General features: G+C 45.3%; 418 protein-coding genes, 6 tRNA genes, 1 rRNA gene, 1 other RNA gene and 1 riboswitch (1 of these 427 only partly in view). Of the genes, 165 read left to right on the top strand and 261 right to left on the bottom strand.

Annotated elements, in window-relative coordinates:
• The 3 genes from arcB to NB463_RS07190 form a co-directional block, all read right to left on the bottom strand.
• Window positions 1-1641 carry the 5' portion of an aerobic respiration two-component sensor histidine kinase ArcB gene (gene arcB / locus NB463_RS07200; RefSeq protein ID WP_258432317.1) on the bottom strand. 714 nt of this gene lie to the left of the window's left edge, so 1641 of the gene's 2355 nt are visible here — the first part of the coding sequence; it begins with the start codon at window positions 1639-1641; the stop codon falls past the left edge of the window.
• A gap of 240 nt (window positions 1642-1881) precedes the next feature.
• Window positions 1882-3630 carry a sensor domain-containing diguanylate cyclase gene (locus NB463_RS07195; RefSeq protein ID WP_258432316.1) on the bottom strand — a complete coding sequence of 583 codons (1749 nt, stop codon included), beginning with the start codon at window positions 3628-3630 and terminating at the stop codon, window positions 1882-1884.
• Window positions 3631-3665: 35 nt separating this feature from the next.
• Window positions 3666-4625 (bottom strand): TIGR01212 family radical SAM protein, encoded by a 960-nt coding sequence (locus tag NB463_RS07190; protein WP_258432315.1) that lies wholly within the window; start codon window positions 4623-4625, stop codon window positions 3666-3668.
• A 552-nt stretch (window positions 4626-5177) separates the two neighbouring features.
• Here NB463_RS07190 and gltB (NB463_RS07185) point away from each other — a divergent pair.
• The 10 genes from gltB (NB463_RS07185) (at window position 5178) to NB463_RS07140 (ending at window position 22287) form a co-directional block, all read left to right on the top strand.
• Window positions 5178-9728 carry a glutamate synthase large subunit gene (gltB, locus tag NB463_RS07185; protein WP_258432314.1) on the top strand — a complete coding sequence of 1517 codons (4551 nt, stop codon included), beginning with the start codon at window positions 5178-5180 and terminating at the stop codon, window positions 9726-9728.
• Entirely contained in the window at window positions 9728-11197 is a 1470-nt protein-coding gene (locus tag NB463_RS07180) for a glutamate synthase subunit beta (RefSeq protein ID WP_258432313.1), read from the top strand. Before gltB (NB463_RS07185) ends, NB463_RS07180 begins: the two co-directional genes overlap by 1 nt.
• Before the next feature lie 451 nt (window positions 11198-11648).
• Window positions 11649-16112: a glutamate synthase large subunit gene (gltB, locus tag NB463_RS07175; RefSeq protein ID WP_258432292.1), complete on the top strand. Its 4464-nt coding sequence runs from the start codon at window positions 11649-11651 to the stop codon at window positions 16110-16112.
• A 20-nt stretch (window positions 16113-16132) separates the two neighbouring features.
• Window positions 16133-17545, top strand: coding sequence for an FAD-dependent oxidoreductase (locus NB463_RS07170; protein WP_167426889.1), 1413 nt, complete (start codon window positions 16133-16135; stop codon window positions 17543-17545).
• Window positions 17546-17636: 91 nt separating this feature from the next.
• The gene (locus tag NB463_RS07165; RefSeq protein WP_041852996.1) at window positions 17637-18065 is read left to right on the top strand and encodes a DUF1499 domain-containing protein; all 429 of its coding nucleotides are present in this window, start codon (window positions 17637-17639) and stop codon (window positions 18063-18065) included.
• Between the two features lie 63 nt (window positions 18066-18128).
• The gene (gene mtnN / locus NB463_RS07160; protein ID WP_005396324.1) at window positions 18129-18824 is read left to right on the top strand and encodes a 5'-methylthioadenosine/S-adenosylhomocysteine nucleosidase; all 696 of its coding nucleotides are present in this window, start codon (window positions 18129-18131) and stop codon (window positions 18822-18824) included.
• An 11-nt stretch (window positions 18825-18835) separates the two neighbouring features.
• Window positions 18836-19789, top strand: a complete 954-nt coding sequence (locus NB463_RS07155) for a cobalamin biosynthesis family protein (RefSeq protein WP_258432293.1) — start codon at window positions 18836-18838, stop codon at window positions 19787-19789.
• Window positions 19789-20613, top strand: a complete 825-nt coding sequence (btuF, locus tag NB463_RS07150) for a vitamin B12 ABC transporter substrate-binding protein BtuF (RefSeq protein ID WP_012842144.1) — start codon at window positions 19789-19791, stop codon at window positions 20611-20613. Before NB463_RS07155 ends, btuF begins: the two co-directional genes overlap by 1 nt.
• Before the next feature lie 69 nt (window positions 20614-20682).
• Complete coding sequence (locus tag NB463_RS07145) at window positions 20683-21303, top strand: TRIC cation channel family protein (RefSeq protein WP_258432294.1); 621 nt, start codon at window positions 20683-20685, stop codon at window positions 21301-21303.
• 129 nt (window positions 21304-21432) lie between these two features.
• Entirely contained in the window at window positions 21433-22287 is an 855-nt protein-coding gene (locus NB463_RS07140) for a LysR family transcriptional regulator (protein ID WP_053808582.1), read from the top strand.
• Here NB463_RS07140 and NB463_RS07135 read toward each other — a convergent pair.
• The gene (locus tag NB463_RS07135; RefSeq protein WP_258432295.1) at window positions 22229-23008 is read right to left on the bottom strand and encodes a TSUP family transporter; all 780 of its coding nucleotides are present in this window, start codon (window positions 23006-23008) and stop codon (window positions 22229-22231) included. The two genes, NB463_RS07140 and NB463_RS07135, sit on opposite strands and share 59 nt — an antisense overlap.
• Before the next feature lie 249 nt (window positions 23009-23257).
• Between NB463_RS07135 and NB463_RS07130 the strand changes: the two genes are divergently transcribed.
• On the top strand, window positions 23258-24169 hold the full coding sequence (locus tag NB463_RS07130; protein ID WP_023584955.1) for a hypothetical protein: 912 nt from the start codon (window positions 23258-23260) through the stop codon (window positions 24167-24169).
• Window positions 24162-24626, top strand: a complete 465-nt coding sequence (locus NB463_RS07125; protein ID WP_053808580.1) for a hypothetical protein — start codon at window positions 24162-24164, stop codon at window positions 24624-24626. Before NB463_RS07130 ends, NB463_RS07125 begins: the two co-directional genes overlap by 8 nt.
• Window positions 24627-24723: 97 nt before the next feature.
• Here NB463_RS07125 and carB read toward each other — a convergent pair whose 3' ends face one another.
• From carB to secA, 5 genes are all read right to left on the bottom strand, one after another.
• Entirely contained in the window at window positions 24724-27957 is a 3234-nt protein-coding gene (gene carB, locus NB463_RS07120) for a carbamoyl-phosphate synthase large subunit (protein ID WP_258432296.1), read from the bottom strand.
• Between the two features lie 16 nt (window positions 27958-27973).
• Window positions 27974-29113: a glutamine-hydrolyzing carbamoyl-phosphate synthase small subunit gene (carA, locus tag NB463_RS07115; protein ID WP_258432297.1), complete on the bottom strand. Its 1140-nt coding sequence runs from the start codon at window positions 29111-29113 to the stop codon at window positions 27974-27976.
• Window positions 29114-29594: 481 nt separating this feature from the next.
• A complete protein-coding gene (gene dapB / locus NB463_RS07110; protein ID WP_006742699.1) occupies window positions 29595-30404 on the bottom strand; it encodes a 4-hydroxy-tetrahydrodipicolinate reductase in 810 nt (269 codons plus the stop codon).
• A 110-nt stretch (window positions 30405-30514) separates the two neighbouring features.
• Window positions 30515-30913, bottom strand: a complete 399-nt coding sequence (gene mutT / locus NB463_RS07105; protein WP_005396433.1) for an 8-oxo-dGTP diphosphatase MutT — start codon at window positions 30911-30913, stop codon at window positions 30515-30517.
• A gap of 166 nt (window positions 30914-31079) precedes the next feature.
• Window positions 31080-33809, bottom strand: a complete 2730-nt coding sequence (gene secA, locus NB463_RS07100; protein ID WP_005396435.1) for a preprotein translocase subunit SecA — start codon at window positions 33807-33809, stop codon at window positions 31080-31082.
• A 408-nt stretch (window positions 33810-34217) separates the two neighbouring features.
• Here secA and NB463_RS07095 point away from each other — a divergent pair, with 408 nt between their 5' ends.
• The gene (locus NB463_RS07095; RefSeq protein ID WP_012842148.1) at window positions 34218-34676 is read left to right on the top strand and encodes a DUF721 domain-containing protein; all 459 of its coding nucleotides are present in this window, start codon (window positions 34218-34220) and stop codon (window positions 34674-34676) included.
• Between the two features lie 113 nt (window positions 34677-34789).
• Here the strand turns inward: NB463_RS07095 and lpxC are convergent, their stop codons facing one another.
• From lpxC to rsmI, 16 genes are all read right to left on the bottom strand, one after another.
• Window positions 34790-35707, bottom strand: a complete 918-nt coding sequence (gene lpxC, locus NB463_RS07090; RefSeq protein ID WP_005381871.1) for a UDP-3-O-acyl-N-acetylglucosamine deacetylase — start codon at window positions 35705-35707, stop codon at window positions 34790-34792.
• 101 nt (window positions 35708-35808) lie between these two features.
• Window positions 35809-37047 carry a cell division protein FtsZ gene (ftsZ, locus tag NB463_RS07085; protein ID WP_012842149.1) on the bottom strand — a complete coding sequence of 413 codons (1239 nt, stop codon included), beginning with the start codon at window positions 37045-37047 and terminating at the stop codon, window positions 35809-35811.
• A 30-nt stretch (window positions 37048-37077) separates the two neighbouring features.
• The gene (gene ftsA, locus NB463_RS07080) at window positions 37078-38340 is read right to left on the bottom strand and encodes a cell division protein FtsA (RefSeq protein WP_012842150.1); all 1263 of its coding nucleotides are present in this window, start codon (window positions 38338-38340) and stop codon (window positions 37078-37080) included.
• A complete protein-coding gene (locus NB463_RS07075) occupies window positions 38333-39115 on the bottom strand; it encodes a cell division protein FtsQ/DivIB (protein ID WP_012842151.1) in 783 nt (260 codons plus the stop codon). The genes ftsA and NB463_RS07075 overlap by 8 nt, the downstream gene beginning before the upstream one ends.
• A gap of 192 nt (window positions 39116-39307) precedes the next feature.
• Window positions 39308-40765 (bottom strand): UDP-N-acetylmuramate--L-alanine ligase, encoded by a 1458-nt coding sequence (gene murC / locus NB463_RS07070; RefSeq protein WP_005396442.1) that lies wholly within the window; start codon window positions 40763-40765, stop codon window positions 39308-39310.
• Between the two features lie 22 nt (window positions 40766-40787).
• Window positions 40788-41855, bottom strand: a complete 1068-nt coding sequence (murG, locus tag NB463_RS07065; protein ID WP_104974500.1) for an undecaprenyldiphospho-muramoylpentapeptide beta-N-acetylglucosaminyltransferase — start codon at window positions 41853-41855, stop codon at window positions 40788-40790.
• Complete coding sequence (gene ftsW / locus NB463_RS07060; protein ID WP_258432475.1) at window positions 41842-43050, bottom strand: cell division protein FtsW; 1209 nt, start codon at window positions 43048-43050, stop codon at window positions 41842-41844. Before ftsW ends, murG begins: the two co-directional genes overlap by 14 nt.
• 18 nt (window positions 43051-43068) lie before the next feature.
• A complete protein-coding gene (murD, locus tag NB463_RS07055; protein ID WP_258432476.1) occupies window positions 43069-44382 on the bottom strand; it encodes a UDP-N-acetylmuramoyl-L-alanine--D-glutamate ligase in 1314 nt (437 codons plus the stop codon).
• Window positions 44383-44421: 39 nt separating this feature from the next.
• Window positions 44422-45504, bottom strand: coding sequence for a phospho-N-acetylmuramoyl-pentapeptide-transferase (gene mraY, locus NB463_RS07050; RefSeq protein WP_005372931.1), 1083 nt, complete (start codon window positions 45502-45504; stop codon window positions 44422-44424).
• On the bottom strand, window positions 45504-46868 hold the full coding sequence (locus tag NB463_RS07045) for a UDP-N-acetylmuramoyl-tripeptide--D-alanyl-D-alanine ligase (protein ID WP_258432477.1): 1365 nt from the start codon (window positions 46866-46868) through the stop codon (window positions 45504-45506). Before NB463_RS07045 ends, mraY begins: the two co-directional genes overlap by 1 nt.
• The gene (murE, locus tag NB463_RS07040) at window positions 46865-48346 is read right to left on the bottom strand and encodes a UDP-N-acetylmuramoyl-L-alanyl-D-glutamate--2,6-diaminopimelate ligase (protein ID WP_258432478.1); all 1482 of its coding nucleotides are present in this window, start codon (window positions 48344-48346) and stop codon (window positions 46865-46867) included. The genes NB463_RS07045 and murE overlap by 4 nt, the downstream gene beginning before the upstream one ends.
• Window positions 48347-48408: 62 nt before the next feature.
• Window positions 48409-50202, bottom strand: a complete 1794-nt coding sequence (locus NB463_RS07035; RefSeq protein WP_134647748.1) for a penicillin-binding transpeptidase domain-containing protein — start codon at window positions 50200-50202, stop codon at window positions 48409-48411.
• Window positions 50199-50516, bottom strand: coding sequence for a cell division protein FtsL (gene ftsL / locus NB463_RS07030; protein WP_124008985.1), 318 nt, complete (start codon window positions 50514-50516; stop codon window positions 50199-50201). Before ftsL ends, NB463_RS07035 begins: the two co-directional genes overlap by 4 nt.
• 5 nt (window positions 50517-50521) lie before the next feature.
• On the bottom strand, window positions 50522-51472 hold the full coding sequence (gene rsmH, locus NB463_RS07025; RefSeq protein WP_258432479.1) for a 16S rRNA (cytosine(1402)-N(4))-methyltransferase RsmH: 951 nt from the start codon (window positions 51470-51472) through the stop codon (window positions 50522-50524).
• A 229-nt stretch (window positions 51473-51701) separates the two neighbouring features.
• Window positions 51702-52129, bottom strand: an RNA gene (gene rnpB, locus NB463_RS07020) — RNase P RNA component class A.
• Window positions 52130-52295: 166 nt separating this feature from the next.
• Window positions 52296-53159: a 16S rRNA (cytidine(1402)-2'-O)-methyltransferase gene (rsmI, locus tag NB463_RS07015; RefSeq protein ID WP_005396454.1), complete on the bottom strand. Its 864-nt coding sequence runs from the start codon at window positions 53157-53159 to the stop codon at window positions 52296-52298.
• Window positions 53160-53227: 68 nt separating this feature from the next.
• On the opposite strand from rsmI, the gene NB463_RS07010 reads away from it, so the two are divergent.
• The 4 genes from NB463_RS07010 to NB463_RS06995 are packed head-to-tail and all read left to right on the top strand — an operon-like array spanning window position 53228 to window position 56675.
• Entirely contained in the window at window positions 53228-55039 is a 1812-nt protein-coding gene (locus NB463_RS07010) for a penicillin-binding protein activator (RefSeq protein WP_048626628.1), read from the top strand.
• On the top strand, window positions 55026-55394 hold the full coding sequence (locus NB463_RS07005; RefSeq protein WP_012842156.1) for a YraN family protein: 369 nt from the start codon (window positions 55026-55028) through the stop codon (window positions 55392-55394). Before NB463_RS07010 ends, NB463_RS07005 begins: the two co-directional genes overlap by 14 nt.
• 3 nt (window positions 55395-55397) lie before the next feature.
• Window positions 55398-55988: a phosphoheptose isomerase gene (locus tag NB463_RS07000; protein ID WP_005372901.1), complete on the top strand. Its 591-nt coding sequence runs from the start codon at window positions 55398-55400 to the stop codon at window positions 55986-55988.
• A gap of 21 nt (window positions 55989-56009) precedes the next feature.
• Entirely contained in the window at window positions 56010-56675 is a 666-nt protein-coding gene (locus NB463_RS06995; RefSeq protein ID WP_005396458.1) for a BON domain-containing protein, read from the top strand.
• A 68-nt stretch (window positions 56676-56743) separates the two neighbouring features.
• Here the strand turns inward: NB463_RS06995 and sspB are convergent, their stop codons facing one another.
• The 8 genes from sspB to zapE form a co-directional block, all read right to left on the bottom strand.
• Window positions 56744-57229 carry a ClpXP protease specificity-enhancing factor gene (gene sspB / locus NB463_RS06990; protein ID WP_053808570.1) on the bottom strand — a complete coding sequence of 162 codons (486 nt, stop codon included), beginning with the start codon at window positions 57227-57229 and terminating at the stop codon, window positions 56744-56746.
• A 17-nt stretch (window positions 57230-57246) separates the two neighbouring features.
• Window positions 57247-57882: a stringent starvation protein SspA gene (sspA, locus tag NB463_RS06985; protein ID WP_005372897.1), complete on the bottom strand. Its 636-nt coding sequence runs from the start codon at window positions 57880-57882 to the stop codon at window positions 57247-57249.
• Window positions 57883-57978: 96 nt separating this feature from the next.
• A complete protein-coding gene (locus tag NB463_RS06980) occupies window positions 57979-58716 on the bottom strand; it encodes a cytochrome c1 (RefSeq protein ID WP_053808569.1) in 738 nt (245 codons plus the stop codon).
• On the bottom strand, window positions 58713-59978 hold the full coding sequence (locus NB463_RS06975; protein ID WP_005372880.1) for a cytochrome b: 1266 nt from the start codon (window positions 59976-59978) through the stop codon (window positions 58713-58715). The genes NB463_RS06980 and NB463_RS06975 overlap by 4 nt, the downstream gene beginning before the upstream one ends.
• A complete protein-coding gene (gene petA, locus NB463_RS06970; RefSeq protein ID WP_005396462.1) occupies window positions 59978-60568 on the bottom strand; it encodes a ubiquinol-cytochrome c reductase iron-sulfur subunit in 591 nt (196 codons plus the stop codon). The genes NB463_RS06975 and petA overlap by 1 nt, the downstream gene beginning before the upstream one ends.
• Window positions 60569-61186: 618 nt before the next feature.
• Window positions 61187-61579, bottom strand: a complete 393-nt coding sequence (gene rpsI / locus NB463_RS06965; protein ID WP_005372876.1) for a 30S ribosomal protein S9 — start codon at window positions 61577-61579, stop codon at window positions 61187-61189.
• 15 nt (window positions 61580-61594) lie between these two features.
• Entirely contained in the window at window positions 61595-62023 is a 429-nt protein-coding gene (gene rplM, locus NB463_RS06960; RefSeq protein WP_012842158.1) for a 50S ribosomal protein L13, read from the bottom strand.
• Window positions 62024-62273: 250 nt separating this feature from the next.
• Entirely contained in the window at window positions 62274-63377 is a 1104-nt protein-coding gene (zapE, locus tag NB463_RS06955; RefSeq protein WP_161444858.1) for a cell division protein ZapE, read from the bottom strand.
• Between the two features lie 195 nt (window positions 63378-63572).
• Here zapE and zapG point away from each other — a divergent pair, with 195 nt between their 5' ends.
• From zapG to degS, 3 genes are all read left to right on the top strand, one after another.
• The gene (gene zapG / locus NB463_RS06950) at window positions 63573-64016 is read left to right on the top strand and encodes a Z-ring associated protein ZapG (protein ID WP_258432480.1); all 444 of its coding nucleotides are present in this window, start codon (window positions 63573-63575) and stop codon (window positions 64014-64016) included.
• 203 nt (window positions 64017-64219) lie between these two features.
• Window positions 64220-65587 carry a Do family serine endopeptidase gene (locus NB463_RS06945; protein WP_258432481.1) on the top strand — a complete coding sequence of 456 codons (1368 nt, stop codon included), beginning with the start codon at window positions 64220-64222 and terminating at the stop codon, window positions 65585-65587.
• 190 nt (window positions 65588-65777) lie between these two features.
• The gene (gene degS, locus NB463_RS06940; RefSeq protein WP_046873999.1) at window positions 65778-66842 is read left to right on the top strand and encodes an outer membrane-stress sensor serine endopeptidase DegS; all 1065 of its coding nucleotides are present in this window, start codon (window positions 65778-65780) and stop codon (window positions 66840-66842) included.
• Between the two features lie 37 nt (window positions 66843-66879).
• Here the strand turns inward: degS and parC are convergent, their stop codons facing one another.
• The 6 genes from parC to nudF form a co-directional block, all read right to left on the bottom strand.
• The gene (parC, locus tag NB463_RS06935) at window positions 66880-69165 is read right to left on the bottom strand and encodes a DNA topoisomerase IV subunit A (protein WP_258432482.1); all 2286 of its coding nucleotides are present in this window, start codon (window positions 69163-69165) and stop codon (window positions 66880-66882) included.
• 3 nt (window positions 69166-69168) lie between these two features.
• Complete coding sequence (parE, locus tag NB463_RS06930) at window positions 69169-71049, bottom strand: DNA topoisomerase IV subunit B (RefSeq protein ID WP_005395924.1); 1881 nt, start codon at window positions 71047-71049, stop codon at window positions 69169-69171.
• Between the two features lie 249 nt (window positions 71050-71298).
• On the bottom strand, window positions 71299-71883 hold the full coding sequence (gene yqiA / locus NB463_RS06925; RefSeq protein WP_053808564.1) for an esterase YqiA: 585 nt from the start codon (window positions 71881-71883) through the stop codon (window positions 71299-71301).
• A 47-nt stretch (window positions 71884-71930) separates the two neighbouring features.
• Window positions 71931-72737 (bottom strand): 3',5'-cyclic-AMP phosphodiesterase, encoded by an 807-nt coding sequence (gene cpdA / locus NB463_RS06920; RefSeq protein WP_257082699.1) that lies wholly within the window; start codon window positions 72735-72737, stop codon window positions 71931-71933.
• 61 nt (window positions 72738-72798) lie between these two features.
• Entirely contained in the window at window positions 72799-73242 is a 444-nt protein-coding gene (locus NB463_RS06915) for a DUF1249 family protein (RefSeq protein ID WP_005395930.1), read from the bottom strand.
• On the bottom strand, window positions 73242-73892 hold the full coding sequence (gene nudF / locus NB463_RS06910) for an ADP-ribose diphosphatase (RefSeq protein WP_012842164.1): 651 nt from the start codon (window positions 73890-73892) through the stop codon (window positions 73242-73244). Before nudF ends, NB463_RS06915 begins: the two co-directional genes overlap by 1 nt.
• A 229-nt stretch (window positions 73893-74121) precedes the next feature.
• Between nudF and tolC the strand changes: the two genes are divergently transcribed.
• Window positions 74122-75450 carry an outer membrane channel protein TolC gene (gene tolC, locus NB463_RS06905; RefSeq protein WP_012842165.1) on the top strand — a complete coding sequence of 443 codons (1329 nt, stop codon included), beginning with the start codon at window positions 74122-74124 and terminating at the stop codon, window positions 75448-75450.
• Window positions 75451-75627: 177 nt separating this feature from the next.
• Here tolC and hldE read toward each other — a convergent pair whose 3' ends face one another.
• From hldE to NB463_RS06890, 3 genes are all read right to left on the bottom strand, one after another.
• Window positions 75628-77058 (bottom strand): bifunctional D-glycero-beta-D-manno-heptose-7-phosphate kinase/D-glycero-beta-D-manno-heptose 1-phosphate adenylyltransferase HldE, encoded by a 1431-nt coding sequence (gene hldE / locus NB463_RS06900; RefSeq protein ID WP_012842166.1) that lies wholly within the window; start codon window positions 77056-77058, stop codon window positions 75628-75630.
• A gap of 67 nt (window positions 77059-77125) precedes the next feature.
• Window positions 77126-79969 (bottom strand): bifunctional [glutamate--ammonia ligase]-adenylyl-L-tyrosine phosphorylase/[glutamate--ammonia-ligase] adenylyltransferase, encoded by a 2844-nt coding sequence (gene glnE, locus NB463_RS06895; RefSeq protein WP_053808561.1) that lies wholly within the window; start codon window positions 79967-79969, stop codon window positions 77126-77128.
• A 113-nt stretch (window positions 79970-80082) separates the two neighbouring features.
• A complete protein-coding gene (locus tag NB463_RS06890) occupies window positions 80083-81339 on the bottom strand; it encodes a methyl-accepting chemotaxis protein (protein ID WP_005395942.1) in 1257 nt (418 codons plus the stop codon).
• A 105-nt stretch (window positions 81340-81444) separates the two neighbouring features.
• Between NB463_RS06890 and NB463_RS06885 the strand changes: the two genes are divergently transcribed.
• Complete coding sequence (locus NB463_RS06885; protein WP_006743197.1) at window positions 81445-82218, top strand: potassium channel family protein; 774 nt, start codon at window positions 81445-81447, stop codon at window positions 82216-82218.
• 40 nt (window positions 82219-82258) lie between these two features.
• On the opposite strand, the gene NB463_RS06880 is transcribed toward NB463_RS06885, so the two are convergent.
• On the bottom strand, window positions 82259-83791 hold the full coding sequence (locus NB463_RS06880; RefSeq protein ID WP_053808560.1) for a CYTH and CHAD domain-containing protein: 1533 nt from the start codon (window positions 83789-83791) through the stop codon (window positions 82259-82261).
• 212 nt (window positions 83792-84003) lie between these two features.
• Between NB463_RS06880 and NB463_RS06875 the strand changes: the two genes are divergently transcribed.
• The 3 genes from NB463_RS06875 (at window position 84004) to NB463_RS06865 (ending at window position 86865) form a co-directional block, all read left to right on the top strand.
• A complete protein-coding gene (locus NB463_RS06875; RefSeq protein ID WP_031780508.1) occupies window positions 84004-84684 on the top strand; it encodes a TIGR00153 family protein in 681 nt (226 codons plus the stop codon).
• A gap of 131 nt (window positions 84685-84815) precedes the next feature.
• Window positions 84816-86075, top strand: a complete 1260-nt coding sequence (locus tag NB463_RS06870; RefSeq protein WP_005395948.1) for an inorganic phosphate transporter — start codon at window positions 84816-84818, stop codon at window positions 86073-86075.
• A gap of 178 nt (window positions 86076-86253) precedes the next feature.
• The gene (locus NB463_RS06865) at window positions 86254-86865 is read left to right on the top strand and encodes a TIGR04211 family SH3 domain-containing protein (protein ID WP_031780509.1); all 612 of its coding nucleotides are present in this window, start codon (window positions 86254-86256) and stop codon (window positions 86863-86865) included.
• 91 nt (window positions 86866-86956) lie between these two features.
• On the opposite strand, the gene ggt is transcribed toward NB463_RS06865, so the two are convergent.
• The 3 genes from ggt to NB463_RS06850 form a co-directional block, all read right to left on the bottom strand.
• The gene (gene ggt, locus NB463_RS06860) at window positions 86957-88687 is read right to left on the bottom strand and encodes a gamma-glutamyltransferase (protein ID WP_258432484.1); all 1731 of its coding nucleotides are present in this window, start codon (window positions 88685-88687) and stop codon (window positions 86957-86959) included.
• A 279-nt stretch (window positions 88688-88966) separates the two neighbouring features.
• Window positions 88967-89650 (bottom strand): general secretion pathway protein GspB, encoded by a 684-nt coding sequence (locus tag NB463_RS06855; RefSeq protein WP_237312023.1) that lies wholly within the window; start codon window positions 89648-89650, stop codon window positions 88967-88969.
• Window positions 89650-91266, bottom strand: coding sequence for an ExeA family protein (locus NB463_RS06850; RefSeq protein WP_145533414.1), 1617 nt, complete (start codon window positions 91264-91266; stop codon window positions 89650-89652). The genes NB463_RS06855 and NB463_RS06850 overlap by 1 nt, the downstream gene beginning before the upstream one ends.
• Window positions 91267-91404: 138 nt before the next feature.
• Here NB463_RS06850 and NB463_RS06845 point away from each other — a divergent pair, with 138 nt between their 5' ends.
• Window positions 91405-92625, top strand: coding sequence for a multifunctional CCA addition/repair protein (locus NB463_RS06845; RefSeq protein ID WP_145533412.1), 1221 nt, complete (start codon window positions 91405-91407; stop codon window positions 92623-92625).
• A 228-nt stretch (window positions 92626-92853) separates the two neighbouring features.
• On the opposite strand, the gene NB463_RS06840 is transcribed toward NB463_RS06845, so the two are convergent.
• Genes NB463_RS06840 through folB form a run of 3 tightly spaced genes read right to left on the bottom strand, consistent with a single transcriptional unit; the run spans window position 92854 to window position 94511 of the window.
• Window positions 92854-93657 carry an undecaprenyl-diphosphate phosphatase gene (locus NB463_RS06840; RefSeq protein WP_258432487.1) on the bottom strand — a complete coding sequence of 268 codons (804 nt, stop codon included), beginning with the start codon at window positions 93655-93657 and terminating at the stop codon, window positions 92854-92856.
• 9 nt (window positions 93658-93666) lie between these two features.
• Entirely contained in the window at window positions 93667-94155 is a 489-nt protein-coding gene (gene folK, locus NB463_RS06835; protein ID WP_012841141.1) for a 2-amino-4-hydroxy-6-hydroxymethyldihydropteridine diphosphokinase, read from the bottom strand.
• Window positions 94152-94511 carry a bifunctional dihydroneopterin aldolase/7,8-dihydroneopterin epimerase gene (gene folB, locus NB463_RS06830; protein ID WP_005395977.1) on the bottom strand — a complete coding sequence of 120 codons (360 nt, stop codon included), beginning with the start codon at window positions 94509-94511 and terminating at the stop codon, window positions 94152-94154. Before folB ends, folK begins: the two co-directional genes overlap by 4 nt.
• 250 nt (window positions 94512-94761) lie before the next feature.
• Here folB and plsY point away from each other — a divergent pair, with 250 nt between their 5' ends.
• Window positions 94762-95373 carry a glycerol-3-phosphate 1-O-acyltransferase PlsY gene (plsY, locus tag NB463_RS06825; protein WP_005379857.1) on the top strand — a complete coding sequence of 204 codons (612 nt, stop codon included), beginning with the start codon at window positions 94762-94764 and terminating at the stop codon, window positions 95371-95373.
• Between the two features lie 34 nt (window positions 95374-95407).
• Here the strand turns inward: plsY and NB463_RS06820 are convergent, their stop codons facing one another.
• Together NB463_RS06820 and tsaD are read right to left on the bottom strand one after the other, a co-directional pair.
• Window positions 95408-96223 carry an alpha/beta fold hydrolase gene (locus NB463_RS06820; protein WP_047009057.1) on the bottom strand — a complete coding sequence of 272 codons (816 nt, stop codon included), beginning with the start codon at window positions 96221-96223 and terminating at the stop codon, window positions 95408-95410.
• A gap of 175 nt (window positions 96224-96398) precedes the next feature.
• Window positions 96399-97415: a tRNA (adenosine(37)-N6)-threonylcarbamoyltransferase complex transferase subunit TsaD gene (gene tsaD / locus NB463_RS06815; RefSeq protein WP_258432535.1), complete on the bottom strand. Its 1017-nt coding sequence runs from the start codon at window positions 97413-97415 to the stop codon at window positions 96399-96401.
• 230 nt (window positions 97416-97645) lie between these two features.
• Between tsaD and rpsU the strand changes: the two genes are divergently transcribed.
• The 6 genes from rpsU to NB463_RS06785 all read left to right on the top strand — a co-directional run bounded on the left by rpsU (window position 97646) and on the right by NB463_RS06785 (window position 103528).
• Window positions 97646-97861 carry a 30S ribosomal protein S21 gene (gene rpsU, locus NB463_RS06810; protein WP_001145625.1) on the top strand — a complete coding sequence of 72 codons (216 nt, stop codon included), beginning with the start codon at window positions 97646-97648 and terminating at the stop codon, window positions 97859-97861.
• A gap of 27 nt (window positions 97862-97888) precedes the next feature.
• Window positions 97889-98332, top strand: a complete 444-nt coding sequence (locus NB463_RS06805; RefSeq protein ID WP_005395984.1) for a GatB/YqeY domain-containing protein — start codon at window positions 97889-97891, stop codon at window positions 98330-98332.
• Window positions 98333-98481: 149 nt separating this feature from the next.
• Window positions 98482-100248, top strand: coding sequence for a DNA primase (gene dnaG / locus NB463_RS06800; RefSeq protein WP_053808553.1), 1767 nt, complete (start codon window positions 98482-98484; stop codon window positions 100246-100248).
• A 99-nt stretch (window positions 100249-100347) separates the two neighbouring features.
• Complete coding sequence (gene rpoD / locus NB463_RS06795) at window positions 100348-102210, top strand: RNA polymerase sigma factor RpoD (RefSeq protein WP_005395986.1); 1863 nt, start codon at window positions 100348-100350, stop codon at window positions 102208-102210.
• A gap of 155 nt (window positions 102211-102365) precedes the next feature.
• Window positions 102366-102441: transfer RNA gene (locus NB463_RS06790), tRNA-Ile, on the top strand.
• A gap of 283 nt (window positions 102442-102724) precedes the next feature.
• The gene (locus NB463_RS06785) at window positions 102725-103528 is read left to right on the top strand and encodes a MetQ/NlpA family ABC transporter substrate-binding protein (RefSeq protein ID WP_257082696.1); all 804 of its coding nucleotides are present in this window, start codon (window positions 102725-102727) and stop codon (window positions 103526-103528) included.
• 94 nt (window positions 103529-103622) lie between these two features.
• Here the strand turns inward: NB463_RS06785 and NB463_RS06780 are convergent, their stop codons facing one another.
• Window positions 103623-103898 (bottom strand): D-fructose-6-phosphate amidotransferase, encoded by a 276-nt coding sequence (locus NB463_RS06780; RefSeq protein ID WP_257082695.1) that lies wholly within the window; start codon window positions 103896-103898, stop codon window positions 103623-103625.
• Window positions 103899-104127: 229 nt separating this feature from the next.
• Here NB463_RS06780 and NB463_RS06775 point away from each other — a divergent pair, with 229 nt between their 5' ends.
• Complete coding sequence (locus tag NB463_RS06775; RefSeq protein ID WP_258432492.1) at window positions 104128-105177, top strand: DUF4382 domain-containing protein; 1050 nt, start codon at window positions 104128-104130, stop codon at window positions 105175-105177.
• Between the two features lie 53 nt (window positions 105178-105230).
• Here NB463_RS06775 and NB463_RS06770 read toward each other — a convergent pair whose 3' ends face one another.
• Complete coding sequence (locus NB463_RS06770) at window positions 105231-105950, bottom strand: SIMPL domain-containing protein (RefSeq protein ID WP_006742751.1); 720 nt, start codon at window positions 105948-105950, stop codon at window positions 105231-105233.
• 163 nt (window positions 105951-106113) lie between these two features.
• On the opposite strand from NB463_RS06770, the gene NB463_RS06765 reads away from it, so the two are divergent.
• The 6 genes from NB463_RS06765 to dhaR all read left to right on the top strand — a co-directional run bounded on the left by NB463_RS06765 (window position 106114) and on the right by dhaR (window position 114745).
• Entirely contained in the window at window positions 106114-106380 is a 267-nt protein-coding gene (locus tag NB463_RS06765; RefSeq protein ID WP_172605930.1) for a hypothetical protein, read from the top strand.
• 137 nt (window positions 106381-106517) lie between these two features.
• Window positions 106518-108266 (top strand): lysophospholipid acyltransferase family protein, encoded by a 1749-nt coding sequence (locus tag NB463_RS06760; RefSeq protein ID WP_258432493.1) that lies wholly within the window; start codon window positions 106518-106520, stop codon window positions 108264-108266.
• A 603-nt stretch (window positions 108267-108869) separates the two neighbouring features.
• A complete protein-coding gene (locus NB463_RS06755; protein WP_053809441.1) occupies window positions 108870-110822 on the top strand; it encodes a PTS mannitol transporter subunit IICBA in 1953 nt (650 codons plus the stop codon).
• Between the two features lie 112 nt (window positions 110823-110934).
• Window positions 110935-112083 carry a mannitol-1-phosphate 5-dehydrogenase gene (locus NB463_RS06750; RefSeq protein ID WP_053809442.1) on the top strand — a complete coding sequence of 383 codons (1149 nt, stop codon included), beginning with the start codon at window positions 110935-110937 and terminating at the stop codon, window positions 112081-112083.
• 57 nt (window positions 112084-112140) lie between these two features.
• Window positions 112141-112671, top strand: coding sequence for an MltR family transcriptional regulator (locus tag NB463_RS06745; RefSeq protein ID WP_012841150.1), 531 nt, complete (start codon window positions 112141-112143; stop codon window positions 112669-112671).
• A 148-nt stretch (window positions 112672-112819) separates the two neighbouring features.
• Window positions 112820-114745, top strand: coding sequence for a dihydroxyacetone kinase operon transcriptional regulator DhaR (dhaR, locus tag NB463_RS06740; RefSeq protein WP_258432494.1), 1926 nt, complete (start codon window positions 112820-112822; stop codon window positions 114743-114745).
• Window positions 114746-114822: 77 nt separating this feature from the next.
• Here dhaR and ptsP read toward each other — a convergent pair whose 3' ends face one another.
• Genes ptsP through dhaK form a run of 3 tightly spaced genes read right to left on the bottom strand, consistent with a single transcriptional unit; the run spans window position 114823 to window position 118933 of the window.
• The gene (gene ptsP, locus NB463_RS06735) at window positions 114823-117222 is read right to left on the bottom strand and encodes a phosphoenolpyruvate--protein phosphotransferase (protein ID WP_258432495.1); all 2400 of its coding nucleotides are present in this window, start codon (window positions 117220-117222) and stop codon (window positions 114823-114825) included.
• A gap of 1 nt (window position 117223) precedes the next feature.
• Window positions 117224-117859: a dihydroxyacetone kinase subunit DhaL gene (gene dhaL, locus NB463_RS06730; RefSeq protein ID WP_258432496.1), complete on the bottom strand. Its 636-nt coding sequence runs from the start codon at window positions 117857-117859 to the stop codon at window positions 117224-117226.
• A gap of 15 nt (window positions 117860-117874) precedes the next feature.
• A complete protein-coding gene (dhaK, locus tag NB463_RS06725; protein WP_258432497.1) occupies window positions 117875-118933 on the bottom strand; it encodes a dihydroxyacetone kinase subunit DhaK in 1059 nt (352 codons plus the stop codon).
• A gap of 353 nt (window positions 118934-119286) precedes the next feature.
• Here dhaK and NB463_RS06720 point away from each other — a divergent pair, with 353 nt between their 5' ends.
• Window positions 119287-120369, top strand: coding sequence for a glycerol dehydrogenase (locus tag NB463_RS06720; RefSeq protein WP_006742744.1), 1083 nt, complete (start codon window positions 119287-119289; stop codon window positions 120367-120369).
• 85 nt (window positions 120370-120454) lie between these two features.
• On the opposite strand, the gene glmS is transcribed toward NB463_RS06720, so the two are convergent.
• Entirely contained in the window at window positions 120455-122287 is a 1833-nt protein-coding gene (gene glmS, locus NB463_RS06715) for a glutamine--fructose-6-phosphate transaminase (isomerizing) (RefSeq protein ID WP_005392238.1), read from the bottom strand.
• Between the two features lie 114 nt (window positions 122288-122401).
• Window positions 122402-123163 (bottom strand): DeoR/GlpR family DNA-binding transcription regulator, encoded by a 762-nt coding sequence (locus NB463_RS06710; protein ID WP_005392240.1) that lies wholly within the window; start codon window positions 123161-123163, stop codon window positions 122402-122404.
• 433 nt (window positions 123164-123596) lie between these two features.
• On the opposite strand from NB463_RS06710, the gene pykF reads away from it, so the two are divergent.
• Both pykF and NB463_RS06700 read left to right on the top strand, forming a co-directional pair.
• Window positions 123597-125009: a pyruvate kinase PykF gene (gene pykF, locus NB463_RS06705; protein ID WP_005392243.1), complete on the top strand. Its 1413-nt coding sequence runs from the start codon at window positions 123597-123599 to the stop codon at window positions 125007-125009.
• Window positions 125010-125166: 157 nt separating this feature from the next.
• Window positions 125167-125853, top strand: coding sequence for a GntR family transcriptional regulator (locus NB463_RS06700; RefSeq protein WP_145473263.1), 687 nt, complete (start codon window positions 125167-125169; stop codon window positions 125851-125853).
• Between the two features lie 64 nt (window positions 125854-125917).
• Here NB463_RS06700 and NB463_RS06695 read toward each other — a convergent pair whose 3' ends face one another.
• The 8 genes from NB463_RS06695 to NB463_RS06660 form a co-directional block, all read right to left on the bottom strand.
• Window positions 125918-127798, bottom strand: a complete 1881-nt coding sequence (locus NB463_RS06695) for a sensor domain-containing diguanylate cyclase (protein ID WP_258432498.1) — start codon at window positions 127796-127798, stop codon at window positions 125918-125920.
• A 109-nt stretch (window positions 127799-127907) separates the two neighbouring features.
• Window positions 127908-128402, bottom strand: a complete 495-nt coding sequence (gene ilvN / locus NB463_RS06690; protein WP_005392253.1) for an acetolactate synthase small subunit — start codon at window positions 128400-128402, stop codon at window positions 127908-127910.
• A gap of 1 nt (window position 128403) precedes the next feature.
• Window positions 128404-130128, bottom strand: coding sequence for an acetolactate synthase 3 large subunit (locus tag NB463_RS06685; RefSeq protein WP_005392255.1), 1725 nt, complete (start codon window positions 130126-130128; stop codon window positions 128404-128406).
• A gap of 449 nt (window positions 130129-130577) precedes the next feature.
• Entirely contained in the window at window positions 130578-132386 is a 1809-nt protein-coding gene (locus NB463_RS06680) for an AMP-dependent synthetase/ligase (protein WP_124007415.1), read from the bottom strand.
• Between the two features lie 294 nt (window positions 132387-132680).
• Window positions 132681-133640 carry a LysR family transcriptional regulator CalR gene (calR, locus tag NB463_RS06675; protein ID WP_005379693.1) on the bottom strand — a complete coding sequence of 320 codons (960 nt, stop codon included), beginning with the start codon at window positions 133638-133640 and terminating at the stop codon, window positions 132681-132683.
• 556 nt (window positions 133641-134196) lie between these two features.
• Entirely contained in the window at window positions 134197-135243 is a 1047-nt protein-coding gene (locus tag NB463_RS06670) for an MJ1255/VC2487 family glycosyltransferase (protein WP_258432499.1), read from the bottom strand.
• A gap of 3 nt (window positions 135244-135246) precedes the next feature.
• On the bottom strand, window positions 135247-135795 hold the full coding sequence (locus NB463_RS06665) for a phosphatase PAP2 family protein (RefSeq protein ID WP_005379690.1): 549 nt from the start codon (window positions 135793-135795) through the stop codon (window positions 135247-135249).
• A 152-nt stretch (window positions 135796-135947) separates the two neighbouring features.
• Window positions 135948-136745 carry an SH3 domain-containing protein gene (locus NB463_RS06660; protein WP_258432500.1) on the bottom strand — a complete coding sequence of 266 codons (798 nt, stop codon included), beginning with the start codon at window positions 136743-136745 and terminating at the stop codon, window positions 135948-135950.
• A gap of 514 nt (window positions 136746-137259) precedes the next feature.
• On the opposite strand from NB463_RS06660, the gene leuA reads away from it, so the two are divergent.
• The 5 genes from leuA (at window position 137260) to NB463_RS06635 (ending at window position 143024) form a co-directional block, all read left to right on the top strand.
• Window positions 137260-138807, top strand: coding sequence for a 2-isopropylmalate synthase (leuA, locus tag NB463_RS06655; protein ID WP_006742733.1), 1548 nt, complete (start codon window positions 137260-137262; stop codon window positions 138805-138807).
• 82 nt (window positions 138808-138889) lie between these two features.
• A complete protein-coding gene (gene leuB, locus NB463_RS06650; RefSeq protein ID WP_258432501.1) occupies window positions 138890-139981 on the top strand; it encodes a 3-isopropylmalate dehydrogenase in 1092 nt (363 codons plus the stop codon).
• Between the two features lie 110 nt (window positions 139982-140091).
• Window positions 140092-141492: a 3-isopropylmalate dehydratase large subunit gene (gene leuC / locus NB463_RS06645; RefSeq protein WP_109168754.1), complete on the top strand. Its 1401-nt coding sequence runs from the start codon at window positions 140092-140094 to the stop codon at window positions 141490-141492.
• 11 nt (window positions 141493-141503) lie between these two features.
• The gene (gene leuD, locus NB463_RS06640) at window positions 141504-142106 is read left to right on the top strand and encodes a 3-isopropylmalate dehydratase small subunit (RefSeq protein WP_258432502.1); all 603 of its coding nucleotides are present in this window, start codon (window positions 141504-141506) and stop codon (window positions 142104-142106) included.
• 135 nt (window positions 142107-142241) lie between these two features.
• Window positions 142242-143024 carry a DUF547 domain-containing protein gene (locus NB463_RS06635; RefSeq protein ID WP_258432503.1) on the top strand — a complete coding sequence of 261 codons (783 nt, stop codon included), beginning with the start codon at window positions 142242-142244 and terminating at the stop codon, window positions 143022-143024.
• 100 nt (window positions 143025-143124) lie between these two features.
• Here the strand turns inward: NB463_RS06635 and djlA are convergent, their stop codons facing one another.
• Window positions 143125-143979, bottom strand: coding sequence for a co-chaperone DjlA (gene djlA, locus NB463_RS06630; RefSeq protein WP_005383076.1), 855 nt, complete (start codon window positions 143977-143979; stop codon window positions 143125-143127).
• A 266-nt stretch (window positions 143980-144245) separates the two neighbouring features.
• Between djlA and lptD the strand changes: the two genes are divergently transcribed.
• The 6 genes from lptD (at window position 144246) to NB463_RS06600 (ending at window position 151007) form a co-directional block, all read left to right on the top strand.
• Window positions 144246-146591, top strand: a complete 2346-nt coding sequence (gene lptD / locus NB463_RS06625) for an LPS assembly protein LptD (protein ID WP_258432504.1) — start codon at window positions 144246-144248, stop codon at window positions 146589-146591.
• A gap of 60 nt (window positions 146592-146651) precedes the next feature.
• Complete coding sequence (gene surA, locus NB463_RS06620; protein ID WP_006742728.1) at window positions 146652-147935, top strand: peptidylprolyl isomerase SurA; 1284 nt, start codon at window positions 146652-146654, stop codon at window positions 147933-147935.
• Window positions 147925-148923 (top strand): 4-hydroxythreonine-4-phosphate dehydrogenase PdxA, encoded by a 999-nt coding sequence (pdxA, locus tag NB463_RS06615; RefSeq protein WP_047009044.1) that lies wholly within the window; start codon window positions 147925-147927, stop codon window positions 148921-148923. Before surA ends, pdxA begins: the two co-directional genes overlap by 11 nt.
• The gene (gene rsmA / locus NB463_RS06610) at window positions 148920-149729 is read left to right on the top strand and encodes a 16S rRNA (adenine(1518)-N(6)/adenine(1519)-N(6))-dimethyltransferase RsmA (protein WP_005379669.1); all 810 of its coding nucleotides are present in this window, start codon (window positions 148920-148922) and stop codon (window positions 149727-149729) included. Before pdxA ends, rsmA begins: the two co-directional genes overlap by 4 nt.
• A gap of 75 nt (window positions 149730-149804) precedes the next feature.
• Complete coding sequence (gene apaG / locus NB463_RS06605) at window positions 149805-150185, top strand: Co2+/Mg2+ efflux protein ApaG (protein ID WP_005379668.1); 381 nt, start codon at window positions 149805-149807, stop codon at window positions 150183-150185.
• Window positions 150186-150200: 15 nt separating this feature from the next.
• On the top strand, window positions 150201-151007 hold the full coding sequence (locus NB463_RS06600) for a symmetrical bis(5'-nucleosyl)-tetraphosphatase (RefSeq protein WP_053809454.1): 807 nt from the start codon (window positions 150201-150203) through the stop codon (window positions 151005-151007).
• 272 nt (window positions 151008-151279) lie between these two features.
• On the opposite strand, the gene folA is transcribed toward NB463_RS06600, so the two are convergent.
• The 6 genes from folA to rplU form a co-directional block, all read right to left on the bottom strand.
• Window positions 151280-151759 (bottom strand): type 3 dihydrofolate reductase, encoded by a 480-nt coding sequence (folA, locus tag NB463_RS06595; protein WP_053809455.1) that lies wholly within the window; start codon window positions 151757-151759, stop codon window positions 151280-151282.
• Window positions 151760-151768: 9 nt separating this feature from the next.
• Window positions 151769-152242, bottom strand: a complete 474-nt coding sequence (locus NB463_RS06590; protein ID WP_005392295.1) for a threonine/serine exporter family protein — start codon at window positions 152240-152242, stop codon at window positions 151769-151771.
• Window positions 152242-153042: a threonine/serine exporter family protein gene (locus NB463_RS06585; protein ID WP_005392296.1), complete on the bottom strand. Its 801-nt coding sequence runs from the start codon at window positions 153040-153042 to the stop codon at window positions 152242-152244. The genes NB463_RS06590 and NB463_RS06585 overlap by 1 nt, the downstream gene beginning before the upstream one ends.
• 195 nt (window positions 153043-153237) lie before the next feature.
• Complete coding sequence (gene cgtA, locus NB463_RS06580; RefSeq protein WP_005383091.1) at window positions 153238-154413, bottom strand: Obg family GTPase CgtA; 1176 nt, start codon at window positions 154411-154413, stop codon at window positions 153238-153240.
• A gap of 206 nt (window positions 154414-154619) precedes the next feature.
• Complete coding sequence (rpmA, locus tag NB463_RS06575; protein WP_005383095.1) at window positions 154620-154877, bottom strand: 50S ribosomal protein L27; 258 nt, start codon at window positions 154875-154877, stop codon at window positions 154620-154622.
• A 20-nt stretch (window positions 154878-154897) separates the two neighbouring features.
• Window positions 154898-155209 carry a 50S ribosomal protein L21 gene (rplU, locus tag NB463_RS06570; RefSeq protein ID WP_005383096.1) on the bottom strand — a complete coding sequence of 104 codons (312 nt, stop codon included), beginning with the start codon at window positions 155207-155209 and terminating at the stop codon, window positions 154898-154900.
• A gap of 256 nt (window positions 155210-155465) precedes the next feature.
• On the opposite strand from rplU, the gene ispB reads away from it, so the two are divergent.
• The gene (gene ispB / locus NB463_RS06565) at window positions 155466-156437 is read left to right on the top strand and encodes an octaprenyl diphosphate synthase (RefSeq protein WP_258432506.1); all 972 of its coding nucleotides are present in this window, start codon (window positions 155466-155468) and stop codon (window positions 156435-156437) included.
• A gap of 87 nt (window positions 156438-156524) precedes the next feature.
• Here ispB and NB463_RS06560 read toward each other — a convergent pair whose 3' ends face one another.
• Window positions 156525-156716: a hypothetical protein gene (locus tag NB463_RS06560; RefSeq protein ID WP_005392299.1), complete on the bottom strand. Its 192-nt coding sequence runs from the start codon at window positions 156714-156716 to the stop codon at window positions 156525-156527.
• 113 nt (window positions 156717-156829) lie between these two features.
• On the bottom strand, window positions 156830-157765 hold the full coding sequence (gene mdh, locus NB463_RS06555) for a malate dehydrogenase (RefSeq protein WP_258432507.1): 936 nt from the start codon (window positions 157763-157765) through the stop codon (window positions 156830-156832).
• A 359-nt stretch (window positions 157766-158124) separates the two neighbouring features.
• Here mdh and argR point away from each other — a divergent pair, with 359 nt between their 5' ends.
• The 4 genes from argR (at window position 158125) to NB463_RS06535 (ending at window position 163326) form a co-directional block, all read left to right on the top strand.
• A complete protein-coding gene (argR, locus tag NB463_RS06550) occupies window positions 158125-158595 on the top strand; it encodes a transcriptional regulator ArgR (protein ID WP_031780246.1) in 471 nt (156 codons plus the stop codon).
• A 405-nt stretch (window positions 158596-159000) separates the two neighbouring features.
• The gene (locus NB463_RS06545) at window positions 159001-159969 is read left to right on the top strand and encodes a TAXI family TRAP transporter solute-binding subunit (protein ID WP_005392302.1); all 969 of its coding nucleotides are present in this window, start codon (window positions 159001-159003) and stop codon (window positions 159967-159969) included.
• A 295-nt stretch (window positions 159970-160264) separates the two neighbouring features.
• Entirely contained in the window at window positions 160265-162844 is a 2580-nt protein-coding gene (locus tag NB463_RS06540) for a TRAP transporter permease (protein ID WP_258432509.1), read from the top strand.
• 44 nt (window positions 162845-162888) lie between these two features.
• Window positions 162889-163326, top strand: coding sequence for a universal stress protein (locus NB463_RS06535; RefSeq protein ID WP_005392306.1), 438 nt, complete (start codon window positions 162889-162891; stop codon window positions 163324-163326).
• A gap of 63 nt (window positions 163327-163389) precedes the next feature.
• Here the strand turns inward: NB463_RS06535 and NB463_RS06530 are convergent, their stop codons facing one another.
• Complete coding sequence (locus tag NB463_RS06530; protein ID WP_258432510.1) at window positions 163390-164466, bottom strand: alkene reductase; 1077 nt, start codon at window positions 164464-164466, stop codon at window positions 163390-163392.
• 92 nt (window positions 164467-164558) lie between these two features.
• Between NB463_RS06530 and NB463_RS06525 the strand changes: the two genes are divergently transcribed.
• Window positions 164559-165506, top strand: a complete 948-nt coding sequence (locus tag NB463_RS06525; protein WP_006742960.1) for a LysR family transcriptional regulator — start codon at window positions 164559-164561, stop codon at window positions 165504-165506.
• 18 nt (window positions 165507-165524) lie between these two features.
• Here the strand turns inward: NB463_RS06525 and thiQ are convergent, their stop codons facing one another.
• The 5 genes from thiQ to mpl form a co-directional block, all read right to left on the bottom strand.
• Complete coding sequence (thiQ, locus tag NB463_RS06520) at window positions 165525-166229, bottom strand: thiamine ABC transporter ATP-binding protein (protein WP_258432511.1); 705 nt, start codon at window positions 166227-166229, stop codon at window positions 165525-165527.
• On the bottom strand, window positions 166229-167815 hold the full coding sequence (thiP, locus tag NB463_RS06515; RefSeq protein WP_258432512.1) for a thiamine/thiamine pyrophosphate ABC transporter permease ThiP: 1587 nt from the start codon (window positions 167813-167815) through the stop codon (window positions 166229-166231). Before thiP ends, thiQ begins: the two co-directional genes overlap by 1 nt.
• A 41-nt stretch (window positions 167816-167856) precedes the next feature.
• Window positions 167857-168849 carry a thiamine ABC transporter substrate binding subunit gene (gene thiB, locus NB463_RS06510; protein WP_193447945.1) on the bottom strand — a complete coding sequence of 331 codons (993 nt, stop codon included), beginning with the start codon at window positions 168847-168849 and terminating at the stop codon, window positions 167857-167859.
• 71 nt (window positions 168850-168920) lie between these two features.
• A riboswitch (TPP riboswitch) is annotated at window positions 168921-169057 on the bottom strand.
• A gap of 37 nt (window positions 169058-169094) precedes the next feature.
• Window positions 169095-169730: a flavin prenyltransferase UbiX gene (locus NB463_RS06505; RefSeq protein ID WP_006742964.1), complete on the bottom strand. Its 636-nt coding sequence runs from the start codon at window positions 169728-169730 to the stop codon at window positions 169095-169097.
• A 4-nt stretch (window positions 169731-169734) separates the two neighbouring features.
• Window positions 169735-171093, bottom strand: coding sequence for a UDP-N-acetylmuramate:L-alanyl-gamma-D-glutamyl-meso-diaminopimelate ligase (gene mpl / locus NB463_RS06500; protein ID WP_258432514.1), 1359 nt, complete (start codon window positions 171091-171093; stop codon window positions 169735-169737).
• A 312-nt stretch (window positions 171094-171405) separates the two neighbouring features.
• On the opposite strand from mpl, the gene fbp reads away from it, so the two are divergent.
• Both fbp and ppa read left to right on the top strand, forming a co-directional pair.
• Window positions 171406-172422, top strand: coding sequence for a class 1 fructose-bisphosphatase (gene fbp, locus NB463_RS06495; RefSeq protein ID WP_005392321.1), 1017 nt, complete (start codon window positions 171406-171408; stop codon window positions 172420-172422).
• Between the two features lie 127 nt (window positions 172423-172549).
• Window positions 172550-173080, top strand: coding sequence for an inorganic diphosphatase (gene ppa / locus NB463_RS06490; RefSeq protein WP_012841160.1), 531 nt, complete (start codon window positions 172550-172552; stop codon window positions 173078-173080).
• A 69-nt stretch (window positions 173081-173149) separates the two neighbouring features.
• Here the strand turns inward: ppa and NB463_RS06485 are convergent, their stop codons facing one another.
• Genes NB463_RS06485 through tamA form a run of 4 tightly spaced genes read right to left on the bottom strand, consistent with a single transcriptional unit; the run spans window position 173150 to window position 179428 of the window.
• The gene (locus tag NB463_RS06485; RefSeq protein WP_114323097.1) at window positions 173150-173512 is read right to left on the bottom strand and encodes a DUF2799 domain-containing protein; all 363 of its coding nucleotides are present in this window, start codon (window positions 173510-173512) and stop codon (window positions 173150-173152) included.
• 49 nt (window positions 173513-173561) lie between these two features.
• Complete coding sequence (locus tag NB463_RS06480; RefSeq protein ID WP_258432515.1) at window positions 173562-173909, bottom strand: gamma-glutamylcyclotransferase family protein; 348 nt, start codon at window positions 173907-173909, stop codon at window positions 173562-173564.
• Between the two features lie 45 nt (window positions 173910-173954).
• A complete protein-coding gene (gene tamB / locus NB463_RS06475; RefSeq protein ID WP_258432516.1) occupies window positions 173955-177719 on the bottom strand; it encodes an autotransporter assembly complex protein TamB in 3765 nt (1254 codons plus the stop codon).
• The gene (gene tamA / locus NB463_RS06470) at window positions 177716-179428 is read right to left on the bottom strand and encodes an autotransporter assembly complex protein TamA (protein WP_065644947.1); all 1713 of its coding nucleotides are present in this window, start codon (window positions 179426-179428) and stop codon (window positions 177716-177718) included. Before tamA ends, tamB begins: the two co-directional genes overlap by 4 nt.
• Window positions 179429-179595: 167 nt before the next feature.
• Between tamA and msrA the strand changes: the two genes are divergently transcribed.
• Window positions 179596-180234 (top strand): peptide-methionine (S)-S-oxide reductase MsrA, encoded by a 639-nt coding sequence (gene msrA, locus NB463_RS06465; protein ID WP_005392333.1) that lies wholly within the window; start codon window positions 179596-179598, stop codon window positions 180232-180234.
• Between the two features lie 86 nt (window positions 180235-180320).
• Here msrA and NB463_RS06460 read toward each other — a convergent pair whose 3' ends face one another.
• On the bottom strand, window positions 180321-180521 hold the full coding sequence (locus tag NB463_RS06460; protein WP_012841164.1) for a DUF1107 domain-containing protein: 201 nt from the start codon (window positions 180519-180521) through the stop codon (window positions 180321-180323).
• 214 nt (window positions 180522-180735) lie between these two features.
• Between NB463_RS06460 and NB463_RS06455 the strand changes: the two genes are divergently transcribed.
• The 7 genes from NB463_RS06455 (at window position 180736) to NB463_RS06425 (ending at window position 186385) form a co-directional block, all read left to right on the top strand.
• Complete coding sequence (locus tag NB463_RS06455; RefSeq protein ID WP_065644945.1) at window positions 180736-181287, top strand: YtfJ family protein; 552 nt, start codon at window positions 180736-180738, stop codon at window positions 181285-181287.
• 235 nt (window positions 181288-181522) lie between these two features.
• Complete coding sequence (locus NB463_RS06450) at window positions 181523-181822, top strand: DUF2607 family protein (RefSeq protein ID WP_085342732.1); 300 nt, start codon at window positions 181523-181525, stop codon at window positions 181820-181822.
• Between the two features lie 134 nt (window positions 181823-181956).
• Window positions 181957-182622 carry a zinc uptake protein ZrgA gene (gene zrgA / locus NB463_RS06445; protein WP_046874049.1) on the top strand — a complete coding sequence of 222 codons (666 nt, stop codon included), beginning with the start codon at window positions 181957-181959 and terminating at the stop codon, window positions 182620-182622.
• Window positions 182623-182674: 52 nt separating this feature from the next.
• Window positions 182675-183403: an ABC transporter ATP-binding protein gene (locus tag NB463_RS06440; protein ID WP_065644943.1), complete on the top strand. Its 729-nt coding sequence runs from the start codon at window positions 182675-182677 to the stop codon at window positions 183401-183403.
• Complete coding sequence (locus NB463_RS06435) at window positions 183400-184659, top strand: ABC transporter permease (protein ID WP_258432519.1); 1260 nt, start codon at window positions 183400-183402, stop codon at window positions 184657-184659. The genes NB463_RS06440 and NB463_RS06435 overlap by 4 nt, the downstream gene beginning before the upstream one ends.
• A gap of 4 nt (window positions 184660-184663) precedes the next feature.
• Window positions 184664-185158, top strand: a complete 495-nt coding sequence (locus NB463_RS06430; protein ID WP_047009028.1) for a DUF3299 domain-containing protein — start codon at window positions 184664-184666, stop codon at window positions 185156-185158.
• 321 nt (window positions 185159-185479) lie between these two features.
• Window positions 185480-186385, top strand: coding sequence for a TIGR03899 family protein (locus NB463_RS06425; RefSeq protein WP_006742971.1), 906 nt, complete (start codon window positions 185480-185482; stop codon window positions 186383-186385).
• Window positions 186386-186474: 89 nt separating this feature from the next.
• Here the strand turns inward: NB463_RS06425 and cysC (NB463_RS06420) are convergent, their stop codons facing one another.
• The 5 genes from cysC (NB463_RS06420) to cobA form a co-directional block, all read right to left on the bottom strand.
• Complete coding sequence (gene cysC / locus NB463_RS06420; protein WP_065644941.1) at window positions 186475-187092, bottom strand: adenylyl-sulfate kinase; 618 nt, start codon at window positions 187090-187092, stop codon at window positions 186475-186477.
• A 24-nt stretch (window positions 187093-187116) separates the two neighbouring features.
• The gene (locus NB463_RS06415) at window positions 187117-188841 is read right to left on the bottom strand and encodes an SLC13 family permease (RefSeq protein ID WP_005392351.1); all 1725 of its coding nucleotides are present in this window, start codon (window positions 188839-188841) and stop codon (window positions 187117-187119) included.
• A 252-nt stretch (window positions 188842-189093) separates the two neighbouring features.
• A complete protein-coding gene (gene cysN / locus NB463_RS06410) occupies window positions 189094-190524 on the bottom strand; it encodes a sulfate adenylyltransferase subunit CysN (RefSeq protein ID WP_047009026.1) in 1431 nt (476 codons plus the stop codon).
• Window positions 190525-190542: 18 nt separating this feature from the next.
• The gene (gene cysD / locus NB463_RS06405; RefSeq protein ID WP_005379592.1) at window positions 190543-191451 is read right to left on the bottom strand and encodes a sulfate adenylyltransferase subunit CysD; all 909 of its coding nucleotides are present in this window, start codon (window positions 191449-191451) and stop codon (window positions 190543-190545) included.
• 59 nt (window positions 191452-191510) lie between these two features.
• Entirely contained in the window at window positions 191511-192386 is an 876-nt protein-coding gene (gene cobA, locus NB463_RS06400) for a uroporphyrinogen-III C-methyltransferase (RefSeq protein ID WP_258432520.1), read from the bottom strand.
• Between the two features lie 275 nt (window positions 192387-192661).
• Here cobA and cpdB point away from each other — a divergent pair, with 275 nt between their 5' ends.
• Both cpdB and NB463_RS06390 read left to right on the top strand, forming a co-directional pair.
• The gene (cpdB, locus tag NB463_RS06395; protein WP_258432521.1) at window positions 192662-194623 is read left to right on the top strand and encodes a 2',3'-cyclic-nucleotide 2'-phosphodiesterase; all 1962 of its coding nucleotides are present in this window, start codon (window positions 192662-192664) and stop codon (window positions 194621-194623) included.
• A 97-nt stretch (window positions 194624-194720) separates the two neighbouring features.
• On the top strand, window positions 194721-195299 hold the full coding sequence (locus NB463_RS06390) for a Crp/Fnr family transcriptional regulator (RefSeq protein WP_012841168.1): 579 nt from the start codon (window positions 194721-194723) through the stop codon (window positions 195297-195299).
• A gap of 52 nt (window positions 195300-195351) precedes the next feature.
• Here NB463_RS06390 and dbpA read toward each other — a convergent pair whose 3' ends face one another.
• Window positions 195352-196731 carry an ATP-dependent RNA helicase DbpA gene (gene dbpA / locus NB463_RS06385; RefSeq protein WP_047009023.1) on the bottom strand — a complete coding sequence of 460 codons (1380 nt, stop codon included), beginning with the start codon at window positions 196729-196731 and terminating at the stop codon, window positions 195352-195354.
• A 142-nt stretch (window positions 196732-196873) separates the two neighbouring features.
• Here dbpA and NB463_RS06380 point away from each other — a divergent pair, with 142 nt between their 5' ends.
• Window positions 196874-197335: a GNAT family N-acetyltransferase gene (locus NB463_RS06380; protein WP_048626712.1), complete on the top strand. Its 462-nt coding sequence runs from the start codon at window positions 196874-196876 to the stop codon at window positions 197333-197335.
• 81 nt (window positions 197336-197416) lie between these two features.
• Here NB463_RS06380 and NB463_RS06375 read toward each other — a convergent pair whose 3' ends face one another.
• Window positions 197417-198013, bottom strand: coding sequence for a LysM-like peptidoglycan-binding domain-containing protein (locus NB463_RS06375; RefSeq protein ID WP_046874056.1), 597 nt, complete (start codon window positions 198011-198013; stop codon window positions 197417-197419).
• Window positions 198014-198245: 232 nt separating this feature from the next.
• Here NB463_RS06375 and NB463_RS06370 point away from each other — a divergent pair, with 232 nt between their 5' ends.
• Window positions 198246-198866 (top strand): FKBP-type peptidyl-prolyl cis-trans isomerase, encoded by a 621-nt coding sequence (locus tag NB463_RS06370; protein ID WP_005392370.1) that lies wholly within the window; start codon window positions 198246-198248, stop codon window positions 198864-198866.
• A gap of 153 nt (window positions 198867-199019) precedes the next feature.
• Window positions 199020-199499 carry a DUF2780 domain-containing protein gene (locus tag NB463_RS06365; protein ID WP_012841172.1) on the top strand — a complete coding sequence of 160 codons (480 nt, stop codon included), beginning with the start codon at window positions 199020-199022 and terminating at the stop codon, window positions 199497-199499.
• A 135-nt stretch (window positions 199500-199634) separates the two neighbouring features.
• Here the strand turns inward: NB463_RS06365 and rplQ are convergent, their stop codons facing one another.
• The 29 genes from rplQ to rpmE form a co-directional block, all read right to left on the bottom strand.
• Window positions 199635-200015, bottom strand: a complete 381-nt coding sequence (gene rplQ, locus NB463_RS06360) for a 50S ribosomal protein L17 (RefSeq protein WP_005383141.1) — start codon at window positions 200013-200015, stop codon at window positions 199635-199637.
• A 26-nt stretch (window positions 200016-200041) separates the two neighbouring features.
• Complete coding sequence (locus NB463_RS06355) at window positions 200042-201034, bottom strand: DNA-directed RNA polymerase subunit alpha (protein WP_005383143.1); 993 nt, start codon at window positions 201032-201034, stop codon at window positions 200042-200044.
• 24 nt (window positions 201035-201058) lie between these two features.
• Window positions 201059-201679 carry a 30S ribosomal protein S4 gene (rpsD, locus tag NB463_RS06350; RefSeq protein WP_005383146.1) on the bottom strand — a complete coding sequence of 207 codons (621 nt, stop codon included), beginning with the start codon at window positions 201677-201679 and terminating at the stop codon, window positions 201059-201061.
• Window positions 201680-201706: 27 nt separating this feature from the next.
• Entirely contained in the window at window positions 201707-202096 is a 390-nt protein-coding gene (rpsK, locus tag NB463_RS06345; RefSeq protein ID WP_001118870.1) for a 30S ribosomal protein S11, read from the bottom strand.
• Between the two features lie 18 nt (window positions 202097-202114).
• Window positions 202115-202471 carry a 30S ribosomal protein S13 gene (rpsM, locus tag NB463_RS06340; protein ID WP_005383154.1) on the bottom strand — a complete coding sequence of 119 codons (357 nt, stop codon included), beginning with the start codon at window positions 202469-202471 and terminating at the stop codon, window positions 202115-202117.
• Window positions 202472-202620: 149 nt separating this feature from the next.
• On the bottom strand, window positions 202621-202734 hold the full coding sequence (gene rpmJ, locus NB463_RS06335) for a 50S ribosomal protein L36 (protein ID WP_000868186.1): 114 nt from the start codon (window positions 202732-202734) through the stop codon (window positions 202621-202623).
• A gap of 38 nt (window positions 202735-202772) precedes the next feature.
• Window positions 202773-204107: a preprotein translocase subunit SecY gene (secY, locus tag NB463_RS06330; protein ID WP_005379562.1), complete on the bottom strand. Its 1335-nt coding sequence runs from the start codon at window positions 204105-204107 to the stop codon at window positions 202773-202775.
• A 20-nt stretch (window positions 204108-204127) separates the two neighbouring features.
• Window positions 204128-204562, bottom strand: a complete 435-nt coding sequence (gene rplO / locus NB463_RS06325) for a 50S ribosomal protein L15 (protein WP_005383155.1) — start codon at window positions 204560-204562, stop codon at window positions 204128-204130.
• Window positions 204563-204567: 5 nt separating this feature from the next.
• A complete protein-coding gene (gene rpmD / locus NB463_RS06320) occupies window positions 204568-204744 on the bottom strand; it encodes a 50S ribosomal protein L30 (RefSeq protein WP_005379565.1) in 177 nt (58 codons plus the stop codon).
• A gap of 7 nt (window positions 204745-204751) precedes the next feature.
• Complete coding sequence (gene rpsE, locus NB463_RS06315; RefSeq protein WP_004745894.1) at window positions 204752-205255, bottom strand: 30S ribosomal protein S5; 504 nt, start codon at window positions 205253-205255, stop codon at window positions 204752-204754.
• Window positions 205256-205269: 14 nt separating this feature from the next.
• Window positions 205270-205623: a 50S ribosomal protein L18 gene (rplR, locus tag NB463_RS06310; protein ID WP_005379568.1), complete on the bottom strand. Its 354-nt coding sequence runs from the start codon at window positions 205621-205623 to the stop codon at window positions 205270-205272.
• Between the two features lie 9 nt (window positions 205624-205632).
• Window positions 205633-206166 carry a 50S ribosomal protein L6 gene (gene rplF, locus NB463_RS06305; protein ID WP_005392377.1) on the bottom strand — a complete coding sequence of 178 codons (534 nt, stop codon included), beginning with the start codon at window positions 206164-206166 and terminating at the stop codon, window positions 205633-205635.
• Between the two features lie 13 nt (window positions 206167-206179).
• Window positions 206180-206572, bottom strand: a complete 393-nt coding sequence (gene rpsH, locus NB463_RS06300; protein ID WP_005379572.1) for a 30S ribosomal protein S8 — start codon at window positions 206570-206572, stop codon at window positions 206180-206182.
• A 29-nt stretch (window positions 206573-206601) separates the two neighbouring features.
• Window positions 206602-206907, bottom strand: coding sequence for a 30S ribosomal protein S14 (gene rpsN, locus NB463_RS06295; protein WP_012841173.1), 306 nt, complete (start codon window positions 206905-206907; stop codon window positions 206602-206604).
• A 17-nt stretch (window positions 206908-206924) separates the two neighbouring features.
• Window positions 206925-207464 carry a 50S ribosomal protein L5 gene (gene rplE / locus NB463_RS06290; RefSeq protein ID WP_005379573.1) on the bottom strand — a complete coding sequence of 180 codons (540 nt, stop codon included), beginning with the start codon at window positions 207462-207464 and terminating at the stop codon, window positions 206925-206927.
• Between the two features lie 23 nt (window positions 207465-207487).
• Window positions 207488-207805, bottom strand: coding sequence for a 50S ribosomal protein L24 (gene rplX / locus NB463_RS06285; protein WP_005379574.1), 318 nt, complete (start codon window positions 207803-207805; stop codon window positions 207488-207490).
• Between the two features lie 13 nt (window positions 207806-207818).
• The gene (rplN, locus tag NB463_RS06280) at window positions 207819-208190 is read right to left on the bottom strand and encodes a 50S ribosomal protein L14 (RefSeq protein WP_004410450.1); all 372 of its coding nucleotides are present in this window, start codon (window positions 208188-208190) and stop codon (window positions 207819-207821) included.
• A 162-nt stretch (window positions 208191-208352) separates the two neighbouring features.
• The gene (rpsQ, locus tag NB463_RS06275) at window positions 208353-208607 is read right to left on the bottom strand and encodes a 30S ribosomal protein S17 (RefSeq protein WP_005379575.1); all 255 of its coding nucleotides are present in this window, start codon (window positions 208605-208607) and stop codon (window positions 208353-208355) included.
• Window positions 208607-208798: a 50S ribosomal protein L29 gene (gene rpmC, locus NB463_RS06270; RefSeq protein ID WP_005379576.1), complete on the bottom strand. Its 192-nt coding sequence runs from the start codon at window positions 208796-208798 to the stop codon at window positions 208607-208609. Before rpmC ends, rpsQ begins: the two co-directional genes overlap by 1 nt.
• Entirely contained in the window at window positions 208798-209208 is a 411-nt protein-coding gene (gene rplP, locus NB463_RS06265) for a 50S ribosomal protein L16 (protein WP_005379577.1), read from the bottom strand. The genes rpmC and rplP overlap by 1 nt, the downstream gene beginning before the upstream one ends.
• A gap of 11 nt (window positions 209209-209219) precedes the next feature.
• Window positions 209220-209918, bottom strand: coding sequence for a 30S ribosomal protein S3 (gene rpsC, locus NB463_RS06260; protein ID WP_005383161.1), 699 nt, complete (start codon window positions 209916-209918; stop codon window positions 209220-209222).
• 18 nt (window positions 209919-209936) lie between these two features.
• The gene (gene rplV / locus NB463_RS06255; RefSeq protein ID WP_005383164.1) at window positions 209937-210269 is read right to left on the bottom strand and encodes a 50S ribosomal protein L22; all 333 of its coding nucleotides are present in this window, start codon (window positions 210267-210269) and stop codon (window positions 209937-209939) included.
• A 10-nt stretch (window positions 210270-210279) separates the two neighbouring features.
• The gene (gene rpsS / locus NB463_RS06250; RefSeq protein WP_004394525.1) at window positions 210280-210558 is read right to left on the bottom strand and encodes a 30S ribosomal protein S19; all 279 of its coding nucleotides are present in this window, start codon (window positions 210556-210558) and stop codon (window positions 210280-210282) included.
• 21 nt (window positions 210559-210579) lie between these two features.
• The gene (gene rplB / locus NB463_RS06245) at window positions 210580-211404 is read right to left on the bottom strand and encodes a 50S ribosomal protein L2 (RefSeq protein ID WP_005383168.1); all 825 of its coding nucleotides are present in this window, start codon (window positions 211402-211404) and stop codon (window positions 210580-210582) included.
• Between the two features lie 15 nt (window positions 211405-211419).
• Complete coding sequence (gene rplW, locus NB463_RS06240) at window positions 211420-211722, bottom strand: 50S ribosomal protein L23 (RefSeq protein WP_004398471.1); 303 nt, start codon at window positions 211720-211722, stop codon at window positions 211420-211422.
• A complete protein-coding gene (gene rplD / locus NB463_RS06235; protein WP_005379556.1) occupies window positions 211719-212321 on the bottom strand; it encodes a 50S ribosomal protein L4 in 603 nt (200 codons plus the stop codon). The genes rplW and rplD overlap by 4 nt, the downstream gene beginning before the upstream one ends.
• Before the next feature lie 17 nt (window positions 212322-212338).
• Window positions 212339-212968 (bottom strand): 50S ribosomal protein L3, encoded by a 630-nt coding sequence (gene rplC, locus NB463_RS06230; protein ID WP_005379555.1) that lies wholly within the window; start codon window positions 212966-212968, stop codon window positions 212339-212341.
• 14 nt (window positions 212969-212982) lie between these two features.
• Window positions 212983-213294, bottom strand: coding sequence for a 30S ribosomal protein S10 (gene rpsJ / locus NB463_RS06225; RefSeq protein WP_004410492.1), 312 nt, complete (start codon window positions 213292-213294; stop codon window positions 212983-212985).
• A gap of 455 nt (window positions 213295-213749) precedes the next feature.
• Complete coding sequence (rpmE, locus tag NB463_RS06220) at window positions 213750-213971, bottom strand: 50S ribosomal protein L31 (protein WP_005379546.1); 222 nt, start codon at window positions 213969-213971, stop codon at window positions 213750-213752.
• A gap of 295 nt (window positions 213972-214266) precedes the next feature.
• Here rpmE and priA point away from each other — a divergent pair, with 295 nt between their 5' ends.
• From priA to rraA, 7 genes are all read left to right on the top strand, one after another.
• Entirely contained in the window at window positions 214267-216468 is a 2202-nt protein-coding gene (gene priA / locus NB463_RS06215; protein WP_258432523.1) for a primosomal protein N', read from the top strand.
• A gap of 303 nt (window positions 216469-216771) precedes the next feature.
• Window positions 216772-217800 carry a DNA-binding transcriptional regulator CytR gene (gene cytR / locus NB463_RS06210; RefSeq protein ID WP_254901949.1) on the top strand — a complete coding sequence of 343 codons (1029 nt, stop codon included), beginning with the start codon at window positions 216772-216774 and terminating at the stop codon, window positions 217798-217800.
• 215 nt (window positions 217801-218015) lie between these two features.
• Window positions 218016-218564, top strand: a complete 549-nt coding sequence (gene ftsN, locus NB463_RS06205) for a cell division protein FtsN (RefSeq protein ID WP_258432524.1) — start codon at window positions 218016-218018, stop codon at window positions 218562-218564.
• A gap of 115 nt (window positions 218565-218679) precedes the next feature.
• Window positions 218680-219231, top strand: a complete 552-nt coding sequence (hslV, locus tag NB463_RS06200; protein ID WP_033905999.1) for an ATP-dependent protease subunit HslV — start codon at window positions 218680-218682, stop codon at window positions 219229-219231.
• 23 nt (window positions 219232-219254) lie between these two features.
• On the top strand, window positions 219255-220586 hold the full coding sequence (gene hslU / locus NB463_RS06195; protein WP_006742475.1) for an HslU--HslV peptidase ATPase subunit: 1332 nt from the start codon (window positions 219255-219257) through the stop codon (window positions 220584-220586).
• A 640-nt stretch (window positions 220587-221226) separates the two neighbouring features.
• Window positions 221227-222144, top strand: coding sequence for a 1,4-dihydroxy-2-naphthoate polyprenyltransferase (locus NB463_RS06190; RefSeq protein WP_005397953.1), 918 nt, complete (start codon window positions 221227-221229; stop codon window positions 222142-222144).
• Window positions 222145-222220: 76 nt separating this feature from the next.
• On the top strand, window positions 222221-222727 hold the full coding sequence (rraA, locus tag NB463_RS06185) for a ribonuclease E activity regulator RraA (RefSeq protein ID WP_005397954.1): 507 nt from the start codon (window positions 222221-222223) through the stop codon (window positions 222725-222727).
• Window positions 222728-222862: 135 nt separating this feature from the next.
• On the opposite strand, the gene zapB is transcribed toward rraA, so the two are convergent.
• Window positions 222863-223105, bottom strand: a complete 243-nt coding sequence (gene zapB, locus NB463_RS06180; protein WP_005379536.1) for a cell division protein ZapB — start codon at window positions 223103-223105, stop codon at window positions 222863-222865.
• A 348-nt stretch (window positions 223106-223453) separates the two neighbouring features.
• Here zapB and glpX point away from each other — a divergent pair, with 348 nt between their 5' ends.
• The 3 genes from glpX to NB463_RS06165 all read left to right on the top strand — a co-directional run bounded on the left by glpX (window position 223454) and on the right by NB463_RS06165 (window position 225978).
• Window positions 223454-224461 carry a class II fructose-bisphosphatase gene (glpX, locus tag NB463_RS06175; RefSeq protein ID WP_145473306.1) on the top strand — a complete coding sequence of 336 codons (1008 nt, stop codon included), beginning with the start codon at window positions 223454-223456 and terminating at the stop codon, window positions 224459-224461.
• A 385-nt stretch (window positions 224462-224846) separates the two neighbouring features.
• Window positions 224847-225467 carry a helix-turn-helix transcriptional regulator gene (locus tag NB463_RS06170; RefSeq protein ID WP_203342939.1) on the top strand — a complete coding sequence of 207 codons (621 nt, stop codon included), beginning with the start codon at window positions 224847-224849 and terminating at the stop codon, window positions 225465-225467.
• A gap of 160 nt (window positions 225468-225627) precedes the next feature.
• A complete protein-coding gene (locus NB463_RS06165) occupies window positions 225628-225978 on the top strand; it encodes a DUF3135 domain-containing protein (RefSeq protein WP_134647685.1) in 351 nt (116 codons plus the stop codon).
• Window positions 225979-226034: 56 nt separating this feature from the next.
• Here NB463_RS06165 and NB463_RS06160 read toward each other — a convergent pair whose 3' ends face one another.
• From NB463_RS06160 to NB463_RS06150, 3 genes are all read right to left on the bottom strand, one after another.
• On the bottom strand, window positions 226035-226238 hold the full coding sequence (locus NB463_RS06160) for a GIY-YIG nuclease family protein (RefSeq protein ID WP_405054852.1): 204 nt from the start codon (window positions 226236-226238) through the stop codon (window positions 226035-226037).
• 903 nt (window positions 226239-227141) lie between these two features.
• The gene (locus NB463_RS06155; protein WP_258432525.1) at window positions 227142-227564 is read right to left on the bottom strand and encodes a DUF805 domain-containing protein; all 423 of its coding nucleotides are present in this window, start codon (window positions 227562-227564) and stop codon (window positions 227142-227144) included.
• A 217-nt stretch (window positions 227565-227781) separates the two neighbouring features.
• Window positions 227782-228129: a 5-carboxymethyl-2-hydroxymuconate Delta-isomerase gene (locus NB463_RS06150; protein WP_258432526.1), complete on the bottom strand. Its 348-nt coding sequence runs from the start codon at window positions 228127-228129 to the stop codon at window positions 227782-227784.
• Between the two features lie 269 nt (window positions 228130-228398).
• Here NB463_RS06150 and tpiA point away from each other — a divergent pair, with 269 nt between their 5' ends.
• Entirely contained in the window at window positions 228399-229169 is a 771-nt protein-coding gene (gene tpiA, locus NB463_RS06145; RefSeq protein WP_025501099.1) for a triose-phosphate isomerase, read from the top strand.
• 94 nt (window positions 229170-229263) lie between these two features.
• On the opposite strand, the gene NB463_RS06140 is transcribed toward tpiA, so the two are convergent.
• From NB463_RS06140 to tviB, 14 genes are all read right to left on the bottom strand, one after another.
• Window positions 229264-230430 (bottom strand): nucleotide sugar dehydrogenase, encoded by a 1167-nt coding sequence (locus NB463_RS06140; RefSeq protein WP_258432527.1) that lies wholly within the window; start codon window positions 230428-230430, stop codon window positions 229264-229266.
• Between the two features lie 152 nt (window positions 230431-230582).
• Window positions 230583-232682: a YjbH domain-containing protein gene (locus NB463_RS06135; RefSeq protein ID WP_258432528.1), complete on the bottom strand. Its 2100-nt coding sequence runs from the start codon at window positions 232680-232682 to the stop codon at window positions 230583-230585.
• Between the two features lie 168 nt (window positions 232683-232850).
• Window positions 232851-234839 (bottom strand): polysaccharide biosynthesis protein, encoded by a 1989-nt coding sequence (locus tag NB463_RS06130; RefSeq protein ID WP_258432529.1) that lies wholly within the window; start codon window positions 234837-234839, stop codon window positions 232851-232853.
• A 281-nt stretch (window positions 234840-235120) separates the two neighbouring features.
• Window positions 235121-236296 (bottom strand): DegT/DnrJ/EryC1/StrS family aminotransferase, encoded by a 1176-nt coding sequence (locus NB463_RS06125; RefSeq protein WP_258432530.1) that lies wholly within the window; start codon window positions 236294-236296, stop codon window positions 235121-235123.
• Window positions 236297-236329: 33 nt separating this feature from the next.
• On the bottom strand, window positions 236330-236959 hold the full coding sequence (locus tag NB463_RS06120) for an acetyltransferase (protein WP_258432531.1): 630 nt from the start codon (window positions 236957-236959) through the stop codon (window positions 236330-236332).
• Window positions 236952-237563 carry a sugar transferase gene (locus NB463_RS06115; protein ID WP_258432532.1) on the bottom strand — a complete coding sequence of 204 codons (612 nt, stop codon included), beginning with the start codon at window positions 237561-237563 and terminating at the stop codon, window positions 236952-236954. The genes NB463_RS06120 and NB463_RS06115 overlap by 8 nt, the downstream gene beginning before the upstream one ends.
• Entirely contained in the window at window positions 237547-238683 is a 1137-nt protein-coding gene (locus tag NB463_RS06110) for a glycosyltransferase family 4 protein (RefSeq protein ID WP_258432533.1), read from the bottom strand. Before NB463_RS06110 ends, NB463_RS06115 begins: the two co-directional genes overlap by 17 nt.
• Entirely contained in the window at window positions 238676-239836 is a 1161-nt protein-coding gene (locus tag NB463_RS06105) for a hypothetical protein (RefSeq protein ID WP_258515974.1), read from the bottom strand. Before NB463_RS06105 ends, NB463_RS06110 begins: the two co-directional genes overlap by 8 nt.
• Before the next feature lies 1 nt (window position 239837).
• A complete protein-coding gene (locus NB463_RS06100; RefSeq protein ID WP_258430560.1) occupies window positions 239838-241193 on the bottom strand; it encodes a phenylacetate--CoA ligase family protein in 1356 nt (451 codons plus the stop codon).
• Complete coding sequence (locus NB463_RS06095; protein WP_258515973.1) at window positions 241190-242287, bottom strand: glycosyltransferase; 1098 nt, start codon at window positions 242285-242287, stop codon at window positions 241190-241192. Before NB463_RS06095 ends, NB463_RS06100 begins: the two co-directional genes overlap by 4 nt.
• A gap of 9 nt (window positions 242288-242296) precedes the next feature.
• Window positions 242297-243523: an oligosaccharide flippase family protein gene (locus NB463_RS06090; protein WP_258515972.1), complete on the bottom strand. Its 1227-nt coding sequence runs from the start codon at window positions 243521-243523 to the stop codon at window positions 242297-242299.
• An 84-nt stretch (window positions 243524-243607) separates the two neighbouring features.
• A complete protein-coding gene (locus tag NB463_RS06085) occupies window positions 243608-244636 on the bottom strand; it encodes an NAD-dependent epimerase/dehydratase family protein (RefSeq protein ID WP_258431515.1) in 1029 nt (342 codons plus the stop codon).
• Window positions 244637-244716: 80 nt separating this feature from the next.
• Window positions 244717-245091, bottom strand: coding sequence for a four helix bundle protein (locus tag NB463_RS06080; RefSeq protein WP_258431516.1), 375 nt, complete (start codon window positions 245089-245091; stop codon window positions 244717-244719).
• A gap of 43 nt (window positions 245092-245134) precedes the next feature.
• Complete coding sequence (gene tviB / locus NB463_RS06075) at window positions 245135-246415, bottom strand: Vi polysaccharide biosynthesis UDP-N-acetylglucosamine C-6 dehydrogenase TviB (protein ID WP_258431517.1); 1281 nt, start codon at window positions 246413-246415, stop codon at window positions 245135-245137.
• 871 nt (window positions 246416-247286) lie between these two features.
• Here tviB and NB463_RS06070 point away from each other — a divergent pair.
• Both NB463_RS06070 and wecA read left to right on the top strand, forming a co-directional pair.
• On the top strand, window positions 247287-248612 hold the full coding sequence (locus NB463_RS06070; protein WP_258431518.1) for an MBL fold metallo-hydrolase RNA specificity domain-containing protein: 1326 nt from the start codon (window positions 247287-247289) through the stop codon (window positions 248610-248612).
• Between the two features lie 137 nt (window positions 248613-248749).
• Window positions 248750-249826 carry a UDP-N-acetylglucosamine--undecaprenyl-phosphate N-acetylglucosaminephosphotransferase gene (gene wecA, locus NB463_RS06065; protein WP_258431519.1) on the top strand — a complete coding sequence of 359 codons (1077 nt, stop codon included), beginning with the start codon at window positions 248750-248752 and terminating at the stop codon, window positions 249824-249826.
• Between the two features lie 96 nt (window positions 249827-249922).
• On the opposite strand, the gene NB463_RS06060 is transcribed toward wecA, so the two are convergent.
• The 21 genes from NB463_RS06060 to NB463_RS05960 all read right to left on the bottom strand — a co-directional run bounded on the left by NB463_RS06060 (window position 249923) and on the right by NB463_RS05960 (window position 273414).
• On the bottom strand, window positions 249923-250636 hold the full coding sequence (locus tag NB463_RS06060; protein WP_258431520.1) for a WecB/TagA/CpsF family glycosyltransferase: 714 nt from the start codon (window positions 250634-250636) through the stop codon (window positions 249923-249925).
• Window positions 250629-251174: an acyltransferase gene (locus tag NB463_RS06055; RefSeq protein WP_176318957.1), complete on the bottom strand. Its 546-nt coding sequence runs from the start codon at window positions 251172-251174 to the stop codon at window positions 250629-250631. Before NB463_RS06055 ends, NB463_RS06060 begins: the two co-directional genes overlap by 8 nt.
• A gap of 15 nt (window positions 251175-251189) precedes the next feature.
• Window positions 251190-252452 (bottom strand): hypothetical protein, encoded by a 1263-nt coding sequence (locus tag NB463_RS06050; RefSeq protein WP_258431521.1) that lies wholly within the window; start codon window positions 252450-252452, stop codon window positions 251190-251192.
• Window positions 252445-253029, bottom strand: coding sequence for a hypothetical protein (locus NB463_RS06045; protein ID WP_248381489.1), 585 nt, complete (start codon window positions 253027-253029; stop codon window positions 252445-252447). Before NB463_RS06045 ends, NB463_RS06050 begins: the two co-directional genes overlap by 8 nt.
• Before the next feature lie 744 nt (window positions 253030-253773).
• Window positions 253774-254850, bottom strand: coding sequence for an alanine racemase (gene alr / locus NB463_RS06040; RefSeq protein ID WP_258430605.1), 1077 nt, complete (start codon window positions 254848-254850; stop codon window positions 253774-253776).
• 14 nt (window positions 254851-254864) lie between these two features.
• Complete coding sequence (locus NB463_RS06035; RefSeq protein ID WP_258515971.1) at window positions 254865-256223, bottom strand: lipopolysaccharide biosynthesis protein; 1359 nt, start codon at window positions 256221-256223, stop codon at window positions 254865-254867.
• Between the two features lie 4 nt (window positions 256224-256227).
• Entirely contained in the window at window positions 256228-257901 is a 1674-nt protein-coding gene (locus tag NB463_RS06030) for an asparagine synthase-related protein (RefSeq protein ID WP_258430385.1), read from the bottom strand.
• A 57-nt stretch (window positions 257902-257958) separates the two neighbouring features.
• Window positions 257959-258660 carry an acylneuraminate cytidylyltransferase family protein gene (locus tag NB463_RS06025; RefSeq protein WP_176318953.1) on the bottom strand — a complete coding sequence of 234 codons (702 nt, stop codon included), beginning with the start codon at window positions 258658-258660 and terminating at the stop codon, window positions 257959-257961.
• The gene (locus tag NB463_RS06020; protein WP_053809507.1) at window positions 258660-259721 is read right to left on the bottom strand and encodes a nucleotidyltransferase family protein; all 1062 of its coding nucleotides are present in this window, start codon (window positions 259719-259721) and stop codon (window positions 258660-258662) included. The genes NB463_RS06025 and NB463_RS06020 overlap by 1 nt, the downstream gene beginning before the upstream one ends.
• 17 nt (window positions 259722-259738) lie before the next feature.
• Window positions 259739-260392: an acetyltransferase gene (locus NB463_RS06015; protein WP_257082674.1), complete on the bottom strand. Its 654-nt coding sequence runs from the start codon at window positions 260390-260392 to the stop codon at window positions 259739-259741.
• Window positions 260385-261458, bottom strand: coding sequence for an N-acetylneuraminate synthase (gene neuB / locus NB463_RS06010; protein WP_257082673.1), 1074 nt, complete (start codon window positions 261456-261458; stop codon window positions 260385-260387). The genes NB463_RS06015 and neuB overlap by 8 nt, the downstream gene beginning before the upstream one ends.
• Entirely contained in the window at window positions 261455-262123 is a 669-nt protein-coding gene (locus tag NB463_RS06005; RefSeq protein WP_053809510.1) for a PIG-L deacetylase family protein, read from the bottom strand. Before NB463_RS06005 ends, neuB begins: the two co-directional genes overlap by 4 nt.
• The gene (locus NB463_RS06000) at window positions 262123-263010 is read right to left on the bottom strand and encodes a methionyl-tRNA formyltransferase (protein WP_176318952.1); all 888 of its coding nucleotides are present in this window, start codon (window positions 263008-263010) and stop codon (window positions 262123-262125) included. The genes NB463_RS06005 and NB463_RS06000 overlap by 1 nt, the downstream gene beginning before the upstream one ends.
• A gap of 7 nt (window positions 263011-263017) precedes the next feature.
• Entirely contained in the window at window positions 263018-264178 is a 1161-nt protein-coding gene (gene neuC, locus NB463_RS05995; RefSeq protein WP_053809512.1) for a UDP-N-acetylglucosamine 2-epimerase, read from the bottom strand.
• Between the two features lies 1 nt (window position 264179).
• Window positions 264180-265328: a LegC family aminotransferase gene (locus NB463_RS05990; RefSeq protein ID WP_258430387.1), complete on the bottom strand. Its 1149-nt coding sequence runs from the start codon at window positions 265326-265328 to the stop codon at window positions 264180-264182.
• A gap of 12 nt (window positions 265329-265340) precedes the next feature.
• Entirely contained in the window at window positions 265341-266531 is a 1191-nt protein-coding gene (locus tag NB463_RS05985) for a UDP-N-acetylglucosamine 4,6-dehydratase (RefSeq protein ID WP_053809514.1), read from the bottom strand.
• Window positions 266531-267796, bottom strand: a complete 1266-nt coding sequence (gene wecC, locus NB463_RS05980; RefSeq protein ID WP_257082672.1) for a UDP-N-acetyl-D-mannosamine dehydrogenase — start codon at window positions 267794-267796, stop codon at window positions 266531-266533. Before wecC ends, NB463_RS05985 begins: the two co-directional genes overlap by 1 nt.
• A gap of 22 nt (window positions 267797-267818) precedes the next feature.
• A complete protein-coding gene (gene wecB, locus NB463_RS05975) occupies window positions 267819-268943 on the bottom strand; it encodes a non-hydrolyzing UDP-N-acetylglucosamine 2-epimerase (protein WP_053809516.1) in 1125 nt (374 codons plus the stop codon).
• A 110-nt stretch (window positions 268944-269053) separates the two neighbouring features.
• Window positions 269054-270028, bottom strand: a complete 975-nt coding sequence (locus tag NB463_RS05970; protein WP_258430388.1) for a Wzz/FepE/Etk N-terminal domain-containing protein — start codon at window positions 270026-270028, stop codon at window positions 269054-269056.
• A gap of 100 nt (window positions 270029-270128) precedes the next feature.
• On the bottom strand, window positions 270129-272831 hold the full coding sequence (locus tag NB463_RS05965) for an SLBB domain-containing protein (RefSeq protein WP_258430389.1): 2703 nt from the start codon (window positions 272829-272831) through the stop codon (window positions 270129-270131).
• Between the two features lie 64 nt (window positions 272832-272895).
• Window positions 272896-273414, bottom strand: a complete 519-nt coding sequence (locus NB463_RS05960; protein WP_025795463.1) for an outer membrane beta-barrel protein — start codon at window positions 273412-273414, stop codon at window positions 272896-272898.
• Between the two features lie 404 nt (window positions 273415-273818).
• On the opposite strand from NB463_RS05960, the gene NB463_RS05955 reads away from it, so the two are divergent.
• From NB463_RS05955 to cysN (NB463_RS05895), 13 genes are all read left to right on the top strand, one after another.
• On the top strand, window positions 273819-274040 hold the full coding sequence (locus NB463_RS05955; RefSeq protein ID WP_005535462.1) for a hypothetical protein: 222 nt from the start codon (window positions 273819-273821) through the stop codon (window positions 274038-274040).
• Between the two features lie 68 nt (window positions 274041-274108).
• Window positions 274109-274789, top strand: a complete 681-nt coding sequence (locus NB463_RS05950) for a YjbF family lipoprotein (protein WP_053809519.1) — start codon at window positions 274109-274111, stop codon at window positions 274787-274789.
• Window positions 274786-275547, top strand: a complete 762-nt coding sequence (locus NB463_RS05945) for a capsule biosynthesis GfcC family protein (RefSeq protein WP_053809520.1) — start codon at window positions 274786-274788, stop codon at window positions 275545-275547. Before NB463_RS05950 ends, NB463_RS05945 begins: the two co-directional genes overlap by 4 nt.
• On the top strand, window positions 275544-277739 hold the full coding sequence (locus NB463_RS05940) for a YjbH domain-containing protein (protein WP_257082671.1): 2196 nt from the start codon (window positions 275544-275546) through the stop codon (window positions 277737-277739). The genes NB463_RS05945 and NB463_RS05940 overlap by 4 nt, the downstream gene beginning before the upstream one ends.
• A gap of 148 nt (window positions 277740-277887) precedes the next feature.
• Entirely contained in the window at window positions 277888-278829 is a 942-nt protein-coding gene (gene rfaD, locus NB463_RS05935) for an ADP-glyceromanno-heptose 6-epimerase (RefSeq protein ID WP_017634969.1), read from the top strand.
• A 127-nt stretch (window positions 278830-278956) separates the two neighbouring features.
• Entirely contained in the window at window positions 278957-279943 is a 987-nt protein-coding gene (lpxM, locus tag NB463_RS05930; protein WP_017634970.1) for a lauroyl-Kdo(2)-lipid IV(A) myristoyltransferase, read from the top strand.
• Window positions 279940-280662, top strand: a complete 723-nt coding sequence (locus NB463_RS05925) for a glycosyltransferase family 25 protein (RefSeq protein ID WP_053807624.1) — start codon at window positions 279940-279942, stop codon at window positions 280660-280662. Before lpxM ends, NB463_RS05925 begins: the two co-directional genes overlap by 4 nt.
• Entirely contained in the window at window positions 280659-281714 is a 1056-nt protein-coding gene (gene waaF / locus NB463_RS05920) for a lipopolysaccharide heptosyltransferase II (RefSeq protein ID WP_257082670.1), read from the top strand. The genes NB463_RS05925 and waaF overlap by 4 nt, the downstream gene beginning before the upstream one ends.
• On the top strand, window positions 281708-282952 hold the full coding sequence (gene waaA, locus NB463_RS05915; protein WP_053808650.1) for a lipid IV(A) 3-deoxy-D-manno-octulosonic acid transferase: 1245 nt from the start codon (window positions 281708-281710) through the stop codon (window positions 282950-282952). The genes waaF and waaA overlap by 7 nt, the downstream gene beginning before the upstream one ends.
• On the top strand, window positions 282952-284688 hold the full coding sequence (locus tag NB463_RS05910; protein WP_053808651.1) for an SLC13 family permease: 1737 nt from the start codon (window positions 282952-282954) through the stop codon (window positions 284686-284688). Before waaA ends, NB463_RS05910 begins: the two co-directional genes overlap by 1 nt.
• Window positions 284689-284717: 29 nt before the next feature.
• A complete protein-coding gene (gene cysD / locus NB463_RS05905; protein ID WP_049534422.1) occupies window positions 284718-285632 on the top strand; it encodes a sulfate adenylyltransferase subunit CysD in 915 nt (304 codons plus the stop codon).
• A gap of 2 nt (window positions 285633-285634) precedes the next feature.
• Complete coding sequence (cysC, locus tag NB463_RS05900) at window positions 285635-286264, top strand: adenylyl-sulfate kinase (RefSeq protein ID WP_053808652.1); 630 nt, start codon at window positions 285635-285637, stop codon at window positions 286262-286264.
• A 12-nt stretch (window positions 286265-286276) separates the two neighbouring features.
• Window positions 286277-287692: a sulfate adenylyltransferase subunit CysN gene (gene cysN, locus NB463_RS05895; RefSeq protein WP_258430392.1), complete on the top strand. Its 1416-nt coding sequence runs from the start codon at window positions 286277-286279 to the stop codon at window positions 287690-287692.
• 37 nt (window positions 287693-287729) lie between these two features.
• Here the strand turns inward: cysN (NB463_RS05895) and NB463_RS05890 are convergent, their stop codons facing one another.
• From NB463_RS05890 to NB463_RS05855, 8 genes are all read right to left on the bottom strand, one after another.
• Window positions 287730-288605, bottom strand: coding sequence for a glycosyltransferase family 2 protein (locus NB463_RS05890; protein WP_053808654.1), 876 nt, complete (start codon window positions 288603-288605; stop codon window positions 287730-287732).
• A 12-nt stretch (window positions 288606-288617) separates the two neighbouring features.
• A complete protein-coding gene (locus tag NB463_RS05885; protein ID WP_053808655.1) occupies window positions 288618-289418 on the bottom strand; it encodes a sulfotransferase family protein in 801 nt (266 codons plus the stop codon).
• A 1-nt stretch (window position 289419) separates the two neighbouring features.
• Window positions 289420-290106, bottom strand: a complete 687-nt coding sequence (locus NB463_RS05880) for a WbqC family protein (protein WP_053808656.1) — start codon at window positions 290104-290106, stop codon at window positions 289420-289422.
• 21 nt (window positions 290107-290127) lie between these two features.
• Window positions 290128-291210: a DegT/DnrJ/EryC1/StrS aminotransferase family protein gene (locus tag NB463_RS05875; protein WP_053808657.1), complete on the bottom strand. Its 1083-nt coding sequence runs from the start codon at window positions 291208-291210 to the stop codon at window positions 290128-290130.
• Window positions 291200-292084, bottom strand: coding sequence for a glucose-1-phosphate thymidylyltransferase RfbA (gene rfbA, locus NB463_RS05870; protein ID WP_053808658.1), 885 nt, complete (start codon window positions 292082-292084; stop codon window positions 291200-291202). Before rfbA ends, NB463_RS05875 begins: the two co-directional genes overlap by 11 nt.
• Entirely contained in the window at window positions 292084-293148 is a 1065-nt protein-coding gene (gene rfbB, locus NB463_RS05865) for a dTDP-glucose 4,6-dehydratase (protein ID WP_053808659.1), read from the bottom strand. Before rfbB ends, rfbA begins: the two co-directional genes overlap by 1 nt.
• Window positions 293149-293292: 144 nt before the next feature.
• Window positions 293293-294003 (bottom strand): 3-deoxy-D-manno-octulosonic acid kinase, encoded by a 711-nt coding sequence (locus NB463_RS05860; RefSeq protein WP_053808660.1) that lies wholly within the window; start codon window positions 294001-294003, stop codon window positions 293293-293295.
• An 11-nt stretch (window positions 294004-294014) separates the two neighbouring features.
• A complete protein-coding gene (locus tag NB463_RS05855) occupies window positions 294015-294422 on the bottom strand; it encodes a diacylglycerol kinase (RefSeq protein WP_053808661.1) in 408 nt (135 codons plus the stop codon).
• A 107-nt stretch (window positions 294423-294529) separates the two neighbouring features.
• On the opposite strand from NB463_RS05855, the gene NB463_RS05850 reads away from it, so the two are divergent.
• From NB463_RS05850 to NB463_RS05840, 3 genes are read left to right on the top strand one after another with little or no spacing between them, the layout of a single operon-like run.
• A complete protein-coding gene (locus NB463_RS05850) occupies window positions 294530-295585 on the top strand; it encodes a glycosyltransferase family 9 protein (protein ID WP_053808662.1) in 1056 nt (351 codons plus the stop codon).
• 35 nt (window positions 295586-295620) lie between these two features.
• Window positions 295621-296388 carry a glycosyltransferase family 2 protein gene (locus NB463_RS05845; protein WP_258430395.1) on the top strand — a complete coding sequence of 256 codons (768 nt, stop codon included), beginning with the start codon at window positions 295621-295623 and terminating at the stop codon, window positions 296386-296388.
• On the top strand, window positions 296385-297173 hold the full coding sequence (locus tag NB463_RS05840; protein ID WP_053808663.1) for a glycosyltransferase family 2 protein: 789 nt from the start codon (window positions 296385-296387) through the stop codon (window positions 297171-297173). The genes NB463_RS05845 and NB463_RS05840 overlap by 4 nt, the downstream gene beginning before the upstream one ends.
• Before the next feature lie 30 nt (window positions 297174-297203).
• On the opposite strand, the gene NB463_RS05835 is transcribed toward NB463_RS05840, so the two are convergent.
• The 8 genes from NB463_RS05835 to NB463_RS05800 form a co-directional block, all read right to left on the bottom strand.
• Window positions 297204-298139: a glycosyl transferase family 90 gene (locus tag NB463_RS05835; protein WP_053808664.1), complete on the bottom strand. Its 936-nt coding sequence runs from the start codon at window positions 298137-298139 to the stop codon at window positions 297204-297206.
• On the bottom strand, window positions 298126-298608 hold the full coding sequence (gene coaD / locus NB463_RS05830) for a pantetheine-phosphate adenylyltransferase (protein ID WP_005395788.1): 483 nt from the start codon (window positions 298606-298608) through the stop codon (window positions 298126-298128). The genes NB463_RS05835 and coaD overlap by 14 nt, the downstream gene beginning before the upstream one ends.
• A gap of 86 nt (window positions 298609-298694) precedes the next feature.
• Window positions 298695-299504 (bottom strand): bifunctional DNA-formamidopyrimidine glycosylase/DNA-(apurinic or apyrimidinic site) lyase, encoded by an 810-nt coding sequence (gene mutM / locus NB463_RS05825; protein ID WP_258430396.1) that lies wholly within the window; start codon window positions 299502-299504, stop codon window positions 298695-298697.
• A 102-nt stretch (window positions 299505-299606) separates the two neighbouring features.
• On the bottom strand, window positions 299607-300083 hold the full coding sequence (locus NB463_RS05820) for a hypothetical protein (RefSeq protein WP_258430397.1): 477 nt from the start codon (window positions 300081-300083) through the stop codon (window positions 299607-299609).
• A gap of 274 nt (window positions 300084-300357) precedes the next feature.
• Window positions 300358-300528 carry a 50S ribosomal protein L33 gene (gene rpmG, locus NB463_RS05815; protein WP_004410866.1) on the bottom strand — a complete coding sequence of 57 codons (171 nt, stop codon included), beginning with the start codon at window positions 300526-300528 and terminating at the stop codon, window positions 300358-300360.
• Between the two features lie 13 nt (window positions 300529-300541).
• Window positions 300542-300778: a 50S ribosomal protein L28 gene (gene rpmB / locus NB463_RS05810; RefSeq protein ID WP_005384783.1), complete on the bottom strand. Its 237-nt coding sequence runs from the start codon at window positions 300776-300778 to the stop codon at window positions 300542-300544.
• A gap of 302 nt (window positions 300779-301080) precedes the next feature.
• Window positions 301081-301755: a RadC family protein gene (gene radC / locus NB463_RS05805; protein ID WP_258430407.1), complete on the bottom strand. Its 675-nt coding sequence runs from the start codon at window positions 301753-301755 to the stop codon at window positions 301081-301083.
• Window positions 301756-301869: 114 nt separating this feature from the next.
• Window positions 301870-303543 carry a methyl-accepting chemotaxis protein gene (locus NB463_RS05800; RefSeq protein ID WP_258430409.1) on the bottom strand — a complete coding sequence of 558 codons (1674 nt, stop codon included), beginning with the start codon at window positions 303541-303543 and terminating at the stop codon, window positions 301870-301872.
• Between the two features lie 193 nt (window positions 303544-303736).
• On the opposite strand from NB463_RS05800, the gene coaBC reads away from it, so the two are divergent.
• The 3 genes from coaBC to NB463_RS05785 all read left to right on the top strand — a co-directional run bounded on the left by coaBC (window position 303737) and on the right by NB463_RS05785 (window position 306655).
• The gene (gene coaBC / locus NB463_RS05795; RefSeq protein ID WP_258430410.1) at window positions 303737-304936 is read left to right on the top strand and encodes a bifunctional phosphopantothenoylcysteine decarboxylase/phosphopantothenate--cysteine ligase CoaBC; all 1200 of its coding nucleotides are present in this window, start codon (window positions 303737-303739) and stop codon (window positions 304934-304936) included.
• A gap of 171 nt (window positions 304937-305107) precedes the next feature.
• On the top strand, window positions 305108-305698 hold the full coding sequence (gene slmA, locus NB463_RS05790) for a nucleoid occlusion factor SlmA (RefSeq protein ID WP_005395778.1): 591 nt from the start codon (window positions 305108-305110) through the stop codon (window positions 305696-305698).
• Between the two features lie 6 nt (window positions 305699-305704).
• Window positions 305705-306655 (top strand): Kdo(2)-lipid IV(A) acyltransferase, encoded by a 951-nt coding sequence (locus NB463_RS05785; protein ID WP_258430412.1) that lies wholly within the window; start codon window positions 305705-305707, stop codon window positions 306653-306655.
• Between the two features lie 83 nt (window positions 306656-306738).
• Here NB463_RS05785 and pyrE read toward each other — a convergent pair whose 3' ends face one another.
• Window positions 306739-307380: an orotate phosphoribosyltransferase gene (gene pyrE, locus NB463_RS05780; protein ID WP_005379384.1), complete on the bottom strand. Its 642-nt coding sequence runs from the start codon at window positions 307378-307380 to the stop codon at window positions 306739-306741.
• A 104-nt stretch (window positions 307381-307484) separates the two neighbouring features.
• Window positions 307485-308201: a ribonuclease PH gene (gene rph, locus NB463_RS05775; RefSeq protein WP_012841197.1), complete on the bottom strand. Its 717-nt coding sequence runs from the start codon at window positions 308199-308201 to the stop codon at window positions 307485-307487.
• Between the two features lie 184 nt (window positions 308202-308385).
• Between rph and NB463_RS05770 the strand changes: the two genes are divergently transcribed.
• Complete coding sequence (locus NB463_RS05770) at window positions 308386-309252, top strand: YicC/YloC family endoribonuclease (protein WP_046874112.1); 867 nt, start codon at window positions 308386-308388, stop codon at window positions 309250-309252.
• A 55-nt stretch (window positions 309253-309307) separates the two neighbouring features.
• On the opposite strand, the gene NB463_RS05765 is transcribed toward NB463_RS05770, so the two are convergent.
• From NB463_RS05765 to NB463_RS05740, 6 genes are all read right to left on the bottom strand, one after another.
• Window positions 309308-309733 (bottom strand): phosphate-starvation-inducible protein PsiE, encoded by a 426-nt coding sequence (locus tag NB463_RS05765; RefSeq protein ID WP_012841209.1) that lies wholly within the window; start codon window positions 309731-309733, stop codon window positions 309308-309310.
• Between the two features lie 166 nt (window positions 309734-309899).
• A complete protein-coding gene (locus NB463_RS05760; protein WP_005394930.1) occupies window positions 309900-310739 on the bottom strand; it encodes an ABC transporter ATP-binding protein in 840 nt (279 codons plus the stop codon).
• Between the two features lie 35 nt (window positions 310740-310774).
• Window positions 310775-311632, bottom strand: coding sequence for an ABC transporter ATP-binding protein (locus NB463_RS05755; protein ID WP_005394932.1), 858 nt, complete (start codon window positions 311630-311632; stop codon window positions 310775-310777).
• A 9-nt stretch (window positions 311633-311641) separates the two neighbouring features.
• Window positions 311642-313468 (bottom strand): extracellular solute-binding protein, encoded by a 1827-nt coding sequence (locus NB463_RS05750; RefSeq protein WP_005394933.1) that lies wholly within the window; start codon window positions 313466-313468, stop codon window positions 311642-311644.
• A 38-nt stretch (window positions 313469-313506) separates the two neighbouring features.
• Window positions 313507-314550, bottom strand: coding sequence for an ABC transporter permease (locus tag NB463_RS05745; protein WP_006741815.1), 1044 nt, complete (start codon window positions 314548-314550; stop codon window positions 313507-313509).
• A gap of 1 nt (window position 314551) precedes the next feature.
• Window positions 314552-315577 (bottom strand): ABC transporter permease subunit, encoded by a 1026-nt coding sequence (locus NB463_RS05740; RefSeq protein WP_005394935.1) that lies wholly within the window; start codon window positions 315575-315577, stop codon window positions 314552-314554.
• A gap of 820 nt (window positions 315578-316397) precedes the next feature.
• On the opposite strand from NB463_RS05740, the gene NB463_RS05735 reads away from it, so the two are divergent.
• The 13 genes from NB463_RS05735 (at window position 316398) to NB463_RS05675 (ending at window position 332248) form a co-directional block, all read left to right on the top strand.
• Window positions 316398-318998, top strand: coding sequence for a TonB-dependent receptor plug domain-containing protein (locus NB463_RS05735; RefSeq protein ID WP_258430413.1), 2601 nt, complete (start codon window positions 316398-316400; stop codon window positions 318996-318998).
• A gap of 65 nt (window positions 318999-319063) precedes the next feature.
• On the top strand, window positions 319064-319828 hold the full coding sequence (locus tag NB463_RS05730; RefSeq protein ID WP_104971145.1) for a DUF3450 domain-containing protein: 765 nt from the start codon (window positions 319064-319066) through the stop codon (window positions 319826-319828).
• A 3-nt stretch (window positions 319829-319831) separates the two neighbouring features.
• Window positions 319832-321193: a MotA/TolQ/ExbB proton channel family protein gene (locus NB463_RS05725; RefSeq protein ID WP_258430415.1), complete on the top strand. Its 1362-nt coding sequence runs from the start codon at window positions 319832-319834 to the stop codon at window positions 321191-321193.
• Window positions 321194-321202: 9 nt separating this feature from the next.
• Entirely contained in the window at window positions 321203-321730 is a 528-nt protein-coding gene (locus tag NB463_RS05720) for a MotA/TolQ/ExbB proton channel family protein (RefSeq protein WP_005379363.1), read from the top strand.
• Window positions 321731-321755: 25 nt separating this feature from the next.
• Window positions 321756-322163, top strand: coding sequence for an ExbD/TolR family protein (locus NB463_RS05715; RefSeq protein WP_005379359.1), 408 nt, complete (start codon window positions 321756-321758; stop codon window positions 322161-322163).
• 4 nt (window positions 322164-322167) lie between these two features.
• The gene (locus tag NB463_RS05710) at window positions 322168-322800 is read left to right on the top strand and encodes an energy transducer TonB (protein ID WP_006741809.1); all 633 of its coding nucleotides are present in this window, start codon (window positions 322168-322170) and stop codon (window positions 322798-322800) included.
• 9 nt (window positions 322801-322809) lie between these two features.
• Complete coding sequence (locus NB463_RS05705; protein WP_258430418.1) at window positions 322810-324033, top strand: tetratricopeptide repeat protein; 1224 nt, start codon at window positions 322810-322812, stop codon at window positions 324031-324033.
• Window positions 324034-324318: 285 nt separating this feature from the next.
• Window positions 324319-324942: a guanylate kinase gene (gene gmk / locus NB463_RS05700; RefSeq protein ID WP_005394946.1), complete on the top strand. Its 624-nt coding sequence runs from the start codon at window positions 324319-324321 to the stop codon at window positions 324940-324942.
• 181 nt (window positions 324943-325123) lie between these two features.
• On the top strand, window positions 325124-325396 hold the full coding sequence (gene rpoZ, locus NB463_RS05695) for a DNA-directed RNA polymerase subunit omega (RefSeq protein ID WP_005379346.1): 273 nt from the start codon (window positions 325124-325126) through the stop codon (window positions 325394-325396).
• 39 nt (window positions 325397-325435) lie between these two features.
• Window positions 325436-327556, top strand: coding sequence for a bifunctional GTP diphosphokinase/guanosine-3',5'-bis pyrophosphate 3'-pyrophosphohydrolase (gene spoT / locus NB463_RS05690; protein ID WP_005394948.1), 2121 nt, complete (start codon window positions 325436-325438; stop codon window positions 327554-327556).
• A 52-nt stretch (window positions 327557-327608) separates the two neighbouring features.
• Window positions 327609-328292 (top strand): tRNA (guanosine(18)-2'-O)-methyltransferase TrmH, encoded by a 684-nt coding sequence (trmH, locus tag NB463_RS05685; protein ID WP_258430421.1) that lies wholly within the window; start codon window positions 327609-327611, stop codon window positions 328290-328292.
• A 252-nt stretch (window positions 328293-328544) separates the two neighbouring features.
• Window positions 328545-330626 carry an ATP-dependent DNA helicase RecG gene (recG, locus tag NB463_RS05680; RefSeq protein ID WP_258430422.1) on the top strand — a complete coding sequence of 694 codons (2082 nt, stop codon included), beginning with the start codon at window positions 328545-328547 and terminating at the stop codon, window positions 330624-330626.
• Window positions 330627-330859: 233 nt separating this feature from the next.
• Window positions 330860-332248 carry a uracil-xanthine permease family protein gene (locus NB463_RS05675; protein WP_047009401.1) on the top strand — a complete coding sequence of 463 codons (1389 nt, stop codon included), beginning with the start codon at window positions 330860-330862 and terminating at the stop codon, window positions 332246-332248.
• Window positions 332249-332321: 73 nt separating this feature from the next.
• Here NB463_RS05675 and envZ read toward each other — a convergent pair whose 3' ends face one another.
• The 5 genes from envZ to NB463_RS05650 form a co-directional block, all read right to left on the bottom strand.
• Window positions 332322-333614 (bottom strand): two-component system sensor histidine kinase EnvZ, encoded by a 1293-nt coding sequence (envZ, locus tag NB463_RS05670; RefSeq protein ID WP_047009400.1) that lies wholly within the window; start codon window positions 333612-333614, stop codon window positions 332322-332324.
• A gap of 102 nt (window positions 333615-333716) precedes the next feature.
• Complete coding sequence (ompR, locus tag NB463_RS05665; RefSeq protein WP_005394960.1) at window positions 333717-334436, bottom strand: osmolarity response regulator transcription factor OmpR; 720 nt, start codon at window positions 334434-334436, stop codon at window positions 333717-333719.
• A gap of 129 nt (window positions 334437-334565) precedes the next feature.
• Complete coding sequence (locus NB463_RS05660) at window positions 334566-334961, bottom strand: DUF1090 domain-containing protein (RefSeq protein WP_085343388.1); 396 nt, start codon at window positions 334959-334961, stop codon at window positions 334566-334568.
• 105 nt (window positions 334962-335066) lie between these two features.
• The gene (greB, locus tag NB463_RS05655; RefSeq protein ID WP_005394962.1) at window positions 335067-335558 is read right to left on the bottom strand and encodes a transcription elongation factor GreB; all 492 of its coding nucleotides are present in this window, start codon (window positions 335556-335558) and stop codon (window positions 335067-335069) included.
• 117 nt (window positions 335559-335675) lie between these two features.
• Window positions 335676-337556, bottom strand: coding sequence for an ATP-dependent zinc protease family protein (locus NB463_RS05650; protein ID WP_258430426.1), 1881 nt, complete (start codon window positions 337554-337556; stop codon window positions 335676-335678).
• Window positions 337557-337785: 229 nt separating this feature from the next.
• Between NB463_RS05650 and NB463_RS05645 the strand changes: the two genes are divergently transcribed.
• On the top strand, window positions 337786-340107 hold the full coding sequence (locus NB463_RS05645) for a Tex family protein (protein ID WP_258430472.1): 2322 nt from the start codon (window positions 337786-337788) through the stop codon (window positions 340105-340107).
• 103 nt (window positions 340108-340210) lie between these two features.
• Here the strand turns inward: NB463_RS05645 and NB463_RS05640 are convergent, their stop codons facing one another.
• Together NB463_RS05640 and bioH are read right to left on the bottom strand one after the other, a co-directional pair.
• A complete protein-coding gene (locus NB463_RS05640; RefSeq protein ID WP_005379316.1) occupies window positions 340211-340675 on the bottom strand; it encodes a hypothetical protein in 465 nt (154 codons plus the stop codon).
• A 124-nt stretch (window positions 340676-340799) separates the two neighbouring features.
• Window positions 340800-341567, bottom strand: a complete 768-nt coding sequence (gene bioH / locus NB463_RS05635) for a pimeloyl-ACP methyl ester esterase BioH (RefSeq protein WP_237312143.1) — start codon at window positions 341565-341567, stop codon at window positions 340800-340802.
• A gap of 84 nt (window positions 341568-341651) precedes the next feature.
• Here bioH and NB463_RS05630 point away from each other — a divergent pair, with 84 nt between their 5' ends.
• The 4 genes from NB463_RS05630 to cysQ all read left to right on the top strand — a co-directional run bounded on the left by NB463_RS05630 (window position 341652) and on the right by cysQ (window position 344677).
• Window positions 341652-342377: a ComF family protein gene (locus tag NB463_RS05630; RefSeq protein ID WP_258430431.1), complete on the top strand. Its 726-nt coding sequence runs from the start codon at window positions 341652-341654 to the stop codon at window positions 342375-342377.
• Between the two features lie 97 nt (window positions 342378-342474).
• Entirely contained in the window at window positions 342475-343059 is a 585-nt protein-coding gene (gene nfuA, locus NB463_RS05625) for a Fe-S biogenesis protein NfuA (protein WP_005394968.1), read from the top strand.
• Between the two features lie 176 nt (window positions 343060-343235).
• A complete protein-coding gene (nudE, locus tag NB463_RS05620) occupies window positions 343236-343805 on the top strand; it encodes an ADP compounds hydrolase NudE (protein ID WP_005394971.1) in 570 nt (189 codons plus the stop codon).
• A 44-nt stretch (window positions 343806-343849) separates the two neighbouring features.
• Window positions 343850-344677 (top strand): 3'(2'),5'-bisphosphate nucleotidase CysQ, encoded by an 828-nt coding sequence (cysQ, locus tag NB463_RS05615; protein ID WP_258430432.1) that lies wholly within the window; start codon window positions 343850-343852, stop codon window positions 344675-344677.
• 300 nt (window positions 344678-344977) lie between these two features.
• Here cysQ and NB463_RS05610 read toward each other — a convergent pair whose 3' ends face one another.
• From NB463_RS05610 to gspC, 12 genes are read right to left on the bottom strand one after another with little or no spacing between them, the layout of a single operon-like run.
• Window positions 344978-345739, bottom strand: a complete 762-nt coding sequence (locus tag NB463_RS05610) for a type II secretion system protein N (RefSeq protein WP_054867791.1) — start codon at window positions 345737-345739, stop codon at window positions 344978-344980.
• 1 nt (window position 345740) lies between these two features.
• On the bottom strand, window positions 345741-346232 hold the full coding sequence (locus NB463_RS05605) for a type II secretion system protein M (RefSeq protein WP_085343383.1): 492 nt from the start codon (window positions 346230-346232) through the stop codon (window positions 345741-345743).
• Window positions 346233-346239: 7 nt separating this feature from the next.
• Complete coding sequence (gene gspL / locus NB463_RS05600; RefSeq protein ID WP_005394975.1) at window positions 346240-347442, bottom strand: type II secretion system protein GspL; 1203 nt, start codon at window positions 347440-347442, stop codon at window positions 346240-346242.
• Window positions 347411-348421 (bottom strand): type II secretion system minor pseudopilin GspK, encoded by a 1011-nt coding sequence (gspK, locus tag NB463_RS05595; protein WP_065646529.1) that lies wholly within the window; start codon window positions 348419-348421, stop codon window positions 347411-347413. Before gspK ends, gspL begins: the two co-directional genes overlap by 32 nt.
• Window positions 348414-349091: a type II secretion system minor pseudopilin GspJ gene (gene gspJ, locus NB463_RS05590; RefSeq protein WP_046874145.1), complete on the bottom strand. Its 678-nt coding sequence runs from the start codon at window positions 349089-349091 to the stop codon at window positions 348414-348416. The genes gspK and gspJ overlap by 8 nt, the downstream gene beginning before the upstream one ends.
• Window positions 349078-349467 carry a type II secretion system minor pseudopilin GspI gene (gene gspI / locus NB463_RS05585; RefSeq protein WP_258430436.1) on the bottom strand — a complete coding sequence of 130 codons (390 nt, stop codon included), beginning with the start codon at window positions 349465-349467 and terminating at the stop codon, window positions 349078-349080. The genes gspJ and gspI overlap by 14 nt, the downstream gene beginning before the upstream one ends.
• Window positions 349454-350056 carry a prepilin-type N-terminal cleavage/methylation domain-containing protein gene (locus tag NB463_RS05580; protein WP_182036853.1) on the bottom strand — a complete coding sequence of 201 codons (603 nt, stop codon included), beginning with the start codon at window positions 350054-350056 and terminating at the stop codon, window positions 349454-349456. The genes gspI and NB463_RS05580 overlap by 14 nt, the downstream gene beginning before the upstream one ends.
• Window positions 350057-350086: 30 nt before the next feature.
• A complete protein-coding gene (gene gspG, locus NB463_RS05575) occupies window positions 350087-350530 on the bottom strand; it encodes a type II secretion system major pseudopilin GspG (protein WP_005394985.1) in 444 nt (147 codons plus the stop codon).
• 59 nt (window positions 350531-350589) lie between these two features.
• Window positions 350590-351807, bottom strand: coding sequence for a type II secretion system inner membrane protein GspF (gspF, locus tag NB463_RS05570; protein ID WP_005394987.1), 1218 nt, complete (start codon window positions 351805-351807; stop codon window positions 350590-350592).
• On the bottom strand, window positions 351807-353309 hold the full coding sequence (gene gspE / locus NB463_RS05565; RefSeq protein ID WP_258430437.1) for a type II secretion system ATPase GspE: 1503 nt from the start codon (window positions 353307-353309) through the stop codon (window positions 351807-351809). The genes gspF and gspE overlap by 1 nt, the downstream gene beginning before the upstream one ends.
• Entirely contained in the window at window positions 353309-355333 is a 2025-nt protein-coding gene (gspD, locus tag NB463_RS05560; RefSeq protein WP_046874146.1) for a type II secretion system secretin GspD, read from the bottom strand. The genes gspE and gspD overlap by 1 nt, the downstream gene beginning before the upstream one ends.
• 36 nt (window positions 355334-355369) lie before the next feature.
• Window positions 355370-356293 (bottom strand): type II secretion system protein GspC, encoded by a 924-nt coding sequence (gene gspC, locus NB463_RS05555; RefSeq protein ID WP_258430438.1) that lies wholly within the window; start codon window positions 356291-356293, stop codon window positions 355370-355372.
• A 253-nt stretch (window positions 356294-356546) separates the two neighbouring features.
• Here gspC and hslR point away from each other — a divergent pair, with 253 nt between their 5' ends.
• From hslR to NB463_RS05535, 4 genes are all read left to right on the top strand, one after another.
• Window positions 356547-356933 carry a ribosome-associated heat shock protein Hsp15 gene (gene hslR / locus NB463_RS05550; protein ID WP_031780440.1) on the top strand — a complete coding sequence of 129 codons (387 nt, stop codon included), beginning with the start codon at window positions 356547-356549 and terminating at the stop codon, window positions 356931-356933.
• Window positions 356934-356964: 31 nt separating this feature from the next.
• Window positions 356965-357840, top strand: a complete 876-nt coding sequence (gene hslO / locus NB463_RS05545; protein WP_046874147.1) for an Hsp33 family molecular chaperone HslO — start codon at window positions 356965-356967, stop codon at window positions 357838-357840.
• 337 nt (window positions 357841-358177) lie between these two features.
• Window positions 358178-359806: a phosphoenolpyruvate carboxykinase (ATP) gene (gene pckA / locus NB463_RS05540; RefSeq protein WP_005395000.1), complete on the top strand. Its 1629-nt coding sequence runs from the start codon at window positions 358178-358180 to the stop codon at window positions 359804-359806.
• A gap of 192 nt (window positions 359807-359998) precedes the next feature.
• Window positions 359999-362092, top strand: coding sequence for an AsmA family protein (locus NB463_RS05535; protein WP_258430439.1), 2094 nt, complete (start codon window positions 359999-360001; stop codon window positions 362090-362092).
• A 13-nt stretch (window positions 362093-362105) separates the two neighbouring features.
• Here the strand turns inward: NB463_RS05535 and NB463_RS05530 are convergent, their stop codons facing one another.
• The 3 genes from NB463_RS05530 to NB463_RS05520 all read right to left on the bottom strand — a co-directional run bounded on the left by NB463_RS05530 (window position 362106) and on the right by NB463_RS05520 (window position 364480).
• The gene (locus tag NB463_RS05530; protein WP_005395003.1) at window positions 362106-363023 is read right to left on the bottom strand and encodes a bifunctional GNAT family N-acetyltransferase/hotdog fold thioesterase; all 918 of its coding nucleotides are present in this window, start codon (window positions 363021-363023) and stop codon (window positions 362106-362108) included.
• A 106-nt stretch (window positions 363024-363129) separates the two neighbouring features.
• Window positions 363130-363564 carry a D-aminoacyl-tRNA deacylase gene (gene dtd, locus NB463_RS05525; RefSeq protein WP_258430440.1) on the bottom strand — a complete coding sequence of 145 codons (435 nt, stop codon included), beginning with the start codon at window positions 363562-363564 and terminating at the stop codon, window positions 363130-363132.
• A complete protein-coding gene (locus NB463_RS05520; RefSeq protein WP_005379281.1) occupies window positions 363536-364480 on the bottom strand; it encodes a virulence factor BrkB family protein in 945 nt (314 codons plus the stop codon). Before NB463_RS05520 ends, dtd begins: the two co-directional genes overlap by 29 nt.
• Window positions 364481-364514: 34 nt before the next feature.
• Here NB463_RS05520 and NB463_RS05515 point away from each other — a divergent pair, with 34 nt between their 5' ends.
• The gene (locus tag NB463_RS05515; protein WP_031780441.1) at window positions 364515-365156 is read left to right on the top strand and encodes a DUF2959 domain-containing protein; all 642 of its coding nucleotides are present in this window, start codon (window positions 364515-364517) and stop codon (window positions 365154-365156) included.
• A 31-nt stretch (window positions 365157-365187) separates the two neighbouring features.
• On the opposite strand, the gene NB463_RS05510 is transcribed toward NB463_RS05515, so the two are convergent.
• Window positions 365188-365730, bottom strand: a complete 543-nt coding sequence (locus tag NB463_RS05510; RefSeq protein ID WP_258430444.1) for an AAA family ATPase — start codon at window positions 365728-365730, stop codon at window positions 365188-365190.
• Window positions 365731-365810: 80 nt separating this feature from the next.
• On the bottom strand, window positions 365811-367640 hold the full coding sequence (typA, locus tag NB463_RS05505) for a translational GTPase TypA (RefSeq protein WP_046874152.1): 1830 nt from the start codon (window positions 367638-367640) through the stop codon (window positions 365811-365813).
• 531 nt (window positions 367641-368171) lie between these two features.
• Here typA and glnA point away from each other — a divergent pair.
• The 6 genes from glnA (at window position 368172) to add (ending at window position 376800) form a co-directional block, all read left to right on the top strand.
• Window positions 368172-369581 (top strand): glutamate--ammonia ligase, encoded by a 1410-nt coding sequence (gene glnA, locus NB463_RS05500; protein ID WP_005395023.1) that lies wholly within the window; start codon window positions 368172-368174, stop codon window positions 369579-369581.
• Window positions 369582-369777: 196 nt separating this feature from the next.
• Complete coding sequence (locus NB463_RS05495; protein WP_047009386.1) at window positions 369778-370359, top strand: DUF4124 domain-containing protein; 582 nt, start codon at window positions 369778-369780, stop codon at window positions 370357-370359.
• A gap of 132 nt (window positions 370360-370491) precedes the next feature.
• Window positions 370492-371538, top strand: a complete 1047-nt coding sequence (glnL, locus tag NB463_RS05490; protein ID WP_012841226.1) for a nitrogen regulation protein NR(II) — start codon at window positions 370492-370494, stop codon at window positions 371536-371538.
• A gap of 57 nt (window positions 371539-371595) precedes the next feature.
• The gene (gene glnG / locus NB463_RS05485) at window positions 371596-372999 is read left to right on the top strand and encodes a nitrogen regulation protein NR(I) (RefSeq protein ID WP_005395036.1); all 1404 of its coding nucleotides are present in this window, start codon (window positions 371596-371598) and stop codon (window positions 372997-372999) included.
• A 102-nt stretch (window positions 373000-373101) separates the two neighbouring features.
• Window positions 373102-375648, top strand: coding sequence for a bifunctional diguanylate cyclase/phosphodiesterase (locus NB463_RS05480; protein ID WP_258430445.1), 2547 nt, complete (start codon window positions 373102-373104; stop codon window positions 375646-375648).
• 147 nt (window positions 375649-375795) lie between these two features.
• Window positions 375796-376800, top strand: coding sequence for an adenosine deaminase (gene add / locus NB463_RS05475; RefSeq protein ID WP_005395038.1), 1005 nt, complete (start codon window positions 375796-375798; stop codon window positions 376798-376800).
• Between the two features lie 69 nt (window positions 376801-376869).
• Here add and hemN read toward each other — a convergent pair whose 3' ends face one another.
• The 5 genes from hemN to NB463_RS05450 all read right to left on the bottom strand — a co-directional run bounded on the left by hemN (window position 376870) and on the right by NB463_RS05450 (window position 381580).
• The gene (gene hemN, locus NB463_RS05470) at window positions 376870-378261 is read right to left on the bottom strand and encodes an oxygen-independent coproporphyrinogen III oxidase (RefSeq protein ID WP_048624602.1); all 1392 of its coding nucleotides are present in this window, start codon (window positions 378259-378261) and stop codon (window positions 376870-376872) included.
• Window positions 378262-378445: 184 nt separating this feature from the next.
• Window positions 378446-378934: a DUF2489 domain-containing protein gene (locus NB463_RS05465; protein WP_005379254.1), complete on the bottom strand. Its 489-nt coding sequence runs from the start codon at window positions 378932-378934 to the stop codon at window positions 378446-378448.
• Between the two features lie 7 nt (window positions 378935-378941).
• The gene (yihI, locus tag NB463_RS05460) at window positions 378942-379484 is read right to left on the bottom strand and encodes a Der GTPase-activating protein YihI (protein ID WP_005394455.1); all 543 of its coding nucleotides are present in this window, start codon (window positions 379482-379484) and stop codon (window positions 378942-378944) included.
• The gene (locus tag NB463_RS05455) at window positions 379484-380122 is read right to left on the bottom strand and encodes a class I SAM-dependent methyltransferase (protein WP_258430452.1); all 639 of its coding nucleotides are present in this window, start codon (window positions 380120-380122) and stop codon (window positions 379484-379486) included. Before NB463_RS05455 ends, yihI begins: the two co-directional genes overlap by 1 nt.
• A gap of 840 nt (window positions 380123-380962) precedes the next feature.
• Window positions 380963-381580: a c-type cytochrome gene (locus NB463_RS05450; protein ID WP_005379248.1), complete on the bottom strand. Its 618-nt coding sequence runs from the start codon at window positions 381578-381580 to the stop codon at window positions 380963-380965.
• A gap of 159 nt (window positions 381581-381739) precedes the next feature.
• Here NB463_RS05450 and yihA point away from each other — a divergent pair, with 159 nt between their 5' ends.
• Window positions 381740-382399 (top strand): ribosome biogenesis GTP-binding protein YihA/YsxC, encoded by a 660-nt coding sequence (gene yihA, locus NB463_RS05445; protein ID WP_005394452.1) that lies wholly within the window; start codon window positions 381740-381742, stop codon window positions 382397-382399.
• Window positions 382400-382906: 507 nt separating this feature from the next.
• Here the strand turns inward: yihA and NB463_RS23995 are convergent.
• From NB463_RS23995 to hemB, 4 genes are all read right to left on the bottom strand, one after another.
• Window positions 382907-382954, bottom strand: coding sequence for a hypothetical protein (locus NB463_RS23995; protein ID WP_438356636.1), 48 nt, complete (start codon window positions 382952-382954; stop codon window positions 382907-382909).
• Window positions 382955-383147: 193 nt separating this feature from the next.
• Complete coding sequence (gene polA, locus NB463_RS05440) at window positions 383148-385934, bottom strand: DNA polymerase I (RefSeq protein WP_258430457.1); 2787 nt, start codon at window positions 385932-385934, stop codon at window positions 383148-383150.
• Window positions 385935-386554: 620 nt separating this feature from the next.
• Entirely contained in the window at window positions 386555-386989 is a 435-nt protein-coding gene (locus tag NB463_RS05435) for a GNAT family N-acetyltransferase (RefSeq protein WP_012841227.1), read from the bottom strand.
• 127 nt (window positions 386990-387116) lie between these two features.
• The gene (hemB, locus tag NB463_RS05430; protein ID WP_031777176.1) at window positions 387117-388178 is read right to left on the bottom strand and encodes a porphobilinogen synthase; all 1062 of its coding nucleotides are present in this window, start codon (window positions 388176-388178) and stop codon (window positions 387117-387119) included.
• A 184-nt stretch (window positions 388179-388362) separates the two neighbouring features.
• On the opposite strand from hemB, the gene NB463_RS05425 reads away from it, so the two are divergent.
• On the top strand, window positions 388363-389124 hold the full coding sequence (locus NB463_RS05425) for a TatD family hydrolase (protein WP_085343369.1): 762 nt from the start codon (window positions 388363-388365) through the stop codon (window positions 389122-389124).
• A 462-nt stretch (window positions 389125-389586) separates the two neighbouring features.
• Here the strand turns inward: NB463_RS05425 and tatC are convergent, their stop codons facing one another.
• The 7 genes from tatC to rmuC all read right to left on the bottom strand — a co-directional run bounded on the left by tatC (window position 389587) and on the right by rmuC (window position 395776).
• Window positions 389587-390339, bottom strand: coding sequence for a twin-arginine translocase subunit TatC (tatC, locus tag NB463_RS05420; protein ID WP_161444522.1), 753 nt, complete (start codon window positions 390337-390339; stop codon window positions 389587-389589).
• A gap of 68 nt (window positions 390340-390407) precedes the next feature.
• Window positions 390408-390806, bottom strand: a complete 399-nt coding sequence (gene tatB, locus NB463_RS05415; RefSeq protein ID WP_005382959.1) for a Sec-independent protein translocase protein TatB — start codon at window positions 390804-390806, stop codon at window positions 390408-390410.
• Between the two features lie 3 nt (window positions 390807-390809).
• Window positions 390810-391055, bottom strand: coding sequence for a Sec-independent protein translocase subunit TatA (tatA, locus tag NB463_RS05410; RefSeq protein WP_005382958.1), 246 nt, complete (start codon window positions 391053-391055; stop codon window positions 390810-390812).
• Window positions 391056-391107: 52 nt separating this feature from the next.
• Window positions 391108-392742: a ubiquinone biosynthesis regulatory protein kinase UbiB gene (gene ubiB / locus NB463_RS05405; protein ID WP_104974618.1), complete on the bottom strand. Its 1635-nt coding sequence runs from the start codon at window positions 392740-392742 to the stop codon at window positions 391108-391110.
• Window positions 392739-393374, bottom strand: coding sequence for a ubiquinone biosynthesis accessory factor UbiJ (locus NB463_RS05400; protein ID WP_258430459.1), 636 nt, complete (start codon window positions 393372-393374; stop codon window positions 392739-392741). Before NB463_RS05400 ends, ubiB begins: the two co-directional genes overlap by 4 nt.
• Window positions 393375-393385: 11 nt before the next feature.
• Window positions 393386-394165, bottom strand: a complete 780-nt coding sequence (gene ubiE / locus NB463_RS05395; RefSeq protein WP_005379210.1) for a bifunctional demethylmenaquinone methyltransferase/2-methoxy-6-polyprenyl-1,4-benzoquinol methylase UbiE — start codon at window positions 394163-394165, stop codon at window positions 393386-393388.
• Between the two features lie 78 nt (window positions 394166-394243).
• Entirely contained in the window at window positions 394244-395776 is a 1533-nt protein-coding gene (gene rmuC / locus NB463_RS05390) for a DNA recombination protein RmuC (protein ID WP_258430460.1), read from the bottom strand.
• Window positions 395777-395944: 168 nt separating this feature from the next.
• Between rmuC and NB463_RS05385 the strand changes: the two genes are divergently transcribed.
• Together NB463_RS05385 and NB463_RS05380 are read left to right on the top strand one after the other, a co-directional pair.
• Window positions 395945-396853, top strand: a complete 909-nt coding sequence (locus NB463_RS05385; protein WP_006741770.1) for a DMT family transporter — start codon at window positions 395945-395947, stop codon at window positions 396851-396853.
• A gap of 191 nt (window positions 396854-397044) precedes the next feature.
• Complete coding sequence (locus tag NB463_RS05380; protein WP_258430461.1) at window positions 397045-399492, top strand: EAL domain-containing protein; 2448 nt, start codon at window positions 397045-397047, stop codon at window positions 399490-399492.
• Between the two features lie 18 nt (window positions 399493-399510).
• Here NB463_RS05380 and NB463_RS05375 read toward each other — a convergent pair whose 3' ends face one another.
• The 4 genes from NB463_RS05375 to NB463_RS05360 are packed head-to-tail and all read right to left on the bottom strand — an operon-like array spanning window position 399511 to window position 401772.
• Entirely contained in the window at window positions 399511-400581 is a 1071-nt protein-coding gene (locus tag NB463_RS05375) for an AI-2E family transporter (protein WP_139059543.1), read from the bottom strand.
• Window positions 400582-400624: 43 nt separating this feature from the next.
• Entirely contained in the window at window positions 400625-401020 is a 396-nt protein-coding gene (locus NB463_RS05370; RefSeq protein WP_258430463.1) for a hypothetical protein, read from the bottom strand.
• A complete protein-coding gene (locus NB463_RS05365) occupies window positions 400965-401477 on the bottom strand; it encodes a hypothetical protein (protein ID WP_124007321.1) in 513 nt (170 codons plus the stop codon). Before NB463_RS05365 ends, NB463_RS05370 begins: the two co-directional genes overlap by 56 nt.
• 46 nt (window positions 401478-401523) lie before the next feature.
• Window positions 401524-401772: a hypothetical protein gene (locus tag NB463_RS05360; protein ID WP_005394426.1), complete on the bottom strand. Its 249-nt coding sequence runs from the start codon at window positions 401770-401772 to the stop codon at window positions 401524-401526.
• A 363-nt stretch (window positions 401773-402135) separates the two neighbouring features.
• Here NB463_RS05360 and NB463_RS05355 point away from each other — a divergent pair, with 363 nt between their 5' ends.
• Both NB463_RS05355 and NB463_RS05350 read left to right on the top strand, forming a co-directional pair.
• Window positions 402136-402573 (top strand): DUF2383 domain-containing protein, encoded by a 438-nt coding sequence (locus tag NB463_RS05355; RefSeq protein ID WP_005394423.1) that lies wholly within the window; start codon window positions 402136-402138, stop codon window positions 402571-402573.
• A gap of 155 nt (window positions 402574-402728) precedes the next feature.
• Window positions 402729-403127: a hypothetical protein gene (locus NB463_RS05350; protein WP_005379193.1), complete on the top strand. Its 399-nt coding sequence runs from the start codon at window positions 402729-402731 to the stop codon at window positions 403125-403127.
• A 204-nt stretch (window positions 403128-403331) separates the two neighbouring features.
• Here the strand turns inward: NB463_RS05350 and NB463_RS05345 are convergent, their stop codons facing one another.
• The 5 genes from NB463_RS05345 to NB463_RS05325 all read right to left on the bottom strand — a co-directional run bounded on the left by NB463_RS05345 (window position 403332) and on the right by NB463_RS05325 (window position 406647).
• On the bottom strand, window positions 403332-404990 hold the full coding sequence (locus NB463_RS05345) for a diacylglycerol kinase family protein (protein ID WP_258430465.1): 1659 nt from the start codon (window positions 404988-404990) through the stop codon (window positions 403332-403334).
• 142 nt (window positions 404991-405132) lie between these two features.
• Entirely contained in the window at window positions 405133-405564 is a 432-nt protein-coding gene (locus NB463_RS05340) for a hemerythrin domain-containing protein (RefSeq protein ID WP_005394414.1), read from the bottom strand.
• A 103-nt stretch (window positions 405565-405667) separates the two neighbouring features.
• Window positions 405668-405865: a hypothetical protein gene (locus tag NB463_RS05335; RefSeq protein ID WP_048624594.1), complete on the bottom strand. Its 198-nt coding sequence runs from the start codon at window positions 405863-405865 to the stop codon at window positions 405668-405670.
• 8 nt (window positions 405866-405873) lie between these two features.
• A complete protein-coding gene (locus NB463_RS05330) occupies window positions 405874-406050 on the bottom strand; it encodes a DUF1328 family protein (protein ID WP_012841233.1) in 177 nt (58 codons plus the stop codon).
• 45 nt (window positions 406051-406095) lie between these two features.
• Window positions 406096-406647 carry a BON domain-containing protein gene (locus NB463_RS05325; RefSeq protein WP_258430467.1) on the bottom strand — a complete coding sequence of 184 codons (552 nt, stop codon included), beginning with the start codon at window positions 406645-406647 and terminating at the stop codon, window positions 406096-406098.
• Window positions 406648-407082: 435 nt separating this feature from the next.
• Here NB463_RS05325 and NB463_RS05320 point away from each other — a divergent pair, with 435 nt between their 5' ends.
• Window positions 407083-408426 carry a sigma-54 interaction domain-containing protein gene (locus tag NB463_RS05320; RefSeq protein ID WP_104970018.1) on the top strand — a complete coding sequence of 448 codons (1344 nt, stop codon included), beginning with the start codon at window positions 407083-407085 and terminating at the stop codon, window positions 408424-408426.
• A 96-nt stretch (window positions 408427-408522) separates the two neighbouring features.
• On the opposite strand, the gene NB463_RS05315 is transcribed toward NB463_RS05320, so the two are convergent.
• The 3 genes from NB463_RS05315 to ftnA all read right to left on the bottom strand — a co-directional run bounded on the left by NB463_RS05315 (window position 408523) and on the right by ftnA (window position 410839).
• Window positions 408523-409716 carry an NAD(P)/FAD-dependent oxidoreductase gene (locus NB463_RS05315; protein WP_258430538.1) on the bottom strand — a complete coding sequence of 398 codons (1194 nt, stop codon included), beginning with the start codon at window positions 409714-409716 and terminating at the stop codon, window positions 408523-408525.
• 180 nt (window positions 409717-409896) lie between these two features.
• Window positions 409897-410220, bottom strand: a complete 324-nt coding sequence (gene uspB, locus NB463_RS05310) for a universal stress protein UspB (protein ID WP_005394407.1) — start codon at window positions 410218-410220, stop codon at window positions 409897-409899.
• 91 nt (window positions 410221-410311) lie between these two features.
• Complete coding sequence (gene ftnA / locus NB463_RS05305; protein ID WP_005379167.1) at window positions 410312-410839, bottom strand: non-heme ferritin; 528 nt, start codon at window positions 410837-410839, stop codon at window positions 410312-410314.
• A 282-nt stretch (window positions 410840-411121) separates the two neighbouring features.
• Between ftnA and uspA the strand changes: the two genes are divergently transcribed.
• Entirely contained in the window at window positions 411122-411547 is a 426-nt protein-coding gene (gene uspA / locus NB463_RS05300) for a universal stress protein UspA (RefSeq protein ID WP_005379165.1), read from the top strand.
• A 64-nt stretch (window positions 411548-411611) separates the two neighbouring features.
• Entirely contained in the window at window positions 411612-412490 is an 879-nt protein-coding gene (locus tag NB463_RS05295; protein ID WP_257082792.1) for a carboxylate/amino acid/amine transporter, read from the top strand.
• Between the two features lie 72 nt (window positions 412491-412562).
• On the opposite strand, the gene NB463_RS05290 is transcribed toward NB463_RS05295, so the two are convergent.
• From NB463_RS05290 to NB463_RS05280, 3 genes are all read right to left on the bottom strand, one after another.
• The gene (locus NB463_RS05290) at window positions 412563-413135 is read right to left on the bottom strand and encodes a hypothetical protein (protein ID WP_257082791.1); all 573 of its coding nucleotides are present in this window, start codon (window positions 413133-413135) and stop codon (window positions 412563-412565) included.
• A 186-nt stretch (window positions 413136-413321) separates the two neighbouring features.
• Window positions 413322-414101: a class I SAM-dependent methyltransferase gene (locus tag NB463_RS05285; RefSeq protein WP_170892877.1), complete on the bottom strand. Its 780-nt coding sequence runs from the start codon at window positions 414099-414101 to the stop codon at window positions 413322-413324.
• 90 nt (window positions 414102-414191) lie between these two features.
• Complete coding sequence (locus tag NB463_RS05280) at window positions 414192-417317, bottom strand: EAL domain-containing protein (RefSeq protein WP_005394394.1); 3126 nt, start codon at window positions 417315-417317, stop codon at window positions 414192-414194.
• 113 nt (window positions 417318-417430) lie between these two features.
• Here NB463_RS05280 and asnC point away from each other — a divergent pair, with 113 nt between their 5' ends.
• Window positions 417431-417895, top strand: coding sequence for a transcriptional regulator AsnC (asnC, locus tag NB463_RS05275; protein ID WP_005394393.1), 465 nt, complete (start codon window positions 417431-417433; stop codon window positions 417893-417895).
• Between the two features lie 74 nt (window positions 417896-417969).
• Here the strand turns inward: asnC and prlC are convergent, their stop codons facing one another.
• Window positions 417970-420012, bottom strand: a complete 2043-nt coding sequence (gene prlC / locus NB463_RS05270) for an oligopeptidase A (protein ID WP_257082790.1) — start codon at window positions 420010-420012, stop codon at window positions 417970-417972.
• A 395-nt stretch (window positions 420013-420407) separates the two neighbouring features.
• On the opposite strand from prlC, the gene NB463_RS05265 reads away from it, so the two are divergent.
• Both NB463_RS05265 and gorA read left to right on the top strand, forming a co-directional pair.
• Window positions 420408-421247: a 23S rRNA (adenine(2030)-N(6))-methyltransferase RlmJ gene (locus tag NB463_RS05265; RefSeq protein ID WP_005394390.1), complete on the top strand. Its 840-nt coding sequence runs from the start codon at window positions 420408-420410 to the stop codon at window positions 421245-421247.
• Window positions 421248-421506: 259 nt separating this feature from the next.
• The gene (gene gorA / locus NB463_RS05260; protein WP_005379157.1) at window positions 421507-422862 is read left to right on the top strand and encodes a glutathione-disulfide reductase; all 1356 of its coding nucleotides are present in this window, start codon (window positions 421507-421509) and stop codon (window positions 422860-422862) included.
• A gap of 81 nt (window positions 422863-422943) precedes the next feature.
• Here gorA and NB463_RS05255 read toward each other — a convergent pair whose 3' ends face one another.
• On the bottom strand, window positions 422944-423849 hold the full coding sequence (locus NB463_RS05255) for a LysR family transcriptional regulator (protein WP_005379156.1): 906 nt from the start codon (window positions 423847-423849) through the stop codon (window positions 422944-422946).
• A 121-nt stretch (window positions 423850-423970) separates the two neighbouring features.
• Here NB463_RS05255 and xapA point away from each other — a divergent pair, with 121 nt between their 5' ends.
• Entirely contained in the window at window positions 423971-424795 is an 825-nt protein-coding gene (gene xapA / locus NB463_RS05250) for a xanthosine phosphorylase (RefSeq protein WP_005379149.1), read from the top strand.
• Window positions 424796-424900: 105 nt separating this feature from the next.
• Here xapA and NB463_RS05245 read toward each other — a convergent pair whose 3' ends face one another.
• Complete coding sequence (locus tag NB463_RS05245; RefSeq protein WP_258430546.1) at window positions 424901-425512, bottom strand: bifunctional 4-hydroxy-2-oxoglutarate aldolase/2-dehydro-3-deoxy-phosphogluconate aldolase; 612 nt, start codon at window positions 425510-425512, stop codon at window positions 424901-424903.
• Between the two features lie 9 nt (window positions 425513-425521).
• Window positions 425522-426898: a GntP family permease gene (locus NB463_RS05240; protein ID WP_012841240.1), complete on the bottom strand. Its 1377-nt coding sequence runs from the start codon at window positions 426896-426898 to the stop codon at window positions 425522-425524.
• A gap of 153 nt (window positions 426899-427051) precedes the next feature.
• Between NB463_RS05240 and NB463_RS05235 the strand changes: the two genes are divergently transcribed.
• Together NB463_RS05235 and edd are read left to right on the top strand one after the other, a co-directional pair.
• Window positions 427052-427576 (top strand): gluconokinase, encoded by a 525-nt coding sequence (locus NB463_RS05235; RefSeq protein WP_005467756.1) that lies wholly within the window; start codon window positions 427052-427054, stop codon window positions 427574-427576.
• Window positions 427576-429372, top strand: coding sequence for a phosphogluconate dehydratase (gene edd, locus NB463_RS05230; RefSeq protein ID WP_258430547.1), 1797 nt, complete (start codon window positions 427576-427578; stop codon window positions 429370-429372). The genes NB463_RS05235 and edd overlap by 1 nt, the downstream gene beginning before the upstream one ends.
• Window positions 429373-430273: 901 nt before the next feature.
• Here the strand turns inward: edd and NB463_RS05225 are convergent.
• The 4 genes from NB463_RS05225 to NB463_RS05210 form a co-directional block, all read right to left on the bottom strand.
• Window positions 430274-430603: an SMR family transporter gene (locus NB463_RS05225; protein ID WP_005478614.1), complete on the bottom strand. Its 330-nt coding sequence runs from the start codon at window positions 430601-430603 to the stop codon at window positions 430274-430276.
• Entirely contained in the window at window positions 430600-431004 is a 405-nt protein-coding gene (locus NB463_RS05220) for an SMR family transporter (RefSeq protein WP_005455212.1), read from the bottom strand. Before NB463_RS05220 ends, NB463_RS05225 begins: the two co-directional genes overlap by 4 nt.
• 269 nt (window positions 431005-431273) lie before the next feature.
• Window positions 431274-432209, bottom strand: a complete 936-nt coding sequence (locus NB463_RS05215; protein ID WP_005455215.1) for a LysR family transcriptional regulator — start codon at window positions 432207-432209, stop codon at window positions 431274-431276.
• Between the two features lie 55 nt (window positions 432210-432264).
• The gene (locus NB463_RS05210; RefSeq protein WP_005394370.1) at window positions 432265-433272 is read right to left on the bottom strand and encodes a LacI family DNA-binding transcriptional regulator; all 1008 of its coding nucleotides are present in this window, start codon (window positions 433270-433272) and stop codon (window positions 432265-432267) included.
• A gap of 219 nt (window positions 433273-433491) precedes the next feature.
• Between NB463_RS05210 and NB463_RS05205 the strand changes: the two genes are divergently transcribed.
• The 6 genes from NB463_RS05205 to NB463_RS05180 all read left to right on the top strand — a co-directional run bounded on the left by NB463_RS05205 (window position 433492) and on the right by NB463_RS05180 (window position 441196).
• Window positions 433492-434844 carry a serine/threonine-protein kinase gene (locus tag NB463_RS05205; protein WP_085343348.1) on the top strand — a complete coding sequence of 451 codons (1353 nt, stop codon included), beginning with the start codon at window positions 433492-433494 and terminating at the stop codon, window positions 434842-434844.
• A gap of 13 nt (window positions 434845-434857) precedes the next feature.
• The gene (locus NB463_RS05200) at window positions 434858-436342 is read left to right on the top strand and encodes a chromosome partitioning protein ParA (protein WP_258430548.1); all 1485 of its coding nucleotides are present in this window, start codon (window positions 434858-434860) and stop codon (window positions 436340-436342) included.
• Window positions 436343-436344: 2 nt separating this feature from the next.
• Window positions 436345-436917 (top strand): sigma-70 family RNA polymerase sigma factor, encoded by a 573-nt coding sequence (locus NB463_RS05195; RefSeq protein WP_005394366.1) that lies wholly within the window; start codon window positions 436345-436347, stop codon window positions 436915-436917.
• A gap of 2 nt (window positions 436918-436919) precedes the next feature.
• The gene (locus NB463_RS05190; protein ID WP_258430555.1) at window positions 436920-438479 is read left to right on the top strand and encodes a hypothetical protein; all 1560 of its coding nucleotides are present in this window, start codon (window positions 436920-436922) and stop codon (window positions 438477-438479) included.
• Between the two features lie 262 nt (window positions 438480-438741).
• Window positions 438742-441063 (top strand): acid phosphatase, encoded by a 2322-nt coding sequence (locus NB463_RS05185; protein WP_258430552.1) that lies wholly within the window; start codon window positions 438742-438744, stop codon window positions 441061-441063.
• Window positions 441053-441196 (top strand): hypothetical protein, encoded by a 144-nt coding sequence (locus tag NB463_RS05180; protein WP_012841245.1) that lies wholly within the window; start codon window positions 441053-441055, stop codon window positions 441194-441196. Before NB463_RS05185 ends, NB463_RS05180 begins: the two co-directional genes overlap by 11 nt.
• A gap of 76 nt (window positions 441197-441272) precedes the next feature.
• On the opposite strand, the gene NB463_RS05175 is transcribed toward NB463_RS05180, so the two are convergent.
• The 5 genes from NB463_RS05175 to NB463_RS05155 form a co-directional block, all read right to left on the bottom strand.
• Entirely contained in the window at window positions 441273-442286 is a 1014-nt protein-coding gene (locus NB463_RS05175; protein ID WP_258430553.1) for an SPOR domain-containing protein, read from the bottom strand.
• A gap of 157 nt (window positions 442287-442443) precedes the next feature.
• Window positions 442444-443400, bottom strand: coding sequence for an ABC transporter permease (locus NB463_RS05170; RefSeq protein WP_005394358.1), 957 nt, complete (start codon window positions 443398-443400; stop codon window positions 442444-442446).
• 2 nt (window positions 443401-443402) lie between these two features.
• A complete protein-coding gene (locus tag NB463_RS05165) occupies window positions 443403-444380 on the bottom strand; it encodes an ABC transporter permease (protein WP_031780394.1) in 978 nt (325 codons plus the stop codon).
• A gap of 145 nt (window positions 444381-444525) precedes the next feature.
• Entirely contained in the window at window positions 444526-446079 is a 1554-nt protein-coding gene (locus NB463_RS05160) for an ABC transporter substrate-binding protein (RefSeq protein ID WP_104970011.1), read from the bottom strand.
• Window positions 446080-446171: 92 nt separating this feature from the next.
• Complete coding sequence (locus NB463_RS05155; RefSeq protein WP_005379108.1) at window positions 446172-447887, bottom strand: dipeptide ABC transporter ATP-binding protein; 1716 nt, start codon at window positions 447885-447887, stop codon at window positions 446172-446174.
• Between the two features lie 662 nt (window positions 447888-448549).
• Here NB463_RS05155 and NB463_RS05150 point away from each other — a divergent pair.
• On the top strand, window positions 448550-449275 hold the full coding sequence (locus NB463_RS05150; RefSeq protein WP_005394354.1) for an HAD family hydrolase: 726 nt from the start codon (window positions 448550-448552) through the stop codon (window positions 449273-449275).
• A 311-nt stretch (window positions 449276-449586) separates the two neighbouring features.
• On the opposite strand, the gene NB463_RS05145 is transcribed toward NB463_RS05150, so the two are convergent.
• From NB463_RS05145 to NB463_RS05125, 5 genes are all read right to left on the bottom strand, one after another.
• A tRNA-Pro gene (locus tag NB463_RS05145) sits at window positions 449587-449663 on the bottom strand.
• 24 nt (window positions 449664-449687) lie between these two features.
• Window positions 449688-449763, bottom strand: a tRNA-His gene (locus NB463_RS05140).
• A gap of 46 nt (window positions 449764-449809) precedes the next feature.
• Window positions 449810-449886 (bottom strand) — tRNA-Pro (locus NB463_RS05135).
• Window positions 449887-449955: 69 nt separating this feature from the next.
• Window positions 449956-450031 (bottom strand) — tRNA-His (locus NB463_RS05130).
• A 34-nt stretch (window positions 450032-450065) separates the two neighbouring features.
• A tRNA-Arg gene (locus tag NB463_RS05125) sits at window positions 450066-450142 on the bottom strand.
• 335 nt (window positions 450143-450477) lie between these two features.
• Between NB463_RS05125 and NB463_RS05120 the strand changes: the two genes are divergently transcribed.
• Complete coding sequence (locus NB463_RS05120; RefSeq protein WP_012841248.1) at window positions 450478-450891, top strand: c-type cytochrome; 414 nt, start codon at window positions 450478-450480, stop codon at window positions 450889-450891.
• Window positions 450892-450964: 73 nt separating this feature from the next.
• On the opposite strand, the gene rep is transcribed toward NB463_RS05120, so the two are convergent.
• Window positions 450965-452980, bottom strand: coding sequence for a DNA helicase Rep (rep, locus tag NB463_RS05115; protein ID WP_258430554.1), 2016 nt, complete (start codon window positions 452978-452980; stop codon window positions 450965-450967).
• Window positions 452981-453148: 168 nt separating this feature from the next.
• Between rep and NB463_RS05110 the strand changes: the two genes are divergently transcribed.
• From NB463_RS05110 to ubiK, 4 genes are all read left to right on the top strand, one after another.
• Window positions 453149-453730, top strand: a complete 582-nt coding sequence (locus NB463_RS05110; RefSeq protein ID WP_005398171.1) for a TetR/AcrR family transcriptional regulator — start codon at window positions 453149-453151, stop codon at window positions 453728-453730.
• 18 nt (window positions 453731-453748) lie between these two features.
• The gene (gene vmeC, locus NB463_RS05105; RefSeq protein WP_005398173.1) at window positions 453749-454855 is read left to right on the top strand and encodes a multidrug efflux RND transporter periplasmic adaptor subunit VmeC; all 1107 of its coding nucleotides are present in this window, start codon (window positions 453749-453751) and stop codon (window positions 454853-454855) included.
• Window positions 454856-454867: 12 nt separating this feature from the next.
• Window positions 454868-457990: a multidrug efflux RND transporter permease subunit VmeD gene (gene vmeD, locus NB463_RS05100; protein ID WP_053808543.1), complete on the top strand. Its 3123-nt coding sequence runs from the start codon at window positions 454868-454870 to the stop codon at window positions 457988-457990.
• A 131-nt stretch (window positions 457991-458121) separates the two neighbouring features.
• Window positions 458122-458373 carry a ubiquinone biosynthesis accessory factor UbiK gene (gene ubiK, locus NB463_RS05095; protein WP_005398178.1) on the top strand — a complete coding sequence of 84 codons (252 nt, stop codon included), beginning with the start codon at window positions 458122-458124 and terminating at the stop codon, window positions 458371-458373.
• Between the two features lie 185 nt (window positions 458374-458558).
• On the opposite strand, the gene ilvC is transcribed toward ubiK, so the two are convergent.
• Window positions 458559-460043: a ketol-acid reductoisomerase gene (ilvC, locus tag NB463_RS05090; RefSeq protein WP_005398179.1), complete on the bottom strand. Its 1485-nt coding sequence runs from the start codon at window positions 460041-460043 to the stop codon at window positions 458559-458561.
• A gap of 143 nt (window positions 460044-460186) precedes the next feature.
• On the opposite strand from ilvC, the gene ilvY reads away from it, so the two are divergent.
• Window positions 460187-461077: an HTH-type transcriptional activator IlvY gene (gene ilvY / locus NB463_RS05085; RefSeq protein WP_053808544.1), complete on the top strand. Its 891-nt coding sequence runs from the start codon at window positions 460187-460189 to the stop codon at window positions 461075-461077.
• Between the two features lie 94 nt (window positions 461078-461171).
• Here ilvY and rrf read toward each other — a convergent pair.
• Window positions 461172-461288 (bottom strand): 5S ribosomal RNA (gene rrf / locus NB463_RS05080).
• Window positions 461289-461373 lie beyond the last annotated feature (85 nt).

Raw genomic sequence — 461373 nt, 5'->3', positions numbered from 1 at the left:
CTCAAGCAACGATTTGGCAACAGTGACGTTAAGCTCAATGTCTTCGACCATAAAGATGTTGAGATGCACATTATCGCGTTTTGCATCAATGACAGGTTCTTCGAGTTCCACAATAGGAACGTGAATCGATACGGTAAAAGTACTACCAAAACCCTCTTCACTGGCGACAGTGATGTCACCATCCATCATATTGATCAGTTGCTTAGATACCGCCAAACCAATGCCTGTACCGACCGCATGTAGGTTGTCTTTGCCCGACTTCACTTGGTAATACATGGCAAAGATTTTATCGAGCTCGTCTTCTGGTATGCCAATACCTGTGTCTTCCACTTCCATAATAATGGTGGCAAAATCGTCTTCTACATCCGCGCTCACCGTCATCACAACGCCACCTTCTTTGGTAAACTTCATTGCGTTGCTGACCAAGTTCCAAATTACCTGACGTAAACGGGTCGCATCCACTTCAATTGCTTTTGGTAAATCACTCAAACGTTCTAAGTCAAAACGCAGCCCTTTTTGCTCCGCCATCAAAGCTGAGATGCTTTCAATCTCAGCGACGAAGTCTTCGAAGTTAAGTGGCGCAGGTAATAGTTCTAGCTTGCGGCGATCAAACTTATCCATATCGATAATATCGTTGAATATGTTACCTAGCGTAATCGCACTCACATTGATTGTCTGCATGTGTTTGCGCTGCTCTTCTGTCAACGGACTATCGAGAAGCATGCGACTTAAACCCACAATGCCATTTAGTGGCGTTCGCAGTTCATGACTGATAGTTGAGATGAAAGTAGTCTTATCACGGCTTGCTTTCTCTAACGACTCTTCATGACGTTTACGTTCAGTGATATCACGGCCAAAACCTACCAAGCCAAGGTGACGACCATCTTTGCTGTAAAACGGCACTTTACGCAGTTCAAAGTAATGTTTGCGTCCATCAGGATACTCTAGCCACTGCTCGTAAGTGATGGCTTGATTATCGGCGAAGACCTTTTGGTCAGTATCAACGATGTGCTCAGCGATTTCTTTGCTATACACATCCCAAGGGCTTAATCCGACTAACTGGTGCTCTTTCTTGCCCGTTAGCTCTTCCATTGCCCGGTTACAACCGGAGAACACACCATCGGCATTGCGGTAGTAAATTAAGTCTGGCGAGGCATCAATAAATGAACGCAGTAGTGCAGTGCGTTCCGCAAGCTCTAACTGAGTACGCTCTCGTTGGAACACCTCGTTTTCGAGATCTTGCATCGCCTCTTCTCGAGCTTCTTCTGCTTTAATGCGCTCTTCAATTTCTTGGTTGAGCTTTTCGATGTTTTGTTGCAGTTGATAATTCAGTTCTTGGTCTCGCGAGCGCATGTCTTTCAGTTTGGACACCAACTTGGTTAAACGCTGGCGAGACTCTTCTAGCTGATCAACAACAACAGAAAGAAAATAAACCGCCCAAGGTGTAATCAAGAGACCAAAAAACACCGAACGGACAATGTCGATATCGTCGACTCGCCCCTTGAGAGCTAAAGTAATCCCCACCTGCACCACAACGGCTAATGCCACCAGCGCAAGGGCCAGCAAAATCGAGAAACGAACAATCCCCAGTTTGACTAGCAAGTCGACATAATACTGGGCGAGATTTTTCATGGGTTTCATTAACTACTCCATGGTGCTGGCTAGATGTTGCCCTTCAATGATAAAAACGAGCAGACATATTCGGCCTAACGCAATTTAGGTCTGTGTGATTAGTGAAAAATACGTAGTGCGAACTGCGCTTGCTAAACAAGATAAAAAGATAAGTTAACCAACGAACGCACAGGCTTCGGTAAGTTTAACGTGTTTAATACGGCGATTTAAACAATCAGCTATCAACTAAGAGCAAGCGGTCACAAAGCGTTAGCAAGAACTGGGGTGAATACAGGTGCGATTACGTCCATCAGCTTTGGCTTGGTATAGCGCACTGTCAGCCATGGCAATACCCATTTCCGGTTCATCACCATGTTGAGGAATATAAGAGACAAGACCGATACTGACCGTGAGACGTTCCGAAGCTTCTGAGCTGTCGTGCTCCATATCGAGTTGTCGAATTTGTTCATGAATACGCTGCGCTACATTGCTCGCGCCTTCCGTTGTGGTATTCGGCAGGATAAAACCAAACTCCTCACCACCATAACGCGCAACACAATCCGAAGAGCGATTGATGACTTTTGTGAATACGGTAGCAACACTGACCAATGCTTCATCACCTTGCTGATGGCCGTAACAATCGTTGTAATCTTTGAAAAAGTCGATGTCACACAACATGATAGTGAGCGGCAGCTTTTCGCGGGCATGGTGGTACCATAGTACCTGCAGTTGTTCATCGAAGCGGCGTCGGTTCGATACCTGAGTTAAGCTATCCATAAAGCTCAACTTTTCTAACTCTAAATTGGCTCTCTCCAACTTTTGTTCGGCAAGGTAACGTTCAGAAATATCACGCGCCATGATCAGCACACCATTCGTTCCTGAAGCTTTATCTTTAAAAGGCGATTTCACCACATCAAACCACGTACTTTTGCCATCACTGCTAACGACTTTATCTATGTATCGGACAGGCTCTGACTGACGCAATGCATCCAAATCACTAGCGGCTAAGCGAGCGTACATCTCTTCAGGAATGACATCTTGAAGGCGCTTACCGATCAAATCAGACACGTCTGAAATACCTAATGCATTAACGAACGGTTTATTACACGCTTGATAGACCATATTCTCATTGAAGATACCGATAGAGTCAGGGCTAGCGTCAAGAATAGTTTGTAAGATAGTATCCCTTTGCGCCAACGCAACTTCTGTATCTTTACGCCGCTCCATTTCATCTCTCAGGTTTTGCTGCATTTTGTGCCACTCGGTCACATCATGACTAATGGATAATGTACCGATCAGCTCACCACTCGGTGACACAAGGGAGTTTTGATTCACTTCCAATAGGCAACTGCGACCTTGTGGATCCGTCGTCCACTTGCGCTCACTCTTTCTGGTAGCCTCACCCATGGAAGCCTTTGATGCGCAGGCTTCTGCCCTTCGCCCTTCCCAAAATTGATCAAATGCTCGGTTCGTCGTTAATAAATTCCCTTGGCGATCTTGGGTACAGATTAACTCAGAGAGTGAGTCTAGTGCCGAACGGGCAATCGTTAATTGCGCAAGCTCTTGTTGCTGCTCTTGATGAGTGGATTGATATGGCTGCGCGTAGATGATCCAAACACGGTGATTGCGCAGCAAACTCTTTCTTCCTGACAACTCCACCTTGATAGATTCGCTTTCAGATAAGCGCCAATCAAATACCTGCTGGCTAAAATGACGACTAGAGACACTGTCGAGAAACGACTCAAGCTCACGAATATCGAACAAAGCGGGATACAAATATCCCGTGCCTAGAGAGCGAATACCTAATAACTGCATCGCAGCTTGGTTAGATAACAAGATCTGAGCATGGCCAGTATCCAGCACTATGACTGGATAGGGTGAATCCGTTACGAGTTGCTTAAGTGATGTTTGAAAGTACAAATAGATCAGTGCTAACGCGCACACGCTAGCAATTAATAACAAGACGACATAGCCATAACCGCCTTGACCATCCCAAAGCCAATTGAGTAACTGATCCATCGTTTAAACCTTTAAAGAAAACTGGTTAAAATATATCAGTTATTTATTGAGCGATCTGCTATTAATTCCGGTTTAGTATAGATAAAAGCGTTTCCCGTTAGGCTTCCTTGAGCACCATGTTCACTGAGGGATCGACCAATTTCAGTCATCGCCAGCCAGCGATTTTCACACCACAGTGGCGATAATAAGGTAGGTCTACGAGCTGCTGATGAAACGCGATGGTAAATCACGTCCGGTGGCGTCATACGAATAATCTCACTGGCAATTGCGACATACTCTTCTAGCTCTGGCGCCTCTAATCGTCCTGCACGCCACGCTTTCGCCATGGTGCTGCCTTCCACAATATGCAAGCCATGTAACTTAATGCCATCCGTGCCCACGGCTAACACTTTTTGCAGCGTCTCAATATTATCGTCGCGGCTTTCTTTCGGTAATCCAACAATTAAATGAGTACAGACTTTAATACCTAGCGCACGCGCACGCTTGGTGATCTCGGCATAACATTCGAAATCATGACCGCGATTGATGCGCTTAAGGGTGTCGTTATTAGCGGTTTGAAGCCCTAACTCTAGCCAAATTTCATAACCTTGCTGTACATAGTCAGACAGCAAATCTAATACGGCATCAGGCACGCAATCTGGACGAGTCCCGACACACAATCCCACAATATCAGCCGCTTTTAGTGCTTCTTCATACATATTTTTCAGCACTTGCACTTCCGCATAAGTACTGGTGTAAGCCTGAAAATAAGCGAGATACTTCTTCGCTCGATGAATTTCGCCCGCACGATCTTTCAACTGATCGTGAATACTCTTTATCTGTACTTCTTCATCCGCAAACGAAGCCACATTACAAAAAGTACATCCTCCCCGACCAATCGTGCCATCTCGGTTAGGGCAACTAAATCCACCGTGCAACGTTAGTTTATGGACTTTTTCACCGTATCGACGCTGAAGATCTTGGCCGATTGTATTGACCAACTCATGTAACTGCATAAATTCTCACCAACAATGAACCGTAATCAATCTCACTACGATCTGTGTAAATAAATTACATCCCTGCAAGAAAAAACACACAATACTAGTCAATTCAAACAAACATCATACGGCTCAAAATCAATAAACCTGCATAAATACAGATAAAAAACGTTCATGTTGCGTAAATGTTAAACTAAAAATGCATAATTAAACGAAAAAATTGGGTCACAACGTCGACTTTTTCATTGCATTCTGAAGTGACAAAATTGTAGGATACTTACACAACCCCGTTATTTTTGTGACTTTTATTACAAAGTACACTGCGGGATTTGTCGGTGTTATCCCACTCCTACCTATATAAATCACTAAATAGTGGCAATAAATAAAGGGATACCACCAAGGATTGTTTTTCTCGCAAAACTTTTCCTGCGAGATACGGAAAGGAATCAAGATCGGTCAACCTAGATCGGTGGCGATAATAAATATAAAGGACAAGACGTAATCAATGGTCTAGGTGGCATTTGCCTGCCTGGTGCTTTTGCGTCGACATTGAACTGGAAGGATGTATCTATGGTAGATAGAGAGCAAAATCCACAGGGTCTATATACTCCTGAATTGGAGCATGACGCGTGTGGTATCGGTTTTGTTGCTCACCTTAAAAACCGTAAATCTCATGAAGTAGTGACTCAAGCATTGGATATGCTAGCTCGCATGGAGCACCGTGGTGGTCAAGGTTGTGATCCATGCAGCGGTGATGGTGCGGGTATCTTGCTACAAAAACCTCATGAATTCCTATTAGAAGAGGCCGTTAAGCTCGGCATTAAACTACCTTCATTTGAAAAGTATGGTGTGGGTGTCGTACTTTTCCCGAAAGACGAATACAAACGCGAGCAATGCCGTGACATTCTAGAACGCAACGCTCAGCGTCTAGACCTTGAAGTTATTGGCTACCGCGTATTGCCAACCGATAACTCAATGATCGGTGCCGACCCGCTAAGCACAGAACCTCAGTTTGAGCATGTGTTTATCTCTGGTGGTCCAGGTATTACACCTGAAGAGCTAGAGCGCAAACTGTACGTACTTCGTAACTACACTGTACGTGTTTGCCTAGAAAGCGTTTCGAACATTGGTGATGACTTCTATATTAACTCTATGTCTTACAAGACATTGGTGTACAAAGGTCAGTTAACGACCGAGCAAGTACCTCAGTACTTCCTTGATCTGCAAAACCCGACCATGGTGACCGCACTGGCACTGGTACACTCTCGCTTCTCTACCAACACCTTCCCGAAATGGCGTCTTGCACAGCCTTTCCGTTACATTGCCCACAACGGCGAAATCAACACCGTTCGCGGTAACTTGAACTGGATGAAAGCCCGTGAAGCGATCATTGAATCCGATCTATTTACCCAAGCTGAAATCGACATGCTGCTTCCTATTTGTCAGGAAGGCAGTTCGGATTCATCTAACTTTGACATGGCACTTGAGCTCCTAGTTCTTTCTGGTCGTAGCCTGCCGCACGCATTGATGATGATGATCCCGGAAGCATGGCAAGAAAACAAAAACATGGATCCTAAGCGTCGCGCGTTCTATCAGTACCACGCGAACATCATGGAACCATGGGATGGTCCGGCTTCAGTATGTTTTACTGATGGTGTTCAAGTTGGTGCGACACTCGACCGTAACGGTCTGCGCCCTTCTCGCTACACAGTGACCAAAGATAACTTCCTAGTAATGGCATCAGAATCTGGTGTTGTGGATATTGAGCCAGAGAACGTTGAGTTCCGCGGTCGTCTACAACCAGGTCGCATCTTCGTTGCAGACTTAGAGCAAGGTCGCATCATCTCTGATGAAGAAGTGAAAGACACCATCGCAACGGCACAGCCTTACGAAAAGTGGGTAGAAGAAAACCTACTAAGCTTGAAGAAGCTGCCAGATGCGAGCAACCAATTCAGCCAACCTAAGCCAGAACATCTTCTACACCGCCAACAAGCGTTTGGCGTAAGTACTGAAGAAGTGAACGAAATCATCGTTCCGATGGCGAATGACGCGAAAGAGCCATTATCAGCCATGGGTGCCGACTGGCCTCTTGCGGTTCTATCTCATCAGTCGCAACATCTTTCAAACTACTTCAAGCAGCTGTTTGCACAGGTAACTAACCCACCGATCGATCCGATCCGTGAGCGTATGGTGATGTCGCTGAACACTTACTTGGGTAAAGACCAAAACCTTCTGACTGAAACACCACTTCACTGTCAGAAAGTCGAATTGGAATCGCCTGTTCTGGCGAACTCTGAGCTTGAGAAACTGCGTGCTATTGACAACGAGCATCTTCAGGCGAAGACACTGGATATCGTATTCCAAGCCAGTGAAGACCAAGGCAAGCTTGAGCGCGCACTAAAACGCATCTGCCAATACGCAGAAGATGCGGTTATTGATGGTTACTCAATCATCCTGCTAACTGACCGTGCAGTGAACTCAAACCACGCGGCGATCCCAGCAATGCTGGCAGTTGGCGCAGTACATCACCACTTGATCCGCAAAGGTCTACGTGCGAAGTGTGATATCGTGGTTGAAACTGGTGACGCGCGTGAAACGCACCACTTTGCAACGCTAATTGGTTACGGTGCCAACGCCGTTAACCCATACCTAGTGATTGAAACCATCATTGAGCTTCAGCGTACGAAGAAGCTGGACCCAGAAGCGAACCCTCGCGATCTGTTCAACAACTACCGTAAAGCGATCAATGGCGGTCTTCTGAAGATCTTCTCGAAGATGGGTATCTCAACCCTGCAGTCGTACCACGGTGCGCAAATCTTCGAAGCCTTAGGTATTCATAAGTCAGTGGTAGATAAGTACTTCACAGGTACAGTTTCTCGTATCCAAGGTCTCACCCTTGACGATATCGCTAAAGAAGTGCTCGTTCGTCACCGCATCGGTTACCCACAACGCGAAATCCCAATTCAAATGCTGGATGTGGGTGGTGTTTACCAATGGAAACAGCGTGGTGAGAAGCACCTATTCAACCCAGAAACCATTTCTCTACTGCAAGAGTCTACGCGCAACAAGAACTACGATCAGTTCAAGCAGTACGCGACAGCAGTCGATAAACAAGGTGACAACGCGGTAACTCTGCGTAGCCAGCTTGAGTTTATTAAGAACCCAGCCGGCTCTATCTCTATCGACGAAGTCGAGCCAATTGAAAGCATCGTGAAACGCTTCGCTACGGGTGCTATGTCATTCGGTTCTATTTCTTACGAAGCACACTCCACACTGGCTGTTGCGATGAACCGCCTTGGCGCGAAATCGAACTCTGGTGAAGGTGGTGAAGACCCAATGCGTTTCGAACGCAAAGACAACGGCGATTGGGAACGCTCTGCAATCAAACAGGTAGCTTCGGGTCGTTTCGGCGTAACCTCTTACTACCTAACCAACGCTGATGAGCTACAAATCAAGATGGCTCAAGGTGCGAAACCAGGTGAAGGGGGTCAGCTACCAGGCGATAAAGTAGATGACTGGATCGGTGCTACACGTCACTCAACTCCGGGCGTCGGTCTTATCTCGCCACCACCACACCACGATATCTACTCAATCGAAGATTTGGCTCAGCTTATCTACGATTTGAAGAACGCGAACCGCGCGGGTCGTGTAAACGTGAAGCTGGTATCGGAAGCTGGCGTAGGTACGATCGCTTCCGGTGTAGCGAAAGCGAAAGCAGACGTTGTACTAATCGCAGGTTTCGACGGTGGTACTGGTGCATCCCCAATGTCTTCAATCCGTCATACTGGTCTTCCTTGGGAACTTGGTTTGGCAGAAACACACCAAACGCTACTAAAGAACGGTCTACGTAACCGTATCGTGGTTCAAGCGGACGGTCAGATGAAGACACCTCGCGACCTTGCAGTGGCAACACTACTAGGTGCAGAAGAATGGGGCGTAGCAACCGCAGCATTGGTGGTTGAAGGTTGTATCATGATGCGTAAGTGTCATAAGAACACCTGTCCTGTTGGTATCGCAACTCAGAACAAGACGCTTCGCGAGCGATTTGATGGTCGCGTAGAAGACGTCGTAACCTTCTTCCAATACATGGCACAAGGTCTACGTGAAATCATGGCTGAACTTGGCTTTCGCACTATTGATGAGATGGTCGGTCAAGGTCAGAAGCTGAAGATTCGCCAAGACGTTTCTCACTGGAAATACAAGAACCTAGATCTGTCTCCTGTTCTACACGTTGAACAACCACGTGAGTCAGACGGTATCCATAACCAAACGCAACAGAACCACAATCTGGAATCGGTACTAGACCGTAAGCTGATTCAAGCGGCGATTCCTGCTCTCGAGAAAGGCGAGGCGGTGAATGCCGAATTCCCTATCGTCAACACTGACCGTTCTGCGGGCACCATGCTGTCGAACGAAATCTCGAAAGTGTACAAAGATGCCGGCCTACCTCGACCAATGAACGTGAAGTTCAAAGGTTCAGCGGGTCAGTCATTCGGCGCATTCCTAGCTAAGGGCGTGAAGTTCGAAGTAGAAGGCGACGCGAACGACTACTGGGGTAAAGGCTTATCTGGCGGTACGTTAGTACTTTACCCAGATGCGAAATCAAGCATTGTCGCAGAAGATAACATCGTGGTTGGTAACGTGTGTTTCTACGGTGCCACTTCGGGTGAGTCTTTCATTCGCGGTATGGCTGGCGAACGTTTCTGTGTTCGTAACTCAGGCGCGAAAGTAGTAGTAGAAGGCGTCGGTGACCACGGTTGTGAATACATGACGGGCGGTGCAGCAATTATCCTTGGTTCAACAGGTCGTAACTTTGCCGCAGGTATGAGTGGCGGCGTGGCTTACGTATGGGATAAATCAGGCGACTTTGAGTCGAAACTGAACCCAGAGTTAGTAGACCTAGATCCAATCGAGCAAGAAGACAGAGATCTATTACTCGACATGCTAACTAAGCATGTTCAATTCACAGGAAGTGAAGTCGCTCAGTCTTTCCTAGACAACTTTGAAGCAAGCCTAGCCTCTATGGTTAAGGTAATGCCGCGTGACTATAAAGCGGTGCTTCAAAAGCGTAAAGCTGAAGCACAGTCTCAAGGAAACGAAACTCAAGTGGAGGCCGTATAATGGGTAAGCCTACTGGATTTTTAGAGCATGGTCGTGAACTACCACAGAAGATCGACCCAGCTGAACGCATCAAGAACAACAAAGAGTTCGTTCTGAACGAGGAGTTTGGTGACAAGATCAATACTCAAGCGTCTCGTTGTATGGATTGTGGTGTGCCGTTTTGTCATAACGGCTGCCCTATCGGTAACATCATCCCAGAGTTTAACGATGCGGTTTATCGTGATAGCTGGGAAGAAGCATGGAACATTCTAAGCTCAACCAATAACTTCCCAGAGTTTACTGGTCGTGTTTGCCCTGCTCCATGTGAAAGTGCTTGTGTACTTGGCATCAACCAAGACCCAATCACCATCTGTAACATCGAGAAAACCATCGTAGAAACGGCGTATCGTGAAGGGTACGCCAAGCCAAAAACGCCACGTTCTCGCACTGGTAAAACGATAGCGATCATTGGATCTGGACCAGCGGGTCTTGCGGCTGCTGAGCAGCTAAACAGCGCTGGTCATACTGTGACAGTATTCGAGCGAGACGAGAAGGTTGGTGGTCTGCTGCGTTTCGGTATTCCAGATTTTAAACTGAGCATGGAAGTCATTGATCGTAAGATCAATCTAATGGCAGAAGCTGGCGTTGAGTTTAAAGTAAACCAACACGTCGGTGTTGATGTAAATGCTCAGCAACTGCGTCAAGAGTTCGATGTGGTTCTACTGACGGGTGGCTCAACGGTTCCACGTGATTTGCCAGTTCCGGGTCGTGAGCTCAAAGGCGTTCACTTCGCAATGGAATTCCTAGGTCAAAACAACCGACGTGCAAATAACATGGACCTGAAAACGGAAGAGATTCACGCAAAAGGTAAACATGTGGTTGTCATTGGTGGTGGTGATACCGGTTCAGACTGTGTAGGTACGTCAAACCGTCACGGCGCAGCAAGCGTAACTCAAGTGGAAATCATGCCGATTCCACCAGAGAAGCGCCCAGCCAATATGCCTTGGCCTCAATACCCAATGATCCTACGTACTTCGACCTCTCATGAAGAAGGTGTCGATCGTCACTGGAACATCCTGACCAAAGAGTTCATCGGAAATGACAAAGGTGAAGTCACAGGCCTTCGTCTTGCTGATATCGTTTGGCAAGATGCAAAACCAGGCGAGCGCCCAAATTTCAAAGAAGTAGAAGGCAGCGAGCGAGTGATCCCATGTGATATGGCATTCCTAGCAATGGGCTTCTTACACCCAGAACCTACAGGCGTGCTTGCTCAACTGGATATCGCGCTAGATGATCGCGGTAACGTAGCAACTCAAGGTTTTGCTACTAACCAAGAAGGCGTATTTGCTGCTGGTGATATGCGAACAGGCCAATCTTTGGTGGTTCGTTGTATCAACGAAGGTCGCGAATGTGCTCGTGCTATCGATGACTACCTAATGGATGGCACAAACCTAGAAGCAAAAGCAGATTCACTGATGCTTTCTGCTTAACGGAAGTATTCACGCTTCCCTCTTTCAATGCCATAAATAGCCATCAGCGATATCGATGGCTATTAGCAAAGAAAGAAAACAATTCCTTCCAATCTTTCTATTTTGACCAGCATTTTATGCTGGTCTTTTTTATTTCCCACAGAATCAAATGTTACTTTTTTGTAACAATCAATTTTCTATCTATTTGAAATCATTAAACTATTTTAGCTTATTAAATGGTAAATCGCATATTCACGTGATTATCCACTAATAACTTGACCTTTTTTACAATAAGCTATAGCTTGTGAAGTTGATGAAAATAAAACACTCAAAAAATGTTAAATATTTCACAGCTTTTATTGAATAAATATACATAAAACCATAAAAGATGACGCATATTCAGTCATCACTATCAACGTAAGCAGTGTTGATATATCTGTCGGGATGACGGATAAGCAAAGGGAGAATTGCAATGGCTCTTTATGATCCAAGTCTTGAGAAAGACAACTGTGGATTTGGCTTGATCGCGCATATGGAAGGCGAACAAAGCCACAAGCTGGTTCGTACAGCAATTTCTGCACTTGACCGAATGACCCACCGTGGTGGTATTGCCGCCGATGGTAAAACCGGTGATGGTTGTGGTCTTCTATTACAAAAGCCCGATTCCTATTTACGTCTTATTGCCGAAGAAAATGGTTTCAACCTTGGCAAGCAATACGCCGTAGGGATGATTTTCTTCAACCAAGATCCGGTCAAAGCTCAACTCGCTAAAGACATCGTCAACAGAGAACTTGCGCAAGAGACGCTAACAGTGGCCGGTTGGCGTGAAGTACCAACTAATTCAGAAGTACTCGGTCCAATTGCGGCTAACTCGCTTCCAAATATTCAGCAAGTCTTTATCTCTGCACCGGCTGGTTGGCGAGAGCGTGACATTGAACGCCGTCTCTACATCGCACGCCGTCGCATCGAGAAACAAATCACCGAAGATCCTGATTTCTACATCTGTAGCTTGTCGACTCAAGTTTTGGTGTACAAAGGCCTGTGCATGCCTGCGGACTTGCCTCGCTTCTACCTTGATCTTGCTGATCTACGCATGGAATCCGCTATCTGTCTGTTCCACCAGCGTTTTTCTACCAATACTCAACCGCGTTGGCCATTGGCTCAGCCGTTCCGCTATCTTGCTCATAACGGTGAGATCAACACCATTGAAGGTAACCGCCAATGGGCGCGCGCGCGCGCTTACAAGTTCTCGTCACCACTGCTGCCCGATCTTCAAACTGCAGCACCATTTGTGAACGAGACAGGTTCAGACTCCTCTAGCTTAGATAATATGCTGGATCTCTTCTTAGCTGGCGGCATGGATATCTTCCGTGCCATGCGTATGCTTGTGCCGCCTGCATGGCAAAACCACCCAGACATGGATCCGGATCTGCGGGCGTTTTACGATTTCAACTCCAAGCACATGGAACCATGGGATGGCCCAGCAGGTATCGTACTGTCCGATGGTCGTTATGCTGCTTGTAACCTAGACCGAAACGGTCTGCGTCCTGCGCGTTATGTAATTACCAAAGACAAGTTGATCACTCTGGCATCTGAGGTAGGGATTTGGAATTACGCCCCAGATGAAGTTGCCGAAAAAGGGCGTGTAGGTCCGGGTGAATTGCTCGTCATCGACACTCGTAAAGGTAAGCTTTGGCAGTCTAGCGAGATCGATAATGATCTGAAATCTCGCCACCCTTATCGCGAATGGATGGAAAACAACGTTCGCAAACTAACACCATTTTCTCAGTTACCTGAGGATCAAGTAGGCGAGCGCAGCTTTGATGAAGACTTACTTAAGACTTATCAAAAGCAATTCGCGATGACGAACGAAGAAGTCGACCAAGTTCTGCGTGTACTCGGAGAAATGGGCCAAGAAGCCGTTGGTTCTATGGGTGACGATACTCCAATGGCAGTGCTCTCCTCAAAAGAGCGCTTGGTAACTGACTACTTCCGCCAGAAGTTCGCCCAGGTCACCAATCCACCGATCGATCCACTGCGTGAAAAACACGTGATGTCACTGGCGACCAGTATTGGTCAGGAGATGAACGTCTTCTGTGAAACCGATGGCCACGCCTACCGAGTGACCTTCGATTCGCCAGTGTTACTTTACTCAGACATGCAGCAATTGCTTGAGCTTGGTGACGATCACTACCGTAATACCATTCTCGACATCAACTACGACCCACAACAGAAAGATCTCAAACAAGCCATTGATGATCTGTGTGAACAAGCAGAACAGGTCGTACGTGAAGGCACGGTTCTAGTCGTGCTTTCAGATCGCGCTTTAGTCAAAGGCAAGCTGCCAATTCCTGCAGCAATGGCGGTCGGTGCGGTTCAAACTCGCTTGATCGATGCGAACTTACGTTGTGATGCCAACATTGTTGTTGAGACCGCAACAGCACGTGACCCACACCAATTTGCTGTCTTGCTTGGCTTTGGCGCCACTGCAGTTTACCCATACCTAGCTTATGAAGCGCTAGGCAAACTGATTGATGATAAAGCGCTAGAAAAAGACTACCGCGATGTGATGCAAAACTACCAATACGGCATCAACAAAGGTCTGTACAAGATCATGTCGAAAATGGGGATTTCTACCATCGCCTCTTACCGTTGCTCGCAATTGTTTGAAGCAGTTGGCCTGAGCCAAGAAGTGGTCGATTTGTGCTTTAAAGGCGTGACGACTCGTATTGAAGGCGCGAACTTCGACGACTTCCAACAAGATTTGTACAACCTTTCTCGTAAAGCTTGGGCGAAACGTAAAGCCATCGAGCATGGTGGTTTATTGAAATATGTCCACGGTGGTGAATATCACGCCTACAACCCAGACGTGGTTGGCACACTGCAAACTGCGGTTAAATCAGGCGAAAGCAACGATTATCAGAGCTTTGCTAAGCAGGTAAACCAACGTCCTGTTGCCATGCTGCGTGACTTAATGGCGCTGAAAAAATCAGACTCACCGCTACCTTTAGAGCAAATCGAACCAAGCACAGAACTCTTCAAACGCTTTGATTCTGCGGCAATGTCCATTGGCGCACTTAGCCCAGAAGCGCACGAAGCACTTGCAACAGCGATGAACCGCCTTGGTGGTTACTCTAACTCGGGTGAAGGCGGTGAAGATCCACGTCGCTTCGGTACAGAGCGTAACTCGCGTATCAAGCAGGTTGCTTCAGGTCGATTTGGTGTTACGCCTCACTACCTAACCAATGCAGACGTGCTGCAGATCAAGGTCGCACAGGGTGCGAAGCCGGGCGAAGGTGGTCAGTTACCGGGACACAAAGTCACTGCAGAAATCGCAAAACTGCGTTATTCGGTACAGGGGGTGACTCTGATCTCCCCTCCTCCACACCACGATATTTATTCGATTGAAGACTTGGCCCAGCTGATCTTCGACCTAAAACAAGTCAATCCAAACGCATTGGTTTCGGTGAAGTTAGTTTCTGAACCAGGCGTCGGCACCATCGCAACAGGTGTAGCAAAAGCCTACGCTGATCTCATTACCATTTCGGGTTACGACGGCGGTACTGCAGCAAGCCCATTAACTTCAGTGAAATACGCTGGTAGCCCATGGGAATTGGGACTGGCAGAGACACAACAAGCACTGGTTGCTAATGGTCTACGTCATAAGATTCGCCTGCAAGTAGATGGCGGTCTAAAAACTGGTCTAGACGTGGTGAAAGCGGCGATTCTAGGTGCTGAAAGCTTCGGTTTTGGTACTGCACCAATGGTGGCAATGGGTTGTAAGTTCTTACGCATTTGTCACCTCAACAACTGTGCGACTGGCGTTGCAACTCAAGACGAGACTCTACGCAAAGAGTACTTCAAAGGTCTTCCGGAAATGGTAATGAACTATTTCATTGGTCTGGCGGACGAAGTACGCGGATTGCTCGCTGAACTTGGCGTTGAAAAACTGACTGACTTGATTGGTCGCACCGATTTGTTGGAAACCGTTGAAGGTCTGACGGCGAAACAAACCAAGCTAGATCTGTCGAATATCCTTGAGGCACCAGTCTCTCCAGAAGGACACCCTCTCTACTGGACACAGCCAAATACACCATTTGATAAAGCAGAGCTAAACAACAAGATTATCGAAGACGCACTACAAGCGGTTGAAAAACGTCAATCTGCTAGCTTCTTCTACAACGTGATCAACACCGACCGCTCTGTGGGTGCTCGCCTATCCGGTGAAATCGCTCAGCGTTACGGCAACCAAGGCATGGCGGCAACGCCAATCAAACTGCACTTGGATGGCACTGCAGGCCAGTCATTCGGCGTTTGGAACGCGGGGGGCGTAGAGCTTTACCTCACAGGTGATGCGAATGACTACGTAGGGAAAGGGATGGCAGGCGGCAAGATCGCCATTAAACCTCACTTAGGTACAGCGTTCAAGTGTCATGAAGCCACCATTATTGGTAACACGTGTTTGTACGGCGCAACGGGCGGTAAACTGTTCGCGGCAGGTAAAGCGGGTGAGCGTTTTGGGGTACGTAACTCAGGTACGATTGCCGTCATTGAAGGTGCGGGAGATAACGCTTGTGAGTACATGACAGGCGGTATTGTTGCCATTCTAGGTGCAACAGGCGTGAACTTTGGTGCAGGTATGACCGGAGGCTTTGCCTATGTTCTGGATGAAAACCAAAGCTTTGAAGGTCGAGTCAATACTGAATCTGTCGAAGCCATTTCATTGTCCGATCTATACATCCACCAAGAGCATTTGCGCGGCCTGATTGCGGAACACCTTGAAGAAACAGGGTCGAGCCACGCAGAAAATATTTTGGCGAACTTTGATGAATGGATTCCAAAGTTCTATTTGGTGAAACCACAAGCGGCAGATCTTCGCACGCTACTTGGTCACCAGAGCCGCAGTGCCGCTGAGCTGCGCGTTCAAGCCCAGTAATCATGGAGGATGTTTGAATCATGAGTCAGAACGTTTATCAATTTATCGATGTTCAACGCGTAGATCCTGCGAAGAAGCCTATCAAAGTTCGTAAGATCGAGTTCGTTGAAATCTATGAACCGTTTACCAAACAACAAGCGACTGCGCAGGCGGATCGCTGCTTAGATTGCGGTAACCCATACTGTGAATGGAAGTGCCCAGTACACAACTACATCCCTCAATGGCTAAAACTGGCAAATGAGGGACGTATTCTTGAAGCGGTTGAACTATCGCATCAAACCAATAGCCTACCGGAGGTATGTGGGCGCGTTTGTCCTCAAGACCGTCTATGTGAAGGTTCATGCACGCTTAATGATGACTTTGGTGCCGTCACCATCGGTAACATAGAAAAGTACATTACCGACAAAGCGTTTGAAATGGGCTGGAAGCCAGATATGTCCAAGGTGGAGTGGACCGATAAAAAGGTCGCAATCATTGGAGCAGGCCCTGCTGGCTTGGCTGCCGCGGATATCCTAGTGCGCAATGGCGTTAAGCCAGTCGTGTTTGACCGCTACCCAGAAATCGGCGGACTACTGACCTTCGGCATCCCTTCATTCAAGCTTGAAAAAGGCGTGATGGAAAACCGCCGCCGTGTGTTCACTGAAATGGGCGTCGAGTTCCGCATGAACATGGAAGTAGGCAAAGATGTCCAAATGCAAGAGCTGCTTGATGAATACGATGCTGTTTTCTTGGGCGTTGGCACCTATAAATACATGCGTGCAGGTCTAGATAATGAAGATGCGCCGGGTGTGTATGACGCGCTGCCATTTTTAATTTCGAATACCTACAAAGTCATGGAGCTTGAGAACAACCAACCTTTTATCGACATGGCAGGAAAGAAAGTGGTCGTGCTTGGTGGTGGCGATACCGCAATGGACTGTGTACGAACCTCTATTCGCCAAGGAGCCTCCAATGTGATTTGTGCTTATCGTCGTGACGAAGCCAACATGCCAGGTTCACGTCGAGAAGTAAAAAACGCTAAAGAGGAAGGCGTGAAGTTTATGTTTAACCTGCAACCACTCGGTGTAGAGGTCGACGCCTCAGGTAACGTATCGGGCGTTAAAGTGGTAAAAACCGCTTTAGGTGAGCCCGATGATGCAGGTCGTCGCAGACCAGAACCAGTGGAAGGCAGCGAACATGTATTGCCTGCGGATGCCGTGATCATGGCATTTGGTTTCCAGCCACACAAAATGGACTGGTTAGAACCGTATGGTGTCGATTTAGACCAATGGGGACGTATCAAGGCACCTGTTGAGCAAGCGTTCATGTACCAAACCAGCAATGCGAAAATCTTCGCTGGCGGTGATGCGGTCCGTGGCTCAGACCTCGTCGTAACCGCCATTGATGAAGGGCGAAAAGCGGCAGAAGGCATTCTTGATTACCTAGAAGTCTAATCACAGCTAACATCACAAAAAGGATCCTATTATTGGATCCTTTTTCTTTTGTATCCATATAATTAGAAGCAAAACTATAAGAGTAAATACAATGAAAAAAGCCGCTCTCCTTTCCATCACTTTACTCAGCCTTACAGCCTGCAGCCAAGGAGTCACCAGTATGCCAGATCGTTCTCAATCACCTTGTGGTGACAAACCAAATTGCGTTTCAACTCAGGACTCAAGAGACAAGTTTCAATTAGCACCTTTTTTGCTCACTGAGTCCGCAACGTTAGATGCCATTGAGCAAGCCGCGCTTCAACTTCCTGGCGCCAAAACCGCGGTAAAAGAGGGTGATTACCTTCGGATAGAATGCACATCTAAAATCATGCGCTTCGTGGATGACCTCGAATTAAAAGTAGCAGGAGACAAACTGATTGTTCGCTCAGAGTCACGTGTGGGTTATTCTGACTTTGGCGTAAACAGAAAGCGCGCCGAACAATTACGAGAAAAGCTCACTCAAGCTAAGCTCATCAAATAGAAAACTGCTCACGGGGAGTGCTATACTCTCGGCCAACTAAAATATTTACCGAAAGAGAGTGTTATGAAAGTTGGTATCATCGGTGCGATGGAACAAGAAGTGACCATCCTGAAAGAAGCAATCACAAACTGCAAAACCGTAAATAAAGCAGGTTGTACGTTTTTCTCTGGTCAAATTAATGATGTAGAAGTAGTCGTACTACAATCAGGTATCGGTAAAGTTGCAGCTGCAGTAGGCACTACCATTCTTCTTGATGAATACCAGCCAGATGTTGTGATTAACACAGGCTCTGCTGGTGGCTTCGATTCAAGCCTAAATCTAGGTGATGTTGTTATCTCAACAGAAGTTCGTCATCACGATGCAGACGTGACCGCTTTTGGTTATGAAATTGGCCAAATGGCTGGCCAGCCTGCTGCATTCAAAGCGGATGAAAAGCTAATGGATTTAGCAGAAAAGGCACTAGCGCAAATGGAAAACACTCATGCAGTTCGCGGCCTGATCTGTACTGGTGATGCATTTGTTTGCACCGCTGAACGCCAAGAGTTTATTCGTAAGCACTTCCCATCCGTTATCGCGGTAGAAATGGAAGCATCTGCTATCGCTCAAACTTGTCACCAATTCAACACGCCGTTTGTTGTTGTGCGCGCAATCTCTGATGTCGCTGATAAAGAGTCACCAATGAGCTTTGATGAGTTCCTACCGCTAGCAGCAAAAAGCTCTTCTGAAATGGTATTCAAAATGCTGGAACTCATTAAGTAAACGACTCACTCATGGAAGAAGTTTTTCAGTCATTTTATGCCAACGGTGCGCTCCTTATTATGTGGGGCGCACTGCTCTTTCACCTTATTTTACCAATCCCCCGTTCATCGCATCCCATCACTTTATGGCGAAAGTTAGCTGAGAACCTCGCCAACAAAGTAAACAATAATCATAGTTACTCACAGAGCCTGACCTCCGGCAGTCTTGCATTGGGCTTGATGCTATTGCCTTGCTTGATCTTGCTGATTGCCGTGGAGCCATTCGTTTGGCAAGTGCCTTTATACGAACTAGTGCTATTGATCATTGCTTTGGACTGGCGCAACAGCGAAGCCTTAACGAAACAACTCGTCACAAGTATGTCGAGAGAAGACAAAGCTCAGTGCCGACAATTACTAAGACCATACCTTAATCGCGATACTGACAGCCTCTCGATCATCGGCATAGGTAAAGCAAGCTCAGAAGCTATGATTATGGGATACAGCCGCAACGTAATCGGTGTGTTATTTTGGTACGCACTAGCAGGTGGTATTGGTGCGTTAATGTATCGACTAGCCACAGAGTTAGCTCGAGTTTGGTCCCCTAGCCGACGCCAATATTTGCCCTTTGGTAAACCTGCCGTTCAGCTGGTTGCCGCTCTGGATATTATTCCACTTCGTCTCTTTGCCATACTTTTAGCTGTAGGAAAGAACGTAAGCAATGTGCTTTCTGGTGTACAGCAACAAGCGAAGTCTTGGCCACTACCCGGGCCCGCCTGGGTGTTGTGTACCATCGGACACAAACTACAACTCTCTTTATGCGGCCCTGCTATCTATCAAGGTATACGTGCGGAACGCGCAAAAATCGGTGGACGAATCGCCCCATCGGCTATTCACCTTTCACAAATACATACGCTGCTCGTTTGGCGAGTCTTCGTTTGGATAGCTATCCAAAGTCTGCTTTTAGGAATGATTTATCAAGGATTATGATGAATAAACTATGCTTCGCATTAACGCTGTTTGTTTCGACAGCGACCTTCGCTCAAACACCAGCGCAACGCATTGTAAGTTTAGCTCCGCATGCCACTGAAATTGCCTTTGCGGCAGGGCTAGGAGACAAGCTTGTTGCTGTCAGCGAAATGAGTGATTATCCAGAGCAGGCAAAGCAGCTGGAAAGAGTCTCTAATTACCAAGGAATTAAATTAGAGCGCATTATTGCTCTTCAACCGGATTTAGTCATTGCTTGGCCGGCAGGAAACCCGGCAAAAGAGCTGGAGAAAATTAAACAGTTCGGCATTCCTATCTATTATTCCACTACAGGCTCACTGGAAGATATCGCCAATAATATCGAGCAGCTAAGCCAATACAGCGAAACCCCGCAAATAGGACAAAAGGCCGCTGAAGATTTTAGAACGCAACTGAATACACTAAAAGAGAAGTACAACACGCACGAGAAAGTTCGTTACTTTTATCAGTTGAGTGAAAAGCCTATCATCACTGTCGCCGGGAAGAACTGGCCAAGTGAAGTCTTTACTTTTTGCGGTGGTGAAAACATTTTCGCAGCATCCAGCGCGCCTTATCCTCAGGTCAGCATCGAGCAGGTCATCACTCGCCAACCAGAGGTTATTTTTACTTCTCGTCACGCAATGAGTAATGATGGTATGTGGGCAGAGTGGAGCAATGAGCTTCCCGCACTTAGAAATAAACACATCTGGTCTCTAAACTCAGATTGGATTAACCGCCCAACCCCACGCACACTAAATGCGATCACAGAAGTGTGTGAGCACTTTAAAAGCGTTCGTCAAAAACGCTAACGATTTCGTGGCAAATACCGTACAATTTCCGCCCATTTTTTCTCACACTATATAAAGGTACTAAGTAACATGGACTCCATGCTGCTTTATATGATCGATTTGTTCGGTACCGCAGTTTTCGCTATCTCTGGCGTGTTACTGGCGGGCCGTTTAAAAATGGACCCATTCGGCGTTATCGTTCTCGGCAGTGTGACTGCTATTGGTGGCGGAACAATCCGAGACATGGCGCTAGGTGCCACTCCTGTATTTTGGATAACAGATACGACGTACTTATGGGTGATATTTGTTACGTGTCTACTAACCATGCTTGTTATTCGAAGACCCAAGCGACTCTCATGGTGGGTATTACCCGTTTGTGATGCCATCGGCCTTGCTGTATTTGTAGGAATAGGTGTAGAGAAAGCCCTCGCTTACAACGCGTCTGGGATGGTCGCAGTGATCATGGGAGTCATTACTGGTTGTGGTGGTGGCATTATACGTGATGTACTGGCTCGCGAAGTTCCTATGGTATTAAGAAGTGAAGTCTACGCTACGGCATGTATTATTGGCGGCATCTTCCATACGATGTCGGTAAACATGGGTTATGACCACTCAACGGCTTTACTCGCTGGTGTAATCTCAACGCTCATTATACGTCTCGGTGCTATTCGTTGGCATCTATCCCTACCAACTTTCGCAATTAATCGTTAAAAACAAATTACATGATTCGGTCATGGAGTCGACTGAGTGTCGGCTCCTCTCATTTATACTCATTTGATTCGCCAACTCTTGTACAATTCGCTAAATTATTTCAACCATTCCTAACTTTCATTAATCATTATGTTGCTTGAAGGTATTGAGACGTTACTTGTCCTCAGTAAAGAAAAAACCATGAGCCGTACGGGCAGCCAACTCTATATTAGTCAATCTGCGGTGAGTAAGCGCATTTCGAATCTAGAGAAGAAGTTAGGAAAAAAATTGATTGAGCCAAGTGGTCGGCACATAAAGCTGACCTCCGATGGCCTTGCGCTCATCAACACGATCGAGCCAACGTTCAATGAGTTAAGAGGTCAGATCTATGATCAGCAAGAAATAGAAGATACTTCTTTGATCAAGATAGACTGCTCTGAAACCTTAGTCGCTGGATACCTTAGTGTGATCATGGCAGAACGCTTTGCCCACGACCAGTACATACGAATATCGACCAATCATACACCACGCATTATTGAGAACGTCAAATCAGGTAAAGCGACACTGGGATTCTGTGCTGGTTATTTACCGCCTCATCATGGATTAATGAGCTTTCACCTCACTGATGAACCTTTCTCAATCGTCAGTAGATACCCACTTTCGCAACTACCCAAAGCCATTTTGACCAATGACTTAACCAATCCTGCCAATACTTACCAACAAGCTATTTTGTCAAAATACGGAATTGAGCCTTTGATGGAAATGGATTCATACACTGCGGCAGCACAACTGGCTTTGGGCGGAATGGCTCCCGCTTTAATTCCTAAATCTATCCTGAAGACACTTAATATCACACCCAAATTCTGCTATGACTTTGAAGAACTAGGACAGTTAATTCGACCAATACATATCTGCATGCGCCACAGCACATATCGCAGCGAACGAGTTAAAGCACTGACAGAATCCATTGCTGATGTTGTTGCCAAAGAAGTTTCGTTGCCATAAGCATCGACATCACTATAACTAGAGGACGAATCCATTTTTGCCCTTTACTTACCACGACCTTCGCCCCTAACTGAGCACCAAGAAAACCGCCAACAGCCATGGTTAAGCCAAGCTTCCACACTGGCAACCCAGCTAAGATAAAAAAGATTAGTGCCGCTATGTTTGACGTGAAATTGAGGATTTTGGTCCTAGCTGTGGCTTCGACCAAAGAAAAGTGACCTAGTGCAACAAAACAAACAGTAAAAATAGATCCAGTCCCAGGGCCAAAAAAGCCATCATAGAAACCGATCCCGCCACCAATGCATAGCGCAAACATCGCTTCAGATAACTTTGGTTTTCCATCGATTTTTCGCGTACTTGGCGCGAGTAAAAAATAGAGGGAAATGGCTATCAAAAGAACAGGGATCAAACTGGGGAGTACGCTAGCATCAATAAACTGCACAGCCTCGGCACCGATCGCTGCACCAATAAAAGTACAGAGTATCGCGAAACGCATTTCCTTTAAGCTGACAATACCGTTACGCACGAAATACCAGCTAGCAGAGAAACTGCCAAACGAACTTTGTAACTTGTTGGTTGCTAGAGCTTGAGTCGGACTCAACCCCGCAGCCAAAAGCGCAGGGAGCGTAATGAGCCCTCCCCCACCAGCCATCGCATCAATAAAGCCTGCGGCAGTCGCAACCAAAAATAAGGCCAACAAAATCTCAACCGTGATTTCCACTACACTTCCTTTTTGAAGAGGTATCAAAGAGGAAGAAACGGTAGCACTTATTCACAAAACTACCAATGGAAAGTCAAGACACCAATCTATTCCTAATTTTCATCAATCAATGAATCTAGAAAATGATACATTAAAAATATCAATTACATCAAAATATAGAGCCTCACCTCAAGAGTATTTCATTTTTTTGATGGCCAAGAAAAACACTGGCTTAATCTGATAAATTCAACCTTATCAAGAGTGAAAATAATGGATGTTTTAAGGACTCGCCCCTCAATAAAAGAGCAACAGCTACGCTCTCGTATAGAACAAACCGTAAATCTAAAACAGCTCTTCAAAGTCATAGACTCTAGGCCTGAAACTTCGGGGGCAGGGGTTATTTATATCGCAGGTGATTCAACAATAATCTCTCTTCGAAAGTTCAACTCCAGTTGTCGCGTCAACCCTATCAGCATTATTTTAAAAGAGCCGACATCTCCTATGTCCGCCGATAGCTACGCCAAAGAACTTAAGTCTTCGAATAGAGAGTCTAAGTTAGCTTCTGAACTTATTGGAGCAGGCTTAAGCTGTGCTTCAGCAGCTTTAGGTTGGATGGTTGTTATTGGTAGTGTTGGGGCGATTCCAATTTCGGGAGGCACGAGTGCTGCCGTTACTTATTTGGGATACAGTGCGGCGGCTGCCTCTACAGTCCAATGTATGGTGGGCATAGGCAGGAGTGGAGCTGAGGGTTTTGCTCCTGATAAGCTAGATGAACTGGACTCGCAAGCTTGGTATCAAAATACGTCTAAAGCCCTCGATTACATATCTCTGGTAGGTGTTGGGGCATCAGGCACAGCCACAATAAAAGCCATAAGTAATCTACAGAAGAGCTCAGGAAAAAGCTTAAGTGAAGTTTTGAAGGGCTTAAATCGACACGAACGAGCAAGGCTCACTAAAGAAATTTCGAAACAAAACATCCCAAACTTATCTTCAAAAGCCTATAAACAACTAGTACGTTCAGGAAGCGTAAAACGAAGGTTCTCTTCACAAGACATCAGCAATGCCATCCAACTTCAACTAAAAGATGCCATTGGTGCAACTATCAGTTTCGTGGGTAGTGCAACCTCCGGCAACGTCGGTGCTATTGCAGTGGGTGTATACGAGGAGTTTTCCATTGAATAGTAGGGAAAAAGAAGTCTTCGTTCTGTCCGCTAAAAGCATCGCTACAGCTTTAAGTGCAATAATACTGTTAACAATGGGGGGAGGATTAAATATTTTCTTTCTGGATCAACTAATCGATATTTCAAACACTTACGGTCCATTCTACTTGTGGGTAGTAATGATGGGTATTGGTGCACTTTTGGTAACGATTCCATTTGGGATGATCATTATTCATGGTTTAAAGTTTCTAAATCCAATCAATATTTTCAATGCCACGATACAAATTTTCATTGCGATATGTTTTGGGGTTTCAGAAGCAAAATTAGGAGACCTATTCTGGTTGATAGCCCTTGCTCTCCCCATTATTGCTCTTTATTTGATGAATACTCCTTCCTACAAATGCTTCATAACCTTTTACTATGAACTAGCTCAGAGTCGTAGAGAGCATCGAAGACGAATGAAAAATATCAACAAGTAGAACAAGTTGCTTAATAAAACAAAAAAGCCCGCTCAAATGAGCGGGCAATGAGGTTGTCATGTAAGCCCTGATTAACGAGCTTACTGATTTTTATCTGTTACGCGTCTAGACTCGCTTTCACTTTAGCGTGTAACTCTTGAACCGAAGTTACTGACGCTTTTGCGTCTGCAGTGTGAGACATACATGTAGCGAACGCTGCGTTCAGTGTCGTTGTGTAGTTCACTTTCTCTGCCAGTGCGCCGCGACGTAGAACTTTCGAATCTTCAATCGCTTGACGACCAGCTGCCGTGTTTACAATGTAGGTGTATTCGTTGTTCTTGATGCGGTCAAGAATGTGTGGACGACCTTCGTGTACTTTGTTTACCAAACGTGGGTTAATACCCGCTTCGCCCAGAATTACAGCAGTACCGTGTGTCGCATCCAACTGGTAACCCAGTTTCACTAGCTTAGAAGCTAGGTCAACAACACGCTCTTTATCGCCTTCACGTACAGACAGTAGCGCACGACCACCTTCAGGGTAAACTGCACCACAACCTAGCTCTGCTTTCGCGTAAGCTTCTGCGAACGTTGCACCAACACCCATTACTTCACCTGTTGAGCGCATTTCTGGGCCCAATAGAGGGTCAACACCAGGGAATTTGTTGAACGGCAGAACCACTTCTTTCACTGAGTAGTAAGGAGGGATAATCTCTTTAGTAAATCCTTGTGACTCTAGAGATTGACCCGCCATTACACGTGCAGCGATTTTCGCTAGAGGTGCACCTGTCGCTTTCGATACGAATGGTACCGTACGAGCAGCACGAGGGTTCACTTCGATTAGGTAAACGTCGTTGCCTTTCACAGCAAACTGCGTGTTCATCAAACCGCGTACACCGAGTTCGAACGCCAGCTTCTCAACTTGCTCACGCATCTTGTCTTGAATTTCCTGACTTAGCGTGTATGCAGGCAGTGAACATGCAGAGTCACCAGAGTGAACACCCGCTTGTTCGATGTGTTCCATGATACCGCCGATAACGACGCGTTCACCGTCACAGATAGCATCAATATCAACTTCGGTTGCATCATCCAAGAAACGGTCTAGTAGAACTGGAGACTCGTTCGATACGCTTACTGCTTCGTTGAAGTAGCGACGCAGGTCTTGCTCGTCGTATACGATTTCCATCGCACGACCACCGAGTACATAAGATGGACGAACAACTAATGGGAAGCCAATTTCTTTCGATTTTTCAACCGCCTGTTCCATCGTTGTTACTGTCGCGTTTTCTGGCTGAAGTAGACCTAGACGGTCAACAGCTGCCTGGAAGCGTTCACGGTCTTCCGCACGGTCGATAGCATCTGGGCTAGTACCAATGATTGGAACACCAGCCGCTTCTAGAGCACGAGCCAGTTTAAGTGGCGTTTGACCACCGTACTGAACAATCACACCTTTTGGTTTTTCAACGCGAGCGATAGACAGTACATCTTCCAGAGTTACTGGTTCGAAGTACAGGCGATCAGACGTATCGTAGTCAGTAGATACCGTTTCTGGGTTACAGTTAACCATAATGGTTTCGTAACCGTCTTCACGCAGCGCAAGTGATGCATGAACACAACAGTAATCGAATTCGATACCTTGGCCGATACGGTTTGGACCGCCACCAAGAACCATGATCTTATCTTTGTCTGTTGGGTTTGCTTCACATTCTTCATCGTAAGATGAGTACATGTAAGCCGTGTCAGAAGAAAACTCTGCTGCACATGTATCCACACGTTTGTAAACCGGATGAATATCAAACTGCTCACGAGCACGGCGAATTTCACTTTCAGCGACACCAAGCAATTTAGACAAGCGAGCATCAGAGAAGCCTTTGCGTTTCATCTGACGAAGCACTTCTTTGGTCAAACCTGCGTAGCCGCCCGCCTTGACTTGTTCTTCGAGTTTTACAATTTCTTCGATTTGAACCAGGAACCAGCGGTCGATTTGAGTCAAGTTGAACACTCCGTCGACTGACATACCCGCTCGGAATGCATCGGCGATGTACCAGATACGCTCTGCACCTGCTTCTTTAAGTTCGTGACGAATCTTAGTCAGTGCATCTGGTGCTTCCAGATCGACCATCTCATCAAAACCAGTTGCGCCAACTTCTAGGCCACGCAGTGCTTTGTGAAGAGATTCTTGTTGGTTACGACCAATCGCCATTACCTCACCAACCGATTTCATCTGAGTTGTCAGACGGTCGTTTGCGCCAGCAAATTTCTCGAAGTTAAAGCGAGGGATCTTAGTTACGACGTAGTCGATAGTTGGTTCAAATGACGCGGGTGTTGCACCACCTGTGATGTCGTTTTGTAGTTCGTCTAGCGTAAAGCCAACAGCCAGTTTCGCGGCAATTTTCGCAATTGGGAAGCCTGTTGCTTTTGATGCTAGCGCAGAAGAGCGAGATACACGCGGGTTCATCTCGATGATGACCATACGACCATCTTTCGGGTTGATACCAAACTGTACGTTTGAACCACCTGTTTCAACACCGATTTCACGCAGAACAGCTAGCGATGCATTACGCATAAGCTGGTATTCTTTGTCAGTCAGTGTTTGTGCTGGAGCAACCGTGATTGAGTCGCCCGTATGGATGCCCATTGGGTCAAAGTTCTCGATTGAACATACGATGATACAGTTGTCCGCTTTGTCACGAACGACTTCCATTTCGTACTCTTTCCAACCGATTAGTGACTCATCGATAAGAAGTTCGTTAGTCGGAGATAAGTCCAGACCGCGACGACAGATTTCTTCGAACTCTTCTTTGTTGTACGCGATACCACCACCAGTGCCACCCATGGTGAACGATGGACGAATGATACAAGGGAAGCCAACCATATCTAAAACTTTGTAAGCTTCTTCCATGCTCTTCGCTGTATCTGCGCGAGGACACTCAAGGCCGATAGACTTCATCGCTTTATCAAAACGAGAACGGTCTTCCGCTTTGTCGATTGCATCAGCCGTTGCACCAATCATCTCTACGCCAAACTCTGCGAGAACGCCGTGCTTCTCTAAGTCTAACGCACAGTTAAGTGCAGTCTGGCCACCCATGGTTGGCAAAACTGCATCTGGACGTTCTTTCTCGATGATCTTACGTACCACTTCCCATTGGATTGGCTCGATGTAAGTTGCATCAGCCATCTCTGGGTCAGTCATGATCGTCGCAGGGTTCGAGTTAACCAGAATAACTCGGTAGCCTTCTTCACGAAGTGCTTTACACGCTTGTGCGCCAGAGTAGTCAAACTCACATGCCTGACCGATAACAATCGGACCAGCACCAAGAATTAGAATACTTTGAATGTCAGTACGTTTTGGCATTATCTACTACTCCGAATTAAGCGCTGTGTTTTTTGATTAGTTCGATAAAGTGGTCAAATAGCGGTGCCGCGTCATGTGGACCTGGGCTCGCTTCTGGGTGACCTTGGAAGCTAAATGCTGGCTTGTCTGTGCGGTGAATACCTTGCAAAGAGCCATCAAATAACGATACGTGAGTAGCACGTAATTTTTCCGGTAACGTTGCTTCATCTGCCGCAAAGCCGTGGTTTTGCGAAGTGATCATAACAACGTTACGCTCTAAATCTTTTACTGGGTGGTTTGCACCATGGTGACCAAACTTCATTTTCACGGTTTGTGCACCTGACGCTAACGCAAGGATTTGGTGACCTAAACAGATACCGAAGATAGGTAAGCCTTTTTCTAGGAACACTTTTGTCGCTTCAATCGCGTAAGTACATGGTTCTGGATCACCAGGGCCATTTGATAGGAAAACACCGTCCGGCTTCATCGCAAGCACTTCTTCCGCTGACGTTTCAGCAGGAACAACCGTTAAGCGGCAACCGCGGTCAACCAACATTCGCAGGATGTTGCGTTTTGCGCCGAAGTCGTAAGCAACGACGTGGTATGGCAGCTCGCTGTCATCTTTCGCCTCTGGAAGTCCACCTTCAAGCGTCCACGAACCTTGTTTCCATTGATACGCTTCTTTCGTTGTAACTTCTTTCGCAAGGTCCATTCCTTTTAAGCCTGGGAATTCTTTTGCTTTCGCTAGAGCCAAAGCTTCATCTAGGTTATTACCCGCAACAATACAACCGTTTTGAGCACCTTTTTCACGCAAGATACGAGTGAGCTTTCGCGTATCAATATCAGCGATGCCAACGATATTTTGAGACTTAAGGTAATCAGAGAGGGATTGTTCATTACGGAAGTTAGAAGCGATAAGAGGAAGGTCGCGAATCACAAGGCCTTGTGCATGAATGGAAGAGGATTCTTCATCTTCGGAAGTGGTTCCGGTATTGCCAATGTGAGGATAAGTAAGGGTGACGATTTGCTGAGAATAGGAAGGATCAGTGAGGATTTCTTGATACCCCGTCATCGAGGTATTAAAAACGACTTCACCAACGGAAATACCATCTGCCCCTATGGACACTCCGTGGAACACTGTCCCATCTTCTAGGACTAACAGTGCTAATTTACCCAAGACAACCTCCAGAATAAAAATGCAAAAAAAATAAATCAAACTGCAAACATGCCTTCCTTTACCTATAAAATCTACATAAATAGGTATTTCAGACAAATTGGCGGTATTCTAAAGTTGGACTGGAAACCTGTCAACCTACAATCAAAAATAAATTATCAATTTCTAGCGAGTAAGGTCATTTCGAATCAGTAAGGCTCAAAAAGACAACTTTTGAATGCTATTAAATAGGGAGGGATAGAGGTTTAATGAATTTTACAAATTTGAACTTTTTAGGGATCACAAAAAATTATGAGTTTTTAACGCAAACGTTCACCAAGACAAAAACAGGAACACTTTTAACGATTACACCTAAAAAAAAATCCAAAACAGACAAAAACACAACAAAAGTAAGTGCTAAAATCTTCTCTATCAGAATCATTTTATTTACAAATAATTCTATAGATATAAAAAAGCCGGCTAGCGCCGGCGAATAATTATGTATTTAGAGTTCATTCAATCCCAAAACATCTGTCATGGTATAAAAGCCCGCAGGTTTAGCACTCAACCAAACGGCAGCCTTTACGGCCCCATTAGCAAACGTCATGCGATCAGTCGCTTTGTGCGTTATTTCCACTCGTTCCCCGATATCAGCAAACATAGCTGTATGCTCACCGACGATATCGCCAGCGCGAATCGTAGCAAAGCCGATCTCATCTTTTGTTCTTTCACCAGTAATGCCTTCTCGGGCATAGACAGCTACATCATTCAGCTTATTACCCATCGCACCAGCAATAGCTTCTCCCATTCCGATAGCGGTACCAGAGGGGGCATCAACTTTATGGCGATGGTGTGCTTCAACAATCTCGATATCACAGTAATCCCCCATCACTTTGGCCGCTTTCTCAAGAAGCTTAAAGACAAGGTTTACGCCTACAGAATAATTTGGCGCCATCACAACAGGCACTTGCTTGGCTGCTTCATCGATAAGATCACGCTCTGCATCGCTGAAGCCAGTCGTCCCAATCACAATGCTCTTACCGTATTTCTTACACAACTCGAGATTCGCTAATGTGCTTACTGGAGCGGTGAAATCGATGATTACATCAAAATTATCGACGTCTTTAGCAAGATCATCCGTTAAGAGCACATCGAATTTACCTTCACCACAAAGCTCACCGATATCGACGCCGACAAGTGAAGACTCAGGTCGTTCTGATCCCGCGCTCACTGTCGCTTCAGGATTAAGGTGTGAAGCTTTAACCAAATTGCGGCCCATTCGGCCAGCTGCTCCTGCGATTGCAATACGAACCATTGCGCTTTCTCTCCTTCTCTGGATAACGAGGTTTGCTCTCGTTCTCTCGTTTCGCTTAATCTGTTTAAACTAACAACATACCGTGGTTACCACAAGCAAGTTCATCGAGCTTAAGCAAACTCTTTTACAACACGCTCCAAGATAGGTACGTTCGCTTCAGGAAAGGTGTAGTCGCCCAATTCGCTGATTTCAACCCAGCATCCTTCTTGACCTTCTCGACCGTAAGGCTCATTACTGAATTGAGATACTGTAATAAAATCAAACTTGAGTGATTTGTCTGGATAGTCGTATTCCAAATGTTCAAAAGGGGCTTGCTCAATAACTTCAATTCCTACTTCTTCTTCGAGTTCTCTTGTAATAGCAAGCTCAATGCTTTCTCCCGGCTCGACTTTGCCACCCGGAAACTCCCAAAACCCGCCTTTGTGCTTATCATCAGGACGCTTTGTAATAAAGATCTTTGATTTGTCTTGGTTAAAAATAATTGCCGCGACTATGTGAATTCTTTTCATGGGGACTCCTAACTCTCAAGACCGTTGTACTTTACTATTGTGACAACGAGCTTCTACATCTCAAAAACTTTCTGACCTATCAAACTTATGGAATTTGATAGCCAAAGAATTTATTTAAAAAAAGAGTCGCCTAAGCGACTCTTTGATAAATAATCCGACTAACAGATTAGTCGATTTTGCCGTGGCACTGTTTGTACTTCTTGCCACTGCCACAAGGGCAAGGTTCATTACGACCTACTTTACGTTCATCACGTACCATTGGTTGATTTGAACCTTCTTCAGATTCTTCGCCTTCAGAAAGCGGATTTTGTGCTGCAGCGTGTTGCGCTTGCGCACGACGAGCGGCTTCTTCAGCTTGCGCACGACGCTGTTCTTCCATACGTTCAACTTCTTCTTGTTGCTGAACGCGAACACGAGATAGAACAGTAATAACGTCTGTTTTCAGCGCTTCTAGTAGACCCTCAAACAGTTCAAACGACTCACGTTTGTATTCTTGTTTTGGGTTCTTCTGTGCGTAACCGCGTAAATGGATACCTTGACGCAAGTGATCCATCGCAGCCAAATGCTCTTTCCAAAGCGTATCCAGAGTCTGAAGCATGACCGATTTTTCGAAGTTGCGAAGCACTTGTGCACCCACCACTTCCTCTTTCTCTTTGTACACTTCAACGGCTAGGTTGATGATCTTTTCACGTAATGCTTCTTCGTAAAGCTTGTCGTCTTCTTCAAGCCATTGCTTCACTGGCGCATCAAGATCGAAGTCCGCTTTCAAGCGCTCTTGTAGACCTTCAACATCCCACATATCTTCTAGTGACTGTGGTGGAATGTACTCATCAATAACCGCTGTTAGCACATCTTCACGGTTTTGCTCGATCATGCCGCTGATGTCTTCAACGTTCATTAACTCGTCACGCAGTTCGTAGACAACCTTACGTTGATCGTTCGCTACATCATCGTATTCAAGCAGCTGCTTACGGATATCAAAGTTCCGACCTTCCACTTTGCGCTGTGCTTTTTCAATTGAGCGAGAAAGCATTTTCGATTCAATAGCTTCACCTTCTTCCATACCACTTTGAATAAGGCTCGCCATACGATCAGAAGTGAAAATACGTAGCAAAGAGTCTTCCATAGATAGGTAGAAGCGCGATGAACCCGCATCACCTTGACGACCAGAACGACCACGTAGCTGGTTATCAATACGGCGAGATTCGTGGCGCTCAGTACCGATGATATGTAGACCACCAGCTTCTAGCACTTGGTCATGCACCACTTTCCACTCTGCTTTAATCGCATCGATTTGCTCTTGAGTTGGGTTCTCTAAAGCTTCAACTTTTGATTGCCAGCTACCGCCAAGCACAATGTCCGTACCACGACCGGCCATGTTGGTCGCGATAGTTACCGCACCAGGCATGCCCGCTTCAGCAACAATTTCCGCTTCTTTCTCATGGAATTTCGCGTTCAATACGTTGTGTTTGATCTTAGCCTTCTTCAATGCGTTAGAAAGAAGTTCTGACTTTTCAATCGACACAGTACCAACAAGCGTTGGCTGCCCTTTGGCAACACGCTCTTTAATATCTTCAATGATTGCCGCAAACTTCTCTGCTTCAGTACGGTAAACCACATCTGGCATATCGTTACGAATCATCGGCTTGTTGGTTGGGATAACCACCGTTTCCAAACCATAGATAGACTGGAATTCGAACGCTTCAGTATCCGCTGTACCTGTCATACCTGACAGTTTTTCGTATAAACGGAAGTAGTTCTGGAAGGTAATAGAAGCCAAAGTTTGGTTTTCGTTTTGGATCTTAACGCCTTCTTTCGCTTCTACTGCTTGGTGAAGACCTTCAGACCAACGACGACCTGGCATTGTACGACCAGTGTGTTCATCAACGATGACCACTTCACCTTCATCAGTAACAATGTAATCAACGTTACGCTCGAATAACACATGAGCACGCAAAGCAGCATTCACGTGATGCAACATGCTGATGTTAGCCGGAGAGTAAAGTGTATCCCCTTCCTCCATCAGACCGTTTTTCACCAACAGTTCTTCAACGTATTCTTGACCCGTTTCAGTTAGGTATACTTGCTTTGACTTTTCATCAACAGTGTAGTGACCATCACCACGGTATTCTTCAGAGTCTTCTTTATCTTGCTTTTTCAGATGCGGGATCAAAAGGTTGATTCGAGTGTATAGTTCAGAGCTATCTTCAGCAGGACCAGAAATGATCAAAGGAGTACGAGCTTCATCAATTAGGATTGAGTCTACCTCATCGACAACTGCAAAGAAGCGATCACGCTGTACACGGTCTTCGCTACGGAAAGCCATATTGTCACGAAGGTAGTCAAAACCAAATTCATTGTTGGTTCCGTATAGAATGTCAGCTTGGTACGCTTCTTTTTTCTCTTGAGGAGGCATGTTTGGCACGTTTACGCCAACGGTCATACCTAAAAATTCAAATAGAGGGCGGTTCGTCTCAGCATCACGTTTAGCTAGATAATCGTTCACTGTTACGATGTGAACGCCTTTACCAGCAAGAGCATTTAAGTAAGCAGGAAGCGTTGCAGTCAGCGTTTTACCTTCACCTGTACGCATCTCCGCAATTTGACCCGCATTTAGAACCATACCACCGATAAGCTGAACGTCGAAGTGACGCATGCCGTAGACACGCTTAGATGCCTCACGAACCGTAGCAAAAGCTTCAGGAAGTAGTTTATCAAGAGTTTCACCTTTCTCTAGGCGCTCACGGAACTCAACCGTCTTTGCTTTTAACTCTTCATCACTTAGAGCTTCGAATGTTGGCTCGTAGTTATTAATTTCTTTTACAATTTTTCTAAGGCGGCGCAGTGTTCGGTCGTTGCGACTGCCAATCACTTTTGTCAGTAGCTTAGTTATCATTTTTCGTGAATCTCTCTTTAATCAGACCGTTCCCGATCTACTCATAATGCCTTCAGTCTCTGCCAGTTTGGAACTAAGAATACTGAGATAAATCATTTATCAAAGATATTGAGTTCAAACATCCATATTTCAAGGCTAAGTTTCGAAACAATGTGGCTTAGTGTAAGGATTTTTCATCGATACAACCATAAATAGACGTATTTGTTTGAAGCACTCTGAAGTTTTTACTTAAAGTGGTGACTGATTAGACGATATTGCATACCACAATATGTGTAATCTATTCAGAGCAGACTTTGCTTTTTACCTTGCTACATTGTAAAACTGAAGCGAAAGACGTTAATGTAAACTATACCTTGATAGAAAGCTGCTCTAGAATAGCTGATATCTCAACAAAATTAGATTTTACCTATGCGTGATCACCGTCCAACCTCGACTGAAGATGTTATTGCTGAATCACAGTTCAAGCAGATTCAAGAACATGCTGGAGAAATCTTACAGCTTAACCAAGCTTTGCAAGAGATCTTACCCACTGGGACGGCCGATCATTGCCGGGTGGCGAATGTTCGTAACGGCCACCTATTGATCGATGTTTCTAGTGCCGCGATCAAAATGAAGATCGATTACGATCGCCTCATGATCCTAAATAAACTTCGTACTCAAGGCTTTGCCAAACTGATGAGCGTTGAAGTGAGGATCAATCCATCATTATACAGAAATCGTTTCGAACAAGACGACAGACCTAAACGTCCACCATTAACAGAATCTGCAGCAAAGTCATTGATGACGATTGCCGACATGGCACCGCCTAAAATTCAAGAGCGTTTAAAGCGATTGGCCGATATGGCAGAAAAGAAAGACCGTAAGTAACCGTTATTTCAATATGCTGAAAGCTCGAATGCTATTAATAAGCCCAAGATTAAAGCCAAATAGCAAAAAACCAGGCATAAGCCTGGTTTTTTATTAATTTTAATCCCGAGTATTTACGCAAGCACCATATTTGGTTCAGCGAATGCTACTGGTGAGCCGACTTCTTCTTCGAATGTAGTCCACTCCCACGCTTCCTGATCAGCAAGAACAGCTCGCAGAAGTTGGTTGTTCAAACCGTGACCCGATTTAAAGGCGCGAAATTCACCGATGATTGGGTGACCACACATGTAAAGATCACCAATCGCATCCAACACTTTGTGAGTCACAAACTCATTTTCAAAGCGTAGGCCTTCTTCGTTAAGAATACGGTAATCATCCAATACGATAGCATTGTCGAAACTACCACCCAAAACTAGGTTTTGAGACTGTAGATATTCGATATCACGCATAAAGCCAAACGTACGTGCACGAGAAATTTCACGAACGAAGCCTTTTGAGGAGAAATCAAACAGCAAGCGCTGTTCGTCTGACTCAATAGCAGGGTGATTAAATTCAATTTCGAAGTCCATGCGGAAGCCGTTAAATGGTACAAACTCTGCCCATTTATCGCCATCTTCAAAACGAACTGGCTTTTTAATACGGATGAAACGTTTTGGCGCATTTTGCGTTTCGATACCTGCTTGTTGTAGCAAGTATACAAATGGGCTAGCACTACCATCCATAATTGGAATTTCAGGTGCGTCTACTTCGACAACAATGTTGTCGATGCCCATACCAGCAAGTGCCGCATTCAAGTGCTCTACAGTTGAAATACGCACACCTTCGTCGTTTACCAAAGCAGTACATAGCATGGTGTCACGAACAGAAGCTGGATCAGCTGGAAAATCTACAGGTGGGTTTACATCTGTACGACGGTAAATGATACCTGTATTTGCAGCAGCCGGGCGCAGAGTAAGCGTGACTTTACGACCAGAGTGGAGGCCCACACCAGTTGTTTTCACTATTTCTTTCAGAGTACGTTGTCTGATCATCTGCTTGCCTCTCAAAAATTTGCTACAAAACACGGCCGTCTGTAACGTCGACCGTGAATGCTACCATAATTTTGAGCCATGTCAAATTTATGGATTAAAGATTAATCAGCCTGACGACGCAAAAATGCCGGGATATCTAAATAACCACTTTCCTTCTCTTGCTTCGGAGCCGCAGAGCTTTGGCTCGACGATGCTGGAGAAGAAGAAACTGTATTTGTCGGCTGAGGAGTTACCTGTGGCTTCTCTTGCACTTGATTATTTTGCAAGGTTTGTGCCGGTTTCTCTTCAGCTTGCGTTGCCGCCGCTTGCTGTTGTGGTTGAGCCTGCGGCGTCGGAGCCACTTTCGCTTTACCACCCGCAACTAGCGTGATATCTGGTTTTTTCTCATTGCCAATACCTGTCGCTACAACTGTTACGCGGATTTCGTCCGTCATATCTGGGTCTAGAGAAGTACCGATAACAACAGTTGCATTGTCAGAAGCAAATGCTTTCACTGTATTACCAACCGTCTCAAACTCGTCAAGACGCATATCCAGACCTGCAGTAATATTGACAAGAACACCACGAGCGCCCGCTAGATCGATGTCTTCCAGAAGTGGGCTAGAAATTGCCATTTCAGCCGCTTCTTCAGCACGGTCTTCGCCTTTAGCAATACCGCTGCCCATCATCGCGTGACCCATTTCAGACATTACTGTCCTTACGTCCGCAAAGTCGACGTTGATCATGCCAGGGCGAGTAATTAGCTCTGCAATGCCTTGAACAGCGTTCTTAAGAACGTCGTTCGCACTTGCAAAAGCTTCTAGTAGCGTGACACCACGGCCAAGTACTTTAAGCAGCTTTTCGTTTGGAATCGTAATCAAAGAGTCAACGTGCTTAGACAGCTCATCGATACCTTGCTCAGCGAACGCCAAACGCTTTTTGCCTTCAAAGCTGAACGGTTTTGTCACTACCGCGACAGTTAGAATGCCAAGCTCTTTAGCTACTTCAGCAATAACAGGTGCTGCACCAGTACCTGTACCGCCACCCATACCAGCTGCGATAAACACCATATCGGCGCCAGTTAGGGAATCTTTAATTCTATCTCTGTCTTCGAGAGCTGCGTCACGGCCAACCTGTGGATTAGCACCTGCACCCAGACCTTTGGTGATATCGCCACCGATCTGAATAACATTGCCAACGCTTGTCTTACGAAGTGCTTGCGCATCAGTGTTGACGCTGATGAATTCCACACCTTCGATGGATTCACGCACCATGTGTTCAACGGCGTTACCACCGCCGCCACCAACCCCAACGACCTTGATTACTGCATCGTCAGACATTTCCATCATCGGTTCAAACATGTGTTGTCTCCGTTTATCCTGCAACTCAGGTTAAAACTCTTTTTGTATCCAGTTACGCAATTTATCGAAAAAGCCAGTAACAGATGAGCGTTTAGGTTCATTATAATCGCTATCGTCGCTAGACTGCATGTCTCTTGCGTAATGAAGTAATCCAACTGCCGTAGAATGGTACGGCTCTTTTACATAGTCAGTTAATCCGCTGACTTCGAGCGGTTTGCCGACCCTTACTTGATTGCGGAATACGCGTTCCGCACATTCTATCACTCCGTCCATTTGCGCAGCACCGCCGGTGAGTACAACTCCCGCAGCTAGATGGTGCTTTATACCCTCTTCGCGCAATTTCGCTTGTACAGAGTCAATAGTTTGGTTAACCAGTCCCATAAGCTCAGAGTAGCGTGGCTCAATCACTTCTGACAACGTTTGACGTTGTAGACTACGTGATGGTCGCCCACCTACGCTTGGTACATTAACCGTGTCATCCTTACTGACCAGTTCACTCAAAGCACAGCCATATTTGACTTTTATTTCTTCAGCATCGCTCACTGGCGTACCAAAAGCAAAAGCAATATCGCTGGTTACAGCATTTCCTGCGTACGAAAATACTTCTGTGTGACGTAACGCACCGCCAGTCCAGATGGCCACATCCATCGTGCCGGCGCCAATATCCACCACACAAACTCCAAGCTCTCTTTCATCCTCGGTGATTACTGCATTACTTGCAGCAAGCCCAGAAAATACGAGTTGCTCTACTTTAAGGCCGCATCGTTCTACCGCCTTAATAATATTGCGTGCCATGTCATTATGGCATGAGATAAGGTGGACACTTACTTCCATTCTTACCCCAGATAAACCAAGCGGATTTTTGATTCCCTCTTGGTAATCAATGGTGAACTCTTGCGGAATCACATGAAGGATTCGCTGTTCATCACCGATTTTAATCGATTTTGCGGTATGGATAGCGCGATCCATGTCTTCTTGAGACACTTCTTCATCTGAAATCGTGCCCATACCTTTTTCAATTCGGCTTGCGATATGCTTACCAGACAACGAAATGAAGACTCGGCTGATTTGGCACTCGGCCATCAATTCAGCTTGATCAATTGCACGTTGTACTGATTTTACAACCGACTCCAAGTCATTCACGCCACCTTTATCCATGCCACGTGAAGGGCTACTACCTGCGCCAATAATATTAATTTGACCGTCTGGTAGAACCTCACCCACTAGAGCCGATACGGTTGCAGTGCCTATATCAAGACCAACAATAATGTTGTCATCAGCGGCCTTAGTCATCTGTACTCTCTTCTAACTCTTGTTCAGGAAACCAACCAACTGCGGCTCCTGTATCGTACCTAAGATCGATATAACTGATTCTTTGCGTGTCACTGCCAAGCTTGTTATAGAGCTTAAAAAATCGCTCTATACGCTCAAGAAGAGACTCTTTACCGAGCTCTAATCGAATACCGTTATCAAGGATGATTTGCCAAGCTCGTCGCTCGTTTAATACCAGAGACGATATCGCTAAACCCAATTGCTGAAACTTAGGACTCAAATCACGGTAAGTCTGTAAGACTTCTGGTCCGCTGTCTTTGGGTCCGTACAGTTTCACTTTTTCTTCTTGTAACAGAGCCACATCGCCATCAAAAACAAACCCATTTTTATCTAACAGTTCGTTGCCATTCCAAATGGCTTCAGGTTGATGCTCTGTCAAAAAAACTTTTACTGTATCCGGCCACTGCTTTCGGATTGCGGCATGCGCCACCCACGGCAGAGCTTCGACACTTTGCTGTAATACATCAATATCCTGAGACATAAATGTACCGATGTGATCTATTCGACTAAATGCAGCCTGCACATCGTCAGCTTGGACATACTCCAGTTTTCCCTGAAGTACTATTTTGGAGAGAGGTAACCTTTGGTCATCCCACATCCAACTGATCGCCGAGTACAAAACAGAACTAATTAAGGTCACAACCACAACGAAAAATAACGCACCCAAGATTTTCTCTTGGCGACCACGGTTATTATCCGTGTTTGGTCGCTCGTCATTCAGTGCAATATTCAACAACGTCTTCGTTTCCTGACTTTTGTCGTGTACTTTTTACCCACATAATTACGCAGAGGTAAAAGTCTTGACTTTAACCTTGGGATTATACTGAGCTCTTGTAAACTATCAAACACTGATAGCAATAAATCACAATGATATTGACGCAAAACCGAGATCTGAGTCTTTATCTGTCCTTCGCGCCAACAATCTATGTTAACCAAGCATCTTGTTTATATTTAATTCAAGACCTGCCAGTTGTTTCGCCACTTTACCAACATCACCCGCACCTTGCGTTAAGATTAGGTCGCCGTCTTGTATAACGTTAGCTAAAACTGAAGGTAATTGCTCGATTTCTGGAACAAAAATCGGATCTACCTTACCTCGGCTGCGAATTGTGCGACACAATGAACGTCCATCAGCTCCTGCAATTGGCTTTTCACCTGCGGCATAAACATCCAACATGATTAATACATCAACTTGCTCTAGCACATTCGCAAAGTCATCGTATAGATCACGAGTACGGCTATAACGGTGTGGTTGGAAAATCATAACGAGACGTTTATCTTGCCAACCGCTTCGCGCAGCATTAATGGTCACATCAACTTCTGTTGGGTGGTGTCCGTAATCATCCACTAACATGGCATGACCATTACCGGTATCAAACTCGCCAAGGTGATCAAAACGTCGTCCCGTGCCTTGCGTTCCGGCCATTGCTTTTAGAATTGCATCGTCTTCAATGTCATCTTCGGTAGCCACTGCAATCGCAGCCGACGCATTAAGTGCATTGTGACGACCTGGAATGTTCAGAGTGATATCTAGGTTGGCACGCCCTTTACGTACTACCGTAAATTTGCCTTGCTGACCTTCTTGACGATAGTTTTCAATGCGTACGTCAGCATCTGCGGAGAAACCGTAAGTAATCACTTGACGACTAATACGTGGGATTAACTCTCGAACCACAGGATCATCAATACAAACAATAGCTTGGCCGTAGAACGGTAGATTGTGTAGAAAATCAATGAAGGTTTGCTTTAACGTTTCAAAGTCACCCCCATAAGTATCCATATGATCGGCTTCAATATTAGTGACGATACTTACCATTGGTTGCAGGTGCAGGAATGACGCGTCGCTCTCATCCGCCTCAGCAATTAGAATACGACTCGAGCCTAAACGAGCATTTGTACCTGCGCTTTTCACCAAGCCACCGTTTACAAACGTTGGATCAAGACCGGCTTCAGAATAAATTTGTGTCACGAGCGCCGTCGTCGTCGTTTTACCGTGCGTGCCCGCAACGGCAATACCATGACGGAAGCGCATCAACTCAGCGAGCATCTCAGCACGACGTACAATAGGTATACGTAACTCCCGCGCAGCCATCACTTCTGGGTTTTCTTCGTTGATAGCGGTTGAAACCACAACCACACTGGCTTTTTCAACATTGCTAGCTTGGTGCCCGATAAATACCGTCGCACCTTTTGATACTAAACGCTCTGTCACAGGGTTTTCTGATAGGTCAGAACCCGTGATTTGGTAGCCTTCGTTCAACAGCACTTCTGCAATGCCGCTCATGCCCGCACCACCAATACCGATGAAGTGGATGGATTTCACGCGGCGCATCTCTGGCACCATGGCGCGAATCTGAGCTAAGTCTTGTGTATGTTGGATTGTCATCAATTCTATTCTCAATAATTCGTTAACGCTTTTCGGTCAAAGCGACAATGGCTTGTGCGACAACTCGGTCGGCATTCAATTTAGCAGCGCCACGCGCTTGCTCAGCCATCGTAAGTAAAGCTTGGCGATCCAATTGTTGGATCTGCTGAGTCAGAGACTCAACGGTTAAATCTGGTTGTTCAATCATTTTCGCTGCGCCGCATTCTACTAGATGATCGGCATTCAGTGCTTGTTGGCGATCTTTATGCATAAAAGGAATAAAGATCGCACCAACGCCAGCAGCAGAAACTTCAGAAACGGTTAACGCCCCTGAACGACAAACTAAAAGGTCAGCCCATGCATAAGCCTCTGCTACGTCGTCAATGAACTCTGTGACTTCTGCATTTACCACACCATTAGCTTGGTATGCTGCGTTCACTTCTTCGGCGGAACCTTTGCCCGCTTGATGACGAATACAGTAATCACCGCCCAACTTTGCCATCACTTCTGGCAGAGTTTGGTTAAGAATGCGTGCACCTTGGCTACCGCCCATCACCAGAATACGAATTGGGCCTTGGCGATCTTGCATTCGCTCTGCAGGCGCTTCTAATCTTGTTAGGTCTTCACGAACTGGGTTACCGACTACCTCAGCATTAGGGAACGCGCCAGGAAAGGCCTGAAAGACTTTCTTAGCAATTTTTGATAGCCATTGGTTTGTCAAACCCGCAACCGCGTTTTGTTCGTGCAGAACAACAGGAATACCGCTCAACCAAGCCGCAATACCACCGGGACCACTCACATAACCACCCATACCTAACACGGCATCGGGCTTCCAATGCTTCATGTGCGCCCGAGCTTGCATGATGGCATTAATAATTTGAAATGGAGCTGCAAGCAGACGCTTTACGCCTTGACCTCGTAACCCTTTCACTTTGATAAAATCGATTTCAATGCCATGTTTTGGCACCAAATCCGCTTCCATTCGATCCGCCGTGCCTAACCAACGGATCTCCCAGCCTTGCTCTTGCAGCTGTTTTGCTACAGCTAACCCTGGGAATACGTGACCGCCAGTACCACCAGCCATCACCATCAAACGTTTATTTTGTTTCATTAGTTTGTTGTTCTGATTGTTGTTCTGATTGTTGTTGCTCGCGTTTCAAGCGGCATTCGTAATCGATACGCAGCAATATGGACACTGCGACGGACATAATAATCAGACTGGAACCACCATAACTGATTAGCGGGAGTGTTAAACCTTTGGTTGGTACGATACCGGCTGCAGCACCAACGTTAACCAACGTCTGGAACGCAAACCAAATACCGATACCGAAAGCCAGATAACCGCCGAACATTTCGCCTTCTTCAAACGCACGCTTGCCTATGTAAACCGCTTTTAGCACTAAGCTAAAAATCAACATTAAGACCAACACAACGCCAACAAAACCGAGCTCTTCAGCAAGTACGGCAAACACAAAGTCGGTATGCGCTTCCGGTAGATATTCCAGTTTTTGAATTGAATTACCGAGACCTTGACCGAACCATTCACCACGACCAAACGCCATCAAAGACTGAGTCAACTGATAGCCACTACCAAATGGGTCTTCCCACGGGTCAAGGAAGGAGGTTACTCGTCGCATACGGTATGGTTCGACTAAAATCAAACCTACCACAGCGCCGATACCTGCCACCATCAACGCGAGAAACTGAGTCAGTTTTGCGCCTGCGATAAACAGCATGCCAAACAGTGTTACTAGCATCACGACGACCGTACCCAAGTCTGGCTGACCAAGCAGTAATACTGCGAAGAAAGCAAACACCATGATTGGCTTCATAAAGCCACCAAAGAAGGTTTGTCGTACTTCGTCTTGCTTTCGAACTAAGTAACCAGACATGAAGATAAACAGCGATAGCTTCGCGACCTCTGCTGGCTGAAGGTTAAACAGCCCAAGGGGAATCCAACGAGACGCACCATTAACCGACTTACCCGCCAAGAGCACGATGATCAACAGTGCGAAAGAAGCCCAAAGTAAGTAATGGCTCTTCTTAAACCACTCTTGCAAAGGTACTTGCAAAATAACAGCGGATGTCCCTAACGCCAGCACAAGAAACGTCGCGTGACGAAACATAAAGTGAAACGGCTGTTCGGTTAATCGTGAGCTGATCGGAAATGATGCAGAGGTTACCATCACCAACCCCGTCAACATCAAACCCAGTGCAATCCACACTAGCTGACGATCAAACATCGCCTCTGGGGCTGGATGCTTGAGCCAATTGCCAATACTGCGTTTAACGTTACCTAAACCCACGAAGTGTGTAACCTTTAATTATGCATATTTCTGAGCAAGAGCAGCGAAGACATCGCCTCTTGCCATAAAGTTGTCGAATTGATCAAAGCTAGCACATGCTGGAGACAGCATCACCATATCACCTGGTTTTAACTGCGAAGATACTTGTTGAATCACATCTTCCATGGTGTCGAAACGTATTGCAGATTCATGCAGTGGCATAAAGTCATCGCCATCAGCGCCAAAGCAGCACAGTTGCAAGTTAAGCGTCGCGAAGATCGGTTTTAATGGCGAGAAGTCAGCCCCCTTGCCAACACCACCAACGAGCAAGTAGAGCTTACCTGTCGACTCCAAACCAGATAGCGCAGCCATAGTGCTCGCAATATTAGTTGCTTTAGAGTCATTCACCCATTTTACGCCTTGATTATCCGCAACCACCTGGCATCGGTGTGTCAGTCCCGTGTAATTTTTAAGTGCATTCAATGCGTTGTGATAGTCTACGTCCGCAGCTTTTAATAGCGCTAAAGCAACCAGAGCATTAGATAAGTTGTGCTTACCAACCAACTTAAGCTCATCACTTGCGATAACTCGTTGACCATGATCGAGTAGCCAAGTGCGATTGCCATCCACCTCGAGACCAAAGTCCTGATTGTCGCTGCCAAATGTCACCAATGGCATCTCTGCGTCTGGGAAGGTTTCTTTATCATCACGGTTCACTACCGCGAGATCAGCATGATCAAAAATACGCAACTTGGCTTGTCGATAGTCAGACATGCCTTGATAACGGTCCATATGATCTTCAGAAAGATTCAGAAACGCAGCGGCTTTGAGCTTTAAGCTTGACGTTGTTTCCAACTGGAAGCTCGAGAGTTCAAGCACATATAGGTCTGCGTCATGTTCTAGTAAATCCAATGCAGGAACGCCGATATTGCCACCAACGCCAACTTCCAAACCCGCGGCCTTGGCCATCACGCCAGTGAGATCGGTGACTGTGCTCTTACCGTTTGAGCCCGTAATCGCAATCACCGGTTTCTGCACCGCCCAGGCGAATAACTCAATATCACCAACTACTGTCGTGCCTTTTGCTAATACGGCTTGGATCTCTGGTGTCGCTAGCGCAATACCAGGGTTGGTCACGATAAGATCAGCGTCAGAAAGCCAGTCTGTATTCCAACCACCACTATGCAGTTGAACACCTTCCGGCAAGCGCTCTGCACCCGGAGGGTTTACGCGAGTATCAATGACTTTGACCACAAGCTGTGGCTGATTTTTTCTTAGGTGTTTAACGACAGAGAGCCCGGTAATACCGAGCCCTACGACGACAACGCTATGTATGTTTTGCCAACGTTCCATATTTGATCACACTGTAAATCTTGTTCTTAGAAAGTGCGATTAACGCACTTTCAATGTCGCAAGACCAATCAGAACAAGAACCATAGAAATAATCCAGAAGCGCACGATTACGCGAGGTTCTGGCCAACCTTTCAATTCGTAGTGGTGGTGAATCGGTGCCATACGGAAGATCCGCTGACCACGCAGTTTGTATGAACCCACCTGTAGAATTACCGACAGCGTTTCCATCACAAACACACCGCCCATGATCACCAACACCAACTCTTGACGAACGAGAACCGCAATGGTGCCTAATGCGCCGCCAAGCGCTAGTGAGCCGACATCACCCATGAACACTTGTGCTGGATACGTGTTAAACCACAAGAAACCAAGGCCTGCACCGACGATTGCTGTACATACGACAACCAACTCAGAAGCATGTGGTAGGTATGGAATATGAAGGTATTCAGAGAAGTTAACGTTACCCGTCGCCCATGCAATAACCGCGAAGCCTGCAGCAACAAGAACCGTTGGCATGATTGCCAAACCGTCTAGACCATCGGTCAGGTTAACCGCGTTACTCGTACCGACAATCACAAAGTAAGTCAGGATAATGTACATCAAACCAAGTTGCGGCATGATGTCTTTAAAGAATGGCACCACGAGCTGAGTGGCTGCAGTGTCTTTACCGTAAGCGTACAATGCAAAAGCCACGACAAACGCGATCAACGATTGCCAGAAGTACTTCCAACGCGCGATCAAACCATCGGTATTTTTTCGCACCACTTTACGATAATCATCAACAAATCCGACTGCACCGTAGCCAAGCAAGACCGTCAATACCGCCCATACATATGGGTTGGATAAGTCAGTCCAAAGCAAGATTGTGATTGAGATGGCCGCTAAGATCATGATACCGCCCATCGTTGGAGTACCACGCTTACTAAAGTGAGATTCAGGACCTTCGTTACGTACTACCTGACCAATTTGCAGCATTTGCAAACGCTTGATCATGATTGGTCCCATCCATAATGACAGACCCAGAGCGGTTAATACGCTTAGAATTGCTCGAAAAGACAAGTATTCAAACAATCGGAAAAAAGACAGGTATGGCTGTAGCAGCTCGGCAAGCCAAATAATCATTAATAATACTCCTTCAAAGCAGCAGCGACTTCAAACATACGTGCACCGTTCGCTCCTTTCACCAAAATCGTATGGTTTTCAGGAACGGCTTGGTCTAGATGCTGCTTGATGTATTCAATCATCTCTTGGTGCGTCTCAAAATGAATGCCTTGGCAAAGCTCACTGATCACCTTGGCGTCTGCACCATATGTGAGAACATGTTCAAATTTTTGTGGGGCAGCATGTTCCCCGACTTGACGATGAAGTGCAAGACTTTCCTCGCCCATTTCCGCCATATTACCTAAAATCAGCCAGCGCTGACCTGGGAAAGCAGCTAATAAGTCAACCGCCGCTTTCATGGCTGGCACGCTTGCGTTGTAGCTGTCATCAATCAATTTGATTTTTTCGCTCAGCGCTTCAACCTCGACGCGACCTTTCACTTTGTTTAAATGTTTAAGGCCAGCGCGAACCTCTTCTAATGTGGCGCCCATTTGTAACGCAATAATAGAAGCTGCGATTGCATTCGCCACGTTGTGTTGACCTATAATACCCAGAGACAGTTCAATTTCTTGTGAGCTTGCTGCGATATGTAGGTTAAAGCTGGCCTCTCCCGCGGCATTCATCACGATATTTGATGCATAGTAATCAGCCGCAGAATTACTTTGTGAGAAGGTGATAACTTCCTTATCCGCCAGCACGCTTTCCCACTTTGTTTCGCCATTGCTGTCTAAATTGACAATCGCAATACTACCTGCAGCAAGACCTTGGTAAATTTCACCTTTGGCTTGTTTCACGCCATCAATAGAACCAAAGCCTTCAAGGTGCGCGGCGGCTACATTATTCACTAACGCGATATCTGGTTTTACTAACTGCGTTGTGTAAGCAATTTCACCGATATGATTAGCACCAAGCTCAATCACGGCATAATCGTCATCCTGCTGTGAGCGCAATAACGTCAACGGAACACCAATATCATTGTTGAAGTTACCTGCAGTAAACAGCACTTTGCCTTTCAATTGCAGAATGCTCGCGACCATTTCTTTGACGGTCGTTTTACCGCAACTGCCTGTGATGGCAACGGTAGGTGTTTGGCAAGTTTGATGCACCCAAGAGGCTAACTCACCCAGTGCCATTTTGGTGTCCGACACCACGACTTGTGGCACATTCACATCTAGACGTTTTTGTACGAGTAAAGCACCAGCGCCTGCATCCACCGCTTGTTGGCAAAAGTTGTGCGCATCAAAGCGCTCACCCTCCAGCGCAACAAATAAAGCACCGTTGTCAATCGCTCGTGTATCAGTAGAAACCGCGTCGATAAGTAGATCATCGCCGAATAGCTCACCGCGAGTGATGTTGGCAATTTGAGATAACGTTACTTTGATCATGAGGTCAATCCTAAAAGTTGCATAGCGGATTCGCGGTCGGAGTAATGAATCGTTTCGCCATTCCGAATCTGATAATCTTCATGGCCCTTCCCAGCTAACAAGATGATGTCTTTTGGCGAAGCATTCTCAACCGCATAAGACAGTGCTTTGAAACGGTCATGCTGCACAATCGCTTCGGCAGGTTTTGACAGCCCGGATAGCATGTCTTTTACAATCTGAACCGGATCTTCACTGCGTGGGTTATCGTCCGTCAAAACCACTCTGTCACCTAGACGCTCTGCAATTTCCGCCATCATTGGGCGCTTACCTGCATCGCGATCGCCCCCGCAACCAAAAATAGCCCAAAGCTGCCCCTCACAGTGAACTCGTAAAGCTTGCAGCGCTTTTTCTAGAGCATCAGGAGTATGGGCATAATCGACCACGACTTTGGCATGGTCCTCTGTTTGGAATAACTCCATTCGGCCGAGTACAGGTTGCAACTGACCTGCGGTTTCGAGTAACGCTTGTTTATCCTTACCCAAGCTTAATAAGGTCGCAAAAGCGAGCATTAAGTTGGTTGCGTTAAACTCACCAATCAGTGGCGCGTGCAATTGACCTGAGCCAAATTTACCATCAAATTGGATAGTAATCCCCGACTCCGCGTAACGGACATCTGTCGCCCAAATTGCGCTTTCAAACTCAGTGTTCGGTTTGAGTGATACTGCAATCGCATTGCTCAACTGCGTCGCCCATGCATGACCGACCTCATCATCGACATTAATAATGGCACGTTCACATTGATGTTGCGTAAACAACTCCAGCTTTGCATTGGCGTACTCTTCCATCGTGCCATGATAATCTAGGTGATCACGACTTAGATTAGTAAACACACCCGCCGCAAACGACAACGCCTTGACACGGCCTTGCGTTAAGCCATGAGAAGAGACTTCTAGCGCGGTGTATGTGGCTTGTTGATTTGCGAGAGAGGACAGCGTTTTCTGAATTTCTACAGCATTCCCTGTTGTATTCGCGACTTGCTGTAAATTGTCGAGAAAACCATTTCCCGTCGTGCCCATCACTGCCGCTTTGTGGCCAAGTAGCTCTAGCCATTGTGCAATTAGCTGGGTAATGGTGGTTTTACCGTTAGTACCGGTGACACCAATCAAATCCATATCTGGGTAAGCATAAAGCTTTCCAGCGATTGCAGATAAACGTTGATCCAACGTATCGAGGTAAATAACGGGAACGTCATCGATGATTTCCACCGTGCCGTGTGCTTTTACATCACAGGCTTGCGCTAGAACCGCATTGGCCCCTTGCTCAATGGCAGAAGCAATGAAGTTACGCCCATCCACAATATGGCCAATCACCGCAACAAACGTGGTTCCAGGCTGAACTCTTCGGCTGTCGAGCTCCAATTCAGAAACAAGAACGGACGATAAGCTGGGGCAATCCACCCAAGGGGAAAGCAGCACGTCCATACTGATGGCTTTAGTCATATTTGTTCTCCGAGCTTTGGCTCAGGTTTTCTTAATTTTGTTTGCTCAGTAAGCCACTCGGCTTACTGCTGGAATTTGTTTTCGTCTGGTGCAACATTGAGTATTTGTAGCGCGCCTTTCATGATTTCAGAGAAGACAGGAGACGCTACCGAACCACCATAGTAATCATCACCTTGAGGCTCGTTTACGATCACAACCAATGCAATTCGCGGATCGCTAACCGGAGCAAGCCCTGCCGTATAAGTGATGTACTCATCGCTGTATCCACCTGCAGACGCTTTACGTGAGGTACCTGTTTTGGCTCCCACTCGATAACCAGGAACTGCCGCTCGACGAGCTGAGCCTCCTTTTTGGGTTACGGTTTCCAGCATGTCCAAGACCTGGCGTGCGTACTTTGCACTCACTACTTGGCGCGACATGTCATGATCATTGCTTTCGATAATATGGATTGGCTCGTATTTGCCGAGATTTCCAAGCGTCGCATAGGCATGCGCTAACTGGATTGGCGTTATCGATAGACCATAACCAAACGCAATCGTGGCACGTTCAATAGGAGACCATCGTGTTCGTGTCGGGAAGATACCAGTCACTTCCCCAACGAGGTTCAGACCAGAAAGCTCACCAAAGCCCACAGAGCTGTACAGACCGAGCAGCGCCTCTACTGGCATTTGCATTGCCAGCTTCGTCACACCGATGTTACTCGATTTTTTGAGGATCGTGGTCAAGCTCGCTTTACCCACGCGGGATACATCTCTTACTCGGCTACCACCTAAACGAAGTACACCATTACCGGTATCTACGATGGTATCTTTATCGGCTACCCCATTTTCTAAGGCGGCTAAAATAACGAAAGGCTTAATGGTGGAGCCTGGCTCCATCGAGTCCGTGATCACTCGGTTACGCATTTTATAGCTTTGCCAGTCGCTACGATTGTTAGGGTTGTAGGAAGGCGCATTCACCATGGCCAATACGGCGCCAGTTTTCACGTCCAACATAACAACGGAGCCTGACGTAGCGCGATGGTCCGCAACGGCTTGTTTAATCGCACGATAAGCAATCGCCTGTAGGCGCTGGTCGATTGTCAACTGGAGTGACTTACCTTCTTGCTTGTCTTGCCACGCAATGTTTTCTACGACGCGACCATAACGGTCTTTACGAATGGTTTTCTTACCTGCGGCGCCAGTAAGCCACTCATCGTAGCTACGCTCAACACCCTCTAGACCATGCCCATCAATCCCCGTCACCCCAACTAAGTGAGCACTAACCTCACCGGCAGGATAGTAACGACGAGATTCTGACTTAAGACCCACACCAGGCAGCTTTAGCTCACGAATATAGTTCGCCATGGCTGGACTCACTTGGCGCTGCAAGTAAATAAAGCGGCGCTTTTCATTGTGCTTGATCTTGTCTATCAACCCTTGTCGGTCAACACCAAGAACATCCGCTAATGCATACCAGCTCTTGGTCTGGCTTAAGGCGTTTTCTTTAAATATCGTCGCGGGATCCGCCCAAACGGCCTCAACAGGCACACTGACAGCGAGCGGCTCACCATTTCGGTCCGAAATAATACCGCGTGCAGAAGGGATGGATTTCACACGAACCGAGCGTAGGTCACCTTGTTTAATCAGGTTATCCGGTTCAATGATTTGAATATAGGCTACGCGCGCCACCAAAAGTGCAAATGCACAAAAGACAAAAAACAGTAATAGATGGAAGCGCCAACGAATCAGAAAGGATTCTTCAACCTCCACTTTCACTGCTTTTTTCTCGGTTTTCGTATCCCCCGAAGCGTTTTTTTCTTTCGCGACAGGTTTACGCTTGTTGCTTGGTTTCGTGTTGGTTTTCTTTCTAATCATTTGAGCGTGACAACCACTTCTTTATCGCCATCAGGTCGTTTCATTTCAAGTTCTTTTTTGGCAAGGTCTTGAACACGACTGTGTTCCGCGAGGGCCGTTTCTTCCAACATCAGGTTGCGCCATTCGCTATCTAAACGCTCTCGTTCAACCAAAGTGTGATCTTTTTCGGTGATCGCTTGACGCGCATGGTGGGTAGCAAATACCACTCCCATTGCCGATGCCACGATCAATAGCAACAACAGTAATGGCCAGCGACCAACGCTGATAAGATCCGTTGCAATCAACTTAGCAAGGTTAGGAGTGGGTTTCGTCATAATAATTAAAGCTTTTCTGCAATTCTTAGCACAGAGCTGCGCGAACGAGGGTTCATTTCAATTTCTTGTTTGCTTGGCTTAATCGCTTTGCTCACCGCTTTCATATTCGCACTACCAAGAGTACGAATTTGCTCTTCAGTCATTGGAATGCCATGTGGCACTTCAGGTCCTTTGCTCTCTTTACGGATAAAACGTTTGACCATACGGTCTTCCAGAGAGTGGAAACTGATGACAGATAAACGACCTTCAGGAGCCAGAATGCTTGCCGCACCTTTTAGTGCCGTATCAATTTCTTCTAACTCACTGTTGATGTAAATACGAAATGCCTGGAACGCACGAGTCGCAGGGTGTTTTTTCTCTTTAAAGCTTTTGGGTGCAGCATCTGAGATCAGCTTCGCGAGCTGGCCAGTACGTACCAGAGGTTCATTTTCTTCGTCTTCACGGTAGGCAACAATCGCTTTGGCAATACGGCGCGCGTGTTTGTCTTCACCAAACTCACGAATCACCCAAGTAATATCATCTAAGTCAGCTTCCATTAGCCATTGAGATACGGGAATACCTGATGTTGGGTCCATACGCATATCTAGCGGGCCGTCTTTCATAAAGCTAAAGCCACGCTCTGCGTCGTCTAACTGCGGAGATGAAACCCCTAAATCCAGTAGAACGCCATCTACTTTGCCAACCAAGTCATACTCTTCAGCATACTCAGCAATACCAGAAAATGGACCATGAATGATGGTGAAGCGAGGATCATTGATTTTGCCTGCTTCAGCTATCGCTTGAGGGTCACGATCGATACTGTACAGTCGGCCGTTTTCGCCGAGTTTAGATAGAATAGTCCGGCTGTGACCGCCACGGCCAAATGTTCCATCGATATAGATACCGTCTGGTTTGATAGCTAAGCCATCAATGGATTCATTTAATAACACGGAAATATGTTGGAAGGTTTCGGTCATAGCTTTCTCGTTGAATGATCTTGAAGCGATTTTAAGATATGTTGCTCTCTCATGCTGAATATTTATAGCAAAAGATCAACCTACCATAGTGTACTGATTTCCCACATCATCGCCACCTCAAGTCTAAAGTCAGACGTGATTTAACGCCAAGTTTATTGGTAATGACAGGGTTTGCGTCAATAAAATGCAAAAAACCCATCACTACAAAAAGTAGTGATGGGTCTCGAATAGTTGGAGTCGACACATAAGCCGGGTTCTGTTCCGCTTGCGCGGCGGTAGCCATTCGTCTAGGCCAGCAATCGCTCACTGGCTCAAGCAACCTACCCGCCTCCTTACGCGAGCAACGCAATGTGGAGGCCTATTTGGTCTTGCTCCGGGTGGAGTTTACCCTGCAACGAACTATTGCTAGTCGTCCGGTGCGCTCTTACCGCACCCTTTCACCCTTACCTGTGCCCTAGGGCCATCGGCGGTCTTCTCTCTGCTGCACTTGTCGTAGGCTTGCGCCCCCCAGGCGTTACCTGGCACCCTGCTCTATGGAGCCCGGACTTTCCTCCCCTTTACCAGTCTCCCGAAGGACGTCAACGTCAGTCTCCCAAAGGACTTCAACGTCAGTCTCCCGAAGGACATCAGTAAAGCAGCGACTACCCAGTCAACTCCGAGGGCGGATTGTATAGAGTTATCTACTCAGAGTCTAGTGAGATCACAGATATGATGAAATGAATGCATTGAGTGGTGCTTTTTTAACCTAACCATCAAACGTTGAGCCTAAAAAAGGCCGATATTTTCCATCGACCCGCTTTACCATGTGTCTCGTTAGCAGTGCTTAGTCTAAGTTTTCTAAGCCCCACTTATACAACGCATTCTTCTTCAAGTTATGAATTTCTGCCACCAAAGCCGCTGCTTTTTTCAAAGGCAACTCTTTGGTTAAAATCCCTAATGTACGCAAGGCATCATCTGGCAATGAATCGTCCGCGGTTTCGCGGTGACCATGTACCAATAATACCATTTCGCCACGCTGTTGGTTATCGTCACTTTTCACCCACTCAATTAACTCACCTAATGGCATACCTTGAATGGTTTCAAAGGTTTTCGTTAGTTCTCTCGCCAACACGACTTCTCTATCTGGGCCAAGAACGTCTAACATGTCTTGTAGAGAGTCCAAAATACGGTGCGGTGACTCGTAAAAAATACACGTACGCTCTACCGAAGCAATCTCTAGGAATTTATCCTTACGGCCTTTGCTTTTCGGTGGTAAAAAGCCTTCGAAGCTAAAGCGATCGGATGGCAAGCCTGATGCACTTAACGCCGTAATGACCGCGCAAGCACCAGGAAGCGGCACAACTCTAACGCCCGCTTGACGACATTTTGTCACCAAATGGTATCCTGGGTCGCTGATAAGTGGCGTACCAGCGTCAGAAACTAACGCGATAGACTGACCGGAAAGCAGCTTTTCTACCAAAACCTGTGCTTTTTGCTGCTCATTATGATCATGCAGAGCAAAAGTTTTGGTTTGAATATTGAAGTGAGACAGTAATTTACCCGTATGACGAGTATCCTCAGCAGCAATGATGTCCACCGTCGACAGAATTTCGATAGCACGTTGGGTGATATCCGCTAAATTTCCGATTGGAGTCGGTACGATATAGAGAGTTGGCCCCTCATTCGGCAACTTATTTTTATCTGTCATTTGTTTACCATCACTTCAACGATTAATATAGAGACAATTTTGTACAAAATTATAGAGAACTCACGGCAATGATTAACCATAAGAGACTCAGTGTACCACGCATACTTACTCCTGTTGCACTAGCAATTACGCTCGCCGCCTGTTCTTCAGGTCCAAGACAGCCTGATGGCGTTGATGTAACACTTGAGCCTACTCAGTCTGTTCAGAACTATATGATCCAAGCTGATAGCACGGAAGGCAGTTTACAAAATGACTGGTTGATCATGGCAACCAAAGCCGCTATTCAAGCGAACCAGTTTGATCAAGCAGAACTGTTGATCAAACGTCTGGCTCGACAACAGTTGACCGAAGTTCAGCAAGCGGAGTGGCAACTGGCGCGTGCGACCATACAGCAAAAGCAAGGTAATTACTCGCAGTTGCTGCAATTGTTAAACTTTAAACCTTGGTGGAAATTGCCAAACGAGCAATGGAAAGACTATTACTTGATGCGTGCCGACGCTTATCAAGGCCTTAACCAAGCGTTTGAAGCAAACCGCCAGCTGGTTGCATTTGGTCAATACGCCTCGTCAGCAGAGCAGAGGGAAATCTCTAGCCGTATTTGGATGAACTTTGGCAGCTACTCAGAATATGAACTCACCTCATTAGAAACAGAGCCGAATGAGGATGTTCTAGACGGCTGGCTTCAGCTGGCTGTTTATGCAAAAACGCTGTCGGGCAACCTGTCCCAACTTAAAAATACGCTAGAGCGCTGGTTAAGCGAAAACCCTTCGCACCCAGCTGCTATCTATACACCAGAAGAGATTCAAAACATTCTCTCTCTTGATATCGTGAAGCCAAACAATACTGCTTTATTGCTGCCGCTGACGGGTAAGTTCTCGCCACAAGCGCAATTAATTCGTGATGGTTTTGTGTTTGCGATGATGAATGATCGTAATCGAGATCCTAGTGCAACACTTACGGTGATTGACACCAATGCGTATAACGCTGACCAAATTAAACAACGCTTGATCAATGAAAACATCGATTTTGTTGTTGGCCCTCTAGAAAAAGAGAACGTGGAGTTGTTGCACACAACCATGGATGGCTCAGCAAACGGCCCTACCATTCCAGCCCTTGCGCTAAATATCCCCGAGGATGTGCAACCAGATAGCAATATTTGCTACTTGGCATTATCACCGGAACAAGAAGCCGCACAAGCTGCAAAACACTTGTTCAGCGAAGGCTACAACTTCCCTCTTATTCTTGCACCAAAAGGCAGCTTTGGAGAGCGTGTAACTGAGGCTTTCAACAAAGAATGGCGAAAGTACAGCTCTAACAAAGTCGCAGCAAGTTACTTTGGTGACAAGCGCCAACTTCAAAAAGACATCAATGAAGTATTTGGCCTGCAAGAGAGCAAGCAGCGTATCGCCCAGATGCAATCATTAATGCGAATTAAGCTTGAAACACAGCCACGTAGCCGTCGTGATGTTGATGCGGTTTATATCGTAGCTAGAAGCACTGAGCTGACTTTGATCAAGCCGTTTATCGAAGTAGCGATTAACCCTGATGCGAAAGCACCACAAATCTTCTCTAGTTCGCGTAGCAACAGTGGCGGCGCGACATACGAAGATCTAACAGGCATCATCTACAGCGACATTCCATTGCTGATTGACCCAGATCCTAGCGTGACCGCTGAAATGAACGAGCTTTGGTCAGAGCAATCTAACATGGAAAAACGTTTGAAAGCACTCGGTATGGATGCATATAAATTGATCGGTGAACTTCCACAAATGAAGGTCGTTCCTGGTTACTCAGTCGGTGGCCAAACCGGTATTTTAAGTATCGACAACAACTGTGTTGTACAGCGTGAATTGAGCTGGGCTGAGCGTGGGGCTCTTTAGTAAGCGCCAAATCGGAAATCAATATGAAGCTCTGGCGAAGCACTATTTGCAACGCCAGGGCTTGCGCTTTATTGAACAAAATTTCCTGACCAAGGTCGGTGAGATTGATTTAATCTTCCAACAAGGTGAAACTATCGTGTTTGTTGAAGTCAAATATCGTAAGAATGATCACTTTGGCTCAGCAGCAGAAATGGTAACGCACGCAAAAATGCGCAAGCTAATCAAAACTGCACAAGTTTGGCTTAGCCAACAAAAGCGCTTAAAACACAATATCGATTATCGGTTTGATGTCATCGCTATTCATGACAATGGGCGAGATATCAACTGGATAGAAAACGCAATCTCTGAAGGATAAGCGATGCTAGACAGCATTAAAGACAGCTTTACAGAAAGTATTCAAATTCAAATCGCAGCAGCAGAGGCGCTGCCCGATGCCATTACTCACGCGGCCCAAGCGATGGTCTCAAGCTTGCTCAATGGCAACAAAATTTTATGTTGTGGTAATGGCGGCAGTGCTTCAAACGCTCAACAATTTGTTTCTTGTCTTTTAAACCGTTTTGAAACTGAGCGCCCTAGCCTACCTGCAATGGCCTTAACAGCCGATAATACAACCCTGACCGCTGTTGCAAACGACTACCACTACCAGGAAATTTTCTCAAAACAGGTACGAGCGTTTGGCCAGCCAGGCGACATTCTGCTTGCCATGTCGACTAGCGGTAACAGCAAAAATATTATCAAAGCGATGGAAGCGGCCGTAACTCGAGACATGACGATTATCGCGCTAACAGGCAAAGATGGCGGTGAGATGGCAGGACTGCTTGGTGAGAACGACGTCGAAATTCGCATTCCATCACACCGCACTGCACGTATTCACGAAGTACATATGGTGACACTCCATTGTCTTTGTGACCTTATTGACCAGGTGCTTTTCCCTGCTCATGAAGAGTAACCAAGACTGAGGGTCAGAATTATGATACGTAGCCTCGTTATCTTATTAACAGCATTGAGTTTAAGTGGTTGCGCTGGCTTGTTTATCGCTGGCGCTGCAACCACAGCAAATATTGTCACGGACACACGCAGTACAAAACAAATTTGGCAAGACAACAACATCGAATTCGAAGTTGCGGCGATCGGTAACAAGGCGCCGTTTAAAGGTGAAGTTCGTGTGGTTGCCAGCTCCTACAACGGTACGGTTGTTCTTATGGGTCAGGCTCCAACGCAAGACCTTATTCATGCTTTAGAGCGAAGAGCTCGAGAAGTTAGTGGTGTGAAAGTCATACACAATCAAATCAAACAAAAAGAGCCACTCACTGTCACTCAAATTAGCAACGACAGTTGGATCACAACCAAAGTAAAATCAGCCTTGCTGACCGACTCTGAACTCAATGGCGTTAAGGTTAAAGTGATCACTGAAGACGGCGACGTTTTTCTGTTTGGTTATGTCACACCAGAGCAAGGCGAGCGAGCGACAGAAATCGCGCGTAATATCTCTGGCGTAAAACAAGTCATTAAAGGGTTCCAATATGGCGAAATGGAACCTGTTGAAGTGGACTTACCGAGTGACGGTGTACAAACAATAGAAAGTGAGACAAACGCGGAAAATGAAGCCAACGTCGAAGCATTTACGATTGAGTAATTGCGAAACATCACTTGAAAACACGTCAAGACACTAAAAAGAAAAAAAGCAGCGTTACGCTGCTTTTTTTATTTAATAACTCTTAAGCTTGGTTTGCCTTTCGGGCGAGGTGCTTCACTTTCGTCATCACCAGGCTCCGAGTCCTCAGCTTGAGGTACGTCATCACTAACCGTAGTAAACGATGGGGACTGCTCTTCTTCCATCGTTTCTTCTTCGATATGAGTATAAGCTTCTTCCGGTTCAAACATGGTTCCCGCACCATTTTCACGGGCGTAAATCGCTTGAACCGCATAAACAGGCACAATTACCGAGTGCGGACGACCACTAAAACGAGCATGGAAGGTAATCGCATCATTACCTAACTCAAGATTACCCACCGCACGTGGTGCAATATTCAAAATAATTTGACCATCTTGAATAAACTCAACCGGTACACGTACGCCCGGCATCGTTGCATCCACAACCAAGTGAGGAGTCAAGTCATTGTCTACTAACCAATCGTAAAATGCGCGAAGCATATACGGGCGGCGAGCAGTCATTTTTGCAATATCCATAACGTGTTTAAAATCGCTTAGCGAACTAGGCGCATTTCACGTTCAGCTTCAGTTAAAGAAGCAAGGAACGAATCACGTTCAAATACGCGGTTCATGTACACCTTGATTTCTTTTGAACCAGGGCCAACCAGATCGATACCAAGTTGAGGCAGACGCCACAATAATGGAGCTAGGTAACAGTCGATCAAGCTGAATTCTTCGCTCATGAAGTACTCATATTCAGCAAAAATTGGCGCTAACGTCAGAAGATCATTACGCAGCTTTGTGCGTGCTTTTTCTGATTCTTCCGCATTACCTTTCATCACTTTTTCAGCGAGTGAATACCAGTTGCGTTCGATACGGTACATCATCAAGCGGCTGTTGCCGCGAGCAACAGGGTAAACCGGCATTAGAGGTGGATGAGGGAAACGCTCGTCCAAGTACTCCATGATGATTTTTGAATCGTAAAGAGCTAGCTCACGGTCAACAAGAGTTGGCACTGATTTATATGGGTTTAGCTCAACAAGCTCAGCAGGAAGGTTTGCTTCGTCAACAAGCTCAACTTCAACACTTACGCCTTTTTCAGCTAGTACAATGCGAACCTGATGGCTATACAAATCTGATGCACTTGAGAAAAGAGTCATCACAGAACGTTTATTGGCAGCTACAGCCATGGAGCCCTCCAGTACACTTACAAATAAAAACAATGGAGGCTAAGCCTCCATTGTACATCAATTAAAATTGGGAATTAGCACGGTATTTTAGCACAATTAATGCACATCGCGCCAATACTCTTTCTTGAGCATCACGACAACGATAGTTAGAAGCACTAAGAAGCCCATTACCCACCAACCTAAAGCATGACGCTCAAGTTGCACTGGGTCACCTGAATAAACCAAGAAGTTCACTAGGTCGCCAACCGCTTTGTCGTATTCGCCTTCGCTCAGCTCACCCGTACCGTCTGTTTCAGTACCAACAACAACTTTTACTTCTTCGCCATCTACGATTTTCGTATCGTAAATCGGCGTCGGGATACCTTGTAACTCTTCGAGCACATGTGGCATACCAACACTCGGGAAGACAATGTTGTTCACGCCGAATGGACGAGATGGATCAACATAGAAAGAGCGTAAGTAAGTGTATAACCAATCAGCACCACGAACTCGTGCAACCAACGTAAGATCTGGTGGTGGAGCACCAAACCAGTTTGCCGCTTGCTTCGGTGGCATTGCGTTGACCATTAGATCACCGATTTTCGCTTCAGGATTGAAAATCAGGTTTTCTTTCATTAAGTCTGTTGGAATTTCCAAGTCTGTTGCTACACGCTCATAACGCTGATACTGCGTTGAGTGACAAGCAAAACAGTAGTTCATGAACAACTTCGCACCGTTTTGTAGCGAAGCTTTATCCGTTAGGTCAACATTCGCTTTATCAAGCGGAACGTTAGCCCCCGCTGCCATCGCTAGTGATGGCAACATAGCAAATAGAATTACAATCCACTTCTTCATTTGAATGTCACCCTCTCTGGTAATGGTTTGGTTGCTTCATTTTTGCTGTAGAAGAACAGCAACACAAAGAACATGAAGTAACACAAGCTAAAGATCTGAGATAGTAGTGTGTACGTTGGTGTTGCAGGTAACGCACCTAAAATACCCAGAGCGATAAAGGCGATAGTGAACTGTACAATATTCAACAGATGAAGTTTGCTACGGTAACGGTATGAACGAACTTTACAACGATCCAACCAAGGTAGAACAAACAGTACTGCAATTGACGCACCCATTAGGATAACACCTAATAGTTTGTCTGGAACCGCACGTAAGATTGCGTAAAACGGCGTGAAGTACCATACCGGAGCAATGTGCTCTGGTGTCTTCAGTGGGTTTGCAGCTTCAAAGTTAGGCGGTTCAAGGAAGTATCCTCCCATTTCTGGGTTAAAGAACAGCACGTAACAGAAGAAGAACAAGAAACCAGCCACACCAACTAAGTCCTTAACCGTGCCGTATGGGTGGAAAGGAATAGAGTCGATAATGTCGTATTTCTTCGTGTAGTAATCGTGGAACTTGAACTGTGTCTTGTAATCATCGCCCATTGAACCTTTTGGTAGCTTAGTTTCGATACCATCAGGGTTGTTTGAGCCGACTTCGTGCAGCGCCAATACGTGCAGAACCACAAGAAGAAGCAGAACGATAGGCAGTGCAATAACGTGTAGTGCGAAGAAACGGTTTAACGTTGCACCAGAGATGATGTAGTCACCACGGATCCAAAGCGTTAGATCATCACCGATAACAGGAATCGCACCAAACAAAGAAATGATTACCTGCGCACCCCAGTATGACATCTGACCCCATGGCAGTAGGTAACCCATGAATGCTTCAGCCATTAGAACGAGGAAGATCAACATACCGAAGATCCACAATAGTTCACGAGGTTTTTGGTATGAGCCGTAGATCAGGCCACGGAACATGTGCAAGTACACAACAACGAAAAACGCAGATGCGCCAGTTGAGTGCATGTAACGTAGAAGCCAACCGTACTCTACATCACGCATGATGTACTCGATAGAAGCAAACGCACCGTCACCAGAAGGAACGTAGTTCATCGTTAGCCAAATACCCGTTAGGATTTGGTTAACCAGAACCAGCATCGCCAGAGAACCGAAAAGGTACCAAAAGTTGAAGTTCTTAGGCATTGGGTATTCAGACAAATGCTTTTTATAAGCATTCATTGCAGGAATACGCTTTTCAACCCAGTCTAACATTGCTTGCATTATGCATCCCCCTCATCAACACCCACAATGAGCTTGGTGTCGCTCAAATACATGTGCTTAGGAACGACAAGGTTCAATGGAGCAGGTACCCCTTGGAACACTCGACCAGCCATATCGAACTTAGAACCATGACAAGGACAGAAGAAGCCAGATCTTACGCCCTGGACCTGCTCTGAGAAAGAGTCTGGTAGATAGGTTGGTGAACAACCTAGGTGAGTACAGAAACCAACAGCGACAAAAAACTCTTCCTTAATCGAACGAAACTCATTCTGAGCGTACTCAGGCTGCTGTTCCATTTCAGATTGCGGATCACGAAGCTTATCGCCGATCGTTTTTAAGTTATCTAGAACGCTTTGAGTGCGGCGAACAATCCATACAGGTTTCCCCTGCCACTCGACACGAACCAGCTGACCTGGTTCAATTTTACTTATATCCACTTCCACCGGTGCACCTGCCGCTTTGGCTTTGGCACTCGGATTCCATGATTTGATAAAAGGCACGGCGACGGCGACTGCCCCTAACCCACCAACAACTGCCGTTGTAGCGGTTAGAAAACGCCTGCGACCGTTATTTAAAGGCGCGTTGCTCATCCAAACATTCTCCCATTTGCTCCCTTTGGATCGTTATTATTCCGCTTATAAGAGCATGGCTAACAAATAATGAATTTAGTTCTATTTATTGGAGGGAAATGATAAAGAAAACCCTACTTTTTGACAAGATAAAGCTACCTTTTTGTAACATTTGTGAGGCAAATCGCTCGCGTCGTCACAAAAGCGGCAGAATTATAAAAAATTGATGTGATTTGTAACAAGAAAGCACAACATGGAAGTTCTGCTGAAAGCTATTCAAACCTTTTATCTTGGTAGTTTTCAGTTAATTACACAGCAAAATATTTCTTAGTGCGCATTCAACTTACGTTGTTTGTATTTTCACTTTTGTAGCACGCCGCATACGCAAAAAAGACGAGTAGGCATTTTAAAACATGTTGCAGGGATATTAAGACGTAAAGGCACCCACAGCAGATAAATAAGCTTATAACGTATGGTAAGGAAGAAGCCTTACTCTGAGCCTAGTTATAAGTGAATACAAATGGATATTGATAGGCAGGTATTATTTCTTTAAAAACAAAAAAGCCCGGCATAGAGCCGAGCTTTTGGTACACAGTTTCCAGAGTAACTCTGAAAAGCAGAATTTCCAATAAGAGGAAATTAACGCTTAGAGAACTGTGGACGACGACGTGCTTTACGTAGACCAACTTTCTTACGTTCAACGCAACGAGCGTCACGAGTAACGTAGCCAGCTGCGCGTAGAGCAGGACGTAGAGACTCATCGTATTCCATAAGCGCGCGAGTGATACCGTGACGGATAGCACCAGCTTGACCAGAAATACCGCCGCCTTTAACTGTTACGTAAAGGTCTAGCTTTTCAGTTAGTTCAACAAGTTCTAGAGGTTGTTGTACAACCATGCGAGCTGTTGGACGACCGAAGTATTCGTCAAGGTTACGCTTGTTTACTACAATGTTGCCGCTGCCTGGTTTAATAAAAACACGTGCAGCTGAGCTTTTGCGACGGCCAGTGCCGTAGTATTGATTCTCTGCCATTTTCGAAATCCCCAATTAGATGTCTAGTACTTGTGGTTGTTGAGCAACATGGTTGTGCTCAGCGCCTGCGTAAACTTTAAGCTTACGGTACATAGCACGGCCTAGAGGACCACGTGGAAGCATGCCTTTAACTGCAAGCTCAAGAACCATCTCAGGTTTACGATCGATCAACTTTTCAAAAGTGATAGATTTTAGACCACCTGGGAACTCAGAGTGACGGTAGTACACTTTGTTCTTAGCTTTGTTACCAGTTACAGCAACTTTCTCAGCGTTGATAACGATGATGTAGTCACCAGCGTCAACGTGAGGAGTGTATTCAGCTTTATGTTTGCCACGTAGGCGAGATGCAATTTCACTTGCTAGACGACCAAGAGTTTTACCTTCAGCGTCTACAACGTACCAGTCGCGTTTTACAGTTTCTGGTTTAGCAACGAAAGTTTTCATGCTAATAATAACCCGTTAATTAAAATTTAAACTTTAAGGAACACCGTTCTGGTGCTCCCACACTGTCTAAGAGCCCAGTCATCACCCCTTCGAGTCGTTGGTACTCTCGACCTTCAATTTCGAAATAACTTCGATAATCCGGTCTGCAGTAACGGTGGGTCGCAGGATTATAGAGAAGAGCGAAGAAAAAATCACCTTTTTTTGCGCCAAATCACTAATTTTTTCTTCACTTTTTAAGAACACACTAGATTTAGGCCAAATGCTCACGCGCGAGGTACTCATGACTTTGCATCTCAGTGAGCCGAGACAAACAGCGCTTAAATTCAAACTCGAGCTGCCCCTCAGTATATAAGTCTTCCATTGGCACTTCAGCAGAAATAATCAACTTCACATTGCGCTCGTAAAACTCATCGACCAGTGCAATAAAACGTCTCGCTGCATCATCTATTTTACGATTCATCTGTTGAACATCCGCCAGTAATACCGTGTGATAAATACGGGACAACTCAATGTAGTCATTTTGACTGCGAGCGGTTTGGCATAACTGAGCAAAAGACGCATGCAGAACCCCATCACTCGCTTCAATTACCTCAAGCTGACGGTGATTGATTTCGATTTGATGAGCGACGATCTGACGTTCGCCCGTCAGCTGCTGATAATACTTGTTGAGATTAATGTTGGCCTGTTCATCAAGTGGATAATGGTATATTTCGGCCTGTTCAAGCGTTCTTAAGCGATAATCAACGCCACTATCAACATTCAACACGTCACAGCGTGCCAAAATCATATCAATTGCAGGCAAAAAGCGCGCTCTTTGTAAGCCATTACGATATAAGTTCTGCGGTTCGATGTTTGAAGTCGCGACTAGGATCATCTGCCGCTTGAACATCTCTTGGAGTAACGTTGCAAGGATCATCGCATCCGTAATGTCAGAGACAAAAAATTCATCAAAGCAAACCACATCCGCTTCTTCTTTGAATTTATCCGCTACTTTTGCTAGCGGATTTTCGACATCACCTAACAGCTTCAACTCATCATGTACTCGATACATGAAGCGGTGAAAGTGTACGCGCATTTTTCTTTGGGTTGGTAAAGCATCAAAAAACGCATCCATGAGGTACGTTTTACCGCGTCCGACTCCTCCCCAAAAGTAAAGACCTTTTGGGGGCTCAGGCATGTCGATTTTTTTCCCCATGAGCTTTTGCCATTTGGAAAGCTGGGGCACAGGAGCTGACTGAAATTCAACGATAGCATGGTAAAGCTTATCTAATGCAACGACCGCTTGATACTGAGCTTCATCACGCTGAAACCCGTGTTCTGCTATGTCTTTTTGATATTGTTGTAGTGGTGTCATCGTATTAAGTCGTATAGAGGTACTGGGAAAAGGGTTACCTCGGGGTCAACTTTGAGAATAGAGAGAAGTAGTTATCAGTCCCCGAAGACATACTGCTATTTTTCTTTATCGGCTGTTCAAGCCATAGTAACATGGACTGGCACCGCGTGTAACTAAGTAGTAAAAGACTTGTTAAAACAACTATAAGGAGCAGTTATGCCTTGGATTTATGCCATTGTGGGTTTGCTGGTCGGTACAATCGTAGGCGTAGTCATTAGTAGACTAACCACCCCTGAATACAAGAAACAAAAGTCTGTGCAGAAAGAACTTGAAGCGGCCAAGTTTGAACTAGAGCAACAACGTCAAGAGCTCGTCGATCATTTTGCACAAACCGCAGAAATGTTGGATACACTAGGTAAAGATTACACCAAGCTGTACCAACATATGGCTAAGACCTCTTCTGAGCTTTTGCCAAACTTGCCAGAGCAAGACAACCCGTTTGATAAGAAAACGGCAATGTCTTCTGAAGCTATTGCAGAAGATCAACCAGAGTTTAGCGAACAGCCAAAAGACTACGCCAATGGCGCAACGGGTCTTTTAAAGGATCAAGAGAAAGAAATCATTAATGCTCCCGAAGCGGTAACCGCAAAAGCATCATAATCTTCTCTTACCTCTACCTATTAGGGCCGATACATTTGTATCGGCCCTTTTTTGAACTTTTTCTCCTTACCTTTGCTCTAACTTGGATGTGAACTGCCTCCCCCTTTGATTATCCGAACTAGGCCCTATATTAGTTATTAACAAAGTGAACTAACCGTTCGGATATTTCTTTTTGGCAGACATGTTTCAAGAGGAGTTATTGGATGAAAAAACCACTGCTTGCGCTCACCGTTCTATCTCTGAGTTTGGGCTCTATTATTGCGCCACTTCAAGCCACCGCCGCATTACCTTTAAATGTGGATGGCCAACAGTTACCTAGCTTGGCGCCCATGCTTGAGAAAGTAACCCCTGCTGTTGTGAGTATTGCTGTAGAAGGCAAACAAGTACAAACCAGCCGTATTCCCGAACAATTTCAATTCTTCTTTGGACCGGACTTTCCGATGGAGCAAAGGCGCGAGCGCCCGTTCAGAGGTTTAGGTTCTGGTGTCATTATTGATGCGAAAAAAGGGCATATCGTCACTAACTACCACGTAATCAAGGGCGCGGATGAGATTCGAGTTCGCCTCTATGATGGTCGCGAGTATGACGCTACGCTCGTTGGCGGAGATGAGATGGCCGATGTTGCGTTGCTTAAATTAGAAAAAGCGAAAAACTTAACGCAAATTAAAGTCGCAGATTCCGATAAACTTCGCGTAGGTGACTTTACGGTTGCGATTGGTAACCCATTCGGACTTGGTCAAACCGTGACGTCGGGCATCGTCTCAGCGTTAGGCCGTAGTGGCTTAAACGTTGAAAACTTCGAAAACTTCATCCAAACCGATGCCGCAATTAACAGCGGTAACTCTGGTGGTGCATTGGTCAACCTTAATGGTGAGCTGATCGGTATTAATACTGCGATTTTAGGCCCTAACGGCGGTAACGTGGGGATTGGCTTTGCGATTCCGTCCAACATGATGAAAAACCTCACCGAGCAAATTCTAGAGTTTGGTGAAGTCAAACGCGGCATGTTGGGTGTACAGGGCGGTGAAGTAACCTCTGAGCTGGCTGATGCATTAGGTTACGAGTCAAGTAAAGGGGCCTTTATTGGTCAAGTCGTACCAGACAGCGCAGCCGATAAAGCTGGATTGAAAGCCGGTGATGTAATTGTATCGGTAAACGGCAAAGCGATTAATACTTTCTCAGAGCTCCGCGCAAAAGTGGCAACGCTGGGCGCAGGAAAAGAAATCACATTAGGTGTGGTTCGAGATGGTAAGAATAAAACCTTTGATGTAACGCTTGGCGAATCTACAAATATGAAAGCCAAAGCCGAAACATTACACGAAGGGCTCAAGGGTGCGGAATTAAGCAATACGACACCAAGTGATGCAATTCAAGGCGTTAAAGTATCGAGCGTTGCAGATAACTCTCCGGCCGCTCAATATCAATTACAACAAGGAGACATCATTATCGGTGTGAACCGCCAGCGCGTGAAAAACCTTGCTGAGCTTCGTGCAATCGTGGATAAACACAAAGGCGTATTGGCTCTGAATATTCAGCGTGGCGAACGTACTATTTATCTTGTTATTCGTTAGTCACTTTCAAAGTGATAGGAAATAAGGTTTTCGATGCATAGCACCGAGTAATAAGCCTCGAATACTTTTCCTTATCGCTCAATAGCTAATGAAAAGGGCAGCACGATTCCGTGCTGCCCTTTTGTTATTTTTCAATGTAATGCTATTCTTCATCTTCTATGCCATTTTGGCGCTCATGCATGGAGAGGATATGCTCAGCTTTTTATTACGTTCTGTCTTTTTAGGCTTGGCTACTGCCGCAGTGGTATTACTGGCGGTGCCATCTTTGCGCCACAACGTAATTCCTGCCGCGCTAGATCCGCAACCTGTTAATATCGCGTCCGTTGAGTTGACATTTAATCAGGCGGTGCGAAGAGCAGCACCTGCCGTAGTAAACATCTACAGCCGTAAATATGTTGAAAATGATCGCAGTAAACTCTCGACTCAAGGTCTGGGTTCAGGTGTTATTGTCAGTGAGAAAGGCTACATCATTACCAACTACCATGTGGTTGCTCAAGCAGACCAAATTGTTGTCGCATTACAAGACGGTAGAGCCGCGGCAGCTCAGCTAGTTGGCACGGATAAACGCACAGACATTGCCGTACTTCGTGTCGAAGGTTCGAATTTACCTGTTATTCCTCTTAACTCTAATTACAAACCACAAGTTGGTGATGTGGTCCTAGCCATCGGTAACCCATACAACCTTGGGCAAACCACAACGTTCGGTATTATTTCAGCAACAGGACGCTCATCTATTAGCGACGGTCGCCAAGCATTTATTCAAACCGATGCCGCCATCAATGAGGGGAACTCTGGTGGCGCCCTAGTGAATACTCAAGGTGAGCTCGTCGGCATCAATACCGCCTCTTTCCAGCAAGCGACCGATTTAGAAACTTACGGTATTTCCTTTGCGATCCCTGCGCCACTAGCCAGCAAGATCATGCAGAAAATCATCGCTGATGGTCGCGTGATTCGTGGCTATATTGGTATCGACGGCCAAGATATTAATGCGGTCACTGCTCGCCTACTTGGAAATGAACACATAGGTGGTATTGTCGTGCTTGGTATTGATCCAAATGGTCCAGCCAATGCGGCAGGCTTCCAAAAGCAGGACATCATTATCAGTATTGATGGCAATAAAGTGCAAGGGCGTCAGAGCGTTATGGATATCGTCACCGATTTACGTCCTGGCACCACCGTGGACGTCGGCATCATTCGCAAAGGAAAAGAGATGAGCTTGAAAGTCACGATTGCTGAAGACAAGCAAGAAGCATAAAAAATCCCAGCCATTGGCTGGGATTTTTATTTGTGCGTTACTCGCTATCGCTCGGTGTTTCCGTCGTATCGGAATCATCCAGCTCAACTTCAATGCGAGTGACTCGCTGCAAACCTCTTGGTAATAACCCACCTCGGCGACCACGTTCGCCACGGAAGTTATCAAGGTCAGACGGTTTAAGACCCAACTTTCGCTTACCCGCGTACAGCGTTAACGATGCACCTTTTGGTAAAGACATTAAGTGAGATAGTACTTCTTCTCGCTCTTTTGCTTTAGCAGCAGGAATGTTGATGATCTTATTCCCTTTACCTTTCGCCAGTTGTGGCAGGTCTTTGATTGGGAACAGCAGCATGCGACCTTGGTTAGTGATTGCTAAGATTTCATCAGAATCTAAATCTTCAATCGCTTTTGGCGTCATGACCTCAGAGTTAGCCGGTAAAGTGACCAGCGCTTTACCACTGCGGTTTTTAGACAGCAAGTCAGCGCCTTTACATACAAAGCCGTAACCTGCATCAGAGCCCACCAGCCACAGCTGATCTTCTTCACTCATGATCACTTGGCGAATACTGCTACCAGCCGTAATATTCAAACGACCGGTAATCGGCTCACCTTGACTACGAGCAGAAGGCAGCGAGTGCGATTCCAGAGAGTAACTTCGACCGTCACTACCTAGGAATACCGCAGGCTGATTACTCTTACCTCGTGCGTGCGCTAAGTATTTATCACCCGACTTATAGTTCAGGCCTTCTGCATCTACGTCATGGCCTTTCGCGTGACGAATCCAACCTTTCTCAGAAAGCACAACCGTGATTGGTTCGCTTGGAACAAGATCACGCTCAGTAAGCGCTTTTGCTTCTGCACGCTCAACCAATGGAGATCGACGGTCATCTCCGTATTTCTCAGCATCCGCTTTGATTTCTTTTTTCAGTAGTGTGTTTAGACGACGCTCAGAACCGAGTAGCTGTTCTAGCTTCTCACGCTCTTTCTCTAGCTCGTCTTGCTCACCACGGATCTTCATCTCTTCTAGTTTGGCTAGGTGACGAAGTTTGGTGTCTAGAATCGCATCCGCTTGGATATCGGTAATACCAAAACGTGCCATCAATACCGCTTTAGGATCATCTTCAGTACGGATGATCTCAATCACTTCATCTAGGTTTAGGTAAGCAACCAACAAACCTTCCAAAATGTGTAAGCGAGCCATGACTTTGTCTAGGCGGTGTTGTAGACGGCGACGTACGGTCGTGCGACGGAACTCAATCCACTCTGACAGAATTTGCACCAGACCTTTAACTTGAGGACGATTATCCAAACCAATCATGTTCAAGTTAACGCGGTAGCTGCGCTCAAGATCCGTTGATGCGAACAAGTGGTTCATCAACAAATCACAATCGACGCGGTTTGACTTAGGTACCACAACGATACGCGTTGGGTTCTCATGATCCGACTCGTCACGAAGATCGTCAACCATTGGTAGCTTCTTCGCACGCATCTGGTTAGCGATTTGCTCAAGCAGTTTTGCACCCGATACTTGGTGTGGCAGAGAGGTGATAACGATATCAGAACCTTCTTTGTGCCACACCGCGCGCATCTTGATGCTGCCGCGACCGTTGCGGTAAATCTTCTCAATATCCACTTGCGGCGAGATGATTTCTGCTTCTGTTGGGTAATCCGGACCTTTAACATATTGCATCACGTCCGGCAGTTCTGCTTTCGGGTTGTCGATCAAATGAATAGTCGCATCTGCGATTTCACGAACGTTATGCGGTGGGATATCTGTTGCCATACCAACTGCAATACCGGTTACACCGTTAAGCAGGATATGAGGCAGACGTGCTGGCAACATTTGTGGCTCTTTCATTGTGCCATCAAAGTTAGGTTGCCATTCGACCGTACCCTGGCCCAGTTCGCCTAGCAATACTTCAGCAAACTTAGACAGTTTTGCTTCGGTATAACGCATTGCCGCGAATGATTTCGGATCATCTGGCGCACCCCAGTTACCTTGACCATCGACTAATGGATAGCGGTAAGAGAATGGCTGAGCCATCAATACCATCGCTTCGTAACACGCTGAATCACCGTGCGGATGGTATTTACCTAACACGTCACCAACGGTACGTGCAGATTTTTTGTATTTTGCTGATGCAGAGAGACCAAGCTCTGACATCGCATAAATGATACGTCGTTGAACCGGCTTTAAGCCATCGCCAATGTATGGCAATGCACGGTCCATGATGACGTACATCGAGTAGTTCAGATAAGCGTCTTCAGTGAACTTGCGCATTGGCAACTGTTCGACGCCATCGTAGGTAATTTCTGTAGACATCCGTTACACCTCTGCCAAGTCGCCGTTGTTTTGTAGCCAAGAACGACGGTCATCTGCACGCTTTTTACCTAGCAGCATGTCCATCATTTCCATGGTCGCCGTAGAGTCGTCAATGGTTAGCTGCACTAAGCGACGCGTGTTCGGATCCATGGTGGTTTCACGCAACTGAAGTGGGTTCATCTCACCCAGACCTTTGAATCGTTGCACGTTGATTTTGGCTTTCTTCTTCGACAAGCGCTCTAAAATGCCATCTTTTTCATCGTCATCGAGGGCGTAGAACACTTCTTTCCCGCAATCGATTCGATACAGAGGCGGCATCGCCACATAGATATGGCCCGCTTCAACCAGTGCACGGAAGTGACGAGTGAACAGTGCACAAAGCAGCGTTGCGATGTGAAGACCATCCGAGTCCGCATCGGCAAGGATACAGATCTTACCGTAACGAAGACCATCAAGGTTATCGCTGTCAGGATCAATCCCCAAAGCCACTGAAATATCGTGTACTTCTTGAGATGCTAATACTTGGTCAGCAGAGACTTCCCACGTGTTCAAGATCTTACCACGCAGTGGCATCACAGCTTGGAACTCACGGTCACGTGCCTGTTTTGCCGAGCCCCCCGCAGAGTCACCCTCCACAAAGAAGATTTCAGTGCGACTTAAATCCTGTGCTGAACAGTCGGTCAACTTACCTGGCAGTGCCGGGCCGGACGCCACTTTCTTACGTACGACTTTTTTCGCTGCACGCATACGACGGTGCGCATTAGCGATACAGACTTCTGCCAATTGCTCTGCTAGCTGAGGCTTTTCGTTCAACCAAAGACTGAACGCATCTTTTACTACGCCAGAGACAAATGCCGCAGTTTGACGAGAGGACAGACGTTCTTTGGTCTGGCCTGCAAATTGCGGATCTTGAATTTTAACCGACAACACGTAAGAACAGCGGTCGAAAACGTCATCACCCGTTAGCTTCACGCCACGAGGTAATAGATTACGGAACTCACAGAATTCGCGCATCGCTTCTAACAAGCCTTGGCGTAGACCATTAACGTGCGTACCACCTTGAGCGGTTGGGATCAGGTTAACGTAGCTTTCGGTGATCATCTCACCACCTTCTGGCTGCCAAATTACCGCCCAGTTTGCCGCTTCGGTATCCGCCAAGAACTCACCAGTAAATGGTTCTTCAGGAATAACTGGGTAGCCTTTTACGCCTTCCGCAAGATAGTCTTTAAGACCGTCTTCGTAGTACCACTTATAGTCTTTACCATTAACTTTGTCGGTTAATGTAATTTCTAGGCCCGGGCACAAAACCGCTTTTGCGCGCAGATTATTGACTAGGCGCGTAACAGAGAAGTTAGCTGAATCGAAGTACTTCGCATCAGGCCAGAAATGCACGCTGGTACCGCGATTGCGACGACCACACGTGCCGGTTACGGTCAGGTCAGAGACTTTATCACCGTGCTCAAATGCAATTTCATACACTTGGCCATCACGACGAACGGTTACTTCAACGCGTTTTGACAACGCGTTTACTACCGAAATACCTACCCCGTGCAAACCACCAGAGAATTGGTAGTTTTTGTTAGAGAACTTACCACCTGCGTGCAGCTTGCATAGGATTAACTCTACGCCTGACACTTTCTCTTCTGGGTGGATATCAACAGGCATGCCTCGACCATCATCGATCACTTCTAGTGATTGGTCGGCATGTAGGATGACTTGTACTTTTGAGGCATGTCCGGCTAGCGCTTCATCGACACTGTTGTCGATAACTTCTTGGCCCAAATGGTTTGGGCGCGCTGTATCCGTATACATCCCTGGTCGGCGACGTACTGGCTCTAAGCCATTCAGTACTTCAATGGCACCAGCATTATATTGTTCAGTCATAATACGGAATTATTCTCAAAGTTTACTTGTTGCCTGAATATCACCAATGGGTGAACCCATACTCAGGAAACGAAAAAGCCACCCTGTTCACATCACTAAGTGCTTGTAAACATGATGCATAACAAAGTAGCCAGGGTCCTCGACCCTTAAGATCTTTTGGCAAAACATAGTCGGAAAGCATACCGCCCATGTCAAGAAACGGTTGGATATATCAATAAAAACTATGAGCCTTTTCCAATCGCTTTCGAATTACAGTTCTAGAAATTCGATAATCTGTGCAGGATAACGCTCAAAGCCTACAAAACTGTGATCACCGCCTTGTTCTACTGTTTGCTTAGCGTCTGCAAACTTATCTACCGCTTGTCGATAGTCTAAAACCTCATCTTCTGTCTGCTGTAACAACCAGAAAGAATGTGGCGACGCGATGCTTTGTACATCAAGAGCTTTTAACTCGTCAATATGACAAGCTTCAAGTGTATAGGTTTCGTGCGTATAAGGGTTAGTTTGCTCACCCAAATAATCTACTAACAACTCATAGGGCTTAACCGCGGGGTTGACCACAACCGCTTTAAATCCAAACTTGTCATTTAGCCACGTTGACATAAAGCCGCCTAATGAGCTGCCCACCAGACCAATGTTATAATCGTCTTTATATTGTTCGATGATATCCAACAACATTTTCGCCGCTTGTTGAGGATAACAAGGTAACTGGGGAACAATCACTTTGATATCAGGACGATGCTGCTCGCAGTATGCTCTCATCACATTGGCTTTCATTGAAAGTGGGGAGCTGTTAAAACCATGGATATACAGAAGAAGTGAAGGTTTACTCATAGATATCTCGCACAAAAAAGCGAGCCCGAACATAGAGCTCGGGCGCGTTAGTATCCGTTAGAAGAGAAGTCTGGTTGGAACTGGCCGTCAGGAAGTCGGCCCACTTGGGTCGTAATCTCACCACAAGCGTGCAACTGCAGTTCACGCCAACCAGGCGAAGTCGTATCGAGGGCAAAATCATCCGAGTTGGGCTTAAACTGAACACACGTCGAGGGTGTTGCCATCACTCGAATACCATTATGAAGCACATTCATGTCTTGATGAACATGACCACAGAGAATGCCTTTCACGTTATCAAAACGATCGACAACCTGCCAGAACGCTTCGGCATCTTTTAAGGTATGTTGATCAAGCCACGCGCTTCCCACCAATAATGGATGGTGATGCAGCAACACAAGTGTGTGCCTTTCTGGGTGTTCTACTAACTTTTCTTCGAGTAACGCTAACTGCTGATCACTCAAGCGTCCGTGGGGAACGCCAACAACTTGCGAGTCTAAAAGAACCAACTGCCAATGCGCGCCAAGCAATACATGCTCTGTCGCTTTGATTTGTTGCGAAGGTAATACACTGCCCATATTGGGCTTGTAGTCATGATTACCAGGCAGCCAAAAGCAGTCTTTCTCTAGCGGTTCAATGCCTTCGGCAAAGCGCTGGTAAGATTCTGCACTATGGTCTTGGGAAATATCCCCTGTCGCCAAGATGTAATCAAACGTCACGTTGCGGCGTAAAACATCAGCAACAACAGCGTTAAAGCTATCGGCCGTTTTTACGCTCAGCAAACTTCCCTCATCGGCAGCAAACAGATGAGTATCCGTAATTTGTAAAAGTTTGATGCTGTCACTAGATGATTGCAAAATGAAAACCTGATTCGTCCACTATATCGTTATTTGTTATTTTCCTTTAGTGACGTGACGATCAATTGAAGGCAAGTGGTGTTCTACTGATACCACTTCGTAAACAAAACGTCAGCCATTCACCGAGGAATGTGTTTAGTTGATGCTTTTCATCTTTCTGCATCAGTTGGTCGTTGGGATAATCATACTTAGCTTTTATGCGAGAGAACTCTCCGCTTGAGCATACTTCGGCTACTCTCGCATCGTGATAAAGCCTGACAGACATCGTCGGTAAAGGAAACACTGGCGTTTCATCACTCTGACATATCTCAACAACTGTGGTGTATTTTGTGATTTCATTCACGGTCAGTTGGTAAACCATGTTCGCCGCTTGATAGCAGCGTACATCCCCAACTTCGGCAGAAGCAGGCAATAAGGCGTTCAATTTAGCGTAGTTGGTCTCATAGGTTCTCATTAGACCCGCTAAATCAACATGATACCTCTGTTTTTCAGCCACTTGTGCCATTACTTACTCTCCACCATTTGGGGTTGCCCCCACTGTGACTTCAACTCTTGATGGTTTAATTGCAACCATTGCAACGCAATAATCGACGCACCATTTTCAAATTTTCCGTCTTTCACCCATTGATATGCTTGCTCACGACTCAAAACATGTACGCGAATATCTTCATTCTCATAGTCTAAACCATGAATGCCGTGCGCTTTAGATGCGTCCACTTCACCAACAAATACGTCCAACTTTTCCGAGCAACCGCCAGCAGAAGGATAATAAGAAGTGACTGGCGCAACACGCCCCACTTGTATCCCCGCCTCTTCGACAGCTTCTCGGCGAATGACGGCTTCAGCTGATTCATCACGGTCAATCATACCCGCGACAATCTCTAGCTGCCATGGGTGTTGATGCTCTAAGGCTCCTACTCGAATCTGTTCAATGATAACCACTTGATCCGTATTTGGATCATAAGGAAGCATCGCTGCAGCATGACCACGCTCGAACATTTCTCGTTCGACAACCTCGCTCCAACCTCCAGCAAATAGCTTATGCTGAAAGCGATATTTCACCATTTTGAAAAAGCCTTCAAATAAGGTTTCTTTCGAGATGACTTTTACATCTTGCGAAGTAAAATCCTTTTGTTGTTTGTCACACTGTTGCATTCGACACCTCTCTGAGTGAATCTTGTAGTTTACTCATTGTTATTCGCTTGCTCAAAGGACTTGGCTCAACTTTTTGTACAATAGTTACAAATTAATTTAAGTCTTTGGTGAAAACTTATTGCACAACTGGATAATTACGTGTAAAAAAGTGCAAACTTTAGAGTAAATATCGTGCAAATTGAGTTAAACTACTGAGAATTAACCAATCTATTGACCGCGGGAATAGAAAATGAAAAAATTGCTTCCACTATTTATCAGTGCAGCGCTAGGTAGCATGAGTACGTCTGCGTTCGCAGACTCTTTGGCTGAAATCTACGACTTAGCAAAACAAAATGATCCACAATTGCTCAGTGTAGCAGCACAACGTGACCAAGCTTTCGAAGCAATCACCTCAAGCCGTAGTGCTCTATTACCACAAATTAACCTAACAGCAGGTTACAACTTAACTCGTGGCGATACTGAATACGACTCAAATCTAGTCAATGACGTATCAAACGATGCCAACGCTCTAACCGCTGGCGTTAGCTTTTCACAAGCACTTTACAACCGCGCATCTTGGATCTCGCTAGATACCGCTGAGAAAAGTGCTCGCCAAGCAGACGCAACTTACGCTGCGACTCAACAAGCACTAATTCTTCGTGTTTCACAAGCGTATTTTGAAGTTCTACGCGCACAAGACAACCTTGTCTTCGTCCGTGCAGAAAAAGCCGCAGTGGGTCGTCAACTAGAGCAAACAAAACAGCGTTTTGAAGTAGGTTTATCTGCGATCACTGACGTACACGACGCGCAAGCTCAGTACGACCAAGTACTGGCGGATGAGGTGTTAGCAGAAAACGCACTGACTAACAGCTACGAGTCATTACGTGAAATCACCGGTCAAGAGCACAAAGATCTCAACATCTTGGACACTCGCCGCTTCACTGCTAGCCCATCGACCGTGCCTGCTGAGTCGCTAATTGACGAAGCAAAAACCAAAAACCTGACCTTGCTATCTTCACGTATTCTTCAAGATATCGCACGTGACAATATTTCACTAGCAAGTTCTGGTCATCTACCAACGCTGTCTCTAGACGGTGGTTACAACTACGGTGATACGTCTCATAGCTCTCGTGACAACACCACAGACAACTTCAATATCGGTGTGAACCTTGCGGTGCCGCTATACACGGGTGGTAACGTCACCTCTCAAACCAAACAGGCTGAATACGCGTACGTGGCTGCAAGTGAAGATCTTGAAGCACAATACCGTAGCGTAGTAAAAGATGTTCGCGCACAAAACAACAACATTAACGCCTCTATCGGCGCACTACGTGCTTATGAGCAAGCCGTTATTTCTGCGCGCTCTGCACTAGAAGCAACAGAAGCAGGTTTTGATGTGGGTACTCGTACTATCGTTGACGTGCTAGACGCAACTCGTCGTCTATACGATGCGAATAAAAACCTATCGAACGCTCGTTACGACTACATCTTAAGTGTTCTTCAGCTACGCCAAGCCGTTGGTACGCTAAGCGAACAAGACATCTTAGACGTTGATGCAGGTTTGAAAGCAGCAAAATAACTGCTGACTGAATGCTTCAGTTCTCAATAAATAAAAACGCCAGTTGATTTATCAGCTGGCGTTTTTTATTGCTTGCCGTTAAGAGACGAAAGTGTCTCAGAACATCAAGTATCAAAAAGGCCGCACTTGGCGACCTTTTACAAACAAATAGCGTTTCAATGCCAACAAATCGTAGGCTTAGCCCTTACCGCCTTTGATTGCATTGATGATTTCACTGGTTGAGCACCCATCCTCAAAGTTCAATACACGAACTTCGCCACCTGCAGCAATGACTTCTTTACCACCAGCAATCTCTTCTGGTTTGTAGTCACCACCTTTTACTAGCAAGCTTGGCAGAACTTCCGAGATCAAACGTTGCGGCGTATCTTCACTAAATGGTACTACCCAATCCACAGCGCCCAAACCTGCCAATACCGCCATGCGGCGATCGGTTGGATTCACAGGACGACCAGGCCCTTTAAGACGCTTCACTGATTCATCGGTATTCACCGCAACAATCAGGCGATCACCAAGTTCAGCAGCATGGTTTAAGTAAGACACATGCCCAGCGTGAAGAATATCAAAGCAGCCGTTTGTCATAACGACTTTCTCGCCACGTGCACGGGCTTTTTTCACTGCTTCAATCAGCGCTTTTTCTGAAATTACACCGTAATCCGTGTCTTGGCTGCCATGTACCGCTTCTGCCAGTTCAATTTCAGACAAGGTCGAGGTACCAAGCTTACCAACAACAACGCCAGCCGCCGCATTCGCTAGTGCACACGCTTCTTCGAAGGATTTGCCTGCGGCAACAGACGCTGCCAATACAGAGATAACCGTGTCGCCCGCACCTGTCACGTCGTACACTTCTTTCGCTTGAGTCGGAAGGTGGAATGGCTCTTGACCACGGCGGATCAACGTCATGCCGTTTTCACTACGCGTAACCAGTAGCGCTTCAAAATCAAACTCTTCAACAAGCTGAAGTGCTTTTTCAACCAGCTCTTGGTCTGATTTTACTTTGCCAACAACATCTTCAAACTCTTTCATGTTTGGTGTTAAGAGTGTTGCTCCGCGGTAGCGTTCAAAATCCGCACCTTTAGGGTCAATGAAAACTGGAATGTTTGCTGCGCGCGCTTTTTGGATGTATGCCTGAACATGCTCTAACGAGCCTTTTGCGTAGTCAGACATAATCACGGCTTTAACGTTTGGCAGAGCGGCATCCATACGCGATAGCACAGGTGCAGAATCCGTGTTTTCAAACTTATCTTCGAAGTCGAGACGAATAAGCTGTTGTCCACGGCTCATTACGCGAAGCTTCGTGATCGTTGGGTAATCAGGCAGTGCAACGAAATCGCACTTCACATTGAGTGAGCTCAGCGTCTCCGTCAGCACTTTTGCAGGCTCATCTTCCCCTGTTAGACCAACAATGTGAGCATGGCCACCTAGTGATGCGATGTTCATCGCAACGTTCGCAGCACCACCAGGACGCTCTTCATTGTTTTCTACTTTTACAACAGGAACCGGCGCTTCAGGAGAAATACGTCCGGTTGGGCCATACCAGTAACGATCTAGCATGACATCACCGATGATGAGCACACCAGCGCTGTTGTAATCAGGTAGAATTGGTTTCATTATTGGTCTCCAAAAATTAAATCGAAGTGAGTTTATCACAGCCCTTATCGAGGCTAAATATATGGTCTTAACTGAACCACTGATTCCAAGCCTGTTTTACCCACTCCCTTTCGGCAACAAACTTATCTTCCACCACATCAGCATCTAAATTGAGTAGATTTCGTCGGTGTATTTCGTTTCGCATTGTCGTGTAGGCACGTATCAACTGCATTGCCTGGTCTTCGTCCATGACATTTTGTGCAATGAGTGTTTCAAAGATGCGCACATTATCACACCAACGCGTTAATTTCGGCTTATCGTGACTATAGTTGAGCACTAAGTACTGAGCGAGAAATTCGATATCGGTAATCCCTCCCACATCTTGCTTGAGCATAAAACGGCCGGGCTTTTTCCCCCCAAGATGACCGCGCATTTTCTCTCTCATTTCGACAACGGCTTTTTTCAGTTCCGTCCGATCGCGCGCTTTGCACAACACATCATGTCGCGTATTGTGAAATGCAATGGCAAGGGGTTCATCGCCGTAAATCAAGCGCGCGCGCACAAGTGCTTGATGCTCCCATGTCCAGGCTTCTTGATGCTGATAATCGTCAAACGCATCGGTTGGGCTAACCAACAAACCTGACGCGCCAGATGGGCGCAAGCGGGTATCGACTTCGTACAAAATGCCGGAAGCGGTGCGAGTCGAGAAAATATGGATGATGCGCTGCGCTAGGCGAAGGTAGAACTGACGGCCGTCGATTTCCTTTTTGCCATCTGTATAGACATTGACTGGGCAGTCATGCATGAAGACGATATCCAAGTCGGAGTTATAGCCGAGTTCCCAGCCACCGACTTTGCCATAGCCAATGACGGCAAAACCCTTGCCTTCACGATCTTTCACATGCGTTGGCTCGCCGTATTTTTCGGACACTTGCAACCAAGCCTGACTGACCACAGCATCAACGATAGCTTCCGCCAAATAGGTTAAGTGATCACTCACTTTCATCACCGGCAATGCACCAGCAATATCCGCCGCCGCAATACGTAAAATGCAGATTTGCTTAAACTGACGCAACGCTTCCATTTGCTGCTCCATATCATCTTCTGGAATACGGGCCAGATAATCACGCAGCTCTGTACGGTAACTGTCTAATGGGATTGGATTGTACAACTGTGCAGGATCGATCAACTCATCGAGTAAGATCGGATACCGAGATAGCTGCTCTGAAATCATTGGGCTTGCGGTACACAAACGCACGAGCTGTACTAGAGCCGCTGGGTGCTCATCCAATAACTCCAGATAAGTCGTACGAGTGCAGATATTATGCAGTAAATGCAACACTCGCGGTAAACCAAACTGTGCATCAGGGTGGGAAAACACCGCATCAAACACCTTCGGCATCAAACGGTTTAACACTTCTCGTCCACGCGGTCCTAACGTTTTTTTAGCCAGATCGGTTTTAAAGTTGATGATGGTTTTCGCGCATGAAGCAAAGTCTTCAACCTGAATATCCTGTTGCAAGATATGTTCAAGCACATCTTGTTTGTTCGCCATATCCCATAACTCATGAAAATGACGAGCAACCGTAGTACCCTCGTCTTCTTCATCATCACCAATTAACGACTCAAATACTTGATGGACATTCGCCATGTGCTGCTGAGTTTGCTCAATCAGTTGGTCCCAAGAGGTCATTTGCATCGCGGTAGCGAGCTTTAAGCGTTCGGTTTCGCAATCAGGCAGCGTCTGGGTTTGCTTGTCCGCCATCGCTTGCAACAAGTTTTCTAATTGACGCAAGTACTTGTATGCGGCTTCTAGACTGCTGACTTCTTGCGAAGTGAGTAACGCTAGCTCTTCAATGCCTTGCAGCGTTTCCAACAACCCTCGATTACGAAGAGAAGGCTCGCGACCACCTCGAATTAATTGAAAAACTTGGGCGATAAATTCAATTTCTCGGATGCCACCTGCACCTAACTTAATGTTGTTGTTCAAACCTCGGCGGCGAACCTCACTACTGATCATCGATTTCATCCGACGCAAAGACTGAATCGCACTGAAATCAATATAGCGACGAAAAACAAAAGGACGCAGCATTTGGCGTAGCTCTTGGTATTGCGGGTACATTTCGCACCCCATCACTCGAGCTTTGATCATCGCGTAACGCTCCCAGTCACGTCCCTGTTCTTGATAGTAATCCTCTAGTGCCGCATAGCTCATGACTAATGGACCACTTTCTCCAAATGGACGCAGTCGCATGTCGACGCGGTAGCAAAAACCATCGAAGGTTTGTTGGTCGAGCGCTTTGATGATGCGTTGACCAAGACGAGTAAAGAACTGGGCATTGGCAATGCTGCGGCGCGCGCCTTGTGTCTCACCGTTTTCTGGATACGTGAAAATCAGATCGATATCGGAAGAAAAGTTTAACTCGCCACCACCCAGTTTCCCCATGCCGATAATCAACATCGGCTGTACTTCACCTTCCTCACTCGTCGGCGTTCCCCACTCCTGACAACACGCTTGATATTGCCATTGATAGGTTTCAAAAATCATCGCTTCAGCCAACTCGGATAAGTGGCTTAAAGACGTTTCTAGCGACCATGCATGCGTGAAATCCTTCCACGCAATGTACACCATTTCTCGGTTGCGAAACTGACGCAACACGCGATGACCAGACATCTCATCCGGGCATTGTCCCAACAGTGCAGCAAGACGTGAGCGGTAAGATTCCTGACGACTTGGTTGCGCTAACATGCTTGGCAACTCACGGGCTAAAACTTCATCGCGATGAATGGCTTCGGTAATAAACTGGCTTAAGCCCGCCACATAGCGAAATTGCTGCGCAATCTCATCTGGCCAAAGGGGAAAATAACCTGCCTCTTGAGCATTTTGTACGGCAGATTCAGCGATAGAAATCAGTGGCGAAGGCAGCTGCATTTTTCTTCCTTGTTTGAAAAGCACGGTAACTCATTCTTTATACCAGACTTAAAGCAAATAAAAACGCCCACAAAAGGTTTGTGGGCGTTTTATCAAAAGTTCTGGATGGAATATTAAACTTGGAAAGATTTGATCTTCTTGTCTAACTCGCCAGCATTATTTTGCATCATTTCAGAAGTTTCTAGCAGCTCTGTCACAACCACAACCGAGGCTTCTACCAGCTCACGTACATTGGTGAGGTTTTGACTCATCTCTTCTGCAACACTGCTTTGCTGACCAGACGCCGTCGCGATTTGGAAGTTCATGTCATTGATTTGCGTCACTTGCCCAACAATACCATCGAGCTCAGATCCAGCATTAGAAACCAGCTCGTTTCCATCGGCCGCTTCCACTACACTTTTCTCCATGAGTTCTACAGCAGATTCTGCACTGGTTTGCAGCTGCGCAATCATCTCTTGAATTTCTACCGTCGCTTGTTGTGTACGTTGTGCAAGGTTACGAACTTCATCTGCAACCACCGCAAAACCACGACCCGCCTCGCCAGCTCGCGCCGCTTCAATAGCCGCATTCAGTGCAAGCAGGTTAGTTTGTTCAGAGATACCTTGAATCGTACCCACAACACTACCAATGGATTCAACACGTTCTTCGACCTGGTTAACCGCCTGCGCCGATGAAGCGATGTCCGACGAGAGTTCACTCATTTTCGCCATCGTACTTTGCAAGAACTGTTGACCAGAAATCGCTTGTGCGGAAGCTTGCTCTGTAAGAGAAGACGCCGTCTGGGCATGTTCTGCGACGGTTTGCACCGTCGACGACATTTCACTCATCGCCGTCGCAAGTTGATCAATTTCGTTAAACTCTTCTTGCGCCGACTCTTTCGTTTCCGACATGCTCAGCGTCATCACTTCCGTGAGTGTGGATAACTCATCAGAAGCATTAATTTGCATTTGAATTACATCGTGCAATTGGCGACGTGTCTTTTCTAATTCACGTGCCACGTCTCCGTATTCATCTTTACAATCCATACCAAATGGCACGGAGAGGTTCTTGCTCGCCATCAGTTTGATTGCGTCGCTCAGATACTGTGTTTGACGCAGCATCACTCTAGCCGCCGCTAATAAGAGCACGACAAAAACCACAATCAATAAGGCGGTTTGCCAAGCAACTTGCGTTAAGTATGCTTCGTAATGCTGTTGGGCAACTTGCGCGTTTTGTGTCGCCGCTAAAAGTGAATCGTAAAAGGTGTTCGCGTCCCACAGTTGTTTTGCCACTATCAGGACAGTACTGAAGACCATCAACATGACCATTTTAGGAACTAGTCGAATGTCGGATATGACCCTTTCCCATGGCTTAAATGCCAGCTTTTCCATTGTCAGTTCTCCACCGAGTCTTATATAGTCTTTATCTATAATCTTTATATTACTTATAGTTATGTTCGCGTTTAGCGTGGTTACGCGATTTATTTCGAGCTTCGTATGAAAAACAATGATATCAAAGACAGCACACGACCGATGGGCCTGTTGTCACTAATATTGTCTTTTATGGCACTATTTGTGATCTCTGGCTTGTTGTTTTTCCCGATCGATCACGAAACCCGTCAAGTTCTTATCGGTCTGGATTTCATAATCTGTAGTATTTTTCTATTACAGCTCACCATTGATTTGATCCGGTCCACAGATCGGTGGTTATTTCTTAAACGTCATTGGATAGATTTCGTGGCGAGCATCCCATTAATAGAGCCACTGCGCTTTGCTCGTATCTTTCATATTCTTCGAGTGGTATTAGTACTGCGCTCGTCAAAGTTCATTTTGCATCAGCTCAAAGAGAACCGCCGCGAAACCACGGTCGCCTCAATATTACTGTTGATGGTGATCCTCATTACGCTCGGTTCTAGTGCCATGCTGTTTATCGAAGCGAAAAACCCAGAAGCGAATATTCGCACTGGCGCCGATGCTTTGTGGTGGGTATTCGTAACGATCTCAACCGTTGGTTACGGCGATCATTATCCGGTGACCTCAATAGGAAAGTTTTTAGCCGTCATCATCATTGTTTGTGGTGTGGGGATCTTTGGTATGATTTCGGGTCTTATCACCTCTATCCTTACTGCCCCGACAAAACAACAGACGCACAGCTTAATCAATAAAGAACGTATGCTCGAGCAGCTCCTGAATCAACAAGCCCAAATACTAGAACGACTCGACTTCATAGAAAAAGAGCTGCAACAAAGCAAAACAAAGACAAAAAAATAGGACCATGCGGTCCTATTTTTTGTACAGGTAGTCAAGGTGATCATTCACGCCAATAAGGCTGAACTTCCACACTGATCGCTCGGGTTTGATCCATTGCATGCAAAATTGAACGCTCTTGACGGTACAACCAGCGTTCTAATTGCTCTTTTTCTGCGTCTTCCAACATATCTACCAACGGAAGCAAGTGGTTCAGCATTAGCAGATCATCGATACCATGCACCAGATCCGCCCATGGCAAACGGAAGCTGTTACGCTCATCCGAGTTATATAGACTCGCGAAACCAATACCAGTATAGAGATTACGCAGCAAGCGATAGCGCTGATCAACGTACTCTTGCGCCGTCAGGTCGCGCTCTGCAGGGAAAGCTTCCATTAGTTCTGCCCAAGTGCGATCGAGCTGAGTGACTGAAAACGGCATGATGTTACTTGCCATTTTTTCACGTGCTTTTTCATCAAGAAATGGCTGCCAACCGCGTGCTAAGATCCAGCGGCTTAGATCCAGCAGTAACCCTGTGTAACGTGCGGAATTGAGCAACCCTAGCACTTCTTCACGGCTTGGCAACTCTTGTAACTGCTGAGTCAACTCAGATACTAAGAACTTACGCGCATCCAACTTACGCAGCACATTGCCTTTGTCATCTAAGAGCTCTTCAAGGTGTGCATGTTCATCCAACCAACTCAGTTCTTCTTCCAACCATTTAAGCTCTTGGCGCAGAATCGCACTCGCGCGACGAGGGACAACACCACCAAAAATGGTCAATGTTTGACGAATAAAACGAATGGCATTGCTGATTTCACGTAGCGCTTCCACATTGTCACGCTCAGCATAAATTTGCTCGTGATAATGCCAGTGAGATAGGGCGTGTTCTAAAGAGTTGATCAAGCAGTATTCAACGGTATCCGTCGGGCTACTGTCCACAAGTGCCAACGATTTTACTTCATCACCTGCATAGCCACTTGCAAGTCGATAGCCTTTCGCCGCTTTACTCAAGTTACCCAAACGCATGCCACCTTGCTCGCAAAAGCTACGTGCTAGTGTAAATAGGGCATCGGTTTGGCCCGATTTAAGTTCCAGTTCAACTTCGCAAATCGGTTCTTGTTTCTCTTCCCCATCTTCACCTTTGGCTACGACCATACCTTGGTCAAACGCCACTTCTATTTGGCTACCATCTGGCATGCCAATCAGCCACTGTTCACGTGTGAAGTTGGTCGAGAATAACGGCATAAGCTCAGATTGCAGTGTTGCTGCATCTTTACCTGGCGGCCAAATGTCTACAGGATGAAGCGACAGGTTAGGCTCGTCGCTAGTGTGCTCAGCATTGTATTCTGGTCTTTGATGTAAGCCTGCGACGACGCGTCCTGCTGTCTTTACGGTTTGGACGAATACATCATCAAAACGGCGAATTCTTAAACCAATGTCGTGCTTTCTCAGCCATTTATCGGCGGTATCAAAGTAGGTGTTACCCAAGTCACGACAACTATGCTGAAGTACTTTTGTCTCAGAAATTTTTTCTTTTAAAGTTTCTGAAAATTCAGGAGAAACAAAAAACTTCAGTTCTATTTCGGTTTCCATAGCTATACCTTTCAAAGCAGATAGAAACAGGATATTGCGTAATTTCTCGCACGGCAAGAGAGAAATATCGCCGGAATGATGATCTAAAACAGTTTTAATGAGCGATTTAATGCGTTACCATGCGCGCCTTTATAGCCATCGTTCAACATTTCGCCAAGCACTCAGAAATGGTGTATGTTTTTTTAAGGTTATAGTTATTAGGTTGAATGACCATGCCAGTAAATACAATTATGGGGTTATTTGCAAAGTCCCCAATTAAGCCTTTGCAACGCCACGTTGTGTGTGTCAACGAATGTTGTTCACACTTGGTGAAATTCTTTGAAGTATCTTCAAAGGGTGACTGGGAAAAAGCATCTGAAATCCGTGCACAAATTTCTCACCTAGAGAAAGAAGCGGACGTGCTGAAACGTGAAATCCGTCTAAAACTGCCTCGCGGTTTGTTCATGCCAGTAGACCGTACTGACATGCTTGAGCTTCTGACTCAGCAGGACAAACTTGCAAACCTGGCAAAAGACATTGCTGGCCGTGTATATGGTCGTCAACTTGTCATTCCTGAGGCTCTCCAACCAAACTTCCTCGCTTACGTTCAACGTTGTCTTGATGCGGCCGATCAGGCGCAAAAGGTAATCAATGAACTTGATGAATTGCTAGAAACCGGCTTCAAAGGTCGTGAAGTGACGCTCGTCGCTGAAATGATTCATCAATTAGATGTCATCGAAGATGATACCGATGCTATGCAGATTGAACTTCGTCAACAGTTGATGGCGATTGAGTCTGACATGAACCCTATCGATGTCATGTTCTTGTACAAGATTCTTGAATGGGTAGGTGGTATTGCCGACCAAGCGCAGCGCGTAGGTGCTCGTTTGGAAGTCATGCTATCTCGATCTTAAAACATAAAGTTAACGACATAACGAAGAGCATAATAAACACGTGTCATAGGGACGATGACTATTTTCATCGTCTTATGGTTTGGCGCGCGTAAAATTTTGTTCCGCTTGTTATAAAACAACTAGGTATTACGATGGATATCCTTGCGAACTACGGCACTGTCCTGATTATTGTTGCAGCGATTTTTGGTTTCATGATGGCGATTGGTATTGGCGCGAACGACGTTGCTAATGCGATGGGTACATCAGTAGGTTCAAAAGCGCTAACCGTAAAACAAGCTATCATCATTGCGATGATCTTCGAATTTGCAGGTGCTTACCTTGCAGGCGGTGAAGTAACCGACACTATCCGTAAAGGTGTAATCGAAACTTCTTTATTTGCTAGTCAACCTGACGTTCTTGTCTACGGTATGATGTCTGCTCTTTTGGCTGCGGGTACATGGTTACTTCTTGCCTCTTACATGGGCTGGCCAGTATCTACGACTCACTCAATCATCGGTGCAATCATTGGTTTTGCATGCGTATCAGTAGGTACTGAAGCGGTTGACTGGGGCAGCGTTCAAGGCATTGTTGGTAGCTGGATTATTACGCCAGTGATTTCAGGTTTCTTTGCTTACGTTATTTTTGTCAGCGCACAACGTCTGATTTTTGATACTGAGAACCCGTTATTCAACGCCAAACGTTTTGTTCCTGTTTACATGTTCATCACAACAATGGTGATTGCACTTGTAACTATCAAAAAAGGTCTAAAACACGTTGGTCTTCACCTAACCAATGGCGAAGCTTGGATGTGGGCAGCAGCAGTTTCAGCACTTGTGATGGTTGGCGGCTACGTATATATCCAGAAAAAATTCGCTAATCGCGAAGAAGACCGCAGCTTTTCTGGCGTGGAAGGTATCTTCAGCGTTCTGATGGTTATCACCGCTTGTGCAATGGCATTTGCACACGGTTCAAACGACGTTGCAAACGCCATTGGTCCACTGTCTGCTGTAGTATCGACTGTTGAACACATGGGCGAAATCAGCACGAAAAGCACCATCGCTTGGTGGATTCTACCTCTTGGTGGTATTGGTATCGTGGTCGGTCTTGCGACACTGGGTCACAAAGTAATGGCAACCGTTGGTACAGGTATCACTGAACTAACTCCTAGCCGTGGTTTTGCAGCTCAGCTAGCAACCGCTTGTACTGTTGTTCTAGCTTCTGGTACTGGTCTGCCAATCTCAACCACTCAAACATTGGTTGGTGCGGTTCTCGGTGTTGGCTTTGCTCGTGGTATCGCGGCACTAAACCTAGGCGTAGTTCGTAACATCGTGGCATCATGGATCGTTACACTACCAGCAGGTGCACTATTGGCCGTTGTATTCTTCTACGGACTTCAAGCGATGTTCGCTTAAGACACTCGTCAATAGAATGTAAGCGCTTTGTCATTATTGACTCAAACGCACAGAAAGGGAGGCTTTGCCTCCCTTCTTTGTTGCACCGAAGTTTGAAACTGCATACTATTCGTCTATTTCCGGCTCCAATCATTCGGTGCCAACGCTGTCTCCAAGAAAAATCGTTAAGGGATTTACTGTGAAAAAACTAATCATCACGGTTTTGTTTACTTTGCTAGCAGCGCCAGCGGCCCTAGCAGCAGACCGTTATATTTCTGATGACCTCTTCACTTTTATGCACTCAGGTCCAAATAACACCTACCGTATTATTGGTAGTGTTAATGCCGGTTCTAAAGTACAACTGATTAAAACCAACCGAGATACTGGCTATACGCAAGTTCGTGATGACCGCGGTCGTACTGGTTGGGTACAAAGCAAGTTTGTGACAAACCAAGAAAGCATGGCGATTCGCCTTCCTCGCATTGAGAAAGAGCTAGCAGAAGTGAAAGAGCAGCTTGCTAACGCTCGTAAAACTTCTGATGCAGAGAAAGCCGGCCTTGTTACCTCTCTAGAAACGCGTAACCAACAAATTTCCGATCTTGAGAATAAATACTCTGAGATCAGCGACCAGCTTACTTCTGTTGAAACAGAAAACCGCGAGCTGCGCGCTAAACTGGATACACAAAAAGACGACATGCTGCTTAAGTACTTCACTTATGGCGGCGGTGTTGCAGGTTTAGGTTTGCTATTTGGTTTGATTCTTCCGCATGTCATGCCTCGTAGAAAACGTTCACCTGCGGGTTGGGCATAAGTCCTTCGCCCTTTTATCTATAAAAAAGAATGCAAAAGCCAGTCGATATTCGACTGGCTTTTTTGTTTGCTTAGTTTTACGGAAATCTGCACTACTCCCCCATTGAACTAGACGCTCGACGACGATCCGTTGCGCCATAAAGCTTGCCATCTTTTAGCTCAATTGCATTCAAACCACTTACCACTGGAATAACGTGTACTGGGTAGCCAAGCTCCATAAACTCCGGCACCAACATTTCTGCGAAGGTTTTCTTCTCCACTAGCAAGCCTGTTGGGTCATACGGCTTAGTGCGGTCTATCTTGGTGCCGTACTGGATATTTGGTAGGTCAATGGCGTCTTGCGCTGATAACTTCCAATCCAGTACCCCAACCACGGTTTTGAGTACATACCCCGGAATTTGCGAACTGCCCGGCGAGCCGACCACTAAGCGCAGATTGCCATCGCCGTCCATCACCATTAATGGCGTAATGGCTGAGCGTGGACGCTTACCCGCTTCAATCGAGTTTTGAGTAGGCTTACCGTTAAGCGTTGGTTGAGGTGAAAAGTTTGCCATTTGTGCATTCAAGATAACGCCATCAACCATGACACCAGAGCCCATTCCCGTGCCAACGGTGCTGGTCATAGCAATCGCATTACCTTCCCTATCAACAATAGAAATGTGCCCTGTATCTTTGCTCTCGAAGCCTTGATATTGCGCATACTGAGTTTGCGTTATCTGTCCGGCTTTTGGATTCTCTTTCGAGGTGCCATTATCAGGGATTAAATCACGTCTCTGGTCCAAATAGGTTTTAGATAACAATTGTTCAACTGGTGCTTCCACATAATCCGGATCTCCGGCATACGCAATACGATCAGCTTTTGCTAAGCGCATCGCCTCGGTCATTAAACGCCAAGGCTCTACATCAGTTAATGCCATCTGAGATATATCGTACGGCTCCAGCAATTTCAGACTTTGAGCAACCATCACACCGCCAGAGGCCGGGTAACCAAACGAAACGATTTTGTTGCCTCGATAATCGCTTTCAATAATATCGCGAGATTTCACCTGATAGTTTTTAAAGTCCTCTAACGACAATTTCTCATGCTGATCGTTAATACGACGATTCACCGTATCAACAATATGTTGACCAAGTGCACCACCATACAAATAGCGATCGCCTTGCTGAGCTATTTTCTCTAGCGTCTCAGCCATTTTAGGGTTCTTCATTAACGTCCCTGTTGGCTTCACTTCATCATATTGCCAATACAAGGCTTTAATTTCTGGGTCGCGAGCCAAACGCGTTTGCTCTCGCACGACGATATCATAGGTATAGCTATTCATCGCGTACCCATCACGCGCGAGCTTAATCGCAGGTTGAACCAACTCAGACCATGGTAATTTGCCGTATTGCTCATGAGTGGAATAAAGCAAACGTAAGGTGCCCGGTACCGCAACGGAGCGAGGCCCCAAAATTTCATCGCGGTTTAGTGCTTTCCCATTTTCAATAAACATCTCAGGGTGAGCGCTAGACGGCGCTTCATCTCGCCCATCAAGGGCTAAAAACTTCTGCTTGTCATGTTGATAAAACAGCGCGAAAGTACCGCCTCCAATTCCCGTCATATCCGGTTCAACCACAGACATCACCATCTGCATCGCGACCATGGCATCAACGGCATTCCCGCCCTCTTTCAATATTGAATAACCAGTGCTGCTCACGTAAGGGTTGGTCGCGCTGACCATAAAATCTTGTCCGTTATTATCTGGTGTTATAGGGAAAGGGGTCGGCTTTGCTGCGTAACTTAACGACGCAACAACACTTAAAGAAAAAATCAGAATACGCATGTGTCTCTGTGTAGACTCCTGTTATTTCATGGGGTCTAACGTGGACCTGGTCGTGATGACGAAGTTCGTCAATATGGCGTTTTTTTACACAACGCTGACTGGAGTCATTCTACTAATACATGACTGATATTGATGTAATTTAAACAACTGAGAAAAGCTATATTTAGCTTGTGTGAGTCCCTAAAAATCATCACACAAATAGATGAAAAAAGACCTTATGAGAAACAAAAAAGCCAGCGACATGACCTCGCTGGCTTGATGATTTACTATAAAAAACGGCTACCCTTTCCACTCATACAACGCTGGGATACGAATTTGCTCACCTTGGAACTCGACAATCACCGCTTGCGGTTGTATTTCTCTTAATGTGACCTGCCCATCAACAACGTCTCCTTGATGATATTCAACATTGTTAATTTTCACCCAGCGGCGATTTTCATCACTGGCGTACATGTGAGTTTGCAAATTGAGCGCAGGTAAACGCCCTTGCCATTGGTGAGCGTTGCGCTCTAAATCGTTCACGCGCACCGTTTGTGGTGAAGGCGCATCATCTCGGGATAACGCATTTTCGACCTTTCGCGCCAAATCAGGAGATAATGAGGACAAGTCAAGATCATCCAGAGACAAACCTAGGTCCTCTTCAACTACTGAAGAGCCTTGAGTTGATACAGATGTTTCTATCTCGTCTTTGTTTGCTGTATTACTCACGTATTCATCAGATGTTGCAAACGTACCAAAATCACGAGACAGCTCTGCACTTGGCCACTCTCTTGGCAATTGCGCCAACTGAGTAGTTTCAGGATAGTCCAATGCTTTGAACGGTTGTTCCGCTTCCATCTTAGCCTTAGGGGCGGAAGTACTAGCTTCAGCATGAGGCGTAAGGAGATCTAAATACCAAGCAACTCCGATTGCAGCAACGGTGATCGGCAACAAGAACAAACCAATATGTTTAATGGCTGACATTATGCGTCCTCCTTCTCGATTCGTGCCAGTTGAGGCGCATCTGGCTGCACGTTTTGTTGAAGACGATCTAGCGTCCGCTTACCTGCAATGCCGTCGACCCCAATACCTTGCCAACGTTGGAATAACTCAACTCGCTCTTTCATCGCACCATCAAAAATAGACGTTTCAAGCAGTGGCTCACTTACCGCTTCTGCTAATAGTCGGTCTAATACTTCGATCGCAGGGCCTTCCATGTCTAAACGTAATGTCTCTTTCAACGGCGCTTGCCACAGTTCAATGATATTGCCTTGCCACATCGGCTTTAGCCACGAAATAGGCAGACGCAGACGCTGCTTGCCATTGAGCACTTCGACTTTGTCATTACCGACGGCGTACAAAATGACATACCCAACATCACCTTGATAATTCAACTCCAAAATCACAGGGCGATTTTGTTGCATCAGCAGCGGCCAGGTCGCCATTTTACGCTCACAACGCATGGTCGATTGGGGTTCTGATAAACAAAGATTGTCGCGAACCGATGCTTGATAACCCCACAAACGATACAAATCATTCACGGCGAGATTCGACTGTTTTTGTGCTAACAATAAGTCACGCTGATCATCTGTCAATTGTTGGTTGACGACTATTGGCGTTGGCTCCTCTCTTGGTGCGGTCACTTGCGCCAACACTGACGTTGCTTGAGCTGGCATATAATTCACGACCGACCACCCCGTACCTAATGCAGCAATAAGACCCACCGTGACAGAGCCCCAAGCAGGCCAGCGGAAAGTACGGCGCTCTTTTTTATCTTGCTGATAAATATCTGCCTGAAACTGCATCACCTCTTCACAGGCCTGCTGAACGGTTTGCTTATCCACCACCACATTACCTTGGTGATAACTGATGTTGAGAGATTTATCACAGATAAGATTAATCAAGCGCGGGATGCCGTGACTGTATTTGGCAATGAGTTTACAAGAAGCACGATTAAACAGTTGCTGGTCACCACCTGCCGTATGTAATCGAAACGCGATGTAATCTTCTGTCTCTTTTTCATCCAACGGCAACAAGTGATAACGCCCAGTAATCCGCTGAGCAAGCTGGCGTAGTTGCGTCGTTTGTAATAACCGCTGTAATTCAGGCTGTCCGACCAACAACACTTTGAGCAGTTTTCTGGTATCGGTTTCCAAGTTGGTCAACAAACGTAACTGCTCTAAAACGTCGGCAGCAAGGTGTTGAGCCTCATCAATGACCAGCAATGTCTGCCAGCCTGAGCGATAATTACGCAGCAAGTATTTGTGAATCACTTGGTTTAGCTGTTTGAGGTTTGCATCTGGCGGGTAAGTAATTTTGAATTCATCGCAAATAGCTTCGAGCAAGTCTCGACTCGAAAACGTGGGATTTAGGATCAGACCCGCTTTGGTGTTATCACCTAAATTCGCCAGCATCGCTTTTGCGACGGTCGTTTTGCCTGTACCCACTTCGCCAGTAAGCATAGCAAAACCACCGCCATCGCCTAGCCCGGCTTGGAGATGTGTGATTGCCTCTTTGTGACGTTGGCTTAAATACAAATAACGCGAGTTTGGAACAATCGAAAATGGTTGTTCTACAAACCCAAAAAAGTCCTTATACATTAGGCTCTCCAGCTAAAAAACCACCAGGGAATAGTCAGATATAATATAAACATAGCTGCATCTACTCTCGGGAGTAAAGAAAAGTACCATTGCTTGCTACAATGTCCAACGGCATATCAATAAATTAAGAGGTAATTCGTGCAAGTTTATTTAGTAGGTGGCGCAGTTCGAGATAAATTGCTCGGAATTGATAGTTATGACAACGACTGGGTGGTCGTAGGTGCGACTCCCGAGACGATGCTGTCCAAAGGGTACACCGCCGTTGGTAAAGACTTTCCTGTATTTTTGCACCCAAAAAGTAAAGAAGAACATGCACTTGCGCGAACGGAAAGAAAATCAGGGTCTGGTTACACTGGCTTTGAGTGTTTCTTTGATCAAAGTGTCACCTTAGAAGAAGATTTAATTCGTCGTGATTTAACCATTAATGCAATGGCAATGGATGATGCAGGTAAGCTCCATGATCCTTACGGCGGCCAGAAAGATCTCAATAATAAACTCCTACGCCATGTCTCAGACGCCTTTGTCGAAGACCCTCTACGCGTTTTACGTGTCGCTCGCTTTGCTGCCAAGCTGGCTGATCTAGACTTTACGGTTGCCGACGAAACCATGCGCTTAATGCGCCACATGGCAGAGTCTGGGGAGCTGAGCACACTGACTCCCGAGCGTGTTTGGCAAGAATGGCATAAGTCCCTCTCCACCCCTCGCCCTGATATCTTCTTATCGACTCTAAGAGATTGTGGTGCATTGGCCGTTGTTTTACCTGAAATTGATGCACTATTTGGCGTGCCTCAACCAGAAAAATGGCATCCAGAAATCGATACGGGCATCCATACTTTGATGGTAGCAAAGCAAGCTGCAAGACTGAGTGACTCACTCCCCGTCAGATTTGCCGCCCAAGTGCATGATTTGGGCAAAGGGGTGACACCAGAGAGCGAATGGCCAAGCCACAAAATGCATTGTCATACAGGATTAAAACTGATCAAAAAGCTGTGCGAGCGTGTCCGGGTGCCGAATGAGTTTCGTGATTTAGCCTTGATGGTGTGCGAACAGCACTCCAATATCCATCGCGCAGCCGAGTTAAAGCCGCAAACCATCATAAAAATACTCAACAAATTCGATGTGTGGCGCAAAGCTGAGCGCTTAGAAGATATTTTAATATGCTGTCAGGCTGACCATGCAGGTCGAAAAGGGTTAGAAGAGAAGCCTTATCCTCAAGCTGAGATTTTTACCCGCGCTTATCAAGCCGCAGCCGCCGTAGATGTTCAGAGCATCATTAAGGATGGATTTAAAGGCCCGGCAATACGTGATGAACAAGAAAAGAGACGGATTGAAGCGGTAAGAGTCGCTTTGAATAAGTGATCTGAGCTCAGATTAATTAACCGAATTGTATTCATGCCAGGTCATTCCAGCGAGCCTTAGCGAGACTAGGAATCTAATATCAGCACGCAGGGAAGTTTTAGAAATGGCCAACGCCACAAGAAACTCGGAGAGAAGATTCTGAATCTCGCTCCTTCGTCGCTGTTCAGAATGACGTTGTGGTTTAGGTATGCAGCTTGCGGTTAAGCAAGCTGCCAATCCGTCGCGTTATCAGGCGCTAAGCAAGAACGCAAACAAGCCGAAACCTAGAATCAGACGGTAAATCACAAACGGTGTCATGCCCATGCGTGAAATCATCTTTAAGAAAAAGTGGATACAAATGTATGCACTGATAAACGATGTGATGATACCAGTCAGTAAGAAACCAATATGGACAGGTTCACCACTGGTCACTAGCTTCATGCCCAAGTAGCTACCAGCCAATGTAATGATCGGGATCGACATTAAAAATGAAAAGCGCGCAGCCGCTTCTCGAGTAAAGCCAAGGTAAAGTGCAGCCGTAATGGTCGCCCCTGAACGCGACGTTCCAGGAATCATCGCTAAGGCTTGAGCAATACCGATAAACACGGCTTTCTTCCAACCCGTTTGGTATTCATCCGCAACCAACTTAGCGTTTTTGTCTACCCACCAAAGCAACAAACCAAATACGATCGTTGTGGTCGCGATGACATAAGCGCTACGTAGATACACTTCAATGATGTCTTTCATCAACAAGCCAAACACACAAGCTGGAATCGTGGCGATCACGATCATCCAAGCAAGTTTTGCTTCTTTACTCCGATCTCCTTTAAAGATCGAAGCAAATAATGCCTGCAACAGAGTGATCACTTCATGGCGAAAATAGATCACTACCGCCATTAATGTACCGACGTGAACAGCAACATCAAAAGCTAGACCTTGGTCTTCCCATCCCAAAATGGCGGAGGGCAGGATCAAATGGGCAGAGCTCGAAATAGGCAAAAACTCTGTCAGACCCTGAATCAGAGCCAGAATAAAGGCTTCAAAATAACTCATGTAAACAACTCAAATTAAAAATGAAAAAGAAACAGGTTTGAGTGAATCGACTGGCTGCATTGCATGCCAAATATCTGCGACTGTGCGTCCATCGCCTGGGATCACTAATTGAGGTTCGAGATCATACAGAGGCTTTGTGACAAAAGGATATTTGTAGATATCACTGCGAGGTAGCTCAGGTTTTTTCTTGGAGACGCATTCACCGAACAACACTATATCGAGATCCAGTGTTCGATCCTGATACTTTTGCGCATTTTCTTCGCGTCCCCACTTAAATTCAATCTCACGCAGCTGATGACTCAACTCTTCTAATGACAACTCGGTACGCATTGCAACGACAAAGTTGTAGAAGTTCTGGCTGCTAAAGCCAATAGGTTCACATTCATATACCGGCGATACGAGGAGACTTTCTCCAAGCTGTAGCAGCTCCTGATACGCAGCGAGCGCATGTTGCTCTCTTTCTACATTCGTACCAACACCGATATAGGTGGTGATCATGCTTGACCTCGCTCAATCACGACACCAACAGCGCGAGCTTGTGGCACGGCACCAGGTTTTGCTAAACGGATTTTCACCCAAGGCACAGAGAAACGCTGCATGATAAGCTCTGCCACTTCTTCGGCTACACGTTCAACCAACAGAAAACGACCATTTTCAATATGGCTCAGTACCGCCTCACTCACTTGTGAATAATCCAACGCATCTTGCACATCATCGCTTTTACCCGCAGGCTTGTTGTCGTGCGCCATTTCGATATCCAGAACCAACTTTTGTTTAATTTGTTGTTCCCAGTCGTACACGCCAATCGTGGTGATTACTTCTAATTGTTCAATAAAAACTTTATCCAGAGCCATCTTATGTCCTTCTATTACAGAGGTCGGATACCCGTGAGGGGTAATTTGATCGTAGTATTCTATACCTAAGTAACATTTACTTGGGTCATCACAATGTTACTTAGGTATAAACTGCGAAAGCATCTTTATATACAAGAAATCACATAATGCAAGCTCTATCACAGTGAGGATTTCTGCATTATGTGAATTCGAGGTATGATAGCAACTACGCGGGAACCGAGCATTAAATTCCAATCCATCAAGGACTTCTATGGACGCACTGGCACTGATAATGACAATGGCCGCCTATTTACTGGGTTCGGTTTCCAGTGCGGTTTTGATCTGTCGACTCTTAAAACTGCCAGATCCACGCAGTGTAGGCTCCAACAACCCTGGAGCAACGAACGTATTGCGTATTGGCGGACGAGGAGCCGCTGTTTCAGTCTTGTTGTGCGATATGCTCAAAGGCACCATCCCCGTATGGGGCGGATACTTTCTTGGTATCGACCCTATCATTCTTGGCGTCATCGCCATTGCTGCCTGTCTTGGCCACATGTACCCCATCTTTTTCCACTTTAAAGGCGGAAAAGGTGTCGCAACCGCGCTTGGCGCTATCGCTCCGATTGGTTTGGACTTAACAGGATTGGTGATGTTAACTTGGCTGTCAGTAGCCGCGCTATTCCGCTATTCATCCTTAGCGGCTCTCGTCACGGTTTTGGTCACTCCGTTTTATACTTGGATGTTTAAACCGCAATACACGTTACCTGTTGCTATGCTGTGCTGCTTAATCGTATTTAAGCATCATCAAAATATTCGTCGGCTTTTGTCTGGCGACGAGCCAAAAATCGGCGAGAAAAAACTGACACAAAAAAACTCGGCTTAATGCCGAGTTTTTCGTTTAAAGAAGGATGTATTGGTTACGCATGAACTCGATTCAGGAAGTTCAACAACATCTGGTTGACGAACTCAGGTTGCTCTAAACAACTGATGTGTCCCGCTTGGGGAATCTCCACCAACTCACTGCCTGTGATACAGTCTTTCATTAAATAAGATTCAAAAACTGGACGTGGTTTATCTTCACAGCCCACTGCAATTAACGTCGGCAGAGCAAATTTTTCCGAATCTTCAATCACATCACGGCGACCAAACACCATGCGACCAATGCGAGCCACTTCAACCGCACGCTCACCACTCAGGCTTTCTAAACTGCGTTTGAATGCAGCGACCAACTCAGGATTCACCTGCTCAGCGTTATTAGCAAAAAACAATGGCACGACAGCTTCAATAATTGGCGCAGGCACTGCTTGGACTTGGCTGATGGTATCAAGCATTGCAAAGTACTTTTTATACGTAACTTCTGGCTCCCAGCCAATGAAGGTATCCATCAATACCAGTGATTTCACACGTTGCGGTGCTTGAGCCGTCAGTTCCGCTCCCCACATGCCGCCAACAGATAAGCCCACCACAGAAAACTCTTCAATATCCAAATGATCCATCAACGCCAACATATGTTGTGCATAATCAACTAATGACTGTGTCGATGTAGGGGCCGCTTCTGACTCACCATGTGCCCACAAATCTGGCACAATACAACGATATGACTGGCTTAAAACTTCAATTTGTGGCGCCCACATTTGGCTATCCCACAAATAACTGTGACCAAACAGTAATACTGGACCATCACCTTTATCAAGGTAAGCAAGTTGCTGACCTTCAATTTCAAACTTATTCATTGTTATATCCATTTCTTATTCTTCCGCACCATCCTATCACTGAAACGATACCAAACTGCTCGCATCAGTCAGAATGTAAACGAAGCTTTTCATTGAATAGCTAAAAATAAAGGCCTCTGATGAGCAGAGACCTTTATCGTAGTGAATCTATTTCAAACCTACCGCATAAGTTTGATTAAGCGACTGGCGTCAGTTGGTCAATCGGCCAACGTGGGCGAGCCTCTACCGACATATCTGCCACTTCGCCATTCTTCAAACGCTGCATACCAGCGTAAGCGATCATCGCACCATTATCCGTACAGAACTCAGTTCGTGGGTAGTAAACCTCGCCGCCAACTTTCTTCGCTAGCTTCTCTAACTCTGCACGTAAACGACGGTTAGCACTCACACCACCAGCAATAACAATACGCTTCATACCTGTTTGCTCAAGCGCGCGTTTACATTTAATCGCCAATGTTGCACACACGGCTTCTTCAAATGCCAGAGCGATGTCTGCGCGAGTTTGCTCGTCATCACCATTCGCAGCAATCGTATTTGCTGTAAAGGTTTTCAGGCCAGAGAAACTCATATCCAAGCCAGGGCGATCAGTCATTGGGCGCGGGAACTTAAAACGACCCGGCGTGCCTTTTTCTGCTAGTTTAGACAACAGCGGGCCACCTGGGTAATCCAGCCCCATTAGCTTCGCTGTTTTATCAAACGCTTCGCCCGCAGCATCATCAATCGACTCGCCTAGAATTTTGTACTCACCGATGCCTCTCACTTCGACCATCATCGAGTGACCACCCGACACCAACACTGCCACAAACGGGAATGGCGGTGGGTTATCTTCCAGCATTGGAGCCAACAGGTGACCTTCCATATGATGAACAGGTACCGCTGGCACTCCCCAAGCATAAGCAATACTGCGACCAATAGTAGCGCCCACTAATAGTGCACCAACGAGACCCGGCCCCGCGGTGTACGCGACACCATCAATGTCTTTCGAAGTTAAGTTCGCTTCTTTTAGTGCCTCTTTAATAAGAGGAATGGTTTTCTTTACATGGTCACGTGAAGCCAACTCAGGCACCACACCACCGTAATCTGCGTGCAGTTTTACTTGGCTGTAAATCTTGTGTGACAGCAGACCTTTTTCATCGTCATAAATCGCGATGCCAGTCTCGTCACAAGAGGTTTCAATACCGATAATGCGCATGGTTTTCTCAGTATGCTTTCTGTATAGAGGAAATTTGGGCGTCATATTACCTCGCCTTGGTGCTGCAAACAAATTTTGTACAGACAATAATCGACAAAAGGCTTTACAAAGTAGTTGTGATCGGATTAAAATTCCGCACCATTTTTGATCAAGCTGGTAAGAGACCAAACAATTGTGATTTGGTCTGTTGAATGCCAGCGTTAACGAATAACCCCTGAGGTGAAAGGCATATGCCAGTAGTTAAAGTACGTGAAAACGAACCGTTCGACGTTGCTCTACGTCGTTTCAAGCGCTCTTGCGAAAAAGCAGGTATCCTTTCTGAAGTGCGTCGTCGTGAGCACTACGAAAAACCAACTACAGTTCGCAAACGCGCTAAAGCAGCAGCTCAAAAGCGTCACGCTAAGAAGCTAGCTCGCGAAAACGCTCGTCGCGTTCGCCTGTACTAATAACTGAGCTCCAAAAGGAATTTAGTTATGGCTCTGATTGATCAACTCAAAGAAGAGCAAAAATTAGCGATGAAAGCCAAGGACAAATTACGCCTTGGTACTATTCGTTTAGCCCTATCAGCAATCAAGCAACGTGAAGTTGACGAGCAGATCACTCTGAACGATGACGACATTCTTGCAGTATTGACCAAAATGGTTAAACAACGTCGCGACTCTGTAGCGCAGTATGAAGCAGCGGGTCGTCAAGATCTTGCTGATGCGGAACAAGCAGAAATTACCGTTCTTGAGGACTTTATGCCTCAACCACTGACAGACGAAGAAGTAGCGGCTCTTATCGAGAACGCGATTGCTGAATCTGGCGCAGCTGGCATGCAAGACATGGGCAAAGTAATGGGCGTTCTGAAACCGCAAATTCAAGGGCGCGCAGATATGGGTAAAGTAAGCGGTTTAGTTCGCGCTAAACTGGCTTAAGATACCCCACCCAATTGCAGCAAGCCGTGCTATCCTTTGGAACGCACGGCTTGTTTGTATCTGGATGAATGGAATGAAATAAGTGAGCAACACGCTTATTCTTTTAAAGCATTCACTCCACTCATCATCTTCTTTTTTTGTTAGGTTTTATGGCTGGACACATCCCTCGCAATTTTATCGATGACCTTCTAGCTCGACTTGATATTGTCGATATCATCGACGCACGTGTGAAACTTAAGAAAAAAGGCAAAAACTACGGCGCATGCTGCCCGTTCCACAACGAAAAGACGCCGTCATTCAGCGTCAGTCAAGAAAAGCAGTTCTACCATTGTTTTGGTTGTGGTGCGCACGGAAATGCCATCGACTTTTTGATGGAATTCGACCGGCTAGAATTCGTCGAAGCCATTGAAGAACTCGCTTCATACTTGGGCTTAGATGTTCCTCGCGAACAACGTAGCGGCGGTAATGGTTCGTTCCAGTCAGGCCCACAAGCAAGCAGCAGTGAAAAACGTAATCTATACGACTTAATGGGCAGCATTGCTCAATTTTATCGTAACCAACTCAAGCAGCCAGCAAGTAAAGTGGCGATTGAGTATCTAAAAGATCGCGGCCTGTCTGGTGAGATCGTCCAGAAGTTTGGCATCGGCTATGTGGCTGATGAATGGGATTTAGTTCGTAAGAACTTTGGCCAGAATAAAGAAAACCAAGACATGCTCGTCACAGGCGGCATGTTGATTGAAAACGATAAAGGCAACCGCTACGACCGATTCCGTGGTCGAGTGATGTTTCCTATTCGAGACAGACGCGGCCGAGTGATAGGCTTTGGTGGTCGAGTATTAGGTGATGGGACACCGAAATATCTCAACTCACCCGAAACCCCGATATTTCATAAAGGTAAAGAGTTGTATGGCCTTTATGAAGTACTACAAGCGTACCGTGAGCCACCACAAATTTTAGTGGTTGAAGGCTATATGGATGTTGTCGCGCTTGCTCAATATGGCGTAGATTATTCCGTTGCCTCATTGGGTACCTCTACAACGGGCGATCACTTGCAAGTATTATTCAGGCAAACAAGCACTGTCGTATGTTGTTACGACGGTGACCGCGCAGGCCGTGAAGCCGCGTGGCGTGCCATGGAAAATGCATTGCCTTACCTAACTGATGGTCGCCAGTTAAAATTCATGTTTTTGCCGGATGGAGAAGATCCCGACTCTTATATCCGACAAAACGGAAAACAGGCATTTGAACAACAAGTGTCTAATGCGATGCCCTTGTCTGAATTCATGTTCAGCTCATTGACTCAGCAAGTCGATATGAGCACGAAAGAAGGCATGGCAAAGCTGAGTACCCTTGCAGTTCCTCTCATCGACAAAGTCCCTGGCGGCACTTTAAGACTATACTTGAGAGAACTGCTTGGCCGCCGTTTGGGTTTGGTTGATGAACGCCAACTACAGCAGCTAATTTCAAAACAAGGTAAAGAGGATAAAAGGCCTCAACCTCATAAAGAAATCAAGCGAACGCCGATGCGAGAAGTGATCGCGTTACTGATTCAAAACCCACAATACGTAAGTATGGTGCCAGATCTAACTAGCGTTAGAGATTTACCCATTCCTGGTCTAAGTTTATTTGTTGATGTACTTGATAAATGCCAAGCGCATCCCCATATCAACACAGGCCAATTATTAGAGCATTGGCGAAACAGCCAAAATGAGACCCTTCTGTCTCGTCTCGCGAGTTGGGACATTCCACTCGATGAGGACAACCAAGAAGAAATATTTTTAGACTCACTGGATAAAATTATCGCCCAGTGCGTAGAAAAACAAATTGAAAACCTGCAGGCCAAAGCAAGAAGTGTCGGTTTATCAGCCGAAGAGAAAAGGGAGCTGCTAGCACTTATGCTAGATTTAAAAGCGTAACCCTGTTTAATTAGTCAGCAACGATTTAATTTGTTATAGTAAGTGGTTTGCATTTCGCATACTGATTCCTTCACCAGATTACGAAGTTGGATACCGTCTATGGATCACAATCCGCAGTCACAGCTAAAGTCACTTGTTATTAAAGGCAAGGAACAAGGCTATCTGACCTACGCCGAAGTAAATGACCACCTACCTGCTGAAATCGTAGATTCAGAACAGGTAGAAGACATCATTCAGATGATCAACGACATGGGCATTAAGGTAGTAGAAACTGCTCCTGATGCTGATGATTTAGCACTGAACGATGACACAAATATTACCGATGAAGATGCAGCCGAAGCTGCAGCCGCTGCACTGTCTAGCGTAGAGAGTGAGATTGGTCGTACCACAGACCCAGTACGTATGTACATGCGTGAAATGGGTACTGTCGAACTTCTAACTCGCGAAGGCGAAATCGACATCGCAAAACGTATTGAAGAAGGTATTAACCAAGTTCAATCGTCTGTTGCTGAATACCCAGGTACGATTCCGTACATTCTTGAGCAATTTGACAAAGTTCAAGCTGAAGAACTACGTCTTACTGACCTTATTTCAGGTTTTGTAGACCCAGATGCTGACGACACCGCTGCACCAACGGCAACACACATCGGTTCTGAACTGACTGAATCTCAGTTAGAAGAAGAAGACGATGAAGACGTTGATGACGACGAAGATAGCGATGACGATTCAGATGATTCTGAAGAAGATGTAGGTATCGATCCAGAGTTAGCGCTAGAGAAATTCAACCAACTACGCAGCACCTATCAAAATCTTCAATTAGCAATCAACGAGTACGGCTATAACAGCCCGAAAGCAACCGTTGCTAATGAAATGATGCTAGACGTATTCCGCGAGTTTCGTCTAACGCCTAAACAGTTTGATCACCTAGTGAATGAACTGCGTACGGCTATGGATCGCGTTCGTACTCAAGAACGCCTGATCATGAAGTCTGTGGTTGAATACGGCAAAATGCCGAAGAAATCATTCATCGCGCTGTTCACTGGTAATGAATCAAGTGAAGCTTGGTTGGATGAAGTTCTTGCTTCAGACAAGCCATACGCTGAAAAGATCAAACGTAACGAAGAAGAAATCCGTCGTTCAATCGCTAAGCTAAAAATGATTGAAGAAGAGACTTCTCTAAACGTACAAAACATTAAAGACATCAGCCGTCGTATGTCTATCGGTGAAGCAAAAGCTCGCCGTGCGAAGAAAGAGATGGTTGAAGCGAACTTGCGTCTTGTAATTTCTATCGCGAAGAAATACACCAACCGTGGCCTACAGTTCTTGGATCTTATCCAGGAAGGTAACATCGGTCTGATGAAAGCGGTAGATAAGTTCGAATACCGTCGTGGTTACAAGTTCTCGACTTACGCAACGTGGTGGATCCGTCAGGCAATCACTCGTTCAATCGCGGACCAAGCACGTACGATTCGTATCCCGGTACACATGATCGAAACGATCAACAAGCTCAACCGTATCTCTCGTCAAATGCTGCAAGAGATGGGTCGTGAGCCACTACCGGAAGAACTGGCTGAGCGCATGCAGATGCCAGAAGACAAGATTCGCAAAGTTCTGAAAATCGCTAAAGAGCCTATCTCAATGGAGACACCAATCGGTGACGACGAAGATTCGCATCTAGGTGATTTTATCGAAGATACAACGCTAGAACTGCCGCTAGATTCTGCAACTGCAACTAGCCTTAAAGTGGCGACAAAAGACGTGCTTGCAGGTCTAACGCCACGTGAAGCGAAAGTACTTCGTATGCGCTTTGGTATTGACATGAACACTGACCATACTCTAGAAGAAGTTGGTAAGCAGTTCGACGTTACTCGTGAGCGTATCCGTCAGATCGAAGCAAAAGCACTACGTAAACTTCGTCACCCAAGCCGCTCAGAGACTCTGCGCAGCTTCCTAGACGAATAAACGCAGCGCATATAAGCTTTTAGAAATCAAAAAAGGTGACTTTAAGTCACCTTTTTTATTATCTACTGTTCTAAGTGGATAAAAACTAAGCGCAATTGCCCTAGTTGGTATCTAGACACCTTGCAACGCTTCCCCTATAATCGTTGTCCTATTAAGGCCCCTTAGCTCAGTGGTTAGAGCAGTCGACTCATAATCGATTGGTCCGCAGTTCAAGTCTGCGAGGGGCCACCAAATTTCGAAAGGCGTAGCAGGTTAGTACCTACTACGCCTTTTTTGTGTCTGCTGACTTTGAGTACAGTTGTGGGTGTAGTAATTCGTTGCTCATATCCTCAACAACTTCAAACTTATCATCTTCCTCGATTCTACCCTCTCTTTCTTTTCGCTTATTACCAAGTTTTCTATATAGTCGTAGAAACAAAATGTCTGCTCGCTATTTAAACCATTGACCCTTTTTCGACTTCTGATAGGATGGACATGTAAACGTATGGACGTCTAAAACAAAAATGGAGTTACAATGAAAAGTATTCGTCACCTAAAGAAACTAGCTTTGGTTCTCACGGCAGTAGTTGGCTTAAGTGCTTGTGGAGAAAAAGATAACTCTGTCATTAAAGTGGGAGCAACCGTAGGGCCTCATGCTCAAGTAGTTGAAGCAGTAGCGAAGGAAGCAGCGAAGCAAGGCTTGAATGTAGAAGTCATCGAGTTTTCTGATTACGTGACACCCAATGCCGCGCTTAGTGATGGTAGCATCGACATTAACAGCTATCAGCACCAACCATTTTTAGACAACTTCAACAATAGTCATGACGCCCAATTAGTGTCGATTGGTCAATCCATTCTGATGCGCATGGGGCTTTATTCTAACAAGTATCGCTCATTACAAGAGCTTCCAAACAATGCACGCATAGCAATTCCAAACGATCCAACTAATGGTGGTCGTGGTCTATTGCTACTCGCCGATGCAGGTTTAATTGAGCTTAAACAAGGTGTTGGCCACAAAGCAGCCCTAACTGATATTACAAAAAATGCAAAGTCGTTTGAATTTGTCGAGGTAGATGCCGCCCAGTTACCACGAACATTGGATGATGTAGACGCGGCTGCGATTACAATGAACTACGTAATGTCTTCTGGTTTAGACCCGAAGAAACAAAGTATCTATCTTGAAGCAAAAGACGCACCGCTGGCCGTCATGGTCATCGCTACTCGTGACACAGACAAAAATAATGAAGCGTATAAAAAATTCGTTTCTATTTACCAATCTCAAGCAATTCGTGATTATCTCGATCGTACGTTCAAAGGCACAATCGAAGCAGCTTTTTAATCAATAAAGCAGCGAATACTTTGCCCACGAATTAGATAGAAAAGAGGCTAATGTTTTCTCATAGCCTCTTCTTTTCATTACTCACTAAATCGACTCATTGTCGACTTTCAGCCTCTAACTTCATTGCCAAATAAGCTTGGTCCGCAGAAAGCAATTCAGGGCGGTTAATCAACTTCCAGAGGAAGTATGGTGGGATTAAAAATACGATGAAGTAGAGAGATTCATGGAAGAAAACATCGGCTATCGTTTGCTGATGCTCCCAAAGTGCCGTCAGTGCAAAGAGCTCTAACATCACGCCTAATACGCCAAAGACGACAGAGACAACAATCGCTAAACCCAGTAGTTCTCTAATAAAGTGCTTGTATGCCATGATACTAATTCCTTCTAGCAGTAAGTCATACTAACTTACGCTCATAAGAACGAAGCCAGCTTGACTATCATCAAACTCCCCTCATCACAGTTAAGAACTTAGTTTTATAAAAAAGGACTTGTATATAGCGCCATTGAAGATTGACCTCTCTATCACAATACAATGACATCATTTCTCGACTTTGAGACTAGCCTTTTACATTTATCAGCAGTGTAAACAAGAGGTCATAATGAAAAAATATACCTACCCTTTACTTGCCATCTCAGGCGGTCTTTTATTGACGGGCTGTGGTAGCGACGACTCTTCATCCGATACAGAAGCAGCCACTTTTTCTCTCAGCGTTTCCGATGCGCCTGTCGACGATGCCAACAAAGTCGTCTTAGCGTTTAAAGATGTTGTCCTTGTACCATTTGACCCAGAAACTGGCGAACAAACTGGAGAACATATTCTGTTAGATGTTAGTGACAATGGAGCACTACACCAAGTTGATCTAATGGAATATCAGGGAAGTAACGCTAAAACGATCATTAGCGAGCAAGACATCGCTCCTGGTGACTATGCTATGTGTGTGTACGCTAAAGACGGCAAACAATTAAACGATACAACGCTGTCATACGTAGAGAAGACAGACGGCAACATCAAAGGCTTAGTTGTGCCTAGCCGAGGCAGCTGTTTTGGTTTTAAACCAGATACGAGCGATCAAGGTCGCTTGAAGTTTTCGCAAAAAGGTCAGTATGTAAAAGTTCATACTGGTCTTAATAGCTATGTTGTCGAGTTTGATTTGCGTAAAGGCCTGGCAGATCCAACGGGCAAAGATTACATGAACATGAACTCTAATGCGGTAAGCTTAGTAAACGCATCAGAATCAGGTCATATCGGTGGTGAAGTCAGTGAAATTCAGTATCAAGCGTGTGAAGCAGACAGTGCAGCATCAAATGCAATAAATGACGTTCCTGCCGTTCACTCAGTCTATCTTTACGCAGGTTCGATGGATCGCTCAACCATGGGCGATATGGGCGCGATGGAACCACTCCAAGCGCCAGTTGCAGTAGCTAACGTGAATGAATCGCAAGACGAAGAAGGTAATACAACCTACAGCTACGAGTTTGGTTACATTGGCCCAGGCACCTACAGTATTGGGTACACCTGTACCGCGTATGTTGATACACCAGATAACCATGAAACATCAGAAGATGGCTTCCTGATTTATCAACATTACACACCTGTTGATGTGGTCGAAGGTGAGCATACAGAGCAAGATATTAATCCTATCCTATAGCTCTCGTCTTATCGAAAGCCGCTCATCGTGTGAGCGGCTTTTTGACTATTATTTTAATCCGATAAGTAATACTGAACGGTTGAGACCACTCGTACTTTCTTAATGTAAGGCGTGTTGCTGTCTCGGTCATAAATCGAGAACTGCCCTTGCGTGGCACGTTTGATCTTACCCAGTGAACTCTGCGAGTCTTTGGCAAACTTTTGCGCCACTTCGCGGGCGTTTTTGGTCGCCTCTTCAATCATGTCTGGCTTTACATCATTTAGCTTAGTAAAGCTGTACTCAATGCGGTTCGCGTACGGGTCCTGATTCAGCAGTACGCCTTGTTTTCCTAGCTCACCAATCTCATTAATTGCCGCTCGAACCACATCGACACTTTGACTATAAACCGTAACCGTCCGCGAGGCTAAATAACGAAACTCGATATCTTGCTCACTCCCGTATTGCTGTGCTTTTCGGTCAATGACAGCAGGAGAAGAAAGGGAAACGCTCGTTTCAGGGAGCCCTTTGGCACTTAAGAAATCCAGAATCAAACGCGTTTGCTGATCGATGTCATCAAACATAGCCCCCATATCATTACTCGCTAAGGTGAACTGAATTGGCCAGATCACTGTATCGGCAGAGTACTCTCGTTCAGACAATCCCTTCACCGTTACCACTCGCTCATAGGCTTTGTATTTGACTGCCGTTTGCTGAATAAAAAAGCCCAATACTCCTAAACCAATGATCAGACACAGCCCGAGCCATATTGACGCTCTATTGGAAATCTTCTCCATTCATCCTCCTAATTTCGCCAAAAGTAACAATTCGTCGTATCGATAACATAGCTCAACTATGGCCAGAAAATGGCGACCTAAAGCCAAGTTTTTGTCATATCGTTCGAAATGGTGAATAGAATAAATTACAATTGAACAGTGTTTTATTGTGAGTTTTAAGATTATGTTGAAAATAAAATGGCTGGTAGTTCTGAGCGGATTATTTGTCTCAACGGCTTGTTTGAGTACTGACGACTTAGTAATGGATGACAACTCAACACAAGAACCCCAAGTGGGTATGTGCGATGAAGATCAATGCGAAGGGAAACGCTTTGATGGTCGCATTCTGCTAGACAATGAGCCGACCAAACAGGTCTTGAGCTCACTAGAAAGTCTCGGTGAAACGCTCAACTCTCTCAGTATCCTGATGTTTGCTGGCGACAAAACGTAACGCTAAAGCTGTCCTATCCCCTTCGCCTTTAGTCAACAAAGCTTCACCAGTTTGTCACTAAAGGCTCATGGATTTGCCTCTGAACTGTCATCTGTAATTTCTACTATCCGGTCAGCCACTTGTACGCTGAGGTAAATATGGATAGTTCGACCCCTTTTCGTCTCCCTCGTAAAACGCCGTTCGGCATTGGTGAAAACGTTGCAGAATGGGCAACGGGTTTAAGTCAGCTCGATAAATTCTACGCCCAGCGCCCCGTGAATGCGGATACCAAAACTTTCTTGCGATTTACGCTGGATATTTTGGGGATCGACTATCGCATTGCCCATGGTTCGCTCGACGCAGTGCCAAAGCAAGGCGCAACCGTCATTGTGGCGAATCACCCTCTCGGTTGTGTTGAAGGCGTGATTCTCGCCGAGCTACTATTGATGATACGAGACGATATCCAAATTTTAGCGAATCAGTACCTAAAAACCGTACCAGAGCTCGACCAACTTTTTATTGGTGTCGACGTATTCGAAGGCAAAGACGCCGTCAAATCGAATATGAAGGCCCTCAGAGCAGCCAACAAACACCTTGCGAATGGCGGCTTGTTATTGGTTTTCCCTGCGGGTGAAGTGTCGCAGTTGGTGGATGCCAAACAACAGCGTTTAGAAGACAAAGAATGGAGCCGCAGTGTCAGTGCGTTAATTCGTAAGAACAAAGCCGCCACTGTTCCCGTCTTCATTCGTGGGCAGAACTCAAAACGCTTCTACATGGCAGGTAAAATACACCCTCTTTTACGCACCTTGATGTTGGGAAGAGAGCTGCTCAATAAGAGCGCGAAAACCATTGAATTGTCCTTTGGGCAAGCGATCAAGTTTAAAGAACTCAATAACCTCAGCGATGATCAGATCGTCAATTATCTAAGGCTCAACACCTATCTGCTTAACCGCGATGTAAGTGCCACTCAGAAAACGGTCTCAGACAATGATCTCTTACCTATTGCGGCAGGGTTACCCATAGGCCAATTGCTTGAAGAGCTGCACAGCTTACCGACAGAAACCCAATTGCTTCAAAATGGCGAGTTCGACGTGTATTGCGCCAGCGCGCAGCAGATCCCATCTCTCCTGCATGAAATTGGCCGCTTGCGAGAACATAATTTCCGTCAAGTTGGCGAAGGGACTGGACAAGCAATAGACATCGATCATTTCGATCATGATTACCTGCACCTATTTGTGTGGGATCGTGAGAACCAATGCATGGTAGGTGCTTACCGTCTTGGATTAGTTGATCAATTATTGGCGAAATATGGCGTAGAAGGATTGTATTCGCGCACCTTATTCAACTATGACCAAGGCTTTCTCGATCAAATGGGTAAGTCGATTGAAATGGGTCGTTCTGTGATTGCCGAGCAATATCAAAAAAGCATGAGTGCCCTACTCTTACTCTGGAAAGGCATAGCGACTTTTGTCCATCAACATCCCGAATACACGCACTTGTTTGGCCCAGTGAGCATCAGCAACGATTACAGCCATACCGCGCGTCAGTTGCTGGCACAATCGATGACCCTACACCACTACGACAACGACTGCGCCGAATACGTCACTCCGTCAAATCCACTGCCAGAAACCAACTTAAACTGGAATACCAGCATGCTAACCGCATTGGGAGATTTACAGTTGCTATCTCGCGTGATCGCTCGAATTGACGAAGGCAAAGGCGTTCCGGTATTACTGCGCCAATATTTGAGTTTGAATGGTAAGTTGGTGTGTTTTAACGTCGATCCGGCGTTTAACAACGCACTGGATGGATTGATTATGGTGGATTTACGCGATGTGCCTGAGAAAACGCTGGCACGTTACATGGGCAGTGAAAACGCGCGCGAGTATTTAGCTCTGAACCATTAACCGTCGTCGGAGGTATCGCGCTGCTCAAAATCGCTCTAAACAACACAACGCGAGCAGCGTGATGCGTTATTTACCCATAAGACATTAAAAACAAAGTGTTTAGTTAAACTCATCGCAAAAAGGCCAGTCATCTCAAGCTTTAATCCACAAAACGTCAACATCGCACAAACGTTCACGTTATAAACTTTCACAAAACTTCAAAATGGTCATAGATCACATTTTCAATCAAACCTGACGTCAAACAAAATGTGACATTGATCATTTCGAGTATTTAATTTGAATTGAAAAAGAAATTAAAGGTGATCTTAATCACAATGAATTTTGATTTTATATTTGTCAGAAGATCGAATTGATCACTAATATTTTTATTGACAGATTTGAAAATCATTTTTTGTTATTAAGTTACATATCAATTAATTGATCATCATCACTTAAAAAATGCTTTTCATCCGAAGAAATGCGGGGGTTGATCACGAAAAACCCGTCGTCAGTTCCAATTGAAAAATGTGTGGTAAATTGATTGGGTACTAAGCAATCAAACAAGCGGTTTTGGCGAACCGTTTACGACAACATATTCATCAGAACATCGAACGGGGAATTGTTATGATATCACCAGATGCCAAGATCAAGATACAAAATTTTGGTCGTTTTCTGTCAAACATGGTAATGCCTAACATCGGCGCGTTTATCGCGTGGGGCTTTATCACTGCTCTATTTATCCCAACCGGATGGCTACCAAATGAGACGTTAGCTTCCATGGTTGGTCCTATGATCACTTACTTGCTGCCACTACTGATCGGTTACACCGGTGGTAAATTAGTGGGTGGCGATCGCGGCGCGGTCGTTGGTGCAATCACAACTATGGGCGTGATCGTCGGTACCGACATCCCAATGTTTATGGGTGCAATGATGGTCGGCCCAATGGGCGGCTGGGCTATCAAAAAATTCGATAACTACATCGACGGTAAAGTAAAAAGCGGCTTCGAGATGTTGGTGAACAACTTCTCTGCGGGCATCATTGGTATGCTGTGCGCCATTTTGGCTTTCTTCCTTATCGGTCCATTTGTCAAAGTGCTTTCAGGCGCATTGGCAGCAGGCGTAAACTTCCTTGTTTCAGCTCACCTTCTGCCACTGACTTCTATTTTTGTTGAGCCAGCGAAGATCCTATTCCTAAACAACGCGATCAACCACGGCATCTTCTCTCCACTGGGTATTCAGCAAGCGTCTGAAACTGGTCAATCGATCTTCTTCTTGATCGAAGCGAACCCAGGTCCGGGCTTAGGTATCTTGCTGGCTTACATGGTGTTTGGTAAAGGTACGGCTCGTCAAACTGCAGGTGGTGCATCCATCATCCACTTCTTCGGCGGTATCCACGAGATTTACTTCCCATACATCCTAATGAACCCTCGCCTAATCCTTGCGGCTATCGCAGGCGGTATGACTGGCGTATTTGTTCTAACTTTGTTTAACGCAGGTATCGTTTCTCCAGCATCACCAGGTTCAATCTTTGCAATCTTGTTGATGACTCAGAAAGGTTCAATCGTTGGTGTACTAGCGTCTATCGCAGCGGCAACAGGCGTGTCATTCGCCGTAGCAGCACTGCTAATGAAGACACAAACGTCAACAGAAGAAGACGGTGATGAAGCAGCACTAGAGAAAGCAACATCACAAATGAAAGACATGAAATCTGCATCTAAAAACGATGCGGTGGTAAACAGCCAAAGCAAAGGTGACGTAGACCTAGCGACAGTACAAAGCATCATTGTCGCTTGTGATGCGGGCATGGGCTCGAGTGCAATGGGCGCGAGCATGCTACGCAAAAAGGTTAAAGACGCAGGTCTGAACATCCACGTAACCAACCTTGCTATTAACAGCTTACCAGAGAGTGCAGATATCGTGATTACTCATAAAGACTTAACGGATCGTGCACGTAAGCATGCTCCAAATGCACACCACATTTCATTGACTAACTTCCTAGACAGCGAAATGTACAACCAGCTAGTCACCAAGTTACTGGCAGCACAAAACCAATCCGCAGCCAATGACGACCAAATGGTGAAAGTGTCAGTCATGGCGGCGAACGACGACTGCTTTGAGCCACAGCAGCCATCGGTATTCCAAATCCAGCGTGAGAACATTCACCTAGGTTTGAAAGCAGCCAACAAAGAAGAAGCCATTCGCTTTGCAGGCAACAAATTAGTTGAACTTGGCTACGCAGAACCAGAATACGTAGACGCGATGTTTGAACGTGAAGCGTTGGTTCCAACTTACCTAGGCGAATCTATCGCAGTACCTCACGGTACCGTGGAAGCGAAAGACCGCGTGAAGAAAACAGGCATTGTAATTTGCCAATACCCATCGGGTATCCAATTTACTGAAGATGACGACGATGTCGCGAAACTGGTTATCGGCATTGCCGCTAAGAACGATGAGCACATCCAGGTGATCACCACCATTACGAACGCGCTCGATGAGCCGGAAGCAATTGAGAAGCTAACCAGCACCAACGATGTAGAAGAAATTCTTAACATCCTTGGCGGTCAACAAGCGGCTTAATTGCTCCTTTAATTTGCTCCTGAGGCAAACGAGGTCAGCTGTCACCCCCTATGCGGTTGGCCTCACCCTAGTTTCGTAACTCAACATTTTCAGATATTGGTAGGTAATAATTATGAAAAACGCAGTTCATTTTGGTGCAGGTAACATCGGTCGTGGTTTCATCGGTAAACTCTTAGCAGACGCAGAAGTCGAGGTCACTTTCGCTGACGTTGATGCGCCGTTGGTAGACCAGCTCAGCCACAAACAAGAATACAAAGTGAAAGTCGTGGGCACCGAGTGCCAAATCGACACTGTTACCCACGTCACAGCGGTAAACTCAGCCAGTGATGACGTGATTGATCGCATCGTCAAAACCGATTTGGTTACCACAGCGGTCGGTCCAAACGTATTAGATATCATCGCGAAAACCATCGCGAAAGGCATTGCCAAACGTTTTGAAGCTGGCAATGACGCGCCACTTAACATCATCGCCTGTGAAAATATGGTGCGTGGTACCACACACCTAAAAGGTGAGGTGTACAAACACTTGGATGAATCACTGCACGCAAAGGCAGACGAGTTGGTTGGCTTTGTTGATTCAGCGGTAGACCGCATCGTGCCACCAGCAGAAGCCGCCAACGATGATCCACTAGAAGTCACGGTAGAAAGCTTTAGTGAATGGATTGTGGATGAACAGCAATTCAAGGGCGAAATCCCTGACATTGCTGGCATGGAAAAAACCAACAACCTAATGGCATTCGTAGAACGTAAGCTGTTCACCCTAAACACCGGTCACTGCATTACCGCTTATTTAGGTTGTTTGAAAGGGCACCGTACCATTCGTGAAGCAATTGAAGACCCAAGCATCCATGCTGAAGTAAAACAAGCAATGCAGGAAAGTGGCGAAGTGTTGATTCGTCGTTACGGCTTCGACCGCGACATGCACAATGCCTACATCGAAAAGATTTTAGGACGCTTCGCCAACCCATATTTAGTGGATGAAGTGGATCGCGTTGGACGACAACCAATTCGTAAATTGGGTGCAAATGATAGATTAGTGAAGCCATTACTCGGTACAATCGAGTATGGCACTGAAAATAAAACACTTTTGAAAGGCATTGCCGCTGCCTTGAAGTACACTAACGACACCGACCCACAAGCGGTGGAATTACAAACCTCATTAAAAGCCGTGGGCGTAAAGAAAACGCTAGCAACGTACACTGGCCTGGCTGAAGACAGTGTTGAAGTGGCTCAAATCGAAGTGATTTACCACCAGCTTTAATCGAATCAAGGGGAGCTCTGCTCCCCATAAATATAATGTTAAACAGTTACTCAGTATATGGCAGATAACATCAACGAAACCGAGATCATTGAACGATTAAACAGCGCGCCATCGGTACGAGGCTTTTTTATTGCAGCAGTCGATGTGTTCAACGATTCCATCGACGGGCTAATACAAAGGATCTTTCGTAAAGATAACTTCGCCGTGCAATCGGTTGTTGGTCCTCTACTGCAAGACTCCGGACCGCTGGGCGATCTCTCCGTTCGTTTGAAACTCCTATTTGGCTTAGGCGTCCTCCCAGACGATATTTATCATGATATTGAAGACATCATTAAGCTTAAAAACCGACTTAATAGCGATGCATCCGACTACGAGTTCACTGATCCAAATATTCTAGAGCCAATCAAAAAGCTACATCTGGTAAAGAAAATGGGCATGGTGCAATTAGAAGTCAACGAACCTGATGACGACATCGACCTTGAGTTTTATCAACTCCAACTTCAACGCCAGCAACAAATAATAAAATCAGGTCTCTCGCTCGCCATTGTCGAGATCTGTAACGAACTGGGCAAAGACAGCCCTTTTTAACCCAACCTCCGGCAAGGAACGCCTTCTCTACTAGCCTCTTTTCTTTGCGTATCCTTTCTGTATGACGTGCGTGAAAGCCATCACAGTCCATATTCGTATGTCTCTGTAATATCAGACCAATCTATCGCTGGTATTGAAACGGTATGGCATGCTTTCAATCGAAGACACTAAAACCAAATGGGCGTTTTTCCAGAAACACCATTGGGTATCTCCAGAATTTTCCCGCACTCCCGTACTTGAGTCGTGGGAGCGTTGCATAAAGCAATGCAGCCCTTATACCTGGTCAAAACCACATATTGCCTCTGGCTTTACCTTCTCATCTCTGATGAAACGCAACGAGCACCTCATCGAATGCGCCACGACCGTACTTGAAGACACTTACGACATGCTAGGAGACGAAGACCTGCTATTGATGGTAACTGATGGCAACGGCTGCGTTCTTTCCGTTGTGGGACATGACTCAATGCAACAAGAGATGCAGGTACTCGGCATTAAACAAGGCTGTTTTCTATCTGAAGGAAAAATTGGCACAAATGCGGTCAATCTTTGTATTAGTACTCATATCCCGTGTGAAGTATTCGCAGCAGAACATTTCAATCGCCACTTACATTCTTATGCCTCTGTAGCAGCACCTGTTTTCGACCAATTTGGCAAGTTACGCGGCACAACATGCCTTCTCAAAAAAGCAGAGAACTATAAGAAAGAAAACTTAGTCATCATCGCGTCGAGCGCGAAAGAAGTCAGTTTGCAAATCCATATTCAGTCGGAACAAGAAAATATGAACCGCCTCACTTGTGCGCACAACGCAACGTTAGAGTGCATGGATGACGGCCTTCTGGCCTGGGATGAAGAAAGCCGTATCACCATGGTAAATCATCAATCAGAGCGCTTGTTAAACATTGAAGCCAGTCAGGTCTTGGATAAAGAAGTCTTTTCTGTTTTACGCTTCCCGCCAAATGTCCTCAATAGTATTGAGTCGGGTGCAAGCATCAACCGAAAACTCACAACGGTAGAGGTTCGTGGCGAGTTTGTTGAAGCGATCATTACCTTGCGTCCACTCAACGACGGAACGCACTTATTGTTTTTGCACCCTATCGATAAAATTCGCGAACTTGCTCAACAACAAATAGGTGGCAGTGCGCGCTATACGTTCAGTACTTTGCCTGTTATTTCACGAAAAATGAAGCATGTCATTACCGTGGCAAAACGGGCCATAAAGTCCAAATCACCGATTCTAGTTACAGGTGAAGAAGGTGTAGGAAAAGCCACTCTCGCCATGGCGATTCATAACGAAAGCACCTACAAAGAAGGGCCGTTCATTACGCTCAACTGCCGCTCCATCAACACAGAGCAACTGGTCAAAGAAACCCTGGGATACGACGAGGGACAAGGCATGCCCTCTAAGTTTGAACTCGCCCATGGCGGTACGCTCTTTTTGGAAAAGGTGGAATATCTGTCGCCCGATTTACAAGCCGTGCTACTTAAGTTGTTAAAAACTGGGCTCGTCAGCCGCAGCGACAGTTTGCGATTAATCCCCGTAGACTTTCAACTTATTACGAGCACCGCTTCAGAGATCAGCGAGTATGTCACTCAGCGCTCATTTGGTCGGCAACTTTATTATGAAATCTCCTCGAACGAGCTGCATATTCCACCACTACGAAAGCGCAAAGAAGACATTGAATTTCTCGTCCAGCAGCTTATCAGCCATTATGAACGCCGCCACAATGTGACGATCTCGATAGAGCCAATCGCACTGGAAGCGTTGATGAATTTTCGTTGGTCAGGCAACAACTCTGAATTAAGAAACCGAACTGAGCGAATTTTGCTTAACCGCAGTTCCAACTTAATCAAGCTGAACGATATTCCGGAAGACATTAAACTGAATTCTCGCCATACCGCAGAAAATACGCCAGTAATCACGCTAGAAGAAGCCGAGAGAAGAGCTATTGTTCAGGCTTGGAATCAGTGTGATGGAAAAATGCATGATATGGCAAAAGCATTGCAAATTGGCCGCACGACCCTATGGAGAAAAATTAATAAGTTTGGGCTGCAGGAGCAAATGAAGCTGTATTAAGCCAAGAACTGGCGTTCCTACAAAAGTAAAACCGGCGTAAGCACGCCGGTACACATGTACTAACGATAAGGTATCGATTAAACATCAACAGACAACTGACGAATCTGCGCTTTTAGTCCCGGTAGCAGACTAGAACTGGCGCTGAATTTTCGTAACCCCACGCGAAGCAATGTTTCTGTAGCATTTGGATCGCCTGCCATCTCACCGCACATACTGACCGGTATGCCCGCGCGATCGCCTGCTGCACAAGTGAGTTCAATGGCTTTTAGTACCGATGGTTCAAAGTAGTTCACTAATTCAGCAACGGCGGCGTTGCCTCGATCGGCAGCCATAACATATTGAGTCAAATCATTGGTGCCAATAGAGAAAAAGTCGACTTCTTGGGCTAACGCATCAGCATTTAATACCGCGGCGGGTACCTCAATCATAATACCGACAGGCAAATGAGTCGCATCCAAGCCGAGTTGGTTTGCTTGATGTGCCAACAGCGCTTTTACTTTTCTCACTTCTTCAACCTGAGCCACCATCGGTATCATCAATTGAATATTCGGTTGCTCATGAAAGGATCTCAGAATGGCTCGAAGTTGGGCTGTACACAATGACTCATGTTGAAGGCACAACCGCACCCCTCTCAGACCTAAAAATGGATTATCTTCCGCTGGCATAGGATAAGCGGCTAAAGGCTTATCACCGCCAACATCTAGACTACGAATCGTAAGTGGCTTATCGCCAAGTGCGGCAGCAATATCACGATACACTTGATATTGCGCTTCCTCAGTCGGCAACTCATCACTGTTTTGAAATAGAAACTCAGTCCGGAATAGACCAACGCCCTCAGCGCCTGATGTTAGTGCATCATCAATATCTTTCGGTCCACCAATATTGGCGAATACTGGAATATGGACACCATCACAGGTGACTGCGGCTTGCTGAGCACTCGCTAGTGCACTTTGTCGGGAGTTTTGCCACTCAATTTTCTGAGCTTCTAATTCCTGTTGTATGGCATCTGAAGGAGAGAACCATAAATGCCCTCGAAAGCCATCAATAGTCACCACTTGCCCAGCACGCACAGCATCAAGACAGCCCTGAGCTTTAACGATGGCAGGAATCCCCATCGCACGAGCAAGAATCGCACTGTGAGAGGTTTTCCCTCCTTCACTCAAACAGATACCAAGCACTTTCGATTTATTAAGCCCGGCCACATCAGAAGGCATCAGGTCGCGGGCCAACAAAACACTCGGTTCCTGAATGTCGATGGCATTAGGCGTTAAGCCTGTCATTTCGACCATAACTTGGCGTGCGATATCATGCACATCTGCTTCGCGTTCCCGCATGTACTGGCTTTCAGCCTGGCGAAACTCGTCGGCCAACGTTTGCAGTGATTCTACCCAAGCTTGCTCGGCTATCATGCCCGTTTGAATTCGCGACTCGACCGATGCCCATAATTCTGGGTCACTGAGCATCATGCTATGAGCGGAAAATATTTCCCCTTTCGGCAGCTTCGCTTGCTCCTGCAAATGTTGAACAACCACGCCTATCGCACGCTTAACCCGTTCAATTTCATCTTGTTCACTTTGGAAATAACGTTCAGGCACAGCTGGCATTTCATGAGTAAAAAGGACAGCAGGAGCAGTAGCGATACCGTCATTGACTCGAATACCAACAACAGCACCTTCAATCTGACTTGAGGCCATGTCATCGAGCAAAGTATCCGAGCTTTCTTCAGGTTCGATAATGCCTTGCTCAACCGCCTCTTTTTCTCCGAAGTGCTCACTAGCTAAGGCTTCAAATGCCTTGATTGCTTCACTGGATTGAGAGCCGAGTGCGCACAGCGTGATCGTCTCTTGGCTACGAACACCAAGTTTCGCAATGCTGTTTAAGCTTTTCGCGTTCACACGGCGCTCGCCTTTTTTCAACCATAATTGGCAGTCAAAAGGCGCGAGTGCACCAACAATGGCCGCAGCGGGACGAGCATGTAATCCATGCGGATTTTGCACTACCCAATCAAATGTCCGCTCTTGCTCAAAGTTCTCTGATACTGGCACTATCTCAGCGGATGTTAGTGGCTGATCACCAAGGTGCTCTCGTTTTACGCTTAACGCATTCTGTGCCTCTTCGACTACCGTCGATAAAGGTAGTCCGGCAGCAGCAGCCACCGACGCCGCCATGGTCCCTTCAACAATGGGGGCCGAGATAAGGGTGACATTTTCCCTCACGTGATCATCAATCAGATCCAGAGCCATTTCCGTGCTAAGCAACGCGCTGCCAAGATCCATCAACACAACAACCCCTTGTTGATCATGTACCTGCTCAATCGCTTCCATCACGGCTATGGCATCGGTTCCGATCGGGTTCTCTGGATCATCAATCCCAGCCGCAATCGCAAGCTTGGCTTTGCCTTGCGTCATTTGGGTGGCAAGTTCGGCCACCCCTTCTGCAAGTCGACGACTATGAGATACAACTACAATTCCCACCATCTTAATTACCTGCTATTGCCTGCTGTAGTGCTTTAATCATTAACAGAGAAGAGGTTGCGCCGGGGTCTTGGTGGCCAATACTACGTTCACCTAAATAGCTTGCTCGCCCTTTTTTCGCCAACATTTCAATCGTGGCAACCGCGTTCGTTTCTGCTAGCTCAACCATTTCATTCAGTAAGTGATCGGCGCTCATGCCATTTTCTAACGACGCCTTCACGCTAACTAAAACGGGTAACCAAACATCACACATGGTTTTATCACCCAGTTCCGCTTTACCACGAGACACCACGCCATCCACACCGCTTTTTAGTGCATCGACCAACTCTTCAAACGTTAGTTGCTCTCGGGTTCCGACAGCGGCAGCCGTGCGAATAAACAGCGTGCCATACAGCGGGCCACTTGCCCCACCGACACTAGAAAGCAAGGTCATGCCCGTATTCTTGAGAATGCTGCCGATATTTTGGTCCGCAAATTGCGGCAGTTTTTCCGCGACTTTTTTAAAGCCACGGTTAATATTGAGACCATGGTCTGCGTCACCAATATCACGATCAAGGTCGGTCAGAAAATCTTGATTCTCTTGATACGTTTTTGCACATAACTCTAGCCAGTGAACGATATGTTGTTTTTCAATTTGCATGTTTGCTCCCCCCTCTTACCACTTGATCGCAGCCGTATCGACAGGAGCATCAAACAGCTCCAACATCTCTTGGTCTGCCTTCAGCAACGTAATCGAAACGCCTTCCATATCGAGTGACGTACAGAAGTTACCAACCATATTACGCACGATACGGAACCCCGCTTGCTCGCAGTTATGAGCAAGACGGCGGTACACCCCGTAAAGCTCTGAAGTTGGCGTACCACCCATACCATTCACCATCACAATGTAGTCGTGTTCAGAGGCGAAAGGCTCAATGCTGGATTCCACTTCATCCCATTCACCTTCGTCACGATTCCAAATACGCAAAGTGCGCTGATAAGGTGTGTTTTCAGCAACTTCAGCAAACATTTCATCCACTAACGTATCGACGTCAGTGTATTTCACTCGCTTGATACCTGGTTCACCATGGATACCAACACCAAACTCCACTTCATCATCTTCCAGAACAAAAGATGGTTTACCCGCAGCTGGCACAACACAAGCATTAAGCGCCACGCCAAATGAACGACAGTGATTATTGACGCGACGAGCCAGTGCTTCACATTGCTCCAGCGAATAACCTTTGTTCGCGGCAGCACCAACTAACTTCTCAACTAATACCGTTCCAGCAACACCACGACGACCAGCGGTATACAGGCTGTCTTTGACCGCAACATCGTCATCCACCAACACCGCCCCAACTTTGATGCCATCGGTATGAAGCAACTCCACGGCCGTTTCAAAGTTCAACACGTCGCCGGTGTAGTTTTTAATGATAAACAGCACGCCCTCACCAGTATTCACTTGGTTGCCACATTCGTACATTTGATCAGGTGTAGGTGAAGTAAATACCTCACCAGGGCAGGCGCCTGTCAGCATGCCTTTACCAATAAAACCTGCGTGCAAAGGTTCATGACCACAGCCACCACCAGAAACCAATGCCACTTGCCCCGGCGTTTCCTCATGCCACATGTAACGAGGTTCGTAGTTAGCTTTTAGCTCAGGGCGGGACAATGCCAGGCCTTCCATTTGCTGCAATACAACATCATCGACTTGGTTAATTAACTTTTTCATCGTTCTATCTCATTCCATTTATATTTTTATGTAGGGTATGAATTCATCTTAAACAGAGAAAAAGCGTACTCAACAAAAATTAATCCGTTTCATATTGAAACAACTACTTCGATATTTTTGTTTCAATATGAAACGAAAAACGACAAATTTTCCTGAATAGTGATCATCGCCATAAAGCATGCTGATGCTTATTACTTCTGACAGTCGGTTTGACACAGAGGTCATAAAAGCATGGAACAAAACCAGAGATATCCTTCACCACTTACCACACCAAACCTAATATAAACCTTATCGCTACAATGGATTTTCATTGCAGTCAAAAACACACATAAAAAAGGTTAAAGGTTTGAATTATGGACAAAATTATTATCAGCCCAAGCAAATACGTCCAAGGTGAACAAGTACTTACATCTATCGCTCACTATGTGAAAACATTGGGTGAACGTCCGTTAGTCATTGCTGATGAGTTCGTGACTAACCTGGTTGGTGATGACGTCAAACAAAGTTTTGCTGACGAAAAGCTTCCACTCACTATGAACATTTTTGGTGGCGAATGTTCGCGCGTTGAGATTGAACGCATCACGGACATTTGTGCGACTCAAAAACACGATGTCATTGTCGGTATTGGTGGCGGTAAAACCTTAGATACAGCTAAGGCCGTTGCGTTTTACACCAAAATTCCTGTCGTGGTGGTTCCTACGATTGCCTCGACTGATGCGCCGACATCAGCTCTTGCGGTGATATACACACCTGAAGGTGAGTTTGCAGAATATTTGATGATCCCTAAAAACCCAGACATGGTCATCATGGATACATCAGTCATCGCCAAAGCCCCTGTTCGCCTACTGGTATCGGGGATGGGCGATGCGCTCTCCACCTACTTTGAAGCTCGTGCCAACATGACCTCTGGTAAGGCAACAATGGCAGGTGGTTTAGCGACGCGTTCAGCGCAAGCTCTTGCGAAGCTCTGTTATGAAACCTTGCTTGAAGATGGTGTAAAAGCAAAAGCTGCAGTAGAAAATGGTGTGAGCACCAAAGCGGTAGAAAACATTATTGAAGCCAATACATACCTTAGCGGTATCGGTTTTGAAAGCAGTGGTCTAGCGGGTGCTCACGCTATTCATAACGGCCTAACTAAGCTTGAAGAGTGTCACCATCTCTATCATGGTGAGAAAGTCGCGTTCGGCACACTTGTTCAACTGGTGCTAGAAAACGCAGCGATGGAAGAGATTAATACGGTTCTCGCCTTCTGCCGATCGGTAGGTCTACCAACCAACTTATTTGATATGGGCGTTAAAGAGCTTAATCACGATAAGTTGCGCGAGGTCGCCGAAGCCTCAACGGCCGAGGGAGAAACCATCCACAATATGCCATTCCCAGTGACGGCAGAAAATGTCTACTCTGCAATTCTAACCGCTCACCAGTTAGGTCAATAACTCACAAACCTTAAAATGGGTTTAAATAAAAAAAGCGGCACATACTCTCGCATGTGCCGCTTGGGATTTTTGCTGTTAAGCGTAATTACTCAACCGTTACCGCTTTCGCTAGGTTACGTGGTTGGTCTACATCCGTACCTTTGATCAGCGCTACGTAGTATGACAGCAACTGCATTGGGATGGTGTAGTAGATCGCCGCCGTGATTTCACTAACGTGAGGCATCGTGATGATCTTCATTGTTTCATCGCCTTCGAAGCCTGCGTCTGCATCTGCGAATACGTATAGAAGGCCGCCACGTGCACGTACTTCTTCAACGTTTGATTTTAGCTTTTCAAGTAGGTCGTTACTTGGTGCAACCACAACAACAGGCATGTCAGCGTCAATCAGAGCTAGAGGACCATGTTTCAGTTCACCCGCCGCGTACGCTTCTGCGTGGATGTAAGAGATCTCTTTCAATTTTAGAGACGCTTCCATCGCGATTGGGTAGAATTCACCACGACCTAGGAACAGTGTGTGGTGCTTGTCTGCGAAATCTGTCGCTAGTGCTTCAATGTCTTTCTCGAAAGAAAGTGCCGCGTTGATTTGCTTAGGAAGTGCGTGTAGCGCTTCAACAATCTCTTTTTCTTTCTCTTTGCTGACGCGACCTTGCTCTTTACCTAACGCCGTTACCAGCATCAATAGTGCAGAAAGCTGAGTCGTGAACGCTTTGGTTGAAGCGACACCGATTTCAACACCAGCGCGAGTCATGAACGCAAAATCTGATTCACGAACCAAAGAAGAACCTGCTACGTTACAAATGGTCATCGCCGCCATGTAACCTTTTTCCTTCGCAAGACGAAGTGCTGCTAGCGTATCGGCGGTTTCACCAGACTGAGACAACGTGATCAATAGGCTGTTTGGACGCGTCACAAACTTGCGGTAACGGAATTCAGAGGCAATTTCTACGTCACAGCTCACGCCAGCAATGTCTTCAAACCAGTAACGCGCTGTCATACCTGCGTTGTAAGACGTACCACACGCAACGATTTGTACGTGTTCTACTTTGCTTAGAATGTCAGCCGCATGCACACCGATCGCATCAGTTACAACAGAGTCTGCCGTGATACGGCCTTCCATTGTGTTGATCAACGCTTTAGGTTGCTCATAGATTTCTTTTTGCATGAAGTGGCGGTATTGGCCTTTATCGCCAGCATCATGTTCTGCGTTGGATTCTACGATTTCACGCTCAACCAGCTCGCCCGTTGCGTCAAAGACAGTAACTTCACGGCGAGTGATTTCTGCCACATCACCTTCTTCTAGGTACATGAAACGGCGCGTTACATTCAGTAACGCAAGTTGGTCAGAAGCCAGGAAGTTTTCACCCACACCAAAACCAATTACGATCGGGCTGCCTGAACGTGCAACTACGATGCGTGAAGGATCTTTGCGATCCAACGCTACCGTGCCGTATGCGCCTTCAAGTTGTTTTGCTGTTTTTTGTACTGCTTCTAGTAGCGTTTCTGAAGTGCGAAGTTCCCACTCAACCATGTGTGCGATAACTTCTGTATCCGTTTGAGATTCAAACACGTAACCACGAGATTGAAGCAATTCACGAAGCTCTTCGTGGTTTTCGATAATACCGTTATGTACAACAGCAATATCGCCAGACATATGTGGGTGTGCATTAACTTCAGATGGTTCACCGTGCGTCGCCCAGCGAGTGTGTGCAATACCCGTTCCGCCGATCACTTTTGCTTCTTCTACTGCATCAGCCAGTTCTTGCACTTTACCCAAGCGACGAACGCGCGTTAGGTTTGACTCGCCATCAACAACAGCAACGCCAGCAGAGTCGTAACCGCGGTACTCTAAGCGGCGTAGACCTTCAACCAAAATTTCTGCAACATCTCGTTGTGCTACTGCACCTACGATTCCACACATGTGTTTATCTCCGTTTGTAGTTTTGTTCTTCCCTAGCCATGTTTCAGATAGAGGCAGCAAGCAAAGGCCTGTATTCAGAGGGAAGTGAAATATGAAACTGATTACATTATTAGATTAGGCGCAAATAACTTTCACGCCATGTTGTTCAATCTGTATTTTGTGTTCTTGCTGAATATCAGCATCCGTCACTAGCACATCAATTTGATGCCAAGCGAGCTCTAAATTCGGGATCTTACGACCGATTTTTTCCGATTCGATCATGACGATCACTTCGCGCGACACTTCCGCCATCACCTTACTCAAACCAACCAATTCATTAAACGTTGTGGTGCCGCGTTCGAGATCGATGCCATCCGCACCGATAAATAGCTGGTCAAAATCGTAAGCTCGTAATACAGATTCGGCTACTTTGCCTTGAAAAGATTCTGAGTGCGTATCCCAAGTCCCGCCAGTCATCAGCAGTGTTGGTTCGCTCTCTAATTCATTAAGGGCGTTAGCAACATGCAACGAGTTGGTCATGACAACTAAGCCACGTTTGTCATTCAACTGTTGAATCAACGCAGCCGTAGTACTGCCACTGTCGATCACTATGCGATTATGGTCTCGAATCAGTGATGCCGCTGCTTTTGCCAAGTTTAGCTTTCGAGTCGAAACATTAGCGCTCAATTCTTCGTGAATGACTTCGGTTGGGATAGCAATCGCACCGCCGTAGCGGCGTAGAAGTTGGCCATTTTTCTCTAAAGAAGCTAAATCCTTTCTAATCGTGACCTCTGAGGTTTCGAATTTCTGAGCGAGTTCGTCAACGCTGACTTCTCCTAGCTCAGAAACCAAGTTAGAAATGGCGTGTCTTCTTAGTTGAGTGTTTCGTTTCGACATTTACGTTTTGAACTTAAGTTTCGATGTGAAACTTATTATAGTCAAACCGAAACTTTTAAGTCCATTTATTTCGATCCAAAAAATTAATATTTCTCGATAAAACCTTGTCCTAAGACAATTCTTAAACAGTGATATTGGATTCATTCAGTGGTAGAATTCGCCACCGAAAAGAAAAAAAATTACAGAATTGAAGGCTATTTTTTTGCAACTTTCTGCATATAAAGTGGGATTAGTCACAAAAAGGTAACCAAAATCGCCGATCTTTTAGTCATAAAATGACTAAACTTGGTGAAAGACTTTCAGAATCTGAAGTACTGATAATGAGGCGAAAAATCGGTGGGTGACAGGCACTAAATGTCATCAATAACGCCCTAACTTCAGAGTAAACAACCGACTTTCAAATTGTAACTATACTTACCGGAGAGTATCTTCCATGAAAAAGACCAAAATCGTATGTACGATTGGCCCTAAAACTGAATCTGTAGAGAAGCTAACTGAGCTAGTGAACGCAGGCATGAACGTAATGCGTCTTAACTTCTCTCACGGTGACTACGAAGAACACGGCACTCGTATCGCGAACTTCCGTAAAGTAATGGAAGCTACTGGCAAACCACTAGCAATTCTTCTAGATACTAAAGGTCCAGAAATCCGCACTATTAAGCTAGAAGGCGGTAACGACGTTGATCTAGTAGCTGGTCAAGAATTCACTTTCACAACTGACACTTCAGTTGTAGGTAACAAAGATAAAGTTGCAGTAACTTACGCAGGTTTCGCAGCAGACCTAAACGTAGGTAACACTATCCTAGTCGACGACGGTCTAATCGAGATGGAAGTTATCTCTAAGACTGAAACAGAAGTTAAATGTAAAGTACTTAACAACGGTGCACTAGGCGAGAACAAAGGTGTGAACCTTCCTGGCGTTTCTGTAAACCTACCTGCTCTATCTGAAAAAGATAAGAACGACCTTAAGTTCGGTTGTGAGCAAGGCGTTGACTTCGTAGCAGCTTCTTTCATCCGTAAAGCTTCTGACGTTCAAGAAATCCGTGAAGTTCTAGCGGCAAACGGCGGCGAGAACATCCACATCATCTCTAAGATCGAAAACCAAGAAGGTGTTGATAACTTCGACGAGATCCTAGAGCTTTCTGACGGCATCATGGTTGCTCGTGGTGACCTAGGTGTTGAAATCCCAGCTGAAGAAGTAATCTTCGCTCAGAAAATGATGATCGAGAAGTGTAACCGTGCACGTAAGATGGTTATCACTGCAACTCAAATGCTTGATTCTATGATCAACAACCCACGTCCTACTCGTGCGGAAGCAGGCGACGTTGCTAACGCAGTAATGGACGGTACTGACGCAGTAATGCTTTCTGGTGAAACAGCGAAAGGTAAGTACCCAGTTGAAGCGGTAACTATCATGGCTCAAATCGCGAACCGTACTGATTCAGCGCTAAAAGCTGAGCTAGGTTCTCGTCTAGACAGCCCACGTCTACGTATCACTGAAGCAGTATGTAAAGGCGCAGTAGACACAGCTGAGAAACTGGCTGCTCCACTTATCGTTGTTGCAACTGAAGGTGGTAAATCTGCACGTTCAGTACGTAAATACTTCCCAACTGCAAACATCCTAGCACTAACAACAAACAAGAAAACAGCAGCACAACTTGTTCTAACTAAAGGTGTGACGCCAGTTGTTGTTGATTCTATCGAAAGCACTGACGCATTCTACGTAGCAGGTAAAGAGCTTGCTCTAGAATCTGGTCTAGGTAACAAAGGCGACATCGTAGTGATGGTTTCTGGTGCTCTAGTCGCTTCAGGTACTACGAACACAGCTTCTGTACACGTACTATAAGACTGAACTTTTCATACTTCAGTTGATTGATAAAGAGGGCTTATGCCCTCTTTTTTTATATGGCTTTCTTGCTCTAATAATAGCCTAACTGTATCATTCACCATGCGCAGAATTTCGTACTGTTTAATTTTGTCGTCACGATTAAAATTTCTATGAGGTGTATGTGTCCAGTCCCACTCTTACCGACAAAGTATCAAAAATGATCCGTCAGGATATTCTCGATGGCGTGCTTAAACCGGGTCAAAAACTCGTGGTTGCGGAACTCAAAGAGAAGTACAACGTAGGAGCGTCACCCATTCGCGAAGCTTTGGTGCTGTTATCGTGGAGCAAATACGTCAAACTTGAGCCGCAAAAAGGCTGCTGGGTTGCACCTGTATGTAAAGATGAGTTGAATGACTTGTACGAGAGCCTACAAGTGGTCTCTGCATGCCTACTAAATAAAGCAATTGTGATTGGCGATGAAAATTGGGAACTGGACGTCCTAACCGCTTATCACAAGTTATCCCGCTCTAAATCTGGCGAAAGCTTTTGCTGGAAGGAATGGGAAGAACGCCATAATCAGTTTCTTACTGCGCTGTTTGAAGGCGCTGGCTCTGCCAATATGTTTGGGTTTTTCCGCGATCTACTCACGCAAATTAAGCGTTACCAATATTTTGCTATGCAAATGTTAGGTACTGGAAACCCAGGGCACTGTAATATCGATGAGCAAGAAATGCTGATGAAGACGTCGTTAGATAAAAAGAGCCAGGATGCTTTAGGTTATCTAGAGCGTTATTTGAGACAGTCAATGCAGTGTATCGAAGCGGCCATCGACAACCAATATCGCATACTGGCTAGCGAATAACGCTGAGGCTAAAATAAGCATAAAAATCGGGGTCTATCCCCGATTTTTTGTTTTTGAAAAAGAGCTAAGCAATATCATCGAAACTATGACATAGTGATACGCAGTTACGCCCTGCACTTTTGGATTCATACAAGGCAATATCAGCACATTTATAAGTGCGCGTGCGATCGGAGGTTAAATCACTATACCCGGCGCTAACGGTAATAGCTCTATCACTGCGCAGTTGAACCGCCACACGTAACCGGTTCAATACAACTTCTGCTTCTTCGAGCGTGGTGTGCGGCATGATCACCGCAAACTCCTCACCACCGACACGAGACACAAAGTCAGTACTGCGCACCTCTTTAAGAAGAGTCTCAGCGACACTGCAAATCACTTTGTCCCCTTCATCGTGCCCAAGTTCATCGTTAATGCGCTTAAAGTGGTCAATATCAAACAACGCCAAACATGCAGGGGGACCGTCAGGATAACGCTCAATAATCCCGGCATATTGCGCTAATTGCTCTTCAAATTTTCGACGGTTCCACAAGCCCGTCAAACCATCTTTTTCACTGAGGTTGCGTAGCTTTTCTTCCAGCTCTTTTTGCTCGGATATATCCACCAGCGACGTGATGTAATAGCTTACTTTACCTGACTTGGTTAAGTTTGCCTGAATGCGCATAATGGCGGTAAATACGTGATTAAACTTGGTTCGACAACGAACCTCACCTTCCCAAACGTGCTCGTTCGCAAGCTTATTCCAAATATTGAGGGTCGACTCGAGATCTTCCGGTAAGAAAATTAGATTATGCGCATTCCAGCCTTGAGTATGCTTGGTAGAATAGCCCATCATGTTTTCAAATTCTTGGTTCACCATAATGATTCGATGCGACGCATCTGAGATCATCACCGCAGTCATGCCATCAAGTGCAGCCCGAGCTAACTTCGATTCCATACTATGACGTCGATAGTGCAGGGCTAGCGCGGTCGTTGGTAAAGTAAAACCAAACACCAAACTTAATACAAAAAACGCTTCTTGGATTAAGTCATCAATATCTCGCTGAGATCGAGATAGTAATTGCTCATTGGTAAGATCAATAACCAGATGAAGTGGTTCACTAGAAACAAATTGGATCGTGCTATACGCAATCAAATTCGAGCCGTTGTACTCATAGCCCGAAACTTCGGAGATCATCGTGCGCCAAATGTTGGGGTACATCCGGCCAAAATTAAATTGAGAACGAGCTGGGATAATATTGCCGTACAAGCGTGATGACTTAGGACTAGCGATATAAAAGCCATCACTTTTAATTAACTCAATATGAAAATCCCGCACCGGTGAGTAGTTGAGTCGAGAAGATAAATACTCAATATCAACATTAAGAACAAGATACCCTTCGCGTTTCCCATTGAGGGAAATCGGCATCAGAATACGCAATGAAGGGCTATAAGGGTAAACAAGCTCACCATTTTCCCGCTCCAGTTCAATCCCCCACGACGCAATTTCATCATTACCTAAACCTTGCGCGTAATGAAAATAATCCCGCTCTGACTTGTCATGTAATTTGAGGGCAGGTGCAGCGATACCCGTTTTGAAATCGTAATTAATCCGTGCTTTTTCCTGACCGGTAACATCAAGAAAACGAATTTGTTTATATAGCTTTTGGTTGATCGCAACCGAGATCCACATATCTTCTAAGATAGAAAGGTTGACTCGGTTCGGCTGACGTAGATAGTCGTAAAGACTTTGGCTGTGACCGAGAAGATCGCTGATCGTCTCAATTTGATCCTGAATATTGTTGTATTCGCGACCAGTATAAGCCAGTTGGTGTAATGCTTCTTGAGCGGTATTCTCAACGTTACTCTCTAATAACGTCAGATATTTCTGATAATAGTAAACTGCAGTGAGCGCACTAAAAAATAGTGCTGTCGCCAACAATGTGCCGACTCGCTTGGGTATTTTCACGCGTTTACTGCCTATAATGCTTACTAAAACGACAATTATATCATTAATTGTTATTTTCTAAACAAAAAGCCACTTAGATTAAGTGGCTTTTCTATATGCAGTTAGATGGCTAAGGTTTGAGTGCGCGCTCACCTCGGGCAATGCCCACTACCCCACTACGAGCAACTTCGACGACTTCAGTTACTTCAGATATCGCTTGAATGAAGGCATCCAACTTTTCACTCGTGCCCGCAAGTTGTACCGTGTATTGAGCAGCAGTGACATCCACGATCTGGCCACGGAAGATGTCTGCCGTCCGTTTCACTTCTGCTCGCGCAAAACCGCTGGCTTTCACTTTCACCATCATCAGTTCACGCTCGATGTGCTCATACTCGGTGACTTCTTGTACTTTCAGCACATCGATCAATTTGTGTAACTGCTTCTGAATTTGCTCCAACTGCATCTCATCAGACGTCGTGGTAATGTTCATTCGCGAAAGCGTTTCATCATCTGTCGGTGATACCGTCAAAGATTCAATGTTGTAACCACGTTGAGAGAACAAACCAACAACACGAGACAACGCACCCGGTTGGTTTTCCAATAGCAGTGAAATAATGTGTCTCATATTAAGTTCTCTCCGTTTTGCTTAGCCACATTTTATCCATACCCTCACCTTTGATTTGCATCGGGTATACGTGTTCGGTTTCGTCTACGTTGATGTCCACAAACACCAGACGATCTTTCATATCCAACGCTTTTTGTAGCCCTTCTTCGAGCTGATCAGGCGTTTCGATACGAATACCGACGTGACCATAAGCTTCTGCAATCGCTGCAAAATCAGGAACAGAACTCATGTAAGAATTTGAGTGACGACCTTGATAAATAATGTCTTGCCACTGCTTTACCATGCCTAAGAATCGGTTGTTTAAATTGATGATCTTCACTGGAATGTCGTATTGCATCGCTGTCGAAAGCTCTTGGATATTCATTTGAATACTGCCATCGCCCGTAACAACCACGACTTCTTCTTGTGGCATAGCAAACTTAACACCCATACCAGCCGGAAGGCCAAATCCCATAGTGCCCAATCCACCCGAGTTGATCCAACGGCGTGGTTTGTTAAATGGGTAGTAAAGTGCTGCAAACATCTGGTGCTGACCCACATCAGAAGCAACATACGCATCACCATTGGTCAGCTTGTGCAAGGTTTCAATCACTTGCTGTGGTTTAATTCGCTCTGGTGACTTCTCATAAGCCAAACAGTTGCGGTCACGCCACACCTGAATGTCATCCCACCATGCGGTGATGGCATCTTCATCATTCCCACCTTCTTGCTCTGCCAGCAGGCCAAGCATGGTTGTAAGCACTTTTTCCGCAGAGCCTACGATAGGTAAATCCACCTTCACGTTTTTCGAGATCGATGATGGATCGATATCAATATGCATGACTTTTGCGTTTGGGCAGTATTTTTCAAGATTGTTCGTCGTGCGGTCATCAAAACGCACACCGATACCAAAAATAAGATCCGCTTCATGCATCGCCATATTGGCTTCGTAAGTACCGTGCATACCCAGCATGCCCAGTGAGTTTTTGTGCGTCCCAGGAAATGCGCCTAGTCCCATCAACGTACTGACTACTGGAAGGTTCAGCTTGTCGGAGAGCTCTAAAATATGTTCATGAGCGCCAGAAATCACAGCACCACCACCGATATAAAGCACTGGTTTTTTCGCTTCTAACAGCGATTTAAGCGCTTTTTTAATCTGGCCTTTATGACCCGACGTCGTCGGCTTGTAAGAACGCATTGAAAGCGTTTCTGGGTATTGGTAAGGCAGTTTGATTTGCGGATTCATTACATCTTTCGGCAAGTCAATCACTACTGGACCAGGTCTACCTGTGGTCGCGATATAAAACGCTTTCTTGATCGTTTCAGGAATATCTTCCGCTTTTTTCACTAAAAAGCTGTGTTTGACCACTGGGCGAGAGACACCAACGATGTCACATTCTTGGAAAGCATCATTACCAATTAGGCTATTAGGTACGTTACCCGAGATAACGATCATTGGGATGGAGTCCATATAAGCCGTGGCAATACCAGTAATGGTATTGGTCGCGCCCGGACCTGAACATACCAGTACGACACCCGGTTTACCGGTAGCGCGAGCGTAACCATCTGCCATATGAGTGGCGGCTTGCTCATGCCTTACAAGTACGTGTTTGATTTGATCGGTTTTGGCATGCAGTGCATCGTAGATATCTAAAACGGAGCCACCTGGGTAGCCAAAGATCTGCTCTACGTGCTCTTCTATCAGAGATTGAACCACCATCTCTGCGCCTGACAACATTGCTGTCATAATTGCTCTCCTTAGCCAGTTTCCTCACCGTAAGGTCAACGGATTGGTCTGGTTTTACATAGTCTAGGTCTTATTCGTAGCCTAATCGAAATACTTCCACGTTTTCGGCTATGTCTTGCGTTCGTCATAACATCCCGCAAGGTTACCCAACAAATGTAACGTTTTATTATCAACGGGTCTAATGAGAGATTGGTCTACTTTTTAAACAAGATGCTAGTAATTAGAATGTTAGTAGGAATAGCAGCCACACATACCTCATTTCACAGTACAACCTAAAAATTTAACGTTCAAAAAAAGAACATTATTTCAGAACCTTTTAAGTATAGGGTGCTAAATAGCTGTATTTGGTGCGCAAAATAGAAAGAATCAACACAAACAAAAATCCCCAGTAATGCGCAATCACATCACTGGAGATATTTTCATCAATATAAAATCTAAGTCAGCTTAAGTTACTTTTTATCCGACTTTTCCTTATACATTTCTTCAATTTCATCTTGGTATTTGTCATTGATGACTTTACGACGCAGTTTTTGAGTTGGCGTTAACTCACCATCATCCATAGAGAAAGCTCTTGGTAACAGTTTAAACTTCTTCACCTGTTCAAACTTTGCCAACTCTTTTTGGAGATCGTTAACACGCTTTTCAAGCATTTCGACCACTTGGTGATGCTTAATCAATTCAACGCGATCGTGATACTTGATATTCAGCTCTTTCGCATACTCTTCAAGAGAATCAAAACACGGCACAATCAGCGCCGAGACAAACTTACGCGTGTCCGCGATAACCGCGATTTGCTCGATGAAGTGGTCTTTACCAATCGCACCTTCAATCATTTGTGGAGCGATGTATTTACCACCTGAAGTTTTCATCAACTCTTTGATACGATCAGTGATGAACAGGTTGCCATTTTCATCAATGTAACCCGCATCGCCAGTTTTTAGGAAACCGTGCTCGTCAAAGGTCTTTTCGGTCTCTTCTGGCATTTTGTAATAGCCACGCATCACCATTGGACCACGCACGAGAATCTCGTTGTTCTCACCGATCTTCACTTGCGCGCCAGGCATCGACATACCAATAGAGTCTGGATTAAAGCACTTATCATCCCAACACGATACTGTCGCCGTGGTTTCAGTCATGCCGTAACCTAACTTCACATTGATACCAATCGCGTGGAAGAATCGGCCTATGGTTTCATCTAACTTTGCACCGCCACACGGCATAAAGTTGATTTGTCCACCAAGTAACGCACGCAGCTTGCTCAGAACCAATTTATCCGCCAGGGCATATGACTTGCGCAGCATGAGAGATGGCTGACGTTTTTCTTGATGACAAGCGGCCATTTTTGCGCCCATGTTCACAGCCCAAGTAAACATGATCTTGCGATGAATTGGCGCGCGAGACACTTTCTCGTGAATCGCAGAGAAGATCTTCTCATAGAAACGCGGCACGGCACACATCACGGTAGGTTGCACTTGGCTCAGTGCATCACGTACCTGCATGGTGTCTTGCAAATAGCAGTTGGTCGCCCCTTTGTACAACACATAAAAGGTCCAAGCGCGTTCAAATACGTGTGACAGCGGAAGGAAACACAGTGACACATCACTTTGAGAAAGGCTCAAGCGTTGATCGTGCCCTTCCAATTGCGCCGCAATGTTTGCGTAATCTAGCATTACACCTTTCGGTTGACCTGTGGTACCAGAGGTGTAAATCAGCGTGAGTAGATCATCTTCCTTTGCTTGCTCTAAACGTGCGTCCAATTCAACTTGGTATGTAGTATCGCCTTTGGCGACAAATGCTTGCCAAGAGATAACGAAATCATGCTCGCCAAGTTCGATATCATCAGACATTGCAACAATGAGCTCTAACTGCTCGCACTGGTCGAAAATGCTCACTGCTGCGTCAAATTGTGGCTGCTCACCAACAAACAGCACTTTGACGTCTGCGTTGTCAATGATGTACGCCGACTGAGCGGCGGTATTGGTTGGGTAAATAGGTACTGTTACGCCGCGTAGTTGTAGCGCTGCAATATCAGCAATCGTCCATTGCGGCATGTTGTTCGAGAAAATGCCGATTTTATCTTGGACTCCTAATCCCTGAGCCAAAAGTGCAAGTGATAAAGCATCAACTTGCTGACCAAATTGCGTCCACGTAATACCTTGCCATTCCTCACCCACTTTATGCTTGAGCGCAACGCGTGTACCACCGTTCGCAATTTGTTCACGAATACGTTTAACGATATGAAAATCTAACTTGGCCATTCTTTTACTTACCTTTTGGCTTACAGGCGTAAGCTAATTGAGCGAACAAGTGTACTCACGGCTTGCTAAAACGCAACTGACCAGTATCAAACTTATCACTAATAAGAGACAACTATCACTTATACGTCGCGAACATACCCAAAACTGCTGAATGATTACTCTATTTAACTTACTGTTTCGATTGTTGATTGCTAAAACAAAAAGCCCCGAGAGACAAAAATCTCTCGGGGACCAATGAATTGTAAAAATTGATGATTACCAATATGGTCTTAACCGATAAGACCAAACGTCATCTTATTTTGCGGCAACCACTTCACCACAAGTGATCATCAGTTGATCGCGCAGCCAAATGTGGCCTTTATCTTTTTCACTTGATTCATGCCAGCTTAAGAAGCCGCTGATTTCCTTGTTTGCAAATGGGAAGTCTAGAATTTGCAGCTGATCGCTGTTTACCGCATTTTCTGCCATCCAACGTGGCGCGATAGTCACAAGCTCAGATTGACCTACCACATATAGTAGGTTGCTTAGACTAGAGCCTTCGTACGCGGCTTGGCAATCCAGTTCACGATATGCTTGTTCTGAGAAGCTGCGTTGACCGTGCACTTTCGATAACTTCGCATGTTTTTCGTTAAGCAGTTGCTCGGCCGTTACACCACCTTGAATGCGTGGGTGTGTTTTTGACGCGATAACCACTAATTCATCTTTGAAGATTTCAGTACTTGAGAAACCTTGCTCATCAAAGCGAGCATAATCGATCACGAAATCAATTTCTTGATAGCGCATACGCTCAGACAACAGACGGTCAAATTCTGCATCTAGGTGAAGCTGAACGTTTGGTGCTTGTTGATTCACTTTTGCCATGATCTTCGGAGCAAAACGCATGTCACAAGGACTGCAAATCGCCAGCTTAAATAAGCGAGTCGAAGATTCTGGTTGGAATACGGAGCTAGGAAGTTCATTACGAATCAGCTGTAGTGCTTGGCGAATAGGGCCAAACAGTTGACGTGCTCGTTGCGTAGGCTGAATACCACGACCTTGGCGCATGAATAGCTCGTCGTTAAACATCACTTTTAAGCGTGCCACGGCATTACTTACTGCCGGCTGAGACATACCTAAGTTATGTGCTGCACGAGTAATATTTTGCTCTTGCATCACAGCATCAAATACAGTCAGTAGGTTTAAATCTACACCACGCAAAGTGCTTTCCATACGGTAGCTAGCAATTGCGCTCATCGCATCTTTCTTCTCTAACATTGAGTGCGCCTCTTTTGTAATCGTCAACTTTGTTCATTAAATTCATAACGAATAGAATCCCATCTCGCACAAAAGACGGCGGCTGGATTCGAATCATTTTACGAATAGATAACCTAACTTTTTATTATATTTGCTGTCCGGATACTTCCGGCTCGAACTGTACTATCAACTAATCGATTGCGGTTTCGCAACTAGATTGATATTTAATCAGTAAATTTTAGCCAATTAGGTATTTATTCGTTAAATAACAATAACTTGATAAAAACATAAAAAACTATAAAACACGTAAAAACGCATTCTTTGAGGAAGTATTTAGCAAATTGATGAGACGGATGGTCACCACACGCATGCATTTACCTCAGTTATTAGTCGAGAGCAAACCAACAGATGACGACTATATCTCTGAGTGAAATTTGCACTTATCAGTCAAATTATCAGCAAATACACATTGAATAGAAATGAAAGAGAGAGAATAAAAATGCAGCCTTCTAGATTGAAAGGCTGCAACAAAATCGTGTCAAAAATAGGAAGGAACAATGTACTTAGAACAACGTACTTAAATGTTCGACACGTAACTTGGGAAATCAACTTGCTCCCACAACTGTTTGGATAACTCCGCTTGTGAATCCCACGCGCCTTGCAATACCCAATGAACAATGGCCTGAGCAACATCTGGGTATTTCACACTTTCGGCTTGCTGCTCCTTTAGCCACTGGCGTACTGCGGGAATGTCTAAGCTCTCCATCGACATCGCAAGTCCTAAGTCTTCTAAGGTCGCGACATTGCTTTGTTGCTCAAACTGACCTGCGAGTGGCTTAAGCAATAATTTTTTCCCTAGAGACAGAGCTTCCGAAGGGAGCTCGAATCCCCCATTGGCAATGACACCACTACAGCGATGTAAATGATGCTGAAAGTTGCTGTGGCATAAAGGGCGTAATTCTATGTTTTCCACTTGCTCACATTCGATCACATCGGGGTGATAACAGATGAACGCTTGCTGGTTAAAATGGAACAGCAAATCCGAGATGTCTTCAATGGATTCGAACGGTAGGTAAATCAAAACAAAATCGTCATTTTCCGCTTGGCTATCGACGGTATGTACAATCGGCGGTAACAAAGGCTGGTCAAAATGATGCCAATGCAAACCAAGGTGGTGTTGAGAAGGCGCAAAGTATTCAATGACGGATTTGTCTAACCAACTCGCTCCCTTTAACGGCACTGGATAACGGAAAGCATTTTGGTGACTGATACCAATCGACGGCTTATTTTGTTGTTTTGCGGCCCATGCCGTAACAGGCTCGAAATCATTGAGCACGAGATCATAGGACGACAAATCAAGCTGTTTAACTTCTTTGCAAAATTGCACCAAATTGTTACTCAATGCTGTTTTCGCATAGTTCACTGAACCTTTTTCAGTGATAAAGGTGAAGCCTCGGCGAGTCTGATAATCGCCAAACGCTTCCATTGAAAAGTACTTTTCAGGCGCTCGTCCAGAAAACAAAAAATCGACCTCAACATCGTGCTCTTTAAACGCATGACTCATCGCCCTCGCACGCGCAATATGTCCGTTTCCTGTACCTTGAACACCGTATAAGATTTTCATCAATTAGCCTCCCAGCATCGCAATCGCTAATCCACCACAAAGGCTACCTAGCAGTGCACCAATGATGACATCGGTAAAAAAGTGCACCCCCAATAAGATTCGCGCAGTTCCGATTAAACTTGCCCAAAAGAATGCAGCAACGCCTAGGCTCGGATAGAAATGATCAATCAGCGTCGCCATGACAAACGCAGCAGCGGTATGTCCTGAAGGAAGGCTATAGCGATCAGAGGGGGTAATAAAAGCAGGAAGGAGTGCACTGAGTTCTTCAGGGCGACGACGCTTAAAACTGTTTTTCAGCGTCCAATAAATTGGCAACTCGATGGCAAAAGCAAGTAAACCCGCCAGTAAAAACCAAACTCCTTGCTCCTTATCTAAATACCAAGCTAATAAACCTAGCACCAAGTACAGATGTCCGTCACCACTGTGGGAGACTCCTTTGCTGATGTTGGCAACTTGCTGATTAAAACGGTGCTTAAGACAAACACTAGAGAGCGCTAAATCAAACTTAGCAATGGTTGCAATTGGCTGTGTAATTGTCTCTATGGTTCGCATGTGGCCTTTCCTTACTTTGACAACGCCGTTGTGTGAAAAGTAGGAGGTTTAGGTGACAACTGCATGACGGGAGTTTGGACAATTAATGACAAATGCCAAATTAGAGTGTGCCCAATAATCTATCTATTGAGCACAATCATAGGAGAGGGCTATTAAGAAGGGTTTGCTTGCTGCGGTTGAGGCGTATCGATGTACCAGACTTTTCTCTTCTTACGACAGGCGCGCAAAGAGCCCATCGTCATGTCGCCATCTTTTGTCAGCTCGTAGCTAAGGAAGCGGCAAGTGTAATTTCCTGACAGTTCATGCTCGATGCCCGTTTGCTCAGTTGTGCTCGAAGCAGACTCTAAAAGAGGATTAGGCTGTGTAGAAAGAATGTCACGATTTACCACATTGCTGCGCGCATAATCCTTATGGACGTAACCTTTTATCACGCCTTTCTGTTCAACGAGAAACCAAGGTTGGTCCACCACTTTTGCCAACACATTAAAAACTGCCCCTTTCGATAACACGCCAAGCTTTTCTCCTTCTAGGCTCGGCTTGGATCGCAGGTTTAATGTGGTCTTAGAGCGATATGAGACATCCATAAACTCAACTGGGTTTGAGGTATCCACACCGTCAGCTGTTGGTCGGAAGACTTCCGCTTGTTGTTTCTCACTAGGTTGCACTCGGATCTTCCACCACGAATAGGTTTCCGGATCTTTGCCTTTAAATTTATCTCGACTGTCCGACTCAAGAGCAACGAGCATTTGATTCAAAAACGATTCACGTCCCTCGTAGCTCAAGAATCGATCCATTTGATCATTAATCACCATGACACTCTGAGAGTGATCATTAATAACAACAGGGGAAATCTCTGCCATATAGGTTTGAGATTGAAACAGCTGACAACCCGATAAGCTGACCAGAGTAAATACTGCGGCTGAACGTCCAAATTGTTTTGCTAACCTCATTATTCCTTAACCCTTCTTTTTACCTAGTGCAACTGCACTACTATAAATGGTCATTCAAAACTTTTGCCAAACAATTCGGGCCTTTGTGTGACAAGTCGCAATCCCAATGTTTGTTTTGGTAATGAAACGTCGCAAACTTGATGAGAACTTGCCTCTTCTAGCACGTTTCTATCGCACCATGCAGTTTCACTTAGCGCATCATTTTTCTCGAGTAAATGAAAAGACTCATCCGATATGAATAAAAAATCGACTTTAGGGTTGACGCGCTCCATGGAGTGCGGTACTAATTTGTTAACTTAATTATGTGGAAAGCTTAACAACTATGTCAGCTCATTTTTCTATTCTGCTTAGCCTCCTCCTGATCGTGACCAGTTCGCGCGGGTAGGCTGTGGAAGAAAAATAACCACACCAATTTCTAAGAACCCGCATGAGAATGCGGGTTTTTTTATATCTAAATACTGGAAGTAAACGATTAACTTGCACGTAAAGTGCAGAAATCAGGAAGGAAGCAAACATGAACGATCAGGTCATTATATTCGACACCACATTGCGTGATGGCGAGCAAGCGTTGTCAGCAAGCTTGACGGTTAAAGAAAAACTGCAAATTGCCTATGCGCTGGAAAGACTCGGCGTTGATGTTATCGAAGCTGGCTTCCCAATCTCTTCACCTGGTGATTTCGAGTCGGTACAAACCATTGCAAAAAACATCAAAAACAGTCGAGTTTGTGCCCTTTCGCGTGCCGTTGCGAAAGATATTGATGCCGCCGCTGAAGCATTAAAAGTGGCCGACCAATTCCGTATTCACACGTTTTTAGCCACTTCCACCATTCACGTAGAAGACAAACTACGCCGCAGCTACGACGATGTACTTGAAATGGCGGTCAACGCCGTTAAACATGCGCGTAACTACACCGATGATGTCGAGTTTTCTTGTGAAGATGCAGGTCGTACTCCTATCGACAACCTATGTCGCATGGTAGAAGCTGCCATCAATGCAGGTGCGAGCACAATCAACATTCCAGATACCGTTGGCTACACAGTACCAAGCGAGTTTGGTGGCATTATTCAAACCCTTTTCAACCGCGTTCCAAACATTGATAAAGCGATCATCTCCGTTCACTGTCACGACGACTTAGGGATGTCAGTTGCCAACTCTATTGCCGCCGTTCAAGCCGGCGCACGTCAGATAGAAGGCACCATCAATGGCATTGGTGAGCGAGCGGGTAACTGTTCTCTTGAAGAGATCGCAATGATCATCAAGACGCGTCAAGAGTTCTTGGGGGTTCACACTGGCATCAAACATGATGAAATTCACCGCACCAGTAAATTGGTGAGCCAGTTATGCAACATGCCAATTCAGAGCAACAAAGCGATTGTGGGCGCGAATGCCTTTAGCCACTCTTCAGGTATCCACCAGGATGGCATGTTAAAGAATAAGAATACCTACGAAATCATGACCCCTGAGTCGATTGGCCTTAAAAACCAAGCACTAAACTTAACCAGCCGTAGTGGTCGCGCAGCCGTGAAGAGCCACATGGACACCATGGGATACAACGAGGACGAGTACAACCTAGACGCTCTATACGCGGACTTCTTGAAACTTGCCGACCGCAAAGGCCAAGTGTTCGATTACGATCTAGAGGCCCTAATGCACTTCTCGAACCTGCGTGAAGAAGATGACTTCTACAAACTGAACTACCTAAGCGTGCAATCGGGCAGCGTAATGGCCACCACCAGCATCAAAATGCAATGTGGCGATGAAGAAATGTGTGAAGCGGCAGTCGGTAATGGCCCAGTTGATGCGCTATACCAATGTATCTACCGCGTGACAGGCTACGACATCGTACTGGATAAATTCGACCTAACCGCGAAAGGCGAAGGTGAAGATGGTTTGGGTCAAGCTGACATCATTGCCAACTACAAAGGTCGTAAATACCACGGCACGGGCGTTTCTACCGATATCGTTGAAGCTTCCGGTCAAGCACTATTGCACGTTATTAATAGCATCCACCGTGCAGACAAAATCGAAGAAATGAAGCAGAAAAAGATTGCGACTGTGTAATAACAACTGGGCTACACGGCTCAGGAAAGAACACGCTCGTTGAAATAATTAAGCTCAAAATTAGAAAACTTAAAGGATTAACATGACAGACAAATCGTACAAAATTGCCGTCCTACCCGGTGACGGCATTGGCCAGGAAGTAATGGCGCAGGCACATAAAGTATTGGATGCAATCGAAAAGAAACATGGTATTGCGTTTGAGCGTGACGAGCATGATGTCGGTGGTATCGCGATCGACAATCACGGTTGCCCACTTCCAGAGAGCACAATAAAAGCATGTGAAGAGTCTGATGCAGTCCTATTCGGCTCGGTTGGCGGCCCTAAGTGGGAGCACTTACCACCAAACGACCAACCTGAACGCGGTGCCCTACTTCCACTACGCAAACACTTCCAACTGTTCTGTAACTTACGTCCAGCGCAAATTCACTCAGGTCTTGAAGCTTTCTCACCGCTACGTGCAGACATCTCGGGTCGCGGCTTTGACATCGTGGTAGTCCGTGAACTGACGGGTGGTATCTACTTCGGCCAACCGAAAGGTCGTGAAGGTGAAGGCGCAACAGAAAAAGCATTTGATACTGAGGTGTACCACCGCTTTGAGATCGAACGTATTGCAAAAATCGCTTTTGAGTCTGCTCGTCTACGTCGCAAGAAAGTGTGCTCTATCGACAAAGCGAACGTTCTACAAAGCTCTATCTTATGGCGTGAAGTAGTCGAAGAAATCGCAAAAGATTACCCAGATGTCGAGCTATCACACATGTACATCGACAACGCAACCATGCAGCTTATCAAAGACCCAGCTCAGTTCGACGTCATGCTATGTTCAAACATCTTCGGCGACATCATTTCTGATGAGTGCGCAATGATCACTGGCTCAATGGGTATGCTGCCTTCAGCAAGCCTTAACGAAAGTAAGTTCGGTCTGTACGAGCCAGCAGGCGGCAGCGCACCAGATATCGCAGGTAAGAACATCGCCAACCCAGTAGCACAAATCCTATCGGCAGCACTGATGTTACGTTATAGCCTTGGCGAAGAAGCCGCAGCACAAGACATCGAAGCAGCGGTGTCGAAAGCACTTTCAGCTGGCGAGCTAACAGGCGACCTTGCAGGCAACAACCCGGCACTTACAACATCAGAGATGGGCGATAAGATCGCTGAGTACATCTTAAACTCGTAATACAGAACAAATTCATAATAAATACTAAATCCTCTATCCACCAATGACTTACCTCTAAGTCATTGGTGCTAAAACAAAGCAACAAGGATAACGAGGAAAGGAAGCAAACAATGGGCAAAACACTATACGAAAAAGTCTACGACGCACACGTTGCCGTCGCAGCAGAAGGGGAAAACCCTATCTTGTACATCGACCGTCACTTGGTACATGAAGTGACGTCTCCGCAAGCATTTGACGGCTTGCGTGAAAAAGGTCGCAAAGTGCGTCAGGTCAGCAAAACTTTTGCCACTATGGACCACAACGTTTCGACAACCACCAAAGATATCAACGCATCCGGTGAGATGGCGCGTATCCAGATGGAAACGCTATCAAAAAACTGTGAAGAGTTTGGCGTTACGCTTTACGACATCAACCATAAATACCAAGGTATTGTGCACGTTATGGGCCCAGAACTTGGTATTACCCTACCGGGCATGACGATTGTTTGTGGTGACTCGCACACGGCTACACACGGTGCATTTGGCTCGCTAGCATTTGGTATTGGTACCTCTGAAGTTGAGCACGTATTAGCAACTCAAACGCTAAAACAAGCGCGCGCTAAAACGATGAAGATCGAAGTGAAAGGCAAAGTGGCTCCGGGCATCACGGCGAAAGATATCGTGCTAGCCATCATCGGTGAAACCACAGCAGCAGGCGGTACAGGCTACGTAGTTGAATTCTGTGGTGAAGCGATCACAGACCTTTCAATGGAAGGCCGCATGACCGTATGTAACATGGCAATTGAGCTAGGTGCGAAAGCCGGTTTGATTGCGCCAGATGAAACCACGTTCGAATACATCAAAGGCCGTAAATTCTCACCTCAAGGTGCCGACTTTGATGCAGCAGTAGAATACTGGAAGACATTAAAAACGGACCATGATGCTCAGTTTGATGCGGTCGTGACACTAAACGCAGCGGATATCAAACCACAAGTCACTTGGGGTACTAACCCAGGCCAGGTTATCGCGGTAGACCAACCGATCCCTGCACCAGAAAGCTTTGCTGACCCAGTAGAAAAAGCCTCTGCAGAAAAAGCGTTGGCTTACATGGGCCTAGAGGCAGGCAAGTCATTGTCGGATTACAACGTCGATAAAGTCTTCGTTGGTTCTTGTACTAACTCACGTATCGAAGACATGCGCGCAGCCGCAGAAGTGGCGAAAGGTCGCAAAGTCGCGTCTCACGTTCAAGCGCTAATCGTTCCTGGCTCTGAGCAAGTAAAAGCGCAGGCGGAAGCAGAAGGCCTAGATGTCATCTTTAAAGAGGCGGGCTTTGAGTGGCGCCTACCAGGTTGCTCGATGTGTCTAGCAATGAACAACGACCGTTTGGGTCCACATGAACGTTGTGCGTCTACTTCAAACCGTAACTTTGAAGGCCGTCAAGGTCGTGATGGCCGTACCCACCTAGTGAGCCCTGCGATGGCAGCGGCGGCAGCAATTGCTGGTCACTTTGTAGATATTCGTGAACTAGACTAAGGAGCAAACAAATGTCAGGCTTTAAACAACACACAGGCTTAGTTGTTCCTCTAGATGCAGCGAACGTTGATACTGATGCCATCATTCCAAAGCAGTTCCTACAAAAGGTCTCTCGCCTAGGTTTCGGTAAGCACCTATTCCATGACTGGCGCTTCCTAGATGATGCTGGCGAACAACCGAACCCAGAGTTCGTGATGAACGCTCCGCGCTACCAAGGCGCGTCTATCTTGCTGGCTCGTGAAAACTTCGGCTGTGGCTCATCTCGCGAGCACGCACCGTGGGCACTGGCGGATTACGGCATAAAAGCGATGATCGCACCAAGCTTTGCCGATATCTTTTACGGCAACTCGATCAACAACCAAATGGTGCCAGTTCGTTTGACTGAACAAGAAGTGGATGAAATCTTCCAGTTTGTTGAGGCAAATGAAGGTGCAGAAGTCGAGGTCGACCTAGAAGCGAATGTGGTTCGTGCCAACGGCAAAGAGTATGGTTTTGAAATCGATTCGTTCCGTCGTCACTGCTTACTAAACGGTTTGGACAACATTGGCCTAACCCTTCAGTACGAAGATAAGATTGCTGAGTACGAAGCGAATATCCCAAGCTTCTTAAGCTAATTAAAATCGCAATTTAAACAAACAAAAGGTTGGCTTATGTCAGCCTTTTTTCTTTTATTTTCATTGCCTCAAGAAAGAAACTTCGCCTTATGCAGGTCTAGACTATCAATAAGGTTTTAACCCAAAGGTATCTCTATGAAGCGTCTGTTATTGCTATTGTGTGCTCTGGTTTCTTTCTCGGCGTTCGCTGCTCCTAAATCTGACTTGTGGCCGTATTGGCAACAATCGAATCAGGCCAACCAAACACACATTTCCCACCAGGAATGGCAACAACTGCTCGATACTTATTTAGTTGAACAAGGCGAGAATACCTTGTTTCGTTACAGCCAAGTCACCTCGGCCGATAAAACCAAGCTGAAACAATACATCCAGCGTTTGGCAAAACTCAACCCTCTACAATACAACCAAGCAGAGCAATACGCCTACTGGGTAAACCTTTACAACGCCATCACGGTAGATCTTATTTTGGATAACTATCCCGTCGAATCCATCACCAAGCTAGGTGGTTTATTTAGCTTTGGGCCTTGGGGAGACGATGTGGTCGTGGTCAACGGGAAGGATCTAACTTTAAACGATATTGAACATCGAATTTTGCGTCCAATTTGGAATGACCCAAGAACGCACTACGCCGTAAATTGTGCAAGTTTGGGATGCCCTAACCTACAAGCTCAAGCATTCACTGCCGAAAACACTGAAGCCTTACTTGAAAGTGCTGCCAGAACGTTTATTAACAGCAACAAAGGCGTATCCATTCAAGGAAACACGGCACAGCTGTCTTCCATTTATGATTGGTTTGCAGCGGACTTTGGTGGAGAAAAACAAGTCTTCAACCACATCGCGAAGTACGCGCCACAGTACAAAGACTTCTCTGGAAAAGTGAAGTACGAATACGATTGGAGTTTGAATCAAACTGACTAATTTATCGCCACCTTTCAGCTTGCAACGCTTTTGGTCACCCGTAACCCAAAAGCTAAAAAGGGCACCAAGTGCCCTTTTAACTTTCTAGATTTTGACAAAATCACTTAAAGCCTTTGACCTTTTTAATCAGATCGTAAGCGTTTTGAATCTCTTGAGATTTTTCTTTCGCTACGTTCATCATCTCTGGTGGTAGACCTTTAGCCATCAATTTGTCTGGGTGATGCTCGTTCATCAGTTTACGATAAGCACGCTTGACGGTTTTACTGTCGGCATCTGAAGACACATCCAGAATTTTGTACGCGTCAGCCAGTTGATCCGCTTGTGAAGCTTGTTGCCAGCTACCACCAGAAGATTGGCCTTGATGCTGACCATGGAAACCACCTTGGCTTTGGAAACGGAATGCGGCTTCTTGCATTTGCAAGCGACGCTCTAATTGCTCAGAAGAGAAACCCAAACCACGTGCAATCTTGTGTAGTACATTTCGTTCACTCGGGTGGATTGAGCCATCTGCAAAGGCCGCCGAGATTTGTAATTCAAGGAAAAATTGCAACAAGTCAAAGCGGCCTGCTGTCGAAATTTTCACACGAACAAGAACGTCTTCTAACGGAAAGTCACTGTCTTTACCTTCACGAAACGCATCTTGCGCAGCGCGGCGCTGTTCGCCATGCAAATTCATGCGATCCATCATGGCAGAAGCCAGTTGGATTTCCTCTTTGGTGACTTGGCCTTTCGCTTTTGCCACATGTCCCATTACCGCAAACGCCGCTTTAAAAAATTCTTCTTGGCGCTGAGCTTGGCTCGGCCCTTTTCCAAAGCCGCCAGTAGAGAACCCGGCTTGACTCAAGCGACGTGCTTTATCGAATTGATGGCCAATAAATAAGCCAAAGAGTAAACCTAGCGGCCCGCCAAGTAACAAGCCAAAAAAGGCACCCAGAATTTTGCCAAAAATATGCATTATGTGTTCTCTATCAATGAATTTTTATCGACGACGGCGGTCTTATAGTGCCGGATGCAACGATTTCCTTTATGATAATGGAATTAGTTTTATTTCGGCTAGGCCATTTCGCCTGCTTATCTTTGCAGCTATTTTGTCGTCATTATGCCACAGTGAATCAATACGCTGGGATAAATGCGACTATAGTTGATTCATTTGGCTATTACGCTAGGGTACAACAAGCCCTATAGCCATCGAGTAGTAGTGACACAGGAAAGTTCAATTCAATGCAACATTTCTCCCGCACATGTTTAGCGGCCTCTATCAGCACCGCCTTGTTTGTACCCACCACTCAAGCTGAAGCGAATATCCATGATAGTGTGCAGGAAATGCCCGCCACAGATCAATGTTTGGTCGATACCAGTGGCGAGGAGGACGCTCTTAATACCCCAGTAGTGGTAGAAGCTGACACCCTGCAAGCCATCAATGGTGACAAAGCTCAGTACTCAGGTAATGTACAAGTCACCCAAGGCCAGAAGAAAATCACCGCAGATAGCGTAACGCTGCACCAACAAGACAACGTCGTGGTTGCCGAAGGCAACGTGACTTTCAATGACGGCCAAGTCAAAGCTCGATCTGATCGTGTTACTAATGACATCAACCAAGACACTTTTTCACTGGAGAACACCGATTATCAGTTCCTTTGCCAACAAGGTCGAGGCACAGCAGCATACATCGCGCGTACAGGTCAGTCGGTTTATGAACTCGAAGATGGTTCTATTACATCATGTCCTCAAGGCGACAATTCATGGCGTTTAGTGGCATCAGGTATTGACGTTGACCAAGATGAAGAGACGGCGACGCTGCACCATCCTCGATTTGAAGTGTTAGATGTGCCTGTTTTCTATGTGCCGTATCTAACCATGCCAATTGGAGATACGCGTAAAACGGGTTTCCTCTTCCCTTCTTTATCGTATGGTTCTAGCGATGGTATGGAAGTCGAGGTGCCATTCTATTGGAACATCGCGCCTCAATATGACATGACGCTCACCACGCTCTATATGCAGCAGCGTGGAACAAAACTCGACACGGATTTCCGCTACCTAACGGATGGTTGGGGGAATGGTGAAATCAAAGGCGAATACCTCAATAGCGATCGCAAATATCAAGACGAGTCTCGTTGGGGCTACCAAGTTAAACACGACGGTATCATCAATAAACAGTGGATAGTCAAAGTCGATTACTCAAAAGTGAGTGATATTGATTACTTCCTCGATCTCGACTCCGATATTGGTAACCGTGAAGATGGTCAACTGGTTCAAGAAGGACAAGTACAATATCGTTCTGATTTCTGGGATGCTTCGTTAACCGTTCGTGACTTCCAAATCTTATTGAAAGAAGAGAACCGCCCTTATCGCCTGCTTCCTCAGTTAGACTTGAACTACTACACGCCATTGTGGGGAGATTACCTCAACTTTGACGTGAAGAGCCAAGTGAGCCGCTTCGATACGAGCGATGCTGCGCGACCAAATGCGACCCGTGTTCATATTGAACCAGGGCTTACATTGCCGCTTTCAAATTCATGGGCAACGTGGACAACGGAAGCTCGCGTGCTTTCCACGTACTACTCTCAAGACTTAACGGGTCTGACAGATGTAAACTTACAAAACCAGTTAGATGACGAAGTTTCTCGTGTTATCCCCGAGTTCCGTACGCATGCGCAACTTTACTTAGAGCGAGACACGAGTTGGATCAAGGGCTACACACAAACACTGGAACCTCAGCTACAGTACTTGTACGTACCTGAAGAAGATCAAACCAATATCTACAACTACGATACCACCTTGCTACAAACCGACTACTACGGGCTATTCCGCAGTCGTAAGTACAGTGGCATTGATAAAATCGCCTCTGCGAACCAGTTAAGCTACGGTGCGAGTACTCGCTTCTTTGATGATGACTATAAAGAGCGTCTTAACGTTTCATTTGGTCAGATTTACTACTTCGATAAAAAGACCAAACTGAGCAACAGCCCAAATCTTCCGGATGAGACCACCAACTACTCATCATGGGCGATTGAAGCTGATTTCAACTACAACGATTACTTGTTCTATCACGGTGGAATTCAATACGATATCGATTTGAGCTCCATGCAGTTGGCGAACAGTACCTTAGAGTACCAATTTAACGGTGGCTTTATTCAGGGTAACTATCGTTACGTCACGCGTGAATACATCGAAGATACGATCATTCTCGAAAACCTAGACACAATTACTCGTAAAGGCATTTCACAAGCAGGTATTGTAGCGGCCTACGAGTTCAACCCGAACTGGTCTGCAAGTGGTCAATACTACTACGACCTAAATGAAAAGGCGGACCTAGAATGGCTAGCGAGCCTGCGTTACCAGTCTGACTGTTGGTACATTGGTGTGACTTACGCCAACCAATTGCTTGGTTGGGAAAACCAAACTATCGGCAGCACTGGCGCATCACCTGAATACGAAAATAACTTTAGCGTTAACTTCGGTATTCAAGGCTTTGCGACCAATCAGCGTGAAGACACTGCAGTCAAAGAACTAGATGGTTCTGACAACGCGATTAAGTACGGCCGCCCATTCTATCTGAACAATTAATCGAAATAGGCGTCTTAAATGAACAAGACGCCTATTCAAAAAATACTGACGGAATTTTAAATGAAAATTTGGAAATCAATCTTATTCACGACCCTACTCTCTTGCGGAGCGGTTGCAGCACCAGTAGAGATCGATAAGGTTGCGGTCATCGTGAACGACGGTGTAATTCTACAAAGCGACATCGAAACAGCGATGAAAACGCTGCAAGCCAACGCGCGTCAAAGCGGAAAGAGCTTACCTTCTGCTAGCGTGTTAAAAGAACAAGTTGTTGAAAAGCTGATTATTGACACGTTGCAAGGCCAAGAAGCAGACCGTATCGGTGTGCGTATTGACGATAACCGCTTAAACCAAGCGATTGCGGAGATCGCACGTAATAATGAACAATCTGTAGAACAACTCGCCGCTTCTGTAGAAAGTGAAGGCTTGAGTTACCCAGAATTCCGCGAACAAATCCGTAAGGAAATCGCCGCTTCAGAAGCCCGTAATGCACTGGTTCGTCGCCGTATTAATATCCTTCCAGCAGAAGTCGACAGCCTTGCTGAGCAACTATCACAAGAAACCAATGCGACCGTTCAATACAAAATTGGACACATTCAACTGCGCTTCTCTGACGACAAAGAAAAGTCTGCTGTAGAAGCAGAAGCAAAAGCGCTGGCGAAAAAGCTGAACGAAGGTGCAGACTTTACGGAGATGGCCTACACCTACTCAAAAGGTCCTAAAGCTTTACAAGGTGGCGACTGGGGTTGGATGCGTAAAGAAGAGATGCCAACCATCTTTGCCGATCAGATCAAAATGCAAAACAAAGGCAGCATCATTGGCCCATTCCGCAGTGGCGTCGGTTTCCACATCCTAAAAATTGAAGATGTAAAAGGCCTAGAAACGGTTGCGGTAACGGAAGTAAATGCGCGTCATATTTTGATTAAACCAACCGTGATTCTGAGCGATGAAGGGGCGAAGAAGCAACTGAATGAATTTGTACGCCGCATCAAAGCTGGCGAAGCCACTTTCGCTCAACTGGCAACACAATACAGCCAAGACCCTGGTTCGGCAGCGCAAGACGGTGAGCTAGGTTATCAAACGCCAGATCTGTACGTGCCAGAATTTAAACACCAAGTAGAAACTCTGCCTGTTGGCTCAATCAGCGAACCGTTCAAAACCGTTCACGGCTGGCATATCGTTGAAGTGTTGGATCGTCGCCAAGTTGACCGCACTGACTCAGCGATGAAGAACAAGGCTTACCGTATTCTATTTAACCGTAAATTTAATGAAGAAGCGGGCGCATGGATGCAAGAGCTACGCGCAAGTGCGTTTGTTGAAATCGTGGATGACAACAATGACAACTAATACAATTCGTAGAATTGTCGTAACCGCAGGGGAACCTGCGGGTATCGGCCCAGACTTAGTGCTTGCCTTATCGAAGGAAGATTGGGCACACCAAATTGTCGTCTGCGCCGATAAAAATATGCTGATGGACAGAGCCAAGCAGCTTGGCATTGAAGTCCAACTGTCTGATTACAATCCAGAAGAAGCGCCTAAAGCACAAAAAGCAGGCACGCTTATCGTTGATCATATCCAAATATCGGAACCTGCGGTCGCAGGCGAGCTCAACGAAGCGAATGGTCACTATGTACTAAAAACGCTAGAAAGAGCCGCTTTAGGCTGTATGAATGATGAATTTGATGCTATTGTCACCGGCCCTGTTCATAAGGGGGTGATTAATCGCGCAGGTGTTGCATTCAGTGGTCATACTGAGTTTTTCGCCGAGAAGTCAAAAACGCCGCTAGTCGTCATGATGCTAGCAACGGAAGGACTACGCGTGGCGCTGGTCACAACACATATTCCTTTAGCGTATGTGTCCAAAGCGGTCACCGAAGAGCGATTAGAAAAAATCATCGATATTCTTCATAAAGACCTTGTAGAAAAGTTTGCTATCGCACAACCAAACATCTACGTTTGCGGGCTTAACCCTCATGCTGGCGAAGATGGCTGCTTAGGTCGTGAAGAGATCGAAACCATCACTCCGACACTGGAAAAGATTCGACAAGAAAAAGGTATCAACCTGATCGGCCCTTTGCCGGCAGATACCATTTTCAATGAAAAATATTTAAATGATGCTGATGCTGTTTTAGGCATGTACCACGACCAAGTGTTGCCAGTATTAAAATACAAAGGCTTTGGTCGTTCAGTAAACATTACTCTTGGTCTACCTTTTATTAGAACATCGGTGGATCACGGTACTGCATTAGATCTGGCAGGGACAGGTCAAGCGGATACAGGGAGTTTCCGAACAGCGCTCACGCATGCGATAGATTTGGTAGAGAAGAAACAATGAGAAATGATGTCCATTTAGGACACAAAGCGCGTAAACGTTTTGGTCAAAACTTCCTGAACGATCCATACATTATTGATGGAATCGTATCAGCGATTAACCCAAAACCAGGTCAAAACCTGGTTGAAATTGGTCCTGGTCTTGGTGCAATCACTGAGCCGGTAGGTCGTGAAGTGGATAAATTCACGGTCATCGAATTAGACCGCGATCTGGCAGAACGCCTACGTACTCACCCTGAACTGGCGGATAAGTTGACCATCCATGAGGGTGACGCTATGCGATTTGACTTCACTCAATTGGTGAAGCCAAACAACAAGCTACGCATTTTCGGTAACTTGCCGTACAACATCTCTACACCATTGATGTTCCACCTTTTTGAATTCCATAAAGACATTCAAGACATGCACTTTATGCTGCAAAAAGAAGTGGTAAACCGCCTAGCCGCCGGCCCTGGCAGCAAAGCTTACGGCCGTTTAACGGTAATGGCTCAGTACTACTGTAAAGTGGTACCAGTACTGGAAGTGCCGCCAACGGCATTCGTTCCACCACCGAAAGTGGACTCTGCCGTTGTTCGTTTAGTGCCATATGAAGAGCTGCCATGCCCTGCGAAAGATCTGCGTTTGCTGGATCGCGTTTGTCGTGAAGGCTTTAACCAACGTCGTAAAACAGTTCGTAACTGCTACAAATCGTTGTTAAGCACAGAAGTACTAGAAGAGCTAGGTGTTAATCCAAGCATGCGTCCAGAGAACCTGACGCTAGAACAATTCGTCGCGATGGCGAACTGGCTTGCGGATAACCCGCAGCACTAAGAACTCAAACGATAAGCCAAACCCTTGCCGGTTTGGCTTATTATTATTGGGATATTACGTTTCTGAGGAGTGCACATGGACGTCATTCAACCTTGCATCAAAATTCAAGTTCACACCAAATACATCGAAGAACAGTCCAATCCTGAGCTACAACGCTACGTTTTCGCCTATATCATCACCATCAAAAACCTTAGCCAACAAACCGTGCAGTTAGTGAGCCGTCGCTGGTTAATCACAGACTCGAATGGCAAGCAAATGACGGTTGAAGGTGATGGTGTGGTGGGTCAACAACCTTTTATTCCAAGCAATGATGAATACACGTACAGTAGCGGAACCGCGTTAGAAACCCCTGTCGGCGTTATGCAAGGGCACTACAAAATGCTGGATGAAAAAGGACAGGAGTTCATCACCGAAATTGAACCATTTCGTCTTGCTGTTCCAAATGTTTTAAATTAGTAAATTGGAGATTCAGTGGCTACCTATATTGTTGGTGATATTCAAGGCTGTTTTGATGAATTGCAGCGACTACTAGAACAAGTCTCTTTCTCTGCGAAAAAAGACCAACTTTGGCTCGCTGGTGATTTGGTCGCCAGAGGGCCTAAATCACTAGAAACTTTACGCTTTGTGAAGTCGCTTGGCACAAGCGCAACCGTGGTGCTTGGTAATCACGACCTTCACCTGCTCGCCGTTGCTCACGGGATAAAAAAGGTCAAAGATAAAGATAAAACCGCGCCTATTTTCACTGCACCCGATAAAGAAGATCTATTGGCATGGCTAGCTCAGCAACCTCTTATGGCCGAGCATGACGAGTTCGTGATGTGTCACGCTGGGATATCACCGCAGTGGAATCTAAAAACCGCAAGAAAATGTGCCCGCGAAGTTGAACGCATCATCCAAAGTGAAGAGCTGCCTTGGCTCTTAAAAAACATGTACAGCAATCAACCTGATTCCTGGCATGACTCTCTACAGGGTTTGGATCGATACCGTTATATTATCAATGCTTTTACGCGGATGCGCTTTTGTTTCCCTGACGGTCGTTTGGATATGGATTGTAAACTACCACCACAACAAGTTTCCGGTAACGAACTTATTCCATGGTTTGATGTACCTCAGCGCGTTCACCTCAATAAAACGGTGTTATTTGGTCACTGGGCTGCACTACAAGGCCATGTAGACGAAGAGGTCATCGGTCTGGATACTGGCTGTGTTTGGGGCGGAAGCCTAACCATGATCCGTTGGGACGATAAGAAAATCTTTACTCAGGATGCGTTAAGTTAAACACTGAATGATAGTCGATAATCCATCGTAGGGAGAATGCCTGTCACCTAACATCTCCTGTAGGGTCATTCCAGCGAGCCTTAGCAAGACTAGGAATCTAATATCCGCACGCTGCGGGTAGATAGAGATACCTTTGACAACAAAGTACTCGTATAGAAGATCCTGAATCACGCTCCTCCGTCGCTTTCAGGATGATGGCAGGCCGGGATGGCCGCTCGCTGTTATACGAACGGCATTACCGTATTAACTACGCTGTATGTATTAATCTCGAATTACTTTTCTAACACAGTAAAGCGCATGTTGTAGGCGTTCTTCTCATCCGCTTGATACGTTTCTGAGTAGGTTTCCTTAAATTGATCTCCCCAGTCTGGGAACTGAGTATCACCATCAATCGCTGCTTCAATGTGTGTTACATACAGTTTATTGGCCATCGGCAGACAAGCTGCGTAAATCGCACCACCACCAATGATCATCACTTCTTCCGCGTCACCAGCCACGTCCAAAGCTTGCTCAATCGATGTTACGGTAGTGACGCCTTCGATCTTTAGTGTCTCATCACGGCTGATAACAATATTCAAGCGACCAGGTAAAGGGCGACCAATAGACTCATAGGTTTTGCGTCCCATCACAACCGGTTTTCCCATGGTACAACGCTTAAACCAAGCGAAATCGGCGGGAAGATACCAAGGCATTTGATTGTCTTTGCCAATGATGCGATTGTCGGCCATCGCGGCAATCATACTAATGATCATGTTAGGTCCTTATACAATAGGTCTGCGGCGATAGAATAACAGCCCTGGAACAGCAAGACCAACAGCTAAACCTGCAATAATAAACATGGCCTTAAGAAAGTTCTCCATACAAGTGGCAACGAGCTCAGGTGAATAACCAATATGGTTGATCTCAACCATGGCTATCATTGCTTTGTAAGCAAACACGCCAGGTACCATCGGGATCAAAGCTGCCACAGTGAACACTTTTGGGTGCGCGAGAAAGCGGCGAGACCAGTACACACCAATCATCCCAACTAGCGTCGCGGCAAAAAAGGTCGCCCATTCAATGGGAATACCAAACTGCATCATCAAATAACGGCTGCCGTGTCCAATCGCGCCGCCAACAGCACAATACACTAAAGCTCTTTGTGGCACGTTAAAAACCAGTGCAAATCCAACTGCGGGAATCGCAGCGAAAAACATGTCATTCAGCAGGCCAAGCATCAAATCAAACAAGCTCATTAGATTGCCCACCCCCAAATTCCAGTAACGCTCATCGCAGCAACGATGCCCAAACACGTCGCCAACGTCAGTAAGCTGGCCATCACAAACCGGGCAATACCCATGTTAATGTGCCCTTTCAGCATGTCTGCCACCGAGTTAATCAACGGGAAACCCGGTACGAGCATTAATACCGACGATGCCATTGCAACGGTGGGCAGATTGCCGATTTGGTAGATTTCCGCTTGCGCAGAAATTAAGGTCGTCACAAAGGCGGTCGCTGCAAAGTTCAGTAAAGGGTTAAAGTGACGATGACCAATTTCTTGGCGAACGATCATGCCACCAGCTGATGCTAAAAAGGTCATAACAAATACCCCCCAATCACCACCTGCCAGATGACTGAATGCCGCACATGACAAGCCAATCATAAACACCACCAGCCAGCGGTTATAACGCTCTGGACTGATGGCGTTCAGCTTTTTCTGCGCCATGGTTGCATCGAGCAGCCCACGCTCCATCATGATGCAGATACGTTGAATTTGCGTAATAACACGCATATTAATGCCACGATCGGCACAACTTCGGGTAGTGGTGATGCAGTGTCCATCCATTACCGTCGTTACAACCAGTGCATTGGCTGATAGCGCAACCGCAACTTCATTAACCCCACAAGCAAGGCCAATACGGCGCATAATATCGCTCACCAGAGTACTTTCAGCACCATGAGCGAGTAGCATTTGCCCGGCTTGGGCAACAAGGCGAGAAATAGATCGTTGAGTGGATACCGCCAACTCTCCAGACGGTATGGTTTCTAGAGTCATAAATCAGTCTAATTCCTTTTAGGGTGTTGCTCATTCATACGCGAGAGGTCCAAACTAACCCTCAAAAATCACGACGTATCGGCTATTGTGCCGTAAATCACACCATCTAAATATGATTTAGATACAAAAAAAGCCGCAATAAATAATTGCGGCTTAATGAATTATAGACAAACAGGCATTGTTTGACGGTTCTGATTAGTCACGAACGTAGACAACGTGACCGTCATCTTCTTCATCGTCCCAGTCATCCCAATCGTCGTCGTCATCTTCAGTGATAACGTCTTTACCCGCCATCGCATCTTTATGGTAGTCATCCCACATGAAGTTAACTTTATCTTCTTCAGCCACTTCTTCCTCTTCGCGAGGTAGATTATCCATAAAGTCAGCCAGTTTGTAACAAAGCTCTTTAGTGCCGTTACGGTTGATCGCCGAGATCTTAAAGTACTCGTCTTCCCAGCCTAGTGCGTCTAAGATTTCTTGGATCTTCTCATTCGCTTCTTCTTCAGGCATTAAATCAACTTTGTTGAATACTAACCAGCGTGGCTTGCTTGCCAGTTTTTCACTGTATTGCTCTAGCTCATCAATGATCGTTAGTGCATTTTGCACCGGATCAGACTGATCAATTGGCATAATATCGATCATGTGCAGCAACACTCGGCAACGCTCTAAGTGCTTCAAGAATCGAATACCAAGACCAGCGCCATCTGCTGCACCTTCGATAAGACCTGGAATGTCTGCAACAACAAAGCTTTTCTCTGGTACGACACTCACTACGCCCAAGCTTGGGATCAACGTCGTGAATGGGTAATCAGCGACTTTTGGTTTTGCTGCTGAGACTGCGCGGATAAAGGTTGATTTACCTGCATTAGGTAGACCAAGCATACCAACGTCAGCAAGGAGCAATAGCTCAAGGCGAATTTCACGTACTTCACCTTTTGTGCCTAATGTTCTTTGACGAGGCGCGCGGTTTACTGAAGATTTGAAACGCGTGTTACCTAGACCGTGCCAACCGCCTTTTGCGATCATCACTTTCTTACCGTGTTCAGCAACTTCTGCCACGATTTCATTTGTGTGGATATCCACTGCGCGCGTACCTACAGGCACACGAAGAACGATGTCTTTGCCACGTTTACCAGTACAGTTACCACCGCGGCCATTCTCACCACGCTCCGCTTCGTAGAAGCGCTGGAAACGATAATCAATCAGAGTGTTAAGGTTTTCATCGGCTTGGATATAAACATCACCACCGTCGCCACCATCACCGCCATCAGGGCCACCTTTAGTGATGAATTTTTCACGCCAGAAACTCACAACGCCGCTACCGCCGTCGCCAGCCTGAACTTTTACTACCGCTTCATCTACGAACTTCATCTTTTACTCCGACTACTTCGTGCGTGGATTAAATCTACTTTGTCATCTGACAATTTTAGCAGATGACAGATCTAAGCTCCCAGCCCACAAATAAGGTGGAAACGAGAAACTTCGATATGTCGACTGCCATAAATAAAAAACCCCGCCGATTCGGCAGGGCTTTTGAATTCAGCTTAAAGCTATTAAGTAACTTGGTAAAAACCTAATTACTCAGCTTCGATGCTTACAAACTTACGGTTCTTAGGACCTTTCACTTCGAACTTCACTTTACCTTCAGTAAGAGCGAATAGAGTGTGGTCTTTACCGATACCTACGTTGTTACCAGCGTGGAACTTAGTACCACGTTGACGAACGATGATGTTACCTGCAAGTACAGATTCACCACCGAAACGCTTAACACCTAGACGTTTGCTTTCTGAATCGCGGCCGTTACGAGTAGAACCACCAGCTTTTTTGTGTGCCATTGTTAAACTCTCCTAATAGATTAAGCGTTGATACCAGTGATCTTCACTTCAGTGAACCACTGACGGTGACCCTGTTGCTTACGAGAGTGCTTACGACGACGGAACTTAACGATTTTAACTTTATCGCCACGACCGTGTTGTACAACTTCAGCAACAATTTTGCCGCCCTCTACAAGAGGAGCACCAACTTTGATGTCTTCGCCGTTAGCAACAAGAAGAACTTTATCAAATTCTACAGTTGCACCAGTTTCAACGTCTAATTTCTCTAAACGAAGAGTTTGACCTTCGCTTACACGGTGTTGTTTACCACCAGATTGGAAAACAGCGTACATATTTTACTCCGCTTTTTCCGCACAGCCTTTCTTGAGGGTGTGCGCTAAACTAATCATCAATAGGGCGCAGATTCTACAGAATAGATGCTCCTATGACAAGCCATATTTTGAAAAAATTGGCGAAAAGCTAATCGCCAAAGAAAAGTGCGGCAATCATGCCCTTTAGTAATGTATTAATCAACGTTTTTTAGTGTATTATTCGACAATTATATAAATCGAATAAGCCTTGCAGGGTCTAACTTCAGCCGGATATACGATGGATTTTAAAACTATCCAAGCGCTTACTGCCGATGACATGGCAAAAGTGAATGAAACAATTCAAGCCCAACTTAATTCTGATGTCTCTTTAATCAACCAGCTCGGTTTTTATATCGTGAGTGGTGGAGGCAAACGTCTGAGACCGCTTTTAGCGATACTGTCAGCCCGCGCACTTGGTTACCAAGGCAACGGTCATACAATGGCAGCTGCGTTTATTGAGTTCATCCATACAGCGACTTTGCTGCATGATGACGTGGTCGACGAATCAGACATGCGCCGCGGTAAAGCAACTGCGAATGCTGCATTTGGCAATGCTGCTAGCGTGTTAGTTGGGGACTTTATCTATACTCGCTCATTCCAAATGATGACGGAGCTAGGATCCATAAAGATCCTTAAGCTAATGAGCAACGCCGTAAACGTGATCGCCGAAGGTGAAGTTCAGCAGTTGATGAACTGTAACGATCCTGACACGACAGAAGAAAGCTACATGCAAGTCATCTACTCTAAGACGGCACGCTTATTTGAGTCTGCAACTCAAATTGGCGCAATCTTAAACGATGCTCCTGAGCATGTTGAAATCGCAATGCAAAATTACGGTAAGTATTTGGGTACTGCGTTTCAGCTTATTGATGACGTCATGGATTACACCTCTGATGGCGAAGACATGGGTAAAAATGTGGGGGATGATTTGGCTGAAGGCAAGCCAACTTTGCCTCTACTTCACGCTATGCGTAATACCACGCCAGACAATGCCCTCATGATTCGCGAAGCAATTGAGAAGGCCAATGGCATGGATCGCTTAGAAGATATTCTCGCGGTGATGAAAGAGGCCGGATCTCTGGAATACACGACGCAAAAAGCACTAGAAGAAGCAGACAAAGCGATCGAAGAACTATCAGTATTGCCGGAATCTGAATACAAGCAAGCGCTTATTACTCTGGCTCATGTCGCGGTACAACGCACGAAGTAATCATAGCAACCCATAGCAAGACTTAAAACAAAAAGGAAGAGCAAGCTCTTCCTTTTTTGTATCTGATACCTAATGCCGTGATAGGCGCTAGTAATATCTGTCACTACCGCCATGCAGTTGTGGGTCATCTTCTATTTCATCAAAGCTAACCGCAATCTGCTGGTCAGAGCCTTGTTTCGACAACAGTACCGTCTCTGCTTCACGGTCGACCACCAATATCGTACCTACGCCCTGCTGGCATTCAACAACCATGCCTTTACGGATTCGACTTGCTTCCATCATCTTCTCCTTCACCACGTTGTTTTTATCAAGTAATTTTACGAAGCAGAGAAGCCAAAGATCAAAAAAGCCGATCATTTTGATCGGCTTTCTTCTTATTCGGGCTTTCTAGATTACTTTGCGAATTCAACACCAATATTGATGTCGCTATTTAGTGTTTCTAGCATACCGTCTAGTGCAGACTTTTCGTAATCGCTGAGTTTGCCGTAGCTTAGTACTTCTTCTACGCCTTCTTTACCTAGTTTCACAGGCTGTGCGAAGTAAGTCGCGTGCTCACCGTCGCCTTCAACGTATGCACATTCAACTACGCCTTCTTCACCTTGAAGAGCACGAACTAGAGACAGACCAAAGCGACATGCAGCTTGGCCCATTGATAGTGTTGCACTACCACCACCCGCTTTCGCTTCTACAACTTCGGTACCTGCGTTTTGAATACGTTTCGTTAATGCTTCTACTTCTTCAGCTGTAAAGTCAACGCCTTCCACTTGAGACAGTAGAGGTAAGATCGTTACGCCAGAGTGACCACCGATAACAGGTACGCGAATGTCACCTGGATCTTTGTCTTTTAGCTCTGCAACGAATGTTTCTGAACGGATAACGTCAAGTGTTGTTACACCGAACAAGCGACGCTTATCGTAAACACCCGCTTTCTTAAGTACTTCAGCGGCAATTGGCACTGTTGTATTTACCGGGTTTGTGATGATACCAACACAAGCTTTCGGACAAACAACCGCAATCTTCTCCGCTAGCGACTTAACGATACCAGCATTTACATTGAATAGATCCGCGCGATCCATACCAGGCTTACGAGCAACACCAGCAGAAATCAGCACAACATCCGCACCTTCTAGTGCTGGAGTAGGATCTTCACCCGCGTAACCTTTGATAGAAACTGGCGTCGGGATGTGGCTAAGATCAGCAGCCACACCAGGAGTTACTGGAGCAATATCGTATAAGGCTAAATCAGAACCAGCAGGAAGACGGTTCTTAAGTAGAAGGGCCAGGGCTTGACCGATGCCACCAGCGGCACCAATAACGGCTACTTTCATGTAGTTCTCCTTGAGAGTATTTCTCTTATAAACGTATTCGTAGGGTAGTTTGTAACCAACTTAAATAAAGCTATCGGAATCACAACTTGATTACAATCAATTAACGCTAGCTTTGCGACCTCGCGCAACTCGCTGTTACCGTGCTACAAATGGGGCTTGGATTATTCTTTTATTCTGTTGAAATGACAAGGAATTCAAGAAAACAAAAACAGCCCTACTTCATATAGTTAAAGAATTCCATGTGGTATATAGTTTACAGTGACGTAACTAACATAATACTGGGACTCTTTGGCACCGCATGAATATATATGCGAGAATATGCAAAATTGCTGACCCGTAATAAGAGATTCGTAATGACTATGCGCAATTCAGAAAAACAAGACAACTTAGTCCGCGCCTTTAAAGCCCTATTAAAAGAAGAGAGCTTTGGCTCACAGGGTGAGATTGTTGATGCACTCAAACAACAAGGATTTGAAAGCATTAACCAATCGAAAGTATCACGCATGCTGACTAAATTTGGCGCCGTCCGCACACGCAATGCAAAAATGGAAATGGTTTACTGCCTTCCTGCTGAGCTAGGCGTACCGACTGTAAGCAGCTCTTTGCGTGAACTGGTGCTAGACATTGACCATAACGCGGCATTAGTTGTTATCCATACTGGCCCTGGTGCTGCGCAGTTGATTGCTCGCTTGCTTGACTCACTGGGTAAATCCGAAGGTATTCTTGGTGTTGTCGCAGGTGACGATACCATTTTCATTACGCCAACCATGGCAATTACGACTGAGCAACTCTTCAAATCAGTGTGCGAGCTGTTCGAATATACTGGTTAAGTTCTATAAAGCTTCAATCAGCTAACTCATTGTGGGTTATAAAAGAAGTCTCATTTTGTAGCCCATAATTTATGTAAATTTTTTGCTTACTCCGCTCATTCTTTAACCACCTATTTTGTGATTAACATCACGCAATTGATCTTTTTCATTTCAGTCACTAAACGTTAATTAAGTAATTGTTATAAAAAGAATTAAATCACAAATTGAATCCTATCCCCTGATACAAAATTCAGACTTATCAACTATAACATTTAACAATTGGATAATTTTCTGCCAATTTTTTGTTATGATTCGCTCGCTTTTTCAAACGATTGGATTGAAAAAGGTGCCGTTTCCAAATAGGAAACTCCAGAAGTGATTTATGGTTATTTCCGGGTAAATAATGAATATAAGGAAGGGAAATTCATGGCATTTAACAAACTTCTCAAAGTAGGCGCTATCGCTGCAGCAGTAATGGGTGCAGGCGCAGTTAACGCTCAAGAGTTTATTACTATCGGTACTGGCTCTGTTACAGGTGTTTACTACCCTACTGGTGGTGCTATCTGTAAATTGGTCAATAAAGGTCGTAAAGAACACAACATTCGTTGTTCAGTAGAATCGACTGGCGGCTCTATTTACAACGTTAACACTATCCGTGCTGGCGAGTTAGATTTTGGTATCGTGCAATCGGATTGGCAGTACCACGGCTACAATGGTACGAGTAAGTTTGCGGAACAAGGCCCGTACAAAAAACTACGTGCAATGTTCTCTCTTCATACAGAACCTTTCAACATCATTGCTCGTGCAGATTCAGGTATCGAAAACGTTGAAGACCTAAAAGGTAAGCGCGTAAACATCGGTAACCCAGGCTCTGGTGACCGTGCAACCATGGGCGTTGTTATGGAAGCGATGGGCTGGACAAACGACAGCTTCAAATTGGCTTCTGAGCTAAAGGGCTCTGAGCGTTCTCAAGCACTTTGTGACAACAAAATTGACGCATTCATTTACATGGTGGGTCACCCGAACGGTTCAATCAAAGAAGCAACAACATCATGTGATGCTAAGCTAGTTTCTGCAACAGGCCCGAAAATCGATAAGATTGTTGCTGATAACCCATACTACGCCTTTAGCTCAGTGCCGGCTGGCATGTATCGTGGCACAGACAAAGACGTAAACAGCTTTGGTGTTGCGGCAACGATGGTTACAACAGCAGACGTTTCAGACGATGTCGCTTACAACGTTGCAAAAGCCGTGTTTGAAAACTTCGATACGTTCAAACGTCTACACCCTGCGTTTGCAAACCTGAAAAAAGAAGACATGGTGAAAGCGGGTCTATCTATCCCTCTTCACCCAGGTGCAGAAAAATACTACAAAGAAGTGGGTCTACTTAAGTAACTTCCTCAGACTCCAAACTCACAGGCAGGAAAAGATGGTTTTCTGCCTGTTTGAGCATGCAGGTTGTAGCACGTGCTAACTGTATGCTTCATTCGCCAGTTTTCTTCCGAAAATTGCGAGTTCATACCCAAGAAAAACTTAAACGCCGCCTAGCAGAGTCTCCAAAATTCAATACTTTGAGTTCAGGCAGCAAAATACTCGAAAGCAAACTTCGCTCCATTCGCTACACTGATAAAGGCGAAGTGTGGTTCTCGATAAAAATCCGACAGGACCATCAATAATAAGGAAAAAGTACATGGCGACGAATCAAGCTCCGTCACAAGATGTGCAAGAAATGGTGGCTCAGGCAGACACAGGTGCACGTAGCCCCTCGGGAATGCAAGGACGAATCCTTTGGTTTGTTCCTCTGTGTTGGTCACTATTTCAATTATGGTACGCATCTCCGCTACCATTTATTTTTAATTTCGGCGTACTGAACGACACGGAAGCGCGATCAATCCACCTCACTTTCGCGATCTTCTTGGCTTTCACTGCTTATCCAGCTATGAAAAATTCCCCTCGCGATCATATCCCTCTTGTCGATTGGATATTGGCGCTAGCAGGTAGTTTTTCTGCGGCATATATTTACCTTTTTTATACCGAGCTAGCTGGACGTTCCGGTGCACCAACAACGGCAGATATCGTCGTTGCTGTCATCGGTATGGTTCTCCTTTTAGAGGCAACACGCCGAGCGCTCGGTCCACCACTGATGGTAGTCGCTGCTGTCTTCCTTACTTACACCTTTGCCGGCCCTTACATGCCCGATGTCATCGCGCATAAAGGAGCGAGCTTAAACAAGGCCATGTCTCACTTATGGCTAACAACGGAAGGTGTATTCGGTGTCGCATTAGGCGTTTCAACCTCTTTTGTGTTCTTGTTTGTATTGTTTGGTGCCATGCTGGAACGCGCTGGCGCAGGTGCTTACTTCATTAAAGTCGCCTTTTCTTTGCTGGGTCATATGAAAGGTGGTCCTGCAAAAGCGGCCGTTGTTGCATCTGGTTTATCCGGGCTTGTTTCTGGCTCTTCAATCGCAAACGTGGTAACCACTGGTACCTTTACCATTCCATTGATGAAACGTGTCGGTTTTCCGGGTACCAAAGCGGGAGCCGTTGAAGTTGCCGCCTCAACCAACGGTCAGTTAACACCACCAATCATGGGCGCGGCGGCATTCTTGATGGTGGAATATGTCGGTATCTCATACGTTGAGGTAATTAAGGCTGCCCTACTTCCGGCACTTATCTCTTACATCGCTTTGATTTACATCGTTCACCTTGAGGCGTGTAAAGCGGGTATGACAGGTCTTCCTCGTCGCCACAACCCAACGTTAGTACAAAGTTTGCTTTCCTTTACTGGCACAATCTTGGGACTGTGTGTGATCAGCGCATTGGTTTACTACGGAGTGGGTTGGACGAAAGATGTCTTTGGTGATGCCGCGACGCCAATTGTTACGGTTGCCCTGTTAATTGCGTACGTTGGCTTGGTGAAGATCTCAGCAAATCATGTGCAAGATGGCGCAATTGAGATTGATGCAGAGTTAACAGAAGTACCAGATCCTGGCCCAACGGTTAAATCTGGTTTGCACTATCTACTGCCTATCGTTGTATTGGTTTGGTGTCTGACTGTAGAGCGCTTCTCGCCAGGTCTTTCAGCATTCTGGGCAACGGTGTTCATGATTTTCATTTTGCTGACTCAGCGTCCATTGATTGCTCTGTTATCAAAGCAAGGTGACATGATGCAGCAAACCAAAGATGGCTTCATCGATCTGGCTGAGAGCTTGGTTGCTGGCGCTCGCAATATGATTGGTATCGGCGTTGCAACGGCAGCGGCAGGTACCGTAGTTGGGGTCGTCACCCTAACGGGCATCGGCCTGGTCATGACGGACTTCGTTGAGTTTATCTCTGGCGGTAGCATCATTCTTATGCTGCTGTTTACCGCAATAATCAGCTTGGTTCTTGGGATGGGTCTACCGACAACGGCGAACTACATCGTAGTATCTACGTTGATGGCACCGGTTATTGTCACGCTAGGTGCAGCACATGGCTTGATCATCCCACTCATTGCGGTGCACTTGTTCGTTTTCTACTTTGGTATTTTGGCCGACGACACTCCACCCGTAGGTCTTGCGGCATTTGCGGCGGCTGCGATTGCTAAATCAGACCCGATTCGTACAGGTATCCAAGGCTTTACTTACGATATTCGAACCGCCATTTTGCCATTCATGTTTGTGTTCAATACCCAGCTACTATTGATGGGGGTAGACTCTTGGTGGCATTTAGCACTCACTGTCATCTCATCGATCATTGCGATGCTGATCTTTTCCGCCGCTACACAAGGATGGTGGTTCACGCGTAACAAGTGGTGGGAAACCGTTCTATTATTAGTACTGACATTTTCGTTTTTCCGTCCTGGTTTTTGGTGGGACATGCTGTATCCAGCGAAAGTTCTTTCTCCTGGCGTTGAGGTAGCTCAAATCACGGAAACGCTAAATGTAGGAGAATCATTGGAGCTACGTGTTGCCGGCGAAAACCTTGAAGGCGACTACATCGAGAAAACGGTTCGTCTTCCATTCGAAGACAGTGCGACAACAGCGGAAGCACGTATTTCGTCTATGGGTCTGATGCTGACCGAAAGCGACAACAAAATGATTGTCGATATGGTCGAGTTTGGTAGCCCGGCAGAGTCTGCAGGTATCGACTTTGATTGGGAGATCAAGTGGGTTATCCAAGATGCAGAACGTCCGATGAAAGAATGGGTATTTGTGCCATGCTTAATGATTTTGCTGGTGCTTGCCATGAACCAAAAACGTCGTGCTCGTAAGGAACAATTGAGCGCATAACCGATTTGGCCCCGAGGACAAGGGGCCTTAGTGAGAGACATTGAATGTACAAACAAATTCTTGTTCCGGTTGATCTAAATGACCAAGGCTTTTCAGACCGAGCGGTTGAACTAGCGGTTTGGCAAGCAAAGCAAGCGAATGCGCAAATCCACCTTCTAACAGTATTACCTGGAATTCACATGTCGATGGTTGCTACATACTTCCCAAAAGATGCAGCAGCCAAAATGAAGCAAGACGTGAAGCAGCAATTAAAAGCTTTCGCCAATAAGCATATTGCTGAAGATGTTGTGTACCAAGTGCATGTTGCTGAGGGCAAAGCCTACGCGACAATTCTTGATTATGCAGAGCGCTTGGGCGCTGATCTCATCATTATGCCAAGTCACAAGCGTTCTAAAATCAATAAAGTAATGCTTGGCTCTGTCGCAAGTAAGGTCGTGGAATATTCTCCAATCAATGTGATGGTCGTGAAACCGCAAGGTTAAACAACTAAAGAAACGAAAAAGGACGCTAACATTAGCGTCCTTTTTATATTGAACAAATAAGGATTATGCCATTACTGGGTAATCGGTATAACCTTCTGCTCCACCTAAATAAAAGTGCTCAGGTTTTGCCTCATTAAGAGGTGCATTTTTCTTAAATCGCTCAACTAAATCAGGGTTGGCGATAAATGGAACGCCAAATGCGACCACATCAACTTGATTTTCTGCAATTGCCGTTGTCGCTTCTTGTGCACTGTAGCCCACGTTGGCCATTAGGTAACCTTGATAGTTTTCGCGTGCTGGCTTGAGAACATCTGCTTTTTGTACGCCCTTTAGATCCGCACGCATCACGTGCCAATAAGCAAGGTCGAAAGCATTAAGTTGCTTAGCTAAGTAACGAACCAAGCCAACCGGATCGCTGTCTTTCATATCATTAAATCCATTTAATGGTGATGTGCGCAGCCCTACTCTTCCAGGTCCCCATACCTCGACCACTTCTTTAACTATCTCAAGTAAGAAACGAGCACGATTTTCGACCGAGCCACCGTACTCATCAGTACGTAAATTCGATCCATCACGAAGAAAGTTATCGATAAGATAACCATTGGCGCCATGTATCTCGACCCCATCAAAGCCGGCTTTCTTGGCGTTTTCTGCACCTTGTTTAAACGCCGCAACAATGGAAGCTATCTCATCCACTTCGAGTGCTCGTGGTACCGTATATGCTTGCTTACCCGAAGGGGTATGGACTAATTCATCACGAATGGCCAATGCGCTCGCCGCTACAGGTGTTTTTCCTTCATTCAGATCAGGATGACAAGCGCGTCCCGCATGCCAAATTTGCAATACGATCTTACCGCCTCTTTCATGAACCGCATCCGTTACCTTTTTCCAAGCTGCAATTTGTTCTTCGTTATAAATGCCCGGTTCTGCCATAAAAGCAGACGTTCCTTCCATCACCATGGTGCATTCAGCAATGATAAGTCCAGCACTCGCGCGTTGAGCATAATACTCAACCATAAGGTCATTCGGGATATGATCTGCGCTGGCACGAGCGCGCGTTAAAGGGGCCATAATGGCACGGTTATCTAATGCTAATTGACCGAGTTCGATAGGAGAAAATAAGTCTACAGAGTTGGACATGTTGGTTACCTCAAATGACAATAACTTGATGGCTAAGGATGAGGAGCCAGACTATAATCAGATCAATATTGAAACAATATGGATAATTGAAAGTGATTGTTCGAAATTTAGAAACAATTGACTTTAGGACGCTCTCTATCTTTGTCACAAGCTGTCGACTACTGAGCTTAACCAAGTGCGCGCTGGAGTTAAACCTACCAAAATCTACTGTTAGTAAAGCCATAACCAAACTCGAACAACACTTTGAAGCCAAGCTCCTAGAGCGCACGACCCGAAAGTTGGTGATTACCGAAGCTGGTCAAATGGTTTTAGAGCGTGCTGCAAGCTTAGTTGAAGAATTTCACTCGATTGGTCAAGACGTTCAGGAAATGGAACAGCAGATCCAAGGTCGGCTTCGCATTGCTGCGCCACCAGCATTGGACGCGTATATGGCTGAGCACATCTTTTTACCATTTTTAAAACAATGGCCAAAAGTACAAATTGCGTTAGAAGCATCGAACGATTTTGTTGATCTGTTTTCACACGGTTTTGATATGGCAATTCGAGTCGGCCAGATCGTCGATGATCGACTGATTGCTAAAAAATTGGGCTACACCACCCGAGTATTGGCCGCCAGTCCTGAGTATTTAGCTGAGTGTGGCGTACCTAAAACGCCAGAAGATCTGACAACACACAACTGTTTGAGATATCAGTATGTTTCAGAGATAGGCCCTTGGACGTTGATTTCGCAGGACAACACGGTCAACGTCTCAGTAAGCAGTAACTTCTCTAGCACCACCGTAGAAGCGGTATTAAAAGGCGCGCTCAAAGGATTGGGAATCGCTAACTTACCTATGCAAAACATGACGCAAGAGCTGGAAAATGGCTCCTTAGTCAGAGTTTTACCTCAATGGCACACGGTACCAATGCCCATTTATTTAGTCTATCGTCCTGGCGCAAACCGAACGCGACGAGTACAAGCGATGATTGACCATATCATGAGCCTAAGATCTCAGTTTGAATTTGGTCCTCGACATGGTTTGTGTTGCGGTGAAGCATAATCCCGCCACCATTGAGCATTAGCGTGCGGCTCGGATAAATGCCGCAAGCTTCTCACTAGCATGCTGTTCACTCAATGCAGACATACTATCCGCTGCCTCCACTTTGCCATCAGCCACAAACACAAAGTGGCTGGCAATGGCTTTGGCATCGCTTAAATGGTGCGTGACCATCAATACGGTTATTCCCCTCTCTGCCGCCAGTTTTTTTACCAAGCTCAGCATCTCTTCACGTAAAACCGGATCAAGCGCCGAGAAAGGCTCATCCAACAGCCACATGGGATGAGGCTGAACAAAACAACGCGCCAAGGCAACACGTTGACGCTGCCCTCCAGAAAGGTGCTCAGGCAAACGGTCGAGGTACTCTGCAACGCCAACTTGCTGCGCCGCTTGCTCAACCTGACGTTTTTGGTCTACCGTAAGCTTTAGCCCTGGGTGTAAACCTAAGCCAATGTTGTCACGCACCGACAAGTGAGAAAACAAGTTATGCTCTTGGAACAGCATGGAGAAAGGACGCTGATAAGGCTCTTTGTGCACAATCGACTCACGATCAACCCGAATGTCACCTTGGTCAGGATGGATAAACCCAGCCACCAACGCCAGCAAAGTCGATTTTCCAGCCCCACTTGGTCCCATCAGCGACACTATCTGACCTTGCTCAATCGTTAAGTCAAAACAAAACAGCTCACGTTGGTAGGTGTACTGCACATCATCCAACACTAACATTACGCTCTCTCCTTCGTTTTCAATACTTTCTCAATCAAGGCAAAACAGCCCACACTCAACAACAACAAGGTCACCGATACCACCGCAGCCGCGTCCATCTGATAGCTGCCAAGCAGCTGGAATAAATACAGAGGTAAAGTGCGGAACTCTTGTCCGCCAAACAACGCGATAGCACTTAAATCGCCAATCGCAAACATAAAGCTGATCGCAAACGCATGTGCGAATGGCTTGCGCAGAGCCTGCCACTCCACCACTTTAAAGCGTTGCCAGCCACGCATGCCTAAGCTGGCACACACATACTGGTACTGTTGCTCAATATACAGCATTGGCTGTGCCAGCGTTTTGATAACGTAAGGCAAAGCCATCAAACCGTTCACCAGAATCACAACAAAAAACGCCAAGCTAAAAACATCGGTAAATGATCGCAACAGCAAGAATAATCCGGTGCTAATCACCAAACCTGGCGTCACCAAAATAATGGTGCCGATTAGCTCAATCTGATCGGCTCGCGTGTTTTTGTACTGCAACCGCCAACGGCGACTGGTCAACAATATAGACACGCCCGCAGCGACCGCAAGCGCACTGGCTAACCCTGCCACTTTGAGTGAGTTAAATAACGCAGACCAAAAACGTTCATCGGTTAACACCGTCCAAACTTGTTGGTTGATGCCACTCAGTAACACCATCAATAACGGTGGTATCACCAGTAAAAAGGCACCTATGATCCAAAAGCTATCCCAAGCTTTTGACCACCCATGATCCTTCGTTAAATATTGCTGTACCGATGTGCTGCCAGCACTGATAGAAACAGGCTTTGTTAACTTCTGCACTCCAATGGCAAGCAGTCCACATAACAGCATCTGCCACAGCGCCAATAACGCCCCAGCTTGTAAATCAAAATCAAACTTAATCGCTTGGTAAATTGCCAATTCAATGGTGGTGGATTTTGGCCCGCCCCCCAATGCCATTACAGTGGCGAAACTGGTGAAGCACAGCATAAATACCAAACCACAAACGTGGGGAAGTTGCTGTCTTAAACGCGGCCATTCCACCCAACGAAACTTATTCCAATGGTTCATACCTAAATGCGCACACAGCTTATGTTGCTCGGCAGGAATAGATTCTAATGCTTGCAGAAGCAATCGCGCCGCGTAAGGTAAATTAAAGAACACATGGGCGAGTAATATGCCGTTCAAACCGTAAATAGAGAATGGCAGTTTAGTATCGAAACTTTGCAACCACTGCGCCAACAAACCACTGTTGCCATAAATCGCTAACAGCCCAAAAACACCAACTAAAACCGGCAAAACCAGTGTCGATGCAAACAGCTTAAGCAGTAATGATTTACCAATAAATTGGCGACGCGAAAGTGCGTGCGCTACTGGAATGGCAAAGCCAACACTGAGCAATGTGGAAAGAAAAGCTTGGTAGAAGCTGAACTTGGTGACATGTTGATAATACGGGTCATCCCATACCACAGACACATCAAGTGAAGGGGCTTGAACAATCAAAGCACCTAGGGCAGAAACAACAAAGGTCGCGATGATCATCGCGACCCCTAAACCTATTTTTGGAACAGAATTCAAAGGTAAAACCTATCTCATTCAGATGAGGGGTGGAACGTCAGCTAAAACGTCAGTGCGCTTTGCCATTCGCGAATCCAAGACTTACGCATTTTTGCCACTTCATCAGCACTAAAGCTCAACGACTTGTTTGGAACGCTCAAGGTTTCAAAACCTTTAGGTAACTCAACGTCAGTAACAGGGTACATCCAGTTACCCGTTGGCATCGCTGACTGGAACTCATCACTTAAAATGAAATTCATAAATTGATCAGCAAGTTCTGAATTTTTTGCCCCTTTCACTTTAGCGGCGACTTCAACTTGCATGTAGTGACCTTCAGCAAAATTCGCCGTCGCAAACTTTGAATCGTTTTCCGCAATTAAGTGGTACGCAGGTGACGTAGTGTAAGAAAGCACTAAGTCCGACTCGCCGTTAAGGAACATGGAATACGCTTCTGACCAACCTTTCGTGACCGTTACGGTTTTGCTCGCTAGCTTCTGCCACGCTTGCGTCACATCGTCGCCATAGATGGATTTCATCCACAGCATCAAGCCTTGGCCAGGCGTTGACGTACGCGGATCTTGATAAATCACTTTCAAATCGTCGCGCGTATCCACCAGCTCTTTCATGCTTTTCGGCGGATTAGCCAGTTTCTCTGTGTTGTACACAAACGCGAAGTAGCCGTAATCGTACGGTACAAACGTCGTGTCACTCCAACCATTTGGTAACACTGTGTTAGCCGTATCCACATTGTGCTCGGTAAGCAGGCCGGTTTTCTTCGCTTCTGCCATCAGGTTGTTATCCAAACCTAACACGATGTCGGCTTTGCTATTACCGCCTTCAAGACGAAGACGATTCAGGATCGACACACCATCGTCCAACGCCACGAAGTTAACGTCACAGCCACATTTTGCTTCAAAAGCTTGCTCGATTTTAGGACCTGGTCCCCAATCTGCGGCAAAAGAATCGTAGGTATAAATAGTTAATGGGTTTTCAGCAGCAAACGCTGAAGTTGAAGTAATTGCAGCTAAGGCAATCAGACTTGAAGTGGTTTTCACTGCTCGCTCTCCATGAGTATTTCAGAGAAATAAGTTGAGCGGCACAGGGTTGAGGCGGCTATTAAGGACTTCCAATATCCAGACTCAATTCCTACGCCAGCATTATCTGGTTCAGGTAATACGGGTCCCTAGTTAAACACTTAGGTCTCAGCGCCCCAATGCATTGATTGACTCAATGCTAAATGGGTTTGCTCCCCGATGAGTTGGATGGATTGTAAAGGTATTTGAGTGGTTACACAATCAGCTCACGAGCGCTGGTCATAACCCCAACGAGGCACCAAACCTTGCTCAATACCTAAGTGGTCGAGAATTCTCGCCACCATAAAATCCACTAAGTCTTCAATGCTCTTTGGCTGATGGTAGAAACCCGGAGCCGCTGGCATGATGGTGACGCCCATTTGCGATAGCTTGTGCATGTTCTCCAGATGCAGCGTTGAGAATGGCGTTTCGCGAACCACGAGCAACAGCTGCCCGCGCTCTTTCATTACTACATCAGCGGCCCGTTCGATCAAGTTATCCGACATACCATGCGCAATCGCCGCAACGCTTCCCGCAGAACATGGGCAAACCACCATTTGCTTTGGTGCCGCAGAGCCAGACGCTACCGGTGAGAACCAGTCATCTTTACCGCAAACGGTGATGTTATTTGGGTCACAGTTAAGGTGTTCCACCAACGCTTGCTTTGCGGCTTCTGGCCCACTTGGCAACTTAAGGTTGTGTTCGGTTGCCATCACGACACGAGCCGCCGAAGAGATCAGAACGTAGACATGATAATCCGCCGCGACCAAACATTCTAAAAGGCGCAGACCATAAGGCGCACCAGATGCTCCAGTTAACGCTAAAGTGATGGCTTTTTCTGCTTGCTGCTGTTTGTTTTGCATAAAATCAGACTTTTTGTTTAAGTTGCTCGAGAATCTTGCCGTGAATACCGCCAAAGCCACCATTACTCATCACCAGAATTTGGTCACCTGGCTGCGCCCGTTCAACGATTTTTGCTACAAAGTTATCGATGTCAGCGTCAACAAAAGCAGGTTGCTGACATTGTTCCGCGATATCTTGCACCGACCATTCGATGCTGTCTGGTTGGAATAAGAACACTTCATCTGCGCTGTGTAGCGAATCCGCGAGTGTGTTTTTGTGCACGCCGCGCTTCATAGTGGCAGAACGAGGTTCCAACACGGCAAGAATGCGTTTTTCGCCTACCTTGTTACGCAAACCACCGACGGTGAGTTCAATTGCCGTTGGGTGATGCGCAAAATCATCGTAAACCGTCACACCTTGCTCTTCACCTTTTAACTCAAGACGGCGCTTGGTGTTAATGAAACGGCCCAGAGCCTGACACGCGAGCTCCGGCGTTACGCCAACGTGTCGCGCAGCAGCGATCGCCATTAACGCATTATCAACGTTATGATCGCCCACCAAATCCCATTCAACGGTACCGACCTTCTCGCCGTGCAGAGCAACTTCAAACTTTGAGCCATCAAGCACTAACTTGTGCGCTTGCCAGTCACCATCAACACCTGAAAACTGCTTTTCTGTCCAGCAACCACGCTCTAATACATCCGCCAAAGCTTGGTCTTGCTTCGGAGCTAAGATTAAGCCATTGCCGGGAACCGTTCGCACTAAATGATGGAATTGGCGCTTGATCGCCTCTAGATCATCGAAGATGTCAGCATGATCAAACTCAAGGTTGTTCATGATTAAGGTTCGAGGATGGTAGTGCACAAACTTAGAACGCTTATCGAAAAAAGCACTGTCATATTCGTCCGCTTCAACGACAAAAAACATGCTTTCACCCAAACGAGCAGAGACTCCAAAGTTACCAAGTACTCCACCAACTAGGAAACCAGGTTGATAACCGCAGTCTTCGAGTATCCAAGCCAGCATGCTCGACGTGGTCGTTTTACCGTGTGTACCCGATACCGCCAATACCCAGCGATCGTGCAGCAAAAACTCGTTGAGCCACTGCGGACCAGAGGTGTAGCGCATGTTGGTATTGAGCACATGTTCAACACATGGGTTACCACGGCTCATGGCATTACCGATCACCACAAGGTCTGGTTGAGGATCGAGTTGAGACGGGTCGAAGCCTTCAATAATTTCAATACCTTGAGACTCAAGCAACGTGCTCATCGGTGGGTAAACGTTGGCATCAGAACCAGTGACTTTATGCCCTAATTGGCGCGCTAAAATCGCAGCGCCGCCCATAAATGTGCCACAGATACCCAAGATATGAATGTGCATAAACTAAACCTTGTAATGCGTTCTTTAATGCTTTCATTATCGCGATCACAACCAGAAAAGCGAGAGACTTTAGCCTTCTTCTTGCAGTCCCTTTCACAAATATGACAAGGTTGAACACAGACTGTACAACCTCTTGCTTACTGATGAATACCTCAAACAAGTCTACAAATAAATTGAGATCTCAAACAGTTACTTCATTACCATTAAAAAGATCTGCGACTTAAACTTACATCCAGCGCAATCGTTTAACATCCATAAAGAGATGCTCACTTGCGCACTACCCCCAATGAAATGAAAATGTAAGGATTAACCATGTCAGGACTGCGCACCCTAGGCGAGTTCATTGTCGAAAAACAAGCGGATTTCCCCCACGCTAGCGGTGATCTATCATCCCTTTTAGCCTCCATTCGTTTAGCTGCGAAAATCGTTAACCGCGAAATCAACGCAGCAGGTCTCGGTGATATCACTGGTGCTGTAGGCACGGAAAATGTCCAAGGTGAAGACCAGCAAAAGCTCGATGTTTACGCGAACGATAAGTTCAAAGCCGCGCTTGAAGCTCGTGACCAAGTATGTGGCGTTGCCAGTGAGGAAGAAGACGAAGCGGTTGCTTTCAACAAAGAGCTCAACCAAAACGCCAAATATGTGGTACTGATGGACCCACTTGATGGTTCTTCTAACATCGATGTGAACGTCTCTGTCGGTACTATCTTCTCTATTTATCGCCGTGTTTCACCTATTGGCACACCAGCGACAGAAGAAGATTTCCTTCAGCCTGGTCATAAGCAAGTTGCTGCTGGTTACGTGATTTACGGTTCATCAACCATGTTGGTTTACACCACGGGTAACGGCGTAAACGGCTTTACTTACGACCCATCTATCGGCAGCTTCTGCCTTTCTCATGAAAACATGATGATTCCAGAAGAAGGCAAGATTTATTCGATCAACGAAGGTAACTACATTCGCTTCCCTCAAGGGGTGAAGAAGTACATCAAGTACTGCCAAGAGAATGTGCCAGAAGACGGTCGTCCATACACTTCGCGCTACATTGGCTCATTGGTTGCTGATTTCCACCGCAACTTACTGAAAGGTGGTATCTACCTTTACCCTAGTACGCAAAGCCATCCTCAGGGCAAACTGCGTCTACTTTATGAATGTAACCCAATGGCGTTCTTAATTGAGCAAGCGGGCGGTATTGCATCAGACGGCGTCAATCGCATCATGGATATCAAACCAACCGAATTACACCAACGTGTGCCTTTCTTTGTTGGTTCTAAGAACATGGTTCGCAAAGTTGAAGAGTTCCTTGAACTGCACCGCGACGAAGAATAATTTCAGACCTTTGTCCAACGCGGCAGGTGTTTACCTGCCGCGTTTTTGTCGCTAAAGTGAAACGCGAATTTATCATCAGATGAAGCCGCTTCAGTGTGACTCATCGTTAATGAAAAGGAATATTCTAATGAGCTTAAACCATGTGCCAGCAGGCAAGTCACTGCCTGAAGATATCTATGTCGTGATCGAAATTCCTGCAAATGCAGATCCAATCAAGTACGAAGTAGATAAAGACTCTGGTGCGGTATTTGTTGACCGTTTCATGTCTGCACCGATGTTCTACCCATGTAACTATGGCTACGTGAACAATACGCTGTCTCTTGATGGCGACCCAGTCGACGTACTGGTACCAACACCATACCCACTTATGCCAGGTTCAGTGATTCGCTGCCGTCCTGTTGGCGTTTTGAAGATGACGGATGAGTCAGGTGAAGACGCAAAAGTGTTTGCGGTTCCACACACCAAAATCTCGAAAGAGTACGATCACATCCAAGATGTGGACGATATCCCAGAACTACTAAAAGCACAGATCACGCAATTCTTTGAGCGTTACAAAGAGCTTGAAGCGGGCAAGTGGGTCAAAGTGGATGGTTGGGCAGATGTTGCTGCCGCTAAAGCTGAGATCCTAGAATCTTACGAGCGCGCTCAGAAAAAATAAGCATCACTGCTAATACAAAATTAAAAAGAGCTGCTTTAGGGCAGCTCTTTTTAATTTTATGTAAGTCAACTAGATAGGCGCGCCTGCAGAAGACATTCGGCCGGCGTCATAGTCATGCTGAAAGAAGGGGTCTAGGTCATCACAAATACCAAAATACGGACGCCCGATAACACCAAGCATATACGCGCTTTGTTCACAATACTCTTGCTTCCCTTGCTGATAACCCGTTTGATAGGCCATGATCAGTTCAGGCGTAGCATGATTAGTACCATCCAGTGCAGCGATGCGATCTTCAGATAAAACTCTTAATCCATCTAAAGCAGACTGCTTACCAAACGCTTGCCAGTCGGTAGCATTACTCGAGGTCGGCAGGGTTGTTTGCGCGCATGCGGCAAGAATCAACGCCATTGATCCAATTACGAATACCTTCATCATGACTCCTTAGTGACCAGCTCGTCGCTATTGATAATGTCAGTATAGCTCACACCTTTTGACACCAATCTCCGGAAGCGATTTCTTCGGTCAGTTGTTCAGTATCTTGATACAAGTAGATCCAAGCTTGGCCAAACGGCGTGACGATGCTCTCTCGACGATACTCTACTGGCACATCTTCCAACTTATCTAGCTCGGATAAGGTTTCATCATCAATCAGATACACTTCACCTTGTATCGAGCGCAGCCCAACAGACAACGCAGGATAAGGACCTAAGTCATACAGTGCGAACTGAGCATCCGTTTCATGCTGACCAAGAAACTGGGCCGAGCTTAGAAAGTGATGATTACACTCTCCTTTACGCAAGGTCCCATATACAAAAACTAAATGCTGCATAACCACTCCTTAGTCATGAACTTTATGTACGCAGACGAACAAGCTCTAATCGAACTCAAATTGATAGAGTAGGTCAACCGCACTATCTACACCAGAAACCGCCTCTAAATACAGATCTTGCATCAATCGATAACGCACTGTGAACTCGCCTAGTGAGTTAAAGATGCCGACGCCGTATTTCACCTGTAATCCCGGCAGAATGTAACCACTGACGGTCACTTGAGAATCATCGCCCGACCCCGCCGTATCCAATTGTAAATCTTGAACCCCAAAGGCTTCGCCGATTTCACCAACCACGCGTCCACTCTTTGCCAAACTTAGGCCGATCAACGTGGTCGTCATAGCATTGCCTCCCGCTTCGCCATCAATGTCTTGACCGCGAAGTAGGTAAGAGAGCGCATTCGCTTGAGGCATCGCTGGCTCAGAGAATATCTCCACATTTGGATCCGATGCTGGTCCTGTTACACGCACACCAGCAATCACGTCATCTTGGGTATTATCTGGATTTCGAATCGCCTTAATAGAAACGTACGGCTGATCTGCCGGACCATTCATTAAGATCTTACCTTCTTCAATCACCAAATCCTGACCAAAAGAGCGGTAAGAACCGTCGACGATATTAACCTCCCCAACGATGAACGGACCTTTATCTTTCTGTGTCACATTGAGGTTACCTTTCAGACCACCTTTCAAGCCAAAGGCGGCCAGTTGGAAGTCATCACCGATTTTAATGTTGATATCCGTTTCAACATCAAATGGCATTGGCTCGATATCACTCACAGGCTGTAAGTTCTGGTCCAAAATCACGGTGTCGCTTGAAACACCAACCGCACTTGGTGGCAGCTCTTCAACCACTACTCGTCCCCAAGGCAGATTAATATTACCTTCGACCTTAGCAAGCTGCGGTGTGACATCAATAGTCATGTCCGGCTCAACTTTGATTTTTACCATTGGTGGAAGATCCACCTGAAGCTCTTTCGCAAATACGCGCGCTTTGGTATGCCAATTTTGTAGATCCTGCCAATCGGCCTCACCGGTCACTTCCAACTCGCCATCTGGCGTCATGATACCCGCATCAAGATCCGCTTGGTGACCTTTAAAGTTGATCGCGACCTGACCGGAGTTAATGTCTATCGGCGTGACTTCACCTTGTAGCTTCATTTGATCAATCATGAACTGACCGTTGACTTTAGGGTGCATAACATCACCAGATATCGCCAAATCAGTATTCATGTTCGCTTTGAATAGGCTGTACTCACCTATCAACGGCGCTAAGAAATCCAGGTGGAATGTCGATAGCGAGACCTTACCGTCAATCTCAGGCTGCTCAGACGTTACATCGACCAAAGAAACCTGACCAGATAAGTCACCGTTGTCTCTCACATCAAATAACCACTCAGCATCTAACTTGTCTTTTGCCAGCGCCGCTTTAAAGCTAAAGCTTTCCCAACCAAGTGTTATCGGCTGCTCTAGTGCTTGCTCTACTTGACCTTTAGGCATATCAACGTTCACCGTGACTTCCGGTTTCATCTCTGGTGCCCATTTTGCTGTCGCTTGCGCGTTGACCGACCCTTGTAATTTCGTCTCTGGCGGCAGGAACTGCTGGATTTGTTCAAAGTCAAAGTCGTTCACGGCTAACTTGGCTTCGCCACTTTGACCAACACTAATATCTTCGGTCAAACAAACACTCGAATTGGCTTGCAGCCAACAATGTGCTTGAACATCAGCGATTTGTTTATCAATGTTGACTTTAACCGCCGTCGATTTCTGCAACGCCCAAGGTCCCTGCGGCGTGCTCAAAGTAAGACGACGCAATGCACCATCCCAGATCATTTGCGGCTTCTGTATGAATGAGCCTTCAATTTCTAAGCTGGTTGATACAATGTCAGACACCACATCTAGCGTCAGTTGGTGCAGTTTTTCATCCCCAGAAACTTCAAGGTCTGCACTATCAACTTTAATGTCGTCGTAGGTAATGTTGTTCGCAATGAGGCTTAAATTCGCTTTCGGTGCTGGCAGAGGCGTCACATCTCCCTTCAAGGTTATGTTTTCAACGTTCGCTTGCTGTTGCCAGTTCACTTGATTTAGCGATAGGTCTAATTTGATATCAGGCTCTTTCAAACTACCACGCAGCGCCACATTGCCCTGCATCTTACCCGCTAGATCCGGAACACTTTTCGCAAAATCAGGGAAGTTAACCTCAACATCCATTAATATCTGCTTATCAATCTTACCCTTGGCACTCAATTGGTTAGGGCCATGAGAAAGCGCTAAACCTTGCGTGGTAAGCTGAATGTCTTCACCTTTGCCATTCTTATCAGACGCTTCCAGTTGGCCTTCCACATTCAGCGGATAACCGCGCAAAATGCCATCGATATCTAACTTAGGTAAACTGACTTGCCAACCGCCTTGTTCTGTTAAAGAACCTGAAGTCGAGAGGCTGCCACTGATATCGCCTTCCGCTTCTTCCCATTGAAGCCCTGGTTGAATATGTTGCAAATTCAGGTCAGCTTGCCAGTTGATTGGCGCAGCCCAATTCGCCATCACCTGACCGGATAGCTCACCGCCCAATGTTTTGACTACCAGGCTTTCAAGATCGATTTGCTCTAATGTGCCTTTGCCGTTTAGTGCAACATCTACAGCAGGAATATCTTTACCCGAAGCTTGTGTTTCTAGTGCCACAGCGTATCCGTCCAGGGAACCTTTTGCAGATAAACTTGGTACCGATACTTGATAATCACTTTGACCGATTAACGGCCATTGTGCTTGTACATTTTTGATTGCAACATCAAAGGGTAACTGCGCTTTCAGGGGCTGAAGTTCACCTTTGATCTCCGCTTCGACTAGTTCAGATAAGGTCGCAGTGAGAAAAAGGTCTCCCACCGAACCAGCAGCTGACAGCGACAGCTTTTGTCCCTTCGCATCCGCTTGCTTCACCAGCGCATCGAGCTGTGCTTTGAGAGGATAGTCAGCAGAAAGCGTTACTTGCGTGCTTAACTTACCTTCCACTTCAGGCATATCGAGCTCTAATGTTTTCACATCAACACGGTCGCCCCCCGCTTTCGCTACAACACCAAGGTGGTGAACGATCACCGGCTTCTCACCTGCAAGCTTGAAGTTATGAATATCGAGGCGTCTTGCTTCCACAGTGAGTGGAATCCACACCTCAGGTAACACAATATCTTGCGGCGGAGCGTCAGCGTCTTTCGGCTCGTCTGTGGCCGCTTCAGGTTCAGCTTCACTTGGAGCCAGTGCAACATTGATGTCTTTTAATGCCGTCGGCGCAATCACTAAACGGTCGCCTTGCATAGAAAGCCCGGTAGAGAAATCTTGCCAGTCAATTTGGTTGCCTAAAATGTTTAAGTTAATGTCATCAAAACTGACCTTATTAACAAAAATAGGGACTGGTGTACTGACTGTACGTAATGGCGGTGTCTCCTCTGGCTCTTCGCCTGCCGGAGGGAGCTCTGGCATCTGAAAGTTAACACCTTGCAGGGTTAGCTCATCGACACAGACTTTAGGATCAAAGAAACAACGGAAGTTAACCGCTAACGCTAAACGATCGACTTTTGCGTCGATGTTCAAAGATTCGTCGACAAAACTGACGTTCTGTAGCTCAAAACGAGGAAATAATGAACCCTGAACTTTCTCTATCTGTAGTTGCGGTAAAGCCTTTTCTGCTCCCCACAACGCGAGCTTAAGACCAGGGTGAGTAAATAGCACTGTCGCAACAAAAATGATGAGCAACAGCAATAGACCAATCAAACTTAACGACAGCCATTTGGTCCACTTAAACATCATTTTGATCATAACTCAGGCCCCAATGAGAAGTGGATGCGGAACTCTCTTTCTGGTTTTTCATCCAGTCCCCACGCAAAATCAAAGCTAACCGGTCCAACCGGAGACGCCCAACGGATACCCACACCAGCACCCGATTTCCATTCAGGTGTTTCGTTAAATGCATCACCAATATCGTAGAAGGTGGCTGCCCACCAGTTTCCATACACGCGATATTGATATTCTAATGTGCTGCTAACGATGTATTTACCACCCGTCAAGGCGCCACTTTCATCCACAGGTGAAATAGACTCGTATCCATAACCACGAATGTTGTTGTCACCACCAGCGAAGAAACGCAGAGAAGGCGAAAGCTTTTCAAATTCGTCAGTGATGTTCGCACCACCTTCTAAACGGAACAAACCACGATGATTATCACCGATCCCGCGGATCCAAGATGATCGCCCTAATAGGCGCAATACTCGCGTTTCTGACAGCAAAGCAGGATCACCATATTCGATCGTTACACTTTGCTTATCCCCCCACATTGGCATGTTGCCACCACGGACACGAGTTCGTGAAAAAGTGGCTCCGGGTAACACAAATTGCACCCCATCATCTTGCAGACCTTGAGAGAAGTTTTCGTACAAGTGACGAACATAAATGGTTTTATGCCAGCCGCCATCGGTTAGCCAATGTCGCTCAACTGCCAGGTTGGATTCCAAACTCTCCGTATCTCGGTTATCAAGGTGCTTTAAACCAAATTGCAATTGGTAGTATTCACGCAATACGTCATCAAGCGGGATTTTGTAGCCTGCCGTGATCGTCTGTTCTGGCTTTGATAGTGATAACGCCGTATTAAAGCTGTGGCCACGTGAACTAACCCATGGTTTTTTCCATTTTAACGTGCCACGCACACCAGTATCGGTCGAGTAACCAAGGCCGGTTTCTATTTGGTTTTTTGACGCTGGCGCGAGCGAGACCTTAATTGGCAATTCGCGTCCCTCATCCAATTTACTTAAATCAGGCTCCACAAAAACCGATGAAAACCAATCGGTATTAGACAGGTTTTGGTTGTACTCTCCCACTTGCGAAACCAAGTAAGGTTCACCAATTTCAAAAGGTCGCATTGATTCAACACGGTTTTCCCAAATCTGACTGCCAGTAATGTTAATCGGACCAAAGTGATAACGAATACCACTGTCATAATGCAAACGCACATTCGCTTCATTGAAGTCAGGAATCACTTCAAGTTTGCTGAGCTTGTAATCACCATTGAAATAACCACGCTGCAACGCCAAGTTACGAATACCCGATTTCAGGCTATCGTATTCGCCTTGATTCAATACTTTGCCGACTTTAAGCGGTGAACGTTCAATAAGTTTGGCGAACTCTTCATCGTCTTTTGCTTCACCTGTGATCACCACATCCATGACTTTCACTTTCACAGGTAAACCCGGCTTGATGCTGACGATCAACTCATCATTCCCTTCCGGAATAGAGTATGAAATTTTTGCATGATAATACCCAAGCGCATTAAGAGCTTCAGTGATACTTTGATCTAATCTCGCTTGAAAACGCAGAGAAGTGGAGTAGTCCTTCGTTGGAATGGACGACAGGTACGCACTGACATTCTCTTCTAAAGCGCCATCGATGCCTTTTAAAGTCAAAGAAACATCGGCATAGGCACCATGAGAAAAGGCAAACAGGCCAACAATGGTGAGGAGAGCTTTTTTTATCATGCTTTTTTGGCTGAATGAGGTTAAGTAAACGTAAATAATGATAACGCCAATTAAAGTCTAAGTCTGTAATATTAATAGGTTTAACGCGGTCTATGTCATCACAGCATCAGATACAGACGAAATGAAAAAGTTCGCAAATTTAAGACACGTATTGAAGGACAAATACCATGCTCAACAAACAAACATTGATCAGTATAGAAGATGCCTTGCCAGGTAGAGATCAACCGATGCAGGTTGAAGATCATCATTTTGTAAATAAATCTAACTTAAAGGCACCATTGGAGCCGCATCAACAACAAATTCTGCTGGGAATGGGCTGCTTTTGGGGGGCTGAGCGCGTATTTTGGCAACTGGATGGGGTTATCTCCACTTCGGTTGGCTACGCCGGTGGATATACACCCAATCCTACTTATGAAGAGGTGTGTACGGGTAAAACAGGCCATACAGAGGTAGTACGAGTCGTCTTCGATGAACGCGTGATTTCCTTAGAAAAACTACTGGCCGTTTTTTGGGAGAAACATGACCCAACCCAGGGGATGCGTCAAGGTAACGATTTGGGCACACAATACCGTTCGGCTATTTACACTTATTCCGCGAAGCAGCAAGAGAGCGCAGAAAAATCGAAGCTCTTGTATCAACAAGCACTGCAAGAGGAACTACGCGCGAACATCACCACTGAGATACAGCCAGCGGGCCCGTATTATTTTGCCGAAACTTACCACCAGCAATATCTGGCTAAAAACCCTGACGGTTACTGCGGTATCGGTGGCACAGGTGTTTGCTTTCCACCCAGCTTACAAAGTTAGTTCCTAGGACTAACTGAAACCAAAAAGAGCGACCGAATAGGTCGCTCTTTTTTGAAATCGAAAACTAAATTCAAGCCAACGGGCTCTTAAACAGACAACGAAGCAATCACTTGGTTGACTTCTTTAAAGATGGTGAGTCTTTTCTGATCGTTGACGTCAGGGAGCAAAACTTTGCCATTGTCGAACTGAAAACATCCAACCCCAGCAATAAAGAATTGACCTTTGAACAACGTTTTAACGAAACGTGCCACTTGTAATGGTCGGTATACAGCAAACTCACGTAGCATAACTCACCTCAATTCCTTTGAGAAAACACGGATTGCTTATTTATCCTCTGCAATCTTGATGCGCAATCTGCGACGAGGTTCATTTTAGCAAATTCTAAATATAACGCAATATTACACCACCCCATACGTTAAATAAATGTTATCAACAGTTCTACAAATTTCCTAGATCTGGATATATACTGGAAAACTTCCAACTCGTACGGAATATAACAATATGAAAACTAAGACTCTCCTACCTCTACTATTGGCTATAACGCCAAGCTTTGCGTTTGCACACAACCTATCTGTCGGTGAGACCGTTCCTTCTGCCAAGGTCGCGGCTTATGGCGAGATTGTTTTGCAGGGTGAGGGCGTGGCATACCAACCATGGGCAACCCAGCATATGCAGGGTAAGGTTCGTGTTATTCAAGCCATCGCAGGTCGTAGCAGTTCAAAAGAAATGAACGCCCCTTTGATGTCAGCAATAACCGCCGCGCAATTCCCGCAAGAAAGCTATCAAACAACTACGATCATTAACCAAGATGATGCAATCTGGGGGACAGGTTCGTTCGTGAAATCTTCAGCCCAAGACAGCAAAAAAGAGTTTCCTTGGTCATCTATGGTTCTGGATGAAAATGGCGTAGTCGCCAACACTTGGGATCTTAAAGAAGAAAGCTCTGCCATTATTGTTCAAGACAAAACAGGCAAAGTGCTGTTTGTAAAAGAAGGCGCACTTGAGCAAGGTGAAATTGCAAAGGTGATCGAGCTAATTAAACAGAACATCTAGTCTCGTTGCTTGGCTCCTTAATATCCGTAATACACAATATAAGGAGCCATGCGACCAAACTTAAAGCCGAGATTTCTGTTGCCCCTAGTTTAACGCTCAGTGATTCCACCAAGGAGACTGTCTCAGATTCGGCGACATCGCATGTGTTGACGTAAATTTTCCCACTAGCCAACAAAAGAGTGAACTTTTACTCATTATGGGTGTTATATTATAACAGTCGGTAAGAGGAGCTCAGATGTACCACCACCAGCAAAAGATACAGAAGCATTGGCATCGCACTGTTTTATTTTTCAGTGTCGCGTTGCTGATCGCTTGGAACTTTGCGGTAATCCTTCATCAAGTTGATCTGACTCCCGAACACCACACACACCATCATTGCCAGCTATTTTCTGGGGTTCAGCACGGCATAGCCAAAGCTCAACCGACCCTATCGACGCCAACATTTACGCGCATCCAATACCATGATGTCTTTCAGCGCCTTGTTAATAGTGAAGACATTCGTGGTGCAGCTCGTGCCCCGCCTTATTTTGCTTAATTTCCAAACTATTCCACACTCAACATAATTTGTGCGTATTCCTGCACCTCACGTGTCAACGAATCGCACCTTAGTAAATACAAATCTGATCCGGTATTGCTCGGGTTAGTGCCAGCAAAATTAGGAAACACAAAATGTCATCGAAACATGTTTTAGCGCTTGTCATTGGTCTCTCTTTATCGACAGCAGCAAATGCGGACGAATACCGCCAGCACGGTGCTCATGTGCATGGTCACGTCGAATTTAATATCGCCCAAGATGGAAAGGATCTGTTAGTGGAGATTACTGCTCCCGGTGCCGATGTGGTCGGTTTCGAGCATGCTCCAGAAAATGAACAGCAAGAGCAAGCACTTAAACAAGCCATTGCCACCCTAGAAGACAGCAACACACTGTTTGCTATTAACGCGCAAGCCAATTGTGATATTGAAGAAGCTTACGTAAACCATAACCTCAGCACCCCTCATGAAGACCATGATCATAGCGAGCACGACCATGATGACCATGCAAATCACGATCATGAAGGGCACGAACACCATGATCACCACAATGAACATCATGATGAACATGAGCACCATGACGGTCACGATGCTCACCATGAGGAGCATGAAAATGGCGGACATGGTGAGTTTTCGGTGCAATATCGCTTCAGCTGTGACCAAGTTAACCAACTCAGTAACATTCAAACCGACTGGTTTAATCAATTTCCAACGACTGAGTCAATCAACGTCAATATATTCACTGACACCATGCAATCAGCCATCAAACTGAGCAAAGATAACTCCCAAATCGTAATCAAATAACACGAGTGGCGTGTAAGTACACACTTACACGCCAATGCTTTGGTGATTTAGTATGACTGAAATCATGTCAAACGTTGTTGAGCTAAATAATGCCCAGTTTGTCTGGCCCGGTTCAACACACGCAACCATTCATATTCCACAGTTACATATTGCCCAAGGTGAGCACGTATTTATCAAAGGTCCCAGTGGCTGCGGTAAATCTACGATGCTTGCCCTACTAACTGGCATCAACACGTTAACATCAGGCGCTCTATCCGTACTGAATACTGACCTTGTTAGTTTAAGTGCAAGTCAAAGAGACAAATTTCGCGCCGATCACATTGGCTATATCTTTCAGCAGTTCAATTTATTGCCTTATTTAAACGTACTTGAAAACGTACTACTGCCTTGCCAATTCAGTCAAACACGACGTGGCCGCGCTCATTCAAGAGTGCCATCTCAAACGTTAGAAGAGCAAGCTCAAGCTCTGCTTGAAAGACTCCACCTACCCAGCGAGCTTCATGCGCGTCCTGTATCGGAGCTGAGCATTGGCCAACAACAACGTGTTGCGGCTGCACGAGCACTCATTGGGTATCCGGGGTTAGTGATTGCTGACGAGCCAACCTCCGCTTTAGACCATGATAACCGTAAAGCGTTTATTGAACTCCTGATGGAGCAAACGAATCAAGCCAACGCTACGCTGATCTTCGTCAGTCACGATCCAACGCTTGAGCCCTTATTTGACCGCACACTTAACCTACCAGATATTAACCAAGCATCTAACCTAGGAGCCGCATCATGAGCGCTGTTGCAAAGCTCGCGTGGAAGAGCTTAATCAATCGTAAGGCGACGGCAATATTAACCATCATGACAGTCGCGATTTCTGTCGTACTCCTTTTAGGAGTAGAACGCATTCGTACTCAGGCAAAAGATAGCTTCGCCAATACAATTTCAGGCACCGACCTCATCATTGGTGGCCGTTCTGGACAAGTGAACTTGCTGCTCTACTCTGTATTTCGCATTGGCAATGCCACCAACAACATTGACTGGAAGAGCTACCAAGAGTTTGCCAATCATCGAGCAGTAGATTGGGCGATTCCAATCTCACTTGGCGACTCGCACAAAGGGTTCCGAGTCATGGGAACCAACCACAGCTATTTTGAACACTATAAATTCGGAAGTAAGCAATCACTAACATTTTCAGAAGGCCGAGAATTCAATGGCTTATTTGAAACAGTGCTCGGTTCTGATGTCGCAAAACAGCTGGGGTATCACGTCGGTAGTGAAATCATCATTGCCCACGGCATTAGTGATGTAGGCTTTAGCCGACATGACAACCTACCATTCAAAGTTGTCGGGATTCTTGCGCCCACAGGCACGCCAGTCGACAAAACCGTTCATGTCTCGCTAGAAGCCATCGAAGCGATTCACGTTGGATGGGAAAGCGGTGCACGTTTAGGCCCAACACCCAAGGCACAAGACCTCAAAAACAGAGACTTTCAGCCCAAGCAAATTACCGCGATGCTGGTCGGTTTGAAATCTCGTATTCAGACTTTCGCCCTACAAAGGCAAATCAACACTTATCCCAAAGAACCGCTTAGCGCGATTATGCCCGGGGTTGCGTTGCATGAATTGTGGGGAATGATGTCTGTTGCCGAGCAAGCCTTAATGGCAGTGTCTGGCTTTGTGGTGATTGCAGGATTACTCGGCATGCTAAGCAGCTTATTAACCAGCTTACAGGAGCGCCGCCGTGAAATGGCGATTTTGCGCGCTATGGGGGCAAGACCTCGTCATGTTTTCTCACTGTTGATCAGCGAAGCCAGTCTACTTACTGCCGCCGGAATTGTGACCGGAGTGGCAGGGCTGTATGCAATTCTCGCCATCGTGCAACCCATCATTCAACAGCATTATGGAATACATCTGACTTTAAGCCTCTTATCGCCCTATGAATGGATGTTATTAGGTTTCGTACAATGCGCTGGAATTGTAATTGGTTTCATCCCGGCTTTTCGCGCCTACCGACTGTCACTAAGTGACGGAATGACAATAAGGATTTAATAAAATGTGGAGAAAAATACTCGCAAGTTGCTTGCTGATAGTCTCATTTATAGCGCCAGTACTCGCAAGCGAGGAGCCATTAACGCTCGACTGGATTGATCTAGTACCTGAGAAAGAACGCAAACTGTTCGACAGTATGGGCATGCCAGCTTCTGATCACAGTGGCGGCGCAGCGCAACAATCTAAAATTGGTAACGTTCGACCAGAGCTAAATGGAAGCCAAGTTAAAATCCCAGGCTTTGTCATCCCGCTTGAAGGTGACGCGAATACCGTCACCGAGTTTTTGTTGGTGCCATACTTTGGAGCTTGTATCCACGTACCACCACCGCCACCAAACCAAATCATTTACGTGAAGTTTCCCAAAGGCGCACCCGTTCAAGAACTGTGGGATGTCATATATGTGGTTGGGGAGTTGAAAACCGAGACGATAAGCCACGAGCTGGCTGAAACGGCTTACGTTATTGAGGGATCGAAAATAGAAGCCTACGACGATATGTAGTTAAGTCGTTGACATGCATCGGTACACCTAAGGCGTCACATCGGCGCCTTTTTTAGTTCTGTGTTACACGATATAACGAGACAAATACGCTAATACGCCAACATAAATAACCAAAAGAAACGCTATCGACAGGTGCTTTTTTAATTTACCTGCTTCTGAGAACTTCATTGTCCCTCCAAAATAACGATAACAATTTTAACAACTCATTATCATTTTGGATAGCCCTATTCGTTCAAAAACTGAGAACTCCTATCTGGTCGCCTGGTTAGATAAGGTGTAGATTTAAACAAGCGAACAGCGCAGTTCTTGGTAGGAAAATTAATGGCAGAACCGACAAAGCAACCTGTTGTCATCGAACATCAGTCAAACGCACAAAAAAATACGCAACAAGAAAAGAAGCAGGGCTACATCAAAGACAGTGCCAGCAAGGTAAAAACCATTGCCCAAATACACGGTCTTGATGCCTTACTACAAACCGATCCACCAGCCAAATCCGCGCTTGAAAGAGCCCAACTGCGTGAACAGAGACGCCAAGAACAGCGACAAAAAAACCTAGAGCAGATTCTAAAGCTAGCACACAGTTCATGCCGAGATGAAACTGCCGGAGAGCCCGACCAAGACTGGTTGTATCGTTTTTTTGAAATGGCTCAAGACATCCATAACAGCGCGATGCAAAAGTTATGGGCTCAAGTGATGAAGCGTGAAGTGACAAACCCAGGCTCGACGTCTATGAAAGCGCTCAAAGTCCTCAAAGATATGTCACCAAAAGAAGCGCAAACTCTGCAAAGAGCCGCCTCTCTAGCGTGCAGTTTTGGAGGGGATCACAGTCGCAAGCTGTTGATTGGTTATAAAGCGCAAGGAGGAATATTTAGCTTCGGCAAACGAGACATCGCCAACAGCTTAAACATGGGAAGTTTTCAGTTGCCCTATTCAAGTTTGTTGCTGTTGATTGAACTAGGGTTACTGCATAGTACCGAGCTTGAATCTGGCGAAATTGGTATCGAGACGCCATTGATCCTCACCTACCAAGGTAAAAACTTGTCGCTGAACGTGAACAGCAAAGGCGTCCGTCTTTTATATTACCGCTTCACGCCAACAGGCAATGAACTCTGTACCTTGCTCGGTAACAAACCACATGCCGACTACTACGACCAAATGCTTGCGCTTTTAAATCATAGATTTAGTGTCCATAGTGACGCTAAAAGTACGGTTCATCATACCGTGTAGGCAGTTCGAGAAGCATTTGACCACCCATGATCTAAATGCTTCTTAAGCCGCTCAAAGAGCTTGAGGTCACCAATGATCCAAATGCTTATTTATCGGATCACTGCACGCGACTTAAGCGCTTCCAAGCACAAGTCCACCAGCTCATCGACGCTTTTTTCGCCCGCTGGTAAATCGACTTCCGGATTCTTCGGTGCTTGATATTCAGAATCAATACCAGTGAAGTTAGGAATTTCTCCCGCACGTGCTTTGCGGTACAAACCTTTAGGATCGCGACCTTCGCAGACTTCTAGAGATGCATTGACGAACACTTCGATAAACTCACCTTCTGGCAATAAGTCGCGCACTAGCTGTCGCTCTGCGCGATGCGGTGAAATGAACGCCGACAACACAATTAAGCCTGCATCCGCCATCAGTTTAGCCAGTTCACCAATACGACGAATGTTCTCGCGGCGATCCTGTTCAGAAAAGCCCAAATCGCTACACAAGCCATGTCGCACATTGTCACCATCCAATAAATAGGTGTGGTAACCCAATGCTGCAAGGCGATTTTCCAACGCCCCCGCTATGGTTGATTTACCCGCTCCAGATAAGCCAGTAAACCACAATACGGCAGGTTTTTGCTTCTTTAATTCAGCACGAAACTGTTTATCGACCGAATGCTGGTGCCAAACAATGTTTTCATCTTTTACCGTCGTTTCGGCAGTCATAACGTATCCTTGTAAATATCGGAATTAAAACGGGAAGAAGACCGGAATCAAAGTAAGTACTAATACAGAGTACACAATCGAAATCGGCACACCAATTCTCACATAGTCGGTCAATTTGTAATTTCCTACGCTGTACACCAGCAAGTTGGTTTGATAACCGTAGGGAGAAATAAAGCTCGCACTGGCGCCAAACAAGACCGCCATAATGAATGGCATCGGATCAACGCCATAACCGACCGCCATGCTATAGCCAATAGGAAAAGAAAGCGCAGCCGCGGCATTGTTCGTCACCAGTTCAGTAAGAACTAATGTCATGATGTAAGTTGCGACCAAGGCTCCAAACACGCCCCAGCCATTGAACGCTTCAATAAACATCGCTCCCATTCTCTCTGACAAGCCGGAAGAGATCATCAATTGAGCGATGGACAAAGCAGAGCCGACAATCACGACGATATCGATCGGAAAACGGCGGCGCAGTTCTGATATCTGTACAATACCAAACGCGATAAGTGCAATAAGATACGCGGCAAGGCCTTTAATAATCGGTACTAGTTCTAATAGCGCACACCCAATTACGGCAGCAAAACCCAGTAGCACGATGGAGGATTTATTCGTATCAAGCCGAGCGCTAGAGTCCAAATCATGCACTAAAACAAACTCTTTACGATGAGCTCGGCGTTCAGACTCAAAACGCTTCCCCGGAACCAGAACTAACGTGTCACCTGGCGCTAAGGTAATGCTACCCAAACCGCCCTCTAAGCGCTCATGGCCACGACGAATAGCGACAACAACGGCATCAAAGCGGTCACGGAATCGGCTCTCTTTAAGTGTTTTATAGCAAAACGTCGCGGATGAGCTCACCACAACTTCAATAAAATTTTGCCCATTCAAGTGCTGCTGACCAAAAAGCTTGAGGCCCGGAATTTCTTGCAGAGTCGCGACGCTCTCAACATCACCACAAAACAACAAACGGTCTTTCGCATTGAGTACGAAATCCGGTCCTACAGAGGAAACCGTCACGCCATCTCGTACAACCTCCGCAAGAAACAGTTTGCGCAGCGCACGTAAATTATTCTCGCTGACCGTGCGCCCAACTAACGGTGAACCAGGCTCTACGCGAGACTCAAGAAAGTACGGTAAATCTTCTTGGCTTTGATCATCGTAGTTCGGCAGTAAGTAACTGAGCGGGATAAGAATCAGCATTCCTCCCACCAACACCGCCAAGCCAATCATCGTGGGTGTAAAAAAGCTCAGGCTCGGCAAACCGGCATCTTCAACAAAGCTGTTGATGATTAAGTTAGTCGACGTACCTATCAAAGTTAATGTGCCACCAAAAATGGCCGCGTAAGACAGCGGGATGAGTAATTTCGAAGGCGCATGCTGCTGATTACGCTTAATCGCCCCAATCAATGAGACAACCACGGCGGTATTATTCGTGAATGAAGAGAGCAAGGCCGTTGATACACCGAGCTTAGCGATCACACTGCCTAACTGGCCTTCAGAAATACTTCGGCTCACCCAACTGATCAGTAACGTTTTTTCTAAAGCACACGATGCAAGAATCAACAGAACCAGAGTCAATAACGAAGAGTTGGTAAAGTTGGATGCGATCGTGGCTGAATCCATCATTCCCGCCATAAATGCAATAAAAGCGGCACCCGCAAAGACATAACTAGGCTTAATTTTTGTGACAAGCAAACAAGTGATAATGCCAAGCAAAATCGCTAATACAAACCCTTGTTCCCACATAGCCTTTCCTTACCAAATCGCCCAAAGGGCACAACAACGGCTCATTTATCCGTGAGACACCAGAAAAACGAGTAAACAGACCAAAATCAGCGTAAGCGAAAAGAACATCAGAATGCTCGGTTTTCTTGGGCTTCAACGAAGCATTCTGGTATTAGGAGAATAACCTAACTGCATTTCGCAACTCAGTTAGGCAGCGACGCCCCAAGCACAACAACAGATAGAATCAGAGCTTATCGTGCTCGGGCGCGCCAATTACTTTTTCAGCAATTGGCTGACGTCTTTCGCTTCCCAGTGAGGGAAGTGTTTACGCACAAGTGCATTCAGCTCAACTTCAAACGCAGAGATGCCCGTCAAATCGCGCTCAACAACCGCGAGGCTTTCTTTGACCATGCCTGCACCGACCGTCACGTTCGTCAGACGATCGATAATGATGAAGCCGCCGGTATCAGCACAATCTTGGTAATTGTCCAGCGCAACTGATTCATTGAGAGACCATTCACACAAGCCAATACCATTCAATGGCAGCTCTGCCGCACTATGATTTGATAGGTTGTTGATATCATATTGGTGACGAATCGCTTCAACATGGCCCACAGTTTTCTTACCCGCGATTTTGATGTCGTAGTCACGGCCCGGTTGCAGAGGTTGCTCTGTCATCCATACCACATCGGCAAGCAAGTGGTTTGTGGTTTCCACTTGAGCATTGTCTAGGACAATCAAATCGCCACGGCTAATATCGATCTCATCGCTTAGCGTCAGAGTGACCGCCAACCCAGCACGAGCTTCCTCAATATCACCATCAAACGTAACAATGCGTGCCACGGTTGACGTTTTCCCCGATGGCAATGCTTTGATGGCATCACCGACTTTGATCGAACCTGAAGAAATCGTCCCCGCAAAACCACGGAAATCGAGGTTAGGACGGTTAACGTATTGCACAGGGAAGCGGAACTCACCCGCACCTTTTTCTTGATCCACATCGACCGTTTCAAGAAGTTCAAGCAATGACGGGCCTTTAAACCAGCTTAGGTTTTGCCCTTTATCCACCACATTGTCACCTTCAAGCGCCGAAATCGGGATGATTTGAATATCAATATCCCCGGTCAGGTTCTCAGAAAACTTAAGATACTCATCGCGGATTTCTTCAAAGCGCTCTTGCGAGTAATCCACTAAATCCATCTTGTTGATCGCCACAACAAAGTGTTTCAAACCCAGTAGGTTGGAAATAAAAGAGTGACGACGAGTTTGATCAAGAATGCCTTTACGTGCGTCGACTAAGATCACCGCTAAGTCACACGTCGATGCGCCTGTCGCCATATTGCGCGTGTACTGCTCGTGCCCAGGAGTATCAGCGATAATGAACTTACGTTTCTGCGTCGAGAAATAGCGGTAAGCTACATCAATTGTGATCCCCTGCTCGCGCTCAGCTTGTAAGCCATCGACCAACAACGCAAGGTCAGGCTTTTCACCCGTGGTGCCCACACGTTGGCTGTCTGAGTGCACTGCCGCTAGCTGATCTTCATAAATTTGTTTTGAGTCATGGAGTAAGCGACCGATTAGTGTACTTTTACCGTCATCCACCGAGCCACAAGTCAAGAATCTAAGTAACGACTTGTACTGGTGTTGTGTTAAATAGCCTTCGATACCAAGCTCGGCTAATTGAGCTTCAACTGCACTGTTCATTATCTTTCCTTAGATCCTTTAGAAGTAACCTTGACGTTTCTTAAGCTCCATCGATCCTGACTGATCGTGGTCGATCGCTCGGCCTTGGCGCTCACTCGACGTTGCCACCAGCATCTCTTCGATAATGCCGGTCAAAGTGTTTGCTTCAGACTCGATAGCCCCAGTCAATGGATAACAACCAAGAGTACGGAAGCGCACACTCTTCTCTTCAATCACTTCACCCGGTTGAAGCTCCATACGATCATCATCAACCATGATCAGCATGCCATCGCGTTCAACAACTGGGCGTTTGTCCGCGAGGTAAAGCGGCACGATCTCGATGTTTTCTAAATAGATGTATTGCCAGATATCAAGTTCAGTCCAGTTAGACAGTGGGAATACACGAATGCTCTCACCCTTATTAACCTGGCCGTTGTACGTCTTCCATAGCTCAGGACGTTGGTTTTTAGGGTCCCAGGTATGGTTCTTGTCACGGAACGAATACACTCGTTCTTTTGCGCGTGATTTTTCTTCATCACGACGAGCGCCACCAAAAGCAGCATCGAAGCCATATTTGTTTAGCGCCTGCTTAAGACCTTGCGTTTTCATGATGTCCGTATGCTTTGACGAGCCATGAACAAACGGACTGCAGCCCATGGCTAGACCTTCTGGGTTCTTATGTACCAAAAGCTCAAAGCCGTATTTGGCAGCGGTGCGATCGCGAAACTCAATCATCTCGCGGAATTTCCAGTCGGTATCGACATGCAAAAGTGGGAATGGAATTTTGCCCGGGTAAAACGCTTTACGCGCTAGGTGCAGCATCACTGATGAGTCTTTACCAATCGAATACATCATGACTGGGTTATCAAACTCAGCCGCAACTTCGCGGATAATATGGATACTCTCCGCTTCGAGTTGTTTAAGGTGAGTTAAACGTTGTTGGTCCATGTTTTGTATTTCCTTTTTAAGCTTGAAGGCGCATTACGTCTCTAATCTTTGGTCTGAAATTATATGGAGTTGGCAATAGCACTTTTGTTGAATTCAGTACTAGACAAAAACCAGTCTAACTTTTGAGACAGTCGCACTACCTCTCCGACAACAATCAAAGATGGCGATTGAGCTTCCTTCGATAAATCAGAGAGTTGGGAGAGCTCTCCCGTAAATACTTTTTGTTGAATCTGCGTGCCACGCTCAATAATGGCAATCGGAGTCGACGCTGAACGACCATGCTTAATGAGTTGATTCTGAATATAGTGTGATTTCATCAGCCCCATGTAGATCACTAAAGTCTGATTCCCACGCGCCAACGTGGACCAATCCATCTCATCGCTTTCTTCTTTCAAGTGGCCAGTCACAAAGATGGCCGATTGCGCGTAATCGCGATGAGTCAGTGGAATCCCAGCATAGGCCGTTGCGCCAGCTGCCGCGGTAATGCCAGGGACGACCTGAAAACGGACGCCTGCATCAGCAAGCACTTCCAGCTCTTCACCGCCACGACCGAATACAAATGGATCACCACCTTTAATGCGCACGACTTTGTAGCCCTGTTTGGCAAAGTCCACCAATAGCTGGTTCGTCTTCTCCTGCGGCACACTGTGATGCCCAGCTCGCTTCCCAACGCACACTAAAACCGTATCGCTAGGGATCAAGGCCATGATTTCTTCAGACACCAAGTAGTCGTACAAAACCACATCGGCTTGCTGCAAACAGTTCAGTGCTTTCACTGTCAAAAGTTCAGGATCACCCGGCCCCGCCCCCACTAAGGCGACTTCACTAGGCTGTAGCGATTGCTTTGCAAAACGAGTAACACCAGCTACTGGGTTATCAGAAACTAACCGGGGCTTTGGTTTAGGAAAAGAAGTGACTGAATCGTTCGTTGCCATGTGCTTGCTCATCGTCCATTGATATCGTTATGCAAGCATTATGGCGGGGCGTTTATATTACCTGAAATTCTAAAATTTCATTTTTTATTCAAAAATCTGCTAAGAAGTTTTTGTTTGGTCTCATTCAAAAGCGTGAAAAAGTCGGCGGTTAATATGAATAAGGTTCAGTAAACTGATTTCTGCTCACAGTTTTCTGTATCTTTATCATTAAGTTGCACCAGCGTTTGATACATTACGCGGTACGATTCCCCCTTCCCATTGAATTGGAGCACCAAATGAAAGTGGCAGTTCACCCTATTTCCCTCGCAGTGTTAAGTGGCATGCTAACGCTTGCGGGCCCTGCGATGGCCGATACCATCAAGCTTCGTATCATCGAAACCACCGACATTCACACCAACGTGATGGATTACAATTACTACAAAGACCAACCATCACAGCAAATTGGTTTAAGTCGCGCTGCGACCATAGTGAAACAGGCTAAGTCCGAGGCAGAAAACACGGTATTAGTAGATAACGGCGATTTAATTCAGGGCAGCCCAATGGGCGATTACATGGCGGCGAAAGGGATTAACGCTGGCGATGTCCACCCAGTCTACAAGGCGATGAACCAACTAGACTACGATGTGGGCAACATTGGCAATCATGAGTTCAACTATGGCTTAGATTTTCTACAAAAGACGTTGGCGGGCGCTAACTTCCCTTACATCAACGCAAACGTATTTGATAAAAAAACCGGTGAGCATTACTTCAAGCCTTACCTGATCAAAACCCACACCTTTAAAGACACAAACGGCGAAGCGCATCAAATAAAAGTGGGTTATATCGGCTTTGTACCACCACAAATAATGGTGTGGGACAAGAAGAACTTAGAAGGCAAAGTCTTTGCTAAAGACATTAAGGAAACAGCAGAAAAACTGATTCCTCAAATGAAGAAAGAAGGTGCAGACGTTATCATCGCCATTCCTCATTCAGGCATCTCCACTGACCCATACAAGCTTGGCGCAGAAAACTCTGTCTATTACTTAACGCAAGTTGATGGGATTGATGCCATTGCTTTTGGCCACTCTCACGCCGTCTTCCCTGGGAAAGACTTCGCAAACCTACCTGGTGTTGATACTGAGAAAGGGACCATCAATGGTGTGACGTCAGTGATGCCTGGTCGCTGGGGAAGTCATGTAGGTGTGATGGATTTGATGCTGAAAGAGGAAGACGGCAGATGGCAAGTTGTTGAAGGCCAAGCAGAAGCACGCCCTATCTTCGATAAAGTAAATAAGAAGTCATTAGCTAAAGCCGATGAAGGTATTGTGAAAGCGTTAGAAGAGGATCACAAAGGTACTCGTGAATTTGTAAACCAACCAATCGGCAAAGCAAATGATGTCATGTACAGCTTCTTGGCATTAGTGCAGGACGACCCAACCATTCAGATCGTTAACCTTGCTCAGAAAGATTACGTGGAACGCTTTATTCAAGGCGACCCAGATCTCGCTGACATTCCAGTATTGAGTGCCGCAGCACCATTTAAAGTCGGGGGGCGTAAGAACGATCCGAATAACTTTACAGAAGTCGAATCCGGTCAGCTCATCTTCCGTAATGCTGCCGATCTTTACTTATATCCCAACACCTTGGTCGCAATGAAAGTGAAAGGTAAAGAGGTTCGCGAATGGCTAGAGTGCAGCTCGGGTCAATTCAACCACATCAACATCAACAATCCTGAACCGCAATCTTTGATTGATTGGGATAATTTCCGTACGTACAACTTCGATGTCATTGATGGGGTGAACTACCAGATCGATATCACCCAACCGCCCAAATACGATGCGAGCTGCAAAGTGATTAATCCAGATTCTCAGCGTATTGTGAATCTGACATTCAATGGTAAGCCAGTTGATCCAAAACAAGACTTCATCATCGCAACTAATAACTACCGTGCTTATAGCAATACCTTCCCTGGTACGGGCCCAGACTTTATTGCGTTTGACGCACCAGATGAAAACCGCTCTGTCGTCGCCGCTTATATTTCTCGCGTGAGTGAAGAAAAAGGTGAAGTGACACCAAGCGCTGACAACAACTGGTCTTTCGCACCGATTAAATCCGATAAAAAGCTAGATATTCGCTTCGAAACGTCTCCTAGCGATAAAGCGGCGCAATTCATTAAAGATAAAGGTCAATACCCAATGAAACGTGTCGCGACTGACGACATTGGTTTCGCGATTTACCAAATCGATCTGAATAAGTAAGGCTGATTTGACAACAACGCTAAGCGGCTCTCATGAGCCGCTTTTTTGTTATAAATAAAACCCGTTAGAATAAAGAAAACCGTTTCTGAGTTATCACATGCACAGCGATCTTTTTTCAGACTTAGTCAATCATGGCTTCTTAGACACAGAAGCAAACCAACTTATCGAAAATGGTGAGTTACTCGAACTGCCTACGCGCCACATTCTTAACCACCAAGGAGAGTTTAGCTCGCACCTTTACTTCATTATTGAAGGCTTATGCCATGCAAGCTATCTCACTGAGCAGGGCAAAGAGTTCAGTAAAGAATTTTATTGGGAAAAAGACTGGGTTATCGGCTTTGAGAGCATAATTAAGAACCAACCTTCGCCTTACTTATTGGAAACGCTGAGCGCTTGTCAGCTATTTTGCTTACCAATTGAAACGTTGCATCAATGGCGAGCAGAAAAACACGCCATTTACTTAAAGCTACTCGAAAACCAACTGGTTAATAAAGAGAACAAAGAACGCTTTATGCTGCTCTACTCGCCAGAGGAACGATACCAATTATTTTGCGCCCACTACCCAGACTTAAAGCTACGTATTACCGATAGCCAAATAGCTGCTTATCTTGGGATCACGCCTATCAGTTTGAGCCGAATTAAAGCGCGCTTAACTAAAGATCACACATCCAAGTAAACTCGAAAAAGAAAAGGCTCTTCAAACGAAGAGCCTTTCTATGCTATTTAAGCTATTTAAGAAGCCGCGCCCGGAACTGACGCCCTTTCATCTTGCCATTACTAATGGTTTGTAGAGCCTTTTTGGCAGCTGACTTCTCGACCGCAACGTAGGCGCGCATCGGGAAAAGGTGAATCTTGCCAACTTGAGAGCCTGGGATACCATTTTTTCCCGTCAGACACCCTAAGATATCACCCGGTCGTACTTTCTGTTTCTTACCACCATCAATGTTAATCGTCACCATCTTCGCTTGGTATGGCTGCTGATTTGATTTGGCAGGCAATGTTGCTGGTACCACGTCCATATCCAGGTATTCTTCAATACGAGCTACACGCAAACCGTCTTTCTCTCCAAAGAAGCTGAACGCCAAACCTTTACTACCCGCACGGCCTGTACGACCGATACGGTGGACATGAACCTCAGGATCGCGCGATAGCTCAAAGTTAAAGACTGCATCAAGGTTATCTACGTCCAAACCACGCGCCGCGACGTCTGTTGCGACAAGGATAGAAACACTCTTGTTAGCAAACTGCACCAATGCTTGATCGCGTTCACGCTGTTCTAAGTCCCCATGGATATCGATAACGCTGAACCCTTTGCGGTGCAACTCATCTGCGACACTTTGCACTTCTTTTTTGGTATTGCAAAAAACCACAGCGGACTCTGGTTGGTGAGTCAGTAGCAAGTTCGCTAACGCTTCATCACGCGCTTCCGAACCTTCAACTTTATAGAAATGCTGAGCAATGCTTGAGGTATCGTGCGTCGATTCCACCTTAATGACTTCAGGCGTCTGCATAATACGCTGCGCAATTTGCTCAATTTTCTCCGGGAAAGTAGCACTGAAAAGTAGAGTTTGACGCTGCTTTGGCGCTGCATCAATAATCGCATCTAATGCGTCTTGGAAACCCATGTCCAACATGCGATCAGCTTCATCCAACACCAAGGTATTCAGCTCGCTAAGGTTAATGCGGCCTTTCTCAAGGTGATCCAAAATACGGCCAGGTGTGCCGACTAGGATATGCGCTCCATGCTCCAGCGAACCAATTTGTGGCCCCATTGGCATCCCACCGCAGAGAGTAAGCACTTTAATATTATGAATGCCACGACCTAAAGTACGAATTTCCTTCGCGACTTGATCCGCAAGCTCACGAGTTGGACACAATACTAATGACTGGACACGAAAGCGTTTGACGTTAAGGTTCGATAAAACACCCAAACCAAATGCAGCGGTTTTACCTGAGCCCGTTTTACCCTGCCCGATGACATCACGATGTTTTAGGATTGCAGGCAAACTCAAAGCTTGAATTGGCGTCATGTGGGTGTAGTTCAGGGAATCAAGTGTGGCGAGTAACGCTGGGTTTAGCCCGACTTGATCAAAAGTTTGTTTGCTCACGGGAATATCCTCAGGTGAGATGAAAAGAGGGCACATTATCACCAGATTTGGTGGGAAAACCAGTGATAATTAACCTTTGTTAATGAGTATGAGTACAAAACAAAGTAAAGTCAGTCACTCTACTCTCATGACGGATGACAACATGCTCACTTGGATTACTTTGCCCTTTGCTCAACTGACAACCACACAATTGTATACAATGATGAAATTACGTGTGGATGTATTCGTCGTTGAACAAACCTGCCCTTATCCTGAACTGGATGGCAAAGACACACTGGAAGGTGTTTATCATCTAATAGGTTACCACGGTGATGAACTTGTTGCTTGCGCACGATTGCTACCCGCTGGCACTACGTATGACAATGTGAGCATTGGTCGAGTCGTCACCAAACAAACTGCGCGTGGTGATGGTCTGGGACATAAGTTGCTGGAAGAGGCATTAACACAGTGTGAAATATTGTGGCCAGGACAGACGATTGATATAGGAGCTCAAGAGCATCTCATCCAGTTTTATGCGAGTCATGGATTCAAAGTTATTTCTGATAGCTACCTAGAGGATGGTATTCCTCATGTGGATATGCGAAAAGAAGCCGTAGCGATATAACGCGTTCATTGCTAGGTTAACTAATTTATAGATAAACTAAAAAGACGCGATACCTTCGCGTCTTTAGTTCATTTGAAGCATCTACTTGTTGCGCCCAAAGGTCCCATCCGATAAGCGGAAAAACATGACGGACCGGCCGCTTTTTTCTAGTTGCAGCATATCCAACTCGCCTTCATCGCTAAGCTTAAAGCGAATCAATTGTCCTTGTTTAATTTGGCTCAGCGGCTTATCACTGCCTTCGATTTTTACTAGAGCGCTAAGATCCGCCATCGAGAGCTGATTACTTCTGAAAACCTGCGCTAACGTGTCGCCATTTTTAACCGTGTACTCTTTCCAGTCTTCGGATTTCGGCCCAGAATTCTGAGAGGTTCTTTGCTGGCTTAAACTCTGTGCGTTCAGCTGAATCGCTACGCGCTGATGATCGACCTCAGCTTGCTCAACTGATTGTTCTGTTTTATTCGGCAAAGGAATAACAAGGAGTACCAGAATCAATGGTACTAAAACCATCAAAGCTCGTTGATGGAATTTCGGTAGGCGCAGCCAAAACTGCTTAACAGGCTGTATTCGCTCCAACCACTGCTCTTTGTTGAACGGCTGCTTCCAGTCGATAGCAGCGAATTTTTGTTTAACCAATTCGACATAGTCGACTTGCTGCTTTTTCTTTCTGCGACGATTCATTTTAATGAGTCCCTTAATACTTCTACTGCCAGTATAAAAATACCGACGCGGAGAGTATATGTTTTTCACTAAACTAAAATGGAATTTGGATTAAATTAGCAGAAATTTCACTTGGAGTAAGAGATAAGTCACACCCTGGCCGCCTCAATTAAGCATTCAGTCGCAATCATTTAAACCTAAGCTCGAAACTGATATCCTGTTGCCTTTATCACTCCTAACAAGAGCGACATTCATGTCTGAAATTAAATTTGAAACTGCAGAACAAAAAGCAAGCTACGGCATTGGTCTGCAAATGGGTCAGCAACTTGCAGGTTCTGGTCTTGAAGGTCTTAGCGTTGATGCTATCGCAGCGGGTATTGCAACAGCACTAACTGGTGACATGCCATCAATCGAAATTGATGAAATCAACAAAGCACTACAAGAACTTCACACTCGTGCAGAAACCGCTCGCCAAGAAGCAGCGAAAATTGCAGCAGCAGAAGGCGAAGCGTTCCTAAAAGACAACGCACTACGCCCTGAAGTTAACGTTCTAGACTCTGGCCTTCAGTACGAAATCATTTCTGAAGGTACTGGTGCAGTTCCAACAGCAGAAAGCTCAGTTCGCGTTCACTACCACGGTGAGCTAACTGACGGTACTGTATTCGATAGCTCTGTATCTCGCGGTCAACCAGCTGAATTCCCTGTTACAGGCGTAATCAAAGGCTGGGTAGAAGCACTACAACTAATGCCTGTTGGTTCTAAGTGGAAACTATACGTACCACAAGACCTTGCGTACGGTGAGCGTGGCGCTGGTGCAGCTATCCCTCCATTCGCAGCACTAGTTTTCGAAGTAGAACTACTAGATATTCTTTAATTGAAACCATTTTCAATTATGATTTAATAAAACGGCGCATTAGCGCCGTTTTTTTGTCTAAACTGAATAGACTTTCTCACCTCTAAACCTTTCATTCTGATAGCCTTTAAAACAATAAAATCACGTTAAAAACGCTCAACCTTCGGAGGTACTATGCGTAAAACACTCCTGACTCTGGCACTATTATCAATGAACATTGGTAGTGCACACGCATTCTTAGATTCCGTCACGCAAAAAAGTAAAGAAAGTGGCCTAATGGATATGGTAGGTAGTAGCCTGAACACTGAATCATCTCCATTAACAGACATGCTAACTAGCCAATTACCTGTATCTACAGAACAAGCGGCTGGAGGTAGTGGCGCACTACTCGCTTTGGCTCAAAGCCAGCTTTCACAAGAAAATAGCAGTGAATTACAGTCTTTGATTCCTGGGCTTTCAAACTTGCAAGGAGCACAAAGCTTACTGGGGAATATTGAGAATATCAGTGCAGTAAAAAGTGCATTCGATACGTTGGGTTTAGATCCCTCTATGATCAGTCAGTTTGCTCCAGTAATCTTGGATTACTTGAACAAGCAAGGCGCTAGCGAGGGACTTCTAAGTTCGTTAGGCGGGTTGTGGAATACTAGTAAATAAGCGCAAGTGATAATCACTTTTTAAATTGCCAGTCTGCATGGAGTAAAATAAATGCAGGCTGGATATAAAGATTTACTGAATCGCAGATACAAAAAAGCCGAGCTAACGCTCGGCTTTCTCGTTCTTACGAACTGATTACTCAGCAGCTTCTTCAGCAGCTGGGCGATCTACAAGCTCAATGTAAGCCATTGGAGCTTTATCACCAGCACGGAAGCCAGCTTTTAGGATACGAGTGTAACCGCCCTGACGAGCAGCAAAACGTGGACCTAGTTCGTTAAATAGTTTTGCAACTACTTCGTTGTCACGAGTACGTGCAAATGCTAGACGACGGTTAGCAACACTGTCAGTCTTAGCTAGTGTAATCAAAGGCTCAACTACGCGACGTAGCTCTTTTGCTTTTGGCAAAGTAGTCTTGATAACTTCATGACGTACTAGAGAGCTAGCCATGTTGCTGAACATCGCTTTGCGATGTGAGCTGTTGCGGTTGAGTTGACGACCACTCTTACGATGGCGCATGACCTAATCCTTCTAACTAGTATCGATTAATCTTCAGCGATTGATGCAGGTGGCCAGTTTTCTAGGCGCATGCCCAGAGACAGACCACGTGACGCAAGTACGTCTTTAATCTCAGTAAGAGACTTTTTACCAAGGTTAGGCGTTTTAAGTAGCTCAACCTCAGTACGTTGTACTAGATCACCGATGTAGTGAATCGCTTCTGCTTTCAGACAGTTAGCAGAGCGAACTGTTAGTTCAAGATCGTCTACAGGACGCAGTAGGATCGGATCGAATTCTGGCTTTTCTTCTTTCTCCTCAGGAACTCGTACATCACGAAGATCTACGAATGCATCCAATTGTTCAGCTAGGATTGTAGCTGCACGACGGATTGCTTCCTCAGGTTCTAGAGTACCGTTTGTTTCCATATCGATAACAAGCTTGTCTAGATCAGTGCGCTGTTCTACACGAGCTGCTTCTACAGCGTAGGCAATTTTGTCTACTGGGCTGTAAGTAGCATCTACTAGTAGGCGACCGATTGGACGCTCGTCTTCTTCGTTATGGATACGCGCAGAAGCTGGAACATAACCACGACCACGTTCTACTTTAATACGCATTGCGATTTCAGCGTTGTCATCCGTTAGGTGACAAATAACGTGTTCAGGGTTAGCGATCTCTACATCACCATCATGGGTGATGTCACCTGCAACCACAGGGCCCGAGCCTGATTTGTTCAAAGTAATGAACACTTCATCTTTGCCTTCAGCAACACGCACTGCCAAACCTTTAAGGTTTAGAAGGATTTCAAGAATATCTTCTTGTACACCTTCTTTAGTGCTGTACTCGTGAAGTACGCCTTCGATTTCTACTTCTGTCACTGCACAACCAGGCATAGAAGATAGAAGAATGCGGCGAAGTGCATTACCCAGAGTATGACCAAAGCCACGCTCTAATGGCTCAAGAGTTACTTTTGCGTGAGTCGAGCTGATTTGTTCGATGTCAACTAGACGTGGCTTAAGAAATTCTGTTACAGAACCCTGCATTGTGTCCTCTCTTTAGTTTAAACCTTACTTAGAGTAAAGCTCGACGATCAATTGTTCGTTGATGTCAGCTGATAGATCAGAACGCTCAGGCATACGCTTGAATGTACCTTCCATCTTGCCACCATCTACTTCAATCCAAGTTGGTTTTTCACGTTGTTCAGCAACTTCTAGAGCCGCTTTAATACGAGCTTGCTGTTTAGCTTTCTCGCGAATAGAAACAACGTCATTAGCCGCTACTTTGAAAGAAGGAACGTTTACAACTTTACCGTTTACTAGGATAGCTTTGTGGCTAACTAGCTGACGTGCTTCTGCGCGAGTTGCACCAAAGCCCATGCGGTAAACTACGTTATCAAGACGACCTTCAAGAAGCTGAAGTAGGTTTTCACCAGTGTTGCCTTTTAGGCGAGCAGCTTCTTTGTAGTAGTTACGGAATTGTTTTTCTAGAACGCCGTACATACGACGTACTTTTTGCTTCTCACGAAGCTGAACGCCATACTCAGATAGACGACCGCGACGAGCGCCGTGTACACCTGGTGCGTTATCAATTTTACACTTGGTATCGATCGCGCGAACACCAGACTTAAGGAATAAGTCAGTGCCTTCACGACGGCTAAGCTTCAGCTTAGGACCCAAATATCTTGCCATGATTCTTCTCCAATTGTCCTAGAAACGTTATACGCGACGTTTCTTAGGTGGACGACAACCGTTATGAGGGATTGGTGTAGCATCAACGATGTTTGTGATGCGGAAACCAGCGGCGTTTAGTGCACGAACAGTAGATTCGCGACCTGGACCAGGACCCTTAACCATAACTTCCAAGTTCTTTAGGCCGTATTCTTTAGCCATTTCAGCACAACGCTCAGCAGCAACCTGTGCAGCGAACGGAGTAGACTTACGAGAACCACGGAAACCAGAACCACCTGCAGTAGCCCATGCAAGAGCGTTACCTTGACGGTCAGTAATGGTTACGATTGTGTTATTGAAAGAAGCATGGATGTGCGCAACGCCATCTGCAACTTGCTTGCGTACGCGCTTACGAGCGCGAGTTGGTTGTTTAGCCATTGTACTCTACCTTCCCGATTATTTCTTGATCGGCTTACGCGGACCCTTACGGGTGCGAGCGTTGGTTTTAGTACGCTGTCCACGTAGTGGTAGACTGCGACGATGACGAAGACCACGGTAACAGCCAAGGTCCATAAGACGCTTGATGTTCATAGATACTTCACGACGTAGATCACCTTCTACAGTGTACTTAGCTACACCATCACGCAGTTGATCGATCTGCTCTTCAGTTAGTTCACTGATCTTAACATTTTCAGCAATACCCACTTCAGCTAGGATAGCTTGAGAGCGAGTTTTACCGATGCCGTAGATCGCTGTTAGAGCGATTACTGCATGTTTCTGATCAGGAATGTTAATGCCTGCTATACGGGCCATTATTCACTCCTAAGTGTTTCTATAAAAGAATTAGCCGCAGCAAAGCCCGTTATGGATACGCTGCGGAATACTACTTCTTTTGCACGCAAAAGGTAGGCCGAGGAATATACTCGACCCAACCTTCATTTTCAAGTAAAAATTTCTGCTAATTAGCCTTGGCGCTGTTTGTGCTTTGGCTCACTGCAAATCACGCGAACGACACCGTTACGCTTGATTACTTTACAGTTACGGCAGATTTTTTTAACGGAAGCACGAACTTTCATTGCTAAACTCCGTAAATGAAACTGAGTCTACCGCCGGATTAACGGCCGTAGCCTTTCAGATTCGCTTTCTTCAACACAGAATCATACTGTTGAGACATCAGATGAGTCTGTACCTGTGCCATAAAGTCCATAATTACAACAACTACGATTAGTAGCGATGTACCGCCGAAGTAGAAACGTACGTTCCACGCGACCATCATGAACTCGGGAATCAGACAGATAAAGGTAATGTACAGTGCACCAGCAAGGGTTAAACGTGTCATTACTTTATCAATGTACTTCGCTGTCTGCTCACCTGGGCGGATACCGGGTACGAATGCACCAGACTTCTTCAAGTTATCTGCTGTTTCACGCGGGTTGAAAACCAACGCCGTGTAGAAAAAACAGAAGAAGATAATTGCTGCTGCATAAAGCATTACATACAACGGTTGACCTGGGCTAAGAGCCAAAGACACGTCAGTTAACCAACCGAACGCGCTGCTCTCGCCGTTTTGACCAAACCACTGAGCCAATGTTCCTGGGAACAAGATAATGCTTGATGCAAAAATCGCTGGAATTACACCTGCCATGTTAATTTTAAGAGGCAGATGCGAGCTTTGCGCAGCAAATACTTTACGACCTTGTTGACGCTTCGCGTAGTTAACGACGATTCGGCGTTGACCACGTTCCATGAAAACAACGAAGTAAATGACTGCAAAAGCTAATACCGCGATTAGCAACAGAAGAAGTACATGCAATTCACCTTGACGCGCTTGCTCGATTGTTTGACCGATTGCAGAAGGCAATCCAGCAACAATACCTGCAAAAATCAGTATCGAAATACCGTTACCAATTCCTCGCTCTGTAATTTGTTCACCTAACCACATTAAGAACATGGTACCGGTTACTAAACTTACGGTCGCAATTAGCGTAAACATGGTTTGGTTGATAACAACCAGATTGTCGACCATGTTTGGTAGGCCAGTTGCAATACCTATAGCTTGGAAGGTTGCAAGTACAAGCGTGCCGTAGCGTGTGTATTGGCTGATCTTACGACGGCCTGCTTCACCCTCTTTTTTGAGTTCAGCTAACGCTGGATGAACTACAGTTAGCAATTGGACAACAATAGATGCCGAAATATACGGCATGATGCCCAATGCTAATATAGATGCACGCTCAAGAGCACCACCGGAGAACATGTTAAACATTTCAACGATGGTACCTTTTTGCTGTTCGAACAAATCGGCAAGTACAGCAGCGTCAATACCAGGAATCGGCACAAAGGAGCCGGCTCGGAATACTAAAAGTGCACCAATTACGAATAACAAGCGCGACTTTAGTTCACTTAAGCCGCTCTGAGCACTACGAAAATCTTGTCCTGGTTTCTTAGCCATCTGTACCTCGTTCCTCGAGATTATTCCTCGATTTTACCGCCTGCAGCTTCGATTGCAGCTTTAGCGCCTTTAGTCACACGTAGACCTTTCACAGTCACTGCTTTGTTGATTTCACCAGAAAGAACAACTTTTACAAATTCGATGTTCTTAGTGATGATGTTAGCAGCTTTAAGACTGTTTAGATCAACTACGTCACCAGAAACTTTCGCTAGCTCAGCTAGACGAACTTCAGCAGACACTAGGCTCTTACGAGAAGTGAAACCGAATTTTGGTAGACGTTGTTTCAGAGGCATCTGACCGCCTTCGAAACCTGGACGAACACTGCCGCCAGAACGTGATTTTTGACCTTTGTGACCACGGCCACCAGTTTTACCTAGGCCTGAACCGATACCACGACCTACTCGCTTCGCAGAAGTTTTCGCGCCAGCAGCCGGTGCTAGAGTATTCAAACGCATTCTGATTACTCCTCAACTTTAACCATGTAGTAAACCTTGTTGATCATACCGCGAATACACGGAGTATCTTCAAGTTCTACTGTGTGGTTGATTTTACGAAGACCTAGACCGCGCAAAGTAGCTTTGTGCTTTGGCAGACGACCAATTGAGCTTTTAGTTTGAGTTACTTTAATAGTTGCCATGGTGTTCTTACTCCGAAATAGATTCAACAGTTAGACCACGTTTAGCAGCAACCATTTCTGGTGACTTCATGCTACCTAGTGCATCGATCGTTGCACGAACGATGTTGATAGGGTTCGTAGAACCGTACGCTTTAGATAGTACGTTGTGTACACCAGCAACTTCTAGTACTGCACGCATCGCACCACCTGCGATAACACCAGTACCTTCTGCAGCAGGCTGCATGTAAACTTTAGAGCCCGAATGGCGACCTTTCACTGGGTGGTGAAGAGTGCCTTCGTTTAGAGCGATCGTAGTCATGTTACGACGCGCTTTTTCCATTGCTTTTTGAATCGCTGCAGGTACTTCACGAGCTTTGCCGTAACCGAAACCTACACGACCATTACCGTCACCAACTACTGTTAGTGCAGTGAAGCTCATGATTCGACCGCCTTTAACCGTCTTAGATACGCGGTTAACTGCGATTAGCTTTTCTTGCAAATCATTCGCTTGAACTTGTTGTTCTTTAGCCATCTTCCAACCCTACCTTAGAATTTCAGACCAGCTTCGCGAGCAGATTCTGCTAGCGCCGCTACTCGACCGTGGTATTGGAAACCAGAACGATCAAATGCAACTGCAGTTACGCCCTTCTCAAGAGCGCGCTCAGCAATAGCTTTACCCACTGCTTTAGCTGCATCAACGTTACCAGTGTATTTCACTTGCTCACGGATCGCTTTTTCTACAGTAGAAGCTGCTGCGATAACCTCAGAGCCGTTAGCCGCGATAACCTGTGCGTACACGTGACGAGGAGTACGGTGTACAACTAGGCGAGTCGCACCCAGTTCTGCAATCTTACGACGTGCACGTGTAGCACGACGGATGCGAGATGCTTTCTTATCCATAGTGTTACCTTACTTCTTCTTAGCTTCTTTAGTACGCACATTTTCATCTGCGTAACGAACACCTTTGCCTTTGTATGGCTCAGGCTCACGGTAAGAACGAATGTCAGCCGCAACTTGACCAACTAGTTGCTTGTCAGCACCAGTGATCACGATTTCAGTTTGGCTTGGACATTCAGCTTTAATACCCGCTGGCAACTCGTGCTCAACTGGGTGTGAGAAGCCTAGTGTTAGACCTACAGCGTTGCCTTTGATAGCAGCACGGTAACCTACACCTTTAAGAGTTAGCTTCTTAGTAAAGCCTTCAGTAACACCAACAACCATGTTGTTAACTAGAGCGCGAGCAGTACCTGCTTGAGCCCATGCGTTAGCAACACCTTCTTTAGGACCGAAAGTCAGGTTATTTTCTTCCTGAGCGATTACAACTGCATCGTTAAGAACGCGAGTTAGTTCGCCTTTCGCACCTTTTACAGTGATTTCTTGGCCGTTTAGTTTCACCTCTACGCCAGCTGGAATAGCGACAGGTGCTTTTGCAACACGAGACATAGTCTACTCCTTATTAAGCTACGTAAGCGATGATTTCACCACCAAGACCTGCTTTACGTGCAGCGCGGTCTGACATAAGACCCTTGGAAGTTGAAACGATAGCAATACCAAGACCACCCATTACAGAAGGAAGTTCATCTTTCTTCTTGTAAACACGTAGACCTGGACGAGAAACACGTTTAAGTTGCTCGATTACTGGTTTAGCTTGGAAGTACTTAAGTGTAACTTCTAGCTCAGGTTTTGCTTCGCCTTCAACAGCGAAGTCAACGATGTAACCTTCAGCTTTTAGTAGTGCAGCAATTGCAACTTTAAGCTTTGAAGAAGGCATTTTTACAGCAACTTTGTTTGCTGCCTGACCGTTACGAACGCGGGTCAGCATATCCGAAATCGGATCTTGCATGCTCATATGATTTACTCCAAATGATTAAGTGGCAATTACCAGCTAGCCTTACGAAGACCCGGAATCTCGCCTTTCATGCAAGCTTCACGAACCTTAATACGGCTTAGACCGAACTTACGTAGGTAACCGTGTGGACGACCAGTTTGGTTGCAACGGTTGCGCTGACGTGATGCACTTGAATCACGTGGAAGAGATTGCAGTGTAAGAACCGCGTTCCAACGATCTTCTTCAGATGCGTTTACATCGCTGATGATAGCTTTTAGCGCTGCACGCTTTTCAGCGAACTTAGCTACTAGCTGTGCACGTTTAGCTTCACGTGCTTTCATTGATTGTTTAGCCATAACAGTAACCCTTCACCTTACTTACGGAATGGGAAGTTAAAGGCAGCCAGCAGAGCACGGCCTTCCTCATCAGTACCAGCAGACGTCGTAATAGTGATGTCTAAACCGCGTACACGATCAACTTTATCAAAGTCGATTTCCGGGAAGATGATTTGCTCGCGAACGCCCATGCTGTAGTTACCGCGACCGTCAAAAGACTTAGCGCTAACACCACGGAAGTCACGTACACGTGGAAGAGCGATGTTAATTAAACGCTCAAGAAAATCCCACATACGTTCGCCACGCAAGGTTACTTTACAACCGATAGGGTAGCCTTCACGGATTTTGAAACCTGCAACAGATTTGCGCGCTTTTGTGATAAGTGGCTTTTGACCAGAGATCGTTGCCATATCAGACGCTGCATTTTCTAGCAGTTTCTTATCGTTGATTGCTTCACCAACACCCATGTTTAGGGTGATTTTCTCGATTCTAGGGACTTGCATGACGCTTGTGTAACCGAACTGTTTGGTCAGTTCAGCGACTACAGACGACTTGTAGTAATCATGCAGTTTCGCCATAGTAGAACTCCAAATTACTTCTATTAGTTAGAAACGGTTTCGCCGTTAGACTTGAAGAAACGAACTTTTTTGCCGTCTTCAAAACGGAAACCGATACGGTCAGCTTTACCAGTAGCTGCGTTGAAAATCGCCACGTTAGAAACGTCGATTGCTGCTTCTTGCTCTACGATACCGCCTTGGATACCCATAGCTGGAACAGGTTTCTGATGTTTCTTAACTAGGTTGATACCTTCAACGATAACTTTACCAGTTGCTAGAACCTTAGTTACTTTACCTTTCTTGCCTTTGTCTTTACCAGCAAGAACGATTACTTCGTCATTACGACGGATTTTAGCTGCCATTTCTACGTGCTCCTTACAGAACTTCTGGAGCCAGTGAAACGATCTTCATGAACTTATCGCCACGAAGTTCGCGTGTCACAGGACCAAAGATACGTGTACCGATTGGTTGCTCAGTATTGTCGTTTAGCAATACGCAAGCATTTCGGTCGAAGCGAATGACAGAACCGTCAGGACGACGTACGCCTTTACGGGTGCGCACTACCACCGCCTTCAGAACATCACCTTTTTTAACTTTACCGCGAGGGATTGCTTCCTTCACAGTAACTTTGATGACGTCACCGATATGTGCATAACGGCGGTGAGAGCCACCCAGAACCTTAATACACATTACGCTGCGTGCGCCTGAGTTATCAGCTGCGTCCAGCATACTTTGCATTTGGATCATGTTAGTGCTCCGCTAAATATTAATAACTAGACCCATCACGGGTCGGGCTGCCTCTTTAAAAGGGACGCGAATTGTACCACCCTTTTTTGTGATTGGGTAGTCAAAAAATAAACGGCTCCAAAAATATTTTGGAGCCGCTTTAGTTTCATAGAATTAACGAGATTAAATCTTCGCCTTTTCTAGAACTTTTACCAAAGTCCAAGACTTAGTCTTAGACAGTGGACGACACTCTGCGATTTCAACTGTGTCGCCTAGGCCACACTCGTTGTTCTCGTCATGTGCGTGTACTTTAGTCGTACGTTTTACGTATTTACCGTAGATTGGGTGTTTTACGAAACGTTCGATAGCAACAGTGATAGACTTGTCCATCTTATCGCTAACAACACGACCTTGTTGAGTACGTTTTACTTCGCTCATTATGCGCCTGCCTTCTCAGTCAAAACAGTTTTCACACGTGCGATATCACGGCGTACAGCTTTCAGAGTATGAGTTTGCTGTAGTTGACCAGTCGCAGCTTGCATGCGCAAGTTGAACTGTTCACGTAGCAAATTCATTAGCTCAGCGTTAAGCTCTTCAACGCTTTTCTCGCGTAGATCTTGTGCTTTCATCACATCACCTGCTTAGTTACAAATGTAGTTTTGAAAGGCAGTTTACGTGCCGCAAGACGGAACGCTTCACGTGCCAATTCTTCAGGTACACCACCCATTTCGTACATAACCTTACCAGGTTGGATTTGGGCTACCCAGTACTCAACGTTACCTTTACCCTTACCTTGACGAACTTCAAGTGGTTTTTCTGTGATTGGTTTGTCTGGGAACACACGGATCCAGATTTTACCTTGACGCTTAACGTGACGTGTCATTGCACGACGTGCCGCTTCGATTTGACGAGCAGTTAGACGACCACGGCCAACAGCTTTAAGACCGAATTCGCCGAAGCTTACATCAGTACCTTTAGCTAGACCACGGTTACGACCAGTCTGAACCTTACGGAACTTAGTACGTTTAGGTTGTAGCATCTGTCGACTCCTTACTTACGGCCTTTACGCTGCTTCTTAGGCTTGTCGCCTTTAGGCTCTACAGCGTTAGCTGCTGGCATACCACCTAGGATTTCACCTTTGAAGATCCAAGTTTTAATGCCGATCACACCGTATTGAGTGTGAGCCGAAGAAGTTGCGTAATCAATGTCAGCACGAAGAGTGTGTAGAGGCACACGGCCTTCACGGTACCACTCTGAACGTGCGATTTCAGCGCCGCCTAGACGACCGCTTACTTCCACTTTGATACCTTTAGCGCCTAGGCGCATTGCGTTTTGTACTGCGCGCTTCATAGCACGACGGAACATAACACGACGCTCTAGCTGAGACGCGATGCTGTCACCAACAAGTTGCGCATCTAGTTCAGGCTTACGTACTTCAGCGATGTTAATTTGCGCTGGTACACCTGCAATTTTAGCTACAGCTGCGCGTAGCTTCTCAACGTCTTCACCTTTCTTACCGATAACAACGCCTGGACGAGCAGTGTGAATAGTCACACGGATGCTCTTAGCAGGACGCTCGATAACGATACGTGATAGAGACGCTTTTTTCAGTTCACTTGTAAGGAACTGACGTACCTTGAAGTCGCCGTCTAGGTTGTCAGCGAAATCTTTGGTGTTAGCAAACCATGTAGCATTCCAAGGCTTAACGATGCCTAGACGAATACCATTTGGATGTACTTTTTGACCCATTGCTTACTCTCCTAGTCTCTAGCGATCTGCTACAACAACAGTGATGTGGCTTGAACGCTTCAAGATACGATCCGCACGACCTTTAGCACGAGGCATAATACGCTTCATGGTTGGGCCTTCATCTACAAAGATTTTTGCGACATTCAGATCGTCAATATCTGCACCTTCGTTGTGCTCCGCGTTAGCGATAGCAGACTCTAGAACTTTCTTAACTAGTGCAGCAGCTTTTTTGTTGCTGAACGTTAGGATTTCTAGAGCTTGGTCAACAGATTTACCACGGATTAGATCCGCAACTAAGCGAGCTTTCTGAGGCGAAATGCGAGCAAAGTTATGTTTAGCAATTGCTTCCATTATTTACTCCTTAGCGCTTCTTAGCTTTCTTATCCGCAGCGTGACCGCGGTAAGTACGTGTTGGTGCGAATTCACCCAGTTTGTGACCGATCATTTCATCAGTTACAAATACTGGTACGTGCTGACGACCATTATGGACAGCGATGGTCAAACCGATCATCGTAGGGATGATCATTGAACGACGGGACCAAGTCTTAATAGGCTTTTTGTCTCCGCTTTCCACCGCTTTCTCTACCTTCTTCAGCAAGTGTAGGTCAATAAAAGGACCTTTCTTGAGAGAACGTGGCATGGCGATTCCTCTTTATATAGATTACTTGTTACGACGACGTACGATGTACTTGTCAGTGCGTTTGTTCTTACGAGTCTTGAAGCCTTTAGTAGGCATACCCCAAGGAGATACTGGGTGACGACCGCCAGATGTACGACCTTCACCACCACCGTGTGGGTGGTCAATCGGGTTCATTACAACACCACGAACCGTTGGACGGATACCGCGATGACGTGATGCACCTGCTTTACCAAGTTCACGTAGCATGTGCTCAGAGTTACCAACTTCACCGATTGTTGCACGGCCTTCAGAAAGAACTTTGCGCATCTCGCCAGAACGTAGACGGATAGTTACGTACGCACCGTCGCGAGCAACGATTTGAGCGTAAGCACCAGCCGAACGAGCTAGCTGACCACCTTTACCAGGCTTAAGTTCAACGTTATGTACTGTTGAACCTACTGGGATATTACGCATTGGTAGAGTGTTACCAGCTTTGATTGGTGCATCAACACCAGACTGAATAACATCACCAGCTACAACACCTTTAGGTGCTAGGATGTAGCGACGCTCACCGTCTTTGTAAAGAACTAGAGCAATGTTTGCGCTACGGTTTGGATCGTATTCAAGACGCTCAACTGTCGCTGGAATACCATCTTTAGTACGTTTGAAGTCAACTACACGGTAGTGGTGCTTGTGACCACCGCCGATGTGACGTACTGTGATACGACCCTTGTTGTTACGACCACCGTTCTTAGAGTTTTTCTCTAGAAGAGGTGCGTATGGCTTGCCCTTGTGTAGGTCAGCGTTAACAACTTTAACAACGTGACGACGACCAGGGGAAGTCGGCTTACATTTAACAATAGCCATTTTTAACTACTCCTGTTATTCCGCGCCGCCAACGAAGTCAAGATCTTGACCTTCTTTCAAAGTAACGTACGCTTTCTTAACGTCGCTGCGGCGACCTTGGCGTAGACCTTGACGTTTGGTCTTACCCTTAGTGATAAGAGTATTTACAGACTTAACTTCAACTTCAAATAGCTTTTCTACAGCTGCTTTGATCTCTTTTTTAGTCGCATCTTTAGCTACTTTGAAAACGATAGTGTTCGCTTTCTCAGCTGCCATAGTTGCTTTTTCAGAGATGTGCGGTGCACGTAGAACTTTTAGGATACGCTCTTCAGTGATCATGCTAGCATTTCCTCTACTTGCTTAACTGCTTCTGCAGTCATTACAACTTTGTCAAACGCGATTAGAGATACTGGATCGATACCAGCAACATCACGTGCGTCAACTTTGTATAGGTTACGAGCAGCTAGGAATAGATTCTCATCTACTTCGCTAGTCACGATTAGAGCGTCAGTTAGCTCAAGCTCTTTAAGCTTAGCAACTAGCTCTTTAGTCTTTGGTGCTTCAACTGAGAAGTTATCAACAACGATTAGACGCTCTTGACGAACAAGCTCAGAAAGAATGCTCTTCATAGCACCACGGTACATTTTTTTGTTTACTTTTTGGCTGTGATCTTGTGGTTTCGCAGCAAAAGTAACACCACCTGTACGCCAGATTGGGCTACGGATTGTACCAGCACGCGCACGGCCAGTACCTTTTTGACGCCATGGCTTAGCGCCACCGCCAGAAACTTCTGAACGTGTTTTTTGAGCACGAGTACCTTGACGAGCACCTGCTGCGTACGCAACAACTACTTGGTGTACAAGAGCTTCGTTAAACTCACGTCCGAAAGTAGTTTCGGAAACAGTTAGTGCATCGGCACCTTTAACCATTAGTTCCATTACTTACTCCTGAGACGTTATGCTTTAACAGCTGGTTTAACGATCACGTTGCCGCCAGTTGCGCCTGGGACTGCACCTTTAATAAGAAGCAGGTTGCGCTCAGCGTCAACACGTACGATCTCTAGGTTTTGAGTCGTTACACGCTCAGCACCCATGTGACCTGCCATTTTCTTGCCTTTAAATACGCGACCTGGAGTCTGACATTGACCGATAGAACCAGGAGCACGGTGAGACAATGAGTTACCGTGAGTCATATCTTGAGTACGGAAGTTCCAACGCTTAACAGCGCCTTGGAAACCTTTACCCTTAGATGTACCAGTAACGTCTACTTTCTTAGTTTCGTTGAATAGTTCAACAGTTAGTTCTGAACCAACTTCGAACTCTTCGCCGTTTTCTAAACGGAATTCCCAAAGACCGCGACCAGCTTCAACGCCAGCTTTAGCAAAGTGACCTGCTTCAGCTTTGTTTACGCGGTTAGCTTTCTTAGAACCAGCTGTAACCTGGATTGCTGCGTAGCCGTCAGTTTCAAGAGTTTTCACTTGAGAAACACGGTTAGCTTCAACCTCAACAACAGTTACTGGGATAGAAACGCCTTCTTCAGTAAATACGCGGGTCATGCCCACTTTACGACCGATTAGACCAATCATACTTCTAATCTCCCTTAACCTAGGCTAATTTGAACGTCAACGCCCGCAGCAAGGTCTAGACGCATTAGAGCATCAACAGTCTTGTCTGTTGGCTCAACGATGTCGATTAGACGCTTGTGAGTACGGATTTCGTACTGGTCACGTGCTTTCTTGTTAACGTGTGGAGAGATAAGAACTGTGAAACGCTCTTTACGAGTTGGCAGTGGGATTGGACCACGAACCTGTGCGCCAGTGCGCTTAGCTGTTTCAACGATTTCCGCTGTAGAAGCATCGATTAGTTTGTAATCGAAAGCTTTTAGGCGGATACGGATACGTTGGTTCTGCATGAGACAGAGCTCCAAATTTAATAAATTACACAAACAATATCGCCACTCAAACTCGTCAAGACGAGAGAATGCCGATTGATTTATGTGAAACCGTAGCATCCAAGATTAGGACGCATTGTCAGTTAATTTTCGATTAACTATCCCTATATGCCAAAGTCACCTTTGAGGATAGTTTTTCCGAAGAAAAGATAGCTAATTGTATTAACCGCGAACATAAGCTGAGTATACATTACCTCGCAAATCCTTAGATTTGCTCGCTCCTCACTGCTCATTGGTTCACAACTGGCTTAACCAGTGCGCTGCATTATACAGATCACACTTTAGGTTGCAAGCGCTGAGTGAAAAATAATCGGGAATATTCCAAACCCTATACATCCCTCTTCGCTTGGTAGCCATTAAACAAAAAGGACGCCGAAGCGTCCTTTTCTAAACTGTAATCGTAATAGCGGCTGCTATTATTTCTTACCGCTTGATAGTGCACCGAAACGCTTGTTGAAGCGATCAACACGGCCGCCTGTATCAACGATACGTTGCTTACCAGTGTAGAATGGGTGACACTTGTCACATACGTCTAGGTGGATAGACTCTTTACCTAGAGTAGAGTTGAACTCAAAAGAGTTGCCGCAAGAACAAGTCGCTTTTACTGCTTTGTATTCTGGGTGGATACCAGCTTTCATGGGATAACCTCAATAGTAGGCCGTGTCGCTATACGAATCTAAGCCGCACACCACACGCAATTAATAATAAAATGGGATACCGCATCAACTAATTGCCGAAGCCATATCTCAAGGCGCGATATAGTAAAGAATCACATTGCTCGGATCAACACATTTGGCAACTTTTTCGCCACTTTTTTAGCCAGACTAATCATAGAGGCACGATTCACGCTGAATCACATAGCTTTACTCGAATTTCCATACCGATTTTAATAGACTCTCATTTCCTTTCCCTCTTTTTAATAGCTAAGAATTTATGCGTCCAACCATTGCTAGAGTGGCATTACCCGTTCCGCTCGACAAACAATTTGATTACGCCATTCCGGGGCACCTGTTTCCGATCATTGGTGGACGCGTTTCCGTACCTTTTGGACGCCAAACCTTAGTCGGCATCGTCACCGCAATGGTGAACGACTCCGACTTTCCTAAAGATCAACTTAAGCCAATCAAAGCGGTATTAGACTCCCAACCGATATGGCCAGAGACGCTTTATTCTCTCCTAAATTGGTGCAGCCAGTTCTATCAGTACCCTCTAGGTGACACTCTACACAATGCAATGCCTGCCGCGCTGAGGAAAGGCAAGCCGGCTGACTTTGCAACGCTACAAGAATGGCAACTGACAGAAGCAGGAAGAAATAAGCTCATGCAAGGGCTTGGACGTGCAATAAAACAACAGCGTGCACTCCAAATGATGGTCAACGGCCCAACCTCGCATCAAGAGCTCTTGGATCAAGAAGTAAACTCAACCATCTTAAAAAACCTCGAAGAAAAAGGTTGGGTCGAGCGCATCGAGAAAAAGCCGGTTATTACGAAATGGAGTCAAAATGTAGAGTGTGCGGTAGAGAAACCAAAGCTTAACCACGAACAAGCACTCGCGATTGCCAGCGTAAATAGCCAAACGGGCTTTGCTTGCTATTTATTAGAAGGGGTCACGGGATCCGGTAAAACCGAAGTTTACTTAAACCTTATCAAGCCCGTTCTAGAGCAAGGGAAACAAGCATTAGTTTTAGTACCAGAGATCGGTCTAACGCCCCAAACCATCAACCGCTTTAAGCATCGATTTAATGTCCCGGTAGATGTGATTCATTCCGGTTTGAATGAAACAGAGCGTTTGAACGCCTGGTTATCGGCTCGCGATAAAGCCGCGGGGATCATCATTGGTACGCGCTCAGCCCTACTGACACCTTTTGCTGATTTGGGGATTATTATCGTTGATGAAGAGCATGACTCCTCTTATAAGCAACAAGACAGCTTGCGTTACCACGCTCGTGATGTTGCTGTCATGCGCGCCCATAAAGAGCAAGTGCCGATTGTCCTTGGCTCAGCGACGCCAGCGTTAGAAACCCTACATAATGCACTGTCTGGTAAATATCACCATTTAACACTCACCCAACGAGCTGGCTCTGCCGTACCAACCACCAATAAAGTGTTAGATGTAAAAGGTCAGTATTTAGAAAGTGGCTTATCCGCCCAACTGATTGCCGAAATGCGCAAACACTTAAAAATGGGCAATCAGGTTATGTTGTTTCTTAACCGCCGAGGTTTCTCGCCCGCTTTGATGTGCCATGAATGTGGTTGGATTGCAGAATGTAAACGCTGTGATGCGTACTATACGTTCCACCATTACAGCAACGAAATACGCTGCCATCACTGTGGTTCACAACAACCTGTCATTCATCAGTGTCAGGGGTGTGGTTCAACTCAACTGGTTACCGTCGGCGTAGGAACGGAACAGCTCGAACAACAATTGGCTCAGTTGTTTCCAGAATACAAAGCCATTCGCATCGACAGAGACAGCACACGTCGCAAAGGTAGCTTGGAAGATGCCCTTGAGTCGATTCGTAAAGGTGAATACCAAATACTGATAGGCACTCAAATGCTGGCTAAGGGGCACCACTTTCCAAATGTAACGCTCGTAGCTCTTTTGGATGTTGATGGCTCTTTGTATAGTAGTGATTTTCGCGCTTCGGAGCGATTAGCTCAGCTGTTTATTCAGGTCGCAGGTCGTGCTGGCCGAGCAAGTAAACCTGGCGAAGTGATCCTGCAAACTCACCATCCTGAGCACAGCTTGCTGCAAGCCCTACTTCAAAAAGACTATCGTCACTTTGCTATGACAGCTCTGGAAGAACGCAAACTGGCTCAGCTTCCGCCTTATAGTTTCTTGACTCTGTTTAAAGCAGAAGCAAACCAAAGTGAGGTAGTTGAAGACTTCCTGCGTCAGGTTCGCTTTACGTTAGAATCACACCCTCTGTTCGATGATTCCTGCATGGTGTTAGGCCCCACTCCTTCACCTTTGGCCAAGCGGGCTGGTAAATACCGCTGGCAGCTGTTACTTCAAACCCAGCATCGTTCATTGATGCAAAAGTTATTAACCAGTGCCAAACCTGCTATTGAGTTGTTGCCAAATGCCAAGAAAGTTCGCTGGAATTTAGACATAGAGCCACAAGATCTCAGCTAGCAAACGTTTAACTATGTAATGAATTACCATTTAATGTGACGAGCATCACGACGGGATTGCAATTTTTGTTAAACAGACCGTAACTTTCACTTTAGAAATGAATAGACTATCCAAATTAGAAAAGTCTAAAGTGACTTGTTCGCACAGGCTTAGATTAAAACAATGACTATTCCCACAAATTGATGTCGCAGTGAAGAATCCATTTTTCCACTTGTTAACACGAACTGAGCGAAGAGCAAACGCTGCTCTAACTCAGCGTGATTACTATGATTTCAAACCGGAATAACGTCATCTTGGCAAAAAATAAACGAGAGGTTAAAAACTATGGCGACAATGAAGGATGTTGCCCAGCTTGCGGGAGTGTCTACGGCTACGGTATCTCGAGCATTAATGAACCCAGAGAAGGTCTCTTCTTCAACGAGAAAAAGAGTAGAAGATGCCGTACTTGAAGCGGGTTATTCTCCAAACTCATTAGCGCGTAACTTACGTAGAAACGAATCAAAAACCATTGTCACTATCGTTCCCGACATCTGTGATCCTTATTTTTCTGAAATTATTCGCGGCATTGAAGATGCTGCCATGGAACATGGCTATCTAGTCCTGCTGGGCGATAGCGGACAACAGAAGAAACGCGAAAGTTCTTTCGTTAACCTCGTATTTACTAAGCAGGCGGATGGAATGCTACTGCTTGGCACAGATCTACCGTTCGATGTCAGTAAGCCAGAACAAAAGAACTTACCTCCGATGGTAATGGCGTGTGAGTTTGCGCCAGAGTTAGAACTTCCGACAGTACATATTGACAACCTGACCTCAGCATTTGAAGCGGTGAATTACCTAACCCAACTAGGTCATAAACGCATCGCGCAAATCTCGGGGCCAGATACGGCAATATTGTGTCAGTTCCGCCAGCAAGGTTATCAACAAGCCTTGCGCCGTGCAGGCATCAATAAAGATCCTCAATATAGTGTCATTACTGAGTTCTCTTTTGATGGCGGAGCAAAAGCCGTTCGTAAACTGCTCGAATTGCCTGAGCCACCAACGGCTATTTTCTGTCACTGTGACACAATGGCCATCGGCGCAATTCAAGAAGCGAAAAAGCTTGGCTTACGAGTACCGCAAGATCTCTCTGTTGTGGGCTTTGATGACATTAACTTCGCTCAGTACTGCGATCCACCGTTGACCACTATCTCTCAGCCTCGCTATGAGATTGGTCGACAAGCGATGCTAATGATGCTTGAGATGTTAAAAGGACACGACGTGCATTCAGGCTCGCGCCTACTTGAAACTAACCTCGTCATTCGCGGAAGTGCAGCGCCACCACAACGCCCTTAACCTAAAAATTAAGTATCCATACCCAAAGCGGTGCTAAGGCGCCGCTTTTTATTTACCCCATCTGCTTTTTGTTTATCCCGCACAAATATAAGCTCGAACGGAAACACACTCCGACGTTGTCGCGCTTTAGCTATCAAGATTCTATCAATAGGGTGTTTTCTCAACTCGTTCTGGATTAACATATTTGCAAGAATCCTTGATGACCAGAAATAACCGTGGCAAATAGAGATTATGTAAGACGGGGGCGAGGTGCCCCAAAAAAGTCGACAAAAAAACAACCGCCGAGAAGAAAAAAACCTTGGCGTAGTGGCCTGCTCGCTATCTTGCTTGTGGGCGGTTTTGGCTATGGCCTTTACCTTTTGAGTAGCGACCCAGAACCAAAACCACCTGTCGTGAAACAGCCAACAACCACTGTGAGCAAACCAAAGCCGAAAAAAGATTTGCCGCCACCACCAGAAGAAAAGTGGGAATATGTCGAGTCACTACCGAAACGTGAAGTTGAAGTTGTGGCCAAAGAAATTGAAGTTTCTAAGATTCCTTACATTATGCAATGTGGCGCTTATAAAACCCAGACGCAAGCAGAAGAGCGCAAGATTGCAATCGCGTTCCAAGGGATGTCGAGCAAGATTCGTAAGAAAGAAGGCAGTTCATGGTATCGCGTGGTGCTAGGTCCGTATAAGTTCAAACGTGATGCAGAACGTGACCGTCATAAACTGCAACGCGCGAAAATCGAGCCATGTGCGATTTGGAAAGAAAATCTTTAAACTCAGGCCCTAGGAGCTAAGATCCTAGGGCCTTTCTTTTTGCCCCCTTGAATCCCCATTTCCCCTCCCCCATATACTGAATTAAATCCAAAGAGAAATAATCAAGAGGTCGACTGTGACTACCATTGTATCTGTACGTCGAAATAATAAAGTCGTCATCGCGGGTGATGGCCAAGTATCTCTAGGCAATACTGTAATGAAAGGTAATGCGCGCAAAGTTCGCCGCCTATACAACAACCAAGTACTAGCGGGCTTTGCCGGCGGTACTGCGGATGCCTTCACCCTTTTTGAGCGCTTCGAAAGCAAGCTGCAAATGCACCAAGGCCACCTAACTAAGGCTGCGGTTGAGCTAGCCAAAGACTGGCGTAGCGATCGTGCTCTGCGCAAGCTCGAAGCCTTGCTTGCCGTTGCCGACGAAACCGCATCGTTAATCATTACCGGTAATGGTGATGTCGTACAGCCAGAACACGACCTGATTGCGATTGGCTCTGGTGGTGCTTACGCACAAGCTGCAGCAACCGCCCTACTAGAAAACACAGATCTAGATGCTCGTGAGATCGCGGAAAAAGCCCTCAATATCGCGGGTGATATTTGTGTCTTCACTAACCATCACCACACGGTAGAAGAGCTAGACTCAACAATAGAGCCTGAAAAACCAACCGCGTAATCGTAACGAAGTAAGGAAAGAATATGTCTGAAATGACGCCTCGCGAAATCGTTCATGAATTGAACCGCCACATTATCGGTCAAGAAAAAGCCAAGCGTTCGGTTGCGATTGCACTTCGTAACCGCTGGCGCCGTATGCAGCTTGAAGAAAGCTTGCGTGCCGAAGTGACGCCAAAAAACATTTTGATGATTGGTCCTACTGGTGTTGGTAAGACTGAAATCGCACGCCGCCTAGCAAAACTGGCAAATGCACCATTCATCAAAGTTGAAGCAACAAAATTCACAGAAGTGGGTTACGTTGGTAAAGAAGTTGAAACCATCATCCGTGACCTGACTGATGTCGCGGTAAAAATGACGCATCAACAAGCGATGGAAAAAGTAAAATTCCGCGCTGAAGAGCAAGCGGAAGAACGCATTCTTGATGCGCTACTGCCACCAGCACGTGATAGCTGGGGTCAAGCAGAGCAAACGGAAGAGTCTTCTCACACTCGCCAGATTTTCCGTAAAAAATTGCGTGAAGGCCAACTAGACGATAAAGAAATTGAAATCGACGTAGCGGCACCACAAATGGGCGTAGAGATCATGGCGCCCCCAGGTATGGAAGAGATGACCAACCAGCTGCAAGGCATGTTCCAAAACCTAGCTGGCGATACTAAGAAAAAGCGAAAGCTGAAAATCAAAGACGCAATGAAAGCGTTAGCGGAAGAAGAAGCGGCGAAACTGGTTAACCAAGAAGAGCTAAAAGAAGCAGCGATTTTCAACGTTGAAAACAACGGCATCGTATTTATCGATGAGATCGACAAGATCTGTAAACGCGGTGAGAGCTCAGGCCCAGACGTTTCACGCGAAGGTGTTCAGCGCGACCTGCTTCCATTGATTGAAGGCAGCACGGTATCAACCAAGCACGGCATGGTAAAAACAGACCACATTCTGTTTGTTGCATCTGGTGCATTCCAAGTGGCAAAACCATCTGACTTGATCCCAGAATTGCAAGGTCGTCTACCAATTCGCGTTGAGCTAGAAGCACTAAGCAGCAACGACTTCAAACGCATTCTGACAGAGCCAAAAGCCTCTCTAACAGAGCAGTACGTTGCGTTGATGAAAACGGAAGATGTGGACATCGAGTTCACAGAAGATGGCATCACGCAAATCGCGGAAGCGGCATGGACGGTCAACGAAAGCACAGAAAACATCGGTGCTCGTCGCTTACACACCGTTATGGAACGCTTAATGGATGAAATCTCTTACGACGCAGCGGAGCAATCTGGCGCGAAGTTTGTTATCGATGCCGCTTATGTGAAAGAGCGCCTAGGCGACACGATTGAAGATGAAGATCTAAGCCGCTTTATTCTTTAAGCGCAATCTATCCCACCAAAGCCCAGAACCTTGTTTCTGGGCTTTTTGTTTAGAATGACGATTACTGTGACAACACCTAAATCAATAGGTCTGGCCATTCTAGCGAGCTCAAGCGAGACTAAGAATCTGCTAACAGCAGACGCCTATTCTTTCCAACTCACCTTCACCACTGCACAACCGGACGATAGATTCTGACTCACACTCGTTCCTCGCTGTTCAGAATGACGGTGACTTTAATAAACTCTAAATCGAAAGAACTCGTCATTCTAGCGAGCTCAAGCGAGACTAAGAATCTAGTAGCAGCACACCCTATTCTTTCCAGCTCACCTTAACCACCGCACAATCGGACGATTGATTCTGAATCACACTCGTTCCTCGTTGTTCAGAATGGCGGTTACTTTGACAACAGCTAAATCAAAAGATCTCGTCATTCTAGCGAGCTCCAGCGAGACTAAGAATCTAATAGCAGCGTTCTCCGCACCTTCACTTTCCAAAAAGAGTGCTATTTTATCGCCTCAAATATCGAAACTGCTTTCCTTCTCCTTCACCCTTTGACTTTTAGTTGAGTTGTTTTAGGTCAATAGCGTATCTGCCTCTTTGTGCTTATACTGGGCACATTGGTTACTAGCACGAAATTTCCATGAAACAATCTTTACAGATCTGGCTTGAAGCCGCTCGCCCAAAAACACTACCTCTGGCGTTAGTCTCTATCTTAACGGGTAGCGTACTCGCCTACTCGGCGGGTCATTTTTCACTGACAATTGCCATCATGGCTTTCGTAACCGCGACGTTGCTGCAAATTCTATCCAACCTGGCGAACGACTATGGTGATGCCGTTCAAGGTACAGATAACGACAAACGCCTTGGCCCATTACGAGCGATGCAGTCTGGCGCAGTAAGTGCGAAACAGATGAAACAGGCAATTATCTTTAACATCGTTCTGACCGCTATTTCTGGCTTAGTGTTAGTTTTCTATTCACTAAGCTCACTGGAAAGCATTGTGACGTTTATCGGGCTGGGAATTTTAGCCATCCTCGCGGCGATTGCTTACACCATGGGTAGCAAACCATACGGTTACGTGGGGCTTGGCGATATTTCAGTTTTCTTGTTTTTTGGTTTACTCGGCGTATCCGGTACCTATTTCTTGCATACTGGTCACGTAGATACCACGCTATTCTTACCTGCTCTAGGCTGCGGTTTACTCGCCGTTGCAGTACTCAACATCAACAATATGCGTGATATCGAGAACGACCGAGAGTGTGGTAAACGCACGGTCGCAGTGCGTTTGGGTCAACGCAAAGCCAAGCAGTACCACTTTGTTTTACTTGGCGGCGCTATTCTTGCCTTTGCGGCTTACTTGTTAATTCAAGACAAACCCGTTTGGATTAGCTTGCCATTTTTACTTAGTATTTATTTCGTGGCCGATCATGGTAAAGCGGTTTGGCATACACAAAAGCCCGCTCAGATAGCACCAATGATGCCAGTCATCGTGAAATGTTCTTTAGTCACCAACGTTTTGTTTGCAACAATTGTGGTAGCTCAAACTCTAGTAAGTTAAAAAAGGATTGTCATTGCATTGACTTAATGCCTAGATATACTCAAAGACAACCAATTTCTGTTTAGAAAGGTACGCTATGGAATACAATACCTCAGCACTCTGTGATATCTACCTCGATCAGGTAGATGTGGTTGAACCAATGTTCAGTAATTTTGGCGGTCGCGCTTCATTTGCCGGGCAAATCACCACCATCAAGTGTTTTGAAGATAATTCGTTGATCCGCGAGACATTAGAGCAAGATGGACTTGGTCGCGTTTTGTTAATTGACGGTGGCGGTTCCCTACGTAAAGCCCTTATCGATGCAGAAATCGCAACTATTGCGGAAGAAAACGAGTGGGAAGGCATTGTCGTTTACGGCTGTGTTCGTGAAGTAGATGAACTTGAAGATATGAACTTAGGCATTCAAGCCCTCGCTTCTATTCCTGTTGGAGCGACCAGCCAGGGTATCGGCGAATTAGATGTACCAGTCAACTTTGGCGGCGTCAGCTTCTTACCTGAAGATTATATTTATGCTGATAGCACTGGGATCATCCTGTCGCCTGAGCCATTGAATATTGATTTAGAGTTGGATGAAGAAGAATAACAGGTCTTAGGTACCTAAGTTATAGGACCTTGTCTTGGCTATCAGCATCGAGCTTGTCCTAACGATTTTCAACTTGCCCAAAACACAAACACCCGCTTAACGCGGGTGTTTTTAATTTGGAATGAAGAAGCCGGATTATTCCACTTCGTCCATTTTGCCAAGTAGTGCACGAATGCGCTCTTGCCATTGTGCGTGCTCTTGCTGTGCTTGTTGTGCTTTTTGCTCTAGCTCTTCTCGTTGAGAGCGAAGCTCGTTCGCTTCTTCCGCAAGTTTTGCTTTATCTTCTTTCAGCTCTTCGACTTCCATCTGAAGAAGAGTGATTGTGTCAACTGCAGTTTGAATTTTAGATTCTAGTTGTTCTAGTACTTCAAAAGACATCTTGGCCTACCTATGTTATTCCGTTGGGACGATGTGCGAGATTGATGCACACCTAACCTATATAAGGTTCATTCTACTCAGCGTCGCGATGAGAAACACTCACTATATTCGATATTTCGCATCATTCGGTCAAAAAATCGGCGCAATCTCACTAAACGCTGACTTTTCTTATCGCCGAAGCATTTTTGAGCAAGGATTTTGCCTCCCGCCACGCTGAAAATCGCCCTAAGTATTGATCAAATTCAAGTTAGATAAAGTAAAAGCTCCGCAAAAAGGCAAACGTTTACCCTACGTTGTGATAGAATCGCCGCGCAAATTCTTCTTCCCTCTTGCTTACTTGGAGACATCATGAAACGCGATTTAGCAATGGCATTTTCCCGTGTGACTGAAGGTGCAGCTTTGGCTGGTTACAAATGGCTTGGCCGTGGCGATAAAAATGCAGCCGATGGCGCAGCTGTTGAAGTTATGCGCACCCTACTGAACAAAACAGATATCAGTGGTGAAATTGTCATTGGTGAGGGTGAAATCGATGATGCGCCAATGCTATACATTGGTGAGCAAGTGGGTATTGGTGGTGATGAAGTAGATATTGCAGTCGACCCGATTGAAGGGACGCGTATGACGGCAATGGGACAATCAAACGCACTAGCCGTACTTGCCGCAGGTGAGAAAGGCAGCTTTCTTAAAGCGCCAGATATGTACATGGAAAAACTGGTTGCTGGCCCTGGTGCAAAAGGCGTGATTGACTTAGAAAAGCCGTTAAAAGAGAACCTAGAGAACGTAGCAAAAGCCCTGAACAAACCACTTGATACCTTAGTCGTTATTACCCTTGCGAAACCTCGCCACGATGACGTTATTGCAGAAATGCAAGCAATGGGCGTACGTGTCTTTGCGGTGCCTGATGGTGACGTGGCTGCCTCTATTCTGACTTGTATGCCAGACAGTGAAGTGGACATGATGTACTGTATTGGCGGCGCGCCAGAAGGGGTCGTCTCAGCCGCGGTGATTCGAGCGCTAGACGGTGACATGCACGGTCGTTTACTTCCGCGTCACGAAGTAAAAGGCGATACTGAAGAAAACCGCATTTACGGCGCAGACGAACTAAAACGCTGCGATGAAATGGGCGTAAAAGCGAATGTTGTCCTCAAAATGGAAGACATGGCACGCAGCGACAACGTGGTATTCTCAGCAACAGGCATCACTAAAGGTGACTTACTAGAAGGCATCTCTCGCCAAGGCAATATCGCAACCACAGAAACGCTTCTCGTGCGTGGTCGATGCCGTACTATTCGTCGCATTAAGTCGACTCACTACCTAGATCGTAAAGATCCAGAAGTGCGTGATATTATTCTTTAAGCATTGTGTGAGGCTCTCGCTCAATCTGAGTGTGAGCCTTTCTTTCCGCACAACCAAGCAATAGATTCTGAATCACACTCGTTTCTCGTTGTTCAGAATGACGGTGACTTTAATAAGCTCTAAATAAAAAGAGCTCGTCATTCTAGCGAGCTCCAGCGAGACTAAGAATCTAGTAGCAACAAGCTCCTATTCTTTCCTGCTCGCCTTAACCGCTGCACAATCGGACGATAGATTCTGAATCACCTCGTTCCTCGCTGTTCAGAATGACGACGTATATTGGCTCATATGAACATAGCCCTTACAAATCCACACTCAAATTAAGTCAACACTTTTCTTTACTAACCCTATCGCGCATAATATGTACTGACGTATAAATGGTGGGTATATGAAGACCGTAGATAGGATATTGCAAATCGTTAAGCGTGATGGTTCCGTCACTGCAAAACAACTCTCTTCTGAGCTAGGTATGACAACCATGGGGGCTCGTCAGCACCTGCAGAGTTTAGAAGATGATGGCATCCTGTCTATTCATGACGTCAAAGTCAAAGTGGGTCGCCCCGCTCGCCATTGGTCTCTCACTCAAAAAGGTCATGAGCAATTTGCTGATCGTCACGGTGAGTTGACCATTCAATTTATAGAAGCTGTCGAACATATCTTTGGCAAAGATGGACTGGAAAAAGTCACATCAGAAAGGGAAAAACTCACATTACAAAGTTATCGGCAGCATCTTGAGCAATGCGACTCTCTGCAAAGCAAACTAGAAACACTCGTCACATTAAGAGAGCAAGAAGGCTATATGGCAGAGCTTGAGCAAGATGAGAACGGATTTATCTTGATCGAAAATCACTGCCCGATTTGTAAAGCCGCAACTCGCTGCCCAAGCTTGTGCCAATCAGAATTAAGTGTCTTTCAGTCTTTACTTGGACGTGACACCAAAGTAGAGCGTACCGAACACATCATTAGCGGCCAACGACGCTGCGTTTACCGCATCCAACAACTGCAGTAACCACCACAACCCAACATCGACATGTCGCACTTATTCAATCTCAAGCTTGAAAGCTTCTCTTATAAGTGAGACGGCTGAAGAATTCATCCTCTCACCTCTTTCTAGTGGTATAGGCTTTTAGTAACTAAAGGCAATTTCCATAAGGATTTGGAGAGCATCGATGTCTACTCTACGTCACTACTCTTCTCAAACGCTTCCGCCATTCGATGAAATGGTTCGAATGGCAGAGCGAGATCCAGAAGCTTTTGAGCAATTTCGTCATGAAATGGCAAAAGAGATGATCGAAAGCGCATCAGAAAATATGCAAGAAAGACTGTGGGCTCAGCAAAGCCACATCGATAGGGTCATCAGCACGTGTAAAAACCCTCATCACACCAATGTGGTATTGATGAACGAATTACAAAAACAGGTCGTGAAGTTCAGAGCGGCGCTACAAGGGGAAACGACACCGACTCAAAAAGCGGATGTGGTTAGCTTAAATGCGTTTAAAGATAGGGATGAGTTTTACTGATACTCAGCAGACAGCTCGAGAAAGTTAGGATTCGTTTCTCTTACCAAGTCTAACTTCTATTTACGCTTCCACGGCTTGAGCTGCTTCTCTCGGGTTATGGCAGTTGCCATATCTTCGAATAACTCAAAGTAAACGAGCTTATGAACGTTGTATTTCTTGGTAAATCCCTCAACTACTCCGTTTTTATGCTGCCATATTCTTTGAGGCAGCTGACTGGTAACACCAATGTAAAGAACGGCGTTGTTGTTTGACGTTAGGATATAAACGCAAGGTGTCCTATCGATGATTCATTCTCCTTCATGATTCGCTGTTACTTTTCCATTGTAATTCAATCGCTCAGTTCAAACTCGGAGCGCTCTGTGCGTAGATTCTGAATCACACTCGTCCCTCGCTGTTCAGAATGACGGTTCTATTTAATAAGAGAAAGTCGTCATTCTAGCGAGCCTTAGCGAGACTACGAATCGCGTAACAACAAGCTCCTATTCTTTTGCTCTCTCACCTTAGCCACTGCTCAACCGGACGGTAAATTCTTAATCACACTCTTACCTCGTTGTTCAGGATGACGGTGGGTTTAACAGCCTCTAAATCAAAAGAGTCCGTCATTCTAGCGAGCTACAGCGAGACTAAGAATCAAGTAACAGCAAACTCCTATTCTTTCCCTCTCACCTTAGCCACTGCTCAAGCGGACGATAGATTCTGAATCACGCTCGTACCTCGTTGTTCAGAATGACGGGTACAATAGCAAGCTCTAGATCAAAAAAGCTCGTCATTCTAGCTAGCTCCAGCGAGGCTAAGAATCAAGTAACAGCAAACTCCTATTCTTTCCCACTCACCTTAGCTACTGCTCAAGCGGACGATAGATTCTGAATCACGCTCGTACCTCGTTGTTCAGAATGACCGTCACTATAGCAAGCTCTAGATCAAAGGAGTTCGTCATTCTAGCGAGCTCCAGCGAGACTAAGAATCAAGTAACAGCAAACTCCTATTCTTTCCCACTCACCTTAGCTACTGCTCAAGCGGACGATAGGTTCTGAATCACGCTCGTACCTCGTTGTTCAGAATGACCGTCACTATAGCAAGCTCTAGATCAAAGGAGTTCGTCATTCTAGCGAGCCTCAGCGAGACTAAGAATCTACTTTCAGCGAGCACGTTACTTAAAGCGATTACTCCGGCTCAGGGCCATATTGGTTTGGTCCTGATGTTCCTTTTAAGAAGCCACATTCAACTAGAATCCATAAACCACAAATCAGAGAAATGGATGCAACGAACATTTGCGGTGTCGACGGCTCTTGTGCAACAGGGCTAGTCATTGGCGTAGCGATTCGTCCGATAATCAGCGGAATATTCAGTGCTAGCCAATAGATTGATTTGTTGCGGTCATGCCAACGCTTGGTGGTGATCGCCAAATCAGGGATTAACAAAATCACCAAGAAAATGGGGAGAAGTAAATAGGAGAAAGTAGGAAATAGCTTACTGATTCCAGCACCAAAACCTAGAATAGAGACATAATAAATGACGTTCCAAATCCAGTAGGTTTTACGGTTTATACGTCCTTGAAAAGAAAACAGTAACTCTTTAGTCGACATCAAATTTCACCCCAAAATAGAAAGGTTATAGATTAGCCGAGTCGATATGGTTTGGAAAGTACACCTGCAGTGTAAGCGCCAACAACGCCGTTATAACAAGCAGAGCGAGACTAAGCTCAAGCAACGATAAACGCTCGATAAGGTCTATTAGCTTTCAGCTCCCTTGCATCTCACGATGCTTAACCCTGCCCGCTACTCTCAAGAAACTCGGTTCAACCTAATTCACTACCTTCTGGAAGCTGTCTACGTCCATGTCTCGGATGTTGACCGTTAAGCTGTGCACGTGACTGGCTTGCTCTTGAAGAGTCGCCATCAAGGCTCGTGACAGTTCTCTCTTCTGCTCTTGGGAACGGCCAGATAACAAATCAAAGTTGATATGGATAAAGTCGAGGCTATCGCCCTCTTCCCCAATTAACCAATTGTGGCACCTGAGCGTTCTAGACTTCACTGACGCGAGTTCAAAAAGGCCACTCTCTAACGCCGTTTGATGTAAGTCCTCCAGCAACCCCTGAACATTGACACGTTCTTCCACCGAGTTTGAATACTCTAAAACGAGATTTGGCATTTTGATTCCTTTCTACAACAATTAATTCCAGCGCGTAGTAATACCAATCTCAGCAGCAATTTCCGAGGAATGAACTATCATTCTGTCTACGTGATCACCAATCGATTGCTTTTGACAAAAATAACAGGATCGATGCTTGGTCGAATCAGTAAAGAAAGCCGGACAAGACATGACGCCAATCATGATCTGTTCACATTATTCTGTTATATTCCTACGTAGATTTTTTACATTAATTGACTATTTACATTAAAGATAAGGGAGATATTCCTATGCGTCGTCCTGTAGTGATGGGTAACTGGAAACTAAACGGCAGCAAAGCAATGGTAACTGAGCTGCTAACTGGTCTTAACGCTGAGCTTGAAGGCGTTGAAGGTGTTGACGTCGCAGTCGCTCCACCAGCACTTTACATCGACCTAGCAGAGCGAGTAATCGCTGAAGGCGGTAACAAGATCATCCTAGGAGCTCAAAACACTGACCTAAACAACAGCGGTGCGTTCACTGGCGATATGTCTCCAGAAATGCTGAAAGATTTCGGTGCTACTCACATCATCATCGGTCACTCAGAGCGTCGTGAATACCACAACGAATCTGACGAGTTCATCGCGAAGAAATTCAACTTCCTAAAAGAAAACGGCCTAACTCCTGTTTTCTGTATCGGTGAATCTGAAGCGCAAAACGAAGCTGGCGAAACTGAAGCTGTATGTGCACGCCAAATCAACGCAGTTATCGACACTTACGGTGTTGAAGCTCTAAACGGCGCAATCATCGCTTACGAACCAATCTGGGCTATCGGTACTGGTAAAGCAGCAACCGCTGAAGATGCACAACGCATCCACGCTTCTATCCGCGCACTTATCGCTGCGAAAGACGAAGCAGTTGCAGCACAAGTAATCATCCAATACGGTGGTTCTGTTAAGCCAGAAAACGCTGAAGCTTACTTCTCGCAACCAGACATCGACGGTGCTCTAGTTGGCGGCGCTTCTCTAGACGCGAAAAGCTTCGCAGCAATCGCTAAAGCAGCGGCAGCAGCTAAAGCTTAATTTCGCTTTTTATTAAGCAGAAATAACAAAGGGATGCATCACGCATCCCTTTTTGTTTGTGTATTAGCTGACACACGATCATCGTAACTAAAGTCTAATCACTACCAAATAGGTCTCGCGTGTAAACCTTATCAGCAACATCAGCAAGTTCTTCAACCATACGGTTAGAAACAATCACATCTGCACTTTGTTTAAACTCATTCAGATCGTTGATTACACGTGAGTTAAAGAATTCATCCTCCTGAAGTACTGGCTCATACACCACGACTTCAATACCTTTTGCCTTAATGCGCTTCATGATGCCTTGGATTGAAGAAGCTCGGAAATTATCCGAGCCGGCTTTCATTATCAAACGGTAGATCCCAACAACTTTAGGTTCTCGTTTGAGAATAGACTCAGCAATAAAGTCTTTACGAGTTCGATTGGCTTCCACTATGGCCCCAATAATACTGTTTGGGACATCTTGATAGTTTGCACGAAGTTGCTTGGTATCTTTTGGCAGACAATAACCGCCATATCCAAACGAAGGGTTGTTGTAGTGGTTACCTATACGCGGGTCCAAGCCAACACCTTCTATAATTTGGCGAGAATCAAGATTATGTGCCTCAGCGTAAGAGTCTAGCTCATTGAAATAAGCTACGCGCATCGCAAGGTAAGTATTTGAGAATAACTTAACCGCTTCTGCTTCTGTAGAGTCAGTAAACAGGACTGGGATATCTTCTTTTATCGCTCCTTCAACGAGAAGGTTGGCGAATGTCTCAGCACGCGCACTGCGCTCACCAACAATAATACGAGAAGGATACAAGTTATCATAAAGTGCTTTGCCTTCGCGAAGAAACTCTGGCGAGAAAATAATGTTTTCACAACCAAACTCTTGCTTAATACGTGCAGTGTAGCCCACAGGTACCGTAGATTTAATCACCATGACTGCGTTCGGATTAATGGTCATCACGTCCTTAATTACCGCTTCAACAGAAGCAGTATTAAAGTAGTTGGTTTGTGGGTCATAATCCGTTGGCGTTGCTATAACAACAAAATCGGCCCCTTTGTAGGCAAACGCTTTATCCGTGGTAGCAGTAAAGTCTAGTTTTCTATTAGAAAGAAAATCTTCAATTTCTTTATCTACAATAGGTGAGCATTTGTTGTTAAGCAGCTCAACTTTTTTTTCTATAATATCAAGTGCAACAACTTGGTGGTTTTGGGCTAACAACATCGCATTAGAGAGCCCGACATACCCCGTACCGGCAACCGCTATTTTCATTCCAATACCCTAATCTTTAGTTCTTATATCAGAATATCAATAGTTTTAATTTTTGGATAGTGAAACAATATTGTGCAACCTAAGCTTCATACATTAGAAAATAAAAAAGCGGCTCATTGGCCGCTTTTTGCACATCGTATTACTCTATGGGTTTAGTCTAACTGAGTTGATAGGTAACGCAGGTAGGCATTACGTAAGCGAATCTTATTCTCTTCAAAGTAATCACTACCATAGCGACCACGGTTGAAGTAACGACGTAGCATGCTGTTGTCCATGATAAGCTCATCACCTTGCCCATCACTTAAGTAATTCACATCATTGCCTACTCGTGTCATCACATTAAAGTCATAGGCCTCGTTGCCTCTAACCTGCAACAAACCAGGAGACATATCGCGCCAAGGTGTTAATGGTAGCTTGACTGAAACAGCCACAAACTGCTCTTCATCAGTATCTTTGTACTTAGTAACCTGATAAGTGGCGGAAACCTCAATATCCTCAAACCAATGAGAGGTTGTTAGCTTGGCACCGACATCACCCCGCCAAAACTCACCCGCTGTCGCGTTAAACTGCCAATCCCATTCAGGCATTGAGAAAGTATAGCGAGCTAGCGAAGTTTGACGATCGAGAGTCTCGTAGCCATTTTCATCTTTCTCATCGACATGCTGGAAATAACTCATTTCTAAGCTAAAGGCATGCGCACCGGACTGAGAGAACCATGTTGATTCACTTCTCGCGCCAATATAATCTGTTTTCGCCAAACCGACGGATACTTGGTTCGCGATATCGACATAAGGCAAACGGAAGAATTGATGCAACATTGCGCGCTCGATATCATTCTCGTACGCGCTATCCTCAAAGTATCCCCATTTTTCATAATCGTCACTTTCTGCTAACGGCAGAATATGGCGAACATCGACAGCGGCACCAGGCCAAAGATACGTATATAAGTTGCTCGACATGGCAAAGGAGTAGTCATAGACCCCAAACTCTGTCGCAACGGCATGGCGAACCATAGGTGAAAAAACAAGTTGAGAGTCTAGTACACCGCTATTTACGCGCTCTGTTTTCCAATTAACCAGCTCAAGTTTCTCGGCTAAATCTCGTGTTGTGAACTTAATATCCTCGCACGCAGCAGAACCATTGATAAAACTTTGATAACAAGACGAATTCGCTTGCACACTAACAACAGGCTTTTGGTTTGCGAGCATAATTAGCTCAATGCGCTCCGACTCACCGCCCACTTCTGATACGGCATTTTGACCTAGGTGGCTAGAGATGATCCCTATCGCAACACCTAAACCGTCAACCTGGTTATGGTTATAACGACGGTTTTCTAGCGCAACTACCGTCGTTTGGTTCAACAGACCGATTTGAATATTCACAAAACCTTCATTACGAAGCGTGCTCACCAAAGCAGAGATAGAAGCCTCTTTGGCTTTCTTCTGCTCCAAAGACAGCCTTTCCATCAACGTGACATTATTGCGAGAGTAATCGCGAGAACGCGTGTACCCGGTGACTAACGGTACTGAAAGTGCTGCGTTCCAGATATTTTGCTCATCTGTATTGTGGCCTGAATATAGCTGATAACTTAGCGAAGCTGTCACATCATAAGGCAGTGTGCCTTGTGGGGTAAAAAGTTTCACCGATGAGTTGAACTCCACAGCATCGTATTCACCACTGACCTGTAAAAAGCTCAATGGTTGATACTCAATACCACCGAATGGGCCGTCCATCACACCCAACTCGATATCAGAGAGCCCGTAACCTGCCGACACTCGAACTGGAGCAAAGTCGAAAGAGTAGTCCGCGACCGCATATTTAGTACTGAACTGGTTACCAGCCCCTCCCAAGTCCTGAATACCCAAAGCAAAGTCTAGATTCTCCGCCCCCCAAAAGTTAGGAACCTGATATTTGAAAGACATCGATAAATCACGAATGTCTCCACAATCGTAAAAACAGTTTGAGGTGTAATCATCAGTGACAATTCTTCCGTGGGCCTCTAACCCCTCAAGCATGCCAAACGAAAACTTAAGAGAATCCAAATCTTGAACTGCCGTTCGAAATGGCAAGCCTTGCGCATACGTAAATGAAAAGTCACCATAGTTTAACGACTGCGCATTAGGCGTAAAAGTTAAACCTGTAAAGCTTTGGTTGGAAGGTAACGTTTCCAACTCGTGAGCGGTAAGGGAGGTACTTACCAGTAGCGGCAGCGATAATGCTGCTATCCCTGTTTTTATCGTTTTCTGTGCCATCAGTTTTAGCCACTGTTAATGTATTGAATACAGAAAAAGGCACTCAGAAGTGCCTTTTTGAGATTGCAATATGCCGATACTGGGCTCGTCATAGGTAAATCTCCACAACGAGCATCACGAAAGCATATCTTATTAATTTTTCTATTATTTACCAATCAAATAAAAGCATCAAGTTTCACTTGCATTACTTTGCTTTGGTTCAAAAGTATATAACTCCGCAGTGCGAGTATTTTGCTTCCATACAAGATCTTCAATGCCATCTACTGGGTTAAAACCTGTAGGGGCCTCGAGCAGTAAACGACGAATCACTTCGTGTTGGAAGTTGTGGCAAGCAACATCGAGCTTGTCGATCAAGGTCTCATACTCTTTCAATGGCAAGTAACTTTCTTTGGCTGTCATAATGCGAGCATGTGCCGTTTCGGAAACATTATCATCCCCAATCAACAGCTCTTCATATAACTTCTCTCCAGGCCTCAAACCTGTGAAGAGAATTTCTATATCGCCATGAGGATTGTTTTTATCTTTGACTTCAAGGCCGGATAAGTAAACCAAATTCTTCGCTAGATCGACAATCTTAACAGGCTCCCCCATATCGAGAACAAATACATCGCCACCTTTACCCATTGCCCCAGCTTGAATGACCAACTGAGCAGCTTCCGGGATCGTCATAAAGTATCGCGTAATATCTTTATGGGTAACCGTAATAGGCTCTCGCTTTTCAATTTGTCTTTTGAATACAGGAATTACCGAACCTGACGAACCCAGTACATTACCAAAGCGCACCATACAAAAGCGCGTGCCAAGATTTGGGTTACCCTCACGAATTCGATTTTGTTGCTCCGCCAACGCTTGTAAACCCAACTCAGCCATGCGTTTAGTCGCACCCATCACGTTCGTTGGTCTAACGGCTTTATCAGTAGAAATGAGAACGAAATTCTTCACACCAGCATCAATCGCGGCTTGTGCGGTGTAGTAAGTGCCAAATACATTGTTTCGCACCCCCTCAACAACGTTGTACTCCACAAGCGGAACATGTTTGTACGCCGCGGCATGGTAAACCGTGTCCACTTCAAACGCCTTCATGGTGGTTTCTAAGCGATTTTGTCGCTGTACAGAGCCAACTAGAGGCACGACTACAATGTTTAACTTCTTAGCCTTGATGATTTGGCTTAGCTCACTGTGAACCTGATACAAGGCAAACTCAGACAGCTCAAATAAGATCAATGACTTTGGTGAGTAGTTCAAAATCTGACGACATAACTCAGAACCAATTGAGCCACCAGCTCCCGTCACCATGACCACTTGGTTCTTGATGTTTGCTTCCATTAATACTTGTTGCGGCTGAACAGGATCACGACCTAACAAATCACCAATCGGAACCTCTTTCAGTTCATCAATTTTCGCCTTACCCGTAAGGATATCTTTCATATCAGGAACGGTTTGGATTTCAACCGGAAGTTTAGAGATTCGATCCAAAACCTCCTTACGGCGTTTATTCGAAGCGCTAGGAATGGCAAGTAAGATTTTTTTCACTTCATGCTTTCTGATCGCCTTTATCGCATTATCTGCGGTATAGACTCGATAACCCATTAACATTGTGTTTTGCAGGGTTTTATCTTCATCCACAAAGCCGATAACTCGGTAGGTTTCTGATTGTCGCAGCGCAAACGCAAGCTCACGACCAGCACTACCTGCACCATAAATGAGGACTGGATCTCCGGCCTTATGTACCGATTGAGCAACCAAACTTCTTACTAACAGACGGCTAGTCCCTACCCCTATTGCTAGAAAAGCGGCATAAATAAAAGGAATCGAGCGTGGTAATTGAGCATCGAATGCGAAAGCAAAACTGGCCACACAAAGCGCAGATAAAATAGTACCCAACCCGACGACTGCCAGCACATGAAAGCCTAAATAGCGTAATACTGCTCGGTAGAGGCCAAACGCGACAAAGACAGCAAGGGTACAAACAACGGTGGCAAGCAATACGTTGTGACTGCTTGTATCTGGAAGTGGACGGAACTCACCGATGCGAGACCAATAAGCAAACATAAAAGCAGCAGAGATAATAAAGAAATCCACTCCGATACTAATAAGGCGCTTTTGATATCTCGGTAAAGACCAAATGACGTTAAGTTTGGAATTATTTTCAATCATGACAGTATGTAAGCCTCATTACCCCAAGTTTATTTTTTAAGAGTTTGGTGGTAATGCTAGTTAATGTTATGAGATAGCCTGAGCAAAGATTATACAACCTGATGATTATGTATAGAACCATTATTTGCATATTATCTCGCTGCATCGCATCTTTTAAGCAATATGCGTAACAGACGTTTTACATTTTTCATCAAGTGGTGGGACGCATTGGTAGGAAAAAATTATAGATAACGATGCGTTAAGGCATTGTTATTTATGCATCCCACTCAGACTGAACGGGTTTACTTCTGCGCCTCTAACAACACTTCACGGATCACGCAGCTGGTTTTAGCCACTTCTTCTGGTGTTAATGTCGGATGGACCAAAAACATCAAACTGGTTTCACCTAACTGCACCGCATTTGGTAGGCGTTTTTCTGGTCGCCATGGCGTATTATCAAATGCTTTTTCTAAATACACCTCAGAACAGCTCCCCTGATAAGCCGGAACGCCACGTTCTACAATGGTTTCCACAATGCGATCTCTGGTCCAGCCCTCTGCCAAATGTTTAGGCTCAACAAATAGGTAGTGTTTGTATTCTGCGTGCTGCGAATGCTCAGGCACGTGAACACGGCGAACGATATTGAGATCTGCAACCGCCTCATCGATTTGTGCCGCATTGGCTTGACGTTTTGCCGTCCATTCTGACATGCGAGCCAATTGAATACGACCAACCACGGCTTGTAGCTCAGTCATACGCCAGTTGGTTCCAAAGCTGTCGTGCAACCAGCGAAAGCCCGGTGGATGTTGACGGTTATAAATCGCGTCATAGTTTTTACCATGATCTTTGTAAGACCACATTTTTGACCACAAATCTTTATCATTCGTGGTCACCATGCCACCTTCACCGCCTGTAGTCATGATCTTATCTTGACAGAATGACCAAGCACCAATGTGACCAATTGTGCCAACACTACGATCTTTGTATTTTGCGCCATGTGCTTGGGCACAATCTTCAATAACAAAAAAACCATGTTTTTCTGAAAGTGCCATAATGGCATCCATTTCTGCAGGCATGCCAGCTAAATGAACAACGATGACTGCTTTCGTCTTAGGGGTTAGCACCGCTTCAATTGACTCTACCGTGATGGCTTGGCTATTGAGATCCACATCCGCGAACACAGGGTTGGCGCCAGCCGTAACAATAGAAGACGCAGAAGCAAGAAACGTTCTAGGCGTCGTAATGACCTCGTCCCCTTCACCAATCGCTAACGCTTTAAGCGCGACATCGAGTGCAAGGGTACCATTGCTTAGTGCAATAGCATGATCACATCCAATCCAAGCTGCGAATTCTTTTTCGAACTCACGACACTCACTACCCGTCCAGTAGTTTACTTTGTTTGACAGTAGTACACGACTAACTGCGTCGGCTTCTTCTTGAGTAAAAGAAGGCCATGGAGAAAATGGAGTATTAAGCACGATGTCACCTAAATAAAAATTATTCTGAGAATGTTATTTTGAGTTTACGAGCTGTGCAGGTGTACCCACAACAGTTTGCAAGTCTGGTACATGGTTCAGGACAGTCGCGCCGGCTCCTACCATTACGCCCGTACCAATGGAAATAAGTTGTTTAACTTGGCTTCCGATACCGAGCCAAGAACCTTCCCCGACAGTTACCCCGCCCGCAAGATTACAACCAGGGCTAACATGAACGCCATCCGCTAAATGGCAGTCATGATCTATCGTTGAGGCCGTGTTAATAATGCATGCTTTACCAACTTTGACAAAAGGATTGATGACAGCACCAGCCATGACCACCGTACCTTTATCAAGCTGACTATGCCGACTAATTGTGGCCCTAGGGTGCTCTAGTACAGAGAACTTAGCGCCAGCTATACTCAGTTGCTTCTGCTTTTCTAACCTGATTTTATTATTGCCGATTGCTATCACCGTTAGATCAAACTGCGCCGCTATCTTTAACAAGGTTTCGGAATTCCCTTTGACTGGCCAATGCTCAACATTTTGCAACTCTGGCCAGCGATCATCAAAAAACTCAATGTTTGTATAACCATTTAGCTCCGCAATTTCAGCAACGACTTTCCCGTGACCACTAGCGCCTAAAATTGCGCAAGTTCTATTCATGGACTTCGCTCTGCTTTGATTGACCAGTAAAAGGTTCTATCGTGACATGGCCATCTGCCGATATTCCTTCCTTCACAAACACTTTTTTAACGGTTAGGAACAGAATTTTGATATCTAGCCATAGGTTACGATTATCGACATACCAGACATCGAGCTTAAACTTATCTTCCCAACTAATCGCATTACGCCCATTAATTTGAGCCCAGCCTGTTACGCCAGGCCTGACTTCGTGACGTCTTGCTTGCTCTTTACTATAAAGCGGTAAGTACTGCATTAATAAAGGACGTGGCCCCACTAAACTCATCTCACCTTTCAATACGTTCCACAACTCCGGAAGCTCATCGAGGCTCGAGTTTCTCAATTTGTCTCCGAACGGAGTCATTCGCTCGGAATCAGGAAGTGGATTTCCTTGTGAATCGACCGCATCTTTCATGGTACGGAACTTAACCATTTCAAATGGTTTGCCATGCAAACCAGGACGTGTTTGACGAAACAACACTGGCGAGCCTAAGTTCTTACGTATTTTCCAAGCCACGAGCGCGATAATTGGCGAAAGCAAAATAAGGGCAAATAAAGAAGCCGTGAAATCAAACATCCTTTTCATTAGATAATCCCATGATTTTTAAAATTTCCGCGTTAACTTTATGGACATCAAATTTTTCATATGCCATATCGTGACTGCTTTTGCCCATTTCCTGCCACTTGTCTTGGTTCTCGATAAACCAGATCATTTTTTCTGCAAGCTGTTCTGCATTGGCTTTTTCAACTAACCAACCATTTTCGCCATCAATTACCGTTTCTCTACAACCTGGTACATCCGTGGTTAAGATTGGTCTACCCATCGCCATCGCCTCTAACACTGTACGAGGCATTCCTTCATGATAAGAGGGCAGTACATAAATAGCGCAGTTTTCAATAAATGGACGCACATCGGTGGTTGCGCCACTGTATTTAATCGCTCCCGACTCAGTCCATTGGTGAACCTCATCAAGCTTGATACCATCAGGAGATGGGTCTTCAGGGCCAACTAACTCAAATACCGCTTCAGGATACTTCTGCTTAACTAACTTAGCAGCTTGAGCGTATTCTCTTATCCCTTTATCGCCTAGTAACCGGGCAATTAACAGAAAGTGTGGAGTAGAAGGTAAAGGAGATAAGCTGTAATGGCTGAGATCGACCCCCGAACCATTTACGAGAAAACATTTTTCTTTTGGGACAATGCCCTCATCAATAAAGACTTGCATATTGTCTCTGTTTTGAAAAATAACGCCTTTAGACTTCTTCAATGCTGAACGGTACAGGAATTTAACGAGAGTGTTGAGTAAGTTCTTTGCCACCCCACCTTTTTGAAAAGCATAGCCAAGACCCGTGATCATCGCGTAAAAAGACTCGACGTTTGCAAATCTTGCTGCGAGGCCACCCCAAATTATAGGTTTGATCGTATATGCAAGAACAATAGATGGCGACACATTAGAATATAAGCTAGTAATGGATAAGATTGTTCTGATATCACTAAAAGGATTAAGACCATTCCTTTCAATAAAAACTGAAATAAATCTGCGAGCTCCAAGAGATAATATCGTTTCAACTTCAATATCAGAAGCATGTCCAGCAGCTGCAATCACATTTAAGTCTTGACTGGAAAGAGCTTTAATAAGTTCACCTCGAAAATTAAACAAAGACGATGGAAGTGCGCCCATTACGATAAGACTTAATCTACTCATTAAAGTTTTCCTTTTTATGGCCATTTAATATACTGAATAATATTAAAAGCAAAAATGGCATAATCATCCACTTTTGTCGAACCGCGATCCCGAGGTTAGCCGTAGTTGATGCAAGGATAGACAACCCACCAATTATATATGAAAAGTGAAACAATACAGGAAATTTGAAATCAATATTACTCAATTTTATTTTAAATAACAAAAAAAAAGAAAACATAGTAATTATAAGAATAAAAACATTCTCTAAAGAAGAATGAAGAGCTGTTAAATTATGGGCATCAAACGGAAGAGGTCTATATAAATAAGAGAAAACCTGTTCAAGAAAGGACATACTAGATATATCTATACTACTACCGCCTTGAGAGTTTAGAGTTTGCCTATGATCAACATAATCTGTCACTGAGCTTACACTAACGCCACCATCTATACCTGCATATTTGAGAGAAAATGGAATTAAAAAAGAGATACATAAGAAAGAAAAAGAAATCAAAAAAACTTTAGTTATCAGAGGGAGCTCTTTATTAAAAAAATAAGAAAAAAGTAGTGCTATAGTAATAACCCCAGCTATATGAGGCCTTACCAAAAGCATTATTAATATAGAGAAAACCAACAATAAAAATCTTTTTTTTATACTCATTACTGCCCAGCAAACTAAACATACAGACATAAATGAGATAGCATCTTTACCAACGCCGGAAGACCAAAAGCTAATTGAAGGTAGAAATACAACTAATGATGCCAGTTGTTTAACTTTTGTTGACGAGTCCGGTACGACGTTCTTTATCGATGCATCCAAGAACACAAGCCCTATCGAACCAAATATATTAAAAACCAAGCAAGAAGCCAAGAAAGAAAAAGAAAAGTAATTAGTAAATGGAATCAGTATCTTAACCACAGCTGGAGTGCCAAAATAACCATTAGGCACATACCCACCTAATTTAAAACTAAGACTTTTTTCATAATATGCAAATGCATCACCACCAAACTTTAAAATATACGATGCATATATAATACAAAATATAGAATGCCAAATATACAAAACCCAAGCACGATATAATTTGATCCCAACAAAATTTCGGAATGATGATACTATCATGAGGCCAGAAACAAAAACAAAAAAACAAGATAACAAATCGTAGACGTCATTAAGCATATCACACTTCCAACATGCGCTTAACTATTCGAAATTTTCCACTATTTTCTTTTTCAATATTATCAACAATAATAATATCTATAAACATCTCATCTCCGAACCTTACTTTCAAAGCTTCGATAAACTTGGTTTTGTTTAACTTATCAAAACATTCACTCACAACCAATCTTACTTCGACACTATTTATCTTATATTGTATAATTTGAAACTGTATTATTCCCTCAATGCCCTTCGTAGCATTACTTATATTTCCAAGATTTACTTTTCCATATTGAGGTGACTCTATATAATCCGTATTTCTTCCTTCTATAGATTCAACGATTGGAAATGGTGAACCACATTTGCAAGTTTCTGAACTATCACCTAAAGTAACCCTATCACCTATCTTATAGCGTATTAATGGCGTGCCGTGGGTGTTAAATGAAGTTACAATTAGCTCACCACTTTTTGCAGGTTGATTTTTTTCATCTACTACTTCAAAGACACCAGACAAAAGCTGTAAATGCTTCTTCCCTTCTTTGCATTCTAGTATAAAAGGAGCCCCCTCTGATGAAGCGTATTGGTCTATTAAAACACAGCCTAAAATTTCTTTTATAAGTTCTCGATGAACAGGTAACACCGTTTCTGCTGTAGGAAAAAAAACTTTTACTTTAGTATCTAATTTCAGGTTTCTCGACTTAGCAATCAGACATATTTCATATAAACTTGACGGAAAACCAACAATAAACTCAGGAGAAAAATCCTTTAGAGCCTTCCAATAAAAGTCAAAGTTTTCTTTATTTATATGGAAAGTAGAGAAAAATCTAATTTTGTTAATATAATCATCGCGATGAAATTTTACGCTTTTATTTTTACTTACAATTTCTTTACCGCTAAACCAAGCTACTTTACTTCCCAACTTATACCCATATATTGCTCGAAAGCTATCTAGTATTGCAAAACGCTCCTGCATATCGCTTTCAGTATATATTACTTTTAATGACGCACCTGTAGTGCCACCAGTATAACTTACAATTCCTTTTTCATCTGGTATCGTTTTAATTTTATCCAGATTATTAATCAATTCTTCTTTTGTTAAAATAGGAAATTGACTAAGGCTATTATAATCAGAAAACTTCTCATACCAAGACGAATTTTTTGTGGCGAAAGTCAAAAAATCGTTCAGTTTTTTGCGTTGAATTTCTTTAGCCTCGTCCAAAGTTAAACCATCCAAGTTTTTATAATACTCAAACTTTTCCCTATATATTCCAGAATGGCGAACTTGATATAATCGACTATTATAAATTGATATTAAAATGTTTTGAATAAAAACAGGAGAATATTTAATAAATATATTTTTAAAGTAACCCATAGTCATCTTGAATATACCTTTTGATAGTCGGTTATTGTTTTAGATAATGTAAAGTTAGATATAATTCTTTCACGGTTTACTTTCCCAATATTAACTCTATCAATCTGTGAAATTCGAGATAATGTTAAAATTCTATCCATCATTTGTGATACGTTTCCTACTTCACATGTATACAAGTGATTATTAAGGATGTGTTCAGCATCACCAGCTCTTGTAGTAATACAAGGTAGTCCTACACTCATAGCCTCACCTAAAACATTAGGAAACCCTTCTGTTATAGAGTGTAGGCAGAAAATATCTGCTGAAGATAACAACTCATGGACATTGTCTCTTTCACCCATAAGTAAAAATAGATCATTATCACAATTTATATATTTAGTAATTTCTTCATTATTGTAATCCATCTCCCTCCCGATCATTACTCCTTTTACATTATGACTTCGAAGACCTTTGATCACATCAATAAAACTTTTATGATCTTTAGCATCAGCATAACGGCCAACAGAGAAAACTAAGATATCTTTATCATCAACATTCATTTCTTTTCTAAGATTATCCCTCAATCTTTTAGAATATTTATATTTTTCCGTATCAAATCCATTATAAATAACAACTGACTTTGATGAATCGAAACCTTCTTTCTCATGACTCACTCTTGCAGATTCAGAGACATAAACTATTTCATCTGGGATGACTCTAGAAAAAAAACCACAGATTTTTCTAAACGCAAAGTTTCTTTTGCCTCTTGCTTTAAGGTCTGTGTTTCTAACATTCCAAACTACTTTATCAATACCAAGTGTTCTTGCAGCTATTCCTCCAAGAAAGTCAGAATGATACATCCAGGTTTGTACTACGTCAGGGTTTAAACCTTTTATTATTTTACGTAATTTAAATATAGAAAAAGGAATATCTAAGTGTCGATTAATACATAGGCTTATAACCCTTACTCCTGTTGCTTCAAATTCGTTTTTCAACACACCTCCATTTAAAAGGGTAATGACAGAGTGGGTATTAATCTTATCATTCTCAATTAAGCGTTTTAGCATTAACTCCGCCCCACCAACATTTAAACTTGAAATTACATGTATAATATGTTTCATCTTGATTCTCTAAATTAACTTTCTCTTATAAAATAAAATAGACAGGCTTCCCATTAGGAATTGACAGAATGCAATGTTAATAGAGCCTCCTTCAATGCCTAAATAACTTATTAATCCCCAAGAAAGAACAAAACCTAGTAAAGAACAGAAAACAACTATACGCATAACAAGTTTATCGAAACCAAGCCTTAGTAAATAGTTGGTACCAAAAACATTAAATATAGAATAAAAATACACACCAAAAACAAGGTAACAAGCTGTTAAGAGGTAAGTCTTTGGGTTAACACCAATATATTCAAGAATATAGGGGAGAATAGAAATAAAAAATATACATATGATAAAGAATAAGAATGAGTAATACCTGCTATATGCTCTAAAAGAATTACCATTTTTAATAAGGTAAGGGAAAAATACACTCGTAACAACAGAATTAAAAACGTTTAACAGGTTAACAACCTGTCTAATAGCCCCAAATATTCCTGCATAATAATTACCGAGCAAGACTCCGATCAAAACACCTGTAGTATTATTATAAAAATTAGGTACAAATTGATTTAAAAATATTGGATAGCCATCAACAAGACATTTTTTTACCCATTTTAATGGAATGACATGTATCCTATTAACAAACCTTTTAATAATAATATAGTGAGAAAACAATGATACTATGATATAGCCTAAACCTAATATTACAGGGTATTTCCAAGAATCAGCCTCCTCATGAATAAAAACAAAAACTCCAACAGTTAAAATAGTTTTTACTGAGACATCTAAAATGGTAATGAAATACATTTTTTCAACCCCTCTAAAAAACCATTCAGGAAATAGAGAGTTTCCGACAAGAACAATTGCAGACAAAGAAAAAATCAATAAATTACCTTTGAAAGAAGGCACTAAATTTATAACTACAAAATAAAAAATTAAAGATATACACAAAAGTAACAACGTGGCAGATAGATACTTGATATATATATAACTTAATTGATTCTCACTATGCCGATGTCTTGCAATATCTCTTGTTGCTGTATAATTAAAACCATATGTTGTAAACGTGTGGAAATATTGATTTAGTGATAGCGATAACACTATCACGCCATACGTACTAAAATCTAGAATTTTAATTAAGTATGGCAACGTAACAAATGGTATTATTAAGTTATAAACTTTAAGAATAGAAAGAGCCGCAAAATTACCGAACAAAACCCTTTCTTTACTTTTTCTAGAATCAACCCCCATCACCACAACCTTGAAAAGTCAATTTCAACACTAAATCAAATGAGTGATTTTTATAAAATAAAACCACTTTAACCTGACTTATAATCATAAAGCATTAAGAAAATCTTTGTACCAAGGCATAGATTTATTAACTCCTTGAAAAATTCTAAATTTAGGCTGATAGCATAATTTTTGCTCAGCTTTATTTATATCTGCTTGAGAATGCCTTACATCACCAGCACGAAACTCTCGATAAATAGGCTCAGCATTCACGACAACATCATTCTCGTTCAGCGCATTTTTAATTGCATAGTACAGGTCATTCAACGTAGTTCTGTCACCAACGGCGACGTTATACACTTCGTCTTTTGCATCTTCTTCCGCTGTTGCTGCTAACAGGTTCATTTGTACTACGTTGTCGATGTAGCAAAAATCTCGGCTTGTTTCGCCATCACCATTAATGTAGACGTCTTCGCCATTGATCATTGCCGCTGTCCATTTCGGAATTACCGCAGCGTAAGCGCCGTTTGGATCTTGTCGACGGCCAAATACATTGAAATAACGAAGCCCTATCGTTTTAAAACCGTAAGTGCGGGCGTATACACCGGCATAAAGCTCGTTTACGTATTTAGTGACTGCATAAGGAGAAAGCGGCTTACCAATATTTTCTTCCACTTTAGGTAGTGCTGGATGGTCACCGTATGTCGAGCTGCTCGCAGCATAAGTAAAGCTGCTTACCCCTTCTTCTTTTGCTGCATCCAGCATATTTAAGAAGCCGGTGATGTTCGCTGCGTTTGTCGTTAGTGGATCAGCGATAGAGCGTGGTACAGAACCAAGTGCTGCTTGGTGTAGTACGTAATCAACACCTTTTACGGCTTGTTGGCATGTTTTCGGCTCTCGGATGTCTCCTTCAATAAAGGTAAAACGATCCCACTGTGCTTCACTTACTAGGCTTTTTACTTCATCTAAGTTGTGTTGATGGCCTGTTGCGAAGTTATCTAAACCCACTACGGTTTGATCAAGCTTGAGTAATTTTTCCAGTAGGTTTGAGCCAATAAAGCCCGCAACACCCGTTACTAACCACGTCTTTGGTGATTCAACTAGTTCTTGTTGGATTTGTTCGTATTTGGTCATTGTGTTTTTCCGTGTGGGGAAGGTCTAGGGTCTAGGGTCTAGGGTCTAGGGTCTAGGGTCTAGGGTCTAGGGTCTAGGGTCTAGGAAACATAATCTTCCTTTTCTTCCCTAACAAAACCTTTCCGGATTTTAATCAAAGCGGCGATCATTGCTGCTATCTCTTTGCATTCTGCAACAATGAATAAGCCACTTTCTTTATCGATGTAACCTATATCGATGCCAATATAGGTTTGCGTAAGGAGTTCACCTAACGAGCCTTTTGCGTAATAGAGAAACCTTGATTCTTCTTTCGCAGTTTCTCTTTCAAGACCTTCTGCGATATTAGAGGGAACAGATAAAGCTGATCGCGTTATTTGATCTTTAAAGCCATAATCTTGGCAATCTCGCATGAGTTTATAGACGTTACTCGCCAAACGTGATGAACGCTTCCAAACGTCTAATTGCTCGAATTTCATGGCTCGGCTCTGAGGTTATGGCTTCTAGGCCCTAGGACCTTCCTTACAAACGCATATCTACGCTTTCTTTATCTAGAACGTATTTCAGGTCGTACAATACGTGTTCTGCTTTACCCAAAGTACGAATTTTCTCAACACCCATTTCTTTAAATTCGTTATGAGATACCGCCATGATGATCGCGTCGTAATGGCCTTGCTTTTCTTTTTCGCAAAGTGTTAAGCCATATTCATGCTGCGCTTCATCATTTGAACACCAAGGGTCCATAACATCGACGTTGATGTTGTACTCTTTTAGCTCAGAGATAATATCCACCACTTTGGTATTGCGTAGGTCTGGGCAGTTTTCTTTAAATGTTAGGCCCATAACAAGTACGTTTGCGCCTTCTACGTGAATACGTTTTTTCAGCATTTTTTTCACCAGCTGAGAAACAACGTATTGCCCCATACCATCGTTTAGGCGTCGGCCAGCCAAAATCATTTCAGGATGGTAGCCTACTGCTTGCGCTTTATGCGTTAGGTAGTACGGATCAACACCAATACAGTGACCGCCTACCAAACCTGGACGGAATGGTAAGAAGTTCCATTTAGTGCCTGCCGCTTCTAACACTTCTAGCGTATCGATACCAAGCTTGTTGAAGATGATTGATAGCTCGTTGATTAATGCAATGTTTACATCACGCTGTGTGTTTTCAATTACTTTTGCAGCTTCGGCAACTTTTATAGATGACGCTTTGTGTGTACCTGCAGTGATGATGGTTTTGTATAGCTGGTCGACAAATTCTGCGACTTCTGGCGTTGAGCCACTTGTTACTTTAAGAATGTTCGTGACTCGGTGTTCTTTATCACCCGGGTTGATTCGCTCTGGAGAGTAGCCTGCGAAAAAGTCTTGGTTAAACTTAAGGCCAGAAACACGCTCAACAACGGGAATACAATCTTCTTCTGTTGCACCTGGGTATACGGTTGATTCATAAACGATGATATCGCCCTGATTTACTACTGTACCCAACGCTTCTGAAGCTTTAATAAGAGGCGTTAAATCCGGTTGTTTGTGTTCGTCAATTGGAGTAGGAACGGTAACAATGTAAACATTGCACTCTTTGAGTTCTTGAAGAGAGGAAGTATAAGAAAGGTACTTTGCTTCTGCTAATTCATTATCGCTGCATTCTAATGTGCTATCGCGTCCGGCAGAGAGTTCATCGATACGGTCTTGGTTGATATCGAAGCCAATCGTTGGTGATTTTTTGCCAAATTCCACTGCAAGTGGTAAACCAACGTAACCTAAGCCAATGATGCCAACTCTGGCGTTTTCTAATGAAAAGTTCATTTTTAGTTCCTAGCAAGTTTAGATTTTTAGAACGCCTTTAGGTCTGGTTAGGGTAACCAAAGGCGTAGATAGACGAAGGACGCACAGGGCATCCCTTGAGAAGTTCTTAATACTTGTAAGAGTGATTTGTATTCGAATAGCGAATATGGATGTTTTAGGCATGCCGTAGACAAGTTGATAGAGCACATGAGTATATGTGCAACGAGAACACTCTACGGAACTAGATACGTGGACGGTAAATAGAAGGGAGGAACCTTATGCCTAGCCAATTATCACTCAAAAACTGTCATCGCAGCTTTGAATTGCCCCTCTGACGTAATGGGACATTTAGTTAATTATTTGTTTAGGCGCACTTTTTATAAAAGCCGACCTTGCCAGAAATGCAACTATGTGCTTAATTGTATTTATATTTATCTGGTGACATTTTTATGTCACTTAGAGAGCTTTGTTTTGCTTTTTGGCACGCTACCGCCCTTAGGTCTGGCTCCTAAAGGCAATGCATTTGGTTTTTTATCATTTGTGCTCAAGGCAAAGGATTGTATAGCAAACAGGTTGCAACGAAAAGCACAAGACTGACAAAAAAATGGCTTTTTTATGACAACTAACCAAGATATAAGGTATCAGTTTAACCAGAAAATCGTAAATTCTACCTACCTAAAGCGCGTTTTATAATACGCATTTATTCGTTTATATTTATTACAAAATGCAAAAAGTTGCCCATGTGGAATATGCATCACAATTTAATGCAACTTAAAGCACTGCTTAACACTCCCCTAGCATTTTGACTCCTACTTTCGTGTTTATCTGGTCGGTTACCCTCCCTCTTCTTTCTTCGATTCATTACATTGATGCCTATGAAAAGGAGATAGCTATGAAAGTACTTCATCATGGTGGGAAGGATACGGTGACAGGCTCTTGTCACGAACTGCGACTTGAGCAAGGGAGCATTTTGATCGACTGCGGGTTATTTCAAGGTAAAGATGCATTGGTAGGTCGTCATGATCGTTCGCTGGCGATAGAGTTTTCTTTAACCAAGGTAAAAGCACTGGTACTGACCCATGCTCATATTGACCATATAGGCCGATTACCATGGTTACTCGCTGCTGGTTTTAAAGGCAAAATCTACTGCACACAAGCTACTGCTGAGTTGGTCCCTCTTATGTTAGAGGACGGATTAAAGCTACAGCTGGGTTTAGGCAAACATCAACGGCAACATATATTAAATCTAATTAAGCAACGATTGGTGCCATGTCAGTACAATACATGGCTTCCTCTTAAGGAGTTGGCTTATATACGCTTTCAACCTGCGGGCCATATTTTAGGTTCTGCTTATTTGGAATTTAAACTCTCAAATAATGACGTAGTGGTATTTTCTGGTGATCTCGGTCCAAGTGATACGCCTTTACTCCCAGATCCGAAACCTCCTGAAAAAGCAGACTATTTGTTTATTGAGTCGACCTATGGTGATAAGCACCATGAAAGCGTGAAAAGTAGAAGCACTCGATTGCTCTCTATTATCGAACATGCGCTGGAAGATGGTGGTGTGATTGTTATTCCTGCTTTTAGTGTCGGTAGGACACAAGAACTGTTATTCGATATCGAACAGCTCCTGCACCAGGAGTCTTTACATGGTGCCCTACCAATTATTCTTGATTCGCCTTTAGCACGAAAAGTGACAAAGACTTATCGGCGCTTTAAAAAGCTTTGGGGTAAAGAAGCTAAAAGGCGTTTGGAGCAACATCGTCATCCTCTCGGGTTTGAACAATGTATTACGATTGAGACTCATGCTGAACATATGAGATTGGTGAATCGTCTGGCGATCACGTCTGAACCGGCTATTGTGGTTGCTGCTTCTGGGATGTGCGAAGGTGGTCGAGTGGTGAGTTACCTCAATGCGTTGTTACCAGATAGTCGTAATGATGTGCTGTTTGCTGGCTATCAAGCTGAGGGAACGCTAGGGAGAGAAATTCAAGAGGGTGCGAGTGAGGTTGATATCGAAGGAAAGAAAATTAAAGTGAAAGCTCAAATACATACGATGTCTGGCTATTCTGCTCATGCAGATCAATCCGATCTAATTTGCTTTGTAGAAGGAATTAATCCACCACCGAAAGAAGTGCATTTAATTCATGGTGAAAGTGTTGCAAAAGCAGAGCTGTATCAACATTTTGCCAGGAAAAAAATGAACGTTGTGCTTTAATTTACTGATAAGAAAATCAGGAGAAATTGGGTAAAAGTATCGTTTTGCTACCATTCTGTTACTTATTTTCTCCTTGAGATAGTTACCTTGTCGGTTAAAATAGCCGTCGAACAATTACAATGGCAGTTGGCACTATTATGTTTCTGGAACTTCTATTTATATTCTTTTCTTCGTTTGCCACTTTGTTTCTCATGCGTAAGGTTGCTAAGTCGGTAGGCTTGGTCGATAAACCAAACGAAAGGAAGTTACATGAAGGTGCTGTTCCACTTATCGGTGGGATCTCTATCTGCATTGTTCTTATCCAGTTTCTCACCTTTAAGCCAGCAACTATCGAGTACAGTTGGCTGTATGTATGTTCTATCGCACTCTTAACGCTGATCGGTGCCATCGACGATAGGGTTGACTTGAGTTTCAAAATACGCATGGGTGTTCAGGCCGGTTTATCGTTAGTGATGATTCATATTGCCGGTATCGAGCTACACAGCTTAGGTAACATGTTCGGCTTTGGGGATATAAATTTAGGTTGGACTGGTATCGCTATCACAGTGCTAGCGGTCATCGGAGCGATCAATGCTTTTAATATGGTAGATGGTATTGATGGCCTGCTAGGTGGGCTTTCTATTGTAACCTTTGGCGCTCTTGCCTATTTATTAAGAGTAGATGCCCAACACGGCTTAGCTTATCTCTGTGTGGTTATTATTATTGCCATGCTGCCGTATATTTTCATGAACTTGGGTATTCTTGGCCGCGCTAGAAAAGTTTTTATGGGCGATGCAGGCAGTATGATGATAGGTTTTACTGTAATCTGGTTATTGCTGGGTGTTAGCCAAACAGAGAGCAAACCTCTGATGCGTCCGGTTACGGCATTATGGCTAATTGCCGTTCCGTTGATGGATATGGCTGCAATCATGATTCGCCGCGTTCGCCGTGGGGACTCGCCATTCAAACCTGACAGAGAACACTTACACCATATTTTCCAACGCATGGGTTTAAGCCCTAAGCAAACTCTAGTAGCAATCTGCGGTATCGCAACCCTTTATGCTGCGTTTGGTATTTATGGCGAGCTGACAGGCATTCCTGAACCAGTCATGTTCTATACCTTCATCACCTGTTTTATTGTGTATTCCCTTTTGCTTTCTTATGTGTGGCGAATTACGAGTTACTTTCGAAATAAGTTTAGCAAACTCAAAGCAATCACTATTTCAAACAACTAACTAGATTTGTAATAAACTAAAAATACCGATGTTCGTGATTCATCACGAACATCGGTATTGAAGTGTTGTTATTAAACCGTGAAATATTGTGAACGCTTAAACCTTGTTAGTTCCAACCAGGTATAAGTATTTTATGAGTTTTAATTGTCGAGTAACTCGGGTGGGTTGACAGGCCAAACGATAGAACCACTCTAAGTTGTATTTCTGCGCCCAATTCGGAGCACGTTTCACTCGATTCGTAAATACATCATAAGTACCACCGACGCCCATATAAAAAGCATCGGGATAGACTTCACGACACTTGTTAATGAAGTTTTCTTGTCTGGGAGAGCCTAGTGCTACTGTTACGACTTTTGCCTGGCTTTCCTTTATTTTATTTATAAGCTCAGCTTCATCTTTAAAATAACCATCACAGGCATCAACAACGTTAACTTTGAGCTCCTGCTTTAGTTTATCAACTGTCTGTTGATTAACTTCAGGCTTAGCACCAACGATAAATACCGGCACATTGAGCGGTGCAGACCCTTTCATTAGTTCTAACCACAAGTCACAGCCAGGGATCCTCGCACTTGGGCAACCACGTTTTGACATGACCAAAGAAACCCCTGCTCCATCAGGATAACGAATGCTTGCAGACTCTAGAGTTCTTTTTACATCAGCCTGCTCGTAACTTGATACTATTTTTTCAGCATTCACGGCAACAGCAAAGCCACTAACAACATTTCCCTGATGTAAGATAGAATCAACTGCGTGGGCCATACTGTCGAATGCAGATATATCTAGCCCACCAATTTTGCATGTTTTATTCATTTTCGTACTTCTTTTCTACTTCTTGGGCATTTCTATATTTGATTACTTTTGCTGGTACGCCACCAACAATTGCATAGCTTGGGACGTCTTTTGTAACTAAAGAACATGCACCTACAATTGCACCTTTCCCAATAGTCACACCATGCTTGATAACCACATTGCGGCCAATCCAAACATCATCTTCAATGATAGGAGGGAGACCAAATACATCTTCTTGATCAACCATCGGAATATCTAGTCTTTCGTAACTGTGTGTGCTGGAAAGAATTGCTACGTTTGGCGCAATCATTACATTATTACCAATTGTGGCACTTTGAATAAATGCATTCTCGTTGATACGAACGTTTTGACCGATTTTTAACTCAGAGGCATTGGATATGTAAATTCGATTTTCTAATCGGTTTTTAGGGTGTGCACTCACCACTTTCAACACTCTGCTCAAATACCAGCAACGAAGTTTGCTAAAAAGAGGTAAGTACCTAGAGTTAGGTAAGTTGTAGAAAAATAGATAGTAAATTACGAGCTTTAATTTTTTCATAGAGGTATTTGGGCACTATATATCCATAATTTGAGATGCTTTAGTAATGAAGATTATATTTTCGTCCTCACCACCTTCTTTCATTAAGTTGTTTTCCACGACATCAAGTACGTAAGTTCGCCCAAGAAGCTCTAAAGCTTCAAAGTGACAAGAGGAGAATATTGAAAAGTGAGCTTTAGATGCACCAATTAACGTCAGCGTATCTTGATATTCCTCTCTATCAATGACTTTAAAGTTGTCATTTTGCACTATGGTTGAAAGCTGAATGTGGTTTTGATGCTCTCGTGGATGAGGTCGATAAACAACGGTGTAGTCTGGGAACTGCTCTATTAGACCTGTGACGAATTCAGCAACGTCTGCATAGCAAATACCCTGTCCAGTAAAAATAAAGAACTTATCGTTACCCACTTGTTTGAATATCTGCTTTTTTACCTCTTCACAAACTTGTGGCAACGCACCTTCTACTTCGATCTTATCCTCTGGTACAAAATTGGCTTCACGCATTTTCATTTGCCAAAAACTTGAATAGATCTTCAGACGTGTAGGTAACATGCTGCTGCGCCATAACTCCACACCGGCATAATGATAAGAGGGATGGTAAGGTGCCAATAGGCCGTGTTGGTATTCAAGCGTCTTAATACCTAACTCATTAGCGGCGCTAACTATTGCAGGCTTAGTGTATGCTGACACGATTTCAACATTCTGAACTCCAAGCCATTTCAGCAATTTCTTATACGCCGCCTTCTTGCATTCGTAGTCCCGTAAAATGGCTTCTACTTGCTTCTGAGAGACACCATACTCTCGGATTAATAACTCAATGAACTCCTCAGAGAGGCTAGGAGTCCGAGAATACCAACCAAAACGTTTAATGAATAAAACGAGTAACTTTACGATAAGGTTTTCAAAGATCACTCCGCGCTTAAAGCATGTTAGGACTTTTGCACCTTCAAAATTTGAGCAGTGATATAGAATACATAGCTTTTGTTGCTTTTCTGCGGAAACGAATTCGTCGTATATCATGCCATCGTTTATCGATACTCGAGAAAATGCGCCAAAATAAGCCACTTTCTTCTTGCTAAACCTAGCCCTAAATAAGTTACAGAAGCTAACAATGAGAGAAAGCAGCAATGACACATATGACTTTGATTTAAACTCCATATCCTCTACCCCTTTAGACAGAGTAATATGGCGAGTCATTTGGTATTTGAGTAGAGGCCAAACCTCGGCTTCGCTGCTAAGGTTGTTTTCAAGAATATGTGTTTCTACGACTTTATGCATTTGCTCGCTTCCGACTATGAACAAAAATAGCGTTGTTCGAAGTCAATACCCCTAGTAAAAAGAAAAGCAATAATCCTATCATATTCCCCATAATGGGTACCATCGAGCCAATCCCAACAAGCATTAAAAATCCATTAATACGAATCAACCTAACATGGACAACCTGGTCAACATAACCATCTTTTTCAGCAAAAAAAGGCTGAAAAATAAACCACATGACAAATATAATACCAAGACCATACTCAGCAATCAGTGAGACAAAAAACAAGTCAAAAATAGGGCCTTCAATCTGGCTTCCATAACCGATAATGGCTTTATCGACTTTAAAGAAAGTATAAACATCGGTATACATTTTGGACATTACGGTTCCATATGTACCCGGCCCTGACCCAAATGGGAAGTTATACTCGAAGATCTCCATTGCATAATAAAAGATCTTATAACGAACATAGTTTTCGTTGAAGTTGGCTTGTATGGAATCGCCAAGAACAAGCCATAAACCAGCTAAAATAGCAGGAGTAATTGCAACAAGAGCAATCGTCCCAAGCAACCTGATCAGCCCTTTATTTTTGTACATTATGGTAATTCCATATGCAACTAAAAGGATTAGAAGCTCTTTCCTAGAAAATGTCAGAAATAATAAAAAAAATGCAAAAAAGAGTAGCAACCAGTAGAATTTAGGTTTGTAAATGAAATATCGTTTAGAGTCATTACTATATTTAAATGACAGTAACAAAATACTATATAATAGAAGAAATCCAGAGTACAAAACTCGAGACCCAAAAAAAGATCCCGGACTCACTCCCATAATGCCACGGCCATCTTTTGCTAATGAGTACAATAAGTTAGGAGCTAAATAATCAGAAACAACAAACAAAGAGGAAAACAATAAAATATACGTGAGTGCTTTCGTGAACTTAGCTAATAGCATTGGTCTATCTGCGTTTAAAGCATATGCCATAACAAAGAAAACAAATACAAACTTTAAAGTTAAAAATGTTTGTAGAATATTTATTATAGGTATTCCGTTTCGGAAAACCATGAAAGCCGAATACATAAACAGTATAAAAGATAGAAAAAGAAATCTTCGCTTAACTGGCTTATATATAATACAGATAAAGAATGCAACAATACAAATCAGTATATATATATGATTAAAATAAGCTAAAGCCCCTAAATTTATTATATTCTGCCGAGATATGAAAAATAAAATTATCGTCGCCAATAATAGATTTAGATAACCTTTAGATGTAAATATCATATTGATACCAAATAAAACCTAATTTTCTCTGGATGTAATATTACGACCAAAGCTGACCATTTAGCTGTTAAAATAACGACGACTTACACGCTTAGAGACGCCCGTAAGTAGTTCATAAGGGATAACTCCAGCACATTTCGCAATGTGCTCAATTGGTAGAGAATCACCCCATAAGGTCACTTCATCTCCCACTTTAACGTCGGAATCATTACCAATATCTACACTGATTAAGTCCATGGAAACCCGTCCAACTAGAGGATATTCAATCTCATTGATAAGTACTGGAGTTCCATTTTTTGCACTTCTCGGATAGCCATCCGCATACCCAATCCCAATCACCGCTAAATTTGTGTCCTTTTCAGAAACCCAAATACCGTCATAACCTACAGGCTCACCTTTGGAGTGGCGACGCACCGAGGTAACATAAGCTTTTAGAGATTGTGATGTGCGTAACCCAAGATCTGGACCAATTTTATCGCCCAAGGGAGAGAGGCCATAGAGTGAAAGACCAACTCTAACATGGCTTTGATCATTAAAGTAACCCTGTAAGAGTCCTGCAGAGTTTGTAATTGAGGTACTTACACTTAGAGTAGATGTGGTACTTTCAAAGGTATCTAACTGGAAAAGACTTCGCTCTGGATCATTGTCCGCAGAAGAGTAATGACTCAAAACTCCTTTTATCGTGATATTTGGCATAGATTTTAAAACTTCAAGAGTGCGATTGAGCTCATCATCATGTAACCCTAAACGATGCATACCGCTGTCAAACTTAATCCAACATTGTAACTCACAATCTATAGGAAGTTTTCTCAAAATGTAGAGTTGACTCTCGGAATGAACTACAACTACAAGTTCATGCTCAATGGCTTGCAGTAGATCATCGTATGTATTAACACCAGAGAAAACTAAAATATTTTTTTTTATACCAGACCTCTTCAAAGCGATACCTTCAGACAGGCGAGCAACCGCAAAAGTCTCAATAGAGTCAATAGTTTGACAAATTTCTAATGCGCCATGTCCATAAGCATCCGCTTTTATTACGCCAATAAGCTCACATTTATCATTTGTTTTTGCTCTTAGAACTTTCGCATTATGTTTAATCGATTCTAAATCAATTAATAGGTAAGGCTCAGCCACTCTTATTTACCTTCTTAAAATATCACTAGATGCGTATTTAGGTACACTACAATCGCTGCTGTCATGCATGCACTTACGAGAAAACCAATACTTTCTTTCAAAAGGTAGTGCTGTTTTACTTTAACATTAACTAGAGCATAAAGTATAAACGCAGCAAAAATACAGCTTAACAATGTTGACGTAGCGGAGCCTAAAATACCATACCTCAGTGTTAAAAAATAACTTAATGGAATATTTACTAACGTAGCAAATAGAAAACCAAACATTTTATATTTTGCTGTTGTCTCTTCTAGAGAAAGAACATTAGTATAAAGTATATACAACGTATTAAACAAAAAGCTTAAGCTAAGAACCACATATACATCATAACTAAACTCTATGTTATCACTATAAATCAGTTTAAAAATGAAGGGTAATACCACGATACAAGACAGAAAAACCAAATAGTTAGTTACCATGAGGCTCTTTGTGTTTTTTCTCATTTTTTCTAAAGAAACGTATCCATATTGTGAGTACAATTTCAACAACTTAGGCATATATGCTTTATTCATCGCAAGTATAACAATCTGAATTGCACCTGCTAGTAAAAATATAGACGTATAATTTGCTAGTTCTTGTACTGGTAATAGTGAAGTAATATATGCTTTATCCACCATAGAGTTGACGACAGAAAAAATACTAACCGGTAAAATTATTGTAGAGTATTTTACAATTCTAATATAAGACTTTTTATCAAAATAAAGCACTTCTTTAAAGAAGTCAGTTAACTTGAAAAACCTAGAGACAATAATAAATACAAATACTAGATTTAGAACTAGTATAGAGTTTAGGTATGCATCAGAGCTTTTGAAAACATATATCGATGTAAGACCAACAATAAACTTCATTGCAAAGTAAAAGATAAACCAGAAGAAATATTTGGTCTTATCAAAACTCAGACGACAAGATAGTAAATACAAGTTAACAAAATATTCAAAGAACACTATCAAGAACATTTTTGTCATTTGATACTTTAACGAAACTATATTGAATAAGAGATAATCATCAATAAATGATAATAATATAGTAACCAAAGTGAATCCAATAAACCCCGTACCTGCAACATGAATGCTATTTATAAACAATCTTTTTTTATTTTTTCCTAATTCTTGATTGTAGAAAATAGAATAAGCAGATTCACTTGAAAGGCTTACCATAGGAACTAAAGCGGTAAGTAAAGCTAAGAAAAGTGTTAATTTACCGTACTCTTGAATAGTCAACAAATGAGATGCTGAAGGCATTAACAAAAACTGCATGCCTTTTACTAAAATATCAGCCAGTAGATAGATTACTACTGGCTTCAATAATAGTAATTTAATACTATTAAAATTCATAACATTATATCTTTGACAAAATATTTTGCATTTTTAAGATATTTTGTTGAAGTGCTGGATGAACTCTATGATCTCCATAGTCGAAACTCAAACCTAATTCAGCTTGAATCGATTTAGTATCGCTATCTAACCGGGTCTTCAATTGTTTAAACTCACTAGATTTAACCCAATTTTCATAATTCATTACACCACTTCCCCTAATAACGAAGTTACCCATCGCTAATAGTTTTCTCGAAACCGTCGTTATTGGATTCGGTTTACCAGATAGGGTAGGTTTGAAGTCTTGACCTTGAATTACAGATAACTCTGGTAATCTCTTAGCAATAAACTCTTGGAATAATTGTCTATTGAGCAATTCATCTTCATTAAATTGCTGCACAGTATCTAAGAAGAATGGAGTGTAAATACTGTAAGAGTCTTTTTGGCCTAAAAAGCTTTCAAAAGCACCTTTGGCATTATTTCTTCCTAGACCAAAAATCGCATAGTTCATCAATTTTTCTGACTTAGAGAGTGTACCAAGGTCAGCGTAGAATGCTTCAATATCAGCAATGCATTCATCTAACTCTGTTTTTGTAAAGAAATCCCCGAAACCAGACATATTCAGTTTCGGTTTAAAATCTAAGGGTAAGCCAGTAAACGAGTTAATAGCTTTCTTTACTTTAGCCGCTTTAGGCTTTATACCAAGTAGAGATTGGTACAGCAAGGTATGATCTAGTAAGGGGTTTTGCTTGATTGAACTGTATAATGGCGATGCACCAATCAAAAAACCACTGGCACCAGTAATGAGCACATTTGATTTTAATTCACCAACATCAACAACTTTAAAGATTTGAGAGCCTATTTCAGGGGCAAGATTTGATTCCAAATCCAGTTGCTTGTTCAGTGGTATAGAATTATATTCTAATGTACGTCGCTCTAATCCAAAATGTTCTGCAATTTTATTTGCGCTGTTGAAATCATTAGATAGAAATACCTTTCTTGGCCTTTCCAGACCGATAGTAAAGCCTTCTATCTGCATTCCATTCTTTTTTGCGTAATAAGGGATTATACGAGAATCAAGTCCACCACTAATACCTACTGCAAAACTCGCTTCATTAGGGTTAAGTGCTTTAACTGTACCAAGTGCGTTGGTAAAGGTTTCATCAATTAAATCAAGCTTATCATCATATGAGAGCTGGTTATCAAGATAACTAAACTGCCAGTATCTTTCAGATAATACAGATTCTTTTTCCAATTCTATTGTTAGAGTTGTAGCTGCAGGTACGGTCTTTACACCTTTGATAAGCGTCCGTTCATTTAAACCTGTGAAGAATACTATTTGTTGCTTTATTGCGGTTACGTCAAGATCACTTATGCCAAATGATAAAGCAGTTTTTATCTCCCAGAAATCATCTGAAATTGTAAGTAGACCTTTACATATATGGTAAAATATATTTTGTTTACCCGGACGATCAGAGACAATTTTCACTTTTCCGGTGGTAGGGTCTAGAACAACAATAGTAAAGTTTCCAATTAATCTTGCCAAATAACTTCTGTTGTTATCAAGTATAGCCTTAATGACTTCGGCTTCATCTTCCAAATATAAGCTACCAAATACTTGATAATAAAACACTTTATTATTAAACTGAATTTCTTTTGTTAAACCAGTCTGTGAAGTTTTGTTTATTTTTATTAGCATTTAAATTTCCAACTAATCAACCACGAACAACCTTATAGTTGATTCTATTCCCATGTATTAATTTAAATTATCCATATGCTCGAGCAGAACTTCTGCGATATGAAAATCCACAATAGTATCTATATCGACTGATCTTTCAACGGGCATATTATACGCTTTTACTTTATCAGAGTAGAAGATCCCGTTATTTTCAACAAAGCTATCTACTTTAAAAGCATAAATAGATCCATTTAGACGATAATAATCAGGTAAGTCCTGTGAACGTTTACCAATTACAGATTCAGGAAAAAAATTCCCCATAGTCATGTCATCTGGAAGCGTGTTTGCCCACAGTGGACTATGCTCACACGGACACACGGACACAACTCCTTCGGTCTTTTCGTCAAATGACTCAAGTAAAATATCAATATCCTCAGCTTTTCTCAGAGGTGAGGTTGGTTGCAGTAATACAACATAATCAAAGCTTTCATCGATATGTTCAAGAGCATGTAGAATCACTCCATTAGAGCTAGCAGTATCACCAGAGAGTTCTTGCGGTCGCAAAAAAGGCACATCACCACCGTATAGTTGTGCAATGTTTGCAATATCTTCGCAATCGGTGCTGATAATAACGCGATCTATATACTTAGATGTTTTAGCAGCCTCTATCGACCATGCGATTAATGGTTTGTCACCTAGTTGTCTTATATTTTTTCCCGGTAACCGCTTACTTCCTCCCCTTGCAGGGATGACAGCAATCACTTTCTTGCAACCTAACATTACTCTAACCCCAGAGATAGTATATCCATTTGCGCACGGTTGAAGTCGTCCATACGACCAATATCAAGCCAATACTCATGTATTGGGAACATAAGTACTTTTTGGCGATCTTTCATATGTTGCTCAAGCAACGTAGGCATATCTATTTTTTGATTTTTTTCTACTGATTGAATCACTCGGGGAGATACAACATAAATACCTGCGTTAACAAAAAAGCGCTGAATCGGTTTTTCGACCATACTAGTGATTTGGTTGCCTTCGCCATTAATCACTCCATATGGAATCTGATAGTCGTATTCTCGCACGCACATTGTCGCATCTGCGTCATTCTCCAAATGGAAGTTCAGCAGGCGTTGAAAGTCTACTTTGGTCAACACATCCCCGTTGATCATAATCAATGGCAAATCTCTTGGCATGTCCTCGGGCAGTAAACCAAGCGCACCACCAGTACCAAGCGGTGTATCTTCGTGGACATATGAGATACTGACACCTAAGTCACTACCATCACCAAAATGTTGGTGAATTTGCTCAGGCATATAGTGCGTTGAGATGTAAAAGTTGCTAAAACCAGCTTTTATAAAGCTCTTGATTACCGTCTCTAAAATAGGTTTATCACCTACTTTTAGCATTGGCTTAGGGCAATTATCCGTCAGCGGTCGTAGGCGAGTACCAAACCCACCAGCCATAATAAATACAGGGTTTTGATATTTGTCCTTACTCAGAGCACTGTGGAGGGTTTCCAAACCGACGACTTTCTTGTCTTGATCGAGTAATGGAACCGATAGAATTTGCTTTTTTTCCATTAACTCTACGAGGTGTTCTTTTGTTGCTCCCAGCTCTGCGGTTGTAGGCTTAGAGTTCATCACCTTGACAACGGAGTCGGTTAACACCAGATCATTTAATAAGCCACGTCGAATATCACCATCGGTAATCATGCCTAGAAGCTTTTGCTCTTGATCAACAACCACAGCAACACGCAATGCTTCGCTATTGATGATTTCTAATGCATGCTTGATTGTACTTGACTCAGATATCAGCGTTTTTTGCCAACAATGACTCATATCCTACCTTTTGTTTTCTAAGAATTTGTTTTAATTACTGCTCTAGCAGGGTATGCAATGGTATTTTCTTCTAAGGACTGAGTGAGGCCAGCACCGGCACCCACGATAGCACCACTGCCAATAGATATCCCTTGGATAACTGTTGAACCAGCTCCAACATAGACATTTTCTTTTGTCTCTACTTGACCACACAACGTTGCTTTAGGAGCGATATGGTTATAAGCACCTATTTTACAATCATGCTCAACCAGAGCACCTGTATTAATTATACTATGGCTACCCACTGTTGCCCCAGTCTGAACAATCGCCATAGGTAAAATCTGAGCACCAGTTTCGATTTTAGAGAAAGGTGAAACGAATGCACTGTCAGCGATGACCGTCTCAAATTGATATCCTAATGAAAGAAAATACTCATTAATTTTTTTCTTAAAGCCAGATTTGGGCATCATCCCAATGCCGTTGACCAAAAGAATCTTGTCCTTGTCAAACCTCAGAATATCTTCGTCCTTTTCAAGTATAGTGATTCCTTTAAATACAAAACGTTGACTGACATCTTCTGGGCTTATCACGGCAAGAATATCTCTCCCTTGAGTAAGTAATATTTCGGCAAGAACGGAGGCATGACCGCCTCCACCAATCATTACAATAGGAAGACTAGGCCCATCACTCAATGATCAACTCTCCAGCTTTATATCCTTGTCTTGCCTTACTACCAATCAGTTCCCAATATCTGTAAGGGGACAAACCCGTGCCCGGGCGTTTAATCGTAAGGTTAGATTCTGTTAATTCTTCACCCTTTTCAATATCTGTTGCTGCAACCAAGCTTTTTCTTACGACTGCCTTATTTTTAATTTCAGAGACTGTAGGCGTTTTTACGTTTGAACCAAGAGCAGTTTCAACTTGACGAATTGCAGCTACCATTGCACTAAGTTCTTGTGGCTCAAGGGACGCTTTGTGGTCTGGACCCTCCATACCTTTGTCCAAAGTGAAATGCTTCTCGATTAGGCAAGCACCACGAGCGACAGCGGCAATAGGTATTGTAATTCCCTCACTGTGGTCGGAATAACCTGCAGATAACTCAAATGCCTTACCAAGGGTATCCATTGCTTTTAGGTTGATTTCTTCCATTGGTGCTGGGTATTCCGTTGTGCAGTGTAGAATCGTCACTTTTTCTTTTAACGCTTTTTGGCCCGCTTCTGACGCATAAGCTTTTTGAAACTCTACAATTGAAGGCTCAACGTTTTCTCCTGCAGTAAAGCCGAAAGCAATTACTCCCAGAGCAATTTCAATTTCAGAAAGTGTTGCCATCCCTGTTGATACAATAAGATCACAACCAGTACGGGCATGAGCCAATACAAGAGGAGCGTTCGTTAACTCACCGGAAGGCAATTTCAAGCGCGTTAAACCGAGATCATTGACTAAGAAATCTAAACTTTCTAAATCGAAAGCTGTTGATAGAAACTCAATACCAAGGGACTCGCAGTATTTTACAAGCTCGTGATGAACTTCATACGAAAGTTCAAGGCGACTGAGCATTGACAGTTGAGACTCTCGCTTCTGAGTGTTTACAACTTGGTAATCCGCTTGCCTAGCGTCTTCAGTCACCAAGTTTTTTGCTTTAAAAGTCTGAAACTTAACAATGTCCGCACCGGCTTTATGTGCTGCTGTTACTAAATCAAAAGCGAGGTCTTCTTGACCATTATGATTTACACCGGCCTCGGCAATAATGAGTGTCATAAAATTTCCTTAATTAACATGAAAGCCTCTGCCGCCTCAGAGTTACATTGAACACCTCGAACTCTAGCTAAAGCTTCAAGTGCGATTCTAGAGCGAGGAAATGGGAAGTCATGGACCTCTGATTCAAAAATTTCCAATATTTCGAGCTTTCGACTAATGTGGTCAGTAATATCAAAATAGACTGTAGGCCTGAAACCACCGTCTTCAGGTTTCATACCAAAATCTGTTTCAGACATTGTTTCGTAGGCCATTACTTTCTTCACGAAAGGATAACGAAATGATTTTGTCGCAGACATCACCGCATCAAATACAATTTCATGATCACTGTGTGCATCATTACGATAAACGGTAAACACGAGCGATGGCTTTACTTTGCCTACAATCGCGCTGATTGGGGCTATGATATCACCTTTTGGTAGCGTTTCGAGGCTTGCTGGAGGGAGGCCAAGCTCATACGTAGCTGCAAAACCGTAGGCCATTGCTACCTTTTCTATTTCTGATTTTCTAGTTCTTATCTGCGCTTTTGAAAAACCAGTGCTTTCAGTCATTCCCGTAACGAGCAACCAGTGAACTTGATACCCTTGCTCCACCAATTTTAAAATTGTCCCACCACATCCCAATGTTTCATCATCTGCATGCGGCGCCACAATAAGTGCTGTCTTCATTATAAATAATCCCCTACGGAAATATTATTCTTCTCTAAATCTAGAAGCCAAATTGCACCACTTTCCGCAGTTTTAACCAATAAATCATCCCCTTTCTTACACAGAACTTTTCCTGGTTCAATGTTTGCAGAAAAACTATCCGGCGATACATGACTTCTCTGAACAACTATATATTGGTCATTTAAGATAAACTCAGCGCCTGGGTATGGTGGGGCAAGCGCCCTAATTAAGTTATGGATAGACCTCGCTGTCATGCGAAAATCTATAGTTCCATCACGGCGGCTCCTCTTGCGCCAGTAGGTCGCTTTACTTTCATCCTGCTTAATAAAAGTAGCGCTTCCACTAACTAAGTTGTTTGCTAAATTAACCAATTGATGTTGAGACACTTCAAGAATTTTTGCATATAGACTGGTAGCGTTATCTGATTCAGAGATAGGAATTAGCAATTGACTAGCAATTGGGCCCGAATCAGCACCCTCATCCATGAGAAAAAAGGTAGATGCCGTTTCTTCTAGCCCTAAAGCAAGCGCCCAAATAACAGGGTGTCGACCGCGGTTATTTGGTAAATGAGCGGGATGAAAACCAATCACACCTTGCTTAGGAAGAGCAAGCATTTTTTGATCTAACAAATAGCTCCAACCAATGCAAAACACAATATCGAGCTCAAATGACTCCAAAAAACTCACTGAGGCAGTGCGTTCCTTTGGGTTCTCGAAGTGAAAAGGGATACCATTGAGCTCACATAGATCAGTCAAGTCGCAAAAGTCAGCATTTACGGCTGATTTCTCTCTCGTGACTACAGCTGATACTGTTAACCCTTTTACACTCAAGAGTGCTTGAAGTGCGACCCGACTTGACTCAACACATCCAATAAAACCTGCTCGCATTTTGCCCCTACTTGATATCAAAAAAGGATTTAAACACTAAACCTTCCAACTTCGTGTTTTGAATAATATTAAGGATTGTTTCTGAGCTATCTCCCTTTCCATAAGGATTATGGGAATTTAAGCACTTTTGTTTAAACTCTGGGCTAAGAGCTACATTTATAGCATTTAGAATAGAGCTTTTATCGCCTTCACAACTTATCACAGTGTCTCCGGTCATTCGACCTTTCTGTCGATTACCAATATTGACCGTTGGCACCTTGAATGTCGGAACCTCAATCAAGCCACTAGAAGAATTACCAATAACAAGATCAGAGTATTTTAGTGCACTCAAGTACCTTAACTGTCCAAGAGACTGAATAAGTAATACTCTACCTTGCAACTCTTTCGCAAAATCATCTAAAAGAGGGATTAATGCCCTGCCATGTGTATCTGCATTTGGGTAAGTAACTAAGAATTTATGATCTGGGAATTGGCGTAATGTAGTAAGTAACTGCTTTAAATCTTCGACGGCGCCATCACGACTCAATGTCACTGGATGGTAGGTCACTACCATGTATGGTGCATCTGTAACATCAAAATCAATCGACTTTGAAAGCTCTTCCCGAGATAAAAGCTTCAATGCTTTTATACTATCAATACCAGGTGCACCAACATTAAACACATGCTCAGGATTCTCACCAAGCTGAATCACTCGCTGTCTATATTCTTCAGTCGCTGTAAAATGCAAATGAGACATCTTGCTAATTGAGTGACGAACTGCCTCATCAATAAGGCCCTCGGTAGTCTCCCCACCATGAATATGAGCAATAGGTATCTGTGCAACCATCGCTGCTTGACATATTGCCATCGACTCAAATCGGTCCCCGAGCACCACTAACAAATCGGGTTTGCTTCTTTCCAGTGCATCAGCTGCACCTATCAACGCCAGCCCCATTGACTTCGCGATTCCAACTGGGGTATCCGACGACAATAAAAACTCTAATTTCTCTGCAACTGGAAAACCGTCTGACCTAATTTGTTCAATCGTTTTTCCGAATTCAGGCGAAAGGTGCATACCTCCAACATAAAGTTGAAGCTCAGCGCTAGGAGACTCATGAAGACCTTTAATAATCCAGTACAAAAGCCCATATTCAGCACGAGTCCCCGTGAATACAGCGATTCTTTTCATTTTACTTAACCTCAATTGGGGTGCTCGGAAGATTGATTAGGTGTGCCTCAATAAACTCTGAGTAAGTTAGGTCACCACGTATTGCATTCTCAAACATAGGCAATCTATGCATAAGCTGCCAAATTGGCCGAGTCATCACTCCAGAATCATTTGTGACACTGAGGATCTCTTCGCGGCTTTCTTTATCCGAGCAAATGATCGCATTTAACCAATAGTTTGACTGCGCATATTCAGGTTCAGTGACAAACTTGATGTCTGAACCTTTAAAAAAGTCATTGTAACCTTCAGCAAGCACTCTCTTTTGCTTTAGGTACTGCTCGATAACTTCCATCTGAGCACACCCTAGAGCTGCATTCAGGTTTGGCATACGATAGTTGAAACCAGGTTCATCATGGAAGAATTCATACGGATGAGGAACTTTTGCTGTCGTCGTGACATGCTTAGTACGCGCACCTAATTCTTGAGTCTTACATAACACCATGCCACCACCGCCTGTGGTGATGATCTTGTTGCCATTGAAGCTGACAGCACCAAAATCACCAATAGTACCGGTGTGTTTTCCCTTATAGAACGAGCCTAGGCTTTCTGCGGCATCTTCAACCAACGTGATGTTCCATTTCAAGCAAACGGCAACCAGTTCATCAAGCTCTACAGGGTGACCAAACGTGTGCATTGGTACAACGGCTTTGATTCTTCTACCTGTTTTTTTATGGATACACCCCGCGTCTGTGACTTCAGCATTCTCTTCTAAAAATGCATCCACAGCCTTAGGGCACAACCCTAAACTCACTGGAGATACATCCAGAAAAATAGGCTCAGCCCCCATATGATAAAGAGCATTGCAGGTTGCAACAAAAGTCAAAGCTTGCGTGACGACCAAGTCGCCTCTTTGAACATCAGCCATGTACAATGCAGCATGCAATGCTGCTGTGCCATTCACTGTCGCTACAGCTTTAGCCGTACCAGTGTAAGCTTCAATTTTTCTCTCAAAATCATCAACAAATTTACCGACGCTAGAAACAAATGTACTTTCAATCGTTTCCATTACGTACGCTTTTTCGTTGCCATCGAACGTCGGTGCATGTAAGGGAATAAATTCGTCTGTTTTGTAAGTATCTCTCACAAATTCAACAATAGATGTCGCTTTCATTGAATGCTCCACTTACATCTTGCTATCGAGGTATTTACCCGTTTCTTTGTGCCCAAAATCAGGGATCATGGTAAAGAACAGTTTCACAATCTGTTCTTTAGTCCAAGCTCGCTCACCTTTCATCTCAGAGATGCTGCTTTCAAACAAAGTAAGAAGCTCTTGCTCATAAAGAGGTTCATTTTTGATGATGCCCAGATTTTCGAATCGAGACATATCCAGCTCTTCTTTATCTGTAAAAAACTCTTCGAAGTCTTTTTCACCTGTAGTATCACTTGAAGTAAATAAACATGGCCACTTGCCTTGCTCTGGCAGCGTATGTGCAAGTTGGCGTGCTTCTTCTTCTGTCTCACATAGGTGAGGTTCAAAACCAAGTTGCTCTAGGTATTTCACCGCAATATCTGCAAACGAAATAAGATGCAGAGCTTCGCTCAGTTTCGGGAAGAAAATGTCACGGTTTTCACCAAAGATACAAGACATTAAGCATAGTTCACCCGACTCTTGAGGAGTAACAAAATAACGCTTGATGTCGTTTGGTGCTACGATAGGTTGACGCTTTTGGATACGTTGGTTAAATCCGTGTAGCAGCGAGCCATCAGAGAATGCCACATTTGCAAAGCGAGCAGTTGAGATCGTCATTTGCTCACTTTTACGCATCAAGAACATCTCCATAATTCGCTTTGACGCTCCCATCATATTAACTGGGTTTGCTGCTTTATCTGTTGAAACACAGAAGTATTTTTTCGAGCCCGCATCAATAGACTGCTGAATGGTTTTATCTGTATTAAAGACGTTTACATCAATCATACGCATCAATGTATAAGGATCTTTTTCACTTCTAACATGCTTGAGCGCAGATAAGTTCAATACATAGTCAAACTTACCATCGGCTTTTATGAATGCGTCGTACTCTAGAGAACCAATATCCAAAGCAAATGTCTGGAAATCACCATCAATGTAACCAAATGAGCTACGGATATCTCGAACAAGCTCTACCATGTTGTTTTCACTAATATCGACAACATGCAACTTCTTAGGATTACGCTTGAAGATTTCTTTAGTTACAGCTTGGCCAATGGAACCTGCACCACCAAGAACAAGAAAACTGGACTCAGAAACAATGCGTGAGAGTTCTACTTCATGGTTTTCAATATCTTGTGTGAATAAGGCTTCGGTACGGCCGATTAAAGGCAAAATAGCGTTCATTACCAAACCCCCTTGGTATCTACTAAGTATGGTGAGTTTAGTGACTCAGCTTTAAATTCTTTATGGTCAACGAGCATTACATGAATATCAGCTGTCGACTTTGCAAAGTCAAAACTCTGAAGTTCAACCTGCTCTAATGAATTCGGTAATTGATGGATATTAGGTTCAACTGCAATTACATTCCCAGTGTGGGAAGAAGCAATTTCTTTTACAATCTGCATTGCTGGGCTTTCACGTAAATCATCAATATCAGGTTTAAACGCTAAGCCATAGCATGCGATTGTAATATCTTTAGCGGTTTTATCAGAGTTCTGTTGCAAAAAATCTGCAATAGCCATTTTAGTTTTACTCACAACCCAGCCGGGTTTGCTGTCATTCACTTTTCTTGCTGTATGAATAATTTGAGCTTCTACTGGCGTTTTTGAAACGATAAACCATGGGTCAACTGCAATGCAATGCCCACCTACACCTGGTCCTGGTTGAAGGATGTTCACACGAGGATGACGGTTTGCTAGCTCAATCAGCTCCCAAACATTAATTTCTAACTTGTCACAGATAACTGAAAGCTCATTTGCAAATGCAATTTGGACATCACGAGAGCTGTTTTCTGTCAGTTTCGCCATTTCTGCAGTTCGGGCATTGGTAACAACACATTCCCCCTGAACAAATGTCTTGTATAACTCCACCGAACGTTGTGAACATTTAGGAGTAAGACCACCAATAACACGATCGTTTTCCACTAATTCACGTACAACATGTCCAGGTAAAACACGCTCTGGGCAGTGTGCAATATTGATATCTGCCTGTTCTCCATGAGTTTGTGGAAAAGTAAGATCTGGGCGTGCCCGAAATAGCCAGTCAGCCATCTGCTCTGTAGCACCAACTGGAGAAGTTGACTCTAAAATTACTAGGTCACCCTTTTTCAAGACTGGCGCAATCGCGTTACTGGCGGCTTCGATGTAAGAAAGGTCTGGTGCAGGTATTTCATTATCTTTACAAGGAAGAAAAGGGGTTGGTACTGCAATAAGAAACGCATCAGCGGCTTCTGGAGTATTCACCGCTTTTAGATAGCCTTCTTTTACCGCCGCATTTACGATCATATCAAGCTCAGGCTCTACTATATGAATTTTACCTTGATTGATAGTGTCGACAGCATGTTGGTTAACATCTACACCAATTACTTTTTTCTTACGTGATGCAAACATCGCTGCAGTTGGTAGGCCAATGTAACCTAGGCCTACAACCGAAACTGTTTCAAAAGACATATATACTTCTCGTTAAATTAAATTATTTTGCTAGAACATCTAGAATTCGTTGACATGCTTTTCCATCCCCATAAGGGTTATGTGCAAAGCTCATTTCTTTGTATGCTTGTTCATCTTGCAGCAAAGTTGTCAAACCTGTAACGATTCTATCTACATTAGTGCCAACCAACTTAACCGTTCCAGCTTCCACAGCCTCTGGACGTTCAGTGGTATCCCTCATAACTAGTACTGGTTTCCCTAAAGAAGGGGCCTCTTCCTGGATACCACCAGAGTCCGTCAATATAATATGCGCCTTATTCATCAGATAAATAAATGGCAAGTATTGTTGAGGCTCGATCAAATGCACATTGTTGATGCCCGCAAGAATTCGATTAACGGGTTCTCGTACATTCGGGTTCAAATGCATTGGATAAACAATTTGAGCTTCTGGATGTTTTTGTGCTGTCAAAGCTAGAGCCTCACAAATACGCTCAAAGCCGCCACCAAAACTCTCTCTTCTGTGACCTGTAACGAGTACTAACTTTTTATTTTCACAAAGGAATGGGAATTGCTCCGATAACTGCTGCTGAAGAGACTTATCATGATCAATTTTATCTTTAATTATAAATAGTGCATCGATAACCGTATTCCCCGTAACAGAGATATTCTTTTCATCGAAATTCTCTTGTAACAAGTTGTTTTGGGACGTGTCTGTTGGTGCAAAGTGATATTGGGTTAGTGTACCCGTCAGCTTTCTGTTTGCTTCCTCAGGCCAAGGCGAGTAAATGTTACCAGTTCTCAGACCTGCCTCTACATGACCAACTGGAACTTGCTCATAATATGCTGCAAGACTCGCTGCAAATGTAGTTGCAGTATCACCATGAACTAAAACAACATCGGGTTTAAACTCTTGTAATACTGGTTTTAATTCTAACAAGATTCGTGCGGTCACATCGTTTAAAGATTGCCCTGCTCTCATTAAATCTAAGTCATAGTCTGGCTTAATATCAAATAGTTCAAGCACTTGATCTAGCATCTCTCGATGTTGAGCTGTAACACAACACTTTGCTTCAAATCGTTCATCATTAGCTAAAGCATGTACCAATGGGGCCATCTTTATTGCTTCAGGTCGGGTACCAAATACCGTGAGTACTCTTTTCTTTGTCATCATTACTGGCCTAATGAAAGTCTTAAAAAATATCGTTACAGGAGCATGAACTCAGTTTTATTTCAAGCCCCCATCAATCTCTGTATGATTTGCTTTGAGTCAACAACTCATCACTTCGACTCTAACTTGTCTCTTTTAGTAAACACGAAGCGGATTAGCACAATCATAATACCCAGCATACCGCCAAGCAGTGTACCCGCAATACAGATCAGAGCCCTTTTAGGTGACGCTTTTTCTTCTGGCACAACTGCTGGATCGATTACTTTAAATACGAATTCTTCTTGAGCTTCAGCAAGCATTAGGTTCTTTGTCTGCTCTTCAATTAGCTTGTAAAATGCAGATTGCATATCAGCAACAGCCGTTTTCTGAAGCTGTTCACTCAAGTAAGTTAGATTTTTATTAGTATCTCGAATTGTACGTTCACGCATGACTTGGTTAATATCTTCAATCAGCCAATTAACCCATTGTTGAGCTACATACGGTGAGTAGTGGTTAACCGATAGTCTAAATAAACCAGACTCTTTATCTGGCTCAATACTCAAAACCTCAGTAACGAATAAACGGTAGGCCTCTTGAGCTGTAGGCTTAACTCCCTTTAGTCCTTGAGGTTTTCTCAGCCAAACTTGTTTCTCTTCATCGTAAAGTTCATCATCTAGTATTAATTTGTTGGAACCCACGTCCCAGCCTTTGCTGCCCATAAGAGGAACTAAAATGTCATGTTTCTCTACAAAAGATTCAATAAACTGACGAGACTTAATGACTTGAACAGCTAAGTCAGTTTGATTGCTTTGGCTTGGTAAGCTCACTCCGGCAAGTGACGCCAATCCGCCAAGTTGACCAGACATAGCCGCCAAGCCACTAGCATTGGTGTCTTGCGTTGGAGATAAAAGAGCGTCTGCTCTGTAAATATTCGACTTTGATAGTGCAAATGCCACAGCAGCGACAGCAAAAATGACCGTAGTAACAATGATGATCCATTTCCCCTGCCAAAATGCAGAGAGTAATTCACGTAGGTCTATCTCATCTTCGGCAGGTATGTAGGTATGAGGATATGGGGGCAGGTTTGGGTGTTGCTCAGATTTCATTTTACTTTATCCCAGTCAATTAGCTTCTTGCTCATTGATTAAATACAGATACATACAAAATACGTGAGCCCAGACATCACTTAGACTCACGAATGTTTTTCTATTTCAATGCGTTAATTGCTACACCAGTTTGATATAGTATTTGTGTAGCCGCGGTCCAAGTACTCAACGCATCGCGGTAATCCGTATCAATAGGTACAACAATTGTGTCGCCAGCTTTTAGCCCTTCTTTGTTATTTCCAAACCAATAACCTGATGAAGGCTTGTAAACAGAACCATCTGCACGCACTACAAAAATGCGATCTTCGTCCGCTTGCTTTTTAGCACCACCCGCTTTGTTCAGATAATCATCGACGTCAAGTTTGTTATCTAACAAGTAGGTAATTGGAACCTGAACTTCACCCATAATTGATACTGTGTTTCGGAAAGTCGGAACAAAGAGGAAGTCACCGTCCTCGAGCATAAAGTCTGCTGAACGCTCGCCTTTTAAAATACGGTTTAACTGTACCACCATACGGCCAAGTGCTTTGCTGCGACTTGCTTCTTCAACAAATGCTAACGTTTTCTCTGGGTCTGAAATTACAGAACCTATATTGCTATCTGCTCGGAACGTCTTCTTCGCGGTTTCTTTTCGCATATCTGCGGCGTATTGGTTTAAAAGCTTCTGCTCTTGTAAACGCAATGCTTCACGCGTAAATATTGCTCCTTGAGGGTGAGCAAACTCTGTCAGACCGCCAGCTCGATCCAATAACTCACTTAAGGTTTCACCTTGACGCACGGTATAGGTTCCAGGGAAGCGAACTTCACCCTGTAGAGTTACTGTGCTTTGTAGCTTCACATTTGGCTTTTCTAAGATGTTCAAACGATCTCGGCCCACGATAACTGCATCGTCTGAAGCACTGCCTTGGATTGCTTTACGCAAATCAATACGTTCAACATCAATATACGTACGCTCATCCGCACTATTAATCGCGGTTCGCGCTAGTTCTGCATTAATTGTGAATGCGTTGTAAGTTAAACCACCAGCGGCTTCAATAAGCGTTGATACCGTCATTCTTGGAGTGATCGGGTAGCGCCCTGGGTGCTTCACTTCACCAAAGACTTCAGCAATTTGAGGGGCTAGCCCCAAACGAGACTGTTGCTGAAGTTGTAACAACACTGGGGCAAGTAAAGTGCGACGAGTGTTTTGCTTCAGTTTTTCAAAGTCTTCTTCCGTAATCTCTTTGCCACGGAATATGATCTTAGCTGGTTTCGCCAGCTCAGTAGTGTTCTGGTTGATAACCATACCGTCTGCTGAATGCGAAACGGCAACAGAAGAGCTCATCACTTCTTGTTCTTTCTGTTGTTCCAGCTCAGCTTGCTCTTGCGCTTGCTCCAATGTTTTTGCTTTTGAAACAGCCTCTTGTGTTGCCAATGTATCCAAATCTTCGTTATTAAAGCGGTTGAAAACCAATATACGATCTCGTGATTGTAACTGGAGGTTGTCTCGGCTACCTGGTGATAGAATTGCGTTGGCTAAACTTAGTTGGAACACTTCAATATCACGCTGTGGATTAATCTCTCTTACCACAACGGCATAGTTAACATCAGCTGTAGAATTAAAAGCGGAGTCAACAGATTTGAAAAGATCGGCAACACGAAGGCCATTGCGCCATTCCACATAGCCAGGATGACGAACATCCCCCTCTATCTGCACGTAACGAGTAAGCTCTTCGCTTTTTTTCAAGATCTTGATGGCGTCGCCATTTTTAACTTTACTCTGTCGATCTTGCGTTTTATTGAAATCAAGCGTCAAAGCCTCACGAGCGCCATGTGAAGCGTAGCGTTTTATCTCCAACTGCTCGACATGAGCATTCGCAGTAAAACCACCTGCCATCTGAATAAGTTGTTGGTAAGTTTCACAGGGCTTGACTTCATAAATTGCCGGACGGTTGATCTCGCCCTCTATAGACACTGTATCGTTAACAGAACCAATTAAAACAACATCATCCGGTAGTAAGCGCACATCATTACTTGCATCACCTTTTAGTAAAAGGTCATACATATCCAACTTACGAATGATTTTACCATCACGCTTTAGCTGGATATCTCTCAGCGCCCCACTCTCACCAAAACCGCCGCTGTAATAAATAGCTTGTGAAATTGTCGTTAATGCGCTAACCGTGTAGGCACCAGGCTTATATGCATCCCCCATTACAAACACTTGCATGGTGCGTAATTCACCCAATGAGATATCACTGCGCACACCAATCATTTGCTCTTTTACACGTTGCGTCAGAGAGTCTCGAACATCAGAAAAGTGCATGCCAGCAACATTTACCGGCCCAAGTGAGGGGAAGTTGATTGTGCCCGCACGATTTACGCGTAAACGATGCGTTTCATTCTCCTTACCAAACAACTGCACAATGATTTCATCACCTGCACCCACGGTGTAATTTGCTGGCACAGGAACATCACTGATCGGAGCAAAGGTGCTTGGAGAACCAGCAAAAAGATCTAAACCAAAGCGTTTAAGCTCTTCCTGCTCACCTTTTTTGAGCCATTGTTCTTCGATATTGGAAGATACAGCGCCACTAGCTTCAGTTCTAGGTTGGATTACTTGCGGATTTTCGTAAGGAGACTTGTTTGAAGATGAACTAGAAGGAATGGAGAAACCATACTTACTCGCCAAGGCCTTTTGTTGGTCGGCGGGTAGATTTTGAAACATTTTCATTTGTTCTGGAGTGGGTGTTTGTGCCATTGAATAAGACGCAAACGTACTTGCCAATATAAAAGCGGCAATAGAGAAATATCCTTTAAACATGGTATGTCACTATAATAATTGAATAAAAGACCCTAGCCCCAAGTTTGAGCTCTAGGTATTTAAATTAGAAACGGTGCTGAAAACCCAATGTAATCGAGTTAAGGCGAACTTGGTCTTCAGAGACGTTATCAACGAACTCAAATATCACCGCGCTTTGGTTATTTAAAGCGTAGTGCATACCTAACCCAAAACTAAATCCTTGTTCTTTGTGAGAACCTACATTTTGTAGATCAAGCTGAACGCTTGAATACCCAGCTAAACCATAAAGTGCAACTCGCTCTGAAACCGGCATATTCAACTTAACAAAGCCGCTCAAAGCGCTATCAACGGCAAGACCACTGTCACGTTGAACTGATGTCCCATAACGCCCTTCTAAGCCAATATAGTCATTAAAGAAATAACCAGCTTGTGCACTAAGAAGAAAAGGACTCCCCTCTTTTACGGACTCAGAAGACGAGCTTTTCAATTCTGCATTTGAGTAGCTCACTAACGCACCAGCATAAAAATCGGCTGACGCTGAAAAAGAACTCAGGCTTAAGCCCAGTGCACTAAGTATTCCTAAACAATGCTGCTTTCTTATCACGTAAAAGTCCCTAGTACTGGTAATAATATGGGCTGCCAAAGCAAAGTTAAGCGTGCTATGCAGGCCATTAAATACTGAAGAGTTGCCACGCTACCGCCCTGAGGCGTTGAGCGTAAGCCACTGTATCGCTTTCTATATGGTGTAAGTAAAAACGACCTATTGACTCCAAGCCTCTAGTGCTGGAGGAAATAGGCCGACAAATTATGCACTCTTGATAGTTTATCAGCAAGCAAGGGAGCAAGATAACCGCACAATGTCACGCTGGTGTTAGAAATGAGATCGTAAGCCATAGCAAAATAAGAAACTATTTACATGCTAAGGCTTTTTTATCTAGAATATAATTTGGAGCATTTTTTATGCTACCAAACATCGATGTTTTTATACCGGATATACAAGGATTAATAATGAAGAATACAGCTCTAGCTATTCTTATGGCTTTAAGCGCATCAACTGCATTTGCAGCAGAAGAAGCAGGTTCAGCAGGCGCAGCTTCTGCCTCTGCAACAGGCACAACAGCTGTAGCAGTAGGTGCGGCAGCAGCAGTAACTGTAGTAGCAGTTGCGGCGTCAGATAGCGACTCAACATCTACTTCAACATCTACTTCAACTTCTACTTCTACAAACTAATTTCGTTTTGTAGATAGAAGATAATCGCCCTGAATGACTCAGGGCGATTTTATTTGTAAGAGGGAATAATGAATATCTTCCGAACGTCTAAATGGATACGCCCACTTCTCACTCTTCCGCTATTCACCTTACTCTTTGGCTGTACACAAAAGTTCAATGATGTATCAGCCACAGTCCAAGAAGCATACGGTAACTACATCGATGTAGAGATGACCCCAGAAGAAATAAAAGCCGTTCCTTATGCCAGTGCCTATTTAAAACTTGGGAATCAAAAACAGGTCTTTGTTGTTTTAGCTTTTGCAGAGCGAAATCCTCTCAATGGAAGAATACAACTGAAATGGGTAAGTGCTGACAAAGCTATGATCGTTACGGAGAATGGGCATATCGTCAAAACGATAGGTCTGCAGAATGGGGACTTAGCGGGTGTTTATGGTGACGTGCCAGATTTTTCTTCAGATTCAGCCTCCGTGAACTACACACTCTCATATGATTGGGCAAAACAATACCGTTATGGCTTTCCTGCACATGTAACGCGTTCTTACTCAGGCCAAGAAACGTTAACAACACCAATTTCTAACGCGATGACTAGTGTATATAAAGAAGTCGTTGAGTTTATTAGTCTTTCTCAATCGGTCGAAAACCTTTATTGGGTTAATGAACAAGGTCAGGTTGTCAAAACCTTACAATATTTAGGACCGAAGATGATTCCGGTTGAGTTAACCATTTTAAAGGGGTATAGCAAATCATGAGCAAGCGACTACTCACATTATTATTCGGTTTGGTCATGCCGCTTTTGAGCACACATGGCTTCGCTCAAACAGAAACCTCTACTACACAGCCATTAAATGTTAAGTTACTGGAGGTAAGCAAACAGCTACAATTCCAAGAGCCTGCTCGTTTAGAAAGTGTGTTAGCACTTGCTACGGAGCAAAACGTCTCACTACAATACTCTCTTGGTACGACTTTGTTTGATAAATCAGATCATGCCGAGAAAACCTCTACCGCTTTAAAGAACTCGGTACTCAATCAAATGATTCAACACAATTTGGTTGCACATCCATTCTACAAATTTATTCAGAAGCAAAACTTTGCACCACGCTTACTGTCTGCGATCGATGTTGATAAAATTCGACTAAATAAATTCGACAATCCGCTTTTGCACGGCAATTACCTTCTCGCAAGCCCTCTACGCGAAGAAAAAGTGTATTACCTGGGAAACCTAAATAGAGTGTATTCCATTAAGGAGCAGGCAGGCATCCCTTTGCAGAGACAGTTAGAGAATTTGAAAAGTAACATTGGTACGTTCTCAACACCGCCAGTGTTGATCTACCCAGATGGTCACGTAGTTAAGCCGCATCACGGAGCTTGGTTAACAACACAATATTACTTACCACCTCTGACATTGGTATATATTCCGTTTGGTGAACTTGAATACTCCGAAATGGACCAAGACATTGTCCGCCTACTCACTCAACTGATACCAAATTCCACAAAGAGACCGCAATGATGCCAATTAGAAAAAGCTTAACCCTTTCTTTAATGGGCCCAGCATTGGTTTGGGCTCAAGACATGCCCTTTGAGGCTCCCACGTTACAGCCTTCTCAGTCTGACTTTGGTGGTGTTGGCTTAATGCAGATGCCAACCGGACGTATGGCCCCTGAAGGGGAATTCAACTTTTCTGTCACAGGTAGTAATGAGTACCTTTTTTACAACGCTACAATACAGGTGATGCCGTGGGCTGAAGCGACTATTAGATATACAATTGTCGATGGACTTCCATACTGTACGGATCCACGATTTTGTGGAGATAACGAATACACAGATAAAGGTATTGATTTTAAATTCAGGCTTCTAGAAGAAAGTCAATATGTACCAGAAGTGTCCTTTGGTGTTAGAGATTTTGCAGGTACTGGCCTTTTTGACTCTGAATATTTTGCCGCAACCAAACAATACTCCAATAGAAGTGTAGGGACACTTGATCTTACACTCGGTATTGGCTGGGGTTCTTTAGGCACCAGAGGAAATATCACCAATCCAGTATGTAAGATCTCTGATCGATTTTGTTCTCGCCCAGGTGATTATCAACTAACAGGTGGAACAACAAACACTGACCGTTTTTTCAAAGGCCCAGCTGCTTTATTTGGAGGTATTGAGTATCAGACTCTGCACGAACCTTTACGCTTAAAAATAGAATATGACAGCAATGATTACAGCGGGGACTTTCCTGTAACAAACGGTGGCGTGGACATGACTCCACATACACCGTGGAACTTTGGTGTACTCTACCGTCTAGGCATGGCCGATTTTCGTTTAAGTTACGAACGCGGAGACACGTTGGTCGCGGGCTTAACGCTAAACACTAATTTCAATGACATGCCATCATTCTGGCGAGACACACCAACACCAGAAGTAGAAAGCAATCAGCCAGAAGAACTGTCTGATGTTGACTGGGAACGTGTAACAGAAGACTTAGACAAAATTGCGGGTTACCAAAACACTCGCATTTATGTTGATGACAACACCGTAACTGTCGTTGGTGAGCAGAAGAAATATCGTGACCGTACAGAGGCACATGAAAAAGCGGCGGCTGTACTTCATAATGGAATGCCTGAAGATATTGATACCTATGCGATCAATGAACGTAGCCGAGGCTTAGTCGGCGAACAAACGATTATTTCCAAGGAGAAATATCGCGACTTTGCCCAAGTTAATTACATCAACCCCAAAATAGAAGATGCAACCGCAAAAGCTAACAATAAGCCAAGTGGAGAATCTGTCTATGATGGTTTTGAACGTTTTGATTGGGGCTTTGCACCGAAGCTTGTTCAAACTCTCGGTAACGCAGAAGACTTCTACCTCTTTAGTGTAGGGTTAAGCGGTAATGCCTCATACTGGCTGACGGACAACCTTGAAATAGGCGGCTCGTTATACTGGGATTGGTATAACAACTACGATAAGTTTAATTATGTCACTCCACCTGATGGTACTACCGTTCCCCGGGTTCGTACCATGTTCCGTGCTTACCAAAATGAGCATGCTGTAACCATGTCAAACTTACAATTGACTTGGTTCCAAGAGTATTCCGATACCATGGATCAGCAATTCTACGCTGGCTATCTGGAAAGCATGTTTGCAGGAGTCGGTACCGAGTTTCTTTACCGACCACAAGGAGCTAACTGGGCGATTGGCGCTGACGTCAACTTAATTTCTCAACGTGATCCACAAAGTTACTTCGGTGTTTACGATGAGAAATGGCAAAACGTGCCAGAATATGGACGTCCGTTCCAAGTTATTGATAAAGGATTCACTGGTTTTGTATCTGGTTACTACTACCCTCAATGGGAATTCCTGCAAGATTTGATGATCCAAGTCGATGTTGGTCAGTTCCTAGCTGGCGATGTTGGTACACAAATCAATGTTTCTAAGCAGTTCAAGAGTGGCGTAATTGCTGGCGCCTTTGCCTCATTTACAGACTTGTCTGCGGACGAATTTGGTGAAGGTAGCTTTACTAAAGGTTTCTACTTGTCGATTCCGTTTGACATCATGACCGTTAAGCCAAGTAACAATCGTGCGAACTTTAGTTGGCAGCCTCTTACTCGTGACGGAGGGCAGAAGCTCGGCCGTAAATACAGCTTAATTGAGTTAACCGACGAACGAAATCCTTGGTACCAAAGACCTAACCGTTCGGATGTGGAATAATAAAATAATCAAGGGAGCTGCGGCTCCCTTTTTCATATCTAGATACTAAGTCATAGAAGACTAAAACCTATCTTCCTGCTTCCAATAGCGCTACTTTTCGTTTCTTGCTAGAATTCCTGAGAAAATTTTAATCTATGGTGGAAGTTCTATGATCATCGTAACTGGTGGCGCTGGCATGATCGGCAGCAACATTGTTAAAGCACTAAACGAAGCTGGTATTAACGATATCCTGGTTGTCGACAACTTAAAAAATGGCAAAAAGTTTAAGAACTTAGTTGATCTGGACATCACAGATTACATGGATCGTGACGACTTTCTGACCCAAATTATGGCAGGCGATGATTTTGGTCCGATTGAGGCAATTTTCCACGAAGGTGCTTGCTCGGCAACGACTGAGTGGGATGGTAAGTATATGATGCTAAACAACTACGAGTACTCTAAAGAGCTGCTTCATTACTGTTTAGATCGCGAGATTCCATTCCTATACGCTTCTTCAGCAGCCACTTACGGCGATACAGATACTTTCGTTGAAGAACGCGAATACGAAGGCGCACTGAATGTATACGGTTACTCGAAACAGCAGTTTGATAACTACGTTCGTCGCCTATGGCAAGACGCTGAAGAACATGGTGAGACCCTTTCTCAAATCACCGGCTTCCGCTACTTCAACGTATATGGCCCACGTGAAGACCACAAAGGTAGCATGGCATCAGTTGCGTTCCACCTAAACAACCAACTTAACGCAGGTGAAAATCCTAAATTGTTCGCGGGCAGCGAATCATTCAAACGCGACTTCGTTTACGTTGGTGATGTCTGTAAAGTAAACCTGTGGTTCTTAGAAAACGGCGTATCAGGCATTTTTAACTGTGGTACTGGCCGTGCTGAATCTTTTGAAGAGGTAGCAAAAGCAGTTATCAAGCATCATGGCAAAGGCCAAATTGAAACCATCCCATTCCCTGAGCACCTAAAAGGCGCTTACCAAGAATTCACACAAGCGGATCTGACCAAACTGCGCACCGCAGGCTGTGATGTTGAATTCAAGACAGTTGCAGAAGGCGTTGCCGAATACTTGACTATCCAAAACAGTTAAGCACCACAAGGTGGTAGAACCATAACCTGCCACCTTTACTCAAATGCAATAGCCTGTATCATTCCTAACTATCTTTTTTCTCATTTAAACCACTTCGCCCGTACACGAATAGGTAACTAGACACGCCATGACCATAAAACGTGATGACTTCGACCCTAAAGCATATAACCCTGAGTTTAAGCGCCACTTTCTGTCGCCTAAGTACTGGGGCACGTGGTTAGGTGTTATCTTATTTTTACCTTTATCATTAATGCCACTGGGTTTACAAAAGTGGTTGGCGAAAACCATAGCCAAAAAACTGTCGAAATCCCACAAGGGGCCAGCTCACCGAGCGAGGGTTAACTTTGAGCTGTGTTTTCCGGAAAAGTCGTTCCAAGAACGTGAAGCTTTGATAGAAAAAACACTCTACACAGCGGCCATGTTCTTTTTTCGCTTCGGGTTACTAAGTTTACGCTCACCAAAGTGGCTTCAGAACCGTTGCCAAATTCGCGGCCTAGACATTTTACGACAGCACATTGATAACAACGAAAATGTGATTTTAATGGTTCCCCACTCTTGGGCAATTGATGTGCCTGCTATCTTGCTCGCTTCAATGGGAATGCCAGTTTCTGCAATGGCGAAGAAACAAAAGAATGATGTTGCTGACTGGCTGATGCACAAGCAAAGAGTTCAATACGGTGGTCGTGTTTATGAACGCTCAGGTGGCATTAAGCCTTTTCTGAAATCCATTCGAGATGGCTATGTGGGGTATTATCTACCCGATCAAGATCACGGCCCAGAGCATAGTGTGTTTGTCGATTTTTTTGCCACACGTAAAGCAACGCTACCTGGTTTAGGCAAAATTGCAAAACTATCACGCTCAAAAGTATTGCCTCTATTTGCGTCGATGAACACAGAAGACGGTACGTTTGATATTGAGATTTTACCGGCGTTTGAGCTGGATAAAGGCGAAGAGCAAGACGCTCGTACCTGTAATGAAGCTATTGAATATTTTGTCGGTGATAAACCCGAACAATATATGTGGGTACTGCAGTTGCTGCACTCTCAAGAAGACGGCAATAACTATTACAATTTGTTTAAACCAAGATATAACAGCGACTGGAAAGTGCAGTGAAAGTATTTGTCGTAAGCTTGGCTCGATCGCTGGATCGCCGAGAACGTATTGAAGAAAAGTTAAAACAACAAGGCATTACGTTTGAATTTTTTGATGCCGTAGATGGCTCTGTTGACCGTTTTCTTCATTCAGAAAAAAGTCGTCCAACCATTACTCTACGCCGCAAAGGGTATCAATTAAAAACCAGTGAAGTCGCCTGTTTTGCAAGCCATTACGAGTTGTGGGTTCGCTGTGTTGAGCTTGATGAACCGATCGTCATCTTAGAAGACAACGTCGACCCCGTAGAAGGGCTGAAGCAAGTACTCGAACATACCCTTCCATTGACTTCTAATTATGACTACATCAAGTTGTCCGCCACTCAGAAGCGTGTATTCACCCCAATCGTACCTATTGATGATAATCATATGCTAGGGGGATACTCAGCAGGCACTTGTGGTACCACCGCTTATATCGTCACACCTAAAGCAGCCTCAAAGTTTGTTATGCATGCTCAAGAGTTTATTGAACCAGTCGATGACTACATGGAAAAACCATGGAGACATGGTGTTCAAGTTTACAGCGTGTCTCCAGATCTTTTTACTAGAGCTGAGATTGCTTCGACGATTGGTGGGAAAAGAAAAGATAAATCCAAAATGACTCTTGCGAATAAAATATACGCTGAACTTTTTAGAACTTATGAGTCAATTTTGAAATTCCTATACTGGAAAAACAAAGCATGAAGATTTTAGTCATTGGCCCTGCGTGGGTCGGCGATATGGTAATGTCGCAATCGTTATATATCGTATTAAAGCAACGTCATCCAGATAGCCAAATTGACGTTATCGCTCCAGGATGGTGTAAACCGATTCTTGAACGTATGCCAGAAATCCACCAAGCGATTGAAATGCCTATCGGTCATGGTGAATTTAACTTATTAGGCCGCAGGGAAATTGGTAAATCATTACGTGAAAAGCAATATGACCACGCCTATATCTTGCCTAAATCAGCGAAATCAGCACTGATCCCATGGTTTGCCAACATTCCTCTTCGTACTGGCTGGAAGGGAGAAATGCGCTATGGTTTATTGAATGACTTACGCCCCAACATGAAGTCTTTTCAATACATGGTAGAACGCTATGTAGCATTAGCTTATCCAAAAGCAGAGATGGTGGACTCCAACTCCCTTGGCGGGCTTGAAACCTTGCCCCGCCCACGCCTTGCAATCAACGCGGCTGAGCAACAAGCCACGCTCAAAAAGTTCAACTTAACGCAAGACCAACCAATCATTGGACTGTGCCCAGGAGCAGAGTTTGGTCCTGCCAAAAAATGGCCCGAAACACACTACGCTGAAGTTGCGACGCAAATGGTTCGATCTGGGCATCAAATCTGGTTGTTTGGTTCTCAAAAAGACTTAGAGACTTGTAACAATATCCGCGCACTTGTCCCGACGCAATTCCATGAGAACATTCATGTTCTAGCAGGACAAACCAGCTTAATTGAAGCGGTCGATCTACTTGCTGCATGCAAGACTGTTGTCGCGAATGACTCAGGCTTAATGCATGTGGCTGCTGCGGTTGGTTGTAATGTTGTTGCCGTGTATGGCTCAACTTCACCGAAGTACACCCCCCCACTCGCAGAAAAAGTGGAGATTGTTCATACCGATATTGATTGTCGCCCTTGTTTCCAGCGTGAATGTCAATACAAACACCTTAAGTGCTTGACAGAACTTTCGCCTAAGCAAGTGCTAGATAGTATCCAAAAACTTGACGCCATTACGATAAGCTCATGTTAGTTCGTATTGTTTATACCTTACTACTCGCTCTAGCGTCACCGCTGCTTTTATTTGGTTTGTACAAGAGCAAACCAAATAAGCCTAAGTTCGGCTCTCGCTGGAAAGAGCACTTTGGCATAACCCCCAAGCTAAAAAGCAACGACAAACCTATTTGGATACATGCCGTATCTGTTGGTGAAAGCATAGCAGCAACACCTTTAATCAAAGCCCTTAAGGAACAAAACCCCGAACAGTCTATTCTAGTTACTACAACAACAAGTACTGGAGCTGAACAGATTGCTAAGTTGGGTGATTTAATTGAACACCGCTATATGCCAATTGACTTTGGGTTCGCTATCAAAGGTTTTCTTAAAGCAGTGCAACCAAAACAGATGTTGATCATTGAGACTGAGCTGTGGCCAAACACGCTTCACAATGTTCACAAAGCGGGTATCCCTATAACTGTCGTGAATGCGCGCCTATCTGAAAAATCGTGTCAGAACTACGCCAAAATACAGCGGCTTTTTAACCAGCTTCATCCATGCCTAACTCAAGTACTCTGCCAAACGGATTCAGATGCAGAGCGCTTCGAACGCTTAGGTGTTGAGAAAAAGAAACTATCCGTTACTGGCTCGATTAAGTTCGATATTCAAATATCAGAGCAAGTGAAACAACAAGGGCAGCAGCTTCGAGCCCAGCTTGGAAACGATCGTCCGATTTGGATTGCAGCTAGCACCCACAAAGGCGAGGACGAACAGGTATTAGATGCACATAGACAAGTTTTAAAATCTCATCCAAATGCATTACTTATTTTGGTTCCTCGACATCCAGAACGATTTGATGATGTGTTTGCGCTTTGCCAAAATTCCGGCTTCAATAGCACCAGAAGAACCAATGCTGCAATAGTTAACGCCGATACACAGGTATACCTTGCTGATACTATGGGTGAAATGCTGATTCTCCTTGGTGCCAGTGATGTTTGCTTTATGGCTGGGAGTTTGCTTGGGGATAAAGTTGGTGGACATAATGTGCTTGAACCAGTCGCACTCAACGTTCCAGTGATATCAGGCCCTAGTTACTTCAACTTCAAAGCGATTGTAGAAGACATGATTGCTCTGAATATTATAGACATTACCGATAAAACTCAGCTAGCGAGTAAAGTACTAGAGCGCTTTCAACATAGTAACTCTCAGCAAATGAGTGATTTTATTCAAGGCTATTTAAACTCGACTCAAAAAACAATTGAAGCAATTAAATAATGTCACAGACCCATTCAGCCTACTTTGTCATTACCGTTTTTGTGATTGCAATAATTGCCCTTGTCACAAGGTATCAAAACAAACCTGAAAAGGTTTTTGGAGTAGTTTTGCTTGTTTTATATAGCAGCAGATCCGTATCGACAGAGCAACTCATTAGCAGTATTGCCAATCCTGGCGTACTTACGCTGGTACTACTTATCATCTGCTCGCTAGCTTTAGAAAAGACCTCACTACTTCGTAGAATCTCGCAATTAGTCATCAAACCTAGCTATAAATCTACCTGGGTTCGACTGTTCTCGATAACCACATTGTCTTCAGCATTTCTAAACAACACAGCGGTGGTCTCCACCATGATCGCCCCAATACGTGCCAATGCCCTTCACCCAGCCAGCAAACTGCTACTTCCCCTATCTTTTGCTGCCATCCTTGGCGGAACACTAACGCTGATCGGCACTTCAACAAATTTAATCGTCAACAGTATGGTGCTCGATGCTGGGCTACCTAGTCTCTCCTTTTTTGATTTTTCACTTGTTGGCAGCATTGTTGTACTTGGGTGCGGGCTCACCCTGTTTTTACTTAGCCATTGGCTACCTATCAACATTGAACGAGCAGATACTCAAGCTCAATACTTCATTGACGCTGAGGTAGAACCAAACTCCCCACTTATCGGTAAAACTATTCAGCGCAACGGGCTGAGAAATCTAAACTCTCTGTTTTTAGTCGAGATTCATCGCCAAGGAAGAACTATTTCACCAGTATCACCACATGAGTTAATAGAGGAAAATGATCGCCTATTATTCTGTGGAGAGATTAGAAAAGTAACTCAGCTGAATCACTTCCCGGGCTTATCACTCTTTGCTCATAAAGGCGAAAGACTAAGTCATGATCTCAAAGAGGTAGTGTTACGCCCTGAAAGTGCTTTAGTAAATAAGACCTTAAAACAAATTGGCTTTCGCGCTATGTTCAACGCTGCAGTTGTCGCGATCCGACGCGATGGCCACACGGTTTCCGGAAAGCTCGGTGAAGTTACCTTAAAAGCTGGTGACTATCTGGTACTCGCTGTAGGTGATGACTATCACCAGCGAAATAACATCGCTAAAAACTTTATCCAGCTCCAAGCGCTAAAAGCCGATAGGCTGCTCAAAGGACCACAAGAAATTGTCGCTGTTCTTGGCTTTTTTAGTGCTATCGCCCTCGCAGCTATGGAGATAGCTCCACTGCTGCACAACCTGATCTTGTTGCTTGGTGTTCTACTATTAACTGGAGCACTGAAAACGAATGAAATTATACGAAGACTACCAGTCCAGATATGGCTAGTCATTTCATCTGCACTTTTGTTGTCTCAGGCATTAGATAACAGTACAGCAGTCGATCTCCTGCGGAGCGCAATGACAGAGCAAGCTGAGTTTATGAGCCCGTTGTCAGGGCTTATCATGGTTTACTTGGTCACTTTATTGCTAACGGAGTTGGTCACCAACAATGCGGCGGCGGCCTTAGTCTTCCCCGTTGCTTATGCCCTCGCGACGAGTCTAGATGCAAATCTTCACAGCTATATTTTAGCTGTCGCGTTCGGCGCAAGTGCAAGCTTTATTAGCCCATATGGATACCAAACCAACTTAATGGTTTACAATGCAGGTCAGTACTGTATCAAGGATTATATAAAGATTGGGGTGCCGATGAGTATTACGTATAGCGGTTTAGTATTAACGGCTATCACAACTATCTATGGCGTTTAACTCCCTCATCGAATCAAAGAGAGGCCGGAATGAAACTTTCTCCACAACGAATGACTCACCTTAAACAGCTTGAGGCAGAATCTATCCATATTATGCGTGAGGTAGCTGCCGAGTTTGATAACCCAGTGATGCTTTACTCTGTTGGTAAAGACTCTTCAGTGATGCTACACCTTGCACAGAAAGCCTTTGCGCCTGGCATTCCCCCGTTTCCACTTATGCATGTTGATACCACATGGAAATTCAAAGAAATGATTGAGTTTCGTGACTACATGGCGAAAAAGCTTGGTATGAAGCTGATTGTGCACCAAAACCCAGAAGGGCTTGCGATGAACATCAGCCCATTTGTGCATGGCAGCTCAAAGCATACTGATATCATGAAGACACAAGGCCTAAAACAAGCCTTAGATAATCATGGCTTTGATGCTGCTTTTGGTGGTGCTCGTCGTGACGAAGAAAAGTCTCGCGCGAAAGAGCGTGTTTACTCTTTCCGTGATGAACATCACCGCTGGGATCCTAAAAATCAACGCCCTGAGCTTTGGAATATCTACAACGGCAAAGTAAACCAAGGCGAAAGCATTCGTGTATTCCCTCTTTCTAACTGGACTGAGCTGGATATTTGGCAATATATCTACCTAGAGAGCATCGAGATTCCAAGCCTGTACTTTGCAAAAGAGCGTCCTGTCGTTGAGCGTGATGGTATGTTGATCATGAAAGATGATGATCGCATGGAGCTTCGTGAAGGGGAGACGGTAGAACAACGCATGGTTCGCTTTCGTACACTGGGCTGCTACCCATTAACGGGAGCGGTTGAATCTCAAGCAACAACGCTACCAGAGATCATTCAAGAGATGCTGCTTACAACCACTTCTGAGCGCCAAGGCCGTGCCATTGACCACGATAGCTCTGGCTCAATGGAGAAAAAGAAACGTGAGGGTTACTTCTAACTATGACCTCGCCGTATCAAAAGAAGCGCAATGAGTCTGTGAGTGACGATGTGGTGTGGCATAACACCAGCGTAACTCATGAAGATCGTGTTGCGCTTAAGCAGCAAAAGCCTGTTGTACTTTGGTTTACCGGACTTAGTGGCTCAGGAAAATCGACCGTCGCCAACGCGGTAGAAAGCAAGCTATTAGCGTTAGGTAAACATAGTTACCTTCTTGATGGTGACAATGTGCGCCACGGTCTAAACAAAGATCTTGGCTTTAGTGATCTAGACCGTATTGAGAACATTCGCCGCATTGGCGAGGTGGCTAAACTATTTGTCGATGCCGGGAACATTGTTCTGACCGCGTTTATTTCGCCATTTATCTCAGATAGAGAGCAAGTGCGCCAATTAATGCAGCAAGGCGAGTTTTTAGAGGTGTTTGTTGATACTCCACTCGAAATCTGCGAGCAAAGAGATCCTAAAGACCTGTATAAAAAGGCACGCGCAGGTGAGATTAAACACTTCACAGGCATCGACTCTGAGTACCAAGCGCCTATATCTCCAGAAATTCACATCAAGACAGCAGAGCTGTCTGTCGAAGCGTGTGCCGACCAAGTGATTCGAGCGCTCACTGAAAAAGAATACATTTAAAAGGAAGTCATTATGTCTCATAGCTCTGAGCTTATCGCTAAAGACATTGAAGCGTACCTAAACGTACATGAAAACAAAGACCTACTTCGTTTCTTAACTTGTGGTAACGTTGATGACGGCAAATCTACACTGATTGGTCGCCTGCTATACGACAGCAAGCTGATTTATGAAGATCAAATGGCCGCGATCGAAAAAGATTCTCAAAAGTTCAATACGACAGATGAAGCGTTCGACTTAGCGCTACTAGTCGACGGTCTACAGTCCGAGCGTGAACAAGGCATCACGATTGATGTTGCCTACCGCTACTTCTCAACCGACAAGCGTAAATTCATCATCGCCGACACTCCAGGACATGAACAGTACACTCGTAATATGGTTACGGGTGCTTCTACCTGTGATCTTGCGATTGTAATGGTTGATGCTCGCCACGGTATCCAGACGCAAACACGTCGTCATAGCTATATCTGTAGTCTACTTGGAATTAAGCACGTTATCGTTGCCGTTAACAAAATGGATCTGATGGACTACAGCCAAGAGGTGTATCAGAAAATCAAAGCCGATTACCGAGATATGGCAAAGAACTTCAACATCAAGGATATCCGCTTTGTGCCAATCTCTGCTCTAAAAGGCGACAATGTTGTAACTCCAAGTGAGAACATGGATTGGTACCCTGGCGCTACATTAATGAAGCTGCTTGAAACGGTTAAGATTAACCAAGACATCAACACTGAAGTCATGCGCTTCCCAGTGCAATATGTCAATCGCCCAAACCTAAACTTCCGTGGTTTTTGTGGCACCCTTGCTTCAGGCATTGTACAGGTTGGTGATGAGGTTACTGCTCTTCCATCGAACAAAGTTTCTCGCATCAAATCTATCTTTACCTTCGATGGTGAGCTAAAAGAAGCAATGCCGGGTCAAGCGATCACCCTAACGCTTGAAGATGAGATCGATGTGTCACGCGGCGATATGCTTGTCCACTCCAACAACATTCCAGAGGTTGTAGACGCTTACCAAGCTCATATCGTTTGGATGGATGAATCTCCGATGCAAACGCATAAAGAATACCTATTCAAATTTGCGACTAAAACCTGTACAGGTAAGGTTTCTCAAATTGAGCATAAGGTTGATGTCAATACACTTAAGCAGCATGATCATAAAAATACGCGCCTTGAGTTAAACGAGATTGCACTCGCCTCAATAAAGCTTACCGATAAAGTTGCAATGGATGTTTATCAGCAGCTACCTCAAACTGGCGCTTTTATCATTATTGACCGCATTAGTAACGTGACTGTCGGCGCCGGTATGGTGTCATCGATACAATTAAACAATACTGAAGAACCAGCTCGTGTTTACTCAGAAGCAGAGAAAGAGCTCAATGCTTATGTATGTAAGCACTTCCCAGAGTGGGGCTGTGTAAAAATAAACTAAATAAATAGGTGAGCCATAAATATATCGCTCACCTATTTTATTGGGAAGGGTTAGAGAATATTAGATTTCTGATCCTCTCCTTTATCGCTTTCCTCTGAGATTTTCGCGCTCTTTTTTTATATTTTCTTATTCGATTGCTAAATGACTTTAAGTTAACTCCATCCAAGTCTTGTTTTAGTGACTCCAAACTGTTGGCCATTGCTAACAAAAAGTCTCTCTGATTTTCGTGAGAGGACGAGGATATCCTTGTTGAAAAAGAATCTTTTTGATTAATTCTATATACAGACATTGGTTCAGGTAAGTAGACTCCGCCTCCTTTTACAGAAGACATAATCTGCATAAAATAGTCTCCACATGGCATTAATTTAATAGTGCTTGATGAAGCTAGGGATAATGCAGACTTACGGATAAATAAAGATGCTGTTGGGCAGTAATCACCATCTCCTAGTATAACTTCATCAGTAGAAACGTAATGGGTTCCCTCAAAATGATTTGAGACTAGCTCTCTATTGCCTTCTGGGTCCTCTGAGTATGCTGGGTGAAAGCAAAGGTCTATATTTGGGTTCCCCTCTAAAGCATCAAATTGTTTCTGTAGCTTTGTATTATCTATCCAATAGTCATCACCTTCGCAAAAAGCTAAATACTCCCCTTTAGCCTTTGGTGATAAGTGTGACAATGCTAGGGTTCGGATACCTTTAGAGTAAAGATTTTCATCAGTATACATTCGAACTATGTTCGAATGCTTTTCACATATCTCATCAATAATTTCTCTACTATTGTCCGTAGAGAGATCATCATAAACAATAACTTCAAATTCGAAATCACAGGACTGGTTGAGAAAGCTATTAATTGTTTTCTCAATATATTTAGAGTGATTATAACAAACACAAAGAATTGAAACTTTAACAGACATATTATTACCGACCTACAAGTAGCGCTCCAACTTACTCTCTTTAACAAAATCCTCTATACGACTTACAATGTCTGCATCAAGGCTATTTTGCCAGCTTATGTCTTTATCCTTGTTTTTGAATACAGAGTAGGTAGTATCAACCTTCTTTTTTGACATAAGAAATGACTTAGTTTGTGAGGTAAGCTCTAGTCCTAGAAAATCGAATATATCTTCAACTTGTTCTAGAGGTTCTTCTAGTAGAGCACTATAGTGCACAAGTTTAAAGTTATCTGGATACAGCTGAGAAAGTTTTTCAAATAACTTTGTAGTCTCAGCCCACTTAGACAGACCAAAATATTCTTCTTTTTTCTCTAAGTTTTTCTTGCCTGCATAGATCAACTCTTCTTCCAAAAGCCAGCCTAAATCGGATCTAAATTCTCGCTTTGCATTGTACCAACTGCTAATTACAGCTCTCGGGTCTCTAACCAAGCCTAAAATCTTTACATCAGGACACTTTTTGATCATATTCTCTATAATATGATGGTATCTAACTTCTTTGTATGCAACGACTGTCAATTTATTGCTTTTTTCGAAGATAGGTTTTTTACCTTCTTTTCTATCATCTTCTTGACGAATAAAAGAGGAGTTAGTTTGTGCAATGCTATTAAAGAATTCTTCAATATCATCTTTTTCAGAATTGTCATCTAGAAATGACTTGAATTCATAAGAAAATAGAGGCTGATATAGATAGTTAACGTCAGGGGAACTATTAATAATTTCACCTAACCAAGATGAACCAGAACGTGGCACAGAGTGGATCGCAACTTTATTCATACTATATAATTTCCACGTCGTTTAGAAATTTTCTAATTTCACTTTTACTGCAATACATGAGTAAATCAATAATAGATAAGTTATCTATAAATACATCACACCCTTGTTTATAGCTTATAGGTTTCTTTTTTAAAAATTGCAAAGAAATACCTTCATCGAAAAATCTATCTTTTGAGTATAGTTCATAACCACCTATAGAGTTAATATATTCACTTGCTTCGTAAAGCTTACAAATTGATATCAATTTATCCTGTGCATTCGAATCTCTATTATATTCCAAGCTACTAGAATGGACAAAAACACGTTCAACATTAAGATATTTAAATACTTCTACTGTAGAACAAGCTGCCATCTCAGATATACTTAGGCTACTGCTTAGCACATTCTCTATAATTGGCATTACTTCATTAAAATAAGGAGCTTTTGAGTAAGCTTGTCTTATTGTTGCAATAACCTTACTCAAATCACCTTGGCACGAAATTTCATTAATAAGCTTGTTTTGAGATGCTTTTATCAATGGAACAGTAAATCTAGTGACCTTCCCATTCATTAATATACTATTTCGATTAACGTACCCTCTCTTAGGAAAGTTTACATCATCATAAAAAACAAACACGTCTGACCTGTAAACTAACTGATAGTAGCCTAGATATGGAAACAAGTAAGGCTGCATAATAGCAAGTTTCATATTATAAGAACTCTCACATGGTTAATTTAGTATCAATTCTAAAACTTTACATACAGCTTCAACATCATTTTCTGACATACTAGCATGTAGCGGTAGACAAATAATTCCTTTTGATATCTGCTGACTTACAGGGCATCCAAAGCTCAGATTATCAGGGTAAGCAACATCTAAGGATGGCGTAAAGTATCGTCGATGTTCAATATCATGCGCAGACAAAGCATCAAGTAGTCTTTCCTGCTTGTCTTTATCTCCAATGAAAATTGGCATGTAAGCACCATTATACGACGCTTCGGGTAACCAAAGAGGTAATTCAACATAAGGTTCTAAACGCGTCCGGTACAAACTAAACAGGTTGGATCGATGCTCAATTACCTCTTCAATCTGATCAAGTAGTGTTAATCCTACTGCGCATTGGTACTCATTCAACTTTGCATTAATACCTGGCTCGCCTAATTGTCCATTCGCTTGAAGACCAAAGTTAATGAACTCTTTCGCACGTAAATAATCTTCATGCCGCTTGAATACAATTGCACCACCTTCGACTGTATGGAATATCTTAGTGGCATGAAAACTCAATGTACTAGCATCGCCAAAGTTTAAGAGAGACTCCTGACCAACCTTAACTCCAAATGCATGAGCAGCGTCGTATAGAACTTTGACCTGATATCGCTCTGCAATTTCTTTGAAACTATCAACTTCACAAGGATTTCCATATACATGTGTTGCAACAACACCATCTACTTGAGAGTTTGCTTCAAGAGCTGCTTTCAAAGCATCTGGAGATAAGTTATAAGATTTTGAATCGATATCGCAATAGCTCACATCAATACCTTGCCACATCAACGCTGATGAAGTTGCAACAAAGCTAAAGGGTGTAGAGAGCGCGGATTCAATTCCTAAAACTTTACATGCCACCTGAAGTGCCAGCGTACCATTAGAAACTAACAATAAGTTTTTAACACCCAAAAACGTTTCAAGTCGTGTAGTAAGCTTTTCATGCAATGGCCCAAAGTTAGTATACCAACCACTCTCATTTACTTGAGATAAATAGTTAGAAAGCTTAGTTAAGTCTGGGGCTAATGGACTGTTAAGTTTAATTGTCATCTTCGCTCACAATGCTTGATAGGTAGATACCATAATTGTTCTTCTTAAGGGCATCAGCTGCCGCCACTAACTTCTGTTTGCTAATCCAACCATTGTTAAAGGCAATTTCTTCCAAACATGCAATCTTATAACCTTGTCGTTTCTCTATCGTCGAAACAAATTGAGCAGCTTCGAGCAAGCTTTCGTATGTACCTGTGTCTAACCAGGCAAAACCACGCCCTAACATTTCAACATTGAGCTCGTTTGCTGTTAGGTACATTTGATTTAATGTGGTAATTTCCAGCTCACCTCGCTCTGATGGTTCGACTTGCTTAGCTCTACTCACGACTTGGTTGTCAAAGAAGTACAGCCCTGTCACAGCATAGTGGCTCTTTGGCTTAGCTGGTTTTTCTTCAATAGAGATAGCTTTTCTGTCGGCATCAAACTCAACCACACCAAAGCGCTCAGGGTCTTTCACTTGGTAGCCAAACACCGTAGCCCCATTGCCACTCTCTGCCGTCTCAACCGCTTTCTTTAACTTTGGAGAGAAGCCTTGTCCATAAAAAATGTTGTCACCCAGCACCAAACATACTGAGTCATCGCCAATGAAGTTTTCACCAATGATGAAGGCTTGAGCTAAGCCGTCTGGACTTGGTTGAATCGCGTATTGCAACTCAATGCCAAACTCTGAGCCATCACCTAACAAGCGCTGAAAACCCTCCTGGTCTTCTGGCGTGGTGATGATCAAGATTTCACGAATGCCAGCAAGCATAAGTACCGACAACGGATAGTAAATCATTGGTTTGTCATAAACCGGCAGCAACTGCTTAGAGACACCGCGTGTAATAGGGTAAAGTCGAGTGCCCGAGCCGCCTGCTAAAATAATGCCTTTCATTATTCGCCCGCTCCTAATCGCTCTAAACTGTATGAACCATCAAGCACACGTTGCCACCATTGTGGGTTGTTTAGGTACCATTCGACGGTTTTGCGAATACCGCTTTCAAACGTTTCTTCTGGCGTCCAGCCAAGCTCTTGAGCGATCTTGGTGGCATCAATTGCGTAACGCACATCATGACCTGGGCGATCTTTGACATAAGTGATCAAAGATTCATAAGACTCGACCCCGGCCGGCTTGTCTGGTCGCAACTCTTCAAGCAAAGCACAAATGGTTTTCACCACTTCGATGTTTGCTTTTTCGTTATGGCCACCAATGTTGTAGGTTTCACCGACTTCACCTTCGTTGACCACTTTGTACAGCGCGCGAGCATGATCTTCCACGAACAGCCAATCTCGGATTTGCATACCATCGCCATACACAGGCAACGGCTTGCCGTCGAGGGCATTTAAAATCATCAGAGGGATCAACTTCTCTGGGAAGTGGTACGGGCCATAGTTGTTGGAGCAATTGGTGACAAGTGTCGGTAAACCATAAGTACGTTGCCAAGCGCGAACCAGATGATCGCTCGACGCTTTAGATGCGGAATATGGGCTGCTCGGCGCGTATGAAGTGGTTTCGGTGAACAAATCATCCGTTCCCTCTAAATCGCCGTACACTTCATCCGTAGAAATATGATGAAAACGGAATGCCGATTGGCGCGCTTCATCTAGGTTCGACCAATATTGGCGAGCCGCTTCAAGCAAATGGTAAGTGCCCATCACGTTGGTCTCAATAAAAGCAGCAGGACCATCAATAGAGCGATCGACATGAGACTCGGCGGCCAAATGCATCACCCTATCGGGTTGATGCTCTGAAAACACGCGATCTAGTTCAGCTCGGTCACAGATATCTACTTGCTCAAAATAGTAACGTTCACTCTCTGAGACATCAACCAGTGATTCTAGATTCCCTGCGTAGGTCAGTTTATCTAAATTGATAACGGTATCTTGGGTGTCACGAATGATATGTCGGACAACAGCTGACCCAATGAAGCCTGCTCCACCGGTTACTAATATTTTCATTACAAATGTTACCTACGTTAATTTTTGTGCCATCAGATACACATGAATACTTTATGATTATTGTAGTTTATAGACTCACTCGAGCATCGTTAGACTCAAGAAGGCTTACTTAGAGCAATCAATATAAAATGATAAAAAACTCAATTAAGATTGAGAAGCATAACCGTCCTGAAAATGTTCAAAATCGGATTCTTGCCAAATAATCTGTCGCTTTAAACGCTCTTTATTAAATGAACGCAGAAGTCTATTTAGATTTTGATGCTTCCAGTCACCAGAAGTTTCAAAACGACACTTATCAAAATCGATAATCCATACCTTATCTTTGTCGTCGATCAAGATATTGTGGATATTCAAATCGGTATGGTTAACGCCAACCTGATGCATCTTGGCAATTTCTTGCCCTATTTTCTGATACATTTCTGCCGATAAGGATTGTTCTTGCAAGATACTGACCAGATCTCTGGCGTTCGGGATTCGCTCACTTAATAAATCAGCTTGATAGAAGAACCCTGACTTTACGGCTCTTGCTGCAATTGGACGAGGAACGTGCACCCCAGCCTCGATTAGCGCCAACAAAAGCTGAAACTCTTGCGCACAACGGGTGTTATCCCAGCCAGAGAACCAATAATGATCGTTAACCAACTTCCCAAACAAACCGCCACGACGGTAATGACGCAGTGCTGCTTGCATGTTCTCTAGTTGGATAAACCATGTCGTGCCTCGCCCCGTCGCACTGCCAACCACCTTGTCTAAGGACTGCCAGTATTCCGCATCAAATATCGGTTGGCTAGGGTCTGTAAGGATCTCGTCATCAAACCAGATCATTTGGTTGTTGTTTGGATACTGTTGAGTCACGCGCTTACCCCCTAGCCTAAATATCGGCTGGTTAATATATACAACCAAGTAAATCCGGCGAACGCCAATGCAACCATAACGGCAGCAGAGCCTATGTCTTTAGCTCGACCACTGAGTTCATGCCGCTCAATACCGATACGATCAACCACAGCCTCAATAGCTGAATTCACAAGCTCTACAATCAAGACTAACACCACGACCCCGATCATTAAGATACGCTCAACCATGCCGACATCCACTAGCCAAGCCAAAATCACAGCGATACTCAACAGAGCCAACTCTTGTCGAATGGCAGCTTCATGCTTAAAAGCCGCTTTTAATCCTTGGATCGAATAACCCGTCGCTTTAACGATGCGCTTTAGCCCGGTATTACCCGGTTTGCCAGATTCTTGCGATTGATGCGGTGTTGTCTTTGACATTGCAGAACACTTATCAGTACTTAGCTATATTCGAGCCGTGTATTTTACATTTATTGGGGATGTCTGCATAATTTACCTGCCTCTATTCATCGAATCAGACAATAATTATGTTCACTTCTGCCCCATCGTCATTATGCATCTTGCGTTTGTCCGCTATTGGAGACGTTTGCAATACCATCGCCACCGTTCAAGCTATTCAGAAACACTGGCCTTCGACCCAGATTACTTGGATAACGGGTAAACTTGAAGCCCAGTTATTAGCCGCCATTGATGGCGTAGAAGTGATTGTTTTTGATAAAAAAGCGGGACTCGATGGCTACAAATCGCTTTGGCGACAGCTGAAAGGCAGAGAGTTTGATGCGCTATTGCATATGCAGTACGCGATTCGAGCGAGTGTCGCGACGTTGGGCATTAAAGCAAAATACAAACTTGGTTTCTCTTCTGATAGAAGCCAAGATTTTCAGACGCTATTTACCAATGTCAAAGTGCCTTCCCCGCAATCTCTGCATGTCGCAGATGGCTTAATGGCCTTTGCCCATCAAATTGGGGTACCAAAGGCAGAACTGGACTGGGTACTTTCTTATTCAGACCACGACCAAGCTTGGGCAGAGTCTCATATTTCTCGTAGTAAACCTAACCTGCTGATTGTGCCTGGTGCGAGCAAAGCTTATAAAAACTGGAACGCGGAAGGTTATGTGGATGTGATTCATCACGCCAGAGCAAAAGGCTGGAACGTGATTCTGGCAGGCAGCCCTGCTCAGGTAGAATTGGACCTGGTAGAGGCCATTCAATCTCGCTTGGAAGAACCGTGTCTAAATTTAGTTGGACAAAGTTCAATTCTGCAAATGCTTGCGTTAATAGATAAGGTTGAAATGGTCATCGCCCCCGATACCGGACCAGCACACATGGCAAATGCCATGAAAACGCCAATCATCGGACTCTATGCACACCATAATCCGCTTCGAGTGGGACCTTACCGCTACCTAAAATACGTTGTCTCGGTTTATGAAGAAACGATCTTTGCGGAAACAGGCAAAAACAGTCACGAGTTAAGCTGGCGAACTCGCGCTAAAGATGAAACGGCAATGAACCGCATTACCAGCACTCAAGTAATGAGCATGTTCGATCAAGTCTTAGAAGATTTGTATCCTCAATACCAGTAAACTTACTGTCTTGATTTGTTAAGAAGGAAATGACCTTGTCCAAACCAACCTTAGCCGTTGCCTTAATTGTAAAAAATGAAGAGAAGCACTTACAAGCTTGTCTAGACACAGTAAAAGATTGGGTCGATGAGATTGTCTTTCTAGACTCGGGCAGCACCGATCGCACCGAAGAAATCGCCCGACAATACACAGATAAGTTTTACACCAATCTAGATTGGCCAGGTTTCGGTAAACAACGCCAACTTGCGCAGCAATACGTTACGGCAGACTACGTTTTATGGCTTGATGCAGACGAACAAGTCACTCCAGAGCTAAAAGAAAGTATCTTACACGCGGTATCAGCCAATAAGCCGAACGTTTTATACAAACTTAATCGACTAAGCTCAGCGTTTGGTAAGTTCATCTACCATTCTGGTTGGTCTCCAGACTGGATTGTGCGCTTATATCGCACCGAATATACGCAATATAATGATTCGCTCGTTCATGAAAAAGTTGATGAGAAAAACTATCAAACTGAAAAACTGGATGGTCGACTGCATCACTACACTTACGAGCACCTTCATCATTACATCAATAAAACCACTGGCTACCTCAAGGCCTGGACGGATGAACGTGAAGGTAAAAAGAAAGCGGGTTTAACGACCGCTATCGTTCACGCTCTTGCTAGCTTTTTGAAGATGTATGTGCTCAAACGAGGCTTCCTTGATGGTAAGCATGGCTTCATTCTAGCTTGGCTAAGCATGCACTCTACTTTTGTAAAATATATCGACCTCTACTTACGTGAACAGGCAAAAAAATCATGAAAACGACTTTAATTATCACCACTTACAACTGGAAAGAAGCATTAAAAGCGGTGTTAGAAAGCGTGAAACGTCAAACCGTTTTGCCTGATGAAGTCATCGTTGCAGATGACGGTTCTCGAGACGATACCAAAGCAATGATCGACCAACTGCGTGACGGCTTTCCAGTACCACTTATTCATAGCTGGCACGAAGATAATGGCTTTCAACTTTCAATGAGCCGCAACCGTGCTATCGCAAAAGCATCAGGTGACTACCTCATCATGATTGATGGCGATATGGTGTTGTCTCAAACGTTTATTGAATCACATAAACAAGTCGCAAAGCCAAATTGGTTTGTGCAGGGTGGACGTGTGTTAACGGATGAAAACTGCAGCAAGGCCATCATGGAAAACGGCTTAGTGCCTTCTATCTTCAGCAAAGGCATTCGCAATCGTAAAAACTGCATCACCAACGCTTTGCTATCGAAATGGTTCTCTTACGAGCGCAATAACGATAAAGCCACTCGCGGTTGCAACATGGCGTTTTGGCGACAAGATGTCATCGAGGTGAATGGCTTCAACCAAGATTTTGTTGGATGGGGACGCGAAGACAGCGAGTTTGTTCATCGCATGTTGAATGCGGGTAAGTCACGTCTTTACCTAAAATTCGCAGGTGTAGGCTACCACTTGTACCACGTAGAAAACTCTCGTGCGTCACTCGGACAAAATGACGAGATTTTAGAGAACACCATTAAAAACAAGCTTAAACGCTGTGAGAATGGTGTTGATCAATTTCTAGAAGCTTAAGATTATAAAAAGGGGCGTTTCGCCCCTTTTTTATTGTTGCTGAGATAAAGCGAAGTACTTATCGGCAACCATCAATGAGATCAAACGCTCTTTACGTTTATCTTTGAACTGCTCAACCCACTGGTGCGCATTTTCAATGATCGCTAATGCTTCTTGCTCATTCGCTAGATAATAGTCCATCTTTTCGGGCAAATCCGAATAGTCATCCTTCACTTCAACATAGTGGACACCAGCCTCTAGCTTACCTTCCATAAACCAAGTCTCATATTTTGGCTTTGACATAATAACCAAGGAGTTAGACGACATAGCCCACTTAAGGTTGGTGGCCACATCATTGCCTTCTATACACAACAAGAACTTGTATTGAAGTTGCTCCTCAATGCTCATAAAACCTTTTTCCCAAGGCTGCCCTTCTACCGGGCGGGTCTGGCCAATGTTGCATTGCGGATGGTTGTAGAACGCATGAATCACCTTTTGACGATGAGGCTGAAAACCCACACCACGCCAAGCGACCATATCCTTTTTATCTTGATAGCGAACACGATCATCAACAAATTTAAAATGACGAACTTGGTTGAGTTTCAATACCACTGAATTTTGGTTGCTACCAAAAATAGGGCGGCTTTTTATAAAGCTCGGTACATTGGGAATGTGTGTAACATCACCGTTGATGTAGTTAAACGCAAAACTGGAAGGGAAATAGCGTACAACTTGGCGAAGATCGAAAAAATACGTCCAACCTTTCGTTTTTTTAAATGTATCGACAGTCGCGTAACTTTGTTCTCGGCTATCGACTGAAAACGGCGTTTCACACTTGTTGTAATAGTTCACCCGCTCAAGGCAGAGTTGCTTCTCGGCTTCAGTTAAATTCGAAAGTAAACGCTTTGCTTGTGCTCGATATACAAAACGAGGGATAAGTATCGAGAGAGCGTTTGAGAAATAATAAGGGAATTTACTGTCTTTCATTCAGTTTTTCCCCAATCGCGATGGCTACTGGCTTGGGAACGAACTGATCGATACTTCCGCCATGAATGGCCACTTCTCTCACGATAGTCGACGATAGAAATGCAAACTCTTCTTCAGGAGTCAAAAATACACTTTCGATACCTGGTAATAGCTTTCGGTACATGTTGGTCAGTCCAAACTCGTATTCAAAGTCTACCGTTGTTCGCAAACCACGAATAAGAACCTTAGCTTGCTCATCTCTCGCGAAATCCACTAATAACCCAGAGAACCCCTTTACCGTCACCCCGGGTAAATGCGCTACAACGTCCTGCATCAGTGCAACGCGCTCTTCCAATGAAAACATGGTGTTCTTCGATGGGCTTGCGGCTACGCCAATCACAACCTCATCAAACATTTCGTGAGTACGTTCTATTAGATTGAGATGACCATTAGTCACTGGATCAAAAGTGCCCGGATAAATGACTTTCATATAATTTACTAAGTTATTCGAAACTGATTGAATTATTGAGGCTCGAGCGCAAGATTACAACAACTTAAGCTCGATATTAGCTCGTCTTACTTCTGACACTCACCACAAAAGAAGGTATTACGCTGCCCTATTTTTAGCTCTTGAAGTCGTTCGCCGCATTCTGGGCATGGCTCTCCGGCTTTTCCGTAAACTAATAACTCTTGTGCAAAGTAACCCGGCTTTCCATCGGCTTGCGCAAAGTCTTTCAGCGTAGTCCCACCTTGCGTAATGGCAATCTCAAGTGTCATTTTGATATTTTCAACAAGTAACCCCCACTCTTGAGAAGTTAGCTTACCTGCAGGCCTTGAAGGGTGAATTCGAGATTTAAACAACGACTCATTCGCGTAGATGTTCCCGACACCAACCACGACTTTGTTGTTCATGATGAACTGCTTGACGGCGACACGCTTATTTTTAGCTTTCTCCGCTACATATTCCGCATTGAACTCTTCAGTTAAAGGCTCAGGCCCCATGTTTGCTAGTACAGCATGTGACTCGCCAGGAGCACACCACAGCCATGCCCCAAAACGACGCGGATCGTTATAACGCAGTATTTTTCCACTGCTTAGTTTGAGATCTACATGATCGTGCTTTGCTGGCGGAAAGTCGGCATCTAGGACACGTAAAGACCCAGACATGCCCAAGTGAACAATGGCTGTACCTGTGTTTGTCTCGATCAGTAAGTATTTCGCACGACGGCTAATCGCACGGATCACCTGCCCTTCCAATTTTTTAAGCTCTATAGGAATATCCCAGCGCAATTTAGGCGTTCGAAAAGTAAACGACTGGATCGTTTGTCCAACCATGTGGGGGCTAATCCCCATACGACTGACTTCAACTTCTGGCAACTCAGGCATTAGATTCTCCAATTCACCGGCTAATAGTTCTCGCTGCTAGCATAATCGAAAAGAAAAACGATAAATAGGGAAGCTTGTTAGGGGTATAGGCGCAAAAAGGCTCTACTCTGGCATAAGGTAGTTTTCATCGACGGAGATAGCGACCCATTTGTCTTGCCAGGTTTTAAATAGCCAGAAATCAGGTAAACGAAAGAAAGTCACCCGCTGCGGCTCTTCGAGATCCTGATACCAGACTTCTACCGTTTCAGGTACCGTCAGGTTAGGTTTTAAATGATCGTACTGTTCTGAGGTGAGCTCGGTCCCTTCCAATGATTGCCAGCGTGATACAAGCTCACTGATCGGTGCATCAACTTTGATGTTGGATTGCCATCGTCCATCATGCAGTTCAAACTCCCAGCTACTATAGTACAAAGACTCCACCGTATAGTCGGAGCGAAGTACATTTGGGTAAGGGTCTGCTTGCTCTGTTAATAGGTAAGTTTTGATCCACATCGGCGCATTTAAGATCACTATAAATGCGATAATGCCCAGAATAAGAATATTGTTCCATCGGCGGCGACGAGCCGGACTCACACGCATAACTATCTCTACTCTCTTATAGTTATGAGTAAATTACCAAAGAGTATTGAGCTTGACTAGAACAACGGTGTGCAAGTGTGTAGGGAAGTGGTGACTAAGCGGCAGAGAGCGATCAATCAAAAATTCGAGTATAGAGTCGGACCAGTAGAATAACTTCAGCAGTGCTTTATAGCCCGATGACGTACTGAACCTTTTCTTCAGCACTTTTATTCAGGTAATAAAAAACCCAACTCGAAAGTTGGGTTTTTCAATTCATCAAAGAGACTGAAACCAATTATTTGATTTTTGCTTCTTTGTACATAACGTGCTGGCGAACTACTGGATCAAACTTTTTGATCTCAAATTTGCCTGGCATGTTACGCTTGTTCTTATCAGTTGTGTAGAAGTGGCCTGTACCTGCAGAAGATACTAGACGGATTTTCTCACGAACGCCTTTCTTTGCCATTGCTTATTTCCTCTTAAACGTTTTCGCCACGTGCACGCATGTCTGCAAGAACAGTATCAATACCTTTCTTGTCGATGATGCGCATACCTTTAGCAGATAGACGTAGTTTAACAAAACGTTTTTCGCTCTCTACCCAGAAACGATGAGTTTGTAGGTTCGGCAGAAAACGACGCTTAGTAGCATTTCGTGCGTGTGAACGGTTGTTACCCGTTACTGGACGCTTACCAGTTACTTGGCATACTCGTGACATGAATGTCTTCTCCAAAATCGTTTCAGCTCGATATCAACCTTGGTGGCCGAACCTCTCTATCTCTCGAAAAGAAGTTAGAGGTTAAGAACCGCTATGGAAAATCCATACAAGGCTATCAAAGGTCGCGCATTATACTAACTTGATATGCATTGCTCAAGACCCGAACAGATCCTTTTTACAGGTTTTCGTGATCTTTTTTTAGACAGCAGATTTTTTTAGCAGTCCAAGCTGAATTCAGTTAAAAATTTAGTGGCGTGGATGATAGCAGATTTTTAGCAACTAACAACCTAAAAAACGCACAGTTATATCCAGCCTCTTTCAGCAAAAGAGACACTTTCCCCATCTCCGATGACGAAATGGTCCAAAATACGAATATCCACCAATGCTAATGCGTCGGTGAGATGCCTTGTAATCCTTCTGTCAGCTTGGCTCGGCTCAGCAACGCCTGAAGGATGATTGTGCGCCAAAATCAAAGCCGCCGCGTTATGATGCAGAGCACGCTTAACAACTTCTCTCGGATACACCGACGCGGCATCCAACGTTCCTTCAAATAAAATTTCATCTTTTATCACTCGGTGCTGGTTATCGAGAAAAAGAATATAAAAAGCCTCTCTTTGCCGATCCCTTAAAATAGAAGACAGATATAACTTAGTTTGGTCGGGGCTGGTTAAGGCATCACCACGCTTTAGCGTCTCCGCCAAGTAACGTTGTGTCATTTCTAGTACCGCTTGCAACTGAACATACTTGGCTTGCCCCAATCCTTTGTGACGACAAAACTCTTCTTCTGATGCTGAAAATAGTTGTCTGAGCGAACCAAAGTCTTGAATAAGGAAGTCTGCAAGCTCAATCACGTTCATTCCGCGGGTGCCTGTGCGCAAGAAGATGGCCAGTAGCTCAGCATCGGTCAAAGCTTGCGGCCCTCGTTGCAGTAGCTTCTCTCTGGGCATGGACTCATTTGGCAAAGCTTTCAGTATCATCTGATGTCTCTTTATATGGAAAGTGTCCCTATTCCACAAAACAAAAAGCGAAAGTCGAGTATGACTTTCGCTTTCTTCGTACTATCAGTGTTTTCCATGCAACTTAACAGTTCATCAGAGTTTAAAGTTGCCAACCAAGCCGTGAATTTCTGTTCCAGACTGTGATAGCTGCGTGCTGATTGACTCGGCATGCTGCAACGTCTCATTAATGTTGTTCACGATCTGTTGAATAGCCACTAAGTTTTGGTTGATGTCTTCTGCAACCGCACTTTGCTCTTCGGCAGCAGACGCGGTTTGAATACCCATATCTCGAATCGTACCGATAGAATGATGAACACCAGAAAGAGATTGCTGAATGAGCGCCGATTCTTCCGCCGTTTTTACACCTCGTTTTTGGCTCACCGACATTGTACTGACCGCTCTTGATACACCATTTTGCAGCTGCTTAAGCATGTCACCAATTTCATGAGTACTATTTTGCGTACGACTGGCTAACGAGCGAACTTCATCCGCAACGACGGCAAACCCTCGGCCTTGCTCACCCGCTCTAGCCGCTTCAATCGCCGCATTTAGGGCCAACAAATTCGTTTGCTCGGCTATCTCGCCAATCACATCCAGCACTTTGGTTATTTTTTCGGTCTGTAAACTCAACTCAGAAATTGCATCTGACGTGCTATCTATCTCCGTCACGAGTTCGGTAATGCCTTCTATTGCTTGCTCGACCTCATGCTGAGCGGCGGTGACTTGACTGTTGGCATCCTCAATCGCCTGTGCAGTCGCATTGGTATTGCTGGCTACTTCTTTCGCTGTCATGCTCATTTGTGTCACTGCCGTCACGACTTTGTCCGTCTCTAAACAGTGATCCTGCATTTGACCGCTCGCTTGGCTGGTCTGAGTGTTCAGGCTTTGAGAAACGGTCTGTACTGTCGTCGCAGAGCGGTGGATATCCTGCATCAGTGGGTGCAGCTTATCCATAAACTCATTAAACGCGGCCGCCACTTCACCGACTTCATCCTGACTTTCGACTTTTAAACGAGCCGTTAAGTCACCGCCGCCTGCGGCTACATCTTTCAATGACGCCGCGACATGTTGTAATGGCTGAATGCCTTTCGACACCACGATACTGGTGAGAACACTGGTAATGATCAACCCAACAACGGAAATCAACACGGCAGATAACGTATGCTCTTTTAGCTCTTGAGTCTTTAACTCTCTGTGCCTCGCAACTTGCTGGTCGATGTCATCAATATAAACACCAGTGCCTAAAACCCAGTCCCATTTCGATAAATATTCTGCATAGCCTAGCTTAGGCGCTTGTGCGTCAATGGTCGGTTTGTGCCACGAGAAATAGAGGAACCCATCCCCTTTTTGAGAAGCATCAATCAAGCCCGCGATAACTGCGACCCCATTTTCATCTTTTAAGTCGTAAAGGTTTTTACCCTCTAAAGAAGGTTTGATGGCATGTAACGTATTCACACCTTGAGAGTCGTAGGCAAAAAAGTAACCATCGCTTTCAAAGCGCATGGCTTTCAGAATTTCTTTTGCTGCCTCTTTATTACTTCCATTTACATCCGTGTCGTATAACGGTTTTATCGCCGTCACGCCCATCATCATGTAGGCTTGTAGCTCTTTCTTCTTCGTTTCGATGAGCTCTTGTCTGTCTCTTGCCAGCTCCGCTTCCAAACTTTTACTGCTGTTGATGTAATACACCACTGAGATCAACGTGGTGATCAACAACAGCGGAATTAGGGTTATCAGCAGCAATTTGTTTCGACTTTTCAACACCATGGTTTCCACTACCTCTTTTTCTTTTCAGACTTGCAAACTCCGCGCAACTTGTCTGTGAGGTAGGCGAGAATTTTCCCTTCCTCGATCAGATTAATACTCTGGAGTTTGATGTGAATTATCTTCTCGTTATATATGCTCGGGCGGTCAGACTTTGAATTGTGTTAAAATCCGGTCATCAAATTGGAGATCTCACATGCAAACACTAGCAGGAAAGAAAATTCTACTCGGCATCAGTGGCGGTATTGCTGCGTATAAATGTGCGGAGCTAACCCGTCGCCTCATAGAGAGAGGAGCGCAAGTTCAAGTTGTAATGACGAAAGCAGCAAAAGAGTTCATTACCCCTTTAACCATGCAAGCCGTTTCGGGCCGTCCTGTCTCGGACAGTTTATTAGACCCAGCAGCGGAAGCCTCTATGGGCCATATTGAATTGGCCAAGTGGGCAGATTTAGTGCTATTAGCGCCAGCGACCGCGGACTTAATCGCGCGCATGTCTGCAGGTATGGGGAACGATTTGCTTACCACGCTTGTGCTCGCGACGGATTCCCCGGTTGCAGTTTCTCCTGCGATGAATCAACAGATGTATCGCAATAACGCAACCCAAGAGAACATCGCTACGTTAGCGCGTCGCGGTATGCACATCTGGGGCCCTGCGGCAGGAGAGCAAGCCTGTGGTGATGTGGGACCAGGTCGAATGCTGGAACCAATGCAGCTAGTGCATCTATGTGAACAGTTCTTTCAACCAAAATTGCTAGAAGGTAAGTCGATACTCATCACCGCTGGCCCAACTCGCGAAGCGATTGACCCAGTGCGTTACATTACGAATCATAGCTCAGGGAAAATGGGCTATGCATTGGCGAGCGCCGCAGCGCAGATGGGAGCAAAAGTCACCCTCGTGAGCGGTCCTGTCAGTTTAAATACGCCCGTAGGTGTTGAGCGCATTAATGTTTCCAGTGCACAAGAAATGCACGAAGCCGTTATGACACACGCAAACAAGCATGATGCGTTTATTAGCTGCGCTGCTGTTGCCGACTACCGCCCACAAACGATCGCGTCTCAAAAGTTGAAAAAGACGGAAGACAATGACGAAATGGTCATTAATATGGTCAAAAATCCTGATATTGTTGCTTCTGTAGCAGCAATGACGGAAAAGCGTCCGTTTACCGTCGGTTTTGCGGCTGAAACCAATGATGTAGAGACCTATGCTCGAGGCAAGTTAACAAAGAAAAACCTCGATATGATCTGTGCGAATGACGTTTCGGTTGCAGGGCAAGGATTTAACAGCAACGACAACGCGATTACCCTGTACTGGCCTGAGGGTGAACTTGCGCTTGCTTTAGAATCAAAAGAAGCATTGAGCTTTAAAATTCTCGAAAAAATGCATCACTTGATGTAACTAACGTTTGAAAACCCTGCCAACTTTTCACAAAAGCTGGCATAAATTTGGTACAAACATGACAACTAAGGGTGTTAAATCTCCCATTCCACCCTTAGTGGTCTAGTTTGAGGCGAAATAGCGTCTTATAATCCCCTCCGCTCAACTTTGTATTTTGAAAGGAAGTAACTAATGGCCGGCAGTAAAAAATCCAACCGTCGTGAAGAGATCTTACAAGCATTGGCAGAAATGCTTGAATCAACAGAAGGCGCTTCACGCATTACTACGGCAAAACTGGCCAAGCAAGTCGGCGTTTCAGAAGCCGCGCTGTATCGTCATTTCCCAAGTAAAGCGCGCATGTTCGAAGGGTTGATTGAGTTCATTGAAGAAGCCTTGATGACACGTATCAACCGTATTCTAGACGACGAAAAAGATACTCTAGAGCGTATTCGTATGGTGATGCACCTGATTTTGGCGTTCTCTGAACGTAACCCTGGTCTGACACGCATTTTGTCGGGCCATGCTCTAATGTTTGAAAATGAACGCCTACGTGAACGCATCAATCAACTCTTTGAGCGCATAGAAACACAATTGCGCCAGATCCTGCGTGAACGTAAGATTCGTGAAGGGAAGTCTTTCCCTGTCGAAGAGCGCATCTTAGCCGCGCAAATTCTGGGACAAGTTGAGGGTAGCCTAAACCGCTTTGTGCGTAGCGACTTTAAATACCAGCCGACTGCAAACTTTGACGAGTACTGGGCGCTTTTGAGTGCACAAATAAAGTAAAAGATTATGAGTAAAGACAAATACACGCAGCCCGAGTTTTCTCTTTCACTTCTTCACCCTCGTAACTGGGGCGTATGGCTTGGTTTTGGTCTGTTGGCCATCCTCGTCAATATTCTTCCTTATCGGCTGCTGCTTTCATTAGGTCGTTCACTCGGCAAACTTGGCATGCGCTACGGTAAAAAGCGTGTCCACGTTGCTCAACGTAACTTAGAATTGGCCTTTCCAGAGAAAATACCTGAAGAGATTCAACATATTGTTGAAGAGAACTTCAAAAATACCGGTATGGCACTCATAGAAACCGGGATCACTTGGTTCTGGCCGACTTGGCGCTTTAAAAAACTTATCGTCGAGAAAGATCTCGGCGCACTGCGTGAAAAAGCCAAAGAAGGTAAAGGCGTCCTACTTTGTTGTGTCCATGCTCTTAATCTAGAGATCACTGCACGTGCTTTCGCCGTGCTCGGCGTGGCCGGGTACGGCGCGTTTCGTCCACATAATAATCCTGCTTATAACTTTATCCAGTATTGGGGACGGACACATAACGGCAATAAATTGATTGATCGTAAAGATGTGAAAAAGATGATTCGTGTATTACGCAGTGGTGAGCGTCTGTTCTATCTGCCGGATCACGATTACGGTCGCAAAAAATCAGTATTTGTGCCCTTCTTTGCCGTAGACGATGCGTGTACGACAACAGGCACGAGCATTCTGGCGTATACCTCAAAATGTGCGATCATCCCAGGCTCAGGGTTTCGCAATGACGAAGGAAAATACGACATCATCGCCGATAAGTGCATTGAAGCCGACTATCCACAAAAAGACGAAGTCGCCGCTGCCGCTTATATGAACAAGTATGTGGAAGAGGTCATTCTACGCGCCCCAGAGCAATGGATGTGGCTCCATAAACGCTACAAAACCATGCAAGATGAGCATGTCGAGAAAGGCATTCGCTATAAGTAAGTGGTCACGGCGATAAATCCAACAACAAAAAAGGGCAGTGAATATCCATCTGCCCTTTTTATTTTTTCAGAAAAAGTAACGAATTAAATGCCGTATTCTGCGCGGTACGCTTTGACTGCTTCTAAATGCTCTTTGTCTGTGCCTTTCTCTTCAAGGAAAGTCACAAGGTCAGTCAGGCTAACGATTGAGATGATTGCACAACCAAAGTCACGCTCCACTTCTTGGATCGCAGACAACTCACCTTTGCCTTTTTCTTGGCGGTCAATCGCAACCAACACACCAGCAAGGTCTGCACCATTTGCTTGAATGATTTCCATCGATTCACGGATTGCCGTACCCGCCGTAATCACGTCGTCCACCAGCATGATGCGACCTTCTAACGCAGAGCCTACAAGGTTACCGCCTTCGCCGTGATCTTTCGCTTCTTTACGGTTGAAGCAGTAAGGCGTGTCGATATCGTGGTGATCCGCCAGCGCGACTGCCGTTGTCGTTGCAATAGGAATACCTTTGTACGCAGGGCCAAACAGTACATCGAATTCAATGCCAGAATCAGCGAGCGCGGCTGCGTAAAAACGGCCTAGACGTGCGAGATCACGACCAGTATTGAAAAGACCAGCGTTAAAGAAGTACGGGCTTTTACGGCCAGATTTCAAAGTAAACTCACCAAACTTAAGAACTTCTTTCTCAAGTGCAAACTCAATAAACTCACGCTGGTATGCTTTCATTATTTTCTCTCTATGTCCTTGGTTTCTTGTGTCTCTTCTCGACAATCATTCATTTCTCTATTGTCGAGATAAAAAAATAGCCCCCATAATGGGAGCTATCTAAATCAATTGGCTAACGCCGCCTTCTGCGCTGCGACAATTTCCGTAATGCCGATTTTCGCCGACTCGAGCAATGCCATCAGCTGTTCGTGACTGAACGGTTCACCTTCTGCGGTGCCCTGAATTTCAATCATCTTACCTTCTTCGGTCATTACCACGTTCATGTCTGTGTCTGCCGCTGAGTCTTCAACGTACTCAAGGTCACACAGAACATCATCGCCTAGCAAGCCGACAGAAACCGCAGCTACGTGGCCTTTCATTGGATTCGCTTTTAGCTTACCGCTATCCACTAGGTGTTGGAACGCATCGGCCATTGCAACACTTGCGCCGCTGATGGATGCAGTACGCGTACCACCGTCAGCTTGGATAACATCACAGTCAACGGTGATCATGAACTCACCCATAGCTTTTAGATCGACAACAGCACGTAGGCTTCGCGCGATAAGACGCTGAATTTCCATCGTACGGCCGCCTTGTTTGCCACTTGCCGCTTCACGACGAGTACGAGAATGTGTTGCTCGAGGTAGCATGCCGTATTCAGCTGTAACCCAGCCTTTACCTTGACCTTTTAGCCAACGTGGCACAGATTCTTCGACGGTCGCATTACACAACACTTTGGTGTTACCGAACTCAACTAGCACTGACCCTTCAGCGTAAGCTGTGTAGTTACGAGTAATTTTGATAGGGCGAACTTGATCCGCCTTGCGATCGTTTGGACGCATGGGCATCTACCTTAAATATGAGGAGAAGACGATTTGGTTGGGCGAAGATTATAACGGAATCGATTCCGGATTCATAGGTTACGCCGCAGGCACAACATAAACAATCCATACATCCCGCGCACCTATCGACGCAGCGTGATACACTCTTGAAGTAATTTTCAAAAAATGAAGACAGGAAAATTCGATGATTTACAGTATGACAGCGTATGCACGCAAAGAAGTAAAAGGCGACTGGGGTTCTGCGGTATGGGAAATCCGCAGCGTGAACCAGCGTTATTTAGAAACATACTTCCGCATGCCAGAACAATTTCGCGGATTAGAGCCCGTTTTACGCGAGCGTTTTCGTAAGCGCTTAGCGCGAGGCAAAGTGGAATGTAATCTGCGCTTTGAAGCAAACCCTGCCGCAAAAGGTGAGCTTAGCATCAACGAAGCGCTTGCTAGCCAGGTAATTAAGGCCGCTGAACAAGTCATGCACATGACTGGTGAACTGAGCCGAATCAATCCATTTCAAGTCATGCAATGGCCGGGGGTAATGGAAACGCCAGAGCAAGACATGGATGCAGTAAATAAAGTGCTACTAGAAGCGTTTGATGGCGCAATGGATGAATTTATTGAAGCGCGTGCTCGTGAAGGCGAGAACATGAAAGCGCTGATTGAACAGCGTTTGAACGCCATTTCTGCAGAAGTCGTAAAAGTGCGTGCGCGCATGCCAGAAATTTTAGAATGGCAACGTGAGCGACTATTCTCGAAGTTCGAAGACGCTAAAGTGGAACTGGATCCGTCTCGTATCGAGCAAGAGTTGATTTTGCTAGCGCAAAAATCGGATGTTGCTGAAGAGCTCGATCGCTTGGACTCTCACGTAAAAGAAACCACAAACATTCTGAAAAAAGGTGGCGCAGTGGGTCGTCGTCTGGACTTCATGATGCAAGAGTTCAACCGTGAATCGAACACGCTAGCGTCGAAATCCATCAGCACCGACATCACCGCATCGGGCGTTGAACTGAAAGTTCTGATCGAACAGATGCGTGAGCAGATCCAAAACATTGAATGATCTAAAAGTCATCGAGTATTGAAACAAAAAAGCCCCGCTAGTGCGGGGCTTTCTTTTATTCATCTTTTTCCAAGGTTCTGTTATCAACGTAGGGCCAATAATGATGCCCGACTCTGATGAGCAACGTTGCCGCAGCTAAGATAAACGCTGCCAGAGATAACCACACAACCAAAACCGCATCCAGCTCTTTCATTCCGAGTGTGATATAGCGGGCGATCGCCATCATCGCGATATAGATAGGATAGCGTACCGGAATTTTTCCGTTCATCACGAACTGCTGCACCATGGCGAGCACTTCCAGATAGATAAACATCAAAAGAATATCCGTGAGTAAGACACGCTTCTCGACAAATACGTGCACAAACTCTTGCATCATGGCGTACAGCGTCGCCAAGGTAATAGAGACTAATAATACCGCCTCCAAAATATGGAAGATTTTCAGGAACGGTCGACTAAAGGATTTCGGTAAATTCGACGGCATGGTCCATTATCCAGACAAAGAAGATAGGCCTTGAGTTTAGCATGCAACGATCTTCAATCAATCATAATACTCAGGCGCCAATCAACACCAAGACCTAACATAGACCTATAAAAACGCTCCGCTTATTTGGCGGAGCGTTTTTGTGTTATAGGACCTGTGGCATCACTTACGCCACTTGCTGCTTTTTTTCAGCCAGGCGCTTTTTCTTCCGATATTTAGGGTGGGTGATCGGAATCGCAGATAGGAGTTTCTTGGTGTACTCATTTTGCGGGTTTGCATAAATTTCTTTCGCGCTGCCTGCTTCTACCACTTTACCAAAATACATCACTGCAACTTTGTCAGAGACGTGTTTCACCACAGAGAGATCGTGAGAGATAAAGATGATCGCCAAGTTCATCTCTTGTTGCAGTTGTAGTAATAGGTTCAAGATTTGTGCCTGTACCGACACATCTAGCGCAGATACCGATTCGTCACAAATCAGTAACTTAGGCTTCAATGCAATCGCACGAGCAATACCGATACGCTGACGTTGGCCGCCTGAAAACTCATGTGGATAGCGGTTGACTGCCGTTTCTGGCAAGCCCACTTTGATTAAAAGCTCTTTTACCCACTGTTTGCGCTCGGCTGGCGTACCGATTTTATGAATAACAAACGGTTCTTCTAGAATCATACCGATGGTATGACGCTGATTGAGTGATTCCATTGGGTCTTGAAAGACGATTTGCATGTCTTTACGCAGCGATCGCATCTCTTTGACAGACAGTTTAGTGATGTCTTTACCTTCAAAGAAAATCTTACCTTCCGTTGGCTCGTATAACTTTAAGATCGTGCGACCAAGGGTGCTTTTACCACAACCTGACTCACCCACTAGCCCCAGTGTTTCACCTTCAGAAACAGACAGTGAAACCCCGTCTACCGCTTTGATGGTGTAGCCTTTCTTGAACAGCCCTTTACCAGAAACAAAGTGCTGCTTAAGATTTTCAATTCTTAATACTTCTTTTGCCATAACATCCTCTTTTATGACTCGTTCACTTTGCCCAGTTAACTGGCAAACATACTGGCATCAATAGGCTTGATATCGATCATCTGCTTCGGCTCATTATCTAAGCTCGGCATCAATCCCATTAAACGCTCTGTGTATGGGTGCTGTGGGTTATCAAACAACTCAAAAATTTCTGCTTTTTCGACAATACGCCCACCATACATCACGGCAACATCATCACACACTTCTGCCACAACCCCGAGGTCGTGAGTGATGAAGATCATCGCCATGCCTGTTTCTTCCTGAAGCTCATTCATCAGTTCAAGGATAGACGCCTGAACCGTAACATCCAACGCCGTAGTCGGTTCATCACAAATCAGAATGTCCGGCTTACAGGCCAACGCCATCGCGATCATGACACGCTGGCGCATACCGCCAGATAGGTTATGGGGATACTCATTCAATCGTTTCTCTGGCATTGGGATTTTGACTTTTGCCAGCATCTCGATCGAGAAAGCCTCCCGCTCCTTTTTGTCGAGCTCTGGTCGATGGAGTTCAAGCACTTCACATATTTGACGACCAATAGTGTGTACTGGATTGAGCGCCGTCATCGGATCTTGGAAGATGATCGAAATGCGATCGCCACGCATGGCGTACATCTCTTCCGCAGGCAAATCAACTAGGTTGGTGCCGCGATAATTCACTTCACCTTTGATGATGTTGCCATATGGCTTAGGTAAAAGCCCCATGATCGACATTGAGGTTACGCTCTTACCACTGCCTGACTCTCCCACCAGACCGAGTGTACGTCCAGCTCTCACATCAAAGTTCACACCATGCAGCACCTTCACTGGTCCATCATCGGTGGTGAATTCAACTTCGAGATCTTTAACACTTAGGATTACATCGTTTTCCATAACCAATCCTTACAGCTTATAAGTGTCATCTACGACGACGACAGGTTCAAAAGCTTTGCCTGATTTCATCGCTTGTTTGGTTTCTTTCTTGATATCGCTATCAATCCAGTAAGTGCCATCCCCTATGATGCCACCACTGAACAACGCCTCTGTCATGCGATTCATTGGCTTATCAGGAAACTTTAGCCAGCGCCAGTGACCGTAGCGGACATAAGGAATCATGTAGCCTGTTACGATAACGTGCGCATCAATGATGTCACGCTGAATCTCATGACCTAGCTGGATCTTTTTATCCATATCCATGCTAAAACGATACTCGATGATCTTTTCATCCAGCTCTGGCGTGCTGTAGTTTGTGAAAGAGTTAGTTTGCGGCTTGTTCGCATTGACTGAATGGAAGTACTCCCAATACGTTGGGATCTCGGACGTACCCATATCTAAGAAAGCCAAATCGTGCTTTTTCTCACGGACGTATTTGAACATGGATGAGCCATCAACCAACTTGAGCTCAATATCCAACCCTGCTAGCTTGGCTTGCTCACGCAAAAAAGCAATACGAGGAGTATGAACAGGTGTTCCGTAGGTCAGCTCGAAGCTTAAACGCTCACCTTTATCATTGACACGAATACCATCGGAACCAATTTTGTTAAAGCCTGCGGCTTCGAATGCCTCAGCCGCTTTTGCTGGGTCAAATTTCGGTGCTTTCGCGTCTGGTAGGGTATATTTACCATGGCCATAACCGGTCGGGTTTGGCTTACGGGAGTAGTCACCACGCATGATATTCTCAATCATGCCATCAAAATCAATTGCGTAAGTAATGCCCTTGCGAACGTTTAAATCATCCAGTAAAGGCATCGCGGTGTTCATCCATACGCCGCCCGCACCGACTGGAAATTGGTTGTAACCCCAGAACTTTTGAATGTAGCCTTTTTGGTACGGTTCTGTGTTCGATTTATCGTGCCATAGACTTGGCAGAACCAGACCAAATGCATCCAACTTACCCTTTTCAAAATGCTTCATCGCAATATCGCTATCGCGGATCACCGTGATGCGAATCTTGTCGACATTGTAGCGATTTTGGTAGTACTTATTGCTGTAACCCCACCAATCTTCACCAACATGTTTGAAAGTCACACTTCTACCTTTTTTGATGTCATCTAGGTAGTACGCACTGGTCGTTGGTTCACTTTTAAAGTTGTAGTAACGGACAAAGTTGTCGTGAATACCATCACCATTTTCGTCCTTTGAAGGATTGGCATAAAAGTGTGCGGGACGTGGGCGCAGGGCCCCCATTCTTAGCAACAATTCTTCCGGATTGAACTCTTTCGCGGCCTTAACAGCAAACGTATGAGCGTCGTACTTAATAACGTCCGCAATGGTTTTGTTGTAATAATCGTTGTACCAAGGCTCTAGGATATCCTTAGAACGATAAAACTTAAGCATGAATACAAAATCGTCGGCAGTCACAGGCTTGCCGTCCGACCATTTAGCTTCTGGGTTGAGTTTGAAATAGACGGTTTTATTGTCGCCAGCTAACGCCCACTCATTAGCAAGTTCAGGGATGAACTCTAAAGTGTCTGGGTGGCGAACCACCAATCCAGGGGTTTCATCCAAGATAAAGGAACGCAACCCCGCATTAGCGTCTGGGCCAACACTACGTAACGTCTGTGGAAAACTTGACATGAAGGTGCGATAGGTCCCTCCACGTTTCGCTTCAGGCGAACCATATTGAGGCTCATCCCAGTTTGTTTGCCAGTTTAAGTCCGTCGGAAGCGTTGCTGACATTGCACCAAAACTCAGGGCGCTCAGCGTGGACGCTAAAAATAATTTCTTCATAAAACTTCCCTTTTTTATGTTTTGCTCACAATGCTCGCTTAAACATAGCGTGTGAATTTTTTCGGGTCGAAGGCCGCTCGAATGGCTTCACCAATAAAGGTCACCATTACCAACACGAGTACAATTGACGTCACCACTGAGGCAACAATCCATGGCGAGTCTAGGTTAGATTTACCTTGTTGTAGCAGTTCCCCCCAACTTGGCGTTGGTGGCATCAGACCTAAACCTAGATAATCCAAAGCGGTCAGCGCAGTGATGTTTGCTGCAATAGTGAACGGCGCCAATGTCACAATCATTACCATCGTATTCGGTAGGATGTGATTAAACAAAATACGTCCCGTCGATGCCCCTAAAGCACGTGCCGCCATTACGTATTCTCGTGCCGCTTCTTTATAAGTCATGGTCCGCATGTACCATGTCATGCCCATCCAGGTGAAAAGCACGTTAATAGCGACAAAGAGAGCGAACGTCGGTTGAACGATTGAGACAAGAATCATAATGACGTACAAAAACGGCACCATTGACCAGATTTCGATAAGTCGCTGTACAAACAAGTCAAATTTACCGCCCCAAAAACCCATAGCACAACCAACTGCGGTACCAATCGCGTAGGAAATTGCCATAGTGAGCAACGCAAATCCCATTGCCGTTCTAAAGCCGTAGACAAGTCGCGCCAAAATATCGCGACCTATCACATCTGTACCTAAATAATGCTTGTTTTCGGCACTAGGCGCTGTTGGCGGGAAATCACCACTAAAATCTTGTTCATATGGGTTCCATGGCACAAGCGGCAAAATAACAAAGTTGTCGCCCCCTTCGGCCTCAAACGCTTTTTGCAGCACGCGATAATCCGCTTCGCTGGATGACTCTTGGCCGAATTCACTGCCTAAACGGACATCACTGACAACAGGAAAATAGTAGCTACCATCGTACTTGACGACTAGCGCTTTACTATTAATCAGAAGTTCAGCAAAGAGCGACAGGATCAGCATGATTGAGAGAATGACAAACGACCAATAACCTCGTTTGATCTCTTTAAAGTGGCGAATTTTCTTTTGAGTTAATGGACTAACTTTAATCATGTTACGCTCCAAACTTCACACGTGGGTCGACTAAAGCAACACAAATATCTGAAATAATGTTACCAATAAGCAGCAACAGCGCATTAATGGCGACAATACCCATAACAACAGGGTAGTCACGCTCCATGATTGATTCGTAACCCAATAAACCAATGCCATCAATATTGAAGATAACTTCAATCAGGAAGGCACCAGTCATGAAGAACAACAAAGAGTTACCAAAGTGACTCGCGATTGGGATTAAGCTGTTACGCAACGCGTGCTTACGAACCGCCTTTTTGAAAGGTAAGCCCTTCGCGATAGCTGTACGGATATAGTCTGAAGAAAGGTTTTCCATCAGGTTGTTTTTCATCGTCATTGTCAGTGTTGCAAAGTCGCCAATGAGGTAACAGATTAAAGGCAACACCGCGTGCCACATGATGTCCTTGGCGCGTTCAAAGAAAGTTTCGTAATCGTCGAAGTCATCGCCGACAAAGCCTCCCATCGGAAACCATTCCAAGTGATAACTAAATAGCGTGATGAGCAATACACCCACCACATAGCCAGGCAAGGCATAGCCCACAAAGATGAGTATTGAAGAAGCGGAATCAAACACAGAGCCGTGCTTGAGCGCCTTGTAATAACCAAGAGGGATCGAGATAAAATAACTGATAAAAAAGGTCATGCCGCCATAAAATAACGACACAGGTAAACGCTCTGCAATCATGTCAGAGACAGGCTCGTAGTAACGTGTTGACTCACCAAGGTCTAGCACGACCAAGCGACTTAGCCACTCCACATACGCTTCTGTCACTGGCTTATCCAGACCGTAAAACGCATTTAGCTCAGCGATTTGATCATCAGAAAGGGCGGTATTGCCACCAGCAGACGTCATTGATGCGGCACCATCCCCTTGAGACTGCATTTGTGACAACATGCGTTCAACAGGTCCGCCCGGCACGAAACGAGTGATAGCAAAGATAAGAATAGTTATCCCGAGAAACGTTGGTATCACCAACGCCAAACGGCGTAAAAAGTACGACAGCATATACAACTTGCTCCTTGTCTACTGTCCAGTTCAGGCGGAGTGAAAGAGGAAGTTCCCCGCCCAAAGTGGTGCATATTTATCTCGTAGTAACTAAAACTGTTGAAACACACTCCCTGCGTTTCAAGAACCAGACTTTTCTACTACTGCAATAATTTCAGCGTCATATTTATCTTGAATCCACATCAGCTTCAAGTGTTTGAAACCAAAACATGACAAACTTCCTCCGAAGTCGAAAAACAGAAATGTTTTTGTAAAAAATTATAAAAAACCACAAAAATAATTCACACAGAATATCAATCTAGGCTGTTTAGAGCCAAAACCCTACATAAAAATGCAAATACATGGAATAAATAGACATATCCACCACATGTATATTTGACCTAAAAATACGAGTGAGCCCTTTTACAGCAATGGGTATCATATTTTGATACCACCCTATAAGTTCGAGTCACCAAAGTATGGATTCGATATAAAACTCATCTCAGAACAATTCACTGGAAAAATATCTTTTTTCAGATTCAATTACCCACTAAAAAACCATAGGCAAGATAAGTCATTAAAGTTTATAAGAAACACAAAATACGGTGTTTTATTGAAATTTGATGTCGCCTTGGTAAGGCTATTTAGTTTTTTATTCCGCGTTTTAAACCAACCCTGGTTATTTACATCTTTTTTACATTTAAGCATCCCCGTTTACCACTGGTTTGACTTCCTTTTTTCATCTCGGTTATACATTGGCCGAACGTTAACGAAATATTAACGTCACAATTGGCCGCTATGCGGCCAGACATAGGAAATAATAATAATCGGAGCAACAAGGATGTATAAAAACACAACCGCTTTATCTGTTGCGATAAGCCTTGCGTTGGGGGCAGCAGCAGTCGTATCCCCAGCATCAGCACTGGCAGAAGAGCAACAAGTTGAAAAACTTCAAAAGATGAAAGTTACTGGTTCGCGTATCTCCACGACGGATATGGAAGGTCCTTCACCAGTTACTGTTATTAATAGTAAAGATATTGAATCTAAAGGTTTTAACAGCGCGCAAGACGTGCTGAACAGTTTGACTCAAAACACCGGTGGTGTAATGGCTCAAACGAACTCTTTCTCATTCACACCTGCAGCACAGTCAGTCAACTTACGTGGTCTTGGCGCTTCACGCACATTGATTCTTATCGATGGTCGTCGCCTTCCTCAATACCCACTGGCTCAAGATGGCACATCTAACTTCCAAGACATTGGTCAAATCCCTGTTGCCGCTATCGAGCGTGTTGAAGTAATGACTGATTCAGGTTCCGCTATCTACGGCTCCGACGCGATCGGCGGTGTCGTAAACTTCATTTTAAAGAAAGACTTTGATGGCGTTTCTGTAAAAGTACGTGCGGGTGACGCAACAGATGGTGGCTACCAAAATGGCCGTTTAGACGTTGTTGCAGGTAAAGATTTTGACGATAAACGTATTCTCTTCGTTGGCCAATTTGCGGGCAACGAAATGCTTAAACAATCTGACCGAGATGATTGGGCTGGCGATGACGGTTCAAGCCGTTCTCAGCTAAGTGGTTACTCTAGCTACGGTGCAAACTTTGAAGGCGCAAACGGAACACTTCTAACACCCGCTGATGCTGGTTCTTCATGTAAAGAAGTCGTTGGTGATGCCGCTATTGAACGAGCGGATGGCAAGTGTGGTGTTAACCGCTCTGCATACCGAACGTTGAAACCAGAGAACAAACAAGTAGACCTGCTTTTACGCGGTGAAATGGACATTAACGACAATGTTACTGCCATGGCAGAAGCGCGCTTTGGCTATAAGTCTACAGAATCTGAATTCGAACCTAACCCATACAGTGTCGAAGTTGATGCCACTCACTTCCGCGGCGAAGGTGAATACACTCGCCGTATGGTCGAATTTGGCCCACGCGAAAGTAACACTGAAGCCGATTCTTTTGGCTTAACCTTAGGCTTGAACGGCCTGCTTGCTGATACGTATGATTGGGACCTATCAGCTGGTTACTCAGAGCAAAGCGTTGAAACAAGCAACCCAGCAATCTACCTAACTCTTGATCAAGCCGTACAAAATGGCGATGTCGATCTTCTAGGGCCTATCTCTCAAGACGTTGTAAACAAATACAGCGGCACATCAAGCAAAGAAGCCTACTCAAAGCTTTACTCTGTTAACGGCTCACTGGCCGGTGATTTGGTTGAACTGCCTGCTGGTATGTCTGGCTTTGCTGTTTATGGTGAATGGAACCGTACTGACTACAACGAAACGATTGATGCGACAACAGCGGCTGGTGGTTTCTCTGGTCTAGGCGGAACATCAGGTGGCGGTGACCGTGATCAGATTGGTCTTGGTGTCGAAGCCCTAATTCCTATCATTGAAGATTTGGAAATGACTGTCGCTGGTCGTTATGACCACTACTTCGACGACTCGGCAACAGGCGGAGCCTTCACTCCTAAAGTAGCACTAGCATACCGTCCTACTGACACTCTATTGCTTCGTGGTAGCTACGGTCTAGGTTTCCGAGCTCCTGACTTGAAACGACTATTTGGTGATCAAACTCGAGGCTTTGGTTCTGGTTTTGACCCTGTGCTTTGTGCCAACGCTGGTGGTAGCGGCCCACAAGATAAAGATAAGTACCCAGAGTGTGATACTCAATACTTCGATACGCTTAACGGCCCTAACTCTGAGCTGAAAGAAGAAACAAGTACAAACATTAACCTGGGTCTAGCGTGGGAACCTGTGGATGACCTTGGCGTAACCGTTGACTGGTACCACATCAAGATGGAAGACGTCGTAACAGCACCAACTTACCAAGACGTAATTAACGATCCAGGTAAATACCCAGGCACAGAAGTAGTTCGTAATACAGACGGTACAATCAAGTCCGTATCTTACGGCCCAGTCAACCAGTCATATGAAGAGCGTTCTGGTGTTGACCTTGCTGTGAAATATGCTTACGACACTAATGAGTTCGGTTCATTCAATACGCGCGTAGCTGTAACTAAGATCTTGATTGCTGAATATCAAGAAAACGACAGTGAGCCAGTAACGGATGAAAGAGATTTCATGCCTGAATACACCGCAACGTTAAACCTTGGCTGGGCATATGAAGATGTCGCTATCAACCTATTTGGTAAATACCGTGACCGTATGTGTTCAAGCTATGCGAACCGTTACTACTTTGATGACTGTGACTCTGCTAAGAAAGCAGGTTACAAAGCAGAAATCGCTAGCATGACAACATGGAATCTAACGGCTTCTTACCAATTCAACGAGAGTGGTCGTGTAACTCTTGGTGCTATCAACATGTTTGACAAGGTACCGCCTGCCGATCCTCTAAATGATACCTCTCCATTCTATGCAACTGGATATGACGATCCAATCGGCCGTCAGCTTTACATCGAGGCATCATACGACTTCTAAAAAATATTTGGCGCGGGCTTTCCGCGCCCTTTTCGACTGACTAAAACACTGACAAGGATGCAACCATGAAATTCAAGGAATTTGGTCTCAGTGCCATAGCTGCAGCATTGCTTACTATCAGTAGTAGCTCTGTAGCGGCCAACTCTGGTGCTGTCGTTTCCACACAAGCAAAAGCAAATCAATCTTCAGAAGCTTCGCAACAAAAAATCGACAACTATGCCGAAAGCACTGAAGGCATGTTGGCAGAATACAAAGGCTTACTTCGTCAAATCGACAGTATGAAAGTCTACAACGAGCAAATTAACCGTATGGTTCAATCGCAGCAAGGCGAGTTGGACTCATTAAATAACCAAATTGCTCAAATCGATCAAACGGCAACAGAAGTGGTGCCACTTACATTAAAAATGATCGATGCACTCGACGAATTTGTGACTCTCGATCTGCCTTTCCAGAAAAAAGAGCGTAATAAACGTGTCCAAGAACTGCGTCGTCTCATGGATCGCGCCGACGTAACAACTTCAGAGAAATTCCGTAAAGTGATGGAAGCGTACCAAATTGAAGAAGGCTTCTCTCGCTCAATCGAATCTTACAAAGCTAGCCTAGACCGAAATGGTGAAACCGTGACTTACGATTTCCTACGTATTGGTCGCACAGCACTTCTATTCCAATCTCCAGACGGTGGTGAGACAGGTATGTGGAACCAACAAACACGTCAATGGGAAACATTACCAGAAAGCTACCGCATCGCGGTACAGCAAGGCCTTCGTATCGCGAAGAAGCAAGCGCCACCAGCGCTAATCAAACTGCCTGTATTTGCTGGGGAGGAATAAGAGATGAAAGGATTCAAAACTCTAGCCGCTGGCCTACTAGCGAGCTTATTTATGGTTTCTGGCGTACAAGCAGAAGCGCCTAAAAACTTATCTGAACTACTTAAAAACGTAAAATCAGAAAGCATCGTTGAGTCGAAAGAGAACAAAGCCCGTGAAGCTGAGTTCAAGAACAATCGCAATAAGCAAGCGGCATTATTGCAACAAGCTCGCGAAGAGTTAGCTGCGCAGCAAGCTCTGGGCGATCAACTTAAAGCAACATTTGATGAAAACGATAAGCAGCTAACTGAACTAACAGAAACCCTACGTGTTCGCTCTGGTACTTTGGGCGAAATGTTTGGTGTGGTCCGCCAGTATGCGGGAGAGTTTAAGGGCTTATTTGCAGCCTCTCAAAACGCTGTTCAGTTCCCAGAGCGTGACGCTCTACTAACGAAACTGGCTGAAAGTAAAGAACTGCCGTCAACACAAGAGCTAGAAGCTTTCTGGCATACCATTCTTCAACAAGTGGTTGCTTCTGGCGAAACTGCAACAACCCAAGCAACGGTTGTTTATGGTGAAGGTAAAGAAGCGGTTCGCGATGTCACTCTTGTCGGTGAGTTTAACGCGATTGCCGATGGTAAGTACGTCACTTATGTACCTCAAACAGGTAAGTTCGAAGAACTTTCTCGACAGCCTCGCACCAATATTACACGTCATGTTGCAGGCTTTGAGTCAGCATCAAACAGCTATGAGCCATTGTTTATTGACCCATCCCGTGGGGTCATTCTGTCTCTACTTGTACAAAGCCCTACCGTTCAAGAACGTATTGATCAAGGTGGCATTGTAGGTTACGTCATCCTTGGTATGGGTGCAGTTGGCGCTATCATTGCTCTTGTTTGCTTCCTACGCCTTCAAGTGATTGGCGGTAAAATGCGTAAGCAAGCGAAATCAGAAACCGTGATTCCTGGTAACCCATTGGGTGAAGTTATCCAGGCTTACCAAGAGCACAAAGGTGACAACCTTGAAGATCTGGAAGCGAAGCTGGACGAAATCATTCTACGTAATGCTCCAAGCATTGAACGCTTCATCAGCTCAATCAAGCTATTTGCTTCTGTAGCGCCTCTACTTGGTCTACTGGGTACGGTAATGGGTATGATCGGCACATTCCAAGCCATTACTCTGTTCGGTACCGGCGATCCTAAACTGATGGCTGGCGGTATTTCTGAAGCTCTTGTTACCACTATGCTAGGTCTGGTTGTCGCAATTCCATTGCTGTTCCTTTACACCATCGTACACAGCAAAGGTCGTCGTTTGGTTCAAACTCTTGAAGAACAGAGTGCAGGCTTCATCGCTCGCTATCAGGAAAAACTGCATAAAGCCGAAAGCTAAGGAGGCGTTATGTGGTGGTTAGTTGGAGAACTTGAATCAATTAGGCGCTTCTTGGGAATGGGTGGCGATGTACTCGTCGCCATCTTCATCCTCAGCTTTATGCTGTGGGCAGTATTGTTAGAACGTTGGTTCTATTTTGCTGCCGTCGCTCCAAAAGCCATGAAAAAAGCCGTTGGCTCATGGCAAGGGCGCTCAGAGCATCAAAGTTGGAACGCTAAGATGATCCGACAAGAAATCGTTTCTCGTCAGGATATTGAGAATAAAAAGGGACTACCAATCGTGAAAGTACTGATTGCACTTTGTCCCCTACTGGGTCTACTCGGCACCGTTGTCGGCATGATCCAAGTATTCGACATATTAGCGGTAACAGGAACAGGAAGCCCTCGAGCAATGGCCTCGGGGATCTCAAAGGCAACAATCCCAACTTTAGCCGGGATGGTGGCTTCTCTATCAGGACTGTTCTTTAGTTCACGTCTTGATCATTTAGCCAAAGTCACAACGCAAAAGCTGGAAGATAAGCTAAAGCATATTGCCTGAGTAAATGGAATTAGAGGTATAGGTCATGAAAAGACGCTATAGCAGTGATAGCAGTGATGAAACCGCTATCGATATGACACCGATGCTCGACATCGTATTTATCATGTTGATCTTCTTTATCGTAACAACATCGTTCGTAAAAGAAGCAGGTCTGGAAGTAAACCGTCCGACGGCAAGCTCAGCGCAAACCGTTAAGAAAGGTAACATCATGGTCGCAGTTGGTGCGGCGGGTGATGTTTGGGTTGATAAACGCCGCATCGAAGTGGACGCGGTTCGTGCGAATATTGAACGTCTTCGTGCAGAAAGTCCTGATGGCGCAGTTGTTATCCAAGCCGACACTGAAGCAAATGCTGGCGTAGTCGTGAAGGTTATGGACCAGATCAAAATGGCAGGTGTAGAAAGCATCTCCATTGCCGCAACCAATAAGGATTAAGCTTATGCGGTATCTGGCCTCAATTGCACTGGCGCTCATTGTCTCCCTCGGGTTGTTCTGGGGGATGGACAAGCTAGTAAACAAAGAGCGCCACGAGTTAGTGTCGAATGATGACCTGCGTATGGTCGAGTTTATTCGCATTAAACCAGAAGAAAAAATACAGGAGAAAAAACGCGAACTTCCAAAACCACCACCACCTAAGCGTCCGCCGCCGCCACCAGAAATGAAAGTGACAGCGACAGTAAAACCGGTGATGGAGCAGACCCCAATGGACATGCCAAAACTTGACCTACCCGTAAATGTTACAGGTGGCTCGGTGCTTGGACATTATAGCCAGGGTGGAGGTGCACAATTAGCGGGTAGCGGAGGTCCGACCCCTCTTGCAACATTCCAGCCTCAAATGCCTAGAAAGGCTGCGAAAGCAGGAATTGAAAAAGGGGTTGTCTTACTAGAGTTTACTGTAAATGCACGTGGTGCCGTAGAGGACATCAAAGTTCTTAAAGAGCAACCACGACGCTTAGGCCTCGGTCGAGCGGCAAGAAAAACAGTCTCTAAATGGACATTTAAACCAAAATTGGTTGACGGGAAACCTGTTAGCTCGCGCCTATCGCAAGAAATAGAGTTCTCAACCAATTAAGGAGTCACGATGAAAAGTTTATGGAAAAGCAAAGTGGCTTCTTTAATTCTCTTCGCAGGAGTGGCAATGGCCGCTCCTACGATGGCAAAAGAAGCTCCTCAGTTATCAGATCGGACATTTCGAACCGTCAACAAAGTGCAAGAGTTGATCGCAACTGAAAAATATTCAGCAGCGAAAGAAAAACTAGCAAGCGCTTTAGAAAGCACAAGTTCGAAAAAATACGACCGAGCAGTTTTACTTCAGCAAACGGGCTTTTTGTATTCGCTACAAGACAATTATGTGCAAGCCGCGAAATACTTTGCCGAAGCATTAAAGCTCGATGCGCTTCCCGTTCCAGTCGCTCAACAAGTTCGCTACAGCTTGGCTCAGCTTTACCTAGCTGAAGAGAAGTACACGTTGTCTGTAAAAACGATGAAGGACTGGTTCAAGGTTGCAGAAACAACCAAAGAGAAGCCTCAAGCTCATGCTTATATCACGTTAGCAAGCGCTTATGTCCAGTTGGAAGATTACAGAAATGCAATCCCACCAACCAAAAAAGCAATTGCGATGAGCAAGAGCCCAAGTGAGTCTTGGTACTTAATTCTCGTTGCATCTCACTACGAGTTAGGCCAGCTGAAAAGCGTTGCCAGTGTGCTTAAAACCCTTACTTCAAAGTACCCTCAGAAAAAGCGTTACTGGATGCAACTTTCTGGCGTTTATATGGAGTTGGGTCAAGAGCAAAACTCTTTAGCAACCTTAGAAATGGTTTACAAAATGGGGAAACTGGAAGGAGAGAAAGAGTACTTACGCTTTGTAAACTTCTTAGCTTACCAAGGTATTCCATATAAAGCGGCCAAAACTCTTGAGAAGGAGATGGCATCTGGAAACATTGAAAAGACGAAGGAAAACTATGATCGCTTGGCCAGCTTCTGGCAGCAAGCTAAAGAGCTAGATAAATCGATTCTCGCTTATAAAAAGTCATATAACATCGCTCCTTCTGCTAAAACGCAAATTCAGATTGCTCGCTTAATGGTACAAGACAAGCAGTATTCTGAAGCGACTCGCTTTGTAGAAAACGCGGCATCGAATGCCTCTAAAGAGCAAAAGGCAGAACTTGAATACATTCGCGGAATGGCCTATTTCGAGCTTAAACAGCCACAAAAGGCCTTACAGGCAATGAAAGGCGCGGCTCAATCGCCAAAATTTAGGTCTACCGTTAGCCCTTGGATAAATTTCCTAGAATCCCAAGGATAATTTGAAGATTAAGTGTGAGTCAGTCGCACGCCTGGGGAAGTGAAAGCTTCCCCTTTTTTCGTTTGTTTGTGCGCACGCGAGCTCTTTTCAACATTTAAGTAAGACGAAAAGATCAACTGGTAACAAAATAGAGATCATGATACTCTTCGCCTCCATTTTTCTGGCGGGATTATCACCAATATCCATCCCTTTGGTGGTTGATTTATCATTGCCAGTGCTATCGTTATAAGAATGTCGGACTTTCCTTCGGCACTCAATCAATCCAATCAAAAGTGGAACAGTACAATGGGCAAAGGTACTCTCTATATCGTATCTGCACCTAGCGGCGCAGGTAAATCTAGCTTGATCTCAGCGATGTTGGAACGCAATCCAACCTACGCAATGAAAGTGTCTGTGTCTCATACCACGCGTAACATGCGACCTGGTGAAGAAAATGGTGTCCACTACCATTTTGTAGCGAAAGATGAGTTTGAAGCCCTGATCGCTAAAGGTGATTTCCTAGAATACGCTGAAGTGTTTGGTAATTATTACGGCACCTCTCGTGTGTGGATTGAAGAAACGTTAAATAAAGGTATCGACGTTTTTCTAGATATCGACTGGCAAGGCGCACGCCAAATCCGTGAGCAAATGCCTGAAGCCAAAAGCATCTTCATCCTGCCACCATCAAACGGTGAGCTAGAGCGTCGCTTGAACACTCGTGGTCAAGATAGCGATGAAGTGATCGCAAAACGTATGGCTGAAGCCAAGTCAGAAATCTCTCATTACAGCGAATACGACTACGTGATCGTAAACGACGATTTTGATACCGCTTTGATGGACTTTAAAGCCATCTTGCGTGCAGAGAGATTGAAGGAAGAAAAGCAAGCTGCTAAATATAAAGGTATGCTTGACGCGTTGTTAGCAGAGTAACTTCAAAAAAGTCACGCTGTAAAACATAAAGAATTTCTCGTTTTTTGCTCAGTGCGAAAAACACAATAAACTACCTGAGAAAGTCCACAAACGGTGGCTTGTCTAATTGCTAGTAAATAAAGTAGTTAGGTTGTATACTTTCTCGTCATTCTAAAATTTTAGTTAACTATTTGGAGTCCTCATGGCACGCGTAACTGTTCAAGACGCTGTTGAAAAAGTTGGCAACCGTTTCGACCTAGTACTGATTGCGGCTCGCCGCGCTCGTCAAATGCAAACTGGCGGTAAAGATGCACTAGTGCCAGAAGAGAACGATAAGCCAACGGTTATCGCTCTACGCGAAATCGAAGAAGGTTTAATTACTAAAGAAGTTCTAGACGCTCGTGAACGTCAAGAACAGCAAGAGCAAGAAGCGGCAGAGCTAGCGGCAGTAAGCAGCATCGCTCACAACCGTTAATTCTGACTTTAGAATTCAACAACCTCCCGGGCCTATAATTTGTATCTATTCGATAGCCTCAAAGACGTTGCCCAAGAATACCTAACAGAGCCTCAGATTGAGGCTCTGCGTCAATCTTATGTGGTAGCGAGAGATGCCCATGAAGGGCAAACCCGCTCTAGCGGTGAACCATACATCATCCACCCTGTCGCTGTGGCTCGTATCTTGGCCGAAATGCGCCTTGATATCGAAACCCTCCAAGCTGCTTTGCTGCATGACGTCATTGAAGACTGTGATGTAACTAAAGAAGATCTCGAAGAGAAATTCGGCAACACTGTCGCAGAGTTGGTTGATGGTGTATCTAAACTGGACAAACTCAAATTCCGCGATAGGAAAGAGGCTCAGGCCGAGAACTTTCGTAAGATGGTTCTGGCCATGGTGCAAGATATCCGCGTCATTCTGATCAAACTGGCTGACCGCACGCACAACATGCGTACGCTTGGCGCGCTTCGACCAGATAAAAAGCGTCGTATTGCTCGTGAAACGTTAGAGATTTACGCGCCACTCGCTCATCGTCTTGGTATTCACAATATCAAAACCGAACTCGAAGAGCTGGGCTTTGAAGCGCTATATCCCAACCGCTACCGCGTACTAAAAGAAGTGGTAAAAGCGGCACGCGGCAATCGTAAAGAGATGATCCAACGCATTCACAGCGAAATAGAAGGCCGTCTGCAAGATTTCGGCTTGAATGCTCGCGTCGTTGGTCGTGAGAAAAACCTGTTCTCTATCTACAACAAGATGAAAACCAAAGAACAGCGCTTTCACACCATCATGGATATCTATGCGTTCCGAGTCGTTGTTGATACCGCAGATACTTGTTATCGCGTTTTAGGCCAAGTACACAGCTTGTATAAGCCACGTCCTGGTCGCATGAAAGATTACATCGCGGTACCAAAGGCGAACGGCTACCAATCGCTACACACTTCCATGGTTGGCCCACATGGCGTACCTGTTGAAGTTCAGATCCGTACTGAAGATATGGATCAAATGGCGGACAAAGGTGTCGCGGCACACTGGTCTTACAAAGACAAAGGCGACAAGTCTGGCACCACTGCGCAAGTGAAAGCTCAGCGTTGGATGCAAAGCCTGTTAGAGCTACAACAAAGCGCGGGTAACTCATTCGAATTCATTGAAAACGTAAAATCCGATCTTTTCCCAGATGAGATTTACGTCTTCACACCAAAAGGTCGTATCGTTGAATTGCCTTTAGGCGCAACGGCTGTCGACTTTGCCTATGCCGTACATACCGATGTAGGCAACTCTTGTGTTGGTGCTCGTGTTGATCGTAACCCTTACCCATTGAGTAAGGCATTGAAAAACGGTCAGACGGTGGAAATTATCAGTGCCCCTGGTGCGCGTCCGAATGCGGCATGGCTAAACTATGTCGTGACTTCTCGTGCCCGCACTAAGATTCGACAAGTACTGAAAACGATGCGTCGTGAAGAGTCGATTACTTTAGGTCGTCGCCTACTTAATCACGCACTTGGCCGCCACTCGATTGATTCAATTTATCCAGAAAATATCCAAGAAGTCTTGAATGATCTTCGCCTAGAAAGCATCGATGATTTATTGGCAGCTATTGGATTGGGTGAGTTGATGAGCATTGTGATCGCACGTCGTCTCCTTGGTGATACCGAAGAGCTCACGACAACAAGCTCAATCCCAACGGACTCGAAGAAGAAGCTTCCGATTCGTGGCGCAGAAGGCTTATTGCTGACGTTTGCAAATTGTTGTCATCCAATCCCAGATGATCACATTATTGCTCACGTATCGCCTGGTCGTGGTTTGGTTGTTCACCGAGAAACATGTCCGAACGTTCGTGGTTATCAGAAAGAGCCAGACCGTTATATGGCTGTCGCTTGGTCTGACGACTACGATAAAGAGTTCATTGCTGAACTTAAAGTCGACATGCTTAACAATCAAGGTGCTCTTGCAGAACTGACCAACGTGATCTCGAAAACAGGGTCAAACATTCATGGTCTTTCAACGGAAGAACGTGATGGTCGTTTGTACACTGTGACTGTGCTGTTGACGACGAAAGATCGTGTCCACCTTGCTGGTATCATGCGTAAGATTAAGGCAATGCCTCAAGCAACCCGAGTCAGACGCAGAAAGAACTAACTTCTATCGCCACCTACTCTGTTAGGTGGCGATTTTTTATACCTCAATAAATATGAACCTAGAACGTTACAACCGCATTCACCAAGTCCTAAAAGCTCGCCAAACTGATCTGACACTTTGTCTCGAAGAAGTGCATAAGCCAAACAACGTTTCTGCCGTGATCCGCACCGCTGACGCGACAGGCTTACACAAAGTTCACGCAATTTGGCCAGACAAAATGCGTACGCTGAGCCATACCTCAGCAGGCGCGCGTAACTGGGTTGAAGTGGATACTCACGACTCGATTGAAACTGCGATTACCGAACTCAAAGCGCAAGGTATGCAGGTTTTGGTGACCAATCTTTCGGACACCGCCGTCGATTTTCGCGAGATCGACTACACCAAACCAACGGCAATCATTTTAGGCAGTGAAAAAGTTGGCGCTTCAGAGCAAGCCAAACAACTTGCCGATCAAGACATTATTATCCCGATGGTGGGCATGGTGCAGTCACTAAACGTATCGGTTGCTAGTGCCGTAATTTTGTATGAAGCGCAACGTCAACGTGAAGCCGCAGGCATGTACAACCGAGAAGAAAGCGCTCTACCTAAAGAAGCAATCAACCGTATTCTCTTTGAACGTGGTCACCCAGTGCTGGCAAAAGTCGCGAAACGAAAAGGACTCGCTTACCCGCCACTCGATGACGAAGGCCAAATCATCGCCGATGATGCGTGGTGGCAAGAGATGCAAAGCAAGTAACAGGCTTTCGTCATCCTGAACAGCGACGAAGGAGCGTGATTCAGGATCTAATTCCCGAGTGTGCTGATGCTGATAGTGTTAACTTCAACGACATACTTGTTGGAAATAGATTCCTGATGTCGCTAGGCTCCTCGGAATGACAGGTTATCAGTCAAATCATGACACTAACTAAAGCATGACTATTTTTTCCTGTACAAAAACACAGCTCCATGGTTAACATACTGCTATGTTAACCATTTTCTTGAGCCCTCTATGTCCGCCCAAATGTTATCTGCCGTCCCATTAACCTCCCTTTCTGGGGTTGGCGCGAAAGTCGCAGAAAAACTCGCCAAAGTTGGCTTACATAGCGTTCAAGATTTGCTGTTTCATCTTCCACTGCGCTACGAAGATCGTACCCGTATTTATCCTATTGCTAAACTGCATGCCGGCCTTTGGGCGGCCGTGCAAGGCAAGGTCATGGCTGTCGACACCATCTTCGGTAAGCGCAAAATGCTAACGGTAAAAATCAGCGACGGTAATGGCACTATCACGCTACGCTTTTTCAACTTTACCGCAGCCATGAAGAACAATTTCACGCAAGGTAAGTTAGTACATGCTTACGGTGAAATTAAGCGCGGTGGCGTGGGCTTGGAAATTGTTCATCCTGACTACAAGTTTTACGTCAGCGAGCAAAAGCCCGATGTAGAACAGAACTTAACCCCTGTCTATCCCACTACAGATGGTTTACGCCAAATCACATTGCGCAACCTTACCGAACAAGCTTTAGCCCTGCTTGATAAAACCGCAGTGCAGGAATTACTTCCAGCTGGGTTGTATGACCATCAAATCACGATGTCGCAAGCGCTGCACACCATTCATCGCCCACCACCAACCATTAATTTAGATGAGTTTGACGAAGGCAAACATCCTGCTCAAATCCGCTTAATTATGGAAGAGTTGCTAGCACAGAATCTCTCGATGTTGGCAGTGCGTAGCAAAGGTCAGAAGGATTCAGCACTACCTCTCGGTCCTTGTAATAAACTAAAAACGCAGCTTTTAGCCCAACTGCCTTTCTCTCCTACAAACGCTCAAACCCGAGTAGTACAAGAGATTGAAGCCGATCTAGAAAAACCGCACCCAATGATGCGATTAGTGCAAGGCGATGTGGGATCGGGGAAAACGTTGGTTGCCGCTTTGGCCGCCGTTCATGCCATTGAGCACGGCTATCAGGTGGCACTCATGGCACCAACCGAACTATTGGCTGAGCAACACGCGATCAACTTCGCCAACTGGTTTGAAACAATGGGTATTCAAGTCGGTTGGTTAGCGGGCAAACTCAAAGGTAAAGCAAAGGAAGCCGAGCTGGCTCGCATTGCCAGTGGTGAAGCGCAAATGGTAGTGGGTACTCACGCGCTATTCCAAGAGCACGTTGAATTTCATCACCTTGCTTTGGTCATTATTGATGAACAGCACCGCTTTGGTGTCCATCAGCGATTAGAATTACGTGAAAAAGGTGCAAAGCAAGGCGCTTATCCTCATCAGTTGATCATGACGGCAACGCCTATTCCTCGCACCTTAGCGATGACCGCTTACGCCGACCTGGAAACTTCCGTGATTGACGAACTGCCACCGGGTCGAACGCCGATTCAAACCGTCGCCATTCCTGACACAAAACGTGACGACATCGTCGAGCGTGTCCGAAATGCCTGTTTAAACGAAGGTAAGCAGGCATATTGGGTGTGTACTCTGATTGATGAGTCGGAAGTATTAGAAGCGCAAGCCGCGGCAGATACCGCTGAAGAGCTTCAACGTAAGCTACCGGAAGTAAAAATTGGTCTAGTACACGGCCGAATGAAGCCGGCAGAGAAACAAGCGGTGATGCAAGATTTCAAAGACAATAACCTGCATTTGCTGGTCGCAACGACGGTGATCGAAGTTGGCGTGGATGTGCCAAACTCTAGCTTGATGATCATCGAAAACCCCGAACGTCTTGGTTTGGCACAATTACACCAGCTAAGAGGTCGTGTGGGCCGAGGCTCCGTTGCTAGCCATTGTGTGCTGCTGTACCACTCTCCACTGTCGAAAACCGCGCAAAAACGTCTGGGAGTACTACGTGAAAGTAACGATGGCTTCGTCATCGCACAGAAAGACTTAGAGATTCGTGGCCCGGGCGAACTCTTGGGTACAAAGCAGACTGGTCTTGCTGATTTCAAAATTGCAGACTTAGTTCGAGATCAACGCCTGATTCCCGAAGTTCAGCGTATTGCGCGTCATATTCATGACAATTACCCAACTAACGCAACAGCGATTATCGATCGCTGGTTGGGTGAGCGGGATATTTACTCCAAAGCGTAATGATTGAAAGCGAGCCAAATGGCTCGTTTTTTAATACGCTAAAAACCAAAGCAATCGTTTGCCTTTTAGGTAAATCTCTCTATAATCGCGCACAAATTTTTAAGTGTGTTGCATCACACTCCACCAACCTGAGTTGACTCTGATTAACAGCAATCACAGGTAACGACGTCAACTCCACCCTGCTCTCCCATTCAGCGAGATCTGGGAATATATTGCGACTAGCGAGACAAACAATGACAACTTCAAACCGATCTTCGGAACTGGTTTATCAACTCAATGATCGACCACCTTTGCCTCAAACCATTTTTGCCGCACTTCAGCACTTATTGGCGATGTTCGTCGCGGTTATCACTCCGTCACTGATCATCTGTCAGTCTTTGGGTGTACCAGCAGACCAAACGAATACCATCATCAGCATGTCTTTATTTGCGTCAGGCGTGTCTTCGTTTATTCAAATTCGCACCTTTGGCCCAATTGGCTCTGGTTTACTCTCTGTTCAAGGCACCAGCTTTAACTTTTTAGGCCCTATTATTGGTGCAGGCCTATCGCTTAAAGCAGGTGGTGCAGACATCAGCACCATGATGGCAGCCATTTTTGGTACGATTTTAGTCGCATCATTTGCAGAAATTTTCCTATCTCGCGTATTAGAGCATGCTCGTCGCATTATCACTCCGCTCGTTTCAGGCATTGTCGTCACTCTTATCGGCCTCACACTGATTCAGGTCGGCTTAGTATCAATGGGCGGTGGCTACGCAGCATTAAATGAAGGCACATTCGGCAGCTTAGACAAACTTGCGCTCGCAGGAACGGTACTTGGCTTAATTGTGATATTAAACCGCTCTAAAAACCCATACATCCGTGTGGCTTCGATTGTGATTGCGATGCTAGTAGGCTACATCATGGCGTATTTTATGGGGATGGTAGATACTTCTCAGCTAGGCACAACCGAGCTTGTAGCACTACCGGTACCAATGCAATATGGCTTATCGTTTGACTGGTCACTGTTCATTCCGCTGGTACTGATTTTCTTTATTACCGCACTAGAAGCCATCGGCGATATTACCGCCACATCCGAAGTGTCTGGTGAGCCAGTAAAAGGCCCTGTGTACATGAAACGCATTAAAGGGGGTGTACTAGCAGACGGCTTAAACTCTGCAATCGCAGCCGTGTTTAACAGTTTCCCGAACTCCACCTTTAGCCAGAATAACGGCATCATCATGCTAACAGGGGTCGCGAGCCGTTACGTGGGTTACTTTATTTCTGGCATGTTAGTGATTCTTGGCTTGTTTCCTGGTGTCGCTAGCTTTGTTCAGCTGATTCCTGAGCCAGTACTTGGCGGCGCAACGATTGTCATGTTTGGTACGATTGCTGCCGCTGGTGTGCGTATTATCTCTCGTGTTGAGCTCGATCGCCGCGCAATTCTGATCATGGCCTTATCCTTCTCAATGGGGCTTGGTATCGCGCAAAAACCAGAGATTCTGCAATTCATGCCAGAATTTATTAAGAGTATTTTCTCCACTGGCGTTGCTGCAGGTGGTATCACAGCGATCATTTTAAACCTACTTCTGCCAGAGAAACTGGAAGACGAAGATGAACTTCCTCAAGAAGTGAAAGAGTCTTAATAAGATTGTAGAGAAAAGCAAAGCCCAACCTGTTTAGGTTGGGCTTTTTGTTTTAAATGGTACAGTCACCGACTTACTTGGTAGGAAAGCTGATTTGAGCGATTAAACCGCCTTCACTGCGATTGCGCATCACAACAGAGCCTGAGTGCTGGCTGATTATACGCTTCACTATCGCCAGCCCAAGCCCTGTACCTTCACTGCCGCGAGCTGTATCACCACGCGTAAAGGGTTCAAATAATTTTGCGATTTGAGAATGCTCGATGCCCGGTCCGTTGTCTTCTACCGATATCCACACTAGCTGCTTATCTGCCGTCACACCGGTACTGATTTTGACCCAGCCATTGCCGTAACGCAGTGCATTGACAACTAAATTACTGATCGCCCGTTTAATCGCAATGGCGCTTCCTTTGGCTGGTGGCAGGTTAGGATTAAGATCCGTTTCAATTTCAGCCTCATAACCACCTTCCGAACTGGCGACATCACTGGCAATCGTACTGATATCCACAGGTTCAAACGATTCTTTGTTCACCGGTTTGAGGTAGTCCATAAACTGACTAATGATCTCATTACACTCTTCTGTATCGCTAATGATCCCTTCAGCAAGGTAGCTATCCTCGGGAGACATCATTTCTGTCGCTAAGCGAATGCGCGTCAGCGGTGTTCGCAAGTCATGGCTAATCCCCGCCATTAATAGGGCGCGATCTTCTTCGAGCTCCTGAATGCCTTTGGACATTTGATTAAACGCTCGGGTTACAGAGCGAATCTCCGATGCGCCTTTTTCTGCCAACGGTGGCGGGATTTCACCTCGACCGACGTCTTTCGCGGCTCTCTCTAAAGCCAAAAGTGGGCGATTTTGTAAACGAATAAACAACCAACCACCAGCAATGATCAGCAACGCCATAATCAAGCTGTTACGAAATAGCGGTGCAAAATCTTCTTCTTGCAGCTCAGATAAAGGAATACGAATAATGGAGTTCGGCAACTTTTCGATGTGCATCCACAAGATGTAACTTTCATCACCAAGCAATAAGCGCACTTCGGTGGGCGAACCTAACTCTTGGCTCATTTCTTCAGACATCAAATCAATCGACATCGCGTGATGAAATTCAACCGCTTTATCGCTGTCGAGGCTGTGAACCGTCACCCCCAGCCTTTCTAATAATTGACGTCTCAGCGGTGCATCAGATTTTAATGGCCCTTCATCATCAAGCACCAAATTGAGCTCATGGGCGAGAATTTTATTGAACTGCTGCAAACTCGGCATCAACGCGTAGTTAAAAACGGCGTAGTAAGAGAAAACTTGGCTAGCGAGGAGCAAAGAGATGAACAGCAGAATAGATTGTGTCAGTGAACTTCGGATGCGCATGGAACGTTCCTGGTGGTCCTAATCGCGAAATTTCAGCCTTCGAAGGGAAGGACTTGAAGGCTGAAGTTGCTATAGCCAAGTGCTGGCTATGGAGTGAGGAGATTACACCTCTTTGCCGTCTGGGACGAAAACGTAACCTAACCCCCACACGGTTTGAATGTAGCGTGGCTTGCTTGGATCGTCTTCTAACATGCGACGCAAACGTGAGATTTGCACGTCAATAGAACGTTCCATCGCAGAATATTCACGGCCACGTGCCATGTTCATCAATTTGTCTCGTGACATCGGCTCTCGCGCATTCGTCACGAGCGCTTTCAGGACAGCAAACTCTCCTGAGGTCAGTGGCATTGCCTCGTCACCGCGGAACATCTCGCGAGTGCCTAGATTGAGTCGGAACTCGCCAAACTCCACTACTTTTTCTTCGGTGCTTGGCGCGCCCGGCAACTCTACGGTTTGACGGCGTAATACGGCTTTAATGCGAGCGAGTAATTCACGTGGGTTAAATGGTTTTGGCAAATAATCATCCGCCCCCACTTCCAGACCCACAATGCGGTCCACTTCATCACCTTTCGCGGTGAGCATTAAGATTGGCAGCATGTTGTTTGCATGGCGTAGACGACGACAAATCGACAAACCGTCTTCACCTGGCAACATTAGGTCCAGCACCATTAAGTGAAAGTTTTCGCGCGTTAGTAGGCGATCCATCTGTTCGCCATTGGCGACACTTCGGACCTGAAAACCTTGCTCAGAAAGGTAACGCTCCAATAGAGCACGTAAACGAGCATCGTCATCAACCACTAAAATTTTATGATTTTCTTGCATTGAAACATCCTTTCAGAAGCATCTATTGTCGAAAATGTATCACTGTTTTTCCTAACGTGCTCAAGCAAATTGTTACTCTTTTTATCTTAAGCGCTTTATTTTCTCTCTAGCAGGTATTTTCAGCACCTACTATTGGCCATAATTCCATTCCAGTTCACGTTTGGCCTCAAGTAACTCTTGTTGTGCTTCTGCCAATTTGTGACGTTTTTTCTCGATTTTGTCTGCTTTCCCTGAGCGCTGCGCTTCCGCTAGTTCTTGCTCACGCTCCTCAACGTCTCGCGCCTTTTCGTCCACTTCCGCTTGCAGTTCTTGACGCAGTTCACCTTCCGAACATTCATTCTGGATAGCGGTAAGTGCCTGTTCTAAGCCTTTAATTCGATGTTCATTACCTTGTGCTTTCGCATACTCAAGCTGCTGCTCTACCGCTAACTCTTTGGCGTCACAGCCTTTCACTTCATCTTGAGCAAAAACTGAGAGTGAGAATCCTATTGTTAGTGCAGCACCACACATGACTGCTTTGTTCATTTTACTTCTCCGATAAAGGCACCATGCCTTTGTATCCAATAAGCTGACGTTGAGACTCAAGTCACTTCTAGTGAACTTCAAGAGACTTGAATCGGTGATAAAGCCTCAGTCTTCCAAGGCTGGTTTGTTGTATTCAATCGAGTTAATGAACCACTCTTTTTCACCTTCTGGGGTTCGCACCGTGAACTCTTCATCCACTTGTTTTTTCAACATCGCTCGCGCCATAGGTGAATCGATAGAGATGTAGTCTTTCGCATCTCCATAAATCTCTTCAGGCCCAACAATGCGGAACTTCTTCACCTCTCCAGCCTCATTTTCTATTTCAACCCAAGCACCAAAAAAGACTTTGCCTTCTTGCTGCGGAGAATAGTCAACGATCGTGACTTCAGGCAGAAACTTGCGAAGAAATCGAACACGACGGTCGATCTGACGAAGCAGACGTTTATTGAAGGTGTAATCCGCATTTTCTGAGCGATCGCCCAGGCTCGCCGCCCAAGTGACGATTTTGGTGATTTCAGGACGCTTTTCATTCCAAAGGTAATCATGCTCTTGTTTGAGTTTGTTATAACCTTCACGGGTAATCAGCTTAGTTTTCAAGTTAACTCCTATCTCAACTAAAAAATGCCGCTCTTGAGCAGCATTAAGGAGATGATATACCCAAAGCACTGGCTTCGTTCGGGCTTTGGGTATCAAGATAATAAGGCGGCCAGAGTGCTACTTTTCGTAATCTGGTTTTTGCGTCACGATGTAATTCGTATCACTCGAAACAACCGCGCCATGTTTTAGGAAGTTTTTACCTAAAATCATGCTGTAATGGAAGCGACCTCGGTCTTGCAAATTGACTCGGATCTTCTTCTCTAACTCGCCAAGTTTAACGTGCATTTCTACTACCGGCCGTTCGTTGGCCTTTTCTCCTTTTTTGGCCGTTATACGCATGACATCCACCACCTCACGGGTAAACGCCTTGGTCATGCCTAGATCGTTTTCATAAGTAAAGCTCACCATATCTTTACCGTCTTTTTGAAAGCGATTGATGTCCTTGGCATTAATCGAGCTCACGTCAGCACCAGTGTCCAATTTGACAGGGAAAGACATCCCTTCCACTTCAGCCACTTCGATATGACCGGCTTTGAAAAGTGGCCTTGCATCTAGTAAATGGTCGGCACGAGTATTCAGCAGCACACCGCCTTTGGCGATATCATGACCAAAGACGAAAAATGGTTGCGTCTCGTCTTCATCTAGCACATCGAGTGCAAATTCCATTGATGTCTCTTTGCTACCGAAAAGGAAATCGCCATCAACAACGGGACGCACAGTGCTACCCACTTTGAGCTTTTTCACCACAGGCTTGGTAATTTTTTCTTCTTTACCCTCATCGTTCATTAAATAAAACGTGACGGATTCATCCTTACCTTTTTCTGTTACTTCAAAGCCATTTACACGCAGTAATGGCGTTTTCACCGTAAACGTGGGGTAAGCAGGAACGGTATAACCATCAATAGTGACTTGTTCTTCCGGTGAAATCACGAGGGGCTTTGACTTGAGTGCGCTCTTGAACGTTTTTTCAACACCGCCCAATAGGTTTTCTCTGTCGGTATCAATCACAAAGTGTTGGCTTGCGACATCCTGACCCAAGCGAATTTGTGAACTGAACTTACTGCGGTCACGCAAATAGACTAACCAACGTTGAGTTTCGTTTTCGTCGATTTTCACTGGTAAGTAGACCAACGGACGCTCGCTTTTGGTGGTTTTCAGCATGCGTACCAAAGGTAACGTCATTGGATGGCGCTTGCCGTTTTCACCTTCTAGCGTGAAAGAAACTTCATTGTTCTTTTTATCAACCTTGATATCCAGTGCGTGAACGTTGGTGTAGCGGCTGGTGGTTGAGATGCTGATCTTGTATGGTACGCCCTCGACTTCAACCGTCTCTTTTTTGCCGATCATTTTTGCGCTTGGTTGCTCTTGAAGATAATCGTAGCCAGCGAATACCCACGCATTGTTATCGAGATAGGTTTTACCAATCAAGATAGGAGAAGAGAATTGCGTGCGCTTGGTCAGGTTCACTTCTGTATCGACGGTGTGGCCTGCAATCGTCATCGGCATTTTTATTGTCGGGCGTAAAATAGGCTTTTTGCTTGTTCGACTACGAATGGCGCTCACTCGCTCCAGATCATCGGTAATCTGTATTTCTTTTCCTGTGTAAGGATGAGGAACCGTAAAGCTCACTTTCACTTGATATGGTTTAAAAGTATCGGCATCCCACTTCGCCTTCGTCCCACCTAAATCATCGACAATCGCCCACAACAACTCGTTGTCTTTCAAGTTCTGGTAGTCAGGATGAGAGCTACTGACATGGATGTTCTCTGCATGCATAGACGTGGTGTCAGCACCAGTATCAATCTTGCCAATAAATGGTACCGCTTTTAGCTCTGGAATATCACTGTAGTAAACGCTCTCCACTCGTCCAAGCACCAACTTGTCATCAAGCTGATATACAGGGTCTTGTGTGGTTGCTGATATGGATTGTGCCCAACTAAGCGGGGCGACAAGTAAGGCACTCGTAAGCGCTAACGCCAAAGACATTTTTTTCATCATGATTATCCGTATAAGCCGAGGTACATTTAGTTATATCAATAACCGTGGATATAGGTTAGTCGATAGTTGCGGATATAAGTTCTCAATTTAATTACAGTTTTGACACAAATCTGACTGATGTCCACCAGCGCCCGGTAAATTTTTGTCTCGTTAATTTAAAACATTGCAAATTCTTCGAACGACCCCAATGTTCTATACAACCCAAACCGAATTGAAAGAGAAAACACGGATGAGCCAAGCTATCTGTCGTATGATTGCTCAAGAACTGAATGTTCGCCCTGAGCAAGTCAACGCCGCTGTCACCCTAATTGATGACGGTAACACCGTCCCTTTTATTGCACGTTACCGCAAAGAGGTGACGGGTGGCCTTGATGATACCCAACTGCGTACTCTGGACAGCCGTCTGTCTTACCTTCGTGAAATGGATGACCGCCGTCAAACCATTCTCAAATCGATCCAAGAGCAAGGCAAACTGACGCCTGAGCTTGAGCAAGAAATTATTCAAGCCGATAGCAAGACTCGTCTTGAAGACCTTTACTTACCTTACAAACCTAAACGCCGCACTAAAGGCCAAATCGCCATTGAAGCCGGCCTAGAACCGCTAGCTGACATGCTGTGGAATCATCCGCAAACCGATCCAGAAAGCGAAGCAAGTAAATATCTTGATGCCGACAAAGGCATCATAGATACCAAAGCCGCCCTAGACGGTGCCCGTGCGATCATCATGGAACGCATTGCTGAAGACGCAAACTTACTGGAAAAAATCCGTAACCACTTAAATCGTAATGCGGAACTTGTCTCACGAGTCGTTGAAGGAAAAGAGCAAGAGGGTGAGAAGTTCAAAGATTACTTCAATCACAACGAACCGCTGAGCAAAGTCCCTTCTCATCGTGCACTTGCGATGTTGCGCGGCCGCAATGAAGGCTTCCTGACTTTAGCCATGAACGCTGATCCAGAGCAGGAAGAAGGTGCTCGCCAATCTTACTGTGAAACCATCATTGCCGACCATTATGGCGTGACGTTAAGTAGCGCACCAGCAGATGCATGGCGCAAACAAGTGATCAGCTGGGCATGGCGCATAAAAGTATCGATGCACATGGAAACCGAGCTAATGGGCGCAATGAAAGAGCGTGCTGAAATTGAAGCGATTGAAGTATTTGCGACCAACCTAAAAGATTTGTTGATGGCGGCGCCGGCAGGCCCTCGTGCAACACTTGGTCTCGATCCTGGTCTGCGTACCGGTTCAAAAATCGCGGTTGTCGATTCAACGGGTAAAGTTCTGGCTACGGAAACCATCTACCCTCACCCTCCGCAAAAACAATACGACAAATCAGCGCAAATCGTTGACCAGTTAGTGCGTAAGTACAACGTGGATTTAATTGCGATTGGTAACGGCACGGCTTCTCGTGAAACCGATAGCTTTGTCGCAGACGTAATCAAACGCGGCAACCTAAAAGTTCAGAAAATCATCGTCAGCGAAGCAGGCGCATCGGTGTACTCGGCCTCTGAACTCGCAGCGAAAGAGTTCCCGAATATGGACGTATCACTGCGTGGTGCAGTGTCGATTGCGCGTCGTTTGCAAGATCCATTGGCTGAGCTCGTGAAAATCGATCCGAAATCGATCGGTGTGGGTCAATACCAGCACGATGTAAGCCAATCTATGTTGGCAAAACGCCTAGATGCGATTGTGGAAGACTGTGTAAACGCGGTTGGCGTTGATGTGAACACGGCTTCTGCCGCACTATTAACGCGCGTAGCAGGCTTATCAAGCACCATCGCGCAGAACATTGTCGACTTCCGCGACGAAAATGGCCGCTTCGAAGCACGTACGACGTTGAAGAAAGTACCTCGCTTGGGTCCTAAAGCGTTCGAACAGTGTGCGGGCTTCCTACGTATTATGGACGGCAAGAACCCACTTGATGCTTCAGCGGTCCACCCGGAAGCATACCCAGTAGTCAAAGCAATTGCAGAGAAAAACAGCAAAGACATCAAGGCATTGATTGGTGACTCAGCATTCCTTAAACGCTTACACGCTGTGGATTATACCGATGAACACTTTGGTGTCCCAACGGTTACCGATATCATCAAAGAACTGGATAAACCGGGTCGTGACCCACGTCCTGAATTCAAGACCGCTACGTTTGCAGAAGGCGTAAATTCAGTTTCTGATCTAGAACCGGGCATGATCCTCGAAGGCGTGGTGTCGAACGTAGCCAACTTTGGTGCCTTCGTCGATATCGGCGTTCACCAAGATGGTCTGGTCCACATTTCTGCGCTGACTGACCGCTATGTTTCTGATCCACGTGAAGTGGTGAAAGCAGGTGACATCGTCAAAGTAAAAGTGATGGAAGTGGACGTACAGCGTAAGCGTATTGGTCTATCGATGCGTTTGAACGACGAGCCGGGTCAAGATAACCGTAGCCAACGCTCATCAGCCGCGCCACGTCGTAATGACCAAGCACAACGTCGTCAGCCTCGCCGCGATGAGTCTTCATCGAACAGTGCAATGGGAGGTGCTTTTGCGGCGGCGTTTGCTAAAGCGAAAAAGTAATCTCGCCTAGGCTCACCGCTAACGAGCTTTCATAGCTAAAAAGAAAACGCTCCAATCAGTCAATCTGCTTGGAGCGTTTTTGTTTGAGTAGGATATTGAGTCGTCATAATACTGCTATCACTTCTGACGGGGTATGGGGAGCGACTGCATGACCATAATGAAACTTGATCACCTTCCTGCGCTTTTCCATTAATCCTTCATTGATCGCAGCATCCAAAATGCGCTTTGGTAAGCGAAAACGAATTGCGTAGCCCTTACCTTGGTCTTCACTGTACGACTTGAGCGCAAGCAAACTAAAAAGCCGTTCTAGTGTATCTTCCGGCTCTTCTTGATAACGCGTGTCGACTTCTGTTTCCATGTCATAATCAGGATGCTCTGAAGGATCCCAAGAAGACTGACGTCGGCGCTTGTCATCACCTTTTACTTTTCGCTCTGCATTGGTTTTGGCCAATGCGACCGTTGGCGTCACAGGCTCTCGGACTTTATTGTCGCGAGCTGCTTGTTCCGTCTGCACATTCACGGATGGGGCGATCAGTGGCACACTTACGTTGGTCGGTGACACAATCATTGCGAACCCTCCTCAGAGTCGCCCAACTCGTCAATATGGCTTAGCTTTATTGGCTAATAAAACCTCACCAACCTTTATATCGACCACTTTTTAAACAGCTTGAGCTTTTTCCGCTTGTATTTGATTAATCGTGAGCAAACTCTCGAATTTGGGCACAAAACTCGTCATGTTCGGTCATAAAGGGCGCATGAGAGGACTGATTGAAAACAAACTGCTGAGTATGAGGTAACTGTTCACTTAAATCATTCGCCACTTTAATCGGCACCAATCCATCCAAACGACCATAAAGACGCAGCATTGGTACAGAAAGAGACGTCAATGCATCGCGCAGATCCACATCAGCAAGGATGTTTAGCCCAACCAACAGCGACTCAGGGTTTGGCTGAGGGCGCGACAGTACCGCTTGCTTGAGCTGCTTCACATCTTTACGTGCAGATGGACTGCCCATCGCTTGTAACGCCATAAAGCGCTCAATGGTCAGTGAAAAATCTTCTAACAACTGAGAGGTGAATGCGCTCAGTACATTCGGTTGAATGCCGCGCCACGGTTTTTCTGCGGCAAATTTTGGTGAACTGGCGACGGTGATCAACTTAGTTACACGCTCGGGCATGTTTAATGCCACATGCGTCGCCACTAAACCTCCGAGGGACCAACCAAGCCAAATCGCTTTCTTTGGCGCACTTTGCACCACCAAGTTAGCAATATGGTCTAAATCTTCACCATGATGCTCGGCACTGTGTCCATAGCCCGGAAGGTCAACAACATGAACACGGAAATCGGTTTGAAGTGATTCGACGGTTTGCTGCCAAACCGCGCCATTCATACCCCAACCATGTAACAACACCAGATCAGGTCCTTCACCAAACGACTGCCAATGTAATTTCGTGCTCATGCTCTCAATCTCTCCCACTTATTTTATTCCCTACGCCATCAGCCAAGCGTTAGGCTGAGTAAAATATCACCATGAATAAGCGCTATGTTATCTCATCACTGGCAAAACATCATGCATCGCGTGTTGAGCAGTCAATGCGGTCTGTGTCGGTTCCCGATTCAAACACCAAACCACACGCATGCTCTGCGTTGGTGTGAGCACTGTTTACAACACCTAACTCCAATCAAGCGATGCCAACGTTGCGGTTTAACGTTACAGAAAGAAGAAATGAGTACGGATAGTATTTGTGGTGAATGCCTTTCAGAACCACCGCCATGGCAAAGACTATATACGTTAGGCGATTACGACTTTCCCCTTTCACGGGAAGTACAACGCTTTAAAGATCACGGAGAGTCTTGGCATGTAAAAGCACTAACCCAGCAACTGGCGCAGCGCATTACAACACCAGCTCCAATCATTACCAGTGTACCATTGCACTGGCAGCGCTACCTACGCCGGGGATTTAATCAAAGTGATGTTTTAGCCCGACACCTCGCCCAGCAATTGCAAACCAATTTCGACGCGAAGGTCTTTCGCCGGGTCAGACTCGCCCAATCACAGCGCGGCAATACTAAAGCGAGCCGTGAACAAAACCTAAAAGGCGCGTTTGTTCTCAATAAGCGACCGCCATCTTCCCACGTTGCCATCGTCGATGATGTAGTCACCACAGGCAGTACCGTCCGACAATTATGTCATTTACTACTTGAAGTTGGCGTAGAAAGCATCGATATTTACTGCATCTGCAGAACACCTGCTCCTCGTTCTCTCTAGATCGCTTCGCCATGCCTTAGCATCAAAAAGACTAGACCCATACGTCAACAAGAGTAGAATAGCAGCAGTAACCTACAAATTTACTCGGGTATTCGTCGTGTCAAATATTACTATTACAGAAACTGCGCAAACGCATTTCGCTAACCTTTTAGGTCAACAGCCTGAAGGGACTAACATTCGTATTTTCGTTGTGAACCCAGGTACACAAAACGCTGAGTGTGGCGTGTCTTACTGCCCACCAGAAGCAGTAGAAGCGACCGACACTGAAATCCCTTACAGCGGTTTTTCAGCTTACGTGGATGAGCTAAGTCTGCCATTCCTTGAAGACGCTGAAATCGATTTTGTTACCGATAAAATGGGCTCTCAGCTAACGCTAAAAGCTCCGAACGCTAAAATGCGTAAAGTTGCGGACGACGCGCCACTGGTTGAGCGCGTTGAATACGTTATCCAAACTCAAGTCAACCCACAGCTTGCTGGCCACGGTGGTCACGTAAACTTGGTTGAGATCACTGAAGACGGCATTGCTATTGTTGCATTTGGTGGCGGCTGTAATGGCTGTTCTATGGTTGACGTAACACTAAAAGAAGGCATCGAGAAAGAACTGCTAAACCAATTCGTTGGTGAACTCACCGCTGTTCGTGATGCAACAGAACATGACCGTGGTGATCACTCTTACTACTAAGAGTAAATACGGTCAGAAAATGGGAGGCTTCGGTCTCCCATTTTTGTATCGATACTGAGGTAACCTTGAGATGCTTAGTTCTGCCCGTAAAATCCGCTAGAAACTCAGGCGGAGTTCTCATATATTAAGAATCTTACGCATCTCGTAAACGCCAACGACACCAAGGAGCCAGCGCCATGTCGAAACGGACCCCACCAGAGATACTCTCATGCCAAACGGTCGCAAAATCCAAACTGTTTGCCGTGGAAGCGCTCGACCTTCGTTTTTCCAATGGTGAACACCGTACTTATGAACGCATGAAGCCAAGTGGACGCGATGCGGTGATGGTGGTTCCTGTGACTGAGCAAGGCGATTTATTACTGGTACGTGAATACGCCGCTGGGACTGAACGCTACGAGTTGGGCTTCCCGAAGGGGTTGATTGATCCAGGTGAAACCCCACACCAAGCTGCGGATCGAGAGTTAAAAGAAGAAATCGGCTTTGGCTGCAATCAGCTGACTCCGTTGAAACAAGTTATCCTCGCGCCGTCTTACTTTTCGAGCAAAATGACTCTATTTTTAGGACAGGCGCTTTATCCAGAGAAGCAAGAAGGCGATGAGCCTGAGCCACTGGAAATTGTGCGTTGGCCACTTGCGCAAGCCGAAGAGTTATTAACTCACATGGATTTCTGTGAAGCACGAAGCATCACCGCGCTAATGTTGGCACTGAAACACTTACCAAACACCACTCACAAACATAACCAATAACGGTCATGAGAACCGAATAATACTGTGAGTAAGGACTATCACTTATGCCAATGACAAAAGATCTATCTCACCTGCTTCCTCAAGTCATCGAAATTGCCCGTAGTGCCGGGCAAATGATCCTCGAAATATATGAAAAAAAACAGTACGAGGCCTATACCAAAAGTGACGAGACTCCGGTAACGAGCGCAGATATCGCGGCTCACAAGCTCATCACAGAACGCTTGAGTGAACTCACACCCGACATTCCCGTGTTGTCAGAAGAAGACGCAGACATCAGCCTCGAGCAACGAGCTCGGTGGGAACGGTATTGGTTAGTCGACCCTCTCGACGGTACTCAAGAGTTCATCGCTCGCAGCGGCGACTTTGCGACTATTATTGCACTGGTCGACAACAACAAACCAACCATGGGGGTCGTTTATGGCCCTGTCTCTGGCGTGACTTATTACGCTTATAGTGGCAAAGGTGCTTGGAAAGTTCCCGACATGTCGGACAGCGTAAAAATCCATACGCACAAACACGAGCAGCCAGGGCAAAGCATCGCGATTGCCATTAGTCGCCGTCAAGACATCAATCGCATCACTAGCCGCATGAGCAGTGCTTGGAATTACGATTTAATTCCGCTCGGCTCTGCGGCATTAAAAGCGTGTCTTGTTGCAGAAGGCGCTGTAGATTGCTACCTCCGACTAGGCCCAACAGGTGAGTGGGACACCGCCGCGACACAGTGTATTGTTGAAGAAGCGGGCGGTCGCATTCTCAGCACGCAATTGGAGCCGCTGTCATATAACGAGCGGGAAACGCTAGAGAACCCAAACTTTATTGTGCTTGGTGACGCGGATTTACCTTGGAATGAGATTTTACAACGCAAAGATTAAGCGCTCTATCCGCAAAGTTAGCGCCTAAGTACTAGCAATTGAAAGGCCACGAATATGTTCGTGGCCTTTTCTTTTTGACCTGTTTGTACAGCGTTAGGAGCATTTGGCCTACTATGTTCCAATCGCTTAAAGTGCTGAACACAAGAAAACAAACCCCTTAGAATCATAACCTTATAATTAAATCTCATTATCACCACGATCTTTGTACAGCGAATAGAGGGTTTCGCCTACTATGATCCAAAAGCAAAAAGAGCTGCACAATCGCAGCTCTTTGAGAATTTTGGTTTTTGTCACTATAGGTTAGAAGCGACCTTGGTAATTAAACTCGTATTGACCTTGAGGGTTCGGCTTGCCCAACCATTTCAGTTGCTCACTCATGCTGGATGGGAACTCAGCTCCTGGTTTAAACCAGGCTTTGGTTGAGTATCGCTGATTAGGCATAAGCTCTGCTGAGAACGCCGCTGAGACTTGTTTACTGCTTTGCTCACCAGTCGCTGTCAACACACTGTCCTGACAGTTTAGATCGGCAATCACAGGGCCGAGTTCAAGGCTACCAACAGGGCTTTGAATACCACTGGCATTCCATACCAAAGTGCCTTCACCATTCTTACACCAAGGCGCGGCATAAGTCGCATGACGAATATTTAACTCAAGTTGCCCATCAACGCCGACGGGCACAGGGAGACGTGCTTGCTCAACAACTTTTACTGCCGGAATCGAGGCAACTAAGTTTTTGGCATAAGGACCACCACTCAAGCTATAGCCAACAAAACCGCGACCACGAACGTCCATTTCACTACCACGACCAAAGCGTACGGCAAACTCAGCTTTACCAGTTAGTAGACTCGACCATTGGAAATCCCAATTAACTTCTCCAAGGTTCTGGCGCTGCCAACGAACACTAGAAGCTTGACCTTGCCATACAGAGCCATTGGCTCCCTGAATGTCTAGTCCTCTCACGGTTGGTGCTTGCTGTAACACCCAAGAAACGGGTAATCCCATTAAAAGACTGACTGAAAAAAAGACGATAAAGATAACAACGTAAAGTACTGCTCGCTTCACCTTAACCTCGCTTAAACTGAAGGCGGTTCACATCAATCATGCCCGCTTGATCCGTTCGGTCGATATCTAAAAATTCGACTTCAATACCCTGTTGCTCTTTCAAGTAACGTAACCAATCCACCAGCTGATTAAACGCGAGTGGTTTGATCCACACCTGAACACTCTCATTGCGAGGTTGTACTCGAATCAACTCAACTTTATAACGACGGGCTGAAGAAGAAACCAGTTGATTCAACGGTTGGCTAGAGTAGCTCACACCGCTGCTTTTGCGCAGTGCAGTAATGCCATCCGCTTTATCTTGTACCCAAGCCAGCAACTGTTTTTCACTTTGAATACGTGATTGAGCTAGCTCCGCACGTTGGCTCATTGGCTGTAGCAACCCCCAATAAATAATGCCGATAACGGCAATAGCGCCACACCCCATGACCAAACGCTGCTCACGCTGAGAGATGCTGCTCCACCAAACCTGAGCTTGAGAAATTAAGTTTTTCATCATCACCTCACAAACGCTTCAAAACAAAGCTGCCAACCACAACGTTATCGCTACGGTTCAGCTGTCCTTGCTCAACATTAAACTTCTCTGCCAATTTCACACGAGCCTGCTCAAAAGGTTGGAAGTCTGAACTGCGAGCTTGAATTCGCACTTCGCCACGTTGACCATCATATTTAAAGCTGGTGATTTCCAAATCGCTGACCTGACCAAGTGTCGCGGGCAGTGCCGCCAACCAAGACAACATCGCCTGCTGACCGCCACCACCAGATAAGCGGCGCTCTTCATCATCCATTTGTCGTTTGAGATAACTAACGGTAGGAATTCGTCGTTTATTCGGGAACACCTGGCGGAAAATACGCTCACTCTCCTCACGATACGCTTGTGCTTGTGCTTCGTACTTGTGGACGACGAGCAACTGCTGCGCAACCATAACAACGATAAGCACGCCCGCAGCAATGGTGGCTTTTTGCCAGAGCTTCCAGTATTTACCCCAAGAAGATTTAGGCTTGAAGATCCCGGTCAGCAAATTGACTTTGCTTTCTGTAACCCCCTTCGCCAGTAACCCCATGGTCATTTCTTCTGGCTGCGGCTCCCATACTTCAGGTAACGCAGATTCAGGGACTGAGCTATAGCAATCGAGCTTCCAACCTTCATGATTTTGTAGATAAGAAGAGAGGTAAAGGTCTAACCAAGAAGCATCGACAACCGCACCCTCTGTCGCTGAGTGACGAATCAACCATTGATCACCAAGCATCGCGGCACTGCTATGCTCTCCCTGAACAGGTAACGCAAGCACATCTGGCAAGATGCGTTTGATGGTGATGCCTTGGCTTGAAAAACGCTGCAATACGGTCTGAATCCAAGCGCGTTCAACAGCGCACACTTGCGCTTTATCCGCTTGTTTACCTAACACGGTAAAGTGAAGGCCATCAACGTCCTGCGCGACTTCATCTTCCACGAGGTACGGTAACATCGCGTCGAACTGACGTGTTGCGCCTGGCGGTATATCCACTTGCGTCAAGACCACATCATTACTCGCCAATAGCGCCACGACTTGGCGCTGACCTGCATAAGAGATCAACTCATCTAAGTGTTCCCATCCGGCGATTTCACCGCTGGCAATCACTTCCTGTTGATCTGTCGACCACACCACCCAAGGAATGGTACTTTGTTGTTCGCTACTCAGCCGAACGGTCAGAAACTCGCTCACTGATCCCTCCAAAACGACGGCGAACTACGGTCACCGTCTCTCTATTTGTACTTTGCAAAAGGCTTCGGATACGTACACGTGATTCATCCACCAACACTTGTGCATCCAATTCAAAAAAGGCGCTATCCACACCCAAATAGCCTTTGGCGTTTTTCTTTACATCTTCACTTAAGCCAGCCATTTCTGACTCTGCTAAAAATTCATCAATGCTATCCCACCCATCAAATGGGCGTTTTTCAATTAGCTGAATCGCATCACTACTGCTTAAGCTTGGTGAGAACATCGCCACCAAAATCGGAGCTTGCTCGACTTCAATCGTATTTACGTTTAAACGCCAATCATCACTCGGTAATGCACAGACCAGCGGTTCCAATTTTTGGAAAATCTCACCACTCACCTGATAGACAGCCCGTAACTCGGTGGCATCTGCCATCCAGCCATTTGACGCTAAATACGCGGGTTTCATCGCTTCATATGTGCTGTCTTCGACCCCGGTTGTGGAGCGAACGGTGTCATCAGCATCAATGTATTCCCAGGTAGAGTCTGCAATGATTTCTGCCTGATACGACTCCACATCCGATTCTTCCAATAAACGCTGCAATACATTGACTAAATACGGTCTTGCGATTTGCTGTCCTGTCGGTTGCACACGGCTCAATACATTGAGGTTAAAGCACGCTTGTTTGTCTCTAATTCGTCCCGCCGCTTGACCATAATCTAGCGGATAGACTTGTTCTTTTATTGCCCACGGCTGACTCATATTGATCGTATCGGTGTCTTTGTAGCTTTGCTCGATACCGACTTTTGCCAACGCCTCTACCCCAAGGCTATACCAATACGCTTGCTGGTAGTTAACTTGATTGGCGCCCCGCTGAAACTGCAGAAACAAACGCTCCGACATACTGGCGGCAACTGTCGCCATAATCGCCAGTAACATCAGCACAATAATCAAAGCGACACCGCGCTGACGATTAACCATTATTGCTGCCTCCTGAACTTCCTTCTTTCTGACTCAATGTGCCATCAGGAGTCAGATAAGTGCGGGCAATCTCTCCATAATCTTTGAGAGTAAGGATCACAGAAACCGCTTTCGGTAGCGACTTTTCATCATCCCACTCTTTTTTCCATTGTTTACCATCGTAAAAACGCATATCAAACGATTCGACCTGCGTCAGCAATGGGGTAACGATGCCTTGTTGACCCACTGGCGTGTCAGGGTAGCGCCACCATACTCGTTGTAATGTTTCTTCTTTTAAACGATAGCCAACCTTAGTGATCTCCCCTCGGGGAAACTGCTGTTGAGGATTGTGCCATCCTAAGCGAGCAAACATTAGCCCTTTAGTGTCGGAGTCGAGCAAGTAATCTGACCAAAAAATCAGTTGGCTCGCGGGCTCTTCACCATTTGTCCGCGTTTGGCGCATCGCCATTTGACGAAAGTCATTATCCATCATCACCATGGCGCGCTGAATTTCATTTAAGCGCTGAGTTCGCTCTTGTGATAGCGCATTGCTGCGCTGCACTTGCGATACCACTTGATACGCGGCGACACTTAAACTGGCAAAAATGGCAATCGAGACCAGCACTTCAATAAGTGTAAAACCTTTTGCCAGTTGGCGCTTACTTGCGCGTGGATTCTTATTGCGCCACATAACTTCGTACCGTCACGACTGGGCTCGCGTTTTTCTCGAGCGCGACACTCACATCAAATGCTTGCAGCAATGGCTGCGTGGTGGCAACAGGCGTGATTTTCCAGTACCAAGTGCGGCCAGCCAGCTCTTCTGTGCCGTTCTTTACTTTAAGTTCACTGGTACTCAACATCACGTTGGCCATCTGATTATCCACAACCATGGCTGCAAACATTTTTTCTTCTAAATAACTGATCGTATTAATATGCTGGCTCACCGAGCGAATGACGCTGATGGCAGCGGTGGCGAAAATAGCCAGTGCGACCAATACTTCCAGTAGTGTCATGCCTCTCGTCCGGCGAGGACTCCAATGTGGGCGAGCTTGCTTAGAATTGCGCATTCTCATCCTCTTTCACTTCTTCGCCCGGCGCTAGTAACAAGATTTGTCCACTTTCTTTTCCGATGACTCGCCACCCGTCATTAAAGGCGTCACCATTTTTCGGAAAAAAAGACAGAGTAAATGGCGTAACTTCTGCACTGGAAAAGATAAACACTTGCGGTGGCTTAACTTTCTTTTCGTCGTCTTCTTCTTCAGCAAACATGTCTTCATCAAAAAGAGAGCCCGGTTTGAATAGGCGATCATCATTATCCCAAGCACCGCCACCTAGCTCGAGCAGTAGCGTAATGTCATCTTCCAACTTGGTTTTGCTCGGAATCTGCTTTAACTCCAGAGGCTGCCAACCTTCCGCGGTCAAACTCAGTAGAGCGTACGTTGATTTAGCGTCATCCACTCGAACGCCAAAGTCTTTACCGCTTAGTACGGCCTCTTCGTTAAGTAGCTGTAAACGCTGAAAAAAGCTTTGAGCATACTGTTTGGAAAGATCTTTTTGGCTGGTCGGTAATGTCGTGATCACGGCCACTGCCGTGAGGGATAGCAAAACCAGCACCAATAGAATTTCTATCAATGTAAAACCGTTGTGTTTTCGCATTTGCTTCATTAGTGCTGGCTTAGGCTCTATTTATTGGAAATCTTGCATGTTCCAGTTGCCAATATCTGCAGCTGGACCTTCTCCACCCTCTTGGCCATCTGCGCCTAGAGTGAAGATGTCAATCGTACCGTTATCGCCTGGGCTTAGGTACTGGTACTGGTTACCCCAAGGGTCATTAGGAAGACGTTTGATGTAACCGCCATCACGGTAGTTGCGAGGCTCTGGGTTAGAAGGCTTGCTAACTAATGCTTCCAGGCCTTGGTCTGTCGTTGGGTAAACGCTGTTATCCAACTTGTACATATCTAGGGCATTTTCCAGCGCTACGATGTCCGTAATCGCTTTTTGTTGGTCAGCCTTCTCTTTGTTACCCAATAGGTTTGGAACAACGAAACTTGCCAAAATACCAAGGATAACGACAACAACCATCACTTCTAAAAGTGTGAAACCGTGTTGTTTACTACGTTTAAATTTCATTTTTTTCTCCGAAAGTTAGATTCAAGCCATGCCGTAAGTAGACACGTCTTAATTCGAATTTATCCGCTCATCAAGTTATTCATTTCTAGCATTGGCATCAAGGTCGCCATCACAATGAACAACACTAATCCAGCCATTAAGGCAATTAATGCCGGAGTGAATACGCCTAACGCAATATTGACTGTAGATTCAAAGTTTTGATCTTGGTTATCGGCAGCACGCGTCAACATGCTCTCCAATTCACCACTTTGCTCACCACTGGCGATCATGTGTAGCATCATTGGTGGAAACAGACGAGTTTGATCTAACGCCTTACGCAGGCTGGCACCTTCTCGAACGTTATCTGCAGCAAGTAACACTTGCTGCTTCACATAGCGATTAGACATAACATCCACCGCGACACGCATGCCTTCTAGAATTGGAATCGCACTGGAAGTACAAATCGAAAGTGTTCGTGCGAATCGTGCGGTATTCAAACCTCGAGAGATTTTGCCCAATAGCGGTAGACTCAAGATTTTTCTATCCCAAGCTAAGCGAAAGTCTGGTTTTTGCAACGCCAGTTTGAGCCCATAGAAAAACACCACCAGCACGACGAAGATGATAAGCCCCCAATCTTGCACAAACTCACTGGCTGCCAGTAAGAACTGTGTTGACTGAGGTAACTCTTGTCCCATCTGAATGATTGGCTCAATGATTTTGGGTACCACTGTCGCTAATAAGAAAGAAACAATAACAACCGCAAACACCACTAAAACCACCGGGTAAATCATGGCTTGAAGCAGTTTGGAACGCATCTTCTGACGGTTTTCGACGTAGTCCGCCAAACGCTCTAATACCGTATCAAGATGGCCTGACTTTTCACCCGCCGCAACCATGGAGCGATAGAGCTCATCAAACACGTGTGGGTAATCAGCAAAACTGTCGGCGAGCGGATAACCCTCGGTTACTTTCGAGCGAACCGCAGCCAGCATAGAACGAATTCTCGGCTTTTCAGCCTGCTCAGAGACCGCGCGCAAACATTCTTCCAGAGGCATACCTGATTGGACTAACGTGGACAATTGACGTGTGATTAGTGCCAGCTCAGATGTTGAGATGCCGCGCTTAAAGCTGACTGAGCCTGAAGACTTAGCCGATTTAGCTTTCGTCTCAACCACTTCAATCGGGATCATCCCTTGCTCTTTGAGTCGCTGGCGCACTTGTCGGGCGTTGTCCCCTTCTATCGTGCCTTTTTTATGCTTGCCTTTTGCATCTAGCGCTTTGTACTCAAATGCCGCCATTAGGTTTCCTTCGTCACTCGCATCACTTCTTCAAGTGACGTAATACCACGACGTACTTTGCTTAGACCATCACTGCGAATACTTGGCGTATGGGCGCGAACGGCTCTCTCAATTTCTTGCTCACCAGACTCTCGGTGAATCAATTCTTGCACTTGCTCATCGACCATAATGAGCTCGTGGATACCTGTTCGACCTCGGTAGCCTTTTTGGTTACACGCTTCGCAGCCCTTAGCACGGTGTAGCTCTAGTGGTTCATGTGCTTCCATACCAAACAGTTTCTTCTGTTCAGCATCGGCTTCATACGGTTCTTTGCAACTCGGGCAAAGCGTACGAACCAAGCGCTGTGCTAACACACCTAATAACGATGAAGAAATAAGGAATGGCTCAATGCCCATATCGCGTAGACGCGTGATCGCACCAACAGCGGTGTTGGTGTGAAGGGTCGACATTACTAAGTGACCCGTTAAGGACGCTTGCACTGCAATTTGTGCGGTTTCTAAGTCACGGATCTCACCGACCATCACCACGTCAGGGTCCTGACGCAGAATGGCACGCAAGCCACGCGCAAAAGTCATGTCGACCTTCGGGTTCACCTGAGTCTGACCGATGCCATCAATGTCAAATTCGATCGGGTCTTCAACCGTTAAGATATTGCGTTCGTTACTGTTGATCTCTTGCAAGCCAGCGTACAAAGTCGTCGACTTACCAGAACCTGTCGGGCCGGTGACCAAGATGATACCGTGAGGACGCTGAATAAGATGACGGAAATTGTCGTGTACGGACGGCGTCATACCTAAGCTATGCAAATCGAGACGCGTCGCGTTTTTATCCAACAGACGCATAACTACTCGCTCGCCATGTGACGACGGCATTGTAGAAACACGCACATCAACCGCACGACCACCAATACGCAGTGAGATACGACCATCTTGAGGTACACGCTTTTCTGCAATATCCAGCTTCGCCATGACCTTCACTCGCGACACTAACAGTGGTGCAAGCTTACGACTTGGTGTGAGCACTTCACGCAATACGCCATCGACACGGAAACGAATCGAAAGGGTTTTCTCGAAAGTTTCGATATGAATATCCGACGCCCCTTCTTTAATTGCTTCACCCAACATCGCATTGATCAACTTAATGATTGGTGCATCGTCTTCTGACTCTAGCAAGTCTTCATCATGCGGCAGCTCTTCAGCCAATGAGAAAAAGTCGTCGCTATCGGCACCGATGTCTTCCATCAATTGACGCGCTTCAGACGAGTCACGCTGATAAGCTTCGGTTAACTTTTTATCGAAGGCTTCTTTATTGATAGGTTGCGGCACGAAGCTTTTCTTCAGCACACGACGGACTTCGACCAGAGCCGCTGGGTTGAGCGGCTCGACATAGTAAAGAATGGGCGGACGCTCAGGATGCTCTGTCTCCAGCACCAGTTTAAAGCGATTGGCAAAACTGAATGGCAGACGACGCATACTTGGCGCTGTGTCTAACATATCAACCATTAGTTATTTTCCATTTGATCAATAAACGCTTGGATCTCGGTAGGGTGCTGACGCTCCTGGCCAAAGGCAGGCATGACAGGGATCTTCTCGTCAGCCATCAACTTCAATCCTTGATCCGCTTTGTAGAGCTGCTCTGCGCGAATAAAGTTGTATTTGCGCTGTGTAATGCCGTCTGCGGTCATACCATCACGAATAATCGTCGGCTTGATGAACACCATCAAGTTACGCTTTTCTGTTTGCGTACTGGTTGATTTGAACAGATGACCAAGCACTGGGATGTCACCCAGTAGCGGTACTTTTGACTCACTTTCGAGTGCACGTTCATCAACCAAGCCACCAAGAACCAGCATCTGACCATCTTGGATCATGACTGAGGTATTTAGCTGACGCTTAGCAAATCGAACGTCAACCGCACCGTTTGCACCCAACACATTGGACACTTCTTGCTCGATATTTAACTGAACAGAGTCACCTTCGTTAATTTGTGGCACAACCTTAAGCTTGATGCCCACTTCTTTACGATCAACCGTTTGGAATGGATTGTCGTTGTTTGAGCCAGCCGTAGAGCCTGTGATAACAGGCACTTCTTCACCAACAATAAATGATGCTTCACCATTATCCATTACAGTGATACTTGGAGAAGATAGAATGTTTGAGTTGGAGTCGGTCGCTACTGCGCTGACCAAAGCAGTCCAGTCACCCATCACGATGCTCATCGCAGCACCGTTAACACCGCTCAGTGCCGATGCTAACGTCGAGTAATCACCTTTTGTCGTGGTTTCTTCGTAGTACTTGATAGCACCTGTCTCTGAGTCTCGGATCGGTTTTTTCTCTACCGTGTCTTTTGCTTCTTCTAGACCAACCATTACCTGACCAATCGGTGCACCAGAGTTACCGTACTGAATCACCGCACCGGTTTCCAGTGAGCCCCACTGAACACCTAAGTTAATGCCGTCACCTTCTGACATTTCAACGATCAGCGCCTCAATCAAGACTTGAGCACGACGAATATCAAGCTGAGCAATAACATCTTGTAGCGCATTCATGATATCTGGTGGAGCCGTTAATACTAAGGCGTTGGTCGCTGCGTGCGCAGCAATCACCACTTCACCACGCTGGGCACCTGACGCTTTCTGGCCGACTTGCTTTTCAGCTTGTAGGTTATCGGAGACACCTTTTAATACATCCACCAAATCTTCAGCTTTCGCGTTCTTCAGGTAAACCACGCGGTTGTTACCTTTGGTCGCCATTTCAACGTCAAGTTGACGAATCAATCGCTTCAGACGCGCACGTACTTTAGGATCGCCAGAAATCAAAATCGCGTTGGTACGTTCATCGGCAACAATTTTAGGCTCAAGGAACTCAGGCGTGCTCTTCTGATTGGTGCTTTTATTCAGTGCTTCAACAATACGCACCATTTCGGCAGCAGAAGCATTGCGCAGTTCCACCAGTTCAATTTCTTTATCACCCGCTTGGTCAACACGCTTAATGATTTCTGCTAAGCGATTTACGACCGCCGCACGACCTGTGATTAAGATGATGTTCGCTGGATCGTAGTGAACTACGTTACCAGCACCAGCATTATCAATCAGTTGACGAAGTAGAGGAGACAACTCACGAACCGACACATTACGCACCGCAACAACTCGAGTGATAACGCTGTCGCCTTGCGCGCTGCCATCACCTAATACAGGGATTGCTGACGTTTTTGAGTCTTTCGCTTTGATAACCTTAAGTACACCGTTGTCCATTTCTACGACGGCGTAGCCGTATACTTCGAGTACGTTAAGGAAAAAGCTATAGTATTGCTCTTCGTTAAGCACGTCATAGCTGCGGACATCGATTTTACCGCGCACTGAAGGGTCAACAATGATGGTCTTTTCGAGATTACGACCCACTATGTTGATGAATTCTTGAATATCAGTGCCTTTAAAGCTGGCACTAAATTCGTTTGCTATTGCACCTGGGACGCAGAGTAAACTTCCTGCTAGTAGCCAAGCACTTTTGCTGAACCAATGTTTCACGTATGTCTCCCTGAACTTACGCCGGTTGCCTAAGTCTTACAATTGGATATAGATATCGTACTGTTGGCCGTCGCGCTCAACAGTTAAATTTAATTCTTGCGGATCGCTCATCACTTGCATCAGTTGTACTGAAGAAGACGGGTCACTTAAATCGATCCCATTAAGCTGCACCGCAATATCACCAGGCTCTAGACCTACATCATTAAACAGCGCGGCATCACGACCCGGTGACACTCGGTAACCAACAATGCCTCCGTCTCTTTTGACGGGTGAAATGGTGATGTATTTGAAAACGCTTTGTGGATCTTTCGCAATTTCCTCTCGGATTTGCTCTAATTTTTCTCCAACGTCAGACGTTGATTCTGCTCGTTGAGATTGGGCTCTGGCTATCTGCGGCGATTCAGATAGCTTCTTATATTCTATACCCTGCATCATTAAGGTCTCGTCTCGACCTTGGTTATCAATGATGACTCGATCCACTAATACGGCTTTTAGTGTCGCACGCGTACCTTCAATTTCTTCACCTAAACCATACGTTGCTTGCTTGCCACGGTTGGCAATGACAGCAAGGCTGGTATTCGCATCACTGCTTGCAACCGCGCCAACCAGTGTAAGGTTAAGGCGCGTCTTAGGAGCGTCTTTAACAACAGGTTGTTCTACAACTACAGGCTTTTGTTCAGTGAATTTACCGAATAGGTTGGCATTCTGAAGGGCATTAAAATCTATCGCGTCGCCTTTATTGCTCGCAACAACGCTGCTCGTCGATGGACGCCATTGCGGCACTTCCGACGATTGAGGTATAGCTAACCATACAATTTTGCCAAGTATCCATCCGGTTATCGCAATAAACAGACAGGTGAGCAACAAGCTAAGTTTGGCTTGAATTGTATAATTATTGGACTTGATCTGAGCCAGTAGCGGTCTGCTTGATAATCCTGCACTTAGCTCTAAACGTTTCACTGAATGGATTCCTTTATTCTAACGTTCGTCATTTAAGCTATAACAATAGCTATCGACTTTAAATTGCTAAATTTGCAATAAAATTATTACTCAACAAAGAGCAGTGAACTATATCACAAGTTGTCTTTCATACCTTTTTCTTATGCAGTTTTTGCCAACTCCCTTGAAAAAAATACGCCTTGACTCCATCTGTAGGTGAATAATCCATCACTCATTGCCATATTCGGGCAGTGATTAGATAGCGTAGTGTTCTATGAGTTCCCTAAATGAAGCCGTTAGGCTAGATAAATGGCTATGGGCCGCAAGATTTTATAAAACCCGCTCTATCGCTCGTAACATGGTCGATGGTGGTAAAGTCCACTATAATGGCCAACGAAGCAAACCGAGTAAAATCGTTGAAGTGGGCGCCGAAGTAAGACTTCGTCAAGGCAACGAAGAAAAAACGGTGATCATCGAAAAAATTTCTGATCAACGCCGAGGCGCTCCCATCGCACAGACCTTGTATCGCGAAACTAATGAAAGTATAGCGAAACGTGAGGAACACGCGACTCAACGTAAGCTTAATGCCCACAACCCAAGTCCAGAACGCCGCCCAGATAAAAAGCAGCGCAGAGACATCATTAAGTTCAAACACCAATAAAAGCCGGAATTACCAACGAGGAAAGCACTCCATGGCAAATAATGTTTTAAACCGCTACCTATTCGAAGATCTTTCAGTACGTGGCGAGTTGGTACAATTGGATGAAGCGTACCAACGTGTTATCTCCAGCAAGGAATATCCGGCAGCAATAGAGAAACTGCTGGGTGAGCTACTCGTTTCAACCACTCTTTTAACTGCCACTCTTAAGTTCGAAGGCTCAATCACCATTCAGCTACAAGGCGACGGCCCTGTATCTCTTGCCGTTATCAACGGTGACCACAAGCAACGCGTTCGTGGCGTGGCTCGCTGGGAAGGCGATATTGCCGATGATGCAAGCCTCCACGATCTCATGGGTAAAGGTTACCTCGTTATCACTATCGAACCGAAAAACGGTGAGCGTTACCAAGGTGTTGTTGGATTAGAAGGTGATACTCTAGCCGACGTACTAGAAGGCTACTTCGCAAACTCAGAGCAGCTAAAAACGCGCCTATGGATCCGCACGGGCGAGCATGAAGGTAAAGCCCACGCAGCAGGTATGTTGATTCAAGTAATCCCTGATGGCACTGGTTCACCAGATGATTTCGAGCATCTAGAGCAACTGACTGACACGGTAAAAGATGAAGAGCTATTTGGTCTAGAAGCTAACGAACTACTATACCGCCTATATAACCAAGACAAAGTGCGCCTTTACGAACCGCAACCTGTCGAATTCCATTGTGGCTGTTCTCGTGATCGTAGTGGTGCCGCTATCATCACCGTTGAGAAAGCTGAAATTTATGACATTTTGGCTGAAGTAGGATCCGTTTCTTTACATTGTGATTACTGTGGCACGACCTATACGTTCGACGAAGCAGAAGTCACCGAGCTATATGCACAAGCTTCTGCGGACAAGAAAACCCTTCATTAATTTACATAGCTTATCAAGCACGTAATTTACCCTACAAAATGCCAGCTTAATGCTGGCATTTTTGTGATCTACCCCTCGTAATACCTCGCTTCAAGCGTAATAAAACAACTGCTTAATTTTAAACAATTAATAATGATTTTGCCCTAGCGCAAAGGATTGCGTGCACGATAAACTATTCCCACCAATATGTGACGGGTTACCTAAAACCTTATTGAAATCATGGATAAATTTTGAGCTATCTCCCTGTTTTCTCCCCGCCCCGTTGCTAGCATGGTGAGCAGATTAAAATTAAAACATTCTTACAAAATCCCTACAAAAATCCTTATAAGGAGCACCTATGACCGTTATGGAACATACTAAGGCTGCAACACTTGATCTAACCAAGCACGGACTGCATAACGTTAAAGAGGTTATTCGCAACCCTAGCTACGAAATGTTGTTTGAGGAAGAAACGCGTGAAGACCTAACTGGTTATGAGCGTGGCGTGGTTACTGAACTAGGTGCGGTTGCCGTTGACACTGGCATCTTTACTGGTCGCTCACCAAAAGATAAATACATCGTCAAAGACGCTACGACAGAAGAGCATATGTGGTGGACGTCTGATCAAGTAAAAAATGACAACAAACCAATCACTCCAGAAGTGTGGGACGAGCTGAAAGAACTGGTCACAAACCAGCTTTCTAACAAACGTTTGTTTGTTGTTGACGGTTACTGTGGTGCAAACCCAGATACGCGTTTGAGCATTCGTGTTATCACGGAAGTCGCATGGCAAGCGCACTTCGTTAAAAACATGTTTATCCGCCCAACGGAAGAAGAATTGGCAACATTTGAACCAGACTTCGTGGTAATGAATGGCGCAAAATGCACTAACCCAAAATGGGAAGAGCAAGGTCTGAACTCAGAAAACTTCACCGTATTTAACCTAACCGAGCGCATGCAACTTATCGGTGGTACTTGGTACGGCGGTGAGATGAAGAAAGGCATGTTCGCGATGATGAACTACTTCCTTCCTCTAAAAGACATCGCATCAATGCACTGTAGCGCTAACATGGGCAAAGATGGCGACGTAGCGGTATTCTTTGGTCTCTCTGGTACCGGTAAAACCACACTATCAACTGACCCTAAACGTGCGCTAATTGGTGATGATGAGCACGGTTGGGATGATGACGGCGTCTTCAACTTCGAAGGTGGTTGTTACGCGAAAACCATCAAGCTATCGAAAGAAGCGGAGCCAGACATCTACAACGCAATTCGCCGTGATGCACTGCTAGAAAACGTAACGGTACGTAGCGATGGCTCTATCGACTTTGATGATGGCTCGAAAACAGAAAACACACGTGTTTCTTACCCTATCTACCATATCGACAACATCGTTAAGCCAGTATCAAAAGGCGGTCACGCGAATAAAGTGATCTTCCTATCGGCGGACGCATTTGGTGTGCTACCTCCAGTGTCTAAATTGACACCTGAGCAAACTAAGTACCACTTCCTATCTGGCTTTACTGCAAAACTGGCAGGAACAGAGCGTGGTATTACTGAGCCTACACCAACCTTCTCTGCATGTTTTGGCGCAGCGTTTCTAACGCTTCACCCAACTAAATACGCAGAAGTACTGGTTAAACGTATGGAAGCAGCAGGCGCTGAGGCTTACCTAGTGAACACAGGTTGGAACGGCACTGGCAAACGTATCTCGATTCAAGATACGCGCGGAATTATTGATGCGATTCTTGATGGTTCGATTGAAGATGCACCAACTAAGCACATTCCTATCTTCAACCTTGAAGTACCGACTTCACTACCAGGTGTGGATCCAAGCATTCTAGACCCTCGTGACACGTACGTTGATCCACTTCAGTGGGAAAGCAAAGCGAAAGACTTGGCTGAACGCTTTATCAATAACTTTGATAAATACACGGACAATGCGGAAGGTAAATCTCTGGTTGCCGCTGGCCCTCAGATTGATTGAGTCGAGTAACAACGACGTCGCGTAAACCACAGTGATAAGTGGGCAGCCACTTATCACTTTTACGTAGACCAAGTTACAAAAAACCGCTTCAAGCCCCTCTTTTGAGGGGCTTTTTATTGAATACCGCAGAATATTGATACAAGCTAAAGCCTATCTAGTTTTATTTAATTGCAAACGTAGGTTCTAGCAGGAATGAAAACAGCGCGTCGAGTTCTAATTCTGTTACTGGTTATCTTAGTTGCCATTCCGGCCACTATGATTGCGCTGTTAACAACATCTTACGCCGATGCAACTTGGCGTCTGCTATCAAACAGCATTTCCTTGCCCTTTCAAGCAGAAAGCGTGCGTTACGATTTTCCCTACCACCTAACTTTACAGGGTGTGAACACAAACGTAGACGACGCTTCTTATATCGAGCAAGTCGATTTATGGATGAATCCCGATGTTTATCGCGATGGTAAATGGATCGTTGATAGCTTATTGATTGATGGACTTAATTTGCAGTATGGCGCGCCAAAGCTCCCGCCTTTAGATAACGTTTTGTTCCATCAAATCGCGCTCAAAAATATTGATTACGCCGACGAGCAGTTTTCTGGTAATGGCATTGACCTTCAAATTCAATCACCACAGTGGAATGGCCAGTTAATACCATATGGCGAGGTTCAACTTGCAGCCGACCAGATCTATTGGAATGGCGAAGCCTTTAATCAGGTCTTGGTCGACATGGACTACAAACCGCAAGACAGTACGCTCTATGGCACTTCATTTAACTGGCGTAACAGTCAAATTTCAGGGCAAGGCGAGCAGTATCCACAAGGCTGGTCTTTAGTGAATGTGACCATCAATAAGTTGCAACTCAATCATATCCAGCTCCAATCACTGCTTGCTAAGCCTTGGCAAGCAATACCATTCAAGATTAATCACATTAATAGCTTAGACTTACTGAACGCCGATATTGAATGGGGCGATTGGCACTGGCAAAACTTAGAGCTCTCCGTAGAAAACGCCACACTGCCACTTTCTCTCTGGGAGACAACGGCTCAAGTTTCATTGCAGGCGGATAGCGTCCGATTCCAACAGCAAACCGCAATAGAGCCACGTTTAAGTGCTGTTATAGAGCCTGAAAAAATCCAACTCAACGAGCTCAGCTTAGATTGGCAGCAAGGTCGAGTGCAGGTCTCTGGGGTGTTCACTCCAACGCAATGGCAACTCGAAGAAGCCTCCATTCAAGGCCTCAAGTGGGCAATACAACCTGAAGATAACCAAAACTGGTGGCACGCCGCCATCAGTAAGTTAGATCATGTCACAATCCAACGACTCGACATCGAGCGCAGCCAAATCATTCAGCTATCTCACGAACCTTATTGGCAGTTCTCCGGTTTAAACATCGAAGGGCAGCAGCTTGATCTTAAACAGGTCAATCAACGTTGGGGCCTTTGGCATGGCGATCTGGAAGCTAGCGTTGTCAACGCCAGTTATAACCAAGTGCTCACGTCTCATGCTGCACTTGCCATGCAAAGTGAGAATGGCTTTTGGAAACTGACACGCCTTTTTGCACCACTCGAGCAAGGCTACGTAGAAGGCATCGGACAGATAGACCTAAGTACTCCGAGCCAGCCTTGGGCACTCAACCTCAATGCCGATGGCATTCCCTTATCACTCTTCCACGATTATTTACCCGACACACTGGCTATTGATGGTTTTTCCGATCTCAGCCTCGATCTACAAGGATTATCAGGTGATCGCAACATGCTGGCCTACAGCTTATCTGGCGAAGTAGAAGCCAACCTACGAGATACCCGTTTTAAATCCCAAGCGAATCATTCGCTCAAAGCCATTACCTTAAGTCCGCTGAGTTTAAGCGCGCAACGAGGGAAGGTCGCCATAGAACCAGTCATCATTTCAGGGAAAGCTATGAGTGGTAGGGTTTGGGGCGAGTTTGATATGGCCAACAACCCACTAAATGGCATTGTTTATCAATGGAAAGAGTCGTGCGGGAGCGTTGAAGGCGATCTACTCAGTGGCGAAATCCATCATAATGAATGTTTAAAAGCACCAGCACCAAAAGCACCGGCTGATGTTGAAAGCACTCCACAAACAAGTGAATCAGCCATGGAGCTGCCAACTGCGATTGATAACATCAATGTGGAGATTCAAGAGGAAGAATTTTCCGAAGAAATTGTCGAAGAAGACGAAGCATCTGTCACTGCTCCCACCACAGAGGAACAAATCCTCCCACCGACAGAGCGAGAAAGCGAAAAGAATAAGCGCCCTACAGATCAGTAAGGCGCCCTCTCAATTAACAGCTGAGTAATTGCGAATAGTTCGGTATCAGCATATAGGTACCAACAAAATCTACGGCTGGCGTGTCGCCACTATAAATCACCACGTGAATGACGATGCGTGCTTTGCGCCCTGACTCCAATCGATCTAGGTCACCACTGATCCCATCCAACGAAGTACTCGCCACGGGGTTTTGTTCGACTGGTTGACGATAACGAATCGAGCTGTCGGCCAATACAATATCACCATGCAAACCGCGCTCTTTAAGCAGCAGCCACGTCATACCCCACCCCGTCAAGGTAGCTAAAGTAAAAGCCGACCCCGCAAACATGGTGTTATGCGGATTAAGGTTTGGATTAAGTTGCGCGCAGCATTCAAACTGGTAACCCGTGTACTGGTTAATTTTTATCCCCATTTTGTCGCTAATTGGGATCTGTTGCTCCCAGCGCTGCTGAAGTTCAGTGCACCATTCTGGGCGACGCAACACATTCGCCATCGGATCCAATGGTTTCACCATTTGCTGGTGACGCACAGGACCGCGCTCGTCGGTCAGTTCACCACGACGCTCAAAGCCATTTTTCTCGTAAAATGCGATGGCATCTTCACGGGCATTACACACCAAGCGCTTCGCCCCTTCTTGGCGTGCTAACGACTCTAGCGCGACCAGAACCAGCGAGCCCATCCCTTTACTGCGGCGATTATTTTTAACCGCCATATAGCGGATTTGGCCATCATTATCCGGCGTAATGTATAAACGACCGATCGCCATAGGACGACCTCGGCCATCAACAATCATACGGTGATGGCTCATTTCATCGTATTCATCGCGTTCAGAGCCAATTGGCATACGCCATGGCTCACGAAGCAGTTGCCAGCGAAACTGATAATACTTGTTTATCTGATTATCGGTTTTGGGAGTAATGAGTTTGAACATATCAATCCTTTGAAAGCACAACACTAATAAATGTCGGGAAAATCACTCCAAGCCAATTCCATGAGCTTGGAGTTAAAGCTTAGACCATGGCACTGGTGTTACCAGACTAGACCTGCAACCAAAACGTCACCGGACCGTCATTCACTAAGGACACTTTCATATCGGCAGCGAAGCGGCCACGCTGTGTGGGTAAAACTTGTTCACACAAATCAGAAAAGTAATCATACAAGCGCTCAGCATCAGCAGGATGCGCACCGCGAGAAAAGCCAGCACGAGTGCCTTTTTTTGTATCCGCAGGTAACGTAAATTGAGAAACCACCAACACTTTGCCTTCTACCTGTTTGACGTTCAGGTTCATCTTACCTTCATCATCTTCGAACACGCGGTAGGTCGTAACACGCTCCATCAAGCGTTTTGCTTTGACCTCATCGTCGTCTTTCTCTACTCCTAATAAGACCAGCAGACCACGATCAATTTCCCCTACGACTTCACCATCCACACGGACGGCAGCTTCACTGACTCGTTGAATTAGCGCTATCACTACTCTCGCTTCCTTCATCTGTTAACTGAGATTCAGCGGTCGAGTGTATCATGTCTAAATCTTCACTCCAGTGCTCTCGCTCACCAAGCGCAGCCGTAACTTCCGCCCCCAATAACACAATCATCCAGCATAAATACACCCAAACAAATAAGATAGGAATCGCGGCTAACGCACCGTAGATGAGCTGATAAGACGGAAACTGAGTGATGTAGAGTGCAAAGCCCTTTTTACTTAATTCGAACAGTATCGCAGCGACTGCTGCCCCCATCGCGCCATGAGCCAGGTGCACTTTTTTATTCGGCACCAGAATATATAAGCCAAGGAAAGCGAAAAAAGACAACAACAGCGGTAACCAACGTAAAAACAGATTGAACGCACCAGATAATGTCTCGTTCTCTAAAATTTGCAGTGAGGTCACATACGATGTCGCCGCGATACTCGCACCGACCATGATCGGCCCTAACGTGAGTACCATCCAATACATAGAGAATGAAAAGACTAAACGGCGCTTATCTTTAACTCGCCAAATGTAGTTTAAGTTCTTATCAATGTTCGAAATCAGCATGACTGCAGCAATGAATAAAAACCCACCGCCAACCGCGCTCATTTTGCCCGTATTCGCCACAAATTCCTGCAATGCCGTATGTACAGCTTCCCCAGATGCCGGAACAAAATTCTCAATAATGTAGCCTTGCAACACCTCACCGACGTTCGCAAAAACGGGAAATTTCGACAATATTGATAACAATACCGTCAGCATTGGCACGATGGATAACAAGGTAATGTAGGCAAGATAGCCCGCGTTCACATTGACGCGATCATGCGTTAATCGCTTAAGAAGATACTTAAAAAACGCGACGCAACTTGGCAGTAGATTGATTAATCTTGCCTTGTAACTCTCTGATAACTGGTTCATAGTTCATCCCATAATTAGCGTCGAGGACATAAGAATGCCTTATTTATTAGCAATTGTACTATCAATTTTCACTTTAACAGGGTGTCAATCTGCTTATTACTCAGCGATGGAGCAAGTTGGGTACCATAAACGAGATATTATGGTCGACCGCGTTGAAGATGCCAAAGAATCTCAACAAGATGCACAAGAAGAATTCACCAGTGCGCTCGAAGCCTTATCTGCGATCACTAATTTTGATGGTGGTGAGCTAGAAAGTGTCTACAACAAAATCAATGACAAGTACGAAGACAGCGAAAAAGCGGCGCAAGACGTTCGTGACCGCATTGCTGCGATTGAAGACGTTTCCGGCGCACTGTTCGATGAATGGCAAGACGAACTAGAGCTGTACTCGAGCGCGAAATTGCGCCGTTCAAGCGAGCAAAAGCTACGTGAAACCAAAGCCTCGTACAAAACCATGCTTAGCGCAATGAAGCGTGCAGAGAAAAAGATGACGCCGGTACTAAATACACTGCGCGACAACACGTTGTACTTGAAACACAACCTTAACGCGAGTGCGATTGGCTCTCTACAAGGTGAATTTTCTAGTCTAGAGAAAGACATTCAGTTTGCCATCAAACAGATGAACGAAGCGATTGCAGAGTCTGATAAATTCCTACAAAAGCTCAATCAAAAGTAAATGATTCAAACCTCCTCCTAGCGAGGAGGTTTTAGTCTGCGACCTCACCAACTAAACCGATGACTCTTCGAACAAAGCTTACTCGTTCTAGCACACTGCCCCACGGCACTTCGACCACTTCGTAACCCAACTCAGCATAGATATCCACTAAGGATTGATGAATCTCCAATGCTTCTTCAAAGCTGTGTGGACGCACTTCATCTTGCACGTAAATGGATGCTTCAGGTCGACAAGTAAACACCTGACTATGGTACCCAGCACTTTCGGTTAAGAAAGCTTGGTCAACCTTACAACCGCCCACTTGTAAGTAAGCAATGATGTCTGGGATGGCGCGATCAACAAACGCAACGTCATGACAACGCGCATCACTCTTTTGCTTGCTCATCAAGTCGAGACACAATTGAGCAAACTCAGGCAGGTTCGTCCACGGCAAGATACCGTCGTCTAACTGGTTTTGCTGTTCAATTAGCGTACGAGAGCTCTCTACAAACGTCGCATACCCTTGCCGCTCTAATGCATTCAGTAGGGTGGTTTTCCCCGCACCAGGGCCACCAGTAATCACGATTGGCTTCATGCTGATATTTTCATTCTCTAGATACAAAAAACCCTGAGCATAACTCAGGGCTTCTTCTTAATTGAATCGCTTAACGAAAGTTATTTCGCGCCACGAGAAGCACGTTTACGATCGCTTTCCGTTAGGAATTTCTTACGGATACGGATGCTTTCAGGTGTTACTTCTACTAGCTCGTCGTCATCGATGAACTCAAGCGCTTGCTCTAGCGTCATGATGATTGGCGGAGTTAGAACCTGTGCGTCATCTGTACCAGATGCACGAACGTTGGTTAGCTGCTTACCTTTCAGTGCGTTTACTGTTAGGTCGTTGTCGCGGCTGTGAATACCGATAACCATGCCTTCGTAAACTTCCACACCGTGACCGATAAATAGACGACCACGTTCTTGAAGGTTGAACAGTGCGTTAGTTAGCGCTTTACCCGCAGCGTTAGCAATCAGAACACCGTTGATACGCTGACCGATGTTACCGCCTTTGTGTGGGCCGTAGTGGTCAAACGTATGGTATAGAAGACCAGAACCAGAAGTCAGTGTCATGAATTCCGTTTGGAAGCCGATCAGACCACGAGATGGCATGATGAAGTCCATACGTACACGGCCTTTACCGTCTGGAGCCATATCTTTCAGCTCACCTTTACGTAGGCCGATATTCTCCATGATACCGCCTTGGTGCTCTTCCATTACGTCGATAGTTACCGTTTCAAACGGTTCCATTAGCTGACCATCTTCTTCTTTGATGATTACTTCTGGACGAGATACGGCAAGCTCGAAGCCTTCACGACGCATGTTTTCGATCAGGATAGACAGGTGAAGCTCACCACGGCCTGATACGCGGAATTTGTCTGGATCGTCTGTTTGTTCAACGCGCAGTGCAACGTTGTGTACCAGTTCCTTCTCTAGACGCTCAAGGATGTTACGTGAAGTGACGAACTTACCTTCTTTACCAGCGAATGGAGACGTGTTTACTTGGAACGTCATGGTTACTGTTGGTTCATCAACAGACAGTGCTGGTAGTGCTTCTACTGCGTTTTGTGCACAGATAGTGTCAGAGATTTTAAGCTCGCCAAGACCAGTGATTGCAATGATATCACCCGCGTTAGCTTGCTCAACTTCGTGACGCTCTAGGCCTAGGTAGCCCATTACTGTGCCCACTTTACCGTTGCGAGTTTTGCCGTCTGCACCAACAACCGTTACTTGCTGGTTTGGCTTAACGCTACCACGAGTTACACGGCCAACGCCGATAACGCCAACGTAAGAGCTGTAATCCAACTGAGAGATTTGCATCTGTAGTGGACCATCTAGGTCAACTTCTGGTGCAGCTACTTCGCCAACGATAGTTTCGAATAGCGGTTCCATGTTCTCGCCAGTTTCGCCTTCTTCTAGAGAAGCCCAACCGTTAAGAGCAGAAGCGTAAACCACTTTAAAATCTAACTGTTCGTCAGAAGCACCTAGGTTGTCGAATAGGTCGAACACTTGGTCCATAACCCAATCAGGACGTGCGCCAGGGCGGTCAATCTTGTTGATAACAACGATTGGTTTTAGACCATGAGCAAACGCTTTTTGTGTTACGAAACGCGTTTGAGGCATTGGACCATCAACCGCGTCAACGATAAGTAGTACAGAGTCTACCATCGACATGATACGTTCAACTTCGCCACCGAAGTCCGCGTGTCCCGGAGTATCTACGATGTTGATACGGTAATCGTTCCAGTCGATTGCTGTGTTTTTAGCAAGAATGGTAATACCGCGCTCTTTCTCGATGTCGTTCGAGTCCATGACTCGCTCTTCAGCTTCACCGCGAGACTCAAGCGTGCCTGATTGTTGTAGCAGCTTGTCAACCAACGTGGTTTTACCGTGGTCAACGTGCGCGATGATCGCGATATTTCTTAATTTATCAATCTGTGGAGTAGCCATGGATATTGATTCACTTAGATAGATGAAATGCCCCCACGCTGAGAACGGGTGCTCTCTGGCGACATTTGCTGATTAAAAAAACGGCCATAATGTACCAGATTTTAGCAAAAAGCCTAGAAATATGTGATCTACTCCCGAGCATTTCTGCGATTTTTACGCTTAATGCCCATTTTCTTCCTCGGAACGAATTGATTAAACGCAACTTTATTCCAATCGATGCATAATTCAAATTGACTCTTGCTCAAAAACTGGGCTGAATAAGCAATGCGCCTGTCACATTATGGTGCAATAATGATTTTCCGCACCATAATAGTGCAAGTAAAGACCATTTTGGTGCAATCATCTGCACCAAGCTAGCGCCAAAAAAACACAATTGCTTGAAATTAATGGGATATTTTTTTTGGCACGGTTTTGGCTTTAGTTAAAACAGCATCGATTAATGAAAAGTCAAATTGATTAATCAATGCCAGGTTTCATGAATAATTCATAAATCGAGCTTTTACCGCTTATTAACACTGGAGGTTATCCAAGATGTCAGTAGAAAACGTTCTATCGCTGATCCAAGAAAACGAAGTTAAGTTTGTTGACCTACGCTTCACTGATACAAAAGGTAAAGAGCAGCACATTTCGATCCCTGCTCACCAAATCGACGCAGACTTCTTCGAAGAAGGTAAAATGTTCGATGGTTCATCAGTTGCTGGCTGGAAAGGTATCAACGAATCAGACATGGTAATGATGCCTGACGCATCTTCTGCTGTGCTTGACCCATTCACGGAAGACGCAACACTCAACATCCGTTGTGACATCTTAGAGCCGGCAACAATGCAAGGCTACGACCGTGACCCACGTTCTATCGCAAAACGCGCTGAAGACTTCATGCGCTCTACTGGCGTTGCAGATACTGTACTTATCGGTCCTGAGCCAGAATTCTTCCTATTTGACGACGTGAAGTTCGCGACTGACATGTCAGGCTCTTTCTTCAAGATCGATGACGTAGAAGCAGCATGGAACACGGGTTCTGATTACGAAGAAGGTAACAAAGGTCACCGTCCAGGCGTTAAAGGTGGTTACTTCCCTGTAGCTCCAGTGGATTCATCTCAAGATATCCGTTCTGCTATGTGTCTAGTAATGGAAGAGATGGGTCTTGTTGTTGAAGCTCACCACCACGAAGTGGCAACAGCGGGTCAAAACGAAATCGCAACTCGTTTCAACACGCTAACAACCAAAGCTGACGAAATCCAAATCTACAAGTACGTTGTACACAACGTTGCTCACGCGTTTGGTAAAACGGCAACATTCATGCCTAAACCACTTGTTGGTGACAACGGTAGCGGTATGCACGTTCACCAATCTCTAGCGAAAGATGGTGTAAACCTATTTGCTGGTGACAAGTACGGCGGTCTATCTGAAATGGCGCTTTACTACATTGGCGGTATCATCAAACACGCTCGTGCAATCAACGCATTTGCTAACCCATCAACAAACTCGTACAAACGTCTTGTACCAGGCTTCGAAGCGCCAGTTATGCTTGCTTACTCTGCACGTAACCGCTCTGCTTCAATCCGTATCCCTGTGGTACCAAGCCCGAAAGCACGTCGTATCGAAGTTCGCTTTGGTGACCCAGCGGCTAACCCATACCTATGCTTTGCATCAATGCTAATGGCTGGTCTTGACGGTATTAAGAACAAGATCCACCCAGGCGAAGCAATGGATAAAGACCTTTACGATCTACCAGCAGAAGAAGCAGCAGAAATCCCAACGGTTGCATACTCACTGAAAGACGCACTAGCAGAGCTAGATGCTGATCGTGAATTTCTAACAGCGGGTGGTGTATTCTCTGACGACTTCATCGACTCTTATATCGAACTGAAATCTCAGGACGTAGAGCGCGTGAACATGACAACTCACCCAGTTGAGTTCGAACTTTACTACTCTGTATAAGGTCGACACTGTGTAAAATGTAAACACAGCAACAAAATATTAGGCTCGCCTCGCAGGCGGGCCTTTTTTGTATTCGTCAGTCAAGATTCGACGTTTAACATGAGGGGATAATAAAAATACGCTTGGACTTTTTACCTTGTAGGTCAAAGAGCTAAGCCATTGAAACGTGAAATCATCGATCAAAAGAAGGTGAGCAATGAAAGTTCAGCTTATTCCATCGCTATGTGCTCTCAGCGGATTGTTAATCGCCTCCATCGCATCAGCGCAGGTTGCTTATACATGGGTAGATAAAAATGGCGTGGTTCATTTTAGTGATACGCCAAACCAAGGTGCAAAAGCCATCGCGTTGCCAAACCTTGAAGCCAGCGCACCCGCTCCTAAGGTAGAAAGCACGGAATCACTCGCCCCTCAGACCAAGCCATCGAAAGAGCCACAAGACAAGCCGGAAAAGAAAACCGATAAACCTCTCCCATTAAAGCTCTCGATGCTGACTCCTCAACATAACGAAACCATCCGCAGCAACCGAGGCATCATCAATATTCAACTGGAAACCAATCGCAAGCTTGGTATCGGCGAACAGTTGCAACTGCTGCTCGACGGAAAACCTTATGGTGCGCCACAAAGCCATATGATGTGGCAGTTAAACAATATTGACCGAGGCACCCACACACTGGCCGTGCACGCGAAAAGAAGCGGCAAGCTTATTGCATCTACTAGCCCTATAACGGTGCATTTACATAGAGCAAGTGTTAAGCCGACCGTAAAAGGGGCAAAATAGAATATCTGGTGAAAAAAATAGCATCACTGCGGTGCTTTTCACTTTTTCTTCTGAGATTTATTCGCCATACTTAACGTTCAATTGCACCATTATTGTGCAACGCACAATCTTAAAGCAAAACAAGGACGTAATGTGGATACCAGTCTTCCTAGTGCCATTCTCAACAACATGGTGACAGCAACGCTGATTCTTGATGATGGATTGGCTATCCGTTATGCCAATCCGGCTGCCGAGTTGCTGTTTTCTCAAAGCGCGAAACGTATTGTTGAACAATCGCTTTCTCAATTGATTCAACATGCGTCGCTGGATCTCGCGCTGCTCACTCAACCATTGCAAAGTGGCCAAAGCATCACCGACAGTGACGTCACTTTCGTTGTTGATGGCCGCCCCTTAATGCTAGAGGTGACAGTTAGCCCAATCACTTGGCAAAAGCAGTTGATGCTTCTGGTTGAGATGCGCAAAATTGATCAGCAGCGCCGACTCTCTCAAGAACTGAACCAGCACGCCCAACAACAAGCGGCGAAACTGTTAGTCCGAGGGCTTGCACATGAGATCAAAAACCCGCTAGGTGGATTACGTGGTGCAGCGCAATTGCTAGAAAAAATGCTGCCAGATCCCTCTCTCACCGAATATACGCACATCATTATTGAGCAAGCCGACCGTTTAAGAGCGCTCGTTGATCGATTACTCGGACCACAAAAGCCAGGTAAGAAGACACAAGAAAACTTGCATCAAATTCTGGAAAAGGTCCGCCAGTTGGTTGAACTAGAATCGCAACGTTCAATCGTGATTGAACGTGATTACGACCCGAGCTTGCCAGAAATTTTGATGGATGCGGACCAAATCGAACAGGCGATGCTTAATATCGTCAGTAATGCAGCGCAAATTCTTAGCCATCAAGAACACGGTAAAATCACCATTCGCACCAGAACGGTGCATCAAGCTAATATTCACGGCAAACGCTGTAAACTCGCTGCGCGTGTCGAAATCACAGACAACGGCCCTGGCATTCCACCGGAATTACAAGACACGCTGTTCTATCCCATGGTCAGTGGCCGCGAGGGAGGAACTGGCTTAGGGCTGTCTATTTCACAAAATTTGATCGACCAGCACAATGGAAAAATAGACGTAGAAAGCTGGCCTGGTCACACAACATTTACTATTTATTTGCCGATCTGATTGCGCTAATGGACTTCAAGTCGCATCAGTTTTTCGGTTTGCTGCAAGGATTACTACATGAGTAAAGGATATGTTTGGGTCGTTGATGACGACAGTTCTATTCGCTGGGTGATGGAGAAAACGCTCTCCTCTGCCAACATAAAATGCGAAACCTATGCCGATGGGGAAAGCGTTTTGATGGCGCTCGAACGCGAAGTACCAGATGTGCTGGTATCAGACATTCGCATGCCGGGCATTGATGGATTAGAGCTGCTAAAACAAGTACAGCGCGATTACCCAGACCTTCCCGTGATTATCATGACCGCCCACTCAGATTTGGATGCGGCAGTGAATGCGTACCAAAAAGGTGCCTTTGAATACTTACCAAAACCTTTTGATATCGATGAAACCTTAACTCTGGTTGAACGAGCGATTGCACACAGTCACGAAAATAAACGTGAGCAACTCTCTCCAGAAGACATTCCTGCGGAAACGCCAGAAATCATCGGTGAAGCGCCAGCCATGCAAGAAGTATTTCGAGCCATTGGTCGTCTTTCTCGCTCCTCAATTTCAGTATTGATTAACGGTGAATCGGGCACGGGTAAAGAGCTTGTTGCTCATGCGTTGCACCGCCATAGTCCTCGCGCCAACAAACCTTTTATTGCACTCAATATGGCGGCGATTCCCAAAGATCTGATTGAGTCAGAGTTGTTTGGTCATGAAAAAGGGGCATTTACCGGGGCGAACAATGTTCGTCAGGGTCGATTCGAACAAGCCAATGGCGGCACCCTATTTTTAGACGAAATCGGTGACATGCCGTTAGATATTCAAACCCGTTTGCTGCGTGTTCTGGCCGACGGACAGTTTTATCGAGTGGGCGGTCACTCCCCAATCAGCGTCGACGTAAGGATTGTCGCGGCAACACACCAGAATTTAGAAAAGCTGGTGCATGAAGGCGATTTCCGTGAAGACTTATTCCATCGCTTGAACGTGATTCGAGTGCAGATTCCGGCATTGCGTGAACGTAAGCAGGACATCGAAAAACTTACGCAGCATTTTCTTATCCGAGCGGCTGATGAGCTGGGGGTCGAAACCAAAACTCTGCATCCGTCGACCGTTGAAATTCTTAACCGCCTTGATTGGCCGGGCAACGTGCGTCAATTAGAGAATATTTGCCGTTGGTTAACCGTCATGGCCAGTGGTAGCGAGGTATTGCCAAACGACTTACCAAGCGAACTGCTCGAAGAGAAAAAATCCATTTCGGACTCTGAACATGGCAGCTGGCAAGAACAATTGGCGGATTGGGCACGTCAATCACTCGCGGCAGGAGATAAAGAACTGCTTTCTTATGCTTTACCAGAATTTGAGCGCATTTTATTAGAGGCAGCTTTGGAGCACACTAAAGGTCACAAGCAAGATGCCGCTAAAGTATTAGGCTGGGGGCGAAACACGCTTACCAGAAAATTAAAAGAATTGTACTGACAATCACTTACGTGGTGCGTTAACAACGAGAGTCGTTTGTCACTCGATATTAACAAAAATATCAGTACAATTGTGGCGCACCACCATCTATGTGATTAGGCAATGTCTACTGCTACGACTCAAATTACACTGCGTACCGCTGTTCTCATTCCATTTGTCATGATCTTCTTACTGGCGATCGGTGTCATTGTCTACGTCCAAAAACAAAGCTACGAAGAAGTGGTCACAGATATCAGCGACAAACAACTTTCCGTGTTAACCGAAAGTGTCCACGACCACCTTAATAGCTATCTGCGCAAGCCGTTTACTGCGGTTATGGCTCTCGCGCATAACGTCAGCTATCACAACCTTTATCACCCTCACGACACCTCAGATATTCAAAGCTACCTGCTGAGTGCATTCAAAAACCTTTACCAATCGATACCGCAGTTGGATGTCATCGCATTTGGTTCAGAAAGCGGTGACTTTGCCGGGTTCCGCCGCGAGCTTTCCGACGATTACACCTTAATGGTTCAAGATCGATATACCGATGGTGATCTGATTATTTATGGCACCAACCATGTGAGTAATAGCATTCGAACGGTTATCTCTCCATACGATCCTCGCACTCGCCCATGGTATACGCCCGTCGCAGAGACTCAAACCTCGATGTGGTCTGAGATTTATACGAATGCCGATGAACGCCAGGATATTACGCTGTCAGCCATGACACCGGTGTATAAACACGACCAATTTGCTGGCGTGTTGGTGACAGACATTCGCATCAACACATTTAACGAATTTCTACGTGAGTTAAAATACAACACCAAAGCTTCGGTCTACATCATGGACCCAGATCATCGTTTAATCGCTCACTCAGGCCCGGGAAGCGTTATCTCATGGGGCACAAAGTTTTCTGATAAAGGGCAGCGTTTGTTTGCGGCTGAAAACGCAGATCCGATCATCAAAATCAGTGCGAGCCGCGTTCGGTCGTTTGATCTCAACAATACTAAGCAACCTTACACCTTTTCATTTGAGCATGACGGCCAACGTATTTTCAGCCGACTAACCCCATACCGAGATCAAAACGGTTTAACATGGTTTATTGGCACCTCTATATCTGAATCCGAGTTGCTGGGTACATTGCCGAAAAGCCAACAAAAGAGTTGGCTGGTCGGGTTTATCGTCAGCTTATTTGGTATCGCCATCAGTTGGATCATTTTCAACCGAGTCACCAGACCGATTAACGCGACGGCCGACGCCGCCCAACACCTTGCGAATGGCGATTGGGACAGCAGTATGCCAAAACCTGGTTATGTGTATGAGACAACGGTACTTGTGCATGCCTTTAATGAGATGACGAGTAACCTCAGAGCCTCATTTAAAGCGTTGCGTGAGCAGTTGGTTTATGACTCTCTGACACGCTTATACAGTCGTCAGGGCTTGGTCGAAATCTGTGAGAACCAATCTCACCTGTGCCACGGCAGTTTATTTTTACTTGGTATCAACAAATTTAGAGATATCAACGACAGTGTGGGTCATCATAACGGTGATCAACTGTTGGTCAGCATCGCAGAAAGGCTAAAACAAGAGTTTAGTGATAACGCGTTACTGGCTCGGATTGGTGGTGATGAGTTCGCAGTGTTTCTCTCAAACGCCGATACTGAAGCCCAAGTTAAACAAACCGAGCGTCGATTACAGCAACTCTTTTCCACCCCATTTATGGTGGAAGGCGAGAATGTAGTGATGAAGATTTCACTTGGCATTGTGCAAACCCAACCAAATGAAACCATGCCGCTGTGGCTTCGCAACGCCAGCATCGCATTAAGCTACGCCAAGCAAGACTCACTGACCGGTGTCTGTCATTACAGCCCTGAACTGGCAAGCGCTTCAAAGTTCCGCACCCAAATGCTGACTAAGATTCAAACTGGCATCGAAAACCAAGAATTTGTCCCTCATTATCAACCTATTGTGGATCTCGCTAGTGGTAATGTGTGTGGCGCAGAAGCGCTGGCGCGCTGGCACAGTGACTCAGGAATGGTGTCACCACTAGATTTTATTCCAATCGCAGAAGAAAGCGGCATGATCAAAGCCATTGGCCAACAAATTCTATTACAAGCTTGCCGCGATACATACCAAGCCATTCAAAGTAATCAGTGGCCATCAGACTTCCAACTGCATGTGAACATCTCCGTTAATCAACTGTCCTGCCCTGATTTTGTCGATACGGTGACCAACGTATTGGATATCACAAAATTACCCGCCAGTAACCTAACACTGGAGATCACCGAGTCGCGCATTATTGATAGCGCACCAACCACACTGGAAAATATGACCAAACTGCGTGATATGGGGATTGGTATCGCGATCGATGATTTCGGTACCGGTTACTCATCACTGGGTTATCTTCACTCACTGCCATTTACTTGTTTGAAGATTGATCGCACCTTCATCAATCAACTCACGCAAGAAAACTTAGACAGTTCGGTCGTTGCTGCGGTCATCAATATCACCGCGGGCCTCAAAACCAATGTCGTCGCAGAAGGCGTAGAGGATAGCAATCAAGCACAATTACTACGCTCTTTAGGCTGCAACCAAGTGCAAGGCTTCTATTACAGCCGTCCAATGCCACTAGAAGAGTGGCCAACACATTTGGTTAACATGAAGTAGAAAAGAGCGAGAATCGTTGATTTCCTAGTCATCCTCTACTGACAATCTACCTAACTGTTATTTATACTTAACTGCAAATCTTACCCATGTATTGTCACAGATGATGTTTGGGCCCTGTTCCAGTTCATAACTATCCGGATCGACATAATGATAACGAAGAACCTTCCTCTTACTGATTTGCACCGCCACCTTGACGGTAACATTCGTACTAAAACGATTCTTGAGCTTGGCCAAAAATTTGGTATTGCTCTGCCAGCGTACGATATTGAGTCTCTAACTCCTCACGTTCAAATTGTCGAAGCGGAACCCTCTCTTGTAGCTTTCCTTTCTAAGCTCGACTGGGGTGTTGCGGTACTGGGCGACCTAGATGCGTGTCGTCGTGTGGCGTACGAAAACGTGGAAGACGCACTAAACGCTCAAATCGATTATGCTGAACTGCGTTTCTCACCATACTACATGGCAATGAAACACAAGTTACCAGTAGCGGGTGTTGTTGAAGCAGTCGTGGACGGTGTGCAAGCGGGTATGCGCGATTTTGGCGTGAAAGCCAACCTGATCGGCATCATGAGTCGCACATTTGGCACCGACGCATGCCAACAAGAACTGGACGGCATTCTGAGCCAAAAAGATCACATCGTTGCCGTCGACTTGGCGGGTGACGAACTGGGCCAACCGGGTGATCGCTTTGTGTCTCACTTCAAGCAAGTACGCGATGCTGGCCTTGGGGTAACGGTTCACGCTGGTGAAGCAGCAGGTGCAGAGAGCATGTGGCAAGCAATCAATGAGCTGGGCGCAACTCGTATCGGACACGGCGTAAAAGCGATCCACGATCCAAAACTGATGGATTACCTAGCAGAAAACCGCATTGGTATTGAGTCTTGCCTAACATCAAACTACCAAACAAGCACGGTAGAAACGTTAGAAAACCACCCTCTCAAACAGTTCCTAGAGCATGGCGTTCTTGCGTGTCTGAACACTGATGATCCAGCGGTAGAAGGCATCGAACTGCCATACGAATACGAAGTAGCGGCACCAGCAGCTGGTCTGAGCCAAGACCAGATTCGCCAAGCGCAAATCAATGGCCTTGAGATTGCGTTCCTTTCAGAAGCAGAAAAAGCGGAACTGAAAGCAAAAGTAAAAGATCGCGCTTAAATCCAGCGAAAACATAAAAAAATGCCAGCATCTGCTGGCATTTTTTATATCTTGAATCGGCGTCTATGATTAGATAACACGAGAGAATTGTTGCTGACGCGCCTTCGCTCGCAGGTACTTATCGAAGCTCATACAAATATTACGGATCAGCAAACGACCTCGCAGTGTCACACGAATTTCATTGTCATCCACTTCCACCAGCTCATCGTTGATGAAGGTCTGAAGTAGCTGCAAGTCTTCTTTAAAGTACTGATCAAACTTCACTTTAAACTCAGACTCAATCGCTTTCTTGTCTAACTTAAAATTACAGATCAGCTGCTTAATCACTTCACGACGGAGCAAGTCATCAGAATCCAGCGAAACCCCTTTCCACAGTGCGTGACGAAGTTCGTTGACTTGAGCGTAGTATTTCTTCAGCTCTTTCTGGTTTTGCGCGTATGCATCGCCGATCATCGAGATTGCAGAGACACCAAAGCCAACCAAATCACATTCACCTTGTGTGGTGTAGCCTTGGAAGTTGCGATGCAAAATACCTTCGCGCTGAGCAACGGCAAGTTCGTCATCAGGCAATGCAAAATGGTCCATACCGATGAACTGGTAGCCAGCACCAGTCAGTGTCGCGATGGTATCTTGCAGAATCGCCATCTTCTCTTCTGCTTTAGGCAGATCTTCGTCTTTAATCTTACGCTGCGCTGCAAATAGCTGTGGCATGTGCGCGTAGTTAAACACGGACAGACGGCCCGGCTGCATTTCCAGTACTTGTTCTAACGTCTTGGCAAAAGAGTCTTTGGTTTGCTTTGGCAAGCCGTAGATCAAATCTAGGTTTGTCGAACGGAAACCCAACTCTTTTGCGCGCGCAACCATCGCAAAGATGAACTCTTCATCTTGCTCACGGTTCACCAGTTTTTGCACTTCTTTGTTGAAGTCCTGAACACCGATGCTCAAGCGGTTAAAGCCTTCGCTACGCAGGTGATCCAACATGGTGATCTGAATTTCACGCGGGTCAACTTCGATACTGATTTCAGCATCACTGCTAAAGGTAAACTCTTGGCGCAACAGGCTCATTACGCGTGTAATTTGCTTTTCAGAAAGGAACGTTGGCGTACCACCACCAAAGTGCAATTGCGTTACCGTTCTGCCCACCAATAAGGCTGCACGTTGACGAATCTCATGCTCAAGCACATCGAGGTATTCGTCCGCTTTGTGCGAGTGGCGCGTGATGACTTTATTACAACCACAGTAGTAACAAAGCTTGTGACAGAACGGAATGTGTACGTACAGCGATAATGGGCGGTCTGGGTACTGAGTGCATGCCATATCATAATCAGAAATGGTGAACGCTTCATGGAACTCCAGCGCCGTTGGGTACGACGTGTAGCGAGGACCGGAATAGTTGTACTTATCCAATACCGCTTGATCCCAGACGATTTGCTGCTTCGATTCAGTGTGTTGATTCGACATGGTGGTACTTTCCGTTAAATGCTAGGGCAACGAAAGCCGTCACCCGATATTCAGAGCCGCTATTTTGCCATACGACGATGACAAGCGTGGCAACGCCGACTGGCTTTTTAATTATAAAACTAAAGAAGTGCTAGCGTGATCACGATACCCCCAGCAGTCATAAGGAAACCATTGGGGGTAACTATTAAATCATCTGAATATTGATTTGATTATTCAGTGGCTGGACGTTTTTCTGCAACACTTTGAGCTCTTCAATGATCGCATCAGTGAGGCGGCTTTCCGCTTTATGACGCGTCAAGTTCTGTTGCATACGCTCTTTCTTGGCAAGTTGTTGGCGTTCTTCACCACGCGCCATATCTTTCACGATATGGTAAAGCTCAGAAATTGCTGGGTACGTTTTATCGAAATCGACACGGTCTTCACCTTGTACATAATCCATGATGTTATACACACGAATACTGATTTCAGATAAATCGCATTGGCCTTGAATACCCGCCTGACACAAGGTATGCACATTCTCAAAAATGTTGGCGTTACGTTTATCTATCGCCAATTTTTGATGCTTTAGCTGCAATTCCTTTTGCTTTTTCAATTGAAGCAGAAGGTAACCTGCATAAGAAGCAAGTGCGATGATAATCACAACACCAGCAATAGCTAATAAGGTTACATTCATAGCTTAATTATCCTTTGTAGTCGTCGAAGTTAATGTCGTCGAAATCTGCCAGCAAGTCATCATCATTGCGCGTGCTTTTCTCAGCAGGAGCAGTGAAGTCTTCCTCTTCTTCAGGTTCCAACAAACCTAGTTGGTCCATTAGCTTCTCAATGCGGTCGAGCTTCTCATCGACGTATTTCTGTAGACCTGTGCCTAGGTTTTCACCCGCTTCAATACGGTCTAGCAACACGTTCAATTGCGCATCATTTTCTAGCATCTCTAGTTCTTGCTCTGCCGACAAACGACGCTCTTGCTTCGTCATTTTCTTCGCAGGCTCAACAACCAGAGGAATTTTCTTTTTACTGCCTAAACGCGGGTCGCGGTTTTGTGCAGCAGCTTGCTTTTTCTGCTCGTTAACTTCTGAGTTACGGTTACCCGTTTTCAAGCCTTTGCGCTTTTTAGCACGCTTGCGTAGGCGGCCTTCCACATCAGATTCTGTACGGTTACGAGTTACAACAAACTCAGGTGCGCCAGCGGCACCTGGCTTTCTAGATTTTTTACTACGGCTCATTACTGGGGTTTCCTCAGTAAAATTACATCATTACCAATAAATTCGAGTTCGAGCTTATCCCGCTCTGCTAGGAACTGGAACGTGTCACGACTAAAGAACACTACATGAGTGAGATCGTTCTTATAATGCCATGATTTGAAAGCCTCCACGTCGATGACCATTTTCGTCATCAGGCCTATCCAGCCCCCTGGCTTAACTAAATTCAACCATTGCTTCCACACCAAATCTGGGTGGTAGAGGTGCTCTATCACCTCTGTTGCTGTCATGAAGTCATACGTTTTTTCTAAAACCGACGTATCAGGGTGGTAGTAGAGATCGTACAACGCCATGTTGTGCCCCGCCTCTTCCAGCATCAAGGAGAGCGTTGGGCCAGGACCACAACCAAAGTCGATACCATTTGATTGTGGAGAAATTCGCTCTGTGATCGGGTCAGCAATACGCGACAAAAAGCGTCGGTAACCTAAATCTTCAGGGTTGTTCTCATGCAAATCATAGTGAGCTTTTTCGGTTTCCGCATCCAAACGTTGGTCTGGATTCACAAACACCAAACTGCACTGCTCACATTGAAGATATTCACGTCGATTATCTTCAAAATAGTGGTGAGTACGCTGATTTTGGCATAAAGGACAGGTATGCATGCTGACTTCCTCAAACAGGGATGCGAAACATACCAGAAAGTGAACTCAGATTGGAGTGTTACTGAGCATTTTTTCAGCAATTTATGTTAAAAAACTTTGTTTACAACCCATCGAAGTAAATAAGTGCAGTAATCGTAATTCAGATTGCGACTTACCAAGGGAAAAGAATATAAAAAAAGCGACAGTCAGACTGTCGCTTTCTAAGTGCCATCAATTGGCGAAACTGTGTTGCACACATTTGGTGCACCAATGATCCCTTTGTTTTTCGAGCTTTCCCTGCGAAAAAGAGTTGTTTTTCATCTTCCTGATGAGTTTTGGCTATCCGTTTACTTCCTGTCTACTGAGCAACTTCCTGTGCCTGATCCGTTTCACTGTCTTAACCGTCAGACGAGATGACCATCCTTATCAGATAGGCTCCCTACCTATCTAAATCCCTTTCTAAATCACCAAGCATCCGAGCTACATCCTTGGAGACCTAAACCGTGGCCTTAAATCCTTACATTCACCCCCTGTGAACAACTTCTACTTTACGCCATCCCGCGATGCTCACAAGTAATGGGTTGAAAAAATAATCCGCCTATTTTTATAAAAATATCAAAATTATCATTTAATCAAAAACTTAAAAACACTAACAAGAAAAAGCCAACCTCAAGTATGGCAAATGTCTCACAAACTACCGAGCTAACTATCGCTTTCGCATCCAAACTCGACTGTGATATCTGTCACGAACAAAAATGCCCTAGTGGATTCACTAGGGCATTTTTGTACAAGTTGCTCGAACGATGTAGGGACATCTACCCAATAAACTCAAGATGCAGGATCTTGAGCGATTTAGGTATATTAGTGCAGACCGCCAACGTATTTAGACAGCACTTCGATATCTTCGTCTGTCATTTTCTTCGCGATGTCGCGCATCATGGCATTCATATCATTACCACGGTCGCCATCACGGAATTTTTCTAGCTGAGCTTTGATGTAGTCAGCATGCTGACCAGAAATTTTCGGGAAACCTGAAAGCTCAGTACCATTGCCACGAGGACCATGACATGCAATACATGCGGTTAGGCCACGCTCGGCATCACCAGCGGTATAAAGCGTTTTGCCTTTTGCTACCACATCTTCAGGTGTTGAGTTTTCTGAAACTGGTAGCGAAGCGTAGTAAGCAGATAGGTCTGCGATATCTTCATCGCTCAGTGGCATTGCCATACCACTCATTACAGGATCGTAACGACCTTGTTTACCACCACTTGTCATGCCTAGCTTAAGTTCTTTTAACTGCTTCTCAAGATACTTAGCGTGTTGGCCTGCGAGTTTCGGGTACGTTGTTATTGCACTGTTGCCATCTGCTCCGTGACAGGCGACACAGGTTTGTGATTTTGCTTTACCAGCCTCAATATTACCTTGGGCCCATACTGAGCAACTGGCTAAAAGACTCAAAATTAGCGCTAATTTCTTCATGACATTCCATTATAATTATCAAGCTTCCAGTACCACGGAATGTGAACATACCGCGTACACTCATGGTACAATAGGCGACCTTATGCCGAGCACGGTTATTTTACACATTTTCACAAAAAAGTAATCAATCGACTACACAAAGTCGAGATGGAGTTAACAGTGAGCGTAAAAATTCATTACCAAAATACGCATTTCATCACCAGCGCACCCGATATTCGTCACCTACCGGAAGACGAAGGTGTCGAAATTGCGTTTGCAGGACGCTCAAACGCTGGTAAATCGAGTGCACTTAACCGTCTAACTAATCAAAAAAGCTTAGCCAAGACATCAAAGACACCTGGTCGTACGCAATTAATCAACCTTTTCAAAGTAGAAGAAGGTTGTCACATTGTCGATCTACCTGGATACGGTTTTGCTCAAGTACCGGTAGAGATGAAAAACAAATGGCAGAAATCTTTGGGTGAATACTTACAGAAACGCGAGTGCCTAAAAGGCTTAGTGGTTCTGATGGACATTCGTCATCCAATGAAAGATCTCGACCAGCAAATGATTTTCTGGGCCATCGATAGCCACATTCCTGTGCAAGTTTTGCTAACCAAAGCAGATAAACTAAAAAGTGGCGCACGCAAACAAACCCTGCTGAAAGTTCGCAAACAGGTGGAAACTTTCGGTGGCGACGTTTCCGTTGATGTGTTCTCTTCCCTTAAAGGATTAGGCGTTGATCAGCTGCGCGCAAAACTGGATACCTGGTTTGCACCGGCGCTCGCGCACCTGATAGAAGAAGGCGAACTGGATACCCCAGCAAGCGACGAAGAATAATTAACAATATTTGTTAAATTTTTTCGACACGGCCCTACCATTTGGTGGGGCTTTTGTTTATCTGAGCTAAATAACAGGCAATAAAAATCCCCACCTTCCTGGCAGGGATAACGGGAGAGAAAAATTGGTAATTATTGTTGTGTGACGAAGCATTGCTGAACTATCGGAGGATTTCAATAGCTTAAAAAGCCGCCTAACTTTAGCTTTCGCTTAATTAACTCACAACCATAACCAATAAAGAAAATACAATTCAACAAGTTAGACAGAAACCTTCCCATTTTCCCTTCAACTTAGTTTCCTTCAAGAAAAAATCATAGTGTGATTGGCATAAATTTACAGACTGAATAGTTTGCGAGTTTTTGAAGAAAATTGGAGTGTAGGCAATAGGTTAAAGATGGGAGAAATATAAAGACAAGTCGTTACCAACCCAACACATTGAACAAAAAGAAAAATTTTCTTTCGCCCAATAAAAAACGCCCCAGTCAAAAGCTGACTGGGGCGGCTGAATCAGCCTAATCCAATAACGTGAAACAAAAGGTCTGAAAGATAGAACATCTTACCTCTGTACCCTACGAGTACTAATGTACAACAATTGGTCAGAATTGCAAAGAATTTTTGTAGTTTTTTTTCATGAAATTTTTATTAAGCAACATCAAAGTTAACTTTGCGCTAGCTTTTTTAATCGCAAAAAAAAGCCAGCGTTTGTGCGCTGGCTCATAATTAATTGGTTATTTTGGTCTAAAAGTGACTAATGAGCTTGATCCCAGTTGTCACCGTGCCCTGCTTCTGCAACCAACGGTACTTTTAGCTCTGCTGCAGATTCCATCAATTTCTGTACTTTACTTTCAATTTCGGACAATGATGACTCTTCAACTTCAAAGACCAATTCATCGTGTACTTGCATTAACAACTTCACACGGCCATTGCCTTCTTCCTGAATCCACTGATCAACCAACAGCATCGCTTTCTTAATGATGTCCGCAGCTGTACCTTGCATCGGTGCGTTGATTGCGGCACGTTCAGCAGCTTTACGACGCATTCCGTTGCGCGATTTGATTTCTGGTAAATGCAAACGTCGACCAAAAATCGTTTCTACATAGCCCTTATCTGCAGCCGTGCTGCGTGTGTCTTCCATGTACTGCATCACGCCAGGGTAACGCTCAAAGTATTTATCCATGTAGGCTTGTGCTTCGCCGCGAGGGATACCAAGCTGCTTCGCCAAACCAAATGCACTCATGCCATAGATAAGCCCGAAGTTAACGGCTTTAGCACGGCGACGCTGCTCACTGGATACTTGTTCAATATCCAGACCCATAATTTCTGCCGCAGTTGCCGCGTGAATGTCTTTACCATCACGGAAGGCATCCAATAACGCTTGGTCGCCAGAAAGGTGCGCCATGATGCGCAGTTCGATTTGCGAGTAGTCGACCGCTAAGATTTTATGGCCAGCTGGTGCGACAAACGCTTGGCGAATACGACGGCCGGCTTCGTTACGAATTGGAATGTTCTGTAAGTTCGGATCAGTAGAAGATAGACGACCTGTTGCGGTTACCGCTTGATGGTAAGAAGTATGCACACGCCCTGTTGTTGGGTTGATCATCTTCGGCAGCTTATCCGTGTACGTCGATTTAAGCTTCGCCAAACCGCGATATTCCAAAATCAATTTTGGCAGTGGGTAATCTAAGGCAAGCTCTTGTAGCACTTCTTCATTCGTCGATGGTGTACCTGATGGCGTTTTCTTCACCACCGGTAAACCCATTTTTTCAAATAGGATGGCTTGTAATTGCTTTGGCGAGTTCATGTTGAACTCTTGCTCTGCAGTTTCATACGCTTTCTTTTCAAGCTCATCAAGGCGAGCGGTAATCTCTACCGACTGCGCACTCAGCTTCATTTCGTCAATAAAGACCCCGGTGCGTTCAATGCGCGAAAGAACTGGCACCAACGGCATTTCAATCTCTTCGTACACAGTCTTCAGGCTTTCATCCTGCTCGATATTCGCAAACAAGCGATTGTGCAGACGAAGGGTCACATCCGCATCTTCTGCCGCGTATGGCGATGCTTGTTCCAACTCGATTTGGTTAAATGTAAGCTGATTTTTGCCTTTACCTGCAATTTGCTCAAAAGAAATGCAACTATGTTGTAGGAAGCGAAGCGCCAAGCTGTCCATATCGTGTTTACCGCCGACACTGTTGTAAATGTACGATTCCAACATCGTGTCGTGCTTGATACCTTTTAGCTCAATATCATAACGAGCCAATACAGACGCATCATACTTTAAGTTTTGACCAACTTTTGCTTTCGCTGCATCTTCAAGAATTGGCTTAAGCTGTTCTAGAACCCAATCACGATCAAGCTGTTCAGGTGCATCTAGGTAGTCATGTGCAACAGGCACATAAGCGGCAATACCTTCATCGACAGCGAATGACAAACCAACTAGGTTCGCTAGCATGTAATCTAGGTTGTCGGTTTCCGTATCAAACGCAAACAACTCGGCCATTTGAAGTTTGTCTAGCCACGCATTGAAGGTTTCTTCATCCAGAATCGTTTCATATTGGCTACGGTCGATTGTCACTGCGGAAGTTTCCATCTCGGCATGAGAAGCAGAGGCTTGAGCAGAGCCAGCAAGCTCAACAGCTTCTACCGATCCAGAACCGCCTTCAAGTAGCTCGTTCAACCAAGATTTAAACGTCAGTTGACCATACAGCTTCACTAGTTCGTCTTTATTTGGTTCCGCTTTCAGCAGTGATTCTGGCGTTTCTTCAAGTTCAACATCCAATTTAATGGTTGCGAGCTCGTACGACAGCATGGCATTTTCTTTGTTATCGATGAGCTTCTTCGCCATGGTTTTAGAACCACGGAAACCGAGCGCAGCAATGTCATCGAGATTTTCATACAGCTTAGTCAGACCGCCAATACCTTGCAGTAGTGCAGTCGCTGTTTTGTCACCCACGCCTGGTACACCAGGGATGTTATCTACTTTATCGCCCATCAGCGCTAGGTAGTCGATGATTAACTCAGGTGGAATGCCAAACTTTTCAACCACACCTTCACGATCCATCACGACGTTCGTCATGGTGTTGATCAAGGTAATATTATCATCCACCAACTGCGCCATGTCTTTATCACCAGTACTGATCAATACAGGCATGCCCTTTTGTGATGCTTGATGCGCCAACGTACCAATGACGTCATCTGCTTCGACACCAGGAACGCAGATCAGTGGTAAACCCATCGCGCGAATAACATTGTGCAATGGTTCAATTTGGCAACGCAGATCATCCGGCATTGGCGGACGATTAGCTTTGTATTCTGCATACATATCATCACGGAAGGTTTTTCCCTTCGCATCGAAAACCACCGCGATGCGCTCAGACGCAAACTGACGCATCATGCTGCGTAACATGTTCACGACACCGTAAACGGCATTAGTTGGAATTTCACCATTACTCATGGTGCCCGGGTAGGCGTGAAAAGCGCGATATAGGTAAGAAGAGCCGTCGATAAGGATCAACGGATTTTCAGGAATACTTGCCATAATTGTCTGTATCCAATTCAGTACTTGAGAGATCTGCCTAGGATGCCATGACTGCTGATCCGAATCTATCTTGTTCGCTCGATCTAGGTCGCGTAAATTTTTCGATTTTATTCACGAAGACAACCTCACCCTGTGGATAACTCTGTTTATAGAAATTATCCACTGGTTATCCAATGATAGAAAACACAAAAAACACACACGGTAAGTTATTGTTTTTAAATATTTATTTTATAAAACGGCGAGAAGATCAACGATCCTTAAATGATCATCGTGTGTGGAAAAAATACGAATAGTGACGTCAAATAGAAATCGTAGAAAAGAAAAAAGCGACCCGAATGGGGTCGCCTAGCAGAAGTGGTAAAGCAAATTCTGTAAATAGAGCAGCTTAACCAAGAAGCTATAAATTACACTGGAAGCAATGTGAGCAATGTCGTGTCAAAAAGAATTCGTGCAAGTTCTCGGAAAAATGTTTCATCACTTCTCAACTTTCAGTTAATCAACTTCTGTTAATAAGTCATTCAACGTCCTTGTGAACTCTTCCTCATTCCCTAAGACAGGTTTAATAATAATGATTCTCATTTCGTAGTCAACAGTTAAATGAGAAAAAATCTCATTTATTTTCACATCGCTTTAATGAAATGAACTCGAGATTCACGAAGATTGATTTTTTCTTCAAATTTTTCAATGATATAGCCATTTCTCAATAACAATCGAAGCATAGCAGGAAACTGATTTCGAGATTTCACTTTTAACGTGTTATAGCCTTGCTCAGCCGCCCAATCTTCTTGTGCTTCCAAAAGTAATTGTGCCACGCCTTCATTTCGAGCCTCAGGAACTACACCACCTAACCAGCTATAGAAAACACCATCCTCTAATTCGTAACCTATTTTGAAGCCGACAATCGTGCCATTTTTTTCTGCAACGAGGATTAAACTGTTTTTCTCTTCTAAACGTTGAGTCATGGAGTCTACCGTTTCTCCTTTCGAAAATTCGGTAACACGTGCCACAACTTGAAGTGCTTCTTCCAATGTGCCTTCACGAATCAGCATTGTCATTGTTCTCTTCTCCAAAATAAAAATACCCAAGCACCTTGGATTGTTACTGTTGTAATCCGCCTGAGGTTACTTGGGTATATACAGACGAACAACTCTTGTTGGTCTGGTGTTTCTCACTGAGCGATAATTACTCTTCAGTCGCTTCCGGAGTACGATTTAGGTGTTGAGCAGTTTGTGCATTCTCTTCTGCCAACCACTCAGCCACATCTTTCGCAAAGTACGTTAAGATGCCGTCAGCACCTGCACGTTTGAAGCACAGTAGTGATTCCATCACAATTTCGCGCTCTTTGAGCCAGCCATTCATGATCGCCGCTTTATGCATCGCGTACTCGCCAGATACTTGATAAGCAAATGTCGGTACTTGAAGTTCAGTTTTTACTCGGCGAACTACATCTAAGTATGGCATACCAGGTTTAACCATCACCATGTCCGCACCTTCATTGATGTCTAGCGCCACTTCGTGAATCGCTTCATCAATGTTTGCTGGGTCCATTTGGTAGTTTTTCTTGTTGCCGCCTTTTAGATTTGAAGAGGAGCCAACCGCATCACGGAATGGTCCGTAGTAGTTCGATGCGTATTTAGCCGAGTAAGCCATGATTTGAGTATGGATGTAGCCCGCGTTTTCTAATGCTTCGCGGATCTTACCAATTCGGCCATCCATCATGTCTGAAGGCGCGACGACGTCAGCACCCGCTTCAGCGTGAGACAAAGCCTGCTTAACCAATACTTCTGTGGTTTCATCATTCATTACGTAACCATCTTCATCGATGATGCCGTCTTGGCCGTGCGTCGTGAATGGGTCAAGTGCCACGTCTGTGATCACACCGATTTGAGGAATATGTTCTTTAAGCGCACGTACTGCTCGCTGAACCAAACCTTCTGGGTTGTAGGCTTCAGTAGCACATAAGCTTTTAGCGTCTTGGTTTACGACAGGGAAAAGCGCGATTGCTGGAACGCCTAGATTTGCAAGGTATTGCGCTTCTTCTAGCATTAAATCAATCGACAAACGCTCTACACCCGGCATGGACTCCACGCTCTCACGACGATCTTTACCCATTAGGATGAACATTGGGTAAATCAGATCATTAACAGAAAGTTGGTTCTCAGCCATCAAACGACGACTAAAATCGTGCTTACGTAAACGACGCATACGGCGTGCAGGGAATGGACCTTGAATTGATACAGACACCATTTTCTCCTTGTCTGGACGGTTATGATGATCAAATCATCTGGTGAACAAAATCATATCACTCTTGATGCATGTTGCGAGTGACAATCTGGAAAAAGGTAATGAAAAAAACTGAAAATGACCCAGCACTCACACTCAAGTATACTTCGAATACGAAACCAACCATGAAGCACAGAGAGTAACGATGATCGATACCCACGCGCACATCTATGCCAGCGAATTTGATAACGACCGCGATGAAGTAGTACAACGCGCCTTAGCGCAAGGCATTAATAAGATCCTGTTGCCAAACATCGATCTGGACTCTATTGAGCCCATGCTACAAACCGAAGCGGCGTATCCAGACGTGTGCCACTCAATGATGGGACTCCATCCTTGCTATGTGGATAACAACGTTGAGCAAACGTTGGAAGTCATCCGCGGCTGGTTTGAGAAACACAAGTTTATTGCGGTGGGCGAAATTGGTATCGACCTGTATTGGGACAAAACCTATCGCGCCGAGCAAGAGATGGCGTTCGTAGCTCAACTTAACTGGGCAAAAGAGATGGATTTACCAGTCGTTATCCACACTCGTGATTCGATTGAAGAAACACTCACTTTGCTAAGACAAGAGCAAGATGGTCGTCTGCGTGGTGTATTCCACTGTTTTGGAGGCAGTTTAGAAGAAGCGCAAGCAATCAATGAGCTAGGCTTCCACTTAGGCTTGGGTGGCGTATCGACCTTTAAGAATGGCGGGATGGATAAAGTCATTCCACATTTGGATATGCAGTGGGTCATTTTAGAAACCGATTGTCCATACTTAGCGCCTGTGCCGCACCGTGGTAAGCGTAATGAACCAGCCTACACTTCTCTCGTTGCACAACGTGTTGCCGACTTGCGTGATGTCGATGTCGCAACTATCGATGCAATAACGACTGAAAATGCCAAAAAGCTGTTTAATATTTAATTCACGAAAATTGAAAAAAGCGACGAAATCAACGTCGCTTTTTTATTACCTAAACTATTGAATGAATGATTCAACCTATTGAAATAATAGAACAACCCACACAAAGCTATTGATAAACATAATAATTAACTAGCAACTCTACTTACCTCTCATATCGCCACTTTACTTCGTCTGTTTTGCAAAACTGTCGACAATTAGACATATTCTTTTTCTATACTGCTTTATGCCCATTAATTAGCACAAATGTAAAACAGCATGAATATGGAAGTTGAAGTGTGTACACATGGTGCTTACTTACAACGCGTACCGCGCAGTTTTTTTCAAAAGCTGCTGGGCATCAAGGAAGTATACGTATGCACAAAGTGTGGTTACGTCATGAAAGTTAAGTAATTAGCCCAAGAAACAAACCAACCGCAAAAAAAAAGCGGCTCAATTGAGCCGCTTTTCACATCTAGATTAGCCTTATTCTTCGGTTTCCGCTTCTGCCTCTTCGCTTCGACGAGTATAAAAGCGCGCGAAGAACAAACCGACTTCAAACAGTAAACACATCGGAATAGCGAGTAAGGTTTGCGAGATCATGTCTGGTGGCGTTAACACCATACCTACGACAAACGCCGCCACAATGATATAAGGCCGTTTCTGTCTTAGATCTTCTGGAGTGGTGGCACCAGTCCAACACAACAAAATGATCGCAACAGGCACCTCAAACGCGATGCCAAACGCCATAAATAGTGCTAGGACAAAATCGAGATAGCTAGAAATGTCGGTCGCAAACTCTACACCACCCAATGAGATAGCAGTAAAGAAGCCAAACACTAGTGGAAACACCACAAAATACGCAAATGCCACACCGCAATAAAACAGCAGTGAGCTGGAAAACAGCAACGGCATAATCAAACGACGCTCATGTTTGTATAAGCCAGGAGCAACAAAGGCCCAAACTTGATACAAAATAAACGGCACCGCAATAAATACCGAAGCGATTAACGTCAACTTCAGTGGCGTGAAAAAGGGTGAAGCCACATCCGTAGCAATCATGGTTGCGCCTTCAGGTAGACGCTCCACTAAAGGTGCGGAAACAAACTCGTAAATGTGGTTAGAGAAATAAATTAGTCCAACAAACACGACCAACACTGCAAGGATTGAACGCAGTAGTCGGTTGCGAAGCTCCAACAAATGACTAATTAAAGGTTGTGTCTGCTCGACGGTAGACATGGCAAACCTCTTATTAAAAACCAGATCAAAAAGGAGCTACCAATCACTAGTAGCTCCTCCTAATGAGACTATTCGGCTTTCTTATCTGCCGCTGTAACCTTGCTCTCTTCCGCTTTCTCTACCTTTTCTGCTGCTGGCTCTGTTTTTACAGGCTCAGCCTCTGAATCGGTGTTCTTTGCGTAAGGACGATTTACAGATTGCGCTGCCTTCTTCAATTCTTCGACTGAAGATTTCAACTCAGGGGACAAATCATCCATCCCCATTTGCTCTGCTTTGCGCAAGTTTTCTTGCAGCTCTTGGACTTTCAGCTCGTGTGACAATTCGTCTTTGACGCTATTTGCCATACTCTTAGCGGCACCGATAAAGCGAGACACGCTGCGAATAGCATGAGGCAAACGCTCCGGCCCAAGAACGACCAGACCAACAACAGATATTAATACCAGTTCCCAAAAACCGATATCAAACACGTTTTACGCCTGCTCTTTGTCTTTTTTCGTTTCAGGAGCAGCTTCTTTTTTCTGCTGCTCTTCTAGACTTTTTGGTTCGAAGTCTGCGTCTTTGTCATTTTTCGCAGGTTCATCTTCGCTCATCGCTTTTTTGAAGCCCTTAACGGCACCACCCAGATCGCCACCGATACCGCGTAGTTTCTTAGTTCCGAATAGCAATACAACAATTACAGCAATGATTAGAAGTTGCCAAACACTGATACCACCCATTCTCTTTACCTCGGGTCTTTAAATAAACAAAAATATTTCAAGAGTTTAACGTCTATTGACGATAAGCTCGCCAACTAAGCAGCCAAAATGTGACACCGGCGATACCGCTGGCCAACGAAAGCTGCTCAAAAGCATTGTTCACCAATATTGCCGAGCATACGACTAAAGTGGCGCCAACGCCAAATAAAAACTTTCCTGTCGCCTGCTGGCGCTTGCTCTGACGATACCCTTGGTAAAGCTGATCCATGCGTTGGTTCATCGCTTTACCTTGTTTCAGGCTATCGTAAAGCAGCTCTGGTAGTTCCGGTAGCTTCTCCGCCCAAAATGGCGCGCGATCTTTAATCGCATTCACCAAAGCTTGCGGCCCAACTTGATTCATCATCCATTCTTCAAGGAATGGTTTTGCGGTCTCCCACAAATCAAGCTGAGGGTACAACTGCCTACCAAGACCTTCCACGTACAGCAGCGTTTTTTGCAGCAATACAAGCTGTGGCTGAACCTCCATATTGAATCGACGTGCCGTGTTGAACAAATTCAACAGCACATGACCAAAGGAGATTTCGCACAGTGGCTTAGCAAAAATAGGCTCACACACAATACGAATCGCGAACTCAAACTCATCGACATTGGTATCGGCAGGCACCCATCCTGAGTCCACATGTAACTCCGCAACTCGGCGGTAGTCTCTATTGAAAAACGCCAGGAAGTTTTCCGCCAGATAACGCTTGTCTTCACTATTAAGTGTACCAACGATTCCGCAATCTAGCCCGATCCACATTGGGTTCTCTGGGTGTTCTGGTTTGACGAACACGTTCCCCGGATGCATATCGGCATGGAAGAAGCTGTCTCGGAACACCTGAGTGAAGAACACACTCACGCCGCGCTCCGCGAGCAATTTCATATTGGTGCCATTTGCTTTCAAGCCTTCAATATCAGAGACTTGAATGCCATATATTCGCTCAGAAACCATGACAGTTTCATTACTGAAGTCAGGAAAAACTTCAGGAACATACAATTCTTCGCTGCCTTCAAAGTTGCGGCGCAACTGAATGGCATTCGCCGCTTCACGTCGTAAGTCGAGTTCATCAAGCAATGTTTTCTCGTACTCACGTACAACTTCAACCGGTTTCAAACGACGTGCTTCAGGCATCGCTCCGGCGACTATACGCGCCATTCGGTGCATCAGTTTTAGATCTGAATCAATGACCGGGCGAATATCTGGGCGGATAACCTTTAATACCACTTCTTGGTTAGAGTCTTTTAAACGCGCAGTATGCACCTGAGCAATCGATGCTGACGCCAGTGGTTTGATATCAAACTCGGTAAACCAGTTTTCTAACGGGCCACCTAATGCTTGCTCCATCTGCTTTTTTGCTAGCTCACCATCAAATGGCGCCACTTGGTCTTGAAGCAAAGCCAGGGGATCAGCAATGTGCGGAGGAAATAAGTCACGGCGCGTTGACATCATCTGACCGAACTTAATCCAAACTGGCCCCAGCTCTTGCAACGCTAAACGCAGGCGCTCACCAAGTGGTTTTTCTGGATGCTTGTTCTTAATCCAGAACAAGCTTTTGCGCAGTAATAACGGAGCTTTGGTCAGTTGGTGATCGGGAAGCAGCTCATCTAAGCCGTATTCCAATTGTACTTTGGCGATGTGGTATAAGCGCTTTAGTTCTGCTGGCGTCATGGTTTCTCCAATGCCGGCTTATCTGCATCCAGCTTATTCAGCAAAGCAGTCAAGCGAGCTTCAAGGCGAGAAGCCTGGCTGCGAACCTCATCAACCTGGTCGCAAAAATACGCCACTTCTAGAGGAGCAGGTGCCAACTTCCACTCTTCAGTCACTACTTGCGCAAGATGACGCTGGTGTTTCTCTGCTTGAGATGCGAGGAAGTTGCCTATGTTTTTTGAACCTTGTACAAAGGTATGTGCGGCGACATCGCCAGTTACGCGAGACAACCACTCTTCAACATCTGGCTTGCAATCCACCATCAACTGAGAGAATTTCTGCGCCAATTGAATATCGCCTTCAAGCTCAAGTTTATCTTGTTTAATAAGGCGAGTGATGTTGGCCTGGTCACGCAGCTCTGGCAACACGCTCAAGTTGAGCGATAAGTAGCAGTTAGGCTGCCCTTCGTAATGACCGAGCACATCAATTTGCTGACTAAAAACGAACGTCAGTGTTTTATTGATCTCTTTCAGGTGAACTTGAATAACTTGACCTTTTAGACGTGCTAAACGACGGCCCAATTCAGGGTCGTCTTTGATCAGAGTATTCAGTGACGTTTCAATCACAGCGGTGATAAGTGGTTCAAATGGCATGCCGTTAACCCTTAGAATTTATAACCGCGATGCAAAGCCACAATACCACCAGTTAAGTTGTAGTATTTGGTGTTTTCAAAACCTGCGTCTTGCATCATGCCTTCCAGCGTTTCTTGGTCTGGATGCATACGGATTGACTCCGCTAGGTAGCGGTAACTCTCTGAGTCATTCGCAACTAGCTCACCGATTCTCGGCAACAAGTGGAATGAATATGCGTCGTATACTTTCGATAACGGCTCTAGCACTGGTTTTGAAAATTCCAACACCAATAGACGGCCGCCTGGCTTCAGTACGCGGAACATTGAACGAAGCGCTTTGTCTTTGTCAGTCACATTACGCAAACAAAAACTGATGGTGATAACATCAAAATAATCATCAGGGAACGGCAGTTCTTCTGCGTTGGCTTGAACGTAATGCACGTTACCCACAATACCGTTGTCACGCAGTTTATCGCGACCAACGTTAAGCATTGAGTTATTGATATCGGCAAGGATGACATGGCCTTCATCGCCAACAATGCGCGAGAATTTCGCCGTTAAATCACCCGTACCACCACCTAGGTCAAGAATACGTTGGCCAGGGCGAGCGCCACTACAATCGATAGTGAAGCGCTTCCAAAGGCGGTGAATACCACCAGACATCAGGTCATTCATGATGTCGTATTTTGTTGCCACGGAGTGGAATACTTCGGCAACCTTAGTCACTTTTTCGTCTTTTGCCACTGTAGAGAAACCAAAGTGGGTGGTTTCATTCTCTAACGCTGTATTGGATTGCAAACTTGTGTCCGTCATTCTAATTCCTCTTAGGCAGCGCTTTCTCTCTGCGGGGCGTTTGCTGACAAATAAAATCGCCCACTGCACTGCGGGCGATTAGTTTACTTTATCCTCAGCCGGATGTCTTTCTACTAACGGGTCATTTTCTGAAAATGAATCACTCTGCGCTAACTGTGCGAGGTCAGAAGAAATTGGTCGTTTGATTTCAACCCCAAGGTGCTTAAAGCTTTCGGCTTGACGAATCACATTCCCGCGCCCTGTGGCAAGCTTGTTCATTGCGCCTTGATAGCTTTGATTCGCCTTATCCAGCGCACCGCCGAGCCCTTCCATGTCGTCTACAAACAATCGTAATTTGTCGTAGAGTTTTGTCGCGCGCTGCGCAATCATTTTGGCGTTTTCGTTCTGGCGTTCATTACGCCATAGATTATCAATGGTGCGCAGTGCCACCAGCAACGTTGTTGGGCTCACCAAAATGATGTTTTGCTCCATCGCGTCTTTGATCAAACTTGGATCGGCTTGAATCGCAACTTGGAACGCAGGCTCAACCGGAATAAACATCAGCACATAGTCCAAACTCTGAATACCTTTGAGTTTGTGGTAGTCCTTCATGCTTAAACCCTTAATGTGAGCACGCAGTGCGGCTAAGTGCGCACTCAAAGCCTGGTCTCGCTCGGCATCAGTTTCGGCGTTGAAATAGCGCTCATAGGCGACCAGCGCCATTTTGGAATCCACAACCACTTGTTTGTTTTGTGGGAGATGAACAATCACATCAGGTTGGTAGCGCTTGCCTGCTTCATTTTGCAAATTCACCTGAGTCTGATATTCGTGCCCTTCACGCAGTCCCGACTCGGCAAGTACCCTAGCGAGCACCACTTCGCCCCAATTACCTTGCTGCTTGTTGTCCCCTTTCAACGCTTGGGTCAAATTAACCGCTTCGCGCGTCATTTGCTCGTTCAAACGTTGCAGGTTTTTCAGCTCATGCACTAGGGTATGGCGCTCTTTAGCTTCTTGGCTAAAGCTGTCATTAACGTGCTTTTTGAACCCTTCTAACTGTTCTCTAAGCGGTGACAACAAGCCTTCTAAGCTCTGACGGTTTTGCAAATCGACCTTCGCGGTTTTTTCTTCAAACAGTTGATTTGCCAAGTGCTCAAATTGTTGTTTCAAGCGTGCTTCTGCTTGTTCTAAAATTTGCAGTTTTTCGGCATTAGCTTGGCTAATTTGCTCATGGCGAGCTTGCTGTTCACGCAGCTGCGTTTCTAGACGTGATTTGTGTTCACGCATTTGACCAAGCTCATCAAAATATTGCTGGCGCTCTTGCTTTACGGCCTCGAAGTAACGCAGTTTTTCCATAGCTGCCATCAGCTTTCCGTGCGTTTGACGCACTTCAAACGCGGCTTTATCGCGCTCATCATCTAATTCATCCAACTCTTGCTGGGCATCGGCAAGGCTTTGTTTAACCTGTTCAAGCTGCTGTTGGTGAAGCTGCTTTTCTGAAACAAGTTGTTGTTCGAGAAGCTGAGTTTGGGTGATAAAACGCTGTTTCACCCACCAACCGACGGCGACACCACTAAGCGTGGCAGCGCAAAGAGAAGAGAGAATGAGAGATTGGTACTCAAGAATCCATTGCATAATAGCGAGTTAGCCTGTGTTTTGTATCTATAACAATGGTATTTAGACACTGGATAAATGTCCAGTTTGTTGGATGAAAAATCCTCGCATACACTAGGCTTTCCTATAATATTCTTTCTTCCGCTCAAATGAACCAAACCGAGCGGCACATCATCACGCAGAGGCATCATGAACGAGCGTCGCGCCCTAGGATTTGGGCTCTCAGCAGTATTACTTTGGTCTACCGTTGCAACCGCATTTAAACTCACGTTGGCAGAATTTACGCCAATCCAAATGCTGTGCATTGCCAGTATCGTCTCTGCGATTGCGCTGACGATAATCTGTGGTGTGCAAGGCAAGTTGGGCCAGTTAAGTGCCACCTTCCTCTCAAACCCTTGGTATTACCTACTGCTTGGGTTGATTAACCCCTTGGCGTATTACGTCATTCTCTTTAAAGCGTATGACTTGTTGCCTGCATCCCAAGCCCAAGCGATCAACTACAGCTGGGCCATTACCTTGACGCTAATGGCTGCTGTTTTCTTAGGGCAGAAGATCCGTGCTAAAGATTGGCTCGCTTGCGGTTTTAGCTATGTAGGCGTGATTGTGATTGCCACACAGGGCAATGTTCTCGGCATGCAATTCGAGAGCCCGTTGGGCGTGGGGCTAGCGCTGCTATCGACACTGTTGTGGGCTGGTTACTGGATTTTAAACACCAAAAATAAGGCCGACCCTGTGGTTGGTGTCTTACTTGGTTTTTTGGTCGCTATTCCATTTGCCATTGGTTTAAGTATTTATGAAGGTGCGAGCTGGCAGGCAATCTCAATTAAAGGCTGGGCAGCGGTGACGTATGTCGGGCTATTTGAAATGGGGATCACTTTCGTCCTATGGCTGAGCGCCCTCAAATCGACGCAAAACACAGCCCGCATCAGTAATCTGATCTTTGCTTCGCCATTCATCTCACTGATGCTATTGGCAACCATCATTGGTGAAGAAATTCATCCATCAACCTTGATTGGTTTAATACTGATCATCAGTGGATTAGTGGTCCAACAAGTATCGTGGGGTAAAAAAACCAAAGCCATGAGCACTTCTCAATAATGAACAAAAAACCTCAATAAACGATGCAATGAGTTGGATAAAAAAGAGATATAGCTAACAGTTTAATGATAGAAAGCGCCTTACGCTGCTGGGAATTACCTAAGCGTTGGATACGATACCAACACGGCCCAATAGCTTAAGCTAGATTCTAATACCACTATCTTTGGGCGCTTCAGGACACGTTATTAATTATGTTTCGCTTCGCTATTCCTTCGCCTTTGATGGCAGACTGGCAACAGGCTCTGCAACAATGCTGTGATGCTACTCAAGCTCAGGGACAACTTTATACTCTGAGCGATACCCAGCAGTGGCTATCAACTGAGGTGTCCACCTCGGCTCAAAATCATCGCGCTATCGTCGAAGTGGTAGTGCAAGTTGCCGAACAATTTACACCGACAGACTTGACGATAAGCCACACATCCTTTGGACAGCAAACCTTGAGCATAGGTCCAATTTGGCTACCAAATGGTGATCTGTTTGCCGTATTGGCGCTGACTCACCCTGACGATCAAATCACGGTAGTGTCTGCTTGGCTGAGTGCATTAGTGGGGCGAATGAGCTTTGATGTCAGCTCACACTACCAGCAAGAACGAACACGCCATCAAACTGCAGCGGCCACACCATTACCGACGCTGCAAGAGTTTATCGACTGCCTTGAAGACCATATTTGGATAAAAGGCATGGATGGTCTTTATTCGATGACCAACCGAAGCGTAGAAAATGCGTGGCAAAAGACCAACAGTGAGATCATCGGCAAAGACGATTTCGCACTGTTTAGCCACGAACGAGCAGAGAAGTTCATTGAGGCCGATAACTTAGTCGTGGCGACAGGCACGCTGAACATCGTCGAAGAATGCCGCCAAATTGATGAAAACAATAACCCAACTTGGCTAGAAACCATTAAGTCTCCTGTTCGTGATAATGACGGAAACTTAATTGGTATTCTGGGCATGACGCGCAACATCACACGCCGGAAAATGGTCGAAACGCAACTCTCATTGGCGTCCAAAATTTTTAATAACTCACAAGAAGGCATGGTCATTACTGATCGCAATGCCAACATCATTGATGTAAACACAGCCTTTACTCAAATCACCGGCTATCGCTCTGAAGAGGTGATTGGAAAGAACCCCAGAATTCTGCGCTCTGGTCATCATGACCAAGGCTTCTATAAACAGTTGTGGCATCAGCTCGAAACCAAAGGTCAATGGAAAGGCGAGTTCATCAACCGAAAGAAAGATGGCAGCATTTACCCGCAGTTAGCGACCATTAGTGCCGTAATGGACGATAAAAATCATCTCATTAACTACATCTGTGTATTTGAAGATATTTCCGTGCGTAAAGCGCACGAAGAAAAACTGCAGCGCATGGCCTTTTATGATCCGTTAACGAATCTACCTAATCGCACCCATTTACTTAGCTTGCTTGAGCAACACATTGAAACCGGGCACAAGAACCAACAGACGTTTGCCACCCTATTTCTGGATATCGACCATTTCAAGCACATTAACGATAGCATGGGTCACTTTTGTGGTGATCAGTTGCTGTCTAAGTTGGCTATCCGTCTGCAAGATATTCTTCACTTAAATGCGCATGTGGCTCGTATTGGCGGCGATGAGTTCGTGATCATTTTGCCGGACGTCCACAGTGATGTGGCTTTGCTGGAAACCGTCGGCGATATTCTCAGCGTTTTCCAACAACCGTTCGACTTGGCAAATCACGATTCACTGCGCGTCTCGACCAGTATTGGCATAGCCTTATACCCAAGAGACGGCCAAGACAGCGAAACCTTACTCAAAAACGCTGATACGGCAATGTACTTAGCGAAGAAAAATGGGCGCAACGGCTACGCGTTTTACTCGCCAGATTTAACCGATAAATCGGTATCCCATGTGCGCATTCAATCTGCTTTACATCAAGCGATAGAAAAGCAGCAACTTCGATTAGAGTTCCAGCCACAATATAACTTGGAGCAACATGCGATTGTTGGCGTTGAAACCTTATTACGCTGGCAGCACCCCGAATTTGGCCTTGTACCACCAGCCGACTTTATTCCAATTGCAGAAAAAACGGGGCTTATCCAAAGCATTGGCGAGTGGGTCTTGCTAAACGCTTGTCAGCAAGGAAATGCTTGGCTGAAGCAAGGCATTGAGTTTGGCAGAATTGCGGTTAATGTGTCTGCATTACAGCTTCAGCAATCGAATTTCATTCAGAGATTGAGCGATATCCTCAATCAAACCGGTTTTCCTGCTCAACGGCTGGATTTGGAGATCACCGAGAGCTTTTTACTGATCGACCCTCAACAAGCCATTGCGTCGTTAAATCAACTAAGAGGGTTAGGCATCGAGATTTCTCTGGATGATTTCGGCACAGGCTATTCGTCTTTGTCTTATTTGAAAGGTTTACCCATCAATAAGCTGAAAATTGATCGTTCGTTTGTCAGTGATGTACCCAGTAATAGTGATAGCAATGCGATTGTGAATGCGATTATCGCCATGGGCAAAACACTGTCATTGAAAGTCGTAGCGGAAGGAATAGAAACTCAGGAGCAAGCCGATTACTTGTTCGAAAAAGGCTGTGTTTACGGTCAAGGGTATCTTTTTAGCCGACCAGTAAGTGCGGAAGAACTTTTTCGTTGAGCCAGCTTGTCGCCCAAGTCATTCTCGTGGAGCCACATCCTCGGGGATGGTTTGGCTTGGTTGACTTTGAGTTGATTGACACAGCTCTAGACGCTCAACCAAAATATTAATGCAGACCAATAGCGGTACACCAATTAATAGCCCCATACCGCCCCAAAGCCAACCCCAGAACACGAGCCAAACGAAGATCACTAACGGATTTAAGTTGAACCTTTTCCCTAATAACGTTGGCGTGACAAACTGACTTTCAATCAAGTTGATCAACAAATAGATAGACACCACAGTGAGCATAAAACTGGCCGACTCCAACTGCAGATAAGCCACAAAACCGAAACTCACCATGGAGATGACTGGGCCGAGGTACGGCGCAAAGTTCATCACGCCAGCAAACGCGCCCCACAAGAACGGGTCCTCAAGGCCTAAAACAAAAAACACCGCCCCAACACTCAACCCTAGCCCCGCATTCACTAAAGTGATGGTGCCAATGTATCGAGATAGGTCTTTCTGTAGTGCTTTGACCAGTTCAATCGCTTGGCGCTGCTTGGCAAACCCATGCAAGTACGACACTGACTTTCGAAATAAGCTGCGTCCATGATTGAGCATAAAATAAACCATAAACAGCACGATCATCGCTTGTGTCAAAATGGTCGGCGTCGTGGTCGCGAGTGTCTTCACCAAAGAAAATACGGTGTTATTCCCGACTTCATCCATACCCATATCGCTGGCAATATTCAGCGGCGTATTAAGGTGATCCGCCGAGGCTTGAGTCACTTCACTCACTTCTTGCGACACATTTTTCACGATACTGGGTAGTTCAGACCACCACTGCTTAGCTGGCTCCGACATGGCAGCAAGGCCAATAATTGAAGCACCAACCAAGAATGACAGAGTCACCACGACGGTAATCGCGCGCGGTAAACCTTTGTCTTCAAGATAATTAATGAAAGGACTGCATAACAGAGAAATAAAGGTACTAAGCACAATAGGTAACAAGATTGGCTTAGCAAAATACAGCCCAGGAACGAGCAATAAGACAAGAAGGGTTGCACCAATCGCGGTGTTGGCAGGAATATTCAATTTCGCTGTCATAAAAAGGCTCAAGGTCGGTAAGAATGATTATCGGCGAAAGCCATTATTGGGGATGCTCGACTTCTGTTTCTGTCGCGGTCTCTTCTGTCGAAGCAGTAGTGCTTGCTTGTGGTTCAGCATTTTGATCTTGTTCTACGCCCGACTGGTTAGAAGACGCTGCCATAACTGGCTTGGCAAGCGAATCCGTCAGTTCGGAGACACTACTCGCCAATAGCCCCATGGAAGAGATAGAGGAAGTCAGTCGAGACAATCGACCCGCTTTGGCAGCGGTAACAGCAACGACAGCACTAATACCTAGCGTCGTCCAAGGGTTTTCTTTCACAAACTTCTTAGTGATAAACGTGAACATTTCCATCGACAAGCAGCATTGCTCTAAAGATGCCTTACCTTCCATCCGCTTGATTCGCATGGCTCGATTGAGCTTTTGTAGCGAGCGCATCCCACCCCTCCTGCAACTGTTCTGTCGTATTTTTGAATCCAAGGAAACCAACTAAACGCTTCTGCCACCAAGCTAAAGACAATAATGCCAAACCTAAGGACGCAATAAATACGCCCACGGCAACATACACGTTAGCGGTCAGCTGATAAGCCACCACACCAGAAGCAAGGCACAAACTGAACACGAACAATACCGACAATAAGGTAAAAACAATGGTGCACAGCAAAATCTGTCGCGCTGCGGACGCATTAATTTTCACCTCCAAGAGGAACAAATCCAACGTTGAACCCGACCACGCTTTCAGCGATTGAGTCAATTGGTCCAGTTGTGAAAGAATACTGCTCAAACCATTGATGGTTTGTTGGATATCCTGCTCTTCTGCCCCACTTGGGGCTCGACCGCTGTCTGCTGCGGCCGAGCCCGGTTGCTGGTTGGTGACTTGTCCGGAATTATTCATTGGAACCCTCGCCTTCTGTTATGTGGCTTAATCCGTTGGACCGTGATTATTTGATCAGCTTCGAAACCGCCCAACCCGCAAGGAAGGCACAACCAATGCTCAGCAATGGACGCTCCTTGATAACGTTCTCTGCCGACTTGGTCGCCTGCTGAACGTGTTCCGCGCCCACATCAAATTTCTCTTTAGCTTGGTCTTTCATTGCGCCGACGGCTTCCGTCGTGGCTTGCTCCGCCAAGTGATATGCTTCTTCTAACTGCTCTTGAGGTTTTACTGTGCTTTCTTTTGTTGTAGCCATAACTAGCCTCCGTTGATGAGTTGAGTAGTAAATCAAGTGAAACAACTTTTGAACTCACTTACTCACTACAAAGCCATATCCGTGCCAAAATTATAAGTACATGTTTTTATTTAATTTTTGTTTTGTTTCACGACAAATCCTTATCTGTACGTGTAATTCTTTCCAGACTTCCCCAACATTCTTGTAATTTTTTCTTAGCGCCTCGTCTGCAACTCTCCAATTCTTGCGCAATAAAATCATAACCAATTGATTAATAGAAAAATAACATTCATTGGCATACAACCTGCAACTAAAGATGAAACATCGGTGTTTGTTCCCCATACGTACAAACACTCCCATCACCAACCAAATCAGGAGTGAGATATGAAAAATGAAAATATCGCCTCAATCATTGAGCTTATCGAGAGCGGAAATGACATTTACAACAAGGCCATTGAGAACATTGACAACACTTCTTTGAATAATGTGTTGGTAGAACTGCTTAGAGTACGTGAGCGAGCGGTGCTTGAGCTTACTCCCTACACATTGGCAAATAACCAGGAAGACTCTGCCGACGACACTCCGGTTTCCTACACCATTAAAGCGCGTGAGGTATACAGCGATGTGATGAAGGAGGTGTCTTCTGACAAAGAGTCCATGTATTTGGAACAGCTCGAAGGTGTTGAAAGCAAGGTGCTCAAAGAGATCGAAAACCTAATTACTAGCCACCCAGAGCAAGCGGATAATTCGGTTCTACTGAAAGTTCGCAGTGATATCAAAAGCTGTAAAGAAAAGCTCAGCAGCATCAGCCTTATCAGCTGATCCTTAGTGGTCGCCTTTGCAATCAAGCGCTGGCAGAGAAAATGGCCAACTCGTTTTGGCCATTTCTGATAAGACCACTGGCACCTCAATACAACCAAAACTAGAAAACACTAAACCGAGTAATCAACACGGTAGTCATAAATAAAGAGGTCAGTATGACATTGGATAATAATCGAGTAAGGGAGCTACTCGTAAAAATGACACACCATCGCCAAACGTGTTTGCCTCTCGTTAATCCGCAATCGCATATGACACTCGCAAGAGCGGCGTATCGATTCGTTAAAATAGAAAAAGTGATGATCAAAAAGATGGCGAAGTTGTTCTTCGACCAAGATGGTGAACAATTCATTGCGGAAAATGCCACCGAATACGGCGTTGCCGAACTAGGTAATTACAAAGAAATGCATTTCATGAACAAGTTGTTGTTAGATGATTTAAAAGCGCTACTCAGAGCCATTGACGACACCAACTTAACGGCGCTTGTTTCTTACTGGTTAGCTGCTTTACAAGTCGAAAACGATGAAATTGAAAAGCACTTACCCCAGGGTGAGTAGTCATACTCACCCCCTTCTTCCTTTCACTTCGAGAACGATAAATAGACGCTCTCTCAGATACAAAAAATGCCGATATAACAAAGCCGCTGCACCTACGCAGCGACCTTATTGGTTCCCTCAAAACTACGACTAAACCGGTAAACAAAGGTACGCTATAAAGCACTAGGCAAATGGCGCATTATCCACTGCTTATCTGTTTTAAAGCTAAGCCGATTTACTTCTCCCGCTTGGGACAAATACATTCAACGATTTTGGACGAAGCTTAATCGCTAATTGCTCATCAGAATAAAGCTCACCATCAATCACATACTCAATCGGTTTGTTCGCAGAAATAGTGACATTCTGAGCCGTCGCGTATTGAAAATGAGTCGATTCCTCCTGCGCACCTACGCTGGTTAATGTCAGATCAGACAATGCGATGAGGCGTCCACCTAAAGATTCGGTGTTATCTAAATAAGTGATATGCAGCTTGCCATCGTCAGGCTGCGGAGCACCACCACCTTGCGCGAGCAACGTACTAAAAGGAGCGATGTTCGCAACTACAAAACTATGGACTTCAAGCGTTTGTGTATTATTGTCGTGATTTTCATCTTCAAATGGCGCATCCATCGCAACAGTCAACGTCTGCGTCTCTTCCGCCACCACCGCGTTAAAAAAGCCCGTTAAGTAGGCCAATTGTCCAAAGGTGTTTTTCTCTTCTCGCTGCGCATGTTCGATCATTTTCTGCTCTAGGCCAATACCTAGGACTAACAATATAAGCCTCTGATTACACTCCGCCGTATCAATACGTTGGCAGTGACCTGCTAGCAATGCTTCACACGCTTTTTCGACTGGTGAGAATTTTGCGCCAACGCCATAGAGGACATGACATAACGCATTGGCGGTTCCGAGCGGAACAATACCGAGTTTGATGTCGGTACCTACCAGCTGGCTCGCCACTTCCGTCACTGTGCCATCGCCACCCGCTACGATGATTTGCTTAGCCCCACTTTCTTTTGCCTGTTGTGTTAGCTGCTCGGCGCTGAGGTTTGCGGTGGTTTGATGAATACTCAAGCGATATTTTTTGGTTAGTTCACGAATCAAGTGCTGTTCGTTTTCCTCCCATTTGCCGCCACCTGCAACAGGGTTAACCACCATCCAAGTGGATTGATCCAGACCCAGTACGCCTTTTTCACTGATCGCTCGTAACGTTCTAATCTGTAATTTATTCAATCTCGCGGTACTGCGCACGTCATTGATTTTTTTCATCACAGATTCAACCGTCAGCGACGGATCTTTGCTCAGTAGATACGCCGCAACAACAAACACCGAACGACCGCGCCCTAACGCACAATGCACAACCACAGCTCGCGAGCACGAGATTTGCGTATCAATCCAGTTAATCGCATGACGCAAGCGTTCCAACGTTGGGGCTTTGTGGTCAAGTACCGGAATCGAAAGGTAATGAAACTGCTTGTCGGTCATCGCACTTTCAAGCCCAGCAAATTCTGCGGTGACATCGACAATACAAGAGATGTCATTGGATTCGAGAAAATCTAAGTCACTCTGAAATAGCCGACGGGAGAGGTATAAATTATCGCTGACTTTTTGGATCGGAGGCACGGTATCGCGCCGTCTTTCCCAGGCATTATACGCTCTAGCGCCCAGCAAAAAGGGGATGAATGCCCAGCGGATCCACCTGACAATCTTGCCGTCTTGGTTTTTTCTAAAAATGGAGGGAATGTCGAAAACGTAGGCTACGCTGACTAATGCTAAAGAAAGAGATACCCACAAGAACAACAGGCTAACCATGATTTGGGGAATATAAATAGCGGCCAATAAACTGATCAGAGCGCCAAGAATATAATATTTGATGATAAACATTCGCTCTCCTTGCCTTCAGCGAGTGCGCTTTTTTAGTGAAAGTGAGAATAAGCTGGTTTTAGTTTAGGCTAATGAGCTTGGTAAACGCTTTGATTGGGCCCCTTCCCGTGCCGAAATGGCACGAAAAGGACCAATACTCCACCTAGCTAGCCATTTCTTCGACGTAGCTATCCGCTAGTTTCATTTTCTGCTGATCGGTCATCACCTTACCGGCCAATTGGAAAAAACGCTGCTCTTCTTCTTCGAGGTGGTGCAATACTTTGTGACGCAAAGTTTTCATGAGGTTGAGCCATGCTGGCGAGCTCATGTCGGTTGCATCAAGCTGTGCAATCACTTTATCAATCTCGTGGTGCTCTGCGATGCCATGACGAGTAAGATCGATGGTTTTATCGCTCTCGATTAAAGGCGCGTAGAAAAAACGCTCTTCTGCGGCGGCGTGCTGTTCGAGTTCATCCTTAAGATTGTGATAAAACTCTTCGCGTGCAGGGGAATCTCCAGACGTTTCCATCAGAGCATCGAGTAAAAGGCGTTGCTTTTCATGACTCTCTTTTAGTACATCAAATATGTTTTTCATCTTTGACTCCTCATCTGATTGTAAACACTTGGGATAAAAGGAAGGGCGGTGATTGACCGCCCTTCTCTTACATTGCTGTGAACAAAAAGCTGACCTGACTCGACTAACAATCTTGGTCTTCTGCGTTCAAGTTCTCTTTAATATTTTCACACTCATCTTCAATCGCATTTTGAGTTTCTTCGGCGGCTTCATCTATCTTCTTGCCTGCCTGTTCCATTGGCCCTTCTTCACTACAAGCAGCCAGTGCGAACACCAAACCAAATACTGCGGCGATACGGTAAATTAATGACGTAAGTCGCATGAAATCTCCTATCTATTTACGTTTTTTCTTCCTAGCAGAACAATCACTATTGATACAATTAATGACAATAGGAATAGGTAAAATATCACTTGCGCGATAGAGGCCGCCGCCCCTGCAATACCAGTAAAACCTAGTAGTGCAGAAACCAGTGCCAAAGCCAGAAAAATAAACATCCAACGAACCATAGTGTTACCTCCTAATAAAATTGGGTTAAGTCACTCGGCTCGTTATTATTGAACCACTTCTAGCTTATCAATCACCTTATTTACATCATTGGTATTATTTGCAATTGAAAGTGCAAGATCATGCTCCGCATCTGAATTAACCTTACCTGCCAACGTTACCGTTTTACGTTCCGTCGTTACATCAATGTCCGTACCACTTACATTGGTATCCATCAGTAGGCGAGTTTTAACTATAGTCGTGATTTTAGAGTCGGTCAGTGTGGCTAATGCCTCTGAATCGGTTTCTTTCTTACCTTCATTCACCGCTGACAATTCGTTGTTTACTTTTTTCACACCATCAAGACCTGTTACAAGCTCTTCGGCAAGCGATTTTTCAAGGTCATTGTTTACCGAACCAGAAAGGGTAACTACCTGATTTTCAACATCGGTGTTGATATCAAAAGAGTTAAGGTTGCTGTTTAGCAGCAGCGTAGTTTCGGCTTTACCATCCAGCCAAGCGTCCATGGATTCTTTTTCCCATTTATCACTCGCTAAGACTGCTGTAGATGAAGTAGCAAGAACTGACGTAAGTACAATTTTAGCTGCGATGTTATTCATGGTAATTCTCCTTTATTGACGTTGTATTTCCATAGGAGCAAACCATGTGCCAAGATTGTAACTTATTATTTTTAAAGGAATAATAAAAACAAGAGGTAAAAATAAGACGAGCAAGAAAATATAAGTATGAATTATTTACACAGAAGAAATGTAATTTTTAATCGTTAATAATTTCGCAATCAATTACATAATACGCCAATAAAAGATGAGGCATTATTTTTTCAACTTCACTTAATCGCAGAATTATTATTTAAAGCGTGAGACACCCGAATAAAGAAGCAATATTTATCAGAATTATTACTGATATATACCAAGATAGGTTCAACAACATTAAAATAGCCTACAGACCCTTAAATCTCTGCTGACAATATTTTGTCTTGTGCACTTAGAATAATCCACGTACATTGTTTCTGTCATAGTAAAGAGGACATTTCTATGTCGTTGCCAAGCCTGTTTCTACGAATACAAGACCCGACACTTAAAGATGCTATCGCCTCTTGCCAGGAACTGAACAAATTTCGTCTGCATAATACCGATGCCGCAGATGGTTGGATTGAAGATTTCCTACAACTCAAACCGGAAGTTGCGATTGTTGAAGTCGCCCACTTTACTAGCGCAGATTACCAGCGCCTTTCTAATATCGAAGACATCTACGATATGGACTTGATCATCATTAGCTCTGGTGCTCCAAACGAAAATTTGGATAAGCTAATGAACTTAGGTGCAATTTTTCACTACAGAAAACCCGTCGATATTGCCATTTTGACGGACACCCTAAGCGAAGTCAGCCAGTACTATCAGCAAAAACAAGATCAAGGACGTAAAGTGTCCACTAGCGATCTCGACCAATTTGGCCTTTTGGTGGGGTCCTCATCGCCAATGCATCAGCTCTATCGCATGATCCGACGCGTCGCAAAAACAGAAGCCAACGTCCTCATTGTCGGTGAAAGCGGTTCGGGTAAAGAGTTAGTGGCACAGACCATTCATTTAGCCAGTGATCGCAAGCAACAACCCTTTATCGCGATTAACTGTGGTGCGATTAGCCCAGAATTGGTCGATAGTGAACTGTTTGGCCATGAAAAAGGCGCCTTTACCGGAGCGAATAAAACTCACCAAGGTGTATTTAAACAGGCAGAAGGCGGCACGCTGTTTTTAGATGAAATCACCGAGATGCCTATCGAGCATCAAGTGAAGCTATTGCGTGTTTTGGAAACCGGAGAGTATCGCCCAGTGGGCAGTAATACGGTGCATATCGCCAACACTCGCATCATTGCCGCCACCAACCGTGATCCTAAAGTCGCCATTGAAGAGCAGTTCCTGCGTGAAGATCTGTTTTTCCGCTTATCGCACTTTCCATTAACGATACCGCCGCTGCGAGAGCGAGGCGGTGACATCGTCGGTCTGGCTAAGCACTTTATCGCGCACCGCAACGCAAATGAGGCTAAAACCAAAACCATTCTTGATTCTGCCATCCAAAAAATCGCTGCACACGATTGGCCAGGTAATGTCCGTGAGCTCAAACACACGATCGAGCGCGCGTTTATTTTGGCTGATGACACTATCCGAGATGAACACCTGATCTTCGATACGCCACCATTGGAAACAGGCACCAGCATCGAAGACCTTGTTCCAGCGGGCGTTTCGCTAGAAGAGCTAGAAAAAGCCGCCATTCTCAATACGCTTGAAGAGAATCAAGGCAATAAAACGGAATCTGCGCAAGAGTTAGGCATTAGCGTTAAAACGCTCTACAACAAACTCGAAAAGTATCAAGACGAGTAACTCGCTGTGGGAATACAATGAGAATATAAAAAGAGCACGGAATACGATTCAGTGCTCTTTTTTATCTTATCTTTTATGCGGATGTGTAGCGTTTGATTACACCCACTGACCCGCGACAAAGCCGCTCGACCAGCACCACTGAAAATTGTAGCCCCCTAACCAGCCAGTCACATCCATCACTTCGCCAATGAAGTACAGCCCTTTGATGTTTTTGCATTCCATGGTTTTAGAAGATAAGTGATCGGTATCCACACCGCCTAGTGTCACTTCCGCGGTTCGGTAGCCTTCAGTGCCATTCGGGGCGATATCCCAATGCTCTAAGCGCGCCACAATCGCCGCAAGCTCCTTTTGATTGAACTGCTTTAGCGGTTTATCGACCAGCTCTTTACGTTCAATCAAGACTTCAACCAAGCGCTTTGGTAGCACTTTAGCGAGCGTATTTTTGAGCGACTGATTCGGATGCTTTTCACGGCTGCGTTCTAATAACTCGGCAACATCATCGTTTGGCACCAGATTAATCGACACCTTTTGCCCCGCTCGCCAGAATGATGAAATCTGTAAAACGGCTGGGCCAGATAAACCACGATGTGTGAACAACAGGGCTTCTTTGAACATGGTGCCATCTTCAGCTGTAATTTCCGCAGGTACCGCGATACCAGATAATTCAGCAAAGTCTTCTTTGTCTTCTTTATGCAACGTAAATGGCACCAGCCCTGCCGTAGTTGGGATAACTCGAAGACCAAATTGTTCCGCGACTTTATAGCCAAATGGTGTCGCCCCCAGTTTTGGCATCGACAAGCCACCTGTTGCGATAACTAAAGACTCACACTCGACAATCTCAGTGCCAGCATGCAAACGAAAGCCTTCATCGATTTTCTCAATTGAGTGAACATCGCATTGGTAACGCTGCTCGATATTCGGCATATCACATTCAGCCAGCAGCATCTTCACGATGTCTTTCGCCGTAAACGCATCGACACAAAACAGCTGACCGTGATCGCGCTCTTCAAATTCAATACCATGCTTACACACCATCGAGATAAAATCCCAGTTGGTGTATTGAGAAAGCGCCGACTTAACGAAATGCGGGTTTTGGCATAGGTAGTTGCTGGCTGAGACGTCGTAATTAGTGAAGTTACAACGGCCACCGCCTGAGATAAGGATTTTACGTCCTGGCTTTTTAGCATGATCGAGCACCAAAACACGGCGGCCTCGCTTGCCGGCTTCTGCAGCACACATCAAACCCGCTGCACCTGCGCCAATTACAACAACATCAAATTTCTTACTCATCGGTAGCTCTTAGACTGATTGGGATCGAATCGAAATAAAAAAGGATGTGCACATTGCACATCCTTGCTTTCTAGGCGCGACATTCTACCGACAAATCTCGAAGGGGAAAAGCGCTTAAACGGTAAGCGCTATGCATACCCGTACAATCCTAGGAGATTAACTCGCTAGATTATTGATTCTTTAAAGAATGAAGGCCGCGAGTAGGGTAACACCGAGCAAAGCGGTCGATAAAACAAATAGCTCACGCACCCTTTCGCACTTACCAGTAAAAATCTCATCGTGGTGATGGTGATATTCTTTACTTTTGATGTAGTGGAACAAACGCACCTGTTTGGTGACATTTCCATGGGTGGTAAAAAAGCCATTGCCATCAACTTGCTGATATAACAACGGATGCGCTTCACGCATGATGTAAATTAGAGAACGAAGAGCGGTGAGATACCGGATCATGTTGACTCCAGTTACCACCATTAGCGCAAATAAGATTGTGTCTCCACTGATCATCTTTTCCTCCCTACATCTTCAACAATGCTCAAGAGAAAAAGACGACCAACACTTCGTCTTTACCCGCTACTTACAACGTCCCAAAACGCGTTTACGCAGCTGGAGCATCCATGATTGAAGATGAACCTTCTTTCGCCATTTGTGCTAGATCTTTGTCAATGAAGAACAACGCTTTACCGTCTTCACCTACCAGTTCGATCTTATCTAAAATCCCTTTAAACAACTTCTCTTCTTCGTGCTGTTCTGACACGTACCACTGTAGGAAGTTAAACGTTGAGTAGTCTTGGCTAGTAAATGCAACGTGCGCCAGTTTGTTGATTTTTTCCGTGATCATTTGCTCATGTTCAAATGTCTCGCGGAAAACGTCACCTAGGCTCGCAAAGTCATGCTTTGGCGCATCAATAGCGCCTAAGATTGGCATTGAGCCAGTTTCACTCACGTAAGTGAATAGGCGTTGCATGTGCTCCATTTCTTCTACGGCGTGAGCGCGTAAAAATTCAGCCGCACCTTCAAAACCTTTGTCTTCACACCAAGCACTCATTTGTAAGTATAGATTGGATGAGAAAAATTCTAGGTTAATTTGCTCATTCAATTGTTCGACCATAGTTTGAGACAGCATGTTAACTCCTATTATTGTGCATGCAATATACCCAAGTAACCTCGAAATAAGTGACGCTGCGAGAATAGCTTGGTCTGGCAGACACGGCGAAGTTTCACTTCAACTCTAGTCAGTAACACTACGCTTATTTCAGCATATCAAAGTCACTTGGGTATAACGCCACTATAACATGATTACTGAGACAAGACTTTGTACCTACGACACTGATATGAGATCACTTCAGCAAATTTTTTTGGGGGTTAGTGCTAATCTAAAACTATGACCTTACAAGGAGATAGCAATATGAGTTACAAACACATACTTGTGGCAGTCGACCTGTCAGACGACAGTAAAGTGTTGATTAAAAAAGCCGTATCACTGGCTAAACCTCTGGATGCGAAAGTCTCTTTTATTCACATCGACGTGAACTACGCAGAGCTCTACACCGGGCTTATCGACATCAATATGGCAGAAGCGCAACATCAAGCAATGGAAGCGTCGCGCACACAATTGGCGAATTTCGCAGAATATGCGCAATACCCAATAGCCCATACGTTGGTCGGTAGTGGCGATTTGAGTAATGAGCTGTGCGATACCATTCAAGATTACAGTATCGACTTGGTGGTTTGTGGTCATCACCAAGATTTCTGGAGCAAGATTCTGTCTTCGACTCGACAACTGATTAACTGCTCTCCAGTCGATATGCTGGTCGTACCGCTAAAAGACTGATTGGCGCGACGTTAAAACTTGGTTAGACTGCGGGCACATTTGTTGTTGATAAAGATTCTCATCCATGGCTTATCTATCCGCAGTTACCCTACTTTGGGCATTCTCATTTAGCCTGATCGGCGTTTACCTCGCTGGTCAGGTTGATTCTTGGTTCTCGGTGTTCATGCGCGTGGCACTGGCGAGTCTGGTTTTCATTCCCTTTTTAAAATTCCGCGGCGTTAGCAAATCCTTAATCGCGAAACTGATGACGGTCGGTGGCTTTCAGCTCGGTCTGATGTACTGCTTCTACTACCAATCTTTTTTGCTCCTTTCCGTGCCAGAAGTATTGCTGTTCACCGTATTCACACCCATTTACGTCACGCTGATCTATGACTTCTTGAAAGGTCGCTTTTCACCTTGGTATTTGGTTACCGCGGTGATTGCTGTATTTGGCGCTGCCTGGATTAAGTTTGCAGGCATTAATGAAGACTTCCTGCTGGGCTTTTTGGTCGTACAAGGAGCAAACCTCTGTTTTGCCATTGGTCAAGTGGGCTACAAATACATCATGGAAAGTGAACCGGTTGATTTGCCACAACACACCGTGTTTGGTTACTTCTACTTAGGTGCGCTTTGTGTAGCAACCGTGGCTTTCGCTCTGGTGGGCAACCTCGACAAACTACCCACCACCGCAACGCAATGGGGCATTCTGACGTACCTTGGTTTAATTGCTTCCGGTTTTGGTTACTTCGCGTGGAACAAAGGCGCAACCATGGTGAACGCAGGAGCACTTGCAGTAATGAACAACGCATTAGTTCCGGCGGGTTTGATTGTGAACATTGTGATTTGGAACCGCGATGTTGATGTCATGCGACTCGCCATTGGCGGTGCGATCATCATGCTATCGCTATGGATTAACGAAACCTGGGTGAAAAAGCGCGTCGAAATGAGCTACGCCAAGAAGTAAAGCGACCGCTCCCAACACACATACCTACAATAAAAAACGCTCTCCAACTGGAGAGCGTTTTTTTGGATTAGATTAATGCACTTTGACTTGCGAGCTTGCGCTCATCAACGCCTTGGGCGACGTTGGCAACAACACCTCTAGCTTGGCATTGCACGCTTCAAGCTTGCGCTGACGCTTAAGTAACTTTTGTTGCTTTTTCGCTACTTTTAACAACTTCTTCTGCTGCTTATAATGCTTTTTCAGCGCTTTTTTCGCTTTCTTAAGCGATTTTTTATCCGCTAAATCAAACCATACTGGTACGTCGGTTCTTACTGGCTCCAGGGATTTTTCGGCTTGCTTTTTCTCTTTCACGCGCTCAACAACACGCTTCACAATCGCTGCTTTTTCGTTGCTTTGTTTTGTTGTCACAGGAATCGGTTGTACTGGCAACGCTTCAGCCAATAAGCCACATGATTGTTGCTCGTTCAATGGCTTGTCTTGGCACTTTTTCGGCGGAATAGCGGCTGGCTTACACAAGGTATCTTTGGCCGCTGAAGAGCGTGCGCAAGAGCGACAAACAAACTTTGGTGCGACAACTAAACGATGGATGTCGCCAAGCTCCGCCGCGATCTGTTTACGACTCATTTTACATAAGCGTTTAGCCATTCTACTACTCCAGCTTCCCAATTATCGACCGCACCACAACAAGTGAAATAATAATAATTCTTAGTTAGATATACAGTCAGGGAGGAGAATTAGCAAGAGAAAACTATCAGTAACGGTTCAGAAAGAGAGGCTTGATCACAGCACGATACACCGTACTGTGACAAGAAAAGTTGAGCGGTCAGGAAGTTATGCCATTGAGGCTTTAACATAGACATCAAAGCGATTTTTTTTGGTTTCAATCGCCATAGTCGGCTTTTGCTCGTTCAGCCAGTTTGCATAGTCTGGGCGCTTCACCACCACGCGTTTTGTGGCTAACGCCATGGCAGGTTCTAGCAAACCATCGGCGTCCAAATCGGCGCCAACCAACGATTGGAAAACGCGCATCTCTTTTTTTACGAGCGCCGATTTCTTCTTGTTTTCTGGGTGCGGATACATAGGGTCGAGATACACCACATCTGGCTGAACAAAGTCTTCATCTTGTGCCAGCTGTTCCAATGCATCATGACTGGAGGCATGAATCAGCGACATACGCTCTGATACCCAAGTTCCAATTTCAGGGTCTTGTTTCGCACGCGCTAAGCCGTCATCCAGCAACGCTGCGACTACCGGGTGTCGCTCCACCATCTGTACCTTACAGCCGAGCGAAGCCAAAACGAATGCATCACGTCCCAGCCCCGCCGTGCCGTCTAGAACGGTTGGCGTTGCCCCTTTGTTCAAACCTGCGGCTTTTGCGATGGCTTGGCCCTTACCACCACCAAATTTTCGGCGATGCCCAACTGCGCCACCAATTAAATCGACAAAAATAGCGCCCAACTTTGGCTCATCCACTTTACGCAGCTCTAAACGCTCGGTGGTCAACACCAAAGCAAAATCGCTCTCGTCAGTGTGAGAAAGCTGCCAGCGCGCAGCCAGTTCATCCAGATGAGGTTGTTGAGACGGGTCTTCACAGATCAATTGCAGTTGCAAAAGGAGGCTCCAATAAAAAATCGCGGTAACTGGCGCTGAGTGTATACCTAAGTTACCTCTCAATGCTAGGTTGAGCTTGATATGACAAGACTACTCAGCCGTCAGTCGCTCAACTAACTCAGAAAGCGGTTGAGGATGCCCAATACCGTAGCCTTGGCCGTAGTCCACACCGAGGTCTATCAAATGCTGCATGACTTGTTCGTTTTCGACAAACTCCGCCACCGTCACTTTGCCTAGCTGTTTTGCCAGATCATTGATCGAGCGAACCATCACACGGTCCATTTCATTTACGTTGATATCTCGCACGAAAAGACCATCAATTTTCACGATATCAACGGGAAGTTTCTTTAAGTAACCAAATGAAGACAAGCCCGAGCCGAAATCATCCAATGCAATCATGCAACCCAACGCTTTGAGCTTGGTGAAGAGCTCAATGGCTTGCTCAAGATTACTCATCGCTGCTGTCTCGGTGATTTCTAGACAGATTTTTTCACACGGCATAGACGAACGTTCCAATCGCTCCAATAAGAAATCGATAAACTCTTGATTCCCCATAGATTGACCTGAAAGGTTTATCGAACAACGGCCGAGTTTTTCAACCACCTCTGGGCGTTGCTCAAACCATTCTAGCGTTTGAGTAATGACCTGTTTATCAATCCAATGCGCAATGTTGTAGCGCTCGGAAGCCGGAATAAACAGTGCAGGAGAAACATAATCACCATATCCATTGCGAATGCGCACTAAAATCTCAAAATACATCTGAGCATCGTGCTGTTGTAAGCTTTTGATCGGTTGAGCAAACAACTCTAAACGCTGATTCGACAATGCCTCATGCACCAAATTGACGCTCTGCATTTCCATCTGGCGACGTTGTAGCTCTTCGTTATCTAAGCTGAACAGATTGTAGCGGTTACGGCCTTGCTCCTTGGCGGCATGACACGCAGAGTCTGCTTGAGCGTGCACCATTTGCGGCGTCTCTGCCGTATGATCGATGATACGAATACCGATAGAACAACTGATGAACAAGCGTGTATCTTCCCAAATAAAGAGATGTTCACTCAACGTCGAGATGATCAGTTTAGCGATATTAATCGCGCCGTATTCGTCGCAATCTTTGAGTAGTACCGCAAACTCATCGCCTCCCATTCGAGCCAAGATGGAATTGTATGGCAACACTTCCTCTAACATGCTGGCGCAAAATTGAATCGCCGCGTCACCCGCATCATGCCCAACCGTATCATTGAGGACTTTTAGCTGATCTAAGTCGAGGTACAGCATGGCATGGACGCGACGATGGCTGTCCACCTCACGCAGTGCGGTCTTGAGCTCTAGTTCAAAGTGGTTTCGGTTATAAGTCCCTGTCAGTAAGTCATAGCGCGCTTGATATTCCAACTTCTCGGAAAGCTGTTTGGTTTCTGTAATATCTTCACCCACAATCAATAGCTGATCAGATTCACTCAGTGGACGAATGTTCTCACGTACCCAAACACGATGACCATTTGCATGGCGATACTCGACTTCACGTCGCCAGACCCCATGCACCTGTTGATTGGGTTGCAATAGCACTTGGCGAGGAAACAGTACCTTGTCATCAAAATAAAACTCCCTTAGGCGGTGTCCGAGCATGTCCATCGGTTTGTAGCCGAGGAGTAGCTGAGCAAATCGATTCACTTCTTGAATGCGGTTATTGCTGTCGAGTGTCACCATCATGACAGGCTGTTGTTCATAATAGTTACGCAGGGTTGATTCGCGTTGATAGAGCTTATCTTCCATCAACTTACGACTAGTGATATCGCGCGCTTCAAACAAGTATTGCTTTTGATTTCCTACTTGCTGAGAAAAAGGCTTGAGTGAAATTTCCAACACCAATGTACCGTGCTCTTTACTCCAAATTTCAGCCTCAAACGTCGACACTTGATGGTGAGGCGCGTGGAAATACGCCTCAAGCAACGCTTGTGCTTTCTCACTCCAATTGGGATGAAACCAAAGTGGTCGGTCTAAACGCAGCCCTTGGTGATACAGCAAAGATTGCAGGTGATCATTGCCCGATTTAAGTACACCGTTGGCATCCAAAATGCCCATATACTGCATGCTCTGATCAAAAATCGATTCTAAGATGGCTTGGCTTTCTCGCGCGGCACTCTCGCTGCGACGCATCCGCTGTAAATAGTAACCCATCAACAAAATGACCACCGACATCACTACAAACAGGCTACCAAACAAGCGAATTTCTTTGGCAAAACGCTCAGAAAACTTCATCGGTTTATTAAAAAATACCGCAGAGACCTCTTGCTCAGCACCCAGCCCCCAGCGCACTACAGCTTGATAATCGAGCTTGATTTCAGAATCACTTTTCTTCACGGCTGGCAGAGCTTGGTCAGGGTTATCCAACACAAACTCAAGTATCTCAGCGCTCTCTATGCCATGCCGATAACCACTTTGGATCACGCCACCAACCGCACCGTGCCCTAAGCCAATGTCGTGCACCATAAACAGCGGCGCATTTGAGGCTCTGTTAACGCCAATCCAGTCACGTTCACTGCCAACCACACCTTGTTTATCTCGGTAATAGGTCCAAAACAGGACGACTTTATCTTTATTCAGCTTCGCTACTTGTTGCTTTAAGTCAATGATACTATCGGGAATAACTTGCACGATTTTGTCGCGATATTGCGGATGTTCATGTACAAAATCGTCGATTTGATAGCGTAATACCTCTCCCGTTACGGAATGGTCACTGACAATAAGAATTTGGGTGTAATCAGGGTGTAGGCGCTCTATGAGGGCTAAATTTGCCTCCAAATCGACATCTTCTGTTACTCCTGTTGCATTCAGAGATTGGTGCAAAGAAGGATGATAATTGTTGATGCCGTTAAATATAACCGGGGTGTCTTTGATGATTGGCGCCAAACGCTGCATCAGTTCAAGCGCGTTGTTATCACTCACTAAAATGGCATCGAATCGTTCTTTGCTTAATTTCGTACGATATAAGGATTCAAGCTGAGCGAAAAACTGCTCACTCTGGTTACGTTTCGAGTCTAAATAGAGCACGCGCATATCCAGCGATCGATCACCCAATTGCTGCTCGATACCTCGCTGTATGGAATCCGTCCAGAAAAAACCTTGATGATAGGAGTGCACGACCAAAACTTTCGGATCTGAGGCCGCGGCAAACGCGCTCCAACATAGCGCGACAATAACCAGAAAACGCTGCACATTATCTCCATAGCTCGGAGTTAACCCGCAGTTACTCCTGCCAAACCTTGTGAATCCTATCCGCTATGAGTATAAAAGGGAGGTAAAACTCTATCCCTAACGGAAATAATAGTATGAATGCGAGCCTGCCGAAACTCGACGACCTTGACCGCGCAATATTAAAAACACTGATGGCTGACGCCAGAACGCCCTACGCAGAAATGGCAAAGCAGTTCGATGTCAGCCCTGCCACTATCCATGTGCGTATTGAGAAGATGAAATCGGCTGACATCATCGAAGGAACGGAGGTGATCGTAAATACCAAAAAGCTCGGCTACGATGTGTGCTGCTTCATTGGTATTAACCTAAACGCAGCTCGTGATTACCATTCCGCGCTAGAAAAACTCAACGCGCTCGACGAAGTCGTTGAAGCTTACTACACCACGGGCGCGTATAACATATTCGTCAAATTGATGTGCAAATCGATTGAAGAACTGCAATTTGTGTTGATCGACAAGCTGCAAGCCATTGATGAGGTTCAGTCTACGGAGACATTGATATCGCTGCAGAACCCAATTAACCGCAGTGTGAATCCGTGAATTTTTTATAAAAAATGGACAAAAAAGGCCAACCGAATGGTTGGCCTTAGTATTTTTGGAAAGACAGCGTGCGCTTACGCTGCAATACCAGAATGGCGCAATAGCGCATCAATTTGTGGTTCACGACCACGGAAGCGCTTAAACAGCTCCATTGGCTCTTCACTGCCACCCATTTCTAGGATGTTATTCAGGAAGCTTTGACCCGTTTCTTTGTTGAAGATACCTTCTTCTTCAAAGCGAGAATACGCGTCTGATGACAGCACTTCAGCCCACAGATAGCTGTAGTAGCCCGCGCTGTAACCACCAGCGAAGATGTGACCAAAGCTGTGCGAGAAGCGCGCCCACTCAACAGCTGGAACCACCGCGACTTTCTCTTTCACTTTCGCCAGCGTTTCTAAAACGCGTGCACCCACTTCTGGGTCGTATTCGGTGTGCAGAGTAAAGTCGAACAAACCGAATTCTAGCTGACGCAAAATGCCCATCGCCGACTGGAAGTTCTTCGCCGCGAGCATCTTATCTAGCATCGCTTTTGGCAACGGCTCGCCTGTCTCATAGTGACCAGAAATAAACGCAAGCGCGTCCTCTTCCCAACACCAGTTTTCCAGGAACTGACTTGGCAATTCAACCGCATCCCAAGGTACGCCATTAATCCCTGATACCGCGCCAGTTTCGACTTGCGTCAGCATGTGGTGGATACCGTGACCAAATTCATGGAAAAGTGTCACAACTTCATCGTGCGTAAACAGTGCTGGCTTGTCGCCCACTGGACGGTTGAAGTTACACGTTAGGTAAGCCACCGGCGTTTGCAGTTCGCCAGAGAGCGTAATACGACGACCACGACAGTCATCCATCCACGCGCCGCCACGTTTGTGCTCACGTGCGTAGAGATCTAAGTAGAAACTGCCACGCAGTGCGCCTTCAGCGTCAAAGATATCGAAGAAACGCACAGATTCGTGCCAAGTGTCCACGCCTTCGCGCTCAGTAACTGTCATGCCAAACACGCGGTTTAGCACTTCAAACAGACCACTGACAACCTTTGACTCTGGGAAGTACGGGCGCAGTTCTTCATCCGAGATTTGGAACAAGTACTGCTTTTGTTTCTCGCTGTAGTAAGCAATATCCCACACATTCAATTCTTCAACGCCAAACTCACTTTTCGCAAACTGACGTAACTCTTCGACTTCACGTTCACCTTGCGGTTTCGCACGTGTCGCTAGGTCATTCAAGAAGCCCAACACTTGATCTGGCGTTTCGGCCATTTTCGTTGCTAACGATTTCTCGCTGTAAGTATTGAAACCCAACATGCGTGAAATTTCGTGACGCAGTCTCAGTTGCTCAGTAATGATTTCTGAGTTGTCCCACTTACCAGCATTTGGACCGCGATCAGAGGCGCGTGTCACATACGCTTCGTACACTTCTTTACGCAACTCTTGGTTGTCGCAGTACGTCATGACAGGTAGGTAAGATGGGATATCCAGCGTAATGAGGTAACCATCGAGCTCTTTTGCTTCTGCCGCGGCTTTCGCTGCTGCCAGCGCCGATTCTGGCATGCCAGCAAGGTCTTTCTCATCCGTGATGTGCTTGGTCCAACCCATGGTGGCATCCAGTACATTGTTAGAGAATTTAGAGCTGAGCTCAGACATGCGCTTGCTAATTTCGCCGTAACGGTGCTGCTCATCGGATGGCAAACCAATACCCGATAACTCAAAGTCTCGTAGCGCATCGGTGATGGTTTTTTGTTGAGCGCGAGTCAGCGTTGCGAATGCATCACTGGCTTTAATCGCTTTGTACGCTTCGTACAGGCCTTTGTGCTGACCAACCCAAGTGCCGTACTCTGACAAAATTGGCAAACAACTTTCGTACGCTTCACGCAGATCTTCGCTGTTCACCACGGAGTTCATGTGACCCACTGGCGACCAAATGCGGCTTAAGCGGTCATCCGCTTCTTCAATTGGCGCAATCACACTGTCCCAAGTTGGGTGAGCATTATCTTTTAGAACTTCATCGATTTTCGCTCGGCAGTCAGCAATCGCTTGTTCAACGGCTGGCTTGATGTGTTCTGGTTTAATTTGAGAAAACGGAGGTAAGTCCGTAAACGTCAGAAGAGGATTAGACATGAATAATTCCTTTTGTGTTTTGACTCTGTGATTGCCTGTCTATTTTGTGTAGATAGGCCAACTCAATGTACAGACGAGCCAGCAACATGGATTGGGGGAGCTCCGTTCCCTTTCTCTATGCTGCGATGACCATATAGTCAACGAGCGCTACTCTGTCCTTGAGTCTTGTTATACCTAAATGAGATTTCACACTCTTTGAGCACGAGAAACTCACCTAGTTCAATTCGATTACCAATAGTAAGTGTGGGTGACTTAAAGAAATTTCAATAGCGTCCCCTTATCAGAGGAACAGATTTGATTGGAAGTTCTACATCTTTAAGTTACTTGAGTATAATACCGCCATAGAGTGAAAATCACAGACCACACTCAGCCAAAGAGTGTTTCGAGAGTTTAATTTGTTAAGTTACCGCCACAGCTTCCACGCCGGAAACCATGCCGACGTGGTCAAACACATCGTTCAAAGCCTCATTCTTGATGCGCTGAAACAAAAAGATAAACCATTCGTTTATCACGATACCCACTCGGGTGTGGGCCGTTACGATCTGACTCACGAATGGTCTGAAAAAACGGGCGAATACAAACAAGGCATCGCGCGTATTTGGGATAACCCAAATATTCCTGAAGACATCAAAAGCTACATCGATGCCATCAAAGTGCTCAACAACGGCGAGAAGCTGCGTTACTACCCAGGCTCACCACGTGTAGCACGCGCGCAAATCCGCCCACAAGATCGCATGGTACTGACCGAGTTGCACCCAGCCGATCACCCATTGTTAGAGCAAGAATTCCATCGCGATCGCCAAGTGAGCATCTTCAAAGAGGACGGATTCCAACGCCTAAAAGCAAGCTTACCGCCACAAGAGCGTCGTGGTTTGGTGCTGATTGACCCACCATACGAGCTCGCGAAAGAGTACCGCGATGTAGTGCGCGCGATTCATCAGAGCCATAAGCGTTGGGCAACCGGTATCTACGCGATTTGGTACCCAGTGGTAAACCGTCACGACATCGAAGATATGATCGAAGGCTTGGAAGCACTCGGTATTCGTAAAATTCTGCAAATCGAGTTAGGTGTCGCACCCGATACCAACGAGCGCGGCATGACGGCATCCGGCATGATTGTGATTAACCCGCCGTGGAAACTGGAAAGCCAGATGAAAGAGATTCTGCCATTCCTGCAAGACGCGATCGCACCAGCCACCGGCCACTGGAAAGTGGACTGGATTGTGCCAGAGTAAGCTCATCTGCACCGAAACCTCTCAGCGCAACGACATTTTCGTTGCGCTTTTTTATACTCTCAACTTTACCCTCTCATCGCGCTTATTCTTCTTTTTGTGCCTCTCATCGCTATTTGTCATAAGTAATGTCGCTTTTTCCCATTTAGGAATTCGTTACATTCGATTTATGATAGTGGGATAACGGTGGCATTGAGTTCGGGCAAGGTCATCCCAATCTATCTATGTACCAGATAAAATTTATAAGCTCTTGGAGAAAGTAATGGCGACTCATTTTGACTATATCTGTATCGGTGGCGGCAGTGGCGGCATCGCATCTGCAAACCGTGCGGCGATGTACGGCGCGAAAGTTGCGCTAATCGAAGCTCAAGACCTTGGCGGTACCTGTGTAAACGTAGGTTGTGTACCGAAAAAAGTGATGTGGCATGGCGCGCAAATCGCAGAAGCAATGAACCTGTACGCAGAAGATTACGGTTTTGATGTCGACGTGAAAGGTTTCGACTGGAGCAAACTGGTTGAGAGCCGTCAGGCGTACATTGGTCGTATTCACCAATCTTACGATCGCGTTCTTGGCAACAACAAAGTAAACGTGATTAAAGGCTTTGCTAAGTTTGTTGACGAAAAAACTGTCGAAGTAAACGGTGAACACTACACAGCGGATCACATCCTGATCGCGGTTGGTGGTCGTCCTACTATTCCAAACATTCCAGGCGCTGAATACGGCATCGATTCAAACGGCTTCTTCGACCTAGCAGAGCAACCAAAACGCGTTGCGGTTGTGGGCGCTGGCTACATCGCAGTTGAAATTGCTGGCGTACTGCACGCACTAGGTACAGAAACGCACCTGTTCGTACGTAAAGAGTCACCACTGCGTAGCTTCGATCCAATGATCATCGATACGTTGGTTGAAGTGATGGACGCAGAAGGTCCAAAACTGCACACCCATTCTGTACCAAAAGAAGTGGTAAAAGAAGCCGATGGCAGCCTAACTCTGCACCTAGAAAACGGTGAGAGCCAAAACGTTGACCAACTGATTTGGGCAATCGGTCGTCACCCAGCGACAGACGCAATCAACCTAGCGTCAACTGGCGTGGCAACGAACGAAAAAGGCTACATTAAGGTAGACGAATACCAAGAAACCAACGTGAAAGGCATCTACTGTGTGGGTGACATCATGGAAGGCGGTATCGAGCTAACGCCAGTAGCAGTGAAAGCGGGTCGTCAACTTTCTGAGCGTCTGTTCAACAACAAACCAAACGCGAAGATGGACTACGATTTGGTACCAACTGTGGTATTTAGCCACCCACCAATCGGCACTATCGGTCTTACAACGCAAGAAGCGGAAGAGAAGTACGGCAAAGACAACATCAAAGTCTACACATCTGGCTTTACTGCGATGTACACCGCCGTTACTAAGCACCGTCAACCATGTAAGATGAAGCTTGTATGTGCGGGCGAAGAAGAAACGGTTGTTGGTCTACACGGCATCGGTTTCACGGTAGATGAAATGATCCAAGGCTTCGGCGTAGCAATGAAGATGGGCGCAACCAAAGCAGACTTCGACTCTGTTGTGGCTATCCACCCAACGGGCTCTGAAGAGTTCGTAACGATGCGTTAATTACGCGCTAATCGCATTGCTGATTTCAGCGAATCATTTGAAAAGGTCATCTTAGGATGACCTTTTTTTGTTATCCCATGCTTAACTCGCATTCTCTAATAATGTGCGAATAAACTCGGCTTTAATAGCACTCTCCTGCTTACCATCATGAATCAGACACAAGTCTGCACGCAGTGACTCTTTCAGCTTGATAAAACGAATCCCATGCCAATGATGCTGAGAAAACGTCGACGGCACCAACGTCACGGTGTTGCTGTTTGCTACATACGCCATCAAGGTGCTTGGCTCCACCACTTGTTTGCCAATATGGGGTGAAAAGCCTTCTTGCAGACAGGCATTGATGATGAAGTTTGCCGAGGCAGAATTCGCCAAACTCATAAACGCAAACTCACACGTCTTTAAATCTTGGAGCCGCAGCAAAGATTTGCTGGCTAACTCATGTTGCTCCGACACCGCCACCACAAACACATCTTTGCCCAAAGACACCGACTGATACGGATAAATGTTGAGTGCATCGGCAAAACGCACAATGCCCACATCGATTTTCTTCTCGCTCAGATGCTTCTTTTGCGTCTCTGGGTTAAGGTCAAAAATGTCGGCGTGATAAGTGTCATGCTCAGCATGGAAGCGCTGTAACAGACGATCAAATCCGCCCCAAAATGCGCTACTTACCACACCAACTCGCAAGATGTTTCTCTGGTTCAAACCCACTTGCTGCACTTGATTGAGCGAGACATCTAAGGTCTGAAAAATCAGTTGGCATTTGGACTCCAACAATCGCCCGGCCTCCGTCAGCATGACGTTTCTTGAATCACGCTCAAACAGTTTGACGTTAAGTACCTCTTCCAACTCTTTGATGCGATTGCTCAACGGCGAATTGGTGATATTGAGGTTCTCGGCCGCCTTAGTGAAATGCTTGGTTTGTGCGACCTCGTAAAAGTAACGCAGCATCTTCAGCGTCACGCGCTCAAATGGTTCTGACTTCATGCATTAGGTCCTAGCGAGTTTCATCATCCTCTTTTTAAGGATGATAGTAGCGAATAAAGCAAAGATAACCAGCGCAGAAAATCACACAATGGAATCAACACACAACCAGAAGGTGACTAACATGAATCACGATCCAGTAATCGGCGCGCTACAAACCATTCGCGAACGCAAACCAAACTTCCAACCTAAAGCGGCGTTTATTTTAGGCTCTGGCTTAGGCGTATTGGCAGACGAACTACAAGACAAAGTGGTCATTCCATACGAAGAGCTCGAAGGCTTTCCGGTTAGCACCGTGCAAGGCCACTCTGGTGAGTTGGTACTTGGTACCATGGGCGGCGTAGACGTAGTGTGCATGAAAGGTCGCGGTCACTACTACGAACACGGCTCAATGAAGGTCATGACAACGCCCGTGCGCACCTTTAAAAAGCTGGGCTGTGAGTTTCTGCTCGTCACCAACGCGGCAGGCTCACTTCGCCCTGAACGCATCGACGTCGGTTCTCTGGTGGTATTTCATGACCACATCAATACCATGCCTGAGTCGCCAATGATCGGTCCGAATGATGAAGAGTACGGCCCGAGGTTCTTCAGCCTCGCCAATGCGTACGACAAAGACCTGCGCGCAGAAGCGTTTGAAGTTGGCAAAGCCAATGGCATTCACCTCAATGAAGGTGTGTTTGTCTCTTACACAGGCCCCAACTTTGAGACCGCAGCCGAAATCCGCATGATGCAAATCATCGGTGGCGATGTGGTAGGAATGTCGGTCGTGCCAGAAGTGATTTCTGCGGCGCATTGCGGCTTACCCGTATTGGCAGTGTGCGCGATCACCAACATGGCAGAAGGCTTGGGAGATGTAGAATTGTCTCACGCCCAAACATTGAAGTGCGCCAAGCTAGCCGAAGCAGATTTCATTCGCTTTATTAAGCGCTTTATGAAGCATCACTTCTAAAGCCGCTTCATTCCAAAAAGCAAAAGGGTCATCAAGTAACTTGATGACCCTTTTTCGTATCACGTTTTCTAACGTTCGGGGGCATTTCGGAGCCGTTTGTGCGTTTTACTTAACTGCGCGCACCAATTCAGCAATGCCTTTCCAATCGCCGTTGTCCATCATTGCGGTTGGCACCATCCACGTACCGCCACAAGCTACAACCGATTTCAGCGCTAGGTAATCTTCCACGTTGGATGGGCTTACGCCACCTGTTGGCATGAATTCAACTGGGTAAACCGCCGTCAGTGCTTTCAGCATGTTTACGCCGCCTGATGGCTCAGCAGGGAAGAACTTCAACGTACGCAGACCCATTTCCATCGCTTGCTCAACCAAGCTTGGGTTGTTGACACCCGGTACGATGGTCACGCCACGTTGCTGACAGTATTTCACTGTGGTCGGGTTGAAGCCTGGGCTAACGATAAAGTCCACGCCCGCTTCGATTGCGATGTCGACTTGTTCTGTGGTCAGAACGGTGCCCGCGCCAATCAACAGTTCTGGGTACGCTTCACGCATGATGCGAATCGACTCCGCCGCCGCTTTGGTGCGGAATGTCACTTCCGCACATGGTAAACCGTTTTCAACCAACACTTTTGCCAGTGGCAGAGCGTGTGCTACGTCGTTGATTGCGATAACTGGGACGATTTTGATTTCTCTTAATCGTTGTTCAAGTGTTGTCATGGGGAACCTCTAAAGAATAAAGCTTAATGTTGCGACGATAATAAACGCGATACCGCCAAGTAACGTTTCCATTACCGTCCAAGTTTTTAATGTGGTTTTCTCATCCATCTCAAGCAGACGAGATACCAACCAGAAACCAGAGTCATTGAAATGAGACAGTACCGTTGCACCACCCGCAATCGCGATTACGATAAAGCAAAGGTCTAGTTCACTCAAACCTGTTGATGCTGCCACAACTGGCGCGATAAGAGCCGCCGTCGTGGTTAGCGCTACGGTTGCCGAGCCTTGAGCAACACGCAGACAGGTTGAAATCACAAACGCCGCCACAATCACAGGCATACCTGTGTCTGTAAGAACGTCAGCCAGTGCATCACCAATACCGCTTGAACGCAGTACGCCGCCAAACATGCCACCTGCACCCGTTACTAGGATAACACCACAGATAGGAGCCAATGACTCACCACACAATTTTTCTAGTTTTGCCATGCCGTAGTCTTTGGCAAACACAGCCAGACAGACAATCAAAGTAATCAGCAACGCGACTGGGGTTTTACCTAACATACGTAGGAACTCAACCAGTGCCGTTTTGCCATCAATCACACCCGCAACCGCCAGTGTGTTCAATACCGTATCCAAACAGATTAGCAGGACTGGCAGCACAAGGATGGTCATAACCGTGCCAAATTTTGGTGCGTTGCGCTCATCCACCATCGCTTCGCCATTAAAGAAGGCTTTAGATAGTGGAATATCGAATTTTTTGCCCGCGTACAAGCCAAATAAGTAAGCGCCAAGGTACCAAGTGGGAATAGCAACCAAAATACCCACCACCAATAGCAGACCGATGTTTGCGCCAAGGAATTCTGCCGCTGCAACCGGACCTGGGTGTGGTGGAACAAACGCGTGCATAACCGCAAAAGCACCGGCAGCAGGCAACGCGTATTTAATTGGTGAGCCACCAAAACGAGCCGCCACACTTAGGATGATTGGCATCATCACTACAAGGCCAGCATCGAAGAAGATTGGGAAGCCAAACAGTAATGAAGCGACGCCCAAAGCAAATGGTGCGCGCTCTTTACCAAAGCGACCAATCAAAGTGTCTGCCAGCACTTTCGCACCGCCAGTCACTTCAAGAATTTTACCGATCATCGCACCAAGACCAACCAGCAATGCCACGGAAGCCAGAGTGCCGCCGAAGCCACCCATCATGGTCGATACGACTTTCTCAGAAGGAACGCCAGTGGCGATTGCTGTGCCTAAACTCACCATAGTAAGGGAAGCAAAAGCATGGACTTTCAGTTTAATGATCAGAACGAGTAACGCTGCAATGGCAAGGCCTGCAATCGTCAGTAGGAACGTAGGATCTGGGGCTTGGGTTAATTGCTCCATAGGTTCACCTTTAAGAATTATTGTTTGTGTTATGGTTCACATTTATTTCAGTTACCGGTAACATGTTACCGATAACATGAATAAGATAAACCCATATTTTAAAGTGAATTCAAAAATTGAGATCACGCGCAAATTTGGTTATGAGGATAAGTTATGGCTGGTAGTAGTGTCATCGTTATGGGCGTTTGTGCTAGTGGTAAAAGCACAATTGGTGAGCATCTAGCGAAAAAGCTAGGGCGTAAATTCATTGATGGTGATGATCTTCATCCACGAGCGAACATTCAGAAAATGGCATCGGGCCAGCCTCTGAACGATGATGATCGCAAGCCATGGCTAGAACGCATTCGTGATGCGGCGTACAGCCTAGAAAGCAAAAACGAACACGGCATTATTGTCTGTTCAGCACTGAAAAAGATTTACCGCGATCAGATCCGCGAAGGCAACGACAACGTGACCTTCCTGTTCCTTGATGGCGATATGGAGTTGATCCTTAATCGCATGCGTATGCGCAAAGGCCACTTCATGAAAGAAAACATGGTGAAGAGCCAATTCGAGACGCTAGAGCGCCCAGACAACGAGCCTCAAACTCTGATCGTCAGTATCGACGGAGACATCAGCGACGTGGTGGAACGCTCTGCCGCTGAGCTAATCAAAATGCAAGCGATCGAGGTGGCGTAATGACTCACTCTGTTGTTCTTGAGGTCACACAACGTTTGACCGAGCGCAGCCGTGAAGCGCGCGCTGCGTTTCTTGCTCGCACCGAAGTGCAAGCCGAAGCTGGCAAAGGCCGTGTTGGTTTATCTTGTGGTAACTTAGCCCATGCAGTCGCCGCTTCTTGCTCTTCTGAAAAGAAAAATATTCTCGATTTTACTCATGCCAATGTCGCGCTGATCAGCGCTTACAACGACATGTTGAGCGCCCACCAGCCGTACCAAGACTACCCAGCACAAATCAAAAAAGTGCTGGCGGACTACGGCCATACAGCGCAAGTCGCAGGTTGTGTGCCAGCGATGTGCGATGGGGTGACTCAAGGTCAAGCAGGCATGGATATGTCGCTGTTTTCGCGTGACTTAATTGCGCAATCAACGGCGTTGTCTTTGAGCCACAATGTCTTTGATGCCACATTACTGCTTGGCATCTGTGACAAAATTGCCCCGGGGCAACTGATGGGCGCACTGTCTTACGCGCACCTACCGACTGCGTTTGTACCAGCGGGTCTGATGGCAACAGGCATCAGCAACGAAGAGAAAGTCGACGTGCGCCAAAAATACGCAGCGGGAGAAGTCGGCAAAGACGCTCTGCTGGATATGGAGTGTCGCGCTTACCATTCTGCGGGTACGTGTACGTTTTACGGCACCGCCAACACCAACCAGTTGGTGTTCGAAGCCATGGGCTTGATGCTGCCAGGTTCGGCATTCATCCATCCCCATACCCAACTGCGTAAAGCGTTAACCGATCACGCGGCTCTGAAAATCGCCTCAATGACGGCGGGTTCTGCACACTTCCGTCCGCTGGCCGAGGTGGTCACAGAAAAGAGCTTGGTCAACGGCATCATCGCTCTACTTGCATCTGGCGGCAGCACCAATCACACCATTCATATGATCGCCGTGGCGCGTGCTGCTGGCATCTTGCTCACGTGGCAAGACATCAGCGATCTGTCGGATGTGGTTCCTTTGTTAGCTCGCGTTTACCCGAACGGCCCAGCCGATATGAACGCGTTCCAAGACGCGGGGGGCGTGCCTGCGTTATTGCACCGCTTGAACCAATCCGAGCTTTTGCATCGCGATGTGAAACCCGTGTTTGGTGAATTTGAAGACCAAATGACGCTACCGAGCCTTATCGATGGCCAACTGACTTGGACACCGTGCCAAGGCAGCCAAGACGGTGACGTGATCGCCAAACCGGACGCCACTTTCCAAAACACTGGCGGCACTCGCGTACTGACTGGCAACTTGGGCAAAGCCGTGGTGAAAGTGTCTGCGGTGAAAGAAGAGCAACGCGTGATTGTTGCACCAGCGATCGTATTCCAATGCCAACACGAAGTGGAAGCCGCGTACAAACGTGGTGAGCTGAACAAAGATTGCATCGTTGTAGTCACACACAACGGCCCAGCGGCAAACGGCATGCCTGAACTGCACAAGCTGATGCCAATTTTAGGTAACGTGCAAAAAGCGGGCTTTAAAGTGGCGCTGGTTACTGACGGTCGCTTATCTGGCGCGTCAGGTAAAATTCCGTCTGCGATTCATGTTTCTCCAGAAGCCATTCGTGGCGGCGCGATTGGTTTGGTGCGCAACGGGGATTTGATTCGTCTGGATTGCCAAACGGGCGAACTGAACAACTTAAGCGATACCACTGGTCGCGAGTTGATTCATTTCGACACCGAATGTACCCAACAAACATGGGGACGAGGCTTGTTTAGCGTGATCCGCCAAAACGTCTCTAGCGCAGAAGAAGGCGCAAGCTTCATTGTTTAAGGCGAGAAGAAAGACCGCGTCATTTCGACAAGCCTAAGCAAGATCAGGAATTTAATATCAACGTGCTGTGAAGCCAGAGAAAACACCTCTGCCACAGCACTTTTTTGTTGGTAGATTCTGAATCACGCTCGTCCCTCGCTGTTCAGAATGACGAACTTTAGGGTTGGTCATTTTTCTTTTTCAATAAACGAATTAGTCCGTCATTCCGACGAGCCTAAGCGAGATCAGGAATCTAATAGCAAAATGCTGTGAAGCCAGAGAAAACCCCTCTGCCACAGCACTTTTTTGTTGGTAGGTTCTGAACCTTGCTCGTCCCTCGCGGTTCAGAATGACGAGATGTGGGATTGGTCACTGTTCTTTTTTAAATAAATGAATGAATCCGTTATTCCGACGAGCCTAAGCGAGATCAGGAATCTAATAGCAAAATGCTGTGAAGCCAGAGAAAACCCCTCTGCCACAGCACTTTTTGTTGGTAGATTCTGAATCACGCTCGTCCCTCGCGGTTCAGAATGACGAGATGTGGGATTGGTCATTTTTCTTTTTCAATAAACGAATTAGTCCGTCATTCCGACGAGCCTAAGCGAGATCAGGAATCTACTATCAACGTGCTGTGAAGCCAGATAAAATACCTCTACCACAGTACTTTTTTGTTGGTAGATTCTGAATCACGCTCGTCCCTCGCTGTTCAGAATGACGAGATGTGGGATTGGTCATTTTTCTTTTTCAATAAACTAATGAATCCGTCATTCCGACGAGCCTAAGCGAGATCAGGAATCTACTATCAACGTACTGTGAAGTAAGAGAAAACACCTCTTCCACAGCATTTTTTTGTTGGTAGATTCTGAATCACGCTCGTCTCTTGCTGCTCAGAATGACGATATCTAGCATTCAGTAAATTACATCAAGCGGTCTTCATCACTACGACCGCAGCAATCACCACAAAGATACCAAACCAGCCGATTGGCTTGAGTTTCTGCTTAAACAGCAAGGCACCACCCACTGCGGTACCCAAGATACCGATCGCGCCCCAAGAGGCGTAAGCAATGGCTAAATCGATCTCTTTAACCGCTTGTGCCAACAGCGTGAATGCTGTTAGTACCAACACAATCGCCGCAATGCCCCAGCCTTTGTATTTAAAACCTTTTGAGCGTGTCAGCGCCATATTGGCCATGATATCGACCAAGGCAGCCATCACGACAAATCCAAATGACATCGTAAAAAATTGACTCATGATTCGCACCTTGTACTAGCAGAAAATGAACGTTCTTTTGCCGGTTTATCGGCGTTTTTCTCAGCGTTAGGTTGATCGTGTGATTCCCCTAAAGTCACACACACAATGCCGACAACGGCTAACATCAAACCAAACAGCTCTTGATGGTTTAAGTTGGCATCAAAGGCGATGATCGACACCACGGTGATCAACGAGATACCCAACCCTTCCCAGACAGCGTATGCCACACCGATCGATATTTTCTTCGCGGCAAACGCGAGAAAGTAGTAAGAGATTGCGATCAGCACATACATTACGATGTAGCCCCACCACCCGTGCCCTTGTCCGATAAGAGACATAGTGCTGGTGCCAGCCACTTCGGCAACGATGGCGAGCAATAAAAATAGACGTGCAACTAGCATGATTAATCCTCCATCAGAAATTAAAAAAATGCATAACGGAGAATGGTGAATGTCGCGTACCTGTATCGACATTCAAAAAGTTAAAAAGATAAAAATGAGCCACTTCTCCTGACTATTTGAGATAAGGTTAGCGCTGGGTAGGAAAAAGAGACAGGTAATTGAGATATTCATTTTTGAATATCTTAAGAAGTAAGTTGTCTATGTAATCACACAATACTGAAAAGGTTAAAGCACCAGCTCTCTCATTCAGCCGATGCCATAAAGTGACGTCACTGCGTAAAAATCAGCGGCGTATTGAGGGTTTGTCGCACCACTTTATGCAGGTGTCTGTGCAAAGGATGGTTGCGGTTGGTTTGAAGGAAACCGCCAGAGACCACAAACTGACTGAACTCACGGTTGACGAGTGGCATTGCGTAAGACGCCAGTTCCGGCATCAACAATGCCGAGCTTTGACTGGCATACATAATTGCGTCGGTTTCTTGCAGCATTTGGCAAGCCACGCGCAAATTATAGGATTTCAATAACACCACGGGCTCATAGCCCATGCGGCGATACTCGGACTCCACGGTACAAAGCGGTTTATATGACGCGGGCGCAGGCAAAGAAACAAGGGGCAGCTTGGAGACCGTGTCCCAATCATTGCTGACTTTCGACAAGGTCGGATGGTTTTTACGCGCCAAAATCACTCGTTTTTCAACGAATAACGGGCGCATGTAAATGTCTTTCGACAGTTCGGTCTCTTGGTCAAGAATGCAGTAATCGTGCTCACCTTCGAGCATTTCATCGTGCGAGTAACTGTTCCAACTGGAAAAGGCAAAGTGCGCTTTAGGGAACGCTCGATGGCAGCCAGTTAGCAATCGCTGCCCTTGTTCATCCATCAAATAAGGGTCGGTTACAATCGCGATCTGTCCTTGATATTGCTGAGGGTCGAATACTTCAAACTCTTGCACCACTTTTTCCAGTGGTGCAATCATGTTATCGAATTCGGCGGCAAGGCGAATCGCCATGGGAGATGGCTCTACCCCATGCGCTTTACGCACAAATAGCGGGTCATCAAACACTTGCTTAAGCTTCATTACGCCGCGGCTGGCGCTCGGTTGAGAAATGCCAAGCTGCATTGCGGCCAGCTTGATGCTGCGGTTTTCCACCACGGCTTTTAATAAACGCATTAAGTTGAGATCCAATGCATCCAGCTGATGTGCCATACCCTAACCTGCCAATACCATTGATGAGCGAATACGAAGAGCGGTTAACTGCGAGTTAAACACTCTCTCCTGAGGTAATTTGATACCCCATATCAACCACTTTTTCTTCTTGCGCTTCACCTTTCAGACGCGCGATCAAAAGCTCTGCGCTCTTTTCACCGATTTTGAAACGCGGTGTATCGACGCTAGTCAGTTTCGGGCTGATGGTTTGACCAATATCCAGCGCGTTATAGCCCACTACCGCCAGCTGCTGCGGAACTTGAATGCCACGTTGTTGCGCGCTCAGCATGGTCCCTATCGCGATGTCGTCGTTGGTACAGAATACGCCATCAAGCGTTGGGTGAGTTTCTAGCGCGCGTTCAAGCAAATCATGCGCTAAAGAGAAGCTAGAGTGGTCACCCGTTAATACGTGCTTAGGCTCTAGCCCTGCTTCCGTCATCGCGCGATCATAACCTTGCATACGCAGCTTGGTTCGCGTATCCAAACGCGCCCCAAAATAAACGATTGTACGCTTACCTGAATCTAGCATCTGCTTAACCGCCGTGTACGAGGCATCTTCATGATCTAGCCCAACCGCCATATCAATCGGCTTTGGTGGTAGTTCCATGGTTTCCACTACAGGGATCCCTGCATTTTTTATCATTTGCAATGTACGCGGCGTGTGATGGCTTTCAGTTAGAATAAGTCCATCGACCTGATAAGAGAGTAATGACGCGATCTTGCGTTCTTCTTCAAGCTCATCGTAGCTAAAATGCGCTAAAAGCGTCTCATAGCCATTGGCTTTGGTCACCATCTCGATGCCCTGAACAAAGGAAGCAAAAATTTGGTTGGACAATGAGGGCAGTAAAATACCAATGGCTTTACTGGACGACTTTGACAACATAGCGGGGGCGCGGTTTTCGATGTATCCCATCTCTTCAATCGCAGTCGCAATCTTGGCCCGAGTCTTTTCTGCCACCGATTCAGGGTTACGCATATAACGTGAAACCGTCATCTTCGTGACGCCAACTTGGTCTGCGACATCCTGCAATGTCGTGCGAGTTTTCTTATTCTGTTGAGCCATAAATATGTGATTTATCAGTAATGTTACAAGTAACATTATGACGAATAGAGTCTCTGCCGACAAGCTCAGTGAAAATAATTCGCAAAATCATGACGTTATTATTCTATTAGCCACCAAATTGCGTTTCATACATTGTGAGTCAAAGCCGAATAAATAAATGACATTTATATCAAAGTTCTTATAAAATGCCGTACCTAAAAGAATAAGACATTAGGCACAGTGCAGTTAGGCTCTAGCGAAACCCAGATTTACTATCACTTGCTTGATCTGGACGACTCCCAAAAGCAGCAATACCTCCAAGCATTGCAACAAAGTCAACCTGAGCTGTATCAACAACTCGTTCCTCTTTTAGCCCACGAGACACCTGAAGAACAACTAACGCAGTTACTTTACTTTGGTGCTCACCAGGCTACGAACCGAGACGTCGATCTAAGCGGAGAAGTCATCAGTAAGTATCGCCTAACTCATGAGTTGGGTCGCGGTGGCATGGGTGTCGTTTACGCCGCCCTACGTGCAGATGAAACGTTCGAACAAGATCTGGCCATCAAGTTTATTCAAAGCAATTTGAGTAATGTGCTGGGACAACGTGCACTCTTCGATGAGGCACAACTGCTCGCGCGCCTAAACCATCCATACATAGCGAAAGTGTTTGATGGCGGCCTTCATCAAGATTCAGTTTACATCGTGATGGAGCGGGTATTTGGTCAAACCTTAGATGAATACCTGTCAGAAAATAAGCTGGAAAAGACAGAAAAACTGCTGCTGTTTAAGCAGATTTGTCAGGCGATGGAGCACGCCCACCAGCATCATGTTTTGCATGCCGATCTAAAACCAGAAAATATACTGATTGATCGTAGCAAACGACCCAAACTGCTCGACTTCAACTTAACTCAAAAAGCGCACTCCACCCGAGAGGGAGCACCCTCGGCACTGATTGCGTTTAGCCAAAATTTTGCCAGCCCTGAGCAACAGGCAGGACAAGTACTGACAGAACAAAGCGATGTTTATTCATTGGGCAAAATCCTCGCGTTGATGTTTCCGTCACCAGCGGTTTGGTCTGATGTGTATTGGGTGATAAGACGGGCGACGCGTCCAGCCACCCAAGTGCGATACCCAGATGTGCGAGCGCTACGCATTGATATCGAGCGAATTATCGAACGTCGCCCTATCGAGCAGAAAAAACACTGGCCGTTGTATAGCGCCTTTCGCTTGGTGCAACGGCGCCCTCTTGCTTCTGCATTGTCAGGCATCATCGTGCTCTCAGGTGTGCTATTTGGCAGCGCCATGATGCAAAAGAATATCCAACTGCAACAAGAGAAGAAGATTGCAGAAGATATGATGTACGAAATGACCCGCCTTATCTTCCACGCGAAGGGGCAGAATGTCGAACACCTCTCGGTGAGCTCCATGATGGAGTTAACACGAAGGCGGATACTCTCTAATCCAGATATCCCCAAACATATAAAACAAAAAATGTTGTTGGCGATGATGACACCGGTGCCAAAGAAGCACCTAACTACTCCAATGAGTTGTCAGCCAAATTGTGCGTCTGAGGACAGCACCAACCAATAAGGCTTAAAACAAAATGTATACACGTTCAGTGGTATTTTGGCTGTCTGCATTGACGGCTACCTCCACGTTAGCAGCAGACACTTATGCTGCCACTTCACACCCGCCCACTTCAACCTTGAAGCAAGGCTACTTTATCGATGCACCAGTGACTGGCTTGTATTACAAAACCAGTTCCAATATCACTGGCGTTACCCAACAAGGGGCATTTCACTACCAACCTGGTGATGTGATTAGCTTCTTCCTTGGCAACGATGATAAGGGGTATCTGCTGACAACCTTATCGAGCCAAGAAGTGCTTACACCGACGATGGCAACAACCAAACCCAGTCGTAGCATCAATATGACGCGCCTGCTGCTCTCTCTCGACAGCACACCTGAGAATCGAAAGGAAATTGTCTTAGCCAACCGCGTGTTGTCTGATGCTCGCTTTCAAAACCAGCTCAAGGGCCTTGACCTCAATTATCTGGATGACGCCAAACGTCACCTCAATCTCGACTGGGTGTCTGTCGATGAGGCAATCGAGCACTTAAACGAAAGCCAGCTGTACATTGAGAAAAACTTTGCCTCAGATGAGATCATCTTCGAACCTCGCGGCATGACGTTCAAAAACATCGTGATCAAAAAGAAAGATTGGCAAGGCCGCGCTTGTGCTTACGATTTACGTTATCAACATCATCCTAAATATCGCCCTCCGTTTGGTGAAACTCGATTCACCATCACCAAAGATTCATTGATTGAACATCCAAGCGTTGGCGACCATTTTCAAGGCTGTTTCCTCTCGATGAAGCGCCCTATCACGGAAGACATTGTCGAGCCGATAAGCAAATTTGCGGATTGGTTTAATATCGTCGGTTGCTCAATCACTGGATGCACCCGCAACGATTTGAATGGCTTCTCTCTCGAAGACTTTGATGATGAAGGCGACTGGAAATATCGCTCCGTTGCACTCAACTTTGATCCAAGTACTGAGCTACTGATGGAAAAAGTACAAGGCCTTGGGCGTAAAAAAAACATCCACCACCACAATCGTACAGAAATGCTGTGGTTTACCTACCCCAACACGAACGAACACGACATCGACTACCTCGGGGTATGGCAGCAGACCCAATACCACCAGCAGTCCATGACACAATCGTGCCTATTGATGCGCCACCAACAAGTCATGCGACTGCCGCACAATGCAGACACCTGTCCAACCGACGCAAGCCTATACACCCAAGATGTCACCCAAGATGTCACCCAAGAGTATGCGGACATGTGGTGGGTCAACAATGACGAACCCAAAGCCGAGCTTGCGCAAATGAATGTCATGGTACGTTGGTCAACGACCCCTGCCGAAATCAATTACACCACTTGGGAATATCTGCCCGCTGGCGCAACTTGGGAACAAGGCATTTTATATCGCTATCAACAAGATGTTCTCCGCAACCGAGACGGCTCTGATCGCATTGAAACCCACACCATTTCTGAATTTGTCAAAGTGAGCGAGGATGTATAACCATGGCAACAGCAGTAGCACTGACACAAATCATTCAACAATGGCAATCTGGTGATAAACAAGCCGAGAGTGAGCTTTACCAATTTGCGTATTTGCAGTTACGTAAGATCGCCCAACACGAGCGTGAACGAAACGCGGAAAAGTACGGCACCGACAACAAGGTATTGGCCGATAGCGTCAACAGCACCACGGCATTAATTCACGATGCTTACCTGAAGATGTCCAACTGCGACATGAGTGAAATTGAAACAAAACGTGATTTCTTTTTGATGGCCGCCAAAGTGATGCGTCAAATCTTGATCGATAACGCACGCTCACACCAAGCGCAAAAGCGCCAACACATTACGTTGATGAGAGATGAAGAAGATCGCTTCGAACAATTGATCATCATGGATAAAGCTCTGGATAACTTCAGTAGCCGTTACCCACGCCAATCAAGTGCACTCAAACTCAAGTATTTAATGGGAATGAAAAACCAAGAAATCAGTGAACTGCTCGAGTGCAGCGCGAGCTTAATAGAGAAAGACCTAAAATTCTCTCGCAGTTGGTTGCAATCACGAATGGCGCACGCGTAATGATAAGCAAAAAGTTTTGGATAATCGGCACAATCTGCGTCGGTTTGCTCGGCGTATACTGCATGTCAGACGAATCCAGCTTGGCATCCGCGGCGGACTCATCAGACAGCACGAGCCAATCAACCACGCGAACACATCGTCAATATGAGCGCACATCTTTAGTTGAAGTAAAGCAAGCGTTGACAGGTTCTGCGTTGGAGAACGCCCACACAAAAGACGGTGATGACGCCTTCAATTCTGCCATTTTAGGACAACCAGGGCCAGTTACGAACCCATTTCATACTACAGAAGACGGCTCTTTTTACGACTCGTCTGTGGGTTATGAAGACAGCCGCTCAAAAGAGGACCCATCAGAGAACAATAAACCCATCATCAACCTCACGGTGGAACAACAGCTACAAACCATTATTTATGCTTGGGAGCTCAACCAAAACTCTCCGATTAGCTATTCGCTCAATCTTAACCAACTGTTTGAAGATCCGGATGGTGATCTCCTCACCACTCGGATTTGGCTCGAAAACGCCAATGGATTAAGGGTGCTAAACCAAGGACAAATGATGGTGCTAGGTGCACCAGAGAACATTAAAACCACCACATACCTGGCGGTAGCGGCGCGTGATGATTACCACGGCGACAGCGACCATGCGTGGGTCACAACACGTTTTGAGTTGCCTGTTGTCACTCCAGGTCACAATGACACGGAACACCCGTTAATTGGCGACACTGTCTATCGCTTGGAGACGACGCAAAATCTTGGCGGTACCGCGTACGCGTATGAAGTGGTGTATTGCGAAGCGTTTCAGTTTGAGGATGACGAGGTACGTTATGCCGCCTCAAACAACAAACACCAGTGTCCTGAAAAGGGAGACTTAAAAAAGGTGGGTGAGTACAAAATCAGTGATGACTCGTTGATTGTTTATGTCCACGGCGTACGCCAAATTTGGACCACCAAAAAGGTATACGCATCTCAGGTTCATAAAGAGACTCAGAACTATTTCACCACCGTGTTTGATGGCAAACAATTCGAAAGCTATACCATGCAAAAAAACAAGCAATCGATGGAAAAACGCATCAATGTCCACACTGGTGAGTACGAATATCAAGGAACGTTGTTTGACTACCTCTTTCCCATTTCAGGAGGGGGTTACATAAACGGGACTGCTAGCAACTACATATTTGATAGAAGTGTTCAGGGTAACGAACCAGTGCACAAGCTGGACTCTGATCTCAATATGAAATCAAACCAACATGACCTATTTTGTCATGATTATTTATTTTACTGGTACAGCTCTATCGTAGCGGGGCGAGGAGAGTTTGCCGATATTATCTCTAGCTCAATGGATTTTGACGGCATAACTCCAATACATTGTGCTGAATGGCCAGATGATTACTGGCAACGAACATTTATGTTTTACAATCTTGAATACACAGATTACGACATATTCATTCCAGGCGAAGTCTACAGTTATGTGCTTAAACCTCATCCTCAATTTGCTGATCGCGTTGAGGAATTTAAGATCAACATGATTTATCACGCCCCTGTCCTTAGCGATACCCAATAAACCTTTCTTTACAGGTGGTTATTTTGACAAAACAATCATCCCCAAAATAAAACTGGAACCGTGATCAAATTATCAATTTTCCATCATAGACAAAAAATAGAAATAAATTTTACGGGTTTTGTGCGGTTTTTCGTGTCTTGAACCTAGGCTCAATAGTCATTAAAAAGACACCACTCTCTTCAATCTCACTAGTGAGATTGAAAGATAAAAACAATAAAAAAGCGACTTTCTCATTCGGAAACGAAACAAGGACAAATGAATAATGAATAAGGTGAGTTTATTAGCAGCGTCAGTGGCTATCGCTCTTACTGGCTGTGGCGGTTCAGATGGTGGTTCAAGCAGTGCTAACAACGGTGTTGTGATCACAGGCTTTGACGGCTACTTCAAACATGCAGTTGTTTTTGAAGATACGAACAACAACGGCCAATGGGACACTCTAGAAACATTCCTTGGTCTGACCGATGAGAAAGGTCAGCTTAAATTGGATGCAAAACCAGAAAACACTCTAGCACTGCAAACCATTACACCAAACGGTGCAAAGCAGAAACAGCTTATCGCTTTGGATGCTAAAGAGTACGCTGGCAAATACACGGTTGATATGGATCATCCAGGCCAAGCCATGGCCCACGAAATCGTGTTCCGTGCACCAACATCGTCAAACGTGATTTCACCTATCACAGACCTTGTTGCGATTGAAATGGCAAAAGATCCATCCATTAGTGAAGAGGACGCAAAAGCCAAGGTAAACCAAGCGCTAGGAGGCTCAGAAGAAGCACCAATTGATCTGTACAGTGATTTTGTTGAAGGTGCGACAAAAAACGCCGAACTACATAAAACCGCTCAGATTCTGACCGACTCAAAAGCGCAAAACCCAGCTAACTACGAGAAAAAGGCCACTGAATTTGCTCAAGCGGCAAACCAAGAAGTCGATCGTCTTATCGCATCCGGCGAAAACATCAATGATGCAAGCCTACGCCCAATCATCACTGACGCGACCCCAAATAGCGACAACTTAGCACCTGAAACGGCAATCAATAACAAGCTAACCGTAAACGCAACCGTCGAAGAGGCTGCTAAAGATAAGCTTGGCAAATTACCAAAAATCGTACAAGGCGCAGGCTTTGATGGCGTTGAACTAAACATCGAAGGTCTGTTCACAGACAAAGACCAAAACCTTGTGACAACCAAACTGACGCACAACTTAGCAGGCACAGGCATTGAAGTTGCGCAAACTGGCAATCTGATTGTTCTATATCCGACTGCTATCGTAGAAAAAGCTGGTGATTTTGAGATCGTCCTAACGGCGCAAGACATTGATTCTTCAGGTAAGGTTTTGGGTACGGTAAGCACCGTATTTAAGTTCGAAATCGAATCGGCAAACTTACCACCAACGGTTGTGGAAACAGAACAAGCGCGTCTACAGTCCATCGTTGATGGTTGGTACCTACAACAAGGTGAAGTATTTGAACAAACGCTCGATATTTCTAGCTTGTTCCAAGATAAAGACGGTCATATCACCGACTACTCAGCGGACTATGTGGACATTGAAGGTCTAACAGTATCTGAGGATGACAATGCGATTGTCACCATTAAAGGCACACCGACAAAAGCGAGCGAAGCTGGTGCAGCACTTGCGATTAGCGCAACAGATGGCCATACCGCGGTACAGATTGCGCTCAGCATGCCAACGGTTATCGAAGGCGTCACGCCACCACCAGTAGTGCCGACTTTGGGCTTCACTCACGAGCACTTCAACGGTCAAGAGTGGAAAATGGGTAGCTTTGCACAAAAAGACGGTGAAATTGGCTATGCCATGTTGATGCAAGACTCTGAAGGCCTACTATTCTGCTGGGGCTCAAACCATGATGAGATGAATCAAGAGTACAAAGCGAGCATCAGCGACTTCCTAGAAAACACATGGGAACACGATGCCTACGCTATTCTTTCCGATTTGGACCAACAAACTGGTTACGCGGAATACCACAATAAAGGCTGTAAAGACGTCGAGCTGAAAGACGGCAAGCTATACAACAGCTACGGCGAAGAGTATGAAATGCTGTACCAGCACACAACCGAGCATAACGGCACTCAGATGATCGTTAAAATCTCAGATGATGAGCTGTTCTGGATGGATTCAAGCAATACACCATTTGCAGAATCACTTTCGGTTGCAGAACACATCAAACACGGCACGGTAGAGCATGACTTGATGGTAGAAAGTAAAGGCTCGGGCGACGACAAAGTCCTGAAATACTCGTCAGGTACGTACGAGTACGACGCTGATACTTACAACTACACGTCGTTCATGCCAACAGGATTCCAAACTCCAGGTAATTGGGAAATCCAGAGTGATGAAGGCCGTGAGCTGCTGATTCTAAAAGAAACAGGCTCAGAGTCAGATTACAAAACTCGTCATCGTTACATCAACCGTGATTTTGGTAACTTCTACATCGGTATTCGTTGGAGTAAAGAGCAAAACGGTCATGAATCCGCGCCGGAATATGGTCTGTACTCTCACAACAAAGAAGCCATGACGAGCATCGCGAGTTCGCTCCCGATTTTGGAGCCTGGCGATGATGACTAAAGCAACCATCGTTAACCCTTGCTGTGATAGCGTGCATTTGCGTAGAAGACGCAGAACGCTTTGGGAACGCTTGGTCGGCATCAAAGAAGTGTATATCTGCTCTAACTGTCACAAAGAAACGCCACTCAAATAGCGATAATATTTGAGGCCGCAAAAAAGCCCCGAACTCGGGGCTTTCTTCTATCTTTTTGACCGCAATATTTGAGTCGTTATTTCACGCACACTACGTTCAATAATGAGGTTCCGGTGAGCTGGTTTGGCTCACGATCTGCGAACAAACCTTTCTTACCTTTGCCCCAATACGGCAGTTGCAGTGGCCATTGATTTTTTTCCATCACACCAGACGCCCTCAACACTTTGAATTCTGCAGGGCTGGCTAAGCTCATACCCAGTTGCTGACATACTTTTTGCGAGTTTTCGTAGTTGAGACGATTCCACGGCTTGCCGTATTCCATGTAAAACTGATTGTGGTGGTCGAGTAAGTATGGCACCACGTACGTTTTGCCTTGTAAGGAGGTTCTCAACCGAACTTCAATGTCATCATTCCCGCTCACAACTGGCTTCGCTTTGGTCTTAGCAACAGGCTTGGAAGAAGAATTATCACGTGTATTTTTTGCCTTGGTCTTTGACTTCTCTGCCGGCGCTGTAAAGGCGTCGGTATCAGCTCGCACGGCAGGAACTGGCGCGGATTTCGGGGTCACCGTCGGTGTTGGCTTAACCGAAGATGCGGCTGATTTCGACGGCACAGCGGGTTTAGATGGTGTCGTAGACTGTTTATTCTCTTTTCCAACCACGCGGATGAACGCCTCTTTGTAATTCGACAAGGTTTTGACTCCTCGCAAATCCCCCCTCGCATCAGACAGATCTTTGTAAGGCCCAATCAAACAGCGATAACCTTTGGACTCCGGCTTCATCCACACGTCAGTCGTAATCTTGCTGTAAAGCGGCTTTGCTTTCGCGAGTGACATTGGCTTTGGTAGTAATCCGCATTGAATCCAGTAGAGGTAGTTGCCTCCTTGCGGCACTTTCTTTCCCCATACTCCGTTACCAATTGGGCACGTTTTCTCAAGCATCGGCAGTTCTTTCTCGCTGGCTTGAGTAGCTTGGCAAAGGAACTCCTCCGCCGATACTGGGCTAGAAAACTGGGCGCATACCAGCAACAAGCCGAGAGCTAGACTTGCTTGGAAGATACGAGATGGGTGTTGTGCCTTCTTCATTTCCATACACTTCACTCTAAATTAGTGGGTAAGGTCATTATGGCGGCAAAGCGCCAAAAAAATGTGAACAAAGAATAACTAGCAAAAAAAGAGCCGGAATTTGCATCCGGCTCTCAGTTTAGGAAGGAATTAAGCGAATTTACAACGCTTGGCGGGAAAATTCTTAACCTTTGTACAGTTTCGGGTTGAATACATCTCGTAACCAGTCACCCAATAAGTTGATAACCAGAACCAGTGTAACCAACACGATGCCTGGGAATGCAGTAATCCACCACGCACCTGAGAAGATGTAGTTAAAGCCGATGCTGATCAGCGCACCTAGTGACGGCTGATCAACAGGAAGACCCAAACCTAGGAATGACAGTGCCGCTTCCGACATGATCGCATTCGCTACCTGTACCGTCGAGATAACCAAGATTGGTGATAGACAGTTTGGCAGGATGTGACGGAACATGATGCGTGGCGCTTTAAAGCCCATCACTCGTGCCGCTTCTACGTATTCCTTCTTCTTCTCAGCCAGTACTGAAGCACGAATGGTACGTGCGTATTGCGGCCATTCAGCCACACCGATGATCACCACCAGCATCACCACCGCATATTGGCTGTAAAAATCGCTGCCAAAGCTGGCTTTGAAAATGGCCGATACGATGATCGCCACCATCATGGTTGAGAACGATAGTTGAACATCCGCAAAGCGCATCAAGAAGCTATCGATACGACCACCGAAGTAACCCGCCGACAAACCAATGATGATACCCAGAATCAACTGAAGACCGACGGCTAAAAAGCCGATCGTCAAAGACAGACGAGAACCATAAAGAATGGTCGATAAAATATCACGGCCTTGCTCATCAGTACCAAGAACAAAACGCTCATCGCCCTCTTCCATCCAAGACGGTGGTAGCTCTGAATCCATGATGTCGATAGACGTCAGATCATACGGGTCAGTCGGAGCTAGAATTGGCGCAGCTAATGCCAACACTAAGAACATCATAAAGACCGTAAAACTTGCCATCGCCACTTTGTCGCGCTTGAAGTAATACAAAAAGTCCGACTCTTTAAAACGCTGCCATGCAGATGGAGCGGCTTCAGGAGCTGGTGTTACATTTGATTGGCTCATGATTAAGCTCCTTTTCCAGTTAAGTTCACAGTTGGGTTGATAATTCCGTACAGCAAATCAACGATGGTATTGGTTACCACGAAAATCAGACCAACAAAGATAACGTAAGCTGTGATCAACGGTGTATCGACACGGTTGATTGCCTCTAGGAAAAGAAAGCCTGTACCCGGCCACTGGAATACGGTTTCGGTTAGGATGGTGTAAGCCACCATGGTACCAATCTGCACGCCACCTACCGTCAGTACTGGCAGCATGGTGTTCTTAAGTGCATGTTGGTAGTAAATCTTTTGTAAGTTCAAACCTTTTGCTTTGGCGAACTTAATGTATTCCGAGCTCAGTACTTCCAGCATTTCTGAACGTACCAGACGGATGAACAACGGCAGCATGATAGACGCTAGCGCAATACACGGCAGGATAAGGTGCTTAATACCATCGATGGTAAAGAAGCCAGATTCCCAACCGAGCACGTTAGCGGTTTCACCTCGCCCGTAGGAAGGCAGCCAGCCGAGTTCGATGGAGAAGACGTACATCAGCATGATTGCGGTTAGGAACACCGGAATCGAGATGCCGACACTACTCATCGCCATAACAAATTTGGTAAAGACACTCTTCGGGTGAATCGCGGAATACACCCCGAGTGGTATAGAGAAAACGATAATGATGAGCGTCGCGCCAAACACGAGCTCTAATGTTGCCACCAGCTTATCGAGGATCACCTCAACCGCAGGTCGCTTGAAAAAGTATGATGTACCCAAATCACCTTGCAGTGCATTACCCACAAAGCGCGTGTACTTTGTGATAAAGGGATCGTTCAGGCCCAATTCGTCACGTAGCGCTTGGCGCTCCGACTCCGAAACCGACTGACCTACAAGCTCACGCAGCGGATCACCCAGGTTGTCCTGAATGGCAAACGCCACCAAACTGATCACAAACATCACTATCAGTGCCTGAAACAGGCGCTTGACCAGAAACGAAAACATTCCTTGCCCCTTAACTATCCATAGATCTCTAAACTTAGAGAGAAAATTCAGTCTGTAAAACTGGCTCAATCCGACTGAAATAAACCGAGCCAAGTGTCGAAAGCAGAGAAGGACTGGCGCCCCTCTCTGTCATGACTAAGTATGATTACTCGACAACTAGGTCGCCAAAGTAAGGCATTACCATTGGGTTCACGATGTCTGCGGCTTTCACGTTAGACTTCGCGCCCCATGCTTCACTTTGCCAGTGTAGCGGTACGAATGCAGCATCGTTGTATAGCGTCGCTTCGACACCTTTCAGCATTGCTGCACGTTTCGCAGGGTCCGTCTCAACGTTAGCTGCTTCTACTACTTTGTCCATTTCTGGGTTTGAGTAGTGACCACAGTTGTACTGACCACGACCGGTTTCTTCGTTACGAGTCATAGTTAGGAACTCGTTGAAGTTTGCCGAGTCCTCTGTATCCGAGTGCCAACCAATCATCAGCATGTCTGCCGCACACTTATCAAACTCAGGCCAGTATTGCGCTTTTGGCATAGTTTTCAGATCAACCTTGATGCCAATCTTAGACAACATTGCCGCCGCCGCTTGCGCTACTTTCGCATCGTTTACGTAGCGGTTGTTTGGCGCAATCATAGTTAGCGTTAGGCCATCTTCGTAGCCTGCTTCTTTCATCAGCTCTTTCGCTTTCTTCAGATCGTAGCGAGGAACCAGTTTGTCATCGTGACCAACGTAACCTGCAGGGCTTTGCTGACCAGCTGCCGTTGCGAAGCCTTTCATGATTTTCTTCACGATGCCTTCGTTATTGATTGCGTGAACAATCGCTTGGCGAACGCGAACATCTTTCAGTGCTTCGTTGCTGTTTTGGTTTAGTTGGAACGTGATGATACGAGTACCTGGTAGCGTGACTAGATCGATGCCGTCTGCGTCTTTCACACGTTTGTGATCGTTTGGTGCTACCGGGTGAATCATGTCAACGCCGCCAGAAAGTAGCGCAGCTACACGAGTCGCATCTTCTTTGATTGGAACAAGCGTTAGCTTATCAACGTTACCTTTCGACTCTTTGTCCCAGTAATCTTTAAAGCGTTCAAATTCCACTTTTACGCCCTGCTCACGTGATGTCACGATGAACGGACCCGTGCCAGAAACGTTAGTCGATGCGAATGAGTTACCGTGCTTCACTAGTTCAGACTTGTCTTTGCCGTCTGCTGTTTTACCCGTGTAAAACTTGCTGTCCATAGGGAAAATGTACGTTGCAGTTTGCAGCACTAGTGGGTAAGGACCTTTGGTTACAAGATCGAACGTGTTGTCGTCCACTTTGACGATTTTCTCGTACGGGTCGAAAATGTTTTTAAAATCAGGAGAACTTTGTAGACGCTCAAACGTCCATACAACGTCGTCAGCCGTTAGGGTATTACCAGAGTGGAATTTCACACCTTCACGCAATTTAAAACGAACGGTAGTGTCGTTAATGCGCTCCCAGCTCTCTGCTAGACGAGGTTCGAAATCCATTTTTTGAGTAAAGCGAACTAACGGATCAAATACCATGTGTGACATTTGCAGTGTGCCACCTGATAGCTGCTCATGTGGGTCAAGCGATACTGGGTCAGCTGCGTAGCCAACTTTGATATCTGCTGCCAGTGCATTAAAGCTTAGGCCCGCCGCCATTAGCGCCACTGCTAATTTGCTTTTCATGGTTTTCATTTGCATAACTCCTTCATGCGGGGATACGGATCCCTTGTTGTTGTGTTTGCGTCTTTGTTATGACTAAAGGTTAGCCAAGCGAGGTGCTTGGTTTATGCCGTCTCGATCTCTTCTCGCAAGCCTGTAAATTCAGGCATCAGAGAAATCAATTTTTTGCTGTATTCGTGTTGGGGTGCCGTAAATAACTGTTCTGTTGGTGCTACTTCTAAAAGTGTACCCATTTGCATCACACCTACTCGGTCACACATCTGACGAATAACAGGTAAATCGTGGCTGATAAACAACATAGTCAAGTTCAGCTCACTTTGCAGATCTTTCAGCAAGTTTAGAATTTGTGCCTGTACCGATACGTCCAGTGCTGAGGTCGGTTCATCACAAATCAAAAGTCGAGGACGAGTCGCCAACGCACGCGCAATAGAAATACGCTGACGCTGACCACCGGAGAATTCATGAGGGTACTTAAGCCCAGCCATGCGACCCAAACCAACATGATCGAGAAGGTCATTCACGATTTGGCGAGTTTCCGACTCGTTTTTCGTCAGTTTATGAAAACGGATTGGCTCAGCAATAATATCGAATACCTTCATACGAGGGTTCATTGAGGTATACGGGTTTTGGAACACCATCTGCATTTGACGACGCATTGGGCGGCGTTCTTTCTCAGAGGTTAAAGCTGTCAGGTCAATACCCTCAAACTTCACCTGACCAGAGTTAGGTTGGTATAAACCAGCAATAACTCGCGCAATGGTTGATTTACCAGAGCCAGACTCACCCACCAAACCAAAGGTTTCGCCTTCATGCACTTCAAAGCTCACATTATTGGATGCCTGCACGTATTCGCGACGGCTTTCAAATAAAGAGTCTTTGGTGACAAAGCGTAGATTAACGTTCTTCACGTCCAAAAGCGGGCCTGTGTACTCGCGCTCATCCTGGCTTTGTCCTAGCCAGTGATTCTTAATGTCGAGAGGCTCCATTTCTGCCGCTTCTTCGATGTAGCTGACCAAAGGGAAGCGATCGAGCTTTCTGTCTGAACGTGGAACGGCTGAAATTAGACTGCGAGTATAGGAGTGATCAGGATCGCCCAACACTTTGGCTGTTGGTCCAAACTCCACCAAGTCACCACGATACATTACCGCGACGCGGTCAGTGACGTTGGAGACCACACCCATATCGTGAGTAACCAGCATACAGCCGACATTATTCTTGATACACAATTCTCGGATCAAGTTGAGGATTTGGTCTTGGATTGATACGTCCAGTGCCGTGGTTGGCTCATCGGCGATGATCAGATCTGGCTCACCAGCCAGAGCAATCGCAATGACGACACGCTGACGCATACCACCAGAGAATTGGTGTGGGTATTGTTTTAAGCGGTTTTCTGGCTGCGGGATGCCAACTTGCTGCATCAGAGAAAGCGCACGCTGATACGCCTCTTCATCAGAGACTTTCATGTTGGCGTGGATCGTCTCTTTCAGCTGCTGCTCAACCGTAAAAAGTGGGTTAAGTGAGGTCATTGGATCTTGGAAAATAAAACCAATCTTCGATCCGCGAACCTTACGCATCGCTTCTGGTGATAAACCAGAAATTTTTTCTCCATCCAAGAAAACATCGCCGCTAGCAACGCGACCTGGAGGGCTAAGCAAATCAATAACGGCGTTACCAACGGTGGATTTACCCGCACCTGATTCGCCAACAACACCCACGATTTCACCACGTTCAATATGAAAAGAAAGTGACTTCACGGCAGCGTGAACGCCGTGTCGGGATGGGTATTCAATACGAAGGTTTTTCACTTCTAATAGTGACATTTCAGACCTCTACTGCCTTGTCTGTGGTATCGAATCGCGCCAAAGGCACCATTCATCACCTGAATGAATCCGTTCAAATTCAGAATAATACTCTGAAATCTTAATGCGGAAACAATTTGGCAAAAATCACACAAAAAAGCAACAATTAAAGTATATTCCGCCGAGAAAACATTAAATAAACGCACAATGAGCGAATAAAAATGCATTAACAAGTATTTAACCATTTTCATATCACACTATTTTTGTGCGCCATGCACCAATAAAACTAGAAAAATGCTCTAAAAATAAGCACGAGCCAACCAGGACCATTAACCATACTATTCATGTGCAATTATTAACATTTAACAAACAATATCGTATGCGAAAAGCAATTTTTCAACATAAAAAACTATTAATAAAATAGTCGGCAAATATAAAAAGCCAAACTTAGAAAGAGAAAGGATAGGCTAAAACGTGAACACAACAGCAAAACCACACAAATCCTCTGTCGACGACGATTATGCGCCGCTTAAGCGGTTTGTTGACTAAACAAAAGAAAGTGCGGTTACCATCACTCTCCCATTGTAGGTGAAACACGTCGGTTTTAACCCTTTACGGCACAATTCAGAGTGGGATAATAGATAATCAATGTTAGAGCCAAGCTGTAAATGAAAGGAGCCCCTGTGCTTAAAGCGATTTTTTTTGATATGGACGAGACTTTATGTGCGACGTCACAAGCCGATAAAGTTGCAGGACAAAAGTTTACGACTTGGATTCATAAGACCTACCCGCAAGTTACCGAACCACAAGCTTTTTTACAGCGCTACTTACAGGGTGTGTACAAGAAGCTGAATGCGGAATTCCCTCACCTTGTGGCTCTGCTACCTGATGAAAACGCGTTCCGTTGTGGCCTGATCCAAAACATATTGGCGGAGCACGGAGTCAGCATTAATGCCGAAGAGGCTCAACAAGCTCAAGACTACTTTGACTCTGCACGTATGGGCGCGTTCACTTTCTTCCCTGGTGTAAAAGAAATGCTCAGCGACCTTCGTCAGCATTATAAACTCGTCGTGATCACTAACGGCCCGATTTTTTCTCAACACCCTAAACTCAGCGCGACACAGATGAGCGACTGGGTGGACCATATTATTGTGGGGGGAGAAGAGCCTGAAGAGAAGCCCGCTGCGAGCATTTTCCAAAAAGCGCTCGACTTGGTCGAAGTAAAACCAGAAGAAGCCCTACACATTGGCGACTCTTTACCAGCAGATATAGCAGGCGCTAACAATATGGGCATTTTGAGTGTGTGGGTAAATGCGACAGGCGCAAGTAACTCAACAGATATAACGCCAAATTTTGAAATCCAAGAAACGGTAGAGCTGAGAGAAATCCTTAAAACACTCGCCCAATAAAAGTAGCGGATTAGAAAAACACAAAACCCCAGACGTCGTTCTGGGGTTTATTTTGTCAGCTCGAAAAGCATTTGGATCATAGGTGGTCAAAAGCCCCTAGAGCTGTACACTTTTGGTGAAATTGAAATCGAATGCAGATTCTTTTAAGAGGATAGATGCAAAAAACCCCAGCCTTTCGACTGGGGCTCTAAATAGCGGTCGGTGAAGAGAGATTCGATCGGACTGGCGTTTCAGCCCACGCCCCTCAGTTCCCTACATTCTAAATTTCAAATGTAAAAAAGCCCCAGTCTTTCGACTGAGGCTTTAAATAGTGGTCGGTGAAGAGGGATTCGAACCCCCGACCCTCTGGTCCCAAACCAGATGCGCTACCAAACTGCGCTATTCACCGAGCATATATTCTTTAAATAAAGAATGGGGTGGCTAACGAGACTTGAACTCGCGACAACCGGAATCACAATCCGGGGCTCTACCAACTGAGCTATAGCCACCATCAAATTGTCATGTTTACCGCTATCACAGCCATAAACTAAATAGTGGTCGGTGAAGAGGGATTCGAACCCCCGACCCTCTGGTCCCAAACCAGATGCGCTACCAAACTGCGCTATTCACCGACGATGTTTTATCTTGATTTAATCAAGATTGGGAGCAATGCTACCGCATTCAATCTAAAAAAGAAAGAATGGGGTGGCTAACGAGACTTGAACTCGCGACAACCGGAATCACAATCCGGGGCTCTACCAACTGAGCTATAGCCACCACTGATTTTTTACCGATGTATCCTCCGAGGCAATGGTACGCCCGAAAGGATTCGAACCTTCGACCTTTGGCTCCGGAGGCCAACGCTCTATCCAACTGAGCTACGGGCGCATGCCCTATCGGCGGAGTGGAATAATACGGATATCACACTATGCCGTCTAGTACTTTTTTTACTTTTTTTATCGTTTGGTCTCTTTTTCGACAGTTATCTTCCTTTAAACTGAATTTTTGATGTGATTCACGCCCTGTCATGGATAACTTGTTGTTTATTGCAACAAGTTATCGGGATATAATCACCCATTATTTACATTGATTTAACAGCTGCAACCAAGTTGTCTAATCATTCTATGCCATTCAGTGGAATTTAGTGATTTCTCTGCTCGGCATTAATACTCTAACTATATAAATAGGTAAGTCACTTACCTCGGGAATGTGAAGTGGGTTTAATGGATATGTCTCGACAAATGATTAGCGTTTTGTTCGCTGCCTTAACGTTTTCTACGGCAGCTTTAGCTTCTGACATCAGCCAAACTGAATACGATGCGATCGCAGAACGCATCCAACCTGTCGGTGATGTTTATCTAGCGGGTTCTGAGCCAGTGAAAGAAGAACCAACCGGTCCACGTGATGGCGCCACAGTTTATGGTACTTTTTGTATTGCTTGTCACGCATCTGGCGTAAACGGCGCACCTAAAACAGGTAATGCCGATGACTGGGCACCGCGTATTGCACAAGGCAAAGAGACGTTAGTGAAGCACGCGTTAGAAGGCTTCAATGCGATGCCTGCCAAAGGAACCTGTATGGACTGTTCTGACGATGAAATCATCGCAGCAATCGACCACATGATTGAAGGTCTATAAGTAAAGACATCAACGAAAAAGGCTTGCCAACTGGCAAGCCTTTTTGTTTTTAGTCAGTGAGAACAAGGTTACTCTACTTCTTAAACATTGCTCGAATATTGGCAATGTGTGCCTGACCTTTCGCCATACGCTCTTCTGCTGATACTGGCTTTTTGTTTACTTCCCATTCAACGTCATCAAATGGCAACTCATCCAAAAAGCGGCTTTGCGTCGGTTTGATCAACTCGCCGAACTGTCGACGCTCTTTGCACATAGTGAAAGTCAGTTCACGCTGCGCACGGGTAATGCCAACATACATCAGACGACGCTCTTCTTCGACGTTATCTTCATCAATACTGGTTTGGTGCGGTAAAATACCTTCTTCAGACCCAATTAAGTATACATATGGGAACTCAAGGCCTTTTGATGCATGCAGCGTCATCAGTTGTACTGCATCGCTGTCTTCATCTTCTTCGCCACGTTCCATCATGTCACGCAAGGTCAAACGCTGAACGACTTCTTTTAACGTTTTCTCTTCTTGATCGTAGTTGTCACCTTCTAGGTCCGCCACTATCCAGGAGTAAAGATCAGAAACGTTCTTCATTCGCATTTCAGCGGCTTTCGGGCTTGCTGAAGTTTCGTATAACCAATCTTCGTAATGGATATCGCGAACCAAGGAGCGAACCGCTTCGACGGTATCGCCACGCTCAGCTTGGTCAGTAATCGCCACTAACCATTGGGTGAAACGACGTAAGTTTTCCAGGCCGCGTCCCGTTAAGTGCTGTTCGAGCCCCATTTCAAAACTCGACTCAAACAGGCTCTTCCCACGCATATTGGCATAACTGCCTAGCTTTTCTAACGTTACTGGGCCAATTTCACGTCGTGGTGTATTCACAATACGTAAGAATGCATTGTCGTCATCTGGATTAACCAAAACACGCAAATACGCCATGATGTCTTTAATTTCTGCGCGTGCAAAAAACGAGGTGCCGCCAGAAATTTTATACGGCACACGGTTTTGCATCAGAGACTTTTCAATTAAGCGCGATTGGTGGTTACCACGGTACAAAATTGCGTAATCACGATAGTCGGTTCGATTCAAGAATTTGTGTGCAATCAACTCCCCCGTGACACGCTCAGCCTCGTGCTCTTCATTTTTAGCCAACAACACTTTGAGTTTTTCACCGTCAGGAATTTCTGAAAATAAGGACTTCTCATAGACGTGAGGGTTGTTGGCTATCAAAATGTTGGCCGCACGCAGGATTCGACTCGTAGAGCGGTAGTTTTGCTCCAACTTAATCAATCGCAAATTCGGGTAATCTTCACCCAGCAAGACTAGGTTCTGAGGCTTCGCACCACGCCATGAATAAATGGACTGGTCATCATCTCCTACGACCGTCAATCGCCCACGTTCACCGACGATTAATTTCACCAACTCATATTGACTCGTGTTGGTATCTTGGTACTCATCGACCAACAGATAGCGGATACGGTTCTGCCAACGTTGACGAACGTCTTCATGATTGCGCAAGAGTAAGACGGGCATCAAAATTAGGTCATCAAAATCGAGCGCGTTATAGGCTTTCATTTGCTTTTGGTACATATCAAAACAGAACGCAAACAATTGTTGCTGCTCACCTTGCGCACGCGCTTTGGCTTGCTCTGGCGTCAACATGTCGTTTTTCCAATTGGAAATACAACTCAGAAGCTGACGTAGCAGATCTTTATCACCATCAAGCTGCTTTTCGGTAAGTTCCTTGAGTAGCGCCAGTTGGTCTTGGTCATCAAACAGTGAAAAGCCCGCTTTCAACCCTAAATGCTTGTATTCGCGTTTGATGATGTTTAATCCCAAGGTGTGGAACGTTGATACCATCAAACCTTTAGACTCGGCTTTCCCCAACGTTTGGCCGACACGTTCTTTCATTTCACGCGCCGCTTTGTTGGTAAACGTCACCGCTGCAATATTACGCGCTTTGTAGCCACATTGCTGAACCAGATAAGCGATTTTATTGGTAATAACACGAGTTTTGCCCGAGCCAGCACCAGCTAGCACTAGGCATGGACCAGACACGTATTTCACGGCTTCATCTTGACTAGGGTTCAGCTTCATAGAAATTCTCTGCGGGTGATAAATGTGGCGCCTATGATAAAGGGGTGGCCTCGTGAAAGCTACGCTGATTTCTTGTAATTTTCATACCAACAAGCGCAACATTCTATTGCATAAAAGGCGGGTATTTGAGCTATAATGAATGAACGTTCATTCACTGGTGGTAGGATTATGAAGGATAACCCTGCTGTAGATAAGCGAGAACAAATCTTAGTCGCTGCAGAGCAACTCATTGCTGAATCGGGCTTTCAAGGGCTTTCCATGCAAAAGCTCGCCAATGAAGCAGGTGTCGCAGCAGGAACGATTTATCGTTATTTCTCAGATAAAGAACATCTTTTGGAGGAGTTACGCCTTAACGTTGCAAAGCGCGTCGCTACGGCTGTGCAACTGGGCGTGAGTGAAGAGATGCCTTTAAAACAGCGATATCGAACCATGTGGCTCAATATTTGGAATCTAGCGAGCTCGAATTTAAATGCGCTCAGCAATCGAGTTCAATATGAGTCTCTACCCTGTTCAAATAGTAGCAAAGCTCGGGAACTTGAAAGACAAATGTTTGCCCAAGTAGATCTTCTTTTTAATCAGGGGAAAGAAGAGGGCGTATTCAAGCCTCTCGATAACGAAGTGCTTTCTGGATTGAGTTTTGAGGCAAGTGTTGCACTTGCTAGGAAACACGCTTTGGGATTTTATCAACTGGATAAGGCGGCATTAGAAGCTGCTATTGAAGCCAGTTGGGATGCAATTATTAAACACTAACTTGGAGTTCTTAATAGAATGAAAAAGTGGACTTTCTTTATGTTACTTATCGCCGTTCTCTTGTTCGGCAGCGTGATAGGTTTCAATTTATTTAAGCAACAAAAGATTGCTGAATACATGGCAAACCGTCCTGAACCTGAGTTCCCAGTAACCGTGACGGAAGTACAAGCGGTTGATTGGGTACCAGTGATCGAGGCTATCGGTTTTATCGAACCAAACCAAGGTGTGACGGTCGCAAACGAAACCAGTGGTGTTATCGACAAAATCGCATTTGATTCCGGCACTCAAGTCAAAGCAGGTCAACCATTAGTACTGCTTGACTCTGACGTTGAGAAAGCGAATTTAAAGAGCTCGCAAGCCAAGTTGCCAGCAGCAGAAGCGAAATACAAACGCTACCAAGGGCTATTTAAAAAAGGCTCTATTTCTAAAGAAGCGTATGACGAAGCAGAAGCGAACTACTTCTCCTTAAAAGCGGACATTGAAAGCTTGAAAGCGACCATCGACCGACGCGAGATCAAAGCGCCATTTGATGGTGTAGTAGGTATTCGTAACGTGTACCTAGGTCAGTACCTACAAGCGGGTACCGATATTGTTCGCCTGGAAGACACCAGCGTGATGCGCTTACGCTTTACCGTGCCGCAAACCGATATTTCACGTATCAATATCGACCAAGAAGTGGATATCTTCGTGGATGCCTACCCAGATCAGCCTTTCAAAGGTTCAATTTCTGCGATTGAGCCTGCAGTTAACGTACAAAGTGGCTTGATTCAGGTTCAAGCAGATATCCCTAACAGTGATGGCAAACTGCGTAGTGGTATGTTCGCTCGTGCAAACATCATTCTGCCTAAATTAGAAAATCAGGTCACTCTGCCTCAAACTGCGATCACGTTTACGCTATACGGCGACAATGTTTACATCGTAACGGAAGAAGATGGCGAGAAACGCGTTAAGCAGCATGTGGTAAAAGTTGGCGAACGCTCTAAAGATATCGCACACATTCTAGAAGGCGTGAAGCCAGGTGATGTAGTGGTGACATCGGGTCAAGTCCGTTTAAGTAACCACGCAAAAGTAAGCATTGTTGAAAGCGATGCAACTACCCCACCTGCTGAAACACCAATGCTTTAAGTTGGAGGCATCATGCGCTTTACAGATGTTTTTATAAAACGTCCAGTTTTAGCGGTATCGATCAGTTTTTTGATTGCATTGCTTGGTTTGCAAGCCGTGTTCAAAATGCAAGTTCGTGAATACCCTGAAATGACGAATACAGTGGTCACTGTGACCACCAGTTACTACGGTGCAAGTGCCAACTTGATCCAGGGCTTTATTACTCAGCCATTGGAGCAAGCGGTGGCGCAAGCCGATAATATTGATTATATGACCTCGCAATCGGTGTTAGGTAAATCAACCATTACTGTCAACATGAAGTTGAATACCGACCCAAACGCGGCATTGGCTGACATCTTAGCGAAAACTAACTCGGTACGTTCCCAGCTTCCAAAAGAAGCCGAAGACCCGACCGTAACGATGTCGACCGGTTCTACTACCGCGGTATTGTATATTGGTTTTACCAGTGACGAGTTGTCTTCCAGCCAGATCACCGACTATCTTGAGCGTGTAATCAACCCACAGCTATTCACTGTAAATGGTGTATCAAAAGTTGACCTTTACGGTGGTATGAAATACGCGCTGCGCGTATGGCTAGATCCAGCAAAAATGGGCGCGTTAAAGCTGACTGCAACGGATGTGATGAGCGTTCTTAACGCCAACAACTACCAATCTGCGACGGGTCAAGCGACGGGTGAGTTCGTGCTTTATAACGGTAGCGCGGATACTCAGGTATCAAACGTTGCTGAACTTGAAGCGTTGGTCGTAAAAACGGGTGAAGGGGACGTTATTCGCTTAGGTGATATCGCTAAGGTAACACTTGAGAAGAGTCACGACGTTTACCGTGCAAGTGCAAACGGTCAAGAAGCCGTGGTTGCTGCAATCAACGCCGCGCCAAGTGCCAACCCAATCAACATCGCTGCTGATGTGCTTGAATTATTACCTCAACTTGAGCGCAACTTACCAAGTAACATCAAAATGAACGTGATGTACGACTCTACCATTGCGATCAACGAGTCAATTCACGAAGTAGTGAAAACGATTCTTGAAGCGGCAATTATCGTACTTGTAGTGATCACACTGTTCCTAGGTTCGTTCCGTGCGGTCATCATTCCTATCGTCACTATTCCACTCTCTTTGATTGGTGTAGCGATGGTTATGCAGGCAATGGGCTTCTCTTGGAACTTGATGACACTACTGGCGATGGTACTTGCCATCGGTCTGGTGGTGGATGACGCGATCGTGGTACTAGAAAACGTGGATCGTCACATCAAAGAGGGCGAATCACCATTCCGAGCAGCAATCATTGGTACGCGTGAAATTGCAGTGCCAGTTATTGCGATGACATTAACGCTAGGTGCAGTATACGCACCAATCGCGTTGATGGGTGGTATTACAGGATCGTTGTTCAAAGAGTTCGCTTTAACGCTAGCAGGTTCGGTATTTGTGTCCGGTATCATCGCTTTAACGCTATCACCTATGATGTGTTCAAAGATGCTGAAGGCGAACGAAAAACCGAGCAAGTTTGAGCAAAAAGTTCATCATATCCTTGATGGCATGACTAATCGCTATGAGAAAATGCTTACAGCAGTCATGGCTCACCGTCCTGTTGTAATTGCATTTGCGATAATTGTATTTGCGAGCTTACCGATTCTATTTAAGTTTATTCCTAGTGAGCTGGCGCCGTCCGAAGATAAAGGTGTGGTTGTTCTGATGGGCACCGCACCATCAAACGCGAACTTGGACTACATCCAAAACACCATGGATGACGTGAATCAGATTCTCTCTGATCAGCCAGAAGTAGAATACGCTCAGGTATTTAACGGTGTGCCGAACTCAAACCAAGCGTTTGGTCTAGCAACATTGAAGCCATGGAGTGAACGAGAAGCAAGTCAATCTGAAATCACAAAACGTGTGGGAGGCCTAGTTTCAAGTGTCCCAGGAATGTCTGTCACTGCGTTCCAAATGCCAGAGCTACCTGGTGCGGGCTCAGGCCTACCTGTCCAGTTTGTAATTACGACACCAAATAGCTTCGAAAGCTTGTTTACTATCGCTAGCGATATCCTGACCGATGTTGCAAGTAGTCCAATGTTTGTCTACTCCGATCTAGACCTGAACTACGATTCAGCAACCATGAAGATTAAGATCGATAAAGACAAAGCCGGTGCCTACGGTGTGACCATGCAAGATATTGGTATCACTCTCAGCACCATGATGGCTGATGGTTACGTTAACCGTATCGACCTTAACGGCCGCTCATATGAAGTGATTCCTCAAGTTGAACGTAAATGGCGTCTAAACCCAGAGTCGATGAAGAACTACTATGTGCGTTCTGTTGATGGTAAAGCCGTCCCACTAAGCAGCTTGATTACGATTGATGTGATAGCAGAGCCTCGCTCTTTGCCACACTTCAACCAGTTAAACTCCGCGACGGTAGGTGCGGTGCCATCGCCTAACGTTGCTATGGGTGATGCAATTAACTGGTTTGAAGACATCGCTCAAACCAAACTGCCTGCAGGCTATAACCACGATTACATGGGCGAATCTCGTCAGTTTGTAACGGAAGGTAGTGCCTTGTATGCAACCTTTGGTCTTGCACTTGCGATCATCTTCCTCGTTCTGGCGATTCAATTTGAATCACTCCGCGACCCTATTGTCATCATGGTATCTGTACCGCTAGCAATATGTGGTGCCTTGATCGCGTTGGCGTGGGGTACGGCCTCAATGAACATCTACTCGCAGGTTGGTTTGATCACGCTGGTCGGCCTGATCACCAAGCACGGTATCTTGATCTGTGAAGTAGCCAAAGAAGAGCAGTTACATAATAAACTGTCTCGTATTGATGCGGTGATGGAGGCTGCTAAAGTGCGTCTTCGCCCTATCCTAATGACAACTGCAGCGATGATCGCAGGTCTGATCCCACTGATGTACGCTACCGGTGCAGGTGCCGCGCAACGTTTCAGTATCGGTATCGTCATCGTTGCTGGTCTAGCAATTGGTACATTGTTCACACTATTCGTACTACCTGTGATTTACAGCTACCTAGCAGAAAAACACAAACCACTGCCAGTATTTGTTGAAGACAAAGACTTGGAGAAGTTGGCACGAGTTGATGAAGCGAAAGCAGCCCACCGTGAATTAGCGGATAACAGATAAGCTTTTAAGGCATTCAAAAAGGTCACTTCGGTGACCTTTTTTATTGCCGCTCTCTTTTTTGCCATCTAAATGGCGACTTTCACGTATCATTTACTTAAAATGAGGACAAATCAAAAGGAGTTTTAGCCACTATGTTTGACCCAAAGAAATTAGAGCAAATTGCTAAACAGATTCACGACTCAATGCCTCAACCTGTAAAAGAGTTGGGCTCTGATGTTGATCAGAAAGTTCGTCAAGTAATCCAAGGCCAACTAAACAAGCTAGATGTTGTAAGTCGTGAAGAGTTTGATGTTCAAACTCAAGTTTTACTACGTACACGTCAAAAGCTAACAGAAATGGAACAGAAATTGGCGGAGCTTGAAGAGAAGCTTGCAGAAAAATAAGTGTTAAAACGCTCCTCACAAAGGAGCGTTTTTCTTATCGGCGCGCAGATAAATCGGCTAAAAACAAAAAGGCTTGGTCAACGGCGACCAAGCCTTTTGATTAGATGTTGTGTTTTATTTTGTATTTACCACTCCAGTCTGCCTGGAGTTCATTTAATATTTTCTCCGCTTTGCAGCAAAGAAAATTAGCCACCAACCGCGATGCGCTTCATATCTGTCATATAACCACGTAGTTCTTCACCGATGTATTCTACAGGGTGGTTGCGGATTGTTTCATTCACAGCGATAAGAGTCGCGTTATCCACTTGGTTAGACGTTTCACCTAGACCTTTACCAATGACGTCTGTACTAACAGAAGGCATGAATTTTTCACGCAGTAGCGGCGTTGCTACATTAGCAAATAGGTAGTTACCATATTCAGCCGTATCAGAGATAACCACGTTCATCTCGTATAAACGCTTACGTGCGATAGTGTTTGCGATAAGTGGCAGCTCGTGTAGAGACTCGTAGTAAGCAGACTCATCGATGATGCCAGATGCCGTCATTGCTTCGAATGCTAGCTCAACACCCGCACGAACCATAGCAACCATCAGGATACCGTTATCGAAGTACTCTTGCTCAGAGATTTCTACGTCAGTTTCTGGGTAGTTTTCGAAAGCAGTTTCACCCGTTTCTGCACGCCAGCCTAGTAGGTTCGCATCGTCGTTTGCCCAGTCAGCCATCATAGTGCTAGAGAAGTGACCTGTGATGATGTCATCCATGTGCTTGTTGTATAGCGGACGCATCAGCTCTTTTAGCTCTTCAGAAAGTTCAAATGCTTTTACTTTCGCAGGGTTAGTTAGGCGATCCATCATATGAGTGATACCACCAAACTTCAGAGCTTCCGTGATCGTTTCCCAGCCGTATTGAAGAAGCTTGCCTGCGTAGCCAGGTTCGATACCGTCAGCAATCATCTTCTCGTAACATACGATAGAACCAGCCTGCAACATGCCACAAAGGATAGTTTGCTCACCCATTAGGTCAGATTTCACCTCAGCAACAAAAGAAGACTCTAGACAGCCAGCACGGTGACCACCCGTTGCTGCAGCCCAAGCTTTCGCGATATCCCAACCTTCACCTTTAGGGTCGTTCTCTGGGTGAACAGCGATAAGAGTTGGAACACCGAAACCACGCTTGTACTCTTCACGAACTTCCGTGCCCGGACATTTAGGTGCAACCATTACTACCGTTAGGTCTTTACGGATTTGCATGCCTTCTTCAACAACGTTGAAACCGTGAGAGTAACCTAGCGCTGCGCCTTCTTTCATTAGCGGCATTATCGTCTCAACAACGTTTGTGTGCTGCTTATCAGGAGTAAGGTTTACTACTAAGTCAGCTTGTGGAATTAGCGTTTCGTAGCTACCTACCTCAAAACCGTTGTCTTTTGCGTTTTTGAATGACTGGCGTTGCTCATCAATCGCTGCTTGACGAAGCGCATAAGCAACGTCTAGACCAGAGTCACGCATATTCAGACCTTGGTTAAGACCTTGAGCACCACAACCTACGATGACCACTTTCTTGCCTTTTAAGTAATCCGCTTCTGAAGCAAATTCGCTACGGTCCATAAAGCGACAACGACCTAATTGGTCCAACTGCTCGCGCAAGTTTAAGGTATTGAAATAATTAGCCATCTGGGTGCTCCTTTGAGATTCTTCCATTGAGGTCGGTAATTGCCTTATCGAATAACTTCATACTAAAACAGACATTAAATTGCTTAAAGTGATATATTCACAATTAGTTATTGCAATTTGTGCAACATGGAAATGAATATTTAATGAATATCAAAAGCCTGCAACTTTTTATTCATCTGTGTGAGAGTAAAAGTTTCGCTAAGACCGCAGCAGCGATGCATGTGAGTCCTTCAGCCTTGAGCAGACAAGTACAAAAGCTAGAGGAAGAAACTAGCCAACAATTATTTTTGCGGGACAATCGCAGTGTTGATTTAACGAGCCAAGGCAAAAAACTGGTTCCTGTCGCCTTAAAAATTCTTGGCGAATGGCAGCAGTACCAAAGTCACCTAAAAGGAGCAGAGGACGAGTTGAAAGGAGAAATCCGTCTCTTTTGTTCGGTTACTGCAAGCTACAGCCACCTGCCAGAGTTAATCTCTGATTTTCGTCTGCAGCATCCTTTTATCGAATTTAAGCTATCAACCGGCGATCCAGCTCAAGCGATCGACAAAATTCTAGCAGATGAAGCCGATATTGCCATCTCAGCCAAATCTGAGCAGATGCCAAGCAAAATCGCATTTGAAACGATCAGTGAAATACCGCTTTCTGTCATCGCTCCTGTCGGCGTAAGTTCATTTGCGGAGGAGCTACAAAAAGAAAGACCAAACTGGTCAGTCATTCCATTCATTCTCCCAGAAGCAGGGACAGCAAGAGATAGAGCCAATACTTGGCTCAAACAAATGAAAATAAAGCCGAATATCTACGCGCAAACGTCAGGGCATGAAGCCATCGTAAGTATGGTTGCACTGGGATGCGGTGTGGGTATCGCACCTGATGTCGTGATCAACAATAGCCCGGTGAGGGAGAAGATAAATCGCTTAAAAGTGTTACCAATTAAGCCGTTTGAACTTGGTGTCTGCTGCACCAAAAATCAGTTAGAGAATCCATTAGTGAAGGCTTTTTGGAAAGTAGCGGAGAGTAAATACATTACACCTTAACGATAGATGTTTGAGTTCTGAGTGCTTAGGTAATTTTCAGAACCCAGAAACGTAAAAAAGCCCACTCTTTCGAGTGGGCTTTTTTAAATTTAAAGCCTGGCGATGTCCTACTCTCACATGGGGAAGCCCCACACTACCATCGGCGCTATTTCGTTTCACTTCTGAGTTCGGCATGGAAATCAGGTGGGTCCAAAACGCTATGGTCGCCAAGCAAATTCTTTATCAATTTGCTCGCAAATTCAAACGCACTTTAGTGCGACCCTTTAGGGTGAGATTTGCTTGCAAATCGAATAATT

This window comes from Vibrio sp. RM-41-2B, from assembly GCF_024744415.1.
Classification (GTDB): Bacteria; Pseudomonadota; Gammaproteobacteria; order Enterobacterales; family Vibrionaceae; genus Vibrio; species Vibrio diabolicus.
Note: the sequence above shows the minus strand (reverse complement) of the source record. Positions and strands in the feature narration are given on the sequence as shown.

Bases quoted from the DNA above. Each gene is read 5' to 3' on its own strand.
- NB463_RS07195 (WP_258432316.1), bottom strand. From the start codon at position 3,630: ATGGATCAGTTACTCAATTGGCTTTGGGATGGTCAAGGCGGTTATGGC.
- NB463_RS07190 (WP_258432315.1), bottom strand. From the start codon at position 4,625: ATGCAGTTACATGAGTTGGTCAATACAATCGGCCAAGATCTTCAGCGT.
- gltB (WP_258432314.1), top strand. From the start codon at position 5,178: ATGGTAGATAGAGAGCAAAATCCACAGGGTCTATATACTCCTGAATTG.
- NB463_RS07180 (WP_258432313.1), top strand. From the start codon at position 9,728: ATGGGTAAGCCTACTGGATTTTTAGAGCATGGTCGTGAACTACCACAG.
- gltB (WP_258432292.1), top strand. From the start codon at position 11,649: ATGGCTCTTTATGATCCAAGTCTTGAGAAAGACAACTGTGGATTTGGC.
- NB463_RS07170 (WP_167426889.1), top strand. From the start codon at position 16,133: ATGAGTCAGAACGTTTATCAATTTATCGATGTTCAACGCGTAGATCCT.
- NB463_RS07165 (WP_041852996.1), top strand. From the start codon at position 17,637: ATGAAAAAAGCCGCTCTCCTTTCCATCACTTTACTCAGCCTTACAGCC.
- mtnN (WP_005396324.1), top strand. From the start codon at position 18,129: ATGAAAGTTGGTATCATCGGTGCGATGGAACAAGAAGTGACCATCCTG.
- NB463_RS07155 (WP_258432293.1), top strand. From the start codon at position 18,836: ATGGAAGAAGTTTTTCAGTCATTTTATGCCAACGGTGCGCTCCTTATT.
- btuF (WP_012842144.1), top strand. From the start codon at position 19,789: ATGAATAAACTATGCTTCGCATTAACGCTGTTTGTTTCGACAGCGACC.
- NB463_RS07145 (WP_258432294.1), top strand. From the start codon at position 20,683: ATGGACTCCATGCTGCTTTATATGATCGATTTGTTCGGTACCGCAGTT.
- NB463_RS07140 (WP_053808582.1), top strand. From the start codon at position 21,433: ATGTTGCTTGAAGGTATTGAGACGTTACTTGTCCTCAGTAAAGAAAAA.
- NB463_RS07130 (WP_023584955.1), top strand. From the start codon at position 23,258: ATGGATGTTTTAAGGACTCGCCCCTCAATAAAAGAGCAACAGCTACGC.
- carB (WP_258432296.1), bottom strand. From the start codon at position 27,957: ATGCCAAAACGTACTGACATTCAAAGTATTCTAATTCTTGGTGCTGGT.
- dapB (WP_006742699.1), bottom strand. From the start codon at position 30,404: ATGGTTCGTATTGCAATCGCAGGAGCAGCTGGCCGAATGGGCCGCAAT.
- mutT (WP_005396433.1), bottom strand. From the start codon at position 30,913: ATGAAAAGAATTCACATAGTCGCGGCAATTATTTTTAACCAAGACAAA.
- secA (WP_005396435.1), bottom strand. From the start codon at position 33,809: ATGATAACTAAGCTACTGACAAAAGTGATTGGCAGTCGCAACGACCGA.
- NB463_RS07095 (WP_012842148.1), top strand. From the start codon at position 34,218: ATGCGTGATCACCGTCCAACCTCGACTGAAGATGTTATTGCTGAATCA.
- lpxC (WP_005381871.1), bottom strand. From the start codon at position 35,707: ATGATCAGACAACGTACTCTGAAAGAAATAGTGAAAACAACTGGTGTG.
- ftsZ (WP_012842149.1), bottom strand. From the start codon at position 37,047: ATGTTTGAACCGATGATGGAAATGTCTGACGATGCAGTAATCAAGGTC.
- ftsA (WP_012842150.1), bottom strand. From the start codon at position 38,340: ATGACTAAGGCCGCTGATGACAACATTATTGTTGGTCTTGATATAGGC.
- murC (WP_005396442.1), bottom strand. From the start codon at position 40,765: ATGACAATCCAACATACACAAGACTTAGCTCAGATTCGCGCCATGGTG.
- murG (WP_104974500.1), bottom strand. From the start codon at position 41,855: ATGAAACAAAATAAACGTTTGATGGTGATGGCTGGTGGTACTGGCGGT.
- murD (WP_258432476.1), bottom strand. From the start codon at position 44,382: ATGGAACGTTGGCAAAACATACATAGCGTTGTCGTCGTAGGGCTCGGT.
- mraY (WP_005372931.1), bottom strand. From the start codon at position 45,504: ATGATTATTTGGCTTGCCGAGCTGCTACAGCCATACCTGTCTTTTTTC.
- NB463_RS07045 (WP_258432477.1), bottom strand. From the start codon at position 46,868: ATGATCAAAGTAACGTTATCTCAAATTGCCAACATCACTCGCGGTGAG.
- murE (WP_258432478.1), bottom strand. From the start codon at position 48,346: ATGACTAAAGCCATCAGTATGGACGTGCTGCTTTCCCCTTGGGTGGAT.
- NB463_RS07035 (WP_134647748.1), bottom strand. From the start codon at position 50,202: ATGATTAGAAAGAAAACCAACACGAAACCAAGCAACAAGCGTAAACCT.
- ftsL (WP_124008985.1), bottom strand. From the start codon at position 50,516: ATGACGAAACCCACTCCTAACCTTGCTAAGTTGATTGCAACGGATCTT.
- rsmH (WP_258432479.1), bottom strand. From the start codon at position 51,472: ATGACCGAAACCTTCCAACATATTTCCGTGTTATTAAATGAATCCATT.
- rsmI (WP_005396454.1), bottom strand. From the start codon at position 53,159: ATGACAGATAAAAATAAGTTGCCGAATGAGGGGCCAACTCTCTATATC.
- NB463_RS07010 (WP_048626628.1), top strand. From the start codon at position 53,228: ATGATTAACCATAAGAGACTCAGTGTACCACGCATACTTACTCCTGTT.
- NB463_RS07000 (WP_005372901.1), top strand. From the start codon at position 55,398: ATGCTAGACAGCATTAAAGACAGCTTTACAGAAAGTATTCAAATTCAA.
- NB463_RS06995 (WP_005396458.1), top strand. From the start codon at position 56,010: ATGATACGTAGCCTCGTTATCTTATTAACAGCATTGAGTTTAAGTGGT.
- sspB (WP_053808570.1), bottom strand. From the start codon at position 57,229: ATGGATATTGCAAAAATGACTGCTCGCCGCCCGTATATGCTTCGCGCA.
- sspA (WP_005372897.1), bottom strand. From the start codon at position 57,882: ATGGCTGTAGCTGCCAATAAACGTTCTGTGATGACTCTTTTCTCAAGT.
- NB463_RS06980 (WP_053808569.1), bottom strand. From the start codon at position 58,716: ATGAAGAAGTGGATTGTAATTCTATTTGCTATGTTGCCATCACTAGCG.
- NB463_RS06975 (WP_005372880.1), bottom strand. From the start codon at position 59,978: ATGCAAGCAATGTTAGACTGGGTTGAAAAGCGTATTCCTGCAATGAAT.
- petA (WP_005396462.1), bottom strand. From the start codon at position 60,568: ATGAGCAACGCGCCTTTAAATAACGGTCGCAGGCGTTTTCTAACCGCT.
- rpsI (WP_005372876.1), bottom strand. From the start codon at position 61,579: ATGGCAGAGAATCAATACTACGGCACTGGCCGTCGCAAAAGCTCAGCT.
- rplM (WP_012842158.1), bottom strand. From the start codon at position 62,023: ATGAAAACTTTCGTTGCTAAACCAGAAACTGTAAAACGCGACTGGTAC.
- zapE (WP_161444858.1), bottom strand. From the start codon at position 63,377: ATGACACCACTACAACAATATCAAAAAGACATAGCAGAACACGGGTTT.
- zapG (WP_258432480.1), top strand. From the start codon at position 63,573: ATGCCTTGGATTTATGCCATTGTGGGTTTGCTGGTCGGTACAATCGTA.
- NB463_RS06945 (WP_258432481.1), top strand. From the start codon at position 64,220: ATGAAAAAACCACTGCTTGCGCTCACCGTTCTATCTCTGAGTTTGGGC.
- degS (WP_046873999.1), top strand. From the start codon at position 65,778: ATGCTCAGCTTTTTATTACGTTCTGTCTTTTTAGGCTTGGCTACTGCC.
- parC (WP_258432482.1), bottom strand. From the start codon at position 69,165: ATGTCTACAGAAATTACCTACGATGGCGTCGAACAGTTGCCAATGCGC.
- parE (WP_005395924.1), bottom strand. From the start codon at position 71,049: ATGACTGAACAATATAATGCTGGTGCCATTGAAGTACTGAATGGCTTA.
- yqiA (WP_053808564.1), bottom strand. From the start codon at position 71,883: ATGAGTAAACCTTCACTTCTTCTGTATATCCATGGTTTTAACAGCTCC.
- NB463_RS06915 (WP_005395930.1), bottom strand. From the start codon at position 73,242: ATGGCACAAGTGGCTGAAAAACAGAGGTATCATGTTGATTTAGCGGGT.
- nudF (WP_012842164.1), bottom strand. From the start codon at position 73,892: ATGCAACAGTGTGACAAACAACAAAAGGATTTTACTTCGCAAGATGTA.
- tolC (WP_012842165.1), top strand. From the start codon at position 74,122: ATGAAAAAATTGCTTCCACTATTTATCAGTGCAGCGCTAGGTAGCATG.
- hldE (WP_012842166.1), bottom strand. From the start codon at position 77,058: ATGAAACCAATTCTACCTGATTACAACAGCGCTGGTGTGCTCATCATC.
- glnE (WP_053808561.1), bottom strand. From the start codon at position 79,969: ATGCAGCTGCCTTCGCCACTGATTTCTATCGCTGAATCTGCCGTACAA.
- NB463_RS06890 (WP_005395942.1), bottom strand. From the start codon at position 81,339: ATGGAAAAGCTGGCATTTAAGCCATGGGAAAGGGTCATATCCGACATT.
- NB463_RS06885 (WP_006743197.1), top strand. From the start codon at position 81,445: ATGAAAAACAATGATATCAAAGACAGCACACGACCGATGGGCCTGTTG.
- NB463_RS06880 (WP_053808560.1), bottom strand. From the start codon at position 83,791: ATGGAAACCGAAATAGAACTGAAGTTTTTTGTTTCTCCTGAATTTTCA.
- NB463_RS06875 (WP_031780508.1), top strand. From the start codon at position 84,004: ATGCCAGTAAATACAATTATGGGGTTATTTGCAAAGTCCCCAATTAAG.
- NB463_RS06870 (WP_005395948.1), top strand. From the start codon at position 84,816: ATGGATATCCTTGCGAACTACGGCACTGTCCTGATTATTGTTGCAGCG.
- ggt (WP_258432484.1), bottom strand. From the start codon at position 88,687: ATGCGTATTCTGATTTTTTCTTTAAGTGTTGTTGCGTCGTTAAGTTAC.
- NB463_RS06855 (WP_237312023.1), bottom strand. From the start codon at position 89,650: ATGTCAGCCATTAAACATATTGGTTTGTTCTTGTTGCCGATCACCGTT.
- NB463_RS06850 (WP_145533414.1), bottom strand. From the start codon at position 91,266: ATGTATAAGGACTTTTTTGGGTTTGTAGAACAACCATTTTCGATTGTT.
- NB463_RS06840 (WP_258432487.1), bottom strand. From the start codon at position 93,657: ATGAGTTATTTTGAAGCCTTTATTCTGGCTCTGATTCAGGGTCTGACA.
- folK (WP_012841141.1), bottom strand. From the start codon at position 94,155: ATGATCACCACCTATATCGGTGTTGGTACGAATGTAGAAAGAGAGCAA.
- folB (WP_005395977.1), bottom strand. From the start codon at position 94,511: ATGGCTCTGGATAAAGTTTTTATTGAACAATTAGAAGTAATCACCACG.
- plsY (WP_005379857.1), top strand. From the start codon at position 94,762: ATGGACGCACTGGCACTGATAATGACAATGGCCGCCTATTTACTGGGT.
- NB463_RS06820 (WP_047009057.1), bottom strand. From the start codon at position 96,223: ATGAATAAGTTTGAAATTGAAGGTCAGCAACTTGCTTACCTTGATAAA.
- tsaD (WP_258432535.1), bottom strand. From the start codon at position 97,415: ATGCGCATTATCGGTATTGAAACCTCTTGTGACGAGACTGGCATCGCG.
- rpsU (WP_001145625.1), top strand. From the start codon at position 97,646: ATGCCAGTAGTTAAAGTACGTGAAAACGAACCGTTCGACGTTGCTCTA.
- NB463_RS06805 (WP_005395984.1), top strand. From the start codon at position 97,889: ATGGCTCTGATTGATCAACTCAAAGAAGAGCAAAAATTAGCGATGAAA.
- dnaG (WP_053808553.1), top strand. From the start codon at position 98,482: ATGGCTGGACACATCCCTCGCAATTTTATCGATGACCTTCTAGCTCGA.
- rpoD (WP_005395986.1), top strand. From the start codon at position 100,348: ATGGATCACAATCCGCAGTCACAGCTAAAGTCACTTGTTATTAAAGGC.
- NB463_RS06785 (WP_257082696.1), top strand. From the start codon at position 102,725: ATGAAAAGTATTCGTCACCTAAAGAAACTAGCTTTGGTTCTCACGGCA.
- NB463_RS06780 (WP_257082695.1), bottom strand. From the start codon at position 103,898: ATGGCATACAAGCACTTTATTAGAGAACTACTGGGTTTAGCGATTGTT.
- NB463_RS06775 (WP_258432492.1), top strand. From the start codon at position 104,128: ATGAAAAAATATACCTACCCTTTACTTGCCATCTCAGGCGGTCTTTTA.
- NB463_RS06770 (WP_006742751.1), bottom strand. From the start codon at position 105,950: ATGGAGAAGATTTCCAATAGAGCGTCAATATGGCTCGGGCTGTGTCTG.
- NB463_RS06765 (WP_172605930.1), top strand. From the start codon at position 106,114: ATGTTGAAAATAAAATGGCTGGTAGTTCTGAGCGGATTATTTGTCTCA.
- NB463_RS06760 (WP_258432493.1), top strand. From the start codon at position 106,518: ATGGATAGTTCGACCCCTTTTCGTCTCCCTCGTAAAACGCCGTTCGGC.
- NB463_RS06755 (WP_053809441.1), top strand. From the start codon at position 108,870: ATGATATCACCAGATGCCAAGATCAAGATACAAAATTTTGGTCGTTTT.
- NB463_RS06750 (WP_053809442.1), top strand. From the start codon at position 110,935: ATGAAAAACGCAGTTCATTTTGGTGCAGGTAACATCGGTCGTGGTTTC.
- NB463_RS06745 (WP_012841150.1), top strand. From the start codon at position 112,141: ATGGCAGATAACATCAACGAAACCGAGATCATTGAACGATTAAACAGC.
- dhaR (WP_258432494.1), top strand. From the start codon at position 112,820: ATGCTTTCAATCGAAGACACTAAAACCAAATGGGCGTTTTTCCAGAAA.
- ptsP (WP_258432495.1), bottom strand. From the start codon at position 117,222: ATGGTGGGAATTGTAGTTGTATCTCATAGTCGTCGACTTGCAGAAGGG.
- dhaL (WP_258432496.1), bottom strand. From the start codon at position 117,859: ATGCAAATTGAAAAACAACATATCGTTCACTGGCTAGAGTTATGTGCA.
- dhaK (WP_258432497.1), bottom strand. From the start codon at position 118,933: ATGAAAAAGTTAATTAACCAAGTCGATGATGTTGTATTGCAGCAAATG.
- NB463_RS06720 (WP_006742744.1), top strand. From the start codon at position 119,287: ATGGACAAAATTATTATCAGCCCAAGCAAATACGTCCAAGGTGAACAA.
- glmS (WP_005392238.1), bottom strand. From the start codon at position 122,287: ATGTGTGGAATCGTAGGTGCAGTAGCACAACGAGATGTTGCAGAAATT.
- NB463_RS06710 (WP_005392240.1), bottom strand. From the start codon at position 123,163: ATGTCGAAACGAAACACTCAACTAAGAAGACACGCCATTTCTAACTTG.
- pykF (WP_005392243.1), top strand. From the start codon at position 123,597: ATGAAAAAGACCAAAATCGTATGTACGATTGGCCCTAAAACTGAATCT.
- ilvN (WP_005392253.1), bottom strand. From the start codon at position 128,402: ATGAGACACATTATTTCACTGCTATTGGAAAACCAACCGGGTGCGTTG.
- NB463_RS06685 (WP_005392255.1), bottom strand. From the start codon at position 130,128: ATGACAGCAATGTTGTCAGGCGCAGAGATGGTGGTTCAATCTCTGATA.
- NB463_RS06680 (WP_124007415.1), bottom strand. From the start codon at position 132,386: ATGGCCAAGTTAGATTTTCATATCGTTAAACGTATTCGTGAACAAATT.
- calR (WP_005379693.1), bottom strand. From the start codon at position 133,640: ATGTTAGAGAAGAAAGATGCGATGAGCGCAATTGCTAGCTACCGTATG.
- NB463_RS06670 (WP_258432499.1), bottom strand. From the start codon at position 135,243: ATGAAAATCTTATACGGTGTTCAAGGTACAGGAAACGGACATATTGCG.
- NB463_RS06665 (WP_005379690.1), bottom strand. From the start codon at position 135,795: ATGCGAACCATAGAGACAATTACACAGCCAATTGCAACCATTGCTAAG.
- NB463_RS06660 (WP_258432500.1), bottom strand. From the start codon at position 136,745: ATGAGGTTAGCAAAACAATTTGGACGTTCAGCCGCAGTATTTACTCTG.
- leuA (WP_006742733.1), top strand. From the start codon at position 137,260: ATGAACGATCAGGTCATTATATTCGACACCACATTGCGTGATGGCGAG.
- leuB (WP_258432501.1), top strand. From the start codon at position 138,890: ATGACAGACAAATCGTACAAAATTGCCGTCCTACCCGGTGACGGCATT.
- leuC (WP_109168754.1), top strand. From the start codon at position 140,092: ATGGGCAAAACACTATACGAAAAAGTCTACGACGCACACGTTGCCGTC.
- leuD (WP_258432502.1), top strand. From the start codon at position 141,504: ATGTCAGGCTTTAAACAACACACAGGCTTAGTTGTTCCTCTAGATGCA.
- NB463_RS06635 (WP_258432503.1), top strand. From the start codon at position 142,242: ATGAAGCGTCTGTTATTGCTATTGTGTGCTCTGGTTTCTTTCTCGGCG.
- djlA (WP_005383076.1), bottom strand. From the start codon at position 143,979: ATGCATATTTTTGGCAAAATTCTGGGTGCCTTTTTTGGCTTGTTACTT.
- lptD (WP_258432504.1), top strand. From the start codon at position 144,246: ATGCAACATTTCTCCCGCACATGTTTAGCGGCCTCTATCAGCACCGCC.
- surA (WP_006742728.1), top strand. From the start codon at position 146,652: ATGAAAATTTGGAAATCAATCTTATTCACGACCCTACTCTCTTGCGGA.
- pdxA (WP_047009044.1), top strand. From the start codon at position 147,925: ATGACAACTAATACAATTCGTAGAATTGTCGTAACCGCAGGGGAACCT.
- rsmA (WP_005379669.1), top strand. From the start codon at position 148,920: ATGAGAAATGATGTCCATTTAGGACACAAAGCGCGTAAACGTTTTGGT.
- apaG (WP_005379668.1), top strand. From the start codon at position 149,805: ATGGACGTCATTCAACCTTGCATCAAAATTCAAGTTCACACCAAATAC.
- folA (WP_053809455.1), bottom strand. From the start codon at position 151,759: ATGATCATTAGTATGATTGCCGCGATGGCCGACAATCGCATCATTGGC.
- NB463_RS06590 (WP_005392295.1), bottom strand. From the start codon at position 152,242: ATGAGCTTGTTTGATTTGATGCTTGGCCTGCTGAATGACATGTTTTTC.
- NB463_RS06585 (WP_005392296.1), bottom strand. From the start codon at position 153,042: ATGACTCTAGAAACCATACCGTCTGGAGAGTTGGCGGTATCCACTCAA.
- cgtA (WP_005383091.1), bottom strand. From the start codon at position 154,413: ATGAAGTTCGTAGATGAAGCGGTAGTAAAAGTTCAGGCTGGCGACGGC.
- rpmA (WP_005383095.1), bottom strand. From the start codon at position 154,877: ATGGCACACAAAAAAGCTGGTGGTTCTACTCGTAACGGCCGCGATTCA.
- rplU (WP_005383096.1), bottom strand. From the start codon at position 155,209: ATGTACGCTGTTTTCCAATCTGGTGGTAAACAACACCGTGTAAGCGAA.
- ispB (WP_258432506.1), top strand. From the start codon at position 155,466: ATGGATTTTAAAACTATCCAAGCGCTTACTGCCGATGACATGGCAAAA.
- NB463_RS06560 (WP_005392299.1), bottom strand. From the start codon at position 156,716: ATGGAAGCAAGTCGAATCCGTAAAGGCATGGTTGTTGAATGCCAGCAG.
- mdh (WP_258432507.1), bottom strand. From the start codon at position 157,765: ATGAAAGTAGCCGTTATTGGTGCCGCTGGTGGCATCGGTCAAGCCCTG.
- argR (WP_031780246.1), top strand. From the start codon at position 158,125: ATGCGCAATTCAGAAAAACAAGACAACTTAGTCCGCGCCTTTAAAGCC.
- NB463_RS06545 (WP_005392302.1), top strand. From the start codon at position 159,001: ATGGCATTTAACAAACTTCTCAAAGTAGGCGCTATCGCTGCAGCAGTA.
- NB463_RS06540 (WP_258432509.1), top strand. From the start codon at position 160,265: ATGGCGACGAATCAAGCTCCGTCACAAGATGTGCAAGAAATGGTGGCT.
- NB463_RS06535 (WP_005392306.1), top strand. From the start codon at position 162,889: ATGTACAAACAAATTCTTGTTCCGGTTGATCTAAATGACCAAGGCTTT.
- NB463_RS06530 (WP_258432510.1), bottom strand. From the start codon at position 164,466: ATGTCCAACTCTGTAGACTTATTTTCTCCTATCGAACTCGGTCAATTA.
- thiQ (WP_258432511.1), bottom strand. From the start codon at position 166,229: ATGTTAGTGTTGGATGATGTGCAGTACACCTACCAACGTGAGCTGTTT.
- NB463_RS06505 (WP_006742964.1), bottom strand. From the start codon at position 169,730: ATGCAAAACAAACAGCAGCAAGCAGAAAAAGCCATCACTTTAGCGTTA.
- mpl (WP_258432514.1), bottom strand. From the start codon at position 171,093: ATGCACATTCATATCTTGGGTATCTGTGGCACATTTATGGGCGGCGCT.
- fbp (WP_005392321.1), top strand. From the start codon at position 171,406: ATGTCAGGACTGCGCACCCTAGGCGAGTTCATTGTCGAAAAACAAGCG.
- ppa (WP_012841160.1), top strand. From the start codon at position 172,550: ATGAGCTTAAACCATGTGCCAGCAGGCAAGTCACTGCCTGAAGATATC.
- NB463_RS06485 (WP_114323097.1), bottom strand. From the start codon at position 173,512: ATGAAGGTATTCGTAATTGGATCAATGGCGTTGATTCTTGCCGCATGC.
- NB463_RS06480 (WP_258432515.1), bottom strand. From the start codon at position 173,909: ATGCAGCATTTAGTTTTTGTATATGGGACCTTGCGTAAAGGAGAGTGT.
- tamB (WP_258432516.1), bottom strand. From the start codon at position 177,719: ATGATCAAAATGATGTTTAAGTGGACCAAATGGCTGTCGTTAAGTTTG.
- tamA (WP_065644947.1), bottom strand. From the start codon at position 179,428: ATGATAAAAAAAGCTCTCCTCACCATTGTTGGCCTGTTTGCCTTTTCT.
- msrA (WP_005392333.1), top strand. From the start codon at position 179,596: ATGCTCAACAAACAAACATTGATCAGTATAGAAGATGCCTTGCCAGGT.
- NB463_RS06460 (WP_012841164.1), bottom strand. From the start codon at position 180,521: ATGCTACGTGAGTTTGCTGTATACCGACCATTACAAGTGGCACGTTTC.
- NB463_RS06455 (WP_065644945.1), top strand. From the start codon at position 180,736: ATGAAAACTAAGACTCTCCTACCTCTACTATTGGCTATAACGCCAAGC.
- NB463_RS06450 (WP_085342732.1), top strand. From the start codon at position 181,523: ATGTACCACCACCAGCAAAAGATACAGAAGCATTGGCATCGCACTGTT.
- zrgA (WP_046874049.1), top strand. From the start codon at position 181,957: ATGTCATCGAAACATGTTTTAGCGCTTGTCATTGGTCTCTCTTTATCG.
- NB463_RS06440 (WP_065644943.1), top strand. From the start codon at position 182,675: ATGACTGAAATCATGTCAAACGTTGTTGAGCTAAATAATGCCCAGTTT.
- NB463_RS06435 (WP_258432519.1), top strand. From the start codon at position 183,400: ATGAGCGCTGTTGCAAAGCTCGCGTGGAAGAGCTTAATCAATCGTAAG.
- NB463_RS06430 (WP_047009028.1), top strand. From the start codon at position 184,664: ATGTGGAGAAAAATACTCGCAAGTTGCTTGCTGATAGTCTCATTTATA.
- NB463_RS06425 (WP_006742971.1), top strand. From the start codon at position 185,480: ATGGCAGAACCGACAAAGCAACCTGTTGTCATCGAACATCAGTCAAAC.
- cysC (WP_065644941.1), bottom strand. From the start codon at position 187,092: ATGACTGCCGAAACGACGGTAAAAGATGAAAACATTGTTTGGCACCAG.
- NB463_RS06415 (WP_005392351.1), bottom strand. From the start codon at position 188,841: ATGTGGGAACAAGGGTTTGTATTAGCGATTTTGCTTGGCATTATCACT.
- cysN (WP_047009026.1), bottom strand. From the start codon at position 190,524: ATGAACAGTGCAGTTGAAGCTCAATTAGCCGAGCTTGGTATCGAAGGC.
- cysD (WP_005379592.1), bottom strand. From the start codon at position 191,451: ATGGACCAACAACGTTTAACTCACCTTAAACAACTCGAAGCGGAGAGT.
- cobA (WP_258432520.1), bottom strand. From the start codon at position 192,386: ATGGCAACGAACGATTCAGTCACTTCTTTTCCTAAACCAAAGCCCCGG.
- cpdB (WP_258432521.1), top strand. From the start codon at position 192,662: ATGAAAGTGGCAGTTCACCCTATTTCCCTCGCAGTGTTAAGTGGCATG.
- NB463_RS06390 (WP_012841168.1), top strand. From the start codon at position 194,721: ATGCACAGCGATCTTTTTTCAGACTTAGTCAATCATGGCTTCTTAGAC.
- NB463_RS06380 (WP_048626712.1), top strand. From the start codon at position 196,874: ATGCTCACTTGGATTACTTTGCCCTTTGCTCAACTGACAACCACACAA.
- NB463_RS06375 (WP_046874056.1), bottom strand. From the start codon at position 198,013: ATGAATCGTCGCAGAAAGAAAAAGCAGCAAGTCGACTATGTCGAATTG.
- NB463_RS06370 (WP_005392370.1), top strand. From the start codon at position 198,246: ATGTCTGAAATTAAATTTGAAACTGCAGAACAAAAAGCAAGCTACGGC.
- NB463_RS06365 (WP_012841172.1), top strand. From the start codon at position 199,020: ATGCGTAAAACACTCCTGACTCTGGCACTATTATCAATGAACATTGGT.
- rplQ (WP_005383141.1), bottom strand. From the start codon at position 200,015: ATGCGCCATCGTAAGAGTGGTCGTCAACTCAACCGCAACAGCTCACAT.
- NB463_RS06355 (WP_005383143.1), bottom strand. From the start codon at position 201,034: ATGCAGGGTTCTGTAACAGAATTTCTTAAGCCACGTCTAGTTGACATC.
- rpsD (WP_005383146.1), bottom strand. From the start codon at position 201,679: ATGGCAAGATATTTGGGTCCTAAGCTGAAGCTTAGCCGTCGTGAAGGC.
- rpsK (WP_001118870.1), bottom strand. From the start codon at position 202,096: ATGGCTAAACAACCAACTCGCGCTCGTAAGCGCGTACGCAAGCAAGTT.
- rpsM (WP_005383154.1), bottom strand. From the start codon at position 202,471: ATGGCCCGTATAGCAGGCATTAACATTCCTGATCAGAAACATGCAGTA.
- rpmJ (WP_000868186.1), bottom strand. From the start codon at position 202,734: ATGAAAGTTCGTGCTTCCGTTAAAAAAATCTGCCGTAACTGTAAAGTA.
- secY (WP_005379562.1), bottom strand. From the start codon at position 204,107: ATGGCTAAGAAACCAGGACAAGATTTTCGTAGTGCTCAGAGCGGCTTA.
- rplO (WP_005383155.1), bottom strand. From the start codon at position 204,562: ATGCGTTTGAATACTCTAGCACCGGCTGCTGGCGCGAAAACTTCTGCG.
- rpmD (WP_005379565.1), bottom strand. From the start codon at position 204,744: ATGGCAACTATTAAAGTAACTCAAACTAAAAGCTCAATTGGTCGTCTG.
- rpsE (WP_004745894.1), bottom strand. From the start codon at position 205,255: ATGGCTAAAGAACAACAAGTTCAAGCGAATGATTTGCAAGAAAAGCTA.
- rplR (WP_005379568.1), bottom strand. From the start codon at position 205,623: ATGGATAAGAAAGCATCTCGCATCCGTCGTGCTACACGTGCACGTCGT.
- rplF (WP_005392377.1), bottom strand. From the start codon at position 206,166: ATGTCTCGTGTTGCAAAAGCACCTGTCGCTATTCCAGCTGGCGTAGAG.
- rpsH (WP_005379572.1), bottom strand. From the start codon at position 206,572: ATGAGCATGCAAGATCCGATTTCGGATATGCTGACCCGCGTTCGTAAC.
- rpsN (WP_012841173.1), bottom strand. From the start codon at position 206,907: ATGGCTAAACAATCAATGAAAGCACGTGAAGCTAAACGTGCACAGCTA.
- rplE (WP_005379573.1), bottom strand. From the start codon at position 207,464: ATGGCGAAACTGCATGATTACTACAAGTCGTCTGTAGTCGCTGAACTG.
- rplX (WP_005379574.1), bottom strand. From the start codon at position 207,805: ATGGCAGCTAAAATCCGTCGTAATGACGAAGTAATCGTTCTTGCTGGT.
- rplN (WP_004410450.1), bottom strand. From the start codon at position 208,190: ATGATCCAAATGCAAAGTATGCTGGACGCAGCTGATAACTCAGGCGCA.
- rpsQ (WP_005379575.1), bottom strand. From the start codon at position 208,607: ATGAGCGAAGTAAAACGTACTCAACAAGGTCGTGTTGTTAGCGATAAG.
- rpmC (WP_005379576.1), bottom strand. From the start codon at position 208,798: ATGAAAGCACAAGATCTACGCGAGAAAAGCGTTGAAGAGCTTAACGCT.
- rplP (WP_005379577.1), bottom strand. From the start codon at position 209,208: ATGCTACAACCTAAACGTACTAAGTTCCGTAAGGTTCAGACTGGTCGT.
- rpsC (WP_005383161.1), bottom strand. From the start codon at position 209,918: ATGGGTCAAAAAGTACATCCAAATGGTATTCGTCTAGGCATCGTTAAG.
- rplV (WP_005383164.1), bottom strand. From the start codon at position 210,269: ATGGAAGCAATTGCTAAACATAACTTTGCTCGCATTTCGCCTCAGAAA.
- rpsS (WP_004394525.1), bottom strand. From the start codon at position 210,558: ATGCCACGTTCTCTCAAGAAAGGTCCTTTTATTGACCTACACTTGCTG.
- rplB (WP_005383168.1), bottom strand. From the start codon at position 211,404: ATGGCTATTGTTAAATGTAAGCCGACTTCCCCTGGTCGTCGTCACGTT.
- rplW (WP_004398471.1), bottom strand. From the start codon at position 211,722: ATGATCACTGAAGAGCGTATCCTAAAAGTTCTACGTGCACCGCACATC.
- rplD (WP_005379556.1), bottom strand. From the start codon at position 212,321: ATGGAACTAATGGTTAAAGGTGCCGATGCACTAACTGTTTCCGAAACT.
- rplC (WP_005379555.1), bottom strand. From the start codon at position 212,968: ATGATTGGTCTAATCGGTCGTAAAGTGGGCATGACCCGCGTATTTACT.
- rpsJ (WP_004410492.1), bottom strand. From the start codon at position 213,294: ATGCAGAACCAACGTATCCGTATCCGCCTAAAAGCTTTCGATTACAAA.
- rpmE (WP_005379546.1), bottom strand. From the start codon at position 213,971: ATGAAAGCTGGTATCCACCCAGAATACAAAGCAGTAAAAGCGACTTGT.
- priA (WP_258432523.1), top strand. From the start codon at position 214,267: ATGCGTCCAACCATTGCTAGAGTGGCATTACCCGTTCCGCTCGACAAA.
- hslU (WP_006742475.1), top strand. From the start codon at position 219,255: ATGTCTGAAATGACGCCTCGCGAAATCGTTCATGAATTGAACCGCCAC.
- NB463_RS06190 (WP_005397953.1), top strand. From the start codon at position 221,227: ATGAAACAATCTTTACAGATCTGGCTTGAAGCCGCTCGCCCAAAAACA.
- rraA (WP_005397954.1), top strand. From the start codon at position 222,221: ATGGAATACAATACCTCAGCACTCTGTGATATCTACCTCGATCAGGTA.
- zapB (WP_005379536.1), bottom strand. From the start codon at position 223,105: ATGTCTTTTGAAGTACTAGAACAACTAGAATCTAAAATTCAAACTGCA.
- glpX (WP_145473306.1), top strand. From the start codon at position 223,454: ATGAAACGCGATTTAGCAATGGCATTTTCCCGTGTGACTGAAGGTGCA.
- NB463_RS06170 (WP_203342939.1), top strand. From the start codon at position 224,847: ATGAAGACCGTAGATAGGATATTGCAAATCGTTAAGCGTGATGGTTCC.
- NB463_RS06165 (WP_134647685.1), top strand. From the start codon at position 225,628: ATGTCTACTCTACGTCACTACTCTTCTCAAACGCTTCCGCCATTCGAT.
- NB463_RS06155 (WP_258432525.1), bottom strand. From the start codon at position 227,564: ATGTCGACTAAAGAGTTACTGTTTTCTTTTCAAGGACGTATAAACCGT.
- NB463_RS06150 (WP_258432526.1), bottom strand. From the start codon at position 228,129: ATGCCAAATCTCGTTTTAGAGTATTCAAACTCGGTGGAAGAACGTGTC.
- tpiA (WP_025501099.1), top strand. From the start codon at position 228,399: ATGCGTCGTCCTGTAGTGATGGGTAACTGGAAACTAAACGGCAGCAAA.
- NB463_RS06140 (WP_258432527.1), bottom strand. From the start codon at position 230,430: ATGAAAATAGCGGTTGCCGGTACGGGGTATGTCGGGCTCTCTAATGCG.
- NB463_RS06135 (WP_258432528.1), bottom strand. From the start codon at position 232,682: ATGGCACAGAAAACGATAAAAACAGGGATAGCAGCATTATCGCTGCCG.
- NB463_RS06130 (WP_258432529.1), bottom strand. From the start codon at position 234,839: ATGATTGAAAATAATTCCAAACTTAACGTCATTTGGTCTTTACCGAGA.
- NB463_RS06120 (WP_258432531.1), bottom strand. From the start codon at position 236,959: ATGAATAGAACTTGCGCAATTTTAGGCGCTAGTGGTCACGGGAAAGTC.
- NB463_RS06115 (WP_258432532.1), bottom strand. From the start codon at position 237,563: ATGAAAAGGATGTTTGATTTCACGGCTTCTTTATTTGCCCTTATTTTG.
- NB463_RS06110 (WP_258432533.1), bottom strand. From the start codon at position 238,683: ATGAGTAGATTAAGTCTTATCGTAATGGGCGCACTTCCATCGTCTTTG.
- NB463_RS06105 (WP_258515974.1), bottom strand. From the start codon at position 239,836: ATGCTTAATGACGTCTACGATTTGTTATCTTGTTTTTTTGTTTTTGTT.
- NB463_RS06100 (WP_258430560.1), bottom strand. From the start codon at position 241,193: ATGACTATGGGTTACTTTAAAAATATATTTATTAAATATTCTCCTGTT.
- NB463_RS06095 (WP_258515973.1), bottom strand. From the start codon at position 242,287: ATGAAACATATTATACATGTAATTTCAAGTTTAAATGTTGGTGGGGCG.
- NB463_RS06090 (WP_258515972.1), bottom strand. From the start codon at position 243,523: ATGGGGGTTGATTCTAGAAAAAGTAAAGAAAGGGTTTTGTTCGGTAAT.
- NB463_RS06085 (WP_258431515.1), bottom strand. From the start codon at position 244,636: ATGACCAAATACGAACAAATCCAACAAGAACTAGTTGAATCACCAAAG.
- NB463_RS06080 (WP_258431516.1), bottom strand. From the start codon at position 245,091: ATGAAATTCGAGCAATTAGACGTTTGGAAGCGTTCATCACGTTTGGCG.
- tviB (WP_258431517.1), bottom strand. From the start codon at position 246,415: ATGAACTTTTCATTAGAAAACGCCAGAGTTGGCATCATTGGCTTAGGT.
- NB463_RS06070 (WP_258431518.1), top strand. From the start codon at position 247,287: ATGAAAGTACTTCATCATGGTGGGAAGGATACGGTGACAGGCTCTTGT.
- wecA (WP_258431519.1), top strand. From the start codon at position 248,750: ATGTTTCTGGAACTTCTATTTATATTCTTTTCTTCGTTTGCCACTTTG.
- NB463_RS06060 (WP_258431520.1), bottom strand. From the start codon at position 250,636: ATGAATAAAACATGCAAAATTGGTGGGCTAGATATATCTGCATTCGAC.
- NB463_RS06055 (WP_176318957.1), bottom strand. From the start codon at position 251,174: ATGAAAAAATTAAAGCTCGTAATTTACTATCTATTTTTCTACAACTTA.
- NB463_RS06050 (WP_258431521.1), bottom strand. From the start codon at position 252,452: ATGCATAAAGTCGTAGAAACACATATTCTTGAAAACAACCTTAGCAGC.
- NB463_RS06045 (WP_248381489.1), bottom strand. From the start codon at position 253,029: ATGTACAAAAATAAAGGGCTGATCAGGTTGCTTGGGACGATTGCTCTT.
- NB463_RS06035 (WP_258515971.1), bottom strand. From the start codon at position 256,223: ATGAATTTTAATAGTATTAAATTACTATTATTGAAGCCAGTAGTAATC.
- NB463_RS06030 (WP_258430385.1), bottom strand. From the start codon at position 257,901: ATGCTAATAAAAATAAACAAAACTTCACAGACTGGTTTAACAAAAGAA.
- NB463_RS06025 (WP_176318953.1), bottom strand. From the start codon at position 258,660: ATGTTAGGTTGCAAGAAAGTGATTGCTGTCATCCCTGCAAGGGGAGGA.
- NB463_RS06020 (WP_053809507.1), bottom strand. From the start codon at position 259,721: ATGAGTCATTGTTGGCAAAAAACGCTGATATCTGAGTCAAGTACAATC.
- neuB (WP_257082673.1), bottom strand. From the start codon at position 261,458: ATGACACTCATTATTGCCGAGGCCGGTGTAAATCATAATGGTCAAGAA.
- NB463_RS06005 (WP_053809510.1), bottom strand. From the start codon at position 262,123: ATGAAGACAGCACTTATTGTGGCGCCGCATGCAGATGATGAAACATTG.
- NB463_RS06000 (WP_176318952.1), bottom strand. From the start codon at position 263,010: ATGCGAGCAGGTTTTATTGGATGTGTTGAGTCAAGTCGGGTCGCACTT.
- neuC (WP_053809512.1), bottom strand. From the start codon at position 264,178: ATGAAAAGAATCGCTGTATTCACGGGGACTCGTGCTGAATATGGGCTT.
- NB463_RS05990 (WP_258430387.1), bottom strand. From the start codon at position 265,328: ATGAAAGCGACATCTATTGTTGAATTTGTGAGAGATACTTACAAAACA.
- NB463_RS05985 (WP_053809514.1), bottom strand. From the start codon at position 266,531: ATGAACGCTATTTTGCCTTTAATCGGCCGTACCGAAGCCTTATTCACA.
- wecC (WP_257082672.1), bottom strand. From the start codon at position 267,796: ATGTCTTTTGAAACAGTTTCGGTTGTAGGCCTAGGTTACATTGGCCTA.
- wecB (WP_053809516.1), bottom strand. From the start codon at position 268,943: ATGACAAAGAAAAGAGTACTCACGGTATTTGGTACCCGACCTGAAGCA.
- NB463_RS05970 (WP_258430388.1), bottom strand. From the start codon at position 270,028: ATGAAATCTGAGCAACACCCAAACCTGCCCCCATATCCTCATACCTAC.
- NB463_RS05965 (WP_258430389.1), bottom strand. From the start codon at position 272,831: ATGTTTAAAGGATATTTCTCTATTGCCGCTTTTATATTGGCAAGTACG.
- NB463_RS05955 (WP_005535462.1), top strand. From the start codon at position 273,819: ATGAAGAATACAGCTCTAGCTATTCTTATGGCTTTAAGCGCATCAACT.
- NB463_RS05950 (WP_053809519.1), top strand. From the start codon at position 274,109: ATGAATATCTTCCGAACGTCTAAATGGATACGCCCACTTCTCACTCTT.
- NB463_RS05945 (WP_053809520.1), top strand. From the start codon at position 274,786: ATGAGCAAGCGACTACTCACATTATTATTCGGTTTGGTCATGCCGCTT.
- NB463_RS05940 (WP_257082671.1), top strand. From the start codon at position 275,544: ATGATGCCAATTAGAAAAAGCTTAACCCTTTCTTTAATGGGCCCAGCA.
- rfaD (WP_017634969.1), top strand. From the start codon at position 277,888: ATGATCATCGTAACTGGTGGCGCTGGCATGATCGGCAGCAACATTGTT.
- lpxM (WP_017634970.1), top strand. From the start codon at position 278,957: ATGACCATAAAACGTGATGACTTCGACCCTAAAGCATATAACCCTGAG.
- waaF (WP_257082670.1), top strand. From the start codon at position 280,659: ATGAAGATTTTAGTCATTGGCCCTGCGTGGGTCGGCGATATGGTAATG.
- waaA (WP_053808650.1), top strand. From the start codon at position 281,708: ATGTTAGTTCGTATTGTTTATACCTTACTACTCGCTCTAGCGTCACCG.
- NB463_RS05910 (WP_053808651.1), top strand. From the start codon at position 282,952: ATGTCACAGACCCATTCAGCCTACTTTGTCATTACCGTTTTTGTGATT.
- cysD (WP_049534422.1), top strand. From the start codon at position 284,718: ATGAAACTTTCTCCACAACGAATGACTCACCTTAAACAGCTTGAGGCA.
- cysC (WP_053808652.1), top strand. From the start codon at position 285,635: ATGACCTCGCCGTATCAAAAGAAGCGCAATGAGTCTGTGAGTGACGAT.
- cysN (WP_258430392.1), top strand. From the start codon at position 286,277: ATGTCTCATAGCTCTGAGCTTATCGCTAAAGACATTGAAGCGTACCTA.
- NB463_RS05890 (WP_053808654.1), bottom strand. From the start codon at position 288,605: ATGTCTGTTAAAGTTTCAATTCTTTGTGTTTGTTATAATCACTCTAAA.
- NB463_RS05885 (WP_053808655.1), bottom strand. From the start codon at position 289,418: ATGAATAAAGTTGCGATCCACTCTGTGCCACGTTCTGGTTCATCTTGG.
- NB463_RS05880 (WP_053808656.1), bottom strand. From the start codon at position 290,106: ATGAAACTTGCTATTATGCAGCCTTACTTGTTTCCATATCTAGGCTAC.
- NB463_RS05875 (WP_053808657.1), bottom strand. From the start codon at position 291,210: ATGACAATTAAACTTAACAGTCCATTAGCCCCAGACTTAACTAAGCTT.
- rfbA (WP_053808658.1), bottom strand. From the start codon at position 292,084: ATGAAAGGCATTATTTTAGCAGGCGGCTCGGGCACTCGACTTTACCCT.
- rfbB (WP_053808659.1), bottom strand. From the start codon at position 293,148: ATGAAAATATTAGTAACCGGTGGAGCAGGCTTCATTGGGTCAGCTGTT.
- NB463_RS05855 (WP_053808661.1), bottom strand. From the start codon at position 294,422: ATGTCAAAGACAACACCGCATCAATCGCAAGAATCTGGCAAACCGGGT.
- NB463_RS05850 (WP_053808662.1), top strand. From the start codon at position 294,530: ATGTTCACTTCTGCCCCATCGTCATTATGCATCTTGCGTTTGTCCGCT.
- NB463_RS05840 (WP_053808663.1), top strand. From the start codon at position 296,385: ATGAAAACGACTTTAATTATCACCACTTACAACTGGAAAGAAGCATTA.
- NB463_RS05835 (WP_053808664.1), bottom strand. From the start codon at position 298,139: ATGAAAGACAGTAAATTCCCTTATTATTTCTCAAACGCTCTCTCGATA.
- coaD (WP_005395788.1), bottom strand. From the start codon at position 298,608: ATGAAAGTCATTTATCCGGGCACTTTTGATCCAGTGACTAATGGTCAT.
- mutM (WP_258430396.1), bottom strand. From the start codon at position 299,504: ATGCCTGAGTTGCCAGAAGTTGAAGTCAGTCGTATGGGGATTAGCCCC.
- NB463_RS05820 (WP_258430397.1), bottom strand. From the start codon at position 300,083: ATGCGTGTGAGTCCGGCTCGTCGCCGCCGATGGAACAATATTCTTATT.
- rpmG (WP_004410866.1), bottom strand. From the start codon at position 300,528: ATGGCAAAGAAAGGCGTTCGTGAGAAAATCCGTCTAGTATCTTCTGCA.
- rpmB (WP_005384783.1), bottom strand. From the start codon at position 300,778: ATGTCACGAGTATGCCAAGTAACTGGTAAGCGTCCAGTAACGGGTAAC.
- radC (WP_258430407.1), bottom strand. From the start codon at position 301,755: ATGATACTGAAAGCTTTGCCAAATGAGTCCATGCCCAGAGAGAAGCTA.
- NB463_RS05800 (WP_258430409.1), bottom strand. From the start codon at position 303,543: ATGGTGTTGAAAAGTCGAAACAAATTGCTGCTGATAACCCTAATTCCG.
- coaBC (WP_258430410.1), top strand. From the start codon at position 303,737: ATGCAAACACTAGCAGGAAAGAAAATTCTACTCGGCATCAGTGGCGGT.
- slmA (WP_005395778.1), top strand. From the start codon at position 305,108: ATGGCCGGCAGTAAAAAATCCAACCGTCGTGAAGAGATCTTACAAGCA.
- NB463_RS05785 (WP_258430412.1), top strand. From the start codon at position 305,705: ATGAGTAAAGACAAATACACGCAGCCCGAGTTTTCTCTTTCACTTCTT.
- pyrE (WP_005379384.1), bottom strand. From the start codon at position 307,380: ATGAAAGCATACCAGCGTGAGTTTATTGAGTTTGCACTTGAGAAAGAA.
- rph (WP_012841197.1), bottom strand. From the start codon at position 308,201: ATGCGTCCAAACGATCGCAAGGCGGATCAAGTTCGCCCTATCAAAATT.
- NB463_RS05770 (WP_046874112.1), top strand. From the start codon at position 308,386: ATGATTTACAGTATGACAGCGTATGCACGCAAAGAAGTAAAAGGCGAC.
- NB463_RS05765 (WP_012841209.1), bottom strand. From the start codon at position 309,733: ATGCCGTCGAATTTACCGAAATCCTTTAGTCGACCGTTCCTGAAAATC.
- NB463_RS05760 (WP_005394930.1), bottom strand. From the start codon at position 310,739: ATGGCAAAAGAAGTATTAAGAATTGAAAATCTTAAGCAGCACTTTGTT.
- NB463_RS05755 (WP_005394932.1), bottom strand. From the start codon at position 311,632: ATGGAAAACGATGTAATCCTAAGTGTTAAAGATCTCGAAGTTGAATTC.
- NB463_RS05750 (WP_005394933.1), bottom strand. From the start codon at position 313,468: ATGAAGAAATTATTTTTAGCGTCCACGCTGAGCGCCCTGAGTTTTGGT.
- NB463_RS05745 (WP_006741815.1), bottom strand. From the start codon at position 314,550: ATGATTAAAGTTAGTCCATTAACTCAAAAGAAAATTCGCCACTTTAAA.
- NB463_RS05740 (WP_005394935.1), bottom strand. From the start codon at position 315,577: ATGCTGTCGTACTTTTTACGCCGTTTGGCGTTGGTGATACCAACGTTT.
- NB463_RS05735 (WP_258430413.1), top strand. From the start codon at position 316,398: ATGTATAAAAACACAACCGCTTTATCTGTTGCGATAAGCCTTGCGTTG.
- NB463_RS05730 (WP_104971145.1), top strand. From the start codon at position 319,064: ATGAAATTCAAGGAATTTGGTCTCAGTGCCATAGCTGCAGCATTGCTT.
- NB463_RS05725 (WP_258430415.1), top strand. From the start codon at position 319,832: ATGAAAGGATTCAAAACTCTAGCCGCTGGCCTACTAGCGAGCTTATTT.
- NB463_RS05720 (WP_005379363.1), top strand. From the start codon at position 321,203: ATGTGGTGGTTAGTTGGAGAACTTGAATCAATTAGGCGCTTCTTGGGA.
- NB463_RS05715 (WP_005379359.1), top strand. From the start codon at position 321,756: ATGAAAAGACGCTATAGCAGTGATAGCAGTGATGAAACCGCTATCGAT.
- NB463_RS05710 (WP_006741809.1), top strand. From the start codon at position 322,168: ATGCGGTATCTGGCCTCAATTGCACTGGCGCTCATTGTCTCCCTCGGG.
- NB463_RS05705 (WP_258430418.1), top strand. From the start codon at position 322,810: ATGAAAAGTTTATGGAAAAGCAAAGTGGCTTCTTTAATTCTCTTCGCA.
- gmk (WP_005394946.1), top strand. From the start codon at position 324,319: ATGGGCAAAGGTACTCTCTATATCGTATCTGCACCTAGCGGCGCAGGT.
- rpoZ (WP_005379346.1), top strand. From the start codon at position 325,124: ATGGCACGCGTAACTGTTCAAGACGCTGTTGAAAAAGTTGGCAACCGT.
- trmH (WP_258430421.1), top strand. From the start codon at position 327,609: ATGAACCTAGAACGTTACAACCGCATTCACCAAGTCCTAAAAGCTCGC.
- recG (WP_258430422.1), top strand. From the start codon at position 328,545: ATGTCCGCCCAAATGTTATCTGCCGTCCCATTAACCTCCCTTTCTGGG.
- NB463_RS05675 (WP_047009401.1), top strand. From the start codon at position 330,860: ATGACAACTTCAAACCGATCTTCGGAACTGGTTTATCAACTCAATGAT.
- envZ (WP_047009400.1), bottom strand. From the start codon at position 333,614: ATGCGCATCCGAAGTTCACTGACACAATCTATTCTGCTGTTCATCTCT.
- ompR (WP_005394960.1), bottom strand. From the start codon at position 334,436: ATGCAAGAAAATCATAAAATTTTAGTGGTTGATGACGATGCTCGTTTA.
- NB463_RS05660 (WP_085343388.1), bottom strand. From the start codon at position 334,961: ATGAACAAAGCAGTCATGTGTGGTGCTGCACTAACAATAGGATTCTCA.
- NB463_RS05650 (WP_258430426.1), bottom strand. From the start codon at position 337,556: ATGATGAAAAAAATGTCTTTGGCGTTAGCGCTTACGAGTGCCTTACTT.
- NB463_RS05645 (WP_258430472.1), top strand. From the start codon at position 337,786: ATGAGCCAAGCTATCTGTCGTATGATTGCTCAAGAACTGAATGTTCGC.
- NB463_RS05640 (WP_005379316.1), bottom strand. From the start codon at position 340,675: ATGATTGTGTCACCGACCAACGTAAGTGTGCCACTGATCGCCCCATCC.
- bioH (WP_237312143.1), bottom strand. From the start codon at position 341,567: ATGAGCACGAAATTACATTGGCAGTCGTTTGGTGAAGGACCTGATCTG.
- NB463_RS05630 (WP_258430431.1), top strand. From the start codon at position 341,652: ATGTTATCTCATCACTGGCAAAACATCATGCATCGCGTGTTGAGCAGT.
- nudE (WP_005394971.1), top strand. From the start codon at position 343,236: ATGTCGAAACGGACCCCACCAGAGATACTCTCATGCCAAACGGTCGCA.
- cysQ (WP_258430432.1), top strand. From the start codon at position 343,850: ATGCCAATGACAAAAGATCTATCTCACCTGCTTCCTCAAGTCATCGAA.
- NB463_RS05605 (WP_085343383.1), bottom strand. From the start codon at position 346,232: ATGAAAAACTTAATTTCTCAAGCTCAGGTTTGGTGGAGCAGCATCTCT.
- gspK (WP_065646529.1), bottom strand. From the start codon at position 348,421: ATGGTTAATCGTCAGCGCGGTGTCGCTTTGATTATTGTGCTGATGTTA.
- gspJ (WP_046874145.1), bottom strand. From the start codon at position 349,091: ATGTGGCGCAATAAGAATCCACGCGCAAGTAAGCGCCAACTGGCAAAA.
- gspI (WP_258430436.1), bottom strand. From the start codon at position 349,467: ATGCGCAATTCTAAGCAAGCTCGCCCACATTGGAGTCCTCGCCGGACG.
- NB463_RS05580 (WP_182036853.1), bottom strand. From the start codon at position 350,056: ATGCGAAAACACAACGGTTTTACATTGATAGAAATTCTATTGGTGCTG.
- gspG (WP_005394985.1), bottom strand. From the start codon at position 350,530: ATGAAATTTAAACGTAGTAAACAACACGGTTTCACACTTTTAGAAGTG.
- gspF (WP_005394987.1), bottom strand. From the start codon at position 351,807: ATGGCGGCATTTGAGTACAAAGCGCTAGATGCAAAAGGCAAGCATAAA.
- gspE (WP_258430437.1), bottom strand. From the start codon at position 353,309: ATGGTTGATATGTTAGACACAGCGCCAAGTATGCGTCGTCTGCCATTC.
- hslR (WP_031780440.1), top strand. From the start codon at position 356,547: ATGAGTTCCCTAAATGAAGCCGTTAGGCTAGATAAATGGCTATGGGCC.
- hslO (WP_046874147.1), top strand. From the start codon at position 356,965: ATGGCAAATAATGTTTTAAACCGCTACCTATTCGAAGATCTTTCAGTA.
- pckA (WP_005395000.1), top strand. From the start codon at position 358,178: ATGACCGTTATGGAACATACTAAGGCTGCAACACTTGATCTAACCAAG.
- NB463_RS05535 (WP_258430439.1), top strand. From the start codon at position 359,999: ATGAAAACAGCGCGTCGAGTTCTAATTCTGTTACTGGTTATCTTAGTT.
- NB463_RS05530 (WP_005395003.1), bottom strand. From the start codon at position 363,023: ATGTTCAAACTCATTACTCCCAAAACCGATAATCAGATAAACAAGTAT.
- NB463_RS05520 (WP_005379281.1), bottom strand. From the start codon at position 364,480: ATGAACCAGTTATCAGAGAGTTACAAGGCAAGATTAATCAATCTACTG.
- NB463_RS05515 (WP_031780441.1), top strand. From the start codon at position 364,515: ATGCCTTATTTATTAGCAATTGTACTATCAATTTTCACTTTAACAGGG.
- NB463_RS05510 (WP_258430444.1), bottom strand. From the start codon at position 365,730: ATGAAGCCAATCGTGATTACTGGTGGCCCTGGTGCGGGGAAAACCACC.
- typA (WP_046874152.1), bottom strand. From the start codon at position 367,640: ATGGCTACTCCACAGATTGATAAATTAAGAAATATCGCGATCATCGCG.
- glnA (WP_005395023.1), top strand. From the start codon at position 368,172: ATGTCAGTAGAAAACGTTCTATCGCTGATCCAAGAAAACGAAGTTAAG.
- NB463_RS05495 (WP_047009386.1), top strand. From the start codon at position 369,778: ATGAAAGTTCAGCTTATTCCATCGCTATGTGCTCTCAGCGGATTGTTA.
- glnG (WP_005395036.1), top strand. From the start codon at position 371,596: ATGAGTAAAGGATATGTTTGGGTCGTTGATGACGACAGTTCTATTCGC.
- NB463_RS05480 (WP_258430445.1), top strand. From the start codon at position 373,102: ATGTCTACTGCTACGACTCAAATTACACTGCGTACCGCTGTTCTCATT.
- add (WP_005395038.1), top strand. From the start codon at position 375,796: ATGATAACGAAGAACCTTCCTCTTACTGATTTGCACCGCCACCTTGAC.
- hemN (WP_048624602.1), bottom strand. From the start codon at position 378,261: ATGTCGAATCAACACACTGAATCGAAGCAGCAAATCGTCTGGGATCAA.
- NB463_RS05465 (WP_005379254.1), bottom strand. From the start codon at position 378,934: ATGAATGTAACCTTATTAGCTATTGCTGGTGTTGTGATTATCATCGCA.
- yihI (WP_005394455.1), bottom strand. From the start codon at position 379,484: ATGAGCCGTAGTAAAAAATCTAGAAAGCCAGGTGCCGCTGGCGCACCT.
- NB463_RS05455 (WP_258430452.1), bottom strand. From the start codon at position 380,122: ATGCATACCTGTCCTTTATGCCAAAATCAGCGTACTCACCACTATTTT.
- NB463_RS05450 (WP_005379248.1), bottom strand. From the start codon at position 381,580: ATGAAGAAATTAGCGCTAATTTTGAGTCTTTTAGCCAGTTGCTCAGTA.
- polA (WP_258430457.1), bottom strand. From the start codon at position 385,934: ATGGCAAGTATTCCTGAAAATCCGTTGATCCTTATCGACGGCTCTTCT.
- NB463_RS05435 (WP_012841227.1), bottom strand. From the start codon at position 386,989: ATGACAATGCTGATTCGTGAAGGCACATTGGAAGAAGCACTTCAAGTT.
- NB463_RS05425 (WP_085343369.1), top strand. From the start codon at position 388,363: ATGATCGATACCCACGCGCACATCTATGCCAGCGAATTTGATAACGAC.
- tatC (WP_161444522.1), bottom strand. From the start codon at position 390,339: ATGTCTACCGTCGAGCAGACACAACCTTTAATTAGTCATTTGTTGGAG.
- tatA (WP_005382958.1), bottom strand. From the start codon at position 391,055: ATGGGTGGTATCAGTGTTTGGCAACTTCTAATCATTGCTGTAATTGTT.
- ubiB (WP_104974618.1), bottom strand. From the start codon at position 392,742: ATGACGCCAGCAGAACTAAAGCGCTTATACCACATCGCCAAAGTACAA.
- NB463_RS05400 (WP_258430459.1), bottom strand. From the start codon at position 393,374: ATGCCATTTGAACCACTTATCACCGCTGTGATTGAAACGTCACTGAAT.
- ubiE (WP_005379210.1), bottom strand. From the start codon at position 394,165: ATGACGGACACAAGTTTGCAATCCAATACAGCGTTAGAGAATGAAACC.
- rmuC (WP_258430460.1), bottom strand. From the start codon at position 395,776: ATGCAATGGATTCTTGAGTACCAATCTCTCATTCTCTCTTCTCTTTGC.
- NB463_RS05385 (WP_006741770.1), top strand. From the start codon at position 395,945: ATGAACGAGCGTCGCGCCCTAGGATTTGGGCTCTCAGCAGTATTACTT.
- NB463_RS05380 (WP_258430461.1), top strand. From the start codon at position 397,045: ATGTTTCGCTTCGCTATTCCTTCGCCTTTGATGGCAGACTGGCAACAG.
- NB463_RS05375 (WP_139059543.1), bottom strand. From the start codon at position 400,581: ATGACAGCGAAATTGAATATTCCTGCCAACACCGCGATTGGTGCAACC.
- NB463_RS05370 (WP_258430463.1), bottom strand. From the start codon at position 401,020: ATGCGCTCGCTACAAAAGCTCAATCGAGCCATGCGAATCAAGCGGATG.
- NB463_RS05365 (WP_124007321.1), bottom strand. From the start codon at position 401,477: ATGAATAATTCCGGACAAGTCACCAACCAGCAACCGGGCTCGGCCGCA.
- NB463_RS05360 (WP_005394426.1), bottom strand. From the start codon at position 401,772: ATGGCTACAACAAAAGAAAGCACAGTAAAACCTCAAGAGCAGTTAGAA.
- NB463_RS05355 (WP_005394423.1), top strand. From the start codon at position 402,136: ATGAAAAATGAAAATATCGCCTCAATCATTGAGCTTATCGAGAGCGGA.
- NB463_RS05350 (WP_005379193.1), top strand. From the start codon at position 402,729: ATGACATTGGATAATAATCGAGTAAGGGAGCTACTCGTAAAAATGACA.
- NB463_RS05345 (WP_258430465.1), bottom strand. From the start codon at position 404,990: ATGTTTATCATCAAATATTATATTCTTGGCGCTCTGATCAGTTTATTG.
- NB463_RS05340 (WP_005394414.1), bottom strand. From the start codon at position 405,564: ATGAAAAACATATTTGATGTACTAAAAGAGAGTCATGAAAAGCAACGC.
- NB463_RS05335 (WP_048624594.1), bottom strand. From the start codon at position 405,865: ATGCGACTTACGTCATTAATTTACCGTATCGCCGCAGTATTTGGTTTG.
- NB463_RS05330 (WP_012841233.1), bottom strand. From the start codon at position 406,050: ATGGTTCGTTGGATGTTTATTTTTCTGGCTTTGGCACTGGTTTCTGCA.
- NB463_RS05325 (WP_258430467.1), bottom strand. From the start codon at position 406,647: ATGAATAACATCGCAGCTAAAATTGTACTTACGTCAGTTCTTGCTACT.
- NB463_RS05320 (WP_104970018.1), top strand. From the start codon at position 407,083: ATGTCGTTGCCAAGCCTGTTTCTACGAATACAAGACCCGACACTTAAA.
- NB463_RS05315 (WP_258430538.1), bottom strand. From the start codon at position 409,716: ATGAGTAAGAAATTTGATGTTGTTGTAATTGGCGCAGGTGCAGCGGGT.
- uspB (WP_005394407.1), bottom strand. From the start codon at position 410,220: ATGATCAGTGGAGACACAATCTTATTTGCGCTAATGGTGGTAACTGGA.
- ftnA (WP_005379167.1), bottom strand. From the start codon at position 410,839: ATGCTGTCTCAAACTATGGTCGAACAATTGAATGAGCAAATTAACCTA.
- uspA (WP_005379165.1), top strand. From the start codon at position 411,122: ATGAGTTACAAACACATACTTGTGGCAGTCGACCTGTCAGACGACAGT.
- NB463_RS05295 (WP_257082792.1), top strand. From the start codon at position 411,612: ATGGCTTATCTATCCGCAGTTACCCTACTTTGGGCATTCTCATTTAGC.
- NB463_RS05290 (WP_257082791.1), bottom strand. From the start codon at position 413,135: ATGGCTAAACGCTTATGTAAAATGAGTCGTAAACAGATCGCGGCGGAG.
- asnC (WP_005394393.1), top strand. From the start codon at position 417,431: ATGAATGCGAGCCTGCCGAAACTCGACGACCTTGACCGCGCAATATTA.
- prlC (WP_257082790.1), bottom strand. From the start codon at position 420,012: ATGTCTAATCCTCTTCTGACGTTTACGGACTTACCTCCGTTTTCTCAA.
- gorA (WP_005379157.1), top strand. From the start codon at position 421,507: ATGGCGACTCATTTTGACTATATCTGTATCGGTGGCGGCAGTGGCGGC.
- NB463_RS05255 (WP_005379156.1), bottom strand. From the start codon at position 423,849: ATGAAGTCAGAACCATTTGAGCGCGTGACGCTGAAGATGCTGCGTTAC.
- xapA (WP_005379149.1), top strand. From the start codon at position 423,971: ATGAATCACGATCCAGTAATCGGCGCGCTACAAACCATTCGCGAACGC.
- NB463_RS05245 (WP_258430546.1), bottom strand. From the start codon at position 425,512: ATGACAACACTTGAACAACGATTAAGAGAAATCAAAATCGTCCCAGTT.
- NB463_RS05240 (WP_012841240.1), bottom strand. From the start codon at position 426,898: ATGGAGCAATTAACCCAAGCCCCAGATCCTACGTTCCTACTGACGATT.
- NB463_RS05235 (WP_005467756.1), top strand. From the start codon at position 427,052: ATGGCTGGTAGTAGTGTCATCGTTATGGGCGTTTGTGCTAGTGGTAAA.
- edd (WP_258430547.1), top strand. From the start codon at position 427,576: ATGACTCACTCTGTTGTTCTTGAGGTCACACAACGTTTGACCGAGCGC.
- NB463_RS05225 (WP_005478614.1), bottom strand. From the start codon at position 430,603: ATGAGTCAATTTTTTACGATGTCATTTGGATTTGTCGTGATGGCTGCC.
- NB463_RS05220 (WP_005455212.1), bottom strand. From the start codon at position 431,004: ATGCTAGTTGCACGTCTATTTTTATTGCTCGCCATCGTTGCCGAAGTG.
- NB463_RS05215 (WP_005455215.1), bottom strand. From the start codon at position 432,209: ATGGCACATCAGCTGGATGCATTGGATCTCAACTTAATGCGTTTATTA.
- NB463_RS05210 (WP_005394370.1), bottom strand. From the start codon at position 433,272: ATGGCTCAACAGAATAAGAAAACTCGCACGACATTGCAGGATGTCGCA.
- NB463_RS05200 (WP_258430548.1), top strand. From the start codon at position 434,858: ATGTATACACGTTCAGTGGTATTTTGGCTGTCTGCATTGACGGCTACC.
- NB463_RS05195 (WP_005394366.1), top strand. From the start codon at position 436,345: ATGGCAACAGCAGTAGCACTGACACAAATCATTCAACAATGGCAATCT.
- NB463_RS05185 (WP_258430552.1), top strand. From the start codon at position 438,742: ATGAATAAGGTGAGTTTATTAGCAGCGTCAGTGGCTATCGCTCTTACT.
- NB463_RS05180 (WP_012841245.1), top strand. From the start codon at position 441,053: ATGATGACTAAAGCAACCATCGTTAACCCTTGCTGTGATAGCGTGCAT.
- NB463_RS05175 (WP_258430553.1), bottom strand. From the start codon at position 442,286: ATGGAAATGAAGAAGGCACAACACCCATCTCGTATCTTCCAAGCAAGT.
- NB463_RS05170 (WP_005394358.1), bottom strand. From the start codon at position 443,400: ATGAGCCAATCAAATGTAACACCAGCTCCTGAAGCCGCTCCATCTGCA.
- NB463_RS05165 (WP_031780394.1), bottom strand. From the start codon at position 444,380: ATGTTTTCGTTTCTGGTCAAGCGCCTGTTTCAGGCACTGATAGTGATG.
- NB463_RS05160 (WP_104970011.1), bottom strand. From the start codon at position 446,079: ATGAAAACCATGAAAAGCAAATTAGCAGTGGCGCTAATGGCGGCGGGC.
- NB463_RS05155 (WP_005379108.1), bottom strand. From the start codon at position 447,887: ATGTCACTATTAGAAGTGAAAAACCTTCGTATTGAATACCCATCCCGA.
- NB463_RS05120 (WP_012841248.1), top strand. From the start codon at position 450,478: ATGGATATGTCTCGACAAATGATTAGCGTTTTGTTCGCTGCCTTAACG.
- rep (WP_258430554.1), bottom strand. From the start codon at position 452,980: ATGAAGCTGAACCCTAGTCAAGATGAAGCCGTGAAATACGTGTCTGGT.
- NB463_RS05110 (WP_005398171.1), top strand. From the start codon at position 453,149: ATGAAGGATAACCCTGCTGTAGATAAGCGAGAACAAATCTTAGTCGCT.
- vmeC (WP_005398173.1), top strand. From the start codon at position 453,749: ATGAAAAAGTGGACTTTCTTTATGTTACTTATCGCCGTTCTCTTGTTC.
- vmeD (WP_053808543.1), top strand. From the start codon at position 454,868: ATGCGCTTTACAGATGTTTTTATAAAACGTCCAGTTTTAGCGGTATCG.
- ubiK (WP_005398178.1), top strand. From the start codon at position 458,122: ATGTTTGACCCAAAGAAATTAGAGCAAATTGCTAAACAGATTCACGAC.
- ilvC (WP_005398179.1), bottom strand. From the start codon at position 460,043: ATGGCTAATTATTTCAATACCTTAAACTTGCGCGAGCAGTTGGACCAA.
- ilvY (WP_053808544.1), top strand. From the start codon at position 460,187: ATGAATATCAAAAGCCTGCAACTTTTTATTCATCTGTGTGAGAGTAAA.